The organism is Streptomyces griseiscabiei (genome assembly GCF_020010925.1).
GTDB lineage: Bacteria > Actinomycetota > Actinomycetes > Streptomycetales > Streptomycetaceae > Streptomyces > Streptomyces griseiscabiei.
Genome location: NZ_JAGJBZ010000001.1, coordinates 1,377,296 through 1,829,946 on the forward strand (window position 1 = coordinate 1,377,296; position 452,651 = coordinate 1,829,946).

Genomic DNA, 452,651 nt, shown 5'->3' on the forward strand with positions numbered 1-452,651 from the left:
GGTCGGGGCGGCGTAGGCGAGGCCCCGCACGCGCAGCGTGGTACCCGCGCGCCTCGCCGGGGCGCGGGCCACGTCGAGGGACATCTCCCGGCCCACCATCATCGCGGCGAGCGAGTGCTCGGTGGTGTCGGCGGTGGTGACGGTCCCCACCAGCGTCCCGGCCCGCATCACGCTCACCCGGTCGCTGATCTCCCGCACCTCGCGCAGCTTGTGCGAGATGAACAGCACGGTCATCCCGCCGTCCCGCAGCCGTCGTACGGCGGCGAAGAGGTCCTCCGTCTCCTGCGGGGTGAGCACGGCGGTCGGTTCGTCCAGGATCAGGATGCGGGCGCGGCGGTGCAGGGCCTTGAGGATCTCGGCGCGCTGGCGCATACCGACGGACACCTCGTCGATACGGGCCAGCGGGTCGACGGCGAGTCCGGCCTCCTCGGCGAGCCGGGCGGTCGCCTCGGCGGCGGCCTTCGCGTCGACCAGTCCGCGGCGGCCGGGTTCGACGCCGAGGACGACGTTCTGGGCGACCGTGAAGGACGGCACCAGCATCAGGTTCTGGTGGACCATGCCGACGCCGAGCGCGATCGCGGGGGCGGGGCCGCGCAGGACGCGGGGCCGGCCGCCGATGAGGATCTCGCCGGACGTGGGCTGCTCCAGGCCGTAGAACAGTTTCATCAGCGTGGACTTGCCGGCGCCGTTCTCGCCGACGACCGCGCGGATCTCACCGGCGGGTACGTCGAGGTCGACACCGCGGACCGCGCGGACGCCGTTGGCGTAGGTCTTGGTGACCGCGCGGGTGGCGACGGCGGGCCCGGCCGGGTCCCATGACTCGTTCATCTCAAGGCCGTTCGAGGTGGGGTCGAGAAGGGGCGGGGGTCAGAAGGCGCTGGGGACCGTGACGGACCCGGACTTCACCTGGTCGGCCGCGTCCTGGAGTTCGGTGCGGATCTTCTCCGGCACCAGCTCGCGGAAGTGGTCGTCGTCCACATAGCCGACCGCGTCCTCGTCGAGTCCGACGCTCTGGACGGCGCCGTACTTCACCGCGTCCTTCTTGTCGTTCTCGGCGGCCTGGTACAGGGCGTTGCCGACGTTCTTGAGGATGGAGGTGACGACGGTGTTCTTCTGGGCGTTGTCGGTGAGCGTCTGGTACTGGTCGGAGTCGACGCCGAAGGTGTAGCGGCCGGCGCTCGCGGCCGATTCGAAGGTGCCGAGTCCGGAGAGCCCCGCGACCGGCCAGACGAGGGCCGCGCCCTGTCCGTACATCGCGGTGGAGATCTCCTTGCCCCTGGCGGGGTCGCCGAAGGGCTTGTCGCCGCCTACGTACTGCACGAGAACGTCGGAGTTCTTACCGCCGGCCGCCTTGAATCCGGCCTTGAATCCGACGACGAAGTCCTCGATCACGGGGATCTTCACACCGCCGATCACGCCGACCTTGTTCAGGGATTCGGCTCCCTTGAGCGCCTTCTCGGCCACCAGCTTCTCGGCGAGGAATCCGGCCAGATATCCCCCCTCGTTCTGCTTGAAGGTCACCGAGTAGACGTTCTCGCACTTGTTGGAACAGCCGTTCTTTCCGCTGTAGTCGACGGCGGAGTCGAACACCCAGAACTTCTTGTCCGGATACTGCGGGGCGAGTTCACCGATGTAGTCGGTGACGTCGAAGGTGCCGGCCGCGAGGATGTCGTAGTCGTCGGCCGCCGCGGCGTCCTCGAAGCCCGGCTCCCACTTGGTGCGGTCCGAGCCCAGCTCGACGACCTTCAACTCGTAGCCGAGCTTGCCCTCGGCCCGCTTCAGGCCCTCGTAGGCGGAGTCGAAGAACGACTTGTCGCCGAGTCCGCCGTTGACCACCAATTTGATCCGGGTCTTTCCGGAGGCGGCCGACCCGGAGTCACCGGAACCCGATCCCCCGCACGCGGTCAGTACCAGCATTCCCGCCACCGCGACGGCGGCGCCCGGTCCGTAACTTCTCATCGTCATCGACCTCCTGATCATTTTCCCTGCTGATTCGCTGACAGCGACAGTAAGAAGTGCAAAACGTTTTGGCTACGCCGACGGGTTTCTGTTTGATTTCTTCCGGGGGAAATTCAGTCGTCGGCCAGCAGCGCCGTCGCGGCGATGCGTACGGCCCGGTCGAAGCAGGTCTCCCGGTCGGCGGCCGACAGGGCCTCCCCGGTGCGCACATGGTCGGACACGGTGAGGACGGCGAGGGCCTCGCCGCCCTCGGCCTCGGCGACCGCGTACAGCCCCGCCGCCTCCATCTCGACCGCGAGGGTGCCCCGGCGTTCGAGGGCCTCGAAGAGGGCGGGCCGGTCGAGATAGAAGTGGTCGCTGGAGAACACGGGGCCGATGTGCACGGGCGGCGCCCCGTCCGGCGACTCGCGTCCGGCGGCGTCCGCCGCGTCCGCTGCCGCGCGCAGCAGCCGGTAGGAGGGGGCGAGGGAGAGGGTCGCGCCGTCCACGAGGCGGCTGCCGATACCGGAGTCGGTGTGCGCGGCGGACGCGATGACGACGTCCCGGACCCGGACCGTGGCGGGGAGCGCGCCCGCCGTGCCGACGCGGACGATCCGGCGGGCCCCGTAGTGCCGGAACAGTTCCGTCGCGTAGATCGACATCGAGGGGATGCCCATGCCGGAGGCGAGGACGGACATCGGGGTGCCCCGGTGGGTTCCGGTGTAGCCGAGGATGCCGCGTACGTCGGTGACGAGCCGGGCCCCTTCCAGAAACGTCTCGGCGATCCGGCGGGCGCGGCGCGGGTCGCCCGGCATCAGCACCAGCGGGGCGAGGTCGCCGGGTGCGGCGGAGATATGGGGAGTGCCCTGGGCGAGTGTCACAGCTCCTCCCCGGCGAGCCAGCGCATCAGGCGGTCCCACAGCTTCGGGTAGCCGTCCCAGGCCAGGAAGGGGGGTGGCGCCCAGTGGGGTGCCACGTCGGAGGTGAAGGCGGCGGAGCGGCCCGTGCCGTGGTCGCCGACGGCGAGCAGTGGATGCCCGGCGCACTCCGCGAGCAGCTCGGCGTCCGGTCGTACGGTGACCTCGTTGAGGCCGAGCAGCGCGGGCCAGGTCCGGTCGAGGCCCGCGACCACCGGGTGCCGGCCGACGGCCTCGGGTACGGCGCCGGAGGGCAGTTCCACCCGGTCGTCGCGGTCGAGCAGGGTCACCGGCAGCGCGGCGGCCAGCGGTGTACGGCCCCAGCGGGCGCGGGCGTCGATACCGCTGAAGGTCAGATAGCCGCCGATCATCAGTACGCCTCCCCCGCGCTCGACGAAGTCCCGGACGAGTTCGGTGCGGTCGGGGGCGGGCTCGGAGCGGTTGAAGGTCTCCGGCGGCAGCTGGAAGCTGTTGGCCCCGACATCGCTGATGACCACGACGTCGTAGGCGTCGAAGCCGTCGGCGGTGTCCGGGACCCGGGTGGGTATCTCGTGGGCGGGCACGTACGTCACCTCGTGGCCGCGGGTGCGCAGCGCGTCGAGGAAGACGCCGCCGCCCTCGGTGTACTCGGCGGTGTGGAAGGCGTCGAAGCCCTTCTGGTGGACCGTGTACGTGAACCAGGACTCGCCGATGACGAGGATGCGGGGCATGGGTCAACCACCTTTCTTGTGGGGGCACTTGGCGGTGCCGGGGCACGGGGACATGGCCGCGCGGCGGCCGGGCGGGGAGAGAGGGAGCGAGGGAGGTGTCAGTGGGAGGCGGGCGGGGCCGTGCTCCCGCGCACCTTCAGTTCGACGGGGAGGGTGTGCCGGGAGGCGGGCGGGACCTCGCCCCGGGTGACGTACTGGAGGAGCTGCGCGGTGGCGGTGCGCCCGACGTCGTAGGCGGGCTGGTGGACGGTGGTGAGGGGCGGGTTGATCAGCGAGGCGGCGCGGATGTCGTCGAAGCCGACCACCGAGACGTCGTCGGGCACGGTGAGCCCGGCCTCGCGGAGCGCGGCGAGCGCGCCGAACGCCATCAGGTCGTTGGCCGCGAACACGGCCGTACGGTTCTCGAAGCGGCCCTGGTCGAGCAGTTCGGCGACCAGACGGTACCCGGACTCCTCCTTGAAGTCGCCGGTCCGCTCGACCACATCGCCGTGGAAGGCCTCGCGGAAGCCGTGCGCGCGGGCGGCGCCGCTGCGCAGGTCACGGGGGCCGGTGAGCATCAGGGCCCGGCGGTGTCCGAGGGTCCGCAGGTGCTCACCGACCAGCCGGCCGCCCGCCTCGTGGTCGGCGCTGGCGATGAGCGCGCCGCTCAGCCCCTCGACCTCCTCGTCGGCGAGGGCGATCGGGAACTTGCCCATCAGCGCCTCCAGCCGCCGCCGGGAGGGCGGGGACCCGGAGGCGTACACCATGCCGTCGATGAACCGGCTGCGGATCATGCCGAGGTAGCGGTCCTCGCGGTCGGCGTCGAACTCGGTGTTGCAGAGGATCAGGCCGTAGCCGAGGTCGTGGGCGGCGTCCTCGGCGCCCTTGGCCAGTTCGGCGAAGAAGGTGTTGGTGATGTCCGGGATCAGCAGCCCGATCACGGAGGTGGACCCGGCCTGGAGGCTGCGGGCCAGCGACGCGGGGACGTAGCCGAGCCGGTTGACGACACCGCGCACCCGGGCGGCGGTCTCCTCGTTGACGGGCCGGTTCCCGCTGAGCACATGGGAGACGGTGGTGGGGCTGACTCCGGCCGCCGCGGCCACGTCCTTGATGGAGGCGGCGCGGCGGACGGCGTGCCGGTCGTGGCCCAGTGGATCGCGGCCCGTTCTCAGCGGGTCGGGGCCCGGCCGGTCGGGGGCGGTGCCGGGGCCGTACAGGTCACGGGTCATAGTGCTGCACCGCCCGTCCGTGCGAGGTGTCGAGGAGCCGCGCGACCCGGGCGTCCGCGTCGGCGAGCAGGGCGGGTTCGTCGACGGTGAGCAGCCGTCCGTCGCGCATCAGGACCCGCCCGTCGACGACGACCGTGCGTACGTCGGCGGCGCGGGCGCTGTAGACGAGCGCGGCGCGCGGGTCGTGCAGCGGGCGGCAGTGCGGGCCGGACAGATCGGTGAGGACGATGTCGGCCCGCAGGCCCGGCTCCAGCGCACCGGTCCGGTCCTGGAGTCCCAGCGCCCTTGCGCCGCCGCGCACGGCCATCCGCAGGGTGTCGGAGACGGTCATCCAGGTCGCGTCCCGCACCGCCTGCTTCTGGGTGAGCGCGACCAGCCGCAGCGCCTCCCACACGTCCAGCGTGTTGTGCCCGGCGGCCCCGTCCGTGCCCACGGCGACGGTGACCCCGGTGGCCAGCAGGTCGCGGACCGGGGTCAGCGGGGACAGCGCGTGCTTGAGGTACACCTTGGGGCAGCAGGCCACGGCGGTGGTGTCCGCGTGCTCCGCGAGCAGTGGCAGATCCCGCTGGACGATGCCGCAGCCGTGCGCGACGAGGGCGCCGGCGTCCAGGACCCCGGTGTCGTGCAGGACCCGGATCGGTGTGATGCCGCGCCGCCGCAGGCTCGACTCCGTCTGCTCCAGGTGCTCGGCGGCGTGGATGTGCATGCGCACGCCGAGCCGCCGGGCGTGGTCGGCGAGGGTCCGCAGGTCGTCGTCGTCGACGGTGTACGGGGCGTGCGGCCCGAGTGAGACGGTCACCCGACCGTCGGCCCCGCCGTGCCAGGTCTCGGCGAAGGCGACGCCGGCCTCCAGGGCCGCCGGGCCGCCGCTGCTGAAGTAGGTGGGCGCGATGTCGGCCCGCAGTCCCGTCTCCGCGACCGCCTCGGCGATCCGCTCGGGGAAGAAGTAGTGGTCCGCGAAGGTGGTGACGCCCGACCGGATCATCTCGGCACAGGCCAGCAGCGCCCCGGCGCGTACGTCTTCGGGGGTCAGGTTGGACTCCATCGGCCACACCCGGTCGTTGAACCAGCCCTCGACCGTCACGTCCTCGGCCGCGCCCCGCATCAGCACCATCGGGCTGTGCGTGTGGGCGTTCACCAGGCCGGGCAGGGCCAGCAGCCCGCGCCCGTCGATCACTTCGGTGCCGTGCTCCTCCGGCCGCTGCGCCCCCGTCGGCCGGACGTCCGCGATGACACCGTCCTCGACCACGATGTCCTGCCCGGGCAGGATCTCGCACTCGCCCTCCACCGGGACGCGCAGCACGTCGCAGCCACGCACCAGGAGGTGGCGGGGGACGGCGGAAGGGGACGTTCTGTCGCTCATGCGGCACAAGCTAGATATCCAAAACGTTTTGCACAACAACCGACCGCCGTGGATCTCGGGCCGGGCCGACACCGTCCCCGGGGCCCGGGGTCTCCGGGGCCCCGGGCCCCGATGGATGGGGCCTCAGGGCACCGCGGTGCGACGAGTGCCGCGGGGATGAGGGAGGCGGTGGGCCCGCCGGAGCCTGGGGCGGCGCCACCACGGCCGTGGGGCGTCCGGCTCCACCGGCGCGTCCGGCAGGGCCGAGAAGACGCCCGCCTGTGCGTGCCAGTCGCGGAACACGCCGGCGAACACCGGGTGGGGTTCGTGCGGGCGGGAGCCCCTCAAAGATGCCACTGCGTTCTCCTTCACTCATCCCGTTACCGTTAACGTGACCGGTAACGGGATTCTCGCCCAGGGGTGCGGATTCCGTCAACGGCCGCCGCCGGGCCGGCCGGCCGGTGGACCTGGTTGACTTGGGCGCAGGGCGGTACAGGAACAGAAGTGAGTGGGCGGCGTGGCCGGACAGCGGGAAACGGAAGACCAGCGGGCGCGGGGCACCGGAGCCGTCAAGCGCGTCACCCTTCGTGATGTCGCGCTGGCGGCGGGCGTGTCCCATCAGACCGTCTCCCGGGCGATCAACGGCAAGGGCGAGATCGACCCGGCGACGCAGCGGCGCGTACTCGATGTCGCGAGGCAACTGCGGTACCGGCCCAGCCGGTTCGGCCGCGGGCTCGCCCGGCAGGACGTGGTGTCCGTCGGGCTGATCGTCCCCGACGTGGTCAACCCCTTCTTCCCGGAGTTCGTGGCCGGGGTGATCGCGGCAGCGGACGAACGCGGCTGGCAGGTGCTCGTGGCCAGCACCGAGAACGACCGGTCACGGGAGCTGGCCCTGGTCCGCTCGCTCGGCCAACAGGTCGACGCCCTCGTCGGCTACGTCAACCATCCCGACGCGCAGCTCGAACCGTACGTGGGCGGTGTGCCGCTGGTTCTCGTCGATCGCGGGCTGGACTCGACGACCCACGCGCTGGTGCACATCGACACCGCGGCCGGGATCCGGGCCGGGACGCGGCATCTCGTCGACCGGGGTCACCGCCGGATCGGCATGATCGACTGCGAGTGTCTGAGCGCCCCGATGGTCCGGCGCCGCACCTTCCTCGAACTCGTCGGCGAGCACGGGCTGCCCGTCGACGAGGACTGGATCGTCATGGCCGAGCAGTCCCCGGACGGGGGCGCCGCCGCGTTCGAGGCGCTGCACGCCGCGCACCCGGATCTCACGGCCGTGGTCGCCTTCAACGACCTGGTGGCGATCGGCGCGCTCCGCGGCGCCCGCCGGCTCGGCGTCCGCGTACCGGACGACGTCGCGCTGGTCGGCTACGACGGGCTGAGCGTCGTCGATCTGGTCGACCCGCCGCTGACCACGCTCCATCTCGACAAGCGACGGCTGGGCGAACTGGCCATCCGTCAGGTCGACCTGCTTCTGGCGGGCGAGGTGCCGCCCCCCATCGTCCTGACACCGACCCTGCGTGTCCGGGGCACGACGTGACCCGCCTTCGGCCTCGTTCCGTCAGCGGGGTCCGGGCGCCGGCCGGCTCGCGGGTTCACCCGTGGCCTCCCCCGGCGTCACGCGAGAGGGCTGTCGGCCAGAATGCGTTCCAAGGTTCGCCGACCCGTCCGGCTCATGGCCGGGTTGCTGGTGACGTAGTACCAGACCAGCCCCATCGCCTGGACGAACGCCCACGCCTTGCCCCGCTCCCATGCGAGGTCGTCGCTCGCCAGGTGGTCCCGGAGCACCTGGCGCGGTCCGGCCTCCAGCAGATGCCACGCGCTCACCAGGTCCAGTGAGGGGTCGGCCGGCCCGAAGCCGCCGACGTCGAGGATTCCCGTGAGCCGGCCGGCGGACACGAGCACGTTGCCGGGGATCAGATCGCAGTGGGCCATGACGTCCTCGGCCGTGCCTCGCGGCAGGTCACGCAGAGCGGCCCAGACACGGCGCAGCCGGGGGACGTCGAGGAGGTGCCCGCTGTGTCCGAAGCAGGTCTCCATCCAGGCGTCATGGGACCGCAGATCGCCTCCTCGGCCCGTGCCGGCGAACGTGCGGCCACGGGTGTCGATCGCGCGCAGCTCGCCGATGAGATCGGCCAGGTCGCGGGCGAACGCGCGTGATCGGCCCGGGTCCTCGTCGGCGGCGACGACGCCGGGCAGCCATGTCTGCACCGACCACGGGAGCGGGTAGCCCGCCCCGGGCTCCCCCAGTGCGACCGGCTCGGGCGTGGGGAACCGCGTGCGGCCCGCCAGTTCACGAGCCGCCGCCGCCTCGGCCTCCAGCAGACGCCGTGTCGGCTCCACGTCGGCGGCCTCCAGAGGGAATCGGGCCGCGAGCCGATCGCCGATACGGAAGACGGCGTTGACCGTGCCCTGCGACGCGATGCTCCTGACCGGCAGACCCCGCCACTTCGGAAACTGCCGCTCCACCAACTCGCGCGCCGTCTCAGGTGACACCGTCAGCTGGTTCGCGTGCATCGTCATGGCGGAAGCATCCGCGTCACGATCTACGGCCGCAACGCGTTTCCCGCACAGTCACCGCGTCCACGGGCGTAGTTTCTCCGGGTTGCGGACCGCCCAGACACGGGTGACGCGGCCGTCGGCGAGGTCGAACGCCGCCACGGTCACGACGCGGCCGTCACGCCGGGCCACCAGGCCCGGTGTGCCGTTGACCGAGTGCTCCAGGAGTTCGAGCCCCGGGGCCTTGTCGGCGATGGCGAGCAGATACCGGGCGATGCGCGCGCCGCCCTCGACCGGGTGCAGGACGGTACCCACCAGACCGCCGCCGTCGGCGGTCATCACGGCGGCCGGGTCGAGGAGGGCGACGAGGGCCGCGATGTCCTTGCTCTGCCAGGCCTCCTTGACCTGCCGCACCACCTCGGCGCGGCCGGTCGCCGTCACTGCGGCGCGTTCGCCGTTCAGCCGCCGCCGGGCGGAGGCCGCGAGCTGTTTGCAGGCCGCGGGGGTACGGCCGAGGACGGCGGCTATCTCGGCGAAGGGATACCGGAAGACGTCGTGCAGGACGAACGCCACCCGCTCGGCGGGCGTCATCGACTCCAGGACGACGAGGAAGGCCATGGTCACCGACTCGTCCAGCACGATCTGGTCGGCGGGGTCCGCACGCCCGACGGGGTCACCGCCGGCGGGCTCCCATTCGGTGCGGTCGGGCAGCGGTTCGGGCAGCCACGCGCCGACATAGCGTTCCCGGCGGGCTCGCGCCGAGCCGAGCAGGTCGAGGCAGATACGGCCGGTCACCGTCGTCAGCCATGCGCCGGGGGACAGAATCTCCGCCTGCCGGTCGCCCGGCAGCGCGTACCAGCGGGCGTAGGCGTCCTGGACGGCGTCCTCGGCCTCGGTCGCCGAACCGAGCAACCGGTAGGCGACATTGACGAGTTGGCCACGCTCGCCCGCCACGTGGGCCGCTCCGCGCCAGCCGCCGAGGTCGTCCGTTCCATCCGCTCCGGCCCTTCCGTCCGTCGCCTCCGCGCCGGTCCCGGCAGTCTCCATGTCCCCGGCCGCCCCCTCGCCTTACCTTTCACCGGCCCGCGTCGTCGGGCAGGTGAGACCGACTTTATCGATCTACTGCCCGACGGGCGGAAACGGGGACGCGGGACATGGCCACACAGATGACGGTGACAGGTACGACGCAGGCACGGCGCGGCTCCTCGTTCCTGCGGATCGCGATAGCGCTGCAGACCCTGACCATCTTCCTGCAGGCGGTCTCCGCCGGACTGCTGCTGACCTCGTCCTACGGGGAGGTCCTGCACAGCGTCGGAGCCAGGGTGATGTACGGGGCGACGATGCTGTACCTGCTCGCGGCGGTACTGGCGTGGAAGCCGGGCGGCGGCTCGCCCCGGCCGGTGCTGCACGCGTCCGGCTTCCTCGTCCTCGCCTCGGTCCAGGTCGTGCTCGGCATCGCGCACGTCCCGTCGGTCCATCTCCCCCTGGGCGTCCTGATGTTCGGGCTGAGCGTGCTGGCGCTGGCCCGCCCCGGGACCCGGGGTGGGGCTACGCGACCTTGAACTCGATCTGGGTGATGGACGGTCCGTCGCCGGTGACCTGACCGTCGCCGATGGACTCCGTCCAGGAACCGTCCTGCTGGAGCTTGTGCAGAACCGCCGGGGAGAGGCTGACCGTGATCTGGATGCCGCCCCCGGCGGACGGGGCGCGGTCGATGCGGATGTCGTTGCTCATGCCGAGGAAGCTACCTCCAACGCGGCGCCCGGCATGGGCCGTTGACGATTTACCCGGGGACGTGGGGTTACGGGCCGATCGGTCCTCGGTTCTCCTGTGGCTCGTAGTCGAACCAGTCGAAGTGCACGGAGCCGGCGGTGGCGAACATGCCGAGGACCCGGCCGGTGAAGCCGCCGGCGACCTCCGTGGACAGGTAACGGCCGTCCAGTGAGGCGAGTTCGACGAAGGTGCCGTCCGGTTCCTCGAAGCCCAGTGAGATGAGGTCGGGGCCGGCCAGGGGGCTGTTCACGGTGTCGACGGGTGTCGTCCCGACGCGCAGGACGACCGGGCCGGGCGGCACCGGACGGGATGCCACGACCGTGCTCAGCGGGCCGATGCGGGCACGGACCCGCACCTGCCCGGCGGCGGTCTCGACGGAGTAGTGGTGGCTCTCGTCCAGGCGCACGGCCAGGCCGCCCTCCCCCTGCGCCGCGTCCACCAGGGTGCGTGCCCGGCACGACCGGTGCTGCTGGCGTCGGCCGACGAACGTCACCCCGGCATCGTCCAGCGATCCGCCTCGCGCGCCCAGGGTGAGCGAGCCGGGCCGTTCCTTGGTGGTGCAGTCCTCGGCGGGGCGGTGACGCAACGAGAGCCAGTGCGGAGCCAGTTCGGCCGCGTCGAAGTCGTCCCGGTGGTCGGGCGCGGTGGCGGGCGGCCGGAGGGGCCACGGCGGGGCCGGCAGCTCGGGCGAGAGTGCGCCGACGACGGGCCAGCCGTCCACCCACTCCACCGGCGCCAGGTAGGTCTCCCGTCCGAGTACGTGCCAGCCGGGGGTGCCGCCGCCCGGCCGTACGCCGAGCAGGACCATCCACCACGACCCGTCGGGTCCCCGCACCAGGTCGGCGTGGCCGGTGTTCTGGATGGGGTGGTCGGTGCCGCGGTGGGTCAGGATCGGGTTGTCCGGGCAGGGCTCGAACGGGCCCGTGGGGGTGGTGCCTCGGGCGATCGAGACGCCGTGGCCGCGCTCCGTGCCGCCTTCGGCGATGAGCAGGTACCAGTGGTCGCCGACGCGGTACAGGTGGGGTGCCTCGGGAGCCTTGGCGCCGGGGGCGCCGGACCACAGCTGCCGGCGCTCGCCGAACGTCTCCCCGGTGTGGGGGTCGAGACGGATCTGGCCGACCCCGGCGGTGGTGCACCAGCAGGTGCCGTCGTCGTCCCAGGCGATGTCGGGGTCGATGCCGTGCACCCCGGGCAGCCGGATCGGGTCGGACCAGGGGCCGGCCGGGTCGGTGGCCGTGAACAGCAGATTGCCGTCGCCGCTGACGTTGGTGACGATCAGCCAGAACCGGCCGTCGTGGTGGCGCAGGGTGGGCGCGTAGATCCCTCCGGAGGAGGGTGTGCCGGGCGGCAGTCGCAGTTGGCTCGGGCGGTCGAGCGCGTTGCCGATCTGCGTCCAGTGCACCAGGTCCCGGCTGTGCAGGATGGGGACACCGGGGAAGTACTCGAAGCTGGAGCACGCGAGGTAGTAGTCGTCGCCCGCCCGGCAGATGGACGGATCGGGGTAGAAGCCGGGGATCACCGGGTTGCTGACGGTGTTTCCCGTCTCGGACACGTCGGACACGCTCGTCACCCTCATCGGGTCCTTTCGCAGCGACGAAAGTTTCTCTTCCACCGACGGACAGTTTCCTCAGCAGGCTAGTGAGGGCCGTGTCACCGGTCAACGAGTGCGCGGGTCAGCCGCCGGGCGGAGCGGTGCTGGCCCGGACCGTCAGGGTCGTCGCGATCTCCAGGCGGGAGGCCTGCGGCGCCTCCTCGCCGCGGCCCAGCGTGAGCGCCAGCTCGGTCGCGGCCACGGCCATCTCGGTCAGGGGCTGGTGAACGGTCGTCAGGGGCGGGTCCACCCAGGCCACGACCGGGAGATCGTCGAATCCGACGACGCTGAGGTCCTCGGGGATGCGCAGCCCCGCCTCGCGGGCCGCCTGGTAGACGCCGAGCGCCTGAAGGTCGTTGGCGGTGAAGACCGCGGTCGGGCGCTCGGGCAGGGCCAGCAGGGTGCGTGCCGCCGCGTAGCCGTCCTCGCTGGTGAGCGGCGCGTGCACGACGAGTACGGGGTCGACGGGCAGACCGGCGGACCCCATCGCGGAGCGGTATCCGTCCAGCCGGGCGCAGCAGTAGAGCTGGTCCCGCGGGCCGCCGATCATGGCGATACGGCGGTGCCCCAGCTCCGTGAGATGGCGGGTCGCGGCCCGGCCGCCGGACCAGTTGGTGGCGCCCACGAAGGGGACGTCGTCCGGGAGTTCGGTGGCCGGGTCGAAGACGACGAACGGGATGCCCTTGGCCGTCAGCTGCTCCCGCTCGGCCGCGGAGAGCTGGGCCACGGACAGCACGCAGTGGGGACGCCGGGAGACGGTGTCGTCCCAGGTGGGCGGGTCGGTGTCGTGCAGCCCGAACTCGGAGACCATGACCCCCACCCGGTGCCGGCGGGCCACCTGTTCGACGCCTCGGATGATCTCGACGGCCCACATGTGCTTGAGCTCGCGGAACACCAGCTCCACCACGTTGTTGCGGTGGGCGCCGGTGGGTTTGCGGTAGCCGTAGCGGTTGACCAGCTCCTCGACGCGTGCGCGGGTGTCCGCGGAGACGCCGGACCTGCCATTGATCACCTTGGACACGGTGGGGACCGAGACCCCCGCCGACTCGGCGATGAACGCGATGGTGACCGGCCTGGAGGTGTCGCCCCGCCCGTCGTGGCCGTCCGCCGGTCCGTCAGCCGCGTACTCCGCCAAGGTCGTCCGCCCGTCCGCTCGATGTGCCCGGCTCATTCTGGCACCCCGCCGCACCGCGCCTGTGGTCTCCGGCACCTCCGCATGTTAGTTTTCGCGCCGCGCAGAGCGAAACTTTCCTTCATTGAGCTGTATCTCGGTCGGCCTTCGGCCTGCACCCCATGTCGCACTCCCCCCAACCAGAAGGTGCGCGTGATGACGAGGAAACTCGCGAGGCTTCTTCCGCGGCGACGCCGGTCGCCGCACCCCCCACGGAGACTGTCGGCCCTGCTCCTGGCCTTCGTCCTGCTCCCGCTGCTGCCCACCGGCGCGCACGCCGCCGACGCCCCCGTCCCCCCGGCAGGTTCCCCGGCCGCCCGCAGCACGGTGGCGGCCATGCAGCCCGGATGGAACCTGGGCAACACCTACGACGCCATCCCCGACGAGACGTCCTGGGGCAACCCTCCGGTGACCCGGGCGCTCTTCCAGAAGGTCAGGTCGCAGGGGTTCAAGAGCATCCGCCTGCCCGTCACCTGGGGCGTCCACCAGGGCGGCGCCCCCGACCACCGGATCGACGCGGCGTGGATGGCGAAGGTGCGCCAGGTCGTCGACCTGGCGCTGGACGAGAACCTGTACGTCCTGCTCAACATGCACCACGACTCCTGGATGTGGGTCAACACGCTCTCCACGGACCACGACGCCGTCCTCGCCCGCTACCGCGCCACCTGGACCCAGATAGCGGCGGAGTTCCGGGACCACTCGCCCAAGCTGCTGTTCGAGAGCATCAACGAGCCCACGTTCAGCGCCACTTCCGGTGACGACGAGAACTACCGGCTGCTGGCCGAGCTGAACAGCGCGACGCATCGGATCGTCCGCGCCTCGGGCGGCGGCAACACCGACCGGCTGCTGGTGCTGCCCACCCTGTACACCAACGCCGATCAGGGCCGCCTCGACGCGCTGGCGGCGGAGCTGGCGGAGCTGCGCGACCCCATGGTGGTCACCACGATCCACTTCTACGGCTGGTGGCCGTTCAGCGTGAACATCGCCGGGTACACCCGGTTCGACGCCACCGCGGAGCAGGACCTCACCGCCACCTTCGACCGCGCGTACGACACCTTCACCGCGCGCGGCATCCCGGTCGTCATCGGCGAGTACGCCCTGCTGGCCTACGACCACAACCGCCCCGGCATCATCCAGCGGGGCGAACAGCGCAAGTACTTCGAGTTCCTGGGCGACTACGCCCGCCGGCGGAACCTCACCACCATGCTGTGGGACGCCGGGCAGTTCCTGAACCGCACCACCCTGCAGTGGCGCGACGCGGAGCTGTTCGGACAGATCAGGTCGAGCTGGACGACCCGTTCCGGGACCGCCTCCAGCGACATGGTGTTCCTCCCGAAATCGGGAGCCATCAGCGGCCGGGACCTGACCCTGAATCCGAACGGCACCGACTTCCAGGGCCTGCGACACGGCTCCCGTGATCTGGTGCGGGGCAGGGACTACACGGTCTCGGGCAACCGGCTCACGCTGACGGCGTCCGCGCTGACCCAGCTGGCGGGCGACCGGGCGTACGGGGTGAACGCGACGCTGGAGGCCAGGTTCTCCCGTGGCGTTCCGTGGCGGATCGATGTGATCACCCACGACAGTCCGGTCCTGTCGAGCGCCTCCGGTACGTCCGGCGGTCTGACCGTCCCCACCCGGTTCCGGGGCGACATGCTCGCGACCATGGAGGCCAGATACGACGACGGAGGCAACGCGGGCCCGGCGAGCTGGACCTCCTACCAGCAGTGGGACACCGCGTTCACGGCCTACACCGACGACTCCGTCAAACTGACCGCCGAGTTCTTCGCCTCCCTCCGCGACAACTCCCGCGTGACGCTCACCTTCCACTTCTGGAGCGGCGCCACGACGACGTACCACGTGACCAGGTCGGGCACCACGACGACCGGTTCTCCCGCCTGACCCTCAGGGACGGGGAGATCGCTCCCATGAGCGATCTCCCCGCCCGGTCGAGGGTGGGGGCGCCGGGGCCCCAGGGGTGTCACCCCGTCGACGGCACCCCGCGTCCCGGCCCCGATAGGCTGCGTCTCTCCCCCTCTCCCCCCGTGACGGACAGGAGACCGACATGACCGGGACGACGACCGGAACCGCGCCGACCGGGACGACGGTCACCGAGCTGATGGCCGAGCTGGCCGCGCTGGAGGACCCCAGGGCACGCGAGGTGAACGAGCGGCACGGTGACGACCACGGGGTGAACCTGGGCAGGCTCCGCGCGATCGCCAAGCGGCTCAGGACCCAGCAGGAGCTCGCGCTCGGGCTCTGGGCGACGGACGACAGCGCGGCCAGGCTGCTGGCGCTCCTGATCTGCCGCCCGAAGGCCTTCGGGCGCACCGAGCTGGACGGCATGCTGCGCGGGGCGCGCACCCCGAAGGTGCACGACTGGCTGGTGAACTACGTGGTGAAGAAGAGCCCGCACGCGGAGGAGCTGCGCCTGTCCTGGTCCGCCGATCCGGACCCGGTGGTCGCCGGCGCGGGCTGGGCGCTGACCACCGAGCGTGTGGCGAAGAAGCCCGAGGGTCTCGACCTCGCGGGGCTGCTCGACGTCATCGAGGCGGAGATGAAGGACGCCCCCGACCGCCTCCAGTGGCCGATGAACCACTGTCTGGCCCAGATCGGCATCTCCCACCCCGGGCACCGCGCCCGCGCGCTCGCCATCGGTGAGCGTCTGGAGGTGCTCAAGGACTATCCGACCTCCCCGGGCTGCACGTCTCCGTTCGCCCCCGCCTGGATCACCGAGATGGTGCGCCGGCAGCAGGGCGCGTGACGACACACGCCACTACCGCGGCTGTGTCGCGATCTGGATCAGGTTGCCGCAGGTGTCGTCGAAGACGGCGGTGGTGACCGGGCCCATCTCCACCGGGTCCTGGGTGAAGCGCACCCCGAGGCCGTGCAGGCGCGTGTACTCGGCCCGTACGTCGTCGACGGCGAACTGGGCGAGCGGGATGCCGTCCTCGACGAGCGCGTCGCGGTAGGTCCGGGCGGCCGGGTGCCCGGCGGGCTCCAGGAGGAGTTCGGTGCCGTCGGGCTCGTCGGGCGAGACGACGGTCAGCCAGCGGTCCTTCTCGCCCAACGGGACGTCGTGCTTCTTCACGAAGCCGAGAATCTCGGTGTAGAAGTGCTCGGCCTTGGCCTGGTCGTCGACGAAGACGCTGGTCAGATGGATCTTCATGGGGTGTTCTCCTTCGGTCCGGAGGCGCCGGGCACGTGCCAGCGCTCGGCGATCCGCCGCAGCGGGGTGGTGTCGAGGTCGTGGAACTTGTAGCGGCCCTCCCGCCTCGTCCGGACGAGTCCGGCGCTCTCCAGCACGGCGAGGTGCTGGGAGACCGCCTGTCGCGAGATCCCGAGCCCGTGCCTCATGCTCAGCCGGGAACAGATCTCGAACAGTGTCTGTCCGGATTTCTCGGTCAGCTCGTCGAGGATGGTGCGGCGGGTGGGGTCGGCCAGGGCTTTGAACAGGTCGTCGTCGGCCACGACCCAGCATAGGCAAGTAGCCACTTGCCTATCAAGTCGGGCGACCCCCGCACACGACACCCCACGGATCACCGAGGGACGGCTCTCACAGCCCGAACAGTTCCGCGCCGTTGTCGTGGCACACCGCCCGCAGCCACTCCTCCCCCAGGTCGAGCCGTTCGAGGGCGCGGAGCTGATGCAGGTACGGGTAGGGGATGTTGGGGAAGTCGGAGCCGAGGAGGACCCGGTCGCCGAGGGCGGTCAGCCGGGGCAGGGCCCGGCGGGGGAAGGGCGCCAACCGTTCGGTGAAGTCGGTGAACGCCATGGTCGTGTCCAGCCGCACCTCCCGGTACCGCTCGGCGAGGCCGAGGAACTCCTCGTACTCGGGCATCCCCATGTGCGCGAAAATCAGCCGCAGCCGGGGGTGGCGGGCCAGCACCCGCGCGATCGGCTCGGGGCCGGTGTGCTTGCCGGGCGCGGGGCCCGAACCGCAGTGGATCACCACGGGAACACCGGCCTCGGCGATCGCTCCCCAGGCCCGGTCCAGGAGTTCGTCGGCCGGGTCGTACGCCCCCACCTGCACATGCGCCTTGAAGACGCGCGCGCCCGCCTCGATCGCCTCCCGGACGTACGTCTCGGCGTCCGGCTCGGGGAAGAGGGTGGCGGTGTGCAGACAGTCGGGGGTGCGGCGGGCGAAGTCGACCGCCCAGCCGTTCAGCCACCGGGCCATGCCCGGCTTGTGCGGGTAGAGCATCGCGGTGAACGCCCGGACGCCGAACTCCCGGAGCAGGGCGGCCCGCCGACCCTCCTCCTCGCGATAGGTGATCGGCCACTCCATCCCGCCGGTCAGCGGTCCGAGCCCGTCGAAGTACTCCCACACCTTGTGCAGCACCCGCTCGGGCATGAAGTGCGTATGGACGTCGACCAGCCCGGGAAGGCCGAGCGACTCCCAGAACCGGCGGATCTCCCCGGCCTCGGTACCCGTGTACACGTCAGTCATGGTCCTACGATCGGCTCCCGTGGAGCGGATGGTCCACACCCGGCCCCTGTGCCGTGCCTCTCCCGCCGCCCGCGAGCCGGTGTGGACCTCGCCGGTCCGGGCACTCGGCCGTCGACCGAGGGGGCGAGCCGGAGGTGCGGCATGGCAGTACGGCATCGGCTGATCAAGGCGAGCCCGCGGACGGTGTGGGCCGTCCTCGCGGACGGCACCCGGTACGCCGAGTGGGTGGTGGGTACGTCGGCCTCCGAGCCGGTGCGGGGCCAGTGGCCACGGCTGGACTCCGCGATCGGCTACGAGATCCGCCTCGGCCCGCTGCGGCTGACCAACGAGACCGTGGTCCGGCATGTCGAGGAGGGCCGTGAACTCGGGCTGGAGGCGCGGGCGGGCGCGCTGGGCACGGCGCGCATCTCCATCGAGCTGCGGCCCTGGGGACCGTACTGCCTGGTGATCGCGGACGAACACCCGCTGCAGGGTGTGGGCGGAGCGCTCCACAACGTGGGCGTGGAGGCGCTGATCCAGCTGCGCCACTGCGCGATGCTGGCCCGCCTCGCCCACCTGTGCGAGGAGCGGCCCGAGGCCCCGGCGGAGCCGGAGACCGGCTCCGAGGCCGGACGGCCGCCGCGCGCCCGGCGGCGCGGGGCGACGGCGCGCGGCAGCGGCGGCCATGCCTGACGCGGTGGTGATCGGCGCGGGCCCCGACGGGCTGGTCGCCGCGAATCTGCCGGCCGGCGCGGGATGGAGCGTCGAGGTCCCGGAGGAGCAGCCCGAGCCCGGCGGCGCGGTGCGCCACGACACCGGGGTCGACCCCTAATTCGTCAGCGACCTCGTCAACTCCTTCCACCCCCTTGCCGCCGCGTCCCCGATGCCGGCCCGGCTCCGTCTCGACGGGCGGTGCGCGGTCCTCTCCCGTGAGATCGACACCACCGCCGACTCCCTCGACGCCTTCCACCCGGGCGACGGGGACGCCCGGCGACGCCTGCACGGAACCTGGAAGCCGCTGGGCACCGACATCGTGGACACCCCGGAGGCCGCGGGCAGCGGCGGCTACGGCCGGCCGGTGTCCATGCTCGGACCGCCGGGGTGCTCACCGACGACGGCTAGACGGTGACGGGGCGGACCAGCTGCCGACCCAGCTGACGGCCGACCTGCAGCGCTTCCCGTGGGACTTCGCGTCTCCCACCGGCTGCGCCTGGCCCAGCCGACCCGGGCCGCGATCCCGCTCCTCGTCCTCCGGGCGGCCAGGCCTGGTCCTGGTGCGACAGTGGCGTCGTCGACCGATTCCGGCGTGGCGCATGATTCCGGGGCGACATGGGGACTGTCCGTGATGATCCGGTCACTTTGTGGCACCTTCGATGCCGGACATCGGGCGAGGAGAAGCGTATGGATGCGGGCAGGCGGCGGTTTCTCGGGGGGTGGGGAGCCGTGGCGGCGGGGGTCGCGGCGCCACTCGCCCTCCCTCTGGAGACGGCGACGGCTTTTCGGGGCTCCACCCCGCACGAGCGGTTCATGTGGCTGGCCGTCGAGGAGGCCCGCAAGAACCCGGAGTGGCCGTTCGGCGCGGTGATCGTGGACTCCCGTACCGGTGCGGTCCTGGGGAGCGGGGTGAACTCCGGGGCGGACAGTCCGCTGCTGCACGGCGAGGTGGTCGCGATGAACGACTATGTGCGGCGGCAGGGCAACCAGGGCTGGGCCGGGACGACGCTCTACACCACGGGTGAGCCCTGTTCGATGTGCATGAGCGCGCTGGCGTGGGCGGATGTGCGGCGCGTCGTCTGGGCCAGCTCGATCGACGAGATCCGCCGCACCGACATCATCCAGATCGCCCTGTCCGCACGGGAGGTGGCCGCCGCCGCGCGGTCCTTCTACACCCCGGACCTCCTCCTCGGCGGTGTACTGGCGGACCACACGAACCAGCTCTTCCGGGAGGCCAGGCGGCTGCGCGAGGGCCGGACCCTCCCCGACGCCCTCAGACGGCCTTGATCTTCTTCATGGTCAGGTGGGACTCGGTGCGCAGGACGCCGGGCAGCCCGGTGAGCCTGTCGGTCAGGAAGGCCTCGTACGCGGCGTGGTCGGCGACGGCGACGCGGAGGAAGTAGTCGGGACGGCCGAAGAGACGCCGGAACTCGATGACCTCGTCGTACGAGGCGACGGTCTCCTCGAACGTCTGCACGGTCGCGCGGTCGGTGGCGGAGACCTCGATGTCGACGAGAACCTCCAGACCGCGCCCGACCGCCGCCGGGTCGACGACGGCGCGATAGCCGGCGATGACCCCCGCCTCCTCCAGGCGCTTGACGCGGCGCAGACAGGGCGGCGGGGTCAGGCCGACCCGTTTCGCCAGCTCGACGTTGGTCAGCCGACCGTCCTGGAGCAGGTGAAACAAAATATCGTGATCGATGGGGTCCATATGCATTTCATTGCTCATGAGGGAAGTCTAGAGCCATAATCAGCAACCATAGAACGCTCCATTGCTTCTAATATTTCCCCATGGGAATACCTACGGTCGTCACCGAAGCCCCCGCCCGGCCCACCCGGTCCGCCGCCTTCAAGGACTCCGCCGCAGTGGGCCTCGGCCTCGTCCCGCTGGGCCTCGCCTTCGGTCTGCTCGTGACGCAGTCGGGGCTGGACTGGTGGTGGGCCACGGCGTTCACCACCCTGATCTACGCGGGGTCGTTCGAGTTCCTGCTCATCGGTCTGGTCGTCTCCGTAGCCCCCTTGGCGACCGTCGCGGTGACCGCGTTCCTGGTGAACATCCGGCATGTCTTCTACGCGCTGTCCTTCCCGCTGGACCAGGTGAAGGGCCGCCCGGGCAGGGCCTACAGCACGTTCGCCCTCACCGACGAGGCGTACGCGCTGGCCACCGGCGAAAGGGCCCGCCACTGGCCGGGGCGGCGGATCGTATGGCTCCAGGTGTTCCTGCACGTGTACTGGGCGGGCGGGGCCACCGCCGGAGCGCTTCTCGGCATGGTTCTCCCCGGCAGCGTGACCGGACTGGACTTCGCCCTGACCGCACTGTTCGCCGTCCTCGCGCTCGACGCGCTGCGTGACCGTCGCGGCGACGTGCCGACACCCGTCCTGGCGCTGCTCGCGGCCGTGGTGGCCAGGCTCGTGTTCCCCGGACAGTTGCTCCTGGCCGCCTTCGCCCTGTTCACGGCCGGGCTGCTGGCCCGCCGCTTCGCCACCGGCCGGGAGCCGCGCCATGCCTGACACGCCCTACCTCATCGCCGCGGTCACCGTCTCCGCCGTCGTCACCTGGGGCCTGCGCGCCCTGCCGTTCGCCGCTCTCGCCCCGCTGCGATCCAGCGGAACCGTCCAGTACCTCAGCACCCGGATGCCTGCCGGCGTCATGCTGATCCTCCTCGTCCACTGCCTGCGCGACCTCCCCCTGACCGAACCGCGCGCACTGGCCCCCGCGGCGGCCCTCACCGTCACGGCCGCACTGCACCTCTGGCGCCGCAACGCCCTGCTGAGCATCCTCGCCGGGACCGCCACCCACGTCGCCCTGATGAGCACGGTATTCGCGCACTGAGCCCGGTACGGCTGTCACAGATCAGCACGCCGCCTTGTCCCCTGCACAGGGAGCCCGCACGCACGCGGGACGAGAACGCGGAAGGTGAAGTCCTCATCATGAGCGCCGAGTCGACACCCCAGGAGCCCGATACCGTCCACCGACCCCGGCGCGAACCCCGCCCCCGGCGCCGCAGGACGCTCGGCCTCGTCGGTGTCGCCCTGCTGGTCGTGGCCGTCCATCTCGGCGCGGGCGGACTCCTGTTGGCGTCGCCAGGTCCATGGAGGCACTGGGCCGCAGGAATCCTCCTGGTGGTGGCGGCGACCCACGCCGCCGGTGTCGTCCACCGCCGCACCGCCCACCGCAGGGCGACGACGAAACCCGTCGACCGTAGGGCCGTCGACGAGACGTAGACCACCCGCCTTGAATACGCATCTCCGATGCAACATTGATAGTCTGCCCGCGTGAGGCTGACCAGATACACGGATCTCGCGCTCCGGGCAGTGATGCGTCTGGCCGTCGTGGACGGCGAGGAGTTGCTGACGACGCGGCAGATCGCCGACTCGATGAACGTCCCCTACACGCACATGGCGAAGGCCATCGCGCAGTTGCAGCACCTCGGGGTGATCGAGGCGCGGCGGGGGCGCGGCGGCGGGCTGACGCTCACCGGCGCGGGCCGGAGCACGCCGGTGGGGGATCTGGTCAGGACGCTGGAAGGGGACCGGGAGGCCGTGGTGTGCGAGGGTGACGCCCCGTGCCCCCTCTCGGGCGCCTGCCGGCTGCGGCGGGCCCTGCGGGAGGCGCAGGAGGCGTTCCACTCCTCGCTGAACGGGGTGACGGTCGCCGATCTGGTGAAGTCCCCGACGGGCCCCGTCCTGCTGGCGCTGGGCGCTCCCCCGGGCTGACCGCCCGGGCCTTTCCGTGGCACCCCTGACACCGCCCCCGCACGGCCGGGACCGTCACAGCCATGACCAAAAATACGCATCTCACATACCAATTCAATCGAACTCGATCCAGGAGTGTGTCCCATGCTGTCTGCGCAGTCGGCCCCCGTCGTACGAGCGACGCTTCCCGTGGTGGGAGCCTCACTGACCACGATCACGGAGGTGTTCTACCGGCGGCTGTTCGAGGAGCGCCCGGAGCTGCTGCGTGATCTGTTCAACCGGACCAACCAGGCCACCGGCGCGCAGCGCGAGGCACTGGCCGGCTCGGTGGCCGCCTTCGCCACCCTGCTGGTCGAACGGCCCGGCATACGCCCCGACGCCGTCCTCGCGCGGATCGCCCACAAGCACGTCTCGCTCGGCATCACCGCCGACCAGTACCCCCTGGTCGGACGGCACCTGCTCGGCGCGGTCGCCGAGGTGCTCGGTGACGCCGTGACACCCGAGGTCGGGGCCGCCTGGGACGAGGTGTACTGGCTGATGGCCAACGCCCTGATCGCCATCGAGTCCCGGCTGTACGCCGAGGCCGGCATCGGGGACGGGGACGTGTGGCGGCGTATGGAGATCGCCGAACGCCGTCAGGAGTCGGCCGACGCCGTGTCCCTGGTCCTGCGCCGCACCGACGGCCACCCCACCGCCGCCTTCCGGCCCGGGCAGTACGTCGGTGTCCGCGTCGAACTGCCGGACGGCGCGCACCAGATCCGCCAGTACAGCCTGTCCACCGCGCCCGACCACAAGACCTGGCGCATCACGGTCAAGCGCGAGAAGGCCGCCGACGGCACGGTCCCCGACGGTGAGGTCTCGTCCTGGCTGCACGCCCACGCCGAGGAGGGTGACCTCCTCGATGTGTCGCTGCCCTCCGGTGACCTCGCCCTGCCCGAGGGCGACACTCCCCTCCTCCTCGCCTCCGCCGGCATCGGCATCACCCCGATGCTGTCGATGCTCGACCATCTCGCCCTCACCTCCTCCTCGCGCCCCGTCACCGTCCTGCACGCCGACCGCTCCCCCCTCGACCATGTCCACCGGGACGAACAGGCGGAGCTCGTCGACCGTCTCACCGGTGCCGACCTTCACCTGTGGTACGAGAACGACGCCCACCGCTCCCCCGCCGCCCAGGTCTTCGCCGGGCGCGCCACCCTCGACCACCTCACCCCGGCCGCCGACACCACCGCCTACCTCTGCGGGCCACTGCCCTTCATGCGCCTGGTGCGCGGCGAACTGCTGGCCAAGGGACTGCACCCGTCCGCCATCCACTACGAGGTCTTCGGCCCCGACCTCTGGCTCACCGAGTAGGCGGCACGGGAACGGCGCGGGAACGGGGCGGAAGCGGGGCGGGTCAGGGACCCGGACAGCCCATGAGACGCACGTCACACCCGGCTCCCTGTCACGGATCGCCCCGGCTGCCCGGTCAGAGGGGTGTATCCGCCACACGGCAAGGAGATCACCGTGGAATCGCGTCTCAACTACTTCGGCCACCCTCTCGCGGGCAAGGTGCTGAAGCACATCAACTCGGCCGGCAAGGTGGTGTCGGACTCGACGCTGCCGGCCACCGTTCAGGAGCTGGTGAAGATCCGCGCGAGCCAGATCAACGGCTGTGGCTTCTGCACCGACATGCACACCAAGGACGCCGCCCACGCGGGAGAGACCCCGCAGCGCCTGCACCTGATCGCCGCCTGGCGCGAGGCCAAGGTCTTCACCGAGGCCGAGCGCGCCGCGCTCGAACTCACGGAGCAGGGCACCCGTATCGCCGACGCGGCCGGGGGCGTCACCGACGAGGCCTGGGCGAACGCCGCGAAGCACTACGACGAGGAGCAGCTGATCGCCCTGATCTCGCTCATCGCCGTCATCAACGCCTACAACCGCATCAATGTCATCAACCAGCAGCCCGCCGGGGACTACCAGCCGGGCCAGTTCGGCTAGACACCTCCCCGACCAGGCACCCACGGTCCGTCTCCACGCCGCCCCGACCCACGGCGAGGAGGCGGACTTCGCGGTTTCACCGCACCGACCTCGGCACTCGGGGCTCGTCGACCGGGGATGTCACAGATCGCGGGCCGGTCTGGTCGTAGTGGTGACAACACCGGCGATCGGAGTAGACCGTGGCACTCACCGAACAACGTCTTTCCACCATGGTGCTGGTGATCGGCACCGGAGGGGCCGGTCTGCGCGCGGCGATCGAACTGGCCGAGGCGGGCGTGGACGTCCTCGCGGTCGGCAAGCGGGCCAAGGAGGACGCGCACACGGCCCTCGCCGCCGGAGGGATCAACGCGGCGCTGGCCACCATGGACCCCGAGGACAGCTGGCAGCAGCACGCGGCGGACACCCTCAAGGAGAGCTATCTGCTCGCCGATCCCCGTACCGCCGAGATCGTCACCCGGGGCGCCGCCCGGGGCATCGACGACCTGGAGCGCTTCGGCATGGCGTTCGCGCGGGAGGAGGACGGCCGGATCTCCCAGCGGTTCTTCGGCGCGCACACGTTCCGGCGCACCGCCTTCGCGGGCGACTACACCGGCCTGGAGATCCAGCGGACGCTGATCAGGCGTGCGGAGCAGCTGAAGGTCCCCGTCCTCGACGGGGTGTACATCACGCGCCTCCTGACCCACGACGGGGCCGTCTTCGGCGCCTACGGCTTCGACCTGGCGAGCGGGACGCGGTATCTGATCCACGCCGACGCCGTGATCCTCGCGGCCGGCGGGCACACCCGGATCTGGCGGCGTACGTCCTCGCGACGCGACGAGAACACCGGCGACTCCTTCCGGCTGGCCGTGGACGCCGGGGCCCGGCTGCGCGACCCGGAGCTGGTGCAGTTCCACCCGTCCGGGATCATCGAGCCGGAGAACGCGGCCGGGACCCTGGTCAGCGAGGCCGCCCGGGGCGAGGGCGGCATCCTGCGCAACGCGCTCGGGGAACGCTTCATGGCCCGCTACGACCCCGAGCGGATGGAGCTGTCCACCCGCGACCGCGTGGCGCTGGCCTCCTACACGGAGATCAAGGAGGGGCGCGGCACCCCCAAGGGCGGGGTGTGGCTCGACGTGTCCCATCTGCCCCGGCAGACGATCATGACGCGGCTGCCCCGCGTGTACCAGACACTGCTGGACCTGCAGATGCTGGACATCACCCGGGAACCGATCGAGATCGCGCCCACCGCGCACTACTCGATGGGCGGGGTGTGGGTGCGCCCCGAGGACCACAGCACCGACGTACGCGGGCTGTACGCCATCGGGGAGGCGTCGAGCGGACTGCACGGCGCCAACCGGCTCGGCGGGAACAGTCTCATCGAGCTGCTGGTCTTCGGCCGGATCACCGGCCGGGCGGCCGCCGCCTACTCCGAGTCCCTCACCGCCCACCCACGCTCGGCGGCCGCCGTCGCGCGGGCCCGGGCGGAGGTCGACGAACTGCTCACGGCCGACGGGCCGGAGAACGTCCGTGCCCTGCAGCGGGCCATCCGCGACACGATGACCGAGCACGCGGGCGTCGTACGCGACGAGGAGGGCCTGCGGGCGGGGCTGGCGGAACTCTCCGTGATCGAGAAGCGGATGGAGGACGTCGGGGTCCACCCGGACATCGCCGGCTATCAGGACCTCGCCCACGCCTTCGACCTCAAGTCCGCCGCGCTGGCGGCGCGGGCCACGCTCGAAGCGGCCCTGGAGCGCCGTGAGACCCGCGGCTGCCACAACCGCAGCGACCATCCCGACCTGGATCCCGCAATGCGGGTGAATCTCGTGTGGTCACCGACGACCGGTATCACCCGCGAGAGCATTCCGGAGATCCCGGACGAGATTTCCGCGCTGATGCAGGAGGTCACGACAGAGGGCAAGCTCGTCGAATGACGGGAATTCTCCGCATTCCCGCGAACCCCTGTCACAAGTCGCGCCCCTGTCTTGTCTCCTCTGGTACCGAGAAAGAACTTCCGAAAGGATTCCGTCATGAAGGTCGTAGTGATCGGTGGAACCGGTCTCATCGGTTCGAAGCTCGTCGGCAAGCTCGGCGAGCACGGGCACGAGGCCGTCGCCGCCGCGCCCAACACCGGCGTCAACACCCTGACGGGCGAGGGCCTCGCCGAGGTCCTGGAGGGCGCGGCGGTCGTGGTCGACGTGTCGAACTCGCCCTCCTTCGCGGACGACGCCGCCATGGACTTCTTCCGCACCTCCACGACCAACCTCCTCAAGGCCGAGTCCGAGGCCGGTGTGCGGCACCATGTGGCGCTCTCCGTGGTCGGCACCGACCGCCTCCAGGAGAGCGGCTACTTCCGTGCCAAGCAGGCCCAGGAGGAGCTGATCCAGTCGTCCGGGATTCCGTACTCGATCGTCCACGCCACCCAGTTCTTCGAGTTCATGAAGGGGATCGCGGACATGTCGACCGAGGGCGACACGGTGCGGCTGGCCCCCGTGAAGATCCAGCCGATCCTCTCCGACGACGTGGCCGCCGCCGTCGGCCGCACCGCGGTCGGCTCCCCGGTCGACGGTGTGGTCGAGATCGCGGGCCCCGACGTCTTCCGGCTCGACGAGCTGATCCGTGAGGGGCTCGCCGCCAAGGGCGACCCCCGCAAGGTCGTCACCGACCCGAAGGCGCCCTACTCCGGCGCCCAGGTGCAGGAGGACACGCTCGTCCCGGGCCCGGGCGCGCACATCGCCGAGACCCGGTTCGCCGACTGGCTCGCGCGGCAGAAGTAGGCGGCGGCACTCTCCGCGGTCCCCTGCCGATCGGCAGGGGACCCCTCGCTCCGGCACTTTCACGAAGGGACGCTTCGCCATGTCCAATCGCACGGAAACCGTGATATCCGATTCCGCTCGCCATCACGATCTGACGGGCACCTACGCCATCGATCCGGACCACAGCACCATAGGGTTCTCCGTCCGCCACGCCATGATCAGCAACGTCCGGGGGAAATTCACCGCTTTCGAGGGACTGCTGAAACTCGACGGGGAACGGCCGGCCCGGTCCGAGGCCCATGTCAGTGTCCAGACCGGCAGTCTCGACACGGGCATCGCCCAGCGGGACGCCCATGTCACCGGTGCGGACTTCCTGGACTCGGCGACCTTCCCCCTCATGACCTTCCGCTCCACCGGGATCGCCGAGGACGGGGAGGGCCGGTTCCGGATGGCCGGCCTTCTGCGGATCAAGGACGTCGAACTGCCCCTCGACATCGACCTCGAGTTCGGCGGCGCGGGCCAGGACGCCGGCGGGCTGAACCGGGTCGGCTTCGAGGGCACGGCCACCCTGCGGCGCTCCGACTGGGGCATCGACTGGAACTCCGCGCTGGCCACGGGCGGAGTGCTGGTCGGCGACAAGGTGAAGCTGGTCCTCGACATCTCCGCCGTGGAGCTGGACCCCCGGTGACCCGGCCGTCCGAGGACCGACTCGCCATGGCGGCCACCGTGGTGTCGCTGACCGCCGAGGCCACCGCGCTGGAGGCCCGGGTCGACACCCTGCGCCGGGAGCTGGCCGACCTCGACGAGCGGACGCGGGCCGTCCTGCACGCCCTGCGCCGGCTCGACCGGGGACGGCCCCGCGGCGCCCGCGGCGCCCCTGGGTAGGCTCTCTCCCGAAGCCGCGCGACCCTGCGCGTGTGCGCCCGGGTCGCCGTGCCAACCGGTACGGCGTGCCGTTCGACCAGGAGAAATGTGATGCCCCCGACGATCCGCCGGGCTGTGATCCCCGCCGCCGGCCTCGGTTCCCGTCTGCTGCCCCTGACGAAGGCGACTCCGAAGGAGATGCTGCCGGTCGGTGACAAGCCGGTCATCGAGCACACCGTGCGCGAGCTGGTGGACTCCGGCATCACCGACATCACCATCGTCGTCTCCGGCGGCAAGAGCCTCATCCAGGACCACTTCCGCCCCAACCCCGCCCTCGTGGAGCAGCTCCGCGAGGACGGCAAGACGGCCTACGCGGACGCCGTCGAGGAGGTCGCGGAGCTGGCCCGCCGGGGCCACATCACCTACCTCGACCAGTACGGGCCGTACGGCAACGGCACCCCGGTGCTCAACGCCGCCCGTGCCTTCGGCGACGAACCCGTCCTGGTGCTCTGGCCCGACGACGTCTTCGTGGCCGAGGTCCCCCGCGCCCAGCAGCTGATCCGCGCCTACGAGCAGACCGGCTGCCCGGTACTGGCCCTGCTGCCGATGGACCCCACCGAGTCCCAGCGCTACGGCGTGCCCATCGTCAAGGAGGACCTCGGCGACGGCCAGCTGCGCATCACCGGTCTGGTCGAGAAGCCCGAGCCTTCCGCCGCGCCCTCGTCGTACGCGGCGATCGGCGGCTATGTCGTCACCCCCGGCATCATCGACGAACTGCGTGAGCAGACCCGCCGCTGGTACGAGCACCGGACCGGCGAGGTCTATCTGACCGACGCCATCAACGCCTACGCCGCCACCCGCGCGGTGTACGGGCAGGTCATCAAGGGCCGCTGGTACGACACCGGCAACCCGGCCGACTACCTGGTCGCCCAGATGGCCTTCGCGCTGGCCCACCCCGAGTACGGCCCCGTCGTACGCGGTCTGGTCGAGGGGCTCGACACGCCCGGACAGTAGGCACCGGGCCGTCCCGGTCTAGGCCGAGGTGGCCTCGCCCTCGAGGCGCAGGGTGCGGATCTCCTTGCGGGAGGAGATGCCGAGCTTGGAGAACACCTTGCGCAGATGCCATTCCACGGTGTGGGGGCTGAGGAACAGCTGTGTGCCGATCTCGGGGTTGGTGAGGCCCTCGCCGGCGAGCCGGGCGATCTGGGCCTCCTGCGAGGTGAGGGCCGTGGGCTCCGAGATGGTGTGTCTGCGGACCTTCGCCCCGGTGGCCTGCAGTTCACCGCGGGCGCGTTCGGCGAAGGCCTCGGCCCCGATCCGGCTGAACGTGTCGTGGGCGACGCCGAGTTGGGCGCGGGCGTCGACCCGGCGGTTCTCCCGGCGGAGCCATTCGCCGTACAGGAGCTGGGCGCGGGCCAGTTCCACGCGGACCCGGGTCCGGCTGAGCCGGTCGATCGCCTCGCGGTAGAGGTGTTCCGCGGTGTCGCCTTCGCTCAGGAGCGCCCGTGAGCGTGCTTCCACGCCCAGCGCCCAGTCCGTACCGCTGGCCCGGGTCGTCTCCGCGAGCCGCTCCAGTGCGTCGGTGGCCGCCTGCGGCAGTCCGCTGCGTACGGCCGCCTCGATCAGCTCGATCAGGCCCCAGCGCGGGGAGGTGAACTCGTACGGGTGGGCGGCGGCCTCCCGGGCGGCGGCGAGTGCCTCCGTGTAGCGGCCGAGGCCGTTGCAGAGCACCGCGTGGTAGCAGTGCGCGACGGTGACGGTGGCACCCTGGCCGCGTGGCACGGCCTCGCCCAGGATCGCGTCGAGCAGGGTGCGGGCCTCGTCCTCGCGGCCGCGCCAGGCGGCCAGGCCGAGCGGCAGTACCCGCGCCGGGGTGCTGCCGATCGCCGCGCAGACCGTGCCGACCTCCTCCACCAGCGCGGCGGCGGCCGTCAGTTCACCGGCGAGGAGGTGCGTGTGCGCGCGGGACTCCAGCACGTCGGGGAGCACACTGAGCGCGCCGGCCCGGCGGACGAGCGTCAGCTGGCGGGTGGCGACCAGGTGCCAGCGTTCGTCGTCCCACAGGTCCGAGGCGATGACCCCGGCGAGCCAGAGCCGGTGCAGCGCCTCCTGGACGGGGATGTCCTCGTCGCAGCACGCCGCGAGGACGTCCCGCATCCTCGGCACCGCCGCCGCGTAACCGTCGGTGAGCCGCACGGCGACGGCCTCCAGCAGCCGGTCGGACAGGCGTGCCGGCCGCTCCGGCACCGCTGCGCGGGCGGCCGCGCACACCTCCCGCAGCCCCGGTCCCTGGGCCAGACGGCCGGCGAAGATGGCCGCCGCGACGGCGTCCAGATAGGTGTCGCGGGCCAGTGCGGCATCGAGCGGCCCGAACCGCCGGGCGGCGCTGAGCAGCAGCGAGGGAGCCTCTCTGCCACGGTTCTGGGCGAACGCGATCTCGGCGCGCAGGACGTCGATCCGCGCGCGCCCGAGCTCGTCGAGGGGGCCGGCCTCCGCCGTGGCGAGCAGGGTGGCGGCAGGTTCGAACGCGCCCGCGTGGAGCGTCGCCCGCGCGGCGTCCACCGCGCGCTGGGCGCGCCGGGCGGGATCGCCGGTCAGCTCGGTCGCGCGCCGGAGGAACGCGGCCGTCGCCGCGATGCCGCCGCGGGCCTGTGCCCGGTCGGCGGACCGCTCCAGTTCCGCCGCCACCGTCTCGTCGGGTCCCGGGGTCGCCCCGGCCAGGTGCCAGGCCCGGCGGTCGGGGTCGAGACGGGCGTCGGTCGCCCTCGCCAGGGCCCGGTGCGCCTCGCGGCGCTCGTCCTGGCTCGCCGCGCGATAGGCGGCCGAGCGCACCAGGGGGTGCCGGAAGCGGACCCGGGTGCCGAGGGTGATCAGCTCGGCGGTGTCGCCGTGCGCCAGGGCGGAGTCGACGTCGATGCCGAGCGACTCGGCCGCGCGCCGCAGCAGGGTCACGTCCCCGACGGGCTCGGCGGCGGCGGTGAGCAGCAGACGCCGGGACTTCGCGGGCAGCGACCGGACCCGATCGACGAATCCCTGTTCGATCTGGCTCGGCAGTGGACCGGCGTCCGGGCGGCCGAAGCCGCCGGCCAGTTCTCCGACGGCCAGTCGGCGGGGCAGTTCCAGCAGGGCCAGCGGATTGCCGCCGGACTCGGCGACGATGCGTTCGCGCACCCGCTGGTCGAGGGGACCGGTGACGGCCGAGTCGAGGAGTGCGCGGGAGTCGCTCTCGGCGAGTCCCGTCACGGGCAGCTCCGGGAGGCCGCCGAGGGCTTCGCCGGGGCCGGGCTCGCGGACGGCGAAGACCAGGACGACCGATTCCGCGAGCAGCCGACGGCCGACGAAGGCCAGGGTCTGGGCCGAGACGTGGTCCAGCCACTGGGCGTCGTCGACGAGGCAGACCAGCGGCTGGTCGCCGCCGGCGTCCGCGAGGAGGCTCAGGGTGGCCAGACCGACCAGGAACCGGTCCGGCGCGGCACCGGCCCGCAGTCCGAAGGCCGTGCCGAGCGCGTCGCGCTGTGGGCCGGGCAGCCGGTCGAGGCCGCCCAGCAGCGGGGCGCAGAGCTGGTGCAGTCCGGCGTAGGAGAGTTCCATCTCGGACTGGACTCCGGCGAGGCGGAGCGTGCGGCAGCCGTCGGTGCGGTCGAGGAGGAACCGCAGCAGTTCGGTCTTGCCGATGCCCGCCTCACCGCGCAGGACCAGGACCCCGCTGCGGCCGGACCTGGCGCCGGCCAGCAGGTCGTCGAGTGCCCGGCACTCGTGTTGTCTGCCGAGGAGTCCGGCTCGTGAACCGCTCCTCGCCATGGCCGCTCCCCGGTCCGAACGCTTCGACCGGTATGGTAATACGCCTTTCGATCGTGACGCCCGAGTACGGGTGGGCGGTCAGGGACTCGGGTGGTCCGTGGCCGGTCGTAGGTGGTCGTCGGCCGCGGGTGCGGCGAGATGGGTGCGGACGATACCGATCACGGTGTCGGTGGTGCGGTCGAGGTACGTGCGGCCGTCGGGCAGCCGGGTGTCCGGGCTGATGTAGCTGCGCGGGCCGAGATGGGTGGCCGGGTCGAGCCGGTGCACGGTGATCCGGCCCGCGCGGCGGGCGCGGTTCCAGCCGCTGCGGCGGAACAGGGGCATGCGCTGCGGGAAGATCCAGGTGCCGACCCGCTCGATCCGGTCGTTCGCGCTGGTCAGCTGGTGCAGGTGCACGGCGTGGGTGAGGTCGTTGGCACCGTTGTGGAACCCGCCGAGGGTGATGACGACGAGCGGTGCGCGCAGCCGGGTGTGGAGTTCGTCGATCGCGCCGGTGGCGACCTGCGCGCCCCCGCTGTAGCTCAGCAGCACCACGGGGATGCCGCTGTCGGGCGGATACCCGGCGAGCCGGAGCTGGGTGGCGATCTGGGAGCCGACGGCCCGGTTGTAGAGCGGGCGGTAGCGGTGGTCGGCGGCGACGAAGACCTGCATGACGTTGTGCAGGAACAGCAGCAGACCGGCGTGCCTGCGCAGCCACGCCCACACGGGCCGGTCGGCGAGCGGGTCGGCCAGCGGCGAGTACGGCTGCACCTGCCCCAGCACCCGCAGCTCCGGCGCCCCGGCGAGCACGGCCTTGACCAGCTGACCACCGTCCCGGGTGTCCCGGAAGCGCCGCTTGCCGATGCCGTCCAGATAGACCAGGTACGCGGCCGGAGGTCTGTCGGGGGCGGCGCCCCGGGCGTAGGGGACGCCGTCGGGGAGTTCGGTGACGGGGTCGCGCCAGCCCGCGCTGTAGGCGAGCACCTCGTAGCGGGCGAGCAGGCCCTCGGCGATCAGGACCGGTCCCAGCGCGCAGATCCAGAGCACGAGGTCGTTCATACGGTCACCTCCGGCGTCCGGGTCGCGCTGACCCGTACGACCAGCCGGCGTACGGCCTCCACGGTGACGCCGAGGCCGGTCCCGGCGACGGCGACGCATCCGGCGGCGGTCCACCAACCGAGCCCGGACGCCGTCGCCAGCGCGCCCGCGAGCCCGGCGCCGACGCCCACGAAGAGGACCATGTGCAGCAGGGGCCCGAGCAGCGGGAACGCGAGGACGGCGGAGAGCAGCAGCGGGACGAGCAGGCTCGGCGTCCACGACAGTCCGCTCTCCGGCGGCGGGGCGGACCCGAGCAGTTCGGCGAGGGTCCAGGCGGTCAGCGGCCACAGCGCGAGGACGGCGCCCTCGACGAGACCGGCGGCCACCAGCAGCCCGGCCACGAAGGTCCGCGACATGCCGGGGCGGCGCGACACCAGGGGCACGATGCGCCCGGCGGCCTCCGAGAGCCCGGCGAACACCAGCAGCAGGACGACGGCGGTGGTCATCGCTCAGCCTCGCCGTGACGGGTCGACGGGCGCCTTCCGCCGGGCCGGGCCGGGCGCGCGCAGACACCTCTCCAGTTCGTCGGCGGCCCTCAGGTGGCCGCCCGCCTCGTGCTGCGCGGTCCGCAGCCCGGCCGCCGCCGTCCGGAAACCGGGCTCGTGGAGCAGCCGCCGGGCCAGAGCGCGCACGGTTCCCTTGGCGACGTCCTCGGTACGCATCGACAGACCCGCGCCGAGTTCGACGACCCGCCGGGCCACCAGCGGCTGGTCGGCGCCCTGCGGCACCACCAGCAGCGGCACACCGGCGTACAGGGCCTCGTTGACGCTGTTCATGCCGCCGTGGGTGACGAACAGCGCGGCACGGGCCAGCACCTCCGGCTGCGGGACGAAGCGGTACGGCAGGACGTTGGCCGGCAGCGGTCCCAGCGCGTCGGGGTCGGTCTGGCCGGTGGACACGAGCACGGTGCCGCCGAGCGGGGCGAGCGCGGTGGCGAAGGTCCGCAGCAGCTGGGGATCCGCGTTGAACACCGTGCCCAGCGAGGCGTACAGCACCGGGTCCTGGAGCCGGTCGAGGGGGAACGACGGGTCGGCCGGGCGGGCGCCGATGCTCGGGCCGACGAAACGGTAGGAGGCGTCGAACTCCTCCGCCGCGGGCTGGAACTCCCGTGCGGTGTAGACCAGGTTGAGCGGCTGACGGATGTTCGCCACGTCCAGCAGGGGCAGCCCGCCCGCGGCGAACCGCCGGTGCAGCTCCCAGCGGGCCCGCAGATAACCCCGGAGGCTGCGGGGCCGGGCCCGCGCCGCCGCCAGCAGCTCCCAGGAGCCATGGGTGGGGCTGGGCACCTGCCGGCCGAAGGCGAACGTGGTGAACGACGAGACCGCCGGGACCCCCAGCTCACGGGCGGCGATCGCGCCCCACAGACAGGCACTGTCGTGCACGATCAGGTCGGGCGGGTCACGACGGAGGTCGGCGAGCACGCCGGGCAGCCAGCGGACGGCGGTCTCCGCGAGCGCCTCCATCCACGTCAGCGGCGTCGGCGGGTCGGGGAACGGCGGGTTTCCCCCGGGGTAGTCCAGCACGGTCGCGCCGACGGCCTCGATCTCCGCGCGGAACGCGGGCGCGGCGTGGTACGTGACGGTGTGACCGCGCCGCACCAGCTCGGCCACCAGCGGCAACGTCGGATTGATGTGCCCGTGCATGCTGATGTTGAGGAACGCGATGGTGCTCACAGCCCTGCCTCCACGGTCGGGGTAGAAGTCGATCTCGATGTCGGTGCCGGTGCCGATGTCGGTGCCGATGTCGGTGCCGATGTCCCGCCCGGGCGGGAGGGTGCGGTCGGAACGGCCGGGGCGGGGGAAGCGGCACCAGCGCCGGGCGGGGCCGGGGCGGGTCCGGCGGGTCCGGCGGGAGAGCCCTGCGTGACTCGGCCGGCGGACGGGCCCGGACCGGCGGCGGCACGCCGACCGGCGGACGCGCGCCGACCGGGACCGGTGGGCCTTCCCCGGTCGGCCGGGGCTGTCGTGATGTTGTCGACCCGGTACAGGCCGGGTCCGTTGACGCGCAGTTCGTCGAGGAAGCGGCCCGCCGTGCGGGCGGCGGTGCCGATCAGCCGCTGGGTGTGGCCGAAGTCCCAGGGGGCGGGCCAGGTCTCGATGCCGGTGGGCAGTACGACGGTCGGGATGTGCCGGGACACCTCGTGCAGATCGCGCTCGATCTGGTGGCGCAACAGCAGCAGCCCGGCCCGGGAGGCGATCGCGCCGGCCCGCGCACGCGGTTCGACGGGGCGCAGCGGCGAGCTCTCCGGGCCGGTCGACAGGACGACCACACTGGCCGCGCCCGCCTGCAGCGCGGCCAGCACCGGCACATAGGCGACCACCCCGCCGTCGACCAGCGTCCGGCCGTCGCGGGCCACCGGCGGCAGCACCCCGGGGATGGCGGCACTCGCCAGCAGCGCCGACTCCAGGTCGCCGCGGTCGAGCGCCACCGGGGCGCCGGTGACCAGGTCCATCGCCACGGCGGTGAACGGAATGGCCAACTCCTCGATCCGTGACGGCAGTTCGGCCCGCGCGATCAGCCGGCGCAGGCCGCGGTCGGTGAAGAGGCTGGTCCGGGAGGACAGATAGCCGAGCGGATACACCTCACGGCGGCGCAGCCGGGTCCACACATGGTCCAGCCAGGGCGCGGCCCGGTCGGGATGGGCGGCGGCGATGGCCCCGTTGAGGGCTCCCACCGAGGTACCGATGATCATGTCCGGGGTGAACGCGCGCTGTTCCAGCGCGTACCCGACGCCCACATGGGCCGCGCCGAGCACGCCACCGGCACCCACCACCGCGGCCACGGGGCGGGGCAGGGCCCGCAGGCCCACCGAGGAGTCGCTCATGTCGACCTGCCTTTCTCAGTCGCCGTGAGGTACCTGAGACACGTGAGGTACCTGAGCCAGGGGCCGTCCTAGGGACCGTCTGCGGACTCCCGGTGGCTCCGGGCGCAAGGTGATCCACCGTTCGTCGAGGAACTTCCGGGCACCCTCCGGACCCGGCCCGTACAGGAAGGGCGGCACGGGCGCCGTGTCCGCCGGTTCCTGAGCCGCGGTCTCAAGAACGTGCTTCGTCATCGCCGCACTCCTCGGATCGGCGGGCCACCGCCCGCTGTCACCTCTATGACCGGACACCCGCCGAAGGTGTGACACGCACGGAAGGCAACGTGCGGCGGCGGTGGCCCGGCGCCCGGCCACGCGGCGGGCCGGGCACGACCACGGAGGTGCCCACGGGGTCCCAAGGGCGCGGCCGGGCGCTCGCGGGCGCGAGGTTGGTGGGCGACAGCCTTCCCCGCCCCTGGGCGCCGAGCAGAGGAGCCGGTCGTGGACACCCATCTGGCCCGAGCCGGGCATGACCGCACGCGAGCCGTGACGACGGCCGAGGTGACGACCAAGGCGACGACCGAGGCGACGATCGGTGAGCCGGACCCGGCGGTGTCGGTGTTCGTGCTGGCCAGACCAGGACTGCTCAGGATCGCCCGGCGGATCCTGGGGGACGCGAACGACGCCGAGGACGTCATCCAGGAGGCATGGCTGCGCTGGCAGGGCACCGACCGCGCGCTCGTCGTGAATCCGACGGCACTGCTGCGCACGACGACCGTCCGGCTCGCGATCAATGTCGTCCAGTCGGCCCGGCGGCGCCGGGAGTCCTGCGCCAGCCCCTGGCTCCCGGAGTTCACGGACGGCCACGCGACCCCGGAGGCCCTGGCCGAGCGGCGGGACGCCGCCGAGCGGGCGGTCCTGCTGCTGATGGAGACGCTGACGCCGAGGCAGCGGGCGGTCTATGTCCTGCGCGAGGGCTTCGGCTGCTCCTACGGCCGGATCGCCGAGCTCCTGTGTCTCACCGTCGCCAACACCAGACAGCAGGTCGTTCGAGCCCAGCGGCGTCTCGCGGCGGGCGGTCGCGGGCAGCCGGTGGACTCCGTCGCGCACCGGCGGCTGGTCGAGGCGTTCCTCACGGCAGCTCACTCCGGTGACCTGGACCGTCTGGAGCGGGTTCTGTGTGCGGACGCCGGCTGTACTCCTGCTCGGTCGGCTTGATGATCTGGGCGCCCTCGCCGTAGAGGGCTCGGCTGAGCCGGGCCCGCAGGCGCTCTGTGGGACGGGGTGCGGCGTCCGGGCCGCCGCCGTTCACGGACGGGCGGGCGTCGATCGGTGTGTACTGCTCGTGCCGGGTGAGCCTGTGCAGTTCCGCCCGGCCGAGCGGCTCGTGCACCTCGACGTACTCACCGTGCGGCAGGCGTTTGACGATTCCGGTCTCCCGGCCGTGCAGCACCTTGTCCCGGTCCCGGCGTTGCAGCCCGAGCGCCCACCGCTTCGTCACGGCGTAGACCGCGACGGGTACGACGAACAAGCCGACGCGCACCGCCCACGTCACCGCGTTGACCGAGACATGAAAGCGGATGGCGATGATGTCGTTCGCCGCGCCGACCAGGGACACCGCGTAGAAGCTGAGCCATGCGACGCCGAGCGCCGTGCGCACCGGGCGGTTGCGCGGGCGGTCCAGGAGGTGTTGCTCCCGGTCGTCGCCGGTCACCCACGCCTCGACGAACGGGTAGGCGGCCAGGGCGAGGAAGAAGCCGACGCCGGCCAGCAGCGGGACGAGATTGTCCAGGGCGAGGGTGTGGCCCCCGAACGCGATCTCCCAACCGGGCATGACCCGCAGCAGTCCGTCGGCGATGCCCATGTACCAGTCCGGCTGCGAGCCGGCCGAGACCTGGTCGGCGCGGTAGGGGCCGTAGAGCCACACGGGATTGATCTGCGCGACGGCGGCCATGACGAAGACGACACCGGAGACCAGGAAGAGGAGTCCGGCGGATTTCACGGCCTTCACCTTGAACGGCAGACCCGTGCCACTCCCACCGCCCCTGCCACCCACGCCACTCCTGCCGATCCGCTCCGGGCCCGGATGCCGGGTGTGCCGGTGGCGCAGGACGAGCAGCAGATGGAGAACGATCAGCGCCACCATCAGGGCCGGAATGAGCAGGACATGGATCGCGTGGAAACGCGCCACCAGGTCATGACCCGGGAATTCGCCGCCGAAGAGGAACATCGAGAGATAGGTGCCGACGATCGGGACGGAGAGAATCGTCCCGTTCACCACCGCCAGTCCGGTTCCGGAGAGCAGATCGTCCGGCAGGTCGTATCCCGTCAGGCCACCGAACATGCCGAGGACCAACAGCGAGAATCCGAACAGCCAGTTGAGTTCGCGGGGCTTGCGGAAGGCTCCCGTGAAGAACACCCGCATCATGTGGGCGAGCGCGGCGGCGACGAAGACCAGCGCCGCCCAGTGGTGGGCCTGGCGGATCAGCAGACCGCCCCGGACCTCGAACGAGATGCGCATCGTCGAATCGAAGGCCGCCGACACCGGCTGCCCCCGCAGCGGCGCGTAGCTGCCCCGGTATTCCACCGTCTCCATCGAGGGGTGGAAGTAGAACGTCAGGAACGCCCCCGTGATGACGATGACGACGAAGCTGTAGAGACATATCTCCCCCAGCAGGAAGGACCAGTGGTCCGGGAAGGCCCGCCGGGTTCTCTCCTTGGCCGACCGGTGGACCCCACCCAGGCGTCCGTCGGCCCACGCGGCGAACCTTTCACCCCTTCCGCCCTTTCCTCCTTCTCCCCCTCCTCCGCCCTCTCCGCCTTTTCCTCTCTCTCCGCCTTCTCCGCCTTCTCCGTCTTTCCGCGCTTCCTCTTCGACCGGCCCGTCATCCATGTCCCCGCCGCCGTTCGTGAACCGTTCCGAGAGGCACGCGGCGTGTCAGCGCGCGGCGTTCGCTCTCCGTCGTGCCGCCCCAGACGCCTTCCACCCCGCCCGCCCGCAGGGCCCAGTCGAGGCAGCGCCGCGCGACGGGGCAGTGGCCGCAGACCGCCTTGGCCTCGTCGACCTGGACGAGCGTCGGACCGCTCACGCCGATGGGGAAGAAGAGATCGGGATCGACGCGCAGGCAGGCCGCCCGTTCGCGCCAGTGCAGGGCTTGGTCTCCGTGTTCTGCAGCCATGAGAGCGAACCTCCAGAGTCCGGCTGCCAGCTCAGACCGGGCAGCCGGCGCGGGTGTGACACCGGGCCGCGCTCCGGGCGGTTCACCTGGTCTGCGGGGCGCCCGTGAGCGGCCTTGTCACAGGCTCCGGGTGTGCCTGGTCCTACCGGAGAGAGGAAGGACCGCTGCATGGATCACGCCGAGGCGGTGCCGATCACGGAGCTGGTCGAGAGCGTCGGTATCCGCTGGATGCCGCCGACCGACGCGGTTGGCCAACACGGTTGGGACAGTGTGGCCTCTATACACACCGCGTATACACAGTGTGTATAGTCACGCCCATGCCACTCAGTAACACCTTTCTCGCGTGGATCCGTGACCTCGGTCTGGGCATACGTTTCGCCGCGGCCGGGGGCCGCGGCGGCTGGGCCAGGACTGCCCTCACCGCCACCGGGGTGGCGCTCGGCGTCGCACTGCTGCTGCTCGCCGCGTCCACACCGAACGTTCTGTCCGCCCGCGCCGAACGCGGCAACGCCCGTCAGCCGTCCAACGTCGCGTCGGGGACCTCGGTGCCGCGCTCGGACTCCTCCTTCGTGTGGGACTCGGGTGACACCGACTTCCGGTCCGACCGGGTCGGCGGCCTGCTGCTGCGGGCCGAAGGCTCCCGCGCCCCGGCCCCGCCCGGCGTCGCGGGCATCCCGGCACCGGGCGAGATGGTCGTCTCCCCGGCACTGCGGGAGCTGCTGGACTCGTCGGAGGGCGCGCTGCTCAAGGAGCGTCTGGACTACCGCGTCGTGGGCACCATCGCCCCCTCCGGTCTCCTCGACGCGAAGGAGCTGCGCTACTACGCGGGCACCGATCGCATCAGTGTCGCCGGCGGGTCCGTACGCGCCGAGCGCTTCGGGTACGTCCCCCGCCACGATTCCCTCGACGCCCTGCTGTACGTACTGGTGGTGACGGTGTGTGTGGTGCTGCTGGTGCCCGTCGGCATCTTCATCGCCACGGCGGTGCGCTTCGGGGGCGACCGCAGGGACCGGCGGCTGGCCGCGCTGCGGCTGATCGGCGCGGACCGGCGGACGGTGGCCAGGATCGCCGCCGGTGAGGCCCTCTTCGGCTCGGTCCTCGGGGTCGTCCTCGGCGCCGGGTTCTTCCTGGTGGCGCGTCAGGCGGCGGCGTATGTGCGGCTGTGGGACGTCGGTGCCCACCCCGGCGACATCGTCCCGCGCCCCGCTCTGGCCGTGCTCGTGGCCGTCGCCGTGCCGCTGGCCTCGGTGGTGGTGACGCTCTCCGCGATGCGCTCGGTGTCCGTGGAGCCGCTCGGGGTGGTCCGCAGCGCCCGCCCGCGCCGCAGGCGCCTGGGGTGGCGGCTGGTGCCGCCGGTGCTGGGCCTGGCGATCCTGCTGCTCTCCGAGCGAGTCACCTCGAAGTCCCAGGAGATCGGTACGATCCCCGTCGCCGCCGGGGTGACCCTGGTCCTGGTGGGCCTGGCGGGGCTGCTGCCCTGGCTGGTCGAGGCGGCCGTGGCCGGGCTGCGGGGCGGTCCCGTGCCGTGGCAACTGGCCGTGCGCCGACTGCAGTTGTCGAGCGGGGCGGCCTCCCGTGCGGTCAGCGGCATCATGGTGGCCACGGCGGGCGCGATCGTGCTGCAGCTGATGTTCGGCGCGATGCAGCAGAGCTTCATGAACCCCTCCGGCGGCGGATCCGGCGGCGCGGGCACCGGTGCCGCCCGGACGCCGGACGTGACCCTCGTGTCGGCGAACGGGGTCGCCGCCACCACCGCGCGGCTGGAGGAGGGGCTGCGCCGTACGCCCGGTGTGACGGCGGCGTTCGCGTACACCGAGGCGTACGCGACGGCCGCCGCGCGGGCGGTGACGTCGCTGACCGTCGGCGACTGCGCCCAGCTGCGGAAGATGGCCCGCCTGCCCTCGTGCCGCGACGGTGACACCTTCGTCGCGCACAACCCCGGTGACACCGTGGGCAGTCGACGGGTCGACGAGGCGGCCAGGCCCGGCCGGGCGGTCACCCTCGACGACCACGGCTCCGGAGCGGCGCGCACCGTCCGCTGGACGCTGCCGCAGGACAGTCCCGTCGTCCCCACCGTGCCCGACCCACTGGGTGAGCGGCACGACGGGATTCTCGCCACCCCGGGCGCGCTGCCGGACGGTCCCCTGCCGGGGGCCTTCACCTGGGCCGGTGTGTTCACGGATCCCCGTGTCACCGACGGGGCGGACGAGATCCGCAACACGGCCGCCGAGGTCGACCCGACGCTGACGGTGCGGGAGCGGCAGAACCGGCAGCGCGACAAGGACTACGAGTCCGTCCAGACCGGTCCGCTGGTCGGCGGCACGCTGATGCTGGTCCTCGTCGCGGCGAGCATGCTGGTCTCGCAGATCGAGCAACTCCGGGAACGCAGAAACCTGTTGTCGGTCCTGGTGGCGTTCGGCACCCGGCGCTCCACGCTGGCCTGGTCGGTGCTCTGGCAGACGGCCGTCCCCGTCGTCCTCAGCACGCTGCTCGCCTCCGCCGGCGGCCTGGCGCTGGGCCAGGTGATGCTCGGCATGCTGGGGAAGGAGACCGGGGACCGGTGGGTCTTCCTGCCCTACGCGGGGGTCGGCGGCGTACTGGTCCTGCTCGTCACCCTGCTGAGCCTGCCGGCGCTGTGGCGGATGATGCGCCCGGAGGGCCTGCGCACCGAGTGACGACGAGCCCTCCCGACACACCGTGTGTCCATCGAGGCCCTCTTCGGGCCGTCCCGGGGCGCCAGATGGTTCCCACTGTGCCACCACTGTCACAAAAGCTCTTTCCGCTCGGTCCTGTGGGGCAGACGCGAGGGGAGCATCCGTGACTTTCAGCGAGGACCGGGGGCCGACGGTTCCCGGGCCGTCCCCCACGACGGCAGATCTCGACGACGCGTTGTCCGTCTTCGTCCGGCACCGCAGGCGTCTGTTCGGCATCGCCTACCGCGTCCTCGGCAGTGTGGTCGAGGCCGAGGACGTGGTCCAGGAGGTGTGGCTGCGCTGGCAGCGGACCGACCGCTCCGTGGTGATCAGCCCCGTCGCCTTCCTCTCCAGCACGACGACCCGGCTGGCCATCAATGTCGCGCAGTCCGCGCGGGTGCGCCGGGAGACCTACATCGGGCCGTGGCTGCCCGAGCCCGTCGACACCGGCTCCGACCCGGAGTTGGGCGCCCAGCGCGCGGAGGCCCTCGAGATGGCCGTGCTGCTGGTGCTGGAGAGACTCAACCCCACGGAACGCGCCGCCTATGTACTGCGTGAGGCGTTCGACTACGCCTATCCGGAGATCGCCGAGATCCTGCGCCTCAGCCTGGTCAACGTACGGAAGATCGTCAGCCGTGCGCGCAGACATCTGTCGCAGGGGCGGCGCGCGAGCGTGGACACGGCCGAACACCGCCGTCTGCTCAGTGTGTTTGTCGCGGCGGCGCGGACCGGGGACGTGGCGTCGCTGGAGGCCCTGCTCACCCCAGACACCGTCAGCCTGTCCGACGGCAACGGTATGCGGGGGTGCGCCCGCATCGCCGTACGGGGCCGGGCGCGGGTGGCCAGGATGGTGACCTACACCAGACTCTGGCGGGACGCGGAGCCACGGTTCGTCGACGCCAACGGCGGTACGGGCGTGCTGATCAGCCGGGCCGGGGCACCCGTCGCGTTCCTGACGCTCGCCGCGTCGGCCGAGGGCGTCCACCAGCTGATGTGGGTGTTCAGCCCGGACAAGATCGCCGCGTTCCTCGGTTCCGGTACCCGCTCCTCGGGCCCCCACCATGTGTCCGACGGCTGCCTATGATTGGGGGGAGTCGCGGATCTCGGCTCGGTGCAGCGGGCCCTCGGCGTCCTCCAGCCCCTCCTGCTCGACCACCCGGCCCCGGCCGCCGCACCGCGGACCGACCACACGACCGCCGACCACACGACCACCGAGCCCGCGTCAACGCCCGCGCCAGCGCCAGCGCCCGCGGACGACGACATCGACACCGGCCCCAGCGGCGGGGCGGGCACCGGCACCGACGACACCGGGACCGCCGCCCAGGGGCAGAAGTCGTACGGCAGGCTCACCGAGCAGATCATGGAGTACTTCGCGGGTGTCGGCGACGCCGAGGTCCGGGCCCGTGATGTCGCCGCGGCTCTGGGCCGTGACACCGACAGCGGCAGCATCAACGGGGTGCGCAGCACCCTCGACCGGCTGGTCGGCACCGCGCGGGTGCGACGGGCCGGCCGGGGTCTGTACCGCGCCGGGCGTCCGTGACCGCACACGGTGTCAGTGCACCGACGCCACGATCACCACGCACAGTCCGGCCATGGCGACGGTGATCAGCGTCATGGCGATCATGGTGCCCCTCAGCCAGCGCCCGAGACGGACGCGGTGCTGTGCGTGCGCCGCGGCGACGCTGTCGGTGATGTGGTCCGTCACCATCCGGGCCACATAGGTCTGTTCGTCGAGGTACCAGCGCTCGATGTCGTTCCTCTGCTCCGGTGTCAGACCGGGTTCCCGGGCGACGAAGGCCGCCACCCGCTGCTGGGCCGCGTGCAGATGACCCTCCCGGTAGAGCAGTGCCTCGATGTCGGTCAGGCCGCGCGCGGCCTCTTCACTCGCGTCCATGGCGGGCTCCTGAGACGGGGGCGGTGCGCGGACCGGCGCTCGTGACGAAGGCGTCCCGCGGGTGCTGGACGGAGGCGAGGGAGACGAGGTCCCGGCCGAACAGGGCCGCGGTGAGCCAGACGGTGAGCACCCGGATCTTGCGCTCCCAGGTGGGCACGGCCAGGACGTGGTAGCCGCGGTGCATCAGCCAGGCCGGGAAGCCCTTGACGACCAGGTTCCGGTACTGGAAGATGCCGCGCCCCAGCCCGAGTGTCGCGACCACCCCCAGGCTGCCGTGGCGGTAGTCGCGGAGCTCGCGCCCGCGCAGCCCGGCGACGATGTTCTTGGCGAGGCGCCTGCCCTGGCGTACGGCGTGCTGGGCGTTCGGCACCGTCCGTGCCCCGGGGATCGGCAGCGCCAGGTCGGGGACGGCCGCGTCGTCCCCGGCCGCCCAGGCGTCGGCCACCGGCTCGCTCGCGGTGCCCACACGGAGGTCGGGCCGGACCACCAGCAGGCCCCGCTCGTCCACCGGGAGGTCCGTGTGGTTGTGCACGACCGGGTTGGAGGCGTTGCCGGCGGTCCAGACGATCAGTTCGGAGTCGAACTCCTCTCCGGTGGAGAGCACGACGTGTCCGTCCACGGCGGAGACGAGCTGGGTGCCGAGGTGCACCCGCGCGCCCCGGCGTTCCAGGGAGCGGACCACCCACGCCCCCGGTCCGTCGCCCACCTCGGGCAGGATGCGGTCCCGGGCCTCGACCAGATGGAACGACAGGTCCTGCGGGCCGAGTTCGGGGTAGTACCTGAGCATCGCGGTCGCCAGCGACAGCAGTTCACCGAAGCCCTCGACCCCGGAGAACCCGCCGCCGACGAAGGTGACGGTGAGCAGCTTCCGCCGGGCGGCGCCGGGCGGCAGGGACGCCGCCTGGTCGAACGCGGTCAGCAGCCGGTCGCGGATGGCGACGGCCTCCTCCACGTGCTTCAGACCGATGGCCCGCTCCGCGACCCCGGGGACGGAGAAGGTGCGGGTCACGGCGCCGGCGGTGACGACGAGGATGTCGTAGCGCAGTTCGTGGTCGTCTCCGTCCGCCGGGCGGACCGTGACCGTCCGGTCCCGGTGCCGGATCTCCGTCACGCTTCCCGCGACCAGCCGGGTCCTTCGCAGATGACGGCGCAGCGACACGGCGGCGTGGCGGGCCTCGACCGAACCGGCCGTGACCTCCGGCAGGAAGGGCTGGTACGTCATGTACGGGCGCGGGTCGACGACCGTCACCCTGGCCTCGTCCGGCCGCAGCGACTTCTCCAGGCCCCACGCGGTGTAGAAGCCCGCGTAGCCACCGCCGACGATCAGGATCTCGCGCATGATTCCCTCTGCTTCTCGTCCCGTTCAGCTGGACAGGTCGGTGTGTGACGGTGTGACAACGGTGTTTCTGTCTCGCTCCTAAGACCGTTCCGGCGGCGCGGATGTGACATGTGGTCGGCAGCGGGGCCGGACGTGGCGATGTTGTCGTGGTCTTGTCAGATCTCTTGTAAAGGTCCGGACCAATTGCTATTCCCTTCTGTTAGGAAAGTTTCCTACCAGTTAGCGAGGAGTCCCCCATGAGACCGGCACGATCCGTTCCGCTCGTCGCCGTGCTGCTCCTTCTCGGCCTCGTCCTGATCCCGGGCACCGCACAGGCCGGACCCACGGCCCCCGCGGCGGTCACCCCCGTCGCCGCCAACGGCCAGCTCAAGGTCTGCGGCACCAAGCTCTGCAACCAGCAAGGAAAAACGATCCAGCTCCGTGGGATGAGCACCCACGGCCTCCAGTGGTACAGCCAGTGCGTCACGGGCGGCTCGCTCAACGCCCTGGCCACCGACTGGAAGGCCGACGTCCTGCGCGTCTCCATGTACATCCAGGAAGGGGGCTACGAGACCGATCCGCGCCGCTTCACCGACCTGGTGCACTCCGCCATCGAGCAGGCCACGGCGCGCGGCATGTACGCCATCGTCGACTGGCACATGCTCGACCCCGGCGACCCGCACCAGAACCTCGCCCGCGCCAAGACCTTCTTCTCCGAGATCGCCCAGCGCCACCGCGACAAGAACAACCTGCTGTACGAGATCGCCAACGAGCCCAGCGGGGTGAGCTGGTCCCGTATCAAGAGCTACGCCGAGCAGCTCATCCCCGTCATCCGGGCCAAGGACCCCGACACTCCGATCCTGGTCGGCACCCGCGCCTGGTCCTCGCTCGGTGTGTCGGAGGGCGCGAACGAGTCCGAGGTGGTCAACAACCCGGTGAACGCGGCGAACATCATGTACACCTTCCACTTCTACGCCTCCTCGCACCGGGACGAGTACCTGCGGACCCTCTCCCGCGCGGCCGACCGCATCCCCGTCTTCGTCACCGAGTTCGGCACCCAGAACTACGCGGGTGAGGGCGCGAACGACTTCGCCATGTCGCAGCGCTATCTCGATCTGCTCGCCGCCAAGAAGATCAGCTGGGTCAACTGGAACTTCTCCGACGACGAACGCAGCGGCGCCGTCTTCAAGCAGGGGACCTGCGACGGCAACGGCCCCTGGACCGGTACCTCCTCCCTCAAGCCCGCGGGTGTCTGGATCCGCGACCGCATCCGCACACCGGACGACTTCTGACCGGTGACGATCCATGTGACGGGAATCGGCCCCCGGTGCGCCGGGGGCCGATTCCCGTTCGTGCCGAGGCGGGCGCGGGTCGCGGACGCGGGGCACTTCGCGGCGATGCGCCCCTCCCCACGCGATGGTCCGCACGGCCATGGAATCGTCACGAAGGCCCTCCCCTGGGCGGTATTCACGGCCGGGGGCGCTCCTCGCGGCCCGATTGCTTGGTGAACTCACTTCAAGTGCTATCCACTGAAGGGGTTCCATGCCAGTCACAGCAAGCATGGACGCGCTGGAATCAGCATGATACAAGTTCAGTTCATGGACGAGATGCGCACCGGGGCCGGGGCGGGTCGCCCGTCCCCGGCGGACGTGATGGTGGTCGGCCGTGAGGTCCGGCCGGTCGCCTATCCGCGCGGGGAGGTCCGGGCGTCGGACTTCCGTGTGGTCGAGGCCGGGGTGCGCCGGCCCCGGCCGGGCGAGGTGCTGGTCCGGAACACCTGGACATCCGTGGACGCCGCCCTGCGGCTACGGCTGCGGGAGCGGGCACCGGAGGGGTACTTCCCGGCCTTCCCCCTAGGCGAGCCGATGGACGGGATCATGACCGTCGGGGAGGTGGTCGAGTCCCGCGCCGAAGGATTCGCCCCGGGCGACACCGTCTCGCACGCCTCCGGCTGGCGCGACTACGCGGTCGTCGAGGCGGGGAGCCGGGCGCTCGGCGGTGTCGGCACGCTCACCCGGCTCGATGTGCGCGGCACACCGCCGCAGGCCCATCTCGGCGTCCTCGGCGCCACCGGGCTCACCGCCTACGCCGGGCTCTTCCGCGTCGCGGAGCTGCGAGGCGGCGACGTGGTGTGGGTCTCCGCCGCGGCCGGCGCCGTGGGCAGCCTCGTCGCCCAGCTGGCGAAGCTCCACGGGCATCGCGTCATCGGCAGCGCGGGCTCCGCCGAGAAGGTGCGGTACCTCCGGGAGGACCTCGGCCTGGACGCGGCGTTCGACCACCGGGACGGCCCGCTGCCGAGTCTGCTGCGCGAGGCGGCACCGGACGGCATCGACGTGTACTTCGACAACGTCGGCGGCGACCATCTCGAAGCCGCCCTCGGGGCGCTGCGGAAGTCCGGGCGCGTCGCGATCTGCGGCATGATCTCGCAGTACGCGGCGCGGGGGCCCTCGCACGGCCCGGACAACCTGATGCTCACGGTGACCAAGAACCTGACGCTCCGCGGCTTCCGCGGCAGCGAACACGCCTCCCTGCTGCCCGAGGTCAGATCCCGGCTCGGCGGCTGGGTCCGGGAGGGCCGGCTCCGGTACCGGGAGACGGTCGTGGACGGGCTGGCGCAGGCACCCGCGGCTCTGGCGGCGCTGCTCCGGGGCGACAACACCGGCAAGACGCTTGTGCGGATCGACGGTGTCGCGCATGGTGAGAGCCCCGGCGGCTGACCACACTCGCCGCAACCGCACCATCACTGAACTGAAATGAGTTCAATCAAGAGCACCGGTCACTGTATGACCAGGGCTCCCACCCCAACGAACCCCACCTCCCCCCATGCGTGCGCAATCTATTGCCTAACCTAGTTCAGTTTGGTAATTTCCCTGAAATCTTGGAGCCGGTTTCAGGCAAGGGAGCCGAGAATGAGACCAGATCCGCGACGGCGTGGCGCTTTGCTCGTCCTGCTATCGATCACCGCCCTGCTGGCCACCGCGTGCGGCGGCGGCAGCGACACCAACGCCGAGTCCAAGGTCGTGCCCGCGTCGGCGAGCATGGACGAACTGGTCGCCGCGGCGAAGAAGGAAGGCCAGGTCACCGTCTACTCGGCGCAGGACCTGACCTCGCTCAACAACCTCGCGAAGGCGTTCGAGGCCAAGTACCCGGGGATCGACGTCAAGACCGTGCGGGGCGTCGACGGCGACCTCGGGGTGAAGGTCGAGACGGAGTTCAACTCCGGCAAGGGCATCGCCGACATGTATGTCAGTGCCAGCCTGTCCTGGGTGAAACCGCAGGCCGAGGCCGGACGGTTCCTCGCTCCCGTCGGCCCCGAGCTGACCGGCAAGGGCGCCTACGACACCAAGAGTTACGTCCACAAGGGCAATTACTTCGAGACCAACTCCGCCGTCCTCACCTTCGGCTGGAACACCAAGCTCCATCCCGAGGGACTCACCGACTACACCGGCCTGCTGGACCCGTCGCTGGCGGGCGGCAAGATCGGTGTCGTCGAGCCGAGCGCACCCTCGCTCGTCGACTTCTATCTGTGGCTGGAGGAGACGTACGGCGCCGACTTCGTGAAGAAGCTGGCCGCCCAGAAACCGCGTATCTACCCCAGCTCCCTCCCGATGGGCGAGGCGCTGCAGTCCGGCGAGATCGCCGCCGGCAGCTTCGTCGCGCCGATCGCGCTCGATCCCGCCAAGGCGAAGGGCGCTCCGGTCGACTACCGCATGCCGCCCGAGGGCGCGTGGGGCGCCCGCTACTACGGCATGGTGCTGAGCACCGCCCCGCACCCCAACGCCGGTCAGCTCTTCGCCAACTTCATGGTCACCGCCAAGGGACAGGAGCTGATCACCCCGTCGGCCGGCTCGGTCCTGCCCGACGTCCCCGGCACCGTGATCACCAACGACAAGGTGCGCATCCAGGACCCGGCGAAGCTCACGCCGGACGCCGTGGCCGCGTACCAGAAGAAGTGGAAGTCCCTGTTCCAGTAGGGGCGGTGGACCGCGTCCGCCAGGACGTGTGCGGAGCAGTGTGGGCACCCGCGCCGGCGGGTGCCCACTCACCCGATCTTTGGACGTGAGGAGTCCCCCGTGTCCCATGTGCGCATCGAGGGTCTGACGAAGAGGTTCGCCGGCAAGCCACCGGCGGTGGCGGTCGACGATCTGTCGCTGGAGATCGAACCGGGCGAGTTCGTCGTCCTGCTCGGTCCGAGCGGCTGTGGGAAGACCACGACCCTGCGCTGTCTGGCCGGACTGGAGACACCCGACGAGGGCCGGATCTCGCTGGGCGACCGGTCGGTGCTGGACGTACACGGGAAGGTGAACCTCCCTCCGAACAAACGCCGGATCGGGATGGTGTTCCAGTCGTACGCGCTGTGGCCGCACATGACGGTGCGCCGCAACATCGGCTATCCGCTCAGGACCCGGCGGGTGCCCCGTGACCAGGCGCGTGAACGGATCGAGGAGGCGGCCGGACTCGTCGACTGCGCCGCCCTCCTCGACCGCTATCCGGCCCAGCTCAGCGGCGGCCAGCAGCAGCGGGTGGCGCTGGCCCGCGGCCTGGCCGCCCGGCCCGACCTGGTGCTCTTCGACGAGCCCCTGAGCAACCTCGACGCCCGGCTGCGCGACCAGGTCCGCGCCCAGCTGCACGAGCTGCACGCACGGCTGGGGTTCACCGCCGTGTTCGTCACCCACGACCAGAGCGAGGCCCTGGCGCTCGGCGACCGGCTCGCGATCATGAAGGCGGGCCGGATCGAGCAACTCGACACCCCGCAGCGGGTGTTCGAGGAGCCGGCCACCGAGTACGTCGCCGGGTTCATCGGCATGTCCGACCGGCTGTCGCTCCGGCGCTCCGGCGAGGGCTGGACGGTGGTGGGCCCGCCGGACACCGACGGCCGGGCGGGCACGGCAGACGCGGCGGGTACGGCGGCCGGGGACGTGGTCGGCGAACTGCCCGTGCCCCGCTCGCACGACGAGGTCTCCGTTCGGCTGCGCCCCGACGACCTGCTGCTCCGTCCGGTCGAGGAGAAACCGCCGGGCCACGGCGTCGGCCTCGCCGCGGAGGTCGTCGACGCGCAGTTCGGCGGGCGCCACATGGACGTGGTCGTCACCGTCGCGGGCAACCGGCTGCACGCGCGGGCGCCGCTGACCGGCGCACCGTGGGCCCGTGGTCTGTCACGCGGTCAGCGGGTCACCGCGTGGTTCGCCAGGGACGCGGCGATCTACTACGACGCCGACGGGGTGCGCACGCCCGCGCACGCCCCCGCCGCCCCGGTGGGGGCGTGACGTCATGGCCGCACCCGCCGTCTCCGCTCCCGCCCCCACGGCCGCGCCGCCGCCCCCTGTTCCGTCACGGGCGACGGCGTTGAGCCGGGCCCGGCGCCATCTGCCGCGGCTCGGCGCGCTCGTGTTCCTGGCCGCCATCGGCTATCTGGTGATCGCCCCGCTGGTGGGCCTGCAACGGCTGGCCTTCGAGAACGACGCCCGGGGCTACCGGGCCGCCTTCGACGCCCCGGACATCGGGGAGACACTGCGCAGGACGGCCGGGCTGGCTCTGGGCTCGCTGGCCATCGCTCTCGTCCTCGGCACGTTCCTGGCCTGGGCCGCCACCCGGCTGCCCCCTCGGCTGCGGCTGCTGCGCGTGCTGCCCATCCTGCCCATCGTCGTCCCGGCCGTGGCCGCGGTGACCGGCTGGGCGTTCCTGTTCTCGCCCCGCCCGGGCTACCTCAACGCGGCCCTGCGCACCCTGCCCTGGTGGAACCACCTCGACGAGGGGCCCGTCGACATCTACACCCTGCCGTGGATCGTGATCATCACCGGCTTCGGGCTGACCGCCTTCGTCTACCTGTTCGTCAGCGCGGGCTTCGGCAACATCAACGCGGAACTGATCGAGGCGGCCCAGGTCAGCGGATCGTCGGCCGCCGGGGTGTTCTTCCGGGTGACGCTGCCGCTGCTGCGCCCGGTGCTGGTGTACGGCGGCTTCGTGGCGCTGCTCCTCGGGCTCGGCCAGTTCACGGGGCCGCTGCTGCTCGGCCGGAACAACGGCATCGACGTCCTCACCACCGACATGTACGCCGCCGTGTCGCAGAGCCCCGTCGACTACGGCCGGGCGGCCGCGATCGGTTCACCGCTGCTGCTGTTCGGTATCGCCGTCGTCTTCTTCCAGAAGGTGATCCTCGGCGACCACAGCCGCTTCGTCACCCACGGCGGCAAGGCGTTCCGCTCCGGTGGCAGGCCGTCCTGGGTCGCGGTGACCGGCATCCTCCTCTACGCCCTGGTGGCCCTCGCCCTGCCGCTGGGCGCGCTCCTGGTGGTGTCGCTCTCGTCCTTCTGGAGCGGGAAGATCGAGCCGAGCGGATTCACCCTGGACAACTTCCGGCGGGTGTTCCAGGAGTCGGGGATCACCGACGCGATCGTCAACAGCCTCACCACCTCGGTCGTCTCCGTCGCCATCGCGCTCCCCCTCGGTTTCGTCGCGGCCTCCCTGCTTCTCAAAGGACGCCGGTTCCCTGTCGTCCGGGCCGCCGTCGACTTCATCGTGGCCATGCCCCTGGGTATCCCCGCGGTCGTGTTCGGCGCCGGATTCCTGCTGACGTACAGCCGCGAGCCCTTCATCCTGTACGGCACCCGGACGGTGATCGTCCTCGTCTACGTCACGCTGATGCTGCCCTTCGCCACCCGGATGCAATTGTCCGGGATGGTGGCGCTCGGCGACACCTATGTCGAGGCGTCACGGACCAGCGGGGCGGGCGCCCTGCGGACCACCACCGAGGTCACGCTGCCGCTGCTGCGCCCCACGCTCGCCGGCGCGGGGGCGCTGATGTTCGTGCTGCTCACCCATGAGTTCACCGCCTCGCTGCTGGTGCGGGCGCCGACGACCCAGGTCATGGGCACCATCCTGTTCGACTACTGGACCAACGGCTCCTATCCGCTGGTCGCGGCCATCGCCCTCGTCATGACGCTGGTGACGTCGGCGGGTGTCTTCGTGGCCATGTCGGTCGCGGGCTCCGACATCTTCGAGAAGCTGTGACCGGGGGCGGGGACATGGGCGTGGGCGCGCTGGACGGCAGGGTGGTGCTGGTGACGGGCGCCGGTCAGGGGATCGGCCGGGCGATCGCCGTGGAGATGGCCCGCCGGGGCGCGGCGGCGGTCGCGGTCGCCGACCGGGACGGCGGGACCGCGGCCGGGACCGCCGCACTCGTCCGCGCCGCCGGCGCCGAGGCGGAGCCGATCGTCTGCGATCTGCGCGACCGCGAACGGATCGAGGCCATGGTGGACCGCGCGGCGGAGCGGTTCGGCGGGCTCGACGTCCTCGTCAACAACGCCGGGGTGATCGAGTCCGCGTACGTGGACCGGCCCGCCGACCGCGCGGTCGACACGCTCCCCGAGGACGTCTGGGACGCCGTGTACGAGGTCAATCTCAAGGCCGTCTGGCTGACCACGAAGTACGCCGCACCCCATCTGCGGCGCTCCACCCGTGGGCCCTCCGTCGTCAACACGGCCTCGGTGTCCGGGCTCACCGGTTTCCCCCTGGCCCCGGTCTACGGCACCACCAAGGCCGCCGTCATCCACCTCACCAAGGTCACCGCCGTCGATCTCGCACCCGTGCGCTGCAACTGCTTCTGCCCCGGCGTCATCGAGACCCCCCTGACCCGGGACTTCTTCGCGGCGGCGGACGACCGCGACGCCATGGAGCGCGAGCTGACCGCACCCCAGCTCGTACGCCGGCTCGGGCGCCCGGAGGAGGTCGCGGCGCTCGCCTGCTTCCTGGCCTCCGACGACGCGGCGTTCATCACCGGCGCCACCTATGTCGTCGACGGCGGCGCGCTGGCCTGGCGCGGGGTCGGGCCATGAACGTACGCAATCGGAGAGGGGCCGTATGGCCATCGAGTTCGACATCGAGCCGGACGTCGCGGAGCTCGCGCGGCGAACCACCGCGTTCGTCCGGGAGACCGTGCTGCCCGCCGAGGAGGAGTGCCGCGGTGATGTACACGCCGGTCCGGAGCCGCTGAGACGGGGGTTGCAGCAGGCGGCCCGTGCGGCGGGGGTGTTCGCCCCGCACGTACCGGCGCGATGGGGTGGGCTCGGGCTGGATCTGCGGGGCCAGGCGGTCGTGTTCGAGGCCGCCGGATACTCGCTGCTGGGCCCGCTCGCCCTCAACTGCGCCGCGCCCGACGAGGGCAACACGCACCTCCTCGACGCCGTGGCGACCGAGGAGCAGAAGGCCCGGTTCCTGGCGCCGCTGGCGGCCGGGGAGACCCGGTCGTGCTTCGCGATGACGGAGCCCTCCCCCGGCGCCGGCTCCGACCCCCGGGCGCTGGCGACGACGGCGGTACGGGTCCCGGGCGGCTGGCGGCTCGACGGCCGCAAGTGGTTCATCAGCGGGGCGGACGGGGCCGCGTTCACGATCTGCATGGCGCGCACGGGCGGTGAACCGGGCGACCCGGGCGGCGCGACCATGTTCCTGATCGACGCCGGCAACCCGGGCATGAAGGTGGTCAGGAACATCGGCACCCTCGACCGGGCCCTGTTCGGCGGCCACAGCGAACTCGCCCTCGACGGCTGCGAGGTGCCCGACGACGCGGTCCTCGGCGAGGTCCACCGGGGCTTCGCGTACGCGCAGGTGCGGCTCGGTCCCGCGCGGCTGACCCACTGCATGCGCTGGCTCGGGGTGGCCCGCCGGGCGCAGGACATCGCCCTCGACCGGGCCGCCCGGCGCCGGGCCTTCGGGGGACGGCTGGCCGAACTCGGCATGGTGCAGCAGCAGTTGGCGGACTCGGAGATCGACATCGAGACGAGCCGGGCGGTGCTCTGGCGGGCCTGCTGGGAACTCGACCAGGGCCGGCCGGGCGCCCAGCTGACCTCGATCGCGAAGACCTTCGTGTCCGAGGCCGTGGGCCGGGTCGTGGACCGCGCCGTCCAGATCTGCGGGGCGCTCGGAATCTCGGAGGACGTCCCGCTCGCCGCGCTCTACCGGGAGGTCCGGCCGTTCCGTATCTACGACGGGCCGTCGGAGACCCATCGGTGGGCGATCGCCAAGCGCGCGGTCCGGGCGGCACGGGAGCGCGGGCACGGGGAGCAGGGGGAGTACGGGGAGCAGGGGCAGGAGGCGGCACTGACGCGCGGGGGCGGCGCGTGACGGCCCCCGGCGACGCCACCGTGACCGGGGTGGATCTGCCCGCGCTCCGGCGTTTCGTCGAGCGCGAGGTCCCCGGCTGCTCCGGTCCGCTGGACGTCCGCCCGCTGTTCGGCGGACGCTCCAATCTCACCTACCTCGTGACGGACGGCACCCACCGCTGGGTGCTGCGCCGGCCGCCGCTCGGCACGCTCACCCCGACCGCGCACGACATGGACCGCGAGTACCGTGTCATGGCCGCGCTCGCCGGCACCGGCGTCCCCGTGCCGCGGACCGTGCTGTCCTGCGCCGACGCGTCGGTGATCGGTGCGCCCTTCACCCTCGTCTCGTTCGTCGGGGGCACGGTGGTGCGGGACGCCGGGCAGGCGGCCCGGCTGCCCGCCGAGGACGCGCGGCGGTGCTCCGAGGCGCTGGTCGACCAGCTGGCCGCCCTGCACACGCTCGATCCGTACGAGGTCGGGCTGGGCGGGTTCGGGCGCCCGGCCGGGTACGTCGAACGCCAGGTACGGCGCTGGCGCGGCCAGTGGGACCGGGTCGCCACCCGTGATCTGCCCGAACTGGACGCGCTGCACGCCACGTTGGTGCGCGGGCTGTCCCTGGTCCGGGACGACGGCGGCGAACCGGCGGTCCTGCACGGGGATTTCCGGCTCGACAACGTCATCCTCGACGCCGGTGACCCGGGACGCGTCGCCGCGATCGTCGACTGGGAGATGGCCGCGCTGGGCGATCCGCTCGCCGACCTCGGTCTGCTGCTCGTCTACTGGGACCCGGTGTGCGAGCCGGTGCTCGGCGGCGGACATGTCCCGGCCGCCAACCCGGGGTTCCTCTCCGCTCGGGAGCTGACCGAACGGTACGCGGAGCGCTCGGGCCGGGACATGTCCGCGCTGGCGTTCCACCGGGCCCTCGGCTACTTCAAGTTGGCGGTGATCGCGGAGGGCGTCCATGCCCGCCATCGCGCCGGGCGCACCGTCGGTCCGGGTTTCGACCGGGTCGGCTCGGCGGTGCCCGCGCTGCTGCGCTCCGGGCTGTCCGTGGATCTGCCGCCGGCCCGAACCATCCAGGACGAGAAGCGACAGGGGACGTGATGACGCGGCTTTCGGAGAAGGTGGCGCTGGTGACCGGGGCCACCGGAGGCATCGGCGAGGCGATCGTGCGCCGGCTGGCGGACGAGGGCGCGACCGTGGTGGTCACCGACCTCGACGGCGAGCGGTGCGGGAAACTCGCCGGGGAACTGCCCGGCGGCGCCCTGGGGTTGGCCCTGGACGTCACCGACGAGGCGGCATGGGAGCGGGTCGTCGCCGAGGTGACCGACCGGCTGGGCGGTCTGTCGGTACTGGTCAACAACGCGGGCATCGCGACGATGGCCACGGTGGAGTCCGAGACCCAGGAGGGCTGGGAGCGGGTGATCGGGGTGACGCAGACCGGTGTCTGGCTGGGGATGAAGCACGGCGGTCCGGCCATCGAGCGCTCCGGCGGCGGCTCCGTCGTCAACGTCGCCTCGATCTTCGGCACGGTCGGCGGTTTCGGCGCCCAGTTCTCGTACCACGCGGCGAAGGGCGCCGTACGGCTCATGACCAAGAACGCGGCGCTGCACTGGGGCACACGCGGGGTGCGGGTGAACTCGCTGCACCCGGGCTTCATCGAGACGCCCCTGTCGCGGGAGCTGTGGAAGGGGACCCCCCGGCTGACCGCGATGATCGAGGGCACCCCGCTCGGCCGGCTGGGCCGGACCGAGGAGGTGGCCGCCGCCGTGGCGTTCCTCGCCTCGGACGACGCGGGCTTCATGACGGGTTCGGAGCTGTACGTCGACGGGGGCTGGACGGCCCGCTGAGGTGGCCGCCCTCCCGCGTCACGCCGACGCGGGTGCCGGTTCCGAGGCGTGGGCGTCGTCACCGGTCCCCGGGTGGCGGCGTGTGTACCGGTGCACGCCGTCCACCGGGGCGAGGTCGACCCGGCCGCGGGCCACGAGCACATCGAGGTGGGCCGCCGTCTCGTTGACGGCCAGCATCCGGTTGAAGGGGTTCAGGTCCTCGAAGGGGACCTGCCGCCGGGTCCAGCCGAGTTCCCGTGCCACGGCGTGGGCGTCGAGGGACCGGGTGCCGAGGACCGCGAGCGTCTCCCCGAGGCGGTCGTCGTGGTGGGCGAGCAGTTCCTCGACCCGGCCGTGGACACTGTCGCCGACGGGCCCGTGCGCGGGCAGCAGCCGGGCGTCGGCGAGGGTCGTCATCAGCCGCAGCGAGGCGAGGTAGTCGCCGAGCGGCAGTCCGGGGCCGTCGCCCAGTTCGAAGCCGATGGACGGGGTGATGTGCGGCAGCACATGGTCCCCGGAGAACAGCAGCCCCCGCGCCTCGTCGAGGTAGACGACATGGCCCCGGGTGTGCCCGGGGGTCGGGACGACCCGCAGGGTGCGGTCCCCGAACCGCAGCTCCTCCGCCTGCAGCCAGCGGTCGGGCGCCTCCCACACGGCGGGGTCGAAGCCGCCGTGGTCCATCGCCTCGATCCGGTCGGCCAGTTCCGTGGCACCGGCCCGGCGCAGGGTCCGCAGCGATCCGACGGGCTGGTCGGTGCGCAGTTCGCCGAGGAGTTCCAGGCCGCGCCGCTCGCCGGAGCCGAGGTAGACCCGGGAGCCGAGCAGCCGGCGCAGTTCCACGGCCTGGGTGTAGTGGTCGCGGTGGATGTGGGTGACCAGGACGTGGGTGATCTCCGCGAGGTCGTGGCCGAGGCCGGCGAGGGCGTCCTCCAGCGCCTTGCGGGACTCGGGGATCGACCAGCCGCCGTCGATCAGCACCAGCCCGTCGTCCTCCTCCAGGACGTAGACGTTGACGGCCCGCAGTCCGTCGTCGGGCAGCGGGAGCGGTACGCGGTGCACTCCGGGCCGTACGGTCTCGGCCCCGCTCTGCGCCCACTGTCCACGGTCGAAACGGGTGGTCATACGTCTCCCAGTCGTCGCTGTGCGGGCTGCCCGCCGGACTCGGACAGCCGCTCGTACAGGTCGCGTACGAGGTCGCGGGCGCCCCCTCGGTCGAGCTTGCCCACCCGGGTCTGGGGCAGTTCGGGCACGGTGAACGCGAACTCCGGCCACTTCGCCTTGGACAGGCCGGTGCGTTCCAGATGGGTGGTGATCTCGTCGAGGGGGAGGTCGTCGGCGGTGTCCTCGGGGACGACGAGCACGGCGGGGCGTTCACCGAGGAGGGGGTCCGGGACCGGGGCGACGCAGACACGGGCCACCTTGGGGTGGCTGGCCACGGCGCGTTCGATCTCGGTGATGTCGAGGTTGCGGCCGCCCCGGATGATGACGTCCTTCTCCCGGCCCATGACGGTGACGGTGCCGTCGGCGGCGGTCATGAGCAGGTCCCCGGTGGGCAGGAAGCCGTCGGCGGTGAGGGCGGGCGGCTCCACGGCGCCGGCGCGGGCGTAGCCGAGGAAGAGGGAGGGGCCGCGCACCTGCGCGTGGCCGGTCGCGCCCGGTCCGAGGACCGTGCCGTCCGCGCCCACGGTCCTCAGTTCGGTCCCGGGGAAGGGGCGGCCGTCGCGGCCGAGTCTGATCTCCTCGGGGTCGTCGGGGCGCGGCGAGGTGTGGCCCAGGCATTCGGACATGCCGAAGACCCGCAGGATGCGGGTGCCGAGCGAGCGTTCGGCGCGGGCGAGCGCTCCCCGGTCCATCGGGCCGCCGCCGACCGTGATCGAGCGGACCCCTTCGAGGGCCCGGGAGCCCGCGGCCGCCGCGCCCATCTGCAGGGCCATGGTCGGGACGCACATGGTCCACCGGGCGCGGTGCTCGGCCATCCGTTCGACGGCGACGCCGGGGTCCCAGCGGCCGGTGAGCACCAGCGGTCCGGCGAGCATCAGGGACATGCAGACCCCGAAGCAGTACGCGGCGGTGGAGGAGAGCGGGACGACGGCGGCCACCGCGTCACCGGGGCGCAGTCCGTTGATCTCACCCGTGCGGGCGCAGGCGTAGCGCAGGGCGGCCTCGGACTGGACGACTCCCTTGGGGCGTCCGGTGGAGCCGGAGGTGAAGCCGATGACCGTACCGCCGTCCCAGCGGGCGACGTCCGAGTGGTCCCGGTCGCAGAGCACGGTCCAGCCGCCGAGCGCCTCCGCCTTTCCGCCGGTCGGCATGCCCGGTCCGTGCCACTCGCGCAGCGCGGCGGGCTCGGCGACGACGACGTCCGGCCGGATGTCGTCGAGGGCGGAGGCGAACTCGGCGGCCGTGGTGTGCCGGTTGACCACGGCGAGCACCCCGCCGGTCATGCCCGCGGCGAGGGTGGCGGCGACGGTGCGCCAGGAGTTGTCGGCCTGCACCAGGACCGTGCCGACGGCCGTGCCGTCCGGGGTCATCGCCTCCGCCAGGGTCACGGCGGCGTCGAGGAGGTCCCGCGCGGTGTGGTGGCCGTGATCGTCGATGACGGCGGTGAAGTCGCGTTCCTCCGCCAGTTGTTGGAACTCCCGCACGGTCTGTCGCATACGGCCCCTGCTCCTTTCGCTCGGCGGGGCGGTCAGCCCGCGTACATCTCGCGCTCGGTGCCCATGACGGCGATCCGGCGGCCTCGCATGTCGCCGACCTGGGCGACGGCGGCGGCCCACTCGGGGCTGTCCAGTGCCGTGCGCAGGTCCTCGGCGGTGTCGAAGCCGAGGACCGAGAGTCCGTCCCAGCCCTCGGAGCGCGGTTCCAGCGCGGCGTCGATCTCGGTGTGCCGCCAGGACCGCAGTCCGGGCAGCCGGCGGGTCAGTTCGGCGTGTTCGCCGCGCCACCAGTCGATGAACCGCTCATGGGTCCAGTCGGGCGGCCGTGCGGCCAGCAGGACGAGGTTGTACATGCCATCTCCCGGGTGCGGGCGGGCGGGTCAGGTGAAGTGCAGCGCGGGCGACCGTCCGATGAGCAGCCGGCGGACCCTGCCGGACGGGTCGAGCCGGGCCGAGGCCACGAAGGTGGCCTCGGGCACTCCGGAGCGCCGGACCTCGCCGAGGAAGAGTTCGTCGCGGCCCTGGGCACTGGCGGTCAGCAGGTGGTGGGTCCGGGTGCCCTGTTCGCGCTGGGCGAGGTACCCCTCCATCTCGGTCCGGCCGCCGTGGAAGTCGGTGGCGCCGTCGCCGCCGGTGGAGAAGAGGATGGAGAACGAGAAGTCGTCGGCGATCAGTTCGAGGATCCGGGACGCGTCCGGGCTGTCGAGGAGCGCGAACCACGCGCTCAGGAACGGCGCGGTCGCGGACGGTGGGGTCTGGGTCGCGGGCATCCGCTGTGCCTCCTGCTCAGGGCCGGTCGACGAGGTGGAAGGCGGGGGTGAAGAAGGACTGGTAGCGCGCCATCAGTCCGGCGGGCGAGACGACGGCGGCCGACAGGAACGCCCCGGTCGCGGTGCCGCCCTCGACCACGAAGCCGTAGACGGTCTCCAGGTCCCCGTCCACCGAGGACCGCACGATCTCGTGCACCCGGTCCGTGGCGTCGCGGCCGGCGATGTACGCGGCGAAGTCGGCCTTCGATTCACCGGCCCGCTCGCCGCCCGGCAGGGCGATCAGGAAGCGGAAGCCGGGTTCCAGCAACTCCAGGGCCTTCTCCGGGTCCTGACCGTCCATACGGGCCATGTACTCGCGAAGCACCATGGTCTGAGCCCCTTCGCCGCCGGGTCGTCCGGGGTTCCCCACCGGATTCAACCTGAGTTCAGTTCAGTTTGAGGATAGGACGGGTGCCCCGCCCACACAAGGGGCGGAGCACTCCCCTGTCGCCGCGCTACTCGCCGACCATCCGGACCACGCATCCCTCGATCAGGTCGCTGATCTCCGACAGCGGGATCGCCCCGGTCGGCCGGTACCACCGCCACACGCTGACGATCATCCCGAGCACGGCCAGTCCGAGCATATGGGCGTCACGCACCGGGAAGGCGCCCTTCGCCATGCCGCGCACCAGCAGGTTCGTCCAGTCCCGCTCGACCATCTGCACCAGCTGCCGGGCGGCGATCCGCTCGGTCTCCTCGCGCTTGGACTTCCGGGGCGTGGCGAGCAGCGACATGTTGGCCTGCAGCACCCGCATCTGCCGGATCTCCTGCTCGGACACCGCGAAGGCGGCGCGCACCCCGGCCCGCAGCGCCTCGACGGGGTCCTCCTCGTCGGCCGCCGCCTCGGTGAACATGTCGTGGGAACGCTGCAGTTCCAGCCGCATGATGGTGAGCAGGCAGTGGGCCTTGGACTCGAAGTAGTGGTAGAGCGCGGTCTGCCCGATGCCGACCCGGTCGGCCACGTCCGACCATTTCGTCGTCTCGTAGCCGGTCTCGCCGAAGTACTCCACCGCGGCCTCCAGAATGGCCGCCCGCTTGGACCTGGGCCCCTGGTCCGGATCCACGATCCGCGCCCTCGCCATCGGCTCTCCCTGCGCTCCATGACCGGCGCCGGTCGCCGATCGGATGTCTGAGGGTAGACCTACTTGAACTCGGTTACGAAGTCAGGTGACACGGGGGACACCGCGGTCCGGCCTCCGCCGGGCCAGGAAGGCCGCCACCCCCGCGCGTCCCTCGGCCGACACGGCGGCGTCGGCGAGCTGCCGGGCCTCCGCGTCCAGCTGGGCGCCGAGGCTCCCGGAGAGTCCCGCCGCGACGAGCCTGCGGGTGGCGCCGAACGCCCCGGTGGCGCCCCGGGCGAGCGCCGCCGCGGTCGCCTCCGCCTCCTCGGTCAGCCGGCCGGCGTCGACGACCCTGCTGACCAGCCCCATGTCCGCCGCCTCGGCCGCCGTGATCCGCCGGTTGGTCAGCAGCAGGTCCAGGGCCCGTTTCGGGCCGACGAGCCGGGGCAGCGACCAGCTGACCCCGGCGTCCGGGGTGTACCCGATGCCGGTGTAGGCGGCGACGAAGGTGGCGTCGGAGGCGGCGATCGTCAGGTCGGCCGCCGCCGCGAGTCCGAGCCCGGCGCCCGCCGCGGCCCCCCGCACGGCCGCCACCAGCGGCGCGTCCAGCGCCGCGAACACCCGCAGTGCGCCGTGCAGCGCGTCCGTGACCCGGCCGAGGTGCGCGGCGAGCCGGTCGCCGGGCAGTGCGGCGAACTCCCGCAGGTCGCCGCCGACACAGAAGGACCGCCCCTGTCCGGTGAGCAGCACCGCCCGTACGCCGTCGGAGCCGGCACAGGTACGCGCGGCCGTCAGCAGCCCCGTGGCCAGGGCCAGGTCGATCGCGTTGCCCGCCTCCGCGCGGCACAGCTCCACACGGGCCACGCCCGCCGGGTCGACGCGGACCGTGACGGCGTTCATCGGGCCGTCCATCCGCCGTCGACGGTGAGCACCTGGCCGGTGCAGTACGAGGAGGCGTCCGAGGCGAGGAAGAGCAGCGCCCCGTCGAGTTCGCCCGGGGCTCCGCCCCGGCCGAGCATGGTGCCCCGTTCGACCCAGCGCCGGGAGCGGTCGTCCGCGAACAGGCCGTCGGTCATCTCCGAGCGGAACCAGCCGGGGGCGAGCGCGTTCACGCGTATCCCGGCCGGTCCCCACTGTCCGGCGAGTTCACGGGTGAGCCCGATCAGGCCGGCCTTCGAGGCGGCGTAGGAGGCACCGCCCAGCGGGGCCCCTGCGACGAGGCCGAGGACGGAGGAGACGTTCACGACCGACCGCCCCTCGGCGTCCCCGGACTCCGCCATCAGCCGCGCCAGATGGAACGGCGCGACCAGGTTGACCGCGAGCACCGCCGCGAAGTCGGCGGCGCCCTCGTCCTCGGCCCGTACCGCGCCGGGCGCGCCCGCGTTGTTGACCAGCACGTCGATGCGTCCGGTGGCGCCGAGCACGGTCTCGGCGAGCCGTACGCGGTCCTCGTCGCGGGCGACGTCGCAGGCGACGGGGTGGATACGGGGGTCGGCGTCGGCGAGTTCCGTCAGCCGGTCCAGCCGCCGGGCCGCCGCGAAGACGGTGGCGCCCGCTCCGGCGAGCACGGCGGCGAACCGGGCGCCGAGCCCCGAGGAGGCGCCGGTGACCACGGCGGTCCGGCCGTGCAGCGAGAAGAGGCCGGCCGTCACGCGTCCACCCCGATGGGCAGTACCGTGGCGCCGCCGTCCAGGACCAGGGTCTGGCCGGTCATCCAGGAGGAGGCGTCGGACGCAAGGAACAGCGCCGCGTGCGCCACGTCCTCGACGGTGCCGAGTCGGCGCAGCGGGAGTTTCGCGGTGAGGACGGGCTCCCTCGGCTCCCAGACGGCCCTGGCCAGCTCGGTCTTGATCAGGCCGGGCGCGATCGCGTTCACCCGGGCCCTGGGGCCGAGTTCGTAGGCGAGCTGCCGCGTGAGATGGAGCATCGCCGCCTTGGTCGCGTTGTACCAGCCGATGTGCGGGTCGACGATCAGGCCGCCGACGGAGGCGATGTTGACCACCGCTCCCCCGTGCTCGGACATCCACGCCCGCCACGCGTACCGCGTCCAGGCGAGCATCCCGTACTGGTTGACCCGTACGGTCTTCTCCGCGCGCGGCGGATCCAGGTCGAGCAGGTCGCCCATGTACGGGTTGGTGGCGGCGTTGTTGACCAGGATGTCGAGGCGGCCGAAGCGGGTCATGGTCTCCTCGACGCACCGCTCGGCCTGGTCGGGCTCCCCGGCGTTGGCGACCACCTCGTGGACGTCGCCGACGCCCGCCGTCCGCAGCAGTTCCTCGCGGGCGGCTGCCAGCCCCTCCGGTTTGCGGGCCGCGATGACGACATGGGCGCCGGCCTCCCGGTAGGCGGTGGCGATGCCGAGGCCGATGCCGCGTGAGCCGCCGGTGATCACGGCGACCCTGCCGTGCAGGGCCCCGGGCGCGGGGGACGCGTGTCCGTTCACGCCTGCTCCTTCCGGTACTTGGCGAGTTCCCGACGGGCGACCGTGCGCAGATGGACCTCGTCCGGCCCGTCCGCGATGCGCAGTGCCCGGGTGATCGCGTACAGCCGGGCCAGCACGGTGTCGTCGCTGACACCGGCCGCGCCATGCGCCTGTACGGCCCGGTCCACCACCCGGTGCGCCACCTCCAGGGCGGCCACCTTGATCGCGGCGACCTCGGTGCGGGCGGCGGCGTTGCCCCGGGTGTCCATCAGCCAGGCCGACTTGAGGACCAGCAGCCGGAGCTGTTCGATCTCGATCCGGCTGCGGGCGATCCATTCGCGGACGACGCCCTGTTCGGCGAGGGCGCCGCCGAAGGCGGTCCGGGCGAGGGTGCGGCGGCACATCAGGTCCAGCGCCCGTTCGGCGAAGCCGACGGCGCGCATGGCGTAGTGCATCCGGCCGGGGCCGAGCCGCCCCTGCGCGAGCGCGAAACCCTCCCCCTCCCCGACCAGCAGGTTCCCGACGGGGACGCGGACCTCCTCGAAGAGCACGTCGCCGTGGCCGCAGCGGTCGGTGTAGCCGAACATCGGCAGGTCGCGCAGGACCGTGATGCCGGGGGTGTCGCGCGGGATCAGCAGCATGCTCTGCTGCCGGTAGGGCTCGGCGTCCGGGTCCGTCACGCCCATGAGGACGATCAACGCGCAGTCGGGGTCGAGGATGCCGGAGGTGTACCACTTGTGGCCGTCGACGACATAGGAGTCGCCGTCACGGGTGATGCGGGTACGGATGTTGCGCGCGTCGGAGCTGGCGACCTCGGGCTCGGTCATGGCGAAGCAGGACCGGATGCCGGCGGACAACAGGGGTCGCAGCCAGCGGTCCTGCTGCTCGGGGGTGCCGTAGAGGGCGAGCAGTTCCATGTTCCCGGTGTCGGGGGCGGAGCAGTTGAAGACCTCGGGGCCCATGACGGACCGGCCGGCCAGCTCGGCGAGCGGGGCGTACTCGAGGTTGGTCAGGCCGGCGCCCCAGTCGCCGTGTGCGAGGAACAGGTTCCACAGGCCCTCGGCGCGGGCCTTGTCCTGCAGCTCCCGCATGACGGCGGGCTGTCGGTGGGGTTCGCCCGACTCGGCGAGCTGCCGGTCGTGGACGGCTTCGGCCGGGAGGACGTACTCCTCCATGAACGCGCCCATGCGCGTCCGCAGTTCTCGCGCCCTCGGGGAGAGTTCGAAGTCCACGCGTGTGTCGCTCCTTCTCCGTCGGCCTCGGTCGGCCTCGGTCAGCCGAGGATGTCCCGGGCGGTGCGGATCATCGCCGCGATGGTCGGGGGCAGTCGTTCCTGGTCGGGGTCGTGATGTCGGCCCTCGCGGTGGCGGCGCAGGTTGTGGCCCATGATCGCGGCCATCTTGGTGCGGGCCAGCGCGCGGAACCAGTCGAGGGCGGGCGGGGCGGAGCGGCCGTCGAGGTAGGCGGCCAGCAGCTCGCCCTCGGTGGGCAGGCCGGGGATCTCGCGGCCCAGGCGGGGGAAGTTCCGGTGGTCGGTGAAGAGCAGGGTCCAGCCCAGATCGGTGCGTGGATCGCCGAAGGACCAGATCTCCCAGTCGATGACGGCCACGGGGGTCTCGCCCACGCAGAGCGCGTTGCCCAGCCGGAAGTCTCCGTGGGTGAGGACCGGCGGCAGACCGGCGGGGACACTCGCGGCGAGGCGTGTCAGCAACTCTTCGGCGCCCGGCCGCAGTTCCTCCGGCACGGCCCGCATGGTGCGGCTCCACCGGTCGAGTTCGGCGGCCGCGTCGAGGGGGTCGGACCGCTCCAGGTCCGGCACCCGGGTTCGGTGCAGCCCGCTCAGGACGCCCGCCAGCGCCAGCATCCTCGTCCGACAGAGGGCGGGGTCGAGCCGGTGGTCGTCGAGGACGGGCTCGACCGCCTCGCCGGACACGAACTCCATGGCGAACCAGGCGGGTTCGCGGTCGTCCATGGCGACGACGACCGGTACGGGCACCGCGCCGCCGAGGGCCCGCAGGGCGCGTGCCTGGCGCAGGACGTCGTTCCGGCCGACCGGCCGCTGTCCTGGGGGCACGGCCTTGACGACGTACGCGGTGGGGCCCGCGGTGACAGAGTAGGTGAGACCCGAATGGCCGCCGGGCAGGGTCGTCAGCGCGCCGACCGGTTCGCCGGGGTGGAGGGCGGCGAGCCATTCACGGACGCGTCCGGCGAGTTCGGCCGTCCCGGCGAACGTGCTCAACTCGCCACCTCCTTCGTCGCCTTGGTGTGCGGCTCGGCCGGTCTGGGCTCCCTGGGCAGGCCCAGCACGCGTTCCGCCAGGATGGTGCGCTGGATCTCGTCGCTGCCGCCCGCGATGCTGTAGCCGGGGGCGCCGAGCAGATGCTCGGTCCAGGCGAAGGTGCCCCATTCCCCGGTGTCGGCGGCCAGGCGCGGACCCAGCAGCTGCTGGACGAGGTCGGTGGTGGCGCGCATGGTCGCGGTGGCGTAGAGCTTGCCGACGGAGGCCTCGGCGCCCGGCTCGCGGCCGGTGACCAGGGCCGCCGTGACCCGCAGTCCGATGAGCCGCTGGGTGAGCGCGCGGACGTAGAGGTCGGCCGCCTGCTGCCGTTCGCCGCCGGTGAGCGGCCGGGGCAGCTGCCGGGCCAGGTCGAGGGCGCGGTCGGCGTTGTCCAGGCCGAGGGTGCCGGAGTCCAGCCGTTCGGCGGCGAGGACGGTGAGCGTCACCCGCCAGCCCGCGCCGACGGGGCCGAGCCGGTCGGTGTCGGGGACCCGGACGTCGTCGAGGTAGACCTCGTTGAAGCTGGACCCGCCGGTCATCTGCCGGATCGGGCGTACCGTGACGCCGGGGGCGTCCATCCGGACCAGGAAGACCGTGATGCCGGCGTGCCGGGGCGCGTCGGGGTCGGTGCGGCAGACGGCGACTCCCCAGGTGGCGACGCGGGCGCCGGACGTCCAGACCTTGTGGCCGTTCAGCACCCAGCCGCCCCCGTCCGCGTCCCGGACCGCCCTCGTGCGGACGGCGGCCAGGTCGGAGCCCGCCTCGGTCTCGGAGAAGAGCTGGCAGGCGAGTTCGTCGCTGCGGAGCATGGACCTCAGCAGGCGCCGCTTCTGCTCCTCGGTGCCCCAGACACCGATCGCGGGGGCCACCAGCTGCTGGGTGACGGGGAAGATCTCGGTGCGCCGGGGCACGTCGAAGGCGGCCTCCTCGGCGCGGTACACCTGCTCGTAGTACGCGGGCAGTTCGCGTCCGCCGTGTTCCTCGGGCCAGCCGAGGGCGCCCCAGCCCTGGTCGAACCGGACGCGTTCCCAGTCGCGGATGCGTTCGGTGTGCGTACGCTCCTCGTCCTCGGTCCAGTTCTCGAACACGGCCACGGAGTCGTCGCCGTGTCCCCGCTCACGGCCCCCGGGTCCCCGTCGGTCCGCCACCTTCGCCAGCCAGCGGCGGGCCTCGGCGCGGAACTCCTCGGGCCCGGGTACAGGTGTCGGCACCGTACGTGTCACCTCCCTCCCCTCCCTTCCGTTCAGCGGGTCAGTACGGTGCACGCGCTGACGCCCGGTGCTCCGTAGACATGGGTGAAGCCGGTGCGCGGCTCGCCCGGGACCTGGCGTTCACCGGCCCGGCCGCGCAGTTGCTGGACGATCTCGTGGACCTGGCGCAGCCCGGAGGCGCCGACGGGTTCGCCGTTGGCGATGCAGCCGCCGTCCGTGTTGACCGGGAGCGCGCCGCCGATCGCGGTGGCGCCCGAGGCGATCAGCCACTTCTGTTCGCCGTGCTCGCAGAATCCGCACTCGGCCAGGTGCATCACCTCGGCGCCGCTCTCGGTGTCCTGGAGCTGGCACACGTCGATGTCGTCCGGGCCGGTGCCGGCCTCCTCGAAGGCGGCGCGCGCCGCGTCCGTGCTGACGGAGGTGGGTGTGCCGCCGGGTGCCCAGGGGCTGAACACCTCGAAGGAGCCGAACCGCCGGGTGCGGACCACGGCCGCGCGCAGGGCGACCGGAGCGGCGGCGGCGCCCAGTTCGCGGGCGACCGCGCGGTTGCAGAGCACCAGTGCGACCGCGCCCTGCCCGGGTGAGCAGAACATGTAGCGGGTCAGGGGGTCGTTGACCATGCCGGAGGCCAGGATCTGGTCCGCGGTCAGCGGTTCGCGGCGCCAGGCGTGGGGATTGAGGACGCCGTTGGCGTACGCCTTCTCGGCGACCAGGGCGAGGGTGTGCGGGGTGATGCCGTGGTCGTGCGCGTACCGCTGGATCTTCATGGCGAAGAACTGGGTGGTCACCATCAGGCCCTCGCCGCCGTACGCCTCGTCCAGGCCCCAGTCGGCCGGCCGCGGGTCGAACGCGCCGCGTGGGTGTTTGTCGAAGCCGACGGCGAGGGCCACGTCGGCGGCGCCGGCGCGGAGCGCGTTGACGGCGGACACCAGGGCACTGCCGCCGGTGGCGCAGCCGTTGCGGACATTGACGAACGGCACTCCGGTGAGGCCGAGGCGGGTGACCAGGGTGTCGGCGTTGCCGGCGGCGTCGCTGCCGCCGAACGCCGCCCGCACCCGGGACCACGGCAGCCCGGCGTCGGCCAGCGCCGCGTTCACGGCGTCCACCGCGAGGTCCCTGCCCGTGGCCTCCGACCGGCCGAACGAGGTGATCCCGACCCCGCAGACCAGGACGTCGGCGGCGCTCACGCCACCGCTCCTTCCGGACCGGCATGCCGGGCGCCCAGCACACCGTCCGGGTCCGCCGGCCGGGCGCGGGGCGCGTCGTCCCGGTCCGCCGGCCGGGCGCGGGGCACGCCCTCGCCCGCCGTGAGGGTGACCGGCATGTCGATCCTCATCTCCTCGGGGCGTACGCCGTCCAGGACGGCCAGGATCCGTACGCCCTCGGGGAGTTCGACGTAGCCGACCACGAACGGCCGGAACCCGCCCTCGGGCGGCACGTACGGCGGGGACTTGGGCGCGTACCGCTGCACGGTCCAGGTCCACACGGTGCCCGTGGTGGAGAGGACCACCGGTTCGGCGGGCCCTCCGCACCTCGGGCAGACGGGGTCCGCCGGGTGGACGGTCACGGCGCAGGCGGGGCAGCGGGACCCGCGCAACGGCCGCGCGGCCACGGGCCCGAGTGCCGCCGGGTCGGCCGCCGCCGGCTCGGTCACGGGCCCGGACGGCGGGTGGGCGCCGGGCACGGCCGTCAGCGCCCCTTCCACTGCGGGTCGCGCTTCTCCAGGAACGCGGAGACGCCCTCGGCCGCGTCCTCGGAGTTGAGCATCACGCCGACCGCGAGGTGCTCCATGACCATCAGGGACTGGATGTCGGCGTCGAGGCTCCGGTCGATGGTCATCTTGGTGATCCACATGGTGAACGGGCTCTTGTCCGTGAGCTGGCCGGCGAACTCCTCGACGGTGGCGTCGAGTTTGTCGGCGGGCGCCGAGTCGTTGATCAGGCCGAACTCGGCGGCCTCGACACCGGTGAGCAGCTTGCCGGTGAGCATCAGCTCCTTGGTCCTGCGGACGCCGATCATGCGGGGGACGCGGTAGATCGGTCCGGCGCCGCCGAAGAGGGCGCGGCGGATGTGGAAGTCGCCGATCAGGGCGTCGTCCGCGGCGATGGCGAAGTCGCAGGAGATCATCAGCTCGAAGCCGCCCGCCGTGACATGGCCTTCGAGCACCGCGATCGACGGGGTCCGCATCGAGTAGAGCCGGTCGCAGACCTTCGCCGACAGCACGGCGACGTCGATGGCGGTGGAGCTGCCGATGAAGTCGGCCTTGAGGCTGTCCAGGTCGAACCCGGAGCAGAAGGTGTTGCCGCGCCCGCGCAGGATCAGCACCCGCAGCTCCGGGTCGGCGTCGACCTCGGTGATGATCTCGTCCAGCCGGTTCAGGATCGGCACGGTGACACAGTTCTTCTTGTGCGGCCGGTTGAGCCAGACGCGGGCCACATGGCCGTCCCGCTCGAACTGGATCTCGTCCTCGACTGCCATCCGCTCTCTCCTTCACTCCCTCGAACTGAACTGAATTCACTTGATTCTCGGGGTCGCCCCGCACCCTGTCAACAGGTCCCGCGGAGCGATCGGCCACATCAGGGGCCGGGACGGGTCCGCTCCGGCAGCCCCGTGAGGCCGAGGAGTCCGGCCAGTCGGACACGGTGGTCGTCCGCCGTGCCGAACAGCGCCTCGTCGGCGCGCGCCCGGCGCACATAGAGATGGGCCGGATGCTCCCAGGTGAAGCCGATCCCCCCGTGGAGCTGCACATATTCGGCGGTGGCCCGCCGATAGGCGGTGGCGCACACCACCGCCGCCGCACTCGCCGCCACCCGCGCCTCCTCCGCCTTCCCCTCCTCCCCCGCACCCGGGTCCGCGCGACAGACGGCCGCGTACCGGGCCGCCGACCGCGCCGCCTCGACCTCGACCAGCAGATCGGCCAGGCGGTGCTTGACGGCCTGAAAGGAGCCGATCGCTCTCCCGAACTGAGTTCGATGCGAGACATAGTCCACGGTCGCGTCCAGCGCGTGGGCACAGCCGCCGACCTGTTCGGCGGCCAGCGCCGTCCGTCCGGCGTCCAGGACGGTGTCGACGATGCCGGGCGCCTGCCCCGCCTCGCCGACCGGTTCGGCGGGCGCGCCCCGGAAGCGGAGCAGGGCCTGTCGGCGGGTGGGGTCCAGCACCCGCCGCGCCGTACGGTCGAGGCCTCCGGCGCCCGGCTCGCACACGAACAGACGCGGGCCGTCGGGCGCCCGGGCGGCGACCAGCACCGCGTCGGCGCCCTCGCCGTCGAGCACGAAGTCCGCCTCACCGCGCAACAGCCAGCCGTCCGGCCCGCGTTCGGCGGTGATCCGCGCCGGGTGCGCGAACCCGGCGACGGTGGCGGTGCGGGCCCCGGCGGCGATCCCCGGCAGCCAGCGCCCGCACGCCGCCCGGTCGCCACTGGCCAGCAGGGTGTGCGCGGCGAGCACGACGGTAGGGAGCAGCGGCGCGGGGCACAGGACGCGTCCGGTCTCCTCCAGCGCCACGGCGAGATCGGCGAACGAGCCGCCGGCCCCGCCGTACTCCTCGGGCAGCGCGAGACCGTGCACCCCGATCTCGCCGGCGAGCCGGTCCCACAGCGCCCGGTCGAATCCGCGCGACCCGGCCGAATGCCCGCGCACCTCATCGGGCCCGCAGGTGTCGGCCAGGAACTCGCGGAGCACCGCGCGCAGTTGCCGCCGCTCCTCCGTCTCCCCCAGCAGAGCCGGATCCACATCGAGCCGGAACATCGGGCCTCCCACGTCGCAGTCACAGATGGTCCCGGCGGTGCGCGCCGGGCGGGAGGGCGCGCCCTCCGTCTCGCTGCCGCAGCCACCGGCTACGCGGTGAAGCGACCGCCGTTGGCGAGCAGCACCGCGCCGACGAGGTTGGCGGCCTCGTCGCTCGCCAGGAACAGCGCGACGTCGGCGATCTCCTCCGGCGTCGCGTAGGGCCGTACGCGGGGGTCGGCGAAGCCCTCGCGCAGCACGGCCGGGGTGTGGGCGGCCATGCCGGTCTCGGTCGGGCCGGGGGCCACGGTGTTGACGCGCACGCCGAACGCGATGGCCTCCTTGGCCACGGACTGGCTCAGCGCGTGGACACCGGCCTTGGCGGCCGCGTAGTGCGGATAGCCGGTGAGCGTGTCGAAGGCGGCGGAGGAACCGAAGGTGACGACGGCTCCCGAACGGTTCGGCACCATCGCCCGCAGGGCGGCGCGCAGGACGTGGAAGGTGCCGTCCAGATTGATCCGCAGGACCCGTTGCCACGCCTCCACGCCGAGGCGCGTCGTCACCTCGGGCGGGCGGCCGGCCTGTACCGCGTCGGCCAGCCAGCCCTTCACGGTGGGATCGTCGACGCCCGCCGCGTGCACCACCACATCCAGTCGGCCGTGCGCCCGTACGGCCGCGTCGAGCACCCGGTCGACCTGGTCGGCGTCCGCCACGTCCAGGTCCACCGCGTGCCCCTCGGCCAGTTCCCTCGCCACCGCCTCCGCCGCCGGGCCGTCGATGTCCGCCACGACGACGGCCTCGGCGCCCTGGGCGGCCAGCCCGCGGGCGACCGCCCTGCCGATCCCGGAACCCGCGCCGGTGACCAGGGCGACCCGCCCCGCGAACCGGCCGCGCCCCGCACCCCTGTCGCCCATCGAGCCACCGTCCTCGCACCGTCATCCTCTACTGAACTGACTTCATTTTTGCTAAGGTGACGCCCATGTCAACAGGCTGCGCAGGGAGGGCGGAATGCGAGCGGTCCGGCTGACGCGCTGGGGCGGCCCACCCGTGGTCACCGAGAGGGAACGCCCCGTACCGAGCGGCGAAGAGGTCCTGCTGCGGGTCGAGGCGGCCGGTCTGTGCGGCTCCGACCTGCATGTCCTCGCCGCGCGGCCCGGCGCCCTGCCCTACGAGCCGCCCTTCACGCTCGGGCACGAGGTGGCCGGCCGGGTGGTGGAGCGGGGCCCGGACGCCGTCGGCCCCGGGACCGGGGAGCGGGTGGTCGTGTACGGCGCGTGGGGCTGCGGGCGGTGCGGGCGCTGTGCGGCGGGCGCGGAGAACTACTGCGACCGACGCGCGGACCTGGACGCGACCCGCACCGGGACGGGGGCCGGTCTCGGGCGCGACGGCGGCCTGGCCGACTTCCTGCTCGTACCCTCCGGTCGCCTCCTGGTGCCGGTGGGCGACCTGGACCCCGCCCAGGCCGCGCCGCTGTCCGACGCGGGGCTCACCTCGTACCACGCGGTGGCGGGACTTCGGCCGGCGCTCGGCGAAGGACGGGACGGGGAGGCGCGTGCCGGCGCCGGCTCGCACGTGGTCGTCATCGGCGTCGGCGGGCTGGGGCATCTCGCGGTGCAGATCCTCCGCGCCACCACCTCCGCCCGGGTGCTCGCGGTGGACGTCCGGGAGGAGGCGGTCGCGCTCGCCGAGGCGTGCGGGGCGCACTTCGCGGCGGCCGTCCGGGCGGACACCCCCGAGGTGCTGCGGAAGCGGACCGGTGGCGCGGGGGCCGACGCCGTCGTCGACTTCGTCGGCACCTCCGCCACGCTCGGCCTGGGGCTGAGCCTGCTGCGGGCGGGCGGCACCCTCTGCCTCGTCGGCAGCGGTGGCGGAGAACTGACGGTCCGCAAGCCCGGGGCGCTCCCTCCCGGCCTGCGGATCTCCCTGCCGTTCTGGGGCACCCGGCCCGACCTGGAGCGGGTCGTGGCCCTCGCCCGCGCCGGCGTCGTCAGGGTCACGACCGAGCGGTTCCCGCTGTCCCGGGCCCCGGAGGCGATCGCCGCACTGCGTTCCGGCCGGGTGCGCGGGCGGGCCGTCCTGATCCCCGACTGACGGCGGGCCCGCGTACCAGAACTGAACTCATCTCATCCCCGCCGTCGCGGAAGGTGCGTCGCGGCTCAGCCGGCGTTGAAGCGGTACGCACCCGCCGTCGCCCGGTAGACCTTGTGGGACGGACCTGCAAGGGTCGGTGGGTCGCCCTGGGTGAAGCACCCCTTGGACGCGTCCCAGTAGTTGGCGATGAACGCCTTGCCGCCGGGGCTCTCCGCGCCGGAGCAGGCGCCGAGGGACGGGATCTCGACATCGTCGGCCCCGTCACCGACTTCGTGCGTCTGCTCTTCGGCGAGGAGGCCGCCGACGGGTGACGGGCCCGCGAGAGGGCTGCGCATGTCGTCCGTGACCGTGCGGACACCGGATGCGTACGATCCCGAGCTGTTCAGACTTGGCATGCACGCGAAATAGTGCGGGAACGGGGCGCTATGGGGCGGAAACGGGGGCACTGTGAGCCTGGAATACCGACTGCTCGGGCCGGTCGAGGTCTGGTCCGGCGGCCGTCGTCTCTCGCTCGGCGGGCCCAAACCCCGCGCGCTGCTGGCCGCGTTGCTGCTGCGGCCGGGGCGGGTGGTCGCGGCCGAGGCGCTGATCGACGCGATCTGGGGAGAGGGACCGCCGGACTCCGCACGGGCGTTGATCCAGACGTACGTCTCCGGACTGCGGCGCGCGTTACCCGCCGGGGCGGACGGGATCGAGACCCGCCCGCCCGGCTATCTGCTGCGCGTGGACGGCGACCGCGACCGGACCGACCTCGGGGACTTCGAACGGCTCACGGCGGCGGGACGGGACCGGGCCGCCTCGGGCGACCGTCCCGGGGCCTCCCGACTGCTGCGGGAGGCACTGGAGTTGTGGCACGGGCCGGCCCTCGGGGGGATCGGGGACGCCCTGCGCGTCGAGGCCGAGCGGCTGGAGGAGGCGCGGCAGGCCGCCCTGGAGGACCGTATCGCGGCCGACCTCGCCTCGCCCGGCCATGAGCCGAGCCTGGTCGCCGAACTGACCGCGCTGGTCGGGACCCACCCCACCCGGGAACGGCTGCGCGGACATCTGATGGTCAGCCTCTACCGGCTGGGACGGCAGGCCGACGCCCTCGCGGCGTACGCGGAGGGACGCGGCGTCCTCGCCGACGAGCTGGGCATCGATCCGGGGCCGGGGTTACGGCAGTTGCACGAGGCGATCCTGCGGTCGGACCCCGCGCTGATCCCGACCGCCGGGGCGCGGCCGGGACGGCCGCGCCCGGATCGGGGCCCTGCCCAGGGGGGCGAGACAGGGGGCGGGACCGGGTTCGTCAAGACGGACGCCGGCCCGCGGACGGACGCCGGCCAGGAGCCGCGCCCACCGCACCAGGCAGGCCGCGACCTCCCCTCCAACCCCGCTCATCCGCTCGACACCACCCACCGGCCCGGCCCCTCCGGAGCGGCCGTCGGCGAGGGCTCCCCGGCGGACCCGGCAGGCACGCCGCACGAACGGCCGGTGCGAGCCGAACCGCTGCCGCGGGCCGCCCTCCTCCCGCCCGCCATCGGTGACTTCACGGGGCGGGAGCGGCAACTCGGCGAGGTGTCCGCCCTGTTGACCGGCGCCCGTGAGGCGATGCCGGTCGCGGTCGTGTCCGGGCCCGGCGGCATCGGGAAGTCCGCGTTCGCCGTACAGGTCGCGCATCGCGTGGCCGCCGACTACCCGGACGGCCAGCTCTACGCCGAACTGCACGGCTTCAGCGATCCGGTGCCGCCCGCCGAGGTGCTGGCCCGGCTGCTGCGCGCGCTGGGCTCCGAGCCGCCCGACGCGCCCGCCGAACGCGGCGACCTGTTCCGCAGCCTGCTCGCCCGGCGCCGGGTGCTGCTGGTCCTCGACGACGCGGGCAGCGAGGCACAGGTACGGCCGCTGCTGCCGGGCAGCGCCAGCTGCGGCGTGCTGATCACCTCCCGCGCCCGGCTCGCCGGTCTCGGCGGCGCGGCCCGCACCGGGCTGGACGTACTGGACGACGAGTTGGGCATCGATCTGCTGGCCCGGATCGCCGGCGACGGGCAGGTCCGGAGCGATCCGGAGGCGGCGCGCCGCATCGTCGCCCTGTGCGGCGGGCTGCCGCTGGCCCTGCGGATCGCCGGGGCCCGTCTCGCGACCCGCCGCCACTGGACGTCGCGGATGCTCGCCGACCGCCTCGCCGACGAACGCCGTCGCCTGGACGAACTCACCGTGGGTGATCTGGAGGTCCGTACCGGCCTCGGCCTCAGCTACGACGCCCTCGACCCGCTCTGCCGCACCGCCCTGCGCCGTATCGGCCTGCTCGGCGCGCCCGACGTGGCCTCCTGGACGGTGGCGGCGCTGCTGGACCTGCCGGATCCCGAGGACGCCGAGGACGTGGTGGACCGGCTCATCGACGCGCAGCTGCTGCACTTCACGGGCGTGGACCGGGCCGGGCAGTCGCGGTTCGGACTGCACGACCTGGTCCGGGTGTACGCGGCCGAGCGGGCCGAGACGGAGGACCCGCGCGCCGAGCGGGCCGCCGCCCTCGGGCGCGCGCTCGGCGCCTGGCTGTGGCTCACCTGCCGGGCGACCGCCGCCGGACCGTCCGGTGAGGTGGTGCTCCAGGACCCGAGCACCCTGTGGCCGGTCGGTGAACGGGCCGCGCGGCAGGTGCTCGCCGACCCGACCGCCTGGTTCGAGGCGGAGGCCGCGGCGATCGCCGGCGCCGTCGAGCGGGCCGCCGCCATGGATCTGCACGCGCTCGCCCGCGAGGCCGCCGTGACCCTGTGCTCGTCCGCGTACATCGTCGACAACCGCTTCGACTCCTGGTCGCGCACCCACGAGGCCGCGCTGGCGGCCGTCCGCCGGGCCGAGGACCGCGCCGGGGAGGCCCTGCTGCTCATCGGTCTCGGGCAACTCCGGTACGAGCAGGACGACTTCACGCAGTCCGTGGACCACTACCGGCAGGCGGTCCGGCTGTGCGCCGATCTCGGGGACACCCGGGGACACGCGGCGGCCCTGGCGGGGCTCGGCGGCGCCTACCGCGAGCAGGGCAGGTTCCGGGACTCCGCACGTGAACTCACCCGCGCCATCGAGGACTTCAGACGGCTCGACGACACGGCGGGCCTCGGCCTCGCCTGCCGTCTCGCCGGGTCGGTGCACCTCGAAGTCGGTGAGTACGCCACCGCCCGCGTCCTCCTCGACGAGTCCCTGGCCGCCTACCGCCGGCTCGGCAGCCGGCGCGGGGAGGCGCTCGCCCTGCGGTCGTACGGGCTGCTGCACCGCGCGCTCGGCGAGTACGCGGCGGCGGAGGAGCTGTCCGGCCGGGCCCTGGCGATCCTCCAGGAGTTCGGCGACCGGCTGATGAGCGCGTACGCCGCCCAGGCCCGGGCGAAGGCGCGGCTGCGGCTGGGGCGTACCCGGGAGGCGGCGGCGGACCTGGCCGGTCTGCTCGATGTGTGCCGGACGTACGGCGACCGGTGGGGCGAGGCGCTGGTCCGGCGCACCCTCGGCGAATGCGCCCTCACCGAAGGGGCGTTGACGGAGGCGGAGAGACATCTCACCGAGTCCGTCGCGCTCTGGGACACACTGCGGCTCCCCCTGCCCCGGGCTCGTACCCTGCGCTCCCTCGCGGAGTTGCGGGACCGCCTCGGCGACGAGAAGGGGGCACTCGTCCTGCGGGAGGAGGCGGGCGAGGTGTTCACCGCGTACGAGGCGCACGAGGCGGGGGAGCCGTGAGCGGCCCCGGCGGCTCCAGGAGTCGCTTCAAGGATGGGCACGGGAGATGAAGAGGACCTGAAGGGAAGTTGTAGCGGGCCCCGCGAAGCTTCTCGGTGTCGGAGGGGAACGGGAGCGAACAGCCCGGACTCCCCCGGCACCAACGGGGAATCAACGGGGAAAGGACTTTCGATGTCCAGTACCACCACGAACGGCACCACCAGGAACGGCACCACCAGGAACGGCACCACCGGGCGCGACACGGCCAAGACGTCCGCGCGGCGCGCCGCCACCGCTCTCCTGCTGATCTCGGCGCTCGCGGGCGGCACGCTCACCGCGGGGGCGGCGTCGGCGACCACGCAGTCGCCGCGCTCGGACGCCGCCGCGGCGGCGGTCTCGCTCCAGACGGCCATCAAGAACAAGGCGCGGCAGCAGGTGGGCATGTCGCCGCGCAACCGCGAGAGGGCCGGCAACTGCAACTACTACAGCGCCGTCGCCACCAGCCCGAAGAGCGGTGTGGTCGGCTCGTGCAAGAAGGTCGGCGGGTTGCAGTGGCGCACGAACAACTGGTGCGCCGACTTCGTCCGCTACGTCTGGAAGAACTCCGGCGCGCGCACCAAGAACACCGACGCGTTCGCCGGCTCGTTCTACCGGGCCCGCAACTCCATCGGCGCCTGGCACGCCCGGGGTTCGTACGTACCCAAGATCGGTGACGCGGTGCTCTACGACTGGGACGGCGGCACGCCGAGCCTCGGAACCAACGGCTGGGACGTCGACCACATCGGCATCGTCATCGGCTACAACGCCAAGACCAAGGCCCTGACCACCATCGAGGGCAACACCACCAAGTCCGGCAACGGCGGCACCGAGGGCGTCTACCAGCGCACCCGGTACAACACCAAGGCCGGTGACGTCGTCGGCTACGTGACGCCCAGGAAGTAGCGAGCGAGGGGCCGCACGAGCCCGACACCCACGGGGAGGGAGCCCCCGGCACCGGCCGTCGGACCGGTGCCGGGGGCTCCACCGCGACGACCGGGCGGTCACCGCCCTGTCGTCCGGACTCTCTTGTGGTTACCGGGGAACCATAGGAGAGTCAGCGGTGACCTGGACGAACGCACTTTCGGCGACTGAGGAACCAGATGGTGGCCAAGCACATACTCGAGGGCCTGCCGGAGAACGCGGATCTCCGGCGCGCGGACTCCCTGGCGCGGGAGATCTTCTCCGACGTCGCCAACAAGTGGGCGCTGCTGATCATCGAGGCGCTGGGCGAACGCACCCTGCGCTTCAGCGAGTTGCGTGACGAGGTGGAGGGCGTCAGTCACAAGATGCTGACCCAGAACCTGCGCATGCTGGAGCGCAACGGCCTCGTCGACCGGAAGGTGCACCCCACCGTCCCGCCGCGTGTGGAGTACACCCTCACCGAGCCGGGCCGGGCACTGCGCGCCACGGTCGACGCGCTGTGCGGCTGGACCCACCGGTATCTCGGCCACATCGAGGGCGCCCGCGACCGCTTCGGCGGCTGAGGGGCGCCCGGGACCGCGGCCTCGCCGGCTCCGCTCAGGCCGGTGAGGGCAGCAGGGTCGCCGGGGTGGGGCCGTCGGGGCGGACGGTGAGGCCGTGGACGGCCCTGGTGGGGGTGGAGCGATAGGCCGGGACGTGGGCCGGCAGCAGATGTTCGAGGAGGACCGTCGACTCGCGGAGCGCGAACTGCAGCCCGAGGCAGGCGCGGGGGCCGACGCCGAAGGGGTAGTAGGCGCCCGGGTGGGAGGGGCGGCCGTCCGGGGTGGTGAAGCGCCGGGGGTCGAAGCGCTCGGGGTCCGGCCAGAGTCCGGGATCGCGGTGGGTGAGGTACGGGCAGACCAGGAGGTCGGTGCCCGCCTCGATGGTGTGACCGTCGAGGAGGTCGTCCTCGGCGGCGTGGCGGGGCAGGATCCAGGCGGGCGGGTAGAGCCGCAGCGTCTCGTGGACCAGGGCCTGGAGGGCCTGACGGCGCTCGGCCGTGCCTTCACCGCCGGCGGCCAGCGCCTGTGCGCGGGCCTCGGGGTTCCGGTGGAGCAGCAGATGGAGCCAGGTCAGGGTGGTGGCGGTGGTCTCGTGGCCGGCCGCGAGCAGCGTGACGAACTCGTCGCGGATCAGCCGGTCGGTGTACTCGGGGTGCTCGGCGGCGGCGTCGGTGAGGACGTGCAGCAGGCCGGGTCCCTCGGGGCCGGCCACCCCGTCGCGGGCGGCCTCGACGGCCTTCCGGACGACCGCGTCGATCCGGGCGAGATCGGCGGCGACGGCCTCCCGCGCCTCGTCGGCGTCGGAGGGCAGGGTCGGCAGGGCTGCGCCCACGCTCTCCACGGCCTCCAGCTCCCGCTCGGTGGCGTCGTCGAGGGGGTGCCCGGTGAGGGAGCGCCAGATGGTGTCCAGGGCGAAGCGGCGCATCTCCTGGCCGACGTCGAAGGTCTCCCCGGTGCGGGCGTAGGCGTCCCAGCGTGCCGCGGTGGTCCGGGCTGCGGCGGTGATCCGCTGTTCGTAGCGGCGCATCCCGGTGCCGGTGAACTGGGACTGCAGCAGCCGCCGTTGCCGTTTCCAGGCCGTGCCGGTGGCGGACAGGACACCGTCGCCGACCAGCAGCCGGGCGCGGTGCGACCGCTTGACGTACCGTTCGGGCCGGCGGGCGAGGACGTGCTGCACGGCTGTGGGGTCCGTGACGAGGACCGTGGGCGCGGGGCCGATGCGGAACGCCGCGACACCGCCGAGTTGTTCACGGACGCGGGTCAGCAGCTCGACCAGTTCGCCGCCTTCGGAGTGCCACCGCCGCACCAGCTCCGGTTCGGCCTCGGGGACCGGCTTCCCCGCCGCGGGAAGGGGCGTTTCCTCGGGCGCGTGCGGCGCGTACGGAAGGGAGCCGCTTCCGGCTTCGGTGTCCATGTGTCGTTCCCCTGATCGGTCGAGGCCGGGCAGCCACCGGCCGGGCCCCCGCAGCACGGACTGTACGGGTCGGGTACGACGGGTGACCGCCGATCGCGGGAGGGACGGCCTGAACGGGTGCCCGCGGGCGCGAAATCGGTCGCACGCCCCGCGCGGAGCCGTCGGCTGCCGGCTGCCGGCTGGCGGCTGGCGGCTGGCGGCTGGCGGCTGGCGGCTGGCGGCTGGCGGCTGCCGACCGTCGGCGCGCGACGGCATGGCCGGCCTCACCGAGAACGCTTTGCTCCGCGGCCTGTACCGGATCCGCTCCGGCGGACGATCACGGTCGTGAAGTACATCGCATCCCCGGGGTTCGGGTTGCGGCCGGGGGTGGTGCGCGTGTTCGGATGAGGTGATGCGCTCCCCCCACCGCACAGATCCGCGTCGGCACTCCGACGACCCGTCCGAGGCACCTCCCGGCTCCTCCGGGAATCCGCGCAACCCGTACGACGAACTGGGCGCCCTCGACGACGGCCCGCTCGAAGTGACCTCGCTGGAGGAGTTCTTCGACGCGGACACCGCCCGGCCCGGGGAGGAGGCGGAACCCGAGCCGGAGTGGACCCCGCCCGTCCATCGCCGGGGCGGCCGGCGGCGGCGTGGCCGTTTCGCCGGGCTGCCGCTCGCGGTGAAGGCGGTGGTGGGCCTGGTGGTCCTCGCCTCGTTCGCGGCGCTCGCCGACCGCTGGGCCGTGCTGTACGCGGAGCACCGGGCCGCGGACGCCCTGGAGGACCGGCTGGACCTGGCGGCGGCGCCCGAGGTGGAGATCGGCGGCTTCCCCTTCCTCACCCAACTCGCGGGCAAGCGGCTGGAGTCGGTCCGGCTGACCGTGCCGGACGTGGCGGCCGACCGGGTGTCGCTGGCGAAGGTGTCGGCGACGGCCCATGACATCCGGCTGGACGCCGACGGTCTCACCTCGGTGCGCGGCGCCCGGGTGCCCCGGCTCGACGGTGACGTACTGCTGTCGTTCGCCGATCTCAACCGCGAACTCGGCGCCTCCCAGGTGACGTTCACCGGTGACGGCCGGGACCGGGTGCGGGCGCGCGGCACCCTGCCGGTGGCCGGGCGCGATCTGCGGCTGCGCGCGGAGGCCACGATCCGGCGGCAGGGCGAGCGGGGCATCGCGACGGAGATCGGCGGGATGCGGCTGGACATCGGGGATCTGGCCACCTACCGCCCCGGCACGGGCGCCTCGGACGGACTGCATCTGACGCCGAAGGCCTCCGCCGGTCTCGCCCGGGAGACCCGAAAGGCGAAGGCCCTGCTGTCGGTGCCGGCGATCGTGGAGCGGCTGGGCCTGTCCGACGCGACCGCGCGCGAGGCCCTGGGCGACAAGGGCAAACTCGCCGAACTGACCGGCTCCGAGCGCTTCACCCGCCAGGCACAGGGCCTCAACCTCATCGATCTGGCCCTGGACAACCCCGAGGTGCTGCGCGGGCTGGGCCTGGACCCCGAGCTGCTCGACGCCCTGTCCCGGCTCACCCGGCCCGTCCTCGCCGAGCGGCTGTCGCTCTCCTTCGAACTGCCGGAGCCGGAGCGGGGGAACGTGCGGCTGCGGGACGTGCGGGTGGAGGAGGACGGTATCCGGGTGCGGCTCACCGGGTCGGAACTGGCCGTGGGCGGCGGCTCGTAGGTCTGCCGACGCCCCGTCGGCGCCCCGTCGGTGCTGCGTGTGCGCGCCGTATGCGCACCGTCGGTTCTGTGTTCTTGATGAAATTTGGTGTGCAGATGTGTTGACCTCTGTTCGAGATCTCTTTTAGTTTGCGGGAGCCACAGAGCCGCCGACCTGCATTTCCGGGTTTCGCGGACGCAACCGCCCAGAAAGGGATCCGGTGCCACTCAAGAACCATCGCGGGACGGCCTGCCTCGCGGCGTCGCTGGCCGGCGTCACGGCATTCGGCGGGCTCCTCGCCGCCCCCGCGTCCGCCGAGTCCGCAGCCGCCTCCCGGCACGCCTCGCCGCCGCCGGTGAGCGACTTCCGCGGCGTCAACTGGGCCGACCCGCGTGACAACTACGCCGACGACGCGGTCGTCCCCTCGGGGCTGTCCACCTCGGACGGCTACGCCACGACGTACGCCAAGTCCCGGGCGATCATCGGCGGGTTCGCCAAGCTCGGCGCCAACACGGTCCGGCTCCCGGTGAACCCCACGTCCGTGAACGGCCCCTTCTGGAAGTCGTACCGGGCCGCGATCGACGCCGCCTCCGCCAAGGGCTTCAAGGTCATCCTGGGCTACTGGGAGGCCGACAACGCCAAGGACGGCAGGATCGACGACCAGGCCGCCTGGGACCGGATGTGGGCACGGCTCACCAGCGCGTACAAGCACGACCCCAAGGTGTACTTCGAGCCGATGAACGAGCCGTTCGGCTACACCTCCGAGGAGTGGCGGGACGTGGCGGCGCGCTGGCTGACCGTCCATCGCTCCGTCCCCCGCGACCGGGTCCTCATCGGCGGATACAAGTACAGCGAGGACGTCAAGCCGATCTGCGCCGACAGCCGGCTGAACGGCACCCGGATCGCCCTGCACAACTACGGCTTCTGGCACACCGACTGGACCAGCGTCGAGCAGTGGAAGGCGGACTTCAAGGAGCGCATCGGCACCTGTGCCTCGCGCACGATCCTGGACGAGTTCGGCGCCTCCATGACCACCGGCCTGGACTACAACGGCCCGGTCAACGGCTCCAACGAGGTCGCCTACATCCAGGCCGCGACCGAGATCATCCGGGAGCTGCGCCTCGGCTCGGTCTACTGGCCCGGTCTGCGCAACGGTGACACGTACTCCCTGACCACCCTCCAGGGCACCGGCACCCGCCTCAGCCTGAAGGTCAACAACCAGAGCGGCCTCGACCGCCTGCACTGGGCCTGGAAGAAGAAGTAGCGCGACGGCGGACCGAGCGAGGAGGGAGCAGCGGCCGCGCCTTGGCCGCCGCTCCCTCAAAGGCGTTTCGGCACACCGCAGTTGACGTCATGCCGACAGCACGCGCTCCGCTATGCTCGGCCCCGTTCGAACGATGGACGACCGACCGAACAAGCGACCACCGGCGGGTGCCACGCCCTCCGGGAAGGAAACGTGAGCGAGCACGTGACACCCGCAGACGGCGACGACCGGACGGCGACGCGCGCTCAGCGCGGCACGGGACGGCTGATCGCCGGTCGGTATCTGCTCCACGAGGTCCTCGGCAGGGGCGGCATGGGCACGGTCTGGCGCGCTCACGACCAGCTGCTGGACCGGCCGGTCGCCGCCAAGGAGTTGCACCTCCTCGCCCAGGACGAGGACGAACACCGCGTCCGGATGCGCCGGGCGGTCCGTGAAGCGCGCGCGGTCGCCCGGGTGCCGCACCCGCATGTGGTCGGCGTCCACGATCTGGTCGAGGCCGAGGACCGGCTCTGGATCGTGATGGAACTCGTCGAGGGCCCCTCGCTGGCCCACCGGGTCGCCGAGTCCGGACCGCTCACCCCGGCGCACACGGCAGCGCTCGGGCTGCAGATGCTCGACGCGCTGGAGGCCGTGCACGCGGCCGGCGCGCTGCACCGCGACGTCAAGCCCGCCAATGTCCTGCTGCGCCGCGGCGGCGACGCCGTGCTCACCGACTTCGGCATCGCGGCCCTGGACGACGGCGAGTTCCTGACCGGCACCGGCCAGCTGGTGGGCTCCCTGGAGTACATGGCGCCCGAGCGGGTGACGGGCGCCGAGAGCGGTCCGGCCTCCGATCTGTGGTCGCTGGGCGCGACCCTCGTCTCGGTGTGCTGCGGGCAGTCGCCGTTCCGCAGGCCGGGCGGCCCCGCGACACTGCACGCGGTGGCGTACGAGGAACCCGTCCTGCCGGAGGGTCTGGGCCCGCTGCGGCCGGTCGTCGAGGCGCTGCTGCGCAAGTCCCCCGAGGCGCGTCCGTCGGTGGCGGGCGCGGTCCGCCCTGCGGCTCGTCGCCGCGGGTGAACCGGACTCCGGGCCGCTGCCCCCGGCGACCGTGCGCGTGCCCCGGCCGTCGGCCGCGCTCGCCGACGTCGACACCGTGACCAGCGGGCACGAGCGCCCCGTACGGGCCGGGGAGACCGTGCCGACGCCCCGGGGGCCGGGCTCGCAGTCGGCGCGTCCGGGCGGGCGGAAGCCGCTGTGGTGGGCACTGGCGGGTACGGCGATGCTGGCGGCGGGTGCGGTGGGCGGGCTCTTCCTCGCCGGAGTGCTGCCGTTGCGCGAGGAGTCCACGACGACCGTCGCCCATGTGGTCCAGTCGGCGACCGGCTGGCAGCCGGTGAACGGAATCACCGTGCGGCAGGGCGACCGGATCACCGTGCGGTTCGTCTCGGGCGAGTGGACGGCCGATCACCGGAACATGCCCATGGCGGGGCCGGCCGGCTACGACGCGGCCACCGACGCACGGCTGGAGGGGGCGAAGGACTGCAAGGTCAAGGCCGCGGCCCCCTTCGCCTCGCTGCTCGCGGTGCTCACCGGCGACAAGAAGTTCCCCGTCCACACCGTCGGGAAGAAGATCGCCTTCAGGGCCACCGGGGACGGCACCCTGCAGCTGGGCATGAACGACACCGCCGGCGCCTGCTCCGAGGACAACCGGGGCACGCTGACCGTCAAGGTGACCGTGCTGCACCGGAGTTGAGACCGGGGCCGCCTCGGTGAGGGGGTCAGCGCAGCAGGCCGGCGCGCCGGGCGGCGGTGACCGCCTCGAAGCGGGTGGTGGCGCCGAGTTTGCGCATGGCCGAACGCAGATGGCCCTTCACGGTCTCCAGGCCGATGTCGAGCCGTTCGGAGACGCCGAGATTGGTGCAGCCCTCGGCGACCGCGGTCAGGACGTCGAGCTCGCGGGGCGACAGCCGCGGCGGCTGCCGCGCCGGCGGCCCCTCGGCCTCCTCGGCGCAGCAGCCCTGTCCCAGCAGGGAACACACCTCGTGGAAGCGGTTCTTGAGGTGTCCGTCGTCCAGCGTCGCGCTGAGAGCCAGCAGTTCGGCGTGGGCTTCGTGGACACGGACCAGGGCGGCGCCGTCATGGGGCGCGGTGCTGTCCCGCACCTCGCGGGCCTCGGACAGCAGCCGGTCGACCTGTTCATGGGACGCGAGGAACTGCTCCAGGTCGCGTGCCGCCCGGGTCATCGCCGTCAGCACCCGGTCGCCGAGCCGTACCGCGTCGCGCGATCCCACGAAGAGGACGGCCCGGACGGTGGTGCCCACGATCACGGGGGCCGCCGCCATCGCCCGTACGCCCTCGGCGGCGACGAAGGAGTCGTACTCGTGGCTGATCCGCTGGGCCCTGCGGTAGTCGCTCACCGCCGCCGGCCTGCCGGTCCGCAGCACCTTGCCGATCAGTCCCGCCCCGGCCGGGACGGACAGGCCCCGGCGCTCCGGTGACCGTACGCCGCTCGTCTCGCCGATCCGCAGCTGGTGGGTGCCGACCACCCAGGCCGCCCCGGCGACGGGCATCCCGCTCTCCCTGCGCAGAGTCAGAACCGCCGCGCGGGCGGCCGCGGCCTTTTCGCTGTCTTCCGCCGGTAACACGACAGGGCCGACTCCTCACCTGACCGACAGTGGATGACACATCGCTGTGGGCGACTCCCCCGTCGTCAGGAGAACAGTTCTTCAAGGGTCGCGATCGCGTCAAGAGCCCGCCACGGAAACCTAGTTGACGAAAAGTCAGCCCTCGCGGCGGCTGACACGTGCACATATCGCACGGGCCGCAGATCCCACGCCGCGCCGAGGCGTCCGCCGCGTCTTTCTGATCGGACGTTCAGTAGTCCGCTCCCGCGCGCGCCACCCTCAGACGGGGGTAGCTGGACGCCCCGCTTTACCTCATCGTGGTGCCAGCGACAGGCCGCTCCCGGCTCCGGCCGGGCCGGGTGCGAGCCCCGCGCTCTCTCCCTCCCCCGACTCAAGGCCCGCTGGACACAGGACCGTTGCGTGCCCCCAGCAGCCCCGAGCCTGCGCGCACAGAGAGGCGCCCCCATGGATTTCTCGTTCTCTCCACGTCTCGCCGACCTCGAAGAAAGCGCTGTCGACCGCGCGGTGCGGATCGTCGGCGGGCGCGGCCACCTGCGGGACAACCCCGTGGAGCGGCTCCACCGCGTGGCCCGTGTCGACCGGATCCGGATGGGCACCTCCGAGGTCGGGCGGCTCTTCCGCGCCGACGAGATCGACAAGCGGGATCTGTCGGGACTGCCGCGGTTCTCCACGGCGTCGGGCGAGCTCCCCGGGGTGCACGGCCCGTTCGTGGAAGGGGCCGCCCGGTGAGCGCGCCGGTCGTGGCGCCCCGGACCACCGCCCGGGCCCTGCACGACGTGATGGAGCCGTATCACGCGGTGCTCTACTACGCGCCCCAGGTCCAGGAGGCGTTCGCGGACATCGGGCTGAAGGGCATGTGGCGCGGCTACTTCGGCAGCCGTGCCGCCCCGCTGGGCCCGGCCCCGGCGTCCGTGGTCACCGCGCTCTTCCACCACTTCAAGCCCGCTCTGGTCGCACGGGCGGTGCCGTCCGTCTGGGAGGCGGCGCCGCCCGACGACATCCTGGCCGCCCGGCTGGCCGGTGTGGACGCGGCGCTGCGCGCGCTGCTGGGCAGGACCGTCGACGGTCCGGACATCGCCGAGGCCGCGTCCCTCGCCGCGTCGGCCGCCGCCGCGTGCGGCGCGCCCGGCCGTCCCCTCGGCGCCGCGAACGCCGCCCTGCCGCTGCCCGGGCCGCCCCACCTCGCGCTGTGGCAGGCGGTCACGACCCTGCGCGAGTACCGGGGGGACGGGCATGTCGCGGCGCTGACGCACGCCGGGTTCGACGCCGTCGAGGCGCTGGTGACCGTCACGGCGGCGGGCGGCGAGGTCCGGTCGAGCATCCAGGCCCGCCGGGGCTGGACCGACGAGGAGTGGGCCGAGGGCGAGCGGCGGCTGCGCGACCGCCGGCTGCTGGACTCCGACGGTGGCCTCACGCCCGGGGGCCGCGCGGCCCGCGACACCGTCGAGATTCTCACCGACCGCTTCGCCGCCACGCCCTGGGACACCCTCGGCGCCCAGCGCACCCACCGGCTGTACACCCTCCTCCAGCCGACCGCCGAACGGATCGTCGACGGCCTCGGCATCCACCTCCCGACAGCCCCGAGGACTCTGCCCGGCTGACGCCCCGGCGAAGTCCCGGGCCGGCTCACAGCCGCGCCGAAGTCCTCGGCCGGCTCGCACCCGCACCGTGGAAGACCACGACCCCCACACCGCCTGGCGGAACACGTGACCCATCTGAACCACCTGGGCGCACCACACGCCCCCACCACCTCCCCCGATCAGCACACCCCGGCCACGGCGAGCGCGCCCGACGCCGATGCTCCGGGTCGCCGGTGATCTCGGGGACCCCGTCACCGCCGGGAAGGCCGTCGCGGTACGGCTCGACGCGGCACGGCTCGACGCGGTCAGTCCGATGGTCGCCGAGCACGTCGAAAGCCGGGTTGACCGACCCCTGGGCGTGGAACGCGTTCCTGCAGCCCGGCTCGCCGTCGGTCCCCGGACGGGGAAGCCGCTCCGCCCGATCGACCGACTCCGGGCCTGGCCACAGTCGTCGAAGAGTCGCAAACCCCGCTTTCACGTATGGAGTCAGAGCAGTCACAGCACAAGTACCACTTCCGCACGAAGCCCGCGTACATGTCGGGCAGGGGGCGCAATCCTGCCCCCGGGCAGATCGAGGTAGCCGCATGACAGTGAAATCACCCCCCGTCCCGGACGACGACCGCCAGGTGAAACGTGGCGTCACCGCGTTACGGGACAGCACCGACGTGGACCTCGCCTTCGGCGGGGTCGTGGTCAGGGGACGGCACGCACAGCTCACCGAGTTCACGGGCAACTCCACCAACGCCCTGTTCGGTCTGACCCTCGGGTTCGGCATGGGGCTCGGTGGCAAGGTGGTGGCCCTGCAACGCCCCATCGCCGTCAACGACTACGCGAACTCCACGCAGATCAGCCACCATTACGACCTGATGGTCGCCGCGGAGGGCATCCACGGCGTCGTCGCGGCACCCGTGGTGGTGAACCGCACGGTGCGGGCGGTCATGTACGGCGCGGTCCGCCGGTCCGTGGCCCTGGGCGACCGGACGGTCGACGCGGTCATGCAGTCCGCCCGGAACCTGGAACAGAACCTGGCGGTCCGGGACGAGGTGCTGCGCCGTCTCGACGCCCTCAACGAGCCCCCGGGGAAGGCCGACCGGTCGGCGGGTCCCACGTCTCCCCGGTGGGAGACGGTCCGTGAGGCGTACGCGGAGCTGCGGATCCTGGCCCAGCAGCTCACCGACGACGAGTTGCGCGACCGGGTCGTCGGCGTGTCCGACAGGCTGGCCACCGCCGCGGCCCCCGCCGCCCACCCGTTCAGCGGCCTCTCGTCACGGGAACTCGATGTGCTGTCCTGTGTCGCGCTGGGGCGGACCAACGCCGATGTGGCGGACGAACTCGGTCTGCGGGCCGAGACGGTGAAGAGCTATCTGCGCAGCGCCATGCGCCGGCTGGGCTGCCACACCCGGATGGAGACGGTCGTGACGGCCCGCCGTCTGGGGCTGCTGCCCTGAGTGACTCACGCGTGCGCACGCGCGAAAGCCGCCCGGCACCGGCCGGGCGGCTTCGGTCGTGGTTCAGGAGGTGAGGGCTTCCTTGCGGAGGCGTTCGAGGACGGTGAGCCGGTCCTCGTTCTCTATGCGGGCGGTCGCGGTGCGCTCGGGGTAGCAGCGCATGAACATGTTGGTGAAGTGCGTGCCGTAGTGGATGAACTCGTCCTCCGCGCCGCCTTCCAGGGGCCGGGCGACGGCCTGGAAGGACGGCTCGTGGAAGTACGCGATGGTGTACCGCTCGCGGTCGGCAAGGCGGACCTTGTGCGGGGTGGAGAGGAGGATGTCACCGGTGATGAACTGCATGATGTCGCCGGGGAAGACGGTGAACACCGAGGGGACCGGGGTGACGAAGGTCCAGGGTTCCTCGTTCTCGTACCGCCCGGCCATGGACTCGCCGGGCAGCCAGTTGCGTCCGCGGGTCTCGCCCTCCACCGGGGGACGGATGTAGAGGCCGCCGACGTCGTCCTGGACCGCGATGACGAGCAGACCGTAGTCGGTGTGGGAGCCGATGCCGCGCTCGGAGGTGGCGTCCGCGCGTGGGAAGCGCAGGACGCGCATGTGGTGCCAGCCGTCGTCGGTGAGCTTGGTGAAGTGGTCCATGTCGTCCAGGCCGAGACCCAGGGCGACCAGTCGCAGCAGTTTCTCGCCGATGTCGCCGACGGTGCCCATGTACGCCTTCATGGCGTCGGCGTAACTCTGCGACGGCCAGGGCGCGGGACCGTGGCACGGCCATTTCCCGGCCACCCGGGCGTCGTCCTCGGGGATGTCGGGGCAGACGGTGAAGATCTCCGAGCCGTCCTTCTCCCCGGCCGTCTCCTCCTCACCGGACGCGACGTACCCGCTGTAGGTGAGGTCGGACACGTGCCCGGCCTTCTCCTTGAACGGGCGGCCGAAGAACCCCCGGGAGGCGTCGAGGGCCCGCTCGGTGGCGGCTTCCTGTTCCGGTGTGGCCTGGATCTGGAAGATGCCGTCGGCCTGCCAGGCGGCGATCAGTGCCTGGCCGAGTGCCTTGTCCGTGTCACTGCCGTCAACCGTCGAGGGCAGTACGAAGGTCTGCAGTTCTGTCATGCCCTCACCCTGAACCGGACGCCCTTCGTCCACTACCCCCGACTGAGGGACCGACGGCGGGTCAGGGCTCCGTCAGGCCCGTGCGGATGGCGTAGCGGGTGAGTTCCAGACGGTCGCGCAGGCCCAGTTTGTGCAGGAGGTTGGCGCGGTGGCGTTCGACGGTCTTGGCGCTGATGACGAGGAGGCGGGCGATCTCCTTGGAGGTGTGGCCCTCGGCGACGAGTTTGAGGATCTCCTCCTCCCGCTCGGTGATGGGGCGTTCGGGGAGCCGGTCACCGGTACGGGCACGGTCGAGGTAGGTGCGGATGAGGGTGGTCTCGGCACCGGGGTAGATGAAGGGTTCGTCGCGGAGGGCGGCGCGGCAGGCCTCGACGAGATCGCGGTCGGCGACCGACTTGGGGACGTAGCCGGAGGCGCCTGCCTTCAGGGCCTCGAAGAAGTACTGCTCGTTGTCGTACATCGTCAGCATCAGCGTCCGCGGTTCGGGCCGCAGCCGGGACAGTTCGCGGGCCGCCTGCAGTCCGGTCCGGTGGGGCATCGCGATGTCGAGGACGGCCAGATCGATGTCGCCCTCGCGGGCCCGCGCGACCGCCTCCACACCGTCGGCGGCCTCCGCCACGACCGTCAGATCGGGCTGGGCGTCGAGGATGAGACGCACGCCCTGGCGGACGAGGGCGTGGTCGTCGGCGAGGAGGATGCGGGCCGGGGCGGGCCGGGTCATCGCGCGGTTTCCGGGACGCGGTCGGTGACGGGGCCGAGGCCGGCGGTGGGGGTGTCGTCGCCGGTGGGGGCGAGGGCGGCGGTCGTGGCGTGCAGGATGATCTCCGTTCCTCCTCGGGAGGCGGTGCCGATGGTCAGATCGGCGCCGATGAGCAGGGCCCGCTCGCGCATGCCGTTGAGGCCGGCTCCCTCGGGCGCGGCGGCGATACCGCGTCCGTCGTCCCGTATCAGCAGGGCGATGCGGCCGTCCGGCAGGGGGCGCAGATGGATCTCGGCGCGGGTGGCGCCGGCGTGGCGGGCGGTGTTGGTGAGGCCCTCCTGCGCGATGCGGTAGAGGACGAGTTCGGTGTCGGGGTCCAGGCGGGGCAGACCCGGGGTGATGTGGGCGGTGACCCGCAGCCGTGCGGTGGTGAACTCCGCGGTGAGGGCGCGCAGGGCGCTGTGCAGGCCCAGTTCTTCGAGGACGCCGGGGCGCAGTCGGCGCGCGATGCGGCGTATCTCCTCCAGGCCCGCGCGGGTGGTCTCCTGTGCCTGCCGCAGATCGGTGCGTACGGCGCGCGGCGCGAGGTCGGCGGCGTGGCTGAGCTGGAGGAGCACGGCGGTGAGGGTCTGCCCGACCTCGTCGTGGAGCTCGCGCGCCAGGCGCCGGCGTTCGGCCTCCTGCGCGGACAGGGCACGGCCCGAACTCGTGGCACGCTCCGCTTCGAGGCGGGCCAGCATGGCGTTGAACGACTTGGTGAGTTCGGCGATCTCGACCGGCCCGGTGACGGTGGTCCGGCTGCCGGGTCTCAGGAGGTCGGCGGTGGTCATGGCCCGGGTCAGCCGGCCGAGGGGGGCCAGCCCGACCCGCAGCAGGACGGCGTTCGCGATCAGCATCACGCCCAGCCCGGCGAGCAGCACCAGGGCCTCGCCGAACAGCACGGGCGTGGAGACGGTGACCGGGCCCAGGAGCAGCAGGACGGCGACCAGGAGCACGGCCGCGTTGGACAGGAAGATCCGCCAGTACAGCGACATGCCTCCATGCTCCCTCCACGGCTCCGGGCCCACTGCCCCGCCCCACCCTTTCCGTCGCGTACCGGCCCTGTCCATCCGTGCTGACACCCATATGCCCGGCCTCTTCGCGGATGGCAACATGTCCCCTCGTCACGCCCGGTCACCCCGTTCGACACGGGTGTGTGCGGCGCCGCTGTCGCAAAGTGCCACGAGCGTTCCACGCAGAGTTCCACGCAAGGCTCCACGCAGAGTTCTACGAAGAGGGGGAGGGGTTGTGCCTGCCGGCCGGATGAGCACCACACCCTTGCCGGGGATCGGTGTCCAGTACGACCTGACCACCCGGGAGCACCGTCATCTGTCGGTGATCGCGCACCGGGACGGCACCAGGACGGTGAACGTCTACCGGGCCGACGACCCGGACGCCTGCGCCCAGGCGCTGCATCTGACGGAACCGGAGAGCGCGCTGCTGATCGACGCGCTCTCCCCCGGCCATCACAGTCCGAACCTGCTCTCCACGACCGACCTCGGGCTGGTGGCGGAGCGGATCGAGCTGGCGTCCACGTCGTACTGGAACGGCCGGGTCCTCGGTGACACCCGGATGCGGACCGAGACGGGTGTCTCGATCGTGGCCGTGCTGCGCCGGGCCCAGGCGATCCCCTCCCCCACTCCGGACTTCCGCCTCGCGGGCGGTGACACGCTCATCGTGATCGGCACCCGGGAGGGTGTGGAGTCGGCCGCCGCGATACTCGGGCGGACGTGACCCCACCATGCACCTCGCCACACACGTCACCGCGCACCCGGCCCTGCAGCAGCTCTCCGCCGAGTCGGCGTCGTCGGGACACTCCTCCGCCGTCTTCCTGATCGAGTTCGGCGCGATCATCCTCGGGCTGGGGCTGCTGGGCCGGCTCGCCGGGCGTCTGCAGTTCTCCCCGATCCCGCTCTATCTCCTGGCCGGTCTCGCCTTCGGGGAGGGCGGGCTGCTGCCACTGGGCACCAGCGAGGAGTTCGTGGCGATCGGCGCCGAGATCGGCGTGATCCTGCTGCTGCTCATGCTCGGCCTCGAATACACGGCGAGCGATCTCGTCTCCAACCTCAAGACCCAGTACCCCGCCGGGCTCGTCGACGCCACCCTCAACGCCCTGCCCGGTGCCGCCATGGCCCTGCTGCTCGGCTGGGGCCCCGTCGCCGCCGTCGTCCTCGCCGGCGTCACCTGGATCTCCTCCTCCGGCGTCATCGCCAAGGTCCTCGGCGACCTCGGACGGCTCGGCAACCGCGAGACACCGGTCATCCTGAGCATCCTCGTCCTCGAAGACCTCTCGATGGCCGTCTATCTGCCGATCCTGACCGCGCTGGTCGCCGGTACGAGCCTCGCGGCGGGCAGTGTCACCCTGGCCATCGCCCTCTCCGTCGCGGGGCTCGTCCTGCTGGTCGCCGTCCGCTACGGGCGGCACATCTCCCGCTTCGTCTCCAGCGACGACCCCGAGAAGCTGCTGCTCGTCGTCCTCGGGCTGACCCTGCTGGTCGCCGGGGTCGCCCAGCAGCTCCAGGTGTCGGCCGCCGTCGGCGCGTTCCTCGTCGGCATCGCGCTCTCCGGTGAGGTCGCCGAGGGGGCGCACGGTCTGCTGGCGCCGCTGCGGGATCTGTTCGCCGCCGTGTTCTTCGTCTTCTTCGGCCTGCACACCGACCCGGCCAGCATCCCGCCCGTACTGCTGCCCGCGCTCGCCCTCGCCGTCGTCACGGCGGCCACGAAGATCGCCACCGGCTACTGGGCGGCGAAACGGGCGGGCGTGGCGGCGAAGGGCCGCTGGCGGGCGGGCGGCACCCTCGTCGCCCGCGGCGAGTTCTCCATCGTCATCGCCGGCCTCGCCGTCACCGCCGGCATCGAACCCTCCCTCGGCCCGCTGGCCACCGCGTACGTCCTCATCCTGGTCGTCGTCGGCCCGCTGACCGCCCGGTACACCGAGCCGGTCGCCTCCTGGTACGTCCGGCGCCGCGCCCCGCGCCAGGAGGCCGCCGCTACCGCCGAGTGAGCCGCCGAGGACGCATCCCGAGGCCGCGGATCACCGTCGTGGGCGGGGTGCCCCCGGTCAGCAGGAGCTCGGTGATCCGGTCCGCCGGGCCGGAGGTGAAGTGCACATGGCCGCCGGGCAGCGGCACGACCGTCTCCCCCGGCTCACCGGGGGCGGCGGGGACGCCGGTGAGCCGGCTCAGCCAGGCCGCGGCCCCCGCCGGGTCGGGCGTCTCGACGACGAACCCGGCGAGGTCGTGCTCGCCCCGGTTGCCCCCGCCGCCCCGGTAGGTGTCGAGGATGACCTGCCGGCCGGGGGTGTACGTGATGAAGAACGGCGCCCAGCGCGGGGCGTCGAGCAGGAACGCCTCCCGGAACGACACGGGCGAGCCCTCCCGGGCGAAGGTCAGCAGCTCGACCTCGTGGCCGTCGCGCCGCAGCCGCTCGGCGGTCGCGGCGACGTCGGTGACATGGACGGCGAAGTTGAGCGCACCGCCGCCCGCCGTGAGGAGTTCGTCGACGAAGGGCATCAGGGGTGCCATCGCACCGCCGTACGGGGACCGGGCGAACTCGGTCCGGTCCACGACGGTGAGGATCTCGACGTACCGCACGTCCAGCCGCCACGCGCCGTTCCGGAAGCCCAGGTACGGCGGGTTGGCGTGCCCGGGAAGCCCGGCGGACGCGTAGGCGGCCACCGCCGACTCCACCTCCGGCACACAGTGCAGGAGATGATCGAACTCCGGTGACTCCACAGCCGCCACAGCCGTCGTGGGCTCAGGTGACGCCGATGCCATGCCGCACTCCCCTTCAGTAGTTAGGTAACCCTAACTACTGAAGGGGAGGCGTCGCCCGGCTTTCGGGCAACGCCCGCAGCCGGTACTCGCGCGGCGTGAGTCCGTACGCCGTACGGAAGGCGCGGGTGAAGTCGGAGGCGCGGGGCATGCCCCAACGGGCGCCGACGACATGGATCGGGGTGGCGCGCAGGGCGGGGTCGGCGAGATCGCGGGCGGCGCCCTCCAGCCGCCGGGCACGGATCCAGGCGGCGACCGTCTCCCCCTGCGTCTGCTGCCGGAAGACGCGGTGCAGATAGCTCAGGGAGATGTGGTGCGCGGCGGCGATCACCGGCGGCGTCAGCTCCGGATCGTGCAGGTTCTGCCGGATGAACGCCCGGATGCGCCGGGTCAGCGCGTGCAGCCGGGTCTCCGGCGACAGCGCGGCCTCGGCCTCCAGCGCGTGGGCGAACCAGGCCGACAGCAGATCGAGGACGACCGTGCCCAGCCGGGGCGCGTCGGACGGCCGCAGGGACTCGGCCTGACGGTCCAGACCGGTGAGGAAGTCGGCCAACAGCCCGCCCAGGCCCTCCTTCCCCGGCAGCCCCCGGCCCAGCAACTCCCGGACCCGGTCCGGCGGCAGCGGCAGCAGCGCCTTGGGGAAGTCGACGCCCACCCCCCTGATGACAGCGGCGCCCCGGCAGTCCACCGACCGGATGTCGTACGGCCGTGAGCTGTCGGCCAGATGCAGATCACGCGGCCCGAACGTGTCGTAGCGGCCCGCGTGTTCGAGGGTCAGGGCGCCGTCGAGCAGCAGCGTCAGGTGGTACAGCTCGGGGTCGGACCGGCGCACCATCCGCTGGTCGCGCCGGTAGCGGGACGGCAGGAACGACGCCGGCCACACGGTCACCGGCCCCAGCTCCATCAACCGCAACTCCGCCCGGAAGTCGGCGGAGTACGCGCTGATCGTCTCGCTCGCGCGGGTCGCGCCGAGCAGTTCTCGCCAGAAGTCGAATCTGTCTCCCGCAGGCACGTCCTCACTGCGGAACACGGTCCCGATCATTGCGTCCCATCTCCGATGCCCCCGCCGGGTCTTCGCGCCGCCATCCTCGCACGCGGCACCGGCCGCGATCGCGGCGCCTCCGCTCCCCCCGCAAGGGGTGCGGAGGCAGCCCCCGGGGGCATCGGCCGTGCCCGGGCGGGCCCGCCTACGATCGGCGCATGAGTGTGTGGGAGCAGAGCCTGGACGCCGCCGGTGTGCGGGAGCCGGAATCGCGGAGGGACTACACCGCGCAGCGGGACCTGGTGGCGCGGGTGCGGCGGACCCCGTACATCGCGGCGCGGCTGCTGGCGCCCCGGCCGTTGCTGCCCCATGTCGTGGCGGCGACGGCGGTGATGCATCACGGGGACGACCTCCTGGACACCGGCCCGAAGCCGCAGCGGATCTCGGCGTGGGCGTCCTGGGAAGAGGCGGTGCGCAAGGCGCTGGACACGGGGATCAGCGACGACCCGCTGATCCGCGCGCTGGTGCACACCACGGACGCGCATCCGCGGCTGCGCGTGGCGGTCGAGGAGTATCTGGCCACCGCCACCACCGACCTGGAGTTCACCGGCTTCGCGACCGAGGCCGACTACCAGGCGTATGTCGACGCCTATTCGCTGCCCGCGTTCCTGCTGGTGGCATGTCTGGTCGGCCCGGAGACCGACGACGCGCGGTACGGACGGTTCCGGGCCGCCTGCCGCACGCTCATCGACGGCAGCCAACGGCTGGATTTCGTCAACGACCTGGCCGAGGACCTGCCCGAAGGGCGGCTGGGCATCCCGTTGGAGACCCTGGACCGCTTCTCGGTCTCCGTGGCGGATCTTGCGGAGGGCCGGGAGTCGGCGGCGGTACGGGAGTTGGTGGAGGATCAGGTCGAGGCGGCCCGTGTCTGTCTGCGGGCCGCCGCCGAGGAGCCCGTCCTCACGGCGGGTCCCACCGGAGTGCTGCTGGATGCGGTCATCAGGATCGAACTGCTGACGGCGGACGCGGCGTTCGCGCGCGGCGCCCGGCTGCCACGCGGCTCCGCGTCCCCGTCGCTGCCGGGCACACTGCGGGTGCTGCTGGGCGCCCGCCGGAGGGCGCGCGCGGAACGACGCTGAACGACCGCGTCACAGGGGCGCGGCGGCAGCGGGTCGCCAGGGGGCGGGGCGGATGAGTACCGAGGAACGGATGCTGCGGGCCGAGGCGGCGTACGAGCGTGCCGTGTTCGCCGGCGACCCGAGCGGACTGGGCGATGCCGAGCGGGATCTGGACGCGGTCGAGGCGGAACTGGCCCTGACCCGCGGCAGGCTGCTGCACGCCCGGTTCCTGGAGGAGCGCGCCTCCGGTGCCTCCGGTGCCCCCGGTGCCTCCGGTCCTGAACGGTGGGAGCGGGAAGGGGAGTTGTTCCGGCATGCGGCCGATCTCTTCCGGGCGCTCGGGGACGCGGGCGGGGAGGGGCGGGCGCTGCTGTGGGTCGGGATCTTCCACCAGGTGGTCCGTGGCGACGACCGGGCCGCGGTTCCGGTCCTGGAGCGGGCCCGCGTGCTGGCGTCGGAGGCCGGGGACCGGCTGACGCTGTCGTACGCGCTGCGGCATCTGGGCATCGCCGAACATGTCGCGGGCCGGCTGGAGTCGGCGCGTGACCTGCTGGAGGAGTCGGTGCAACTGCGCCGGGAGGTGGGGTTCCCGGCGGGCGTGGCGGCGAATCTGGTGGGGCTGATGTACATCGCCGCCGCGCAGGGCCGTCGTGAGGACGCCCTGGCGCTGGCGGAGGAGGCGTCCGCGCTCGCCGGCTCCGCCGACGCGACGGCCGTCGTACGGCAGGTCGACGAGGCACGGGCACGCCTGTGGTCGGCGGACCCCGACACGGGCGTCCCGCATACCGAGGTATGACAGCCCATTGGTACCGCGGTACCACCGGGAAGCCGAAGACTCCCCCGGGGTCCCAGGGCGGCGGGCGGCCCGGCTCGTAGCTTCGATGGCGGAGGCCGCGGGGGAATCGCGGCCCGGTACGAGGCGAGGAAGGCCCACTGCCATGATCGAAGCGCGTGAGCTGACGAAGCGGTACGGGGACAAGACGGTCGTCGACCACCTGAGCTTCACGGTCAGGGCCGGTGAGGTGACCGGGTTCCTGGGGCCGAACGGCGCGGGCAAGTCCACGACCATGCGCATGATCATCGGCCTGGACGCCCCCACCTCGGGCACGGTCACCGTGAACGGTCGGTCCTACGCACGGCACGCGGCGCCGCTGCACGAGATCGGCTCGCTGCTGGAGGCCAGGTCGGTCCACCCGGGGCGGACCGCCGTCAATCATCTGATGGCCCTGGCGCACACCCACGGCATCTCGCGCGGCCGGGTGGACGAGGTGATCGACCTGGCCGGGCTGACCAGTGTGGCCGGCAAACGGGTGGGCGCCTTCTCGCTCGGGATGGGACAGCGGCTCGGGATCGCCGCCGCGCTGCTCGGCGACCCGGCGGTGGTGATGCTCGACGAGCCGGTCAACGGCCTCGACCCGGAGGGCGTCCTGTGGGTGCGCAACCTGCTGCGCCGGCTGGCCGACGAGGGCCGGGCCGTGATGCTCTCCTCGCACCTGATGAGCGAGACCGCGCTGATCGCCGACCATCTGGTGATCATCGGGCGGGGGCGGCTGCTGGCCGACACCACCGTGGACGACTTCGTCCGGGACGCGGGCGGCGGCGGGGTGAAGGTCGCCACCACCGAGCCGTTGAAGCTGCGCTCGCTGCTGGCCGGTGCGGAGGTCACGATCAGCTCCTCCGCCAGCGAGGAACTCGTCGTCGCGGGCCGGGACGCCCGGGAGATCGGGGCGATCGCCGCCGAGCACGGGGTGCCGTTGTACGAACTCACCCCGCAGGCCGTCTCGTTGGAGGAGGCCTTCATGCAACTCACCCAGGACGCCGTCGAATACCAGAGCGCTCCCGCCGAGCCCGCGCGAAAGGCCGCCTGATGACCACCACCGATCTCTCCCTGGTCCCCGCCCGCGCCGACGTGCGCAAGGTGACCGGTCCGCGGGTGCTGCGGTCGGAGTGGGCCAAGTTCTGGTCGCTGCGCTCCAGTTGGATCACGCTCGGGGTGGCCCTGGTGCTGTTGATCCTGTTCGGGGCCGTCGCGAGCTACACCTACAGCCCCGGCGTCGTCGCCGACGGGCCGCCCGGACCGGGGTCCGGCAGCAGTGACGCCGTCAGTCTGGCGCTGACCGGGGTGACCTTCGCGTCGCTGGCCGTCGGCGTCCTCGGGGTGCTGCTGTCGGCGGGCGAGTACAGCACCGGCATGATCCGGTCCACGCTCGCCGCGGTGCCGCGCAGGCTGCCGGTGCTGTGGTCCAAGAGCGCCGTGATCGGGGTGATCGCGCTGATGCTCACCACGGTCGGCGCGCTGGCCGCGTTCCAGCTGGGTGTGCCCGGCCTGGACGGGGAGAGGATCTCGCTGTCGCTGGGCGACGACGGGGTGCTGCGCGCGCTGGCCGGGGCAGGGGTCTATCTCGGTCTGGTCGCCGTGGCCGGGGTGGCGCTGGGTGTGCTGCTGCGCTCCTCCGCCGGGGCCATCGCGGCGCTGGTCGGTGTCCTGCTCATCCTCCCCGGGCTCGCCACGCTGCTGCCGGACTCCTGGTACGACACGCTCACCCCCTACTTCCCGAGCAACGCCGGGTCGGCGGTCTACTCCCTCACCGAGTCCGCGAACTCCCTCTCCCCCGGACAGGGGCTCGCGGTCTTCACCGGCTGGGTGGCCCTGGCCCTCGCGGGAGCGGCGTTCCGCCTGGTCCGCACGGACGCCTGACCCGCGCGGACCATCACCGCGCCGCCCGCCTCCCGGTCCGGCGGCGCCCCACCGCCGGACCGCCGCCGCCCCGCCTGCGGGACCACGGACGCCCGACCCGCGAGACCGAGGACAATGAGGACCATGAGTCCGCACCGCGCGACACCCCGCGCGCAGGCGACCCCGGGGACGGCTCTCCCGCCGTCCCCGGGGTCCGACGCCGGCTGGCACCCGGTCCTGGGCCGGATGCTGCGCGGACAGCGCCGGCGGCGGGAGCTGGACCGGCGGCACCCCTGGCTGCTCGACACGGCGGTGGTGCTGGCCGTGACGCTGCTCAGCCTGCCCGACCTGCTGATGCACGGCAGGGACGGCGGCCCCTTCGGGGAGACGGAGTACCGCACCGACCTGCCCGCCGCCGTTCCCTTCCTCCTGGCCGCCGCGCTGATCGCCCCGCTGTGGTGGCGGCGCCGGGCGCCGGGCGTCACCTTCTTCGTGATCGCGGCGGTCTCCCTCGTCCAGTGGTCGCTGGACATCTGGCAACAGGCCGGGATCAGCATGCTCGTCGCCCTGTACAGCCTGGCCCTGCGCGGCCCGCTGCGGCTGCTGGGCTGGGCCGTCGCGGTGACCGTCGGTGAACTGACCGCCGCGGTCTGGCTCCTGGGGCAGGTCGAGCATCCGCTGCTCGGCCTGTTCTTCCTGCTGGGCACGGCCACCGCGTCGGTCACCCTCGGCCTCACCCTGCGGATCCGCCGGATGTATCTGGCGAGCCTGGAGGACCGTGCCACCCGGCTGGAGGTCGAGCGCGACCAGCGCGTCCGGCTCACCGCCGCCGCCGAGCGCTCCCGGGTGGCCCGCGAGATGCACGACATCGTCGGCCACAACCTCTCCGTCATGGTCAGCGTCGCCGACGGTGCCGCGGTGCTCGCCGCCCACCGGGGCGAGGATTCCGCCGACGCCCTGCGCATCCTGGGCGACACCGGCCGTCAGGCGATGGGCGAACTCCGCCGTGTGCTGGGCGTGCTGCGCGAGGGCCAGGACGACGAACGGCTCCTCGAACCGCAGCCCGGCATCCGTGATCTGGACCCCCTACTGGCACGGGTCCGCGCGGCGGGTGTGCCCGTCGTCTTCCGGACCGTCGGCGATCTGGACGCGCTCGGCAGCGGTGTGCAGCTCGCCGTGTACCGCATCGTCCAGGAGGCCCTGACCAACACCCTCAAGCACGCCGGCGCGGGCGCCGCGGCCGAGGTCGGGGTGACCGCCGAGGCCGGCACCGTACGCGTCCGGGTCACCGACACCGGCGTACCGGCGGGTCCGCCGGTCCGTACCGAGCCGGAGCCCGGGGACGACGACCCGGGGCACGGGCTGGTCGGCATCCGGCAGCGGGCCGCCCTGTACGGCGGCACCGTCACCATCGGCCCCCGCGACACCGGCCACGGCTGGATCGTGGACGCCCTGCTCGACGCACCCCCCGCCGCTCCCCTCGTACCTCCCGCCCCATCCACCCGGCCGGACCCAGGAGACCCCCTGCTATGACTACCGTGCTGATCGCCGACGACCAGCCCCTGCAGCGTCTCGGCTTCCGCATGCTCCTCCAGGGGACCCCCGGACTCACCCCGGTCGGCGAGGCCGAGCACGGCGGCGAGGCCGTCCGCCTGGCCTCGCGGTTGCGCCCCGACGTCGTCCTCATGGACATCCGGATGCCCGGCATGGACGGTCTGGAGGCGACCCGCCGGATCGTGGCCTCCGGCGGTCGCACCCGCGTCCTCATCGTGACCACCTTCGACCTCGACGAATACGCGTACGAAGGGCTGCGGGCCGGCGCCAGCGGCTTCCTGCTCAAGGACGCCCGCCCCGAGGAACTCGTCGCCGGCATCCACGCGGTCGCCACCGGGGACGCCGTCGTGGCCCCCAGCCTCACCCGGCGGCTCCTCGACGCCTACGCCCACCAGGTGCTCGCCCCGGCGGGCGGCCCCCTTCCGGCCGACCCCCGGCTGGGGACCCTGAGCGACCGTGAGCACGAGGTACTGGTCGCCATCGGCCAGGGCTGGACCAACGCGGAGATCGCCGAACGGCTCGTCCTCACCGAGTCCACCGTGAAGAAGCACGTCGGCCGGGTCCTCGCCAAGCTCGGTGCCCGCGACCGCGTCCAGGCCGTGATCATGGCGTACGACGCGGGGCTGGTGAGGGCCAAGCCGTAGCCACCGGGCCTTGGGCGGCCCCGCGCCCGGCTGCGCGTGTGCGAGGCTGACCGCCATGACGGTGCATCAGCTCGCGGAGTTCCTGCAGGTGACGAGCCCCGGGGAGGTCGGCCCGGGGCTCAGACGGGAGATCGCCGACTGCTGGGAGGTCGTGGCGAACGCGGGTGGCGCGGTCCTCGCCACCGAGTTCCCTCCGCTGCCGGTGAGTGCGTACGACGTCGTCCCGGTGGTGGACGGGCTCGTGCGGGAACTGCACCCCGAGCGCGGCAGGCTGCTCGTCGCCACCGTCGGCGGGGCGCTCGCGGGCTGGCTGATCGTCCGCCGGGAGCCGCACCGGCTCGGCACGCACTGCGGCACGGTCAACCACGTCCAGACGCACCCCCGCTTCCGCGGTCTGGGGATCGGCGCCGCGCTGATGCGCCGTGTCCACGCCGTCGCCCGCGACGAGATGGGCCTGGAACGGCTCACGCTCTCCGCCCGGGGCGGGGTGGGTCTGGAGGACTTCTACCGCGGGGTGGGCTGGGCGGAGGTCGGCCGGTGGCCCGGCGCGCTGCGGATCGCCCCCGGCGACGACCGGGACGCGATCCTGATGAGTCTCCCCCTGCGGACCGTTCGTTCCCCTGAAGCCACTTGATTCCCTGAAGCCGCCGGCCGCCTCCGCCCCCTCGGTTCGTTCATCCCTCAACCCCTTTCCCCTTCCCGACCGTCCTGTTCCAGCCGTCGGACGTCGGGAAACGGCCCCTCCCCCGTCGCGCCCGATTTCGGAAGGCGCGGCGGGGGGAGGGTTACGGTCGTTATGACCGTCTGCCGGCACCGGTACGTCTTCCTCGGTGGGGAGGAACAGCTGGGATGCGCGACGACCCGTTGTACCTGGCACCACGGCTGGAACCGCGCACCGCGGCCCTCCTCGACTCGGCACCGTTCCTGCACGGCCTCGTGGACGCCCTCGGCTCCCCGCTGAACGTCCTGCTGCCGGACCGGACGGCCGACAACGTACGGCGCTTCCGTTCGGTCCTCGACCGTCACCGGCTGGCCGGGCGGATCTTCTTCGCCCACAAGGCGAACCGTTCCAGTGCCCTGGTGCGCCGGCTGACCACGACGGACGCGGATGTCGACGTCGCGTCGCTCGGTGAGCTGCGGCACGCTCTCGGGTCCGGTTTCACCGGTTCCCGGATCATGGCGACGGGCCCGAAGGACCCGGCGTTCCTCTGGCTCGCGGCGCGCGTCGGAGCGTGTCTCAACGCCGACGGTCCCGCCGAGCTGGAGCGGGCGGCGGGTCTGGTCCGGGCCCATGGACTGCCGCGCCTCCGCGTCCTGTTGCGGCTGTCCGGCTTCGGGACGTCCGGTGCCAGAAGGCTCGTCCGCGAGAGCCGCTTCGGGACCCCGGTGAAGTCCCTGCACCAGCTGCTCGACGTCCTCGCACGGCACCGGGACGAGCTGGAGCCGATCGGTGTCGGCTACCACCTCGACACCACGAGCCTGGACGAGAAGGCGGCGGCGCTCGAAGGCTGCCTCCGGGCCATGGAGGAGTTGCGCGTCCATGGCTTCCAGCCCCGCGCCGTCGACGTCGGCGGCGGCTTCGGCGTCGACTACCTGGCGCACGCGGCCCAGTGGGAGCGCTGGACCACCGAGCTGACCGGCGCCGTCATGGGCAATCGCCCCCCGCTGACCCGGGGCGGGCACGGCTACGGTCTCCGGGCCGAGAAGGGCACGCTCAAGGGCGCCCTGAGCCTGTACCCCGCCCATCGCCCCACGGCCGGCGCCGACTATCTCGACGCGTTGCTCTCCCTCACGGCGCCGGGCCTCGGCCGCCCTCTGGGCACCCTGCTGCTGGAGAGCATGTACGACCTCTACGTCGAGCCCGGCCGGGCTCTCGCCGACAGTTGCGGGCTCACCCTCGGCAGGGTCCTGGAGGTCCGGCCCACGGACACGGGCGAGCCCATGGTGCGGCTGGCGATGAACGCCGGTGACGTGGGCCTGGAGGACCACGGGGTGCTGATGGACCCGGTGGTCGTGCCCCGCGACCCGGTCCCGTCCGAGGCGGCGGGCCCGGTGGGCGTGCACCTGATGGGCAACCTCTGTCTGGAGGCGGATCTCATCACCCGCCGCACCGTGTTCCTGCCCCGGCCGCCGCGCCCCGGCGATCTCCTCGCCTTCGTCAACACGGCCGGGTACTGCATGGACTTCGGCGCCACCCACGCCCAACAGCAGCCCCTGGCACGGAAGGTGGCCGTCCACGAGGAGGCGGGCGCCGAGGGGGCCGGCAGGTGGCGGTGGTGCCTGGACGAGGAGTACTGGCCGTTCGACCGTACGGGGGAACCGCAGGGATGAGGTACGACAACATCACCGACGCGATCGGCGACACACCGCTGGTCCGTATCGACCCGGCCGTCCACGGTCTGCGCAACATCGACCTCTACGCGAAGCTGGAGATGCTGAACCCGTTCGGTTCGCTGAAGGACCGGGCCGCGTGGAGCATGACCCGGCGGGAGCTGGCCGGCGCCAAGGAGCGCGGCGAGACGATCGTGGAGCTGTCCAGCGGGAACACCGCCAAGGCGCTGGCCCTGATCGCCGGACTGCACGGGCTGTCGTTCAAGAGCGTCACCAACCGGATGCGGATCCCCGAGATCAAGGATCTGCTTCTGCTGCTCGGCGCCGAGATCGAGGAGCTGCCGGGCCGGTCCGAATGTCTCGACCCGACCGACACCGACGATCCGCTGACCGTCTTCCACCAGCGGCTGAACCGCCCCGGCGGCGCCCATCTGCACACCGACCAGTACTTCAACGACCTCAACACCGAGGCGCACGCCACCGGGACGGGCCCGGAGATCATCGCCGACCTGGACGGCCGGGCCCCCGACTGGTTCATCGCCTGTGTGGGCACCGCCGGCTCCTCCACGGGCGTGGCCCGCGCCCTGCGCGCGCACGACCCGGCGGTGAAGGTCGTCGGACTGGTGGGCCGGAAGGGGGACTTCATCCCCGGTATCCGTACCGTCGACGAGGTGCAGGAGGTCGGCATCTTCGACCCGGCGACCTACGACACGATGGAGGCGGTGAGCGCCGAGGAGGCCATCGAGGGGATGCTCACCCTGCTGCGCCGGTGCGGTCTGCTCGCCGGGCCCACCGGAGGGGCGGCCTACTTCGGCGGGGTCCGTCATCTGCGCGCCCTGGACGCCGGGCTGACGGAGCGCAGGACGGCGGTGTTCATCGTCTGCGACCGGGTGGAGAGCTATCTCGACTACGTCCGGCAGCGCCGCCCGGACCTGCTGGGCCGTCCGCCCGCGAAGAACTCGGTCGCCACGCTCACCGACGCCGAGGTCCGCTCGGCGTCGGTCGTCGACGTCGAGGAGGCCCAGAAGTGGATCGCCGCGCAGCGCCCCCTCGTCGTCGACCTGCGCGGACCGTTCGCGTACGCGGCGCTGCACATCGACGGCTCGGTGAACATCGTCGACGAACTCTTCGAGGAACTCCTGCGGGGCGGGCTGCCCTTCGGCACCCGGCAGCCGGTGCTGCTCGCGTGCCCGGTCGGCGAGAAGTCGGCCCGGTACGCCGCCCTGCTGACCCGGATGGGGCACCCCGATGTACGCAGTCTGGCCGGGGGCATCATCGCCTGGCGGGACGCGGGCGCGCCGCTGGTGCGTGACTGACATGACCGATCCCGTCGCACGACAGGCGGAAGCGGAACCGGCCGAGTGGCAGCGGTCGCTGCGCGCCCAGTTCCCGATCGTCGCCGGGCATCCGGAGCTGGCGTACCTCGACAGCGCGGCCACCAGCCAGAAGCCGCGGTCCGTCCTGGACGCCGTACAGACGTATCTGACGACGTCGAACGCGAACGCCGGGCGGGGTTCGTATCCCTGGGCGAACACCACGACGGCACTGGTGGAGCACGCCCGTGACCGGGTGAAGGAGTTCCTGGGCGATTCCGGGCCCGGGCGGTCGTCGGTGCACTTCACCGGCGGGACCACCGAGGGGCTGCGCGGCGTCGCCCGGGACTGGCTGCCGGAGCTGCTCTCCGACGGGGACGAGATCGTGGTGCCGTTCGCCGACCATCAGGCGAACCTGTCGCCGTGGCTGGAGGCGCGGGACCTGCTGGCCCGGCGGGGTGTGCGGGTCCGGGTGCGGGAGCTGCCGTACCAGGAGGGTTCGGGCGACTACGATCCCGGGGCGCTCGCCGAGGTCGTGGGCCCCCGTACCCGCTTCGTGGCGGCCACCCATGTGCATCATGTGTACGGCGTCGACATGAACGTGCACCGGATACGGCGGGTGGTCGGGCCGGAGGTGCCGATCTGTCTGGACGCCGCGCAGAGCGTGGGGCATCTGCCGCTGTCGACGGCCGCGCTCGACGTCGACTTCGTGGTGTTCTCCGGGCACAAGGCGATGGCGCTGCCCGGTACCGGTGCCGTCTGGGCCCGGAATCTGCGGGGGCCGGTCTTCCGGCCCGGGGGCTGGAGCGGCACCCCCAACACGGTCGGCATCGTGTCGCTGACGGCGGCGCTCGACTGGCTGGACGCGGCCGGGACGGACCGGATCGAGCGCTGGACGGTGGACCTGGCGTCCCGGCTGACGGACGGGCTGGCCCGGATGGACGCCTACGAGGTGCTCGGCTGCCGGTCCAGTCTCACGGCGGACAGCGAGGTGCAGCGGCGCCGGAGTCTCGTCACCTTCCGGCATCGGGCGATCGACTCACGGGACCTCGGTTTCATTCTCTTCAGCCATGGCTTCATGGTCCGGACGGACGGCCACTGCCAGGCGGGGCGCGCGGCGGAGGACGGTTCGGTCCGGGTGAGTCTGCATGTGTACAACACCCCCCGGGAGATCGAGGAGTTGCTCTCGACCCTCGCTAATCTGCAATGATTTCCATGAGCGGAAGCGAGTCGAGGCGGAGGCAGTGCGACCGGCATGGATCTGAGTACGGCGACGGCGGCGCGTTGGGTGGAGCGCTGGGAACGACAGCAGCGGCTGTACGCGGTCGACCGCGAGGAGCGGTTCGAGGTCATCGCGGATCTGGTCGAGCATGTGACGCGCGACTGCCCCGCGCCCCTCGTCCTCGACCTGGGCAGCGGCCCCGGCTGTCTGGCGGCCCGCCTCGCCGGCCGGCTGCCGACGGCCGAGGTGCTCGCCGTGGACGCGGACCCGCTCCTGCTGGAGCTGGGCAGCGCCCACTACGGCAGCGCCCTCAGGTATGTCAGGACCCTGATCGGCGCGCCCGGCTGGCTCGACACGCTCGCCCTGGCCCGCCCCGTGGACGCGGTGGTGTCGACCACCGCGCTGCACTACCTGGGCACGGAGACCCTGCGGCGGGTCTACCGGGAACTCGCCGGGCTGCTGCGCCCCGGCGGCATCCTGATCAACGGCGACCACATCAGCCCGGACTCGACGAAGGTGTCCGAACTCGCCCTCGACATCGGACGGCGGCGGGCCGCGCGCAGCGCCGCGCCCCTCGACGAGGACTGGGAGTCCTGGTGGTCGAGCGCGGCCACCGACCCGGAGCTGGCCCCGCTCCTGTCCCGGCGCGACGAGGGCGGCCGTCCGCTCTGCGAGGGCAACGATCTGACCCTGTCCGGTCATGTCGCCCTGCTGCGGGCGGCGGGCTTCGACCACGTCGGACCCGTCTGGCAGGTGGGTCCGAGCCATGTCCTGGCCGCCGTCCGCTGACCCGCGGCGCTCATCCGTCGGGTGCCCGGCCGTCCATCGCGGTGCCGCGCCCCAGGTACGTCACCGGGCCGGGGTCCGGCACCGCGATCTCGTGGAAGCCCAGGCGGTCGTAGAAGGCGCGGGCCGGGGTGTTGCTGGTGAGCATGGACAGGTGGACGGACGGGACTCCGGCGTCGCGCAGGGCCCGGAGGAAGGTGTGCATCAGGGCCCGGCCGTGGCCCCGGCCCTGCCAGTCGGGGAGCAGGTCGATGTGCAAGTGGGCCGGGTAGGGGACGAGTTCGGGGAGGATCATGCGTTCCGGGTGGTGCAGCAGCTGGACGATGCCCTCGTCGGGGCCGACCGCCGGACCGGTGGGCGCCGGGAAGCGGTCCTCGACCAGCGGCAGCCACTTCGCGCGGTACTCCGCCACGAAGGCGACCGTGTCGGCGGTGCCGAGGATGTACCCGACCGCCTGCCCGCGCCCGTCGTCCAGGACGAAGGTCAGCTCCGGTTCCAGGTGGGCGTACGGGCCGGCGAAGGCCGCCGGGAACACATCGGGGTCCCGGTGGTGCGGGCGGCTGTCGCCACCGTTGTGGGCCGTCCGCACACAGATCTCGTGAAGGGCGTCGTGGTCCTCGGGACGGTACGGACGTACGGCGGGAGGCGAGGTCATCGCAGCATCCTGCGCGGCACGGGGCGGCCCCGACAAGCGTCCGGACACCCCCGCCTCCCGTACCGCTCCCCTACGCCCGCCGCCGCACCGATCCACCTGCCCGCACGGCCCGCCCCCGTCACGGCCGCTGCGTCCCTCGGGCACCCGCCCGCGGTGCCCGCCCCACGCCCGGGCACCTGCCCGCGCCACCCCGCCCAGCCCCTGGCCGGGCGCAGCACTCCCGGTGCGGGCAGCACTCCCCGTGCAGGCAGCGCCTCCCGTGCGGGCAGCACTCCCGGCACCTGACCCCGCCGCCCCCTCACCCCCTCGCCGCGCCGAACCAGTGCCGAAGCCGGTCGTGCAGGTCCTGCTGGTCCTCGCCGGCCCAGGCGACGTGGCCGTCGGGGCGGAGGAGGACCGCGGGGGCGTCGAGGTCCTCGGCGGTGTCGGTGATGTGGTCGACGCGGTCCGTCCAGCCCTCCACCGAGAGGCGGCCGGTCTGGTCGAGCAGCAGGCCCCGGGCGTCGTGGGTCAGCTCGTACAGGCGGCCCCGCTTCAGCCGGAGGTCCCGCATCCGGCGGCCGAGCAGGTCGTGGCCCTCGCCGAGGTCGTAGCGGACGTCGACGGCGGTGATCATGCCGGTGATGTAGCGGTTCACGTCCTCGAAGTCCATCAGCCTCGACAGCAGTGCCCGCAGCGCGGTCGGCCCGGCCTCGGAGCCGAGCAGGGTGATCTGCGCGCGGGTGTTGTCCAGGACCCGGGCGCCCACCGGGTGCCGCTCGGTGTGGTAGGTGTCCAACAGCCCTTCCGGGGCCCAGCCGTTGACCGTGGCGGCCAGCTTCCAGCCCAGGTTGAAGGCGTCCTGCACGCCGAGGTTGAGGCCCTGCCCGCCGGTCGGCGGGTGGATGTGCGCGGCGTCGCCGGCCAGCAGGACCCGGCCGACCCGGTAGCGCTCGGCCTGCCGGGTGGCGTCGCCGAACCGGGAGAGCCAGCGCGGTGAGTGCACCCCGAAGTCGGTGCCCGCGAAGGCCCGCAGCCGCTCCTTGAAATCGTCGAGGGTCGGCGGGGTGGCACGGTCCCCGGACACACCCTCGGCGGGGACGATGACGCGGTAGTGCCCGTCCCCCAAGGGGGCCAGGCCGAACCGCAGTTGGGTCTTGGCGACCTCCTCGACGGCCGCGGCGATCGTCGCCGGGTCCTCGGTCGCCCGCATGTCGCCGAGCAGGGTCTCGACCGTGGCGGGCTCGCCCGGGAAGCCCACCCCGAGCAGCTTGCGCACCGTGCTGCGGCCGCCGTCGCAGCCGACGAGGTAGCGGGCGCCCAGCCGGGTGCCGTCCGCCAGTTCGACGGTCACGCCGTGCTCGTCCTGGCCGAGACCGATCAGCTCGTGGCCGCGCCGCAGGTCGGCGCCGAGTTCGACGGCCCGTTCCTGCAGGATGCGCTCGGTGACCGGCTGCGGGGTGGCCACGCCGTACGCGTGAGCCGTGTCGAGGCTGTCCGGCCACGGTTTCATGATGCCGCCGAAGAACCCGCCGATCTGGAACGTCTTGCTGACCGCGAGGAACCGGTCCAGCAGCCCGCGCTGGTCCATCACCTCGACACTGCGCGCGTGCAGGCCCTGCCCCCGGGACTCCCCGGTCGGCTCGGTGAGCCTCTCCAGGACGACCGTCTCCACTCCGGCCAGCCGCAGCTCGCTCGCCAGCATCAGCCCGGTCGGACCGCCACCGACGACGATCACGTCGTACATCACAACCCCCATGGACAACCCCCAGGTACACGCGGATTCTCGCTTCGTCCTCCGCTTCGGTCGGCGATTCTGCGGCATGGGAGGGGTCTTGCCGCAAGCCCCCGGGTGCGCTATACGTTGAGAGTGGCAAGGAGCGACGGACTCCTTGCCTTTGTGTTTTCCGGGGCCTTCCCGGGCGTCGGCGCCAGGGGACGGGGCGTGCGCACCCTCCGGTTCGCGTGACGGCACGCGCCGTGCCCACAATGGCGCTGTACCGGGAACGGAGTCTCCGATGTTCTCCCGAACCGCGGCCGGCCCGAGCCCGCGCCCCGCGGAACGGCTCGACCACCTCGGTCTTCCTCCCCCGCTCCGCGCCCTGGACGTACGCCTCCGGACGCGGCACGTCGTCCGGGCAGTCCTCGGCGCACCGGATCAGGTCGCGCTCCTCGTCGGCGGTGACGGTCGCGGACGGGCGGGAGAGGTGTTCCGGCGTCGTCCGGGGGCACACGGCTCCCACCACCCAGCGACCGAGCGCAGAAGGGCCGGATGACGTGCGTACCGTCGGAGTGGAAGAGGAACTCCTGCTGGTCGATCCCGAGAGCGGCGAACCGCAGGCACGGGCCGCGGCGGTGCTCGCCCGGGCCGCGCAGGAGGGGGCGGGACAGGACGTGTTCGAGAAGGAGCTCCACGACGAGCAGGTGGAGTTCGCCACGCATCCGCAGTCGTCGATGGCCGACCTCGGGGCGGAGATCGTGCGCTGCCGAAAGGACGCGGCGCGCCATGCGCAGGGGCTGGGCGGCGCGGTCGTGGCCCTGGCCACCTCACCGCTGCCGGTGAGCCCGACGATCACCATGAACAGCAGGTACCGGTGGATGGCGCGGGAGTTCGGCCTGTCCACGCAGGTGCAGCTGGTCTGCGGCTGCCATGTTCATGTGTCGGTGGAGTCCGACGAGGAGGGCGTCGCCGTACTGGACCGGATACGGCCGTGGCTGCCGGTCCTGCGGGCGATGAGCGCCAACTCGCCCTTCTGGCAGGGCCACGACACCGGGTACGCCAGCTATCGCAGCCAGGTGTGGGACAGGTGGCCGATGGCCGGGCCAACGGACGTCCTCGGCTCGGCGGAGGGCTACCACCGGTGCGTGGAGGACCTGATCGCCACGGGCGTCGTGCGCGACGAGGGCATGATCTACTTCGACGCGCGGCTGTCCCAGCGGTATCCGACCGTCGAGATCCGGGTCGCGGACGTCTGTCTGCACCCCGACACCGCGGTCCTCGTCGCGGCCCTCACCCGGGGCCTCGTGGAGACGGCGGCCCGTGAGTGGCGGGCCGGTGCCGAGCCGCTCGGCCACAGTACGGGGCAGCTGCGGCTGGCCACCTGGCGGGCCGCCCGCTCCGGGATGTCGGAGAACCTGGTCGATCCGGCGACGATGCGGCCCCGGCCCGCCGTCGACGTGATCCGCGCGCTCCTCGACCACGTGGAGGACGCGCTCGTCGACCACGGGGACGCCGACCTCGCCCGGGACGGCGTCGCCGCGCTGATGGGGCGCGGCAACGGGGCCCGGGTCCAGCGCGAGGTGATGGAGCGCACGGGGAGTCTGCGCGAGGTCGTCGCGGCGTGCGTACGGCACACCCAGGCCTGAGTCCGCGCACGGCGCTCCCGCGCCCGGGTCCGTGAGTGCCCGCCCCGGACGCGAGCGGTGTCCGGGGCGTCGCCGTGCGTGCCCGGCACCCGACGGGCCGCGGGGCCCGCGGACAGGCTCCCACCTGCGAGGGAGGGCCGTCCGCGCGTAGGTCGCCGGGTACGGGGTAATGCGTGCAGCACGTACGGCGGACCCCACGGTCCGGCCGTCCCGTCAGCGACCGGAGCAGGAGGATCTTCGAACATGAACGCGTGGAGTCCGGGGAACGCCGAGCGGCAGCCGCCTGGTACGGCTGTGCGGTCACCGGACGGGCTGCCCGATCTCCTGCACGCCGGTATGTACGTGGTCGACGACAACGGCTCGATCATGGCGGTGAACGCGCGGGCGGAGGCCCTGCTGGGCCTGACGGCCGCCGAACTCGTCGGCCGTGACGCCCATGAGCTGCTGCACCGCGACCATCTGGGCCAGACGATGCCCCGGACGGCGTGCTCGATGATGCGCGCCTTCCTCAGCGGCCGTACCGGCGGCGGGGACCGCGAGTGGTTCCGGCGCGGCGACGCCACACTGCTGCCGGTGTCGTGGCTGGTCACCCCGTGCCGGCTCGACGGCGGCCGGACCGGCGCGGCGGTCCTCTTCTACGAGAACGTGCCGGGCGGCGGCCCGTCCCCGGGCGCCGAGCCGTCGCCCCTGTCCCAGCTGGACCGGCTGGCGCTGCTCGCCGAGACGACGACCCGGCTGACCTCCACCCTGGACGCCGAGGAGGCGGTCGCGCGCCTGGTGCGGCTGGTGGTGCCCCGGCTCGCGGACTGGGCGATCGTGGACCTGATCACCGAGAGCGACGACGTGTGGCGGACCACGGTGGCGACCCACCGCGACGGTGTCGTGGTGCGGCGGGAGGAGCTGGAGGGCCCGCTGCCGCCGGTGCACGAGGAGTCGCTCATGCCGCTGTCGCGGGCGCTGCGCGGGGCCGCGTCGACGCTGGCCGGGCCGGAGACCTACCAGGGTCCGCCGGACTCGGGGATCACGGTCGCGCAGCAGAAGCTGTTCCAGGAGACGGGGCTGCGCTCGGCGGCCATCGCGCCCATCCGGGGGCCGCGCGCGGTGCTCGGTGCCCTCACGCTGGGCCTCAGTGACCGGCCGGGGGCGTTCACCGACGCCGAGCTGTCGCTGCTGGAGGACATCGCCCGCCGGGCCGGGCTGGCCCTGGAGAACGCGCGGCTGTACCAGCGGCAGCGGCACATCGCGGAGACCATGCAGCGCCATCTGCTGCCTCAGATGCCGGAGGTGCCGGGGCTGCGGATGGCGGCGCGCTACGAGTCGGCGTCGAAGTCCTCGCAGGTCGGCGGCGACTGGTACGACGTGTTCTCGCTGGCGGACGGGGCCACGGCGGTGGCGATCGGCGATGTCGTCGGGCACAACATCGACGCGGCGGCCGGGATGGCGCAGGTCCGCAACATGCTCCGGGCCTACGCCTGGGCGCTGGAGGAGCCGCCGAGCGTGATCGTGGAGCGGCTGGACCAGGCCGTGGTGAACGTGGCCGAGGCGTCCATGGCGACCCTGATCTTCGGCCGCGTCGAGAGGGGCGCCGGCGGGTGGGCGCTGCGCTGGACCAACGCCGGGCATCCGCCACCGCTGCTGATCACCCATGACGGCCGGTCCCGGTTCCTGGACGAGGAGCACGACCATCTGCTGGGTACGGGCCTGACCCGGGCGCGCACGGACACGCTCACCCCGCTCCCGCCGCTGACCACGCTCGTGCTGTACACGGACGGTCTGATCGAGTCGCCGGGGCACACCCTGGACCGGGGTCTGGCCCGGCTGCGCCAGCACGCGGCGGCGCTCGCGCACCGGCCGCTGCACGTGTTCTGCGATCTGCTCCTGGAGCGCGCCCGCCCCGTCGACAACGACGACGACGTGGCGCTGCTCGTGTTCCGGACACCGGCCGAGGACGGTGGGGCGGATGAACGGTAGAGCGACCGCTCCGGCCGGGGGCGCGGGTCCGGGCAGAGGCCCGGGCCCGGCCGGGGGCCCGGGGGGACGGCTGTCCTCTCCCGTGTCTTCTCCAAGGCCCCACATTTCCCTACGCTTTCCCACGCGTAGCCACCGACCGCACGGGAAACACGAGCGTCGGAGGGGAACGCGGCATCGCGTCCGCCTCAAGCATCCGAGCCCGGGGACGAAGAGATGTCGACAGAACCATGTAGGGACGACGAACTGACTGCCGAGGAGATCCACGACAGCCACGCCGCCTTCGACGGAGAACTCGGCGACGTGACGGGAGCCCGTACGGCCGCGGAGGGGTTCCTGGGCACCCTCGCGCGCAGCGAACCGCCGGGCGCCACGGAGCACTGGGACGACATCCTGCTGGTGGTCACGGAACTGGCGGCCAACGCCGTGCAGTACGCGCCGGGGCGGTTCGAGCTGACGCTGCGCCGCACCCTGGACGGTGTCCATGTGACGCTCGGCGACACGAGCAGGACGTCACCGGCGCCGCGTCCCTTCAGCCCCAGCCAGGGCGGCGGCGGCATCGGCTGGTATCTGATCCAGACCCTCTGCGACGAGGTGAGCGTGGTGGTGCACGACCACGGCAAGGACGTCCATGTCTTCCTGCCCTGGTGAGGCCGCCCCGGTGCGGCCTCAGGCCAGCGGCACCAGGACGCTGATGGTCTTGCCGCCGGAGGTGCGGCGCTCGACGTCGACCTCGCTGGACAGCCGGTTGATCAGGGGCCAGCCGTAACCGCTGCCCTCGTGGAGCCGGGGCAGCCTCCCGGGCCCGTGCAGACCCACGGGCACGGCGGCGCTGTGGTCCCGCACGCTCAGCCGTACGCCTCCGGGTGTGAGGGCGACGTCGAATCCGGCGATGCCGCCGCCGTGCCGGACCGCGTTCGTCACCAGTTCGGAGACGACGAGGATGAGATCGATCATCGACTGCTCGCTGGGCGGCCCGGCCGGGGAACGCCATCGCTCGACCACGAATTCGCGGACATGGCGGCGGGCCGCCGCGGCGGTGGTGATCGCCCCGGGAGGCCGCGGCGGCCGTGGCGACGGCGCTTCCACGGGAGAGGTGCCGTGGTTCACGAGGCCGGGGTTCACGAGGTCGGGGTTCATGGGTGCGTCGTGCATGAGGTCGTGGTTCATGAGCGGGTGACGTTCCATCGATGTCATGGCAGGTACGGGGTCGACGGCGCGGGGCGGCTCGGTTCCTCACTGTTCATGGAGCGCCGCATACCCGCTCGGGGCCGGACCATGACTCCCGACCGTGCCCGGGAGCACCACCCGCCTCCCGCACAGCTCCGCGGTCTCCTCCGCCTGCGCCGCGGCGAGCTGCGCGTGTGCCGCGTCCAGGGCCCGGTGGATGTCACGGGTGCCGGTGGACACGCACAGCGTGTACGCGAGGTCCTGCGCGCGGCGCACGGTCCGGGGGTCGCCGCGCTCGCTCTCGTGGGCCGCGAGCGACTCGTACTCGGCGACGAGCCTGCGCAGGGTCGCGGGATGGGGCGTCAGCATGGGTCTCTCCTGGGTGGTGGAAACGGCGGCGGACGGGTCAGGCGGAGGGCGTGGTGCGGCCGAGGGCCTCCTCGCGGACGCGGGCGCAGCTGCGGCTGATGAGGCGGGAGACGTGCATCTGGGAGATGCCGAGGCGGTCGGCGATGCGGTGCTGCGTCATGTCCTCGAAGAAGCGCATGTAGAGGATGGCGCGCTCGCGTTCGGGCAGCCGGCGCAGCCCCTGCTTCACCGCCTCCCGGTCCACGACGACGTCGTACGCCGAGTCGGGTGCCCCGAGGGTGTCGGCGAGGCTGTAGCCGTCGTCGCCGGAGGCCGTCTCGGCGTCCAGGGACAGCGCGCTGAAGCTGTCGAGCGCCTCCATCCCCGCGTTGACCTCCTCCTCGGTGAGCCCGGCGAGGGCGGCGATGTCGGCGATCGAGGGTTCGGCGGAGCCACCGGAGGTCTGGATCAGTTCGCGGCGCGCCACCCGCACCTTGTTGCGGAGGTCCTGCACGCGCCGGGGGACGCGCAGGGTCCACATCCGGTCGCGGAAGTGCCGCTTGATCTCGCCGGTGATGGTGGGCACGGCGTAGCTCTCGAACGCCCCCCGTTCGGGCTCGTACCGGTCCACCGCCTTGACCAGGCCCATCGCGGCGACCTGGCGCAGATCCTCCAGCGACTCCCCGCGGTTGCGGAAGCGGCCGGCGATGCGGTGCGCCATGGGCAGCCAGGCCCGGACCAGTTCGTCCCGTACGTGGTCGCGTTCGGGGCCCGCCTCCATCGCCGCGAGCCGGGCGAAGGCGGTGGCGGTGTCGGGGGCGTCGTCGTGCGTCCTCCTGTCGGGAGTGCCGGGGCGTACGGAGGGACCGGAACCGTGTGCGGACACATTGACCAGCATGGGAAATCGCTCCTGAACGACGCTTTCAGGGACCCGCGGCGGGGGCGGTGGGCGGGCGACCGAGGCCCGTGCGCGGAACACCGCTCCCGCCGGCGTGCCTCCGGTACGGAGGCGTGGAACTCCGATTGCCCCGCGACCCGGTGGGCAAACAACGGTCCGCGCATCCGTGGTGACGGATCGCCAGGGCCGGTGGTCCCGGCCGTCCGGTCCGGCGATGACTTCCGGCCAGAGTGGCGAGCGCCACGGCCTCTTTTGTGTTTCCGGGGGACTGACTTCCGGCTCGCGGGGCAGGCGTGGGATGGCAACAAGGCTTCGGGCGAGAGGGGTGGACAGCATGGCAGCCGTGACGGCACGCACAACGGCCACGGCACGGGGGAGGGTCATGACGGACGGGGTGGACCTACCCCTGATCGAGGACCCGTCGCAGGTCAGGCCGAAAGACGCGCGGGAGATGTCGCGGGCCTTCTTCGACCGGCTGGCCATGTTGGACGAGGGCACGCACACGTATCAGTACGTGCGCAACACGCTCATCGAGATGAACCTCTCCCTCGTCCGGTACGCGGCCTCGCGCTTCCGCGGGCGGGAGGACTCCCTGGAGGACATCGTCCAGGTCGGGACGATCGGGCTGATCAAGGCCATCGACCGGTTCGAGCTGTCCCGGGAGGTGGAGTTCACCACGTTCGCCGTGCCGTACATCGTCGGCGAGATCAAGCGGTTCTTCCGGGACACCAGCTGGGCGGTGCACGTACCGCGGCGGCTGCAGGAGGCGCGGGTGGAGCTGGCCCGTGCGACGGACGAGCTGCAGTCCCGGCTGGGCCGGATGCCGACGACGCGTGAGCTGTCGGAGCTGATGTCGCTGTCCGAGAAGGAGGTCGTCGAGGCGCGCAAGGCGTCCAACGGCTACAACACCTCCTCGCTCGACGCGGCGCTCACCTCCGACGGCGGCGAGGACGGCGACACCGTGCTGGGCGATCTGATCGGCGAGGAGGACCCCTCTCTGCAACTGGTCGAGGACTTCCATTCATTGGCGCCGCTGATCGCCGAACTCGACGACCGCGAGCGGCGGATCCTGCATCTGCGGTTCGTGGAGGAGCAGACCCAGTCGCAGATCGCCGAGCAGCTCGGGGTGTCCCAGATGCATGTGTCCCGGTTGATCAGCCGCATCATCAAGCGGCTGCGGGCGGGGCTCCTGGAGCCGGGAGTCGCCTGATCGGGGCCGTGTGTCCGGACGATTCGCGGGTATGCGCACGGGCGCATCGCCGGACGATGCGTCGAATCCGCGGATCGGGGAACCCGCCCCGGTCGGTCGAACGCCTAGGGAGGCTCTCGTGTCCGTTGCCCACAACCCCCTGTCGATCAAGGTCGATCTGCCCCGTGACGACGCCGTGCTGCTCACGATCGAAGGGGAACTGGACATCGACACGGCGACCGAGCTGCAGCATCATCTGGCGAACCAACTGCGCCACGGCCGACGGCACTTCCTGCTCGACGTGTCGGCCGTGCCCTTCATGGACTCGTCCGGCATGAACATCATCCTGCGGACGTACCAGGAGGTGCGGCGGCTGCCCGGCGGTGTGTACGTCATCGCCCCGGCACCCGCGGTGCGGCGCATACTCGACCTCACCGGAGTCAGCCTCACCGTGGCCACGGTGGACAGTGTGGCCGAGGCGCTGGCGGCCGTGGACTCGGGACAGGTCGCCCCGCGGCCGGACGAGCCTCCGGCCCAGGAGTAGCCGCCGGCGACGCGGCGCCGGACGAGTGCCATCGGGCGTGGTCCGTCGACGCGTTGGGCACGCACATGCGCAAAAGTTGTCGTTTGACAACTATGGCCGGAAGGCAACAGAGTGAGCCGGGCGATGAGTGTGGGAAGGGTTGGGATGAGGCTGTCGGACCGGGACCGGGTCGGCGGCGGTCAGGCGCTCCGGGCGTCGGTGGCGTCGCCCTCGTGGATCTGTGCCGCCGCGGCGGCGCAGAACGCCTCCAGCCCTTCCAGCAGCGCGGTCCGCTTCCCGGCGGGCATCTGCTCCAGCACGGACCCGAGGGCCCGTTCCCGGCGGGCCCGCAGGTCCACCAGGAAGGACTGTCCGCGCCGGCTCAGCCGCAGACACAACTCGCGCCTGCTGGCCGTACTGGCGTGGCGCTCGACGAAACCCACCGCCTCCAGCCGGTCGCAGAGCCGGCTGGTGGAGGGCGGGGTGGAGCCGAGGGCGTCGGCGAGCATCCGCAGATTGATGCCGTCGTTGTGCTCCAGGATGAACAGCACCCGGATCTGGGACGCGGACACCGGTGCCGTCGAGGCGCGCCCCCACAGAACCTCCAGCAGCTCGGCCGCCTCGGAGGTCACACGCGCCACCTCGTCCGGTCGCGGGTGGGAGGAGGAAGTCACGGGCCCACTCTTCCAGGCATTTCGAACACTGTCAGCTCTGGAAAGAATGGCGTATCCGACATCGTGAACAGATTCGTGGCAGCCGAACGGGCCTTGCGCTCCGCTGCTCCCCACCGCCTGGTGGACGCGTTCCGCGACGTACTGGGCGACGGCTTCTCGGCGCGGGACGTCGAGTTCTACCTCGCCGACTACTCGCTCACCGCACTGCGGCCCGCCTCCACCCGCCCGGACCCGCCGGACCCGCTGCCCATGCACGACGGTCCGGCCGGGCGGGCGTTCGGGGCGCAGGAGCCGTACCTGGAGCGGCGCGGCGACGGCCCGGTGCGGGCACATCTTCCGGTCACCGTGCGCGGTGACCGGCTGGGCGTGCTCGCCCTGACGCTGCCGTCCGCCGCGCACGCCGAGGAGTGCCTCGGTGAGCTGGCCGAGCTGGCCGGTGTGCTGGGGCACGAGCTGGTGGTGGCGGAGCGGGACACCGATGTGTACGTACGGGCGCGTCGCTCCAGCCGGCTGACGCTGGCGGCGGAGATGCAGTGGCAACTGCTGCCGGGCCGGTCCTCCGCCGCCGCCGAGTACGCGCTCGGCGGTCAACTGGAGCCCGCCTACGCCATCTTCGGCGACAACTTCGACTGGTCCGCCGACGCCGAGCGGCTGATGCTGTACGTCACCAACGGCATGGGCGAGGGCATCGAGGCGTCCCTGCTGACCCAGCTGGGGATCAACGCGCTGCGCAACGCCCGCCGGGCCGGCCTGTCCATCGCCGACCAGGCGGCCCTGGCCGACCAGGCCCTGCACGCCCAGTACGGCGGGGCCTCGCACCTGTCGGTGCTGCTGCTGGACCTGGATCTGCGCACCGGGCGGCTGGAGATCGTCGACGCGGGCTCCCCGCGGATGCTGCTGCTGCGCGACGGAGAGGTCACCGTCGTCGCCCTGGACGCGCAGCTGCCGCTGGGCATGTTCGAGGAGACGGACTACACCGCCCAGGAGGTGACGGTCGAACCGGGCGACCGGCTGGTCTTCGTCAGCGACGGCGTGTACTCCGTCCTCGCGCCCGGCGGCGAGGAGTACGGGGAGCGGGCGCTGGCCCGCGCGGTCAACGCCACCCGGCTGCTGCCCGCCGCCGATGTGCCCGGCGCGGTGCTCAGGGAACTGTCCGGGCACCGCGGCACCCCTGTGGCGGACGACGACGCGCTCGTGGTCTGCCTCGACTGGTTCAGCCGGAGAGAGGAGGGTCCGCCCCCTCGATGAACCCGTCCGTCAGTCGTTCACCAGTCGTTTCCCGGAGCGGGGAGGCGCGCCGTCGAGCAGTGAGGAGTCACCCGTGCCGGAACAGGACACGGCAGGCCAGCAGTTGACACCGGCCCAGGAGGTCGCGCGGTTCCTGCGCAACCGCCAGGAACAGATCGCCCAGCGCTGGGCCGACGCCGCGCTGTTCCGTACCGTCTTCACCCACTCCCGGGACGAGGCGGTGGAGGCGGGCCGGGCCGTCGTGGACGCGCTCGCCGCCGTGGCCGCCGCGGAGAGTGTCGAGGACGCGGAGGCCGGTGGCTTCCACGTCGTGCGCGAGCAACTCGCCCGGACGGCCGCCGCCCGGGGGCGGGCCGGGTCCACGGTCACCCAGATCTCCGCCGAGGTGGACGCGCTGCGCCCGCCCGTCACCGAGTTGCTCGTCGCCGAGTTCGCGGACGCGCCGGCCACGCATCTGCGGGAGTGCACCACGACGCTGACGGTGCTGATGGGCACCCTGCGGCTGGTGGTGCTGGAGACGGCGCTCAGCGAGGGCGAGGAGCTGATCCACCGGCAGCGGCTGCAGCTGATGGAGGTCGCCACACCGGTGATCAAGCTGTGGGAGGGCATCGTCGCCGTGCCCCTCATCGGCACCCTGGACAGCGCCCGCAGCCAGGTGGTGATGGAGCGGCTCCTCGACTCCATCGTCGAGCAGCACGCCCGGTTCGCGATCCTGGACATCACCGGGGTGCCGACCGTGGACTCGCTGGTGGCCCAGCATCTGATGAAGACGGTGGCGGCGGCGCGGCTGATGGGCGCCGAGTGCATCGTCTCCGGCATCCGGCCGCCGATCGCGCAGACCATCGTGCACCTGGGCATCGACCTCAGCTCGGTCCTCACCCGTACGAGCCTCGCGGACGCCCTGGCGTACGCGCTGCGGGAGCTGGGCACGGACATCGTGTCCCGCGACGGCACCGGTTCGGGGCGCAGGTGAGCGGCGGTCTCTTCGCCGGGTACGGCGGGCCGTCCGCGTACGGGGCCCCCGTCCCCGTGCTCAAACTCGGCAACGTGCTGCTGGTGTCGCTCCAGGGCGATCTGCACGACGGTGCGGCCGAGCAGCTCCAGCAGGACATCAGCGACACGGTCGCCCGCAGCGGCGCCACCGGGGTGGTCATCGACCTCTCCGGGGTGGAGATGGTCGACTCGTTCCTGGGCCGGGTGCTCGGTGACATCGCCGCCCAGACGAGTCTGCTCGCCGCCGGGACGGTGGTGGCGGGGATGCGTCCGGCCGTGGCGATCACGCTGGTGGAGCTGGGGCTCACCCTGCCGGGGCTGCGTACCGCGCTCAGCACCGAGGACGCGCTGCGGCTCCTCGGCGAACCGGACCCGACCTTCCCCCGCCGAGTCCACGCCCGCCAGGAGAGTCCGTGATGCAGACCGCCGGCGGCATCTCCGCCTGCCTGCCGATCCACTCGGATCTCGATCTGGTGTGGGTACGTCAGCATGTGCGGCAGGCGGCCGCCCAGCTCGGCTTCGGTCTGGTCGACCAGACCAAGCTGGTCACCGCGGCCAGCGAGCTGGCCCGCAACACCCTGGTCCACGGCGGCGGGGGCCAGATGGAGTGCGATCCGGTGGACAAGGGCGGCGCCCGGGGGCTGCGGCTGACGTTCAGCGACGAGGGGCCCGGCATCCCGGATCTCGACCAGGCCCTGGTGGACGGCTACACCTCGGGCGAGGGCCTGGGGATGGGGCTGGGCGGCGCCCGGCGGCTGGTGCACGAGTTCACGATCGACAGCCGCCCCGGCTCCGGCACCACGGTCACGGTGACGTCCTGGCTGACGGGCGCGCCGCGCCCGCGCGAGGAGCGCTGATGCCACGCGTCTGGGAGGTTCCGGTGCACGACTCGACCCGGGTGCGCGACGCCCGGGTGGCCGCCGAGGCAGCGGCGGCGCGGGCCGGGCTGGACGAGGACCGCGCCGCCGGCTGCGCGCTGGTGGCCACCGAGCTGGCGACCAATCTGCTCAAGCACGCCGGGGGCGGGCTGATACTGCTGGACGTGGTGTCCCGGCCCGCGCCGGAACGGGCGGACGGCGCGGCCCCGATGGTGCAGATCGTGGCGATCGACCACGGGCCGGGCGTCCGCGATGTCGCGGGCGCGCTGCGCGACGGGTTCTCCACGACGTCCTCGCTCGGCGCGGGTCTCGGCACCTGCCGCCGGGTCGCCGACGACTTCGATCTGCACAGCACGGTCGGCCGGGGCACCATCGCCCTGGCCCGGCTCGGCGCCCGGTCGGGACGTCGCGGCTCCCCTGCCCCCTCCCCCGCCGGGGCCCTGCGCGCCGGAGGCGTCAACGTGCCCTTCGCCGGCGCGGAGTTCTCCGGCGACGCCTGGGCCTGGGCCCGGTCGGGCGAGGTCACCACAGTGATGCTCGCCGACGGCCTGGGCCACGGCGTGGCGGCGGCCCGTGCCTCCTCGGCCGCCGTGGAACAGCTGTACCGGGCTCCCGAGCTGCCTCCCGCGCAGCTGCTGCGGCGGCTGGAGGGTGCGCTGCGCGACACCCGGGGCGCCGCCGTCGCCGTCGCCCAACTCGACGTCGGAGCCGGGCGGTTGCTGTTCGCCGGCATCGGCAACATCGGGGCGCGGCTGCGGACCGGCGCCGACTGGCAGCCGTTGCTGTCGCGGCCCGGCATAGTCGGCGCCCACCGGGCCGCCCATGTCCCGCAGCACGAGACGGCCTGGGGCGACGACTGTCTGCTCGTGCTGCACAGCGACGGTCTGCCCAGCCGCTGGAGTCCGGGCCCCGCCGCCCACAGCCCCTCCCTCGACCCCGCTGTGATCGCCGCCGTGATCGTGCGCGACGCGAGCAGCCCCGCACGGCCGGTACGCGACGACACCACCGTCGCCGTACTGGTCCCCACCTCGCCGGACCGCCGCCCATGACCCGTACCTGGCATGTCAGTTCCGTCACCGACGCCGCGCGGGCGCGGATCGCGACCGCGCGGCTGGCCGGCGCGCACGGGGTCGCGCCGACCGACCGGGCGCGGCTGGTGTCCGTGCTCACCGCGCAGCTGCGGCAGTGCCTCACCAAGGGCGGCACCTGGCTGCTGACCGCGCGGGTCACCACGGCGCGGCCCGGTGGCTGCCGGTTCCTGGTCGAGGTGACGTCGGCGAACCGGCGGCCGGGCGAGTACCGGCAGCCCTGGCGGCTGACGGTCGCCTGCTCGGAGGAGGGGCGGCTGCCGGACAGCGAGCATGTGGCCGCCGATCCGGCGACGTTCGCGGAGGCCCTGTTCGGGGCCGACGAGGACGCTGCGCTGCTGCTGGAGAGGCTCGACGAGCAGGAGGCGCTGGCCTCGTTCCACCGCGAGGAACTGCACCAGACCAACCAGGGTGTGCTCGCGCTGCACGCCGAGCTGGACGCGGCCGGGCGCGCACAGCGCGAGCTGTTCGCGGCCGAACAGAAGGCCCGCAGGGAGGCCGAGAACGCGCGCGGCCGGCTGACCTTCCTCGCCGACGCCAGCGCCGCGCTGACCGCCTCCCTCAACCCGGACGCGGTCGTACGGCTGCTGCCCTCGCTCCTGGTGCCCCGCTACGCCCGCACCGCCGACGTATGGCTGTTCGACGGGGAGGGCGACATGGCGCGCGGCGGGCCGCGGCCGGCCGCCGCCGTCGTCGCGGCCCGGCGCGGGCGGCCGCAGTACGCCGCCGACCATCCGGGCGGGCTGCCCGGTGTCGACGACCAGCCGCCCTCGGCGCTGGATCCCGCCCGGCCGCTGCTGTGCGTGCCGTTGACGACCCGGGGCGCGCCGCTGGGTGTGCTGACGCTGTCGCCGCCCGACGACGAACGCTGGGACGCCGACGACGCGTTCATGCTGATCGAGCTGGCCCGGCGGGCCGGTGTCGCCCTGGAGAACGCCCGGCGCTTCGAGCACAACCGCGACATCGCCGAGACCCTGCAACGGGCCCTGCTCACCGAACTGCCCGCGACGCCGGGCCTGCGGCTGGCGGCACGCTATCTGCCGGCCACCCGGGGCATGAACATCGGCGGCGACTGGTACGACGCCTTCCGCCAGCCCGACGGCGGCCTGATCACCGTGATCGGTGATGTCACCGGGCACGGGCTGCGCGCCGCGGTGATGATGAGCCAGCTGCGGACCGCGCTGCGCGCCTACGCCGTCGACGGCGAGACACCCGGTCAGCTCCTCACCCGGCTCCATCTGTTCCTGCACCATCTGCAGCCCGACCTGTACGCCACCGCCGTCATCGCCCGCTTCCATCCGCGGGAGCCCACTCTCACCTGGGCCGCCGCGGGGCATCCGCCACCGGTGCTGCGCTCGCCCGACGGGCGGGTGCGGATCCTGGACGCCAAGCCCGGCGCGATGCTCGGCATCCCCCTGCGGCAGGAGATCGCCGACCACACCGTCCCGCTGGCGCCCGGCTCGACCCTGGCGCTCTACACGGACGGGCTGGTGGAACGCCGGGCCCAGGGCATAGACCCGGGCATCGAGCGGCTGGCCTCGGCCCTCGGGGGGCTCCCGGCCGCCACCCTCGACGACGATCTCGAAGAGTCCGCCGACCGGCTCCTGGAACCCCTGCTGGACGAGGAGCACGAGGACGACGTGTGTCTGCTGCTGTGCCATGTGCACAGCGAGGCGGGACAGGTCACGGTCCGGAGCGGCTGACGGGTCCCCCCAGGGCCCGCAGCACCTGCTCGACCCGGGTCCGTTCGGCCGCCGGCAGCGCCGCCAGCACGTCGCCGAGCCGTGCCGACAGCCGCTCGGTGACCTCCACGAGGAAGCCGTGGCCGCGTTCCGTCACCAGCAGCCGCACCTCGCGCCGGTCGTCGAGGTGGACGCACCGCTGGAGCAGACCGGCCGCTTCGAGACGGTCGCAGAGCCGGCTGGCCGTCGGCAGACCGACACCCAGCTGCTCGGCCAGCGCGGTCAGGTTCAGCTCGGGCCGGCGGCGTATCGCGCGGAGTGCCAGGATCTGTCTCGGGGACAGCCGGGGGACGACGTCCTCCACCGCCGAGAACCAGAGCGGCACCAGGTTCTCCACAGCGTCGAGAACCTGCCGGTCGAGGTCGGCGGGGCCGGTCATGCGGGGGGCCTACCCGAAGTGCCCGGGAGTACACGGCCGTCACCGCACGCTCACTTTCCCCCTCCCGTGACGGCCCGGCCCGCCCCCGGCCGGGGCAGGTGCCGATGCCGCCGCCGCTGCCGTCACGCCTTGTAGGCCACTCCCCCGTACACGTCCGTCGGCTCGGGGCTCGTGCCCGGCTCGGCGCGCCACAGCGGGCAGGAGACGATGCCGGGCTCCAGCAGTTCCAGGCCCTCGTAGTAGGCGTGCAGCTGACGGGGGCTGCGCAGCACGTACGGGACGGCGCCGGTGTCGTCGTAGCCGTCCTGGGCGCGCTTGAGTTCGGCGTCGGTGTCCGTGCTGTCGTAGTGGACGAAGTAGCTGCCGGACGGCAGGGCCGCCTGGAGGCGGCGGACGATGTCCTTGGCCTCCTCGTAGTCCTGGATGTGGCCGAGGATGCCCATCAACATCAGCGCCACCGGCTTGTCGAGGTCGAGGATCTTCCCGGCGGCTTCGAGGATGGCCTCGGGGTCGTGCAGATCGGCGTCGACGTAGTCGGTGACCCCCTCGGGGGTGCTGGTGAGGAGCGCCTGCGCGTGCCGCAGTACCAGCGGGTCGTTGTCGACGTAGACGATGCGGGACTCGGGGGCGACCTTCTGGGCGACCTGGTGGGTGTTGTCGTACGTCGGAAGGCCGGTGCCGATGTCCAGGAACTGGCGGATCCCGCGCTCGCGGGCCACGAAGGTGACCGTGCGGATGAGGTACACGCGGGAGGCGCGGGCCATCGTCTCGATGTTGGGGGCGATCTCCCGGTAGGCGTCGCCCGCCTCGCGGTCGACCTCGTAGTTGTCCTTGCCGCCCATCCAGTAGTTCCAGATACGGGCCGAGTGCGGCACCGTGGTGTCGATCTTCGACAGGGCTTCCTGGTCGGGAGTGGGGTGGCCTTCTGCCATGGGACTCTCCTGCCTCACATCGCGTGGTCGTCGCTAACCTATCGTCAACTGCCGTGTGTTTCGCCAGAGTTGGGACGCACGGGAAGCGGGTGAGGCGGGGCCGCGGACGGGCCCGCCCGGTTCGCCGATATCGAGGGTGACCACGGGGACGTGCTGGGCGAGGGTGCGGAAGACGCGGGCGTAGGCGGTGGCGGCGTCGGTGACCTCGGACGTGGCCGGCTCGGTCGTGGTGAGGTGGAGCATGGCGCCGTCGCGTTCGGCGACGGCGTCGGCGAGGTCCAGGGCGTGCATCCAGGTGACCCGGGAGCGGCCCCGGCGCAGCGGCCCGTGGACGAGTTCCGCGATCAGGTTGCCGTCGACGGCCAGCCGGCCCGGCCCGGCGAGGAGTTCGCGGCAGGGCAGGGCCGGGTCGAGGTGGTGGAGGACGGCCGGCAGCCGCCGCACCTCGAAGCCGAGACGGGCCAGTTCCCCGACCAGCCGCTCCCGGCCGGGGCCTTCGCACCCCTCGACGATCAGGGTCCGGTACGGCGTCAGCGCGGTCAGGGGCGGCGGAGTGGTCCCCACCCCTCGGGAGCGGCCCGGGGCACGAGGCGGCGTGCGCATGCCGCTCCCTTCGGGTGGTGCGCGGCCGGAAGACGCCCCCAGTGTGGCCGGGGCCGGGAGGCGACGGCAGTGAGCGTGCGGGTTGTCCGGTTGTGCGGGCGTAGTGATCCGCGCGAGGGCTCACGCCGGACCCGACCACGAACCCCACGGCCTCAGGCAATCAGAAAGTCGGCCTCCCCCGCCTTCGCCCCCTCCAGGAACGCCACCATCTCCTCCCGGGAGTACACAAGCGCCGGCCCGTCCGGATCCGTGGACTGCCGGAAGGCCACGCGGCCGTCGGGCAGCCGCTTCGCCTCCACACAGGAACCACCGTTCGTACCGCTCCAGGGCTTGCGCCAGCCCTCCGCACCGAGTTCCGCCGCAGGCATACCGCTGTGGACGGGGCCGTCGGGTGTCCTTGCCATGTGTCACAACTCCTTGCGTAGTGCCGCCAGGATGTCCCTGGTCCGAGCGACCGGTTCCGCCTGCACGGACATCCGGTCCAGGACCTCCAGATAGGTCACGACGTCCACGGGCTGGTCGACGTACTGGGCGCCCGCGAGGCCCTCGGTGTAGACGATGTCGGGGAGTTCGGAGAAACCGAACCGGAAGTAGTGGAACGGGCCGTACGCCCCGGGGTGGGGTCCGGCCGCGAACCGCATGATCTGGATCCTGATCTTGGGCCGTTCCGTCGCCTCGGTGAGCCGGTCGAGCTGGGCCCGCATCACCTCGGGGCCGCCCACCGGCCGGCGCAGCACGGTCTCGTCGAGGATGGCCCAGACCGCCGGCGCCTCGGGCTTGACCAGCAGGTCCTGGCGTCTGAGGCGCAGGGCGACGTGTCGTTCGACCTCCTCCGGGCTCGCGTTGGGGAAGCCGACCCGGATGAGGGCCGCGGCGTAGTCGTGGGTCTGCAACAGGCCCGGGACGTACTGGGGTTCGTAGAGCCGGATGACGGCGGCTTCGCTCTCCAGGCTCACGTAGGCGCTGAACCACTCGGGCAGCACATCGCGGAACTTGTGCCACCAGCCGGGCTGGTTGGCCTCGCGGGCCAGGGCGAGGAAGCCCTCGATCTCGGTGCCGGAGACCCCGTAGGTACGCAGCAGCTCCTTCACGTAGGGGATGCGGAGACCGACCTCGGCCTTCTCCATCCGGCGGACCGTCAGCGCGGTGACCTCGATGGCGCGGGCGGCCTCGTCGAAGGAGACACCGGCCCGCTCCCGCAGCTGGCGGAGCCGCTTGCCGAGGACCATGCGCAGGACCGTGGGCGCCGCAGGAGCACTCCCTCCTGAGCGGGTCTCACTCACGTGCAACCTCCCGGGGCGGGATTCACAGCGTGCAGTGTGCCACGCGATCCGTTGACACGGACAGGTCCTCGCGGTTCATTTTGAAATTATCAGAACGCAGGTTGCGGGCTGAGTTGTTCGGCCACCATAGTGATCGAGTGACCTGCCGCACACTGCGGGCAGCGTCCCTCGAACTCCTCCGGCCCGCCCAGGAGTTGGCGCCACGGCGGGCAGGGGCCGATTCGCGCGCCGACACGATGCGACACCTGGATGGCCGCCGTGACGAACGGATTACCGAGGAACCCGGTCAAGGGGGCCGGCGGGCCCAACAAGCCGCTGGCGGCAGCCCTGAAGGAGGCCGGCTGCTCGTACGCCTCCCTGGCCCTGCGGGTCAACGACCTGGGCCGCTGTCAGGGCGCGGAGACCAACTACGACAAGGCCTCCGTCACCCGCTGGCTGCAGGGCCAGCAACCTCGGGGAAACACACCGGAGTTGATCGCCGCGGTCCTCGGCGAACGGCTGGGCCGCGCGCTCACTCCGGCCGACCTCGGTTTTCCGCTGGATCGCGGACGACCGGTGACGGGACGGGCGTTGATGTTTGTCGAGAACGTGTCGGAGACCCTGCACACCCTGGCGGAGCTGGGCTCCACCGACATCTCGCGGCGCAGTCTGCTCGGTTCGGTGCCGTTCGTGCCGGGGGCCCTGACGAACCCTCAGCGGGCCTGGCTGCTCTGGCTGGTGGAGAGCCGGGACGCGCCCCGGCTCGCGCCGGTGTCGGGCGGCGGGCCGGTGGAGCAGGTCCACGCGATGCTCCGCATGTTCGACGAGATGGACAACCACTACGGCGGCGGTGGCATCCGCACGAGCATCGTGCAGTACCTCACCACCGAGGTCATCCCGCTGCTCCAGCAGCGCGGTCTGCCGCCGCACCACCGGCGCGAGCTGTTCGCCGCCGCTGCCCGGCTGGCCGCGATGGCGGGCTGGAGCTCGTACGACGCCGGGGAGTACGGCCTCGCCCAGCGGTACATGACGCAGGGGCTGAGGCTCTGCGCGGAGGGCCGTGACCATGTGCTGGGCGGGCAGATCCTGGCCGGGCTGTCCCATCTGGCGACCAGCCTCGGCCGCCCCGACGAGGGGGTGGCGCTGGCCCGCGCCGGGGTCGCCACCGCCAAGGACTCGGGCAGTCCGCTGGGCCTGATGCGGCTGCACGCCATGTCCGCGCGCGGGCACGCGGCGCTGGGCCGGCCCCGGGAGACCGCCGAGGCGCTGCGCGCCGCCGAGAAACAGCTCGACGCGAGCCGGGGCGCGGCCCAGGAGTCCCCCTGGGTGCGGTTCCTCGACCACCACTACCTCCAGGCCGAGTCCGCCGTCTGCTTCCGTGACCTGGGGCTGGCCGCGCAGGCCGAGCACACCGCGAGCGAGTCGGTGCGCGCCCACGCCGACCGCCGCCGACGCCAGGCCATCAGCCGGTCGGTCCTCGCGACGGCCCACCTCCAGCAGAACCGCCTGGACGAGGCCATCGCCACGGCCGACGACGCCCTCGAAGCGCTCGGCGGCGTGCACAGCGAACGCTCCATCCAGGCCCTCCGCGACTTCCGCGGCCGCCTCGCGACCCGCCGCCACGAACCCCTCGTCCAGGACTTCGAACGCCGGTCGAGGGTGGTCCTGGGGACCGCCGCCTGACGGTGGCGGGGCTCGGGTGAGGATGCGTCAATAACCGTACGGCGAGGGCGCGTTCTGCGCCCGGTCCACGGGCAGATGGGCGCCGGAGACACCCGTCGCCCAGTCGGAGAGCAGGAACACCACCGTACGGGCCACCTCGTACGGGGTGACGGGGGCGCCGGTCGGCAGCTCCGCCCCGGCGAAGGCCTCGTACGCCGAGGGGTCCTCGCGGCGCATACGGTCCCAGCGGCGGCCCGGGATCAGCATCGAGCCCGGTGAGACGGTGTTGACGCGGACCCGGTCGGGGCCCAGTTCGCGGGCCAGGGAGGCGCCCAACTGGATCAGGGCTCCCTTGGCGACCCCGTACTGGGCGGGCGGTCCCGGTTTCCAGCCCGAGATCGAACCGATCAGCACGGCCGAGCCGCCGCCGGCCGCGCGCAGATGCGGGAGTGCCGCGCGGACGAGACGGGCGGTGTGCCCGACGTTCAGCTCCCAGGTGGCCGCCCAGTCGGCGCTGTCGGCCTGCTCGAAGGTGCCGCCGCGGGAGCCGCCGACGCAGGCGACGACGCCGTCGAGACCGTCGACGCCGCCCGGGTACGGCGGAACCCCTTCAGAGCCGAAACGTTTCGCCGCAGTCGCGACGAACTCCTCCAGCCGTCCGGGCTCGGTGACGTCGAGCGCGGCGGTGAAGAGCCGGGCTCGCTCCTCGCCGGTCAGCGAGTCACCCAGGGCCCGCAGCCCCGCCTCCCGACGCGCACAGGTCGCCACCCGGGCGCCCTCGGCGAGCAGCAGCCGTACGACACTCTCGCCCAGACCCCGGCTACCGCCGGTGACCACCACCGCTCTGCCACGCACGTTCACCATGATCGGGAACCTACACAGCGGGCGCCACTACCCGCCCGCACCTGCACAACCCCTCCACCACCTGGTGTTTTGTGTGGCCGGTGCTGTTGTCTTCGACAACAGCACCCCCAAGAACCCGGAGGAGAACCGATGACGGCAGTCAGTGTCGGCCCGCCCCGCCGACGGACCCCTGCCGCGGCAGCGCACGACCCCGGCTGGAGCGTCCATGACTCCCCGTCCACCACGACGGACGGGGACCGGTCGCCGGACACGGTGAGGCCGACGGGCGTGGTGAGGCCGACGGGCGTGGTGAGGCCGCCTGGCGTGGTGAGGCTGCCTTGATCTCGATCGAGCGGTCCCGCCTCTTCCGGATGGCGGTACCCGCGCGCCCCTCGTGCGCCGCGCGGGTGCGGCGCACGGTGGCGGCGCACCTCACCCGGTGGGGCCTCACCGCGCTCCTCGACGACGCGGTCCTCGCCACCGACGAACTCTTCGCCAACGCGGTCCGGCACACGGGTGCCGACCCGGCCGACACCATCGGCGTCGTCGTCGAATGGTCCGGGCTCACCCTGCGGGTGACGCTCGCCGACCCCTCGCCCGCGCCGCCCCGGCCCCGGGCCGTCGCCCCGTTCGCCGAGTCGGGCCGCGGGCTGTCCATCGTCGCCGCGCTGACCGACGACTGGGGCACCGATCCGCCGGAACCGGGTGACGTGGGCAAGAGAGTGTGGTTCTCGCTCGCCGTCCGGGAGCCGGTATGAAGGGCGCCCCGGCCATGGAACCCACCTCACGCCCCGTCCCGCCCCGGAAGCGGATGCTCGCCGCCGAGCTGATCCGCAGGGCCGAGGACGAGCGGCGGCTGGCCCACGAGGCCCGGTCCGCGCCCACCGCGCGGGCCCGCGACCGGATCGCCGAGTGCCACTCCGGCAACGGGGACGCCCTGCGCGCGATCGTCGCCCGCCACGGCTGGCCCACCGCCGAGTCGGTCGGCGAACCCGCCTCCACGGCGGCCCTGATGATCCTGCTCCACACCCCCGACCTCGGCTTCCAGCTCACCTGCCGCGACCTGATCGCCGAGGCGGTCGCCGACGGCCGCTGCCCCGCCGTGCACCACGCCTATATCGCCGACCACTGCGCGGTCGCCCTCGGCCAGCCCCAGTTCTACGGCACCCGCATCAACCCCGGCACCCTCTTCCCGTACCCCGTCCGCCGCCCCGAGACGGTCGACGAACGCCGCCACGACGTGGGGCTCGGCCCCCTCACCGAGCATCTCCGGGCGGTGCGCAGCGGGTTGGGGGCGAGCGGCGGGCTGTGAACAACAGGCCTGCGGCGCCGGGGAGTCGACGGCGGCCGGAGCGCGGGCCGACATGCCGGGACAGGGCCGAGCCACGGCGTATCGGATCGCTTCCGCCCCAGGCCGCGCTATGTTGACACGATGTCCGAGCTGCGAACCGACCGTCTCCTTCTCCGCGACTGGCGGGAGTCCGACCTGGACCCGTGGGGCCGCGCTGAACGCCGATCCGGAGGTGCGGGAGCACTTCCCGGAGCTCCTCACCCGTGAGCAGAGCGAGGCGTCCGCCGCTCGCTTCCGGAACGACCTCGGCCTACGGGGCTGGGGCTGGTGGGCCGTGGAGGTGCGGGCCACGGGTGAGTTCATCGGATTCGCCGGGCTGGATCCGGTGGACGACGACATGCCGTTCACCGGAGTGGAGGCGGGCTGGAGGCTGGCGCGCACGGCTACGCGACCGAGGCCGGGCGGGCCGCCCTGGCCTTCGGCTTCGAGCGGCTCCGCCTCCCCGAGATCCTCGCGGTCACCACCGCCGCCAACCTCCGCTCCCAGGCGGTCATGCGCCGCCTGGGCATGACCCGGGACCCGGCGGACGACTTCGACGACCCGACGGAACCGCAGGGACCGCTGCGCCGGGGTGTGGTGTACCGGCTGGCGGCGGCCGACGAGTGATCCGAAGGGCCCGGCGGCCGGCCTCTCAGCCCGCCGCCCAGCCCGCGTAGAACAGGCCGAGACCGGCGATCACGCAGATGCCCTGGATGGTCCAGAAGCGGACGACGACCAGGACTTCGGACCAGCCCTTGAGTTCGAAGTGATGCTGGAGCGGGGCCATACGGAACACGCGCTTGCCGGTCAGCTTGAACGAGCCGACCTGGATGACGACCGACATGGTGATGAGGACGAACAGCCCGCCGAGGACGGCCAGCAGCAGCTCGGTGCGCGAGCAGATCGCCAGTCCGGCGAGGGCACCGCCGAGCGCGAGGGACCCGGTGTCGCCCATGAAGATCTTGGCGGGCGAGGTGTTCCACCACAGGAACCCGAAGCAGGCACCCATCAACGCGGCGGCCACCACGGCGAGATCGAGCGGATCGCGCACCTCTATGCAGGAGGCGGGGTCGGTGAGTTCCATGGCGTTGGCGCACGAGTTCTGGAACTGCCACAGCCCGATGAAGGTGTAGCCGCCGAACACCATGACCGACGCACCGGTGGCGAGACCGTCCAGACCGTCGGTCAGGTTCACCCCGTTCGACATGGCCAGGATCATGAACAGGGCCCAGACGACGAACAGCACCGGTCCGATCGTCCACCCGAAGTCGGTGACGAACGACAGCTTCAGCGAGGCCGGCGTCTGCCCCCGCTCGTCCGCGAACCGGATGGCGAGCAGCGCGAACACGATCCCGACGATCAGCTGACCGGCCATCTTCGCCCCGGCCCGCAGCCCCAGCGAACGCCGCTTCACGATCTTGATGTAGTCGTCGAGGAACCCGACCACACCCATGCCCGCCATCAGGAACAGCACCAGGAACCCCGGGTACGTCGGGCTCTCACCGGTGATGACCTTGGTCGCGCCGTAGGCGACGACGGTGGCCAGGATGAAGGCGATGCCACCCATCGTGGGCGTCCCGCGCTTGCCCGCGTGGCCGCGCGGGCCGTCGTCCCGGATGTACTGCCCGTAGCCCTTCCGAGCCAGCAACTTGATCAGCAGCGGTGTGCCGATCAGCGTCAGGAAGAGGCCGATGGCCCCGGCGTACAGGATCTGGTTCATCGGACGGCGGTCTCCCCCTCGGTCGCGCTCTGACGCACGACGGCCTCACCGGTCTCACGGGTGGTGCAGGTGTCGCTGGTTCTCACGGGCCCCACCCTATGCAGTCACCTGATCTTCGTATCGCAGCGGGTAGTTGACGACGGGGGGTGGGGGGCGGCCGGTCGTGGTCACCCGACCCGACGCGGCCGGACTGCGCTCGGGGCGGTGGCTGGCCCGTGCCGCGTACCGTCACGCCCGCACGCCGTCATCAGGAGACGCGTGACAGCGACATCGCCGCCATCACCACGGTGAGCAGCCCTACATACGCCCAGGCGTGGACCCGGTCGGGGATGCGCGGTGGGCGCCGACGCAGCACCCCGATGACCGGCAGGGCGCCGACAAGCAGGGCCGCGGCGGCACCGAGGTCGACGAGGCCCACCAGGCGGACGTGCGCACCGGCGGAGGCCGGGAGCCCGGCGCCGCTGAGCGAGAGCGCGGTGGCCAAGGTGAGGGGGTTGGCCAGCGCGCTCGCCACGTGCATCGTGTGCCCGGCGCGCCGCATCGCGGGGACGGTCATGACGATGCCCCCGACGCCGAGGAAGGCCGCGACCGCGCCGACGGGTGCGCCGAGAACGGCCGGCACCGGACGCGGTCCGCCCACCGGCCCCCCGAGGTGAGTGCGAGGGCGCAGGAAGCCGGGCCGCCGCAGCAGATCGACGATGGTGATGGCCACGTACGCGACGAACGACCAGAGAACCAGCGCCGGTGGGGCGAGGCGGGTGGCGAGCGCACCGGCCGAGGCGCCGGCCGCCGGCAGGAGAAGCAGCCCGGTGCTGCCGCGGAGGGCGCCGAGCACCGCCCGGGTGTGACGGCGTTCCAGGGCCACCATGACGGCGTGACGCACAGCCTTCGGGTTCCACCCCGACCTGCCGGGCACGGACATCCGCATCGTGCACGCGAGACGCTCGCACCGCAGCCCCGCGTGATCGATGCCCGAGGGACCCCGACGGACGACGAAGCGGATCGACCGCCTGGAGCCGGATCGTCGCGCTGACCCGGCTACGGCCGGGTCACTCGAAACGGTGCTCACGACGTGGCTGCCCCGCCTGGACCGTCCTGGGCCCGCCGACGGCGCGTGACGCGTAGGACCGGGCACCGACCGACCGCCCGGCACGGACCCCGCCGCACCCTCCCCCACCGGCCCAGCTCCCGGCCACCCGGCCCGGGCTGAGACACTGCACGTCATGGCCTCTTTCACTCCCGCGCGCGCCCTGCTGATGCTGACCACCGGGCTGACCTGTCTGCTGATGGCGGGCGGTGCCCTGATCGGCGCGCTGATCGGCGGCGGTGTCGTCGCTCTGGGGGCGGCCGTGTGCGCGGGGCTCGTCGGCATGGTGGGCTCGCTCATCGTGCGGCGGCGGGCCATGGCGCACTTCGCCATGGCCCAGCGGCAGGCCGGACAGCGGGGCTACGCCGAGGGCATCGCGCACGGTGTGCTCATCCATGTCACCGCCTACGAGGCCGCCGTCTTCCCCCGCACCGGACCGAACGGCGTCAGCGCCGAGGAACGCGCGGCCCGCCGCACCATCGCCTACCGCATGGCCGCCCTGGACGAAGTCCCCCAGCGCGTCCGCGTAGCCGCCGCCGACGCCCTCGCCCTCCTCGACAAAACCGACCGCGAGGGCGCCGAAGAGGCCCTGGCCCGCCTCGCCACGACGGTCCGCCTGGAGTACACCCGCCTCTGACACCCGCTCGCCCGAGACGTCATCTCCATTGGTGGTCGGGGGGCGTAGATAGTCACTGGCAGGCGTCCAGCGGGGACGGTTGAATGTCGTGGTGAGCGGTTACTGGACCCCGGCGCATCAAGCGGTCGAGCAGGAGGATGCTGAGGCCCTGGCCCGGTTGCTGGCCGCTGGTTCCGATCCCGACGAGGTCTTCGGCAACATGACGCTGCTGACCCACGCGATCGATGTCGAGGGCGATGGGTCCCTGCAGAGCGGGCAGCCGTTGACTGTGCACACCACGGCCGTGCTGCTGGCCTTCGGGGCTGATCCGGAGCTCGCAGATCCAGAGGGCCGCACCCCCATGGACATGGCCAATCACTACGACCACGACCTGGCGATGAATCTGCTGCAGACCCACATCAGCAGACGAGCCTGCGGACCGACGAAGACGTGTCCGTCTCGGTCGGGCGCAGCGAACTGTTCCAGGGGATGGGTCGCTGAAGTCGACGCTGCCGGCAGTGAGCCCTAGCCTCACGCCATGGGTGACGCAGTCAAGGCAGAGAGCGCCGTCAAGAACCGCTGTCTGAGAGCAGCCCGCATGCTTGCCCCATGCGTGAGCTACTTCGTCGAACGGGTGTCGTTCGGGGCCTCGGACGACGGCGACTGCGTGGATGTCTTCCTCAGAGAGGGTCCGCACAAGCCGGACGTCGTGATCTCGCTCACCTCTCTGCACCGCGTCGAGACAGGTGATTCAGTCGCGGTCCAAGGCTCCTTCATCGACGAGATCTTGGTGGAATACCTCCCACGACTGCCCCACCCATGGCCTGACGATGCCACCGGTCTCATCGACCGCTCTGCCGATCTCCCCGAGTTGGTGCGGCTCCGGATCACAGGGCCTTCGGAGGTCGACGTGGTCGCATCCTGCCTCACCGTCTACACCGCGATGAGCGACGACGAAGCAAGCTTGCCGGCGCAGGGATGAGCAAGGCCCGAGCGGTTGCTGTACCGCAGCGCAACACGCGGTCAGGCGGATGCAGGAATCGAGGGGCCGGCAGACCGGTCCGAGCACGGGAGAGAAGCGGCCGCAGCCGCTGGATGACCCTGCACCCGGTGGCCGACGAGACCCCGAACAGTGGCGTGAGCTCAGGAAACGACGTCCTACTCATCCGATCCAAAGAGACGAACAGCCGCCGCCGAGGGGACTGGCAGGGATGGCCGCAGCACGCATGGCAGCAGCAGTGCTGGTCACATGGGCCGTACTGATCGCGCTCCTACTCGCGCCGTCGCCCTTGCCAGAGCGCTGGCGCCATTACATCTACTCGCCGGCGAGCGTGGGCTTGTGGATGCTGACCATGCTTGTGGCACCCGTCGTGGTCTGTACCGTCAAATGGCCCTGGATCAAGTCGGGCAACGGGTGAGCCCCGACTTGCACGGAGCCCGCTCGCTACCCCGTAACCTCCTGCTGAAGGTGCTGACGATCACCGAGGTCCACTGTCGTTGCGCGGTTCCCCCCCCCGGCAGCACGACCAACATCCAAGGCCCGGTCCCGGGTTCCACCGAGCTGGTTCCCGTCAGTGAAGCGAGCGGTTGGGCAGAGAGCCGACCAGACCGGCTGGATGCCTCGTGGCTCTGCGGGAGTGAAGCGCCACTCCCGCAGAGCCCACCGCAGCTCCGGCCCGGTCGGTCAGCCGTGCCAGGCGACCTTGTCACAACGCCGCTTCTCGGCCGTGGGCATACGACATCTGTCGTGCTCGGGCCGTCGGTCGCCGACCCCGGCCGGGGGCTCAGTGGCCGCTGATCCCCCGAGCCGTGTACGGCCGCTCCAGTTCCTCGGTCTCCTTCTCGGTCAGGGTCACGTCGAGTGAGGCGATGGCGTCGGTGAGGTGGTGGGGCTTGGTGGCGCCGACGATGGGGGCGGTGACGGTGGGGCGGCTCGACAGCCAGGCGAGGGCGATGCGGGCGCGGGGCACTCCGTGTTCGCCGGCGATGCGGGTGACGGTGTCGACGATCTCACGGTCGCCCTCCTGGTAGAGGGTGCGGCCGAAGTTGTCGGTCTCGGTGCGGGCGGTGACGGTGTCCCAGTCGCGGGTGAGGCGGCCCCGGGCCAGCGGGCTCCAGGGCAGGGTGGCGACGTTCTGGTCCGCGCAGAGCGGGAGCATCTCGCGCTCCTCCTCGCGGTAGAGGAGGTTGTAGTGGTTCTGCATGGAGACGAACCGCGTCCAGCCGTGGGACAGGGCCGCGTGCTGCATCTTGGCGAACTGCCAGGCGTACATCGAACTCGCCCCGAGGTAGCGGACCTTGCCCGCCTTCACGACGTCGTGCAGGGCCTCCATCGTCTCCTCGACCGGGGTGTTCGGGTCGAAGCGGTGGATCTGGTACAGGTCCACGTAGTCGGTGCCGAGGCGCCGCAGGCTGTTGTCGATCTCCGTCATGATCGCCTTGCGGGACAGGCCCCAGGCATTGGGGCCCTGGTGCATGGCGCCGTTCACCTTGGTCGCGAGGACGATCTCCTCGCGGCGGGCGAACTGGGCGAGCGCGCGGCCGACGATCTCCTCGCTGGTGCCGTCGGAGTAGACGTTCGCCGTGTCGAAGAAGTTGATCCCGGCGTCCAGCGCCTGCCGGATGAGCGGGCGGGAGGCCTCCTCGTCCAGGGTCCACTCGTGCGTGCCTCGGTCGGGGAGGCCGAAACTCATGCATCCGACACAGATCCGGGACACGTCCAGACCCGTCGAGCCGAGCTTCACGTACTGCATCGTTGCGACTCCTGTTCTGTGGGGTGTGCGGCTGACCAAGCGTACGGAGGGGCAGAGGTTCGAACGGTCCGGAAACGACGGAGGTTCCGGTCGTCAGATGCGGTACCGCCGCAGGGCCGGTGTCACGGTCGCCAGGAGCAGTACGGCGGCGATGACGAGGAGACCGCCGCCGACGACGGCCGTACGGGCGCCGAAGGCCGCGCCGGCGGTGCCGTGCAGGACGTCGGCGAGGCGGGGCCCGCCGGCCACGACCACGGTGAAGACGCCCTGCATCCGGCCGCGCATCTCGTCGGTGGCGGCGGACAGCAGGATGGCCCCGCGGAAGACCATGGAGACCATGTCGGCGACCCCGGCGGCGGCGAGGAACAGCACCGCGAACCAGAGACTGGTGCTCAGCCCGAAGCCGGTGATGGCCGCGCCCCAGGCCAGTACGGCGGCGATGACCATGAGGCCGTGCCGGTTCGAGCGGGAGAAGGTGCCCGACATCAGTCCGCCGACGACCGCGCCGATGGGGATCGCGGCGAAGAGCAGGCCGAGGGCGAGGCCTTCGCCGTAGGGCGCGTACGTGGTGTCGGCGAGCTGCGGGAAGAGCGCCCGGGGCATGCCCAGGACCATCGCGATGATGTCGGCGAGGAAGGACAGCAGGAGCACCTTGTGCAGGGCGATGTAGCGGAAGCCCGCGAGGACCTCCCGCCAGCCCGCCCGCCGGGTCGTGCCGGTGTCCAGGGGTGGCAGGGAGGGGAGCTTGTAGACCGCCCAGAGCGTGATGCACAGCGCCAGCGCGTCGATCAGGTACAGCTCGGCCAGGCCGATCACCGGGATGAGAGCGCCGGCGAGCAACGGACCGGCCACCAGGCCGAGTTGCATGACGGTCGAGCCGAGGGCCGCGGCGGCGGCCAGTTCACCGGCGGGGACGAGACGGGCCACGGAGGCGTTGCGGGCGGGTGAGTTGAGGCCGAAGAAGGCCTGCTGGAGGGCGAGCAGCGCCATCAGCGCCCAGACCGATTCGAGACCGGTGACGGCCTGGACCCAGAACAGCACCGAGGTGACGGCGATACCGGTGTTGGTGACCAGCAGCAGGGTGCGGCGGTCCACGCTGTCGGCGACCGCACCGCCCCACAGCGCGAACACCACCAGCGGCAGCAGTCCGGCGAGGCTCGCGTAGCCGACCCAGGCGGAGGAGCCGGTGATGTCGTAGATCTGCTTGGGCACGGCGACGGCCGTCAGCTGGCTGCCGACGGCCGTGACGATGGTGGAGGACCACAGGCGCCGGTAGGCGGGGCGGCGCAGCGGGCGGGTGTCCATCGCCCAGCGGCGCCAGCCCCGGCGCGGTGGTGTCGGTGAGCCGTCCTCCGGTGCGGTGGCGTCGCCCTCCGGTGCCGTCTCGTCGCCGGCGCTGCTCTTGGTGGTGTCCACGGGCATCCTGATGCTCGATACATCTTTCGATACGGGCACCACTATCGCGGAGATCACCACCACCGGGACAGGCGATTACGCGGCCGTCTCACATGCTGTCGCCGTACACACCTCGCTGGGGCTCAGGCTCCGGCGATCAGCATCCCGCCCAGCACCAGCATCGTCACCGCGACCAGGCCGTCGAGGACACGCCAGGCCGAGGGGCGGGCCAGATGGCGGCTGAGCAGCCGGGCGCCGAAGCCGAGGGCGGCGAACCAGCACAGGCTGGCGAGACCGGCGCCCAGGCCGAAGGTCCAGCGCAGGGAGCCGTGGTCGGAGGCGAGGGAGCCCACCAGGAACACGGTGTCCAGGTAGACGTGCGGGTTGAGCCAGGTCAGCGCCAGGCAGGTGAGGACGGCGCGGCGCCGGGTGCCCGCCGACCCGGTCTCGGTGCGCAGCGCGTCGTCGCCGGGCCGCAGGACGCGCCGGGCGGCCAGGGCGCCGTAGACCAGGAGGAAGCCGCCGCCGACCAGGGCGACCGCCTTCAGCGCGCCGGGCCAGGCGACGACCACCGCGCCGACCCCGGCGACGCCGAGGGCGATCAGCAGCGCGTCGGAGAGGGCGCAGATCGCGACGACGGGGAGGACGGCGTCGCGATGCAGCCCTTGGCGCAGGACGAAGGCGTTCTGGGCGCCGATGGCGACGATCAGGGACAGGCCGGTGCCGAATCCGGCCGCGAGGGCGGTCATTTCGCTGAACACACCCCTGACGCTAGGAAATACACCACCCATGCGTACAGCTAAAGATTCTTACGTATCATTAGCATTCATGATGATGCCCATGACGTCTCAGCTTCCGCTCGATCTGGTGCGCACCCTGCTCGTGGTGGTGGACGAGGGCACGTTCGACGCGGCGGCCGGTGCCCTGCATGTGACGCCGTCGGCGGTGAGCCAGCGGGTCAAGGCGCTGGAGCAGCGGGTCGGCCGGGTGCTGCTGATCCGGGAGAAGCCGGTGCGGCCGACCGAGTCCGGTGAGGTGATCGTGCGGTTCGCGCGGCAGCTGACCCGTCTCGAACACGACGCGCACGCCGCGCTCGGTATGACCGGCGCCGGGGAGACCGCGACCACGCGGGTGTCGATCGCGGTGAACGCGGACTCGCTGGCCACCTGGTTCCTGCCCGCCCTGACCCGGGTGCCCGAGGACCTGCGGCCCTGCTACGAACTGCTGCGCGAGGACGAACAGCACACGGCCCGGCTGCTGCGCGAGGGGCTGGTGATGGCGGCGGTCACCTCGGCGCCGGACGCCGTGGCGGGCTGCTCGGTCCGGCCGCTCGGCCGGATGCGGTACGTCCCCTGCGCGGCCCCCGCCTTCGCGGAACACCGGCTCGGCACCGGGTCGGGTGTGCCGCTGGAGGACGTGATCGCGGACGCGCCGGTCGTGTTCTTCGACCGGCGCGACGAGTTCCAGGACGCGTTCGTACGGCGGCTGACGCGGGGCCGCCCGGCGGGTGAGCTTCGGCACTACGTGCCGACCTCGGAGGGTTTCGTGGACGCCGTGGTGACCGGGATGGGCTGGGGCATGGTGCCCGCCGTGCAGGCCGAGCCGCTGCTCGACGCGGGCCGGCTCGTGAATCTGGCACCGGAGCGGACCGTGGACGCGCCGCTGTTCTGGCAGCAGTGGAAGCTCGACTCCCCCGCGCTGACGGCCGTGGCGGAGGCGGTCGCGGCGGAGGCCGCCGAGGCGCTCGAACCCTGAGCCCGATGCGGGGTCCGGCGCGGGGCCGACACGGGTCCGGCAGCGGGGACCGGTCAGCGCCCGAACGGCCCCTCCAGCGCGGCCCATTGCAGCAGCATGATGGTCTTGGCGTCGGCGATCTCGCCGGTGCGGATCATCTCCAGGGCCCGACGGAAGGGCAGTTCGACGAGTTCGATGTCCTCGCCCTCCTCGTCGAGGCCGCCGCCCTCGTGGGTGCGGGTCGACGGGCCGTACGGGGCCGCGTAGAAGCTGACGCGTTCGGTGACCGAGCCGGGGCTCATATAGATGTCGAAGACGTGCCGGATCTCGCCGATGGTGTGGCCGGTCTCCTCGACGACCTCGCGCCGCACGGCGACCTCGGGGTGCTCGTCCTCCTCGTCGAGCAGTCCGCCCGGGGTCTCGATCAGCATCCCGTCGGGGTGGCCGTTGACGTACACCGGGTAGCGGAACTGCCGGGTGAGCAGCACGGTTTCGCGGTCGGTGTCGTAGAGGAGGACGGTGGCGCCGTTGCCCCGGTCGTGGGTCTCGCGCTCCTGGGTGCTCCAGGTGCCGTCGGCGAGCTGGAAGTCGAAGGTCGTGGTGCGCTCCACGTACCAGTTACTGGACAGCAGCCGGACGTCCCGGACCTTCACACGCGGGTTGCCGGTGAGGTCCCGGCCGGTGCGGTCGAGCCCGGTGCGGCCCCGGCGGTCCGGGAGGTCGACGCCGACGGTACCGACGTTCTCGTTGGTCATGTGTCCGCTTCTACCATTCCGGTCGAGACGTTGTCAGGCGGCTCAATTCGCTTGATGCGCGCGTCGCTTGGCGGAACCGGGCAGTCCGGGACAGCATGCCCGTATGAAGAGCGATCTTTTCTCCAACGAGAACATGGTGCAGCCGGCGTACGCGCCGGGGATGAGCGTCCAGAACGCCAAGTCGATCAAGTATGCCGTCAACGGCGAGATGCTCGCCCGGCAGGGCGCGATGATCGCCTTCCGGGGGAACCTGCAGTTCGAACGCAAGGGCCAGGGCGTGGGCGGCATGCTCAAGCGCGCGGTCACCGGGGAGGGGCTGGCGCTGATGGCGGTGCGCGGTCAGGGTGAGGCCTGGTTCGCGCACGAGGCGCAGAACTGCTTCATCGTGGACATCGAGCCGGGCGACGTGTTCACGGTCAACGGCCGTAACGTGCTCTGTTTCGACTCGTCGCTGTCGTACGAGATCAAGACGGTGAAGGGCGCCGGCATGACCGGTGGCGGCCTGTTCAACAGCGTCTTCACGGGACAGGGGAGGCTCGGTCTCGTCTGCGACGGCAATCCGCTGGTCATCCCGGTCTCGCCGCAGCTGCCGGTGTTCGTGGACACGGACGCGGTCGTGGGCTGGACGGCCCACCTCTCCACCTCGCTGCACCGCTCCCAGTCCTTCGGCTCGATGATCCGCGGCGGCTCCGGGGAGGCCGTGCAGCTGAAGCTGGAGGGTGAGGGCTTCGTGGTCGTACGGCCGAGCGAGGTGACCCCGCAGGCGTCGCAGCACTGAGCCGACGGCCGACGAGGGGGAGCCCGGTGCCACCGACGGTGAGTGGCCCACCACCACGAGCGAACGAACAGATTTTCGAATCTCGGAGTACGCTGCTGATATGGCCATGCACCTCCAGGGCTCCCTCTTCGACCAGTCCGACGACCTCCGCCTCGCTCCCCTCGACGGGCTGCGCCGGCGCGACCTGGGTGCCGGGGCCTGGGTCGATGTGCTGCCCGGGTGGCTCGGCGGGGCGGACGCGCTGTTCACGCGGCTCGCCGCCGAGGTGCCCTGGAAGGCGGAGCGACGGCAGATGTACGAGCAGGTCGTGGACGTGCCGCGGCTGCTCGCCTTCTACGGCGGCGAGGACCCCCTCCCGGACCCCGTCCTGGACGAGGCCCGTACGGCACTCTCCGCGCACTACGGCTCCGAACTGGGCGAACCCTTCGCCACGGCGGGCCTGTGCTACTACCGCGACGGCCGGGACAGCGTGGCCTGGCACGGCGACCGGATCGGGCGGGGTGCCCGGGAGGACACGATGGTGGCCATCCTGTCCGTGGGCGACCCCCGCGATCTGGCCCTGCGCCCGCACGGCGGCGGCCCGACCCTGCGGTTCCCGCAGGGGCATGGCGATCTGATCGTGATGGGCGGCTCCTGCCAGCGCACCTGGGACCACGCGGTACCCAAGTCGACACGGGCGGTGGGGCCACGCATCAGCGTCCAGTTCCGGCCGGAGGGCGTTCGCTAGGGCCTGTCCGGCCATTCCCGCCCGCCTCACGGCGCCGTTCGCCGGCGGGGCGTCGGCTACTTCCGGCCGGCGAGCGCGCGGGACTGCGACGAGCGGGCCAGCTTCGGGCCCAGCCAGCGCTTGAGCCGGCGCAGCGCCTCCAGACGGCCGGCCGCCCGGTCGAGGCGATAGTAGAGCTGGGGCGGTACGTACGGCAGCAGCGGGGAGTGCCGCTGGCCGAGGAGCGCGAACATCTGCTCCGGCGGCAGGTCGATGTACCGCTCGATGTTCTCGTACCACTGGGCGCTGTGGCGCGCCGCGCTCTGCAGCCGCAGCAGTTCGGACTTGCGCCGGCCCTCGTACGCGGCGAGCGCCGCCTCCGTCTCCGCATGGGAGCCGAGGGCGTCGGCCAGGCAGATGGCGTCCTCCAGGGCGAGGGTGGTGCCGGCGCCGATGGAGTAGTGCGTGGTGTGGGCGGCGTCGCCGAGCAGCACCAGATTGCCGTGCCGCCAGGAGCGGTTGGTCAGGGTGCGGAAGCTGAGCCACTGGGCGGTGCCGTCGTCCTGGGCGCGGCCCAGGAGCGGGTGGCCGTCCAGGATGTCGGCGAACAGCTTCTCCAGCAGGGCGAGGCCGTCCGCCTCGCCCATGCGGTCCAGCCCCAGTCCGGCCAGCGTCCGTGGGGAGCACTCGATGACACAGGTGCTCTGCTCGTCGCTGAACGGGTAGGCGTAGGCCCAGATCCAGCCGTGGTCGGTCTCCTGGAAGGAGAAGGTGAAGGCGTCGTGGACCTTGGTGGTGCCGAGCCAGATGTAGGCGTTGCGGCCGAGGGCGATGTCGCTGCCGAAGCGGTCGGCGAACCGCTCGCGCACCGCGCTGTTGACGCCGTCGCCCGCCACGACGAGATCGGCGTCCGGCAGGTCGTCGGCCTTGACCTCGTCCTCGTACTCCACCCGGACCCCGAGGGTCCGCGCCCGCTCGGCGAGCAGTTCGAGCAGCCGGCGGCGGCCGATGCCGAAGCCGTCGTCGCCGGGCTGGACGGTCGTACGGTCGCGGACGTGGGCCACGCCGCTGTTCCAGGTGACGGAGTTCTCGCTGATGGCGAGGGCCGTCTCGGGGTCCTTCTCGCGGAGCTTGTCCAGCAGTTCGGACCAGTAGGTGACGCCCCAGCCGTAGGTCGAGCCGGCCGGGTTCCGTTCGTGGACGGTGATGTCGTGGGACGGGTCCTGCCGCTTCATCAGGATCGAGAAGTAGAGGCTTGCGGGTCCGCCGCCGACGCACGCGATCTTCACGCGAACTCCCATTTCGCTGCGTAAAGCGATCAATTGACCACGAAGAGTAGCAGCGTGCGCGCACTCCGATTTCACGTCACTTTGCCCGCGTGACTCCGGCCACGCGATCCGCTCCGATACCGCAAGATCATCGGCACGATCGTCGCCGCCGGGCGGAATATCTCCCTCCACCTCCACCCCGGACACCGTCACAGCAAGATCATCTTCGTTCAACCTTGTACGACATGTACGCGATTGTCCTGATCCGAGCCAACCGACTTTCCGGGATTTCTCCCCTTCCCCATCGGATCGATAGGCATGACGGGTCATCAATCCCCCCATTCCCAGGAGGTTTTCGCATGCCCGACATCACCCGTCGTCACGCCCTCGGCGCCGCCGCCGCCCTCGCCGTCACCGTCGGCACTCCGCTCACCGCCGCCGTCGCGGACGACCACGGCGGTCACGACGGTCACCAGGATCCCCATGCCTTCGACGAGGTCTACCGGGGCCGTCGGATACAGGGGCACGCCACCGAGGGCGGCGGTCACCATCACGGGGCCGGGTACGCCGTGTTCGTGGACGGGGCCGAGCTGCATGTGATGCGGAACGCCGACGGCAGCTGGATCAGCGTGGTCAGCCACTACGCCCCCGTGCCGACCCCGCGCGCCGCCGCCCGCGCGGCCGTCGACGAACTCCAGGGCGCCCGTCTCGTCCCCTTCAGCTGACCCGCACCCGAACGACCACGTGCACCACCCGAGCCACCTGAACCACCGAACCACCGAACCACCGAACCACCGCAAGGAGCCACAGACCCATGACCATACGCAAGAACCAGGCGACCCTGACCGGCGACGAGAAGCGGCGCTTCGTCGACGCGCTGATCGCCCTGAAGCGCTCCGGCCGCTACGACGAGTTCGTCACGACCCACAACGCGTTCATCCTCGGCGACACCGACAACGGCGAACGGACGGGCCACCGTTCGCCGTCCTTCCTGCCCTGGCACCGCAGATTCCTGCTGGAGTTCGAACGAGCCCTGCAGTCCGTGGACTCCACCGTCGCGCTGCCCTACTGGGACTGGACGGCCGACCGCACGGCCCGCTCGTCCCTGTGGGCGCCGGACTTCCTGGGCGGGACCGGGCGCAGCCGCGACGGGCGGGTGATGGACGGGCCGTTCGCCGCGTCCACCGGGAACTGGCCGATCACCGTACGCATCGACGGCCGCGCCTATCTGCGGCGCTCCCTCGGCGGCGCGGTACGGCAGTTGCCGACCCGGGCCGAGGTGGACTCGGTGCTCGCGATGTCCACGTACGACATGGCTCCCTGGAACAGCGCCTCGGACGGTTTCCGCAACCATCTGGAGGGATGGCGGGGGGTGAACCTGCACAACAGGGTGCACGTCTGGGTGGGCGGCCAGATGGGCACCGGGGTCTCCCCCAACGACCCGGTCTTCTGGCTGCACCACGCGTTCGTCGACCGGCTGTGGGCCGACTGGCAGCGGCTGCACCCGGGCTCGGCGTACGTGCCGGGCGCCGGGACACCGGACGTGGTCGACCTGAACGAGACCATGAAGCCGTGGAACGACTCGTCCCCGGCGGCGCTGCTGGACCACACCGCGCACTACACGTTCGACGCGGCCTGACCGGCGCTCACGCCGTCCCGGCGGCGGCCGTACGGCACTCCGGGTGGCCCCAGCCCTGGTCGTTCTTGGCGATCGGCTCACCGGCGGCGTAGGGGCGTCCGCACAGGCAGCGGCCGGGGAACTTCGCCTTGATGGTGCGCGACGAGGACGACGACGCGGAGGACGACCCGTTCCGGGCGCCGGTACGGCCCGGCTTCGCGGACTTCTTCGCCGCGCTCCACCGGGACGGGACCGGGTCGGGGGCGGCCGGGGGTTCCGGGGAGCCCAGTCCGGTGCCGGCGGGTTCCTGGACGACGGCCGCCTGGCTGGCCGCGCGGTCGGCGAAGTCGTTCAGCCGGTCGCCGTCGACCTGGTGGGCGGGGACGTAGCGGAAGTCGACGGAGCGGCCGGCGAGCAACTCGTCGATCCGGACGACCAGTTCCTGGTTGGCGACCGGCTTGCCGGCGGCCGTGCGCCAGCCGTTGCGCTTCCAGCCGGGCAGCCAGGTGGTGACCGCCTTCATCGCGTACTGGGAGTCCATCCGGATCTCGATCGGGACGGCCGGGTCGGTCGCCGCCAGCAGCCGCTCCAGCGCGGTCAGTTCGGCGATGTTGTTGGTGGCCCTGCCCAGCGGGCCGGCCTCCCAGCGCGAGGGGATCTCGTCGTTCTCGGCGACCACCCAGGCCCAGCCCGCTGGTCCGGGGTTTCCCTTGGAGGCTCCGTCACAGGCGGCCACAACACGTTCCGACATGCGCCCGATCATGCCATGCGCGGGGGTGTGGGACCGTCCACGGGTCCCACACCCCGGCGTACGGCGGGGTCCGGTCAGACGTCCTTGAGCTCCGGCATCTCGCCCTGGGTTCTTGTGACGTCGATGACCGAGAACGACGCGCCCTGCGGGTCGCTGAGGGCGGCGAAGCGGCCGAAGGGGGTGTCCATCGGGCCGAAGCGCAGGACGCCGCCGCCCTTGGTGGCCCTCGCGACCGCGTCGTCGCAGTCGGGCACGGTGAAGTACACGTTGATGTACGAGGGCACCTCGGGCGGGAAGTCCTCCGCGGTCATCTTCATCCGGCCGAGGAGCGGGTCCTGCCCCAGGTCGAACACCCGGAAGTCCATCTGGGGACTGTGGGGGTCGTCCATCTGCTTGGCCCGGAACGGGAAGACGGCAGGGAAGAACGCGTCCGACTTCTCGGGCTCGCGGGTGAAGACCTCGGCCCAGACGTACGCGCCGGGCACGCCCATGGTCTCGAAGCCCTCGTGGACACCGGCCTGCCAGACACCGAAGACGACGCCGTCCGGCGAGCGGGCCAGCAGCATGGAGCCGAACTCGCCGACCTGCATCGGCTCCATCAGCACCTCGCCGCCGTTGTCCCGGATCTTCGCGGCGGTGGCGTTCACGTCGGGCGAGGCGAAGTACAGACACCAGGCCGGCTGACCCTCCTGTCCGGGCATCGGCGGGACGACCGCGGCCACCGCCTTGCCGTCCGCGTACGCCTGGGTGTAATTGCCGTACTCGGTGGACGACCCGCCGAACGTCCAGCCCAGGACGTCACCGTAGAAACTCTTCGCCCCCTCGATGTCGCCGAACATCGCGTCGGCCCAGCAGGGCGTGCCCTCGGGACGTGCGGCCATGGCTGCCACTCTCCTCGGTTCGACCGGTGGTTTCCCCGGCTCTCACGCTAGCCAGGACCTCTCCGGGCCGCGCGCCGAACGGGACGGACCGCGTGAAACCGGCACGGGATCCAGGGGACGGGACCACGACTGTGCGTCGTCTGATAATTTCAGCGGCGCTCGCACTCCCGTTCGCCTCTACTCGTGAGGTGCCACCATGTCCGGCCGGCCGTTCAGACGTACGGCGCTGCCGTGCGTCCGGGGCCGGTCCGCGCGCCTGTCGCTGGTGGTCTCCCTGGCCCTCGCGACGTTCCTGTTGTTCTGCGCGGGTTCACCGCCCGACGAGGCTCCGGCGCCGCGCCCGCATTCGGTGTCGGCGGACCTCCCGGCGGAACGGCCGGACGGTGTGCGGGCGAGTCAGGTGGAGCGCGACCCCTGTGACCACGGTCCCGACGGGCACGACTGTCACGCCCCCGACCCGGCCGCGGTGCTGGGCCAGGTGCCGCTGCCCGGCGCCGATCACACCGCCGCGCCCTGGCAGCCCGCGACCGAACCGGCCCCCGTCGCGGCCGACGGCTCCCGGGAACCGGGGAGGGCCCGTCCTCCCGATCTCCACGAACTGCAGTTGCTCCGCGTCTAGGCCGGCCCGGCCCGTACGGCAGAACACCCGTACGACGGGCCCATCGACGACTCGCATTTCCAGGACCGCCGTGCCCGTGCGGACACGGCAGGGAGCAGAAGGACGATCCCCATGGCTTCATCCAAGTCGAAGGCCAACAACAGCGGACCGAAGGGCAAGAACACCAGCCCCAAGGCCCGGGAGGCGGCGCGGCGGGCCCGCGTCGAGGAGATACGCAAGGCCGAGCAGGCACGGGAGCGGCGGATGCGGCTGCTCACGCTCGGCGTCACCGGTGTGATCCTCGCCGGGCTGGTGGGCGGCGGCTGGTACCTGGTCGACGCCGCCCAGGAGAAGGAGGAGGCGAAGGCGGCCCCGGTCGACGGGGTGAAGAGCTGGTCGAAGCTCACCCAGAACCATGTCACCGAGGCGGTCACCTACAAGATGAGCCCGCCCGTCGGCGGCGACCACAACCAGGTGTGGGTCAACTGCGACAAGCAGGTGTACACCAAGGCCGTGCCGAACGAGAACGCGGTGCACGCGCTGGAGCACGGCGCGGTCTGGATCACGTACAACGACAAGGCGGCGAAGGGCGACGTCACGTCGCTGACCGACCTCGTGAACAAGACGACGTACACCTTCATGAGCCCCTACGAGGACCAGTCCTCGCCCATCGTGCTGAGTGCCTGGGAGCACCAGCTGAAGGTGGACAAGGCGTCCGACCCGCGGGTGCGGAAGTTCCTCGACAAGTACGTCCAGGGCGAGCAGACGCCGGAGCCGGGGGCCGCGTGCTCCGGCGGTATGACCCCGTGAGCTGAGCGGGTGGGGCGTCCGGTCGTTTCCGTTCCGGGCGCCCTGGGTCGTGGCCGACACGGGTCTTCCGCCCCGCTCCGGGCTGTGCTTGCCTGGGGAACCGTTTCGATGGCCGGGGCGGGGGTCTCCGTATGCGCAAGCCGTGGATCGTGGGAGTGGCGGGGGCGGTGCTCGCCGCGCTGCTGCTCGGGGCGTGCGGGGATCCGGCGTCCGCGCCGGAGGAGGCCCCGCCGTCCGCCGCGGCACCGGAACCGTCGTCGACCACACGGCAGCGGGCCGCCACGGCGCCGCCGGCGGAGAAGTCCGGCCAGGAGAGGCCCGCGCCCGGGGTGCTCTACCTCGGGGACTCGCTGGCCACGGAGAACCAGAAGGTGCTGGGCACGTTCCTGGAGGACTCCCTGGACGCCCGCTACACGAGCGTCCCGTACTCGGGCACCACCCTGTGCGACTACCTGGAGGGCACCGCCGACCGCTCGCTGGTCCCGCCGCAGGACAAGGCCGCCGCGCTGGTGCGGCGGCTGAGCCCGGACTATGTGGTCCTGCAGTTCTGGGGCAACGCCTGGGACTACACGCCCTGCATGGACGGCGTCACCTACGGCACGGCCCGCGCCGAGTACCTCCGGCGGTACTCGGCCGCCGCCGAGCGGCTCACCGAGCAGATCGCGGACGCCGGTGGCACGCACCGGCCGACGATCGTGTGGGTGCTGCAGGGCCCGGACCCGCTCGCACCGGACCGGATCCGCCGGGTGAACGCCCTGTACGCGAAGCAGGCCGACGCCTCCGGTGACCTGGTCGCCGACGCGGGCAGGGCCGTGAGCCCGGCCGGCGACCGCTACACCTGGGCCCAGTACCTGCCGTGCACCGCGTACGAGCGCGAGCACGACGGCTACTGCACCCAGCCCGGCCGGTCCCGCACCGCCCTCCACCACGACGAGGACCTGCTGCACTTCTGTCTGGCCCCGACGACGTCCAAGCCGCGTCCGTGCCCGGTCCCGTCCCCCGGGATCACCCGGATGGCCCGGGAGATCACCCGGGCCATCACCGAGGCGGACGGCGCCTAGGGTGTGCGCGTTCGCGGGCGACAGCGGGCCGAAAGGGCCGCAGGCCCTCAAGGGGCGCGGGGAACTGCGCGAGAAGCCCCACCGGCCCGCAGACGAATCAGCCGCGGACGACATGCACCGCCGCGCTCCTGTCTAGACGCGCTGCGTCGTGGGCTCGTCGTCCCCCGTGTCCACCGCCGCCTCGGGCGAGGCCACGGCCGCCGCTTCCGCCTCCTGCTGCCTCTTGGACGCCCACAGGCTCGTCACGGTCGTGACGGCGAGGACCAGGACGATGAAGCCCAGCGAGACGGGGATGGAGATCTCCGGGACGTGGACGCCGGACTCGTGCAGGGCGTGCAGCACCAGCTTGACGCCGATGAAGCCGAGGATGATCGACAGGCCGTAGGAGAGGTGGACGAGCTTCTTCAGCAGGCCGCCGATGAGGAAGTACAGCTGGCGCAGGCCCATCAGGGCGAAGGCGTTGGCGGTGAAGACGATGTACGGGTCCTGGGTGAGGCCGTAGATCGCGGGGATGGAGTCGAGGGCGAAGAGGACGTCGGTGGAGCCGATCGCGAGCATCACGACCAGCATCGGCGTCATGACGCGCTTGCCGTTCTCCTCGATCCACAGCTTGGTGCCGTGGTACCGGTCGGCCACTCCGAATCGTTTCTCCACGGCCTTGAGGAGCTTGTTCTCCTCGTACTCCTCCTCGTGGCTCCCCTTGCGGGCGTCCTCGACGAGCTTCCAGGCGGTGTAGATCAGGAACGCGCCGAAGATGTAGAAGACCCAGGAGAAGGTGGAGATGATCGCCGCGCCGGCCGCGATGAAGATCGCCCGGAGCACCAGGGCCATCAGCACACCGACCATCAGCACCCGTTGCTGGTACTGCGAGGGCACCGAGAACTTCGCCATGATCAGCACGAAGACGAAGAGGTTGTCGACGCTCAGGGACTTCTCGGTGATGAAGCCCGCGAAGAACTCTCCCGCGGGCTTGCCCCCGCCGACGGCCAGCAGGACCAGGCCGAACGCGATCGCCAGGGCGACCCAGACGGCGGACCAGATCCCGGCCTCCTTGATCGACACGTCGTGGGGTTTTCGCCCGATGAAGAAGTCGACCCCCACCAGCACGCACAGGGCGACGACGGTGAGCAGCCAGGTGGTCAGGGTGACGTTCAAGGTTCCTCCGGGTAACAGCTGGTGCACAGGCAAGCCTCACCGGCGCCCTTTGCATCCGCTACCCGAATTGGGTAAAGAATGACCGAATTTATCGTGTGCACCCTGGTGGAGGCCCTGTCACGGTAGCCGCCCACCAGGGTGAGAAGGATTGCGCGGACGTCTGATCCCGGCTACTCCCCCGCGTACGCCTTCCGCAGGGCGGCCAGGTCGAACTTGCCCATCGCCATGAACGCCGCGGTCGCGCGGGCCACCTTCTGCGGGTCGGGGTCGCTGATCATGTCGGTGAGTTCGGCGGGCACGACCTGCCAGGACACTCCGAACCGGTCCTTGAGCCAGCCGCAGGGGCCGGGCTCGCCGCCCTCGGTGAGGCTGTTCCAGTAGTAGTCGATCTCGTCCTGGTCGGCGCAGAGGATCTGGAAGGAGACGGCCTCGGTGAACTTGAACATCGGGCCGCCGTTCAGCGCCACGAACCGCTGGCCGTTGGCCACGAAGTCCACGGTGAGCACGGAACCGGCCGGCTGGGGCGCGCCCTCGCCGTAGTGGGTGACCCGGCCGAGCCGGGAGTCCTTGAAGACCGAGACGTAGTGGGCCGCCGCCTCCTCGGCCCGGCCGTCGAACCACAGGCAGATGGTGAATCCGTCGCTGGACATGGGTGCCTCCTCGGCGGGGGCTGCGGTCGCCCCTGGGGTGGTGTCGTCGTCCGTGTAGACCGACCCTGTTCCAAGAACTCATCGGTGGCGCGGACATCCGGTGCGGCGGACGGGGGACGGGCTGCTGCGGGCGGCCCCGCGCTCTGCTGTCGGCGAATCTGCCATGGGCAGAGAAATGCCTGGTGGGGGCCGGTTCGCGGGGAGGGTGGAGTCAGCGGCCCTCGCGGTCGTTTGCGTCCACCGTCCTTGAGGAGGAACCGTGACTCCACCGTTCACCGGCCGGGCCCCGGCGCTCGCGCCGCGCGCCGGGGAGGGCGACACCCCGCCGTCCCGCTTCGACGACCAACTCGCCGCGCAGCTGCTCGCCCAGCGGATCGTCCTCCTCGGCACCCAGGTCGACGAGGTCTCCGCGAACCGGGTCTGCGCCCAGTTGCTGGTGCTGTCGGCGGAGGACCCCCGCACCGACATCAGCCTCTACATCAACAGCCCCGGTGGCTCGGTCACGGCCGGGCTCGCCATCTACGACACGATGCGGCTCATCCCGAACGACGTCTCCACGCTGGCGATGGGCTTCGCGGCGAGCATGGGCCAGTTCCTGCTGAGCGTGGGCACGCACGGCAAGCGGTTCGCGCTGCCCAACGCGCGGATCATGATGCACCAGCCGTCGGCGGGGATCGGCGGCACCACCGCCGACATCGAGATCCAGGCGGAGAACCTGGACTTCACCAAGCGGGCCATCGAGCGGATCACCGCGGAGCACACCGGCCAGAGCGAGGAGACGATCTCCCGCGACGGCGACCGCGACCGCTGGTTCACGGCCGGACAGGCCAAGGAGTACGGGATGGTCGACCGGGTCGTCGAGTCGCTCGACGACGTACGGCCTGCCTCCTCGCGTCGACGGATGGGACTGCAGTGATGGGGACCTACACGATTCCGAACGTGGTCGAGCGGACCGCGCAGGGCGAGCGGTCGTACGACGTGTTCAGCCGTCTGCTGTCCGAGCGGATCATCTTCCTCGGCACGGAGATCGACGACGGGGTGGCCAACGTCGTCATCGCGCAGCTGCTGCATCTGGAGGCGGCGGTGCCGGACCGGGAGATCTCGGTGTACATCAACTCGCCCGGAGGATCGTTCACTTCGCTGATGGCGATCTACGACACGATGACGTTCGTCCGGGCGCCGATCTCCACGCTGTGCGTGGGGCAGGCCGCGTCGACGGCGGCGGTGCTGCTGGCGGGCGGGGACCCGGGGCGGCGGTTCGTGCTGGAGCACGCGCGGGTGCTGCTGGGGCAGCCGGCGAGCGGGGGCCGTCAGGGGACGGTGTCCGATCTCGCGCTCCAGGCCAAGGAGATGGTGCGGATCCGGGCGCAGGTGGAGGGCGTGCTCGCCCGGCACACCGGGCGCGAGGTGCGGGAGCTGCGCGCCGACATGGACCGGGACAAGGTGTTCACGGCGGAGGAGGCGGTGGCGTACGGGCTGGCGGACGAGGTGTTGAGCCGGCGGCTGGTGGGGGTCTGAAGGCCGCGTCCCGTCAGGCCACGAGGCACAGGCCGTTGTAGGGGGCCTTGGGCGCGCTGCGGGCCAGTTCGGTCTGGGCCAGGGACAACAGGTCGCCCAGGCCCAGGCCCAGGGCCTGCGCGGCTGCCGCCAGCACCTCCGAGGAGGCTTCCTTGCGCCCCCGTTCCACCTCGGAGAGGTACGGCATCGAGATGCGGGCCTCGTCCGCGACGTCCTTCAGGGTCCGTTCCTGGGCCAGGCGTTCGCGGCGGAGCACATCACCGACGAGGTCGCGCCACAGTGGCTCCTTGGCGGGCGGACCGGCCGGGCGGGGCGCCGCCGGACGGGCCGCCGCGGGGCGCAGGGGGATGACTCGGGCTTCGTTCGACGCGTGTCGGCTCACTTCTTCAGCCTAGGAACTCCGGGCGGGAGGGGAAGAGGGCGGCGTTGCGCCCTCAGGGGAATTCCTCGGGAACCCGGCTCCGGGGTTCACTGCCCGATGCGGCCGTCGAGGCGTTCGCGCAGGAGGTCGGCGTGGCCGTTGTGGCGGGCGTACTCCTCGATCAGATGGACCAGGACCTCGCGAAGCGCGATGGGTTCGTCGTCGTGGCGTCCGGTGACGGCGAGGTCCGGGGCGCCGGCCACGAAGCGTTCCGCGAAGGCGACCTCGGAGCGCCAGGTCCGCCAGGCGTCGGCGACGGCCTCGGGGTCGGCCACGGCGTCGTTGAAGTCGCCGTCGGGGTCGTCCCCCGCCCGGTAGTGGCGCGGGGCACGCTCGCCCGCCAACGCCTCGCGGAACCAGTACTGTTCCACGCCGGCCAGATGGCGTACGAGGCCGAGCAGGGACAGGTTCGACGGGGGCACCGAGCGGCGGGCCAGGGCCTCGGCGTCGAGGCCCGCGCACTTCAGCTCCAGGGTGAGGCGCTGGTTGCGGAGGTATCCGACGAGGGTGGCCCGCTCACCCTCGAAGCCCCCCTCGCCGCGCGGGTCCGCCTCGGGGCCGACGAAGCGGTCGCCCCAGCCGGGTCTCCGCTCCGGCAGGGGCGGTTCGCCGGGCCGTGCCTCCGAGCCGTCCCGCATGGCATCCGAGCCGTCCCGCATGGTCTCCAAGCTGTCACTCATGCGGAGGATCATGGGCCGTCGCCGCCCCGGTCCGCCACCGCATTCCGTTCGTCAGGCCTTGCGGTTGCCCTTGGCGGGCATCAACTGCTCACGCAGCACCGTCAGTTGGTGGGAGGTGTCCACGGCCCGGGTCTCGTCCAGGGTGGTCAGGGCGAGGAGCAGGACGTCGGCGACGACGAGCGGGGTGAGGGCCTCCGAGGTGATGCCCGTGGGGGTGTGCGGGGCGGTCAGGACGGCGTCGACGCGGTCGCCGAACTCCTCGCCGAGTTCGTCGGTGACGAGGACGACCCGGGCGCCGACCGCCCGCGCGCGCTCGACGAGGACGGTCAGCTCGTGCAGGGCGCGCCCGGGTTGGAAGATCACCACGGCGTCGCCCTGGCGCAGGGCGAGGAGATGGTCGGCGAGGGCGAACCCGGTGGCGTTGACGAAGCGTGAGCGGCGGTCGATCCGGCCGAGTGCGAGGGAGAGATGGCGGGCGGCCGGTTCGCAGGCGGCGATCCCGAAGCAGTGGATCTCGACGGCGTCGGCGAGCGCGGTCACGGCGGCACGCAGGGCGTCGGGTCCGGTCAGCCGGCGGGTCTGGTCGATGCGCTCCTGGGCCTCGTCGAGCACATCGGTCCAGATGCCGTCCAGGTCGGGGCCGACATGCGCGATGCGCTGTCTGAGCCGCACCTCGGGAGCCACGGCAGCGGTGAAGCCGGTGGCCAGTTCGCGCTTGAGGGCGGGCAGCCCGGCGTAGCCGAGGCGCTGGAGGGCGCGGACCACGGTGGCGTTGCTGGTGCCGCTGGCGGTGCCGAGTTCCTGGGCGCCGGCGAAGAGGAGCTGTTCGACGGGGGCGCTGGCCAGATACTGGGCGACCGCGCGCTCGGACGCGGAGAGGCTCTCCCAGTGGTCGCGGACCGCCGCCCGGAGCCGGATCAGGCCCTCGCCGAGATCCCCAGGATCTGAAATTTTCATTACAGACATTGACTTCCTTGTGACGGGCGTTACTCTCCTGGACAACGCATTCCAAAAGGAAAGCTTCTCGTAACCGACGTTACAGCACGGCGTCACCCACGGGCAGCTCTCCGTCGCGAGGAGAAGAATGGCATCCCCCTCTGCCCCGGCAGCCCCCTCATCCCGGTCCCTCCCCCTGGTCGAGATCTCCGGCGCTCCCCTGGAGCGCGGACGGCAGTACGGCGAGGCCGTACGGCCGCAACTGCACGCGGCGCTCGCCTACTACGAGGAGGCGTTCGGCCACGCCGCCGGACTGACCTGGGACCAGGTCACCGCCCGCGCCGCCCGCTGGCGGGAGCCGGTGGGCTCGTACGCCCCCCACCTGCTGGAGGAGATGCGGGGCATCGCCGACGGCGCCGGTGTGACCCTGCTGGACGTGCTCGCGCTCAACGCCCGCGGCGAGGTGCTCTACGACCAGTCGTTCGCCAGGATGGCCGCGGCCGAGCCGAGAACCCCGAAGACGGAACCGGAGACGGAACCGGAGACGGTCGCCGAGGAGCGGGTCGAGGGCTGCACCTCGTTCGCCCTGTACGGGCCCGCGAGCGGCGACGGCCATGTGTGGGCCGGACAGAACTGGGACTGGCGGGCGGGCGCGGCCGACACGGTCGTCATGCTGCGGATCGTGCAGCCGCCCGCGCCGACCCTGATCATGCAGGTCGAGGCCGGTCAGGTCGGCCGCCAGGGGGCCAACTCGGCGGGCATCGCGCTCAACGCCAACGGTCTGGGCGGCCGGTTCGACGACACGGTCGGCCTGCCGCAGACCGTCGTCCGCCGCAGCGTCCTGGACCGGGCCAGCATCACGGACGCCCTCGACGTGCTGTGCCGCACCCGTGCCCACATCGCCTCCAACGCGCTGCTGACCGTCCGCGAGGGTTTCGCCGTCGACCTGGAGACCACACCCGCCGGGCACGGCTGGCTGCACCCCGAGGACGGTCTCCTGGTGCACGGCAACCACTACCAGGCGGGAGTCCCCGCGGCCATCGCCGCCGGCTACCGCCCCCTGTCCTCCGACTCCCTGGTGCGCGTACCCCGCGCCGAGCAGGGGCTGCGGGCGCTGCGCGGCTCCACCGGGCCCGACGAGTCCCGCAAGCTCATCAAGCAGGCCATGTCCGACCACCTCGGACTGCCCGAGTCGCTGTGCACCCACCCCGACACCCGCAGGCCCGTCGTGGAGCGCTGGACCACGCTCGTCTCCTCCTGCGTGGACCTGACCAGCGGCGACTACCACGTGACCGCGGGCACCCCGTGCGACCGCGACTACCAGCACCTGCCGTGGAACCTCTACGACGGCCCGCACGGCAGCCTCTCCCCCTCCACCGACTGCCCCAGCTGAGAGCACAGGAGTTCATCCGATGGCGATGACGAGGACGAAGACCACGAAGGCGAAGAACACCCGGAGAGCGGTGACCGCCGGGCTGGCCGCGGCGGGCCTGCTCACGACCGCCGGCTGCAGCGGCGCCGACACGGCCGCCACCGGTGGCGCGGCGGCCGACGCCGCGAAACTGAAGCTCACGGCCATGACACCCGCGGCGCGGGGCGCCGTGGCGAAGGTGAACTGGCTGCTGGAGGACGAACCCGACTCCCTCGACCTCGACACCCAGGGGTCCAGTGCCGGGCGGGTCGTCCTGACCAACGTCTGCGAGCGGCTCTACCAGCTGCAGCCCGACATGACGGTCGAGCCGTTGCTCGCGGAGAAGGCGACCACCCCCGACGACAGGACGCTCGTCCTGACCGTCCGCGACGGTGTCACCTTCCACGACGGCTCGAAGCTCACCGCCGACGACGTGCTGTGGAGCCTGGAGCGGCACGCCGACCCGGACATGGAGCAGAGCGACGAGTTCCCCAACGTCTCCTCCATGGAGAAGACCGGGGACCGCGAGATCACCATCCGCTTCAAGAAGCCCGACGCCCTGTTCACCAAGGCGCTCGCGGGTGACGCCGGCATCGTCTGGAACAAGGAGCAGGTGGAGAAGGCCGGCGACGACTTCGGCACCCCGGGGCAGAGCGACGCCTGCTCGGGGCCGTACGAGCTGAGTGGCTGGAAGTCCGGCGACTCGATCACCATCGAGGCGTACGACGGCTACTGGGGCGAGAAGCCGCTCACGAAGGAGGTCGTCTTCCGCTGGGCCGCCGACAGCGCCCTGGTGAACGCGCTCAGGACCGGTGCCGCCGACGGCACGTTCGCCGAGTCGCCCAACACGGCCTCCGCCCTGCGGGGTGTGAAGGGGCTCGCCCAGTACTACGGACCCTCCACCGCCACCCTGGACCTCATCCCCACCGAGCGCGGCGGGCTGAAGGACCCGAGGATCCGCAAGGCGCTGTCGCTGGCGCTCGACCGCGCCGGGATCGCCAAGTCCGGCTACGGCGGGTTCGTCGAGCCCTGGGCCAGCCCGGTGGGATCCGGTTCCTGGGGGTACGCCAAGGACGAGTTCGCCGCCGCGCAGAAGGAGCTGGCGGCCACCGCGCCCGCCTCGCCGGACGCCGACGACATCGCCGAGGCCAAGGAGTTGGTCAAGGAGGCGGGGACACCCACCGAGCCGATCGTCATCGGCACGGACGCCACCCAGGGCCGTACGGTCGTCGCGGGCGCCGTACGGGCCGCGCTCCAGCGGATCGGGCTCAAGGGCACCGTCAAGACCGTACCGACCACGCAGTTCGAGGAGTTCTACAGCGATCCCGAGGCCCGTGCGGAGATCGATGTGCTGGTCGCGGACTGGTACATCTCCAAGTCCGACCCGATGGGCTTCTACGACAACGGACTGTCCGACTCGTCCAACAACTGGATCGGCTTCGCGGACGCCGCCTACGACGAGAAGGTGACCAAGGCGCTGGGCACCCTCGACGACACCGAGCGGGCGGCCCTCGCCATCGACGTGCAGAAGCTGTTCGCGGACGCCGCCGTGTGGATCCCCGTCGCGCAGGTGCCGTCGGTGCTGGTGCTGAGCGACAGGCTGACCGGGGCGCCGGCCTCACAGGCGTACCTCTACTACCCGTGGGCGGCCGGGCTCGGCGCCGAGAAGGGCTGACCGCACGTGCCCGCACGTATCGCGCGGCGGCTGGCCGGATTCCTGGCCACGCTCTTCGCCGCCTCGTTCGTCATCTTCGCCGCCGTGTACGGGGCGCCCGGAGACCCCGCCGTGTTCCTGGCCGGCGGCCGCGACAAGCTCACCCCCGAGCGGCTCGCGGCCGTCCGGGCCCAGTACCACCTGGACGAGCCGCTGGTCGTGCAGTACGGCCGCTGGCTGTGGGACTGCCTCCATCTCGACCTCGGCCGGTCCTTCAAGTACAGCGACCAGGTGTCCGACCTGGTCGCGGCCCGGCTGCCCACCACGCTCGGCCTGGTCGCCTACGCCACACTGCTGTTCGTCGTGCTCGGCGTCGGCGCGGGAATCCTGGCGGCCGTGAAGCAGTCGACCTGGGTGGACTCGGCGGTGGTGGGCGGGACGACGCTCGCCGCGTCCGTGCCGTCGTTCGTCGCCGCGATCGCGCTCGTCTCGTTGTTCGGCGTGCGGCTCGGCTGGTTCCCGGTGACGGGCAGCGGCAGCGGGTTCGCCGGGACCGTGCACCATCTGACGCTGCCCGCGCTGTCGTTGGCGCTCGGCGCGCTCGCCCTGATCAGCCGGGTCACCCGGCAGGCCATGGCGGAGGCCGCCGCCTCCGATCACGTCGAGGCGGCCCGTGCCTCCGGCATCCCGGAACGCGACATCGTCCGCCGCCATGTGCTGCGCAACGCGCTCGGCCCGATCATCACCATGTGCGGTCTGGTCATGGCGGGAATGCTCGCCGGAACGGTCGTCGTGGAGACCGCGTTCGGGATGAGCGGCATCGGCTCGCTGCTCGTCGGCGCCATCAACACCCATGACTTCCCCGTCACCCAGGCCGTCCTGCTGCTGATGGTCACCGGCTACATCGCCGTCACCACCGTCGTGGACCTGGTCCATCCGCTCCTCGACCCGCGCGTCCGCGAGGAGGCCCGCACCGCATGACCACCCTCACGCTCACCCCCGTCGGAACCCGGGCCCGCCGTCCCGTCGGGGTCACGGTCGCCGCCGGGTTCCTGGTCCTGGTCGTCCTGGCCGCGGCCCTCGCCCCGCTGCTCGCGCCGTACGCACCCGACGCGATCGACCTGTCCGCCTCCCTCGTCGGCACCGGTGGCGACCACCTCCTGGGCACCGACGCCTCCGGGCAGGACCTGCTCTCCCGGGTCCTGCACGGCGCCCGCACCAGCCTGATCGCGCCGCTGCTGCTGCTCGCGGTGGCCGCGCTGCTCGGTGTCACCCTCGGGGTGCTCGCGGCCTGGCGCGGCGGCTGGGCCGACTCCCTCGTCTCCCGGGTCACGGACGTCATGTACGCCTTCCCCGGGCTGCTGTTCACCGTCCTCATCATCGCGGTCCTCGGCACCGGCATGACCACGTCCGTACTGGCCCTCGGTCTCGCCTACACCCCGACCGTCGCCAAGTACACCCGGTCCCTGGCCCTGTCCGAGGCCCGCAAGCCGTACGTGGACGCCTACCGGGTGCAGGGCATGGGCGGCGCCCGGATCTGCGCCTTCCATCTGGTGCCCAACCTCGGCCGGGCGGTGACCGGCTATCTGGTGGTCCTCTTCGGCGAGGCCCTGATGTCCCTGGCCACCCTCTCCTATCTGGGATTCGGCGCCCAACCACCCAGCTCCGACTGGGGGTTGATGGTGCAGGAGGGGCAGGCGGCCGTCGTCCAGGGCGCGTTGCTGCCCGCTCTCGTCCCCGGCACGGCCATCGCCGCCGTCGTCGTCTCCTTCAACGTGGTCGGCGTCTGGGCGGCCGACCGGCTCGGAAGGCAGGCCTGATGCTGCTCACCATCGATCACCTCACCGTGGGCGTCCCGGGGGCCGCCCGCCCGGTCCTCGACGACGTCTCCCTGCGGGTCGCCCCCGGCGAGGTCGTCGGCCTGGTCGGCGAGTCCGGCTCCGGCAAGTCGACGACGGCGAAGGCCGCGCTCGGGCTGCTGCCGGGCGGGGCGGGCGTCTCGGGCACGGTGAGGGTCGGCGACACGGACGTCCTCGCCCTCACCGGCGAGGCACTGCGGCGCCATCGCGCCCGTACCGTCGCGATGATCCACCAGGACCCCCGGGCCGCCCTCAACCCCGTACGCCGGATCGGTGACTTCCTGCGGGAGCGGGGCGCGGACCGGAAGGCGGCCGTCGAACTCCTCGCCGCCGTGGGCCTGTCCGACCCCGACCGCCGGCTGCGGCAGCGTCCGCACGAACTCTCCGGCGGCATGCTCCAGCGGGTCGTCATCGCCGGGGCGCTCGCCGCGCGGCCCCGGCTGCTGCTCGCCGACGAGGCCACCAGCGCGCTCGACGTCACCACCCAGGCCGAGATCCTCGCCCAACTGCGTGTCCTGCGCGCCGAGACCGGCGCCGGGCTGCTGTTCATCACCCACGATCTGCATCTGGCCGCCGCGTACTGCGACCGGGTCTACGTCATGTACGCGGGCCGGGTCGTCGAGGAGCGCACCGCCGGGGCCCTGTTCGCCGACCCCGCGCACCCCTACACCCGCGGGCTGCTCTCCTGCTCTCCGACCCTGGGCGAGACACCCCGCGCCCTGCTGCCGATCCCGGGCCGGCCGCCGTCCCTCGGCGACACCTTCCCGGGCTGCCCGTTCGCCGCCCGCTGCCCCGACGCCCAGCCCGACTGCGAGACCTGGCGACCGGAGGCGGTGACCCTGCCGGATGGCGGAACGGCCGCGTGCCGGCGGGTACCGGCGACCGCCCTGTCCTCCTTGCCCGTCACGGCGGAAAGGACCACCACCCCATGAACGACACCTCCGAGCAGAAGGGCGCCGACGCCCCGCTCGTCGTCGACCGGCTGTGCAAGACCTACCCCCTGCCGGGACGCGGCCGGCTCACCGCCGCCGAGGCGGTGTCGTTCACGGTGGCCCGGGGCGGCTCCCTCGGCATCGTCGGGGAGTCCGGGTCGGGCAAGACGACCGTGGCCCGGATGCTCGTCGGGCTGGTGCGCCCGGACTCGGGCACGGTCGCGGTCGACGGCCGCCCCCGGGAGACCCGAACGCCGAGGCGCCGGGACGCCCGGCTGGCGCGGGCCCGCGAGATCCAGATGGTCTTCCAGGACCCGTACATCTCGCTCGACCCCCGGCTGACGGCCGGTCAGTGTCTGCGCACCGCGCTGCGGCTGCACGGCCGGGACGAGGGACTGGCCGCCGAACTGCTCGACCAGGTCGGGCTGGGGGCGCGGGAGTCCGAGGCGCGGCCCCGGCAGTTGTCCGGCGGACAGCGGCAGCGGCTGGCCATCGCCCGCGCGCTCGCCGTCCGGCCCCGGGTGCTGGTGCTGGACGAGGCGGTCGCCGCGCTCGACGTGTCGATCCAGGCGCAGATCCTCCACCTGCTCGACGAGATCCGCCGGGACACCGGCGTCGCCCTGGTCTTCGTCAGCCATGACCTCGCCGTGGTCCAGCACATCACCGACGACGTCCTCGTCATGCGGCGCGGGCAGGTCGTCGAGCAGGGGCCGACCCGGCGGGTGCTCGGTGAACCGGCCGACCCGTACACGCGGTTGCTGCTGGCCGCCGTGCCGAGGGAGGGATGGGATCCGGACGACGCGGTCGCGGCGCGGGCGGCGCTCGCCGGGTAGGAGCCGGCGTCACATCCGGAGCCCGATGCGGAAGAAATGCCTCCTCAAGTGGTGTGCGCTCCCGTGCAACCCTCCTGTCCCATCGGTCGTCAAACAGGGCGCCGGACAAGGAACGGGCCCTTTCCGGACACCCCCGCGCTGCCCGGCCGTTCTTCACTTATGGAGCCGTACATGCGCAAGAACCGTTCGGCCGCCCTCGCGGCGGCCACCTTTCTTCTCGTCTCCGGCGCGGCGATCGTCGCCGCCCCGTCCGCGTACGCCGGGGTGCCCGGCAGTACGCAGGCCAGTGACCGCAACAGCGACTTCAACGGCGACGGATACGAGGACGTGCTGATCGGGGCGCCGGGGGCCACCGTCAGCGGCAAGGCGGGCGCCGGGCTGGTGACCGTGCAGTACGGCTCGGCCGGAGGCATCGACACCGGCAACGCGGCCGTGTTCAGCCAGTCGACCTCGGGGATCGCGGGCGCCGCCGAGGCGGGCGACGGCTTCGGCCGCTCGGTGGCCACCGGCGACCTGAACGGCGACGGGTTCGACGACGCGATCGTCGGCATCCCCGGCGAGGACCTCGACACCAAGAAGGACGCGGGCGGGGCCGCCATCCTCTGGGGCTCGAAGGCCGGGCTCAAGGGGGCCGCGAGCGAATGGCTGGAGACCCAGGAGCCCACCGCCGACGAGCGGTTCGGCCTCGGCCTCGCCGCCGCGCGCTTCACCGCCGAGACCGAGGGCGACCAGCTCGCCGTCCTCGACGGGTACGGCGTGGAGCTGTTCTCGTTCGGCGGTACGACGGCGGACGGCATCGTGCCCCAGGAGGCCGGCCGGGGGACCGGCTCGAAGTCCGCGCAGGCCCGCCAGATCGCGGCCAAGTCCCTGACCACCGGCGACTACGACAAGAACGGCTTCGCCGATCTGATCGTGTCGGGCCTCAGCGTCGGTGACGAACCCGGTCACGGCTGGTCCACGTATCTGTCGGGCAACGCGGACGGGCTGAAGTACGAGCGTGATCTGCGCGGCGGCCCGGTCTCGGCGTCCGGGGACATCAACGACGACGGCTACGACGACCTGGTGACCGGCGAGCCCAACTCCCCCGACGACAACCCGGGCGAGACGATGACCGGCGGTCTGGTCGGTGTCCGCCTCGGCGGTCCCGACGGGCCGGCGGCCGAGCCGCAGTGGTGGGTGCAGGACTCCCCCGGGGTGCCCGGTGTCTCCGAGGCCGGTGACGGCTGGGGCTCGGACCTGTCGGTCGCGGACACCGACGGGGACGGGTACGCGGACGTGGCGATCGGCGCCTCGGGCGAGGACATCGGCACGGTCGCGGACGCGGGCGCCGTGTGGGTGCTGCGCGGCTCGGCCTCCGGGCTGACCGCGACCGGCGCGAAGTCCTGGGACCAGAACTCCGCGGACGTGCCGGGCGCCGCCGAGAAGGGCGACAAGTGGGGCGCCCAGGTCCGGCTGACCGACCCGAACAGCGACGGCCGCTTCGGGCTGCTGGCCGCCGCGCCGGGCGAGAACGCCGGTGACGGCCATGTCTGGGTGCTGTCGGCGGGCGCGGGCGGTATCACGGCGTCGGGGTCGTGGACGTACAACGCCGCCTCGCTCGGGGCACCGCACGTGGGCGCGCTCTTCGGGTCGGCGATCGACGAGTGAGCCGTACGGCCCGGGGTCTGCCGGCCGGGAAGGTCCGGCGGGCCCCGGGGCCGCCCGGCCGGCCGGTCAGGTTCCGGTCGTGACCGACTCCGGGGCGTCGAGGGACGCGGTCTGCGTGGTCGTGGTGTCGTCCGGGAGCGAGCCGGCCGTCTCGGGGCTCACCGGCGGAGTCGTGGGCTCGGAGGTCTCCGGCTCGGGTTCCGAGGGGGTGGTCGGGGGCACCGAGGACGAGGACGGGCAGGGACTCTCGGTCTTGCCGTCGCCGGTCGCTCCGCTCGGGGTCGGACGGCACGGCTCGGGCTTCTTGGTGGGCGGTTTCTCGGTGAACGACGTCGACACCGACGGGGAGGGCCGGTCGTGCGGCGGGTCGGTCTTCTTGTCCTTGCCTCCGGTGTCGCCCCTGGGCCGGGTGAACCAGTCCTTGTGCTCGGCGTCGTAGAGGACGAAGACCTTGACGATCGTGGTCGAGCGCTCGACGACCACGACGTTCTGCGCCCGGTACCCGGGCCAGGAGTCGCCCTTGGGCTCGGGGGTGGTCTTCAGCGCGACCGGCGGCTTCAGCGGGTTGCCGCAGGCGCAGCGCACCCGGGGCACGCCCCGGTCGTCGACGAGGACGGCGGTGCCGGCCTGGAGGACGGCCTGGTAGCTGGTGGCGGCCCCGTCGCGGTAGCCGTGGTTGGTGACGCGGGTGTCCATGCGCAGCTGCACCGGGGTGAGCGAGCGCAGATAGGCGGGCACCTGGGAGGACTCGACGCCGGCGACGGAGGCGAACGCGTCGTTCTTGGCGGGGTTCGCCCCGAGTACCTCGACCTGCTTCTCGACGTCGCAGCTGGCGGTGTTCCGCGTACCGCCGTACAGGCCGGGGGACGCGCCGTCCACCGCGCGGGTCACCGTGCCGGTTTCCGATCCGCCCGGTGTCGCGTCGGGGGTCTCGGGCGGGGTGGAGCTGTCCGTCGCCGTCGACTCGGTGAACGGGTCGGGGCCGGACTTGCCCGCGGCCTGGAGGAACACCTCCCCGCCGGCCGAGTCGCCCGAGTCGTCGGAGCGGGTGAGGACGACGACCAGGACCACGGCGACGACGGCCGCGGCGACCATGAGGGCGATCCGGGGGGCCGACCGCCACCAGGGGTGACCGGGGCCAGGGCCTGCGCCCTGGCCGGAGTCACCGGGGCCGCCACCGGACCCGCCTGATCCGCCGGAACCGCCCGTTCCGCCCGGCCCGCCGGTTCCGCCCGCGCCCGAGGCGTCGCTCGGCCGTTCCGGGGGTGTCTGCCCGCTGGGCCGGGTCGGGCTCGGCGGGGTGGGGCTCGGTCGCGTCGGCCCGGAGAGAGGGCCGGAGGGCGGTCCGGTCGGGCGGCCGGAGGACGGTTGCTCGGAACTCACGGGTCTTCTCCCGCCATAGGGATGCTGCGACTCCGCACCGTTTCAGGCCTTTAGAGCCGCTTTATTCCACAACAGGCTCATTGTGTGCTCTGGTCCCGTGCCGCCCGCAAGCCGAGCGGGCCGACCCTCCCGGCGCGCGGAGTGCCCCGCGCGTGCTTAGCGTGGCAAGAGTGAGTCCCCGGACGCTGACTCCCCAGGAGACGACCGCACCCGAACGGCCGGTCGCCCGGCACGGCTGGCTCCAGGCGCTGGTCGCCGTGCTGGCCGGGCTGGTCGCGATGGTCGTGACGGCATCGCTCGGGCTGTGGGCGGCGGGCGCGGCGGACCTCCCGGACGGCGCGTTCCCCCGGGTCGTCGCGGCCACCGTCGTCACGGCGGTCGGCGGCACGATCGAGCTGTCCGGCGACGCCGGGGCCTTCGCCGAGACCCGGGCCGGTCTGACGGTGGTCCCGCTGTCGGTGACCCTGGTGGGCGCGCTGGTCATGGCGGCCGGGTTCCTGCGTCCGCTGCGGCACCGGGCGGTGGCCGGGGCGACCGAACTCGCGGGCTGGGCGGCCCGGATCGCCGTGCTGTGGCTGGCGGCGCTGATCGGACTCGCGCTCGGCGCCCGGCAGACCTTCGACATCTCCCTCGGCGAGGTGGGCGACTTCTTCGGCACCTCCGCCGGTGTGGGCTTCGAGGCGGCCGTGGTGCCGACGGTGTTCTTCGGGCTGCTGTGGCTCGCCGGGGTCCTCGTCCTGGCGCTGCTGGTGTCGCGCGGGGCGCCGCTGCCGGCGCGGCTGCTGCGGTTCCAGGAGTCGGTGCGCCCGGCGGCGTACGCCATGGTCGGTCTGCTGCTGGCGTACGTGGGGATCGGGCTGGTGATCGCGGTCGTGGTGGCGGCGACCCGTGGGCATGCCGCCGAGACGGCCGCGGTGATCCTGCTGGGACTGCCGAACGTGGTGTGGCTGGTCTTCACGATCGGGCTGGGCGCCACCTGGGACAGCCAGGTCGAGGGGCCGTTCGGGCTGCCGATGCCGAAGATCCTGGACGAGGTCGTGCGCGGACCCGATGTGTCGACCCTGAACCTGGGCTCCCTCGCCGAGTACGACGGCCGGGTCTGGTGGCTGCTCGCCGTGAACGCCGTGCTGCTGATCGCCGCCGCGTTCGTGATGGCGGCCCGCTCGCCGGCCCGGACACGGCTGTGGCAGCACGCCGTGCACATGGCGGCGGCGCTGCTGCTCACCGTCCTGACGGTCTGTCTGGTGGGCCGGATCTCCGCGCACTACGGGCTGTCGGTCATCGGCATCGGCGACCTCGGCGGCGGCCTGGGCGGGGAGCTGTACCTGCGGCCCCATCTGTGGTCCGCGCTGGGCCTGGCCGTCCTCTGGGGGCTGGTGACCGGCTTCGTGGGCGGAGCGCTGGCGAAGAGGGTACGGCGACGGGGCCCGGTCGAGAGCCCGGGCCACCGGTAGACGCGGCGGGTGGCTGCCGCCCCGGGTCGGGGTGGACGCCGTACGGCGCCCACCCCTTGTCGACCGGTCAGCGGTTCGGGCCGGTCAGACGGTCACTCCTTTCGGCACGGGCGCCGCGAGCCGGCCCGTGCGGTGCAGGCCGTACACCGACGCGGCGCAGCCGAGGCCGAGCGCGCAGAGCGCGAGCCAGGGCAGCGCGGGCAGTCCGGCCTCGCGGGCGGTGTCCAGGGCCGCGCCGGTGAGGAGGTTGCCGACCGTGATGCCCACTCCGCACACGGTGTTGTACAGCCCGTAGTGCGTGGCGACGAGCCGGTCCCCGGAGAGACGGACGATGGTGTCCATCTCGAACGGGTACGCGATCATCGTGCCGACGGCCAGGAGCAGCGCGGCCAGCGTCGGCGGGAGGGCGGCCAGCAGCCAGAGTCCCGGTCCGGCGTCGGGCACGGGCACCGTCGTGGCCAGGAGCAGCGGCACGAACGCGGCGCCCATGACCGCGAGCCCCCGGATCAGCGCCTGGCCGGGCTCGTACCGTGCCTTGCACCAGGCGGTCACCCGCGTCTGCCCGAGGATCGTGCTCAGCCCGGACACCGCGAAGAGCACCGCGACGGCGGCCGTGCCGAACTCCCCGTCACCGCCGACGCGTCGCACCTCCAGGGGCAGGGCCAGATAGACCTGGAAGGTGAGGACGTAACTGCCGGTCATGGCGGCGGCGAAGAGCAGGAAGGGCCGGTTGGCGAGGATGCCCCGCCACTGGGTGAGCAGACTCTCCCGGCCCTCGCCCCGCCGTTCCCCGCCGTCCTCGCGGCCCCGGGCGGGCAGGGCGCGGATCTGTACGAGCGACAGCACCGCGAAAATGCCGGCCGCCGTCAGACAGGTGACGCGGAAGTCGACGCCGGTGAGGACCATGCCGACCAGCGGGCCGAGCAGTATGCCCGCCTGGTAGAAGACGTTGAACAGGGCGAACGCCTCGACCCTGCGCTCCCCCGCCTCGGCGGCGAGGTAGGCCCGTACGGCCGGGTTGAACAGCGCGCCCGCGAGGCCGGTGGCCGCCGACGCGGCGAGCAGCGCGGCCAGGGAGTCGACGAAGCCGAGCGCCGCGAAGCCGGCTGTGCGCAGGACACAGCCCGCGACGATCAGCGGCTTGTAGCCGAAGCGGTCGGCGAGGGCGCCGCCGACCACGAACATGCCCTGCTGGCTGAAGTTCCGTACGCCCAGCACGAGTCCGACGATCCAGCCGGCCAGGCCGAGGGTGCCGGAGAGATGGGCGGCCAGATAGGGCATCAGCATGTAGAAGCCGAGGTTGATGGTGAACTGGTTGACCATCAACAGCCGGACGGCCCGGTCGTACGAGCGGGCCTGGGCGAGGGTCCCCTTCACTCGGCGCTCCCCTCGCCGCCCGTGGTGCGCGGGGTGAGGGGGGTGAGGGGGTCGACGACGTCGGCGCACCGGGTCCAGTGGGTGACCTCCTTCTCGTCGGAGCGGCCGATCACCTCGGGTTCGGGGGCCGGTGGTCCGGCGAGCAGTCCGTGCCGGGCGCAGTACTCGTCGTCGTACACGGTGTCGAGATAGCGCTGCGGTCCGTCGGGGAAGACCGCCGCGATCCGGGTGTCGGCGGACTCGGTGCGGGCCAGCCAGCTCGCGACGAGGGCGACCGCGCCGACGCTCCAGCCGCCGGTGGCGTAGTGGGAGGCGGCCAGCCTGCGGCAGGTCCAGACGGCTTCGTGCGGGGCGACCCAGTGGACCTCGTCGAAGGTGTCGTAGGCGACGTTGCGCGGGTGGATGCTGGAGCCGAGGCCGCGCATCAGCCGGGGCCGGGCGGGCTGGCCGAAGATGGTCGAGCCGACGGTGTCGACGCCGACGATGACGATGTCCGGGTAGAGCTGCCGCAGGACCCGGCCGACGCCCGCGGAGTGGCCGCCGGTGCCGACGCTGCACACGAGCATGTCGATGTGGCCCAGCGCGGAGGCCAGTTCGAGGGCGAGCGGGGTGTACGCGGTGGTGTTGTCGGGGTTGTTGTACTGGTCCGGGCACCAGGAACCGTCGTACCGGTCGAGGAGTTCGGTGACCCGGTCGCGCCTGGCCTGCTGCCAGCCGCCCGTGGGGTGCGGGTCGGTGACGATGTCGACCTCGGCGCCGTAGACGCCGAGCAGCCGGGTCATGGAGGGTTCGAGGCCGGGGTCGGTGACCAGGGTGACGGGGTGGCCGTACACCATTCCGGCCAGGGCGAGGCCGAGGCCGAGGGTGCCGCTGGTGGACTCGACGATCCGTGCGCCGGGGCGCAACTCCCCACGTGCGCGGGCCCGTTCGACCATGTACAGACCGGTGCGGTCCTTGATGCCGCCGGGGTTGAAGCCCTCCAGCTTCGCCCAGAAGCCGTGTCCGGCCGGGGTCAGGGGCTCGGAGATCCGCAGGAGGGGGGTGTTGCCGACGAGCGCCGGGAGGGCCGGACGGCCGGGGGCGGCCGGGGAGCCCGGGGAGTCCGGGGAGGGGGCTGCCTCGGCGGGGGCTTCCCCGTGGGAGGAGGCGGGTTGGGGCGTGGTGCTGGTGATCGATCGCATGGTTTCGCTCTCGCTGGACGTTGGCGCGGATGCGTGCACGTGCGCGGCGACCCGGATGCGGGACGGCCGCGGGCGAGAGGTCTAGATCCGCCACCGTGCGGTGCGGATCAGGGCCGTTCGGCCCGTACGGGGACGTCGGCGCCGGTACGGGCGGCGGCGGACGGGCCGCAGGAGGGCCGGGGCCGCCAGGGCGAGCGCGGCGGGCGAGGGGGACGGATCGGCGGCGGGCGGGGCGGGGTTCGAGGCCGGGGCGGGCGACGGGCGCAGGACACCGCCGGGCCCGCACTCCTCGCCCGAGTGGTGGCCGTGGGGTCCGTGCGGGGTCCCCGGACCCACCGGCCCCGCGATCGTCACGGGTACGGCGACCGTCACCGGTCCAGTGATCGTGACCGGTCCAGTGATCGTCATCCGGGCGTCGGGCGGGGGCGGCCGGTGCGAGGCGTCGATCGGGCCGTGGGCGAGGGCGCACAGGACGACCGCGATCAGCGGGACGAGGCGGACGAGGGCGGCGAGCCACCTCGGTCCCGGCGAGGCGCCGGGCGGTCGTGGGCGGGGCGGTCGTGGGCGGGGGGCGGGGGCCCGTGCCCGGCGGTGGTGGTGCGCGGGCGTACGGGAGCGGGTCGGCACAGCGGTCCTCCGGGCGCGCGGGACCGGCCGGCTCGGCGTACGGGCCGGGAGCCGGTGGGGAGCGCGGATGCGGGGCGGGAGTCAGGCGGACGGGAAGGGGAATCCCGTGACCTAGACCTGCTGGACGACCAGTGTTCTCAGGGCGGCTGACGACGCGTCGGCCGGGAGCGGCTCGTCGGCCCTGCGCGGGGTCGGCGCGCGGTCCGGGGTCGCGGCTTCGCGAACCGACGCGGCAAAGCGGGGCTGTGCGAGGGCGGGGCCCTGCTGTGGCTGCGCGGGGGCGCAGTGTTCGGCCGGGCCTCCGGGCCCGTGCTCGCCGTGCCCGTGGCGGGGGCCGACGAAGAGCACGGCGGCGGGGTCGACGAGGTCCGCCACCGCGCCGGGGAGCGCGTGCTCCGGTGTGGCGGTGCCATGGGCCGCCGTGCCGGTCACCCCATGTCCAACGTGGTTCTCCGGCGCCGCGCCATGGGTCAGCACGACGGCGAACAGCACTGCGGCGAGGCCCAGCACACGCAGCAGCGGGCCCGCGAGAACGCGGGCCCGTGCCATGTGCCGAAGTGACCGAGCCGTCATCACACCGTGATGCTAGCGCGCTCCGGAGTCCGATCGTCCGGCTCTCCCGGCCCGGAGTGTCAACGCGCCATGCGAATGACCGATTTGCTGCGGCGAGCACTCAGCTCCGGTGCCGGTGGCGCCGCTCCCTCACCCTTCCGACGCCGCCAGGACGGCCGCCCGGCGGGCCACGAGGGAGGCACAGATCTCCCCGGCCCGTACGGCGGTGGTGGAGAGCAGGGTCGAGGTGAGGCCGTGGGTGTGCTCGGTGCCGCCCTGGAGGTAGATGTCGGCGGTGACATCGGCCACGGTGGCGACCCGGTGGTCACGGCCGACCCGCAGGGCGTCCTCCTCGTCGCGCAGGCAGAGCTTGCCGATCTCGCCCAGGTTGTCGCCGACGCCCTGAGGCTGGTAGCCGGTGGCGTAGACGAGGAGGTCGGCGGAGAGGACCTCGCGCTCCCCGGTCGGCAGGAACTCCACGGTCACCTCGACCTCGTCCGCGCCCGCCTCCACCTCGCGCAGCCGGGAGACGTTCATCATCCGCAGCCGCTCGTGGCCCTGGACCTTCTCCTGGTACATGGTCCGGGACAGGGACTCGATCAGGTCCATGTCGACCACGGAGTAGTTGGTGCTGCGGTGGTAGTCGAAGAGCGACTGCTTCACCTCGCGGGGCGAGTCGTAGTACAGGTCGACGGCCTCGGGGTCGAAGATCTTGTTGGCGAAGGGGCTGTCGTCGGCGGGTGTGTAGCCGTACTTGGCGAAGACGGAGCAGATCTCGGCCTCGGGGAAGTTGCGGTGGAGGTAGTCCACGGCCTCCGCCGCGCTCTGTCCGGCGCCGAGGACGACGGCCCGGCGTATCGGCCGGCCCGAGGCGACGGCCTTCTCGACGCGGGGCAGCAACTCACTGTTGTGCCAGACCCGATCGGACAGGGAAGCGCCCTGCGGAAGCCGCGGCTCCAGGCCGGTGGCGACGCAGACGCTGCGGGCGCGGCGGACGGTCAGGCTGTCCGGGTCGCCGGGCACCCGGCTGGTGACGTCGAAGTAGCGGACCACTCCGTCGCGGGTGACGGGACGCACCGAGACGACCTCGGACGAGTACTCGACGAGGTGCGCGACCCGGGCGGCGGCCCACTCGAAGTAGTCGTGGAACTCGATGCGCAGGGGGAAGAGGGTCTTGAGGTTGAGGAAGTCGACGAGCCGGCCCCGGTCGCGCAGGTAGCACAGGAAGCTGAAGTCGCTGGTGGGGTCGCGCATCGTCACCAGGTCCTTCAGGAACGACACCTGCATCGTGGCGTCGTCGATGAGCATCCCGCGGTGCCATCCGAACCGGGGTTGTCTCTCCAGGAACCCGACCTTCAGCCCGCCCTCCGGACCGGCGTTCACGGACTGTTCATGCAGTGCGATGGCGAGCGCGAGATTCGATGGGCCGAATCCGATACCCAGTACGTCGTAGATGGAATCCGGCCCGGTGTGCAGCGTTGTCACCGCATCGCCTTTCATAGAGCGGGTCACAGAGTTTCTCAAGCAGGAACACAGCCTCCCCCCAAGCAGGGACATATTAGATAAGGTTAGCCTTACCTAGCAACGGCTGAGGAGGGCTCATATGCGGGTCGTTATGTTCGGGTACCAGACCTGGGGACACCGGACGCTGCAGGCACTGCTGGATTCGGGCCACGAGGTGGTCCTGGCCGTCACTCATCCGAAGAGCGACCACGCGTACGAAAAGATCTGGAGCGACTCGGTCGCCGATCTCGCCGAACAGCACGGCGTGCCCGTGCTGCTGCGCAACCGCCCGGACGACGACGAGCTGCTGCGCGCGCTCAAGGAGGCCGATCCGGACCTCATCGTGGCCAACAACTGGCGTACCTGGCTGCCACCGGAGATCTTCGATCTGCCACCCCACGGCACCCTCAACATCCACGACTCCCTGCTGCCCACGTACGCGGGCTTCTCGCCGCTGATCTGGGCGCTCATCAACGGCGAGCCGGAGGTCGGTGTCACGGCGCACCGCATGGACTCCGAACTCGACATGGGCGATGTGCTGTTGCAGCGTTCGGTGCGGGTCGGGCCCGAGGACACGGCCACGGACCTCTTCCACCGCACGGTCGATCTGATCGGCCCGCTGGTCACCGAGTCGCTCGAACTCATCGCCTCCGGCAAGGCCGTGTGGACGCCGCAGGACCGTTCCCGGTCCAGCTTCTTCCACAAGCGGTCCCTGGAGGACAGCCGGATCGACTGGACCTGGCCCGCCGCGGACCTGGAGCGGTTCGTACGGGCCCAGTCCGACCCGTATCCCAACGCGTTCACCCACCACCGGGGCGAGCGGATCCGAATCGTCTCGGCCGCCGTCTCCGAGGGACGCTACGGCGGTACGCCGGGCCGGATCTTCATCCGTGAGGGCGACGGTGTCGTCATCGTCGCCGGTGCGGAGGCCCGCTCCGGGCGGCTGCCCGGGCTGGTGGTCAAGCGGGTGCGCACGGAGGACGGCCGGGAACTGGCGGCGACGGACTACTTCCGCACGATGGGCGGTTATCTGACGGCTCGTCCGTGACCCTCCGCCACGGAGGCGAATGACGGCGGATGACTGCGGCTGACTGCGCGTTACGGATGGCGGGCCCGTCCGGTGAACCCACCGGACGGGCCGCCCGTGCTTCCTCGCGGGGCCCCGTCCGTCCCCGGGCCACTCACGGGCCCGTTGCCGTTGCGGGTCCGTGAGGCCGAGGGCACCGCCGGCCGTACGTCAGCCGGCGGTGCCCGCCACGGACACCGGTTCCGCGTCGTCGGACGCCGGGCGGCCTTCGTGGTGGCGGCCCATCGGGATGACCATGGGCGTACGGCTGACGGGGTCCTCCCCCACGACACAGCGCAGCCCGAAGACGTCCTCGACCATGGTGGCGGTGATCACATCGGCCGGGGCGCCCTCACCGGCGACGCGCCCGCCCTTCATGGCGATGATGTGGTCGGCGTACCGGCAGGCCTGGTTGAGGTCGTGCAGGACCATGACGACGGTGCGGCCCTGGTGCCGGTTGAGGTCCGTGACCAGGTCGAGGACGTCGATCTGGTGGGCGAGGTCGAGGTAGGTCGTCGGCTCGTCCAGCAGCATCACGGGGGTGCCCTGGGCCACGGCCATGGCGATCCAGGCGCGTTGCCGCTGTCCGCCGGAGAGTTCGTCGACGGGCCGGTGGGCGAGGTCGCTCATGGCGGTCGCCCGCAGCGCCTCGTGGACGGCCTCCTCGTCGCCCTTCGACCACTGCCGCCACCATGTCTGGTGCGGTGAACGCCCGCGTCCCACCAGGTCGATGACCGTCAACCCCTCGGGGGCGACCGGGGTCTGCGGGAGGATGCCGAGCTGCTGGGCGAGGGTGCGGGTCGGGATGGAGTGCACCGAGCGGCCGTCGAGATGGACGGCGCCCGCCTTGGGCGTGAGCAGCCGGGCCAGCGCCCTCAACAGGGTGGACTTGCCACAGGCGTTGGCCCCGACGATCGCCGTGACCCGGCCCGTCGGGATCACGAGGTCGAGATCCTCGACGACGACCCGGTCGTCGTAGGCGAGGCGAAGCCCCTCGGCGCGCAGTTCGGGGCCGTCGGCACGGGGGCCACCGTGGGGGCCCGCCTGAGGGCCGCCGCCACGGGCACCGGGGCGTCGGCCGCCGCGCCGGCCGGGGCGGGAATCCGAGCGCGCATCGGGGCGGGAGTCGCCGGAGGGGTCGACACGGGGGGCGGCGGAGGCGTCGCCGTGGGAGCCGTCCCGGGCTTCGGCGCTCGTACCGGCCGGGACAGCGACGTGGGAGTGTCCCGGCGCTTCGGCTCCCGGGTCGGCCGCGGCATCCGCACGAGGACCAGGCACGGCTTCGGCACCGGAACCGGCCGAGGCGACCGCACGGGCAGCGGCCGGGACATCAGCACCGGCATCCGCCCGGACACCGTCACGGGAACGGACTCGGGCTTCGGTGCCGGTATCAGCCGGGACAGCGACGTGGGAGTGTCCCGGCGCTTCGGCTCCCGGGTCGGCCGCGGCATCCGCACGAGGACCAGCCGCGGCTTCGGCACCGGAACCGGCCGAGGCGACCGCACGGGCAGCGGCCGGGACATCAGCACCGGCATCCGCCCGGACACCCTCACGGGAGCCTCCCGGCGCTTCGGCGCCGGAACCGGGCGGGGCATCCGGACGGGGACCGGACGGGACCTCGGCACCGGAACCGGCCGCGGCCTCGGAGCGGGGCGGGGCCTCCGCGCGGAGGCCGACGGGCGCTTCGGCTCGGATGCCGACGGGCGCTCCGGCACGGGTGTCGACGGAGGCTTCGGCGCGGATGTCGACAGGGGCTTCGGTGCGGCCGGCCGCCGGGTCATCAGCACGGGAACCTCCGGGGGATTCGGTGCCGCTGTCCGTCGGGGCATCGGCGCGGGAGCCTCCCGGTGCTCCGGTGATGGGATCGGTCGGGGTGTCCGGACGGAGCCCTGACGGGGTTTCGGTGTGGGGGTCGGCAGAGGCGTCCGCACGGGCTTCGCCCTTCGTGGCCGGTTCGTACTTCGATGACACGTTTTCAGCCTCCTGAACCGGCGCGGTTGGCGCGGATGAGCAGCCACAGCAGGACGGGGGCGCCGAGCACCCCGGTGACCACCCCGACGGGGAGTTCCGTGTCCGGGATGACCTTCCGCGCGGCGAGGTCGGACACCAGCACCATCACGGCGCCGGTGAGGCCCGCCGCGACGGGCGGCGGGAACGGGGTGCCGGCCAGACGCTGGGCGACCTGGGGCGCGGCGAGGGCGACGAAGGCGACCGGCCCGGCGGTGGCCGTGCCGAAGGCGACGAGCCCGACCGAGATGAGCAGGACGGCCACCCGGACGACGTGGACCTTGGTGCCGAGCCCCTTGGCGACGTCCTCCCCGAGTTGGAGGACCCGGATCTGCCGGCCGAGGAGGACCGCCGGGGGCACCAGCACGGCCATGGTGACGGCGAGCGGCTGGACCTGTTCCCAGGTGCGGCCGTTGAGGTTGCCGACGAGCCAGCCGAGGGCGGCCTGTGCCTGGAAGCGCTGGCCGCGGGCGAGGAGGTAGTCGGTGATGCTGGTGCAGATCCAGGCGATGCCGATGCCGACGAGGACGATGCGGTAGCCGGTCGTGCCGCGTTTCCAGGCGAGGACGTACACCAGCAGTCCGGCGGTCAACGCGCCCAGCAGGCCGAGGGCCTGGGTGCTGAGGCCGCCGTCCCAGCCGAGGACGATCCCGGCGACGACCACCGCGCCGGCGCCCTGGGTGATGCCCATCATGTCGGGGCTGGCCAGCGGGTTGAGCGTCACGGTCTGGAGCAGGGCCCCGGAGATGCCGAACGCGATGCCGACGAGCAGCCCGGCGAGGGCGCGCGGCAGCCGCAGTTCGCGCACGATCAGTTCGGTGCCGGGGTCGCCGGTGCCGACCAGGGCCTTCATCACGTCGGTGAGCGGCAGATGGATGTCGCCGACGGAGGTCTCCACGGCGAACGCCAGGAACGCGGCGGCGGCCAGCAGCAGACAGACGGCGAGCAGCCGGGGGCGGACGACGCCGGAGACGGGGGGCACGGGGAGCCGGAAGGCGAGGCGGTCGGCCGTACGCCGTTTCGGTGTCGGGGCCGCGCCCCCCTTCGGGGGCGATTCGGGGACGAGGTCGGTGGTCATCGGCTCACAGCTCCACGGATCGGGTCGTCATGGGCCACGGGCGCCAAGGTCTCGGGGATCACGGTCTCGGGGGTCATGGTTGGGCGGTGGGGCCCTGGTTGGGCGACCGCGACGCCGTCCTCCCTCGGGGCATCGGCCACGGCGCCGCTTTCGCACGGGGCGGCGGCCCGCGGGCCTGCCCTCCCCGGACGGCCGGACAGCTCCCGCGCTCTCCATGGCTCGGCGGCGACGGGTCGGCACACCCGCGGCTCACCGGTCGCGGACCTGTGCCCACCCGGTCGAGAGGTCATGTCACAGCTCCGCGAGGCGTCGGCGGCGGACCAGTGCGATGAAGAAGGGGCCGCCGATGAAGGCGACGAGGATGCCGGCCTGGATCTCGGTGGGGCGGGCGATGAGGCGGCCGGCGATGTCGGCGGTCAGCAGGAGACAGGGCGCCAGGACGGCCGACAGGGGGAGCAGCCAGCGGTGGTCCGGGCCGAGTCCGGCGAGTTGGGCGAGGACGCGGGCGATGTGCGGGACGACGAGGCCGACGAAGACGACGGGGCCGATGACGGCGACCGCTCCCCCGGTGAGCAGGGTGACGGCGATGACGCCCTGGACCCGGATCAGTCCGAGCTTGAGCCCGAGGGACTTGGCCACGTCGTCGCCGAGGGCGAGGCTGTTGAGGGCCGGCGCGCAGGCCAGGGCGAGGATCGCGCCGACGGCCAGGAACGGCAGGACGCGCAGCAGGACCTCGTCGTCCTGGTTGGCGAGCGAACCCGCGCTCCAGAAGCGGTAGCGGTTGAGGGCGTCCGGGTCGGTGAGGGCGATGGCGCTGGTGAGGGAGAAGAGCAGGGAGGTCACGGCGACACCGGCCAGGGCGAGTTTGACCGGGGTGGAGCCGGATCTGCCGAGCCCGCCGAGGACGTACACGAGGACGCTGGCGACGAACGCGCCGCCGAAGGCGAACCAGATGTACCCGTACACCGAGGAGATGCCGAGCACCCCGACCGACAGGACGACCGCGAAGGCGGCGCCCGCGCTGACGCCGAGGATGCCGGGGTCGGCGAGCGGGTTGCGGGTGAGTGCCTGCATCAGCGCGCCCGCGAGTCCGAGGGCGGCGCCGGTGGCGAGTCCGAGGGCGGTGCGGGGCAGTCGTACCGACCAGATGACGGTGTCGACACGGGGGTTGGGAGGGTTGCCGAGGAGGGTGTGCCACACCTGGTCGAGGGGGACGCCGAGCGCGCCGAACGCCATCGACAGGGCGCACAGTGTGATCAAGGCCACGCCCGAGAGCGTCAGCAGCAGTACCGCGCGGGGGCCTTTCGCCGCCCGGACCGTGGAGGTCCCCACGTCTTCAACTTTCTTTGATGAGGCTTGCCTTAACTGTAGGGCGAGCGCCCGTTGAACTGTAGGTCTTCCTTCGCCGCCGGTGCCTGTGTTGGGACAACTCTCACTATGGGCACCCTGTGAATTAGGTAACCCTTACCTTAGTATGTCCGCGACCCGGCTCAGAACCGGATCCCGAACTGGTGGGAAGGCTCACTGCTGTGTGCGGTACCGAGGAAGTCCTGGCCTATTGGCGGCGGCTGCTGACATCGCTGCCGCTCGAGATCTCACTGCCCGCCGATCGGCCCCATCCGCCGCAGCCGCTCACCGAGCGGGACACGCGCGTGCTCGCCGACGTCCCGGACGCCTCCGACGCCGAACGGCTCGCGGCGTTCGTCGCCCTGCTGCACCGCTACACCGGGGCGACGGACCTGACCGTGGGCCATGACGGGCTCCCCCTGCGGGTGTCCGTCGAGCACGAGCCGACCTTCGCCGAGCTGGTCCGCCGGGTGACACAGGCGCACGAGGAGGCGCAGACCCACCGGGTGCCGATCGGGCTCCTGGTGGAGGAGCTGAAGCCCCGGCCCGCGCGGGGCGGCGGCCTGTTCTTCAACACGGCGTTCGCCACGGCCGCGCGGCCCGTCGGTGAACTGCCCGCCCCGGTCGACGTACTGCTGGAGGTGGACGGGGGCGCGGCGCGGGCCGCCTACCACCCCGGCGTCTTCGACGGGACGACGATCGAGCGGCTGCTCGGCCACTACCGCACGCTGCTCGCCGACGGGCTGGAGCGGCCGGAGACCCCCGTGGCCCGGCTGGAGCTGATGAGCCCGGAGGAGTACCGGCAGGTCGTCCTGGACTGGAACGACACCGGGCACTCGGTGCCGGCGGACACCTGGCCCGCGATGTTCGCCGCGCGGGTGCGGCAGCGCCCGGACGCGGTGGCGCTGGTCTTCGAGGACGAGGAACTCACCTACGCCGAGCTGGACGAGCGCGCCAACCGCCTGGCGCACGCGCTCATCGCGCGCGGTGCCGGTCCGGAGCGGATCGTCGCCCTCGCGCTGCCGCGCTCCATCGAGCTGATCGTGGCGGAGGTGGCCGTCATGAAGGCGGGCGCCGCCTATCTGCCGATCGACCACGACTACCCGGCGGACCGCATCGCGTACATGCTGGGCGACGCGCGGCCGGTCTGCATGGTGACCACCGGCGAGACCGCCCGGGACCTGCCCGACCCGGACGGGGGCCTGACGGTTCTGGAGCTGGACTCCCCCGCCACGGCCGCCGAGTTGGCGGAGCTGCCGGTCCACGACCCCACCGAGGCGGACCGCGGCGGTCCGCTCACCGTGCTGAACGCCGCCTATGTGATCTACACCTCGGGTTCGACGGGCCGCCCCAAGGGTGTCGCCCTCGCGCACGGCGGTGTGGCGAAGCTGGTGGCCACCCAGAGCGAACGGTTCGGCATCGGCCCGCACAGCCGGGTGCTGCAGTTCGCCTCGCCCAGCTTCGACGTCGCCTTCTGGGACCTGTGCCTCGGCCTGCTGTCCGGCGGCCGGCTCGTCGTCGTCCCGGCGGAGCTGCGGGTACCGGGCGCGCCGCTGGCCGACTACGCGAACGCGCACGGCATCACCTTCATGATCCTGCCGCCCGCGCTGCTCGCCGCCATGCCCGAGGACGTGCAGCTGCCGCCCACGGCAACGCTGTTGGCGGGCACCGAGCGGGTCTCCCCCGAACTGGTCGGGCGGTACGCGCGCGGGCGGATGATGTTCAACGCGTACGGCCCGACCGAGGCCACCACCAACTCCACGCTCGGCCTGTGCGATCCGGACATCCCGGCCGGGGCGATCGTGCCCATCGGGGTGCCCGACCCGGGGACCCGGGCGTACGTCCTGGACGCGTTCCTGCGGCCGGTGCCCGCCGGGGTCACGGGTGAGCTGTACCTCGGGGGCGCGGGTCTGGCCCGCGGCTATCTCGGGCGGCCCGACCTGACCGCCGAGCGGTTCGTCGCCGACCCGTTCGGGGAGCCCGGTGAGCGGCTCTACCGCACGGGTGACCTGGTCCGCTGGCGGGCCGACGGGCGGCTGGAGTTCCTCGGGCGCGCCGACGCCCAGGTCAAGATCCGCGGCTTCCGGATCGAGCCGGGCGAGATCGAGTCGGTGCTGCGCGGCCACCCGGCCGTCGACCAGGTCACCGTGGTCGTCCGCGAGGACCGGCCCGGCGACCGCCGGCTCGCCGCCTATGTCGTCCCCGCCCTCGACGCGCCGCGCGACGCGGACCCGGACGACCGGGTCGAGGAGTGGAAGGAACTGCACGAACTCCTCTACGGCGCGGCCGGTTCCGAGGACACCGGCGACACCCGTGACACCGTCGGCGCCGAAGACACCACGACCGCCCGTGACGGCTCCGGCTTCCGCGAGAACTTCGCGGGCTGGAACAGCATGTACGACGGCACGCCGATCCCCGTCGAGGAGATGCGCGAGTGGCGGGCCGCGACCGTCGAGCGCATCCGTGAACTCGGCACCGGGCAGAAGGTGCTGGAGATCGGTGTCGGCAGCGGGCTGATCCTGTCCCGGATCGCGCCCGGCTGCGAGGCGTACTGGGGCACCGACCTCTCGCCGGCGGCCGTCACCGCGCTGCGCGCACAGGTCGACGCCGATCCGGAGCTGGCCGCCAAGGTCGAGCTGCGGGCCCAGCCCGCCCATGACACCGGCGGGCTGCCCGCCGGGTACTTCGACACGGTCGTCATCAACTCGGTCGCCCAGTACTTCCCCAGCGGGGAGTACCTCGTCGACGTGGTGCGCCAGGTGTCGGGACTGCTGGCCCCCGGCGGCCGGATCTTCATCGGCGACGTCCGCAATCTGCGGCTGCTGCGCACGCTGCGCGCGGCCGTGGAGACCCGGCGGGCCACCGGTGACGGGGGCGACGACGCGGACAAGAGCGCGCTGCGGTCGGCCGTGGAGCGGTCGGTGCGCTGGGAGGGCGAACTCCTCCTCGACCCGGACTTCTTCGCCGCCCTCGACGGCTTCGACGCGGAGATCCGGATCAAGCGGGCCACGCACCACAACGAACTGAGCCGCTACCGGTACGACGTCGTCCTGCGCCCGGGAGCCCCGGTGACGGCCCGGGAGCTGCCGGACGTCGACTGGGCGGCTCTCGGCGGCCTCGGCGGACTGGCCGGGCTGCTGGCCGGGCGGCCGGAGGGGCTCCGCGTCACCGGTGTGCCCAACGCGCGCCTCGCGGACGACCTGGCGGATCTGCGGCGGCTGGAGGGCAGCAGCCGGGAGGCGGCGTCCGGCGCCGACCCCGAGGACCTGTACGCGCTGGCGGCCGAGCACGGTTACCGGGCGGCGCTCACCTGGAACGGCCACGCCGACGACGGCGCGTTCGACGCCGTCCTCGTCCTCGACGGCGCCTTCGGTCCCCTCTACCGGACGGCCGGCGCCTACCCGCACGCCAACCGGCCGGCGCCCTTCCGCGATGTGACCGCGCTGATGCGGACCCTGCGCGCGCACGCCGCCGAGTGGCTGCCCGACTACATGGTGCCCTCGGCGTTCGTCCCGCTGCACGCCCTGCCGGTCACTCCCAGCGGCAAGATCGACGCACGGGCGCTGCCCGCCCCCGACTACGCGACCATGAGTTCCGGCCGCGCCCCGCGCACCCCCCGCGAACGGCTGCTGTGCTCGCTGTTCGCCCAGGTGCTGGGGCTGGACTCCGTGACGGCCGAGGACGACTTCCTCGCGCTCGGCGGCGACAGCATCAGCGCCATCCAACTCCTCATCCGGGCCCGGGAGTCGGGCCTCAGGCTGACCACCCGTGAGGTGTTCCGGCACCGTACCGTCGAGGCGCTGGCACAGGCCGCCGTCGAGCGGGTCGACGTCCGCACCGCCGACGCGCCGCTGGTGGAGGTCGACGAGGCCGAACTCGCCGAGATCCAGGGCGCGCACCCGCTGCGGGTCGAGGAACTGCTGCCGCTGACCCCGCTCCAGCAGGGCTTCTTCTTCCACGCCCTCACCGGCGGCGACGGGGACACCTATGTCGTCCAGCAGGTGCTGGACCTGGCCGGGCCGGTGGACGGCGAGGTGCTGCGGCGGGCCGCGCAGGGCCTCCTGGACCGACACGCGCCGCTGCGGGCCGCGTTCCGGCAGCGCGCGGACGGCACCCCCGTACAGATCGTCACGCGGGACGCCGCGCTGCCGTGGCGAGAGGTCGATCTCTCGTCGCAGGACAGCGAGGTCCGGGAGTCGCTGGGCGACGCGGTGGCCGCCGACGAGCGTGCCCGCGGCTTCGACCTGGCCGCGCCGCCGCTGCTGCGCTGCGCCCTGATCCGGCTGGGCGGCGAGCGCAGCCGTCTCGTCCTGACGTTCCATCACATCGTGGCGGACGGCTGGTCGTTGCCGGTGCTGCACCGCGAACTCATGGCGTTCTACGGCTCCGACGCGCCCGCCCTTCCCGAAGTCGCCCCCTACCGGGGCTTCCTGCGACGCCTCGCCGAGCAGGACCGGGACGCGGCCCGCGACGCCTGGCTGGACGCGCTCGCCGGGCTGGACGAACCGACGCGGCTGGTCGGCGACCCGGCCGACACGGCACCCGTGCGCCCGGAGCACGTCCGGCTGGAGCTGTCCGAGCGGACCACGGCACGGCTCGCCGAGCGGGCCCGTGAGCACGGGATCACCCTCGGCACGGTCGTCCAGGGCGCCTGGGGTCTGCTGCTCGGCAGGCTGACCGGCCGGGACGACGTCGTCTTCGGCACCACGGTCTCCGGGCGCGACGGCGAGGTCGAGGGCATCGCCTCCATGGTGGGCCTGTTCATCAACACCCTGCCGACCCGCTTCCGTTGGACCCCGCGCGAGTCCCTGGGCACCCTGCTCGTCCGGCTCCAGGAGGAGCAGGCCCGGCTGCTGGACCACCAGCACCTGGGCCTCGCCGAGATCCAGCGGCTCACCGGGCACGCGGGTTCCGGCGAACTCTTCGACACCCTCGTGGTGTTCGAGAACTACCCCGCCGAGACGGACCTCCGGGACGCCTCCGGGACCGTCCGGATCACCGGCGACGCCTTCCACGACGCCGTGCACTATCCCCTGGCCCTCGTCGTCAAGCCCGGCCGACGGCTCGACCTGCGGCTCAAGCACCACGCGGAGCGCCTCGACGGCGACACCGTCCGCGCGCTGGGCGACCGGCTCGTCCGCGTCCTGGAGGCCATCGCCGAGGCACCGGACCGCACGGCGGCCACCCTCGACCTGCTCTCCCCCGACGAGGCACTGAACGCCCACCCCTCCGGCGAGGAACGTCGCGTCGCGGAGACCACGCTCGCGGCCGGCTTCGCCGCGCAGGTCGCCCGGACCCCGGACGCGACGGCCGTCGTCTTCGGGGGCGAGCGGCTGAGCTACGCCGAACTCGACGCCCGTGCCGAGGAGTTGGCCGTACGGCTGCGCGGCCGGGGCGCCCGCCCGGGGACGTTCGTGGCGGTCGCCGTGCCGCGTTCGGCGGAGCTGATGGTGGCGCTGCTGGGCGTCCTGAAGTCGGGCGCCGCGTATCTGCCGGTGGACCTGGACTACCCGGCGGACCGGGTGGCGCACATGCTCGCCGACTCGGGCGCTACGACGGTGGTCACCCTGGCGGAGACGGCCGGCCGACTGCCCGAGTTCCAGCCCCAGCCCCAATCCCAACCCTCCGAGCGGAACGTTTCCGCAGTGCCCTCGGCGCTGCTGCTGGACGCCCCGGAGGACGAGCCGGCCGCCGGCACCGACATCACCGCCACCCCCGTCCCCGCCCGCCCCGACGACCCCGCCTACCTCATCTACACCTCCGGCTCCACCGGCCTCCCCAAGGGTGTCGTCGTCACCCACCGCGCCATCGTGAACCGGCTGGCCTGGACGCAGGGCGAGTACGGGCTCGGCGCGGACGACCGGGTGCTGCAGAAGACGCCGTCGAGCTTCGACGTGTCCGTGTGGGAGTTCTTCTGGCCGCTCCTCGAAGGCGCGACCGTGGTGCTGGCCCGCCCGGACGGCCACCGCGACCCCGCCTACCTCGCCGGACTCGTCCGCGAGGAGGCCGTCACGACCATGCACTTCGTGCCGTCGATGCTGGAGGCGTTCCTCAGCCACGACGAGGTCACCGGCGACCCCGCCTGGTCGGCGTCGCTGCGCCGGGTGCTGAGCAGCGGTGAGGCGCTGCCGGTCAGCGCCGCGAGCCGCTGGCACGCGCTGACGGGCGTACCGCTGCACAACCTGTACGGTCCGACCGAGGCGGCCGTCGACGTCACGTACCACCCGTACGCCTCCGACGAGGAGCAGGCGCCCGGCGCGTCCGTGCCCATCGGGCGTCCCGTGTGGAACACCGGGCTCCGGGTGCTGGACGCCTGTCTGCGGCCCGTCCCCGACGGTGTCCCCGGTGAGCTGTATCTGACCGGTGTGCAGTTGGCCCGTGGCTACCACGCCCGTCCGGCGCTGACCGCCGAGCGGTTCACCGCCGACCCGTACGGCCCGCCCGGCACCCGGATGTACCGCACCGGTGACCTGGTCAGACGGCGCCCGGACGGCGTGATCGAGTATCTGGGCCGCACCGACCGGCAGGTCAAGCTGCGCGGCAACCGGATCGAACTCGGTGAGATCGAGGCCGCGTTGGTCCGGCTGCCGCAGGTCGCGCAGGCCGCCGTGACGGTGCGGGACGACGCGCTCGTCGCCTACGTCGTGCCCGCCTCAGGGGCCGCCGAGGTGGGCGACCTCCGTGAGGCCGTCACCGAGGCGCTGCCCGCCCCCATGGTGCCGAGCGCCTGGGTGGTCCTCGAAGCGCTGCCCCTCACCCCGAGCGGCAAGCTGGACCGGGCCGCGCTGCCCGCCCCTCAGGCCGTACGCGGGACCGTCACCCGCGCCCCGGGCAGCCCCCGGGAACAGGTGCTCGTCGAGATCTTCGCGGCGGTGCTGAAGCTCCCCGAGGTCGGGGTCGACGACGACTTCTTCCTGCTGGGCGGTGACAGCATCAGCTCGATCGCCGTGTCCAGCCGGGCCCGTCGCGCGGGTCTGGCGATCGGTCCGCGCGAGGTGTTCGAGCACCGCACCCCGGCGGCGCTCGCGGCGGCGGCCACGCTCGACGAGACGGCTCCGGGGGACACCCCTGCCGTGTCGGCGTTCGCGCTGACGGAGGAGGAGCGGGAGCGGGTCGAGCGGCTCGCCCCGGGCCGGATCGAGGACGTGTGGCCCCTCGCCCCGCTCCAGGAGGGCCTGTTCTTCCACTCGAACTTCGACGACAGCTCCCTCGACGTCTACACGGTCCACGAGTCCTTCGACTTCGCCGAACGCGTCGACGCCGAGCGGCTGTCGGCGGCCATGCGCACCCTGCTGGCCCGCAACCCCAGCCTGCGGGCCGGGTTCACCAGTGAGGGGCTGCGCCAGCCGGTGCAGTTCATCGTGCGGGACGCCGGGATCCCGCTGACCGAGGTGGATCTGGCGGGGCTCACGGCGGCCGAACAGGACGTCCGGATGCGGGAGTTGCTGGAGGAGTCCCGGTCCCGGCGCTTCGACCTCACCCGCCCGCTGCTCTTCCGGATGCTGCTGGTCCGGCTCGGTGAGGAGCGCGGCGACCGGCTGATCGTCGGCCGTCATCTGATCCTGTGGGACGGCTGGTCGGCCTGGCTGTTCCTGGACCAGCTGTTCGCGCTGTACGAGAGCGGCGGCGACCCGGCGGGACTGGACCGACCAGGTTCGTACCGCGACTATCTGACCTGGCTGGAGCGGCAGGACGACACCGAGGCCACCCGCGCCTGGCGTGCCGCGCTGTCCGGCTTCGAGGAGCCCACCCTGCTGGTGCCGGCCGCCTCCGAGCGGGGCCAGGAGCCGGTGATCCCGGAGCAGCTGGACGCCGTACTGGACGCGCCGGTCGCCGAGCGGCTGCGCGACACCGCCCGCGCCCACGGCCTGACCATGAACACCGTGCTCAACGCGGCCTGGGGACTGGTCCTGGCCGGGGCGACCGGGCGCACCGACATCGCGTTCGGTACGACGGTCGCCGGGCGGCCCAGCGAGGTGCCCGACGTCGAGAACGTCATCGGCATGTTCCTGAACACCGTGCCCGCGCGCATCGCCTTCGACCCGCGCGAGCCGGTCGTCGGGCTGCTGCGCCGGATCCAGGGTGAGCGTCTCGCGGTCATGCCGTTCGAGCACCTGGGCCTGGGCGTCCTCCAGGCCGAGTCGGGCCACCGACGGCTGTTCGACACCCTCTTCGTACTGCGCAACGCCGACACCGACGAACGGCTCGCCGAGCTGCGCGAGCGGCACGGCGCGACCGCCGTGGCCAACGTGGACGCCACGCACTACCCGGCGAACCTGGTCGTCACGCCCGGCGAGACGGTCAGGGCGACCCTCGCCTACCGGCCCGATCTGCTGGACGGCGACCACGCGCGACGCCTGCTGGACCGCTTCGTGCTGCTGGTGGGCCGTCTGGTGGCCGACCCGCACGCGCCGGTCGGCTCACTGGACTCCCTGCTGCCCGCCGAGGCCGAGGCGCTCGCCGTCGAGGAGGCCGAGCGGCGGCAGCCCGTCCCGCACGAGACCGTGGCGGACATGCTGGCCGCGCAGGCCGCCCGTACCCCGGACGAGACCGCGCTCGTCTTCGGCGCGCAGACCCTGACGTACGCCGAACTCGACGCCCGCTGCGACCGCATGGCGCGGCTGCTGATCGAGCGCGGCGCCGGACCCGAGCGGGTGATCGCCCTCGGGCTGCCCCGCTCGATCGACATGGTGGTGGCACTCTTCGCGGTGCTGCGCACGGGCTCGGCGTATCTGCCGCTGGAGCTGGACCACCCGGCCGACCGGCTGTCACTGATGCTGGCCGACGCCCGCCCGCTGCTCCTGCTCTCCACGGAGGGCGTGTCGGCGACGCTGACGGGCGACACGCCGCGTGTGCTGCTCGACGATCCGGCGGTGGCCGCCGAACTGGCGGCCCTGCCCGCCGACCCGGTGTCGGTGACCTTCAGCCTGGACCACCCGGCGTACATCATCTACACCTCGGGCTCGACCGGCCGCCCCAAGGGTGTCGTCACCCCGTACCTCGGCCTGACGAACATGCAGCTCAACCACCAGAAGGAGATCTTCGCCCCGGCGATCGCGTCGGCGGGCGGACGGCGGCTGCGGATCGCGCACACCGTGTCGTTCGCGTTCGACATGTCCTGGGAGGAGCTGCTGTGGCTCGTCGAGGGGCATGAAGTACACGTCTGCGACGAGGAGTTGCGGCGGGACGCGACCGCGCTGGTGGCGTACTGCGAGGAACACCGCGTCGACGTGGTGAACGTGACACCGACGTACGCCCATCTCCTCCTGGAGGAGGGCCTGTTGGAGGGGCACCGGCCGCCGCTGGTGCTGCTCGGCGGCGAGGCCGTCACCGAGACGGTGTGGAACACCCTGCGGGACACGGAGGGGACGTACGGCTACAACCTGTACGGCCCGACCGAGTACACGATCAACACGCTCGGCGGCGGCACGGAGGACAGCGCCACCCCGACCGTCGGCAGGCCGATCCGCGCCACCCGCGCCCGTATCCTCGACACCTGGCTGCGGCCGGTGCCGGACGGTGTGGCGGGCGAGCTGTACATCGCGGGCGTCGGTCTGGCACGCGGCTACCTCGACCGGCCCGGTCTGACGGCCGAGCGGTTCGTGGCCGACCCGTACGGTCAGCCCGGCGAGCGCATGTACCGCACCGGTGACCTCGTACGACGCCGCCCGGACGGCAACCTGGACTTCCTCGGCCGGACCGACGACCAGGTGAAGATCCGGGGTTACCGGGTGGAGCTGGGCGAGATCGAGACCGCGCTCGTGCAGCACCCCGAGGTGTCGCGGGCCGCCGTCATCGCCCGCGACGACACCGCCGCGCCGGGGACGAAGCGGCTGGTGGGCTATGTCGTGCCCGCCGAACTCGACGGGGACGCGCGGGAGTCGGCCGAGCGGGAGCAGATCGGTGAGTGGCAGGAGATCTACTCCGCCGAGTACACCGAGATCGGCACCGCGCTGTTCACCGAGGACTTCGCGGGCTGGGACAGCTCCTACGACGGCACCCCCATCCCCCTGGAGGGCATGCGGGAGTGGCGCGAGGCCACCGTGGAGCGCATCCGTGAGCTGCGGCCCCGCCGCATCCTGGAGATCGGTGTCGGCTCGGGTCTGCTGCTGTCGAAGCTCGCGCCGGACGCGGAGGCGTACTGGGCGACCGACTTCGCCGCGCCCGTGATCCGCAAGCTCACCGAGGGCGTCAAGAGCGACCCGGTGCTGGCGGGCAAGGTGGAACTGCGCTGCCAGCCCGCCGAGGTGACCGAGGGGCTGCCCGCCGGCTTCTTCGACACGGTCGTCATCAACTCCGTCATCCAGTACTTCCCGAGCCTGGACCACCTCCACCAGGTGATCCGGGGCGCGCTGGACCTGCTCGCGCCCGGTGGCGCGCTGTTCCTCGGTGACGTCCGCGACCTGCGGCAGGCCCGGGTGTTCCAGTCCGGCATCCAGGCCGCCCGCGCCGACGCGGACACCGAGCCGGACGGTCTGCGCCGGGCGGTGGAGCGCGGTCTCGCGCTGGAGAAGGAACTCCTCGTCGACCCGGACTGGTTCACCACCCTCGGCGTCGGTGTCGACCTGCGCACGAAGGCGGGCCGCCACCACAACGAGCTGACCCGCTACCGGTACGACGTGGTGCTGTACGAGGGCGATGCCGGGCTCTCGCTGGACGAGGTCCCGGCCGTGGAGTGGACCGGACGGGACGCGCTTCTCGCCCGGCTCGACGGCACCGGACCGTTCCGGGTGCGGGGCGTCCCGGACGCCCGTACGGCCGGTGACCTGGCCGGGCTGCGCGCGCTGGACACCGGCCGGCCCACCGCCGTCGCGGCGACGGGAGTGGAACCGGATAACCTGCGGGAGACCGCCGGGTCCCACGGCTACCGGCTGCTCACCACCTGGTCCGCCGAACCGGGCTCCTACGAGGCCGTGTTCGTGCCCGACGGCGCGACCTCCGGCGACGGGACCCCCGGCACCGGGGCCGGGCGCACGGCCGGCCTGTACCGGCCGCGTGCCGACCGCGACGCCGACGCCCCGTTCGCCAACACCCCGGCGGCCGGACGCGGTCACACCGCGCTGATCCGGCGGCTCCGCGACGACCTCGGGCAGCGGCTGCCCGGCTACATGGTGCCCGCCGCGTTCGTGGTCCTGCCCGGACTGCCGATGAACGACAACGGCAAGCTCGACGTCCGCGCCCTGCCGGACGCCGAACCCGCCGTCGCCCTGTCGGCCGGACGCGGCCCGCGCACCCCCGTCGAGGAGGTGCTGTGCCGGCTCTTCGCCGAGGTGCTGGGCCTGCCCCGCACAGGCGCGGAGGACAACTTCTTCGACCTGGGCGGCCATTCGCTCCTCGCGACCCGGCTGATCAGCCGCGCCCGCACCGAACTGGGCGCCGAGCTGGCCATCCGTGACCTGTTCGAGGCGCCCACCCCCGAGACGCTGGCCCTCCGCGCGGCCACCGGGCAGCCCGCCCGGCCCGTGCTCGAACCCGCCGCCGAACGCCCCGCCCGTATCCCGCTGTCGGCCGCCCAGCGCCGGCTGTGGCTGGTGGAGCGGATCACCGGGGACGGTGTCGCGTACAACTTCCCGCTCGTGTTCCGGCTGCGGGGCGCCCTGGACATCGACGCCCTGCGGGCCGCGCTCCGCGATGTGACGGACCGTCACGAGGCGCTGCGGACGCGGTTCCTGGAGGCCGACGGGGAGCCGTACCAGTGGATCGCGGCGCCCGGTGAGGCCGAGCCGGAGTTCCGGCTCACGGAGGGCACGGAGGCCGGGCTCGCGGAGTGGATCGAGGAGGCCCAGCGCCGCCCGTTCGACCTGCGCACCGAACTCCCGGTCCGCGCACAGGTGTCGAGGCTCGCGGCCGACGACCACGTGGTGGCCGTCGTGCTGCACCACATCACCACCGACGAGTGGTCCGACCGGCCGTTCCTCGCCGATCTGAACCGGGCGTACACGGCCCGCGCCGAGGGCCGGGACCCCGGGTGGGCGCCGCTGCCGGTGCAGTACGCCGACTACACCCTGTGGCAGGAGCGCCTGCTCACCGAGGTGGAGGACAGCCAACTCTCTTACTGGACGGGCGCCTTGAGCGGGCTCCCGGAGGAGATCCCGCTGCCGCTGGACCGGCCGGGGGCGCCCCGCGCCACCGGGCACGGGGCCGTGGTCCGCGCCACGCTCCCGGACGCCACCGGGGACGCGCTGCGCGACCTCGCGGGCACCCACCAGGTCAGTATGTTCATGCTGTTCCAGGCCGCGACCGCCGCGCTGCTGCACCGGCTCGGCGCCGGGGACGACATCCCGCTCGGCGCGCCCATCGCGGGCCGTACCGACAGCGCGGTGGACGAACTGGTCGGCTTCTTCGTCAACACGCTGGTGCTGCGCACCGATCTGTCCGGCACCCCGTCCTTCGAGGAGCTGCTCGGCCGGGTGCGGGAGGCGGCGCTGGCCGCGTTCGAGCACCAGGACGTGCCGTTCGACCGGGTCGTCGAGGCCGTCAACCCGGTCCGCACCGCCGACCGCAACCCGCTCTTCCAGGTCATGCTGGGCTACCACCACCGGCCCGACGGCGACCCGGACCTGTTCGGGCTGGCCACCGAGTGGTTCGACATGGACAACGGCATGGCGAAGTTCGACCTGGACTTCACCTTCGTCGACCACGGGCCCGGCCAGGACATGACGCTCCTGCTGGAGTACGCCACCGATCTCACCGACGAGGAGACCGCCACCGGGCTCGCCGAGCGCCTGCTGAGCCTGCTGACACGGGCCGTCGCCGAGCCCGGCCGCCCGCTGCGCGACCTCGACGTCCTCACCGACACGGAGCGGACGGCCGTCACGACCGTCTGGAACGACACGGCCCGCCCCCTGGAGACCCGGTCCGTGCCGGAGATCCTCGACGCCATCGTCCGGGAACGGCCCGACGCGCCCGCCCTCACCACGGGGGCGTCCCGGCTCACCTTCCGGGAACTGGGCGCGCGGGTGGACGCCGTGGCCCGGCTCCTGCTGGACCGGGGCGCCGCCGCCGAACGCGTCGTCGGCCTCGCCCTGCCCCGGCAGCTGATGGTCCCGGCGCTCCTCGGTGTCCTGAAGTCGGGTGCCGCCTATCTGCCGCTCGACCCCGAATACCCCGCCGACCGGCTGGAGTTCATGCTCCGCGACGCGACCCCGCTGTGCGTGCTCACCACGGCGGAGCTGGCGCCGAAGCTGCCGGAGGGGTGCACGGTCGTCCTGATCGACGCCCTGGCCCCGTACGAGGGGGAGGCACCGGCCGTCGCGCCCCCCGCCCCCACCGGCACCGCCTATCTCATCTTCACCTCGGGTTCCACCGGCACCCCCAAGGGCGTCGTCGGCACCCACCGGGGCCTGAGCAACTTCTTCGCGGCCCACCGGGACGACCTCATCCGGCCCGCCGAGCGGTCCCTCGGCCGGGACCGGCTGCGGGCCGTGCACGCGGCCTCGTTCAGCTTCGACGGCTCCTGGGAGCCGCTCATCTGGCTGCTCGCCGGGCATGAACTGCATGTCGTGGACGAGGCCGTGATGGCGGACCCGGCCGCGCTGCTCGCCCACCTCGGCCGGGCCGACATCGACTTCCTCGACGTCACCCCGACCTACCTCCGCGAGCTGATCCACCACGGCTTCCTGGAGCCCGGCGCGCACCTGCCCGGGGTGATCGCCGTCGGTGGCGAGGCGACCCCGGCCCCGCTGTGGGAGCGGCTGTGCGCCCTGCCCGGCACCCAGGTCCACGACCTGTATGGGCCCACCGAGAGCGCGGTCGACGCCTACGGCTGGCACAGCGACACCGCCGGCCGCTGGGCCGCGCCGCTGGACAACATCCGCGCCCATGTCCTGGACGAGCTGCTGCGGCCCGTCCCCGTGGGCGTCACCGGTGAGCTGTACCTCGCCGGTGAGGGCCTGGCACGGGGCTACCTGAACCGGCCGGGCCTGACCGCCGAGCGGTTCACGGCCGACCCGTTCGGCGCGCCCGGCACCCGGATGTACCGCACGGGCGACCTCGTCCGGCGCCGCCGCGACGGCTCCCTGGAGTTCCAGGGCCGCGCCGACGGCCAGGTGAAGCTGCGCGGCTTCCGTATCGAACTCGGTGAGATCGAGGCGCTGCTCGCCACGCACCCCGACGTGGCCACGGCCGCCGTCGTGGTCCGCGAGGACACCCCGGGCGTGCGCAGGCTCGTCGCGTACGTCCTCCCGGCGGCCGGGCGCGTCCCGGACCCGGCGGAGCTGCGCGGCCACACGGCCGGAGCGCTGCCCGCGCACATGGTGCCGACCGCGTTCGTCACCGTGGCGGCACTGCCGCGCACGGTCGCGGGCAAGCTCGACGAGAAGGCGCTGCCCGCGCCCGACCTCGCCGCGCTCACCTCCGGCCGCAGGCCCCGCACCCCGCGCGAGGACCTGCTGTGCGAGGCGTTCGCCGCCGTCCTGGACGTGCCCGAGGTCGGGATCGACGACGACTTCTTCGCCCTGGGCGGTCACTCGCTCCTCGCGATGCGCCTCACCGCCCGCATCCGGGCCGTGCTCGGCGCGGAGGTCTCGCTGCGTACGGTCTTCGACGCGCCGACGGTCGCCCGGCTCGCCCGGCACCTCGCCGACGCGACGGACGGGACGGGTACGGCCCGCCCGGCGCTGACGGTCCAGGAACGCCCCCAGCGGCTGCCACTGTCCTCCGCCCAGCAGCGTCTGTGGGTGCTGTACCAGGTGGAGGGCCCCAGCGCGACGTACAACATCCCCTCGGCCTGGCGGCTGACGGGCGCGCTGGACGTGGAGGCGCTGCGGACCGCCGTGCACGACGTCGTCGTACGCCACGAGACGCTGCGCACGGTCTTCCCGGACGACGAGGGCCGGGCCCACCAGCTGGTGCTGGCGGCCGACGAGGTCCGGGTGCCGTTCGAGGTCGTCGACACCGACGCGGACCTGCTGCCGGAGCTGCTGGCGGAGGCCGGTGCGTACGGCTTCGCGCTGGACCGCGAACTGCCGCTGCGCGTCCATGTGTTCCGCACGGGTGAGGAGGAGTGGACGGTCCTGGTGCTCATGCACCACATCGCGGGCGACGAGTGGTCGGAGGGCCCGTTCAACCGGGACCTCGCGCTCGCCTACGCCGCCCGTACGGCCGGACGCGCCCCCAAGTGGGAGCCGCTGCCGGTGCAGTACGCGGACTACACGCTGTGGCAGCGGGACGTCCTCGGTGACGAGAAGGACGAGGACAGCCTCGCGGCACGGCAGCTCGCGTACTGGAAGCGGGCGCTGGCCGGGCTGCCCGAGGAGCTGGCGCTCCCAGTCGACCGGGCCCGCCCGCTGGAGTCCACCTACCGGGGCGGCTCCGCCGATCTCTCCCTGGACGCCGAACTCGCCGCCGCTCTGCACGGGTTGGCGCGTGACAACGGGGTCAGTGTGTTCATGGTGCTCCAGTCGGCCGTGGCCACGCTGCTGTCCCGGCTCGGCGCGGGGCACGACATCCCGATCGGCAGCCCGATCTCCGGGCGCACCGACGCCGGTCTGGACGAGCTGGTCGGGTTCTTCCTCAACACGCTGGTGCTGCGGACGGACACCTCCGGGGACCCGACGTTCCGGGAGCTGCTCGGCCGGGTCCGGGAGGCCGACCTCGCCGCGTTCGACCATCAGGACGTGCCGTTCGAGCGGCTGGTGGAGGTGCTCAACCCGGCCCGGTCGCTGGCCCGTCACCCGTTGTTCCAGGTGATGGTGGTGTACCTGGCGTCGGGCGGGGACGACACCGGACTGCCCGGGCTGGCCGCCCGCCGGGACGACGTGGCCCAGACGACCGCCAAGTTCGACCTGTCCTTCGACTTCGTCGAGCGCGGGGACGGCACCGGGGTGGACGGTGTCCTGGAGTACAGCGCCGATCTGTTCGACCAGGGCACCGCCGAGGCGTTCGCGGCCCGGCTGCTGCGGGTGCTGCGTGCCGTGGCGGCCGACCCGGACGCCCCGCTCGGCGGCATCGACATCCTGGGCGCGGAGGAGCGGGCCCGGCTCCTCGGCGGCTGGCACGGCAGGCCCGCCGCGGGGGCGCCGACCACCACGCCCGCGCTCTTCGAGGAGCGGGTGCGTCTGCACGGTGAGCTGCCCGCCGCCGCGTCCGACGGCGTCGAGCTGACGTTCGCCGAACTCAACGCGGACGCCAACCGGTTGGCAAGACTGCTCGTCGAGGCCGGCGCCGGACCGGAGCGGTTCGTGGCGCTCGCGCTGCCCCGCACCGCGCGCTTCCTGACGGCCGTCCTGGCCGTGCACAAGGCGGGCGCGGGCTATCTGCCGCTCGACCCGGACGCCCCGGTGGAGCGCACGGCCGACGTCCTCGCCGACGCCCGGCCGGTACTGACCCTGACCACCCGCGACCTGGCCGCCACCCTGCCGACCGGCACCGAACCGTTGGTGCTGGACGACGAGGCCACGGAGGCTCGGCTCTCGGCGCAGGACACCGCCGACCTCACCGACGCCGACCGCACGGCCCCGCTGACGCCCCGCCACCCGGCGTACGTCATCTACACCTCGGGCTCCACCGGCCGCCCCAAGGGTGTCGTGATCACCCACGAGACCCTCGGCAACCTGTTCCACAGCCACCGCGAGACGCTCTACTCCCCCGCCATCGAGGCGGCCGGGCGGCGGCATCTGCGGGTCGGGCACGCCTGGTCGTTCTTCTTCGACGCGTCCTGGCAGCCGCAGCTGTGGCTGCTGGACGGGCACTGCGTGCACATCCTGTCCGAAGAGGTCCGGCGTGACCCCGAGCTGGTCACCGAGGCCGTGCTGCGGCACCGGTTCGACTTCCTGGAGGTCACCCCGTCGTTCTTCACGCAGATGGCCGACAGCGGTCTGCTGCGCGACGGCGACTGCCCGCTCGCGGTCGTCGGCGTCGGCGGCGAGGCGGTCCCCGTAGCCCTGTGGAAGCGGCTCGCGGAACTGCCCGGCACCGAGGCGTTCAACCTGTACGGGCCGACCGAGTCGACCGTGGACGCCCTCGTGGGCCGGGTCCGCGACAGCGAACGGCCGCTCGTGGGACGGCCGGTGGCCGGTACCCGGGCGTACGTCCTCGACGACCGGCTCCAGCCGGTGCCGCCCGGAGTCCCCGGTGAGCTGTACCTCGCCGGTGGCGGTCTCGCCCGGGGCTACCTCGGCAGCCCGGCCCTGACCGCCGAGCGGTTCGTGGCGGACCCGTTCGGTCCGGCCGGATCGCGGCTGTACCGCACGGGCGACCTGGCCCGCTGGACCGCCGACGGCAGGATCGACTACCTGGGCCGCGCCGACGACCAGGTCAAGATCCGCGGCTTCCGGATCGAGCCCGCCGAGATCGAGGCCGCGCTCACCACCCACCCGGAGGTCGGCCAGGCCCTGGTGACCGTCCACCAGGACGGCCCCCGCAAGCTGCTCGTGGCCTATGTCGTCCCGGTCCCGGACACCTCGCCCGACCCGGCGCTGCTGAGGGCCCATGTCGCGAGCCGGCTCCCGGACCACATGGTCCCGGCGGCCGTGGTCGCCCTGGAGCGGTTCCCGCAGCTGGCCAACGGGAAGCTGGACCGGTCCGCGCTGCCCGCGCCCGACTTCACCGCCCTGTCCTCGGGACGGGCCCCCGCGACTCCGGTGGAGGAACTGCTCTGCACGGTCTTCGCGGAGGTGCTGGGCCTCGAACGGGTCGGTGTGGACGACGACTTCTTCGCGCTCGGCGGAGACAGCATCGTCGCCATGCAGCTGGTGGGCCGGGCGCGTGCGGCGGGGCTGCGGATCAGCCCGCGGCTGGTGTTCCGGCACCGTACGGTCGCCGCGCTGGGCACGGTCGCCGAGGCGGCCGACGTGTCCGCGCCGCGCCCGGTGGACGACGGCACCGGCAGTGTGCCGCTCACCCCGGTCATGCACTGGCTGCGCGAACTGGGCGGCCCCTTCGCCTCGTACCACCAGGCGGCCCTGGTCCGCACCCCGGCGGCGCTGGACCTGCCCGCGCTGACCACCGTGCTCCAGGCGCTCGCCGACCGGCACGACCTGCTGCGCGCCACCCTGGTCCGGCCCTCCCGCGAGGACACCGCCCAGTGGTCGCTGCAGGTGCCGCCGGTCGGTGCGGTCGACGCGGCGGGCTGGATCGAGCGGGTCGACGTGTCCGGACTGGACGCGGCGGCGCTGGGCGAGACCGTGCGCGAACACACCACGGCGGCACGGGCGTCGCTCGACCCGGACGCCGGGGTGATGGTCAGGGCGGTGTGGTTCGACGCGGGCGACGCCCCGGGACGGCTGCTTCTGCTGGGCCACCACCTCGTCGTGGACGGGGTGTCCTGGCGGGTGCTGCTGCCGGACCTCGAAGCGGCCTGGCGGGACGTCTCCGCCGGACGGCCGGTCTCGCTGCTGCCCGTGGAGACCTCGTTCGCCCGCTGGTCGAGGCTGCTCACCGAGTTGGCCCAGGCACCGGAGCGGGAGGCCGAACTCCCCCTGTGGGAGGCGATCCTGGACGGCGGCGCCGAATCCCTGCCGCTCGACCGGGACCGCGACCCGGACCTCGACACCGCCGCCACCCAGCGCGAGGTCGTGCTGCGGCTGCCCGCCGAGCACACCGGACCGCTGCTCTCGGCCGTCCCGGCCGCGTTCGGCGCACAGGTCAACGACGTCCTGCTGGCGGGGCTCGCTCTCGCCTTCGCCGACCGGCGGCGGCGGACGGGCGGTGCGGACACCTCGGTCCTGGTCGACCTCGAAGGCCACGGCCGCGAGGAGGAGCTGGGCGGCGACGGGGTCGATCTGTCCCGTACGGTCGGCTGGTTCACCAGCGTCTACCCGGTCCGGCTCGATCCGGGGCCGGTGGACACGGGCGAGGCGTTCACGGGCGGGCCGGCCGCCGAGCAGGCCGTACGGCGGGTGCGCGAGCATCTGGCGGCACTGCCCGCGAACGGCGTCGGGTACGGGCTGCTGCGGCACCTCAACCCCCGCACCCGTGACGTGCTGTCGGCCTACGAGCCGCCGCGCGTCGAGTTCAACTACCTGGGCCGGTTCGGCATCCCGGAGGAGACGGACTGGTCGTACGCGCCGGAGGAGGACGCGGCGGACATCGGGTCGGAGGGCTCGATGCGGGAGGGTCACGCGCTGGAGATCAACGTGGTGACCGAGGACCGGGCGGACGGGCCGGTCCTGGCCGCGCACTGGTCGTATCTGGAAGGACTGCTGCCGCTCGAGGCGGTCCAGGATCTCGCCGAGACCTGGTTCCGGGCCCTGAAGGGGCTCGTCGCGTGGGCGGAGCGGAACCCGAAGTGAGCAACACGAAGTCGGACATCGGAAAGAGGAATGGCATGAGCAACCCGTTCGAGGACCCCGAGGGCACCTACCTGGTCCTGGTCAACGACGAGAACCAGCACAGCCTGTGGCCGGACTTCGTGGACGTGCCCGCGGGCTGGCGGGCGGTCCACGGACCCGGGTCGCGGCAGTCCTGCCTGGACCACGTCGAGGCGAACTGGACCGACATGCGGCCGCGCAGCCTGGCCGAGTCGATGGACGGCTGACACAGGGCACACGAGAGGGGGGCCGGTCGGTGACCGGCCCCCCTCTTCGCTGCCCGATTCCCCCGCCCGCGTCAGGACACGGGCTGCTCCACCTTGGTGTCCGTCTTGCCGTCGACGGCCGCCGCCAGCTGCGGGGCCAGCCGCTCGACCACGTACGGCAGGCTGAGGACCGAGACGAAGGACGTGGCGTTGCCGTAGTCGCTGGTCTCGTTCACGAAGACCTCGCGGCCCTCCTTCACGACGCCCAGGTCCTTGTACGAGGCGTCCTTGTGCAGCTTCGCGGCGTCCTTGACCGGGTCGCCGACGATCCACACGATGGCGTCCTGGTCGAGCAGGTCGGTGCGCTCCTTGCTGATGTTGGCGCCGAACTGGTCACCGATCGCCTTGTCCAGGTCCTTCGGCAGGGTGAAGCCGAGACCGGTCAGCAGCCGGGAGCGGGCGTCCTCGCTGCCGAAGACGAACATGCCCTCGTACGGGGTGGCCATGACCGCCGTCGCGCCCTTGAACGCCGGGTACTTGTCGGCGGCGGCCCTGATCTTCGCCTCGGTGCCGGCGACCGCCTCGGTGGCCTCCTTCTCCTTGCCGAGCGCCTTGCCGATCGTCTCCGTCTGCTCCTGCCACGGCACGCCGTAGTCGTTGTACGCCTTCGGCTGGGCGACCACGGGCGCGAACTTGGACAGCGACTCGTACTGCTCCTTGGTGAGTCCGCCGTACACCGCGAGGATCAGATCGGGCTTGAGCGCGGCGATCTTCTCCACCTGCGGGCCCGTGCCGGTGTCCTTGAGGACGGTCGGCGCCTTCGCGGAGCCGAGCTTGTCCTCGGCCCAGGGGCCGATGGCACCCTTGTAGCCGCCGAGCCATTCGGTGGTGCCGACGGGGACCTTGCCGAGGGCGAGGACCGCGTCCTGGTCGGTGAGGCCGACGGTGACGATCCGCTCGGGCTCGGCCTTGATCGTGGTGCTGCCGTACTTGTGGTCGATGGAGACCGGGAAGGCGGACTCGCCGGAGGAGGTGCTCGCCTTCGCGCCGGTGTCCGACGTGTCGGAGTCCGAGTCGCCGCCGCCGCACGCGGTGGCGAGGAGCAGGGTGGCGGAGGCGAGCACGACGGCGAGTCGTGGCGCTCTGCGGGAGCGGAACATCAGAGGTCCTTCGGTTCGGGTTCCTGTGGAGCGATGCGTGTGGGGGTCTCGGGGGCCGGCCGGGGGCCGGTGTCGCGGGCGTCCGACCACGCCGACCAGAGGGCGGCGTAGGGGCCGCGCGCGGCGCGGAGTTCGTCGTGGGTGCCGCTCTCGACGATCCGGCCGGCCTCCATGACGACGACGCGGTCGGCGGTGGCGGCCTGGCTGAGGCGGTGGGCGACGATCAGCGCGGTCCGGCCGTCTATGGCGCGGGCGACCGCCTTCTCCAGCGTGCGGGCTCCGGCGCTGCCCGCCTCGGCGGTGGCCTCGTCGAGGATCACCAGGGGCGAGTCGGCGAGGATCAGCCGGGCCAGGGCGAGGGCCTGCGTCCGCTCGCCGCTGAGCCGGTGGCCGCCGTCGCCGACCACCGTGGCGAGCCCGTCGGGCAGGGCCTCGGCCCAGGCGAGGGCGTCGACGCGGTCGAGCGCGGCGCGCAGTTCGTCGTCGGAGGCGTCGGGGCGGGCGAGCCGCAGGTCGTCGGCGAGGGGGCCCGCGAAGACATGGGTCTCCTGGGTGATCAGGGCGATCGTGCGGGAGGCCGCGGAGCCGAGTTCGACGGGCGGGACACCGCCCACGAGGACACTGCCGGTGGTGGGCGGCTGGATGCCCGCGACCACCTTGGCCAGGGTGGTCTTGCCCGCTCCGCTGGCACCGACCAGGGCCACGCGTTCGCCGTGGCCGACCGTCAGGTCGATGTCGTGCAGGACGGGGTGGCCGGTCCGGTAGGCGTGGCTCAGTCCCTGGACGGTGACGTCGGCGCCGCCGGTCCCGGCCGAGTGCGCCGGTACCGGGGGCACCGGTTCGTCCGTGACACCGACGAGCCGGGCGAGGCCGGCGGTGGCGGACTGGGCGTCGTCGAGGAGGGCGAGGGCCGCGTTGACGGGGCCGAACAGGTTGTGGAAGTACAGGGCGGCGGCGGTCGCCGTGCCGATGCTGGCGGAGCCGTCGCGGACCAGCCAGTAGCCGGTGATCAGGACGGCGGCCAGTCCGATGTACTCGGCGATGTGCAGTCGGCTGTAGAAGCCGAGGACGAGCCGTACGCCCCGCATGGTGAGCGCCACCACGGACCAGGAGCGTTCGGTGACCCGCTCGGTGTGCTCGCCCCCGAGGCGGAACGAGCGGACGGTGGAGCTGCCGCCGATGGTGTCGAGCATCTGCTGCTGCTGGGCGCCGGCGGCCACCCGCTGCTCGGCGTAGAGCGGGATGGCGCGGGCGACGTACCAGCGTGCGGTGGCGACCTGGACGGGGACCGCGAGCAGCGCGGCCAGCAGGAACCGCCAGTCGAGCAGCGCCATGGCGCCGAGCGTCAGGAAGATGGTGAGCAGGGAGTGGCCCAGCGCGGGCAGCGCGTTGCGGACGGCGTCGGCGATGAGGGAGACGTCGGCGGTGACCCGGGCGGTCAGGTCGCCGGCGCCTGCCTTCTCGACGCGCTCCAGCGGGAGCGTCAGGGCGCGTTCGACGAAGCGTTCGCGCAGTCGGGCCAGGGTGGTCTCGCCGAGGCGGGCGATCTGCGAGAGCCCGAACCCGGCGGTGACGCCCTGGACCACGGCGACGGCCACCAGCAGGGCCGCGGTGACGGTGATGGCGTCGGCGGAGCCCCGGTCGGCGGCCAGGTCGACGATCCGGCCCAGCAGGGGCTGCACGAGCAGACCCACAGCGGTGGAGCCCACCATCACGGTGAACGCGGACAGCGCCAGCCGCCGCTGCGGGCGCAGCAGTTCGGTGACCGCGGCCCGGGTGCGGGCGGGGGTGGCGACGGGCAGCAGTTCGGGTGCGGGGCGGTCGCCGCCGCGGGACGCGGGAACGGGGGCGGCGTCGGCGGTGTCGGATCGCCCGGCCGCACGGGGCCCGTCGTCGGCTCCCCCGGCCGTCGGCGAACCGCCCTCGTGACGACCGGTCGCCCGAGGACCGCCGTCGGCTCCCCCAGCCGCAAGGGACCCGCTGTCGGCTCCCCCGGCCGTCGGCGAACCGCCGTCAGATCCACCGGTCGTCCGGGGGGCGTCGCCCGATCCACCGGTCGTCCGGGGGTCGCCGTCGGCACGGCCGGTCATGTCGGTACCGTCGTCTGATCGCCCGGTCATGTCAGCACCGCCGTACGGTAGTCGGCGCACTCGTGGACGAGGCGCTCGTGGTCGCCGGTCGCGGTGACCCGGCCGTCGTGGAGGAGGACGGCCCGGTCGGTGACGGCGAGCAGGGCCGGGCTGTTGGTCACCAGGAGCGTGGTGCGTCCGCCGCGGACGTCCCTGATGCCGGCGGCGATCCGGGACTCGGTGACGGCGTCGACGGCGGTGGCGGGCTCGTGCACGACGAGGACCGGCGCGTCGGCGGCCAGGGCCCGGGCCAGGGCGACCCGTTGCCGCTGTCCGCCGGAGAGCGACCGGCCGCGCGCGGTGACGGGCGTGTCGACGCCGTCGGGCAGCGCGCGGGCCACCTCGTCCGTACCGGAGGCGGCCATCGCGGCGGTGACTCCGGCCGGGGCGGCCGAACCCCCGGCCGCCGCCGTGACGTTCTCCAGGACCGTGCCCTCGAACAGGTCCGCGTCGTGCTCGGCGACGAGGATGGCGGCGCGTACGTCGGCGAGGGCGAGCGCGGTCAGTGCGGTGCCGTCGAGTTCGACGGCGCCCTCGTCGGGGTCGGCCCGGCGGCCGAGGCAGCGCAGCAGGGCGGTGGCGTCGGCGGGGTCGGTGGTGGCGACGCCGACGGTCTCGCCGGGGGCGATGTCGAGGTCGAGGCCGCGCAGGGTGCCGTGGGTGAGGGCGCGGAGCGTGAGGCGTCCCTCGACGGCGTCCGTGGTGAGACCGTCCGCGGACGGGGCCTCGGACACGTCGCCGGGGGCGGCGAGGACTTCGGCGATCCGGGCGGCGGAGGCGCGGCCCTGGGCCAGTTCGGCGTTGACCCAGGCGAACTCGCCGAGCGGGCCGACGATGAACAGGGCGAGCCCGACGGAGGAGACGAGTTCACCGAGGCCGATGTCGCCGCGGGCGGCGAGGTGGCCGCCGACGAGGGCGACCACGGCGATGAGGGCGCCGGTGAGGAGGGTGACGACACCGTTCTGCCAGGCCTCCGCGCGGGCGGCGCGCAGGGTGGCGGCCAGGGAGTTCTGGCTGACGCGCCGGTACCGGTCGACGGCCGCCCGCTCGGCGCCGATGCCCTTGAGGACACGGAGTCCGGCCACCAGGTCGGCGGCGACCCCGGAGGCCTGCGCGGCGCGTTCCTGCTCGGTCTCGCTGCGTCGTTCCAGGGGCTTGCTCAGCAGGTGTCCGAGCCACAGCAGCAGCGGGGTGCCGAGGAGGACGAGCAGGCCGAGGACGACGGAGACCCGCAGCAGGGCGACCGCGCTGACCACCAGGCCCGCGGTGGCGGCGACGGCGACGATGAGGGCCATGGCGACGGCGCCGACGCGTTTGGCGTCCTCGGTGGCGATGTTGGTCAGCTCGCCCGGCAGCCGTCCCTCCTCGGCGCCGCCCTCGGGTGCGAGGACACGGCCGACGAGTTCGGCCCTGAGGTGGTGCGCGGCGGTGACGGCGGCGCGTTCACCGGCCCGCGCGCTGAAGCGGAAGCTGAAGGAGAGTCCGACGTACAGGACGGCCAGGACGCCGAGCCAGAGCAGCAGTCCGGAGGCGTCGCCGTCGACGACTCCTCGTTCGATGGCCAGTCCGATGAGCACCGGCACCAGGGCCTCGCCCGTCTGGTGTCCCATCCCCAGAACCGCGCCGAGCACGACGTCCCGACGCTGACCGCCGACCGCGCGCCACAGGACGTTCCGTCCCGGTGGGTCCGCTTTTCTCACGCAACACTCCGGACCGGTTTCGCCGACACAGGACACGTACAAGAAAACTTAGGTAAGGCTAACTACATTTGTCTTCCTGGACCAGTCCCGAAACCTCTTCGAGACCTCGCCGACCTCGCCGAACGCCGGGAGATTATCCGACTGCTCCCTCAACTGACAGACGGAACAAGGCAGTTCATCTGTACGAGTCGCCAGCGGGCGACAGCCCCGACCGGAAGGACCTGTTCGTGCTCAGCACCAGGATCACCAACGCCCATGTCGTCACCATGGATCCGGACCGCCCGGCCGCCCGGGAGATCGGGATCTGGCGGGGCCGGATCGTCGGCCTGGACGAGGACGTCGCGGGCCTCGCCGCACACCGGACGCTGGACCTGGGCGGCGCCACCGTACTGCCGGGGTTCATCGACGCCCATGTCCACCTGGCGTGGACGGGCCTGAAGGCGAAGGCGCCCAGCGTGGCGCCGAGCCGCGGCGCGGACGACGTGCTCCGCGTGGTCGCCGACGCGGTGGCGCAGGCGCCCGTCGGCGGCTGGGTGGACTTCGGCGGCTACGACCAGCGCACCCTGGACCGCCCGCTGACGGCGGCCGACCTCGACGCGGTCAGCGCCGGGCGCAAGGTGTACCTGGGCCATCTCTCCGGGCACGCCTGTCTGGTCAACTCGGCGGTGCTGAGCGGGCTCCCGGCGGAGGCGGCCCGGCCGGACGGTTTCCTCGCCGAGGGCGCCATGGGGGCGGCGCTGCGCACCCGGCCGCCGCACTCGCTCACCGACCTGGCCTCGGCGATCGAACACGCCGCCCGCGTCTGCCGGTCCGAGGGCATCACCGGAGCCGCCGAAGCGGGGGTCGGGGCCCGGCTGTTCGGGCACAGCCCCATCGAGGGCGCCGCGTACCAGCTCGCCCACGCGTCGGGGCGGCTGCCGCTGCGGGTACGGCTGATGGTGGCCGCCGACGCGCTGCGGCCGGTGGCAGCGAACGCCGAGGACACCACGAGCCGGGCGATCGACCTCGGGCTGCGCACCGGCTTCGGGGACGGCGCGCTCTCCCTCGGCGCGCTCAAGATCTTCACCGACGGCGGCATGATGGCCCGTACGGCGGCCCTCACCAGCCCCTATCTGAGCGCCGACGGCTCCGGTGCCCCCGCCGGCTCCGGTCAGCTGATGCACGAGCCCGAGACGCTGGAGAGCACGATCGTCGAGGGTCATCTCGCGGGCTGGCAGCTCGCCGTGCACGCGATCGGCGACCGGGCCCTCGATGTCGCCCTGGACGCGCTGGAGAAGGCCCAGAAGCTGAAGCCCCGCCCGGAGGCCCGGCATCGCGTCGAGCACGCGGGCCTGGTCCGTCCCGACCAGCTCCCCCGGCTGGCCGCGCTCGGCGTCACGGTGGTCATCCAGCCGAGCTTCCTGCGCCACTACGGCGACGACTACGCCACGATCATGGGCGAGGAGCGGGCGGGCTGGCTCTACCGGGGCCGGGGCTTCCTCGACCACGGCGTCCCGGTGGCCGGCAGCTCGGACCGCCCGGTGGCCGACGGCGCCCCGCTGCGGGCGATCCGGTTCATGGTGGAACGTGCCTCGGAGTCCGGCCGCCTCATCGGCCCCGCCGAGACGGTCACCGTCGAGGAGGCGCTGCGCGCGTACACCGTCGAGGCCGCCCGCGCCTGCCACTGGGAGACCGACGCGGGCAGCCTCACCCCCGGCAAGCGGGCCGACCTCGTGGTGCTGGGCGACGATCCCCGCCGGGTGGACGTGTCACGCATCGGCGACATCGAGGTGGTGCGCACCTTCGTCGAGGGCGAGGACGCGTACTGACGGCACGCGCGGGTTCGGGTCAGACGGGCGGCCGGCGGGACGGGATCGTGCGCAGGAAGTCCGCCGAGGGCACGAAGAACATCGTGCCGGTCACGGCCCGGGAGAAGTCCAGGATCGGGTCGTGACCGGCCGGGGGTTCGCCGATGAACATCTTCCGCAGCATGGCCTCGGGGACCTCGGGGTCCCGGGCGTAGGCGATGAAGTACGTGCCGAACTCGCCCTGTCCGGGCCTGCCGAAGGGCATGGCGGCGCGCAGTATGCGCCGCTCGGTGCCGTCCGGGCCGACGAGGGTGTTGACGTCGACGTGCGAACCCTCCACGTCCAGCTCCAGGTTGGTCAGCTTGGTCCGGCCGACGACCTTCTCCTGCGCCTCGACGGGAAGCTTCTCCCAGGAGTCCACGTCGTGCAGGTACTTCTGCACGAGCACATAACTGCCGCCCCGGAAGCCGGGATCCTCGTCGCCGACGAGGACCGTCTCGGCGGCCACGCGTCCGACCGGGTTCTCGGTGCCGTCGACGAACCCGAGGAGGTTGCGGGAGTCGAAGTACGCGAAGGCCTGCACCTCGTCCACCAGGGTGACCGCGCCGCGCAGTTGCCGCATGATCTCGGCGGCCAGCGCGAAGCACAGGTCGACGCGCGCGGCCCGGATGTGGAAGAGCAGGTCGCCCGGTGTGGACACGGCCCGGTGCCGGGGTCCCGCCAGCTCCCGGAAGGGGTGCAGGGCGGCGGGCCGGGGCCCGCCGAGAAGCCGGTCCCAGGCCTCCGCGCCGATCCCGGCGACACAGCCGAGGGCGCCGTCGGGGCTGGAGAAGCCCACCGCCCGCTCCAGCCCGGCGAGTCCGGCGAGCACCCCGCGGGCCGTCGACTCCCCGCCCGGGTCGACGGTGACGACCAGGAAGACCGCGGCGGGTGTCAGCGGGCCCAGCATCGGCTGCGACAACACGTCCTCGGACACGAACGGCAGCGCCATGGCTCCCCCTCATCACATGCCACACGTGTGCCCCACGCGTGGACCACATTTCCCTCGGGACGGCTCGGACGGCCCCGGCGCCACCGGACCGCACGACCCCGTCGTCGCGCACGGCATGCCCCGGGCAGGTTCCCGCCCCCCTCACCATGCCCGGTCGGGGCGAGGACGATACCCCCTGATTCGGCCCACCCCGCAAACCATGAACAACGCCACAACTCCGCAGGTCACAAGGGTGGTTACGGAAGCAGGGGTCCATGTTGTATACGCGGGGACCGGGACGCCCAATACTGTGCGCAGACGTCACCAGGGGGCACTCGATGAAGTGGTTTCAGCGCGACCGTGCCGGACAACGGCCCGAAGTGGTACGGGAGTTCGGCGCCGACAAGAGCGACGGGCCGCCCCGGCAGGCGCCCCCGCTGCTCACGGCCGGCGGTCCGGCCCTCCAACGGCTCGGCGGCGACGGTGACGAGGTCGGCCGGCTGACCACCGGGACGGGGCCGGTCATCCTCGACATCACCCACTCGGGGACCGGGCACTTCGTGGTGGACGCCCTGGACGGACGGCTGCACTCCCAGAGCCAGCTCGTCTACACCGACGGGCCCTTCTCCTGCCGAGCCCTGGTGAACGCCGACGACCGGCCGGTGCGGGCGCTGCGCGTCCAGGCGGACGGACCGTGGACCGTCGACGTCAGCCCGGTGTCGAGCGCGCTGCCCTGCGAGGCCCCCGCGCGGCGCCCCGCGTCGGACGTGCTGCGCCACACCGGCGGCCCCGCGATCGCGTCTCTCCGCTACGAGGGCGATCCACGGTCCGACGACGGCGGCTACTTCCTCGTGGACACCTTCGAACCGGACGGCACCGGCTTCCTCGACGAGCTGGCCAATCATGTCGGCCCCTGGCACGGCGAGGCCCCGCTCACCGGCCCCTGTCTCATCTACGCCCGCTCCGACGGCCCCTGGTCCCTCACCGTCCGCCCTCTCACATAAACGGATGACCTGCTCTTACTTCGGTAGGGTTGCCCTGAGGACTCCCTGTGACCGCCGCGTGCCCGGGGACGTCGGACCGTACGCGGAGGGGGAACCGCACTCATGACCGCAGTGCCCGAACCCGGGGCCGCAGAGCCCCTGGTGGCACGGGAGGCCGAACTCGCCCGGCTCTCGGGGATCGTGGAGGCTCTGGAGAACGGCCGGGGATCGGTGGTGGAGATCACCGGGGAGCCCGGTATCGGCAAGACCCGTCTCGCTCTGGCCCTCGTGGAGTTCGCCGCGCGCCGCGGCCTCCCGGTCACACGGGCGCACGCCGTACGCGACGGCTCCGCCCCGTTCCAGGTGTTCCGCGACGCCTGGGAGGCCCGGCGGGGCTTTCCCCGGCCCGTCGGCGGCCGTGCGCAGCCGTTCGCCGAGGTCCGCGACCGGCCCGCCCAGTGGGCCGCGGGCGGGGTCCTGGTGCTGGACGACGTCCACTGGTGCGACCCCGCGTCGACGGCGACGCTGGTCCGGCTGGTCCGTTCCGTGGTGTCCCGCCCGTTCGTGCTCGCCCTGGCCCACCGCCCCCGGCAGACCTCGCCCGAGCTGCGGGAGGCCCTGGAGGACGGGGTACGGGCGGGCAGGGTGACACGGATCGAGCCCGGCCCGCTCGGCACGGAGGCCGTGGCCGCGCTGCTCGCCGGGCGGGGCGCGGCCCCGGGTGACGCACCGCACGGGCACGCCCCCGCCGAACGCCGGGAGTTCGCCGACCGGATGGGCAGCGCGGCCGGAGGCAATCCACGCCATCTGCGGCTGCTGCTCGCGGCCGACTGGCGCCCCGGCCTGTGGCCGGACCGTCCGGGAACGGACACCGAGGGGCTGCTCCGGGAGGCCAAGCCCCTCGTCGCCGAACTCGACGCGCTGACCTCGCGGGCGTCGACGGCGATGTCGGCGGCGGCGGTCCTCGGCACCCCGTTCCGGCCGCAGGACGTGGCCCAGGTCTCCGGGCTGGGACTGGACGGCACTCTCGACGTGCTCGCCGAACTGGAGCGATCGGACCTGGTACGGCCGGCCGGCGCGGGCGGTCTGCGGTTCCGCCACCCCGTCCTCGGCCATGTCGCGTACGAGCGGGCCGGGCTGTCCTTCCGGCTGCGCGCCCACCGCCGGGCCCTGGAGCTGGTCACGGCCCGGGGCGGCCGGGCCGCCGAACGGGCCCGGCACGCCGAGCACCTGCTCGGCACGGATGCGGCGGGCGCCGCGCGCACCCTGGCCGAGGGAGCCGAGGAGATCGCCGCGCGGAGACCGGCGACCGCGGCCCGCTGGTACCGCCTGGCGCTGGAGTCCCTGCCGGACGGGGACGGGGACCCGGCCGACAGGACCGCGCTGGAACTCGCCTGCTGCCGCGCCCTGAACGCCTCGGGACGGCCGGAGGACGCCCGCGCCCGCGCGCACGAGTTGCTGGGGGATCCGCGCGCCGGCCTCACCGAGAGCCAGTCGCTGCAGGCGCACACCGTCTGGGCCGACGCCGAACGGCGGCTCGGCCGGTACAAGGAGGCGACGGCCGTCGTCGGCGCCGCGCTCGCCCTGCTGCCCCGGCCGCTGCCCGATCCGCTGCCCGCGGAGGCCGTCCGGCTCGCCATCGAGTACGGGCTGGTCCATGTGGTCCGCGGGACGCACGACGAGGCGCGCGTCCTGCTCCGGGAGGCCGCGTCGGCGGCGGGCGCCGCCGATCGCGGGGACCGCACGGTGCTGCGCGTCCTGTCCGCGCTCTGCGCCGTCCACGCGGGCGACGTCGACGAGGCCGGCCCCGAGATCACCCGGTGCGCGCGGCTGGTGGACGCGCTGCCGGACCCGATCGCCGGCCGGACCCCGGAGACGCTCGCCCTGCTCGGCTGCGCCGAGCTGTACCTGGAGCGGTTCTCGGACGCGGCCCGCCATCTGGGCCGGGGACTGGAGACCGCCGACTCGGACGCGCAGCGGCCGATCCTGATGCACCGGCTGCTGGCCCTCGCCATGGTCGAGCAGTGGACCGGTCGGCTGGAGGCCTCCGAACGCCGGGCCCGGGAGGTCGAGACCGTGGCGGGCGCGCTCGGTGCCGAGGGCGCGGTCACCCTGGCGCGGGCGATGCGCACGACGGCGCTCGTCTGGTCCCGAGGCCAGGAGTACGCGGCCGAGGCCGTGGCACTGGTGGAGGCGGCGACCACGGTCGCCCCGCCCGGCCGGAGCTGGTGGGCCACCTCGGCGACGGGCCTGCTGGCGCAGGCACGGCTGCTCGCCGGTGACGCCGCCGGCTGCCGGCGGACCCTGCTGGAGGGCATGGGCGGTACGGAGGTGCCGCTGGTGCGCCCGTTCTCCCGGCCGTTCGTGCTCGCCCTGCTGGCGACGGCCACGCTGGAGTGCGGTGACCGGGAGGAGGCCGAGCGACTGGTCCGGGCCGCCGAGGCGGCGGCCGGCCGGCTCGGGCTGCCGGTGCAGGAGGCGTACGCGCGGGAGGCCCGGGCGCGGCTCCACCAGGCCGACGGTGAACACGACGCGGCGGCCAAGCTGTTCGTCCTGGCCGCCCAGGCGTTCCGGGCCTCGGACATGCCGGTGCAGTACGCCTGGGCGCTGGCCGTCGGCGCCCCCTCGCTCGCCGCGGCCGAGGGCCGGGCGGAGGCGCTGCGCCGCCTGGACGTGGCCGAGACGGTCGCCCGTTCCTGCGGGGCGCGGCTGGTGCGGGAGCGGGTGGCCGGCCTGCGGACCGTCCTGTCCGAGAGCGACCCGGCCGCGCACGCGCTCGGCACGCTCAGCGACCGTGAACGCGAGATCGCCGAACTCGCCGCGGAGGGGCTGCGCACCCGTGACATCGCCGAGCGGCTCTTCCTCAGTCCGCGCACGGTGGAGACCCATCTGTTCCGGGTCTACCGCAAGCTCGGCGTCTCGTCCCGGCTCACCCTGTCCGCGCTGCTGCGCGCGGCCGGGTAGCGCGCAGGGGCCGGCACCCGCTCCCGGCCCCCGTGCCTCCCCCCGCTACGCGGCGGAGGCCGGTGCCTCCGCCGCGCTCGGCTCCCGCTCCTCGGGGCCGGCGTCGGTGGCGGCGACCCGTGCGGCGGGGATGAACACGGCGACCGCGGCGGCGACCAGGGCGGCGCCGCCGCCGATCATCAGACCGGTGCGGAAGCCGTCCTCCGAGGGCAGGCTGAAGCCGCCGAGGGTGGTGGTCATCTGGGCGAGCACCACACCGACCACGGCGGCGGCGGTGGAGGTGCCGAGCGCGCGCATCAGCGTGTTGAAGCTGTTGGCGGAGGCGGTCTCGGACAGCGGCACGGTGCTCATGATCAGCGCGGGCATGGCGCCGTAGGCGAGGCCGACGCCGGAGCTGACGACGAGGGAGACGATCAGCAGGCCCCAGGTGGTGCCCATCAGCGCGAGCGACAGACCGTATCCGGCGCCGATCACCAGGGAGCCGGTGACCAGGGTGAACTTGGGGCCGCGGGCGTTGGTGAGCTTTCCGCCGAGCGGGGAGAGCGCCATCATCATCAGCCCGGCCGGGGCCATCCACAGCGCCATGCCCAGCATCGACTGCCCCAGACCGTAGCCGGTGGCCTCAGGCAACCTCAGCAGCTGCGGAGTGATCAGCGACTGCGCGTACATGCCGAAGCCGACGAGGACCGAGGCGACGTTGGTCAGCAGCACGCGCGGGTGGGCGGTGGTGCGCAGGTCGACCAGTGGCTCACGGGTGCGCAGTTCCCACAAGCCCCAGGACACCAGCAGGACGGCGGCGCCGGCGAAGAGGCCGAGTGTCGTCGCCGAGCCCCAGCCCCAGTCCGCGCCCTTGGACACGGCGAGCAGCAGGCACACCACACCGCCGCCGAGGGCGAGGGCGCCGAGGTAGTCGAAGCGCTGGCCCTTGGCGCCGGCCGGGGTCTCGGGGACGAGGAACCAGATCATGGTGGTGACGGCGACGGCCAGGCCGGCCGCTCCCCAGAACAGCACCCGCCAGCTGGCGTACTGGGCGACGGCGGCGGCGATCGGCAGGCCGAGACCGGCGCCGATGCCCAGGGAGGCGCTGACCAGGGCGATGGAGCCGCTGAGCTTCTCCGGCGCGATGACGTCGCGCAGCAGGCTGATGCCGAGTGGGACGACGCCCATGCCGATGCCCTGGAAGCCCCGGCCGACGATCATCGGTACGACGGTCGAGGACAGGGCGCACACCACCGAGCCGATGATCAGCGGGGCGCAGCAGACCAGCAGCATGCGGCGCTTGCCGTAGAGGTCGCCGAGCCGTCCGCCGACGGGGCCGAAGACCGCGCCCGTCAGCAGGGTCGCGGTGATCACCCAGGTGGCGTTCGCCGCACTGGTGTCCAGGATCGTGGGCAGGTCGGTGAGCAGCGGGGTCACCAGGGTCTGCATGATCGCGGCGACGATGCCCGCGAGCGCCAGCGTCGCGATGACACCACCCGGGCGGGTGGCGGGCGGTGGGTTGGCCGTCAAGGGGTTCCTCCGTGCGATGTACCGGCGACGGGGCATACGTCATGCACCTGGCGTGCAGCATACCTGCCCCATGCATCGAGCATGTCTCGTGCATGATGCACATCGCGGGGGTGCTGCCGGGTCCGGCGGGGCGGTCGCGCCGGGATGGAAGGATCGCCCTGGCCGTGTCCGCAACGAGGAGGTAGGCGACCGTGGAAGATCCGACGCGCCGGGTCGAGTACGAGAACATGCTGCTCGGGCGTTACCAGCATCTGAGCCAGAGCAAGGGGCGCCGCAAGGACTCCACGCTGGAACGCAGCGCGTACATCCTCCTCAGCCGCATCCGTGTCGAGGGGCCGATGTCGATCGGCGAGCTGAGCGACGCCTTCGGTCTGGACGCCTCCACCCTCCGCCGGCAGACCGCCGCAGCGCTGCGGGCCGGGCTGGTCGAGCACACGCTCGACCCGGAGGGCGGGGTGGCGCGGAAGTTCCGTATCACCGAGGAGGGCGAGCGTCGGCTGGACGAGGAGCGGGAGGGCAACGTCCGCAGCCTCGCCATGGTGCTGGAGGGCTGGTCCGAGGAGGACATCACCGGCTTCGCGGACTACCTCGAACGCTTCAACACGAGCATCGAGCGGCTGCACGGCAAGACCTGGCCGCGCCCGTAGCCGCCGGCCCCGTGCCGGGTAGCCTCGGGGACATGCGGATCTCCGTCTCCTCGGACATGGACGAGCCCGTCGCCCGCCTCCTCCTCGCGGAGTTGCGCGCCCGGGGCCACGAAGTAGTGACGTACGGCGCGCTGCGTGCCGGTGACGACGCCCGGTGGGCGGTCTGCTCGGCGGCCGCGGCGCGCGAGGTCGCCTCCGGCGCGGCGGACCAGGCCGTCGTGTGCTGCTGGACGGGCACCGGCGCGTCCATCGCCGCGAACAAGGTGCCCGGCGTACGGGCGGCCCTGTGCACGGACGCGTACACGGCGGACGGCGCGCGCCGCTGGAACGACGCCAACGTCCTGGCGATCGGGCTGCGGCTGACCTCCGGGCCCCTGCTCAAGGAGATCCTGGACGCCTGGTTCGCGGCCGGGGCCAGTGACGACACCGAGGACCGGGAGAACGTGGTCCATGTGGAGCGGCTCGACGTCAACCGGGGTACGGGCCGGGCCTGATGAACACGGGCTCGGCCCACGACGGCGGCTCCGGTGGCGCCTCGGGCGGCCCGGACGCCTTCGGCGCGGTGGTGGCCCGGGTCGGCGTGCGCCCGGGCGGGAGGCCGTGTCCCGTGTCCACCGCCCGGAGCGCGGCCACGAAGGACAGACAGGAGTCGTACCGGTCGTCCGGCGACTTGGCCAGCGCCGTCGCCATCACGCGGTCCACCGCCGGCGGCAGGTCGGGCCGCCCGCCGGTCAGCGGGGGCGGCTCGTCGTACTGATGGGCCCACAACAGGGCCATGTCGTCGTCCCGTTGGAACGGCGGGCGGCCCGCGAGGGTCTCGTGGACGACACAGGCGAGGCTGTAGACGTCGCAGCGGCCGTCGACGGGCTTGCCGGAGATCTGCTCCGGGGCCACGTAGTCGAGCGTGCCCACGAACTGGCCGACGCTGGTGAACCCGGTGAGCGACAGCGACTTCTTCGTCAGGCCGAAGTCGGTGAGATAGACGTGCTCGGGGTGGTCGCTGTCGGTGCCCTGGGCGACCAGGATGTTGCCGGGCTTCACGTCCCGGTGCACCAGCCCGTGGTCGTGCGCGGCGTCGAGCGCGGAGGCGACCTGGGCGGCGATCCGGGTGGCGGTGGTGACCGGCAACGGGCCCTCCCGGTCCAGGAGGTGCCGCAGATCGCTGCCCGCGACGTACCGCATGGCGATGTAGAGGACGCCGTCCGTCTCGCCCGCCTCGAAGACGGGCACGATGTGCGGATGGTCGATCGCGGCGGCCACCCGTGACTCATGGGTGAAGCGGCGCCGGAAGGTGTCGTTGCGGGCCAGTTCCGGGGCGAGCAGCTTCAGCGCGACGGTCCGCTCCAGCCGCAGGTCCAGGGCCTGGTAGACGACCGCCATACCCCCGCGGCCGATCTCGCGTTCGATGCGGTAGTCCGCGATCTGCCGCCCGACCAGCTCGGAGGGACGCCCGGCGTACGGCTGGGTGTCACTCATCGCGGGTCACCGGCGGCACCAGCCGGGTGGGTTCGTCGTCGCCCGACCCGTGCTCGGCCGGTCCGTGTCCGGGATCCTGCACGACACGGGTCGGCTCCGGCGTCGGGGCCGCGACCGGCGGCACCCGCGGGGCGGCCGGTGTCCCGTGCGGTCGCTCGCCCACGGCGAACGTGCTCAGCCGGGTCCCGTCGCAGTACACCCACCGCTCGTGCGCGGCGTCGAACAGCCACAGCGACTCGCCGTCGACGACGAGGCCGATCCGCAGCCCCTTCGTCCGCTCCCGGAAGGCCTCCCCGTCGCGATGCCCGGCGGCCAGCGCCTCCGCCTCGGTCCGGTAGCGGCTCAGGGCCTCCTCGGCACGGGCGAGCAGCGGGCGCGGGTCGGCCGTACGCGCGGCGTCCGCACCGGCGGCGGGCGGGTCCTGGGGTACGGCGACCAGGAGACGGCCGTCGACCCACGCGGACCAGCCGTTGGCGCACAGGACCCGGCCCCAGTCACCGCGCCGCTCCAGGAGCTGGACCGGCAGCAGCGCGTCGAGGGCTACCGTGGGCTGCGACTGGTCGGGGGCGTCCCACGCGGACTGGCCGCCCGGCGGGACGACATGGGTGGGGAGGAAGCCGGGGGTCGTCATCGCGGCTACTTCCGCATCACCGCGGGTTCGCGGCGCCGCAGCAGCCGGGCCACGAGCCAGCCGCAGAGCAGTGACAGGACGACGAGCATCCCCAGGTCGAGGAGCCACACGCCCGCCGAGTGCGCGAACAGCGGGTCCGAGGTGTCGGGGACGATCCGTTCGAGGTCGATCGTGCCGGCCATCGCGGCGAACGCCCACCGCGACGGCACCAGCCACGCCAGCTGTTCGAGGACGACCGTGCCCCGTACGTCCAGCAGCGCGCCGCAGAACACCACCTGGACGATGGCGAGGAGCACCAGCAGCGGCATGGTGACCTCCTCCTTGCGGACCAGCGCGGAGACGACCAGGCCGAGCATCATCGCGGTGAACGCGAGCAGCGCGACGGCGATCGTGATCTCGACTAGGGGCGGCAGCAGCACGCCTTCGCCGCCGGGGGCACTGAGGTCGACGCCGAGCAGGGCGACCAGGGTGAGGACGACGGCCTGGAGGACGGTGACGGTGCCGAGGACGACGACCTTGGACATCAGATACGCGGATCTGGACAGCCCGACGGCCCGTTCGCGCTGGTAGATGACGCGTTCCTTGACCAGTTCGCGCACGGCGTTGGCCGCGCCCGTCAGCACCCCGCCGACGCACAGGATGAGCAGCGCGTTCATGGCGGTCTCCCGGTCCAGAGTGCCGCCCGCGAGGGCCCTGGCCATCGCGCCCATCACGAACGGCAGCGCGATCATGATGGCGAGGAAGGTGCGGTCGGCGCCGAGCGCGGCGGTGTACCGGCGGACCAGGGTGCCCAGTTGGGCCACCCAGCTCTGCGGTTTGGGCGGCGGCGGCGCCGCGGCGACCGGTTCCGGGTCGGGGAGGTACGGCTGTGCCATGGCGGCGGTGACGTACTGCCGCCGGAACGGCGAGTCGCGGTACTCGCCCGCCCAGTCCCGCTCCCGGTCCCGTTCGAAGGCCTCGAAAGCCTCCGGCCACTGCTCGAAGCCGAAGAAGGCGAGGGTGTCGTCCGGCGGCCCGTAGTAGGCGACCCGGCCGCCGGGCGCGAGGACGAGGAGGCGGTCGCAGACGTCGAGGCTGAGGACGCTGTGGGTGACGACGATGACGGTGCGGCCGTCGTCGGCGAGACCGCGCAGCATGTGCATCACCGAGCGGTCCATGCCGGGGTCGAGCCCGGAGGTCGGTTCGTCCAGGAACAGCAGGGAGGGTTTCGTCAGCAGTTCCAGGGCGACGCTGACCCGTTTGCGCTGGCCGCCGGAGAGGCTGTGGATGGGCTGGCGGGCACGCTGTTCGAGGCCCAGTTCACGGATCACCTCGTCGACCCGGGCCTGCCGCTCGGCCTTGGCGGTGTCCTGCGGGAAGCGGAGTTCGGCGGCGTAGGACAGGGCCCTGCGGACGGTCAGCTGGGCGTGCAGGATGTCGTCCTGCGGGACCAGGCCGATGCGCTGGCGCAGTTCGGCGTAGTCGCGGTAGAGGTCGCGGCCGTCGTAGAGGACCGTGCCGCTGTCGGCGGGGCGCTGCCCGGTCAGGGCGTTCAGGAGGGTGGACTTGCCGGCGCCGCTCGGGCCGACCACGGCGAGGAGGCACTTCTCGCCGACCGGAAACGACACCCCGTCCAGCAGCGTCTTGCGGCCCCGGTCGACGGCGACGGTGAGTTCCTGGACATCGAGGGACACCTCGCCGGTGTCCACGTACTCCTGCAGTTCGTCGCCGACCAGGCAGAACGCGGAGTGTCCGATGCCGACGATGTCACCGGGAGTGACCGGGGCCCGGTCGACGGGCGTGCCGTTCAGGAAGGTGCCGTTGTGGCTGCCGAGGTCGACGATCTCGTAGGTGCCTTCGGGCCGCGCCCGTAGCTCGGCGTGCCGGCGGGAGACGACGAGGTCGTCGATGACCAGGTCGTTGTCGGACGCGCGGCCGATGCGGACGGTCCGCTCGGGCAGCGGGCGGACGCTGGTGGGCTGCCGGAAGGTGCCGGTGGCGGCGGGGGTCAGGACTCCGGAGGGCCGCTCGGCGGACCGCTCGGGGGTGCGGCCGGTGAGGACCGCGCGGGGTCCGTCGGGGAGGCTCCCGAAGTGGATCACGGTGCCGGGGCCGACGTCCCACTCGTGGATGCGGTGGCCGTCGGCGTACGTGCCGTTGGTGCTGTTCTCGTCCTCGATGGTCCAGTGGTCCGCCTCGGCGCGCAGCACCGCGTGGTGCCAGGAGACCCGGTCGTCGTCGAGGACGACGTCGCTGAGCGGGTCACGGCCCACGTGATAGGCGTGGGACGGGGTCATCACGGTGGAGCCCGACTCGGTCTCCAGCACGAGTTCGGGCGCAGTCGGCGCGATCGACCGCTCTGCCATGCCGAAAATTCTACCGATTGGCCCCGATATGCGCGCCCGACCGCTTCGGTGCGGGCCGGCCGCCGCACCGGACCGGGATCAGGCGGCGGGGGCGGCGATCCGCTGGGCGATGCGCTGCATGCGTACGGCGTCGACGGACTCCGCGAGCAGTTCGTACTCCGTGGTGTCGTCGTTCGTGGCGATCCGGACCAGGTTCCCGGCGGCCAACTCCTCGGCCACCAGGTCCTGTTGACCGTCGTCGGTGGACCAGGCGCGCAGCTGGCTCGGCACGTCCGGCACGGTGTCGGCGACCGGGACGACCGCGTTCGGGGGGAAGTGGGGATTGTCGGGTCGCGGGTCGAGGCGCTCGGCGATCCATAACGCGCGGTCGCGCATCCACCACAGCGCGAGCGCCAACGTCGGGGCGCGATAGGTACCGAGGGGCACACCGACGCGCCGGCCGTCGCACCAGCCGTACGCGGTGACATGGCACAGGAATTCGTCGTGCACGCTTCGCTCCCCCGGTCGCACCGCCGACCCGCCCGGCCCCGCTCGCCGCGCGGACTCACTCTCGCCTCGCAGATGTGCTGGTCGTGCAGATCCGACGATCGAGCGTTACGCACAGTGACATGGTGAACGCGCACGGGTGCGCGTTCGTTCATGACTCAATCGCCCTGTCAGTCGAGTATCGACACTCCTGACCCTCTGTCACCATGCCAATTCAGCCAGTCTCCTGGCATATGCGAGCGCGCGATTGGCCGAAACACTGCGAAGGCCCCTCCGACCGGGCCTTCTGCGAGCCCCGGAGACGACCTCCGAGGTGATCGACGTCCGCCGAGAGATCCGGGCATCGTGTGCGGTACCGGCGGTACCGGGGCGAGAAGCCGACGGGCGGCTCCGGATCCGGTCCCGACGCCGGTCCCCGTTCCATACGGATGTCCTCGCCGAAGGGTTCAACGATCACGCCGCCGATTCACGACCGATTCACGACCGATTCACGGCCTCCGAGACCGCCACGGGTCGGTCGCGGCCTCGCGATGAGTTTCCCCGCTCCCGCCGGTCTCTTGTACGTGGAGGACCACCGGGAGCGGAGGAGACATCATGAGCACGCTCGACGAGCAGTTCACGGCGGAGCTGCGGAAGAGCCCCGCCCGGGGCGGCTGGACCTATCTCGTGTGGCCCGGGTCCGCCGCCTTCTTCGGCACCCGCGGCCTGGTCAAGGTCCGCGGCACGATCGACGGCCACCCCTTCCGCGGCTCTTTCATGGCCCTGGGCGACGGCACCCACAAGCTGCCCGTCAGGGCCGAGGTGCGCAAGGCGATCGGGAAGGAGGCGGGCTCGTCGGTGACCGTCCGCCTGGAGGAGCGGATCAAGGGCGACAGGCCCTAGATCTTGCCCTCGATGATCTCGTCGATGCGGGTCAGCTCGTCGTCCTCGAAGTCGAGGTTGGCGATGGCGCCGACGCTGTCCTCGATCTGGCGGGCGCTGCTCGCGCCGACGAGGGCGGAGGTGACCCGGCCGCCGCGCAGCGTCCAGGCCAGGGCGAGCTGGGCGAGGGTCTGACCACGGGACTTCGCGACGCCGTCCAGCGCGCGCAGCCTGCCGACCAGGTCCTCGGTGACGGCGTCGGAGTTCAGGAAGGGGCTGTCGCTCGCCGCGCGGGAGCCCTCCGGGATGCCGTCGAGGTAGCGGGAGGTCAGCAGGCCCTGCTCCAGCGGGGAGAAGACGATGGAGCCGACCTGGAGCTCGTCGAGGGCGTCGAGCAGGCCCTCGCTCTCGGGGCGCCGGTCGAGCATCGAGTAGCGCGGCTGGTGGATGAGGAGGGGGGTGCCCAGCTCGCCCAGGATGCGGGCGGCCTCGCGGGTCTGCTCGGCGGAGTAGTTGGAGACACCGACGTACAGCGCCTTGCCCTGCTGGACCGCCGAGTGCAGCGCGCCCATCGTCTCCTCCAGCGGAGTCTGAGGGTCGGGGCGGTGCGAGTAGAAGATGTCGACGTAGTCCAGGCCCATGCGCTTCAGGCTCTGGTCGAGCGAGGAGAGCACGTACTTCCGGGAGCCCCACTCGCCGTACGGGCCGGGCCACATCAGATAGCCGGCCTTGCTGGAGATGATCAGCTCGTCACGGTACGGCGCGAAGTCCGCCTTGAGCGCCTCGCCGAGGGCGGACTCGGCGGAGCCGGGCGGCGGGCCGTAGTTGTTGGCCAGGTCGAAGTGGGTGACGCCCAGGTCGAAGGCGCGGCGCAGGATCGCGCGCTGGGTCTCGACGGAACGGTCGGGGCCGAAGTTGTGCCACAGGCCGAGTGAGAGCGCGGGAAGCTTCAGACCGCTGCGTCCGGTGCGCCGGTAGGGCATGTCCGCGTAGCGGTCGGGGTGTGCGGTGTACAACGCGACTCCAAAAGAGGTTGGCGCGGGGGGACCGGAGTCCCTGAGAACCGGTGTCCACTCTTTCGCGACCTGGGGGCATTGGTCCAACAGAAGAATCCGATGGGATTCAGCGCCCGCGCTTCTCAGTGCCTACTCTTCTCAGTCATGGAACTCCGCCACCTCCAGCACTTCGTCGCGGTCGCCGAGGAGGAGCACTTCACCCGGGCGGCCGAACGGCTGCTGGTCTCCCAGTCGGGTCTGTCCGCCTCCGTCCGGGCCCTGGAGCGCGAGCTGCAGACACCGCTGTTCGTGCGCACGACCCGCAAGGTGATGCTCACCCCGGCCGGGCGGGCGCTGCTGACGGAGGCGGAGCGGATCCTCGCACAGGTGCGGTCGGCCCGGGAGGCGGTGGCCGCCGTGCAGGGCGTGCTGCGGGGCATGCTGGCGGTGGGGTCCGAGCAGTGTGTGGCGGGGCTGCATGTGGCCGGGCTGCTGGCCGCGTTCCGGCGGCGCCACCCGGATGTGGAGATCTGTCTGCGGCAGGCGGGCTCGGGCGCGCTCGCGGAGGAGGTCGCGAGCGGGCGCCTGGATCTGGCGTTCGCGGTGCGGACGGCGCAGGAGGACACCGACCAGCTGCGCGTCGTACCGCTGTCCAGCGAGCCGATGACCGTCCTGTGCCATCCGAGCCACCGCCTCGCCGCGGCCGGGGTCGCCATGACCCCGGAGGAGCTGGGCGGGGAGGTCTTCGTCGACTTCCACCCGGACTGGGGCCCGCGCCGCGCCACCGACGCGGTCTTCGCGGCGGCGGGCGTCCGCCGGGCCGTCGCCCTGGAGGTCAACGACGTGCACAGCCTCCTCGAACTGATCGACGAGAACCTCGGCATCGCCGTCGTCCCCCGCCACTTCCGGCACAAGCGCGACTCCCTCACCGCCCTGGCCGTCCGGGGCACGGGCGAGAACGTGTACGAGACGGTCGCCCTGCTGCCGCCCCCGCAGGCCACCAGCCCGGCGGCGCGGGCCCTGATGGGGCTGCTCGACCCGCCGGTGGGATGCGCCGAGATCAGCCCGTGACGGAGATCCACCGGCGGTTGATGGTGTCGTACTCGTAGCGCGGCAGTCCCTTGATCGCGGTCGTACGGAACGGGCGGCCGTTGTCGTCGATCCGGACCGTGCCGGTGCGGCCCTCGGACGACCAGTCAAGCTCCAGGTACCAGCTGCAGTCACAGGTCTCGGTGTCGGCGGAGATCATCAGCACCTCCGGGTCCTCGGCCGACACTTGGTACGGCAGGCGCACGGCCGGGATCTTCACGTCCAGGTCGGCACCGTCGACCGGGCGGGCGATCGGCCGGTCCTTGTCCAGGTCCACGTCGAAGTAGCGCGGGGTGACCCGTCCTCCGCAGCCCTGGTCCATCCCGTAGGCGTTGCCCTCGGCGGGAGCCGAGCGTCCGGCGACCCGCACACGCAGCGCGGTCAGGACGACGGCCGTGGACTTCCGCCCCTGCACCGTGACCTCCACGATCGTGTTCCGGCCGTGCACCCCCTGCTGCGTCGCGGCCCAGACCCCCGCGTCCTGCGGCGCGGGCGGCGGGGGCACCTCGCCCGGCGGCTTGGCGACGACGTAGTCGTGCCCGCAGCCGAGGTTCCAGATCTGGGAGTTCGCCGTCCAGGTGAGGGGCACTCCGGTGGCCGGGGGTCGTTGCTCCTCGGGCTCTTCGTCCTTGGTGGGGCTGCTCTCGGGCGTACCGCTCGGAGTGGGCCCGGCCGAAGGGCTCTTCGAGCCACTGGCCTTCGGGGAGGGGGACGGACTCGTGGGCGCGGTCGAGGGGCGCTGGGCTCCCGAGGTCGTCCGGGAAGGGGTCGGCTCGCCGGCCCGCGTGCTGCCGTCCGCCGCGGACCCGCCCGACGGCAGCACGGTGAGGCTGGCGAGCGTCGCGACGAGCACCGCGGCGACGGCCGCGCTGACGAGAGTGCGCCGACGACGGTGCCAGGGACGGCGCGACGGGGGCGCCGAGGGGGACACGGTGACCGGTTCGGCCGACGGGTCGACGTCGACACCGGCGGGCGCAACCGGCTCGTCGGCGTCGGCGGAGACAGCCGATACGGCGGAGACGGCGGAGACGGCCGAGTCCACGGGATCGACGGCACCGTCAGGTCGGACCGTTACGGCCGAGTCAGCCGGATCAGCCGAATCAACGGGATCGGCTGAATCAGCCGGATCGGCGGGATCGGCCGTATCACCGGAATCAGCCGGACGGGCAGGTTCCGGTGCCCGCGAGGCAGCCGCCCCTCCCCCACCCGTACGCGCCCGCTGCCGGGCCGCGACCGCCGGCAGCCACAGGCGGTGCAGTTCGAGCCGCTCCTCCGCCGTGGCTCCGCAGAGCGCGGCGAAACGCTCGACGGGCGCGAAGTCGAGCGGGACGGTGTCACCCGCGCAGTAGCGGTGCAGCGTCGAGGTGTTCATGTTGAGGCGGCGGGCCAACTGCCCGTAGCTGCGGTCCGTGCGTTCCTTGAGGCGTGTGAGCGACGCCGCGAACTCCCGCACCTCGTCCGGTACTGCCGACACTGTTCTCCACATCCTCCCCGTCCCGGGACGGCGTCCCAGGCACTCCCCGTACATGCACGTCAGAAGGGCTGGGATGGTTCCATGGCCGCGGATCGGCCGTCCGCCGTTGCGCTCACGCCGGGTGACGGCCCATGCTCTGTGTGTCGCCCCGACCAGGGCCGGACGGACCATCCGGCGTCGGCGGCGGCGTACACCACTCACTCATCCACGTACGCAACTCACGTACTCGTCCACGGGGGACACCCATGCCCAAGCACACCCGAGCCCGCACGCTGACCGCACTCGTCGTGGCGGGACTCACCGCGGGCTCCGCACTCGCCGCCGGCGCCGTACCGGCCACCGCCGCCGCGAAGGCGAGCAGCGCGCCGAAGTACCTGTCCGCGTCCCAGCTGCCGCCGCACCCCTCGTCCTCCTGGACGGCGGGCAAGATCGAGGACGGCGTCCCCGAGGAGCTGCAGTACTGCCTGGGCGACGCGTTCCTGGCGTACGACGTCAACCACCGCTCCTTCCGGACGGACCTGGAGACCAGTGCCCGGCAGGTGGTGGTCGTCACCGGCAGCGCCGGCAAGGCCAAGGCGCTCGCCAAGCGGCTGAACAAGGACTTCCAGGACTGTGTGAGCGAGTCCTCCGACCCGGACGTCGAGGCCGAGTACCGGGACCTCGGGACGCTGCCCGTGGAGGAGGGCGCCCGTGTCCACGGGGTGGCCACCGTGACGTCCTGGGGAGCGATGGACATCCGGCTGCTGTCCGTGGGCCGGGACGGCCGGACCGTGACCGTCGTGGACTGGGGGCAGATGGGCGGCTTCAAGGACGCGCCGGTCAAGGCCTTCAAGAAGACGACGACCACCGCCGTCAACAAGCTCTACTGACCGACCGGCAGCAGCGCACTCGACAGGAAAAACGGGGACCACGGACATGACCAGCACGCGCACCACCCGCCGTACCGCTCTGGCGGCGGGCCTCACCCTGGCTCTCGGCCTCGGCATGACGGCCACGGCGTCGGCCGGCGGCCCGCGCACCGTCACCGGCAAGCCGACCGACCCGATCACCCGTATCGCCGACTTCTACGGCGCCTACATCGACGCCCAGAGCGGCGAGGGCGGCGGGAAGCTCGCCGAGGAGCTGCGGAAGTACTACCTGACGCCCGCCCTGCAGAAGGAGCTCAAGGCCTGGGAGAAGAAGAACAACGCGGACGGTGTCCTGCGCGCCCAGAACACCCCCGTCCAGTGGAAGGTCACCGACAACGGCACCGCGAACCACACCGAGGCCGGTATCACCTTCACCTGGGGCAGCGGCAGGACCACCAAGCTGGTCGTCGACATGAACCGCAAGCTGAAGATCTTCCACATCGGCACCAAGGGCGCCGCCGGAAGCTGAGACCGGTTCCGCGGCCCCGCGGCCCCGCAGCGCCGGATCGGGGGACCGGCGCTGCGGGGCCTGCGCCGGGGGCGGTGCGGGCACGGTCCCGATGCCCGATGGTGGACGTATGGATGCGAAGGACGTTCTCATCGACGCGTTCGGCCGGATCAAGGAGGAGGTCCACGCCGTCGTGGACGGACTGTCCCCGGCGGAGCTCCACGCCCGTCCCGCGCCCGACGCCAACTCGGTCGCCTGGCTGGTCTGGCATCTCACCCGGATCCAGGACGACCATGTGGCCGACGCCTCCGGGCGCGACCAGGTCTGGCTGTCCCAGGGCTGGGAGAAGCGCTTCGGGCTCGGTCTGCCGGCCCGGGACACGGGCTACGGGCACAGCCCGGAGCGGGTGGCGAAGGTCCGGGTGGACTCGGGCGACCTGCTCACCGGTTACTTCGACGCCGTGCACGAACGGACGCTGGAGTTCGTGCGCGGCCCGGGGGCCGACGACCTGGACCGGATCGTGGACGAGCGCTGGACGCCGGCCGTCACCCTCGGCGTACGCCTGGTCAGCGTCCTGGCCGACGATCTCCAGCATGTCGGCCAGGCCGCGTACGTACGGGGGTTGGCGCGGGACTAGGGCGTGTAGCCCGGCAGCACGACGTCCTCGATGAGGGCGTTGCGCTCGTCGAAGGGCAGGAAGGCGCTCTTGAGGGCGTTGACGGTGACCGTGCGCAGATCGTCGAGGGTCCAGCCGGCCTCCTCGACGAGCAGGGTCATCTCGCGGGTCATCGTGGTGCCCGAGACCAGACGGTTGTCGGTGTTGAGGGTGACACGGAAGCCCAGGTCCTTCAGCGCCGTGATCGGGTGCCGGGCGATGGAGGTCGCCGCGCCGGTCTGGAGGTTGGAGGTGGGGCACATCTCCAGGGCGATACGGCGGTCGCGGACCCAGGAGGCGAGCCGGCCGAGCTTGCCGTCGACGATGTCCTCGGTGATCCGGACGCCGTGGCCGATGCGCTGGGCGCCGCAGACCTGGAGGGCCTGGTGGATGCTGGGCAGCCCGTGGGCCTCGCCCGCGTGGATGGTGAAGGGCACGCTCTCCCGGCGCAGGTGCTCGAAGGCGGCCAGGTGGTCGGCGGGCGGGAAGCCGTCCTCGGCGCCCGCGATGTCGAAGCCGACGACACCGGCGTCCCGGAAGGCCACGGCCAGATCGGCGGCCTCGCGGACCCGGTCGAACATCCGCATCCCGCACAGCAGCGTGCCGACGCGGACCGGGGTGCCCTGGGCCGCCGCCTTGGCCATGCCGGCGGCCAGGCCCTCCTGCACGGTCTCGACGACCTCGCTCATCGTGAGCCCGCCCCGGGTGTTCAGCTCCGGCGCGTAGCGCACCTCGCCGTAGACGACGCCGTCGGCGGCCAGGTCGAGCGCGTACTCCTCGGCGGCGCGCAGCAGGCCCTCGCGGGTCTGCAGCACGGCGAGGGTGTGCTCGAAGGTGGCTATGTAGCGCACCAGGTCACCGGAGTTGGCGGCCTCGTAGAACCAGGCCGCGAGGCCCTCCGGGGCGGTCTCCGGGAGGGTGTGGCCGACCTCCGCCGCCAGCTCCACCAGCGTGGCGGGGCGCAGACCGCCGTCGAGGTGGTCGTGCAGGACGGCCTTGGGCAGGCGGCGGATCACTTCGGCGTCTATGCGCGTAGCAGACATGGCGTTCGTTCCTCGGCGAGTGGTGCGGTGGGGTGGGAAGAGGGGGCGGGCCGGATCAGCCGGTGGCGGGCTGGAGGAGGTCCCAGCGGTTGCCGTACAGGTCCTCGAAGACGGCGACCGAGCCGTACGGCTCGTGGCGCGGCTCCTCCAGGAACCTGACGCCCGCGGCCCGCATCCGGGCGTGGTCGCGGGCGAAGTCGTCGGTGTGCAGGAAGAAGCCCACGCGTCCGCCGGTCTGGTCGCCGACGCGGGCGCGCTGTGCCTCGTTCCCGGCCCGTGCGAGCAGCAGTCCGCCGCCCTGTCCCCCGCCGCCCGGCTCGACGACGACCCAGCGGCCCCCGCCGGGCCTCGGTTCGTCCTCGGCGAGGGTGAAGCCGAGCGCCTCCGTGTAGAAGCGGATCGCCTCGTCGTAGTCGTCGACCACGAGGGTGACCAGCGCTATGTGTCTCATCGGGGCCTCTCGGGTCGCTCGGGGTTCCCGGGAGGTTATACGTAACACCTGCGGGACGGCAAATGGCGTCGCGTGGCGAGGTGCCGGACGTGGTTGAGGCCCCCGCGTTGGCGGGGGGCCTCAGCCATGTCCGGGCGGGGCGGGGTCCGGGGTCACTCGCCGGGCGACGCCTTGCGCAGGGCGGCGATGCAGGTGCTCAGGGCCTGCTGGAGCTCCTCCAGGCGCTCCAGCATGTCGTCCTCGTAGATGGCGTCGAGGTCCACGGCGTCGTCGAGGGTCAGCTCCTCGAAGACCTTCGTCGCCTTCTGGAGGCTGCTGTAGAACTTCGTCCGGCGCTCCTGGACCCGCAGCTCGGGGTCGGCCTGCACGGTCTGGACGACGAGTTCCTTGACGGTGTCGTACGCCTCCGTCGCCCACTCGCCGGTGTCCTCGTCGGCGTCCAGCTCGTCGATCAGGGACAGGTGCCGCTCGGCCTCGGCGCGCAGTTCGGCGGTGGCGTCGATGACCTGGCCGGCCGGGGTCTTGACCTGGCCGTTCTCGACGATCTGCCGGACGTAGCCGATCCGGCTGGCCGCCTGGGTCTCGTTGGCGACGGCCTTCTTCAGCTCGTCGGTGCGGGCGATGTCCCGGGCGAGCCCGGTCTGCAGGGAGGGGTCCTCCTTGAGGCGGTCGAGCAGGGCGGTGCGGGCCGCCTGGGCGGTGGAGGGGTCGGCGAGGATCGCGGCGCGCAGCGCGGTGGGGTTCTCGGCGACCTCCAGCGCCTTGGTCGGGCGGATGCCCTCGGCCTCGGCCGCCGCCGTGATCGCGGTGCCCCGCTCGGAGGTGGCGCCGGACCGGGAGCTGTAGTACGTCAGCCAGACGTCCGAGTCGGGGAGGTCGATCTCCGCGCCGGGGGCCAGCGCCTCGAAGTGCGGGACCATGCCGTCGTCGGCCGCCTTGTCCCAGGCCTTGTAGTAGCGCATGACCCGCTCCGGCGAGCACCCGGCGAGTTCGGCGAACCGCTTCGCGGACACCTTCGGCGTCTCGCCCGCCGTCTCCCCGCCGGGCCGTACGCTCCGCGCCACCTTCAGCGCGAAGGCCCAGCCGCCGGTGCGCGCGTACACCCCGAACTCCCGCGCGTCACGGGCGACTTGCTCGTCCACGGCATCGTCCACGGCGTCGTCCGGGGTGTCGTCGCGGGGCTCGTCCGCGGGGGTAGGCTCGGGGGACGCGCCCGGCTCGACCCAGACGCCCTCGTCCTGTGCCGGGATTCCTCCGGTGGACTCCGGTGCGGCGGGCGTCCCGTCGGCGGGCGGTACGGCCGATGCGGAGTGGGCGGTGGCTACGCTCACGGGTGCTCTCCCGGGTGGTGACGAACGACTGGGGCAGAACCGGCAGCCTATATGAACCCGTTGATGTCGCTTTGACCTGGCGGGCACGGGCCACGCGGCCGACGCCGGTTCCGTTTCCGTGCGCGGACCACCGGGGCGTGGGGTGCGGCGGTGACAACTGGTCAGACACTCGGGCCGCTTCTGTCCATCCGGCGGTCACTGTGTCCCCACGCGCCCCTCGTGCCCCATGAGCCGTCGACGCTTCGGACAGTCGGGGGCCGGTGGTGACAGGGCGACCCGTGCGTTCCGGGAGCATGTGCGGGGCGGCTCGGGGGACGGACGACAGAGAATCGGCCACAGCGTGGCCGCGCCCGGCGGGCCGGCCCGGTCTGCCCGGAACGGCACTGTCGGCACGGATGCGCCCCTCGGAAGGATCGCGGCCATGCATACATCTCGCAGAGTCGCGACCCTGGGTCTGGCTTCGGCCGCCCTCGTCACCGCCGCGATCGCCACGGCGCCCGGCGCCGCCGCGGACAGCTACAACGGGTGTGTCTACCCCCGTGTGTGCTTCTATCCCACCATCACCCAGTGGAACAACGGCGCGCCCACGGCCGCCTACCAGGACGTCACCACCAGCTACCAGAACCTCGGGCCCAACAGCCGAGGCGCCGACCGCGTCCACAACACGCGCAACGACGACCGGGTCTACCTCCGGTACACCTACAACCCGACCGGCGCGACAGGGGCGTTGTGTGTCAACCCCAACGTCACCGCGGTCTTCGACGCGAACTTCACGGTGACCGGCATCATGATCCAGAGCGCGCCCAGCTGTCCGTAGCACAGCGAGGCAGCCGTCACGCCGGGAGTCCGGCCAGGGAGCCCCGGGCGCGTCAGATCGCGTCCGGGGCTTCCGCGCGGCTCGCCGCGGGGCCGCCGCGCCGGGCGTCAGCAGTAGAGGTTGCCGCCCGCCGAGGTGCCGAGGATCTGGACGAACCGCTGGTACGCGCTCACCCGGCTCTGCACCTGGGCCGGGTTCTTGCCGTCGCACTCCAGCGAGCCGTTGATGCTGCGGATCGTGTGCCCGAAGCCGGCGCTGTTGACCATCGCGTTGTGGCCGGTCATGGTGCCCGGGCCCTTCTGGGTGTTCCAGTACCACAGGGCGGTCTTCCAGGCGACGGCCGCGTCGTTCTGCACCAGCCAGGGGTTGCCCAGCAGGTTCAGCCCGAGCGCGTCACCGGCCGCCTTGTAGTTGAAGTTCCAGCTGAGCTGGATGGGGCCGCGCCCGTAGTAGGCCGCCTGTCCGGCCGGGCAGCCGTACGACTGGCTCCAGTCGCAGTAGGTGGGGTAGTTGGCGGTGTTCTGCTCGACGATGTGGACGAGCCCGCCGGTCTCGTGGTTGACGTTGGCGAGGAAGGCGGCGGCCTCCTGCTTCTTGACCGTGTCGCTGCCGGTGTTCGCGAACGCCGGGTAGGCGCTCATGGCCGCCCGCAGCCCGCTGTACGAGTAGAACGAGTTCCGGTTCGGGAACATCTGGTTGAACTGCGCCTCGCTCACCACGAACCCGGAGGGGTTGGTGGGACCGTTCTCGCAGGCGTACGGCTCCCAGTACCAGGTGCTGATGGTGGGGTCGTAGCCCGGGTTGTCGTGCTCGGCTCTGTACGCCTTGCCGTCGGTGTAGCGGACGATGTTGCCGGTCACGTAGGACCGGCCCGCCACCCAGCTCGGATAGCTCGAACAGGGGGCGGCGAACGCGCTCGGGGCAGGGAGCAGCAGAGGGGTGGAACCGCCGATGACCAGCGCGGTCAGTACGGCGGCGATACGGCGCCTCGACACGGGACCAACTCCTCGGTGGAGCACGGCCGCACCCGGGCAAGGGGGCCCGTGGGGCATGGCTGGAACCGAACCTCGCGCGCACGAGCCGGCGGTGCCGGCCACGGCGTGGGGGCGGCCGTGGTGGGGGGTGGGGCGCCCACTCAACCGCGTTGGTCTGTACCAGTCAAGGGTGTAGACCAGTCAACTCGTATGACGCCAGGTCAGGCCGGTGCGGTGACGGTCAGGGGCTGGGCGCCGAGGCCGTCACAGGCCGGCCTTCGGGGCAGCCGAGCCAGTAGCCGAAGCCGCGCCGGGTGTGGATCAGCGCGGGTTCCTCCTGGTCGGTCTTGCGCCGGAGCCGGGCCACCAGCTTCTCGATCGCGCCATGGGCGCGGTACTCGCCCCAGACGTGCCGGCTGATCTGCTCCTTGGACAGCACCCGCTCCGCGTTCGCCAGCAGCTGGCACAGCAACCGGTACTCGGCGGGCGTGAGGCCAAGCGGCCGGGAACCCCTGCGCGCCTCGCACGCGGCGTCGTCCAGGACCAGATCGCCGTAGCAGGGCATCCCCTCGGGCCGTTCGGGACCACCCCGGCCGCGCAGCAACGCCCTTGCCCGGTCGAGGACTTCGGCGATGCGTACGGGCTTGACGACATAGTCCTCGACGCCGGGGCGCAGGCCCGGGACCAGGTCGTGGAGGGAGTCGCAGGAGGTCAGGAAGAGCAGCGGGGGCCGGTCCGCGGGGGTGCCGTGGCGGCTGCGCAGGAAGCGTTCCAGGTTCGGCAGCGCGGCGTCCCAGATGATCAGGTCGCAGCCGGCCCGGGCGATCCGGGCCGTCCCGTCGGCGGCGGTGACGGCGGTGGTGGCGGTGGCGGCCGAGGTGACCCGGTATCCGGCCAGCTCCAGGGTGGTGGTGAGGAGTTCGGTGACGCCGGGGTCGTCCACGACGACCAGGACGTGCTGTGCCTCGTCGCCACGCGGCGGCGACGGTGTCCCGGTGAGCAGGGTGCGCATGACAAGACCGTTCGGGTAGGGCTCGCGTGGGGGGATCGCGCCGGCGCCGTCAGCCGACGGGCGGGTGGGGGCCGGGCCGGGAGTCGACGGCCGCCTCGGAGTGTTCGACGAAGTCGTCGGCCAACCGGCCGAAGAGATCGGCGAGTCGACGCCGGTCCTCGGTCGACCAGTCGCCCAGCACCGCCTCGATGCCCCGGCGGCCGGCCTCCCTGACGCGCTCGAACGCGGCGAGCCCGGCCTCGGTGATCTGGACACGCTGCGCCCGGCGGTCGTCCGGGTCCGGGACGCGGACCACATAGCCGTCGCCCTCCAACTGCCGTAGCTGCCGGGTGACATGGGAGGCCTCGACGGACAGCCGGACCGCGAGCACCCCCGGACGCAGCGGCTCACTCTCGGCGATGTGCCGCAGGATCGACACGGAGGCGCGGTCCAGGGACAGGCCGCTGTCGGACATCAGCCGCTCGTGCCTGCGGGACCGGCCGGCCAGATACGCGAGGCGGGTGAGAAGCCGCTCGATCTCGGCCACGTCCGTGAGGCAGGCCGCTTCGGCGGGGAAGGCCGCTTCGGTGGGGCGCGGTAGGGGCATACGGCCACCGTAGCAGTAATTTGCCTAAGTCAAGCAATGCCATGGAGGCCGGGGCCGACGTCCGTACGCCGGCGCCCCGGACAGCACCTTGCCGTCCGGGGCACCGGCGCACGGGCGTCGGCCCCGGCCTCAGCCCAGCTTCAGCTGGTCCGTGCCGTGCCCGATGTGCGCGACGACCAGTCCGGCGCCGGACACCTCCGCGTACTCGGCGGTGTGGTGGCGGAGGACGGCGCCCGCATCCGGCCCCCGGCGGGCCTCGACCGTCCAGCGCAGCTCGTGGAAGAAGAACCAGTCGTCGAAGTGCCGCTGGACGACCTCGATCTCCCGGACCTCGTAGTGGGCGTAGAACTCCTGGAGGTGGGACCGAAGTTCGTCCCTGCTGTGCAGTTCGACCAGGGTGCCGGCGCCCGCCGCGTAGTCCCGGACGCCCGTCTGGATCTCGGGGTGGGCCCGCTCGACGACGGCCTCCACATCGCCCTCGCGGTAGGCGTCGAGGAGCGCCTCGTGCACCCCCGCCACGGCGAACCGGCCGGCCAGCGCCCCGTCGGCCGGGTCGCCCGGCAGCGACTCCCGCTGCGTACGGCCCCAGAACAGCTCACCGGTGATGCCCTCGGAGCCCATCGTCGGGAACAGCACGACGATGGGCCGCTCGCTCTCGGCGCCGGTCTTCTTGTCACGCCCCCGGCCCGAGCCGCTGACGAAGGTGTACCAGGAGGTGTTGATCTCCGTCACCGGCCGGATGCCGACCACGGCGGCGAACCGGTGCATGGTGCGGTAGCTGCTCTCGATGGCCTCGTACGTGTCGACGATCCGCTGGGTCGGGATCTCCCTGCCCTCTTCGAGGGTGGGCACGACGGTGTACGCGTAAGGCCCGCTCGGCGCCAGCGTCGCGAGGATGTCCTCGACGACATCGGCGTACTCGGCCCTGACGTGCCTCCAGGCGACCGCCGAGGTCTGCACCTGGAGATCCGATGTGACGAGGAGTTCCTCGACCTCGGCCCGGTCCTTCATGGTCCTTCTCCTTACGGGGCCGAGCGGCCCCGGTGGGGGGTGGAGCGCTCACATGCAAGCGCAGTCGCCTGACCGGTTGCGGCCGCCGACCTGACAGCGGGCCGACGTGGTACAGCTCACATCCACCCCTGTGTGGAGAAGGTGTGATCTTCCGGCCCGAAAGATGTGATCTTCGGGGCCGGGGACGGGGAGAATCACCCCCATGACCACGTCACCGCACCCCCTCGTCGTCCAGGCGCGCAGACTCGCCGCCGAGGTGCTCGCACCTCAGGCCGAGCGCGTCGACCAGGAGGGGGTGCCCGCGAGCAGCATCCAGGCGGTCAAACGGTCGGGGCTGCTCGGGGTGAGCGCGCCGGTGGCGTACGGCGGGTCGGGCGCGCCCAGCTCCGTGGCGCGGGAGACCGCCGAGATCCTGGCGGGGGCCTGCTGCTCCACCTGGTTCGTGCAGACCCAGCACTACACCCCCGTCCTGACCCTGATGAAGAGCGAACTCCCGGCCCGGGAAGGCATGTTGGGGAAGCTGGCCACGGGTGAGCTGCTGTCCGGTGTCGCGTACGCGCACTTGCGCCGGTATCCGCAGGTGCCGGTGCGGGCGGTGCCGAAGCGGGGTGGCTGGCGGTTCGACGGCACGGTGCCCTGGTACACCGGGTGGGGGCTCAACGATGTGATGCTGCTGGCCGGGGTGACGGACGCGGACGAGGTGGTGTTCGCGTTCGCCGAGGCCCGGCAGCAGTCCGGGCTCAAGGCCTCCGCGCCCGTGCGGCTGGCGGCGCTCACGGCCGCCCGTACGGTCTCGCTGCACCTCGACGGGCTGTGGATCCCGGACGACGCGGTGGCCCTGCACGCGCCGTACGAGTCCTGGGCCGCGAGCGACCGCCCCAAGCCCACCAACGCCTCACCGGCGGTCTTCGGGGTCGCCGAGTCGGCCCTCGCCCTGCTGGACCAGGACGATCCCACGACCAAGGCGCTGCGACTGCGCCTCGACAAGGTCCGCCGGCAGGCGTACGCCCTCGCCGACCATCCGGCCCCGCATGAGCACATGGCGGAGCGGCTCGCCCTCAAGACCAAGGCGTTCGATCTGATGCGCACCGCGACGACCGCCGCCGTCGTGGCCGGCGGGGGCCGCGCCCTCGCCCTGGACAACCGCGCCCAACGCCTGGCCCGCGAGGCGCTGTTCCTCCTGGTCCAGGGCCAGACCACGGAGGTGCGCCGGGCCCACCTGGGCGCACTGTCGGCCGCGTACTAGTGCCGCGACAGGCAACGTTCGCCCCGTCGCGACGCCCGGCACGCCGAGAGCACGCACCGGACGCCGCTCCTTGACGGGCAAACGTTGCCTGCCGCGGCACTAGCGCAGAATGGCGAGATGGATCATCAGTTCGTCGGTATACCGGAGTCGGCAGATGCCGGTGCCCCCCGGGTCGCGGTCGTCGTCGATGTCATGCGGGCCTTCACCGTGGCCGCCTGGGCGTTCTCGCGCGGCGTGGAGAGGATCGTGCTGGCCTCGACGGAGAGCGAGGCACTGGCTCTGAAGGAGAGCCGTCCGGGGTGGCTGGCGTTGAAGGACGGAGCCCGGGCGCCCGGGTTCGACGCGGTGAACTCACCGGGGCTGCTGCGGTCGCGGGACTTCACCGGTCGCACGCTGGTGCAGAAGACGACGGCGGGGACCGTGGGCGCGCTGGCGGTGGCGGACGCGCCGCTGGTGCTGTGCGCGAGCTTCGTGGTGGCCGGTCCGACCGCGCGGTACCTGCGGGCGGAGGGCGCCGGACCGGTGACGTTCGTCGTCACCGGCGAGGACGGCCGCGCCGACGAGGACCTGGCCTGCGCCGAGTACATCGCCCGGCGCGTGGACGGCGAGGAGTGCGAGGCGGGCCCATATCTCGACCGCGGGAGGAACTCCCGCGCCGCCGCCGACCTCACCGCCGGGCGGCGCGGCGGCAACCACCCGGACGACGTCGAGCTCTGCCTGGAACTCGACCGGTTCCCCTTCGCGATGGTGGCACGCCGGGAGGACTCCCTGACGGTGCTCCGCCCCGTGGAGGTCCCGCAGGTCCCGCAGCCGGGCGTCTAGCTCGCGAACGGCACCTGTGCCGCCGGGGCGGTCGGCGCGGTGACGGGGTGCTGCCACAGCCCCTGGGCGGCGAGGCGCGGCAGGACGCCCTCGCCGAACCAGTACGCCTCCTCCAGGTGCGGATAGCCGGAGAGGACGAACTCGTCGATGCCGAGGGCGTGGTACTCCTTGATCCGCTCGGCGACCTCGTCGTGGCTGCCGACCAGCGCGGTGCCCGCGCCCCCGCGCACCAGGCCGATGCCGGCCCACAGGTTGGGGTGGATCTCCAGGTCGGCGCGGCTGCCGCCGTGCAGGGCCAGCATCCGCCGCTGGCCCTCCGATTCGCTGCGGGCGAGTCCCGCCTGCACGGACCGTACGGTCTCCGGGTCGAAGCCGTCGAGCAGTCGGTCCGCCTCCGCCCAGGCCTGCTCGGCGGTGTCCCGGGTGATGACGTGCAGCCGGATGCCGAAGCGCAGGGTCCGGCCCTCCTTCGCCGCCAGCCCCCTGATCCAGGCGATCTTCTCCGCGACCCTGGCCGGCGGCTCGCCCCACGTGAGGTACACGTCGACGTGCCGGGCGGCGATCTCCCCCGCGACGGGCGAGGAGCCGCCGAAGTACACCTCGGGCACCGGGTCGGGCAGCCGGGCCAGCCGCGCGTCCTCGACCCGGAGGTGCTCGCCGTGCAGGTCGACGGTCTTGCCGTCCCACAACCCCTTGACGACCTCCAGGAATTCACCGGTACGGCGATACCGGTCGTCCTTGTCGAGGAAGTCGCCGTAGGCCCGCTGCTCATGGCTCTCGCCGCCGGTGACGACGTTGAGGAGGAGCCGTCCGCCGCTGTGCCGCTGGAAGGTGGACGCCATCTGCGCGGCGAGCGTCGGCGAGACGAAGCCGGGGCGGAAGGCGACCAGGAACTTCAGGCGCTCGGTGTGCCGGCTGACCATCGCGGTGGTCAGCCAGGCGTCCTCGCACCAGGCGCCGGTCGGGGTGAGCGCGCCGGTGAAGCCGAGGTCCTCGGCGGCGCGGGCGATCTGGCTCAGATAGGCGACCGTCGGCGGCCTGTCCCGGCCGGACACGGTGGCGGGGGTGCCGTGACCGCCGCCGACGACATGCCGGCTGTCGCCGTTGGTGGGCAGGAACCAGTGGAAGGTGAGGGACACGTGGGGGTCTCCTGTCAAAAATAGGGGGGCGGCTAGAGGAGGCCGTGGCGGGGCGGCCGGGTGCCGTTGAGCACGTACCGGCCGATGTGCTGGATCTTCCAGCGGACCGGATCGTGCAGGGTGTGGGTGCGGGCGTCCCGCCAATGCCGGTGCAGATTGAGCGAGTCGAGCGCCGAACGGGTGCCGGACACCTCGAAGAGGGCGCTCGCCACCTCCAGCGCGGCCCGTGCCGCCTGTACCTTGGCGGCGGCGACCGCGATGGACGCCTCGGCCGCGGAGTCGTCCGTCAGGGCGTCACGCGCGCGGTCCACCGTGCGCGCGGCCTCCCGCAGCAGCGCCTCCGACGCCCGCACCTGGAGGGCGAGTTCACCGAACCGCTGGATGAGCAGCGGCTCCTCGGCCGCCGTCTCGACTCCGCTCTCGAACCACGGCCGGCTCTTCGTCCGCACGAACCCGACCGCCTCCGCGAGGGCTCCCCCGGCGATCCCGACGTCGATCGCCGCGTGCAGCAACTGGGCGCTGGCGCCGTGCAGTTGGGGTCCCTCGAAGGTGAGGTGGTGCGGCAGCACCCGGTCGCCCGGCACCTGGACGCCGGTCAGGCGGACGGTTCCGCTGGCCGTCGTACGCTGGCCGAGGCCGTCCCAGTCGTCGATCACCGTGACGCCGGGGGCGTCCCGGGGCACGTAGGCGACATGGAGGGCGTCGCCCTCGGCGCGGGCCAGTACCGGGATCCAGTCGGCGAACAGGGCGCCCGTCGAGTAGTGCTTGACCCCGTCGAGGACGTACGAGCCGTCGGCCCGGCGGGTGAGCCGGGTGCGGATGTCCTGGAGGTGCTTGGTGCCGGCCTCGGACTGGGCGTTGCCGAAGCGGCGCCCGGCGAGCAGTTCCCCGAAGAAGAACTTCCGCTGTTCGGCGGTGCCCTGACGGCGGATCACATTGACGTAGGCGAAGTGGCTCTGCGGGATCTGGGCGAGGCTGGCGTCGGCGGAGGCGAGCAGCCGGAAGACCTCCGCCAGGGTCTCCTGGCCGACATCCGCTCCCCCGTACTCGGCGGGCACGGTGACGGCCAGCAGCCCGGAGGCGGAGAGCCGGTCCAGCTCGGCGCGGGGCAGCCGCCGTTCGGCGTCCCGCGCCGAGGCACCGGCCCGGAACTCCTCGGCGAGCGCGGCGGCGACGGTCAGGGCCTCGACATCGTCGGCGACGACCTTGGCCGCCGGGGGCGCGGTGGGCGGGTCGTACCCGGAGGCGGGCGTGTCGGTCATCGGGTCAGCTCGCGGCGGCCAGCACCGGCGCGGGGCCGAGCGCGGTCAGGAACTGGTCGACGACCTGGCCCAAAGCCTCGGCGGTGGCCGGGGCGAGGGTGACCCTGCCGTCGTCCCCCACGGTGATGTCCTTGTCGAGGGTGAACCAGCCGGGGACGATGTGCCGGGCGCCCATGGAGCTGAGCACCGGCCGCAGGGCGTAGTCGATGGCGAGGACATGGGCGGTGGACCCGCCGGTGGCCAGCGGCAGCACGGTCTTGCCGGTGAGGGCGTACTGCGGGAGCAGGTCGAGCAGGGCCTTGAGGACCCCGGAGTAGGCGGCCTTGTAGACGGGGGTGGCGATGACGACGCCGTCGGCCCGGGCGAAGAGTTCGGCGGCCTCGACGATGGCCGGGTGCTTGAAGTCCGCGCCGAGCAACGCCTCGGCGGGGATGGTGCGGATGTCGAGCGGTACGACCTCGTGGCCCTGGGCGGCCAGCCGGGCGTCCAGGTGACGGACGAGCTTCGCGGTGCGGGAGGAGACGGAGGGGCTGCCGGAGACGGACAGGACGGTGGCCATGGGTCCTCTTTCTTGGGGCCCGGGGTGCCCGTGCGGACGGGCACCCCGGAGGGGAGCGGTCAGGAGTACCGGCGGTCAGGAGTACCAGGTGGGTTCGGGCAGTTCGCCCTCCAGCACCCAGCGGCCGACCTCGCGGCGCTTGTAGGCGACGGGGTCGTGCAGGGTGTGGGTGCGGATGTCGCGCCAGAAGCGGTCGAGTCCCTCGGCGGTGGCCGTCGACCGGGCGCCGGTCACCTCGAAGATCCGGTTCGCGATCTCCAGGGCCACGTCCGTGGCGCGCGCCTTCACGGCGGCCACCCGCACCTCGAAGTCACCGCGCGTCCGCTCGGTGACGGCGTCGGGGTCGTCGTGCAGCTTCTGCCCCTCGGCGGCGACCGTGTCGGCGAGTGCCTCGACGGCCCAGAGCTTGGCGGTCAGATCGCCGTAGACGTCGATGACGTACGGCTCGTCGACCGCGCGTTCGTGCCCGCCGTGCAGCCAGGACCGGGTCTTGGTCCGGGTGTAGGTCGCCGCGGTCTCCAGCGCACCGGCGGCGATGCCGAGGTAGAAGTTGACGAAGACCAGCTGGATGGTGGGGACGTTGAGGGTGTTGTAGGTGCGGGGCCGGAACTCCTTGTCGACGTAGCCGGCGGCGGAGGACCAGGGGGTGCGGACGCCGTCGAGGGTGACGCCGCCGCTCTCGGTGAGCCGCTGGCCGATGTTGTCCCAGTCGTCGTGGAAGGTCAGGCCCTCGCTGTCGGAGGGGACGATCGCGAAGACATGGCTGTCGGTGCCCGCGAGGACGCCTTCGAGGACGGTGACGTCGGAGACCTTGCTGCCGGTGGAGAAGGACTTGCGGCCGGTGAAGACGAGGTCGTCGCCGTCCTCGGTGACCACCACGTCCTTGTCGCGCGGGTTGACGGCGCCGCCGAAGAACCAGCGGTTGCGGGCGGCCTCGGCCTCGACGTACTCCCACTGTTCGCGGGTGCCGACCAGCCGGGCGGCCCAGTTCCAGAGGTAGTGGTAGCCGAGGAGCTGGCCGAGGGAGCCGTCGGCCTTGGCCACCTCGCGTACGACGCGGTAGGCGGTGGGCCAGTCCTGGCCTCCGCCGCCGTGCTCGACGGGGCCGAGCAGGGTGACGAGGCCGGAGTCCTTGAGGAGCCGGACCTCGGCGTACGGGGTGGCGCCGGCGCGCTCGCGCTCGGCGGCGTCGGTGGCGAGGACTGCGGCGACCTCACCGGCGCGGGCGATCCACTGCTCTGCGGTCGTCGGGGCGGGGCCGGTCTGCCAGTCGGTGGGGGTGACGGTGCTCATGTCGACGGCCTCCTCAGACCTGGGCGGGGACGGACGGGGCGGACTCGGGCTGCCGGGCCTCCAGTTCACGGACCAGCGGCAGCACCCGCCGACCGAAGTACTCGACCTCCTCGTGGTAGTGCAGGAAGCCGAGGAGGAAGAGGTCGACGCCGAGCCGCTTGTAGGCGACGATCCGCTCGGCGATCTGCTCGGGGGTGCCGATCAGCCCCGTACGGAAGCCGTCGTTGTACTGGACGAGGTCCTCGAACGACGAGTCCTGCCACATGCCCTTGCCGTCGGCGGCCGACTGCCCGGCCTGTTTGACGGCGGCGCCGAATCCCTCGACGGCCTCCCGGTCGGCGTGCGCGACGATCTCCCGCAGGGTGTCCCGGGCCTCGGCCTCGGTGTCGCGGGCGATGAGGAAGCCGTTGAGGCCGAACCTCGGCGCGTCGCGGCCCACTTCGGCGGCGGCCTTGCGGACGTCGGTGATCTGCTCGGTGACGCCGTCGAAGTCCTTGCCGTTGGAGAAGTACCAGTCGGAGACCCGGCCGGCCATGGCACGGGCGGCGGTGGAGTTGCCGCCCTGGAAGATCTCCGGGTGGGGGCGCTCAAGGGTGTTGAGGGGCTTGGGCTTGAGGGAGAAGTCGCGCAACCGGTAGAAGTCTCCGGCGAGTTCGGTGTGGTCCTCGGTCCAGACCTGGCGCAGGGCCCGGATGAACTCCTCGGAGCGGCGGTACCGTTCATCGTGCTCCAGCCAGGGTTCGCCGAGGGCGGTGAACTCGCCCTTGAACCAGCCGGACACGACGTTGACGGCGAAGCGGCCGTTCGACAGATGGTCGGCGGTGGCGCCGAACTTGGCGAGGACTCCGGGGTGCCACAGTCCGGGGTGGACGGCGGCGATGACCTTCAGACGTTCGGTGGCGAGCAGCAGGGCAAGGCTGAAGCTCGTCGACTCGTGCTGGTACTCGGCGCCGTAACTGGCCATGTAGCGGACCTGGCTGAGGGCGTACTCGAAGCCGTTGTTCTCGGCGAGGACGGCGAGTTCACGGTTGTACTCATATCCCCAGTCGGTGCGTTGTTCGATCGTGCTGGTGACGAGTCCCCCGCTGACGTTGGGGACCCAATAGGCGAATTTCAGGGGCGCGGCAGACATGCGGAACTCCTGTTGCGGAATGTTTTCGGGCACGCCGAATTCAGCGGTCACGGGGAGACGCCGGCACACGTCGGATACGGGCACGGTGAATTCAGACGGAAGGCCGGGAGGCAGGCGGAAGGCCCAGAGAGAGGAAAAGCGCGGCGGATCGGGGAGGGCTGATCAGGCCGCGGCGCGACAGGAGGCGCTGGAGACGCGCGCGAGGTCGACGTGGCGTCGTCGCGTGAGGTCCAGTCGCAGCTTCATGCCGTCGATCGTGACAGCCGTCGGCGACGACCGTCAAGGAGAACCCGACCGGTCTCGTATGGCGGACCATTGAATTTCACGAAGGTGTGACAGGGAAACCCTTGAACGCGCCGGAATTCGGCGCGCATTCTGCTGCGATGCGAACGGAACAGCTGGAATACATCACGGCGGTGACCAGGCTCGGTTCGCTGCGCCGGGCGGCCGACGAACTACGGCTCTCCCAGCCCGCGTTGAGCGAGACCGTACGGAATCTGGAACGCGAACTGGGGGTCGATCTGCTGGAGCGCAAACGGTCCGGCGCGACGATGAGCGCCTCGGGCCGGGAGCTGCTGCCGCACATCATCGGGGTGCTGGACGCGGTGGACCGGCTGCGCGCCGCGGCGGGCGAGCAGCACCGCATCAGCCGGACGGTCCGGCTCGGCACGGTGAACGCGGCGACCGTGCCGCTGCTCATCCCGGTGATCCGCGACTTCCGCGCCGACCACCCCCTCACCCAGGTCGAGGTGGTCGGCGCCCGGCAGTCCGACATCCACCGGGGCCTGCTGGAGGGCTCCTTCGACCTCGGGCTCGTCAACCATCTCGACGGCGACGACGTACCCGCCGAGTTCGAGGCCACCGAACTGCTGCGGGGGCGGCCCGTGGTGGTGCTGCGCCCGGACAGCCCGCTCGCGTCGCGGGCGGCGGTCTCCGTGGACGACCTGCTGGAGGTGCCGCTCATCGGGATGCGTTCGGGCTATGTCATGCACCGCTACGTCCACCGGCTGCTCGACGGCCGCGACCCGGCGTTCGCGTACTCCACCGACGGCGCCGAGATGGGCAAGCTGCTGGTCACGGAGGGGCTCGGGGCGACGGTCCTGCCGGACTTCAGCGTGATCGGTGATCCGCTGGAGCGGCGGGGCTCCCTCGTCCACCGGCCGATCGCCGGTGACACCACCCGGGTGCTGCTGATGCTGCAGCGCCGCAGGGCGGACTCGGTACCGCGGGCGGCGCGTGACCTGCACCGGGCGTTCGTCCGCACGGCACACGCGCTGACCGGCGGGCGGATGAAAGGCGACCGGACCGCATCCGAAGGGGCCCGCTGCGTGGAAGTGACGGATGGGGGGCCTGATACGGAGGTGTGCCCATGAACGTCTCGGTCGTCCTGTTCACCGCCGACCTGCGGCTGCACGACCATCCACCGCTGCGCGCCGCCCTGGACGGCTCCCGGCAGGTCGTGCCGCTGTTCGTGCGTGATCCGGCGGTGGACCGGGCCGGTTTCGCCGTACCCAACCGGCTGGCGTTCCTCGCCGACTGTCTGCGGGACCTGGACGCGGGGCTGCGCGAGCGCGGTGGGCGGCTGGTGGTGCGGTCGGGGGACGTGGTGGAGCAGGTCGTGAAGGTGGCCGCCGAGGCGGACGCCGACGAGGTGCACCTGGCGGCGGACGTCAGCGCGCACGCGCACCGGCGTGAGGAGCGCCTGCGGCGGGAGCTGGAGGCACAGGGGCTGCGGCTGCATGTGCACGACACGGTGACCACGGCCGTTCCCCCGGGTGCCGTGACCCCGGCCGGGTCCGACCACTTCGCCGTGTTCACGCCCTACCACCGGCACTGGTCGCGGCAGCGGCTGCGTGACGCGGTGGAGGCGCCCCGGGCCGTCCGGGTCCCGGACGGGGTCGGCTCAGAGCCGCTGCCGTCCCGCAGCGGCGTCACCGGGGTGTCGGCCGGGCTCGCGGACGGCGGGGAGGCGGAGGGCCGGCGGCGGCTGACGGCCTGGCTGCGCTCCGGTGTCGCCGCGTACGAGGACCGGCACGACGACCTGGCGGGCGACGCGACCTCCCGGCTCTCGCCGCATCTGCACTTCGGCACCCTCTCCCCCGTCGAACTGGTCCACCGGGCCCGCCGGGCGGGCGGCCCTGGCGCCGAGGCGTTCGTACGGCAGCTCGCGTGGCGGGACTTCCACCGCCAGGTGCTGGCCGCGCGGCCGGCGGTCGCGACCGTCGACTACCGGGCGAGGCAGGACCGTTGGCGGTCCGCGCCGGACGAGGTCGAGGCGTGGCGGGAGGGCCGCACCGGCTATCCGGTGGTCGACGCGGCGATGCGGCAGCTCCGTCACGAGGGCTGGATGCACAACCGGGGCCGGCTGCTGACCGCGAGCTTCCTCACCAAGACGCTGTACGTCGACTGGCGCGTGGGCGCCCGGCACTTCCTGGACCTCCTCGTCGACGGCGACGTGGCCAACAACCAGCTCAACTGGCAGTGGGTCGCGGGCACCGGCACGGACACCCGCCCCAACCGGATCCTCAACCCCACCACCCAGGCGAAGCGGTACGACCCGGACGGCGCGTACGTACGGCGCTGGGTGCCGGAGTTGGCGGACGTCGCGGGCCCGGCGGTGCACGAACCGTGGAGGCTCGACGGGCTGGACAGCGCCGCGCTGGACTATCCGGCACCGATCGTCGAGCTGGCGGAGGGGCGGGAGCGGTTCCTGCGGGGACGCAAGTCCTAGTCGGCGGGGGTCGGTTGGGGGGTCCGGCTCGGCCGTCCGCAGAGACCGGACAGCAGTTGCACCGCCTCGTCCAGCAAGGACGGGCGGACCATGCCCGAGGCGGGTCGGCCGTGCCAGCCGGGGCCGCCGAGCACGACGAGCGCCTGGCGGCGGGCGCCCTTCACGCCCCAGCGCATGGCGGCGACATGGCGGGCCAGGGGCAGGCTCGCCGTGGAGCGGGCCTGCGCCCAGAGGACCACGGCGGCCGGGCCGAGCCGGTCGACCGCCGAGGTGAGTGCCTCGGCGGGGACGGCGGCGCCGAACATCCTGGTGGGCAGGCCGAGTTCACCGAGCGCGGCATTGAGGGCCTCCAGCGGGAGGGTGTGCTGTTCACCGGGCACACAGGCGAGCACGACCGGGCCGGGGGCGGTCGTGTCGGGGCGGGGTGCGGGCGGCCGGGTGTGACGGCGCAGGGCGGTGGAGACATGCCAGGACAGCAGATGCTCGACCTCCACGTAACGGTCCCCGGACGACGCCCAGGTGCGGCCCACCGCGTGCAGCGTCGGCACCATCACCTCCTGCCAGGCGACCGTGAGCCCGTGCCGCGCGACGGCCCCGGCCAACTGGTCCGCCACCGCCGGGGCGTCCAGGCGTACGGCGGCCCGGGCGAGGCCCCGGCACTCGTCGCGGACGTCCCTCGGGGGTGGTGGGCCGGGCTCCGACACCCGCGCCGCCCGCTCCCCGTCCGAGACGCGCGCTCCGCGCGTCTCCTCCCCCGCCCGGTCGGTGCTCTCCTTCGCCGCGCGGGCCGCCTCCGCCGGCGGCAGCCCGGCGGACGTCAGCCGGCACATCGTCTCGACCATCGCCACGTCCCGCGGGGTCCAGCGCCGGTGCCGGCCGTCGGCGCGGACGGCGGGCCCGATGCCGTAGCGGCGGTCCCAGGAACGCAGCGTCGTGGGTGACACCCCCAGCCGACGGGCCAGAGCACCACTGGTGAGACCCGGTTCGGCGGGCTCTTCCTCCCCGTACGTACCCATGCGGGCGACTATACGATGCAGAAGCGATGCGAGTGGATGCACGGCCTCGCGGGCTCGCACGATGACGGCATGCGCACCGTCCCCCGCGAGGAGCCGCCCGCATGAGCCCTGTGTGCCCGAGCGCGCGCCCGCACACGCCGCCGGGCGCGGCACCCGGCGACGAGGAGTTGGCGCTCGCCCTGGTGGCGGGCGACGACGACTCGCTGGCCGCCGCCTACCACCGCTGGTCGGCGTTGGTGCACGCGCTGGCGTGGCGCAGTCTCGGCGACACGGGCGAGGCGGAGGACGTGACCCAGCAGGTGTTCCTGGGCGTGTGGCGCGGCCGGCACGGCTATCGGTCGGAGCGCGGCGCGATGGGTGCCTGGATCGTCGGGATCGCCCGGCGCCGGATCGCCGACGCCCTGTCCGCGCGGAGCCGCCGGGCGGACCTGGTGACCACGGCGGGCGCCGCGCTCGCCCTCGCCGACGGCCCCGGACCCGCCGACCCCGAGACCGCCCTCGACCGCGTCCTGGTCCGCGCCGAACTCGCCAGGCTGCCCGCGCCCCAGCGGCAGATCCTCCATCTGGCCTTCTACGAGGACCTCACCCAGACGCAGATCGCGGAACGCACCGGTCTGCCCCTGGGCACGGTCAAGAGCCACACCCGGCGGGCGCTGCGCCGGCTGCACGGCCGGCTGCTCGCGGCCCGCACCGGGTGACCCGGCACGACCGAGCGACTATTCGACGCACAAACGTCTCATGCTTCCCAGCGCATCCGAATGCCTCGCGGCGGCGGAAGCGGAAGACGAACGGGGGCCCGCCTCCGAGGAGCGGTCGGCGCTCCTCGGAGGCGGACGTCGTCCCGGACGCCCCGCATCCCCACCCTCTACACATAAAGGCAAAATAAGCGCAGAATGAACGTACGCGGCGCTTACCGCAAACCCCACCAGACGCGGTCGGGCCTGCAGAGTTCAAAGGAGTCAAGTCATGGCCAACGTCTCACACAGGAGTGACATCTCCAGTCACCCCGACGCACCCGAAATGCAGGCGCGGTTCGCCCGTATGCTCGGTGGTCGCGATGTGGCGCTCGTGGACGGACCGGTGTTCCTGCTCGGTCTGTACTGCGCCGTGTCCCCGTGGATTCTCCACTACACGACGAGCCAGCCCGCGCTGGTGCCCCACAACCTCATCGTGGGCATCGCGATCGGTCTGCTGGCCCTCGGCTTCACCGCCGCACCGCAGAGGATGTACGGCCTGAGCTGGGCCATGTGCGCGCTGGGGGTCTGGATGATCGTCGCCGCGTGGATCGTGGGCGACAGTCCGGACGCCGGAGTCGTGGTCAACAACATCATCATCGGCTGCCTGGCACTGCTGCTGGGGCTGATGTGCGCCGGCGCCGCGGCCAAGGGCGGCACGCGCGGGAGCCACACGCCACCGATGTAGAGCCGCACCACAGGTGCGAACAGAACGCCCGCGAGGGGTAACGGCGGCCGTTCCGCTCCGGCGGACCGGCCGTCGCCCGTCGCTCCCGCCCATCCCCGCTCCCCGCTCCCCGTCCGCCCGCGACGACGTCACCCCTTGCGCGGCACCTCCCACGGCTCCTGCGGCAGCACACGGCCGGTCTCCAGCAGCGACTTGAGGTTGGACAGCACCGCGGGCCAGCCGAAGGACACCTCGGAGAGCGCGCTCTCGTCCGCCAGGTCCTCATGGGTGACGGTGAGCCGCACGATGTCGGCGTGCCGCTCGATGTCGAAGGTGACCCGTGAGTACGTCTCCTCCTTCCCCTCGTCCTCGGGCGCGGCCCAGGTGGTGACCAGCCGGGTCGGGGGCTCGCTCTCCACGACGGTGCCGACGACGTCCTCGACGCCGGAGCCGTCGACGCGGACATGGGCCCAGCGGGAGCCCCGCCGCCAGTCCGACTCATTGCGGTGACCCCAGTAGTCGGCGGTCAGCTCGGCGCTGGTGAGCGCCTCCCAGACCTTCTCGGGCGTACTCGCGATATAGGTGACGTACACGAAGGTCGGCTTGTCGGTCATGGCTTCCTCGGCTCGTCGTTTCACGGCACCGAGCGCTCTCAGCCGGGGGCGCTCGAACTTGTCGATCCACCGCTCCTGCATCTCGTGGAGCGGGACCGGATTGAGGTAGTGCAGCTTCTCCCGCCCCCGCCGCACCGTGCTGATCAGGTTGGCGGCCTCCAGAACGGCCAGGTGCTGCGTCACGGACTGCCGGGCCATGTCGATCCGCTCGCACAACTCGCCCAGGGTCTGCCCGTTCTGCTCACGCAGCCGGTCCAGCAGGCTCCTGCGCGTCTCGTCGGCCAGCGCCTTGAAGACCTTGTCCATGCCCGGTCCGCCTTCCGATCGCACACCCGACGTTATGCAGGTGATTACCTGCATGTCAAGCGTCGGCGAGGTGCCTCAGACTGTCGCCGTGAGTCGAACCGTGAGCGCGTGGGTGACATCGGGTGGGGACTTCCTCGGCGTCATCGGCCCCTTCCCCGTCGACATCCCGTGGTGGGCCGAGGTCGGGCCCGTCGTGGCACAGGTGGAGCGTGCGCTCGGGGTGCCCGTGCTGGTGCTGCGGCTGCTGACCGTGGAGGGCGGTGAGGGCGCGAGGGACGGGCATGTGACGTACCACGTGGAGGCACGGGAGCGCCCCGCGCCCGGGGCGCTGGAGCGACGGCCCGTCGACCAGGGGCGGTTGGACACGGACGACGCCCTTCGCCCGCCCTGGGCGCGGGCCGACGGGCTGCGGGAGCTGCTGGCCTGGGCAGCCCGGACGCTGGCGGCGCTCGGGCGCCCGGTGACGGGGCCGGTCGAGCAGCGGCGGACCTGGAACCTGGCGGGCCTCTTCCGGCTGCCCACCGCACGGGGGCCGGTCTGGCTCAAGGCGACACCGCGCTTCGCCACGGACGAGGCCTCGGCCATCGCCGCCTTCGCCCGGGTGGACGCCGGCCTCGTGCCGACGGTGCTCGCCTCCGGTGAACGGCGGATGCTGCTGGAGCACCTCCCCGGCGAGGACTGCTGGTCGGCAGACGCCGCCACGGCCGAGGCGGGCGTACGCCGCTTCACCGCCGCACAGGCCGCGCTCGCCGCGCGGGGTGAGGGACCTCCGCCGGGACTGCGCGACCGACGGGACCGTGTCCTCGGCGAGAAGGTCCGCGAACTCCTCGACGGAATAGCCGAGTTGGACATCACCCGGCAAGAGCGGGCCGCCGCACGGCGGTTGACGGACCGCTGGGAGCAGCTCCCCGACTGCGGGCTCCCCGACACACTCGTCCACGCCGACTTCCACCCGGGCAACTGGCGCAGCGACGGCGGCCCGCCGGTCGTCGTGGACTTCGCCGACGCCCACTGGGGCAACCCCGTCCTGGACTGCCTGCGCCTGTACGACTTCCTCCCCGAGGCGGCACGCCCCGCGGCCGTCCGCGCCTGGATCGACTCCTGGAAGACCCATGTCCCGGCGAGCGATCCCGCCCGCGTACTGGCCCTGGCCGAGCCACTGGCGCACCTCGCGTACGCCGTGCGCTATCAGGAGTTCCTCGACGGCATCGAGGCCTCCGAGCGGCCGTACCACGAGGGGGACCCGGCGGCGGTGGTCCGGCGGGCCCTCAGGTGCGCGGCGCACCCGGTTCTCGGCTCGCTGGAGGTGACGGGCTAGATGGAACGTGCCGAGGTGTTGCTGATCGGCGGACGGGCCGGGGTCGGCAAGTCGACGGTGGGCTGGGAGATCTCCGACCGGCTGAGGGTCGCCGAGGTCCCGCACGCCGTCGTCGAGGGCGACTTCATGGGGCAGGTGCACCCGGCGCCCGAGGGGGACCCGCACCGCGCCGCGATCACCGAGCGCAACCTCACCGCCGTGTGGGGCAACTACGCCGCCCTGGGCCACCGGAGGCTCGTCTACACCAACACGCTGAGCGTGCTGGCCGAGACGGCGGGCGTCTTCCGGCGGGCCATGGGCGCCGACGTACGCATCCTCCGGGTCCTGCTCACCGCCACCGACACGACGGCCGAACAGCGGCTCAGGGGGCGGGAGATCGGCTCCGAGCTGGAGCGGGAGCTGGCCGGGAGCGCCCGCAAGGCGCGTCTGCTGGACGAGCGGGCACCGGAGGACACCCTCCGGATCGCGACCGACGGGCGCACGGTCATGGACATCGCTGCGGAGGTGCTGGCCGTCACGGGATGGATACCGGACCGACGGCTGTACGGACCTGCTGGTCGACCGTCGGCGGGCCGATGACCGGCGGCTTGTGAAGAACTTGAAACGGGGGCGGACTGCACTCGCGTTCGAAGGGCACTCGCACGGTTGCGGGGATACCGACGACAAGGGGCGGAGTCCAGATGGAGATCGACGGCATCATCAGTGCCATCGTCATCGGCATTGTCATAGGCGTGCTCGGCCGGCTCGTCGTGCCCGGCCGCCAGCGCATCGGCATCCTGCTGACGATCCTCGTCGGCATCGTCGCCGCGCTGATCGGCTCCGCGATCGCCGCGGGGTTCGGCGTGGCCGACACCAACGGCGTCGACTGGGCCGAGTGGCTCATCCAGATCGCCCTGGCGGCCCTGGGCATCGCGGCCCTGGACCGCACCCGGGCGCGACGCTGACGGATCGCGGCGACACGGGCCACGGGGACGCGGGCCGCGGACCCGGAATTCCGTTGCGGGTGAGCGCGCCCGGCGGCTAGCGTCGCCGGGCCTCTCCTTGTGCCCGCCGACCAGCCCGGAGTCCCCTTGCCCTCGCGTGTCACCCGGATCACCCCCCTCACCGACCCCGCCACCACCCCGGCGAGCCGCCGTACGGCCTGGCTGGCGTCCGGGTCGGACGGCAGCCCTCTCGGCACCGCATTCCTGCGGCTGTTCACCGAGGAGGGGCAGGGGCATCTGGCGGAGCTGGACGGCACCGTGCACCCGGCCGAGCGGCGGCAGGGCGTGGGCACCGCGCTGCTGGGGGCGGCGGTCGGCGCGGCGCGCGCGGACGGGCGCCGCTCGGTCGTCGCCCAGGCCGAACAGGGCTCCCCCGGCGACGCGTTCCTCACGGCACACGGCTTCCGCCGGGTGCTGACCCTGACGTACGCCCGGCTCGAACTCGCCGGAGCGGACCCCGGCCACTTCACCCGGATCCTCGAACAACCCCGTCCCGGCTACCACTTGACCGGCTGGACGGGCGTCGTGCCGTCCGAACTCGCCGACACCTACGCCGCGTCGCGCCGCGCGATGGACGACATGCCGATGGGCGAGACCGACTACGGGACCGTGGTCTGGGACGTCGAGCGGGTCGTCGCGTCCGCCGAGGCGATCGCGAAACGCGGCGACTCACTGCACACCGTGGCCGCCGTGCACACGGCGAGCGGCACGATCGTCGGCTTCTCGGAGCTGGGTCTGCCGGGCGGCGGCTCCGGCGAGGACGGCGGCAAGGGCGACGGGCAGCACTACGGCACCGCCGTACTGCCCGAGCACCGGGGCCACGGGCTCGGCCTCTGGATGAAGGCACGGGCGCTCCTCCAGGCCCACCGCGCACACCCGGATCTCGCGCTGGTCACCGACACCGCGTCGGACAACGTCCCGATGCGCCGGATCAACGACGCGCTCGGCTACCGGCCCACGCACACGGCGATCGAGTACCAGCTCGACCTGTGACGCCTTGACGCTGTGACGCGCACCGGGCGCCCCACGCGCCCTACGGCGAGACCACGTACTCGTACGGTGTGGTCGTCGTGAGCGGTTCGAAGCCCAGGCGGGCCAGGATCGGGCGGCTCGTGGCCAGCGCGTCGACCTGGACGTAGCGGTAGCCGCGGTCGGCGGCGACACGGGCGCGGTGGGCGACCAGGGCCCGGTAGAGACCCCGCCCGCGCCAGTCCTGGACGGTGCCGCCGCCCCACAGACCGGCGAAGCGCGTACCGGGGAGCAGTTCCATCCGGGCGGCGCTCACGGGTTGGTCGCCGGCCAGAGCCACGACGGCCACGACCGACTCGCTGTCCCCGGTGAGCTGGGCCAGGAGCTGGTGGCGCATCCGGGTGCTGTCCGTGCCGAAGGCCCTCTCATGGACGTCGGCCACCAGGTCCACTCCCGCGCGGTCGGTGACCGGCAGCAGCCGTACGCCCTCCGGGGGCTCGACGTCGAGGGTCAGATCGGCGACCTCCGCGATCATCAACGTCTCCTCCGGGGCGGCCGTGAGGCCGGCGTCACGCAGGCGTCGGCCCAGGTCGACGGGGAGATCGTGGCCGTACAGCTTCCACTCGAAGTCGCGTCCGAGGCCGGAGAAGTACCGGATCTGCTCGGCGATCGCGGCATCGGCCCCCGCCTCGTCGAGGCCGGACCAGACGACGCCGCTCCAGCCGTTCTCGAAACCGACCTGGCGCACCACCCCGCCCACGCGCTCGATCCGGGCCCCGGGCCCGTCGGGACGGGCGCCCTCCCGCATGTCCCGGTCGAACAGTGCCAGCACAGCAGCATGATCCATGCGGCTCACTCCATCATCAGTCGTTAACCCTGGCAACGGAATTCGCCCGCCAATAGTGCCGCGGCCGTGCCCCGGGGCGGAGGCCGCCCGCACCCGTGGCGCTCGGCGGGCCGCGTGGCGGGGCCGTACGGGTGTCGCTCGCGAAGACCCCGGGGTACTCGGACACACGACGTAAGGTGCTCGTCGCGGAGCGCGGTCGGGCGGTCCCCGAGGAGGGTACGGACGCACATGGTGAACGATTCCGAACTGGTGTACCTACGACGCTGTGTGGAGCTGGCGACCGAGGCCCTGGAATCCGGAGACGAGCCGTTCGGTTCCGTTCTGGTCGGCGGGGATGGCACAGTGCTGGCCGAGGACCACAACCGGGTGGCCGGAGGCGACCGCACCCGCCATCCGGAATTCGAACTGGCCCGCTGGTCGGCCGCCCGGCTCAGTCCGCGAGAGCGCGCGGCGGCGACCGTGTACACCTCCGGCGAGCACTGTCCGATGTGCGCGGCCGCCCACGCCTGGGTGGGTCTGGGCCGTATCGTGTACGTCGCCTCCTCCGAGCAACTCGCGTCCTGGCTGGGCGAGTTGGGAGTCCCGGCGCCGCCGGTGCGGACGCTTCCCGTGCGGGAGATCGCGCCCGGGGTGACGGTCGAGGGGCCGGTGCCGGAGCTGGTCGGGGAGGTACGGGCGCTGCACCGGCGGTTCCACGCCAAAGCCGTAGGCGAGGTCGCCGACGATGACTGAGACGGGTGTGAGGGGGCAGGCGGTCCGGGTTCCGCCGTCGTCGTCACCCGACGGTGGTGTCCGTGCAGTCCGTCGCCGTTGTCCGTCGTTGTCCGGAGACCCTCACCGATGTCCGAAGACGTGGTCCAGCACACCCGCCCCGCCCCCGCGGCCCCGCCCGACGGGGAGAGGCCACGGCCGCGGCGGGCCTCGCGGGACCCGTACTTCGACAACGCGAAGTACCTCACCATCGTCCTGGTGGCCTGCGGGCACGCCTGGGAGCCGCTGACATACGGCAGCCGGGCGGCGACGGCCGCGTATCTCACCGTGTACGCGTTCCACATGCCGGCCTTCGCCCTGATCTCCGGGTACTTCTCGCGGAGCTTCGACATGGCGCCGGGGCGGCTGAAGCGGCTGATGACGGGGGTGGTCCTGCCCTATGTCGTGTTCGAGACGGCGTACACGCTGTTCTACCGGTGGGCGCAGGACGATCCGGGCTATCCGCTGAGTCTGCTGGACCCCTGGTACGTGATGTGGTTCCTGGTCGCGCTGTTCATCTGGCGGCTGACCACGCCGCTGTGGCTGATGCTGCGCCATCCGCTGCCGGTCGCGCTGGGGCTCGCGACGCTGGCGGCGGTCTCACCGGATCTCGGCGGCGATGTCTCCGTCCAGCGGGTACTGGGCTTCCTGCCGTTCTTCGTCCTGGGGCTGACACTGCGGGGCGAGCACTTCGAGCGGCTGCGCACCCGCCGGGTACGGCTGTGGCTGCTCCCGGTCGGGCTGGGCGCGCTCGGGACCGCGTACGGGGTGGCGCCGTGGTTCGACGCGGGCTGGTTCTACCACCGGGGCAGCGTCACCGGGCAGGGCGTCTCCCGCTGGGCGGGGCTGCTGACCACGCCCGCCCTGTTCTGTCTCGCGGTGCTGCTGACGGCCTGCTTCCTGGCCTGGGTGCCGCGCCGGCGGCTGTGGTTCACGGCGCTGGGCGCGGGCACCATGTACGGCTATCTGCTGCACGGCTTCGTGATCAAGTGGGCGCGGTTCCGGGACTGGTACGCCGCCGAGTGGCTGCACACCCCGCTCGGTCAGCTGGCGGTCACGGCCGTCGCCGTCGGCGGCATCACCCTGCTGTGCACCTCCCCCGTGCGCGCCGCGCTCCGCTGTGTCGTCGAGCCGCGCATGGAGTGGGCGTTCCGGAAGGGCGACGCCGCCCCCGCGGCTAGCCGAGCTCCAGAGTCGTGATCCCGAAGACGCGCTCGGCGGCGTAGGGCCGGACCGGGCCGGTGTACATCCGGGCCGTCTCGAAGGAGGGCGTCAGCCCGTACTCCTCGACGAGCGCCACGGCGGCCGTGTTCGGCTCCGGCACGTCGATGGCGAGCGGGCGGCCCGCGGCCTCGGCGGCCAGCCCCTCGAAGAGCGCGCGGGCGTCGGCGGCGGTGTCGGCGAACAGCGGCCCGATCCGCAGGGCGTCCCGGCCCGGACGGATCACCCCGTAGCCGGTGAGCCGCCCGTCGACGGTCCGCGCGAGGGCCCGGTGCCCGTCGGCGGTCAGCCAGCGCTCCAGGAAACGGGGCCGGTCGGCCGGGTGGCAGGCGTTGTCGTACGCCGCGAGGGCACCGGCGTCCGCGAGGGGCCGCACACCGTCGGGGACCGCCGTCACCGGGACCGCCCCCGAGTACCGGAAGGTGCGGTGGGCCGGTTCGAAACCGGACTGCCGGTAGTTGTCCTGCTGCGCGACCACCCCGTCCAGGCCGACCGTGCGGGCGCCGGCGTGCGCGAGCGCGGTCTTCCAGGTGGCGAGGCCGTGGCCCCGGCCGCGCAGCTCGGGGCGGACCAGGTAGAAGCCGAGGAAGGCGTAGTCGCAGCCGTAGGTGACGACGGAGACGGAGGAGACGGGTTCGCCGTCGAGCCGGCCGATGAAGAAGCCCTCGGGGTCCTGGGCGAAGAAGCACGCCGGGTCCGCGAACCCCGGGTTCCAGCCCTCCTCCCCCGCCCATCGGGCGACCACCGCCCAGTCCTCGGGCGTGGCCCGGGTGACGACGAGATCCTGAGGCCCCGGAATGGTCATCTCTGCGCTCCTTCGCTGAGGCCGCGAGTGCGCGGCCGTCGTACGACCGGGGGCACGGTGGTCGGCCGCGCCCCGCCGCATCCTCGCCGAGGCCGGAGCGCTCCCGCGACGCCGGAAACGGGCGGGATCGGCGGACTGCGGGCTGTCCTGCGCCCCGGTTCACGCGTACGAGCGACACGGCAGTGGACGGCGTACGGCGTCGGCGCGGCGCAGATTACGGCAGTTCCGGCCGGTCCGCCCGCCCGCGGGCGTGGCCGCCGGGGGCCGCCTATGGTGATCCGGGGGTCGTCCCCGGCCGCCCCGGCCGGGCGTCCCTGGAGGCACGCATGCGGTCCACGCACAGACGGCGCCCGCTCGCCGGAGCCGCGGTCGCGGTGCTGGCCCTGTTGGGGGCCGGGCTGCCGGCCACGGTGGCGGGCGCCGACGACGACAAGGACGACAGGCAGCCCGACCTGAGCCGCTTCCACCGGCAGAAGATCAAGTGGTCGAAGTGCGAGGGCCTGGAGATGCCCAGGGACGTGCGCTGCGGCAAGCTCACCGTGCCGCTCGACTACGCCCGGCCCTCGGCCGGCACCCTCGACCTGGCGCTGGCCCGTGTCCGGGGCACCGGCGACCCGCGCGGCTCGCTGCTGCTGAACTTCGGCGGCCCCGGCGGCCCCGGAGTCCCCGAACTCGCCTACGACGGCGGCGACTTCATGGACCTCACCAAGGGCTACGACCTCGTCTCCTTCGATCCGCGCGGGGTGGGCCGCTCCTCGCCCGTCAGCTGCGGCGACGGCACCGGCGCCGCCTTGGAGGCGACCGACGACGGGGACGACGCGAACGACCCGCGGACCGCGCTGAAGCAGCTGCGGCGGGCCGCGGCCGCGTGCGAGAAGAACTCCGGCCCCGTGCTGCCGCACATCGGCACCCGCGACGCCGCCCGGGACCTGGACGTGCTGCGCGCCGCCCTGGGCGACAAGAAGCTCAACTACCTCGGCTTCTCCTACGGCACCCGGCTGGGCGCGGTGTACGCGGCGCAGTTCCCCGACAAGGTGGGGCGGATGGTCCTCGACGGCGTGGACACCCTCACCGAACCGCTGGCCGAGCAGGGCCTGGTCGGCGCGGCGGGCCAGCAGACCGCGCTGGAGGACTACCTCGACGCGTGCACGGAGGAGCTGACCTGCCCCTTCGGGCAGGACTCCCGGTCGGCCCGGGAGCAGGTCGTGACGCTGGTCGACTCGCTGGACGAGTACCCGGTGCCGTCCGACTTCGGGCCGGACTTCACGGGTCAGGACCTGGTGGGCGCCATCGGTCACGCCCTCTACAGCGAACAGCTGTGGCCCATGCTCACCCAGGCGCTCAACATGCTCGTCCACGACGGCGACACCCGGGGCGTCATGGCGCTCAGCGGCGGCGGCTTCGCCCCGACCCTCACCCCGTACCGTCTGTCCCCGGCGGAGCGCCTCCCCGTGGGGTGGCGCTCCGCCGTGCCGGCCCGTCCGCACGAGCCGCCCGAGCCCACCGCGTCGGGCACGCCGACCCCGCACGCCGGGCTCGTCGACGTCGAGGAGATCCCGCCGGACAACTACCCCGCCGCGCTCATGGCGATCAACTGCGCCGACGACCCCGACCGGCCCACCGCCGCGAAGATCACCGAGAACCTGGCGGAGCTGCGCGCGGCGTACGAGGACGCCTCCCCCGTGTTCGGCCCGTACCGGCTCACCCAGGTGCTGATGTGCTACGGCCGCCCCGCGGGCACCGACTTCATCCGCGAGGACGTCCAGGACCTCGACACCCCGAAGATGCTGCTGGTGGGCACCCGGGGCGACCCGGCCACGCCGTACCGGTGGACCGTGGAGACGGCCGCGCGGCTCGGCTCCTCGGCGGTCGTCCTCGACAACAAGGGCAAGGGACACACCGGGTACGGGTCGTCGAAGTGCGTGCACGCGAAGGTCGACGACTTCCTGCTGTTCGGGACGCTGCCGGACGACGGAAGTTCCTGCGGAGCCGACGATTGAGCATCGGGCGTGTAACACGGGCGGATCCGGTACAACCCCGTACGCATCCCGCTCGTCACATTGGGCAGGCGTCACCTTTGTGCATGCCGTACCCGTACGTGACCAAAGCTGGGGGATTCCACCGATGCGTATCCGTTCCTTCCTCACCGTCTCGACCGTGGCGACCGCCGGTGCCGCGCTGCTCCTCGCCGCCGCCCCGCAGGGGCTGGCCGCCCAGCCCGCCGCGAAGGCGAAGACCCCGGTCTGCAAGGCGAAGGTCCTCAAGCTGGGCGCCAAGCAGGCGAAGGACACGCGGGTCGTCCACATCAGCGTCAAGAACACCGGTACCCGCACCTGCACGATCGACCGCCTCCCCGTGGTCACCTTCGGCGACCTCGACGGCGCGGCGCTGCCGGTGCCCTCGGGCGAGAGCGGACCGTACAAGGTCGGCGCCGGCAAGACGGTGTACGCGGCGGTCCGGACGATCGCCGACCTCAAGGACCCCGAGGCCCGTCGTGTCTCCACGGTCACCGTCTCCGCCAACCCCAACCTCAACGGCCGTACGTTCACCCTGAAGCAGCTGGGCGCGACCAAGAAGGTCAAGGTCTGGGAGCCGGTGACGACCTGGTGGAAGCCGTCCAAGGCCGCCGCCGACAAGGCGCTGAAGAAGGAAGTCGGCTGATCTTCGGGGCTTTCCCGCCGAATCGCGCGCCGGATTACACCGAATGCCCGGCGCGCGATTCGGTCCTATCGTGAAGTCATGGACCAAGCCCTGAGTCCCGCGACCCTCACCGAACTGCGCCGTCCGCGGCCCTACCCGGCCGTGTCGGTGCTGACGCCGACCCACCGCCGGGAGCCCGAGAACGCCCAGGATCCGGTCCGGCTGCGCAATGTGGTGGCCGAGGCGAAGAAGCGTCTGGAACACGATCCCGCCGTCACCCGTGAGCGGCGTGCCGATGTCGTCGCCCAGCTGGACCTCGCGCTGGCCGAGGTGGACCTGACGCACGCCGAGGACGGTCTGGTGATCTTCGCGGCGCCCGGTGAGCATCAGGTCTGGTCGCTGGCCCGGCCGGTGCCGGAGCGGGTGGTGCTCTCGGACACCTTCCTCACCCGGAACCTGGTGGCCGCGCGCGCCGCCGAGCGGCCGTTCTGGGTGCTGTCGGTCTCCTCCGACCGGGCCACGCTGTGGAGCGGCGGCGCGGACCGCGTCACCGAGGCGCGCGTCGGCGGCTTCCCGCTGACCAGGGAGCGCGGGAACTTCGACGCCGAGCGGCAGGAGCGGATCGGCGACCTGCCGTCCGCCTTCCGGGACGAGGACACCCGGCACTTCCTGCGCGAGGCGGACACCGCGCTGGCCAGGGTGCTGCGCGACCGGCACCGGCCCCTGTACGTCACCGGGGAGACGGCGGCACTGTCGCTGCTGGACGAGATCGGCACGGTCACCAAGGACGCCGTCCACGTCCCGCACGGCGGTCTCGCGCACGGCACCCCGGACGCCGTACGGCAGGCGGTCGGACCGCTGGTGGCCGCCGAGGACCGCAGGAACGTCGACACGGTGGCGCGGCGGCTCGAAGCGGCGCGCGGCCACAAGGCGTTCGCGGCCAGCGTCGACGAGATCTGGCAGAACGCGCAGCAGGGCCGCATCCAACTGCTGGCCGTCGAGGAGAACTACCGGACGACCGTCCGCGCCCACGGCGACGGCGCCGCCGGCGGCCATCTGGTCCCGGCCGAGAGCGGTGACCTGGACGTCCGCGAGGACATCGTGGACGAGATCGTCGAGCGCTGCCTGGACACCGGCGCCGAGGTCCGCTTCGTCCCCGACGGCACGCTCGGCGACGCCCGGGGCATCGCGGGGGTCCTGCGGTACTGACCGGCACCTCCCGCGCCGGAACGACCTGACCGGGGGCCGGAGTTCAGACGTTCCCGAGCAGGGACGTCAGCCCCCGGTCGAGCGCCGGCCCCACCTCCTCTCTCCCGGCCGCGACGACGGCGTAGCTGCGCAGCAGGAACCGCTGGAGCGCGGCCTTCTCGAACTTGAGCAGGGCCATGCCGTACGGGGAGTGCAGCTCCACCACCGTGCGGAAGCGGCCGCAGGGCCAGATGTGCACGTCACCGGCGCCGGAGGGGGCGCGCACCCCCTCCTCCAGGAGTCCGCGGGAGAAGGTCCAGGTCACCATGTCACCGTTCAGCGAGATGTCGGCCGGGAAGTCGAGGTGCACGGCCAGCGGATCGTCGGAGGAATAGCGCAGGCTCGCGGGCACCGGAACCTCCTGGTCCTCGGCGGTGACGAGGAGAGCGCGGGCGGGCTGTTCCAGCGTGACGGTCATGAACGGTCTCCGTTTCGGTGAAGCTCTTCGAGGGCTTTCGCAGGACGCGGCCCCTTGGATTCATCTCTGTGACCCAAGTCACCCATCGGATTCCACCCGTACCGCTCCGCGTCAGCGAACCGGCTCGCACATACACCCTTCGAACACGGGAATGATTGACCTGTGGATGCGGTCGCCGATCCGTCAAGTCGCGTACCATTCCTACGACTTGGGCCCTCAGGACGGGCATCCACGCGTCGGGGAGGACCCCCACAGCAAGGACGCTGGCATATGCCGGAAGCACCGCCGTATCGTGTCTTGCCAAATCCCTTACAGCGCGTCGCGGGCTGTGCAACAGTCGTAATCGGCCCTTACGTCAGCGTTGGTCGTACCGTCCCCCATCGGAGTACGTGATGCCGTCCCCTCTCTCTGCGGATCGTCCCGCCGCCCAGCCGCCCCGACGCGGCACGGTCGACGCGCTCATCTCGCAGACGCGGCGGCTGCGGGGCGACGTCGACGCCGTACGGCGGGACGCGCCGGCCGACGTGGAGGACCCCGAGACCCGCTGGCAGCGCGCGCTCTACGATCTGGCCCTGCATCAACTGAGCGATCTGGACGACCACTTGGCCCAGCTGCGGGACGGACCGGCGCTGCCGCCGGCCCCCGCGCCCCCGGCCGGCCTCCCCGTCGCACCACCCCCGGCGCCCCGGCGCGCCTCCCTGCTCAGCCGGGTCGGCAGCGCCGAGTGGAACCTGCTGACGGACGAGGCCAGCTGGTCCGGCGAGCTGTACCAGATCCTCGGCCGCGACCCCGCCGCCCCGCCGCTCACCCTCGACGAACTGCCGTCGCTGGTGCTCGACGAGGACCGGCCGATGCTGACGGCGATGGTCACGGACTGTCTGATCGACGCCCAGCGCATCGACGGCGAGTTCCGGATCGTGCTCCCCGACGGCGGGGTGCGCACCGTGCACATGATGGGCGAGCCCGTGCTCGACGACGACGGCGGTACGGCCTCGATGTGGGCCGTGCTGCGGGACGTCAGCGAACTGCGGCGCAGCCAGCGGGCGGAGAGCGAGACCCGTGACTCGCTGCACCGCCAGCGGCATGTCGCGCAGACCGAGCACCGGCTCGCGGTCGAGCTGCAGGAAGCCGTGCTGCCGCCGTGGCGCGGCTCCCTGCGGCTCCCGCGCCGGGGCCCCGCGCGGCTGGACCTCGCGGCCCACTATCTGCCCTGCTCGACGAGCGCCCTGATCGGCGGCGACTGGTACGACGCCCTGGAACTGCCCGGCGGCGAGAGCCTGTTGAGCGTCGGCGACCTCACCGGGCACGGGGTGACCGTCACCTCGGGCATGGCGATGCTGATCGGCGCGCTGCGCGGCATGGCGATGACAGGGACCGAGCCGGCCCGGCTGCTGGCCTGCCTCAACCAACTGCTGGACACCACCGTGCAACCGGCCCTCGGCAGCGCCGTCTGCTGCCGCTACCGCCCGGCCACCCGCACCCTGGTGTGGGCGCAGGCGGGACACCCCGCCCCGCTGCTGTTCCGCGGCGGGACGGGGCGCGCGCTGACACCACCGGACGGCGTCCTGCTCGGAGCGACCTCGGGTGCCGTCTACGGGCAGGCCGAGGTCACGCTCGAACCGGGCGATCTGCTGCTCCTGCACACCGATGGACTGGTCCCCCGGCGCGGAGGAGAGGCAGCCGTGCAGCGGCTGTTGGACCTGGCCCCACGCTTCGGTGAGGCGCGCACGGCCCAGGAATGTGTTCGGACGGTGGTGGAGACGTTCGGCGAGACCGAGCGTGCGGACGACGCCTGTGTGCTCGTGGCCAGGGTCGGCCCCTGAAGCTCCTGAAGCTCCTGAAGCTCCTGAAGCTCCTGAAAGGCCGGTTCCCGGCCGTCACGCCGGTGCGATGCCGCCCTTGCCCTTCGGCAGCTTGCCCTTCGACAGCGGGGTCTTCGGCAGAGGGGACTTCGACTGGGGCTTGGGCAGGGAGAGTTTGATCTCCTCTCGCAGGTCCTGGATCTTCGGATAGCCGGCGTACTGGCCGGTGAGCCGGTACATCTCACGCAGCCGGTCCCAGGTGCGGTGGGAGGAGTTGGAGCCCATGGAGGCCAGCGCCAGACGGGCGTAGCCGCTGGCCTGTTCCGGGTCGTCGCCGATGAAGCAGGCCGAGGCCATCGACAGGTAGTCGAAGATCTGCGACCTCCCCTGGGCGTTCGTCCGGAGGTCCAACGCCTTCTCCGCGTAGTGCCGGGCATGCTGGGCCGCGGCCGGTTCGTGCTCCGCGAGGGTGCGGTAGGCCAGGGCCTGCATGCCGTACAGATCCGCCTCGTTGAACATCTGCATCCAGCTGGGCGGCGGCACATCGGCCCGGTCGGAGACGAACAGGTCCTCCGCCTGGCCGAGGGTGCGGCGCATGGCCTGGCCCTTGCCCAAGGACGCCTGGGCCCACGCCTCGACGGTGTGAAGCATGGCCTTGGTACGGGGCAGCACCTGCTCGCCCGAGCCGGACTGGGCCAGCTTCATCAGGTCGAGCGCCTCGTCGGGTTTGCCGAGGTGCACCAGTTGTCGGGCCGCCCGGGAGAGGGCCTCGCCGGCGCGAGGCCGGTCACCGCCCTCCCGGGCGGCGTGGGCGGCGATGATGAAGTACTTCTGGGCGGTGGGTTCGAGGCCGATGTCGTGCGACATCCAGCCGGCGAGGACGGCGAGGTTGGCGGCGACGCCCCACAGGCGCCGCTGGATACGGTCGGGGTGACGGTAGGAGAGCATGCCTCCCACCTCGTTGAGCTGTCCCACGACAGCCTTGCGTTGCAGCCCGCCGCCGCGGGCCGCGTCCCAGGCCCGGAACACCTCGACCGAGCGCTCCAGTTCCTCGATCTCCTGCGATCCGATGGGGGCGGCCTCGTAACGGTCGAACCCAGCGGGGTCGGCGTGCAGGGGATTGTCGAGGTCGGGGGCGTCGGCCGCGAGGGCCGGATCGGTGTGCAGCCAGTCGTGCATGGCACTGCTGAGTGCGGAGCCCGCGGTGAGCGCGACGCCCGCACCCACCAAGCCGCGTCGGTTGAGCATGAGGTCCATTCCCGTGAATTCGGTGAGGACCGCGGCAGTCCGTTCGGGCGCCCACGGCACGCCGTCGGGATGTTCCACACTCCCGCCGCCCTGCCGTTTCCCCGTACGCCCGTGCCGGACCAGACCGAGGTCCTCGATGGTCACGACACGGCCGAGACGCTCGGTGAACAGCGCCGCCAGCACCCGCGGCACGGGATCGCGCGGGATCTCTCCCATGTCGATCCACCGCCGCACCCGTGAGGTGTCGGTCGCCAGCTGCGGGTGGCCCATGGCCGCCGCCTGCCGGTTGACCAGCCTCGCGAGCTCGCCCTTCGACCAGCCGGCCAGGCCGAACAGGTCTGCGAGTCGGGTGTTGGGTTGTCCGCTCACGTCAAGCCCCCAGGTTCTCGGCTGAGTTGAATGTAGCCCGCTGTCAGTTGCACGGGGACTATTCGCCAGGCTTCGCCAGGGTGCGCTACATGGTGTGCCATGGGCCATCCGGTGTCAGGTAGGAAAGCGCCACCCCGACCCGGTCGCCCCGACGGGCACTCCCCAGGGTGTCCCCGGTTCGGCCGGGGCGGGTGGCGCGTGACCTCGCCGGCACACGAAGGGATCTGTCCTCCCCCATGTACGCAGCATCGTCCTCCGTGTCCGCCCCTCCCCGCTCGCTGCACCCCCGCCAGCCGGGCAGCGGCGGCCCCTACCTCGACCCCACCCGTACGGCGGCCCCGTTGCTCGGCGGCGGCCGGGCGCGGCGGGTGCCGGGGCTCGGCACCCAACCGCTCAGCGGGAGACTCGACTTGTCCGGCCCCCAGGGCGCCCAACTGCGCACCGCGATCGCCTCGGTGCACCGCATCTGTCCGGAGTTCACCCCGGTCCAGGTGCTGCGCCGCAGCGGCCGCTCGGTGCTGCTCGTCGGCACCACCGGGCGAAGTACGGCCGTCGCCAAGTGTTTACTGGATCACTCCTCCATCTGGGAGGACCGGCTGCGGCACGAAATAGCCGCATACCGCTCGTTCGTCCGGCACCGCCCCCCCGTGCGGGCGCCGAGGCTGATCGCGGCGGACCCGGACAACTGCACCCTGGTCATCGAGCGGATGCCGGGCCGGGTGGCCGCCCTGCAGCGGCACCCGGTGGAGGCGCCGCCGCGCGCCGACATCCGGGCGGCGCTCGGCGCGATCTGCCGGCTCAACGCCTGGCGGCCACCGGCGGGCACCTTCGACGCGCCGCTGGACTACGCGGAGCGGATCTCCCGCTTCCATGAGCTGGGTCTGCTCACCGACCGGGACCTGGGCGACCTGCAGAAGCTGCTGCACGGCATCGCGCACGCCTCGGGCCGTCAGGGCATGGGCCAGTTCTGCCACGGCGACGCCCTCCTGTCGAACATCCTGCTCTCACCGGCCGGTCCAGTGCTGGTGGACTGGGAGCACGCGGGCTGGTACCTGCCGGGGTACGACCTGGCGACGCTGTGGGCGGTGCTCGGGGACGCCCCCGTGGCACGGCGGCAGATCAGCCAGCTGGCGCAGTCGGCGGGCCCGGCCTCACGGGACGCGTTCCTGGTGAACCTGATGCTCGTGCTGACCCGGGAGATCCGTACCTACGAGACGGCCGTGCAGCGTTCGATGCACGAGGCGACCCCGGCGGCACCGGGCCCGGCCCACCCGGCCGCCGCGCCGTCCGGCGAGGAACAGCGGCTGCTGCTCAGGCGGCTGCACGACGACTGCCAGTTGGCCCGCAAGGCCGTCCGGGCGGCGGTCGGCACTCGCTGAGGGAAGACGGAGGTCCGCGGGGCGCCCTGGACAGGGGCGCGCCGCGGACCTTCGTCATGTGTCGGCGTGCGGATGTGGGGGTGGGCATCCGGCCGGGGCGGGGCGGCAATCCCCGGGGAAGCGGCCTCCCCCGGGCATGATTGACGGATCGTCGGCCGGCCGGTAGCACAGAGGCACGTCCGGCCCCGCACGCCCCCCGACGCCCCACCGTTCCAGGAGGCCGCCTTGCGAGGATCCCCCACCGACCACAGATCCGCCCCGCGCCCCGGACCGCACCACGGTCCACGCTCCGGACCGCTGCGCAGAACGGCGTTCACCGCGGCGCCCGCCGTCCTGCTGCTGCCGCTGCTGGGCGCGGCCCCGCCCGCCGGGACGCAGGCCGTCTCCTCGGCCCGGCTGCAGGGCGCCTTCACGACGGCCGCCGCCGAGTACGGCGTACCGCGCAGTGTGCTGCTCGGTGTCTCCTATCTCCAGTCCCGCTGGGACGCCCACGGAGGCGCGCCGAGCGTCACCGGCGGCTACGGGCCCATGCATCTCACCGACGCGCGCACGGCCCTGGCCGGGGCCCCGCACCACGGCGAGGGCACGGAGGATCCGCGCGGCGACGACTCCCGGGCGCCTCTCAAGCCCACGGCGAAGCTGCCCGGGAACGGCGAACTCCCGGCCCGGCTGCGGACGTTGACGAAGGCGGCGGAGCTGACCGGCCTGCCCGCGCAGGCGCTCCGTACGGACGCGGAGGCCAATGTCGCGGGCGGCGCCGCGCTGCTCGCCGCCGCGCAGCGCGAGCTGGGCGCCCGGCCGAGCGCCGACCCGGCGGACTGGTACGGGGCGGTGGCGCGCTTCTCCGGCGCCGACGACCGGGCCACGGCCGCGACGTACGCGAACGAGGTGTTCGCGGTGATCCGCGACGGCGCCCGGCGCGTCACGGACGCCGGTCAGCGGGTGACGCTGGCCGGCGAGCCGGGCCTCGCGCCCGACACCGGGCAGTTGTCCCGGGCCGGGCTGCGCGCGGCGAGCGCGGCCGGGACCGAGTGCCCGGCCACGGTGTCCTGCGAGTGGATCCCGGCGCCGTACGCGGAGTTCGGCGACAACGACTACGGCAACCACGATCTCGCGGACCGGCCGAACTCGCAGCCCGTCCGGTACATCGTCGTCCATGACACCGAGGGCTACTGGGACACCACCCTGGAGCTGGTCCAGGACCCGACGTATGTGTCGTGGCAGTACTCGCTGCGCTCCACGGACGGGCACATCGCCCAGCACATCAAGGCCAAGGACGTGGCCTGGCACGCCGGCAACTGGTACGTCAACGCGGGGTCGATCGGGCTGGAGCACGAGGGGTTCCTCGCCTCGCCGGACGCCTGGTACACGGAGGCGATGTACCGGTCGTCGGCGCGGCTGGTGCGGTACCTCGCCGACAAGCACGGCGTCCCGCTGGACCGGCAGCACATCCTGGGCCATGACACGGTGCCCGGCCCGACGACGGCGACGATTCCGGGGATGCACACCGACCCGGGCCCGTACTGGGACTGGCGGCACTACTTCGAGCTGCTGGGCGCACCGCTCGGCCCGACGTCCGGCAGCGACAGCACCATGGTCACGATCCTGCCGGACTACGCCGACAACCGGCCCGCGTTCACGGGCTGCGGTTCCGGCGGCGCGGCCTGCGCGGTGCACGGCTCCAGCGCGGTGCGGCTGTACAGCAGGCCCGACACGACCTCGCCGCTGATCAAGGACATCGGGCTGCGTCCGGACGGCAGCGTCTCGACGATCGGGGTGAACGACCTCGGTTCGCGGGTCTCCACCGGGCAGCAGTACGCGGTCGCCGAGCGGCAGGGCGACTGGACGGCGATCTGGTACCTGGGGCAGAAGGCCTGGTTCCGGAACCCGGCGGACAAGCCGACGGCGGTCGGCGCGGCCGGAGTGGTCGTCACGCCCCGGGAGGGCCTGGCGGACATCCCGGTGTACGGCCGTGCCTACCCGGAGGCGTCGGCGTACCCGGCGGGGGTGCCCGTGCAGGCGGTGGCGCCGTGGCCGTACAAGCTGCTCAAGGACCAGAAGTACGTCACCGGGGGCCAGGTGCCGAGCGAGTACTACTACGCGGCCACCTTCGACACGAGCGGGCACCGGGTCGTGGTCGGCAAGGATGCGTACTACGAGATCCAGTTCGGCCACCGGGTGGCGTTCGTGCGGGCGGCGGATGTGCGGGTACTGCCGGCGGCGTAGCACGACGAAGGGCCGGGTGTACGCACCCGGCCCTTTCCCGTGCTCGCTCCGTGCGGCTCTCAGCCCTGTTGGAACAGCTCCGCCGGGAGCGGCTTGAGCAGCGCGTAGAGGTCGTCGGTGATGGGGCGGTCCCAGGCGGCGATGGTCACCAGGACGTTGTCGCTGCGGTCGAACTGGACGCAGGCGATCCGGGACTCGGAGAGCTTGAGGCGCCGGACGATCAGCAGGTTGTCGCCCTGCATCACGGGCATGTCCTCGGTGTCGACGACGGTGATGTCCTCGTCGTTCTCCAGCGCGATCAGCAGCTGGGCCACCTCGAAGGGGACCTCGCCGTCGGAGATCTCGCGCGCCGGGGAGCCCTCCGGGAGGTTGCCGATGATCATCGCGGGGCCGCGGCCGCCGTAGAGGTCGTAGCGCAGGAAGACGCCCTGGCAGCTGCCGTCGGGGGCGGGCAGCAGGCCGGCACCGAGATTGCCCGGCCAGTCGCCCGGATCCATGGCCAGTACGTCGAAGTCGGGCCCGGCGGGGGTGGCGCTGCGGCGGCGGAGGAAGGACATGCCGCAATGGTACGGCGTGCGGTGCGGCGGCGGGGCCGAGGGAGCCGGGGGCGGGCGTCTCGGTCGGGTGCGGCTCGGTGGGGCTTCTCGCGCAGTTCCCCGCGCCCCTGAAAAGCCGGGGCTCCGCCCCTTGCCTTTCCCCCGACCGCCGCGTCTCAGCCCGCGGTCTTCTTGTGGCGTTCGTGGTGGCGGGCCACCCGGGCGCGGTTGCCGCAGGAGGGTCTGCACCATTCCTGGCGGGGGTGCTCCTTGAGGAAGTACCGGACGCAGCGGGGGGCGTGGCAGGCGCGCAGCCGCTGCCGTTCGGGGCTCGCGAGGAAGGCGAGGGCGGCGCGGGCGAGGGCGGCGGTGAGCGGGTCCTCGCCGGTGGCGGGCCGGTGGTGCAGGGCGGGTTCGGCGCCGGGGTCCCAGGTGAGGACGGGGACGGTCGGGGTGCGGGCGGCGGCCGCGTTGAGGCGGGCCAGGGCTTCGGGGGCGGGCAGCAGGCGGGTGGCGTCGGCGGGGCTGGGTTCGCCGGGGCTGACGGCGCGGGCGAAGAGGGCCCGGACGGCGGCGCGGAGCTCGCGTACGGCGGTGAGCGCGGTCTCGTCGGGGGTGTGGCCGGTGGCGGCCGGCAGTGTGTCCGCGTGGGCCCGGATCCAGGTGGCGAGCCCCATGGCATCGGCCAGGTCGTCGGCGACGCCGCCGCTGCCGTCGTGCCGGACGGTCAGGGCGAGGTCCAGGGCGAGCCGTGCGTCCGCGCTGATCGAGTGCTCCATGGCGCTAATGATAGGGGAGCCCTCACCCATTAATCCGTGTTCGTTTCCGGCTTGAATTGTGGACAAATCACGGTGAATTTTGACACGGCGAGGCGAAGCGGCCCGCAAATCGAACGCGTGGCCGATTCATTCTGGGGGTCCCCTCATGCCACCGGTACGCCTCGCGCCGGACGCCGCCGTCTTCTACACCGCGCAGAGCGCCTTCACCGACCCTGGCGAACTCGCCCCGCTCTACGCCGGTCTTCCGCCCGATCCGGCCCTGCTCGCCCGGGTGGCACGGGATCTGATGATCCATCGGGGCGAGGGCGGGACCTTCGGCCACGCCGTCGCGCGGGACCGGCTGCACGACGACGCCGAGACCCGCTATCTCGACGACATCCTGCGGATCGTCGTGGAGCGGAACGACGCGCCGTTGTCGCACGCCCGCGAGCCCGGGGACCGGTTCGTCGGGGTGTGCCGGGACTTCTCGCTGCTGCACTGCTCGTTGCTGCGCCACTTCGGCGTGCCCGCCCGGCTGCGGTCGGGGTTCGCCACCTACTTCGGCGAGAACGGCTTCCACTGCGACCATGTGGTCACCGAGTACTGGGACCCGGCGCGGGGCTGGCTGCTGGCCGACGCCCAGCTGACGGAGCCGCTGATCGTCGACGCCTGGAGGATCGGCTTCGACCCGATGGACGTACCCCGCGACCGCTTCCTGGTCGCGGGCAAGGCGTGGCGGGCCATCCGGGCGGGCGAGGCGGACCCCCTGGCCTTCGGTCTGCATCCGCCGGAAGAGGGGCCGCTCAACGGGGAGTGGTTCGTGGCCGGGAACGTCCGGCTCGATCTCGCGGCCCTCAACAAGGTCGAGACGCTGCTGTGGGACATCTGGGGCACCGAGGCCGAGGCGGGCCAGGAGCTCACCGACCCGGTCCGCGAGCTGTACGACGAGGCCGCGCGGGTGGCGGGCGACACCGTGGACCTCACCGCGGCGCGTGCGCTGTTCGCCGGCCGTGAGGGGCTGCGGACACCCCGGACCGTCCTGTCGCTGGCGCCGTACAACGGGCCGCGCGAGGTCACCCTCCGCTGACGTCCACGGCACCCCGGGCGGGCTGCGACCGTCCTTCCCGTCCTGTCGGTGGGCGGCTCCGGCCGCCCACCGACACCATCTGTACGGCCGCTCAGGTCAGATCGAACTCGCCTTCTCGGGCACCCGACACGAAGGCGCCCCACTCGGCGGGGGTGAAGATCAGCGAGGGGCTCTCGGGGCTGCCGCTGTTGCGCATGGCGATGAAGCCCTCGACAAAGGCGATCTGGACATCTCCCCGCCCCTGGCTGCTCGACCGCCAGTCCGCGTTGGTCAGGTCCAGTTCCGCGGGCTTGTGCCAGCCGTCGAGGGATCGCTGCTGCATGGTGGTCTCGGCCACGTCCGTGCTCCTCCCGGTTCGTCGTCCGCCCGCCAGACTAGCGATCGGCTCCCACCGCCGACAGGCCACGTGAGGGGCGGGTTCAGGAGGTGGGCGGCTCGGCGCCGACGAGCCACATCGAGAAGAACTGCGATCCACCGCCGTAGGCGTGCCCGAGCACCCGCCGGGCACCCTCCACCTGGTGTTCTCCCGCCAGTCCCCGCACCTGGAGCGCCGCCTCGGCGAATCGGATCATGCCGGAGGCCCCGATGGGATTGGTGGAGAGGACCCCGCCGGACATGTCGACCGGAAGATCGCCGTCCAGCTCGGTGACCCCGGACTCGGTGAGCTTCCAGCCCTCGCCCTCGGCGGCGAAACCGAGGTTCTCCAGCCACATCGGCTCGTACCAGGAGAACGGCACGTACATCTCCACCGCGTCGATCTCCCGGCGCGGATCGGCGATCCCCGCCTGCCGGTACACATCGGCCGCGCAGTCCCGCCCCGCGCGCGGCGACACACTGTCCTTGCCCGCGAACAGCGTCGGTTCGCTGCGCATCGCCCCGCCGTGCATCCACGCGACGGGCCGCGGCGCGCGGGCGGCGCCCGCCCGGTCGGTCAGGACCATGGCCACCGCCCCGTCCGAGGACGGACAGGTCTCCGAGTAGCGGATCGGGTCCCAGAGCATGGGCGAGGCCTGGACCTTCTCCAGCGTGATGTCGTGCTCATGGAGATGGGCGTAGGGGTTCTTCAGCGCGTTGCGGCGGTTCTTGTACGCCACCAGGGAGCCGACGGTGTCGGGGGCGCCGCTGCGCCGCATGTACGCCCGGACGTGCGGGGCGAAGAAGCCGCCGGCGCCGGCCAGCAGCGGCTGCTGGAACGGGATCGGCAGCGACAGCCCCCACATGGCGTTGGATTCGGACTGTTTCTCGAAGGCGAGGGTGAGGACCGTGCCGTGGACGCGGGCGGCCACGAGGCTAGCGGCGACCAGCGAGGTCGACCCGCCGACCGAGCCCGCCGTGTGCACCCGCATCATCGGTTTGCCGACCGCGCCGAGCGCGTCCGCGAGGTACAGCTCGGGCATCATGACGCCCTCGAAGAAGTCGGGCGCCTTGCCGATGACGACGGCCTCGATGTCCGCCCAGGTCAACTCGGCGTCGTCCAGGGCCCGTCGGGCGGCCTCCCGGACGAGTCCGGCGATCGAGACGTCCCGGCGCGCCGCCACATGCTTGGTCTGGCCGACGCCTGCGACGGCCACGGGCTCCTTGCTCATCGGGGATCCCCTTCGAGTACGGCGACCAGGTTCTGCTGCAGACAGGGGCCGGAGGTGGCGTGCGCCAACGCCCGGTCGGACTCGCCCCGTTGGATGCGTGCGGCGGCCTCACCGATGCGGATGAGCCCGGCGGCCATGATCGGGTTGGCGGCCAGGGCCCCGCCCGACGGATTGACCCGCACACTGTCGTCGAGCCCCAGCACCTCCCGCAGGATCACCTCCTGGGAGCTGAACGGGGCGTGCAACTCGGCGGTGTCCACGGGCCGTTCGTACGCGCCGGCCCGCTCCGCCGCGAGACGGGTGGACGGCGAGTCGGTGAGATCGCGTACGCCGAGGCCGTGCGCCTCGACGCGGTGGTCGATGCCCCGGATCCAGGCGGGACGCTCGCACAGCTCCCGGGCCCGCTCCCCCGCCGCGAGCACCACCGCGGCGGCTCCGTCGCCGATGGGCGGACAGTCCCCGGTGCGCAGCGGCCGTACGAGGTAGTCGCCCTGGGGCACCGAACCGCGCAGCTGTGCGTGGGAGTTGGCGGCCGCGTCGGCGCGGCTGCGGGCCCCCACCGCCGCCAGCGCCGGTTCGTCCGTGACGCCCGCGTCGATGAGCGCCTGGGCCTGGAGTGCGGCGAGGGCGACCGAGTCGGGCCACAGCGGGGCGACGTAGTACGGGTCCAGCTGCCGGGTGAGGACGTCGCGTACGGAGCCCGGTGAGGACTTGCCGTACGAGTAGACGAGGGCGGTGTCGGCGTCCCCCGTCCGCAGTTTCACCCACGCCTCGTACAGCGCCCACGCCCCGTCCATCTCGACGTGCGACTCGGAGATCGGCGGCCAGGCTCCGACGCCGTCGAGGGCGAGGGTGAAGGAGAAGGCGCGGCCGGCGAGGTAGTCGCTGGAGCCGGAGCAGGTGAAGCCGATGTCGGCCGTCTTCAACCCGGTCTGTTCCAGGACCCGGTGGAGCACCGGCATCAGCATCTCCACCTCGGAGACGTCGTCGCTGGTGCGCCGGTGGTCGGTCTGGGCGAAGGCGACGACGGCGATGTCACGTGCGCCTCCGGCTCGTGGTGCCTCGCGCGTCACAGCAGCTCCCGGTAGGTGTCGTAGTCCGCGTCGGGTTCGCCGGTGGGCCGGTAGTGGTCGGGGTAGCGGGCGCCTTCCGTCCACACCGGCTCCACCCGCAGCCCCATGCGCACCTGGTCGTAGGGGATGCCGACGATCCGGCCGTGCAGGGCGAGTCCCGCGCCGTCGAGCGCGATGTGCCCGTAGACGTAGGGGACTTCGATGTCCAGGTTCTTCGCCTTGATGTTGACGATGCAGAACGTGGTGACCGTCCCGGCCGGCCCGACCTCCACCTGCTCGGCGGTGGCCACCCCGCAGGTCGGGCAGGCGCCCCTCGGCGGGACGTACACCTTCCGGCAGGACGGGCACCGCTCGCCGACGTTGCGGCGCTCGGCGAGGGCGTTGATGTAGCCGGTCTGGGCGCGGCCGGGCGAGTAGGTGTAGTCCAGGCGGGCGGGGGCGACGATCCCGGTGATCGCGTCCTCGAACTCACCGCTGTGGGCCGCCGGTTCACCGGGCGCCTCCGCCTCGCCGTCGTACGGCTCGAAGCAGGCGATGTCCGTGACGGCCCCGGACCGCTCCTCTGCCCAGCGGACACGGACGCGCATGCCGGTGCGTACGGCGTCGGGGCCGGGTGCGTCGAGGGCGTGCAGCAGGGCGGTGTCGGCGCCGTCGAGCTTCACCAGCACCCAGGCGAAGGGGGTGGCGAGGGGCTGGTCGCGTCGCGGTGTGTGGTTCCAGGCCCAGGTGGTGACGGTCCCGGTGGACGCGACCTCGACGAGATCGCGGATCTCCTCGGCGGTCACCGGGTCGTACTCGACGGGCGGCACCAGCACCCGGCCGTCCCCGGTCCGTACCCCGAGCACCACCCGCTCCCGAAGGCCGGTGAGAAAGGCGCTCTGGACCGGCCCGACGGACCGGGTGAAGGGGAACTCTACGGTGAGGGGTGCTTTGAGGATCGCGGACATGGAAGCTTGCCTCCTTCGAAAGAGGGGCACGGAAGCGCCCCTTCAGGGGCGCGGGGCGTTGTCGACATGCGGCTCCGCCGCGTGGGCGCGAGAAGCCCCACCCAGCCGCGGCCGAATCACGACCTCCCCGATCAGTACTCTTACGCCCGCTTGTAGACAGGGGCCCGCTTCTCGGCGAAGGCCCGAGCCCCTTCCTTCGCGTCGGCCGTGTCGAAGACCGGCCACCCCCGCTTCAACTCGGCGGCCAGTCCCTCCTCCTCGGTCATCGAGGCCGTCTCGTACACGGACGCCTTCACCGCCTCCACGGCGAGCGGCCCGCACGCGTTGATCTGTTCGGCGATCTCCAGCGCCTTGGCCAGGGCGGCCCCGTCGGGCACGACATGCCCGATCAGCCCCACCCCGGCGGCCTCGCGCGCGCTGTACGGCCGCCCGGTGAGCAGCATCTCCAGCGCGTGCGTCCGGGGGATCTGCCGCTGGAGGCGGACCGTGGAGCCGCCGATCGGGAAGAGCCCGCGCTTGACCTCGAAGAGGCCGAACGTCGCCGACTCCCCCGCGACGCGGATGTCCGTGCCCTGGAGGATCTCCGTGCCGCCTGCGACGCAGTGGCCCTCGACCGCCGCGATCACCGGTTTGCGGGGCCGGTGGTGGCGGAGCATCGCCTTCCAGTGCAGATCGGGGTCGGCCTTGAGGCGGTCCCGGTACTGCTGTCCCTCCATCCCCTTGCCCGCGAGGGCCTTGAGGTCCATTCCGGCGCAGAAGGCACCGCCGGCGCCCGTGAGGACGATCGAGCGGATCTCCTCGTCCTCGTCGGCCTCGATCCAGCCGTCGTGGAGGCCGACGAGCATCGGCAGGGAGAGCGCGTTCTTCGCCTCGGGCCTGTTGAGCGTGAGCACCAGTGTGGCGCCTTCGCGCCGCACGGCGAGGTGTTCGGTGCCGCCCATCCGGAGTCCTCCGTCCACAGGAAACGAGAACAGGTTGCAGTAGGCGCGTCGGCACTTCAAGGGTTTTCTGACAGACAGTCAGATTTCTCTGCGAGGAGCCTTCACAGTTGTGCCGCCCTTTGCTCTGATGACCGGCAACCGAGGGCAGTGAGGTCAGGAGGAGCGCGGTGGAGTACAACCTTGCCGACCTGTTCGAGTCGGTCGTCGACGTGGTGCCCGACCGGGCGGCGCTCGTGCATCTCGACATCCCCGGTACGGGGGCGGAACGCCGGCTCAGCTACGCGGAGCTGGACGCGGCGGCGAACCGCATCGGCCACCATCTGCTCGACAGCGGGATCGAGCCCGGGGAACACGTCGGCCTGCACCTCTACAACGGCATCGAGTATCTGCAGACCGCGCTCGGCTGCCTCAAGGCGCGGATCGTGCCGGTCAATGTCAACTACCGTTACGTGGAAGAGGAGTTGGTCTACCTCTACCGCGACGCGGATCTGACGGCGCTGGTCTTCGACGCGGAGTTCACGGGGCGGGTGGCGGCGGCGCTGCCTCGGACGGAGAAGCTGAGGCATCTGGTGCGGGTGGGGACCCCCGCGCCGGACGCGCCCGCCCCCGGCGCCACGCGCGACGCCGCTCCCGACGCCGCCCTCGACGCGGTCGACTTCGCCGAGGCCACGGGCTCCGCCTCCGCCGGGCGGGGCTTCCCGGCGCGCTCGGGCGACGACCAGTTCATCATCTACACCGGCGGTACGACGGGCATGCCCAAGGGGGTGATGTGGCGTCAGGAGGACCTGTTCTTCTCGGGGTTGGGCGGGGGCGCGCCGACCGGGGAGCCGGTGAAGTCGCCGGAGGAGCTGGCGGAGCGGGTGGCCGCCGGGGGTGACGGGATCACGTTCTTCCCGACGGCCCCGCTGATGCACGGCACGTCGACCCTGACCGCGTTCATCGGGTTCAACTTCGGCCAACGGGTGGTGATCCACCGCAAGTTCGTCCCCGAGGAGGCCCTGCGCACGATCGAGAAGGAGAGGGTGACGAGTGTGTCGCTGGTCGGCGACGCGATGCTGCGCCCGCTGATCGACGCGCTGAGGGGCCCGATGAAGGGCACCGACTGCTCGGCCCTGTTCAGTGTGTCGTCGTCCGGGGCGATCATGTCGGAGACGGTCCGGCAGCAGTTCCAGGAGCTGGTGCCGAACGCGATGCTGCTGAACAACTTCGGTTCCTCGGAGTCCGGCTTCAACGGTACGGCGACCGAGGACTCGGGCGCGGGCGACGGATTCCGTATCCGCGTCCACTCCCGTACGCGGGTCGTGGACCCGGCGACGTACGAGCCGGTGCCGGTCGGGGTGCCGGGGCGGGTCGCCCAGCGCGGGCATGTCCCGCTCGGCTACTACAACGACCCCCGGAAGACCGCCGAGACGTTCTTCGAGCGCGACGGTGAGCGCTGGGTGCTCCTCGGAGACATGGCGACCGTCGACGAGGAGGGCGTCGTCACGGTCCTCGGCCGGGGTTCGCAGTGCATCAACACCGGGGGCGAAAAGGTGTATCCGGAGGAGGTCGAGCAGGCCCTCAAGGCACACCCCGATGTGTACGACGCGCTGGTCGCCGGGGTGCCGGACACACGCTGGGGCAACCATGTCGCCGCCGTGGTGCAGCTCCGCGACGGTGCGGCCCGGCCGTCCCTGGAGGACATCCAGACCCACTGCCGCACCCGTCTCGCCGGCTACAAGATCCCCCGTCAGCTGGTCCTCACGGAGACCATCCAGCGCTCCCCCAGCGGCAAGGCGGACTACCGCTGGGCGCGGTCGGTGGCGGCGGACGCGGACCGGTGAGCCGTCGCCTCGGGGGCGGCCGGTGAGCCGTTCCCTCAGCTGCGGCCGGTGAGGAAGTCGGCGGCCCGGCTGACGAACCACGCCGGGTCGTCGAGCCAGGGGAAGTGACCGCCGCCAGGCTGGACCGTGAACCGGGCGTCCGGGAAGAGACCGGCGGCGAGGCGGGCCAGGCCGGGTGTCGGGCCGGTGTCGAGTTCACCGGCGAGGACGAGGACCGGGGCGGACAGTCCGGCGAGGGCGGCCCGGGTGACGGGCGGGTCGTAGGCGCCGGCCGAGCCGTAGACCCCGGCCGCCTCGTCGTTCGTCTGTTCCTCCTCGGCGGCCGTATGGGCACGGGCGGTGTCGTCCCAACGGCCGTAGAAGAAGGGCATCATCGCGTCGTCGAACGGGCCCTTCCCGGTCCAGGCCGCCTCGAACGCCGGGTACGCCTCGGCGAACCACGGCTCGCCCGCACGCAGTCGGGCGGAGCTGAGCCGGTCCTCCACGGTCACCGGCAGCCCCACCGCCCAGGGCGTGGCGGTGATCAGCGCCAGCCGGGACACCCGCTCCGGGTGCCGCGCCGCGTAGAGCATGGCCAGATTCCCGCCGGCCGAGTGCCCGAGCAGATCCACCTTCTCCAGCCCCAGACGCACACGGAGCGCCTCCACGTCGCCGACCTGCCGGTCGCACCGGTACGTCGCCGGGTCGGCCGGAACCGCCGAGTCCCCCGTGCCCCGGAGATCCAGCAGCACCAGCCGCCGGTGAGCGGACAGCCCGCCCAGGTCCCCGAGATAGGCGGACGCCCGCATGGCGCCACCGGGCAGCACGATCAACGGCTCGCCCTCACCCCGCACATGGTAGGCGAGTTCGGTTCCGTCGGGCGCGGTGAAGGCAGGCATGGTGTCGATCTTCGCGCCGGACCACGGCCCACCGCAACGGAGTTCGGCGGGCGCCGCACGGCGATGGCGGGACGTCGGCCAGACGGTGAAGAGGGCTTCCTCCTGCGGCGGGACCGGAGGATCGAGGACATCCCGAAGGCGGGTGATGTCCCGGCGCCAGGCGGAGCCGTCCGCCGCGTCGGCCCACAGCTCGGCGAGTTCGGACAGCTCGGAGACCACCTGGTCCAGCGCGTCGACGGCGAGGACGCGAAGGTCGGCGGGCAGCTCCGGCAGCGGTTCGGACGGGCCGTAGTGCGGACAGGCCGGCTCGCCTTCGGTGTGCTGTGCGACGACCAGCGCCGCCGCGGCCACGGCTCGTTCGCCGTCGTGGACACGCAGGCACTCCGCCGGCCCGGCGGCGCGTCGGAGCACGCCGCGGATCAGGGGCTCGCGCTCCTCCCACGGCGCCTCGTCCAGGTCGTCCCCGAAATCGGCCGCGGTGTCGTTGTCGAAGGGGCCGATGTCCCAGGTGCCCATGTCTCTCCTCACGTGGCGTGCGCGGATCATCGCACCGGCCACTGACAGGGCGGTCAGGCCTGCGCGAAGCGGTCCCGCAGCTCTCGCTTGAGGATCTTGCCGCTCGCGTTGCGCGGGAGTTCCTCGACGAACAGGACGCGCTTCGGGGCCTTGAAGTGGGGGAGTTTCTCGCGGGTGTGGGCGATGAGTTCGGCCTCCGAGGTGTCGCCCCGGGGGACGACGATCGCGGTGACGGCCTCGATCCAGTGGTCGTCGGGGAGGCCGATGACGGCGGCCTCGGCGACCTGGTCGTGGGTGCAGAGGGCGTCCTCGACCTGGCGGGAGGCGATGAGGACGCCGCCGGAGTTGATGACGTCCTTGACGCGGTCGACGACGGTGAAGAAGCCGTGGGCGTCGCGTACGGCGAGGTCGCCGGAGTGGAACCAGCCGTCGCGGAAGGCCTCGGCGGTCTCCTCCGGCTTGTTCCAGTAGCCCTCGCAGAGCTGCTTCGACTGGTAGACGATCTCGCCGGGGGTTCCGTCGGGCACCTCCTCGCCGTCCTCGTCGACGACCTTGGCCTCGACGAACATGACGGGGCGCCCGCAGGAGTCCATCCGGCCCTTGTGCTCGTGCGGGCCGAGGACCATGGACAGCGGACCGATCTCGCTCTGGCCGAAGCAGTTGTGGAAGGCGAGCTTGGGCAGGCGCTCCTTCAGGCGTTCGAGGACGGGCACGGGCATGATCGAGGCGCCGTAGTAGGCCTTGCGCAGCCCGCTGAGGTCACGGGTGGCGAAGTCGGGGCGGTCGGCCAGCGCGATCCACACCGTGGGCGGGGCGAAGAGGCTGTCGGCGCGGCCCTCCTCCACGAGGTCGAGGATCCGGTCGCCGTCGGGCGCGTCGAGGATCGTGTTCGTGGCGCCGACCGCGAGATACGGCACCAGGAAGACATGCATCTGCGCGGAGTGGTACAGCGGCAGGGAGTGCACGGGCAGGTCGCCCGCCTGGAGGTCGAGGGCGGAGATCGCGCTGAGGTACTCGTGGACCAGTGCGCGGTGCGTCATCATCGCGCCCTTGGGGAGCGCGGTGGTGCCCGAGGTGTAGAGGAGCTGGACGAGGTCCTCGGCGCGGGGCTGCGGACCGTCGTACGGCTCGGTGCCGGCCAGGCAGGCGAGGAGCGAGTCGTCCGTGTCGCGCAGCGGCAGGGTCCGGGTGCCCTCGGGGAGGTTCCCGGCGAGGTCCGGGTCGGTGAGGACGAGGGTGCTCCCGGACTGGTCGAGGAGGTAGGAGAGGTCGTCGCCGGTGAGGTTCTGGTTGACCGGGACATGGACCAGACCGGCGCGGGCGGCGGCCAGGAAGGCGATGAGGTAGGCGTCCGAGTTGTGGCCGTAGGCGGCGACCCGGTCGCCCGGTTCGAGACCGGTGTCGCGCAGGGCGCGGGCCGCCCGGGAGACGGCGTCGTCCAGCTCGGCGTAGGTCCAGGACCGTTCGCCGTAGCGGATCGCGACGCGGGCGGGGATCCGCCCGGCGGTGCGCCGCAGCGTCCCGTCGACCGTCACACTGGGGCCAGCTGTCATGTTTTCCGCTCCTTGGTCCGTGTTCTCCGACGCGATCCTCGGTCCGTCCCGCGAGTGAGGTCAAGCGCATCACACGGGTGGCCGGAACGTGGCGCACATGGCGTGAAGCGGCTCAACTTCCCCTTGGGACCGCGAGTCAATCAGGGGGAAGATCCACCCTGCGTATGGACTACGCGCAGTGGTGCCGACACGCTCAACCGTCCCTTCCCTCAACCAAGTCGGGAGGCTCCATGCACACTCGCCTGAGACAGCTCGTGGTCTCGGCCGTCGCCCTGCTCACCGCCTCGGCCGTCCTGCCCTCCGCCACCGCGGCCACCGATGGCCGCCGGGCCGGGGAGCAGCGCACCTCCCACGGTGGTCTGTCCGCCGTGATCCGCTACACCGAGTACGGCGTCCCGCACATCGTCGCGAAGGACTACGCGAACCTCGGCTTCGGCACCGGCTGGGCGCAGGCCGCCGACCAGGTGTGTGTGCTGGCCGACGGGTTCGTCACCGTGAAGGGGGAGCGCTCCCGCCACTTCGGGCCCGACGCCGCCCCCGACCTCTCGCTCTCCTCCGCCACCAGGAACCTCACCAGCGACCTCTACTTCCGGGGCGTCCGGGACGCGGGCACCGTCGAGCGGCTGCTGGAGCGGCCCGAACCGCTGGGGCCGAGCAGGGCGGTGAAGGACCTGATGCGGGGCTGGGCCGCCGGGTACAACGCGTGGCTGAGAAAGAACCGGATCACCGACCCCGCGTGCAAGGGCGCCGCCTGGGTGCGGCCGGTCTCCACGCTCGACGTGTTCTCCCGCGCGTACGCCCTCGCCGTCCTCGGCGGTGAGGGGCGGCTGGTGGACGCGATCACCACCGCGCAGCCGCCCGCCTCCGGTACGACGGACAAGTCCGCCGCCACCCTGGACCCGAAGACCGCCGCCCGTGCCGCGAGCGAGCTGTTCGGCGCCGCGAACGCGGACATGGGCTCGAACGCCGTCGCGTTCGGCGGGGAGACCACGGCGAACGGCCGGGGTCTGCTGCTGGGCAACCCGCACTACCCGTGGGCCGGCGGGCGCCGCTTCTGGCAGGCGCAGCAGACGATCCCCGGTGAGCTGAACGTCTCCGGCGGCTCGCTGCTGGGCTCGCCGATCACTCAGATCGGGTTCAACGCGAAGGTCGCCTGGAGCCACACCGTCGCCACCGGCGTCCCCATGAACGTCCATCAGCTGACGCTGGACCCGGCCGACCCGACGACGTATCTCGTGGACGGGAAGCCGGAGCGGATGACGAAGCGGACGGTCACCGTCGGCGTCAAGGACGGTGCCCCGGTCACCCGCCTCCAGTGGTGGACGCGGTACGGCCCGGTCGTCACCTCGCTCGGCGCCGACCTCCCGCTGCCGTGGACGGCCGGCACCGCGTACGCCGTCAACGACCCCAACACGGCGAACGCCCGCTTCACCGACACCTCGCTGGGCTTCGCCAAGGCCCGCGGCACCTCGGACATCCTCGAGTCCCTCGCCCGGCACCAGGGCCTGCCCTGGGTGAACACCGTGGCCGCCGACTCCGCCGGACACACCCTGTTCACCCAGTCGCAGACCCTCCCCCGCATCACCGACGAGCTGGCGGCCCGCTGCTCGACGCCGTTGGGGAGGGCCACCTATCCGTCGGCGGGTGTCGCGATCCTGGACGGCTCGCGCTCCGACTGCGCGCTCGGCAGCGACGCCGACGCCGTACAGCCGGGGATCTTCGGGCCGGCGAGGATGCCGACGCTCAAGGACGCGCCGTACGCGGAGAACTCCAACGACAGCGCCTGGCTGGCCAACGCCGATAAGCCGCTCACCGGGTACGAGCGCGTGTTCGGCACCATCGGCACCCAGCGGTCGCTGCGGACCCGGGGCGCGGTCGAGGACGTGGCGGCCATGGCCGACCGGGGCGGTCTGACCGTACGGGACCTCCAGCGGCAGCAGTTCGCGAACCGGGTGCCCGCGGCCGATCTCACCGGCGACGACGTGGCGCGGGCCTGTGCCGCGCTGCCGGGCGGTACGGCGACGGGCAGCGACGGCGCGGTCGTCGATGTGTCCGAGGCGTGCGGGGTCTTCGAGGCGTGGGACCGGACCGTGGACACCGGCAGTCGGGGCGCGCTGCTCTTCGACCGGTTCTGGCGGCGGCTGAACGCGGTGGTGCCGCGCGCGCAGTTCTGGAAGGTGCCCTTCTCGGCGGCGGACCCGGTCAACACGCCGAACACCCTCGACACGGACGTCCCCGGCTTCGCGACCGCCCTCGCCGACACGGTGCGGGATCTGCGGGCGGCGGGCGTGGCGCTGGACGCGAAGCTCGGCGACCACCAGTTCGTCGTACGCGGCGGTGAGCGCATCGCGGTCTCCGGTGGGACGGAGTCGCTCGGCGTGTGGAACAAGATCGAGTCGCCGTGGCGCCCGGCCGAGGGTGTCTATCAGGAGGTCTCGTCGGGTTCCAGCCACATTCAGGCGGTCGGCTGGGACGGCGGACGCTGCCCGGTGGCCCGCACACTGCTGACGTACTCGCAGTCCTCGAACCCCAATTCGCCCCATTATGTGGACCAGACGCGGCTGTTCTCGGCGGAGAAGTGGGTGACGTCCCGTTTCTGCGAGAGAGACATCCTGTCCTCGCCGAAGCTGAGGGTGGTCCGTGTCGGTCAGTGAGCCCCTGAGGCAATGAGCCATTGAGCGAAGGGATGTGGTGCCGCCCCGCCCGGGGCGGCACCATTCTTCTGGCAGCACCTTGCCATGGGCATATTGCCGTTTGACCGTTCCCCCTTGAGGAGGCCGCCCGGTGGCGCAGGACTCGTTACGTCCGGAGACGGATTCGACGACCATGATCGACACGACGGTGCCGCACTCGGCCCGCATCTGGAACTACTGGCTGGGCGGCAAGGACAACTACCCGGTCGACCACGAGGCGGGCGACGCCTTCCGCGCGGTGTTCCCCGGCATCACCGACCTGGCCCGCGACTCCCGGGCGTTCCTGGGCCGCGCGGTCACCTTCCTCGCCGCCGAGGCGGGCATCCGCCAGTTCCTGGACATCGGCACCGGTCTGCCGACGGCGGACAACACCCATGAGATCGCGCAGCGGGCGGCCCCGGAGGCGCGGGTCGTCTACGTGGACAACGACCCGCTGGTCCTGACCCACGCACGGGCGCTGCTCACCAGTACGCCCGAGGGGGCGACCGACTACATCGACTCCGATCTGCACGACCCGGAGACGGTGCTGCGGGAGGCGGCCAGGACCCTGGACCTCTCCCGGCCGGTCGGACTGACGCTGATGCAGGTCAGCGGGCACATCGCCGACTACGGCCGGGCACGCGCCATCGTCGGCACGCTGATGTCGGCGCTGCCGCCCGGGAGTTACCTCGCGTTCAACGACAGCGTCGACACGAACAAGGCCAACGCCGAGGCGACACGCGGCTACAACGAGAGCGGCGCGGCCCCCTACTACCTGCGCAGCCCGGACGAACTCGCCGGATTCTTCGAGGGGTTGGAGCTGCTGGACCCCGGGGTCGTGCCGTTGAACGACTGGCGGCCGCATCCGGCGGCGGCCACCGGCGGCGGCTCCGCGGAGGTCATCGCGGTGGGCGGGGTGGCCCGCAAGAGGTGAGGTCCGGCGCCGCCCGTGGCCGCGGGCGGCGCGAACCCGATCAACTGCGACGGACCCCGGTCACACGGTCTTCTCCCGGCCCGCCCAGTACGGCTCCCGCAACCGCCGTTTGTAGAGCTTGCCGTTGGGGTCGCGGGGCATCGCCTCGGTGAAGTCGACGCTCTTCGGGCGTTTGTATCCGGCGAGTCGGCGGGCACAGTGGGCGAGGATCTCCTCGGCCAGTACCGGCCCCGGGGTGAAGCCGGGGGCGGGTTCGACCACGGCCTTGACCTCCTCGCCCCAGTCGTCGTGGGGGATGCCGAACGCGGCGGCGTCGGCGACGGCGGGGTGGGTGAGGAGCGCGGCCTCGATCTCGGCGGGGTAGATGTTGACGCCGCCGGAGATGATCAGGTCGATCTTGCGGTCCCGGAGGAAGAGAAAGCCCTCCTCGTCGATGAGTCCGAGGTCGCCGACGGTGAAGAAGTCGCCGATGCGGTTCTTCCGCGTCTTGCCCTCGTCCTTGTGGTAGGAGAAGCCGCCGGTGCTCATCTTCATGTAGACGGTGCCCAGTTCACCGGCCGGCAGCCGGTTGCCGTCGTCGTCGAAGACCGCGAGTTCGCTGATGGGCCAGGCCTTGCCGACCGTGCCGGGCTTCTTCAGCCAGTCCTCCGCGGTGGCGAAGGCGCCGCCGCCCTCGCTGGCCGCGTAGTACTCCTCCACGCACTCGCCCCACCACTCGATCATGGCCCGTTTCACATGGTCGGGGCAGGGTGCGGCGCCGTGGATGGCGTGCCGCATGGACGACACGTCGTAGCGGGCGCGCACCTCCCCGGGCAGGGCGAGGAGCCGGTGGAACTGGGTGGGGACCATATGGGTGTGCGTGCAGCGGTGGGTGTCGATGGCGCGGAGCATCTCCTGCGGCGTCCACTTGTCCATCAGCACCAGCCGGTGCCCGATGTGCAGGGACGCGCCCGCGAACTGCAGGACGGCCGTGTGGTAGAGCGGCGAGCACACCAGATGCACATTGCCGTCGAACGGCCGGATGCCGAAGATGCCGAGGAAGCCGCCGAGGTAGGACTCCTCGGGGAGCTTGCCGGGCAGCGGACGGCGGATGCCCCGGGGGCGGCCGGTGGTGCCGGACGTGTAGTTCATGACCCAGCCGAGGGTGCGGTCGCCGGGCGCCGACTCGGGCTGTCCGTCCAGGAGTTCGGCGTACGGACGGAAGCCCTCGACCGTGCCGACCGCGTACCTGCGGTCGGCGGGCAGCTCGGCCTCGTCGGCGGCGGCGCGCGCCGTGTCGGCGAACCGCTCGTGCGCGATGAGCACCTTGGCGCCGGAGTCGGAGACGATCCAGGCGATCTCGGGGCCCACGAGGTGGTGGTTGACGGGGACGAGGTAGAAACCGGCCTGGGTGGCGGCGAGGTAGGCGGTGAGGAACTCGACGCTGTTCGGCAGGACGACGGCGAAGGCGTCGCCGCGGGTCAGTCCGGCCGCCCGCAGTCCGTGCACCAGCCGGTTGGTCGCGGCGTGCAGCCGTCCGGCGGTCCACTCCTGCCCGTCGGGGGCGATGAGCACCGTACGGTCGGGGTCGGCGGTCGCCTGGGCCCAGAAGCCCTGGGGGGACGGGGCTTGGCTCACTGTTCCGTGCTCCTTCCGGCGATCCTGTTGACGCGGTCCACGGCCTTCTCGAAGCCCCGGGTGAGGTCGTCGAAGACGGCCTGGACGCTGCGTTCGCTGTTCATCCGGCCGACGATCTGCCCGACCGGGGTGCCGAGCAGCGGCTCCACCTCGTACTTCTGGATGCGGGACACCGCCTCGGCGACGAGCAGCCCCTGCAGGGGCATGGGGAGGGTGCCGGGCCCGGCCGGGTCGTCCCAGGCGTCGGTCCACTCGGTACGGAGCTGGCGCGCGGGTTTGCCGGTGAGGGCGCGGGAGCGGACGGTGTCGCCGGAACCGGCGGCGAGCAGCTTCTCGATCAGCCGGGGCGAGGGCAGTTCGGCCTCGGTGGTGGTCAGCCAGAGCGAACCGAGCCAGACGCCCTGGGCGCCGAGGGCGAGGGCGGCGGCCACCTGCTGTCCGCTGCCGATGCCTCCGGCGGCGAGCACCGGCAGCGGGTCGACGGCGTCGACGACCTCGGGGGTGAGCACCATGGAGGCGATGTCGCCGGTGTGGCCGCCGGCCTCGTAGCCCTGGGCCACGACGATGTCGATGCCCGCGTCCGCGTGCTTACGGGCGTGGCGGGCGCTGCCGGCGAGCGCGGCGACGAGGACGTCCTGCTCGTGGGCACGGTCGATGACGTCGGCGGGCGGGGAGCCGAGGGCGTTGGCGAGCAGCTTGATCGGGTAGTCGAAAGCGACGTCGAGCTGGCTGCGGGCGACCTGTTCCATCCAGCCGGTGATGCGCCAGCCGGAGGCCTCGCCCTCGGCGAGTTCGGGCACACCGTACTTGGCGAGGGTGTCCTGGACGAACTGCCGGTGCGACTCGGGGATCATCGCCTCGACATCGGCCTCCGTGACGCCCTCGACCTTCTTGGCCGGCATGACGACGTCCAGGCCGTACGGCATGCCGTCGACATGGGCCTCGATCCAGTCGAGGTCGCGTTTGAGGTCGTCGGGGGCGGTGTAGCGGACCGCGCCGAGCACCCCGAAGCCGCCGGCGCGGCTGATGGCGGCCGCGACCGCGGGGAACGGGGTGAAGCCGAAGACGGCGTACCGGACTCCGAGTTTGTTGCTCAGCTCCGTCTGCATGGTGCGCAGAATGCCGTACTCCTCCGGAGGAGGGAAGGGGTTTCTGATGACCCGTCAGATTTCAGTGGGCGTCGGCGGAGTGGGGGTGGGCGCGGGAGGGGTGGGGTGGATCGGTTGGTCAGCGGGTGCGGGTGAGTGGGGCTGGTCGCGCAGTTCCTCGCGCCCCTGGGTGGGCTGGGGTTACCCCTCGTTATTCGTTCAGCAGGGCCATCGCGGCGTTGTGGCCCGGGACTCCGCTCACTCCGCCGCCTCGTACCGCGCCCGCGCCGCAGAGCAGGATGTTGGCGTGGCGGGTCTCGACGCCCCAACGGCCGGTGCCTTCCTGGGCGTAGGGCCACGTCAGGTCGCGGTGGAAGATGTTGCCGCCGGGGAGGCCGAGGTCGTGGTCCAGGTCGAGGGGGGTCCTGGCCTCGATGCAGGGGCGGCCGTCGGCGTCGGTGGCGAGGCAGTCCGCGAGGGGCTCGGCGAGGTGGGCGTCCAGCTGGGCGAGGGTGGACTTGAGGAGTTCCTCGCGTACGGCGTCGTTGTCGGCCTCGAACAGCCGCGCGGGGGTGTGCAGGCCGAAGAGGGTGAGCGTCTGGTAGCCCTGGTCGACCAGGTCCGGGCCGAGGATGGTCGGGTCGGTGAGCGAGTGACAGTAGATCTCGGAGGGAGGGGCCTCGGGCAGCGTGCCGGAGGCGGCCTGGGCGTAGGCGGTGGCGAGCTGGTCGTAGCCCTCGGCGATGTGGAAGGTCCCGGCGAAGGCCTCGCGCGGGTCGACGGACTCGTCGCGGAGCCTGGGGAGCCGCTTGAGCAGCATGTTCACCTTGAGCTGGGCGCCCTCGGCGGGGGTGGGGGGCGCGTCGCCGGTCAGGACGGCCAGTTCGCGCGGGGAGGCGTTGACGAGGACGTGGCGGGCGGTGACGGTGCCCTCGGTGTCGGCCGTCCGGTAGGTGATCTCGGCGGACCGTCCGTCGGTCTCGATCCGGCGGGCCTCGTGGCCCGTGGCGAGGACGGCGCCCGCGTCGCGCGCGGCCCCGGCCAGTGCGTCCGTGAGGGCGCCCATGCCGCCGACCGGCACGTCCCAGGCTCCCGTGCCGCCGCCGATCACGTGGTAGAGGAAGCAGCGGTTCTGGCGGAGGGAGGGGTCGTGGGCGTCCGCGAAGGTACCGATCAGCGCGTCGGTGAGGACGACGCCGCGGACCAGGTCGTCGGTGAACGTCGACTCGACGGCCGCGCCGATCGGTTCCTCGAAGAGGGTCCGCCAGGCCTCCTCGTCGTCGATGCGGTCGCGCAGGGCGTCGCGGGTGGGCAGGGGCTCGGTGAGGGTGGGGAACACCCGTTCGGCGACGCGAGCCGTCATCCCGTAGAAGCGCTGCCATGCCTCGTACTCGCGGTCCGCGCCCGTGAGCCGCGCGAACGCCTCGCGGGTGCGGCGCTCGCCCCCGCCGACGAGCAGGCCGGTGGCCCGTCCGTCGCGTTCGACGGGGGTGTACGACGAGATCGTGCGGCCCCGGACGCGGAAGTCCAGGTCGAGGTCCCGGACGATCTTCTTGGGCAGCAGGCTGACCAGGTACGAGTACCGCGACAGCCGGGCGTCGACCCCGGCGAACGGCCGGGTGGACACGGCGGCCCCACCGGTGTGGTCCAGCCGCTCCAGCACGAGCACGGACCGCCCCGCGCGGGCGAGATACGCGGCGGCGACCAGCCCGTTGTGACCACCGCCGACGATCACGGCGTCGTACGTGCCGTGCGGCCGGGGTCCGACCGGGCGTCCGGACCGGGCCGCGGGTGCGGGGGTGGGGGCGGGGGCGGGGGCGGGCGTAGGTGCGGGGGCGGGGGTGGCAGGCATGGCTCTTGGTAACACGCGGCGATCGGGGTCGGCCAGGGGGGTGGGTCAGGTGGATCAACGGGACGGGCGGCCTGGGGCGAGGGCGCGGGACGGGGGCGCGGGGCGGCCGGTCCTGGCTCGGCACGGTCCGTACAGCCCGCCGGCGGGACGGGGCCGGCTGCGATCCGTCGGCGGGGCCGTTCGGCGGTGCCGCGGAACCCGGCGCGACCGGGCGGCACCTCGGTGCGCCGGGGCCCAGTGGGGTCGCCCCGGGGCCCGAGCAGCCCCCGGGCCGGTCTCAGGGTGTGTCCGTGGTGCGGCTCTGGCGTAGCGCCGCGACCCAGCGGTACAGCTCGGCCGCCTCCTGGCCCCGGCCGAGTTGTTCCAGGCAGTGGGCCTCGTCGTTGCGGCTGGTGAGGGCGTCGGGGTGGGCGGGGCCGAGGACGTGTTCGCGGGCGTCGGCGACACGGCGGTACTCGGTGAGGGCGTCGGCCCAGCGGCCGAGCCAGCCGAGGCCGACGGCGACCTCGCGGCGGCTGACGAGGGTGTCGGGGTGGTCCGGGCCGAGGACGCGCTCGCGCAGGGTGCTCACGTCGCGGGACTCGGCGAGGGCCTCCTCCCAGCGGCCGAGCCGGCCGAGGTTGACACCGAGGCCGTGGCGGGCGCGCAGGGTCTCGGTGTCGGCGGGACCGTGGACGCGGGTGCGGTCGTCGACCAGGGCGCGGTAGAGGGTGAGCGCGTCGGTGCTGCGGCCGAGCCGCCCGAGGCTGATGCCGACCTCGTGACGCGCGGCGAGCGTGTCGGGATGGTCGGGCCCGAGGGCCTGGGCCCGGGTCTCGGCGACCTCCCGGTAGGCCTCCAGCGCCTCCGGCCAGCGCCCCAACTGGCCGAGGGCGTAGCCGACTTCGTACCGGGTGACCAGGGTGTCGGGGTGGTTGGCGCCGAGGACGCGGGCGCGGGCGGCGGCGACCTCGCTGGCCATGCGGTACGAGTCCTCAAGCCGGCCGAGCCTGCTGAGGTTGAAGGCGAGGTTGTGGCGGCAGCGCAGGGTGTCCGGGTGGTCGGGTCCGGCGAGGTGTTCGCGGCTGGCGAGGACCGACGTATAGGCCTGGTGGGCTTCGAAGTGGCGGCCCAACTGCCCCAGCACGTACGCCATTTCCTGCCGGGAGGCGAGGGTGTCGGGATGGTCGGGCCCCAGGACGTGCTCGCGGACGCGGGCGACATGGGCGAACTCGCGCAGCGCGTCGGCGGGGCGGCCGGTACGGCTGAGGGTGAAGCCGACCTCGTAACGGCTGGCCAGGGTGTCGGGATGGTCCGGGCCGAGGGCGTGCTCGCGTTCGGCGGCGACCGCCCGGTGCACCTCCCCGGCCTCCGTCCAGCGGCCGAGGCGCCCCAGGCTGAGGCCCGCGTTGTGCCGCCCGGTGAGAGTGGTGATCAACTCCGGTGACGGGGTGGGCCGTTCGGTGCGTACGGGCTCTTCGGCGCGGCCGGTGGCGGGGCGGGCGATCCACTCGCCGGTGAGCCCGGCGGAGGCGTCCGGCGGGGTGAGGCCGCCCCGTCCGGTGCCGGTGGCCTTGTGGCCGGTGGTCATGCCCCGGGTCCAGGACGGCAACCGGGGTTCGCGCGACGGCGGCTGCTCCGGGCGCATCCGAGGACCCGGGGCGGCTTCGGGGAGGGCGGGGCGTGACACGGCGGTCGGCACGGGGGCGCGGCCCGGGGCCATGACGGTGGCCGCCCGCCCCTCCGCGACCCGGCGGCCCACCTCGCGGGCGTCGTGCGGTCGTTCCTCCGGCTCCTTGGCGAGCAGGTCCAGGATGATCCGGTCGAGGTAGTCGGGGATCTCGGCACGGTGGCGGCGCGGTGGCGTGGGCGCGGTGTCGCGGTGGCCCATCAGGACCGCCCAGGCGTCGTCGAGGTCGAAAGGCGGTACCCCGGTGACGATCTCGTAGAGCACACAGCCGAACGAGTAGAGGTCGCTGCGCTGGTCGACCTCGCCGCCGCTGATCTGTTCCGGTGACATGTAGTGCGGGGTGCCCATGGCGATGCCGGTGCCGGTGAGGCGGGAGGTGAAGGTGACGTCGCGGCCCAGGCGGGCGATGCCGAAGTCGCAGATCTTCACGGTGCCGTCGGTGAGGAGCATGATGTTGGCGGGCTTCAGGTCGCGGTGCACGATGCCCTGCCGGTGGGTGTAGGCGAGGGCCGCGGCCACCTGCCCGGCGATCTCGACGACCTCGGGGACGGCCGGCGGATGGTGTTTGTTGTCCTCCAGGAGCTGGCTGAGGTTGCGGCCCTCCAGTAACTCCATGACGAGGAACAGCACTCCGTCGGACTCGCCGAAGTCATGGACGACGGTCACCCCCCGGTGCTGGAGGGCGGCCGCGACGCGTGCCTCGCGCCGGAAGCGTTCCCGCAGGACACGGGTGGCGGACCGGTCGGGCTGGGTGTTGACGGGCTTGAGGCACTTGACCGCGACCAGCCGCCCCAGCGACTCGTCTCTCGCCCGCCAGACCTCGCCCATCCCTCCGCGCCCGATGAGATCGAGCAGCCGGTACCGGCCCTGGATCAGCCTGGTGTCCCCCATCGCCGACGATCGCCCCCGTATCCGAATGGACCCGCCCCCCCTGGCCCGTCCAGTATGGCGGCCTATCTGCCGACTTTGTACGGTGCCGGGCGGGAGCCGGGGCCGAGCCGTGACATGGCGCGGAGGATGTGTTTGGGCGGGAGTTGCCAGCGCAGACGGGCGGGAACACAGCGCAGGAAGGTTCCGGTGCGCCGGAGGCGGCGGGTGACCACGGCCGGTGCGGGACCGGGTCTGCCGTACAACTCGTGGGCGTACGGCGGCAGGGAGGCGTACGCCAGGTTCGCCACGCGCCGCCACAGTGCTTCACGTGCCGGTACGAGCAGCGGATGGGTGGGCGGGCGGCGCAGGAAGTCGTCCACGTCCCGTGCCTCGGATCCGGCGGCGAGTTCGGGCCGTACCTTCTCGAAGTAGGCCGCCAACTGCTCTACGGTTCCCGGCACTTCGGCAGGGTCGAGGCCCACCAGGCGGGCGCTGACGCGATGTTCGGCGACATAGCGGTCGGCCGCGGTGTCGGTGAGGGGGTAGCCGGAGCGGCGCAGGATGTGCAGATAGGAGTCGATCTCGGCGCAGTGCACCCACAGCAGCAGGCCGGGTTCGTCGACGCCATACCGCTCGCCGGTGGCCGGGTCGGTCGCCGAGAGCAGTCGGTGGATCCGCCGGACGCGGGCGCCCGCCTGTTCGGCGGCCTCGGTGGTGCCGTACGTCGTGGTGCCGACGAAGCTCGCCGTGCGCATCAGCCGGCCCCAGGCGTCCTTGCGGAAGTCGGAGTTCTGCATGACGCCGCGCACCGCGCGCGGGTGCAGGGCCTGGAGGTACAGCGCGCGGATTCCGGCGATCCACATCACCGGGTCGCCGTGTGCCTGCCAGGTCACGGAGGCGGGCCCGAACAGGCCGGGGTCGGCCGCGACAGGGGTGCCGCCGGAGCGGTCACCGTGGTCACCTGGGGCATCCATGCGGTCAGTGTGACCGGGCTCGCCGCTTGGCACCAGGCCACATCCCGTGCGTCGCCCAACCCTCGCGTCGCCCGCTGCCCTCGGTCATGGCGGGGAGGACCGGGCGGAGGTGGCCCACGACACCGAAGCCGGCGGCGATGCGCAGACGGGACGAGACGGCCTTCCCTGCCTTCCCGGTCCGGCCGATCCGGTGGCGGCGCGGCTTCCAGCCCACGTCGACCGCCTGCTCGGGGCCACGCACAACACGGTCACCCCTTCATCGCCCCTTCACGGGTCCTGCTTCCGATGTTCGTCACCGACCCGTGTCAGATCTCGCGACCGGCCCGGTGTCCGTGGACGATGGCGATCTCGATGTCCCGTGGCTGGTAGCAGTCACCGATCGCCCGGACCTCCGGGTGCTGCTTCACCAGCTGTCGGTAGAGCGAGTCGTCGGCGATGCCGCCCGCGGCCACGACCACGGTGTCGATGTCGTCGACGCTGTCGGGCTCCCAGGTGACGACATTGAACGTGGTGACCGACTCCTCTTCGATCTCGTGGATCGAGGTGTGGGTCCGCAGTTCCACCCGTGGGCTGTTCATGAGCGCTTCGAGGAGATGGTGTCGTGCCGGCGACGGCATCTCGGGGGCCACGGTCTCCATCCCGGTCACGAACCTGACGTTGTGCCGCTTGGCGGCGAGATGGTCGGCCGTGGTGGCCCCTTCCGCCCGGCCACCGACGTCGAACACAAGCACGTTCGGGCCGGCCAGCGTGTGGTCGGCGAGGACTTCCCGAGCCGTGCGCACGTGCGGGAGGTCTGCGCCGATCACCTCAGGAACGAAGGGCGTGGACCCGGTGGCGACGAGGACGACGTCGGGAGACTCGGCCAGGACGGCGTTCGTGTCGGCCTCGACGCCGAGTCGGACATCCACCCCGGCCTTGGGCAGCTGCCGTTCGAACCAGAGGATCACCTCCTCGAAGTTGCCGCGATTCGGCGTCGTCATCACGAGATTGACCTGGCCGCCCATACGACGGCCGCGTTCGAACAGGACCACGTCGTGTCCCCGCGCCGCAGCGGTGCGGGCCGCCTCCATACCGGCCGGTCCGGCGCCGACGATGACGACCCGCTTCGGCTCGTCGACCGGTTCCAGCTCTCCCCACGCCTGCTCCCGTCCGGTGACGGGGTTGTAGATGCACCCGACGCCGAGACCCTTGTCGACATGGCCGACGCAGGACTGGGTGCAGGCGATACAGGTGCGGATGTCGTCGATGCGACCCGCACGCGCCTTGTTCGGGAAGTGCGGGTCGGCGATGAGGGTCTTCGCCATTCCCACGATGTCGAGCTTGCCGTCGGCGATGCTCTGCTCCGCGAAGGCGGGTGAGTCCTGACGACCCGCTCCGATGATCGGCAGTTCGATGCCGGCGTCCTTCATGGCCTCGGACAGGTGGACGAAGGCCCCGGTCTCGAAGTAGTGGCTGGGCCAGTGCGCGCGGCCGATGCGGGGGACGGAGGTGATGGCCTGCCAGATGTTGATGTAGTCGACGAGCCGCTCCGCTTCGAGGATCCTCGCCAGCTCGACGTGGTCGGCGAGACTCATGCTGTAGTCCACACCGTCGTCGTAGAGCCGGACGCCGAGGATCCGGTCCTCGCCGATGCCTTGGCGCGTGACCGCGAGGACCTCCCTGAGGAACCTCATCCGTTCCCGCAGGTCGTTGCCGCCGTACTTGTCGTCGCGGCGATTGCCGTGCGGATGAAGGAAGTTCGCGAACAGGTAGTCCATGCCGATGGCGAGTTCGATCCCGTCGAACTCGCAGCGCCGCATACGGTCCGCGGCGGCGCCGAACGACTCGACGATCCCTTCCACTTCGCCGGTCGACAGCTCGTGGGGCATGAACAGGGGCACCGAGTAGTCGGGGGTCGGGACGGGCGAGGGGGCGACGATCTCGCGGCGAAGGAATCCCGCGTGATCCATGAGCCGACGTCCACGGTGACCGAGCTGCGCGATGAGAGGGACGTCGAACTCGTGGCACCCCTGCACCATCTTGGTGAACGCGCCCATGGTCGCGTCGCTGTAGGTGGCCAGCGAGAGTGACGCGTCGCCGTCGTAGACGGGAACCGTGTGCCCGGTGACGATGACACCGGCGCCGCCCTTGGCCCGTTCCCGAACGTAGTAGGCGTACGCGTCGGTCGGGGTGCCGTCCCCCAGTTGGAAGTGGGCGGCGTGCCCGGTGTTCATGATGCGGTTCTTCAGGGTGTACGAACCCACCTGAATGGGGTTGAAGAGGTGGGGGAAGTCCGTCATGTCAGACTCCTGCGGCTTGTGCGCGAATGAGGTTGAGTTCGTCGAGGCCCCGGCTCTCGATCAGCGTGAGGTCAAGTGACTCACGTCCCGCCATGCAGGTAAAGCAGGGAAAGATGCATGGAACCGTGAAGAAATACTGATCGGTGCTCGCCCGGCAGCATGATCCGCGGCACCCACAGCACCCACAGCCACAGATACGGCAGCGCGTTGATGACCTGCTGCGGGCCCTAGCGATCGGTGATGCTCGGCCTGCTCTGCCGGTACGCCTCTCGGAGCGCGTCACGCACCGCGACGAGCGCGGGGTTGCGGTGGGAGCCGGCCCGGCAGGTGGTGACGATCTGCCGTACGTGGGAGGCGGCCATCTGGCGCAGGTGGAAGCCCGGTTCGCGGTCGAACCAGGTGAGGTCCGGCAGGAACGCCGCCGCGTGGCCGCTCGCCACGAGTCGCGCCTGCACCAGTACGTCAGAGGTTTCGTGCGCCACTCTTGGTTCGAAGCCGGCCTGGCGGCAGGTGGCCATGGCCCAGTCGCGCCCCGGACTGCCTTCCGGCTCCAGAACCCAGGGGCGGTCGGCGAAATCGGTGAGAACCACCTCGCTCGGTTCGCGCCCCTCGGGCGGGCGCAGGAACGCGACGCGGATGGGATCTTCGGCCACCACGTCGAAGTCCATCTCGCTGGAGCGGCTGGTCGGATAGTCGAGGTAGTTCTCGCCGCAGACCAGATCGAACTCGCGGGCCAGCAGAGCGGGGAGCGCGACTTCGGGTTCGGCCTGGGTGAACTGGACCTTCAGTCCGGGGTGGCCTTCCGCCAGCGAGGTCAGCGTCACGGGCACGAGCGCGAGCGCGGCGGTCTGCACCGTGGCGAGTCGGATCGTGCCCACGACGTTGTCCAGCGACGCGAGGATGTCCGTCTCGGCGCGCTCCAACTGCTCCAGCACGGCGGCTGTGTAGGCGACGAGGATGTGCGCTTGATCAGTGAGCCTGATGCGCCGCCCGTCCGGCTCGAAGAGCCTGACTCCGATCTCCTCCTCCAGCACGGCGAGTTGCTGGGAGACGGCCGACGGGCTGTAGGCCAGCGCGGCGGCCACCGAGGTGACGGTGCCGCGCTGCGCCAGCTCTCGGAGCAACCGCATGCGGTGGAGATCGAACCTCACGCTCCGAACCTACCATGCAGGAAATCTTAAAGATACCGGACATGTTTCCGCGCTATTCATGAATCAATCGTCGCGGCATCCTGAGGTGCACCGCGGCGCCTACGCGATGCACACGGTCCGGAAGGGCGCTCGGGCTCGTTCGAATGGGAGAGCGCTGTGCCGTTGGTGGATGTGACGTGGTACGAGGGGCGCTCGCCCGAGCAGAAGGAGAAGCTCGCGCGCGCGATCTGCGAGGCCTTCGTGGAGATCGGCGACGCGCGCCCGGACACGGTGCACGTGATCTTTCGGGACATCGACCCCGCCCAGTGGTTCAAGTCGGCAGGACTGTTGAAGGAGGAGCGATGACCCTGCGGATCCGCAAGATCCTGACCGTCCGGGAAGAGACCCGGTCCGAGGGCGGCCAGGACGCCGACCGGCCTCTCGTCAAGGCGGCCGCGATCGCCGTACTGAGCAATCCCTACGCGGACCGGCCCTACTCGCACGATCTCGCACGCGTCACGGACGACAACTACGAGCTCGGGCGCCTCCTGGCCACCACCGCCGCCCAGACCCTCGGCCTGGAGGTCGAGGGCTACGGCAAGGCGTCCCTCGTGGGCGCCGACGGGGAGATCGAGCACGGCGTCGCCCACAAGATCGGCGAGTTCGGCCGGGGCGTCCGCGACGCGGTGGGGGGCGAGGCGTGGATCTCCTCGGTCAGCAAGCGCTGCGGCCCCGGCGTACAGGTCGACGTCCCTCTGGCCCACAAGGACGAGATCTGGGTCCGCTCGCACTACGACGCCTTCACCCTGTTCGTGCCCGACGCACCGCTCGCGGACGAGGTGGCCGTCGTCGTCGCCGTCTCCTCCCGCGGCCGGCTCAACGACCGCGTCGGCGGCATGACCGTCGAGGACGTCAAGAACCGGGAGAAATCATGAGCACCCTCGACATCGTCAATCTCGCCGGCGCCGTCAGCGGCCGGCTCGGTGACCCGCTCATGGGGATCGAATCGGTCCGCTGCGTCGCCGGGAGGATCACGGCGCTCGGTGTCGAAGGTGACGGCGACGCCGACGTCACCCTCGACGCCAACGGCGCGATCCTCGCCCCGGGCCTCATCGACACGCATGTGCACGTCACCTTCGGCGACTGGACTCCCCGACAGCAGACCGTCGGCTGGATCGAGAGCTATATGCACGGCGGCACGACCCTGATGATGTCGGCCTCCGAGATCCACGTCCCCGGGCGTCCCAGCGACCGCGCCGGGCTCAAGGGCCTCGCGATCGCGGCGCAGCGGTCGTGGGAGAACATCCGTCCGGGCGGCGTCAAGGTCCTCGGCGGTTCGGTCATCATCAGCCCCTCCCTGAGGGAAGAGGACTTCGCGGAACTGGCCGCCGAGCGGGTCGGGCTGGCGAAGGTGGGATTCGGCGCCTTCGCGTCCCAGTCGCAGGCGGCCCCGCTCGTCCGCGCGGCCCAGGCCGCCGGGTTCATCGTCATGAACCACACGGGCGGCGCGTCCGTGCCCGGGTCCGCGGCCGTCTCGCTCGACGACGTCATCGCGCTCGGCTGCGACATCGTCGGCCATGCGAACGGTGGCACGACCTCCCTCCCCGACGAGCATCTCAAGGCCGTCTTCGAGGCTCCCGGAGCGCTCCAGCTGGTCCAGGCCGGCAACCTGCGCTCCAGCCTGCTGATGCTGGAGATCGCCAAGGAGCGCGGCGAACTCGACCGCATCCTGATCGCCACCGACTCCCCCACCGGCACCGGTGTGATGCCGCTCGGCATGATCAAGACGGTCGCCGAGTTCTCCTCCCTCGGTGGCCTCGGCGCCACGGACGCCCTCGCGCTCGCCACCGGGAACGGCGGCCGGGTGCTCCGCCGCGACGAGGGCGTCATCGAGATCGGCCGCCCCGCCGACTTCGTGCTCCTGCAGCCGCCCAGCGGAGGCGTCGCCGGTGACGCGCTCTCCGCCATCGAACGGGGGGACATCCCCGGCATCGCCGGTGTCGTCATCGACGGCGAGGTCCGGGCGCTGCGGTCCCGCAACACCCCGGCCCCGGCCCGGCTCGCGACCCAACGGTCCTGACTCCTCCCGACGCGCAAAGGACACGCCGTGGACCTGAAGACACTTCGTACGACCGAACAGCGGTGGGAGATCGCCGTCCTGAGCGGCCCCAACACGACCAGGCAGTTCCCGCCCGCCGACGCGTTCGAGCGTGAGCTGCGCACATGGGGCGACAGCCTCGGGATCGCGGTCCGGCACTTCCGGTCCAACCACGAGGGCGAGCTGCTGGAGTACGTCCACGCGAACGCCGCCCAGGTCAACGGGTTCCTCGTGAACCCCGGCGGCCTGGTGCGCGTCGGCGAGTCCCTGCGGCACGTCCTCAAGGACGCCGGGAAGCCCGCCATCGAGCTGCACCTGAACCAGGAGGAGCTCCGCGGCGAGTCGATCTTCGCTCCCAGCGTCACCGGCGTCTTCGCCGGACCCGACCGGCACGCGGTCCTTGGAGCCCTGGTGGCCCTCTCCCTCGCGCTCGACGACCTCGACTTCCTCAACCCCGGGGGAACGAGCGAGATCAACCGCTCGCACGGCAACCCGCGTTCTCTCTACGGCTGACCCGGAGGCTTCCCATGACCCACACAGAGACCGCGGCCACCGAGGACGGCAGGCGTCTCCGTCTCGCGCTGCTCAACGGCCTGAACATGACCAATCTCGGTCGGCGCGACCGGAACATCTACGGCAGCATCGCCTCCCTCCAGGCCCTTGAGGACCTGGTCACCGAGGTCGGCGACGCCGTCGGCGCCGATGTGACCGCCTTCCACTCCAACCACGAGGGCGACCTCGTCGACTTCGTCGAGGCCAACCCGGACATGGACGGCTACCTCATCAACCCCGGCGGTCTGTGGGCGTTCGGCGATCCCACGCGCATCGCCCTGGAGCAGACCGGCAGGCCGTTCGTCGAGGTGCACTTCGCCAACATCTTCGCGACCGGGCACCTGTCCACGTTCACCCGGTCCTGCGACGCGACCGTGATGGGGCTGCGCCACCACGGCTACGTGGGAGCGGTCGTCGCGCTGGCCGCCTCGGTCCGTACGCCCGCCGGGGACTGACCACAGATGTCCGAGCCCGACGTCGGCACCTACCGGCGGCCCGACAGCCTTTCCGAGATCCTGACCCTGCTGGACCGCCGCCCGGCGTCGGTGCTCGCCGGTGGCACCGACCTCGTCATGATGCGTGCCGACGGGGCGGTCGACCGCGCACACGACATCGTCGACATCAAGGGCGTCCCCGGCCTGCGAGGCATCAGTCTCGACGCGGACGGCACGCTCGTCATCGGCGCCGCGACCCCCTTGCGGGAGCTGGCCGGGACGACCGTCGTACCGCCCCACGCGATCACCGACGGGGCGGCGCTCGTCGGCGGCTGGCAGACCCGCGCCCGCGGAACGATCGGAGGCAACATCTGCCGCGCCTCACCGGCGGGCGACACCCTCCCCGGGCTGCTGGCCGCGGACGCCCGGCTGGAGCTCGCCTCCACCACCGGGACACGGCTGGTGTCGGCACACGACTTCTTCACCGGGCCGGGCCGGACGGTCCGCGAACCCGGCGAGCTGCTCACCCGGATCATCGTTCCCGCGTCCCGCGGTGCCTCCTCGTATCTGCGCTTCACCTACCGGCTCGCGATGGACCTGGCCGTCGTCGGCGTGGCCGCCCATGTGGAGATCGAGCACGGACGCTGTGTCGCCGCCCGCGTGGCGCTCGGCGCCGCCGCGGCCACCCCCGTCCTGGCCCCCGACGCCGCCGACGCGCTCGTCGGGACCGAGCTGGACGCGCCCTCCGTCGAGGCCGCCGCCCGGCTGGTGCTCGACACCGCCACCCCCATCGACGACGGCCGAGGCTCACGTGCCCACCGGCGCACCGTGCTACCAGTGCTCGCCGAGCGCGCGATCGGCATCGCGTTCGAGCGTGCGCGAGAAGGACACCCACGATGACCACACGTATGACCACACGTATGACCACACGTATGACCCTGCGGGTCAACGGCTCGGACCACGACGTCGCCGTCTCGCCCGACATGCTGCTCCTGGACGCCCTGCGGTACGAGTGCGGCCTGACCGGCGCGAAGCTCGGATGCGGCACCGGCGACTGCGGCGCGTGCACCGTCGCCGTCGACGGCGAAGCGGTCAACAGCTGCCTCGTGTACGTGCTGGAGTGCGCGGGACGCTCGGTGGAGACGGTCGAAGGCGTCACCGCGAGCGGGATCGGCGCGGTCGTCGTCGAGGAGTTCGTGAAGGCCGACGCCGTCCAGTGCGGCTTCTGCAGTCCTGGCATCGTCATGTCGGTCTGTGCGCTGCTCGCCAGAACCGAACCAGGAGCGGCCACCGACGAGGACATCAAGGAAGCCCTCGCCGGCAATCTGTGCCGCTGCACCGGCTACCTGCCGATCCTGGACGCCGTCCGGCGGGCGAGCGGGGCACCGCGATGAGCGCGGAGGAGTCCGGCCGGTACGAGCACGTCGGCACCCGGCTCGTCCGCCGCGACGCGGTCGAGCGCCTCACCGGCCTCACCGCCTACACCGAGGACATCCGCCTGCCGGGGATGCTCTACGGCGTCCTCGTGCAGTCGCCCGTCGCGGCCGGCCGGCTCCGCGGCATCGCCGTCGACCGGGCTCTGGCGCTCGACGGTGTCGTCAAGGTGCTGACGGCCGAGGACGTGACCGACCGACGGTACGGGAACTACGTCAAGGACCAGCCGATCTTCGCCCGTGACCGGGTCAGGTTCGTCGGTGAACCCGTCGCGATGGTCGCGGCCACCTCCCTGGCCGTCGCCCGCCGGGCGGCGGGCATGGTCGAGGTCGACATCGAGGCGACCCCGCCCGTCGTCGACCTCCGCGAGGCACTGACGAGCACCGAGGCGCTGGTGCACGACAGGGACACGAACGTCGTCGAGGACGTCTGTATCGCGCGAGGTGACGTCGACGCCGTCTTCGACACGGCACATGCCGTGGTGCACACCGAGATCGAGTCGCACCGGGCGCACCAGGCCTATCTGGAACCACGGGCCGTGACCGCCGTACCAGCACCCGGCGGGTTCTCGCTGATCATGAGCACCCAGCAGCCGTTCGGCGTGCGTGCCCAGCTGGCCGAGCTGTTCGACCTGCCCACCGGCACGATCGAGGTGCGGGTGCCCGCCGTCGGCGGCGGTTTCGGCGGCAAGCTGCATCTGCTGTTCGCCCCCCAGGCGGCCGCGATGACGCTGGCCACCGGCCGCCCCGTGCAGATCGTCTGCTCCCGCGCGGAGGACATGGCGACCGGCAATCCGCGCGAGAACTCGATCGTGCGGATGTCCAGCGCGGTCGACGCGTCGGGCCGCATCCTCGCCCGTAGGTGCGAGGTCGTGCTCGACGCCGGCGCGTACGCGATGGACACCCCGATCCTGACCTCGATGGCGGCCTTCTACGCGACCGGCCCGTACCGCATCGACGCCCTCGACATCCGGGGGCGTGCGGTCTACACCCACACCTGCCCCACCGGCTCGTTCCGCGGTCCGTCGGGTCCGCAGATGGTGTACGCCGCCGAGGCCCAGATCGAGGACATCGCCGAACGGCTCGGCCTGGACCCCGCGGAGGTCCGACGACGCAACTTCATCGGCGAGGGCGACCGCGGCCCTACGGGTGAGCGCATCACCCTCCGCGGGACGACCGACGAGTGCATGCGGGTCGTCGAGAGCCGCCTCCAGCGGTGGCGGCAGGCCGACATCGCCTCGGACGACCGCCGACGACGGGGCTACGGGCTCGCCTGCGCGTGGTGGTCCACCCTCGGCACGCCGTCGGCCGCGATGGTCGAACTGCACGAGGACGGCACCGCGACGCTCTCCTCGGGCGGAACCGAGATCGGGACCGGCGCCATCTCGACCGCCTTGCCGAGCATGGTCGCCGAGGAACTCGGGCTACGGCCCGACCGCGTCGTCCTGAAGTCCGGCGGCACCCGGGAAGCCCCCTACGACTCGGGTTCCCGTGGCAGCCGCACCATGTTCGCCACCGGCAACGCCACGGTCCTGGCCGCCCGCGCCGTCGCGGAGCAGATCAGGGACGAGGCGTCACGGCTGCTCGGGATCGACCCGGCCGACCTGGTGCTCCGCGAGGGGCGCGTCGAGGTGGAGGGCGCACCGGGGACCGGCATGACCATCGCCGAGGTGTCCGCGTCCGCCCACCTGCGTTCCGGCCCGGTGGTCGCGACCGGTCGATACCGAGCAGAGGTCGCCCCCGTCGAAGGCTCCGACCTGTGGGGCGCCCGTTTCCTCGGACTGGGTGAGCCGACCTTCCACTGCCACGGCGTGGAGATCGCCGTGGACGAGGAGACCGGACGTGTCGACGTCCTCAACTTCGTCGCCGTCCATGACGTCGGCAGGGTCGTCAACCCCGTCGGCGCACGCGGACAGGTCGAGGGAGGGGTCGTGCAGGGCATCGGCTACGCGCTGACGGAGAACCTCAGGACGAACGACGCGGGAGTCGTCGTCAACGGCAACTTCCACGACTACCGGCTTCCGACCATCGCCGATGTGCCGCCGAACATCGAGACCGTCTTCATCGAGACCAACCACGCGCCCACCGGACCGTTCGGGGCCAAGGGCCTGGGCGAGCCGCCGGTGATCCTCCCGGCCGCGGCCATCGGCTCGGCTCTCCGTGACGCCCTGGGAGTGCAGCCGTACCACCTGCCCCTGGACGCGGACCGCGTCGTGCTCACGGTGGCCGAGCGGGACTCCCGAGAACCGGGGGTCGAGAAGTGAAGTGGTTCCGCAGCCTGGTGCGTTTCCTGAGCGACGCCTTCGACGGCGTCACCAAGGCATGGGGCAAGGACGATCCCTCCTCACCGCCGAAACCACCGGTCACGCCCCCCTGGTGAGAGACCTGCTCCCCTACCCTCCCCTACCTCCGACGGACCCACCGGTCCGCTCCGACCACGCCGTGAGGCAGGCCCCTTGCTGAACATCGCGCAGACACTGCTCCGTTGGTGCCGCGAGGCACGCCCCTTCGCCCTGGCCACCGTCGTCGACGTCCGCGGCAGCGCGCCCCTGCCCATCGGTACGGCCATGGCGGTGGACGCGGACGGCAACGCGGTCGGCGGTATCTCCGGCGGCTGTGTCGAGGGCGCGGTCCACGATCTGTGCCGGGACGTGCTGCGCGAGGGGGGCGCCCCGCACCGTGCCTGGTTCGGGTATTCCGACGACGACGCCTTCGCGGTGGGCCTGACGTGCGGCGGCGAACTCGATGTCCTGGTCCAGGCTGTCGATCCCGCGGCGCGGCCGCACCTCGCCGCGGCCCTGGACGAGGTCGTGCGGGGCCTGCCCGTGGCCGTGGCCCAGGTCGTGGACGGGCCGGCCGGCCTCCTCGGGGCGACGCTCGGTGTGCTCGGGGGCGGCCGGGTCGTCTCCGGGACGCTGGACGACGGCACGCTGGACACTGTGGTCGTGGACCAGGCCCGAGCCCTGCTACGGGCGGGGCGCACCGCCCGTAGCGCGCTCGGCGGGACCGGGCGGGACTGTCCGGCGCCGATGTCCGTCCTCGTGCACGTCCACGCGTCCCGCCCGCGCATGCTGGTCTTCGGCGCCGTGGACTTCGCCGCCGCTCTCAGCCGGGCCGGGGCCTTCCTGGGCTACCGGGTCACGGTGTGCGACGCCCGGCCCGTCTTCGCCACCGCGGCGCGCTTTCCGGACGCGGACGAGGTCGTGACCGACTGGCCCCACCGCTACCTGGAACGCACCCGGGTGGACGCTCGCACCGCCGTGTGTGTCCTGACCCACGACGCGAAGTTCGATGTTCCCCTGCTGCGTCTGGCGCTGAGTCTGCCTGTCGGCTACGTCGGCGCCATGGGGTCCAGACGTACCCACGACCAACGCCTTCGCCTGCTGCGGGAGGAAGGCGTGAGCGAGGAACAACTGGCCCGGCTGCGCTCCCCGATCGGCCTGGACCTCGGTGCGCGCACACCCGAGGAGACGGCGGTGTCCATCACCGCGGAGATCATCGCCCACAGCGGCGGAGGTTCGGGCCTGCCCCTGTCCCGGGGCACGGGTCCGATCCATCACACCGCGCCGCGGCCGTCGGGTGTGACCAGGATCGATAGTTGACCCCAGGAAACGTTCGTGACCTGCACTGATGCCAACTAGGTTCAGCAACCGGAGGCCCGGAATCAGAGAGATAGTTGGCACTTTAGTACAGCGCAGGTCACAAGGGGTGCCGCCACACTTGGGCATCCAATCCGACTAGGGCGTTTCGCTTGGATCATCGTACTGACCAGATTGAGGATGCCGGCGAGGTAGATGATTGAGGTCTTGTCTTATCGAGTGGCAAGTACGTGTGAAAGGCCAAGGGTCACCCGTCGGCCCATCTGCCGGTGCGGCAAGCCCCCCAGAAATGGGCCTACTCGCATGCCGACTTCGACGAGCAACGCAACGAGGGCCGCGAAGCAGGTATGCCGTTCAGCTCGGATCCGGCCTTTTACGCGTCGATATGCTGTAGCTCTCACACCCGATTTAACCGCGCACGCTCGCCTGGCGTGGCAGTTGACTGCCACACCACGTGCTGCGGCTCGCCAATCGGGAGGAGCCCGGCAGCGAGGCGGAGCAATCAGACGAAAGCATCATCGACTTTCTAACTGTGGCGGCGATTTCCTGGAGGCAAAGGCCATTTCAAGTACCCCCAGAATTACGCCTCAGAAAAAGGGTGGGATCGACCCTAGAACTAGGGAAACTAGCGATGCACCCTACCCGACTGCTCCTCTTATACAGGCTCCGGGGGTCATGTCCCCTGGGTGCAGCCAGGGGACACGGTTAGCTGATTCTGGGTGCTATGAAAGCTCGCGAAACATGCCCTCGATCGCAATACGTTCCGAAGCCGATGCGGAAGCTCCTGGGAATCCGTAGCCCACCCCAGAGGTAGGCCGATTGTGGGAATACTCGCCGTCTGCGTTACGTTGTTCAATCGACTCTCTGGCAGACTCGATGTCCGATCTCATGTCGTCGATGACGCCGACTCTGGTCGCCGCCGTTTCCACATCGTCGACCCATTGATGATCAGCATCACGATCTTGTTCATTGCCGGACAGATTCTCCAGTTCCTGCCGCAGTCCAGACCAGACGCTCTCGTAAAATTTTTCGCTAGGATCGAAGTGCTGCTTTAGAACTGGACCGTATGATTCAAAGAACTCTTCAAATGTGGTCACGTTATCTATGGTGTATAGCAATTCACCCCAGCTCTCAAAGGCCCATCTCAGCTCGCCTCGAACATGATCCGGATCCTCCGCGTAACGCATCATCAATGCCGTATTGAAGAGCTTCCAGTCGTCGGGATCCATATACCTAGAGGCTGATCCCTTAAGAAGTTCGGTTGCCACCACAAGGATCTCATTGAATGATTTCCCCATCAGTCGATGCGCCGGCTGTAGCGAGTCGAGGATGGGTTTAATCGTTCGCTGATAAACCCTCAGCGGCCCGCGCGAATCGGACTTGCTGGCTTCTTTTTCTTTAACAATCAACTCCATCATCTTTCTGACAATAGAGATTTGTTGGCGAGTCACGGTATCGGCGCAGTGCTGGAATCGGAGCTTCCCGTCAAGCTCCGATACCGCGTATACCAGGAGCTTGCTCACTTGAGCGAGATGTATCGCGTCCCCGATGATGGCAATCAGGTAGTCCGGCTCTTCGTCAAGGAAAGCGAGAGTGAAGTCGCGTACGCTTGGATTTGCGTAGGCGATCATCGTGACGCCGTCATCCTTTTTCTCCACACGGATGAAGGTGCCTTCCAGTACTCGAAGTGCGCTTGTGTACTCCGTTGGTTTCGCCTCTTTTTGAACCAGAGCCTTGAGCTCGCCAGAGCTGGCGCCATATATAGAGAATGAGGCAAGTGTAAGCGTTATTCGTTGGCCAAGATCCGACAATCCATTGTTGAAGACTATTCTCCAAAGATCCAGCGGATGGTCAAGCGTGTGGTTAAGAGTGCGCGCGAGCTCATCCGCCGACGAGTGAGACCGCTTGATGACCAATTCGAGGATCCGTGGGGAGAAGTTATTGTGGTTAACGACTGTCCAGTAGGACGAATTTTCTACGTACTCCCTTACAACTTCTCGCGGGAGGGTAGAAAAATAGAGGTGGTTGTATAGCATACGCGCTCGCTGGATCGCCCCGTAGTCGGCGATCGTTATTACGCACTCGACAACTCGAAAGTCGGCATGAGCGATTGGCTCGCTGATTAGTCGAGTTTGTTGAAGGATCTGCGATCTCGTTGTCATGACAAGCCGCTTGTCCGGGTTCCGCGCTACACGGTCCATTAGGCGAATTACCCAACTGTCCTTCGCGCGCCTTTCGCTGAGGTCCGTCTGCCCGAGAAAATCGTCATACAGAAACACCTGTTTGCGGCCAGACTTGTATGCATCCCACGCGTCATCAACGTCGGTTCCCACCGATACGATCTGCCATCCCTCGCGCCAATACCTTAGAGCGAGCATTTCGGCGAGCATGCTCTTGCCGACTCCGGGCGAACCCGTTAGAACGGCGACATGCTTCTCCTCGAGTAGTTCGTGTGCTGCTTTGAAACTGCTGGTGAGAACGTACAGTTTGACTCGATCCCTGATGTCCTCGAGCAGCGCCTCGCTGCGCTCCCAGATACCGCTCTGAACAATGCGCTCCAGAATGGTTGTCGAGGCGAGCCAAAGCTTGAAATGTTGTTGCTCCACTATCGGATGTCGCGCGATTAGGCCATTAATGTCGACTTGGGCCAGTAGGTCGGCAGTGTCAGGAAGCCACGGCTTGAGCTCACCTGCGAGGGTGTCCTTCTGGGTCCTGTTTAGGTTTTGGGACGTGACGAAGAGATAACGGTCGGGCTTCTCTTTGTCCATCTTTGGAGCTTCCCGACGTGCTGACGAGCGGAGATCCGAAAACGACGAGCCGAGGTAGTGCTTGCACTGGACGACGACCTTCCCCTCTGCCGTGCTCGCCCGTAAGTCAATACCTCCGTCGCGGCCACGCCCGAACGCTTCCAAGCGCCAGCCATACTCGGCTTCGAGAAGATCACGAATCAGTATCTCGAAGTCGTTGGGCGAGAGGGTCCGGAAGTCGTAGTCGGCCAAATCCGTGTGCTCCAACAGAGTGAGTGAGCCATCAGCTTGCATGCTGAGGCGAGGGGCATCAACTGTACCGGCGCCAAGCTGTCTCGCTCGGATCATCTGATCGTTGGTCTGGGTGTGCCGTTACTGACCTTTTCGGGTTGCCTTCGGGTGGTGACGTTGGGTGATCCCTGCGGTATGCCGGTGTTATGCGGTACGCGGATGGTGGGGGCCTGACTGCTGGGCGGTGGGCCGTGCGTGAAGGGATCCGGCTGGAGGCCGGGCAGAGGTTCGCACGAGGCGACAGGACTTCGGACATCGCCAAGGACCTGCGGGTGAGCGAGCGTTCGGTGGAGCAATGACGCCGGGCCTGGCGTGAGGGCGGTATGGGGGGCTGAGGTCGAAGGGACCCGCGAAGCTGCCGAAGCTGTCGGACGAAGGTCACGTCCGCTGGAGTGGTGTATTGACGGCCACTCGGTGATCTCGTTTTGAGGCTATGCGGTGAGTTCGGTGGGCAGGGCGGTCTCGTCGGTTTCTGACTCGATCGGGTGGAGGCGGGCTTTGGCGAGGAGTTCAATGCCCATGTAGCGGCGGGCTTCGGTCCATTCGTCGTTCTGTTCGGCCAGCACCGCGCCGACCAGCCGGATCAGGGCGGTGCGGTCGGGGAAGATGCCGACCACGTCGGTGCGGCGGCGGATCTCCTTGTTCAGGCGTTCTTGCGGGTTGTTGGACCAGATCTGCCGCCAGATCTCGCGCGGGAACGCGGTGAACGCCAGGACGTCGTGCTGGGCGGTGTCCAAGTGGGCTGCGGCCTTGGGGAACTTGGCTTCCAGTGCGTCCAGGACGTGCCGCATCTGGGCCTTCACGGCGTCGGCGTCGGGCTGTTCGAAGACGGTCCGCAGCAGCGTGGCCACCCACGGCTGGGCCGATTTCGGAACCTGGCTCAGCAGATTTCGGGCGTAGTGGGTTCGACAGCGCTGCCACGATGAACCGGGCAGGACCGCACCGATCGCGTTCACCAGGCCGGTGTGCGCGTCGGAGACGACCAGCTGGACCCCGGACAGGCCGCGGGCGGTCAGGGAGCGCAGGAAGGCGAGCCAGCCGGCGCGTCCTCGCAGGTGGCGACGTCGATACCGAGGATCTCGCGGTGCCCGTCGGCGTTCACGCCGACCGCGATCAGCGCGTGGACGTTGATGATCCGGCCGCCCTCGCGGACCTTCTGGGTCAGTGCGTCGACCCAGACGAACGCGTAAGGCCCTTGGTCCAGGGGCCGGTTGCGGAACGCGGCGACCTGCTCGTCCAGGTGTTTCGCCATCGCGCTGACCTGGGACTTCGACAGCTGGGTGACACCGAGGGACTCGGCGAGTTTCTCGACCCGGCGGGTGGAGACGCCCAGCAAATAGGCAGTGGCGACCACCGAGATCAGGGCCTGCTCGGCCCGGCGGCGGCGTTCCAGGAGCCAGTGCGGGAAGTAACTGCCCTGGCGCAGCTTGGGGACGGCCAGTTCGACGGTGCCCGCGCGGGTGTCCCACTCTCGCGGGCGGTAGCCGTTGCGGTGGTTGACGCGTTCGTCGCTGACCTGCCCGTATTCGGCGTTGCAGAGAGCGTCGGCCTCTGCGGACATGAGTGCGTCGGCGAACGTCTTGACCATCGCCCGCAGCAGGTCGGGACTCGCCGCAGCGAGGTTGTCCTCGGCGAGGGCGTGCAGGGGCAGACTGTCTGGTGCGGTCATCGTGCTGATCTCCTTCGAGGCTTCGACACTTCGAAGATCAGCCGGTGGCCGTTCATCTATGCGGGCGCCATCCCGATGCCGGAGCAAACCCCCGGATCAGGTCGAACCCGTACACCACTTCCCTGGACGCAACCCGGACGAACGGTTCGCCCTGCTGGAAAAGGAGCTGGCCAAAGGGCCGGCCGCGCATGGCTGGGAAGATCAGCGGCGGACCCTGGAACGCGTCAGAACGCTGATCGGCCGCCAGTTCAAGGTCAGTTGCTCGATCGCGGGAGTTTGGCGGCTCCTGCACCGCCACGGCTGGTCCTGGCAGAGCCCCGCCCGTCGCTCACTGGAACGCGACGAACACGCGGTCGAGCTCTGAAGAAGGACGAGTGGCCGCAGGTGGAAGCACCGCGGCGGCGCTCGATGCCTGGATCGTCTTCGAGGACGAGGCCGGGTTCGCGATGACGCCGCCACGAGCCCGCACGTGGGGCCGACGCGGGCAGACTCCCGTGGTGAGAGTGCGGGGACGGTCCCGGCGACGGATCTCGATCGCCGCACTGTGCTGCTACCGGCCCGGGGAAAGGTCCCGGATGATCTACCGGCCCCGCTTCCACCTGCTCCTCAAAGGCGCACGCAAGAGTTTCGCCTGGCAGGACTACCGTGACCTCCTAGTCCGCGCGCACCTGCAACTCGGCGCCCCGATCGTTGTCGTCTGGGACAACTTGAACACCCATCGTGCCGCCGGAATGAGGAAGTACGCGGCCGACCACGAATGGCTCACCACCGTCCAACTTCCCTCCTACAGCCCGGACCTGAGTCCCGTGGAAGGCATCTGGTCTCTGCTGCGGCGCGGGCCGATGGCCAACACCGCGTTCACCGATCCCGACCACCTCACCCGCACCCTCCGCCGAGGACTCGCCCACATCCAGCGCCATCCCGAGCTCATCGACGGCTGCCTCACCGAAACCGGACTGACCCTCGCTTCAGACCCCCCAAGCCAATCTGGATAGGTCAGTAGTTGATGCGCAGTGGGCGCGGATAGAGCCGTTGTTGCCGGACCGGACACCCAGGCGGGGTGGCGGTGGTGGGATCACCGTGAGGTGATCCACGCGCTCGCGTGGAAGTTCCAGACCGGATCGCAGTGGGTGCACCTGCCGGAGAAATCCGGCAACTGGCGCGGGGTCTACAACCGGCTGCGGATGTGGGCCGTGGATGGCACCGGGGAGCCGATCTTCACCACGCTGATGGCCCAAGCCGACGCCGATGAGGACCTGAACTGAGCGGTCTCGGTCGACTCCACCATCGTTCGCGCGCATCAACACGCGGCATGGGCCCGTAAAACGAGCCCCGCCCAGCGATCCGCACGACCATGCCATCGGGCGGGCCTGCGACGGACTGACCACCAAGGTCCACTGGCGTCCGACGACCGGTCTTCATGGGCAACTCAGGCTTCTTCAGTGCTGTGCGCGCAGGCAAGCCGCTGTATCAACATGCGAGAAAGGGGCCTCCAGATCACATCGGTCAGCGATCTGGCCTGCGTATCGTTCGAGTCGGTCTCGTAGGACGGACCGGCCGCCCCGTCGTGCGGCCGAGTAGTCGTCCAACTGGCTGACTGTCGCAGTCGCATCCGGCAGTCGTGCGCCGGTTCCATCAGCTCGTATCAGCGGGCTGAAGAGGTGGTCGCCTTCGGTAGCTCGGGTCCACACGATCACTGATCCCACCTTTCGGTGGCGCGGCTCCTTAAGCTGACGGCGCAGGTCGTGGGTGAGCTCCAGCCAGTGGTCGCTCGGGATCTCCCAGCGGGCCAGTCTGTGGCGTCGGCGGGCAAAGTCCGTGCGGGTGGGTGCCTGTTCCATTTCATGCGCGATCTCCTCCACCGCCTCCTGGAACCGCGCCCACGCTGCGTCGGGGCAGCGGCGTCGAAGCTGCCGCAGGGAGGATTGCGCGACGCCTGCGGGCATGCCCAGGAACTGGGCGCAGTTGGCTACCGTGCCGCCGAACACCATCTCCACGAGTTTGAGTGAGGCTGCCCGGCGTACGAAGTCGATGTTGTCGCGCGAGGGGACGGTGAGTTGCGCTGTAAACCCTTGAAAGTGCCGGTGATACCAGGCGAGCGGAATAAGTTGGGGTACGTGCGATGCGCTGAACTCGCTCTCACGCGAGGGCACTCGGAGTCTGCCGATAGCCCTTGGGGACCGTGGCGATGCGAGGAAGCCTCCGCGTTGCGGCGCCAGGGCGCGGGCAAAGGGTTCCGACAGTGACGCATTCTTGAACAGGCTGCGGAATCGGTTGCGATCCAGATGGAAGGCTCTGTCTGCCAGCGTCTGCATGGCGTCGTGCAGTTCGGCGGGGCCGTCGACGGAGCGCAGCTGGTCGGCTTGCAGGAGGAGTGCCGCGCAAGGTAAGGCTTGGGACGGCGGGCCGGCCATCTCTCGGTTCCGTGCTCTGCCAGGTTCCGTGTTCGCCAACTCCCGTCGAATTCCTTCTACGTGGGCGTCGAGGGCGCTACTCATCAAGGAGGGCAACGGTGCGAGTTCCTGTGATGTCGGCCAGGACAGCTTGATGAGTTGTGCGACCGTGATCAGGTCTGCGAAGTAGCCGGAGCCGGTGTGGGCGGGATTCAGTTGGTGCTCGATGCGCTGCTGAAGTGCGAGGTAAGGGACCAGCTGATCGGGCGTCAGCACGGCAGGTGAGGTGTGGCGGTCGGTGAGGTCCGCACCGCAGAGGATGCGGGGGATCGGTGCGGGCTGCATCGCCTCGATGTCGTGATTGCGGCACTGAGCCGGGTGCAGCACGTCGCTGGCGGGGTGGAGCACCAGACTCGCTCGCCCGTGCACGGAGACATTGGTGGGGCGGTGGCACTGAGGGCAGTCGGTTTCGAGCATGCGCCGGTGCCGCGCGCACACAAAAATCACCGGAAGATGCCAGCGCTGGAGCCATGCGCCTCCGTGGGCACGCTGGACCGGACTGTGATCGCCGATGAGGCATGTCGGGCAGAACCGGCTCGCTGCCATGAAGGCCCAGGAGTTGTGCAGCACACGGCCGTCGTCCTGAACGCCTGCCCGAGCCAGCGGGGTGTACGCGGGCGTGAGATGACGTAGCCCAAGCGCTGCGACTTCGTCGGGAGCAAGTCGAGTGGCGGCGGCGAATTGCGCCGACGTGTGGGGGCGCATCGCCACGAGTTGGTGGACGGGGAAGTGTGTGACTCGGCCTTTTCGGTAGGGGGCCAGGCCCGTGAGATGGCCGGTCCTTGCGGGTGATCGCCCGAGGCGGTGTGCCAGGCGCAGAACGTAGCCCGGCAGGGATTCACCGTCCAGCGGTGACAGGCTGCGCGGGAGTGGGTTTCGTGTGGCGCCTTCCATCCTGCTCTGTCTCTTGTCCGCCCTCTCGGATCCTGAGAAGGACGCCCGCCCAGGGTGGTGTGTTGTCGTGCCGCGTCGGTGCGGCACAACACAAGAGATCATCCGCTCGTGCCCTGCACGAGAGAACCAGCCTCACATTCACTCAAACGTATGAATGCAGAAAAGGTGACCGACTCTGGGTGCGTTGCGCGCTCTACCGTGACCGCGCTGGCGACATACGGATCATGAGACAGAGGCCGCTTAGGGATGAAATCGACTGTTTCTGGGGGAGGTTGGCAGTCCGGGCCGTCGGTGCCCCTCAGTGCCGTGTGGTCGGACGCGTGCCTCCTCGAAGACCTTGCAGTTCTGGACACGGGGTTCACAGAGTATGCCCGCGCCCTGGACCTCGACGAGAAGTGGCCCTCGCGCTGGACCGCGACATGGAAGTTCGGCCGCACCCCGGTGACCGGCCCGGTGCGTGACCTGGACAAGGTAGACCTCAGGCGGAGTGTTCCCGTGCGCCGCTTCACCTGGCGCACGGACCAGTTTCACCGCCCTGGGCTCGAGTACCTGATGGCGACGGACCGGCACCACGGTTTCGAGAGCCATGAAGAGGAACGGCTGCTGCTGGTCGCTGACTTCGCCGCTGGCCTGGTGGAGGCCCTGTGCCAGCCGTTCCGGCTCCGGTTCCTCTCCGAAGGCAAGGCGATCCGGCACACCCCGGACTTCCTGCTGGTAACAGAGTCCGGGCTCTTCCTGATCGACGTACGTCCGGCCAACCGGATCAAACCGGAGGACGCACTGAAGTTCGCCGCGACGGCGGAGGCCGCACTGTCGGCGGGCTGGCAGTACGGCGTCGTGGCGGGGTGGCGCCGACATGTGTGGACGAACGTGGACGCGCTCTCCGCAGAAAGGCGTCCGCTGCCTGATGTGCTGCGAATTCAGAGCCAGTTACGGGATGCGGCAGCACAAGGTCCTTTGCCGTTTGGCGAGTTGGTGGAAAGCTGCCGTATCCCGGCGATTGGCCGGGCTCATGCGATCCATCTGCTGTGGCACCGCCACCTCGGTGTGGATCTCTCGGGGCCGTTCGGGGACGTGAGCCTGGTTCGGCTGGCTCCGCAACGGCATCACCGGGAGCTGCCACGGTGAGCACCGCTGTAGATCCCATGTGGAAGCTGGAGCCGGGCACCGAACTGATCATCAGCGGCAGCGCGTGGCGGATCCGGTCCTGCCTGCCCCACCTCGGCCGGGTCACGCTCGTCGACGACGACGGCGAGACGTGGAAGACCTCGCTGAGCGAACTGATCCATCGCCGGGATTGCCGCCCCTCCACCCGGACGCGCACGGACCTGCCGGCCGCGGACCGGGGGCGGCAGCCCAAGGCGATGGACGACCTGGAGGAGTACGAACGCACGATCGTCACGCTCCGGATGGAGCACCTGCGGGAGGTCGAGACGGGCTTTCGCAGCGGCGACCCGCTCGACGCGCTGCCGCATGAACCGCGGCCGCAGTACGACCCAGACACCACGACGCTGACCCATCGCCGCCTGGCGAAAGTAGGGGAGTTACGGAAAGCCGCAGCTGAAGCTCCCGCACAGGCGAAGGCGAACGGGCTGCACCGGGCGAGCCTGCGCACGCTGGTCCGCTGGGACACCGCGCGGGCGAAGTACGGTCCAGTCGGCGTCGCGGACGATCGGTGGCTGCGGGAAGCGACCGGGCACACGATCTCCCCCGAAGTGCGCGAGGCATTGTTCGCGGTTTATGCCGAATCATCGGATCGCCGCTCGAAGCTGACCATGCGGGACAAAGAACGTCTCATCCACCAGTACGTGCGCGAGGTGTTCGACTCTGCGGATGCTGAGCCCACTGACACTGATCCCGCTGACGCTCCGCGGGTGGAGATCCCCGGTTACGACACCCTGCGGGCCATCTGGAAGGAGTGGTTCGGCTCCAACGGAGCGCGGCAGCGCTACGCACGCTCGGCGGCGAAGGCGAAGCAGTACGCGACCGGCCGGCACATCGTGGTGCACCGGCCCGGCCAGGTGGTGGCGCTGGACAGCACCGTATTGCCGGTGAAGGTGCTGGACAACGTGTTCGGCGACCCGGTGTCCGTGTATCTGACGCTGGCCCTGGACGTCTACACACGCTCGATCGTCGCGTTCCGGCTCAGCCTCGTGTCCGACAGCTCGATCGATGTGGCGATGGTGCTGCGGGACATGATGATGCCGCTGCCGATGCGCCCGGACTGGGGCAACGACGTGGAGTGGGCCTACCCCGGCGTCCCCAACACGGTGGTCGCGGAGTTCGCTGGGTACGAGGTCGCCGGACTGCCGTTCTTCCCTCCCGAGACGGTCACCACCGATCACGGCTCCGTCTACCGCAACCACCACCTGGTCGAGGTGCAGCGGGTCATCAAGGCGAACATCAAACCCAGTCGCGTCCTGCGGCCGACCGACAAGCACTCCGTGGAGCGGACGTTCGGCGCCATCAGGTCGCTGCTGTTCGCCCTCCTGCTCGGCTACCAGGGCACAGACGTCGCCGACCGAGGTGTGGACCCGGAGGCCGACGCCTGTCTGACCGTGACGGAGATGGAACACCTCATCGCCACCTGGGTAGTCGAGACCTGGCAGAACCGCCGGTTCGGCTCGTACGCCCCGAGCTGGGACCCGCGCGGCGACCACAGTCCAAACAGCCTGTTCGCGGCGGCGATGTCCCAGGGCGGCTTCGCCCTGCGGATTCCGCCCGCCGAGCTCTACTACCAGCTCCTGCCGCGACATAAAGTCATGATCCACGGCAAGCGAGGCGTGAAGATCAAGAACCTCTGGTACGACGGGGCGGCCCTGGATCCCTACCGCGCCGAGCTGTCCCGGCGCGGCGGGAAGAACAAGAACAAGTACGTCATCCACCGTGACCCTCGCGACCCGTGTTTCGTGTTTTTCCAGGACCCGAATACGCACGACTGGCACACACTGCGCTGGACGGGCCTGCCCGAGGAGGGCGAGGTGCCCGCCTTCAGTGACGCTCGCGTGCGTGAGGCCATGCGGGAACTCCGCAAGAGGGGCCTGGCGCCGAAGGCGGACACCGAACTCCTGCCGGTGCTACTTAAGTTGATCGGCGGCAACATCCCGGTCGAGAAATGGCCCACCCAGCTCTCCAAGCGACAGCGCACCGAGCACGCACGTGAAGTCGCCCAGGCGGCCTCGGCGGCCGCAGACCGCCCCGCGAACGCGGTCAAGAAGGAACCACCGGCGCAGCCCGCCTCTGTTCCCTCGGCGCGGGCCGCTTCCCTCGATGCCAAGGTCGTACCTCTGCGTCCGAAGGACCGCGCCCAGCAAGTACACGATGCGGTGAACAACGAACGCCGGCGCCGCCGTGAAGCCGCGGTCCCCGACCAGTTGCCCACAACCCCCGATCTTTCCGAACGGCTACGCGCTTCAAGCTTGTTGGCGCTGCCGGATGACGACTTCGATGATGACGACGCCACCATCACGGCCGGCGAGGCCGAGGAAGAGGCCAGCCAGTGACCTCGAAGCAGAACCCGCTGTCGTTTCTTCCCGGCCCGGCGGTGGACCGCACCACCTTCGAAGGCTGGAACCGATGGTGCGAGACCCGCAAAGCTTTCGTCCCGGCACCGATCCTCACGGCCCAGGAGTACGCCCGCCTCTCGAAGCGCCAAAAGCGCATCCACGACCTGCACCGCCTCGCGACACACAGTTCCCTGCCTATCCAGGCCACCCCCATGAGCGAACGCGTCGCCCATGCGGTGCTCGCCCGCGTCGAGGACGGCGCCTTCAGCCACAAGGCCGGGACCCGCGGCGGCATCATGGTCAACGGCGACGGCGCCCAGGGCAAGACCGAGACGATCTGCGAGGCCCTGGCCTGCTTCCAGGAGGAGTGGCTGGCCCTCAACAACTACGCGAACCCCGACGCCATGCCCGGCACCCGCGACCTGGTCGCCCCCGTCGCCTATGTACGCTGCCCGGTCAAGGCCACTCCCATCTCCACCTGCCAGCGGATCCTGGACTTCTACGGCGAGGACTACAAGGGCATGCGCCTGGAAGACCTCGTACGCACCGTCAAGACTGCGGTCGTCGAGCACGCCACCAAGGCACTCGTTATCGACGACATCACCCGCCTCAAGCTCCACCGCGAAGCCGACCAGGACGTTCTCGACCTGATCCGCGAAATGATGAGCATGCCCGTCACACTCATCCTCGTCGGCGTCGGCATCCCCACTTCGGGCCTGCTGCGCGAAGGCCGCCGCGATCCCAAGACACAGGAGTGGATCTACAAGCCGGTCGAGGATATCGGCCGCAGTCCAAACGACCACGCCGCCACCCAGCACGAACGCCGCTTCCAGGTCGTCGACCTCGGCCCGTTCAGGTACGCCACGCCTGCAGAGATGGAGGCCTGGATGGTCCATCTCCGGCGTCTGGAAGGCGAGTTGCGGTTGCTGACCAACACCGCCAGCATGCTCACCCAAGGTGACATGCCCGAGTACCTGTTCAACCGCACCAAGGGCGTGGTCGGCATTTTGGAGAAGCTCGTGCAGCACGGCTGCCGCCGTGCCATGGAGGACAAGAGCGAATACCTGACCAAGGACCTGCTCAACCAGTTCACCGTCACCCCCGACGATATGCCCGACCTCGACGCCGATTCCGGCGAACAGCCCAACATCCCGCGCCACGACCCCACGCCGAAGAAGAAGCCCACCGGCCGCATCACCGTGTTCGACGACGACGGTCCGGCTGCCGCCGGCTCGGCGGGGTGACCCGCGTGCAGCGCGGTGTATTGGCCCGGAACGGGAACCACTGCAGGAGGAGTCCTCGCTCGGGATCTTGCTCCGCCTGGCCTACCGACTGCGCCGATCTCCTGCTCGAACTGCTCGCGGAGACCGCCACCGAGTTCGCCCACATGACACGTCTTTCCGTCTCTCAGGTCCAGGACTTCGGTCTGCGCCGTTACGTGGGAATCCTTCCGGCTTTGCGAATGATGCGAGGGAACTCGTTCGGCCAGTACCTTCGCAGCCCGACGGTGACGCATCGCCAATCCACTTCGCACTTTTCCTACCGACTGGCCGAAGAGGCAGGGCCCCTCGCGAACAGGAATCAACGCAGTCCGTCATACGTGGCTCTGAATCGTCGGATCGCGGCCTACGACTGCCTGGCTCGCCATAGTCCGCGGCGAAGGAGCTGACATGCGAATTGAAGTGCCGACCTGGGCCATTCAGACTGCCGTGCCACACCAAGATCCGACCCATTGACGACACGTCCACTGGCACGGAGTCTCGCCCCCCTGCCGGAAGAGTCCCTGCCAGGTCTGCTCCTGCGTCTGGCCTACCGGCTGGATCGCTCACCGGCCAGGATCGCTGCGCTGTGCGGGCTGAGCCGTCACCAACACCGACTGCCCGCGGAGTACTTGATCACCTTGCCCGCAGAGTCCACCGCGGTTCTCGAGGCAGCTGCGTCTCTACGCAAGGGCGAAGCTGACTCGCTCACTCTGTCAGCCATGGCCGCCTCCTACCCGCCGCTGGCCACGATGCGGCTGGGCGGCAGCCGCAACATGGCCTCTGCCCGACGCACCTGGGCCTTCAACCTGTCCAGCCGCTACTGCCCCAACTGCCTGGCCGGGGACGGGAGCACCATCCAGAACATGTATGGCGGCCAGTGGAGACTGCGCTGGCATATCCCGGTCTCCTTCGCGTGCACCACCCACAGCCGTCTCCTGGAGCAGGGATGTCCGCAGTGTGGGGGTCATCCGTACCGGCCCTCGAACACCGAGCGGCAAGGGCTCATCACACAGCGCACGATCGGTGGACTGCACCCGGCTCAGTGCCGCCATCTCCTCGCGTCCGGCCCGGTCGGTGCCGACATCCGGACACCGCTGTGTGCAGCGCGACTCGACCAGACGGCCTGTGCAGCCGAGCAACCGGACAGCGACCTTGTCATGATGCTCGCCCTGCAACGACGCATCGACTGGCATCTGACGCCCACCAAACACTCGCACCCGACCAGCGACAACTACTCAACCTCAGAGCAACATTTCTTTTCCGACTTGATCGCCGCCGCTCAACTCATCCGGCTCAGCTGGCCCGACAGTGCACGTTTCGCCCCTTCGAGCACCGCCGCAGATCTTGTTGCCCGCCACGTTGCCACCTGGAATGCCCTCCGCGAGGACCGCAGCCCGGGCAGGCGCGTCCGTAATGCATGGGCAGCTCCCAACGAACCAGCTGAGAGCGGAGCACTGCTGCTGACCGCTGACACGCTGCTCGCCGACCAGGGCCAGGAAAGTCCGGCTCTTCGCGAGCGGATCCAGCCGCTCGCCAGCGCCGCCTTCTCGCGCAACCAGCCGAACATCAGCGCCGCCTTCCGACGCATGGACGTCTCCCCAGACTTATCAAGGGCCCTGGCCCAGCGATCCCTTGGCTTCAACCGTGCTGGTGGCCACCGCGCCAGACAGCACGTGCCCTCACGCCAGTGCCAATTCGGAATCGAGCATGTCCCCGCTCTTTTGCCGGAAATTTGGATCGAAGCGCATTTCGGCGATCTGACGTCTCTCTGGGACCCCATGGATGTTTGGAAGCCACGCCATCTACGCCGAGTAGCATCCCTCAAGCTCGTCGAAATGGCCGGTGGCGGAACCTGGCCGCGATGCGCCGAGATCCTGGGAATACCTTGGGCCACTGCCCAACGCAGTCTGACCGTACTCAAGCGAAGCCTGTTGCCCGGTGGCCTCTGGCCGCTGCTCGACACGGCGGTCGAGGCCGTCGCTCGGGAACTGGATAATTCCGCACTCCACGTGGATTTCGCTGCTCGTCGTCAGACGCTGAGTACCTGGCAGATCCCTGTCGAGGACCTTGCTGCACTCACGGTAGGCCTGGTCCGCCTTACTGACGTGGAGTCTTCACTGACGCGAGCTGCGGCAACCGCGCTCATATGGGCTCGCGTGACGCAGGGCGACCACCTGCACAGCCCATCGGTGGAAGCACTCCGCAATGCGCAGCAAAGTACGAAGCTCTTGGTCTCAGCCATCGGGCAGTTGCAGACCCCCTGCAACCGCAGAGGAGCCAGACTCCGCTTCTTTCAACGCATCAACGCATATGCCGATGCGAGCTTCCCCGAGTTTCGTAGAGTCCGCGGACTGTCCCGAGCCGGGTGAAGTCGAGTTGCCTGGTTTCAGGCTACAGCCGGAGTGCGGAGTTCGTATTCCACCGGGCTGAGCATGCCCAGCCCGGCGCGGAGTAGGGCTGGGCAGCCGCTCCGAGAGCACCCTGATCCTGTACCAGCTCGCGGCCGCTACGCATTCCACGTCCCGGACGGTCCTTCGGTGCTCCAGCCCTGCCCGCCCGACGCTCTGAGCTTGCCGTACACCGTCACCAGCGCGGGCCTGCTGGGCGTCCTGGTGGACGCGGGCTTGGCCGGCCGAGCGCCATCACCGCGCACACTTCGGACACCTCGCCGACAGCGGGTCGTACACGAATGAGTCGACACCGGCATCTCACCGATCGGCCGCGTGGGAGCGTCACTGGTCGACCCGATTCTGCGTCCACGTCGCCGTCCTGGACGCCCACAAGCACTACGTGCTCGCCCGCTCCCCGAGCCTGCGACCGCACCATGCCGACCGTCTCGACATGCCTCTGACCGTCTCGACGTACCGCTGTACGCCCTTCGGGGCGAGCTACGCCGAGGCCACCGATCGAGGATGCGGCGCGCACGGCGGTGGCAAACTCCCATCCCGTATGCCGCTGTGCTCGCCCTTCTTCCACGCCCTGCCCGGGTGACAGACGAAGCGCGCACCGGATCAGCGGGATTGTTTCCGATGACAAATGGGACATGCGAAACAACATCGCGGTTGCCATCGTCGTTGCACCGAGCCGGATCCGCACAGATGCGGCCCCACCGACCAATGGGAGAGACCGAGCATGTTCAAGGCAGACAAAAAGACGACTGCGTCCCGCTTCCGCAAGGCCGCACTGGTCGCGGGCAGCGCCGCCGCCCTGGCCGTCGGTATCGCAGGCAGTGCGTCCGCCCAGATCCTGCAGCCGTTGAACGCGCAGGCCTCCGCCTTCCAGAGCAAGTACCAGCCGTTCTTCGACTACACGCAGAACAGCTGCTACCCGGCCACCGCCGTCGACGCGAACGGCACCCTCAACGGCGGACTCAACACGACCGGCTCCACCGCCGGCGGCTGCCACACCGACCACCTGGGCCAGGCCAACACCTACGTCCGCTCGGCGTGCGACGCCAACTGGTGCGCGTACATGTACGCCCTGTACTTCGAGAAGGACCAGGGCACCGGCGGCCTCACCGGCCACCGCCACGACTGGGAGAAGGTCGTCGTCTGGCAGAAGCGCGGCGCCGAGACGCCCTCGTACGTGTCCGTCTCCCAGCACAGCGGATACCAGACGAAGGCGTTCAGCCAGACCAACCATGACGGCAACCACGTCAGGGTCGTCTACCACCTGGACGGTGCGACGACCCACGACTTCGTCCTCGCCAACGCCGGACAGGTTCCGCAGGCCTGGGGCAGCAAGCAGTGGGACGCGCCCGACCTGATCGCCATGGACAAGATGAAGGCAAGTCACCCGAAGGCCTTCAACAAGCTGTGGACCTTCGACTGGTCCGGACCGACCGCGGGCACCAGCGCCGACGGCGCCAACTTCCCTCTCCAGGACTTCGGCAGCCACTTTAAGAACGGCCTGGAAACAGCCAGGAAGAGCGTGAACACGGCGGCCAACGCGAACGTCATCCCCTCTTTCAACCCGAACCTCGCGTTCTGACCCCGGGTTTCCCGAGAACACGGCCGCCGACGGGCATGTCCCCGTAGGCGGCCGTGTTCGTCTGCCAGGACGCGCACCGGTTCCCTCGTTCCACGATCGTCCGAGAACTGTCACCAATGCCACATTCCGCGAGGAAAGCTTTCCGGCTGATCACCACGAAGCATATGTTTCCCCCATTGAGAAACCGCTTTCACGGACGTGCCGAGCACGCTGGAAAGGTGAGTCGGTGGGACGTCCGGAAAGAGCACTCGACCCGGCGGCCGGTCCGGTGCAGCGCTTCGCCTCCGAACTGAGGGAAGTGCGCCGCGTCGGCGGGAGCCGCCCGTACCGGGACATGGCCGTAGACGCCGGCTTCTCCATAGCGACCTTGTCGAAGGCGACGGCCGGGGAGCGCCTGCCGTCCCTCGCCGTCGTACTGGGTTATGTCCGCGCGTGCGGGGGTGACCTCGGCGAATGGGAGGCCCGCTGGAAGGAGGCCCAGGCAGCGGTCGCCGGTGAGGCACGGGACGACGAGGACGCGGAGCCCCCGTACCGCGGGCTGGCCCGCTTCGAACCCGGTGACAGCGAGCTGTTCTTCGGGCGGGACCGGCTGGTGGCCGAGTTGCAGGAACTGGTCTGCGAGCATCGGTTCGCCGCGGTGTTCGGCGCTTCCGGCAGCGGCAAGTCCTCGCTGCTGCGGGCCGGGCTGATACCCCTGATGCAGCGGAAGATCGCGGAACGGGGCCGCCCGGCCGTGCTGCGGATCCTCACCCCGGGGGACCGCCCCGTCGCCCGGTTCGGGCACCTGCTGACGCCTGGGGAGGGAGACCCGGAGAGCTGGGTGGTGGTGGACCAGTTCGAGGAGTTGTTCACCCTGTGCCGGGACGAGGCGGAACGGGCCCGGTTCGTCGAGCTGCTGCTGGCGGCCCGCACCCCCGGAAGCCGACTGCGGGTACTGATCGCCGTACGCGCGGATTTCTACGTTCGGTGCGCCGAGCACCGGGACCTCGCCGACGCACTACCGAAGGCGTCCCTGCTGGTCGGGCCGATGAAGGCGGAGGAACTTCGTGAGGTGGTGACCAGGCCGGCCCAGGCGGCCGGTCTGCTGGTCGAACGGGAACTGACCGCGAAGATCGTCGACGAGGTCCTGGATCAGCCCAACGCACTGCCGATGCTGTCGCACGCGCTCCTGGAAACGTGGCGGCGCCGTCGCGGCCGGATGCTGACCCTCACGGCGTACGAGGCGGCAGGAGGGCTACGCGGCGCTGTCGCGGCCACCGCCGAGGAGGCATACGGGCAACTCGACGAGAGCCGACGGCGAACTGCCCGCCGACTGCTGCTCCGGATGATCGAGCCGGGACGGGGCACCGCCGACACCGGCCGCCCGCTCCCCCCGGCCGAGCAGCTGGAATGCGCCGACCCCGACACACCGCCGATCGTGGAACGACTGGTCGGCGCCCGCCTGCTGAGCGTCGACGAGGAAGGCGTCCACCTCGCCCACGAGGCGTTGATCACCTGCTGGCCCCGGCTACACGGCTGGATCGAGGAGGACCGCGAACTCCTTCGCCATCACCGGGCGCTGACCGAGGCCGCGCGCACCTGGCTGGAGCACGACCGCGATCCCGGGACGCTGTACCGGGGCACCCGGCTGGATCGCGCGCGGGAGTTGTTTCCGGCTCACGCGCACGACCAGGCGCTGACCCAGGTGGAACAGGAGTTCCTCAGCGCCGCGTGCGAGGTCCGTGCGACGGAACGACAAGCCGCAGCCCGCTCCTCCCGTCGGGCCAGAACATTCACCGCCGCGCTCTCGACCCTGCTGGCAGTGGCGCTGGTCGCCGGTCTGGCCGCTTGGCGGCAACATCAGGACAACGTCAGGGAGCGCACAGACGAGTCGGCGCGTCGTATCGCCGACGTCGCCGACTCCCTGCGCACAACCGATCCCCGTACGGCGATGCTGCTCGGCATCGCCGCTTGGCGCGTCGCTCCCCTGCCCGAGACACGCCGGGCCCTGCTCGGTGCCCTCGTCCAGCCCGAGCAGGACGCGCTCACCGACCCGGCACCCGGTGACCGCCCCCAGCGGTTCCTCACCGACTCCGGACGAACCCTGCTCAGCATCGACGACCGGACCTGGCGGACCTGGGACGTCGTCACGCACCGCCGCAAGGCCACCGGCCGGCTGCCGGACGGACAGGTCCTCTCGGTCGGTCCGGACGGCCGGCTGCTCGCCCTGGCGGGGAAGCGGCGCACACGTCTGTGGGACACGGCGACCGGGCACTGGACCGGCGCCGCGCTGCCCGCGTCCGAAGCCGTGAACGTCGTCGTGGGCCGACACGACCACCTGGTCACGAACAGGGACAGCGGCCAGATCCAGGTGCGCTCCTCGACGGACGGCAGGCCCCGGTTCACGACCCGCGCCGCTCCGGCGAACGCGGCGCTGAGCGCGGACGGACACGTCGTGGCGGACTGTCCTGCCGGACGCGCCCCGCTGGTCTGGGACACGACGCGGCACCGCACGCTGGCCGGTGCCTGGGAACACGCCGGCGCCCTCTGCGACGAGGACGGCTATGTGACGCTGCTGTTCGACGGTACGACGCGGCTGGCCGCCGTCACCCCGACCGGAGTCCTCGTTTGGGACACCGGGTCGGGACGCCAGGTCGCAGAGCTCGACGACCACGACGTGCGGTATGCCTCCCTGAGCGACGACGGGGCCTTCCTCGCGACCGCCGACGACACCCAGATCAAGGTGTGGCGCCTGTCCGCCCCTGCCGCACCGGTCTTCCGCTACCCCTTGAACAACGCGAACCTCTCCGGCGCCCCGGTCTGGGACAGCGGCCGACACCTCCTGCGCTATCTGGAGGACGGCACCGTTCACTCCGTGGACCTCTCCAAAGCCCTGACCACGGCTTGGCGCGAGCAACCGGTGGATGCCACGCTCCTCAGCCCGGACGGGCGGACCCTGGCCCTCGCCGATCACTCGGGCAGCCGCCACACCTTCCGGTTGCTCGACACCCGGGACGGGCACGTGGTCCGCACACTGCCGACCCCGCCGCTTCCGCCGCCCGTCGCCGCCCTCACGGGCCCGAAGGGACCGGACGTCCTTCCACTGATGGCCTTCTCCCCCGACGGCCACGACTTCGCGTACGGCCTCGCCGTGCCCGCCATGGCCGACGCACCCGAACACTTCACGGTGTGGGACCTCCGCCGGGACCGGGCCCGCACCGTACTCGATCTGGCGGCGCCGTCCGCCACCGACGGAGCACCGGACTCCCTCTCGCTGGGTCCCGGCGCCCGCGCCCTCTACGTCAGCCGCATCACAAGCAGCGAAAACCCGACGTCCGAGGTGTGGGACACGGCACGCGGGCGCAGGACCCCGCTGCTCGGTGAGCCGACCGGAGGGCACTGGGCCGTCCGCCCCGACGGCCGACTTCTCGTCGGCGACAATCGAGTCGCCCGCCTCCCGGCCGGCCCTGTCGTCGCGCACACCCTCGTCGAGAACGGTGAGATCGGCGCCCTTGCCTTCGCCCAGGACGGTTCGCTGCTCGCCGCAGGTGACTCGACCGGACGCGTCGCCCTCTGGGACGGCGACGTGCGCCGTCGCGCGGGCATCCTGCACAACGTCTTCCCCGCCCCGCTCGACTATGTCCGCGAAGGCGTCCGCGCACTCGCGCTGAGCCCCGACCGCCGTACCCTCGCCGTCGCCGGTGACGGGGGTGAGCTGCAACTCTGGGACACCTCCACGCGACAACCCCTCGGCGGCCTGCTCACCACCCCCGGTGACCCCATCGACACCCTCGCTTTCAGCCCCGACAGCACGACCCTGTACGCCGGCAGTGATTACGTTCCATTCCAGCGCTACCCCGTCGACATCACCAGAGCGCTCACCCGGGTCTGTGCTCGCATCGGCGATGCGGAAGTCACCCAGGCGCAGCGGGACACCTACGGGTCCGACATCCCTCTCGGCAAGGTCTGCGACACCTGAGAGCGGAGATCTCGCCCGGAGTGCGAGGCAGGGGCCATCACTCTCCTGAACTGGTTGTTTCCGCTGGTGAAAGAACTCGGTGAACAACCTCCCATGATGCAGGCTCGGTCATGTATCGGTCGGCGGAAGCCGTGTGTCCCCTCTTCATTGAGGACGACCGCGCGCGTGCTCGTGGGCGAGAACAACCGCGTATCGCGCTGAGGTTCCTCAGCGACCCCACCAAAGTACGGAGCGACCAGTGAAGCGACCCCCTTCTGCCACATCCCGATACGGCCGCGTGAGCCGGAGGACCTTCGCGGGCGTATCGGCCGCGGCAGCCGCTGTACTGATCGTCACCGCGACCAGCGCCAGCGCTGAGACCGTCCCCACCGAGCAGCAACTGCTCTCGCAGTGCCACAAGGCGGACTACTGCAAGTTCACCCCGTCGTCGCTGGAGGAGGGAGTCGGCTCCGAGCACCAGGTCGGTTCCACGACGTTCAACTGCGGGGCCAAGGTCCACCGCTCATGGACCTACTCCGAGACCACGTCCCAGTCCACGAACGCCCAGATCTCCCTGAGTCTGTCCGAGTCGCTGCTCGAGACCGCCTCCATCTCGATCACCGAAACGCTCGGCAGGACCTTCGAGAAGTCCCACACCTGGTCCGAGACCTACGACCAGGACATGGCCCCCTTCACCAAGGTCTGGGTCACTCGCGGCACCGGTCTGCAGATCGCCGAGGGCGACTGGGAACTGCACTTCCCGAGCCGTTTCTTCGGCCACTACTACTGGTACGACAAGGGTTACCAGATCAAGGTCGAGGACCCGGACCGCGGATTCGTGTCACTGCACTACAAGACGCTGACCGACCAGGAGATCAACCAGCACTGCCCGGGCGAGAGGCCCGCCCCTAACCGGACGACCTTCTCCAGCACCCGCAGTCTCAAGGGCTTCGGATCGCAGAACGCCAGCATCACCGGCTGGGAACACGTCCGGGACCGGGGTGTGTTCCAGGGAGACAGTCACTCCAGCAGCTGACCCGGAGGCAGAAACCCTGCCCCCACTGCGAGGCCGCTCAGTGAGGGCAGGGACTCATGTGGTGCCGGCCGCCCGGCGATCGAACGGGCCGCTTTCCCGAAGCCCAGGGGAGGCCAGACGTTCCAGACTGCCCCTCCGAACGGCGATGTCGGGGCGTAATCGGAGAAGCCCCGGGGAGCCGGGCCCAGTGCCCGCCGGACGACGTCACGAGGCCTGGGCGCCTTGACGGACGTGGTCGTACCTCGGCGATCAGGACGGCTCTCGGTCAACTATGGCGCCCTGGCAGAGCTCGGCAACAGTGGGCCTTCACCACCGATGGCCGGGCCCTGGCCCTGACCGCCGGAGCAGCGGCAGCCACGGCCGTTGGCCTGCTCAGGCGGCACCAGGTCGACCTCGCAGCGGTGGCTCGGGCCCTCGTCCTCGTCCAGATCGGGCAGCAGGCAGTCCACGTCCTCCCGACCGAAGTCAGGTCCAGTCCAGTCCAGCCACGGGGAGATACCAGTCACCACGTCGGGCAGGCACTTCACGCGGCAAGGATCTTCATGCGTCCAGACCACCGCGTTCGACGAGCTGGCTCGCGATGACGTTCCGCTGGATCTCGTTGGTGCCCTCGCCGACGATCATCAACGGAGCGTCGCGGAAGTAGCGTTCGACGTCGAACTCCGTGGAGTAGCCGTAACCGCCGTGGATGCGCACGGCGTTGAGGGCGATCTGCATGGCGGTCTCTGAGGCGAACAGCTTCGCCATCCCCGCCTCCATGTCCACCCGCCGGCCGGCGTCCGCCTCACGGGCCGCGTAAAGGGTGAGTTGGCGGGCCGCCGTCAGCGAAGTGGCCATTTCCGCAAGGTAGTTGCCGATCGACTGGTGCCTCCAGATCGGCTTGCCGAAGGACTCCCGCTCCTGGGCGTAGGCGAGAGAGTCCTCGAACGCCGCCCGGCCCACGCCGAGGGCGCGGGCGGCGACCTGGAGGCGGCCCGTCTCCAGCCCTTTCATCATCTGCGCGAAGCCCTGGCCCTCCACACCGCCGAGTACGGCATCGGCCGGGGCCCGGTAGTCCTCGAAGGACAGCTCGCAGCTCTCCACGCCCTTGTAGCCGAGCTTGGGCAGATCGCGGGAGACAGTCAGCCCCGGGCCGTGCTCCACGAGAAGGATCGAGATGCCCTTGTGGGCCGGCGTGGCGTCCGGGTCGGTCTTGCACAGCAGCGCGATCAGGCCGGATCGACGGGAGTTGGTGATCCAGGTCTTCGCCCCGTTGACCACGTATCCGCGATCGCCGCCCTTGCGGGCGACCGTGCACATGGCCTGCAGGTCGGAGCCGCCGCCCGGCTCGGTCAGGGCCATGGTCGCGCGGATCTCGCCGGTGGCCATCTTCGGCAGGTACCGGTGCTTCTGTTCCTCCGTGCCGAAGTGCAGCAGCAGCTTGGCGACCACGGTGTGGCCGCCCATCGCGCCGGCCAGGCTCATCCAGCCGCGCGCCAGTTCCTCGGTGATCAGGACATAGCACGGGGTGGAGACGGGAGTGCCGCCGTACTCCTCGGGGACGGCGAGGCCGAAGACACCGAGCCGCTTCATCTGCTCGATCAGAGCCTCGGGGTAGGTGTTCGCGTGCTCCAGTTCCCGGACGACCGGTTTCACCTCCTTGTCGACGAAGTCGCGCACCGTATGGACGATGAACCGCTCGTCCTCGGACAGGATGTCGAGAGTGCTCATGTGCGGCGCTCCTCATGGAAAGTGTTGACGGCGTTGGTGCCGCCGATGTCTCGGGCCTGCGTTTCAGATGACGCGGCCGGCCCGCAGGCTGTCGATGTCGGCCGTGCTGTACCCCATCTCGGCCAGGACCGTCTCGGTGTGTTCGCCGGCCGCGGGGACGGGATCCATACGCGGCGCCAGACCCGTCAGGTCCGCCGGCGGCAGCAACGCCCGCACCGTGGCTCCGCCGGGAATCCGTACGTCCCGCCAGCGGTCCCGGCCGCTGAGCACCGGGTGCTCGAGGAACTCCGTCACGTCGTTCACCCCGGCGTTGGCTATACCCGCCACGTCCAGCAGCTTCATCACCTCGTCGCCGTCCAGCTCACCGAAGCGCTCGGCCACGATCGCGTTCAGCTCCTCGCGGTGGGCGACGCGGGCGGAGCCGGTGGCGAAGCGCGGATCGGCGGCGAGCCCTGGCATGCCGAGGAACCGGCCGCACAGAGCAGCCCACTCGCGCTCGTTCTGAACGGAGAACAGCACCTCCTTGCCGTCGGCAGCGGTGTAGGCGCCATACGGGGCGATGGTGGCGTGCTGGGTGCCGATGCGCGGGGGCTGGGCGCCGCCGAAGCGGGTGTAGTAGGCGGGTTGGTTCATCCACTCAGCCAGCGCCTCGAACAGCGAGACCTCCACCGCGCGGGCGATACCGGTGGTGGCGCGGGTGAGCAGGGCCGTGAGGATGCCGGAGTAGGCGTACATGCCTGCGGCGATGTCGGCGATCGACACTCCGACACGGGCGGAGCCGTGCTCGTTGCCGGTGAGCGAGACCAGGCCGGTCTGGCACTGCACCAGCAGGTCGTATGCCTTGCGGTCGGCCCACGGTCCGCTGGAGCCGTAGCCCGAGATGGAACACGGGATGAGAGAGGGAAAGCGTTCGGCGAGCGCATCGGCGCCCAGACCCATGCGTGCGGCTGCGCCGGGGGCAAGGTTCTGCACGAACACGTCCGCGTCTGCGAGGAGTTGTTCCAGGACGGCTCTTCCCGCGTCCGACTTCAGGTCGAGTGTGACGGACTCCTTGGACCGGTTGAGCCACACGAAGTAGCTGGACTCGCCGTGCACCGTGGTGTCGTAGCGGCGGGCGAAGTCGCCTCCGCCCGGCCGCTCCACCTTGATGACCCGGGCGCCGAGGTCGGCGAGCTGGCGGGTGGCGAAGGGGGCGGCGACCGCCTGCTCGACGCTGACGACGGTGAGGCCGGCCAGCGGCAGCGCTTCGGGGGGCTCGGTCATGGGTGGCCTCCAGGGGATGTGGGTCCCGTACCGGGACTATCATCATGGATGCTCATGGCTATGCCCGTGAAATAACATTGCGTGATATCCCCATGCGCACGCCGGATGGCTGCGGAAGGAAGGCTCCCGTCTTGGACATCAAGCAGCTCAAGGCGATCGTCACGGTCGCCGAGGTGGGCAGCGTCACTCGTGCGGCAGAGCTGCTGCATCTGGTGCAGCCCGCGGTGACCCGGCAGATCCGCACCCTGGAACAGGAGCTCGGCATCGACCTCTTCGAGCGGACCGGGACGGGCATGCGGCCCACCGAGGCGGGCACGATCATGGTCGACCGGGCCCGGCGGGCCCTGAACGAGCTGGAGCGGGCCCGAGCCGAGGTGCAGCCGACCCCGGGCGAGGTGTCCGGCATCGTCACCGTCGGCCTGCTGGAAAGCACCAGCGACCTGCTCTCCGAGCCGCTGGTGACCGCCGTCGGCCGCAGCCATCCCGGCGTCGAACTTCGCCTGATGACCGCCTACTCGGGGCACCTCCAGCAGTGGCTCGACGACGGCGACCTGGATCTGACCCTGCTCTACAACCTGGACAGCACGCCCTCGCTCAACGCCCACCCGCTGGTGCGCGAGCGTCTGTGGGCGGTCGCTCCGCCGTCGGCCGGCCTGCGTGCCGACCGTCCGGTGCCGTTCGCCGAGGCGGCGGGACATCCGCTCGTCATGCCCGCCTCGGGACATGCGCTGCGCCGACTGATCGACGCGGCGGCGGTGCGCGCCGGCTCCACCCTGGACGTCGCCGTGCAGACCAACTCCATGCGGGTGCAGAAGCAACTCGTCCGGGCGGGGCACGGATGGACAGTCCTGCCCGGCGTGGGCATCGCCGAGGATGTCGCGAACGGCATCCTGAGCGCCGCGCCGCTCAGCGAACCCGATGTGTGGCGCTCGATCGTCCTCGGCACTCCGCGGTCCGGGCGCACCCCGCCCGCCGTGGCGGTCGTCGCGCGTGAGCTGGTCCGCCGGATCAACTCGGCGGTGACTCAGGGCAAATGGCCCTCCGCCCAGATCCACGGCACCGATGCTCCCGCCGAGGACAAGTGACGCGCAGCACCCCGAGACCACCCTCGAATGGAACCCTCATGAACCACACCGGCACCCAGACGACCGCCATCGCCCGCGCCCAGGACGGCACCGCACTGGCCTACCAGCGCCAGGGAGACGGATACCCGCTCGTTCTCCTGGCCGGGCAGGCCAACAACCATCACTGGTGGGACGGCGCACGCGGGGACTTCCACGCCACGCACTCCACCATCACCCTCGACCAGCGTGGCACCGGTGACAGCGACAAGCCACAAGGGCTCTACTCCACGGAACAGTTCGCCGAAGACGTCATCGCCGTCCTCGATCACGCGGGTGTCGAGCGGGCCGACGTCTACGGCACCTCCATGGGCGGCCGCGTGGCACAGTGGGTCGCCGCCCGCCACCCGGACCGCGTACGGCGACTCGTCCTGGGCTGCACCTCTCCCGGTGGTCCGCACGCCGTCGAGCGCGACAGGTCCGTACGACAGGCCCTGGCCCAGCCGGACCCGGAGGCCGCCCGTCAGGCGCTGACCGACCTGATGTACTCCCCCGCCTGGCGTGCGGCCCACCCCGGCCCGAACACCACCCTCGGCGATCCCGGTATGCCCCCGCACGCCCGCCACGGCCATCTGGTCGCCAGTAACAGGCACGACGCCTGGGACGCCCTCCCCCTCATCGCCGCGCCCACTTTGATCCTGCACGGCGACCAGGACCGGCTCACTCCGCCGGACAATCTCCCCCTGCTCGCTGCCCGCATCCCCCACGCCCGGACGCATCTGTTCCCCGGCGCCCGGCACGCCTACTTCGAGGAGTGCCGCACGAAGGCCGGTCCGCTCGTCGAAGCGTTCCTCAACGAACCGTCGTAGCCGAGCCACAGGTCACAGAAGCCTGCGGCTCCCTGCTATGCAGGCGAAGCATGCGGGTATCACGTCTTTCTATTGTCCAACCTCGTCCATCAGCGCCCATGATGTGTGGCACCTTGAGCCGACCGATCAGCGGAGTCGCTACGGATGAGCCAGACACATGCCCCGGCACCCTCCTGGCAGGAGGACGTGTTCGCCGCGTTGAAGAAGCGCGGAGTCCAGCAGATCGCCTATGTCCCCGACTCCGGTCACTCCCACACCATCCGTGAGGCCCGCCGCGACCCCGCCATCCATGACGTGGTGCTGACCACCGAGGAGGAAGGCGTCGCCGTGGTCAGCGGAGCGTGGCTGGGCGGTCAGCGGGCGGTGCTGCTGATGCAGAGCAGTGGCGTCGGCAACTGCGTCAACATGTTCTCCCTGCTGCAGATGGCCCGGTTCCCCTTCCTCACGCTGGTGACGATGCGCGGTGAGTACGCCGAGTTCAACCCGTGGCAGGGCCCCATGGGCCGCACCACTCAGCAGGCCCTGGAACTCATGGGCATCACCGTCCTGCGGGCTGATGACCCCGAGGACGTCGCGGAGACCGTCGAGGCCGCCCTGGACTCGGTGTTCGAGGCCGGCGAGCGCGTCGCCGTGCTCCTCGGGCAGAAGCTGATCGGCCGCAAGAAGTGGGAGCGTAACTGATGACCGCCACTCTCCCCCGCCTCGAAAGGCGCCGCTTCGTCGCCGACCTGATCGGCCGTCTCCCCGGGGACGCGCTGATCGTCACCGGCCTCGGCTCGCCCAGTTACGACGTCTTCGCCGCTGGCGACCGCCCCAGCACCTTCTACCTCTGGGGCGCGATGGGCGCCGCCGTCCCGCTCGCCCTCGGCCTCGCCCTGGCCCAGCCGGACCGCCCGGTCGTCGCCGTCACCGGCGACGGCGAACACCTCATGGGTATCGGTGCCTTGGCCACCATCGGCGCCCAACTCCCGGCCAACCTCACGATCGTGGTACTGGACAACGCCCACTTCGGCGAGACCGGCATGCAGCCCAGCCACACCGGGCTCGGCACCGACCTCGTCGCCGTCGCCCAGGGCTTCGGCATCCTCGATGCCATACGGATCACCGACCCCGACCAGACGGACGACCTCGCCCTGCGCATCAAGGCGCGCGCGGCGACGACATACGCACAGGTGCTGATCACCACCGACCAGCCGCCGCGCGCCCTGCCGTCACGCGACGGTGTCGCCAACAAGAATTCCTTCCGCGCCGAACTCGGCCTGGGCACCTTCTAGCCGGCGGGACTCCTCCATGCAGCGCTACGAGATGTTCATCGACGGGCAGAGCCGGAAGCCCGGCGCGGGCGAATGGTTCCCCACCGACAACCCCTACCTGGGCACCCCATGGGCCGAGATCGCCAAGGGCACCGCGGAAGACGTCGACGACGCCGTCCGAGCCGCCCACCGCGCCCTGCACAGCGGACCCTGGGCCGAGCTCACCGCCAGCGCCCGCGGCTCGCTGCTCCGGCGGCTCGGCGACACCATCGCCACGAACGCCCGCCGCCTCGCGGAGACCGAAGTCCGCGACAACGGCAAACTGTTCACAGAGATGTACGGCCAACTGACCTACGTGCCCCAGTGGTTCCACTACTACGGCGGGCTCGCCGACAAGATCGAGGGCACCGTCCCCCCGTTGGACAAGAAGGGCTACTTCGCCTACACGAAGAAGGAGCCCGTCGGGGTCGTCGCGGTCATCACTCCCTGGAACTCCCCGCTGTTGCTGCTGGCCTGGAAGATCGCCCCGGCCCTGGCCGCCGGCTGCACGGTGGTGGTCAAACCGTCGGAGTTCGCCTCCGCTTCCACTCTCGAACTGGTCCGGCTCCTCCACGAGGCAGGACTGCCGCCCGGCGTGGTCAACGTCGTCACCGGCTTCGGCCAGGACGTCGGCGCCGCCCTCGTCGAGCACCCCCTCGTCCGCAAGATCACGTTCACCGGCTCGGACGCCACCGGCCGCCGCATCAACGAGGCCGCCGCACGCGACTTCAAGCGCGTCAGCCTCGAACTCGGCGGCAAGTCGCCCAACATCGTCTTCGCCGACGCCGACCTGGACGCAGCCGTGAACGGCGCGGTCTCCGGCATCTTCGCCGCCACCGGACAGACCTGCATCGCCGGCTCCAGGCTCCTGGTCCAACAGAGCGTGCACGACGAGGTCGTGGGCCGCCTGGTCGACCTCGCGCGCACCGCCCGGATGGGTGACCCCATGGACGAGGCCACCCAGGTCGGGCCCATCACCACTCCGGCCCAGTACGCCAAGGTCCTCGACTACATCGACATCGCGCAGCGCGAAGGCGCCCGGCTCGCCCTCGGCGGCAAGGCCGCGGACTGCGGAGGCCGGTTCGTCGAGCCGACCGTCTTCACCGGCGTAAGCAACAGCATGCGCATCGCCCAGGAGGAGGTCTTCGGTCCCGTCCTCGCCGTGACCCCCTTCCACGACGAGGACGAGGCCGTCACCCTCGCCAACGACAGCCGCTACGGCCTCGGCGCCGGCGTCTGGACCAGCGACATCGGCCGCGCCTTCCGCATGGCCGACCGCATCCGCTCCGGCACCGTCTGGGTCAACACCTACCGCGCGGTCAGCTACCTGACGCCTTTCGGCGGCTTCAAGGACTCCGGCATCGGCCGCGAGAACGGCATCGGCGCCATCACGGCGTACCTGGAGGACAAGAGCGTCTGGATCAACACCGGCGCTGCCACCGGCAATCCGTTCGTCCTGCGCTGAAAGGCCTCCCAAGGACATCTCCCCGGCGACACGAGCAACGGAGCTTCCCATGTCGCAGTCCAGCACCCCCGTCCCCGCACCGACCCGGGTCACCGCCAACGTCATACGCGGCTGTCTGGGCAACCTCGTCGAGTGGTACGACTGGTTCGTCTATGCCACCTTCAGCGTCTACTTCGCGTCCGTGTTCTTCCCCAAGGGCAACCAGACGGCCCAACTCCTGTCCACAGCGGTCGTCTTCGCCGTCGGGTTTCTGATGCGTCCGCTCGGCGGCTGGCTGCTCGGTGCGTACGCCGACCGGCACGGCCGCCGCCGGGCACTGACCCTGTCGGTCACCCTCATGAGTGTCAGTTCGCTGACCATCGCGTTCACCCCCTCCCACGACGCCATCGGCCTCTGGGCACCGGCCCTCCTGGTGCTGGCAAGGCTCGTCCAAGGGCTCTCCGTCGGCGGCGAGTTCGGCTCCAGCGCCTCCTATCTCGCCGAGATCGCCCCACCCGGCCGACGGGGTTTCTACTCCAGCTTCCAGTACGTGTCCATCGTGCTCGGCCAGCTCGCCGCGCTGCTCGTGATGATCGTGTTGCAGCACCTGCTGACCGAGGAGCAGTTGCAGAGCTGGGGCTGGCGTATCCCCTTCGTGATCGGCGCCGTGGCCGGTCTGGTCGTGATGTACCTGCGCCGCACCATGGAGGAGTCGTGGCACTTCCAGCAGGAACAGGCGAGAGCCGCCGTACAGGATCCGGCCGTCAAGGAGCGCAAGGGGTTGCGGGCCCTGTTCGCTGAGTACCCGCGCCAGTTGATCGCCGTCTTCGGGCTGGCCATCGGCGGCACCGTCGCCTTCTACACCTACACCACATACCTGCAGAAGTACCTGGTGAACACCGCGGGCATCCCCAAGTCGACGGTGTCCGTCATCGGCTTCGCCGCCCTGTTCGTCTACATGCTGCTCCAGCCGATGGCCGGCCATCTCTCCGACCGCGTCGGACGACGCCCGGTGATGTTCGTCTTCTCCGTCGGCGGCATGCTGCTCACCGTCCCGGTCATGACCGTCCTCGGCAACACCGGTAATCCGTGGATCGCCTTCCTGCTGATGACGATCGCCCTCACCTTCGTGAGCTGCTACTCGGCCCTGGCCGCCATCATCAAGGCGGAGATGTTCCCCACCAAGGTCCGGGCCCTGGGCGTCGGCCTCCCGCACGCCCTGGTCACCGCCACCTTCGGCGGGATGACGGAACCCATCGCGCTGGGCCTGAAGAACAGCGGCCACGAGACGGTCTTCTTCTGGTACGTCACCGGGTGCATCGCGCTGACCTTCGTGGCCACTCTCCTCGTACGCGAGCCGTCCCGCACATCGCTTCTCGAGACCGCCGAGGCCCCCGCCTCCCGTTCACTGCCAAAGACAGCACCGCTCACCTGACCACAGCCCAGCCGCACGCAAGACCTCAAGGACAGAAGGACGATGCAGCCGACCCCACCCCCGCTCAGCACCTACGTGGAGTCGTGGACTCCTGCGCCCGTCGAGGAGGAGGACCCGCTGGGCGTCGGCCCGGCGGCGGCCCTGTCGGCCGTCCTGAACCTACCCGGCCCCAGCCCGAAGGCCGGCGAGCCGCTCCCCCCGCTGTGGCAGTGGCTCTACTTCCTGAACTGGCCCGCCGGGCAGGAACTCGGCGCCGACGGCCACCCGTCGAACGGCCGTTTCCTGCCGCCCCTACCCCACCGGCAGCGCATGTGGGCCGGCGGCCGCTGCGCGATCACCGATCCGCTCCGCCTCGGCGAACCCGCCGAACGTGTCAGCTCCCTCGCTTCCATGACCGCCAAGCGGGGGCGCACCGGGGAGATGCTGTTCGTCACCGAGCGCCGCGCATTCCGTCAGCACGGCCGGACGTGCCTCGTGGAGGAGCAGGACATCGTCTACCGGTCCGGGCGCAATGCCGGACAACATCCGGCCGCCGTCGACGAGTTGGCCCGCCCCCACGGGGGCGAGCCGTGGCAGCTTCCCCTGCGCCCTGACCCTGCCCTGCTCTTCCGATTCAGCGCCCTGACCGCGAACGCCCACCGCATCCACTACGACGCCCCGTACTGCCGGGACGAGGAGGGCTACCCCGGACTCGTCGTCCACGGCCCCCTGCTGGCTCTGCTGATGCTGGAACTCGCCCGCCGTCACGCCCCCGACCGGCAGGTGCGCTCCCTGTCGTACCGGCTGCGTCGGCCGTTGTTCTCCGGCGAACACCTCGTGGCCTGCGGCACGCCCCGTGGCGACCGCGCCGAACTGCGCGTCTCCACCCATCGGGAGGAACGGCACGCCAAGGCGGAGGTGACCTTCGCATGACCCCGATCCGCTCCGCCCGCAGCCTCCTCTTCGTGCCGGGACACCGTCCCGACCGCTTCGACAAGGCCGCCTCCTCCGGCGCCGACGTGGTGATCATCGACCTCGAGGACGCGGTCGCCGCCGAGGCGAAGGACCGCGCCCGCGACAACGCCGCGGCCTGGCTCGCCCTCGGCAACCGCGCGATCGTACGGATCAACGCGCCCGGGACCCCGTGGTCCGAGGCCGACCTGCGCGTGGCGGCCGACCACGGCTGCCCGGTCATGGTGCCCAAGGCGGAGGACTCCGCCGTACTGGCCGATCTTGCTGCCCGGACGGCCGGCCGGTGCGACCTCGTCCCACTCGTCGAGACCGCACTCGGCGTGGAACGGGCACGCGAGGTGTGCGCCGCACCGGGCGTCGCCCGTGCCGCCTTCGGCAACGTCGACCTGGCCACCCAGCTCGGCGTCGCCCAGGACGATCACACGGCCCTGGCCTACGCACGCTCCAGGCTGGTCGTCGCCTCGGCCGCAGCGGGCATCTCCCCGCCCATCGACGGCGTCACCACCGCCGTACGGGACATGGACGCGATCTCCGCCGACATCGCCCACGCCCGGCGGCTGGGCTTCACAGGCAAACTCTGCATCCATCCCTACCAACTCCTCCCCGTGATCGAAGGGTTCGCCCCCTCGGCCGAGGAAGTGCGGTGGGCAAGCGCGGTCCTCGGCACCGGGGAGTCTGTCACCACGGTCGACGGGCAGATGGTCGACAAGCCGGTACTGGAACGCGCACGACGCGTCCTGGCACTGGCCCAAGGACCGCACCCCGCAACCTGACAGGGCTGGTGCTCAGAGCGCGGGTGCGACGAATTACAACGCGCGTGCCGGGCCGCGGCGGTGGAGTCGATGTGCTTCACGTGTCCAAGGGCGGGTTCCAGGCGCCATCTTCGGGAAGCCCGTCCTGAGGATCGGTGAGTTGCGCCGCCTCTCATTGTGAGACGACATCGGACCTTCTCCATATAAATGGCTTGCCCTTTAATGGTGCCCACTCCACACCGGCGTTCCGGCCTCTCGCCTCTCGGGAAATCCAGCATTCAGAGAACGCGATTTGGTCTAGGAGACCAGAGCGAGACGCAAGCCAAGCAGTCTATGGCTGAGGCGCGCCGGCACTCTTCCCTGCCCGGAGGAATTTCATGCGCAATCCGTCGTCAACTCCACCTGACTACCTTCCGTCTCTTCCGGGGTCATCGAGCTCTCCACCGGAAGGTGGATCGGCCGCGGATGGGCCGGGATATCAAAAATCCCTGAAAAATCGTCAGATCCAGATGATCGCGATCGGTGGCGCCATCGGAACGGGTCTCTTCATGGGGGCCGGCGGACGCCTGAACCAGGCGGGTCCGTCCCTCATCCTCATCTACGCCGTCTGCGGGTTCTTCGCTTTCCTCATGCTTCGGGCGATGGGCGAACTGATTCTGCACCGTCCGTCATCCGGGTCGTTCGTCTCGTACGCCCGTGAGTTCTACGGCGAGAAGGCGGCGTACACCGCGGGCTGGCTGTACTGGCTCAACTGGGCGATGACCTCGATCGTGGATGTGACGGCGGCGGCTCTGTACATGAACTTCTTCAAGAAGTACTGGGAGCCGGTCGCCTCGGTCCCCCAGTGGGCGTGGGCCCTGACCGCCCTGGTCGTGGTGCTGGCGCTGAACCTGTTGTCCGTCAAGGTGTTCGGTGAGATGGAGTTCTGGTTCGCCCTGATCAAAGTGCTGGCGCTGGTGGCCTTCCTGGTCGTCGGAACGCTGTTTGTGATCTTCGGGACTCCCGTCGACGGCCACGAGGTCGGTTTCAGCGTCATCGGTGACCACGGAGGGCTGGTTCCCAACGGAGTACTGCAGGCGGTCGTCCTCGTCCAGGGTGTGATGTTCGCCTATGCGGGAATCGAACTCCTCGGCACGGCCGCGGGCGAGACCGAGGAGCCGGGCAAGATCATTCCGAGAGCGATCAACTCCGTCATCCTGCGCATCGCGATCTTCTACGTCGGATCGGTCCTCCTGCTGACCCTGCTCCTGCCGTACACGGCCTATCAGGCCGGAACCAGCCCGTTCGTCACGTTCTTCGGCTCCATCGGAGTCAGCGGCGTCGATGCGATCATGAACCTGGTTGTTCTCACGGCCGCTTTGTCGTCGCTCAACGCGGGTCTCTATTCCACCGGCCGCATCCTGCACTCCATGGCCAAGAACGGTTCGGCACCCCGCTACGCCGCACGCATGACTCCGTCAGGCGTGCCCTACGGCGGGATAGCGCTCACCGCCATCGTGACGCTGGTGGGGGTCGCTTTGAATGCTGTCATCCCATCCCAGGCATTCGAGATCGTCCTCAACATCGCCTCTCTGGGCATCCTGGCAAGCTGGGGAACGATCGTGCTCTGCCAGTTGAAGCTGTACCGAATAGCTGAACAGGGAAACGTGGAACGGCCTGAGTTCCGGCTGTTCGGAGCCCCGTACACCTCATATCTGACTCTTGCCTTCCTGGCCGCCGTGCTTGTGCTCATCGGACTCGACTATCCGGTCGGCACCTATACGATGTTCTCCCTCCTGCTCGTCATTCCCGCACTCGTCGGTGGGTGGTTTCTCTGCCGTGACCGCATCGCCCTGATAGCGAGTCAGAGGAGGGAGCACGACAGCCGGGGCGCGCCCGTCGGCGTACCGGCCCAATCTGCGGGATTCGATTCCTCCGGTACGACCTGATTCTCTCGGCATCGCCGCCATGGACCGATCACGGCGGTGGGCGGTTGCGTGCCTCGCCCGGGGCACACAACCGCCCTTCCCGTTCCGATCCCGACCGGCAGCGAGCAGAGACTCGGCGGGGCCCGGGGGCTGGTCGTCCTGTCGATGAAGCCACGGACCGAACCGCGAACGCCCCAGCACCGAAGGCGCGGCGCCCTACCTCCACACGGGCGCGGAACAACGCGTCTGCGCGCAGACTCCCGGGACGGCCCGAGAACTGTCCGCCGCCGAAACGGCGGCCGAGCCAGTCATTGGTGTTCCTTCCGGCCGTCCGTCATCGCCAAGGCCCGCTCGGAAACTCGCTGGCAGGCCACGCTCCGCCCGTGCCCAAGTCCGAACTCCGGGCTGTGCACGAGGCGGAGGCAGTCGAGCCGGACCCTTTGTCCCGGGAGCTTCGGGCCGACACGACGACCCCGTCGACGGTGACGTCGACGGGGTCGTTGCGGTTCGCGCAGTGGCGGTCTGTGGCGGCGGGACGTCGCCGCCCGTACAGCCGACGTCGCCCCGAGGCCCGAGCCGTCAGGTCCCGGCGTCAGCGCGTGAGACGAGGTCCGCGACACGGGCCCACATCTGCGGCGGGTTGGAGTACATCGGGAAATGGGCGCAGTGCTCGATCTCGGCGAGCTCAACGCCGCCTTCTGCCAGGGCGGGGAGATAGGACAACGTGTTGTTCTGGTCCCCGTACATGAACAGCTTCGGCGCGGGGAGTGCGAGGAACCGGTCGAGCAGCTTGCCGTGGTCGGAGAGGTCGACCATGGACTCGAAGATGCCCCTGACCGCTGCGGCCCGGACCTTGTGGGGAAGGCTCGACGCATACAGGGCGCCGCCGTAGAAGCGGGAGCCGCCGACACGTTCGGCGAACCGGGCCAGGAACTCGTTGGGATCGTCCTGGGAATGAGTGACGATCTGCCGGCTGAGGAAGCAGTCCTCGGGTGCGACGTTGCCCTCGATATTGGTGAAGCTCGCGACCCGGCCTGGGTCACCGTCGGCAAGCAGAAGCGCCGTCAGGCCGCCCATCGAGTGCCCGACGACGTGGAAGCGGTCGATCTGCCGGGCCTCCAGGACCCGTTCGGCGACGGAGACGAGGAAGGGGATGGAGACGGCGCCCAGGTCTGCACAGGTGCTGGCGCCGCAGCCGGGCGCGTCGTAGGCCAGTACGGGCCGGTCGGCCAGCGCGGTCTGATGGACGACATCCGCGTAGTCCTCCTTCGTCGAGCCGAAGCCATGCAGGAAGACCAGGGGCGTGCCGGTCCCACCGCGGTGGAGGCCGGACACCTCGACGCGGGTCGCGCCGACGGTAAGGGGAAGCGTGAAGCCTTCGAACTTCCTCACCGGGCTCATCGGGCCTCCTCCAGTTGTTGCGCGGCCGTCTCCTGCACCGTGGTTTTGAAAGCGGTCCGCAGTCGCTCGATCGCGGTGATCAGCGTGTCGTCGTCGACAGCGAAGCACACCCGGATACGTCCGGGCGCGTTGAACGCCTCGCCGGGTACGACCGCGAGATGGGCCGTGTCGAGGAGCCATCCGGCGAGGTCGGCGCTGCCGGCCCAGTCGCGGTCGCGGAGCAGTCCGCTGACGTCGGGGAAGGCGAACATGCCGCCGTCGGGCAGCGGGCAGTCGATACCGTCGATCCCGTTCAGCGCCTCCACCAGCAGCGCGCGCCGGCGCCGGTAGTCGCGGGCGGCCTCGACAGGGGTACCGGCGTCGCCCAGGGCGGCGAGGGCAGCCCGCTGGTTGACCGTCGGGACATGGGTGATGGTGCGGGACACGTGCCGTCGCGCCGAGGCGATGATCTCCGGCGGCGCCGCGAGCCAGCCGACGCGCCAGCCAGTCATGGCGTGTTCCTTGGACACTCCGCCGACGACGACGGTACGGCCGCGCAGTTGCGGAGCCACCCGCAGGATCGACCGGTAGGTCCCGGTGTAGTCGAACGCCCGGTAGATGTCGTCGCTGATGACCCAGATGCCGTGCTGGTGCGCCCAGTCGGCGATCTCCCACAGCCGGGCCTCGGGGTGGACGGCGCCGGTGGGGTTGCCCGGGCTGGAAAGAATCACCGCCCGTGTCCGCGGGCCACGGCAGCTGTCGAGCGCCTCGGCCGAGAGCCGGAACTCCTCGTCGGTGGCGACCGGGACGGCGACACCGCCGGCGGCGGTGACGACTTCGGCGTGCCCGGGCCAGCCGGGCGCGGCGACCAGGACCTCGTCACCGGCGTCGATCAGGGCCTGGACGGCGAGGAAGAGTGCGTGCTTCGCGCCGAGGGCTGTCTGTACGTCGTCCGCGCTCCAGGGGAGCCCGGTGTCACCGGCGACAGTGGCGGCCACGAGTGCACGCAGGGCGGGGTCGCCCTGGGCCGTCCCGTAGTGGTGGGTGGCGGGGTCGCGGACCGCGGCCACGGCGGCCTCCACCACCGCGGCACTGCTGGCCGCCTGGGGCTCACCGGCAGCGAGGGTGATGACGTCCGCGCCCTGAGCCCGTAGCGCTTCGGCCTGGGCGGCCACGGCGAAGATCGGGTTGTCCGTCATGGGTGTCGTCACCGCCCGGCAGCTTCGAAGTTGTTGTACAGGTCAAGGGTGCTGCAGCCATCCCGGAGCTGCTTCATCAGCTCGTTTTCGTGGGCCACGCGCGCGTCGGCCCGGTCGAGGATCCGCTCGGTGTCGGACGCCGGAAGCGCCACGACTCCGTCGACGTCGCCGACGACGAGGTCGCCGGTGTGGACCATGACGCCACCGACCTGGACGGGTCGCCCGAGAACCCCGCGGAAGTCCTTGCGGGTACCGAGGATGGAGTTGTTGCGCGAGAAGACCGGGAAGCCGAGCGCCTCTGTCTCCGCCGCGTCGCGGACGCCGCCGTCGATGAGGAGGCCCGCGATCCCGCGCTGCTGGGCGGCCACGGTGAGGATCTCGCCCCAGTGGCCGAAGCGGGCGCCGCCGAGGTCGGCGACCAGGACAGAGCCCGCCGGGGCCTGGAGTACGGCGTGGTGCAGGGCGAGGTTGTCACCACCGGCGCCCTGCACGGTGAACGCCGGGCCGCACAGCCGGGCACCGGACCACAGCGACCGGATCTCCGGGAACAGGGCCACGGGCAGTCCGGACGCCTCGGACAGAGTCGCACTGGAGTGGCCGCGGGCGAGGTCGTGCGTGCTCACGAGGGGTCCTTCCGGGTCTGGTCGTTCGGGGTCTGGAGCGAGTGGTAGCCGTGCCGCGCACGCGCCTCGGCAAGCGTGGCACCGCCGCGGACGACCTCGACGATGGCGTCCTCGACGCGGTCGATACGGCGGGCGATGTCCGCGACCTCGTCCCAGCGGGCGGCCGGGACGGCCACGGCGCCGTCGTCGTCGGCCACGAGGATGTCGCCGGGATGGATGAGGACGCCGTCGACGGTGACGGCCGTCTGCACCGCGGCCACCCGGACGCGGTCCTTGCCGGTGCGCATGAAGCGGGAGACCGACCAGATCGGGTAGCCGGCGTCGGTCGCGATGGCGACGTCCCGGCAGGTGCCGTGGATGACGGTGCCCGCGATGCCCCGCGCGTGGGCGATCTGGCTCATGATGCCGCCCCACACCGTGCAGTCGGTGCGTCCGGCGTTGTCGATGAGGATCACCGCGCCGGCAGGGACGTCGTCCAGGAAGTCGCCCACCGTGCCGCCGGCCTCGTCAACCGGTTCGTAGGTCACGGTGAAAACCGGTCCGACCGTCCGCTGGCCCTGGCGCAGCGCGCCGATGCCGTGGAGGGATCCGGGGAGCCCGAGCGAATCAAGGGCGTCGGAGAGGGACGCGGTGGACGGGGCGGTGGCGAGGTTCGCGGTGGCGGTGGGGTCACTCATCGGACCGACTCCTTCTCTCCGGCGAGGCGGGCGTCGTGCATGGCACGGGAGAGGGGCGCGCCCGCGCGCACCTCGTCCGCGATGGCGCGCTCCCGGGCCACGATCCCGGTGGCGATCTCGGCCACTTCCTCGGCACGGTCCTGCGGGACGACGACGAGTCCGGTCTCGTCGGCGAGGACGACGTCGCCCTGCGCGACCGTGAGCCCGGCGACGGCGACCGGCTCGCCTGTGGAGCGCTGCTGCAGCCTGCCCCGCGCCGTGGCGGGTATCGACCCCCGCGAGAACACGGGGAAGTCCAGCTCACGGGCCTCCGCCACGTCGCGGCACACGCCGTCGGCGACGACGCCGCGCGCACCGCGAAGGGAAGCGCCCAGGCTCAGGATGCCTCCCCAGCACGACACGTCGGTGCGGCCCTGGTTGTCGACGACGATCACGCTCCGATCGTCCGCGTTCTCGACGGCCGTGGTGGCGATGTGGGTTCCGGCCGGGCCTTCGGTGCGCGGTTCGAGGCCCACGGTGACGGCGAATCCCACCACTGCCGCGGGACCCCACACCGGACGGATGCCGCCGACTCCGGAGGGAAGCCCGAGCTGGTCGAGCGCGTCGCTGACCGCGGCGGAGTCGAGTGCCGCGAAGCGGTCCAGGAGAGATGAGTTGCTCATGGCTTCCACTTCAACAGCCACCACTTATATTGTGAAGGTCTGATTTAATCTCTCAGTAAGAGGCAGAGCGAATCGTGGTCGAGATCCGGCAGGCCCGCTATTTCGTCGCGGTCGCCGAGGAACTGCACTTCGGCCGCGCGGCGCAGCGCCTGCAGATGTCCCAGCCACCGTTGTCCCAGGCGATCAAGCAGCTGGAACAGCAACTCGGCTGCGAACTGCTGCACCGCACTCAGCGGTCGGTCGCCCTCAGCGCCGCCGGGACCGTATTCCTGGACCACTGCCGCGCACTGGTCCGACAGGCCGAGGAGGCGGAGATCGCCGCACGTCAGGCCGCCACCGGACAGGGTGGGCGACTGACCTTGGGTGCGGTCACCTCGGCGTTCTCCTGGCCGTTGCCCCTTGTGCTGAAGCGGTTCCACGAGGTGCTGCCGGACGTCGAGATCCGCACCCAGGAGATCGATACCCACGAGGCCGGCCCGGGTCTCCTCGACCGCTCGCTCGACTGGGCGATCGTCCGCCAGACCGCCCCGGTCCGCGGCACCACGGCAACCTCGCTCTACGCCGACCGGTTCGTCGCCGCCCTGCCAGCCGGCCACCAGGCCGCCGACACCACCGGCTCCCTCGATCTGGCCGACCTCGCCGCCGACACCTGGGTCTGGCTGCACCGGCACATCTCACCCGACTACCACGACGCCATGGCAACCATGTGCCGGACCGCCGGCTTCAGCCCCGTCCCCGCCCACTGGGCACGGTCGGTCACCTCACAGATCGCCATGGTCGAGTGCGGCCTCGGCGTCACCGTCGTACCCGCCGCGGCCTCCGCGTCCCACCCCGCCGTACACTTCAGGCCACTCCGCCACACGACGACGACCATCGAACTCACCGCCATGACCCGCTCCACCCCCGGCGCCCTGGCCGAACACCTCACCGCCATCGCGACCCGGCTGACCACAGCGCAGGCACCGCCATCGCACGACTGATTCCGGATGGCGCCGCTACTCCTTCTGCTGTAGGGCGGTCAGAGGTTCGGGTGCCGGGTCCACCAGTCGGTGGCCCGTTCGTACCGTGCCGCGGCCGACAGCATCGCCGCGTCGGCGTAGAGCGGCGCCACGAACTGGAGACCGACGGGAAGTCCGTCGGTGGTGAACCCGCAAGGAACCGACATGGCGGGCAGGCCGGCGTGGCTGGGGGACTCGGTCATGCGGTGGAGGAAGAGACCGGGGTCGGCGATGTCGTGGCCGTCGACCCGGGCGGGGCCGCCTCGGTCGCCCACGTGTAGGAACGCGGGTACGGGTGTGGTGGGACAGACGAACAGGTCGAAGTGTTCGAACACCCCCGCATACGCCTCGTAGATGCGGGTCTTGGTCTCGCGCATGGCCGAGCTGACCCGAGCGGGGGTCAGGGTGGCGCGGGCGCGGTCGGTGGTCTCCTCGATCAGGGGCCAGATCTCCAGGCCGTACGAGCGCATTTCGTCGACTGCGGCGATGTACTCCGGACCCCAGTAGTCGATGAAGTACTCACAGGGGTCGGGCAGTTCGATGGGCACCTCCTCGACCAAGGCGCCGGCGGTTCGCAGGTCGTCCAGGGCGGCGGCGAAGACGCGGCGGGTCTGCGGGTCGATCGGGCCCTGGTCGAGATCGAAGCTCGCCGCGATGCGGATGCCGGTGAGGTCGCCTTCTGCGGTCGCCGCCTCTGCGTAACGGTCCCCGGTGGCGGGGAGAGCGAACCGGTCGCGCCGATGCGGCCCCACGGTGGCGTCGAGCATGAGGGCGGCGTCCACCACGTGACGAGTGATCGGCCCTTCGGTGGTGTCGGGGTCGGTGTTGCCCGCGTGGGGGATGCGGCCGACGGTCGGTTTGACGCCCACCGCGCCGCACAGTGAGGCCGGTACGCGGATGGAGCCTCCGCCGTCCGAGCCCCAGGCCAGCGGCGCGATGCCGGCCACGGTCGAAGCCGCCGCGCCGCCGCTGGAGCCACCGGCCGCGCGGCCGGGATCCCATGGTGTGCCGGTGGTGCCGGTCAGTTTGCTCTCGGTGACGCCGAGGAGTCCGAACTCGGGCGTGGTCGTCTTGCCCAGCAGAATCGCTCCGGCTCGCTTCAGCCGGGCCCAGGCCGGGGCGTCCTCGGTGGGGACGTGGTCGGCGAAGGCCACGCATCCATAGGTGGTGCGTACGCCTGCGGTGTCGGTCAGGTCCTTGACGGTGATCGGCACCCCGTACAGCGGGGGCAGGTCCTCACACGCGGCGAACCGCCGTTCGGCTTCACGTGCCTGCTCGCGGGCCGCGTCCGCGGTGACCGTGACCATGACGTTCAGGGCGCCGTCCACCTTCTCGATGCGTCCCAGCGCGGCGTCCACCACCTCGACGGGCGACACCTCGCCCCTGCGGTAGAGCTGCCCGAGCTCGTGGGCGCTGTGCCACAGGATCTGGTCTTCCGCCATCGTGCGCCTCCCTGGACCTGTTGTGCAACAGTCGCTATATGACCGGTCGGCCGCGCGGGCGTCAAGTGGGATCCAGGTCGAAATGTTACGACCCGGAAAACCTGCGGAACGGGCATTGCGGGTTGTACAGCACTCGCTATACATTCGCCGTCAACCTGGCCCGGAGGCGGCCGCGGGCAGCGATGGAAGGGTGCTCCGATGGCTTCACCAATGATCAGAAGGGCCGCGGTACTGAGCGTTCTCCTTGCCGCGACCACGCTCACCGCGTGTTCCGGCGGCAAGTCGGGTGAGGAGAAGGCGGTGTCCGCCGGCGACCTTGTCTCGTCCCTGCCCGCGGCCAAGGGGGGCGTCGGCCGGGTCACCTGGAACCTCACCGGGGGAGAACCCGACACGCTGGATCCGGCCAACGCGGTGACGACACAGAGCGGGCAGGTGGTCCGCAACCTCTGCGACTCCCTGCTCACCACGGACGCCAAGTTCAACCTCAAACCGAACCTGGCAACCTACGACCAGGTGTCGCCGACGCGGCTCGACCTCACGATTCGCTCGGGCGCCGAGTTCTGGGACGGCACCGCCGTCACCGCGCAGGACGCCGCCTACAGTCTGCGCCGGGCGGCCGACCCGTCGAAGATCACCAGCTACCTGTTCGCGAACGTCTCCTCCGTCAAGGCGACGGCCGCCGACAAGGTCACGGTCACCTTCAAGCAGCCCGACGAGATGTTCACCAGCGAGCTGGCCAACCTGGCGGTCCTGAAGAAGGCGTTCGCCGAGAAGGCCGGCGAAAAGCTCGGCACACCGGAGGGTGGCCTGATGTGCAGCGGGCCGTTCAAGCTCGACGGATGGAGCAGCGGTGACAGCATCACGATGAGCCGCAACGACGCGTACTGGAACAAGGACCGGCGCCCGTTCGCGAAGACGGTCAAGTTCACGTTCATCACCGACGCCACCGCGCTCGCGCAGGCGTTGAACGCCGGCGAGGTCGACGGCGCCTACGAGTTGTCCGCCTCCTCGGTGCCGGTCCTGCAGAAGTCGAAGAAGGGACGACTCACCTTCGGTCCGTCCCCCCAGTCGATGAACATCTACGTGGCTCGCCCGGACGGTGTGATGGCCGACGGCGACCTGCGTGCCGCACTGCAGAGGATGATCGACCGCGAGGCCCTCGCGAAGGTGATCTACCACGGTGCCGCCACCCCGATGTACACGATGACGGCACCGGCGTCGTGGCCCAACGATCAGCGCCCGGTGTACGAGAAGGCGTACAAGACCTTCCAGACCTCGCGGTCGTACGACATGGCCGCGGCGAAGAAGCTCGTCAAGGGGTCCTCCTACAAGGGACAGGAGATCGTCCTGGCCATCGCGGCCGGCGACGACGCACAGTCACGCACCGCGCAGCTCCTGCAACAGCAGGGCCGGGAGGCCGGACTGAAGATCAGGATCCAGAGCATGCAGCCGCTGGTCTACTCCCAGGCCGGCTACGACGCCTCCAAGAGGCAGGGCGTCGACCTGTATCTGTCCTCGAACTTCAGCTCCGTCCCCGATCCGCTGGAGACGATCGGCTTCCTCTACCTGCCCAAGCAGGTCTACAACTACGTCGGCTACGACGATCCCCAGGTCACCAAGCTGTTCACCGAGGCGCGCAGCACCTTCGACGGCGCGCGCAGAGCCGTGACGATCGTCGACATGCAGAAGCTGTACGAGAAGGCGAACACGGTGATCCCTCTGGTCTCCACGAACACCACGACGTTCCTCAACAGCCGGCTGACCGGGGCGGTCACGTCGTTCGCCTACTGGTCGATGCCGCAGATGGCCTATGTCGGCGCCGCAGGCAAGTAGAAGGGCGACGCCATGTCCATGACCTCGTCCGCGGCCGGTGTTCCGCCTCGGCTGCGCGCCTCCTGGCGCCACCCCGCGCTGACCCTCGTGACGACCTGTGTCATCGGCCCGGTCGCCACCGTCCTCGGCGCTTCCTTCATCCTGTTCGCCGTCCTGGCCCTGACGCCCGGAGACCCGGTCGCCCAACTGCTGGGACCGCACGCCTCGGACTCCGCACGCGAGGCGATGCGGGTCCGGCTCGGGCTGGGCGACCCGCTGCCGGAACGCTACTGGCACTGGCTGACCGGGGCCCTGCACGGGGATCTCGGCACGTCACTGACCTACCGGCAGCCGGTCTCTGACCTGCTCGCGCCCCGGCTGCTCACCACGCTGCTGCTCGTGGGCATGTCCGCGGTGCTCATCCTCGTCGCGGGCCTGATCCTCGGCGGGATCAGCGGCACGAGCCCGCGGTGGCGCCCGCTGGTCAACGCCCTGTCCGGGCTGGGCATCGCGGTCCCGGCCTTTGTCGCCGCCACCATCCTGATCGGCGTCTTCGCGGTGAACCTCGGATGGTTTCCCACCGGGGGCGCGGGCAGTGGCTTCGTCGACCGGCTGTGGCACCTGACCCTCCCCGCGGTCGCCCTGTCGATCGGGTTCGCCGCCTACGTGACCCAGCTGACCTCCGCCGCGATCGCCGAGGAGGCCGGAGCCGAACACGTGCTCACCGGCCGCGGCAGGGGGCTGCCCCGCTCCTGGATCTTCCGGCGGCACATCCTGCGCAACGCCGCGCTGCCGATCCTGACCGCGTCCGGACTGACCGTGGCCGGACTGGTGGCCGGCTCGGTGGTGGTGGAGCCCGCCTTCGGCATCGACGGCGTCGGCTCACTGCTGATCAAGAGCGTCTCCGCCAAGGACTACCCGGTGGTGACCGCGGTCAGCGTGCTGATCGTCACGGTCTTCGTCGTCGTCACCACGCTGCTCGACGCGGGTCAGAACCTGCTCGATCCGCGACTGAGGAAAGGACGTTAGCCGATGGCCACGCTCGCAACCTCCCTCCGTCTGCGGAAAGCCGAGCGCGGGCGTTTCGGCGACCCGCTGCTGCTCGCTTCGGCGGCGCTGGCCGTCGGCATCGCGGTCGTCGCGGTGGCCGGCCCCTGGATCGCGCCCTACGACCCGGCGGCCACCGACGTCCTCGCCGCGAGTCAGGGACCGAGTGGCGCGCATCTCTTCGGGACCGACTCGCTGGGCCGTGACATCTTCTCCCGCGCGCTCACCGGAGCCCGGCTGAGCTTCGCCGGACCGGGCATCATCGTGCTGGGGAGCGCCGGCCTCGGCACGCTGCTGGCGGTCGCGGCGGCCTGGCACGGCGGATGGGTCGACCGACTGCTCAACCGGACCCTGAGCATGCTGTTCGCCATCCCCGGCGTGCTCGTGGCCGTCATCGCATCGGCCGTCTTCGGGGCTGGTTTCTGGGCACCCGTCCTGGCCCTGACCATCGTCTACACCCCGTACGTGGCCCGTGTGGTGCGCAGCGTCGCGGTGCGGCAACGGCAGTTGCCCTACGTCGAGGCGCTGCAGCTGGCCGGCTTGTCGACGTGGCGGATCTGCGGGCGGCACCTGCTGCCCAACGTGGCGCCGATCGTGCTGGCACAGGCGACGATCGGCTTCGGATCCGCGCTGGTGGACTTCGGCGCCGTGTCCTTCCTGGGTCTTGGCGTCCAGCCGCCGGAGGCGGAATGGGGGCTGATGGTGGCCGACGGCCGGTCCGAAGTGCTGGACGGCGCCGTGCAGCAGAGCCTCGCGGCGGGCCTGTGCATCGTGGTCTCCGTGGTGGCTTTCAACGTGCTGGGCGAGCGCCTCACCCAGCGGTTCGGAGGAAGTCGATGAGCGCCGCACCGCTGCTGGAGATGCGTGGCGTCGGGGTCACGGCCGGGGACCGCCGCCACCGGCGGACGCTGGTCCGCGATGTCGACCTGACCGTGGCGGCCGGCGAGTCCGTCGGGCTGGTCGGCGAGTCCGGCTCGGGCAAGTCGATGCTGGTCAAGGCCGCGATGCGGCTGCTTCCACGGCACGCCGCCGCGTCGGGGCGCATCGACTTCGAGGGACGTCCGGTGCTCGGGTTCCCACGCCGCGAGCTCGCCGCCTACCGGTCCCGTGACGTCGCCCTCATCCACCAGGACCCGCGCGCCCACACCAACCCGCTGCGTACCATCGGCGACTTCCTCACCGAGGGCGTCGTGACCAGCAGGCTGCTCAGCCCCCGTGAAGCGAGGGAACGTGCCTGCGTGACGATGGCGAGCATGGGCATCGACGACCCCGAGCACCGCCTGACCCAGTATCCGCACCAGCTGTCCGGAGGACTGCTCCAGCGCATGATGATCGTGATGGCCCTGCTGCATTCTCCCAAGCTGGTCTTCGCGGACGAACCCACCACGGCTCTGGACATGACCGTCCAGTCCGAGGTGATGGCCATCCTCCAGGAGCAGATCCGCGAGCGGAACCTCGGCCTGCTGTTCATCACCCACGACCTGGACCTCGCAGCCGCCGTGACGGACTCCCTGGCCGTCCTGTACGCGGGGACGATCGTCGAGCGGGGCGCCACTGCGGACGTCTACGCCCGCCCCCTACACCCCTACACCGCCGGCCTGCTCGCCTGCCGCCCCAGCGCGACGGCGGTGACCCGGCTCAAGCCGATCCCCGGACGACCGGTCTCGGCGTACGAGGCGGGCCCCGGCTGCCCGTTCGCCGCACGGTGTCGCTTCGCCACCGACGAATGCCGTACGACCCCGCCACAACTGCGCACTGTGGAGGACCGGTTGGTCGCCTGCCACCGCGTAGAACAGATCCGCGCCGAACTACCCCAGGTGGTGCATTCATGACCTCGGCACCCACCATGGCCCGGGACGCCGGTCCCGCCCTCGTCGTGGAACGGCTCCGCAAGGAGTTCCCGGCCCGTTCTCGGGGCGGCAGGACGGTCGTCGCGGTCGACGACGTCAGCTTCACACTCGAACGCGGCGGTTCCCTGGCCGTCGTGGGAGAGTCCGGCTCGGGCAAGACGACCACCGCACGCATCGTCGCCGGGCTGGAGCAGCCCACCGGTGGAACCGTCACCGTCGCAGGGAACCCACCCGGCGGGAAGCGCGCCGCCCGTACGGTGCAGATGGTCTTCCAGGACCCCTTCGCCTCGCTGGACCCACGCCAGCGCATCGGCGCCGGCCTCGCGGAGCTGCTGCGGGCATGCTTCGGGCTCGGCCGCGCCGCCGCCCGTGAACGGGTCGGCCGGCTGCTCACCGACGTCGGACTCGACGAACAGCACGCGGCGCGGCTCCCGCGCGACCTGTCCGGTGGGCAGCGACAGCGCGTGGCCATCGCCCGGGCACTGGCCCTCGAACCCGAGGTCCTCATCCTCGACGAAGCCGTCGCCGCACTCGACGTCAGCGTGCAGGCACAGGTGCTGAACCTGCTGTCCGACATCCGCGAGCGAACCCCGGTCTCGTTCCTCTTCGTCTCGCACGACCTCGCGGTGGTCCGCCAGGTGACCGACCACTGCCTGGTCATGCACCACGGCCGCGTCGTAGAGCAGGGCCCCACTGCCGACGTGCTGGACCACCCACAGGACTCCTACACACAGGAGCTGCTGGACGCGGTGCCCAAGCCTGGCTGGCAGCCCCGGCGCCGACGCGCCTGACCCGACATCCGTCCCGCCGCGACGCGGACGCACACCCTCATTATGAAGCACTTGATATACAAAGGAGCCGACAGTGGGCATCCTCTCCACCGACGGGGCGACGACGCTGAGCGTCTCGCACCCCTCCGAGGCGCCGACGTTGCTGGACCGGACGTTCGTCACGCCCTGGTTCGTCGTGGACGACGACCGCACGGAGCTGTTCGAGAAGGCGTCCTACCACGACGAGTATCCCCACACATATGAAGGGGAGGATGGCTATGGCGACGGTCTGGTGGAGGGCTTCCACCTGCTCAGCCTGCTCGACGTCCTGTGCAACCACTCCCTGTGGTCGGAAGGCCCCTGGATCGCCTGGAACTACGGACTCGACAACGTCCGCTTCATCTCGGTCATCCGCACCACCGACCCCTTCCGTGTCCACGGCCACGTCCGCGAGGTGATCGACCGCGCAGAGCAGGGACACCTCGTCGTGACCGACCTGCGCGCCGAGGTCAAGGGCCGGGAGCGACCCGGATTCGTCGCGACGCAACGCGCCCTGTGGGCCACTGCCTGAACCCCGTAGAGAGGCCCGACCGACGTGGACCTGACCCCGCACCAGCGGTACCTGATCGACAAGACCATCCCCGAGGCACTCGAATTCGCCGCACTGCAGTGGCCGGACAACCCGGCCCTCACCCACATCGAGGGCGGCGGCCCCACGCTGACCTGGGCCGAGCTGCGCGAGCAGACAGGCCGGGTGCGTACGGGTCTCGAACACCTCGGTGTCGCGCCGGGCGACAAGGTCGGCATCATGCTGCGCAACCAGGTGGAGTTCCCGTTGGCCTGGCTCGCCGTCGTCGAGGCCGGTGCCGTCGCCGTACCGATGAACCCGAAGTACACCCCTCGGGAGATCGACTTCGTCCTGGGCGACGCGGGCGCCCGCTGGCTCGTCGCAACGGACGACATCGTCACCGGCACACTCGCCGACGACCGCATCGGCCCCGTGCCGAGCGGCCGGATCGTCGCGGTCGGCGACCCGGTCGCGAACGTGCACCACTTCGCCGAACTGACCACCCGGACGCCGACCCCACGCACCCACCGGGCGAGGCGCGACGACGTGGTCAACATCCAGTTCACCTCCGGCACGACCGGACTGCCCAAGGGGTGCCTGCTCACCCACGCCTACTGGATCGAACTCGGCGTCCACGGCGCCGCCGTCGGCGCCGGACCTCAGCGCATCCTCGCCGACCACCCCTTCTACTACATGCAGAACCAGGCCTATCTCGTCATGGCGCTGACCGTGGGCGGGGGCCTGTATGTGACCGCGGGGCTGAGCCGGCGCAAGTTCATGGGCTGGCTCGTGGAGCACCGGATCGACATGGCCTGGATCGACGAGGGCCTGCTCGACCTGCCCGAGAGCGAGGCGGACCGGAAGCTGGCGCTGAAAAAGGCTCCGGTGTCGGCTCTGCCGCCCTCCTTGCACGAGTCCCTGGAACGCCGCTTCGGTCTGCGGGCACGCGAGTTCTACGCCAGCACTGAGGTCGGCAACGGCACCTACGTCCCTTACGAGCGCACCGACACGGTCGGCACCGGCTCCATGGGCTGGTGCTTCCCCAACCGCGAGTCGAAGGTCATCGACGCGGACGGCAACGAGGTCGAACCCGGCCGCTCCGGTGAACTGTGCCTGCGTGGCAGCGCCATGATGCTCGGCTACCACAACCGACCGGACACCAACGCCGAACTCTTCCTGCCCGGCGGCTGGTTCCGCACCGGCGACATCGTCCGCAAGGACACGGACGGCCAGCACTACTACGAGGGCCGCATTCGCGACGTGATCCGACGCAGCGGTGAGAACATCGCCGCAGCGGAGGTCGAACTGCAGATCATGGCCCTGCCCGAGGTCGACGAGGTCGGCGTCATACCGGTCCCAGACCGACAGCGTGACGAAGAGGTCAAAGCGGTCGTCGTGCTCAAGCCCGGTGCGCGCCTCACTGCCCAGGAGATCGAGGCGTGGTGCCTTGAGGGCCTCGCCCGTTTCAAGGTGCCTCGCTACATCGAGTTCCGCGACAGGCTGCCGCACACTTCCAGCGGCAAGATCGCGAAGGCGGAGCTCAGGGCGGAACCGCACAGCGACCGGGTCATAGACCTGCGCGCCTCCTGAAAGGAAGAGCGGATGGGCCTGCCGCGGCCAGCAGGCCCATCCGCTTCCGGCCGATCCTTCGTTCAGCTCCTGCGGAGCTCCGCGATGGACAGCAGAGCGACGAAACGCTCCAACGCGGCCAGTTGCCGCTCGGGCGTCCAGATCTCCGGATGCTCCACCACGGACAGCGCCATACCAGAAACCCAGACCCGCATCATGTCGACCGTGCCGTCCAGTTCGCCGGCCGGGACCAGCTCCTCGACCCCCCGCACCAGCACCGCCCGCATCGCCGGCTCCATGCGCTGCAGGTGCTGACGGATGACCGGCTCCGCACCCTGATGCGTCAGCAGCGCCACCCGCGCGCGCTCCTGCGACAGGCTCTCCTCGGTCACCGGCAGGAACCACTCCACCGCAGCCCTGAGCCGCTCATGGGGATCCGCCATCTCCTCCAGTTCGCCGAGGAAAGCGTCCGCGTCGTTCAACGCGTACTCCAGCACCGCGTTCAGCAGCGCTTCCCGATTGGCGAAGTAGTGCGTGATCAGGGTGATGGACCCGCCCATCCGCCCCGCGATCTTCCGCAACGTCAGCTCGGGCAACCCGCCCTCGCTCAACGCCTGCACGGATGCCACGACGATGTCGCGGACACGCTCCTCCGGATCCACATACCGCGGCACCGAGACCTCCCGCAAATCCACGCCCACGTTGTAGAACAGACACTACACATCCTGACCTGCGCGACTGACGTCGAGAGACGCAGAGGCAGCCCCCGCAGACCCCACAAGACGACGGCTTTTATATAGCAGTTGATACAATACTCCGAGGCTGACTACTTCAGCCGCGAGCTCGATTCCGCAGATCGCCTCCCGCGCTACTCGCACCCCGATGGCTTGTCGCGTGCGCTGAACCCCGCGCCTCCAGCGGAGGAAACCCTGCTGCGTCAGGGTGGCACAGCGGGCGGCGCCTCAATGCGCGCCGGACGCTGCCGACTCAGCAGCTGGCGCAGATCTCTCTCCCCTCGCTCCTGGCCCCTGCCGCTCGTCCTGGAGCGGTTCCACGAGGCGTTGCCGAAGGTCGAGATCCGTACCCGGCGGATCGACACGCACGGCCGGGCCGGGCTTTAGGACCGCGCCCTCGACTGAGCGATCGTCCGCCAGACGGCCCCGGTCTGCGGCACCACGGCGACCCCACTCTTCGTCGACCGGTTCGTGGCGGCCCTCCCCTGGAGGCCAGCCGGAATACGCCGGAAACGTGCCGTAGGCCGTCTGCTGTGGTGATCTGAAGCTCGCTGGCCCACCGGCGGATCACCCGTTCGTGGGTTCTTCTGATGATTCGCGGTGTGGTGCCTGGGGCTTCTTTCCTGGTCATGTGCTTGTGGTGTCTGTGATCGACTCGGCTGCGTGCGCTTCGTATGAGTGAGCGGCCGGGATCATGCGGCGCATGGCTTCGGTGGAGCGTACCGCGTATCCGCGGTTCAAGCGCACGATCTCCTCTCGCGAGTTGCAGGAGGCGTTCACCCCCGGCACCGCCGAGGCGGCGTGGGCGCGAGGCAAGGCGCGCTCGCCGGAGCATCTGCTGGCGCTGGTGGTGCTGCTGAAGAGCTACCAGAAGCTGGGCTATTCCCCGGATCTGGGCGAGGTGCCGGAGTTGGTGGTCGGGCATGTGCGCGATCTGCTGGAGCAGGATGAGAGCGTGTCGCCGCGGCACGATTCGGTGCGTACGGCTGCGCGGCAGCGGGACTTCATCCGTGAACGGATCGGCGTGGCCTACGACGTGGAGAAGGCCCGGGAGGTCGCCGCAGTGGCGATTAGGGAGGCCGTGCAGACCAAAGACAACCAGGCCGACCTGATCAACGTGGCGCTGGAGAAGCTGGTCAAGGCGAGGATGGAGCTGCCCGGCTACAGCACGCTGGACGAGATGGCCTCGGCGATCAGGACCGAGGCGAAAGAGGACTTCTTCGCAGCGATCGTGTCGCGGATGGACGAGGTCGACCGCGCCGGGTTGCTGGGACTGCTGCGGGTGCCTGCGGGCGGTCGCAGCAGGTTCGACGAGCTGAAGCGCCCGGCGAAGGCGCCGACGGTCTCCCACCTGCGCGAGCACCTTGCCCACCTGGACAGGCTGGAAGCGCTGGGGGCGACGGCGACATGGCTTCAGTGGGTTCCGCCGGGGAAGGTGGAGCACTTCTCTGGGCAGGCGAAGGTGCTGGACGCCGCTGAGATGTCCAAGGTCGGCATGGTGAAGCGGTGTGCGCTGCTGGCGAGTCACCTAGTTTGGCAGACGCTCTATGACTTGGATGATCCCGCAAACAAATGGTGCATTGAACCGCTTCCACAGCGCGCGGAAAAACAGGCGGACTCGAATTCGATGGACATTAGCAAGCTGAAGGATGATTTCAACGCACTTCTTGCCAAGATGAGAAAGGCGAACCTGTTAGAATAGGCGGAGGCGCGGACGGAACTGATATCGGGGATGCCGCATCTCATCGAATCCGGCAGTGGGTCAGCTGAGCGTGGTGAACGTTGACGACACAGCGGGCCGGTGGCGCTTCGAAGGCGGCGAGTGTTCCAGGATGACTCCCGTGTCGCCAACGCCACGCCAACCATGGGAGCACACAGGGCGTCGTGACGGTATGACATCGTGCAGGGAACGCATGAGCGGCGGTTCTGCTTTCCGGACCTTCCGCACCTGTTGGCTCGTCAGGGTGGTGCCGCAGTAAATGCCGGATTTACTGCGGCAGGGCCTCTACCGTGATCACCACGACCTGCGGCGGGGTGTTCCGGCCACCGGGATGAGGTGTACGCATTTACTGCGGCAGCGCTGAGTGGGGCGGGGCGGGCGTGACGATCGAACCCAGTGACCGAACTCGGGGCCGGGGGCTGCTTCGGTTGCCGCGGGCCCGGGTGGTGCCGCTGTCCGCCCCGCCGGCGTCGTACACCGCGGCGGTCGAGCGGTATCTCACCGGCGCGGGCATCGCGAATTCCTCTGCGCGGATCTACCGGATCTCGCTGACGACGTGGGGGTGGATGCTCACCGGCGAACCCGCGCCGACCTGACCCGCCCGCCGGGGCGCGAAGCCGCCCGTCTTCTTCGTCGCGGCGATCGACGAACCGGCGCCGCCGGAGGTGCTGGCCGAACTGGCGGCGGCGCGGGCGGACGAGATGGACGCCGACACCGTCAACCGCGAGCTGTCCATCGCGCGCAAGGCGATCGGCTGGTGGCAGCGCCAGGGCTGGATCGAAGGCGATCCCACGATCGGCATCAGCGGCGGCCGGCGCCGCCGGACCGCACCAAGGCCCTGGCGGAGAATCAGATCGCTGCCCTGTGGCGCCTGGACGTCTCACTGCGGGAGAAGACGTTCTGGAAGATGCTCTACGAGTCCGCCGCACGGGCCGACGAGGTGCTGTGCCTGAACGTGGAAGACCTGTACCCGCAAGACAAGCGCGGCAAAATCACCGCCAAGGGCGGCGCGACCGAGTGGATCCACTGGCAGTCCGGCACTGCCCAGCTCCTGCCCCGTCTGATCGCCGGCCGCACCCACGGGCCGCTGTTCCTGACCGGTCGCAAGGCCCCGGCCGGGACCGCGACGCTAAACGTGTGCGAGGAGACCAGCCGGGCCCGGCTCTCCTACCGCCGGGCGGAGGAGATCTTCGAGGAGTCCACCCGGCTGCTGGCGAACCCGCTCGCCCGGCCCGAGGACGTCGAGGACCTGGAGGGATGGGGCGTATTCCGGCTGCCCTCCTCCCCTCGGGCCACCCGGCGGCGGACGACGTCGGTCCGCTGGATCTGGCGGACCTCGCGGGCGACGCCCGGGTGTGTGGCTGCACTGCCACATCCGGCCCGACGACTACGACGCCATGGCAACCAAGCCGGGCCGCCGGCTTCAGCCCCGCCCCGGCCCACTGGGCACGGTCGATGACCTCGCCGACCGCCATGGCCGAGTGCGGGCTCGGCGTCACCGTCGTACCCGCCGCCGTGTCCGGGGCGCGGTGGGCCGTCAGGTTCGGAACCCTCCGTCACGGAACGGCGACCATCGAGCTCAGCGCTATGACCAGGTCTGGTCAAGCGCCTTACAGCACTCGCGACGCGCCTCACGGCGGCGCGAAGCCCCACGTGACGGGAGGGCGTCGACCGCACCGTGGTGTCGCGAGCGGTGAGCTTGCTACTCCGCGTAGTAGGTGGCGTCCTGCCGGTCGAGTGTCGTGCTGACCGGTTGGACGTGGAGCAGGTTGTTGTAGTGGCGGATGTAACGGCCGGGAAAGTTGTACGACTCGAAGGAGATGCCGTCGGCGGAGTCGGCCAGGCCGGCGCGCTGGGTGAAGGAGGCATCACTCCTGAAGACGGCCGTGCCGTCGTTCTTCTCGACCCAGACCTCGAAGTTCTTGTGGCGCAGGTAGTAGCCGGGGAAGTTGGCCGACTCGAGGGATACCGTGCCGGTGCCGGCGAGGCCGGGGACGACGCGGAACTGGGAGTCGGCGAGGTTGGTGACGTTCGCCTGGGTCTTGGCCCTGAACCCTTCGTGCCGGATGTAGCGGTCGGGGAAGGTGTACGAGGAGAAGCGGACGGGGGTGACGCCGTCGGCCACCGGGATGCCGAAGTTGGGCGTGCCGTCGGTGTTCCAGTAGATCTTCTGGAAGCGGGTGCGTCGGTTGGGGTCGTTGAGCGGGTCGCCGCTGATGTCCTTGTAGCTGCGGTCGTGGTAGACGAGGATGTCCGACTTGCCGTCCTCGGAGACGGTGAAGGAGTTGTGGCCGGGGCCGTACTGGCTGGTGGCGTCGTTGCTCTTGAACACCGGCTCGGTGTTCTTGGTCCAGGACCCGGGATCCGTCAGGTCGGCGGTGGCGTTGGCGGTCAGCATGCCGAGGCAGTAGTTGGCGTCGGTGGCGCTGGCCGAGTAGGTGACGAAGACCTTGCCGTTCTTCTGCAGGACGGCCGGGCCTTCGTTGACGTCGAACCCCTGCTTCTCCCAGGCGAACTCAGGGGTTGACAGTCGTACTTGCTCTCCGGTGATCGTCCAAGGGTTGGGCATCTTCGCCAGGTAGATGCCGCCGGGGCCGGAGGGGTTGGACTGCGCCCAGACGAAGTAGCGGGTGCCGTTGTTGACGAAGGTCGTGTGGTCCAGGGACCAGGAGTCCCAGTTGGTGGTGATGCGGCCCTTCTCGGTCCAGGGGCCGGTCAGCGGGTTCGCGGCGCTGGACTCCAGCGCGTACATCCGGATCCTCCACTTGTCGCCTGCGGAGCCGGCGGAGAAGTAGACGTACCACTTGCCGTCGATGAAGTGGATCTCCGGGGCCCAGATGTGAGCGCCCATCTCACCGCTGGCGTGCTTGGTCCAGATGGTGGTCTCGGGGGCGGTGGCGAGGCCCTGGAGGGTGGTGGCCCGGCGCATCACGATCCTGTCGTACGCCGGAACCGTCGCGGTGAAGTAGTAGAAGCCGTCGGTGTGCTTGAAGACGTGCGGATCGGCGCGCTGGAGCGCGATCGGGTTGGTGAAGTTCGCGGCCGAGGAGGCCGACGCGGCAGCGCGGGCGGGCGCACTGGTAGTGGCGAAGACGACCAGTGCGATGGCCCCCGCGGTCAGCGCGCGGCGGCTGATGGGGCGGGTCATGGGGCGGTTCTCCTGGGGGTCAGGCGTGGAGGGGGGGAAGACGTGGCGGCTGCCAGGGGGCAGTGGCAGCCGCCACTCGGGATTGCTCAGGCGACGGGCCTGAGCTGCCACTGCTGGCAGTCGTTGTTCAGCCAGGTCCACTGGCGTACGTCGGCGCCGTCGGTGGTGGAGCAGTTGGCGACGTCGGCGACCTTGCCGGTGGCCTCGTTGACGATCCGGACGTAGTCACCGTTGGCCGTGTACACGAGCCGGAACTTCTGGCAGTTGTTGTTCAGCCAGGACCACTGCCGGATGTCGGCGCCGTCGGCGGAGCCGCAGTTCGCGATGTCCATGACCTTGCCGGTGGCGACGTTCACCAGCCGGCTGGTGTCGTTGCCCTGGTCCTCGACGCGCCACTTCTGGTTGGCGCCCGTATGGCAGGCCCACTGCTGGATGTTGGTGCCGTCGGCGGGGTCACTGTTCGCGACGTCCAGGCACTTACCGCTGTGGCGGTTCACCACTTGGTAGGAGGTCGGGGTGAGTGCCGTCTCCCCGGAGGGGCCGGGCAGGGTGGTGCCGAGGGCGACCGGGGTGCCGAAGTTCGGGGTGCCGTCGGCGTTCCAGGTGAACTTCTGGGCCCGGGTGGTGCGGTCGTTGCCACAGCCTCCGTTGGTGGTGTCGTTGGCGTGGTAGACGATCCAGTTCTCGGTGCCGTCGGGGGAGGCGAAGAACCCGTTGTGGCCGGGTCCGTAGACGCCCACCGCGTCATCGCGCTGGAAGACGGGGGTCTGCTTCTTCGTCCAGGAGGAGGTGAGGAGCGGGTCACTGCCGGTGAGCTCCAGCTGGCCCAGTTTGTAGTCCGGGGTGGAGCAGAAGCTCGCGGAGAAGGTGAGGAATGTCCGACCGTCGTGGTAGAGGGGTTCGGGACCCTCGTTGACCGGGGTGCGCGATCTCTCCCAGCTCAGGGTGGGGCTGGAGATGATGCTGAAGGTCTGGCTGCTGAGTGTGTACGGGTTGCTCATCGGCGCGATGACCAGGCTCTGCGTACTGCTGTTGATGAAGCCGCTGCCCACCAGGTACAGCTTGTCGTCGTGCTTGAGCACGCTGGCGTCGATGAGCCAGCCACCGGTCGACAGGTTGGAGCCGGTGAGCATGTTCTTGTACGTGTACGGACCCATGGGGTCTGTACCGGCGCTTTCCAGGACATGGGTGCGCTGGGAGTCGCAACAGGCGACTCCGGCTGGGCCGGCGGAGTAGTAGAGGTACCAGTGACTGTCGAAGAAATGCAGCTCCGGCGCCCAGATGTTGTTGTTGCGGGCCGGGTTGGTGTCGCTCCAGACCTGGACGCTGGCGGCGGTGGAGAGACCGGCCAGAGTGGGCGACTTCCGCATGGTCAGGACGCCGGTGAAGGTCGTGGTGATCAGGTAGTAGTTGCCGTTGTAGTACTCCAGCCAGGGGTCGGCGCCCTTCTGCGACTTGACCGGGTTGGTGAACGGCCGGCCGTCGGCACCGGCGGCGGGCTGTGTGGTGACCAGTGAAGCGAACAGGGTCAGCAGAGCTGCCCCGAGTACGAACCAGTGACGGGTGCGGAACACGGAAAGGCCCCTTCAGCAGCGCGTTCGAGAATCCGAACATCGTGCGTAACGTCGGACAGAGGTGGGCGGAGCGCCCGCCTACCCGGTCGACCGCGGTACGGCGGGCTCGCCCGGTGAATCAGCTGAGTCAGTAGACGGCTTTGAAGGTGGCGTCCGCCCGGCCGGCCGCGGTCGAGATCTCGTCGAGCCGCAGCACGAAGGACGAGTGCCGGAGGTAGCGCGTCGGGAAGCCGGCCGAGCGGAACGACGACCAGGTTCCGTCGGCGAGGCCGGCGACACGGGTGAACGTGGCGTCTGTGGCGAAGCCCGACGTTCCGTCGTTGCGGACGACCTTGATCTCGAAGTTGTCCTGTCTCAGGTAGTAGCCGGGGAAGTTGACCGACTCGAACGACACTCCGTTCGGGTCGGACAGCCCGGGCCGCAGCCGCCACTGCGCGTCCTGGTAGGGGTCGAAGGGCATCTCGCTGATGCGACCGACGAAGCTCGCGTGCCGGACGTAGTGGCCGGGGAAGTTGTAGGACTTCAGCAGGTTCCAGCTCGTGCCGCCGTACCGGGCGAGGAGCCGGTCGCGGTCGGCCGCGGTGATCGGCTGGATGGTGTTGTGCTTCCCGTTCAGCGGCGCGGTGTAGGACTGGCGGCCCACCTTGGTCCACGTCCCCGACACCAGGTCGCCCTGCCACAGGTCGAACTTCGCGTTGGGGCAGAAGGTGTCACCCCACAGCGACCAGGTGGACGAGGTGAGGGACTTCACCAGCGTGGGGGCCTCGGTGCACCGGTTCTCGGCGACGCCCTCGGTGTACTTGGTGAAGCTGCCCGGTTCCACCGACGTCGACCGCGCGCCGGCCAGGCGGCCCGTCGCGTTGCTCTTGTAGTAGAGGTAGTTGGATCCGTTGACGCCGGTGACGACGTGGGAGTCGAGGATGTCGGACCCCGTGTCGTAGAACACCACGGGGTCGGTGGCGGTGACGAAGTCGGTCGTGTAGGCGGCGGCGATCACCGAGTGCGATGAGCCCTGCGGGACAGTGGTGAACGTGATGCCGTAGGCGCTGCGGACCGGGTCCCAGTGGATGGCCGGGGCCCAGCTGTAGGAGTTCGCGTTGGTGGCGTTGACCTTGAGCAGCCGGTCCGCCGACCAGTTCACCAGGTCCGGCGAGGTCCAGACGTGGATGTTCGGGTTGGCCTTCGTGAAGCTGCCGCCGACGGCGATGTCGGTCGCCAGCGCGACCCAGCTGCCGTCCCGCAGCCGGTACAGGAACGGGTCGCGGATGCCCTTGGTGCCCGCGGTCGGGGTGAGGATCGCGTTGTTGTCGTTGAGTGGCGTCCACTCCCGGCCGTCGTCGCTGACGGCGAGATGCAGGGCGTTGACGTTGCCCGCTCCGCTGATCGACTCCTTGAAGTAGCCCATCACGTAGGCGGAATCGGCATCCGCCGCTTCGGCCGTCTGCGCGGGTGCGACCACACCCGCGACGATCGCGATCAGGGCGACCAGGAACGTCCGTCTTCGGATCAATCGTGCCAACATGCTCTCCCTCTTCCTCTCGGTGAGAGGCCGGGCGGGCGGCACACGCCACCCGCCCGGCAGCGGCGGACCTCGGTGAAGAAGACGACACCGAGGGAACGACCTGCCGGGCCGGCGCCGGCTTCCCTGTCGGGTCAGCTCGTGACGCGGAAGGTGGCGTCGTTGCGTGCGGTGGCGGTGGTGATGGGGTCGAGCTTCAGTTCGAAGGCGTAGTGGCGGATGTAGCGATCGGGGTGGTTGTACGACTGGAACGACGACCAGGAGGAGTCGGCGAGTCCGGCGACCTGCCGGAAGGTGGCGTCGGCGGCGAACTGGGTGCTGCCGTCGTTGTAGACCAGCTGGAAGTCGAAGTTGACGTGGCGCAGGAAGTATCCGGGGAAGTTGACCGACTCGAAGGAGACGGTTCCGGACCCGGCCAGGCCGGGCCGCGGCCGGAACTGGGCGTCCTGGCTGGTGATGTTCTGGTCGATGCGGACGTCGAAGTTGGTGTGCCGCACGTAGCGGTCCTGGAAGTTGAACGACTGGAGCCGCTTGGGGGCGACGTTGGCGTAGCGCGCCTGCACCCGGCTCTCCTCGGCGGCCGTCAGGGTCAGGATCTCACCGTGCCGCTTCTTCGTCCCGCCCATGCTGTAGCTTCCCGACGCCGGAAGGCGGTAACTGCTCGACGTGGACGGGTTGGTGGTCAGGACCGGCATGTAACCGCGGCTGGTGGCGTACTGGTCGAGGTAGAGGGCCCACTCGTTGCGGTCACGGAACTTCATCCACATCGGGCCCTCGACCTGGGCGCCGGTGAGGCCGATGCCGGAAAGGTTGCCGATGGTGGTCCAGGTTCCCAGGATCGAGTTGCTGCCCTCGAGGGTGATCTGGCCGTCGCCGGAGGCACGCACGTAGCGGTACTGACCGACGCCGGCCGGCTGCTCGATGATCTGGGTGTCGATGATGCCCTGGGTGCCGGGGCGGTCGATGTAGAGCTGCGGGGTCGTGATGGTGTGGAAGTCGGAGGTGCGGGCGTAGTAGATGCGGTGCTTCAGCACGCCGCCCAGGGTGGCGTTGGTCGCCCAGTACAGGACGTAGTCGTTGGTTTCCTCGTCCCAGATCGCTTCCGGCGCCCACGCGTTGCGCCCGTCGGGGATTGCGCCGGCGACGTTCAGCAGCCAGGGCTGCGACCAGGTGACCAGGTCGCTCGACTCCCACACCACCAGGTTGCGGCTGCCGTTGGACGTGGAGTCCCCCCACGACTGGCCGCAGCCGATGCACAGGTCGGTCGCGATGATCCAGTACTTGCTCCCGTCGGGAGAACGGACCAGGGCGGGGTCACGCACCCCGCGCGTGCCCACCGTGGAGCGCAGGACCATGCCCCCGCCGTTGAGGTCGTTCCAGTTCAGGCCGTCCGTGCTGTGTGAGAAGTAGATCTGCTGCCCCGTCGACCCCTCCCCGATGAAGTGGGCCATCAGATAGCCCGGATCGGCGGCGGCGGCCCGCTGGGGCGTGGTCAGGACCTGGGCGGTGAAGAGCAGGCAGGCGGCGACCAGTATCGCCGTCAGCCGGGCTCGAAGCGCTGACATGTACATATCCTGTCTTTCTGGGGGCCACGATCAGGTGAAAGTGGAGTCGAGGGGGAAGCTCACGGTCACTACGCCGCTGGAGGGATCTGTTGCTGCGTGACGCGGGACGCGGCGCTGCCGAGGAACCGCCGAACGGCCGGATCGTCTGTGCGTGATCGGGACCGTAGACACCTCCGGCACGGGGAGGGGCACCCCGTGCCGGCCATAGGCGGGCGTCGACTCGCCGTGGCCAGGAGTTGTCCTCAGGGCCGACCCGCTCGATGTGTCCGCGCGCCGGTGGTGACTAGCCTCGGCTCCACTTCTGGGTGGCGTTTCCGAGAGCCGTCCACAGCTGGACCGGCGATCCGTTGGCCTTCGCTGAGTTCTTCACATCGATCGCGAGGCCGTTGGAGCGGTTGATGACGGAGCCGTCCATGCGGAACGACCACTTCTGGCTGGACTTGCCGTTGCAGGTCCAGAGGATCAGCTTGGTACCGGCGGTGGTGCCGTCGCCGGCCGCGGCCAGGCAGCTGCCCGCGACGCGGAGTTCACCCGCGGCGGTCTGCGTGATGGTCTGGTTCTGGTTCCCGGAGCAGTCCCAGATCTGTACCTGCACACCTGTCTGTCCGTTGGGCACGTCGAGGCAGCGACCCGAGTTGGCGCCCTTCAGCGTGAAGGGGTTCGCCGGTGCCGGGTCCTGGACGAGCTGCCACTCCTGTGCGTCGTCCGCCGCGGGGTCCGTGGCGGCGTTGATCGACGCCTGCAGGGTGACGGGGCCGCTCTGGGTGGCGCCCGTCATGAAGAGGCTCGTGTTACGGAACGATCGGATCTTGTAGTAGCCGTCGGTCGAGGGGGCGAGGGTCCACTGCTTGTCGGTGGCTCCGTCGTCGACCCACTGGGCCAGGTGCTGCCCTGCTGTCGCGCTGCCGGTCCAAACGGCGACCGAGCGGCCACCGGCCTTGTTGAGCAGGGAGACGTTGCCGCTCTTCTCCGTCAGGTGCCAGCGCTGCGTGTCGTCCGCGGCATCCTTGTTGCGCAGGACGAGGTCGGGCGCGTTCCCGGTGAGGTTCGCGTCCTGCGTCTTTCCGGCATCGGGGCTGAGGACCTGCCCGGTCGCGCGGTTGACGAGGGTGCTGTAGGTGCCGGCGGACCGGCCGAGGTCGACCTCGGCGTATTTCACCGGTCCGACGCTGCCGCCCGCCCACGCGGCCTGGAGGATCAGGACGCGTCCCGTGCCGTCCACGTACTGGAGGTTGCGGCTGTACCCGGCGGCGATCGGGGTCTGGTACTCCTTCCAGGTGCCGTCGCTGCGGCCGGACTCGTTCACCCAGACGTTCTTGTCACCGGCGGCGTTCATCACGATCCGTCCGTCCGGCAGGGGCTGGAGCACCGGGCTGCCGCCGGTCGGCAGCGTGCGCCCACCGGCCGGCACGGGCAGCTCGCTGATCGGGTGGTCGGCGGCCTCGTAGAACTTCAGCGGATCGTCCGCGATCCTGTAGCGCACGTCCGGGCCGCCGACGAAGTACTCGTAGGTCATGAGCCACTTGCCGTCAGTGGTCGGTGCCAGCGTCGTCATGCCGGGGCGCTTGCCGCCGATCTGCGTCTTGCCGTTGCCCCGGCTGACCGTGGTACCCGCCATGTCGACGACCGGCTGGCTCCAGGACGTGCTGCGGCCGTCCCAGGTCTTGTGCGCGAGGATCTGGCCGTCCGAGTCCGGCGCGGTGTCGTTGTCCGGGTCGAGGACCGGTATGCCGGTGGTGGCGTCGTAGCTGAGGTAGTCGTTCTCGTCGGAGTAGTAGGCGACGAGTTTGCCGTTGCGGGCGATCAGGTACGGCTCCCAGACCGGGTCCTGCTGCGCGTTGCTGTTGGCGCTCGAGTCGGTCCCGCCCTGCCAACTGCCGGTGGCGATGATGTTCTCGACCCTCCAGGTCGCACCCTGGTCGGTGCTGGCGTACAGCGCGATCGCCACGTCCTCGCGGTCGCCGTTACCGGTCGGCACCCAGTTGGGGTCGGCGGCCTTCTTCTCCTTGTAGTAGTAGTCGTCCCCCGAGACCACGCTCGCGAGAAGCAGTGTGCCGGCGCGGAGGTCTCCCACGTCCTGCGGGAGCACATAGAAGTATGGGTTCGTCCAGTTACTGGTGTACTTGGCATATTCCGGGTCGCTGGACAGTTCGGAGGGCGGCTTCACATCGGTCAGCTTCTGCCAGGTCGTGCCGTCGTCGTCGCTCTTGTAGACGGGCAGCGTCTGCCCCACCGGAGCGCCCTGACTGTTCTCGAACGACGCCACGATCCGGCCGCCCGGCAACTGGGCCGACTTCGGGTAGAGGACACAGGGCCTCTTGTTGCACGTCGCGGAATTGTCCGCCACATACAGATTCGACGAACTCGGCTGATATGCCGACGCACTCGTCACGGAGGCAAGGGCGACTGCCATGCCGACGCAGCCGGCCGTCGCTGCCGCAAAAGCCTTCCGTACCAAGGGTCTTGTCATTGCAGGTCCTCTGAGCTCATGGCGGTGGCGGGTGAATAACCTGATGCCTGTGTCATCGGAGTATCAGGAAGCGGAGCCCTGATGTCACCGGCGCGTTTCCGAAAGAGTTTCGTAGCCCGGTCCTCCTCGGGTATTGACGGCGGCGACCGGGGCCCACGGCCACGTGACCGGTGGTTTTTGTCGTCCGTGCAGTGCTCTTGCCGCCGCCTGCCGAGCCCCGTTACTTTGCAGCGGAGTTTTGGCAGATACGCGGCGCGGTCCGGCACATCGGTGTTCGGCTAACAGAACGGGCATCGAGGAAGTGACACATCGAGGTCGGGACCGACAAGAAGCGCAGTACGGTTTGCTGACGAACATCGCCGCCGAAGCGGGAGTCTCGCTCAGTACCGTGTCCAAGGTGGTGCACCGACGTCGGGACGTCGGCGCGGCGACGCGCGCCAGAGTCGAGGAGCTACTGGACCGCTACAGCTACGCCCGCCCGTGGGAGCGGGACCCCTCCACGCCCCGGCAGATCATCGCGGTGTTCCGAGACCTGTCGGGCCCGTACACCTTGGAAGTGGCGCGCGGGATCGTGGACGCGGCCGGTGAGTTGGACATCAACGTGGTCACGGGGACCACGGGCCGCCGGTCCATTTCCGGATGGCTCGAGGAGTGCGTGGCGCTCGGTGCGGCCGGGATGGTCATCGTGATCTCGATGCTGGCCGAAGAGGACCAGCGCCGGATCGTCGAGCAGCGGATCCCCGTGGTGCTGATCGACCCGCTTAGCGCGCCGACGCAGGACATTCCCAGCATCGGCGTGACGAACTGGAGCGGCGCCCGGGAGGCCGTGCAACACCTGCTGGACCTCGGGCATACCCGGATCGGCATGGTCGCGGGCCGCTCGCATTCCCTGGCCGGGGCGGCACGCGTGCACGGCTACCGGGCCGCCCTGGAGGAAGCCGCCCTGGCCTACGACCCCGCGATCGTCCGCTCGACCGACTTCGACTACGACGAAGCGCTCGCCGCCAGCCTGCAGATCCTGCGGGCCGACGACCCGCCCACGGCCGTCTTCGCGGCCAGCGACGCACAGGCGCTCGGCGTGCTGGAGGCCGCTCGCCAGCAGGGACTGGGCGTGCCGGACGACCTGGCGGTGATGTCCTTCGACGACACCCTGGTGGCGGCCATGGCCTGCCCGCCGCTGAGCGCCGTACGGCAGCCGTTCGAGGAGCTGGGGCGCGAGGCGACGCGGATCCTCCTGGAACTCGCCCAGGGCCGGCCGCCCGCGTCCCCGCGCATCGAGCTCGCCACGGAGCTCGTGCTACGGACGTCGACGAAGGCTCGCACTCCGGCGGTTTCCGGGTAACGCGATCCGGCCGGCGGCGCATGCTGCCGGCCCCTTCGTCCGCCTCCCGCCGGCTCACTCCCGCTCGACGGACACGGGAACCGTGTGATGCCGCAGGACCGTCGCGTCCCGCTCCACGCCGACCAGTTGCAGGACCTCCCGCGCCGGTGTGTCCAGGCTGGAGGAGCCCGCGTGGAGGACGATCTCGCCGGGTTCGACGACGCGTCGGCCGTCCAAGCCGGTGAAGGCCAGGCGGTCGGTGTGGACGTGGAAACAGATGGTCGCCTGCTCGCCGGGAGCGAGGGTGACCTTGGCGAAGCCGAGCAGGAAGCGCACCGGTCGGGTCACCTGCGCGACCGGGTCGACGGCGTACAGCTGGACCGTTTCGGCGCCCGCCACCGCTCCCGTGTTGCGTACCCGCGCGCTGACCGTGAACTCGCCGTCCGTGGGCACCTGGTCGCGGTCGACGGTCATGAGGTCGGTCTCAAATGTGGTGTACGACAGTCCGTGGCCGAACGGGAAGGCGGGGGTGGGGTCGAGGTTGGACAGGAAGCTCTGCCGGTCGCCGAGCGGCGGGTGGAGGTAGGTGTACGGCTGCCCGCCCGGCGAGGCGGGGATCTGCACGGGGAGCTTTCCGCTGAAGTTGGCGCGCCCGGAGAGGAGTTGGGCCAGCGCCCGGCCGCCCTCCTCCCCTGGCAGGAAGACCTGCACCAGGGCCGCGGCGGCGGGCGCGAACCGGCCCATGGCATAGGGCCTGCCGCTGCTGACGACCACCACGACCGGCTTCCCGGTCTCCAGGAGCGCCTCGACCAGTTCCTCCTGGACGCCCGGCAGTCGCAGGTCCTCCACGTCGCAGCCCTCGCCCGAGGTGCCGATGCCGAACATGCCCGCCTTGTCGCCGACGACGAGGACGGTCAGGTCGGCCGCCGCGCAGGCCGCCACCGCGGCCGGGATGCCGGAGCGGTCCTCGTCGCGGATCGGGCAGCCCTGCTCGAACTCCCAATGAACGGAAGGGATTTCCTCGGCGAGGGCGGTACGCAGGGAGGCCGCCTCGACGCCGTCGCCGAGGTCGTCGCGGTCTGCGAGGACGTGGTTGGGGAAGCTGTAGCAGCCGAACATCGTGCGCACGTCGTCGGCGCACGGGCCGATCAATGCGATCCGGCCGACGTACGGGAGAGGCAGGGCCCCGTCGTTCGACAGCAGAACGGCGCTCGACTGTGCCACGGCGTAGGCAAGCCCACGGTTCTCTGGCTTGTCGAGGTCCAGTTCCCCCGCGCGCAGAGCGGGGGGCCGTGGGTCCCAGCCGGGATCCAGCAGTCCGAGTTCGATCTTCTGCCGCAGCACCCGGCGCACCGCGCGGTCGACCCGGTCTTCGTCCACCAGCCCCTGTTGTACGGCGTGGACGAGGGCGTCGCCGAAGCCGCGCTGGTCGGGCAGTTCCACGTCCATGCCGGCGCTCAGCGCGAGCGCGCCGGCGTCGCGCAGGTCGGCGGCCACCCGGTGGGCGCTCACCAGGAAGGGCAGGGACCAGTAGTCGGAGACGACGGTCCCCTCGAACCCCCACGCCTCACGCAGGACGTCGGTCAGCAGCCACCGGCTGGCGGCGGGCGCCTCGCCGTCGATCTCGGCGTACGAGTTCATCACCGAGCCGACGCCGGCGGCGACGAGCCGTTCGAAGGGCGGCAGGATGACGTCGAACAGTTCGCGGCGGCCAGCGTGCACGGGGGCGTGGTTGCGGCCGCCCATGGACGCGGAGTACCCGGCGAAGTGCTTGAGGGTGGCGTACACACCGGCGCTCTGCAACCCGGTGACGTACGCCTCGGCCACCTCACCCACCAGGTACGGGTCCTCGCCGTAGGTCTCCTCGCAGCGACCCCAGCGGTAGTCGCGGATCACGTCGACGACCGGGGCAAGCCCCTGGTGAACGCCGGCCTCGGCCATGTCGGCGCCGATCGCCTCGCCGACTCGGCGGATCAGTTCGGGGTCGAAGGTGGCGGCCATCGCCAGCGAAGTGGGGTAGATGGTGGCGCCGTAGGCGGTGAAGCCGGTCAGGCACTCGTCGTGCGCCATGGCCGGGATACCGAACCTGCTCTGTGCCACCACCTGCCGCTGGTGCTCGGCCAGGAGGCGGGCGTGCTCCAGAGCAGGGCGGGGCAGGGTCCCGTAGGGACGGGTGAGCTGTCCCAGACCGTGCCGGGCTGTTTCGTCGAGGTCACCGACGCGGCCGAAGTGGTTGCTGCCCGGGGCCACTTCCGGGCCGTCGGCCTCGATGTCCTCCCAGGTGCTGCTGAGCTGGGCGACCTTCTCGGGGAGGGTGAGCCTGGCGAGGAGGGCCTCGGCCCGGTCGGGTGCCGATCGGGCGAGATCGGCCCAAGGCCGGTCGTCCTGTTCCTGGGGGATGCCGCCGTGGTCCGGCATGGTGGTCGTCATTCACGACTCCTCGGGGATGGCCGATGCGCGAGGGGGCGCGCGGGGTGTGCGTGGGCATGCCGACGGGACCGGGCGCGCTGCCGGCCGTCGCGCGAAGCGAACCGCCCTACAAAGTGGGCTACTTGGAGAAACCGGCGGTGAGGCCGGCGACGAGCTGGCGGCGGGCGAGGATGAACAGCGCGAGCATCGGCAGGGTGGAGAGCACCACCGCGGCCATCGTGGCCGGTACGTCGATGCCGAACTGCCCCCGGTAGAGGGTCAGCGCCAGTGGCAGTACGGCTTTGTCGCCGCTCTGGGTGAGGATGAGCGGGAAGAGGAAGCCGTTCCAGACCTGCAGCCCGTCGTAGACGGCGACCGTCATCAGCGCCGGGCGCGCCAGCGGCGCCGCGAGCGAGATGAGCATGCGCCAGTCACCGGCGCCGTCCACGATCATCGCCTCGAACAGGGAGCGCGGCACGTCGCGCAGGAGGCTCACCAGGATCATCACGGTGATCGGCAGCGCGAACGCCGCCGAGGGCAGAACGATCGCGAGCAGGCTGTCGTACAGGTTCATTCTGATGATCAGCAGGTACACCGGGATGATCACCGCCTGCAGGGGGATCGCCAGTCCCAGCAGGTACAGCCGGAAGGACACGCGGGAAAGCTTGCTTCCGGCGTTGCGGACGATCGCGAACGAAGCCATGAGGGCGACGACGACAGCGATCACGACCGTCGCCGCGGTGACGATGACACTGTTGAGCAGGTAAGTCGTGAAGTCGCCTGCCAGGACGGTCCGGTAGTTGTCGAGCGTGGGGTGGCCGGGCAGGGCCAGTGGGCTGTCGGCGGTGAAGTCGGCACGGCTGCGCAGGCTGGTGATCACCAGCCAGTACACGGGTATGACGACCAACGCCGCCCACAAGAGCGTGGCGCTGCCTGTCAGGGCACGCCACAGCGCGCCGACGGCCGTGATCCGACGGAATCCGGGCCGCGGGGCCGCTACCGGGCGCTCGACGGCACCTTCCCGGTCATTGCCGGTACGGGGATCGCGGGTCTTGGTGACGATGGTGCTCACATGCCCTCCTGCTGGCTGTCCATCCGGGTGAAGCCGGACAAGCGGGTGGTCAGCAGCGACAGGCCGAGGCCGAAGACCACCAGGAGGGCGGCGACGGCGCTGGCCCGGCCCATGTCATGGGCCTGGAATCCGGTGATGTACATGGAAAGAGGAAGGACGCGGGTGGCGGTGCCCGGGCCGCCGGTGCCGCCGGACAGGACGAAGATCAGGTCGAAGTAGGTCAGCGAGCCGACGAGCATGAGCGTGCTGGACGTGACCATCGTGTACTTCAGCTGCGGAAGCGTGATGCGCCGGAACCGGGTCGCCGGCCCGGCGCCGTCAAGGGCGGCGGCCTCGTACAGGACAGTCGGGATCTGCCGTATGCCGGCCTGATAGAGCAGGGCGTGGAACGGCACGAACTGCCACGCGATCACGAAGATCACGGTGTACAGGGCCAGGTCCGGAGAGCCCAGCAGCGGCTTCGCCAGCCAGTGCAGTCCGGGCGTGGCGCCGATGCCGAAGGACGGGTCGAGCAGCGCCTGCCAGGTCAGGCCGATCGCCACGGCGGACAGCAGCAACGGGAGGAAGAACAGTACGGCGAACAGGGCGCGCAGCCTCCCGCGGGGCGCCTGGAAGATGCCGAGTACCAGGGCGACGGGCGTCTGGACCAGCCAGCTGATCACCATCACCTTGAGGGTGAGCCACAGCGCCTGCCAGGTGGCACCGTCGGTCAGGACAGCGCTCCAGTTGCCGACGCCCGCCCAGCCGACGGAGCCCAGGCCGTCCCAGCGGGCAAGACTGAGCGCCACGACGCCCACGAGGGGGACGAGGCCGAACAGGCCGAACAGGAGCAGTGCGGGAGCAGCCATGAGGAGGCCGCTGGAGCGGCGGCCTCTCCCACGGCCGGCTCGAAGAGCGGTGGTCACGATGTCGCCTTGCTCATGTTCGTGCCGAACTCGGCGGGCGGGATCTGGCGCAGGAACGATTTGTCGGTGTTGGTCAGCAGCGGGTCGGCCTGGTCTGACGGCAGCGCCTGGTCCCAGGAGAGCTGGAAGCTCGGCGCGTTCTGCACCAGGCCGTAGACGAACGTGAGCCACGCCTTGTCGGATGACGACTTCACCGTCGCCAGCTTCGACTCCAGGCCATTGACCGGCGGCACACTGCCGGCGGCGAGGTAGGCGTCGACCTGGGAGTCGTTCAGAACGTAGTCGTTGAAGTACGTCAGCGCGGCCGACTTGTTCTTGGTGGCCGAGTTCAGCGACAGGAAGTTCGAGGGGTTGCCGACGATGCTGTCCACCTTGCCGGCGCCGCCGGGCAGCGTCGGGAAGGCGGTGTAGCCCAGGTCGCCCTTCTTCAGGAAGTCCGGCGCGGCCTTGGCGATGTTGGCGTACTCCCAGGTGCCCATCACCTCCATCGCCGCCGTGCCCGTGTAGAGCAGCGCCGTGGAGGCGCCCTGGTCGTAGCTGACGGAGGAAGCGTTGTCGCCGAAGGCGCCGGCCTTCGACAGGTCCTGCAGGTACTGGTTGGCCTGGGTGACCGAGGGGTCCTTCCAGGCCGAGGCGTCACCGGAGGCGATCTTCGTGAAGACGTCGGAGCCGCCCTGGCGGTCCAGCAGGTACTCCACGTACATCAGCGTCGGCCACTTGGAGTTCGCCGCGAGCGACATCGGCACAACGTCCTTCGCCTTCAACTTCTTCACGACCGCCAGCAGATCGGCGTACGTCTTCGGGGGCTCGACGCCCGCGTCGGCCAGCACCTTTTTGTTGTAGTACAGGACGACAGGGGCGAGACCGTTGGCGGGCACACCATAAACTTTGCCGTCGAAGGTGGCACTCTGCATGACACTGGGGGTGAACCGGTCGGCCTTCACGTCCGACGCCCTCAGCGTGTCGACCTTGCCCGCCTTGACGTAGTCGTTCAGCGCGCCGCCGCCCCAGCTGAAGAAGATGTCCGGAGCCTGGTTCGCACCGAAGGCGACGCGCAGCTTCTGCTTGTAGTCGTCGTTGGCGAACAGCCTCAGGGTGATCTTCTCGTCCGGGTGGTCGTTGTTGTAGGCGTCGACGGACTCCTTCAGGATCGTCTGGTCGTTGAGCGCCCACATCGTTAGGCCCTTCGCCGACGAGGTCGTGGACGGCCCCGACGTCCCGCATGCGGCGAGGCCCAGGGCCGCCGACGCGGTGACCGCAAACGCAACGGCGCCTCGAATTATGGGAGTTTCGAGAATTCCGCTGACAGGGATTCCCCGCATGGTGTGCCTCTCTTCTCTCGGCATGCCATTGGCATGGGTGAGGCAGGCGAACCGGAAACCGTCACGAAAAGGTTTCGGATGCCCCACCGAGGGTGGCCTGCCTGCTGACCGGCACCCTGACACGACTCTCACACCGGGGACAAGGACGGGAATTCCTCGGTTACGAAACACTTTCGCGCACCGCGCGGAAATGCCGAGAAGGACGACCGCCCGCCAGTGAGCGGAGCCTCCAAGGGGGCACCGTCCGGCGGGACGTGCGGACGTATTCCGCCGTCTTGGCACGTGCCCCAACCGGCTCGGCCTAGAAGGCGGCGTCATCCACTTCCCGCCGCTTGGGCCGAGCCGCCCCACGCACCCAGATCAACGATCCATAGTGATCCAACCACCTCGAAGATCATTTTGTTGGGAGTGCGTATCCGAGCGCTTGGCCGCCGCCTGCGGCCACGGTCGGCGGATTGTCGCAATGCGGTAGCAACGTGCGGGCTTCAGCGTGCCGGGCAGTGTTGGCTGGTGCCACCGTCCGGCCGGGAGTACGACCGGTCGCCACAGGGCCTGACCACTACCGCCGCCGGGCAGCCGCCCCGGACAAAAACGATCCGGACCATTCCCGGGCCAACGACACAGATCAGTTCCCTTGGCCGCTATGTCCGCAGGTCAGCGATGCGATACCGCTGTACGACCAGCAGACGAAGAATCTGCTGGCACTCCAGTGTCAGGTCGACGCCGCCAACGAGCTCGTCGTGCTACCGGACGCCAGCAGGAGAGTCTCGCTACCTGGGGGTAGTCATGGGCCGACTGGTTACTGGGGGCAGTGCTGTGGGCTGCGTTCCGCAACCCCAATGGGACTTGAGGCCGCGGGATGTGTGTTGATCCAGGACAATCCGCCTAGGTCGAGTCGGCGGCGTGCGCGCGTGACGGCGACGTATGCGAGGCGGGCGTCGGTGTCGTTGACAGGTTCCGGGATGGGATGGCCCTCGGCGTCGTGTTGGTCGGTGTCTTTGGGGGGTGGGAAGTCGTCGCCGATCCGGACGGTTGGCCATTCACGCCCTTTGGCCTTATGGGCTGTGGACACGGTGACGTCGGCTTGGTCCTCGTCGGTGAGTTCGTCGACTGCGGCCAGGATGGCGTCGGGGCCGTGCGTGTCGACGAGGTCGACGAAGGGCTGGAGGTCGCCGCCCGCCGGATCATAGGTCGCGTAGTCCTGCACTTCGCCCCAGGAGGCGAAGAGGACGAGTTCGGGGTGGCTGGTGCGGCGTCCATCCTTGAGGTCGCGAGCCGCGAGCGCCAGCGAGGCGAGCGTGTGCCCGCCGCGAGCCAGGGCGACGCGGCGTCCCTCGGAGAGGAGGCGCATGACTTCGGCCATGGCGCCGATGTTGGTGCGGCACAGCACTGCGTCTGGGTTGGGCACGTCTCCGACCTCGGTGGGGATGGTCTCGCTTCCGGTCAGGCGGATGGGTGCCTCGGCGAGTTCGAGCCAGCGGTTGGCTTGTTCGGCGAGGAGGGGGCCGAAGCGAAAGGAGCGGGTCAGAGTGAGGGCGGTGGCGTCGAAGTCGGTCATCACGTCGCGGGCGCCGCGCCAGCCGTAAATGGCCTGGGCCGAGTCGCCGACCATGACGAGTTGGGCGTGGCCGCGCTGGGCGGCGAAGACCTGTTCCAGGACGGGGTTGGTGTCCTGGGCTTCGTCGAGGAAGAGGAAGTCCGCTTCGATCTTGGGCTGGGTCAGGGCCCACATCTTCAGGTAGTGGTCGTGTTGGAAGCGGACCGCACCGTGGTCGAATGTCTGCAGGTCGGCCCAGGCCTTAGCCGCGAACGGTAGTACCTCGTCGACGAGTTGGGCGTGCTCGGCACGTGTTGCCAGGCGTCGAAGGTGCGGCACATGGTGGCGGGCCAGGGCGCGGTCTGCGGAGTAGCAGAAGCCTGTCACGGCGCGTAGCACCGCGTGGGAGAGCGTCCTGTGGCTGATCTCGTGATCCCCGATGCGGATGGGCCGGATGATACCAAGGGCCTGGCCGGTCTTCCAGGCGGGCTGACGGGGGCCGTTGAGTCGGCCCGCGTAGCGGTGGCCGAGTGCTGCGTACGCGGTCGCGTGGGCGGTCTTGCACATCACCGTTCGGGGAAAGCGTGTGGCGGCGTCGCGAGCAATGTCCTTGTTGAAGGCGAGGTAACAGCCGCGTCGTTTGGTGCCGGCGGCGAGCATCGCGAGGGTGCTGGTCTTGCCGGTACCGGCCCCCGCCTGCAGAACGAGATGCTGCCCTGCTCGGAAGGTGTCGGCGGCTTGGACCTGCTCATCGGTCGGGGTAGGCACAAAAGACTCCTCAGGAAGGGGTGGAGCAGGACCGGCTGCGGCCGCTGAGCAGGTGGTTGTCATGACGGAGGAGAGTGCCCGCTGCGCAGGCCAGCAGTTCTTCCGGGGTGTGCTGGGCCAGCAGCCCTTCGAACCGGGTCATCAGCCGGCGGACGCGCGCTTCTTTGTGCTGTGCGACAGCGTCGATGACGGCCTGCCTCAGGAAGTCCCGGGGCCGTTGCCCGCAGGCTTCCGCAGCTTGGCGGATGGTGGTGCGGGCGGTGTGGCTGAGAGCGAAGTTCAGCAGGACACAGCCCTGTCGGTCCGGGTAATGGGTGGTCAGGACATCGATGGGCAGGACGCCGTTGAGTCGATGCCGAAGGGCTCGCAGTGCACGCCCAGGAGTCCTGGCGCGCTGCAGGGTCAGCAGTCGGGTGCCGTCGCTGTTGCCGGCCAGAGCCACGACACGACGCGCACGGCGCAATTCGCAGTCGGTGGCAGGCCGGGTCAGGGTGATCTCGATCGCGTGGTGCGCGGTCATGGTTGCGTCGCCTTCCTGCCCCGGCCGGCAGGAGCCTGCCGTCGGGTGAGTGTCGGGAGCCGGGTGTGGATGTGCTCGTGGTGGATGAGCGGGTCGAAGAGCTCCCACTCGGTTACCGCCACATCGGCGGCTGTGGGAATGGCGGCGTGCTCGGGGCAGCGTTGGGCCCTCCAGCGCAGTTGTTCGGCATAGGCCAGGCCGGTGAGCGCGTAGACGGCCAGGACTGCTCCAGCCAGAGGAAGTTGACCGTGCCGCGTGGCGAGGGGCACGAGAGTCCAGACACCTGCCTGGGTCTCGGGCGTGAGCAGGGGACGTGCGCAGCGGTGGCGGCGTCGGGTCTGGGCGACGCACTGGATCTCGTCCACCGGGTGGTTGGCGAGGTAGCGGATGTACAGGAGTTGGACGACGGGACGGCCCGGCCGACAAGTGTCCATCGGTGAGGCTTCTGTGGTCGGCGGGATGGAACGAGGAACGAAGGCGCCGCTGTCGATCAGGCGGCGGGTGTTGACCGCCAGAGCGCGGCGCAGTCCTGCCAGTTCGGGCACAGCTGGAAGAGCGTGACGGGCAGGGCACACCATGGCGTGCGGCAGGCGGCACCAACTGCTGCCGTCACCCGCCGGATGAGCGACGCCGCTGCTGACGTGCCATTGACAGGTAGCGGGCACCCTCTCGGCAGGCAGCTCGTGAGGGTGCAGGCGGATAGGCCGCTCGTTCGTGCGGTGGTACCACTCGATTCGGTTGCCGCAGTCCCGGCAGCGGTCACTCTGACCGCAACGCAGTAGACGACTGGCGCTGTCGTGGCTTACACGTAGAGAACGCCTCGCACGAACATGGACGAGGCTGCCGTCGCAACGGCGAAGAGAAGGGGGCATGGAGCGCATGCGGGCGAACTTGTCAGCTGACACGCCGTCCAAGGGGTACCCGTACCGTAGGTGTCCCTCGAAGTGCCGCATCGGGTGAGACTGGTTTTCGAAAATGCGATCGCGCGTTCACTTGGGTTCACCCGTTCGGGCGGTTGGTGAAGGCCGTCCCGAAAGCGGTCAGCCGTCGATCTTCTCGGGAGGCTCGTGCCCGTTACACAGGGTGGCGAAGAGCTCGTCGAGCGGGGTGCTCAGGGCGTGCGCGAGGGCGTGCCAGGTTTTCAGCGTACCGATCGTTCGGCCCTGCTCAATCTCGATGAGAGTCCGCCTGGCAAGGCCACTACGGTCGGCGAGCTGGTCATAGCTCCATCCTCGGGCCGCCCGCAGGCGTGCGAGCTCCAGGCGGAGTGCCTCGAAGTCCGGATCGGGTGGAAAGATCGTCACCCGACCATCCGACGGTGCAGATACCTGCCCTGTCAGTGCAGACCTCTGCCCTATTTCCCCAGGTCGCGGCACGGGCGCGAGGGCAGAGGTCTGCACTACCGTGTGCGGCCGTCGCTCTCTCCTGAGCGGACAACGGTGCGGAGGCAGGATTGGGAGGAGCACGCCCTATGAGGCTTTGCACAACACGCCCGGCAACGCGGCGTGCCTGGACGGTGGAGCTGCGGCCAGGCTCTAGCGGGCCGCAGCTTGTGTGTCAGCAGTGCGACCACCGGGGCGTGTTGCCCGCTGCCGTGTCCGCGCGCTCCGCAGCGCTCGAACATCTGGCCGGCCATGCCCGGCGCGACTCCCTGCCGTCATACCTACGCACCTGCCAGTGCCACGAGCGAGGTTGCCGCTGGCACCCCCGTCACCGCGGCTGCGCCGGCCCCGTCCATCTGCTTCTCGCCCGCGAGCGGAGCGGACGGCTCTGGCGACTCGCCGATGCCTGTGCGGCCTGCGCGTCCGTGACGGCACAGGCCGCCGTCGTTCCGGAAACCTTGCTCCCTGCGCCCGCGGCATCGTCGGACGCCGCCACGCATCGTCGCAAACGACGACCGAAGGGGCCGGGCGACCAGATCCGAGTGCGGGAGATGCTCAGCTACTTGGCCTCAGCCCTGCCCAGCCACACCGGGGCTGCAGCCAGGCTGCTCGCCGTGCAGTGCGCACTGCGCATGGACTCCGAAGGGAGGACCCGGATGCCGCCTGGGCTCCTACGCAGCCTTCACCTTGGCCGCAGCCCGCTCCCGTGGAGCGAGTTGGAGCAGGCGCAGTGGCTCCGCAGAACGCCGGCTACCCCGGGCTCTGCCGACCGGGCAGTGGGCGCCCAGATCCTCGACGGCGGGCTGTTTGTTCAGCGTCCCGCACGTCCAGACCGCAGGAGCGCTGCCGACTGGGCACTACGTATGGCGAGAGGTGGCCGCGTGGGCCCCGGCGACCCGTCTCTGCGGCTGACCGCCCTCTGCCTCGCGACGCACACCGACTCCTCAACCGGTCGCGGGTGTGCCGACATGGACCGGATCGCGCACGAGTGTGGACTCGCTCCTGAAGCTTTGTTCCTTGCGCTCGACGAATTGACGACATTCCTCGCCTCCTGGGGCTTGGCCCTCGTCTCAGGAGATCTGCACTGGGAGCTGGGCAGTCAGAATCAGCGGGCGGCCAGCCCACCTGACGCTCTCGCGAATCCCGAGAGCTGAGGCGATCGACCCGGGAATCGACCCGCTACATCCCAGCAGAGCGGTCACCGAACGCCTCGCGGAGATCGGCGCCCTCAACTCCCTCTACGCCGGACGCCTCACGCCCCGCGGCCTGCTGGTGCAGATCGCCGAACTCCACCAGGCCTCGCGCACCAGATCCGTGAGCAAAGGCCAACTGCCTATCGACATGAACGTCGTGTGTCCAGGGGAGCCACCCTCGATCGTTCCCGGAAGCCGGGATCCCTCGCGGCCTGACAGGTGAAGCCCGAAGCTGGAGACCTCTCATGGAGGCTGGGGGCCTCCCCCTTTGGGCGATCGGACTCGCCAATCGTCGAACCCGCGACTTGCACCTCCTGAGGCCCGACGAAGCACCTTCAGCTGGCTGATCGAACCCTGCGGCCGCTGGCGCCACTCTTATTCATACGCCAGGTCAACATCTGCCTGCTGACGCCGTACCGAAGCATCGCCGCCTCAGGACTGAGCCCTCTTCTGGCGATGGACCACGCTGCCTCGTTGGTGATCAGCAGGTTGCCGGCCAGCCAGTCCGCTTCTTCTTCGATCTCTCCGTCCCAGTGCCGACAACCGCGGACATCGAGCGCCGGACCAGGCGGATGCATCAGGAGCGCATGGGCGATTTCGTGGTCGGCCGAGCTGTTTTGACGCCCCGACTCGTGGGAGTCGTTCACCCAGATCTGTCGCCGTGTCCCTGCATGCACAGTGAGTGCGCTCACGGCTTCCTGCTCGGTGGTGAGAAGTCGCTCGATCCGAGCGTCGTCCGCTATCGCGGAGCTGAATGTCTTGACCGGGATCGCCAAGTGTTCAGCGAGCCGTGCAGGCGCAAGCGGCGAGGCAGGGTGCAGCCCCAACTCTCTCCGCATCTGTACCGCCAGGCGGTTGGCTTCGGCCTTGAAGCCGTGACGCAACGACATAGGGAGCTCCCCTACTCCGGCTGATCAGTCACCAACTGTTTGTAGGCGACGGCGATCAGGGCTTCGAGAGCTTCCGCAGCCTCAGGCGTGAGGTTGCGGTCGCCCCGCAGATGCGTAGCCACCTTGGTCAGCGTGTCCTGACTACGCGGCTCATCGGTCCGGCGAACAAAGTCGTCCGCGCTCAGGTTCGCCCAGGTGACAAGGGCTGCAAGTCCGTCCACGTCCGGCCTGCGCCCCTGGGCCAGCCGCGTCAAAGTCGATGCGCTGACGCCTGCTTCCTGAGCTACGTCCTTCCAGAGAAGACCTCGCTCCTGACGCGTGTGGTCCAGGGCCGTGTGAAACGCGACCGCGTCAAACCGTCCTGCTGCATTCCGCTCGCTCATGATCTCCTCCTCTCACCCGCATACTTCCACATCAGGTACCACTTGCGAAAGTCGAATTGAGACCCTACCCTTCCAATTGCAAGATCGATAGCAGTACCGATCTCGCAATCAGATAGTTCTCCGATGAATGGTGGTGGCGTCATGGCTACGAACACCGGCAGGGGCTTCCGACGCGGCAGCGTCTCCCGACGGAGTCAGGTGCTCAATCCCCGGACCGGCACGTGGACGAAGCGCGGCGACAAGGGCCGCTTCATGGGAGGGAAGGCAGGCGGCGCGTTCAAGGGCGTCCGCCGCGAGAAGTAGCAGGTCTCGTGCTGGTGGGAGACGTCCCCCTCGTCTCCCACCAGCGGGCAAGGAGGTATCGATGGTTCGCAAAGAATCCCTTGCGCAGCTCCTCGACGAAGGACGCCGCAAGATCCAGGTGACTGACGAGGAACTCGACGAGGCCAAGCGCCGACGACGACTCCTGGCTGCGTCCGCACGCCGGGTTTTCCCCGGATCTACCACCTACTTCAACGGCAGCGTCGCGCACGGCGATGCGAACACGCCCCTGACCGACGTCGACCTCGGGGTCGTCCTCACCAAGAAGGACGCCGAGCCGTACGGTCCGGGCAAGAAGAGCGCCCTGGCCCTCATGGAGATCGCCCGTGAGGCGATCCATGAAGACCTCGACGCGGAGTTCCCGAAGCTGACCGTAGAGGTCGCGGGCCGCCGCCGTGCCGTCCTCGTGCGCTTCGGCGACCCTGTCACGCAGGGCCAGGACGACTTCACCGCGGACGTCATGACCGCGCTCCCGCACCCCTCGGACCGTGGGCTGTACATCCCGAACACGAAGATCGCGGACCAGTGGGACCGCGCCGACCCGATCACGCACACCCAGATGGTGCTCAAGGCCATCACGGACACGAAGGTCGTGTTCGCCCGTACGGTCCGGCTGCTGAAGCACTGGAACTGCACGCACAGCAAGCCCATGTGCTCCTGGAACATCAAGGCCCTCTGCCTCGGGTGCCTCGACGAGCCCATGCCGCTGATCAACGCGCTCCAGGTCTTCTTCACCTACGCGGCGGACGAGATCGACAAGGGCCCGACACCAGACCCGGCGCGCGTGGCCGGCCCCATTCCCCTGAACATGACGCGCCGCGAGGTCCACAAGCGGCTGTGCACCGCACGTGACTACGTCGATCTCGCGATCGAGCACGAAACAGCCGGACGCGCGCTCAGTGCCCAGCACGCCCTCCACCAGGTCCTCCCCGAACTCGTCCCAGACGCGGACGCCACGCAGGAGGAAGCAGCCCGACTGACATCGACAGTCCGCTCGGGCGGTACGGCCGCCACCGGCCTCGGACTCGCCGTCGGACTCGTCACGCCCACCCGGGCCTGGGGAAACTGAGCCATGCCGATCTGGTACGGGGCCCAGCCTGTCTGGTGGGCCCCACTCGAACGCGACGCTCGGCGGCGCTTCGGCTCCGCCCTCCGGCATACGTACCGCCCTGGCTCACTGACATACGAACTCACGGGACTCGACGTCATCGGCGAGCACGAACCGATCGACGTAGGCATCACGTTCTACGAAAACCCGCTCTACCCGACCTTTGGCCAGAAGCCTCAGGATTTCCCGCGCGTACACGCCAAACCGGGGGCACCCTCGAAGCACCGGTACTCGGGCGACGACGCCCTCTGTCTCTGGCACCCGCTCGATTCGGAAGAGCGACGGTGGACGAGTTCGAAGGGACTCCTGGACCTCATCGAGATTGTTCGCACACACTTGTTCCTCGAACACTACTGGCGGCTCACCGGTGGTGAGCACGACGGTCAGTGGCTGATTGAGGACGCCCCGCACAGCATGCCGGGGAGTGGTGCATGGAGGTCATCGCGGCGACAGCGGCGACGAGCGGCGGGTGGACCTGGTCTCAGACCACCGCGCTGATCGTCCCATTCATCGCCGTGTTCGGCGCCTTCCTCACGTACGCCCTCAACCAGCGGGCGGCGAGACGGGAGCACCAGGCGAAGACGTTCGCCGAAGCCCTGACAGCGGTCGAGGAGTACCTGGAGATGCCGTACCGCATACGGCGCCGTCCGGAGTCCTCGGCCTCCATGCGACAGCAGCTCACAGACGAGGTGAGCAGTCTGCTGGCGCGCATGGCGTTCCACCAGGCATGGCTCCAGATCGAAGCGTCCTCCGTCGCAGGGCCGTACTCGAATCTCGTCGCCACCGCCCGCGCGGAAGCCGGCGCACAGATGAGTCTCGCCTGGCAGCAGCCGCCCATCAGGACCGACGAGGGGATGAACCTCGGCGCGGCCTACCCCCGTGACCGATCAACAGCCGCCCGCGCGGCATGCATTGAAGTAATGCGCCGTCACCTCTGAGAAGGGGCGGTGATCTTGGTGCCAACTATCCCTCTTTTGTGCCAACTATAAATCCTCGTCACATCGGGCTAGCGCCGCACTCGGGGCATCCCCAGGCCGATCCACGAGATGATCTCGCGCTGGATCTCGTTGTTGCCGCCGCCGAAGGTGAAGATGACGGCCGAGCGGTAGCCGCGTTCGAGTTCGCCGTGGAGGACCGCGCCCGCGGAGCCCTCCTTGAGGGCGCCGGCGGTGGCGACGATCTCCATCAGCCAGGCGTAGGCGTCGCGGCGGGCCTCGGAGCCGTAGACCTTGACGGCGGAGGCGTCCTGCGGGGTGAGGGTGCCCTCCTGGAGGGCGCTGACCATGCGCCAGTTGAGGAGTTTGAGGGCGTCGAGCCGGGTGTGGGTCTGGGCGAGGCGGCGGCGGACCCAGGGCAGGTCGATGACGCGGCGGCCGTCGGCGAGTTTGGTCTCCATGGCCCAGCGCTGGACGTTGTGCAGCGAGCGGATGGCCATGGTGCCGTGGGCGGCGAGGGTGACGCGTTCGTGGTTGAGCTGGTTGGTGATCAGCCGCCAGCCCTTGTTCTCCTCGCCGACGCGGCGGGAGACGGGGACGCGGATGTTCTCGTAGTAGCTGGCGGTGGTGTCGTGGGAGGCGAGGGTGTTGATGAGGGTGCAGGAGTAGCCGGGTTCCGTGGTCGGGACGAGGAGCATGGTGATGCCCTTGTGGGGCGGGGCGTCCGGGTCGGTGCGGGTCGCCAGCCAGACCCAGTCGGCCGTGTCGCCGTTGGTGGTCCAGATCTTCTGGCCGTTGACGACGTACTCGTCGCCGTCGCGCACCGCTCGGGTCTTGAGGGAGGCCAGGTCCGTGCCGGCGTCCGGCTCGCTGTAGCCGATGGCGAAGTCCAGCTCGCCGGAGAGGATGCGCGGCAGGAAGTACGCCTTCTGCTCCTCGGTGCCGAACTGCATGATCGTCGGGCCGACGGTGTTGAGCGCCATCAGCGGCAGCGGGACGCCCGCCTGGGCGGCCTCGTCGAAGAAGACGAACTGCTCGATGGCGGTCAGGCCGCGTCCGCCGTACTCCTCGGGCCAGCCCACACCGAGCCAGCCGTCGGCGCCGAGGCGGCGGATGGTCGCGCGGTAGAAGCGCTTCTGCGCCGCCGGGTCGGTGTGCCGGGTGTAGGCACCGTCCGGGACCAACTCGGCGAAGTAGGCGCGCAGTTCGGTGCGCAGCCGCTGCTGCTCGGGCGTGTATTCGAGGTGCACGGCGCCTCCAGGCTCCCCAAGGCCGACCTGACGGCGCACACGCTAGAACGTGTTCCAGTAATTGGGAACAGCCGCGGAGGAACGGAGGGGAGCGGCGCCCGCACCCGCACCCGGGTTCAGCGCAGGGTGGCGAGGAAGTCCGTGCAGGCCCGGGCGCACGCGCGGCAGGCCTCGGCACCGTCCTCGGCGCCGGGAGAGGCGTCGAAGGCGCGGGCGCACTCCAGGGCCACGGTGCGGCACCACTCCACCTGGAGGCGGATACCGGCCTCGTCGAGGCCCGCCTCCTCGGAGAGCACCCTGCACGTGGCGTCGCACACCTCCGCGCACATGATGCCCTTGCGCCGCATCTGCTCCTGGCTCTCGGGTCCGTCCGGATCGGCGAGGCTCGCCCGCAGCGCGCAGGCCCGCGCGCATTCGGTACAGGCCTGCGCACACGCGAAGCGGTCCTCCAGGAACCGGACGAGCTCCTGCTGGGATGTCGTGGATGTCGTCGTCGAGGTCACCACGGGCGGGTAGCCGGAGGCGATCGGGCCAAACTCCACGGGCGGGATCCGGCGGCCGGCGGGACCGGCCCTCGAAGGCGGTCCGCCGGGTTCCGTTTCCGGCGCGTCCGACAGGGCACCCGGGCACGAGCCGTGACAGCGGACCGGCCCGGACAGGGATCGGTTCACTCGACCGATTGGGGGTATTCATCCCTTATGAACATGGAATGGACTGATATAGCCGCAGAACGTAGCGTGCTGGGCGGTATCGCACCGTTCCTGGCCGGTGTCGTGGTGGTGGCCATGCTGATCGGCGCCCTCTGGCTGGGCGCCCGCGTGCGGGCCCGTGAGCCGCGCCGGCCGCGCCCGGACGAGCAGCCCCGGATTCCCGAGGGCGGGCCCGTCCGCGAGGAGCAGCTGAACCGCGAACCCGACGAGATCCCCAAGAGCGACTACCGGCTGACACCGTACGAGGTGCACGGGAACATGGGCTCCCGCCCCAGCGAGGACAAGGAACGTCCGCGCTGGAGCAAGGGCGGCAGCGGCTCCTTCGGCAGCGGCGGCCTCGGCGCCCACTGACACCGGCCGCCGACACCGTCCACTCCGACCGCCAGGGCCTGTCGTCACATTCCCGCCTGCCCTGCGGGCGACGACGGGAATGTGACGACAGGCCCTAGGACCCGCCGTCCAGCGGCAGCCCCGTGTAGTTCTCCGCCAGCTCGGCCGCGGCGTGACGTGAGGTCGCGACGCGGTCGAGCTGTGAGCGCTGGAGTCTCGTCTCGAACGGCGACTGTTCGGGGTCGGCGTGCAGGGTCGTGGTCATGAACCAGGAGAAGTGCTCGGCCCGCCAGACCCGGCGCAGACAGGTGTCGGAGTAGCCGTCGAGCAGCTCGGTCGAGCCGGTCTCCTTGAGCCGGGCGAAGGCACGGGCCAGCACGATGACGTCGGTGGCGGCCAGATTGAGCCCCTTGGCGCCGGTGGGCGGCACGATGTGGGCGGCGTCGCCGGCCAGGAAGACCCGGCCGTAGCGCATCGGCTCGGTGACATGGCTGCGCATCGGCAGGACCGCCTTGGCGGTGACGGGCCCGCGCCGGAGCCGCCAGTCGGGGTTCCCGGTGAGCGCGAACCGGGCGTCCAGCTCGTCCCAGATCCGCTCGTCGGACCAGTCGGCCGGGTCGGTGCCGTTCAGGACCTGGAGGTAGAGACGGCTCACGGACGGCGACCGCATGCTCGCCAGCGCGAAGCCCCGCTCCGAGTGCGCGTAGATCAGCTCGTCGTAGACCGGCGGCGCGTCGGCGAGGATGCCCAGCCAGGAGTAGGGGTACGTCCGCTCGTACGTCGTGCGCACCCCCTCGGGGACGGCATCCTTGGCCACGCCGTGGAAGCCGTCGCAGCCGACCACGTAGTCGCAGGTCAGCGTCTGCTCGCGGCCCTCGTGGGTGTAGCGGATCGCGGGCCGGTCGGTGTCCGCGCCGTCCACGCCGTGCACCTCGGCCTCGAACAGCAGCGGGCCGCCGTCGGCGAGCTGGAGGGCGATCAGGTCCTTGACGACCTCGGTCTGGGCGTAGACCCACACCCGGCGGCCGCCGGTCAGCTCGGGGAAGTCGACGCGGTGGGCGCGGCCGTCGAAGCGCAGTTCGATGCCGTCGTGCGGGATGCCCTCGGCGTCCAGCCGGGCACCCGCACCCGCGGAGCGCAGTACGTCGACGGTGGCCTGCTCCAGGATTCCGGCGCGCTGACGCTGCTCGACGTAGGCGCGGTCCTTGCGTTCCAGAACCACACTGTCGATTCCCGCGTTGTGCAGCAGACGGGCCAGGAGCAGCCCCGCCGGGCCGCCGCCGATGATGCCGACAGTGGTGTGCATGTGAGTACTCCGACCGTGTTCGCCAGGTGTTCGCCAGGTGAAATTCACTTCACTCTCTTGTGCGCATGAGTCTGCGCCCGCCCGGCCCCCCTGTCAACGGTCACACCCCGAAGAGGGTCGGGCGGGCGAACCGGTTCCGGTCAGTCGAGGAAGTGGAAGCCGGGGCGGGGGTGCATCAGGAAGTCGTGGTGCGAGATGTTCCAGGCGTACGCGCCCGCGAGGGCGAACACCACCCGGTCCCCCGCCCGCAGTCCCGGCGCGCGGGCCGCGCGGGCGAGGAGGTCCTTCGGGGTGCAGAGCTGTCCGGTGAGGCTCAGGTACTCCCCCGCCGCCGCCGGGCGCGGCCAGGGATACGGCCACTCCTCGACCGGCAGGACCGAGCACGGCTGGTCGTGGCCCTTGGTCGCCGGGGTGCGCAGATGGTGGGTGCCGCCCCGGACCACGGCGAACTCCTCGCCGTGGCTGTGCTTCACGTCCAGCACCTCGGTCGCGTACCACCCGCAGTAGGCGGTGAGCGCCCGGCCCGGTTCGATACGCAGCGTCAGTTCCGGGTGGGCCGTGGCGAGTTCGGCGAGGCCTTCGCCGTACGTCTGCCAGTCGAAGCGGCTCTCGGGACGGGTGTAGTCGACGGACATGCCGCCGCCGACGTTCACCTCCGAGAGCGGGACGCCGAGTCCGGTCGCCCACGCCACGATCGAGCGGGCGACGGAGAGCTGTTCGGGCGCGTCGAGGCCGCTCGCCAGGTGGGCGTGGACACCGAGCAGTTCGAGGTGCGGATAGGTGCCGTCCGTGAGGGGGCGGAGCACATCCGGTGCCTGCGCCGGGTCCAGGCCGAACGGGGTGGGCCGGCCGCCCATCGCGAGGGGGACGCCGGCGAGCGAACCGTCCGCCACCGTGAGGTTGAAGCGGAGCAGTACGCCGACCCGGGTGGCCGGCGCGACCTCGCGTGCCAGTTCGCCGAGCATGCGCAGGTCGTGCCCGCTCTCGATGTGGAAGCGCTCGACACCCCGCTCCAGGGCGGCGCGGATCTCGGCCGGGGTCTTGCCGGGGCCGCCGAAGGCGAGCGGGCGGCCCGGGACGGCGCGGGCGACATGGGCGAGTTCGCCGCCGGAGGACACCTCGTAGCCGTCGACGTACGGGCCGAGCGCGGCCAGGATCTCCGGCTCGGGGTTGGCCTTGGCCGCGTAGTACAGCTCGACCCGTTCGGGGAGAGCGGCGCGCACCCGGGCCGCGTGGTCGCGCAGGGCCGTCAGGTCGTAGACGTACGCCGGGAGTTCGGCGGGCGAAAGGGAGAGGACGCGGTCGCGTGCGGCGGGGGTGGGGAGGGTCATCGAGGACTCCTGGCTCGTCGGGCGGCGCCGGGGCGGCACGGGTGTGTGGCGGCTCATCGGGCGCCCCAGCGCAGGACGTCCTCGGCGAGGGGGGAGGACAGACGGACATAGCCCGCCTCGCGGTCGGCCTTGCGCTCCCAGCGGGTGAGGAGATTGGTCTTGGCGGGCAGGGGGACGCCTGCGAGCAGGGCGGAGAGGCGGGGCGGGCAGCCCTCCTCGTCGGCGTAGTCCCGGAGGGTCGCGCGGACGGCCGCCCACAGGTCGGCCTCGGTCTCGGGGTGCAGGTCGGCGAGGGCGGCGAGCAGCTCGGCGACGTGGTTGACGAGCAGGCAGTACACGACCCGGTCCCAGCCGCGCCGGGCGTCGTACGACATCGGTCCGGCGACCTCGGGCGGGAGGGCGGCGAGGGTGTCGGTGTGGTGGTCGGGGACGAGCTTGGCGCCCTCCAGGTCGCGGAAGAGCACCTGGGCGGGCATGCCGTCGCTGTCGACGCAGATCAGGACGTTCTGGAGGTGGGGTTCCAGGACGAGGCCGTGGTCGAAGTAGGCCGACAGGACGGGCGGGAGGAGGAGGCGCAGATAGGCCTTCCACCAGCTCAGGGCGGTCTCGGGGCCCCTCCCGTCGAGGAGGCGGGAGATGTGGGCCGCGCTGGTCGGGTACTCGTCGGCGACGGCGGCGGCGAGCAGCGGGGTGGTGCCGGGCAGCAGCCGCCGGGACAGGCCCTCGCGGACGATCACCCCGAAGCCTTCGAGGAGAGCCCGGTCGGGGGCGCCGTCGGGGCCGGGGACGGCGAGGCTGCGGTAGGCGGGTTCGCGGAGCATCGCGCTGCCGGGGAAGCGGGTCTCCAGGTCGGTCAGGGCGGGGGCGAGGACCCGGGTGAGGGCGACGGCACCGGCGAGTTCGTAACTGGCGTTCTTCCGGAGGCAGTTGGTGATGCGGACGTTGAGGCTGAACTTCAGGAAGGCGTCGCCGTCGAAGAGGGTGCGGACGGAGGCGGTGGCCGCGTACTCCCGGCCGTCGGGACCGAGGTCGAGGATGTCGCCGCGGCCCAGCGCCTCGCGCAGCAGCCGGTGTTCGCGGAGCATCTCGTACTGCCAGGGGTGGGCGGGCAGCAGCCGGTACCCCTCGGGGACGTCGCCGCGTTCCCGGTCGAGCACGGCGGTGGCGCCCGGCTCGGCACTGTCCTCGGTGATCAGGTGGTCGCGGACGGCGAGACAGCGCAGCTGGAAGCGGGCGCCGGCCTCGGGGGCGTACGACTGCCAGGCGTCCGCGTCGCCCGTGCGGGCCTTGGGGGTGGGGTGGAAGCGATGGCCGAAGAGGAGGGACTGCTCGGAGGCGAGGTAGTCCGGGCGCCCGTGCGCCGCGCGGGCTCCGTCGGCGCGGTCCGCGCGGTCGGCGAGCGCGACGGCGAGGGTGCGGTGACTGGAGTCGATCTGGTGCAGGAACTCGTCGTTGCGGACGCCGGTGCGCAGCGACAGTTCGTCGTGGGTGTACTCGGCGAGGCGGCGCCAGTCCAGGGCGCGCCAGCCGGCGTCGGACTGCTCGTGGACGGGACCGGTGAAGCGGTGGGCGCCCAGCAGGGACGTACGGCGCAGCGCCACACGGAGGAGTCGGCCGCGGCGGGGCAGGCGGAGCAGGAGGTGGCCGTCGATGACGGCGGTCTGGCGCTCGGGGCCGGACACCTCTCGCAGCAGGCAGTTGAGGAGGGTGTGGGCGACGGCGTCGTCGGCGGTGGGGAGGGCACCGCCGGTCGTCGCGTCGGCGAGGGGGTGGCGGGTGGTACCGAGCGAGTCGGTGAGCGGGGGCATTCAGTGGCTCCAGCGGGTACGCGGATGTGGGGGCAGGAGGGTCGCGAGGACGGAGAGGGCGGCTATGCCGCCGCCTATCAGCACCGGCGCGGCGGGACCGAACCGGGCACTGCCCGCGGCGGCGGTCACCCCGGCGGCGACGGCGCCCGCCTTGGAGAAGAACTCCAGGGAACCGAACATCCCGCCGGGAGCCCGGCCCCGGGCGCAGTCGGCGGCCAGGACCGACAGGCCGACCATGCCGAGGGTGAGACCGAGGCCGAGCAGCAGCCGTACGGCGACGAGCGCGGGCAGGGTGTCGGCGACACCGTGCCCGGCGAGGCCGAGGGCGATCAGCGCGAAGCCGAGGGCTATGGCGGGCCGGGGGCGTGTCGCCGTCGCCCGGTGGACCGCCATCGCCGTGACCAGGTAGCAGAGGTGCGGCAGGGCGAACAGCAGCCCGGAGAGCGCGGCGGAGGCTCCGGGGAGGCGCTCCTCGACCAGGGAGATCAGATAGGGGAAGGAGATGACGGTGGAGAACACGAAGGCGAACTCCAGTGCGTAGAGCCTGCGCAGAGCGGCCCCGGGGGCGAGGTCGGCCGGGCCCGTCCGCTCCACGTCCGCCGCGTCCGGCGCGGCGGCCTCGGCCGGTTCGGGCAGGGCGGCCAGCAGCAGGGCGGCGGCCAGCGGGAGCAGCGCCAGGAGGGCGTACTGCCGGTGCGGGGACAGCCACGGGGACAGCGCGCCGACGACGATCGGCGCGAGGACGAGGGCGGCCCGTGCGCTGCCCTGCATGAGGGTCAGCGCCTTCGACAGACTCGGCCCTTCCAGGGCGGCGCCCAGATAGCCGTTGGAGGCCGCGAACGTGCCGCCCAGGATGCCCTGGAGCACCAGCGCCGCGGTGAACATGGTGAGCGAGTCGGCCCAGCCCGCCAGGACGAAGGAGACGGCCAGGCCCAACTGGGCCCGCAGCAGCAGCCGTTTTCGTCCGAAGCGGTCGGCGAGCCGCCCCCACAGCGGCGCCGCGAGCGCGCTGAACACCGTGGGCACCACGTACAGGACACCGGCCCAGCGGGCGGTGCGGTCGCCCAGTTCGGGCAGGATCTCCGTGAAGTACGGCGGCAGCCCCAGCGCGGCGAACGAGGCCACGAAGTAGCAGGCGGCCACGGCGTGCACCTGGCGGCGGCCGAAGGCGGGGCGCGGCATCGGGAGCGCCTCGGCGGTCATGCCGAACCACCCTCCCGCAGCAGGTAGTTGGGCCCGGTGGTGTAGTGCTTGTTGATGTCGGCGGCGCCCGACCGCTCCTTGCTCAGCAGGGTCCCGGCGGTCACCATCGCCTTCACCGGCAGTTCGGGCGCGTTCAGCACCCGCTCGCGCAGGACGGCCGCCGCGTCGCCGCCGAGCCGGTCGACGGCTTCGGCGAGCCGGTCCCGTACGAGGTCCAGCAGCTCCGGCAGCGGGGCCCGGCCGTGCCGGGCGAGACCGAACGCGTGGGCACCGGCGCACAGATGGACCGTGATGGTGGTGAGGACGTCGGCCACCGCGCGGTCGTCGGTGGTGAAGGTGCGGGGGTCGTCGAAGCCCCATGTGCCGCCGTCGAAGCCGAACTTGGCGGCGAGCCGTGTGCTGTTGACGCGCGGCCCGTCGTTGTCCTTCAGCAGCAGCCGCAGGTCACCGGGCTCGGGGCCGAGGACCAGGGAGACGTTCTGCTGGTGCGACTCCAGGGCGATGCCGTAGCCGAAGAGGGTGGTCTGCCAGTCGAACAGCAGGGTGAGCACGGCGTCGAACAGAACAGCCGGGTCACCGCCGTGGAAGCGGTCGGCGAGATGGTCGGCGACCAGTCGTCCGCCGGGTGCCTCGGCGAGGAGGGCGGCCAGGGGGACGACCAGGCAGTCGTCGAGATCCGTGGGGTAGCGGCGGCACAGGACGGCGAGGAGTTCGTGTCCGGCGTGCGCGTACACCGTCTCGTCGGCGTGCAGCACCCGGCCCTCGAAGCGGGGCTCACGGGCGGTCACCGCCGCCAGCAGCCGCTGCCCCGCGGCGCCGTCGACCAGGGTGCCGGGCTTGATGGACCGCTTGTTGCGCAGGCCCAAGGTGGCCGTGGCCAGGGGGAGTTTGAGGTGCAGGGAGGGGGCCGCGGCCGGGGCGACCGTACGCATCGACAGGGTCGGGACGACGGAGAGGTACGCCCGGTCGGCGAGCACGGCCCGGTCCGCGAGCCCCGCCTCGCGCAGGGCCGCGTCGAGGGGCGCGCCGATGGTCAACGGGTGCACGGGCAGGGCGACATGGGTGTGGTCGAGGTCCGCGAGACCGAGTCCGGAGGGGGTGGGCCAGCCGTCCGGGAGTTCGCCGCCGACGGTGACGGACCCACGGGGCAGGGCGAGCCACCGGAGGGCGAAGGAGGGATGGAACTCCGGCGCGTAGGAACGCAGTTGGTCCTCATCCAGGCCCGATCTGCCCCGCGCGGTCGGGTACACCGGGTGGTCGAGCCGTGCGGCGAGGGTCTCGAACGCGAGGCCGCCGTGCAGGCCGGTCCAGTCGGCGGGGTCGGCGCCGTGCAGGTCGACGAGCCCGGCGGCGACCTCCTCCCCCGTCGCCTCGTGCAGCCGCATCGTGGCCAGGGTCTGGCGGCACTCCTCGGCGAAGGCGTCGAAACCGTCCCGGTCGGCGGGGTCGGCGAGCGCGCGCAGGGCGGTGAGGACGGACGCGCAGGTGGTGAAGCGGGCGCCGTCCGACTCCCGTACGAGCAGGGGCAGTCGGGCGGTGTACAGGTGCTGGAAGCCGTCCTCGGTGACGGGGAGGAGGAGGGCGCCGTCGGCTCCGTTGTCGTGCGTGGGAAGCCGGAGCCAGGGGCCGTCGGGGTGGTGGCGGAGGGCGCTGCGGGAGCGCAGGCCGACGACGTCCTCGCGGAGGAGGGCGCCGAGGACGCGGGTGAGGAGGTCGGCTTCGGCGGGGTCGATGGGGGCGGTGGATGTGGTGGGGGCAGTGGGCGCGGGGACAGGGCTGGTGGCGGGGATGGTGGTGGCGGTCACGGCTGGATCTCCCAGCGCTGTGCGGCGAGGAAGTCCGCCACCACCCGGTCGACCGTGTCCTGGTCGGCGCCGATGGCCCGGAGGATGCCGAGGTAGTCGCGGTTGGTCCGGTACAGCGGGTGGTGCTCGCCGGGTTCGCGGAGCGGACGGTACGTCAGATGTACGCCGTCGACGGTGAGTTCGGCGGCGGCGGGGGCGGTGACGAGGGTCCCGGCCCGGTCGGCGTACGGATACTCCAGGCGGGCCGCGCCGTCGCGGCGGTGGCCCAGGTCGGCGGGGAGCGGTTCACCGAGGTGGGTGCGGAGGATGTGCTCGAAGAGCGGCAGGTCGAGGAGCCGGGCGAGCAGCAGATCGCACTGGTCGCCGATGGCCCGGTAGTTCACCTCGATGACGCGGGCCCGGCCTTCGTGCACGACGAACTCGGTGTGGCAGGCGCCGAACCCCACGCCCAGCGCGTCGAGTTGGGCGAGGATCTGCGCGACCACCGGCTCGGGGTGGGCCGGGACGAAGGTCAGCCGCTCCTCCACGAAGTACGGCGGCGGGGACAACTCGGTGTGGAAGCCGCCGAGGACGTGCCGGACCCGGCCGTCACCGAGGGTCTCCAGGGTGTACAGCTCGCCCGGCAGATACTCCTCGACGACGAGGGTGGCTCCGGGGCGGCGGTCCAGGATCTCCTTGCCACGGGCGACGAGGTCGTCGGCGGTCGCGACGAGCACGACGTCCTCGCTGGCCACGCCCTCGCGGGGCTTGACGACACAGGGGTACGGGGCGTCGGCGACGCGGGGGCCGGTGAGGTCGGCGGGCATGCCGATCTCGGTGGACCAGACGGTGTCCGCGCCGGCGGCGGCGAGGTGGCGGCGCATCTCGGCCTTGTCCTTGCCGCGCAGGGTGGCCCGCCAGTCCTTGCCGGGGAGGCCGAAGTAGTGGGCGGCGAGGGCGGCCTGGGTCTGGAGGTGGTCGCTGTTGGTGAAGACCGCGTCGGGCCGGTGGTGGGTGGAGATCCGGGTGATGACGGCGTGGTGGTCGCGTACGTCGCAGTCGAGGATCTCGATCGCCGGGTGCTCCGGGTACGCGGCCCGGTGGGCGTGGGGCTGATCGGTGAGGAGTGTGACATCCAGACCGAGCCGGGCGGCGGCGGGCAGGAAGCCTTCCGTGACGGAGTCGGTCGGATTGAGGGCGAGCAGATACAGACGCATGGGGGCGCGCACAACTTCCGCTGGTGGGTGGGGGGTTAAGCGGGGGCGGGGCGGACCCGTCTCGTGGTGGGGCCCGCCCCGGGTACCGCTGGGGTTACTGCTTCGGGAGGTCGACGCCGGTGGCCTTGGCGATGTCGGCGAGCATCTCCTCGGCGGCCTGGACGCCGATGCCGGACATCCAGGTCTCGTCCGGGACCTCGACGACCTTGCCGTCCTTGACGGCGGGCAGGTCCTTCCAGACCGGGTTGGAGGTGACCTGCTTCTGCTGGGTCTTGTCCGGGGTGTCGGCGGTGGTGACGAAGATCAGGTCGGCGTCGGCCTGGTCGATCTCCTCCGGGCTGACGTCCTTCATGGTGACGGCCGGGTCGTCGGAGATCTGCGACTTCGGGCGCTGGAAGCCGACGTCGTCGAGGACGACTCCGCTGTAGGAGTTGGAGGCGTACAGACGGGTCGGGCCGGCGACGAAGCGGACGACGGAGACGGTCGGCAGGGTGCCGTCCTTCTTCTTGACGGCCGCGCCGAGCGCCTCGGCCCGGGTCTCGTACTCCTTCAGCTCGGCCGCGGCCTCGTCCTCCAGGCCCAGTGCCTCGGCGTGGACCTTGAGGTTCTCCTTCCACACACCGCCGGTGGTCTCGGTGAACACGGTCGGGGCGATGGCGCTGAGCTTGTCGTAGACCTTCTCGTGGCGGACCTTGGAGGACAGGATCAGATCGGGCTTCAGGGAGGCGATCTTCTCCAGGTTCGGCTCCAGCAGTGGGCCGACGTCCGTCGTGTTCTTGAGGTCGCCCTCCAGGTACGCCGGGAAGCCGCCCTCCGTCTTGAAGTGCGGGGCGACGGCGCCGACCGGGTCGATGCCGAGCAGGGTGACGTCGTCCAGCTCGCCGGTGTCGAGGACGACGACCTTCTTGGGCTGCGACGGGATCTCGACGTCACCCATCACGGTCTTGAGGGTGCGCGGGAAGGCGGCGCTGTCGGCGCCGGCCTGGGCGGTGTCGCTCCCCTTCGCCGTGTCGGCGTCGCCGCAGGCGGCCAGGAGGCCGGTGCCGAGGACGACGGTGAGAAGCGCGGCGGTGGGTCGGCCGAATCCGCGCAGGGGGGATCGCTTGAGCATGAGGAATGGTCTTTCTCGGTGGATATATGGATACGTGGATACGTGGATGTATGGAGTCGTGGACGAGCGGTCAGGGGGTCGCGGGCTCGGGGGTGTGCCGGGACGCGCGGCCCTTCGGGACGACCAGCGGGGTGCCGGTCTCCGGGTCGGGGACGACCCGGCAGTCCACGTCGAACACGGACCTGACCAGGTCCGCGTCGAGTACGTCGGCCGGTGGGCCCGCGGCGGCGAGGCGTCCGTCCTTGAGCACGACCATGTGGTCGGCGTAGCGGGCGGCCTGTCCGAGGTCGTGCAGCACCATCACCACGGTGCGGCCGGCCTCGCTGTGCAGGGCGGCGACCAGGTCGAGGACGTCGAGCTGGTGTCTCAGGTCGAGGAAGGTGGTCGGTTCGTCGAGCAGGAGCAGCTCTGTGTCCTGCGCCAACGCCAGGGCGATCCAGGCGCGTTGGCGCTGGCCGCCGGAGAGCGCGTCGACGGGCCGGTCCCGCAGTGCGGCCGTCCCGGTGCGCTCCAGCGCCTCGTCCACGGCCCGCTGGTCGGTGGTGGACCAGGGGCTCAGCAGCCGTTGGTGCGGGTAGCGGCCGAGTCGTACGAGCGCCTCGACGGTGATGGCCTCCGGGGTGACCGGCTGCTGCGGGAGCAGGCCCATGCGGAGGGCCAGTGCGCGGGCCGGCATGCGGTGGATGTCGGCGCCGTCGAGGGTGACCGATCCGGCGGTGGGTGCGAGCAGTCGGCTGAGGCCTCTCAACAGGGTTGACTTACCGCAGGCGTTGGGGCCGACGATCGCGGTCACGGCCCCGCCGGGCAGCGTCAGGTCGAGCCCGCCGACGACGAGGCGGTCGCCGTAGCGCAGGTCGAGGTGCTGGGTGGAGAGCTGGTTGGTGGGGGGCATTGGGGCTCCTGGCGCGGTCGGTGGGGGGTGTCAGGGGTACATGGGCGGGTGCGGGTCCGGTGGGGCTTCTCGCGCAGTTCCCCGCGCCCCTGAAAGCCCAGGCCCCTGCGGGCCTGAAAAGCACGGGGCGCAGCCCCTGCTTTTCAGGGGCGCGGGGAACTGCGCGACCAGCCCCCACGCACCCGCAGACGCCGACGCACCCCGCGCACCCCCCACCGCCCGCGCCCTCACACCCCCCTCCCCCGCACCACCGCACCGCCCCGGAACATCAGCACCAGCAGCCACGGCGCCCCGAGCGTCGCCGTCGCCGCGCCGACCGGCAGTCCCTCGACGGGAAGCAGATGCTGGACGACAAGATCCGCGGCCAGCAACAGCACCGCCCCGGTGAGCGCGGCCAGCGCGAGCGTCGCCGCGGTGGGCGGGCCGGTGAGGAAGCGGACGATGTGCGGGACGGCGAGGGCGACGAAGGTGACGGGGCCGGCGAGCGCGGCGGCCAGCGAGGCCAAGGTGATGGCGACGAGAAGGAGTTGAAGGCGGGCGGCGGAGGTGTCGAGGCCGAGCGCGCCGGCCGAGTCGTCGCCCAGGTCGAGCAGGGCGAGACGGCGGTGGGTGATCAGCGCGGCGGCCAGGGCGAGCAGGACGGCGGCGCCCGCCCCCCAGACCTCCGTCCAGGTCCGGCCGTACACCGACCCGGTGGTCCACTGGAGCGCCGAGCCCGCCAGTTCGGCCGGGAAGCGCACGATCATCAGGTTGACCGCGGCGGCCAGGCCCGCCTGGACGGCGAGGCCGGTGAGGACGAGCCGGGTGACGGCCAGCCCCGACCGCCAGGCGAACACACCGAGCAGCAGGGCGGAGAGCAGGCCTCCGGCCAACGCGCCCACGGGGATGAGCAGTTGGGAGGCTCCGGCGGCCAGCAGCGCGACCGCGCCGAGCGAGGCGCCGCCCGTCACGCCCATCACGTCCGGGGAGGCGAGCGGGTTGCGGAACAGCCGTTGCAGGACACAGCCCGCGGCACCCAGTCCGGCACCGGCCACGAGGGCGGCGACGGCACGCGGCGCCCGGAACTCCCGCACCACCAGCACATCGCCGGGGTCGCCGAGCCCGATCAGCGCACGGAGTGCCGTGGACGCGGGCATGTCCGTCTCGCCCGTGGAGACGGAGACCGTGAGCAGGGCGAACAGGGCGAGGAGGCCGACCGTGCCGTACCCGAGGAGGCGGGCGCGGCCCGGTGTGCGGCGGCGCGTGTGGCGGCGTACGGCCGCTTCGTGGGGCATCGCGGGCGTCGTCATGGGGGCCATCGGGGTCATCGGGCGACCTTCCGGGCGAGCACGGCCAGCAGGGGCGCGCCGAGGAACGCGGTGACGATGCCGACCTCCAGTTCCGCGGGGCGGACGACCAGGCGGCCGAGGATGTCGGCGGTGAGGAGGAGCAGAGGTCCGGCGATCAGGCAGCCGGGGATCAGGAGCCGGTGGTCGCCGCCGAGGAGGGGGCGGACGAGGTGGGGTGCGGCGAGTCCGATGAAGGCGACCGGGCCCGCCACGGCGACGGCCGATCCGGCGAGGAGGACGACCGCGATGCCGCCGGCGAGCCGGACGCGGGTGACGGGGACGCCGAGTGCCTGGGCCGAGTCGTCGCCCAGGGCGAGGGCGTTGAGGGCGGGGGCGACGGCCCCGGCGAGCAGCAGTCCGAGCACGAGGGTCGGCAGGACCGGCCAGAGGGTGTCGAGTGGGCGTCCGGCGATGGACCCGGCCAGCCAGAAGCGTGCCTCGTCGAGGGTGCGCCGGCTGGCCAGCATGACCGCCGACGTCCAGGACAGCAGCACGAGTTGGAGCACGGTGCCGCCGAGGGCGAGCCGTACGGGGTCGATGTCCCCGGCGCGGCGGGACAGCGCCTGGGCGAGGACCGCCGCCCCCGCGGCCCCGGCGAAGGCGAACCACACGTATGCGACGGGGTCGTTGAGCTTCAGCGCGAAGATGGCGACGACGACCGCGAAGCCCGCGCCGGCGTTGATTCCCAGGGTGGTCGGTGAGGCGAGCGGGTTGCGGGTGACGCCCTGTGCCACGGCGCCCGCGACGCCGAGCGCGGCGCCGACCGCGAGGCCGATGACCGTGCGCGGCAGCCGAAGGCCCGTCACCACCAAAGCGTCCCGGCCCTCTCCATGTCCTGACAGTGCGTCGAGGACAGTGGACAGGGGGACGGAGCGGGCTCCGAGGGCGAGGCTCAGCGCGGCACAGAGCGCCAGCGCGCCGATTCCGCCGAGGAACAGGGGCAGGTGCCTCAGGGCACGCGGGGGCACGCCGGTCGGCGCAACCCGTTCGGTCGCAGTCACGAAACGTGAGCTTAGGTTAGGCATGCTTTAGTTTTCAACAGCTGTGGATCCACTGTGACCCACACCGCCCTTGATCAACTCGTAAGTAACTTTGCTGGTCAGCGACGCACACGACTACTTCACACTCTCCCTGGTCATCGACACACGATCTTGCAGCTAAGGTAAGCCTTACCTCCCCCGCTCGCCAAACCCCTTCACGCTCTGGAGTTACCGATGACCGTGGCCCACCTGGAGACCTCCCAGGCCGACACCGCCACGCACGTCCCGGAACTCCTCGCCGCCGCCTATCGCCGCCTGGACGGACTGTGCGAGGCGCTGTCCGTCCGGGTCGCCGTGCCCGCGGCCCGAACCGCGGGCCGCACGGTCGGCCTGATGGAGGGTCAGGCGACCGTCGAGGCCTTCGTCGACGCGGAGGCCGCCCGCATCCAGGACCGCTACGCCCACTCGGCGCCCCGGCATGTCGCCGCCTCGCGCGCCCTGCACGACTACGCCTGGTCGGTCGGCCTGCTGATGAGCGGTGTCTGGTTCCTGGAGCGGCGCGTGCCCCGGGTCGCGCCGGGCGACATACGGGTCGACCTCGCGACCGGCATGTTCGAGATCGCCCCCGGCTCCGAGTTGGTCTGCCTCCCGGACGACCCGGCGCTCGCCCTGCCCGGCGCCCGCGCGGTCGCCCATCAGGAGGCGCTGCGCGCGGAGTTGAGGGCCGCCGTCGCGGACCATATGGGTCCGGTGCTGGACGCGATCGGCCCGTACGCCCGCCGGGGGTCACGCGCGCTGTGGGGTCTGGTCTCCGACGACCTGGTCTCCGGCCTCTGGTATCTGGGCCGGATGAGGGGCGACGAGGCCGCCGGTGTCCGGGCCGCCACGGCGGTTCTCCCCACCGCCCACGCCCCCTTCCCCGGCGGCGCCGACTTCCGTTCGCTCCGGACCGGCGACGGCCGCGAACACCCGACCCGCACCCGCATGGGCTGCTGCCTCTACTACACGATCCGCCCCGCCGAGGCCTGTTCCACCTGCCCGCGCACCTGCGACGCGGAACGGCTGCGACGGCTGGAGGGCTGATCCACGCGGGCGCGGCCGGTGGTGCGCCCTACTCCACGAAGTCGGGGTTCCAGGGCAGCACCCGGAAGTTCCCCGTGCCGCCCCTGATCTTCTCGAACGGCGCCGAACTCACGCACTTGGGCAGGTCCTTGGTCTCCTCCGGATTGCCCACGGAGGCCCAGCTGTAGCCCAGCCGGTCGCGCCGACCCTGATCGTGCACGGTGAAGCCGACCCGGTTGCCCTTGGCGTCCGGCAGGTCGGTCCTCGTGATGACACCGGTGGCGACGGCGACCTTGCCTCCGGTCACCAGACAGTCGATCCGCCCCTCTGCCCAGTGGCTCTCGTCGCCCAGGCGGTGGCTGAAGCGGAAGGTGCCGGTGGCCAGCGTCGGATCCGTGGTGTGCTCGGCGGCGAGATGTGCGTCGAAGGTGAAGGAGATGTCCTCCTCGGAGACCCGGGAGAGTGTGCCGGTTCCGGTCAGGGCCGCCGCCTCCCGCGGCTTCCCGGAGACGGCGCCCTCCCTCGGCTTCCCGGACACGGTGTCGGAGGCGGCTTCCGGCGCACGCCCGGCGGCCGACGCCGGTCCGACGGCCGCGGGGCCGAGGACCACCGACCCCGCGACCAGCGATCCGGTGACCGCCGCGGCGACCAGCACGCCGGTTCCGGTCCGGGCGCGGGCGCGGGTGCGGGTGTGTATGCGGGTGCTTGTGCGGCCGGCGGACAGTAACCGATGAATCATGACAAGGCCCTTCGTCGTGGACGGTGCCCGGAATTCCGGGCACCACCCACGGTCCTCCGGCCGACGGCCCGTCACATCCGCCGCCGGTCGTCACCGCGGGTCCGCCCCGAAGGGCACGGCCGGACCCGGTGTGCGCCCTGAGAGGTACGCCGGTGTGCGCCCGTGGCCGCATGCCCCGCCCGGCGGAACTCAGGCCGCCGGGTACGCGTAGAAGCCCTGCCCCGACTTCCGGCCGAGGCGACCGGCGGCCACCATGCGGCGGAGCAGCGGCGGGGGCGCGTACAGCGGTTCGGCGTGTTCCTCGTAGAGCGACTCGGCGATGGCCTGGGCCGTGTCGAGGCCGATCAGGTCGAGGAGCCGGAGCGGGCCCATGGGATGGGCGCAGCCGAGTTCCATGCCGTGGTCGATGTCCTCGGCGGTGGCGGTGCCCGACTGGACCATGCGGACGGCGGAGAGCAGATACGGCAGCAGCAGGGCGTTGACGATGAACCCCGCCCGGTCCGGGGCCTGGACGGCGGTCTTGCCCAGTTGCTCGACGGCGAAGCGGCGGACCCGCTCGACGGTGTCGGCGCCGGTGGTGAGGGCGGGGATGATCTCCACCAGCGCCTGGACGGGCACGGGGTTGAAGAAGTGCAGTCCCACCACACGGTCCGGCCGTCCGGTGACGGTGGCCAGGTCGGTCAGCGGGATGGAGGACGTGTTGCTGGCGAGGATCGCGTCACCGTCACCGAGGACCTTGTCCACGTCCCGGAAGAGGGCGCACTTCAGGTCGCGGTCCTCCACGGCGGCCTCGACGACCAGGTCACGGTCGGCGAGGTCGCCGAGGTCCGTGGAGAAGGACAACCGGGCGAGGGCACGGTCGCGTTCGTCGCCCGTGAGTCTGCTGCGGCGTACGGCCCTGTCGAGGGAGGCCTCGATCCGGCGGCGCCCGGCGTCGAGCGCCGCCGGGCCGGCCTCGACCACCAGTACGTCCGGTCCGGCGCGGGCCACCGTCTCGGCGATGCCGGAGCCCATGAGGCCGCAGCCGAGAACACCCACGTGTGAGACAGCGGTCATGCCAGTGCTCTCCGTTCCGGATCGTTCGCCCGTGCCATCCGGCCGCGCAGACTGAAGCCGGGCTCGGCGGCGTCCTCGGGGGTGACCGGGACGCGTGCGGTCAGCAGGCGCCGGGCCGCCATGTGGTCGGCGGGACGGTTGACGGACTCGACGGCGATCAGGGCGGAGCCACGGAAGCAGAGCACCGAGAAGCCTCCCTTGCCCGCCCCCGCCCCCGCCCCCGCGCGGTCGCTGTCGCTGTCGCCGTCGCCGAGTACGACCGTTCGGTCGTGGCCGGTCGACAGCCCGGCGATCTGGAGTCTGAGATCGCCCTGGTAGCTCCAGAACCAGGGCAGCGCGTCGTACGGGCGCGGCGCGCCGGTGAGCCGGGCGGCCAGACAGCGCGCCTGGTCGGCGGCGTTCTGGACCGACTCCAGCCGGACCCGGCGACCGCCTGTGCCGTGCGGGCCGCCGTGGGAGCCGTCGTGGGGGCCGCCCTGCGGATCGGGGAAGGACGCGCAGTCGCCGATGGCCGAGATGTGCGGGTCCGCCGTGGTGAGGTGGCTGTCCACGACGATGCCGTTGTCCGTCTCCAGGCCTGCCAGGGCGGCGAGTTCGGTGTTGGGCAGGACACCGATGCCGGCGACCACCAGGTCGGCGGGGACCGTCACCCCGTCGGTCGTACGGATGCCGGTCACCCTGCCGTCCGAGCCGACGATCTCGGCCGGCACGGTGCCCATCAGAAGCCGGGTGCCCTGCTCCCGGTGCCGTTGTGCGAAGTGGGCGGCGGTGGGTGCGGAGACGGCCCGGCCCATGACCTGGTCGGCGATGTCGAGCACGACGGGGCCGAGGCCGGCGGCCCGGCAGGCGGCGGCGAACTCCAGGCCGATGAACCCGGCACCGATCACCACCACGTTCCGTGCCTCGCCCAGCCGCTGGCGCAGCTCGTCGGCCTCGGCACGGGTCCGCAGACCCGTCACCCCGGAGAGCCCGCTCCCGGGCAGCGGCAGCGGCCGGGGCCGGGAGCCGGTGGCCAGCACCAGGTGTGCGTACGGGAGTTCGCTGTCGTCGTCGAGTGTCACCCGCCGCCGGCGCCGGTCCACCTCCACGACCCGGCGGCCGACGAGCAGACCGATACCGCGCTCGGCGTAGAACCGGTCGGCCCGGAGGGTGAGTTCGCCTTCCGGGAGCTTTCCGGCAAGGTATTCCTTGGACAACGGCGGGCGCTGGTAAGGGAGTTCGGGCTCGTCGCCGATGACCGTGACCGGACCGGCGAAGCCCGCGTCACGCAGCGACTCGGCGGCCTGGACGCCCGCCTGTCCGGCGCCGACGATCACGATCCCGGGTTCCACGGCCCTCCTCCCGGGGCTCACCTCGCGCATGGCGGTGCCTCCTCTCGTACGGCGGGACCGCCTCTCACGCCACCGGGCTGACGATGAAGTTGCTGAAGCCGCCGTTGCGCCGGGCCGTGCCGCTGATCGCGTCGTTGACCTGCTCCAGCGGGAACACCCGGTGTTCGAGGGGGCTGAGGTCGAGCAGTCCGGCGGCGACCAGGTCGGCCATCGCCTGGCCCTCCCCGGAGGTGAACCAGGCCGAGCCGATCAGCCGGAGCTGCTGGTCCATCATGCGGTGGACGTCGACGGGTACGTCACCGGCGATGGCGCCGATGTTGACGGCGACACCCCCGCGCGCCATGGCCCGCATGCCCGCCAGGAACGTCTCGTGCGGGGCGCCGGGGCCGAGGGCGTCGATGTAGATGTCCGCGCCGTGGCCGTCGGTCTGTTCGCGGACCCAGTCGTCGAGCGGGCCGTCGTCGAGGGAGTGCAGCCGGAAGCGGCCCGGGGCCAGCTTGTCGACCTGTTCCAGAAGGTCGCGGTCGCGCCCGGTGCCGTAGACGTGGGTCAGTCCGAGGGCGGGCGCGAGCAGCGCGGCGGCGATGCCGAGGGTGCCGCTGATGCCGTTGACCAGGACCGTCTTGCCGGGTCCCGCGTCGGCCTTGCGCAGGGCCGAGTACATGGTGCCGATGTAGCCGAAGCGGGCGGCGGCCTCGAACGAGAGCTGGTCGGGGAGTTTCACCAGGGCGTACGCGGGGGCGACCATGTACTCGGCGAGGCCGCCCTGGTAGCGGTCGAGGAGGCCGAGCGCGGACTCGGAGAAGCCGAAGTAGCCGGCGAAGGCGTAACTGGCGCAGTTGATCGAGTCGTTGTTGCGGCAGGAGCGGCAGGAGCCGCAGCTGCGGCCCGGGTTGACGTACACACGGTCGCCGACCTCGAAGCCCTCCACGCCCTCGCCGACCGCCTCGACGACACCGGCCGGGTCCAGGCCGAAGACGGCCGGGAGGGTCGGCAGGGGGCTGTGCGGGAACCAGGTGGTCCACATCGTCAGGATGTTGGCGAGGTTGGGCACGATGTTCACGGCGTGCACGGCCACCCGGACGTCGCCCCGTCCCGGTACCGGGACGGGGACCCGCTCGATCCGCATGGGCTCGCCGACGTCGTGCATCCGTGCTGCCCGCATGGTCTCGGTCATGGTCTCTCCTGGGTGTGCGGCTCTGATGTGCTGATGTCGCCAGTCGTCGTGGGGTCGCTGGTGGAGGGGCCGCCGACGGCCGGTGGCCGGTCGGCGGACAGTCGGGTGAGGGCCTTGCGCTGGAGTTTTCCGGTGGCACCCCGGGGCAGTGCCGGGACGACGTGCAGCCGTCGCGGCCATTTGTGGCGGGCGAGCCGGCCTTCGAGATGCCGCCGGACGTCGTCGAGCGTCGGCTCGGGCGCGCCGGTCACCAGGTAGGCGGTGACGAGTTCGCCCCAGAGGGGGTCCGGGGTGCCGCCGACGGCGACTTCGAGGACGTGCGGCAGGTCGACGAGCGCGTTCTCGACCTCGGCCGGATCGACGTTCTCGCCGCCCGTGATGATCAGTTCCTTGACGCGTCCGACGACTTCGAGCCGTCCCCGCGCGTCGAACCGGCCGCGGTCGCCGGTGTGGAACCATCCGTCGGCGTCCGTGACGGGCAGCGGTCCCGCGCCGGTCCGGTACGCGGACGCCACGGACGGTCCGCGCAGCCGGATCTCCCCGACCGTGCCGACGGAGGCGGGCGCGCCCTTCTCGTCCACGACGATCAGTTCGACGTGCGGTACGGGCGGTCCGGCGGAGGCCGGCCGGTCGGCGACCTCGTCGAGCGCGGCGTAGGTGACCCCGGCGCTGGACTCCGTCAGGCCGTACGAGTTGACGACCTTCACGCCGCGTTCGAGGAACCGGGTGGTGGTCGAGGACAGGGCCGGTGAGCCGCCCGCCAGGACCCAGCGCAGCGAGTCCAGGTCGGGGGTGGGGAAGCGGGGGTGCCGGGTGAGCAGGGACAGCATGGCCGGTACGGCGAAGGCGGCGGTCACGCCGTGGTCCCGGACCAGGTCGACGAAGAGGCCGCCGTCGAACCTCGGGGCCAGGACGACGGTGCCGCGCTCGGCCCAGGTGTACTGCGGCAGCCCGCCGAGGACCGCCACATGGGCCAGCGGGGTGGCCACCAGCACCACGTCGTCCTCGGTCACGGGCAGCCGGGCCATGCCGTTGACCATGCTCCAGTGCAGGTTGTCGTGGGTGAGCTGGGCGCCCTTGGGGCGGCCCGAGGTCCCGGAGGTGAAGGCGATGATCGCGACGTCGGACCCGGCGGGCGGGGCGTCGGCCTCCGCCACCGGCGCGTCGGGGTCGCCGGTCTCCTGCCAGGGCAGCCGGAGTTCGGGCCCGTCCGGAAGCGTCTTCAGGAAGCCCTCGTCGGCGACGATCGCGCGTGGTTCGGTCTCCGCGCGGACGACGTCCAGTTCGGGGCCGGTGAGCTGGGGGTGGACGGGGACGAGGACCGCGCCCATCCGCGTCACGGCGAACATCGTGACGATGGCCTCGGGCCGGGCCTCGCCCCGCATGACGACCCGGTCGCCGCGCCGTACGCCGCGCTCGGCGAGGCGGCCCAGGCTGCGGCGGACCGCGAGGTCCAGTTCCGCGTACGTCCAGGTCCGGTCCTCGAAGACGAGGGCGGTGCGGGAGCCCGCGTCGGCCGCGTGGGCGGGGAGCCGGGCGCCGAACCAGGTGCCCGCCCGGGCGCCGGCCCTCCGGCTGCCGCCGCCGGGGGCGCTGATGTTCTCGGACAACGTCGCTCCTAGTGGTTCCGGCGTTTCCAGCGGACGGGCAGGTTCAGCACTCCGCGGAACACCCAGCCGCCGACCCGTACGGGTTGCTCCGGGTCGAGTGCGAGGCCGGGCAGCCGCCGGAAGAGGGTGGGCCAGGCGATCTCGCCGACCTCGTGGCGGGCGACCCAGGTGCCCATGCAGAAGTGGGGTCCGCCGCCGAAGGCGAGGTGGCCCCGCTGTTCGCGGTCGATGTCGAAGCGGTCGGGCTCGGGGAACACGGCCGCGTCCCGGTTGGCCGCGCCGATCACCAGGGCGACCCGGGAACCGGCCGGGATACGGACACCGGACAGTTCGACGGCCTCGGTGGTCTGGCGGGGATACATGCCGATCGGGGAGATCCAGCGGACGGTCTCCTCGAAGACGTGCCGCCACCTGGCCGGGTCCGCCTCGACGGCCGCGCGCTGCCCGGGGTGGGTGAGCAGGGCCCAGACCCCGGCGGTCAGCACATCGCGCGGCTCGTTGATGCCGCCGCCGATGATGACCTTGACGTTGTTCTTGATCTGCTGGAGCGTGGGCGGGTCCTCGGCGTGCAGCATCGAGGAGATCACCGAGCCGTCCGGTTCGTCACGGACCCGTCGTACGGCCTCGTCGACGGCCTCCTCGACGGCGCCGGCCGCCGCGAGGGCGCGGTCCCAGACCTCGGGGACGTCGGCGTAGTTGCTGTTGCCGTCCATCATGTCCTGCGACCACCGGATCATGTCCGCGGCCGGGACCTGCGGAATCCCCAGCAGATGGGCCAGGTTGGTGGCGGCGAAGGGGCCGGCGAAGTCGGTGAAGAGGTCGGCCTCGCCCCGGTCGGCGAAGGAGTCGATCAGTTCGTCGGCGGTGCGCCGGAAGACCGGGCTCCAGTCGGTCCTCACCCGCCGGGGCCGCGCCGGCGGCTCGGCGGCGGCCCGGAGTCTGCGGTGCTCGGGGTCGTCCTCACGGAGCATGTTGGCGCCCATGACCTTCAGCACGAGGGAGTCCTTCTCGCGGGAGCTGAAGAGTTCCGGGTGCTGTTCGGCGAAGACGACGTCCTCGTGCCGGGTGATCAGATAGCGGCCGACGGCGGGGACGAAGGCCACGGGAGCCTCGTGGCGCAGTCTGCGGTAGAGGGGATAGGGATCGTCCCAGAGATCCTGGAGGCTGATGCCCCGGACGAAGTCGTTCACATGGTCCTGCTCGTGCGGTGCGCGTGTCGTCACGGCGCTCGCCTCCCGTGGTTCCGGGGTCCTAGCGGTACGCCGCGAGGCCCGTGACGGACTCTCCGACGACCAGGGTGTGGATCTCCTCGGTGCCCTCGTAGGTGAGGACCGTCTCCAGGTTGTTGGCGTGCCGGAGCACCGGGTACTCGGTGGTGATGCCGTTGGCGCCGAGGACGGTGCGGGCCGAGCGGGCGATGTCCAGGGCGGCGCGCACATTGGCGAGCTTGCCGAGGCTGACCTGTTCGGGGCGGAGCCTCCCGGCGTCCTTGAGCCTGCTCAGCCGCAGGGCCAGCAGCTGCGACCGGACCAGCTCCACCTGCATCGCGGCGAGTTTGCCCTGGGTGAGCTGGAAGCCGCCGATCCGCCGCCCGAACTGCTCGCGGGCGGTGGAGTATTCGAGCGCGGAGAGATAGCAGGTGCGGGCGGCGCCGACGACTCCGCAGAGGATGCCGAAGCGGGCCTCCGACAGACAGGACAGCGGTCCGCGCAGCCCGGTCACTCCCGGCAGGACCGCGTCGCCCGGCAGCCGGACGTCCTCCAGGTGCAGTTCGGCGGTGACCGAGGCGCGCAGGGAGAGCTTGCGGTGGATCTCGCTGGTGGTGAAGCCGGGGGTGCCCCTGGGGACGAGGAAGCCGCGGACGCCGTCCTCGGTGCGGGCCCAGACGACCGCGATGTCCGCGATCGAGCCGTTGGTGATCCACGTCTTGGTGCCGTTGAGGACCCAGTCGCCGCCGTCGCGCTTGGCCTGGGTGCGCATCCCGCCGGGGTCGGAGCCCTGGTCGGGTTCGGTGAGCCCGAAGCAGCCGATCGCCTCCCCGGAGGCCAGTCTCGGCAGCCACTCCCGCTTCTGTTCCTCGGAGCCGTAGCGGTGGAGGGGGAACATCACCAGGGAGCCCTGCACGGAGACGAAGCTGCGCAGCCCCGAGTCGGCGGCCTCCAGCTCCCGGCAGGCCACGCCGTACGCGGTGGCGCTCGCGCCGGCGCAGCCGTAGCCCTCCAGATGCATGCCCAGCAGTCCCAGCCCGCCGATCTCCGGGCCGAGTTCGGCGGTGGGGAAGGTGCCCGCCTCGAACCAGTCGGCGACGTGGTCGGTGACCTTGTCCTTGACGAAGTCGGCGACGGTGTCCCGGATGAGCCGTTCGACGTCGTCGAGTTCGGAGTCGAGGTCCAGGGCGTCGGTGGGGTCGAGGTGCGGCATCAGTCGGTCCTCCGGGCGCCGATGAGGACGAAGAGCGCGACGGCGGGGGCGTCGGTGCGGTTGCGCCAGGCGTGCCGGGTGCCGTTCTGGACGACGATGTCACCGGGCGCGAGGGTGGTCTCGTGGCCCGCGTCGAGTTCGAGGACGATCTCGCCCTGGAGGAGGACGCCGTAGTCGACGGTGTCCGTGGTGTGCATCCCGGGCGCGTCCGGTTCGAACAGTTCGGCAAGGCCGGGACTGGTCTCCAGCCGCTCGGCGGCGGCAGCGGCGAAGTCGAAGCCCTCGCTCGCGTAGACCGAGTCCGGGGGGATCACGAGGTGGATGAGCCGGGTCTCACCGGGCGCCGGCACATAGGACGCCACGGCCGGTGCCGGATCGGTGCCGTCGAAGGGGACGACCGGCTCGGCGGCCGTCGACCACACCAGCGAATTGGCGAAGCCGGGCGTGTGCTTCAGCTCGTAGGTGCGCGGGGCGGGCCCGTCCTGCACGACGGTGGCCTGCCCGGCCTCGTTCAGGCCGGTGACGATTCTGCGGGGCATGGTCGTACTCCTCGTCTAGCGGGGCGGAGCAGGGCAAAAGGGGCGCCCTGACCCAGGAGGCGGAACGGACTGGAGAGGAAACGGGGAGAACGTGGAGAGAACGTAAGCGTCAGAATTCTGATCGTCAAGGGTCTTACAACTTCACCCGAAGGCTCTCCCGGGAGCCGTCGAGCGGCGGACTACTCCGGGTGTTCCTGGTTGACCATCTTGCCCAGCAGGGTGACCAGCTGGGAGATCTCCTGATCCTCCAGTACACCCATCCAGGCGTGCTCGCGCTCGGTCTGTCCCTCGATGGCCTTGTGCAGCATGGTGAGGCCGGGTTCGGTGAGCGAGACCCGGACGAGCCGCCGGTCGCCCTGCTCGCGGCGGCGCTCCACGAGACCGCGTTCTTCGAGGGTGTTGAGGGCGCTGGAGACACTGGCCCGCGAGGTGCCCGAGATACGGGCGATCTCCCGCTGCTCCATGTCCCCGAAGACCCAGAGGGTGTTCATGATCCGGAAGCCGGCCCAGGTCATCCCGAGCGGCCGGTGGACGGAGGCCTCGAAATCCTGCACGAGGCGGGCGACGAGCCGGGTGAGCTGGGTGACCAGCGCGACCCCGTCCAGCTGACGGTCCGTGTGGCCCATCTCCTGGTGGCGGGTGCGCACCTTGTCGAAGAACTCGCGGGAGCGCGGATGGCCGGCGGCGCCGACCGTGTCGCCTACGTGATCGTCCGACACGTGAGGGCTCCCTTCCTCCGGACCGCTCGCATCGTAACAGCGCGTGTCGATCTTCCCGACCGGTCGGATGTCACCGGCCGACCGCCCGTCACCGGCCGATCGGATTGCGCATCGTACCGACCCCGGGCAGTTCGGTGGTCAGCGTCATTCCCGGCTCCAGGTACAGCCGGGGGACGCGGCGGACGCCGCAGCCGGCGGGGGTGCCGGTGAAGACGAGGTCGCCCGGTTGCAGGGTCACGTGCCGGGAGAGCCAGGAGACCAGCTCCGGGACGGGGAAGATCAGGTCGGAGGTCCGGCCGCGCTGGACCTCCAGGTCGTCGACGTGTCCGACGATCTCGATGTCGTCGGGGTCCTCGAACTCGTCGACGGTGGCCATCAGCGGCCCGGTCGGGCTGTAGGTGTCGTAGGACTTGGCGAGGGTGAACTGGTTCAGCGGCTTGCGCCACTGTTCGCGGCGGTCGGTGACGTCCTGTCCGGCGGTCACCCCGGCGATGCCGTCCCAGACCTCGCCGGGTTCCACCGCGCGCATGGTGCGCCCGACGACGACCACGACCTCGGCCTCGAAGTCGCACTTGTCGATGCCCTCGGCCACGATCACCGGGTCGTAGGGGCCCGTGAGCGAGCTGCTGAACTTGCCGAAGACGGTGGGCTGTTCGGGGATCGGCATGTCCGACTCCGCGGCGTGGCCCCGGTAGTTGAGCGCGACGGCGAGGATCTTCGGGGCGCGTGGGGAGACCGGGCCGAGGAGCTTCTCGTCGTACTCGGCGAGGTCGGCGTCGCCCGCCGCCCCGGCGAGCCGGCGCAGCTCGTCGTGGTGCGCGAGGTCGTAGAGGACGGCGGGGTCGGGGCCGAGCGCCCCGTCGCTGGCCTTCTCCACGTCGAGGGCGCGGTCGCCGACGATGATGGTGGCCCGGCCTGCGAGGTTGGCGAGCTTCATGGGGACTCTCTCCTACGGGGTGGGGGCGGCGGTGGGCGCGGGCAGCGGGAGTTCCGCGCGGAGGGCGGCGATGTCCGGCTCCGGCTGGACACGGAAGGCGTTGATCGCCATCGCCACGGTCTGGTACTGGCCGACGGTGTAGACGAGGTCGATGAGCTGCTCGGTGCCGAGCCGGTCCCGCAGCCGCTTCCAGGCGTCGTCGTCGAGGTCGGCGACGCCGACCAGCTGGTCGGTGGCGAGCAGCAGCACCTGCTCGGTCTCGTCGAAGCCGGTCGGTACGGGGGTGCCGACGGCCCGGATCCCGGCGTCGGACACACCGGCCCGGCGGGCGATCCTGACGTGCTGCAGCCACTCGTACTCAGCCTGGGTCAGCCAGGCGACGCGCAGGATCACCAGCTCGCGGGCCCGGACGGACAGCGTGTTCCTGCCCAGGACGTGGTTGCCGAAGACGAGGAAGCGGCGGAGCGCGTCCGGGTGCGCGGCGAGCGTCGTCCAGATCGCGTAGATCTCGCCGCCGGCCTCGGCGTTGCGGTACGGCTCCAGGGCCGTCAGCGCCTTCTCCGGGATGTCCGTCTCGGCCACGGGGGACAGTCGCGGCTCGGTTACAGGCATGGGGTCGCCCTTCGTGACGGCCGGCGCCGTGCGGACGGGCGGCCGACGTCGTCGTGACGGCCGTGGAGCCGTCGTCGGATGCCCCGACCGTAGATAGGTAGAACTCTAACAGTCAAGGGCCTTGCGACCCTTGACGGGAACTTCGTCAGAGTCTTGATAATTAGAACTCTGACAACTAGCTTCGGGCAGTGGGCGGCCCATCGCGCTTGCACGGGCGGGGCCCCGACCAGTGGAGGTTCCGATGAGTATTCGCAGCCTGGGCTATCTCGGCATCGGCACACCCGACCCGGACGGCTGGGTCGCGTACGCCGGTGACGTGATCGGCACCATGCCCGCCGGCCCGCCCGGCTCCCCCGGGGCACGGCTGCTGCGCCTGGACGAGCACCCCTACCGGTTCGCCGTCGGACCCGCCGAGTCCGGCGGTGTCACGTACATCGGCTGGGAGGCGGGCGACCGGGCGGGCCTGGAGCGGGTGGTGGAGCGGCTGCGCGCGCACGGCGTCGAGGTCCACGACGGTACGGCCGAGGAGTGCGCCGAGCGGCAGGTGGACCGCATGCTGTGGTTCGACGGGCCGTGCGCGGTGCGCACCGAGGTGTTCACCGGACGCCGGGTCGCCGCGACCCCGTTCGTCTCCCCGCTCGGCGTCGGCTTCGTCACCGGCGACCAGGGCATGGGCCATGTGGTCCTCAAGTCCCCGCGGGCCCTGGCGGCGGTGGACTTCTACCGGGACGTCATGGGCTTCCGGCTCAGCGACGTGACGCATCTGCCGCTCGGCGGAATCTTCTACTTCATGGGCTGCAACCCGCGCCACCACAGCGTCGCCTTCGTCGAGTCCCGCAGACGCGAGGGCACCCACCATGTGCTGTGCGAGGTGGCGGACATGGACGAGGTCGGCCGCGCCCACGACCGGGCCCGCGCGCACAAGGTCCCGCTGATGGCGACGCTCGGCCGGCACTCCAACGACGGGATGTTCTCCTTCTACATGCGCTCCCCCGCCGGATTCGGCATCGAGGTGGGCGCGGAGGGCCGCCGGGTCGACGACGAGACCTGGGTGAGCCGCGTCTACACGGCCGACATCTGGGGCCACCACGCCGTCGCGGACGGCGACGACGGATACGCCGGGACGGTCGCCACCGCCCGGACACCTGCGACGGACGGGACCGAGGGATGAACGCGCTGCGCAGCTACGTACAGGACCGGTGGCACACCCCCACCGAGGCGGGGACACCCGTCCGCCACGCCGTCACCGGCGAGGTGGTCGCCCATGTCTCCTCGGCCGGCGTCGACATGGCCGCCGCGCTCCACCACGCCCGCACGGTCGGCGGCCCCGCGCTCCGCGCCCTCTCCTTCCACCGGCGCGCCCGGCTCCTCACCGACCTCGCGGCCGAGCTGCGCGGCCACCGCGAGGAGTTGTACGCGCTGTCCGCCACCACGGGCGCCACGCTCTTCGACTCGAAGTACGACATCGACGGCGGTCTGCGGGTCGTGCGGTACTACGCGGCCCTGGGCGGGCGCGAACTGCCCGGCGGCGACGAGGGGTCGGTCTACGTCGAGGGGGAGCACGAGAGCCTGGGCCGGGACGGAACCTTCCTCGGCGGACACATCGCCACTCCCCTGCGGGGCGCCGCCGTCCAGATCAACGCGTACAACTTCCCCGTCTGGGCGCCCCTGGAGAAGCTCGCCCCGGCGGTGCTGGCCGGTGTGCCGAGCCTGATCAAGCCCGCGACCCAGACCGCCCAGCTCACCAGCCGGCTCGTCGAACTCGTCGTGGAGTCGGGCCTGTTGCCGCCGGGCAGTCTGCAGTTCGTGTGCGGCGGCGCGGGCGATCTGCTCGACCATGTCACCGAACAGGACCTGGTGTCGTTCACCGGCTCGGCGGCCACCGCGGAGCGGCTGCGGACCCATCCGGCGGTGGTCCGGCAGGCCGTGCGCTTCAACGCCGAGGCGGACTCGGTCAACTGCTCGGTGCTCGGCCCGGACGCCACCCCCGGCACCCCCGAATTCGACCTGTACGTCGACCAGTTGGTCACCGAGATGACGGTGAAGGCCGGGCAGAAGTGCACCGCGATCCGTCGCGCACTCGTCCCGGCCGCGCTGATGGACGCGGTGAGCGAGGCCGCCGCCGCCCGGCTGGCCGAGGTGGTCGTGGGCGACCCGGCCGACCCTTCCGTGCGCATGGGCGCGCTGGCGAGCCTCGGGCAGCGCGAGGAGGTGCGCCGCCGTGTGAAGACGCTGCTGGACTCGGCGCGGCTCGTCTCGGGCGACCCGGACCACGGGGAGTTCACCGGGGCCGACGGCGAGCGCGGGGCGTTCCTCACCCCGCTGCTGCTGCGCTGCGACGACCCCGGCGCCACCGCCCCGCACGAGGTGGAGGCGTTCGGCCCGGTCAGCACGCTGATCCCGTACACCTCGCCGGAGCACGCCGTCTTCCTCGCCGCCCGGGGGCGGGGCAGCCTCGCCGCGTCCGTGGTCACCGGGGACGCGGACTTCGCCCGCCGTACGGTCGTCGGGCTCGCCCCGTGGCACGGCCGGGTCCTCGTCCTGGACGCCGGCTCCGCGAAGTCGTCCACCGGCCACGGCGCGCCGCTGCCCGCGCTGATCCACGGCGGCCCCGGCCGGGCCGGCGGGGGTGAGGAGCTGGGCGGGATGCGCGGCGTCCTGCACCATATGCGGCGCACGGCCGTGCAGGGCGGCCCCCGGATGCTGACGGCGCTCACCGGGCGCGCGTAGCCGGACGCCACCCCGGACGCCGCAAGACGCCGTACACCGCTGAACGACGGAGACCTCCCCATGACCTTTTCCCTGGCCACCCTGCGCGTCGACGGCAGGCCCACCCCCGTGCTGTGCCTCGACGGCCATCCGTGGGCGCTGGCGGACGTCGCCCCCGAGTCGCTCCAGCCGGAGCCGGCACGCGGTCTGATGAACGTCTTCGACCACTGGGAGCGGACCGAGCCGATCCTCGTCGAGGCGGCCGGGCGGCTCGCCGACGACACGGACACCACGCCACCGCTGCCCTCCCCGTCCGTGCTGGAGGACGTCCTCACGCCTCTCCGGTACCCCCGCAAGGTCGTGATGACCGGCGCCAACTACTACGACCACATGGAGCAGGACGGCGGTCACACCGACTGGGAGAAGGACAAGAAGATCCCTCTGTTCTTCTTCAAGCCGCCGACCACCTCGCTGGTCGGTCCGGGCAGGACGGTCCGCTATCCCGAGCAGACGGAGAAGTTCGACTACGAGCTCGAACTCGCCGTCGTCATCGGCAGGCGGGGGCGTCGTCTGACGCCGGAGAACGCCATGGAGCATGTCGCCGGGTACACGATCGCGCTCGACCTCTCCGCCCGCGACTGGCAGCGGCACCCCCAGCACCTGGTGAAGTTCGACCTGTTCGGCGGCAAGGCCTTCGACGACAGCTGCCCGCTCGGCCCGGCGATCGTCCCGGCCCGGTACGTGGACGTGGACGAGCTGCGCCTGCGGTTCTGGCTCAACGGCGAGCCCCGGCAGGACGCCCGCACCCGGGACATGATCTGGTCCGTCCCCGAGCAGTTGGTGAAGATCACCGAGCATCTGACGCTGGAGCCGGGCGACGTGGTCTCCACCGGCACCCCGGCCGGCGTCGGCCTCGGCACCGGCCGGTGGATGAAGGTCGGCGACCTGCTGGAGGGCGAGATCACCGGACTCGGACGCCTCACCGTCGAGATCGTCGAGGGAAAGGCCGAGGAAGCGAGCGCGTAGGCCCGGGGCCCCGGGCTGTGCCCCTTGACGCCGCTCGCCGCAGATAGCAACACTTCTCGACGAGTTTCCAACAGGAAACCTCAGAAGGTCGCAGCGCTGGAGCCCTGGAGGTCGGCTTGCAGGAGTACGCCGGATACGTCTTCGTCTACTTCACCGGCGAGGGCAGCCCGGACGGCGAGCGGATCAGGTTCGCGCTCAGCCGGGGCGACGACCCGCTGCGCTGGCGCGAGCTCAACGGCGGCGCGCCGGTGCTCACCTCGGACCTCGGGACACGCGGACTGCGTGATCCGTTCGTCGTCCGCGCCCCGGAGGGCGACCGGTTCTTCCTGATCGCCACCGATCTCAGGATGCACGGCGAACCGGACGGCGACTGGGACCGGGTGCAGCGCACCGGCAGCACCGCCCTCATGGTCTGGGAGAGCACCGACCTGGTGCACTGGGGCGACCCCCGCCCGGTGCGTGTCGCCCCGGACACCGCCGGGAACGTCTGGGCCCCGGAGGCCTGCTACGACCCCGACCTCGGCGCGTACGTCGTCTTCTGGGCGTCGAAGCTGTACGCGCAGGACGACCCGGACCACACCGCCGACACCCACAACCGGATGCTGTACGCGACCACCCGGGACTTCCGGGTCTTCAGCGAGCCCCGGCTCTGGCACGACCCCGGCCACTCGGTCATCGACTCGACCGTCGTCCGGCACGACGGCACCTGGTACCGCTTCACCAAGGACGAGCGTGCCCACTCCCCCGCCGCGCCCGGCGGCAAGTTCCTCACCGTGGAGAAGTCGACGGAACTGCGCGACCCGTCGTACACCTTCGTGGCCGACCGGGTCGGGCAGGGGGCGATCGAGCAGGGCGAGGGGCCGATCGTCTTCCGGTCGAACTCCGACGACCACACGTGGTACCTGTTCATCGACGAGTTCAGCGGGCGTGGCTACGTCCCCTTCATGACCGACGATCTCGGCTCCGGCACGTGGACGCCGTGCGAGGACCACGCGCTGCCGCCGGGCGCCCGGCACGGTTCGGTGCTGCCGGTGACGCGCGCCGAGTACGAGCGGCTCCTCGTCGCGTGGGCACCGAGGGCGTCCGTGGTCGACGCCACCGTGCCGGGGGACGGACTGAAGGCGTACGCGCTCGTCGACGACGTCGCCTCGAAGGTCGTCCTGCCCCTGCACCCGGGCGTCGAACTCGACGGTCTCGCACCGGAGTTCGTCCTGTCGGCGGGCGCCCGGACCGACCCGCCGTCCGGCACCCCGCGCGACTTCCGCGCCCCTCGGCGGTACACCGTCACAGCCCCCGACGGGACCGCCCGCGCCTGGACGGTCGAGGCCGTGCCCATGCGCAGCCCCCTCCTGCCGGGGCTGTACGCCGACCCCAACATCCAGGAGTTCCACGGCCGCTACTACCTCTACCCGACGACGGACGGCTTCGAGGGCTGGGGCGGCACCCGGTTCGAGGTGTTCTCCTCCGACGACCTGGTCACCTGGGAGAACCACGGAGTCGTCCTCGACCTGGAGTCGGATGTGGGCTGGGCGGACCGCCACGCCTGGGCGCCGGCCGCCGGGGAGCGCGACGGGTCGTACTACTTCTACTTCTGCGCGGACCAGCAGATCGGCGTGGCCGTGGCGGACAGTCCGACCGGGCCCTTCAAGGACGCCCTGGACCGGCCGCTCATCGGGCGCCACGACTACGAGGGCCAGATGATCGACCCGGCCGTCTTCCAGGACGACGACGGCACGGCGTACCTCTACTGGGGCAACTGCGAGGCCTACGGTGTGCCGCTCGGCGCGGACATGGTGTCCTTCGACCCGGCGCGGGTGCGGCGGTTCACGCCCGACGGGTTCCGGGAGGGTGCCTTCGTCATCAAGCGGCGGGGCGTCTACTACTTCATGTGGTCGGAGGACGACACCCGCAGCGAGGACTACCGCGTCGCCTACGCCACCGGCCCCTCCCCGCTGGGCCCCTGGACCAAGAAGGGGGTGATCCTGCGGAAGCGCACGGAGCACGGGATCCTCGCGACCGGTCACCACACGGTCGTGAACGTCCCCGGCACCGACGACTGGTTCATCTGCTACCACCGGTTCGCGATTCCCGGCCCCGGTACTGCGCGCGGCGACGGCACGCACCGCGAATCCACCCTGGACCGGCTGGTGTTCGCGGCGGACGGCTCGATCGAGGAGGTCGTGCCGACACTGGAGTCCATCGGGCCGGTGATCGGTCCAGCGTGACGGTGATCAGTCCAGTGTGACGGTGGCGGCGACCGGCAGGTGGTCGCTGCCGGTCGCGGGGAGCGCGCGGATGCCGGTGACGGTCGCCGAGCGGGCCATGACCTGGTCGATCCGGGTGAGCGGGAAGCCTGCCGGGTAGCTGAAGGCGAAACCGCGTTCCGCCACGTTCAACCGGGAGGTCAGGGGCGTCAGTCCACGGTCGTCGACCGTGCCGTTGAGGTCGCCGAGCAGGATCACCGGGTTCCGTCGTTCGGCGGCGACGGCCCGGCCCAGCAGCCCCGCGCTCTCGTCCCGCCGCTGGGAGGCCAGTCCGCCGGGGCCCACGCGGACGGAGGGCAGATGGGCGACGTACGCGGCGATGTCGCCGTGCGGGGTGCGGACCACCGCGCGCAGCCCGCGGCTCCACTCCTCCGCGATCCCCCGCGGCTTGATGTCGAGCAGCCGTGCCTCGGTGAGGGGGTGCTTCGACCAGAGGCCCACGGTGCCCCGGACCGCGTGGTGCGGGTAGTCCGGGGCGAGGGTTTCCTCGTAGGCGGGCAGCGCCTCGGGGACCAGTTCCTGCAGCGCGACGAGATCGGGGCCCGCGTCGGCGAGGGCGCGGGCGGTGCCCGCCGGGTCGGTGTTCTCGTCGCTGACGTTGTGCTGCACCACGACCAGATGGCGCGGGCCGGGCTTCGCACCGGGCAGCAGCAGCCCGCCGAAGGTGTACGTCCAGGCCGCCACCGGCAGCAGCAGGGCCAGCAGCGCGACGGCCGAGCGGTGCAACAGGCCGAGGCCGAGCAGGGCGACGGCGACCAGGCCGAGCCAGGGCAGGAACGCCTCCAGCAGACTGCCCGCGCGGCCCACGGAGTTGGGGACCGCCCGGGGGAAGAACAGCAGCGCGGCCGTCAGCACCGCCACCGCGGCGAGCACCCGTCCCGGGCCGGGGCGGTCCGGCCTCACGCGGTCGCCGCCGTGTGCGGGGTCTTCCGCGCGTACTGGGCGAAGGCACGTGCCCTGCGGGTGGGCGTGACGCTCGCGGCGTGGGCGATCACGACCCTGACCTCCTCCAGCGGATCGCTGATCGGTACCGCCGCCAGGGGCAGGCCCTCGAAGCTGGTGTCGGTGGGCCAGCGCTGGATCAGCAGCGAGTAGCCGAGCCCTCGGGCGACCAGGCTGCGCACGGCCTCGATGGAGGAGGTGCGGTGACGGATGTTCGGTCTGACGCCGACGCTGTGCATCCAGCGGTCGGCGTTGGCCGGGGCGGGCGGCACCGCGTACATGATCAGGGGCTCGTCGGCGAGTTCGGTCAGGGAGACGGCGTCCCGCCCGGCCAGGGGGTGTCCCGGCGCGAGGATCACATACGGCTTGTTCGCCCGCACGGTGGCGCACGTCAGGCCCGTCTCGGCGCCGGTCTCGTACAACAGGCCCAGGTCGCAGGCGCCGTCGAGGAGGGCCTGCCGGATCTCCTCCTGGGAGCCGTCGACGAAGTGCAGGTCGACATCGGGGTGGAGCCGGGTGAAGCCGTCGAGGAGGGGTGGGATCAGGAACGGGGAGAGGGTGGTGTAGCAGCCGATCGTCAGCCGGCCGGCGAGCTGCCCCTCCTCGGCCCTGGCGTCGGCCTTCAGGTCCTCGGCGCGGGCGAGGACGGCCTGGGCGTGGGCGAGGACCCGGGTGCCGGCCTCGGTGAGGAAGACGCCCTTGGCCCGCCGCCGGACGAGGAGTTGCACACCGAGCCGGCGTTCCAGGTCGGCGATCGCGGTGGAGATGCCCGCCTGGGAGGCGTGGCAGCGCACGGCGGCGGCGCTCATGGAGCCCGTGTCCGCGACGGCCACGAAGTACTCCAGCTGCCGGAGCGAGAAGTCGGCGGTCATGGGCCCGTCCTCAGTCGTGCGGCGCCTGGCCGCTGACCCGGTGGTCCGCGTGGCTGAGCGCCTCCACGACCAGGCGCCGCAGGTGCCCGTCGCCGAGGCGGTAGTGGATGTGCCGCCCTTCCCGGCGGGTGTCCACGAGTCCGGCCAGCCGCAGCTTGGCCAGGTGCTGGCTGACGGCCGTGCGGGACGCCTCGCAGCGCTCGGCCAGGGAGCCGACGTCCGACTCGCCCTGCGCGAGCAGCCACAGCAGATGCAGCCGGGTGACGTCGGAGAGCATCGCGAACACTCCGGTCGCCTCGATGAGCCGTGCGCTGTCGGGGGCGCGCAGATGCGCACCGGACGCAGGTGAGACGGCATGGCGTTCAGGCATGTGCCCAGCGTAGGCGCTCCGCTGGTTGAGCAGGGGGTCGGCTTTTGGCTGCGGGTCGGTTGTGGCTGGTCGCGCAGTTCCCCGCGCCCCTTTGGGGCGCCCCCGCCCGCCTTCATATGCGCAGGTGCGCACATGACAGGTACAATCCGCTCATGCTCGCCGTTCTGCGTCAGCGTGTCTATCGGCGGCTGTTCGTCGCCCAGGTCGTGGCCCTGGTGGGGACCGGGCTGGCGACCGTCGCGCTCGGGCTGCTGGCCTACGATCTCGCGGGGGCCGACGCCGGGTCCGTGCTCGGTACGGCGCTGGCGATCAAGATGGTGGCGTACGTGGTGATCGCGCCGGCGGTCGGCGCGGTCGCCGACCGGGTGCCCCGGCGGGCGCTGATGGTCTCGGCGGACCTGGTGCGCGCGGGGATCGCCGTGTCACTGCCGTTCGTCGGTGAGATCTGGCAGGTGTACGTCCTGGTGTTCCTCCTGCAGTCCGCGTCGGCCGCGTTCACGCCCACGTTCCAGGCCGTGATCCCCGAGGTGCTGCCCGAGGAGCGCGACTACACGCGGGCGTTGTCGATGTCGCGGCTGGCGTACGACCTGGAGAGCCTCCTCTCCCCCGCGCTCGCGGCCGTCCTGTTGTCGGTCATGACCTACGACCGGCTGTTCACCGGCACGGTCGTCGGCTTCCTCGCCTCGGCCGCGCTGGTCGCCTCGACCGCCCTCCCGGCGCGGGCCCCCGTCTCCGGCCCCCGCACGGGCGGTGTGTACGCCAGGGCCACGGCCGGTACCCGCCTGTTCCTCGGCGCCCCCGTGCTGCGGGCCCTGCTCGCCCTGAACCTCGCGGTCGCGGCGGCCGGGGCGATGGTGACGGTCAACTCCGTCGTCTACGTCCGTGACGTGCTGGGCCTGTCGGCGGGCGCCGTACCGCTGGCGCTGGGGGCGTACGGGGCGGGGTCGATGGCCGTGGCCCTGCTGCTGCCCCGTGTGCTGGACCGGGTGCCGGACCGGACGGTGATGCTGCCGGGCGCGCTGTCCCTGGCCGTCGTCTTCGCCGGGCTCGGGGTGGTCACGGCGGCGCGGGACGGGAGTTGGCGGCTGCCCGCGCTGCTCGTGCTCTGGGCCGCGTTCGGTGCCGCGTCCTCGGCGGTGCTCACCCCCTGCGGACGGCTGATACGTCGCGCGGTGCCCCCCGGGGAGCGGACGGCCGTGTTCGCCGCGCAGTTCTCCCTCTCGCACGGCTGCTGGCTGCTGACGTATCCGCTGGCCGGCTGGCTGGGGGCGACCGCCGGACTGGGCCCGGCGGTGCTCGCGCTGGGGGCGATCGCCCTGGGCGCGGCGCTGGCGTCCGTACGGCTGTGGCCGGCGGCCGAGGAGCGTACGGCCGCCGCGCCGACCACTCATGTGCACGCGGACCTGCCCCGGGGCCACCCCCATCTGGCGGGTGCCCTTCGGGTGCCGACGGGCTGGCGGCACAGTCACGGGCCCCTCACGGACGGGCCGCACGCGAGATAGCGGAGGCCCGCCCGGGGCTGTGCCGCCCCGGGGGCGGGCCGTCACACGCTGAGCGCTGCCCGGACCGTCCGCTCGGCTCCGGTGCCGCCCTCGCCCGAGGAGGTGACCCGGCCCGCCTCCAGCACGTGGTACCGCCCGGCGGCCCGCATGGCGAAGCCGACGTGCTGTTCGACGAGGAGGACGGAGAGGCCGCCCCGGCGGGTCAGGGCGAGGATCGTCTCCTCGATCTCGGCGACGACGGAGGGCTGGATGCCCTCGGTCGGCTCGTCGAGGAGGAGGAGCCGGGGCCGGGTGATCAGGGCGCGGGCCAGGGCGAGTTGCTGGCGCTGGCCGCCGGAGAGGAGACCGGCCCGGCGGGCGGAGAGTTCCCGCAGGACGGGGAAGAGGTCCAGGGCCTCGGCGGTCGCCTCCTTGCCGTCCGGGCGGCCGTCGGCGACCAGTCGCAGGTTCTCGGCGGTGGTGAGGTGCGGGAAGGACTGCTGGCCCTGGGGGACGTAGGCCATGCCCCGGGCCACCCGCTGGTGCGGGGCGAGGTGGGTGATGTCCTCACCGTCCAGCAGGACCCGTCCGCCCTTCGGCCTGATGAGGCCCATCGCGGCGCGCAGCAGGGTGCTCTTGCCGGCGCCGTTGTGGCCGAGGACGGCCCCGACGCCGTCCTTCGGGACGGAGACGGTCACACCGTGCAGCACGGTCGTACGGTCGTAACCGGCCCGGACGGAGTCGATCTCCAGCATGGGTGTCATGCCTCCTCGGCGGCGGGGACGGGGACGGGAGCGGGGGTCTTCTCGTCAGCGGTCTTCCCGGCGGCGGTCTTCTCGGCGGCGGGCTCGGACGCGCGGCCGAGGTAGACCTCCTGGACCTTGGCGTCGGCCTGGACCTCGGCCACGGAACCCTCGCTGAGGACCTTGCCGGCGTGCAGGACGGTGACGGTGCGGGCGAAGGAGCGCATGAAGTCCATGTCGTGCTCGATGACGACGACCGTGTGGTCCTCGCCGACGCGCCTGAGCAGTTCGCCGGTGGCCTCGCGTTCGTCGTGGCTCATCCCGGCCACCGGCTCGTCGAGCAGGAGCAGTCTCACGTCCTGCACGAGCAGCATGCCGATCTCCAGCCACTGCTTCTGGCCGTGCGCCAGGACGCCCGCCGGGCGGTCGCGCAGATCGGTCAGGCCGGTGGTCTCCAGGGCCCGGGTCACCGCCTCCGGTACGCCCTTGCGGCGGCGGAGCAGCGTCAGCGGGCCGCGTCCGGCGCCGGCCGCGATGTCGAGGTTCTGCAGGACGGTGAGTTCCTCGAAGACGGTGGCCGTCTGGAACGTACGGCCGATGCCGAGGCGGGCGATCCGGTGGACCGGCCTGCCGATGAGTTCCTCGCCGCCGAAGCGGACCGAGCCGGTGGACTTCACCAGGCCGGTGACGGCGTCCACGAGGGTCGTCTTGCCCGCGCCGTTGGGGCCGATCAGGAAGCGCAGGTCGCCGGGGCGGATGTCGAGGTCCACGCCGTCGACGGCCTTGAAGCCGTCGAACGTCACCCGTAGGTCGCGGATCGTCAGTCCCTCGCCGCTCATGCCGTTCCTCCTGTCGGGGCCGGGGTGGTGGCCGGGGTGATCGTCTTGGGCGTACGGCGTCGGCGGACCACTCTCGCCAGGGACGCCAGGCCGCCGGGCAGGAAGCCGACGGCGACGACGAACAGCAGCCCCTGGAGGTAGGTCCAGGCGGCGGGGAAGGCGTCGGAGAGGGTGCTCTGCGCCCAGGCGACCGCGATCGCGCCGAGCACCGCGCCCACCAGGGAGGCCCGGCCGCCCACCGCCGCGCCGATGACGAAGCCGATGGAGGGGACGATGCCGATCAGCGCCGGGGAGATGATGCCGACCGCCGGGACGAAGAGGGCGCCCGCGAGTCCGGCCATGCCCGCCGCCACGACGTACGCGACGAGCTTGACGGTGGCGGGGTCGTAGCCGAGGAAGCGGACGCGCTCCTCCGAGTCCCGTACGGCGACGAGGAGTTCGCCGTAGCGGCTGACGAAGAGCTGGCGGGCGGCGGCCATCAGCAGCAGGAGCACGGCGGCGATGATGAAGTACACCATCTTCTGGTTGACCGGGTCGTTGAGGTCGTAGCCGAAGAAACCCTGGATGTCGGTGAGGCCGTTGGTGCCGCCGGTGGTGGCCTGCTGGCCGACCAGCCAGATGGCGAGGGCGGCGGCCAGCGCCTGGCTGAGGATCGCGAAGTAGGCGCCCTTCACCCGGCGGCGGAAGACGAGGAAACCGAGCAGCGCGGCGACCGCCATCGGCAGCAGCACGGTCATGGCGAGGGCGAACAGCGGGTTCGCGAACGGCTGCCACCACCAGGGCAGACTGTCGCCCGTGCCGTAGAGCTGCATGAAGTCGGGCAGCGTCTGGCCGGTGTCGGCGGCGTCGGCGAGCTTGAGGTGCATGGCCATGGCGTAGCCGCCCAGGCCGAAGAAGACGCCCTGACCGAGGACGAGCAGTCCGCCGCGCCCCCAGGCGAGGCTGACGCCGACCGCGACGATCGCGTAACAGAGGTATTTGGCGAGGAGGTTGAGCCGGAAGTCGGAGAGGGCGAGCGGGGCGACGCCGAGCAGCAGCACGGCGCCGAGGAGGAAGGCGCCGGGGACGCGGAAGCGGTCCAGGAGGGAGGGCGCGGGCTCCGCCGGGTCGGGAACGGTCTTCTCGGGACGGGGAGTTGTCGTCGTCATGCCAGGCTCCGGGTGCGCAGTGTGTACAGGCCCTGGGGTCGCCACTGCAGGAAGGCGACGATCGCCACGAGCACGATGACCTTGGCGACGCTGACCGTCGTCGAGTATTCGAGGACCGACTGCAGGACGCCGAGCGCGAAGGCGGTGATGACACTGCCCTTGAGCTGGGCGACACCGCCGACGACCACGACCAGGAAGGCGTCGACGATGTAGTTGGTACCCATCGTCGGACCGATCGGGCCGACCAGGGTGAGCGCCACACCGGCCACGCCCGCGAGGCCCGAGCCGATGAAGAACGTCGTACGGTCCACGCGTTCGGTCGCGATCCCGGACACCTCGGCGAGGTCCCGGTTCTGTACGACGGCCCGGATACGGCGGCCCAGCGGGGTCAGCCGCAGGATCAGGGTGAGGCCGAGGACGCAGAGCAGGGCCAGGCCGAGGATGAACAGCCGGTTGTTGGCGAAGGTGACGCCGCCGACCGAGATGTTGCCGGTGAGCAGGCCGGGAGCGGCCGTCTGGACGTTCGGGGCGCCGAAGATGTCCCGGGCCAGCTGCTGGAGCATCAGGGAGACGCCCCAGGTGACCAGCAGGGTGTCCAGGGGCCTGGTGTACAGGCGGCGGATGAGCAGCCATTCCAGCAGTGCGCCCATGGCTCCGGCGACCAGGAAGGCGACGGGAAGGGCCACGAGGAGGGAGGCTCCGGCGCCGCTGATGGACTTCTGGAGGACGTACGTGGTGTACGCGCCGGCCATGATGAACTCGCCGTGCGCCATGTTGATCACGCCCATCTGACCGAAGGTGAGGGTCAGGCCGAGGGCGATGAGGAGGAGGACGGCGCCGATGCTGATGCCGGTGAAGGATTGGTTGAGGATGACCGTCATGACGCGGCTCCGGGTCGGGGGGTGGGGTGCGTTGGCGGGTGCGGGTTCGGTGGGGGCTGGTCGCGAAGTTCCCCGCGCCCCTGAAAAGCGCGGACTGCGCCCGCTGCTTTTCATCGGCCCCCATTCACCCGCGGACTCACGACAGACCGGCGGCCCAGTCGTACCCCTTCAGATACGGGTCCGGCTCGATCGGCTTGCCGGAGTTCCAGACCTCCTCGATCAGCCCGTCCGAGCCGATCCTGCCGATGCGGGCCGTCTTGCGGACGTGCTGGGTCGCCCCGTCGACCGTGACCTTGCCCTCGGGCGCGTCGAGTTCGATGCCGTCGGCCGCCTTCTTGACCTTGGCGACGTCGAAGGAACCGGCCTTCTCGACCATCTCCTTCCAGAGGTACACCGAGATGTACGCGGCCTCCATCGGGTCGCTGGTCGGCTTGTCCTTGCCGTAGGCGGCCTGGTAGGCGGCGACGAACTTGGTGTTGGCGGCGCCCGGTGTGGTCTCGTAGTAGTTCCAGGCGGTCAGCTGGCCCTCCAGGTACTGCGTGCCGATGCTCTTGACCTCCTCCTCGGCGATCGACACCGACAGCACCGGCAGGCTCTTCGCGGTGAGCCCGGCGGACTTGTACTCCTTGAAGAAGGCCACGTTGCTGTCGCCGTTGAGGGTGTTGAACACGGCGTCGGCGCCCGCGTCCTTGACCTTGTTGACGATGGTGCCGAACTCGGTGGAGCCGAGCGGCGCGTAGTCCTCGCCGACCACCTTCATGCCCTGGGCCTCCGCGTACGCCTTGATGATCTTGTTGGCGGTGCGCGGGAAGACATAGTCGCTGCCCACCAGGTACAGCCGGGTCAGGCCCTGCTTCTTCAGGTAGTCGAGGGCCGGCACGATCTGCTGGTTGGTGGTGGCGCCGATGTAGAAGATGTACGGGGACTGCTCCAGGCCCTCGTACTGGACGGGGTAGAACAGGAGCGACTTGTAGCGCTCGAAGACGGGCTTGACGGCCTTGCGGCTGGCGGAGGTCCAGCAGCCGAAGGTGGCGGCCACCTTGTCGTCGGTGATCAGGGCCTCCGCCTTCTCCGCGAAGGTCGGCCAGTCGGAGGCGCCGTCCTGGCTGATCGGCTTCAGCTTCTTGCCGAGGACACCGCCGGCGGCGTTGATCTCCTTCACCGCGAGCAGCAGCGCGTTGTGGACGGTGACCTCGCTGATGGCCATGGTGCCGGAGAGCGAGTTCAGCAGTCCCACCTTGACCGTGTCGCCCGAGGTGTCCGCCTGTGCCCCGGCGTTCGACGAGGTGCCGCTGCCGGTCTTGGCGCCGCACGCGCTGAGGGCGGCGGTCGTACCGAGCGCCGACGCGCCGGCGAGAAGACCGCGTCTGCTGATGCCGATCCCGGACATGCCCTACCTCCTAGGTCGCTGAAGTGCGACCACAGCCTGCGAGGAGACTGTTTCCCTTGCGTTTCGTGGCAATTGAAGAACAGTTTCCTGAGGAAGTATTTTTCCGAGGCTCTGGAGGATTTGTTAATTTCCACAGAAAGGATGTACCCCCTGGTTTATTCGTCGGACGGACGGTGCACGAAGGTAAGCTCCGGACCACGCGAGTTGAGGAGTGCGATGGCGAAGCGGCCCGAGGAACTGCTGCACCTGCTGACCCGTGCCGAGCGCCTGTCCGTGCGCCGAGTCCAGTCCGTACTGGACGAGTTCGGCTGTTCCGTCGAGGCCTGGCGGGTCCTCGACCTGCTCTCGGACGGGCAGGGGCACAACATGACGGCCCTCGCCGAGCACGCCTTCCTGCCGGCGCCGAGCCTGACCAAGCTGATCGACCAACTCGTCGACCAGAACCTGGTGTTCCGCCGGGTCGACCCCGTCGACCGGCGCCGTGTCCTCGCCCATCTCACCCCGCGCGGCCTGGAGCGACGACAGTTGATCGCCCGTCAGGTGCGCGCCGACTGGGCCGGGTCGGAGCCGCTGACCGACGAGGACGGGAAGAGCCTGGAGCTGTTGCTGGAGCGGCTGGCCCGGTCCCTGGAGAGCGGTGCGGGCGCCGACGGCCGGGACGGGGTCAGCGCAGGTCGTGCGGAGCGCGCAGCTGGGCGAGGACGGTGAAGTCGCAGCCGTCGGCCTGGGCGAGGTAGATCCGCTGGCGCACATGCCGCCCGTCCAGACCGAGCAGACCGCGCGGTCCCTCGTACGAGACGGTGTCGGCGGCCGCCCCGATCGCGGTGACGTCCAGGGCGCGGGCCCGCTCGACGAGGGCGGCGAGCAGCAGGACGCCCTCGTAGCAGGACTCGCCGAGGCTGCCCGGGACCGGTGCCTCGAAGCCGAAGCGGTCGGCGTACCGGCCGTGGAAGTCCAGGGTGTTCCGGTCGGCCAGCGAGGCGAAGAACCCGGCCGTGCTGTACAGGTCGAGGGTGGCCTCGGGGCCGCTGCCCAGGAGCATGTTCTCGTCCATCAGGGTGCTCAGCCTGAGGCAGCGCCGGTCGAGTCCAAAGGCGGCGAAGGCGCGGTTGAAGCGGACCGCGTCGCTGCCGACCAGGAGCATCAGCACCCCGTCGGCGTCGGCCCGTTCGACGCGCCGCAGGACGTCCTCGAAGTCCTCGGTGCCGAGCGGCAGATACGCCTCGCCGCAGACCCGGCCCCGGCAGGCGCGGGCGTAGGCCCGGGCCGCCCGCGCGGTGTGGCGGGGCCATACGTAGTCGTTGCCGACGACGAACCAGCGGCGCACCCCGCGCGCCTCGGCGAGCAGCCGCATCGCGGGCAGCAGCTGCCAGGACGGCGTCTCGCTCGTCATGAAGACGCCCTCGGTGCGCTCCCCGCCCTCGTACAGGGCCGTGTACACGTACGGCACCCGGTGGGCGACGCGCGGGGCGATCGCCTGCCGGACCGAGGAGATGTGCCAGCCGGTGACGCCCTGCACCGCACCCGAGGCGACCAGCGCCTCGACCTCCTGCGCGACCCGCCACGGCTCGGCCCCGCCGTCGACCTCGACCAGCCGCAGCTCCCTGCCCAGTACTCCCCCGGCCTTGTTGACCTCCTCGGCGGCCAGCCGCGCGCACGCCCCGCAGGCCGGGCCGAAGATCCCGGCGGGCCCCTGCATCGGGTAGACGAGGGCCACGTTCAGCGTCGCGGCGTCGGCCGTCACCCAGTCGGGAAGGTGGAGGCGCGACGGTGGCCGATTCATGGGCTCATGATGGCGTGATCACCGCTGACCGCCCCAGACGGTGTCACGGATCGAGACCGATTCGTAGGCGGGAGGGCGGGGCCGGGGGCTGGGCCGACGCCAGGGCTCGGGGCCGGTTCCGGTTCCGGTGCCGGGGTCTACGGTCGGGTGAAGTCGTGGCTCCGCTCCACCTTCGCCACATGCAGCGTGTAGCACTCGTACCATTCGGCCCGCCCGCGTCGCTGCGCCGCGCGGTGCTCGGCGTCGGTGCGCCACCGGTCGAGGGCGTCGGCGTCGCGGAAGTAGCCGACGGTGATGCCCAGCCCGCCGGGGGTCTGGGCGTGGTCCGTCCCCAGGTACCCGGGGATGTCCTTCACCAGGTCCTCCATGCGCGCGTTGGTCTCGCCGAAGCCGCTCTGGTCCGGGGTCCGCACCGCGGTGAAGACGGCCGCGTAGTACGGGGGTTCGTAGGCGGGGACGGGCCGGGCGGGCTCGGCGGCGTCCCGCGGTGGCCGACGGCGCGCGTCCACCTCGATCTCGATCCTCATCCGGGGGTCGGAGAGGCCGCAGACCAGCATCGTGGCGGCCGGCCGGACCTCGCCGAAGGCGTGCCGGAGCACGGGCCGGCAGGGTTCGAAGTCGGCCCGGTCGGGCAGCAGATAGCGCACCCGCACCACGTCGGCGAGGGTGCACCCCGCCTCGGCCAGCGCCTCCTCGATGTTGCGCAGGCACTGCGCGGCCTGCTCGGCCACGTCCTCGGGGATCGTCATGGTGGAGTAGTCGAACCCGGTCGTCCCGGACACATGGACCCGGTCGCCGTCGACCACGGCACGGGCGTAGCCGATGTCCTCCTCGAACGTCGAGCCGCTGAGGATCGCGCGTCGCTCTGTCATGCGCCGAACGCTAGGTGACCAGCGGGGATACGTCTAATACTGCCCCTGGTATGGAGTGATATCACTGGGCGTATGGAACGCCGGACGGACCGCCCCGAACTACCGCTTCAGCAGGTGCACGCCTTCGTCGTGCTGGCCGAGGAACTCCACTTCGGCCGTGCCGCCGGCCGCCTGGGCATCGCCCAGCCTCCGCTGAGCCAGCAGATCCGGCGGCTGGAGGACAAGGTCGGCCACGCGCTGTTCAGCCGCGGGCCCGGAGGCATCACCCTCACCCCGGCGGGCCGGGAGCTCCTGCCCGCCGCCCGGCAGGCCCTCGGCGGCCTCGCGGACGGTCTGGCGGCGGCCCGGGACGCCGGCAGCGGCAGGGCCGGGCGGCTGCGGATCGGCTTCGCCGCCTCCCTCGCCCTGACCGTGCTGCCCGGCCTGCTGCGCGCCTTCCGCGAACGGTTTCCCGGCGTCGCCCTGGACATCCAGGAGATGACCACCACACCCCAGCTGGCCGCGCTGCGCGAGCGGACGATCGACATCGGACTGCTGCGCGAACCGCCCGCCGACGAGAGCGAGATCGAGTTCGCGACCGTGCTGACCGAGCCGTTCGTGGCCGTCCTGCCGTCCGCGCACCCGCTCGCGGCCCAACGCGTCGTCCGCGTCGAGCAGTTGGCGGACAGCCCCTTCGTGCTGCTGCCGCGCGCCGTCGGCCCGCCGCTGTACGACCGGATCACCGGTGTATGTGTCGCGGCGGGCTTCACTCCCCGGGTGACCCAGCACGCCGTGGAGTGGCAGACCGTCTGCGCCCTGGTGGGGACCGGGCTGGGTGTGTCCCTGGCCCCGGAGAGCATCCGCCGTATCCGGCTCAGGGGCGTCGCCTTCCGCGGCATCGGGCGCGGCTCCCCGCGCACCCGGGTCGCCGTCGCCTGGCGCCGGGACGACTCGAATCCCCTGGTCGAGCGGCTGCTGTCCACCCTCGAACAGGGCTTCAGCCCGTCGTCCAGCGCTCCTCGATCCGGGCGAGGCGCCACACCAGCAGGGCCACCGCCCAGGTGACGACGAACAGGCCGACGACGACATAGCCGATGACGTTGAGGTCGAGGCCTGCGACCCAGTCCCAGAACGCACCGTGCAGATGTGCCTTCTCGGCGACGAGGCCGAGCAGTTCGACCGTGCCGATGAGCAGGGCGACGGCCACCGAGAGGCCGGTGATCGTGAGGTTGTAGTAGACCTTGCGGACGGGCTTGGAGAACGCCCAGCCGTAGGCGAAGTTCATGAACGAGCCGTCGATCGTGTCCAGGAGCGACATACCGGCCGCGAACAGGACCGGCAGGCACAGGATCGCGTACCAGGGCAGCCCGGAGGCCGCGCCCGACCCGGCCAGGACCAGCAGCGCGACCTCGGTCGCCGTGTCGAAGCCGAGGCCGAAGAGCAGACCCAGCGGGAACATCTGCCACGGCTTGGTGATGGACCTCATCAGCCGTCCGAGGAGTCGGTTCATGAACCCCCGGCTGTTCAGCCGCTCCTCCAGGGCGGCCTCGTCGAAGGTGCCCGAGCGCATCTCGCGGAACACCTTCCAGATGCCCACCATGATCACCAGGTTGATGATCGCGATGACGTACAGGAAGGTCCCGGAGACGGTGGTGCCGACCCAGCCGGTGATGTCGTGCAGGGTGGAGTCGTCGTCGCGGACCGGTCCGGCGAGCGCCTTGACCCCGAGGGTGAGCAGGAAGGTGAGGGCGAAGACGATCGACGAGTGGCCGAGGGAGAACCAGAAGCCGACCGACAGCGGGCGCTGCCCCTCGCCCATCAGTTTGCGGGTGGTGTTGTCGATGGCGGCGATGTGGTCGGCGTCGAAGGCGTGCCGCATACCGAGGGTGTAGGCGGTGACACCCATGCCGATGCCGAAGGTCTTGCTGCCGACGCTGTAGTGCTCGGGCGCGACGATCACGACCAGGGTGAACCAGCCGATGACATGCAGCGCCAGGATGAAGCCGGCCATCCCGCCGAGGCTCGCCCACTCCTTGCGTGACATCGAGGCGCGGACACGACGCCAGGAGAAGCCGCTCCGTTCGGTGGGGGCCGGCGAGGCCGTGGGGACGGTGTCGGTGACTGGGGCCATGGGGCGGATGCCTTACTCGTCGTGCCGCTTGCGTGTGGATGGATGATCCGGCCCCCACAGCCTTGTGCGGGCCTTTCGTAGCTGCAAGCAGGTCGCAGTAAAGCTCGTGCCACGTTTCGGTCAGGGCCTGAGCCGGGACTTGGGTCAGGTCAGGCTCTCCCAGTGGACCGTGCGGTCGCACCAGCGCCGCAGGAGTACGCGGTCGTGGCCGACGGCCAGCAGGCCCGCGCCGGTGGCCGTCCGGTACTCCTCCACCACGGCGACCAGCGCGGCGGTCGTGGAAGCGTCGAGCATGGCGGTCATCTCGTCGCAGATCAGCCAGCGCGGACGCAGCACCAGCGCGCGGGCGAGGCAGGCCCGTTGGAGCTGGCCGTCGCTCACCTCGTGGGGGCGCCGGGTCAGCAGGTCCGGGGTGAGGCCGACCGTGGCCGCCAGTTCGGTGACCCGGTCCGGTGCCTCCGCCCGGCGGCCGGTGGCCCGCAGCGGTTCGGCGACGAGGTCGGCGAGCCGCAGCCGGGGGTCGGCCGAGAGCCTCGGCTGCTGGAAGACGACGCCGAACGCGGTGCGTCGCCCGCGCGGGGCGCGGTGTCGCCATCGCCGTACGGGTGTGCCGTCGAGGGTGAGGGTTCCGGCGTCGGGGCGGTGCAGCAGGGCCGCCACCCGGGCGAGGGTGGACTTGCCGCAGCCGCTGGGGCCGAGCAGTCCGACGGCCTCGCCGGGGGCGACGGTCAGGGAGACGTCCCGGACGACGGGGGCGCGCCGGTCGTATCCGGCGGTGATGGCGCGCAGCTCAAGCACGGATGTCCTCCGAGGCGGGCGGGGGCGCGACGGGGAGGGAGGTCGTGCCGTGCGGGTGGTGGCAGGCGAGACCGCCCCTGGTCGGCGGTGGGGTGGCGCAGCGGTCGTCGGCGCGGTCGCAGCGGGCGGCGAAGGCGCAGCCGTCCGGGAGGTCGCCCAGTTCGGGGGGCATCCCCGGGACGGGGGTGAAGGCCCGGTCGGGGAGGGCGTCGAGGAGGCCGCGGCTGTAGGGGTGACGGGGACCGGGGGTGTCGAAGAACGTGACGGCGTCGGTGAGTTCGACGACGCGGCCCGCGTACATGACGGCGACCCGGTCGGCGATGCGCGCGGCGGCGGCCAGGTCGTGGGTGATGACCAGCAGGGCGCGGCCCGTGCGGGTGTCGACGTGGCGGCGCAGTTCGTCGACCGTGCGGTCCACCAGGTCGCGGTCGAGTCCGGTGGTGGGTTCGTCGGCGAGCAGCAGGGGCGCGTCGCCGACGAGGGCGAGCGCGGTGGCGGCGCGCTGGGCGAGGCCGCCGGAGAGTTCGTGCGGATACCGGTCGAGGTGGTCGGCGGGGAACGCGGCGCGCCCGGCCGCCGCCTCTGCGGCCTCGTGTACGGCGGCACGCCCGCGTGCGCCGGTCAGGGCGGCGACCGTCTCCTCCAGCTGCGAGCGGATGGTGCGGACGGGGGTGAGATGGGCCGCCGGGCTCTGCGGGACCAGGCCGATCAGCCGGCCCCGTACCGTCCGGGCGAGCGTCCGCTCGTCGGCGCCGAGCAGTTCCAGCTCACCGAGCCGGGCCTCGCCCCTGGTCCGCGCGTTGCCCGGCAGCAACCCGAGCAGCGCGGAGGCCAGCACGGACTTGCCGCAGCCGCTCTCCCCGATCAGCACCAGGCACTCACCGGCCGCGACCTCGAAGTCCACGTCGGTCACGGCGGCGACACGGCGTCCGCCGGGCATCAGGAAGCGGACGGAGAGGCCGCGCACGGTCAGGACGGCGGGGCGCTCCGGGGCGGCGGGGGCAGCGGCCGTGACCGCCTCGGCCCCCGCTCGGATCCGGCGGTCACAGCATCAGCTCCGATCGGCGGCGGGGGCTGAGGCGTTCGCGCCAGACTCCCGCGAGGCCGGCTATGGCGAGGGTGGGGACGATGATGAAGAGGCCGGGGAAGAGGGTGGGCCACCACTGGCCCGCGAGGAGGGAGCCCCGGGCGCTCTGGACGAGGGTGCCGAGGCTGGCCGTGTGGGTGGGCAGTCCGAGGCCGAGGAAGGACAGGGCGGACTCGTGCCACATGGCGTGCGGCACCATCAGGACGGCGGCGAGCGCGGCCTGCGGCAGCACGCCGGGCAGCAGATGCCGTACGGTCACCCGCCACCGGGAGGCGCCGCCGGAGACGGCCGCGTCGATGTACGGGCGGGAGCGCAGGGACAGCACCTCGGCGCGGACGATCCGGGCGGTCGACAGCCAGTGGGTGAGCGCGACCGAGACGACGACGGGCCAGACGCCCGGCCGGAACATGGCGACGATGAAGATGCCGAGCAGCAGATGGGGCACGGACGACACCGTGTCGACCAGCCGCATGACGAGCCGGTCGGCCCGGCCGCCGAGCGCCCCGGCGGTGGCCCCGACCGCCGTGCCGATCACGGTCGCGGTCAGGGCGGCGGCGAGACCGACGAGCAGGGAGACGCGGAGGCCGTAGACGCAGCGCAGGAGCAGGTCGCGGCCGACGTCGTCGGTGCCGAACGGGTGGGCCCAGGACGGTGGTCGCAGTTTGGCGGCCAGGTCGACGGCCTGCTGGTCGAGCTGGACCAGCGGCGGTACGAGGAGGACGGCGAGGACCGTCACCGCGACCAGCGCGGCGGAGGTCCGCGACCGGAGGGTGTGCGTGGAGCGGCGGTTCGGGCCGCGAGAGCGCCACGCGGACCCGGGCGGCGACTCGGCTGCCGTGTCAGCCACGGACGTACGGAACATGGGGGATATCACCGTCACAGTTCACTGAGCTTCACTCTCGGGTCGATCAGGCCGTACAGGAGGTCCGCCAGCAGGTTCCCGGTGAGGACGGCGACGGCGGCGAGCGTGGTGAGGGCGGCGAGGAGCGGGAAGTCGACGGCGGTGGCCGCCTCCACGGTGGCCGCCGCGATACCGGGCCAGCTGAAGACGCTCTCCACGAGCAGGGCGCCGGTGATGAGTTCGGGGACGCGGGAGCCGATCAGGGTGAGGACCGGCAGCAGTCCGGAGCGCAGCGCGTGGTGCAGGAGGACCGTGCGTTCGGCGATGCCCCGGGCGCGGGCGCCCCGTACCGGGTCCTCGGCCAGCGCGTCGCCGACGCCCTGCCGTACGTACAGGGTGAACCAGGGCAGTTGGGAGACGGCGAGCACCCCGGCGGGCAGGACGAGGTGGTGCGCGACCTGCCCGGCCGTGACCTGTTCGGTGGAAGTGTCCGTCAGACCGCCCGCCGGAAGTACGCCCAGTTGGAGCGCGAACAGCCAGACGGCGAGCAGGGCGACCCAGAAGACGGGCGCGGCTTCGAGGGTGTACGCGGCGGAGGTGACGGCCCGGTCGAGCCATCCGCCGGGGCGGCGGGCGGCGAGCACGCCCAGCGTGGTGCCGAGCAGGACGGCGACGGCGAAGGCGACCGCGCACAACAGGGTCGACCAGACGAGGCGTTCGGCGATGACCTGGGCCACCGGCTGGCGCAGCACGCTGGACTCGCCGAGGTCGCCGGTGAGCGCGGACGTCAGCCAGCGCCACCAGCGCACGGCGAACGGCTCGTCCACGCCGAGGTTGGCGCGCAGCCGGTCCAGGGTCTCCTGGTCGGCGCCGAGGGCGGCGGTGCCCGCGTACGCCTTGACGGGGTCGAAGGGGGAGGCGGCGGCGATCGCGAACACGCCGAAGGTGACGACGAGGACGACGGGGACGGCGAACAGGGCACGCCGTCCGGTCAGTCGTGCCATCGCTCCCCAGGGGAGCCGGGTCACGTCCGTGGCCGCCAGGTCTCGATGTTCCACCAGGGGCCGGACGCGAAGCCGTGTTCGTGCGGTTCGACCTGGGTGGTCAGTCCGTCCCAGCGGTCGGCGAGGACGTAGACGTGGTCGATGTGGGTGAGGAAGGTGTAGCCGGGGTCCTTCACCAGTTCGCGCTGGAGCGTGTCGTACGCGCTCTTGCGGGCGGCGTCGTCCTGGCTTCGGCGGCCGGTGTCGAGGGCTTCGTCCACCTTCGGGTTGGCGTAGCGGCCCATGTTGTTGAAGCCGTCGCCGGCGAGGGAGGAGTGCAGCATCGTGTAGAGGCCGAAGTCGGGGTCGCCGGTGGAGCCGAAGCCGGCGAGGACGGCGGTGTCCTTCATCCTCGGCTCGATCACCTCCCAGGTGGCGCTCTCCACGGTCACGTCGATGCCGGCCTTCTTGGCGTCGGAGGCGTAGGCGAGGGCGTGGTCCTGGCGGACCTTGTCGCCGGACGGGTAGAGCAGGGTGAAGGCCGCCTTCGTGCCCGCATTGGCGCGGATGCCGTCCGGGCCGGTCCTCCAGCCCGCCTCGTCCAGGACGCGTGCGGCCTTGCCGAGGTCCTGGGGGCGTTCGATGCCCTTCGCGAACCAGGGGTCGTCGCCGGGCAGCGGTCCGTACGCCGGGCGGCCGGCGCCGTCGAGGATCTGGTCGACCATGGCCTCGCGGTCCACGGCGGCGTCGAGGGCCCGCCGGATCGCGCGGTCGCCGGTGACGTCGTTCCCGGTGGGGAGGGTGACGGTGCGATAGTCGTAGGACTTGGCGTCGTAGGTCTTCCGGTCGCCGTCCTTCGCGAAGCCGGCGGCGAGATCGGGTGGCAGGATCGCGCCGTCGAGGTCGCCGGAGCGCAGCCGGGTGGCGCGTACGTCGTCGTCCTCGACGATCGCCATGGTGAACTTCTTCACCTTCGGGGCGCCGCCCCAGTAGTCCGGGTTGGCCTTGAAGGTGAGCTTCTCGCCCCTGCTCCAGGTGGACAGGACGTACGGGCCGGTGCCGATCGGCTCGGTGTTGAAGGAGCCGGTGTTGGGGTCCTGCTTCCCCGCGATGTGTGCGGGGACGATCGGCAGGACCGTGCGGCCGGCGAAGGGCGCGTAGGGGTAGTCGAGGGTGAAGACGACCTTGTCGTCGCCGTCCGCCCGGACCTCCTTGACGGCGTCGAGTTCGCTGCGGGCGGTGTTGTTGGTCTTCGCGTCCAGCACGGTCCGGTAGGTGAAGACCACGTCGGCGGAGGTCAGGGGTTCGCCGTCGCTGAACTTGACGTTCTCGCGGAGGGTGTAGGTGTACGTCCGGCCGCCGTCGGCCACTTGGGGCAGCGCCTTCGCCAGGGCGGGTCTCAGTTCCAGGTCGGCGTCCCGGGCCAGCAGCCCGTCGAAGATCTTCGAGTTGCCGTCCTTGCCGTAGCCGAGGAGCGGGCTGAGGGTGTCCGGCTCGGACGCCACCCCGATCACGACGGAGTCGGCCGGGCCGCCGCCGTCGGTGCCACCGCCGGGCGCCGAGCAGGCGGTGGCGCCGAGGGCCACCGCCGCCGCGACGGCGGCACCTCGTATCGGTCGGGACGTCATGAGCCTCACACCCTTGCTGCGCCTGAAGTGCTGTTGCACATTGATTGCAGGTAAGGGCTACCCCGGCGGGTCGTACATCAGTCCAGCGATGTGACCTGCGGGTTTCGGCTCAGCCGTCGTCGGGCGTACGGCCCGGGCTCCTCAGGTGGTGGTGCCGCTCCGGCGGGACCGGTACCACCACGCGCCCCCGCCGAGCGCGAGCAGGACCACCGCGCCGATGCCGAGGGGGACCGCCAGGGAGCCGCCGTCGTCGCCGTCGGTGCTGTCCGCCGCGGCCTCCGCCGACGGCGTGGCGGCCTCGGCGCTCTTCTCGGGCGAGGGGGAGGGCGGAGCCGTCGTGGGGTCCGCCGAGGGGGTGGGGCTCACGACCTCGGCGCCGGGCGCGGCGGCCTTGAGGTCCAGGCGGGGCGCCGGGTGACCGTGGCCGTGGCCGTCGCCCTCCGCCTCCTCCTCCAGTTCGATCCAGCGGTCCACCTTGCCGTCGCTGTACGACTGGAGGGTCTTGAACACCAGCGACTTCGCGTCGGGCAACTGCCGTACGGTGACCACGTACTCGACGTCCTCGCCCACCGCGAGTTTGGTGCCGGACACCGTGTAGCCCCGGTCGGTGGGGGCGAACTTCCACCCGTCCGGGCCCTCCTTGTAGGTGAGGTCGGCGGGGACGAGGCCCTTGGGCAGGATCACCTCCACCTTGGTGATGCCGGCGGAGGCCGACTCCGACTCGGCGGAGAAGGTGAGGTCGACGTTCTGGTCGAGGGCGCGGGCGCCCTCCGCCTCGACCTCCGCGTGGGCCGCGGCCGGCCCCGCGGTGGCGACGGCGACCGCGAGCGCGGCTGCGGTGAGAACGCCGAGACGGCGCGAACTGCGTACCAAGGTCGGGCGGTGCACTGCGGACTCCCTGTGCCGACGGTGTGAAGGGTGAATTCAAGCGCAGGGCAGGACCTGTGGCCAAGGGCGACCAGGTGTGCGATCGGTTCCGGCCAACCGCCGCCACCGGGGACGCGCTCGTGCGCGGGGTGGGGACGGTGGGGCGTGCGCCGTGGTGTGAGCTGTTCCACGGCGCCCGCGCGCCCCTCGTCTCCGCTTGTCAGCGTCCTTATCTGGGCACTACTGTCACCACGCCTTGGTGAACGGGAAATCCGGTGTCATGCCGGTGCGGCCCTCGCCACTGTGATCGGGAAGTCCGGCTCTGGTCCTCACGGACAGCCACTGGGTCCTCGGACCCGGGAAGGCGGAGCACGGACGGTGGTACCCGTAAGCCAGGAGACCGGCCAAGGCGCGTCAACCATCCACGAGGTGCTGGAGAGGGTCTGCTGAGCCATGCACATAGCCGAGGGTTTCCTTCCTCCGGCGCACGCGATCGCCTGGGGCGTCGCGTCCGCGCCATTCGTCGTCCACGGAGTCCGGGCACTCACCCGTGAGGTCAAGGAGCACCCCGAGAGCACCCTGCTGCTCGGTGCCTCCGGTGCCTTCACCTTCGTCCTGTCCGCACTGAAGCTGCCTTCGGTCACCGGGAGTTGTTCCCACCCCACCGGCACCGGACTCGGCGCCATCCTGTTCCGGCCACCGATCATGGCGGTCCTGGGCACCATCACCCTGCTCTTCCAGGCACTGCTGCTCGCGCACGGCGGGCTGACCACGCTCGGCGCCAACGTCTTCTCGATGGCGATCGCCGGCCCCTGGGCGGGGTACGGCATCTACCGGCTGCTGCGGCGGTTCGACGTGCCGCTGATGGTCACCGTGTTCTTCGGCGCGTTCGTCGCCGACCTGGTCACCTACTGCGTCACCAGCGTGCAGCTGGCGCTCGCGTTCCCCGACCCGAGCAGCGGTTTCCTGGGCGCGCTCGGCAAGTTCGGCTCCATCTTCGCCGTCACCCAGATCCCGCTGGCGATCAGCGAGGGCCTGCTCACGGTGCTGGTGATGCGGCTGCTGGTGCAGTCGAGCAAGGGCGAACTGACCCGGCTCGGCGTGCTCCTGACCGGCAAGCGCGACCGCACCGAGACCGCGACCGAGACCGAGACCGGGGCGGTGGCCCGATGAACAAGAAGACGATGAGCAAGAACACGAAGATCAACGCCCTGCTGCTGCTCGTCGTGGCCGCGCTCGCCGTCCTGCCGCTGGCCCTCGGCCTCGGCGACCACAAGGAGGAGCCCTTCGCGGGCGCCGACGCCGAGGCGGAGACCGCGATCACGGAGATCGAGCCGGACTACGAGCCGTGGTTCTCGCCGCTGTACGAGCCGCCGTCCGGTGAGATCGAGTCGGCCCTGTTCGCGCTGCAGGCCGCGCTCGGCGCGGGCGTCCTCGCGTACTACTTCGGCATCCACCGGGGCCGGCGCCAGGGCGAGGCACGGGCCCTGGCCGGGCTGGCGGGCGCCGGTGACGACAGCTCGACCAGCGGTGCCGGTGCCGGGGAGTCCCCCGCCGGGCGGGTCTGACGCCTCGTGCTGCCGATCGACGCGGCGGCGCACAGCAGTCGCTGGCGCCGCCGCCATCCCGTGGACAAGGCCGTGCTCGGGCTCGGCCTCACCGTGCTCGCGATCTCCCTGCCGCCCTGGCCGGGCGCGGCCCTGGTCCTGCTGACCGCGCTCGTGGTGCTGCTGGGCCCGGCCGGGGTGCCGGGGCGCCGGCTGTGGCGGGCCTACCGGGTGCCGCTGGGTTTCTGTGTGACCGGGGCGCTGCCGCTGCTCGTCCAGGTCGGCGGGCCCGACGGGTTCGTGACCCTGGCCGACGGCGGACCGGTCCGCGCCGGGGAACTGCTGCTGCGCACCTCGGCGGCCTCCCTCGGCGTCCTGCTGTTCGCGTTCACCACCCCCATGTCGGACCTGCTGCCGCGCCTGGTGAAGGCCGGGGTGCCCGCGCCCGTCGTGGACGTGGCACTGGTCACGTACCGGATGAGCTTCCTCCTCCTGGACTCCGTGCGCCGGATCCGGGAGGCGCAGGCGGCCCGGCTCGGGCACACCACCCGGGCGGCCACCTGGCGTTCGCTCGGCGGACTCGGCGCCACCGCGTTCGTCCGGGCCTTCGACCGGGCGGCTCGCCTGCAGACGGGACTGGCGGGGCGGGGCTACGACGGCACCCTGCGCGTCCTGGTCCCCGAGGCACGGATCTCCGCCCGCTTCACCACGGCGAGCGTGGCCCTGCTCGGGGCCGTGGCCGCTCTCACCCTCGTACTGGATTCGTCCTGGAAAGGCCGCTGACATGAGCGAGCCCGTGCTGGTCTCCCTGCGGGGCGCGTCCTTCGCGTACGAGGACGGGCCGCCCGTGCTCAGCGACCTCGACTTCGCGGTGCCGGAGGGACGCGCGCTCGCCCTGCTGGGCCGCAACGGCAGCGGCAAGACGACGCTGATGCGGCTGCTCAGCGGTGGACTGCGGCCCCGGACCGGCGAGTTGGCGGTCGAGGGGCGGGCGGTGACGTACGACCGCAAGGGGCTGACCCGGCTGCGGACGACGGTGCAGCTGGTGGTGCAGGACCCGGACGACCAGCTGTTCGCGGCGTCCGTGGCGCAGGACGTGTCGTTCGGGCCGCTCAACCTCGGGCTGTCCGACGCGCAGGTCCGGGCCCGGGTGGACGAGGCGCTCGGCGCCCTCGGGATCGCCGCGCTCGCCGACCGGCCCACCCATCTGCTCTCCTACGGCCAGCGCAAGCGGACCGCCATCGCGGGCGCGGTCGCGATGCGGCCCCGTGTGCTGATCCTGGACGAGCCGACCGCCGGACTCGACCCCGACGGGCAGGAGCGGCTCCTCGCCACCCTGGACGGGCTGCGCCGGTCCGGCACCACCGTCGTGATGGCCACCCACGACGTCGACCTCGCCCTGCGCTGGGCCGACGACGCGGCACTGCTCACCCCGTCCGGCGCGCGCACCGGCCCGGTGGCCGCCATGCTCGCCCGTACGGATCTCCTCGGGCAGGCGGGACTGCGGCTGCCGTGGGGCATCGCCGTCGCTCAACACCTGCGGGAACAGGGGCTGTTGGGTGAGGAGGAGGCCGGGCCGCGTACGCCGGAGGAGCTGGCCGCCGTGGCTCAGGTCCGCAGGCCGTAGACGCGGACGGCGGTGCCCGCGAAGACCTCGTGCCGTTCGGCCGCGCTCAGTCCGGACGTCAACTCGTGGGCCGTGTCGAGGACGTGGGCGTAGTCCGCCGCGAGCCGGCAGACGGGCCAGTCGGAGCCGAACATCAGCCGGTCGGGGCCGAAGGCGTCCAGCACGATGTCGGCGTACGGGGCGAGGTCGGCGACGGACCAGGTCCTCCAGTCCGCCTCGGTGACCAGGCCGGAGAGCTTGCAGAAGGTGTTGGGGAGCGCGGCCAGCTGTCGCAACTCCCCCGCCCACGGCTCCAGTTCGCCCGAGGCGATGGGCGGCTTGGCCACATGGTCGAGGACGAAGGCGAGTTCGGGGAGCCGGGCCGCCGCCTCCACGGCGGCCGGGAGCTGGTGGGGTTTGACCAGGAGGTCGTAGCCGAGCCCCGCCCCGGCGACGGCGGACAGACCGCGCAGGACGTCCGGGCGGACCAGCCAGCGGGGGTCGGGTTCGCCCTGCACCTGGTGGCGGATGCCCACCAGATGCTCGCCGCCGGGGCCTTCGCGCAGCCCGGCGAGGGTCTCGGCGACATCGGGCGCGGTGAGGTCGGTCCAGCCGACGACCCCGGCGACCAGGTCGCTGCCGGCGGCCAGGGCCAGGAACTCGGGGGTCTCCTCGGGCACGGTGATCGTCTGCACCAGGACCGTGGCGGTGACCCCGGCGGCACGCGCCTCCGGCTCCAGGTCGCCGAGGGCGAAGTCGCGGCGCAGCGGGGCGAGTTCGGGGCCGGTGATCCAGTCCTGGTCGCGGACGGAGAGGTCCCAGACGTGGTGGTGGGCGTCGACGACGCCCGGGGCCGGGTGGGCGCCGGTCACAGTTCCCACACCACGGGCAGCCCGGCGTCGGAGCCCTCCGCCGAGTAGTCGTGGACGACGTCGAGGAGGTCGGCCATCCGGGCCTGCCAGGCGATGTTGACCGGCAGCTTCTCCAGTTCGGCGATCATCGCGGCGTAGTCCTCGACCTCCAGCAGATGGAAGAGGTCGGTGCCGCTGCGCCAGATCGTCCACGCGCTCACCCCGGCGGCGCGGATGGCGGTGGTCAGCTCCTCGGGGACCTCCCGGTGGGCCGCCTCGTACTCCTCGACGCGGTCGGCGCGGACCTTGGTGTGCAGGGCGACCCTCACGACGTCTCCTTCACGACGGCTCCTTCACTACGGCTGATTCGGCGGCGGGACGGGGGTGTTCGGGGCGAGCAGGCCCTCCGCGCGCAACTCGTCCCAGAGAGCGGCCGGTACGGGGAGCCGGGACTGCTCCACGGTGTCGTGGACCTCGGCGGGCGAGCGGGCGCCGGTGAGGACGCTCGCGACGGCCGGGTGACCGAGGGGGAAGCGGAGGGCGGCGGCGCGCAGGGGCACCCCGTGGCGTTCGGTGACCGCCTTCAGGCGCAGGGCCCGTTCGAGTACGGGTTCCGGGGCGGGCGCGTAGTCATAGGTGGAGCCCGGCCTGGGGTCGGTGAGCAGGCCGGAGTTGAAGACGCCGCCGATGAGGACACTACGGCCCCGGTCGGTGGCCTCGGGGAGCAGGTCGGCGAGGCCCGTCTGTTCCAGGAGGGTGTAGCGGCCGGCGAGGAGGACGACGTCGATGTCGGTCTCGCGCAGGAAGCGGGCGGGCAGGGCGGACTGGTTCATGCCGACGCCGATCGCGCCGACGACGCCTTCGCCGCGCAGCCGTTCGAGTGCCGGGTAGGCCTCGTCGAGGGCCTGTTCGGCGTGGTCGTCGGGGTCGTGGAGGAGGACGACGTCCACCCGGTCGAGGCCGAGCCGTTCGAGGCTGGCCTCCAGGGAGCGCAGGACGCCGTCGGCGCTGAAGTCCCAGACCCGGAGGTGGGTGGCGGGAACGGCGAAGCCGTCGGCGAGGTCGTCGCCGTCCCCGTCGGCGGGCACCAGCAGCCGGCCGACCTTGGTGGAGATCGTGTACGACTCCCGGGGGCGGCCCCGGAGCGCGGCGCCGAGGCGGCGTTCGGAGAGGCCGAGGCCGTAGTGGGGTGCCGTGTCGAAGGTGCGGATCCCGGCGTCCCAGGCGGCGTCCAGCGCGGCGGCGGCCTCCTCGTCCGGCACCGGGCGGAAGAGGTTGCCGATGCCGGCGGCGCCGTAGGCCAGTTCGGTGACGCGGACGTCGGTGCGGCCGAGGGTCGTGCTCCTCATGAGGTCGCCGGGCGGAGCCTGAGGCCCTGCATCCCGCCGTCGACGGCGAGGGCGGTGCCGGTGACGGAGGCGGCGGCGGGGCTCGCGAGGTAGACGATGGCGGCGGCGACCTCGTCGGCGGTGACCAGCCGGCCCAGGGGCTGGCGGGCGTTGAGGGCGGCGCGTTCGGCCTCGGGGTCGTCGGCGGCGTCGAGGAGCCGGCCGACCCAGGGGGTGTCGGCGGTGCCGGGGTTGACGCAGTTGACGCGGACGCCCTCGCGGACGTGGTCGGCGGCCATCGCCAGGGTCAGCGAGAGGACCGCGCCCTTGCTGGCGGAGTACAGGGCGCGCTGCGGCAGACCGGCGGTGGCGGCGATGGAGCAGGTGTTGACGATCGCCGCGTGGGACGACCTCCGCAGATGCGGCAGCGCGGCCCGGCTGGTGCGGACCATGCCGAGGACGTTGACGTCGAGGACGCGATGCCACTGCAGGTCGGGGTTGTCCTCGACGGTGCCCTGGGCGCCGATGCCCGCGTTGTTGACGAGGATGTCGAGGCCGCCGAGCCGCTGGGCGGCCTCCGCGACGGCGGCCCGTACGGAGGCGTCGTCGGAGACATCGGCCTCGATGCCGAGCAGGGGGGCCGTGGCGCCGGAGGGGTCCACGTCGAGGACGGCCACGGCGGCGCCCCGGGCGGCGAGCAGCCGGGCGGTGGCGAGGCCGATGCCGGACGCGCCTCCGGTGACGATCGCCTTGAGACCCGACAGTTCACCCGTGCCCGTGTCTGTCCGCCCGGTCATGCGACGTCCTCCCGTCCGGCGAGGTCGGCGGCCCAGAACGCACCGTCCGGGTAACGGTATTCGGCGAGCGACCCGGGGTGCATGGTCGCGGAGAAGCCGGGGGTCAGGGGGGCGGTGTAGTGGCCCTCGCGCATCACCACGGGGTCGGTGAAGTGCTCGTGGAGGTGGTCGACGTACTCGATGACCCGGTCGTCGGTGGTGCCGGAGAGGGCCAGGTAGTCGAACATCGACAGATGCTGGACGAGTTCGCACAGGCCGACGCCACCGGCGTGCGGGCAGACGGGCACGCCGAACTTCGCGGCGAGCAGCAGGATCGCCAGGTTCTCGTTGACCCCGCCGACCCGGGCCGCGTCGATCTGGAGGACGTCGAGGGCCTCGGCCTGGAGGAGCTGCTTGAAGACGATGCGGTTCTGGACGTGCTCGCCGGTGGCCACCTTCACGGGGGCGACGCCCCGGCGGACGGCGGCGTGGCCGAGGACGTCGTCGGGGCTGGTGGGCTCCTCGATCCAGTACGGGTCGAAGTCGGCGAGGGCGCGGGTCCACTCGATCGCCTCGTCGATGTTCCAGCGCTGGTTGGCGTCGATGGCGATGCGTACGCCGTCGCCGACGGCGGCGCGGGCGGTGCGCATCCGGCGTACGTCGTCGGCGAGGTCGGCACCGACCTTCAGTTTGATCTGGGTGAAGCCGTCGGCGACGGCCTGCTTGGCGAGCCGGGTGAGCTTCTCGTCGGAGTAGCCGAGCCAGCCGGGTGAGGTGGTGTAGCCGGGGTAGCCGCGCTCCAGCAGCGCGCTCTCGCGGTCGGCGAGCCCGGTGCGGCCCCGGCGGAGCAGGTCGAGCGCCTCCTCGGGGGTGAGGGCGTCGGCGATGTAGCGGAAGTCGACCTGGGAGACCAGCCACTCGGGTTCGGCGTGCGCGAGGAGCCGCCACAGGGGCTGTCCCGCGCGTTTGGCGGCCAGGTCCCAGACGGCGTTGACGACGGCGCCGATGGCCATGTGCATCACGCCCTTCTCGGGGCCGAGCCAGCGCAGCTGGCTGTCGCCGATCAGGTCGCGGTTGACCGAGCCGGGGTCGGCGCACAGCTCCTCGACCGAGCGGCCGACGAGGTGGGGCCGCAGGGCGCCGATGGCGGCGACCTGGACGTCGTTGCCGCGGCCGATGGTGAAGGTGAAGCCGTGGCCCTCGTGCCCGTCACCGGCGTCGGTGCGGAGCACCACGTAGGCGGCGGAGTAGTCGGGGTCCGGGTTCATGGCGTCCGACCCGTCCAGCTCCCGCGAGGTGGGGAACCGGATGTCGTAGGTGTCGACCGCGGTGATCCGGGCGGGGGATGCAGTCACGGGGGTGCTCAAGGGAGTGCCTTTCACGCTTGGCCGAAGGTCTGGCGCTGGCTCCCGAGCCCGTCGATCTCTAGCTCGACGGTGTCACCGGGGCGGAGATAGGGGGTGCCGGGCAGGCCGAGGGCGACTCCGGCGGGCGTACCGGTGTTGATCATGTCGCCGGGCTCCAGGACCATGTACCGGCTGAGGTACGCCACGATCTCGTGGACCGGGAAGATCATGTCGCGGGTGTGTCCGTGCTGGCGCTTGACCCCGTTGACGCTCAGCCGCAGTCCGAGGTCCTGCGGGTCGCCGGCCTCGTCGGCGGTGACCAGCCAGGGGCCCATCGGGTTGAAGGTCTCGCAGGACTTGCCGAGGTCCCACTGCGAGGAGTACTCCAGCTGGAACTCGCGCTCGGAGACGTCGTGGCTGACCACGTATCCGGCGATCACCTCGGCGGCGTCCTCGGGACCGTCGAGGTAGCGGGCCCGGCGGCCGATGACGACGCCCAGCTCGACCTCCCAGTCCGTCCTGGCCGAGCCGCGCGGGATCAGTACCTCGTCGTACGGGCCGACGACCGTGCTCGGATCTTTGAGGAAGACGACCGGGCGGGGCGGGATCGCGGCGCCGGTCTCGGCGGCGTGGTCGCGGTAGTTCAGCCCGACACAGACGATCTTGCCGGGGCGGGCGACGGGGGCGCCGACGCGCAGGGCCGCGGCGTCCAGCTCGGGCAGTCCGCCCGCCTCGACCGCCGCGCGGGCCCGGTCGACTCCCCCGGAGGTGAGGAAGGCGCCGTCGATGTCGGGGGCCACGGAGGACAGGTCCAGCAGTCGGCCGTCATCGGTGCGGACGGCGGGCCGCTCCTCGCCCGGGGCGCCGACGCGTAGCAGTTTCACTGGGGCAGCTCCCTTGCCATGGGTTCGTTCGGCGATCGATCAGCCATCGGTCGGTCATCGATCGGCCGCTGTCATTCATCGGAGGAATGGCGCACCGTGACTTTAGGGGCAGTTCGGCGCCCTGACAACGTATTCCTCGGATGTATTTGGATCGACACCGGACTTTCGCCAGCCCATGAATCCGACATAAGCGACATCGGTCTGAGGGGGCACCCCTGGCACTCCAAGATCGGGATGGCGAATTCATCGCGGGCGACCTCTTGTCATCCCCGGCAATCCCGTCGTAACGTCCTCGACGTCCGAGATACATCGGAGGAATCGCACCACCGTCCCACGTAGGTAGTGGCCGTTCCAACTCCGCTGCTCGTTCACCCGGTTGACCCTCTATCCCTCCCCTCCGACAGCCCACGCATGCCTGTCCCGGAGGGCGGCCTCCCTGTCCTGGCTAAGGAGAACCCGGCCATGAAGCTCGCTCGCACCCGCTCCACCGCCGCGGCGGCCTGCGCCCTCGCTGCCCTCACCCTGCTCACCGCGTGCAACCGCGAAAGTTCCTCCGGGTCGGCCGGATCGGGCGGTGACAAGCCCGCCATCGGCATCGATCTGCCGCGCTCCGACTCGGACTTCTGGAACTCCTACGCCGAGTACCTGAAGAAGGACGTCAAGTCCGAGGACATCAACGCGCTGCCGCTCAGCAACTCGCAGAACGACATCACCAAGCTCGTCGCCAATGTGCAGGTGTTCCAGAACACGGGCGCCAAGGCGGTCGTCATGGCCCCGCAGGACACCGGCGCCATCGCCTCCACCCTCGACACCCTCGCGTCGAAGAAGATCCCCGTGGTCAGCGTCGACACCCGGCCCGACAAGGGCGACGTCTACATGGTGGTCCGCGCCGACAACCGGGCGTACGGCACCAAGGCCTGCGAGTTCCTCGGCAAGCAGCTGGGCGGCAAGGGCAAGGTCGCCGAACTGCAGGGCGCGCTGGACTCGATCAACGGACGGGACCGCTCCGAGGCGTTCGCGGAGTGCATGAAGACCAAGTTCCCGAAGATCAAGGTCTTCGAGCTGCCCACCGACTGGAAGGGCGACGTGGCCTCCGCCAAGCTGCAGAGCCTGCTCGCCCAGCACCCCGACCTGAACGGCATCTACATGCAGGCCGGCGGTGTCTTCCTGCAGCCGACCCTGGCCCTGCTGGAGCAGAAGGGCCTGCTGAAGCCCGCCGGGGAGAAGGGCCACATCTCGATCATCTCCAACGACGGCATCCCGCAGGAGTTCGACGCCATCCGCAAGGGCCAGATCGACGCCACGGTCTCGCAGCCGGCCGACCTGTACGCCAAGTACGCGCTGTACTACGCGGAGGCGGCGGCCGAGGGCAAGACGTTCAAGCCGGGCAAGACCGACCACGATTCCACGATCATCGAGATCCCGAACGGTCTGGAGGACCAGCTCCCGGCGCCGCTGGTGACCAAGGACAACGTGGACGACAAGACCCTGTGGGGCAACAACGTCGGCTAGGGGTGCCCCGAAGGCCCCGCCGGATCAGCCGATTCGCCCGCAGCCCACGAATCCACCCCCCAAGCCAGCCCACGAAGGACGGTATCCACCATGGCGGACACCGCGACCGCCGCGGCGAACGGCGGCGGCGACCCCGCCGCCGGGAGCCACGCCCCGGTGGCCGAGGCCATCGGCATCAGCAAGAGGTTCGGCGCCACCGTCGCGCTGCGCGACGCCCGGATCACCATCGCGCCGGGCGAGTCGCACGCGCTGGTCGGCCGCAACGGCGCCGGCAAGTCGACCCTGGTGTCCATCCTGACCGGGCTGCGGCACGCCGACACCGGCACCCTGCGCTTCTCCGGCGAGCCGGCGCCCGCCGTCGGCGACATCGACGCCTGGCGCTCCAGGGTCGCCTGCGTCTACCAGAAGTCCACGATCATCCAGGGCCTGACCGTCGCCGAGAACCTCTTCCTGAACCGGCAGAGCGACGGCGCCGCGCGGCCCATCCGCTGGAAGCGACTGCGGGCGCGGGCCGAGGAGTTGCTCGCCGGGTACGGCGTGGACGTGAAGGCCGACGCGCGGGCCCGGGACCTCACCGTCGAGCAGCGGCAGTTCGTGGAGATCGCGCGGGCGCTGTCGTTCGGCGCGCGCTTCATCATCCTCGACGAGCCGACCGCCAAGCTCGACGCCCGCGGTATCAACCGGCTCTTCGACAAGCTCCGCGACCTCCAACGGCAGGGCGTCGCCTTCCTGTTCATCTCCCACCACCTCCAAGAGGTGTACGACCTCTGCACCACCGTCACGGTCTACCGGGACGCGGCCCACATCCTGACCGCGCCCGTCGCCGAACTCGGCCACCAGGCCCTGGTGGAGGCCATGACCGGGGAGTCCACCGTCACGGCGGCGGAGACGGTGGAGAACCGTCCCCCGGTGCGGTCCGACGCCCCCGAACTCCTGACCGTCGAGGACCTCACCCTGCCCGGCGCCTGCGAGAACCTGTCGCTGTCGGTGCGCGCCGGTGAGGTGGTCGGCCTCGCCGGCGCGGCGGCCAGCGGCAATGTGCGGGTCGGCGAGACCGTCGCCGGGCTGCACCGGGTCGAGGAGGGCACGATCTCGGTCCGGGGGCGGCGGGTGCGCGGCGGCAGTGTGCCCTCGGCGCTCGCCGTCGGTGTCGGGCTCGTCCCGGAGGACCGCCATCTCCAGGGCCTGGTCAACAACCGCAGCGTGGCGGAGAACGCGACGCTCACCGTCACCGACCAGCTCGGCCCGTACGGCACCGTGCTGCCCTCCCGGACCAGGGTCTTCGCCCAGCGCATGATCCGGGACCTCGACATCAAGACACCGGGCGGGTCCACCCTCGTGTCGGCGCTCTCCGGCGGCAACCAGCAGAAGGTCGTCGTCGCCCGCGCCCTGGCCACCGACCCGCATGTGCTGGTGGCAATCCGCCCGACCAACGGGGTGGACGTCAAGTCCAAGGAGTTCCTGCTGCGCCGGATCCGGGAGATCGCGGACGGCGGGAGGGCCGCGCTGATCGTCTCCGACGAGCTGGACGACCTGAAGGTGTGCGACCGGCTCGTGGTGATGTTCCACGGGCGGGTGGTCGCCGAGTTCGACCGGGGCTGGACGGACGAGCAGGTGGTCGCGGCGATGGAGGGCGTGGCCGGCCACACCGAAGCCGCCGCCGCCCGGGGCGACGCCCACGACAGCGACCTCACCACCCCTGACATCACCGAAGAGCACGGAAGGTAGTCATGTCCGCCACCACTGATGTCACCGACCCCGCCAAGAGCGTGGCACGGGAGACCACCGGGGACACCCGCCGCGGGCTCGACCTCGGTCGCTTCCGTGAACTGTCCCTGGTCCCCGCGATCCTGGTCCTCGGCCTGATCGGCTTCATCGTCTCGCCGGCCTTCCTCACCGCCGACAACCTCATCGGTGTGGCCCAGCAGTCCACCGAGCTGAGCCTGCTGGTGCTGGCCACCGCGCTGATCCTGATCTGCGGCCGGATGGACCTGTCCCTGGAGTCCACGATCGGCGTGGCGCCCGTCATCGCCGTCTGGCTGGTGCTGCCGACCAGCGGCGCCCGGTTCACCGGCCTCGGGCTGCTGCCCGAGTGGACGGCCGTACCGCTGTGTCTGCTGGTGGGCGTGGTGATCGGCGCCGTCAACGGGTTCCTGATCCTGAAGCTGCGCCTCAACGGCTTCATCGTCACCCTCGGCATGCTGACCATGCTGCGCGGCCTCCAGGTGGCCCTGTCCGAGGGCCAGTCCATCGTGGAGCTGCCGTCCTCCTTCACCTACCTCGGCAAGGCGTCGTGGCTCGGGGTGCCGGCCGCCATCTGGATCTGCGTGGTCCTCTTCGCCCTCGGCGGCAGCGCGCTGGCCTGGCTGCGGCACGGCCGGGCGCTGTACGCGATCGGCGGCAACGCGGAGGCCGCCCGGACGGCCGGTATCCGGGTCGACCGGATCGTGTGGGCGGTGCTGATCCTCGGCAGTGTGCTGGCCGCGTTCGCCGGCATCCTCTACAGCGGCCACTACGGGTCGATCTCCGCGACCCAGGGCAGCGGCTGGATCTTCCAGGTGTTCGCCGCGACCGTCATCGGCGGGGTCAGCCTCAACGGCGGCAAGGGCTCGGTGTTCGGCGCCCTCACCGGTGTGCTGACGCTCCAACTCGTCGTGAACGTCATGACGCTGGCCGGTGTGCCTCCGCTGTGGAACCAGTTCCTCAACGGCGCGATCATCATCGTCGCCCTGATCATCTCCCGCTTCGCCTCCGGCGAGAAGCAGGAGTAGCGCGGCCCGGTACGGCGAGAAGCGGACGTACCCCGGTACAGGGAGGCACCTCGTGGCACTGACGGACGAGGCGATGGACAAGATCAAGGCGATGATCGTGGCCGGGGAGCTGGCGCCGGGCTCCCGCCTTCCCAAGGAGGAGATCCTCGCCGCCCAGCTCGGGCTGTCCCGCAGTTCGCTGCGGGAGGCGGTACGGGCGCTGACCGCGATGCGCATCCTGGTCACCCGGCAGGGCGACGGCACGTACGTGTCCAGTCTGGAACCGCATCTGCTGCTGGAGTCGCTCTCCTTCGCCTCGGACGTCTCCCAGGGGCGGACGGCCCTGCAACTGCTCCAGGTCCGGCGGCTGCTGGAGCCCCAGGCGACCGGGGCCGCCGCCGCCCTGCTGACCGCCGGCGACCTCGACGAACTGGGCGCGATCCTGCGGCGGTCACGGGCCGCCGCCACGGTCGAGGAGTTCGTGGGCCACGACATCGCCTTCCATCTGCGGATCGTGGAGGCGGTCGGCAACCCCGTGCTGTCGATGCTGCTGCGGGTGCTCTCCACCCGCACCCAGCGGGCCCGGATCGTCCGGGGCACCCGCACCGAGCGGGCCGTGGAACACGCGCACCGCGAGCACGAGGAGATCCTCCGCGCCCTGTGCGCCCGTGACGCCGCCCTGGCCGTGTCGGCGGCGACGGTCCATGTCGCCGCCGTGGAGCAGTGGATGGCGAACGGGCTGGTCGAGGAGGATCCCCTCTGCGTGGCCGAGGGCTGAGCCCCGCCTCGGCGGAGGGCTGAGCCCCGCGCTCACATGTCGGTGGCGTCCACCAGTTCGCCGAGGTCGACGAACTTGAAGCCGGTGCCGGTGCGGGTGCCGCCCTCGCCGTCCGGGACCCCGGGGGTCTCGTGGCCGTCCTGGACGACGAGCAGACCGCGCGGATAGCGGTGGCCCAGCGGGGCGTTGAGCACGGCGGCGCCGTCGCACTCCTCCACGCTGTCGAGGGCCGGCGAGGCGGCGCCGATCCGGAAGCCGCCCTCGTACTCGTTGCCCTCGCTCACCTCACGGTCGTACAGGGCGAAGGTGTCGTCGCCCTGGCTGGAGGCGAGCAGGTAACCGTCCCCGTCCCGTTCCTGATAGAGCGTCAGGCCCTCCACGTCGGCGGACAGCCGCTTCCCTCCGTAGCCGGGGTCGGCGCCCGGCGCGCACTCCTCGGTCTCCTCGTCGTAGGTGCCGGGGACGCCGTACTCCCTGGTCCGGTCGACCAGGACCGGCTTGCCGGTGAGGTCGGCCCGCAGCCTCCAGATGCCGATGTCCTCCTGGCCCGCGTAGAGGGTGCCGGTGGCGGGGTCCACCACCATGCCCTCGACCTGCGGGAGTTCACCGGGTTCGCCGCAGGGGCTCCAGGTGCTGCCGTCGGGCAGCCGGAAGGAGGACGGCAGGTCGAGGGTGCGGACCTTGCGGTAGCCGACTGTGCCGTGTGCGGCCGGAAGGAGTTCGAGCAGCGCGAGACGGGTGCGCTCCCGCTGACTGACCAGGGCGTAGGTGCGGCCGGTGGCCCTGTCCGTCCAGGTGGCGAGGCCGTACGCGGTGCGCTGGTCGTTGATCTCGGCCTGGTCGGCGGAGAAGACGGGGGCGGCGGCCGGATCGGTGATGTCGGTCAGCGGCCCGCCGGGGCGGGCGGGGTCGACGCGGTAGATCCGCAGCCGGTCGTTGCCCCGGTCGCTCACCACCGCCACGTCGGCCCGGCCCGCCGTGGTGCGCAGACCGGTGACGAGGTCGACGTTGTTGAAGCGGCCGGGGGCGTCGTCCTCGGCCGGCGGCTTCGGTGCGGCCACCGTCTGCACCGGCCGGGCGTCGAGGTTGTAGACGCGCAGGCCGCCCTCCTTCGCGGTGGCGACGACGAGGCTGCGGCCGGGGTCGGCGGGGTTCCGCCAGATCGCCGGGTCGTCGGCGTCGGAGGCGCCGCCTGCCTCGTCGTCGTACAGCGCGGCCGACTCGCTCGTGGCGGTCACCGTCGGGAGGGCGGGCGCGCGCCCTGCCGCGACCGGGCCCGCTCCCGCCGGGGAGGCCGTGAGGAAGGTGGTGAGCGCGGTGCCGGAGGCGAGGAGGGCGACTCTTCGGGCGGTGCGGGGCGTTCTCACAGGCGTTCGCTTCCTTACCGTCAAATGCCGTCGATGGTCGGGGACATGCAGATGGTGCGGAGTGAAGCTTGCGCGCAGACGGACGGGGTCTGTCCATGGGGGCGTGGTGAAGTGGCCGTGGATCGGCCGAAGTTCGCCCGGTCGTCACCTGACGAGGCGCGCCGGGCGGGTGCAGACGTGGAGCACATGCTCCAGCGGGCCACGGCGGAAGACCCGGGTCCAGGCGGTGGCGAGCACCGTCGCGACCAGCAGATAGACGAAGAGGTCGACGAGCGCGGGCCCGGTCTCCTCCGCCATGCCGAACTCCCGGATGGCGAGGATGTGCAGGACGTACGCGGTCAGCGCCGTCATCCCGACGGCGCACACGGGGCCGGCGAGGCGGGCGAGGCGGGGCAGCCGGTCCACGGCCGTCACGCACCCCACCACGACCAGCAGCGCGACCCCGGTGTTGCCGAGGATGGAGAACGTCGTCTGGCTGTGCGGCGCGCCCACCAGGAGCCAGGCGGCGGGGGTGCCGTCGACGAGGTAGCCGACCGTGTCGGACCACCAGGCCGAGGCGGCGCCGTCGCCGTCCGTGGCGGCGGCGACCGTCGCCCGGGCGTGCGGGACGAGACGGAGCGCCAGCCAGGAGCCCCCGTAGCCGAGCACGGTCAACACGCCTCCGGCCAGCGCGAGTTGGGTGCGGACCGTGCTCCGGGTGAGGTCGAGGCGGGCGACCGCCATCCCGGCCAGCATGAACGACGCCCAGGTGAGCACGGGGTATTCGCCGGTGAACAGCAGTTCCAGGAAGCCGTCCGTGTCACTGATCCTGGCCAGCGGGTCGGCGGCGGTGATCGCCTCAGCCCAGTCGCCGTTCTCGATCGACAGCCGTACCCCGTACAGGACTTGGGGCAGCACGAGCGCGCCCGCGGCGGCGAGGAGAGCGAGCGTCCGGGCCCGCAGCCGGTACAGCGGGAGGACGGCGAGGAAGGTCAGGCCGTAGAAGGCGAGGATCACGTCGACGTCGGTGTCGAGGGCGGTCAGGGCGAATCCGAGGGCGATCAGCACGAGGGAGCGGATCACCATCCGGACCACCGCCTGCCGTCCGGCACGTCCGGTGCGCGGGTGCGGGCGGCCGGTGATCAGGACGAGGGTGAAGCCGGCCAGCAGCGCGAACAGCGCGGAGGAGCGGCCCCGCGCCAGCTCCATGACGAGGCCCAGCGGCCCGCCGCCCGCCGGGTCGGGACCGACATGGGCGGCGTACATACCGAACACCGCGAGTCCACGGGCGAGATCGATACCGACCAGCCGTCCGGTGGAGCGCCGCCCCTCGGAGTCCGTGACGGCCGTGGGGGCGGAGGCGGCGGGCGTGCGGGCGGGGGTGCGGGCAGGCGGCCGGGTGGCCGACTTGGCCGACAGGTCCGACGACGTGTCTGGTGTCATGGCTTTCAGCGTCGGGGGCGCGCGGGGCGCGTCACCATCCGGCGGTCGGCTGGACGGCCCCCGCCGACCAGCCGGGGCCGCCCCCGCCAGGTGACCGGAGACCGGGAGAAAGGGGAACCCGGCGGCCACTTCGGACGTCGTAGGGGTTCGGAAGAGGTCCAGAAGTGCGTTGGTGTCCGACGACGAGCGGGGCACGGGTGATCCGGGTACTGGTGGTCGACGACGAAGCCCTGATCCGGACGGGCTTCGAGCACATCCTCAACTCCGCGGACGATCTCGACGTGGTGGCGGCGGTCCCCGGCGGCCGGGCGGTCCAGGCCGTACGGGAGCTGCGCCCCGAGGTCGTCCTGCTGGACATCCGGATGCCGGACGTGGACGGGCTGACCGTCCTCGCCGAGCTCGGAAGACTCCCCCGTCCTCCCGTGGTGGCCATGCTCACCACCTTCGACATGGACGAGTACGTGGCCGCCGCGCTGCGCTCGGGAGCCGCCGGTTTCCTCCTCAAGGACACCGACCCGGAGCAGCTTCCGTATCTCGTACGGACTTTGGCGGCGGGCGGGGTCGTCCTGTCGTCCGGGGTGACCCGGACCGTGGTCGACGGCTACCTGGACAACGGGCCCCGGGAGGCCGCCGTCCGCCTCGTGGACCGGCTGACCGAACGGGAGCGGGACGTACTGGTCCTGATCACGGAGGGGCTGTCCAACACCGACATCGCCGACCGGATGCATCTGAGCACGGGCACGGTGAAGGACCATGTGAGCGCCCTGCTCACCAAGTTGGAGGTGGGCAGCAGAGTGCAGGCGGCGCTGCTGGCCGAACGGGCGGGCCTGCTCAGACCGTCGCGCCGGCCCGGCGGCGGAAGCCCGGTCACCGGCGGAGGCCACGCGACCGGCGGAAGCCCGGCGACCAGCGGAAGCCCGCGCGGCGGCGGCGGAAGTCCGTTCGGCGGCGGAAGCCCGTTCGGCGGCGGAAGCCCGTTCGGCCGCGAACGGGCGGGCGGGTGAGGCCTCCCGCCCGCACCCCGCACGGACCCGCGACGGACGCCCTGCTCGTCGTGGTCTCGCTGCTGGACGTGTGGATCCACGACGTGGGCCCCCACCACCCGGGGGAGCTGGCCGCCGCGCTGCTCGCGGCGTGCGCGCTGCTGTCGCGTCGCCGTCTCCCCCTGCCCGTCTTCCTTCTCACCCTGCCGACGGCCCTGTTCACGGACGCGGTGTTCGCCACGCTGGTGGCGCTGTACACGCTGGCCTCGCGCACCCATCACCGGGTGCCGCTGGCCGTGTGCGCGCTGGCGTTCGCCGTCTGTGATCTGACGTGGTGGTCGTGGCCGTCACCGGAGTTCACCGATCTCGACGACCGCCAGGGCCTGATCCCGCTCTCCTACAGCGTGGCGCAGGCGACCGCGCCCCTCTTCCTCGGGCAGCTCGTCCAGGCCCGCCGCGAGCTGTCGCTGCGGCTGGTGGAGGTCTCCGAGGCGAAGGAGCACGAGCGGCTGCTGGTCGCCCAGGGCGTGCTGGCGAGGGAACGCGCCCAGCTCGCCCGGGAGATGCACGACGCCGTCTCCCACCAGGTCAGTCTGATCGCCGTGCGCGCCGGCGCCCTGCAGGTCGGCAGCCGGGACCCGGAGGCGAAGGAGGCCGCCGCCACGATACGGCTGCTCAGCGTGCAGACCCTGGACGAACTGCGGCACATGGTGGGCATACTGCGGGCCTCCGGCAGCCGCCCCACCGAACTGACCCCGCAGCCCTCCCTGGCCGACCTCGACCGGCTGGTCACCGGCAGCGGCATCGACACCGACCTGCGCACGGACCTGCCCGACGACCTCCCGCCGCCCGTCCAGCGCGCCGTCTACCGCACCGTGCAGGAAGCCCTCACCAACATCCGCAAGCACGCCCCCGGCGCCACCGCCACCATCCGCGTCCGGCAGCACGACGGCACCCTCCGCGCCACCGTCACCAACACCGCGCCCAGCCGCCCGGCCCTCTCCCTCCCCGGCGCCCACCACGGCCTGATCGGTCTGCGGCAGCGCGCCGAACTGCTCGGCGGGACCGTGACGTCCAGGCATCTGGCCGACGGCGGCTACGAGCTGCGTCTGGAGCTGCCGACCGACGCCGCGCAATGAGAGGCCCCGGACCGGACCCGGCCCGGGGCGCGCGTTCCACGTGGCCACGCGGCCAAGCGGCCCGCGCTCACCTGCTCACCCGCTCACACCCGCTCGCGCTACGCGACGCCGACGGGCTGGACCCGGACCCCACGGTGCCCCGTCAAACGGAAGGTTTCCTCCAGGCGGTCGAACCGGTCGGGCCGGTCCGTCCGCAGAGCGAGGATTCCCGCATGGAGGGCGGTCACGATCAGATGGGTGCGGTTCTTCGCGTCCAGCTTCTCCCGGAGGCTGCGCATGTGGGAGGCGACCGTGCGGGGTGAGATCGACAGTCGCCGGGACATGTCCGCGTCCGACAGACCGTGGGCTGCCAGAAGGAGGATCTCCAGTTCCCGGGCGCTGAGTCGGCCGGAGCTGTCCACTGCCATGGGTGCCTGCCTTGTTCGGTGGGGGTCGGGGACCCGTGTGTCGTCCGTGTGCTGCGGCTGTGACTCTTCCGTGACACCCGGGCCCCGGCCATCGACCGTTCGACCGATACCCGGCGGTAGTCATCGGCCGATCGACCTCGGTCCATCCGCCCGCGGCGCATCTTTCGCCGGGAACGCGCCAACCGCCCGATTCGGCACGGCCGTTCGACCGCCGGCTTCCGCGGACCGCCGGACCGGACAGGTGATCCATGGCATGCTCACACGTGTGAGCAGCACCCCCACACGTGTGATGATCGCCGACGATCAGGATCTGGTCCGGGCAGGTTTCCGGCTCATCCTCGACGCCCAGGAGGGCATCGAGGTGGTCGGAGAGGCCGCCGACGGGCTCGCGTGCGTGGAGGCGGCACGCGCGCTGCGGCCGGACGTGTGCCTCGTCGACGTCCGGATGCCGAAGCTGGACGGGCTGGAGGTGACCCGGCTGCTGGCCGGACCGGGGGCCACGCATCCGACCCAGGTCGTCGTGGTCACCAGCTTCGACCAGGACGACTACCTCAACATCGCGCTGCGCAACGGCGCCTGCGGCTTCCTGCTGAAGGACGCCGCGCCCGCGCTGCTGATCGAGGCGGTCCGGGCGGCGGCGCGCGGTGACGCGCTGGTCTCGCCCGGGGTGACGGTCCGGCTGCTGAAGCAGCTGGAGGAGCGGGCTTCGGCACCGGCGGACGGCACCGGTGTGCCCGAATCGTCGCTCAGCAGCCGGGAGTTGGACGTCGCGCGGCTGGTCGCTGTGGGCCGCACCAACCAGGAGATCAGCGACGAGCTGTGTCTGTCCCTGTCCACCGTGAAGACCCACCTGGGCCACATCCACCACAAGCTCGGCGTCCGCAACCGCGTCGAGGTCGCCGCCTGGGCCTGGGCCAACGGGACGGTCCGCACCGCGCGTTGAGGCGAGATCGCGCGCGATCCGTCCCGAAAGTGAACCGGGCCGCGCGCCGGTGGTGACTTTATGAACATCTCATGGTCGATCTGTGTCACTCCCCACAGAACGATGCACCGCCTGTCGGCGAGGCATGTCCATGCCTAGCCTGCACTTCCATGACAACTTCGTCACTCGCGGCACTCTCGGCACGAGCGACCCAGCCACACCACCACGGTCGCCCCCGGTCACCCGTGCGCCGGCTGAGCCACCAGGCCCTGTACCCGGCCCTGGGCGTGCTGTGGCTGCTCGACATGGGCATCATCGTGTCGCAGCAGCGGGGTCCTCTCGACTGGCTGCCGCTCGTGACGGGCCCGGTCGCCCTGGCGCTGGTGCTCGTGCCCGACGCACGGCTGAGCATCACCTGGCGTACGGGGGTGTGCGCGGGCCTGTCGTCGGCGGTGACGCTGGGCACCTCCCTGATGGGGTGGGCCATGCCCGAGTGGGGGCTGCTGGAGACGGCGTGCATGCTGGTCCTGCTCGCCCGTACCTGCCGCAACGTGGCCCGGCCCCGCGTCGCCCTCGCCCTGGCCGCCGCGATGGGGGCGAGCGTCATCGACGAACCCCTGCGCACCGGGGGCACGGGCATCACCCTCACCTACCCGTTCCTGCTGACGTTCGCGGTCGGCGGGGCCGTCGGGGCGGGCTGCTACCTGCGCACACTGGACGCCCGCCGCCGCCGTACGATCGCCGCCGTACGGCTCGCCGAGCGGATCCAACTCGCCCGGGAATTACATGACTTCGTCGCCCACCATGTCACGGGCATCATCGCGCAGGCGCACGCCGCCGGGGTGATCCACGAGAGCGCGCCGCAGCAGGTCGGCCCCATCCTGACCAACATCGCCGAGGCCGGGCAGCGGACCATGGACTCCATGCGGCGGCTGATCCGGGTGCTGCGCGAGGACGAGGGCGAGCAGACCTCCATCGAGCGGCCCGAGGAGCCGTACTCCGAACTCACCAAACTGGTCTCGGCGTTCAGCGGCCAGGGCGACGGGTCGACCGCCCAGCTGGAGATCACCGGAGCCGCCCGGCGCAGCGTTCTGCTGCCCGAGGTCGGCTCCGCGGTGCACCGTGTGGTGCAGGAGGCGCTGACCAACGTACGTCGGCACGCACCGGGCAGTCAGGCGACGGTCCGCGTCCACCGCACCCGCGACGACCTGCTCCGGGTCGACGTGTACAACGAGGGGCCGGAGCGGCGGGTCGCACGGCCCACGGGAGGCCGCGGCGGGTACGGCCTGGTCGGGCTGCGCGAGCGGGCGGAGGCCGTCGGCGGCTCCCTCACCTCGGGCCCCGCCGACGACGGCGGCTGGTGGCTCATCGCCCACTTCCCGGTCCGGACGGAGGCCGCGCTCGAAAGCGCCGAGGAGTCTGCCGCACCGGCCTCGCCGACCCGCAGACCGTCCGGACGGCACGCCAAGCCGCCCGGGCCCACGGAGCCCGAACCGGACATGAGTTGGGACGCGGGGTAGGCACGGGGAGCCGTGGGCGGGCGGTCCGGCGCGTGAATTAGGCAATTCTGCGAATCGCGCCGGGGCGGACCACGTTCTAATGTCGAAGCTCCAAGGCGCCGGGGCGGCCTTCTCTCGTCCCGCAGAGTGGTGAATCGGCCCGGGCCGGGCCTCTTTCCGGGGCCCGGTCCACCGCTTTCCGGTCCACCGCCCAGGAGACACAGGAGCCTTATGAGTACGGCCGTAGTGGTGGGCAGCGGTCCGAACGGTCTCGCGGCCGCCGTGTTCCTCGCCCGGGAGGGCGTGGAGGTCACCGTGCTGGAGGCCGCCGACACCATCGGCGGCGGCACCCGCACCAGCGAACTGACCCCGGGTCTGCTGCACGACCACTGCTCCGCCACGCACCCCATGGCCGTCGGCTCGCCGTTCCTGAGCGGCCTCGACCTCGGCCGGCACGGCCTCAGCTGGCGTCTGCCGGACATCGACTGCGTCCATCCGCTCGACTCGGGCGCCGCCGGGGTCCTGCACCGGTCGGTGCGGGAGACCGCCGACGGCTTCGGCGACGGCGACGGCCGCCGATGGCGGCGCGTCTTCGGGCCTCTCGCGGACGGCTACGACGCGCTGGCCGAGGACATCATGCGGCCCCTGACCCATGTGCCGCGGCATCCGCTGCGGCTGGCGGCCTTCGGTCCGCGGGCCCTGCTGCCGGCCGCGGCGGTGGCCCGGCGGTGGCGGTCCGAGGAGGCCCGCGCCCTGTTCGCCGGGGTCGCCGCGCACGCGTTCCGCCCGTTCGACCGGCCGGCGAGCGCCGCGGTCGGCCTGACGATCATCGCCGCCGGTCACCGGCACGGCTGGCCGGTGGCGGCGGGCGGCTCCCGGGCGATCTCCGACGCGCTCGCGGCTCAGCTCGAGGAGTTCGGCGGCCGGATCGAGACCGGTGTACGGGTACGGTCCGAGGCCGATCTGCCCCCGGCCGACGTGGTCATGTTCGACCTGGCCCCGCGCGCGGTCGCCGACGTCCTCGGCGACCGGCTGCCGGTGCGGGTGGCCCGCGCCTACCGCCGCTACCGGCACGGTCCCGGCGCGTTCAAGGTGGACTTCGCCGTCCAGGACGGTGTGCCCTGGACCAACGAGGCGGCCCGCCGGGCCGGCACCGTCCACCTCGGCGGGACCTACGCGGAGGTCGCCGCCGGCGAGCGCGCGATCCATCAGGGACGTATGCCGGAACGGCCGTTCGTCCTCGTCGGGCAGCAGTATCTGGCCGACCCCCGGCGCTCGAAGGGCGACGTCCACCCGGTCTGGACGTACGCGCACGTCCCGCACGGCTACGACGGCGACGCCACGGCGGCGGTCGTCGCGCAGATCGAGCGCTTCGCCCCCGGCTTCCGCGAACGGGTCCTCGACCTGGCCGTCCGCCCGCCCGCGGGCTTCGAGGAGTACAACCCGAACTACGTCGGCGGTGACGTCGTCGCCGGGGCGAACACCGCCTTCCAGCTCGTCATGCGTCCACGGGCCGCGCTCGACCCCTACAGCACGGGCGTACCGGGCATGTACATCTGCTCGGCGGCCACCCCGCCGGGAGCGGGCGCCCACGGTATGTGCGGGGCGAACGCGGCGGCGTCGGCATTGCGCCGGCTCCGTCGTTGATCTCCTTTTCCAGAAAGGCCCGGACCACGCGGTCCGGGCCTTTTTCGTGGTGCCCGGAGTTCACCCCGACCATGCGAAGCCTGCCACTCAGGAATTCGTCAATTTTCTGGATGTGAAGCCCCTGTGGGCCCCCGTAGTGTTCTTTCTCGAAGGGCACGGAAAAAAGGTTCTCCGAAGCCCTCGAAACGAAAGGGAAAAGCGAATGAGCAGCATTGCGAAGGCGATGGACCGTCTGGACCTCCCCGTGGAGGGTGTCATCCTCGCGTCCGCTCGTCCGACCCTCGGTACCCCGCGCATCGGCCGGGTCAGCGGGGCCAACGCCCTCAACGCGCTGGGTGGTCTGGCCGACCTGGCCCAGGCCGCCGGTGGTGTCGCCCAGGTGGTCGGCGCCGCGAGCGCGGTGGAGGCGAACAACGCGGCGGTGGACGCCAACCAGGCCGTCGCCAACGCCGCGAACGCGCAGGCCGCGGCCGTCGGCGGCGCCGTCTGATCCGCTCCGCCGATCGACGCAGCACATGAGAACTGCCGGGCCAGAGGTGTGTTCTGGCCCGGCAGTGTGGCTTCAGGCAAGCGCCTTGAAGCAAGCCCCTTGAGGCAAAAAATCGCACCCAGAGGCTACCACGAAAGAGGAGCCCGTGAAATTCAGCGGAAAAATCCCTCCCGTCATTCCGGGGCGGATCACCTCTGCGGTCTTCGGGCCGGCTCCGGTCGGCAGGGACCGTGCCCTCGGCATCTCCGAGCGACTGGCCGCCGTGTCCAGTCTGCAGTCCTCCCTGGAGTATCTGAGCCAGCGCAAGGACATCGAGAAGGGCGGGATGAACGACTGGGAGGTCGCCCGGCAGAACCTGGCCGCGGCCGGCCCTCTGACGCGTCGTCTGGTCGACGGGGTCAGCGGTGTGCGGACCACGACCGCCCTGCATGTCGCCCGCTCCGCCGTGGCCCTCGCCCTGCTGCTGCCCGGCGACTCGCGCTGGCGGGGCGCGGGCAACCTCTTCCTCGGCGCCTCCTCCGCGGTGCTCTCCCCCCGCCACCACTACGGCGGCGACGGCTCCGACCAGGTCGCCACGCTGGTCCAACTGGCCACCGGCGCCGCCCGCGTGGTGCCCTCCCCCGCCGCCAAGGACGCGCTGATGTGGTACGCCGCGATCCAGGCCAACATGGCCTATGCGATCTCCGGCTGGGTCAAGCTGTTCGGCAAGCCCTGGCGGGACGCCACCGCGCTCGGCGGAGTGATGCGCACCCGTACCTACGGGCACGAGGGCATGCACCGCTGGACGGTGGAACACCCGAGGACCGCGAAGGTGCTCACGCACAGCGTGCTGGCCCTGGAGTGCCTCTTCCCGCTGGTCTACGCCCGGGGCGGCAAGCTGACCCGCTCCATGATCACGAGCGCCGCCGCGTTCCATGTCGCCAACGGCTACTTCATGGGACTCAGCCGCTTCGTCCCCGCCTTCCCCGCCTTCCATCCCCTGGTCGCCTACACCACGACCCCCCGCTCCCACCCCGTCGGCGCCGCCCGTGACGACCGGGCCCGGGCCGTCGCCGCCGTCGCGCTCGCGGGCGGCGCCGCCGCGGCGGCGGTCACCGCCGTACGCCGCAGGCTGCGCACCACCGAGGGCTGGCACACCTCCCGCACCCTCACCACCCGGCACGGCAACCGGCTCCAGTACGAGGAGTACTCACCGGGCCACCCCGACCGGCCGGTGATCGTGCTGGCGAACGGCCTGCTGTCGACCAGCGAGCACTACGCCTGGATCGCCGAGCGCCTGTGCCACGAGACCCGCTACGGGGTCGTCACCTACGCCCGCGCCGGCTACGCGGGCAGCCGGCGCCTGGCCACCACCGGGTTCCGGCTGTCGGAGTCCGTCCACGACCTCGTCGACCTCGTGAACGGCGCCGTCGCCCCGCACCGCAAGGTGATCCTCGTCGGCCACTCCATCGGCGGCGAACTCGCCCGCCGCGCCGCCCGGCAGCTGGGCGACCGCCTCCAGGGGATCGTCTACCTCGACTCCTCCCACCCCGGTCAGTTCACCAGCGGGCTGGGCACGATCGAGCGGGGCCTGGCCGGCAACTTCGCCTCCGTCAGCCGGGCACTGCGGCTGGGCTCGGGCCTCCTCCTCACCCGCCCGGTGTGGATCAGTGAACTGCCGTACGCCTACCGCAAGAAGGTGTTCGCGCAGTACGCGGACGCCCGGATGTGGGAGGCCGCGCGCCGCGAATGGAAGGCGATCCGCGACGACTTCTCCTCCTTCACCGGGGCTCTCGCCCGGATCGAGGGCGTCCCCGCGCTGGTGGTCTCCGCCCAGCGGACGGTGGACCGCAGCCCCGAACAGCTGCTGCTGCACCGGGAACTCGCCGAGGCCCATGTCCGCGCACCCGCCGAGACCGTGGTCATCGAGGGCGCCACCCACGAGAGCATGCTGATCAACAGCCGCCACGCGAACCAGGTGACGGACCGCATCCTCGCGTTCTTCGACGGCGTCGACGGACGCTCCCCCACCGGCCCCGCCGCCCGGTCGGGCTCCTCCGCCGGATCCGGTTCCGCCGGCCGCCCCGCCCGTCCCGCCGCACGGAAGGAGAGCGCGCGATGAGGTCGCTGCCCCGTACGTATCTGAGGAAGGCCCTCACCGGGGAGGGTGCCCCCTGGCGGATCGCCGGAGCCGCGATGCTCCTGCTGACGCTCGCCGGTCAGCATCCCCACCACGACTTCAGCCGGGTCCGGTCCCGGGACCACTTCTCCCTCCTGCCGAACTGGCGGTTCTTCGCCCCGCACCCGGCCATGTTCGACTACCACTTCCTGTACCGCACGGTGAGCGGCGACGGCTCGGCCTCCACCTGGCGCGACGCCAGCGGCATCGTCGACCGCAAGCCCATGCATCTGGTCTGGTTCCCGACCCGGCGCGCCGACAAGGCCGTCTTCGACGCCTGTCAGGAGATCCTGCCGCGCCTGGAACAGGGGTTCGCCGCGGCCACCAGCACCCCCGGCTGCCGGCTGATCACCGAACATGTCCGCACCCGTATCGCGGCCGAGGAGACTCCGGCCGACGACATCCGGGGCTTCCAGTTCGCGCTGGCCTCCGGCACCGGGTACGACCTGCGCCAGGACCCCCGGCTCATGTTCGTCTCCCCGTTCATACCGCTCGACCCGTACGCGTCGAGGACCCCGCTCAGCCCGTCCTCCGCCGCCTCCTCGGCCTCCTCGGCCAAGACCGAAGTGAGGGCCTGATCATGAGCCTCGACAACCCCTTCTTCATCAGCGGCCTCGCCCTGGTCGGGATCGGCTTCATCAAGGCCGCCCTGCTGTACGTCCAGGTGGTGCGCGAGCGCAAGCAGGACGGGAGTGACTCCGAGTGAGCCCCGTCGGCACGCGGCCCCCGGCCAGGCCGCGGGCCGTCCACCGGGCGGTCCCGCAGCTCCATCTGCATCTGCTGTGGGGCAAGGGCGCCAAGCCGTGGCGGGCGCTCGGCCGGCACCGCGGACTCATCGGACTCGGCATCCTGCTGGGCCTGTTGGGTGCCGCTGCCTCCCTGGCACAGCCCGCGGTCATCGGCGCGCTGGTGGCCACCGTCGAGCAGGGTCAGCCGGTGACCGAGCCGATCATGATCGCGGCGGCCCTGTTCCTCGCCGACGCCGTCCTCGGCGCCCTCCACTCGTACGTCATCGGGCTGGCCGGGGAGAACATCGTCTACGACATCCGCAGCGGCCTCGCCTCCCGGCTGCTGCGGTCCCGGTTCCGGGCGTACAGCGGCTGGAAGCAGGGCGATGTGTTCGCCCGGATGGTCAGCGACACGCTGCTCGCCCGCACCACGATGACGCACGCCATCGACAGCATCATCCAGAACGGGTTCCTGGTCGTCGGCGGTATCGCGCTGATGGCCTGGGTCGACGAGGTGCTGCTCCTGGCCACCCTGGGCTGTCTCGGCGTCACCAGCGTGATCTCGCTGTGGCTGGCGCGCGGGGTGCGGAAGGTGTCGATCACCAACCAGACCGACACCGGCAACTTCGGCTCCGCGCTGATGCGGGTGCTCGGCGCGATGCCGACCGTGAAGGCGTCCCGCGCCGAGACCCGGGAGGCGGAGGGCATCGCGGACATCGCCAAACAGGCCCGCAAGTCCGGGATCAAGGTGACCGTCCTGTCGTCGCTGCTCGACCCCACGATGAGCATCGGCACCCAGCTCGCCCTCACCGTCGTCATCGCGCTGGGCGCGGCCCGCAGCGCGACGGGCCAGATGAGCGCCGCCGACCTGACCGCGTTCATCCTGTACCTCTTCTACCTGGTGGCGCCGCTGCTGACGCTGTTCACCTCCATCGCCCAGTTCCAGGTCGGCCGGGCGTCGATCGACCGCCTGGCCGAGCTGGGGAAGATCGAGGTGGAGGGCGACCGGGCGACGGAGCCCCCGGCCGAGCGCAAGCGCGGCTCCCGTGCCTCCTCCCGGGGCGCGTACGACAGCGGTCTCGTCTTCGACAAGGTGACGTTCGCCTATCCCGGCAGCGACAAGGTCGTCCTCGACGACGTCTCCTTCAAGGTCCCGGCCACCGGGCTGACCGCCGTGGTCGGCCCGTCCGGCGCCGGCAAGTCCACCGTCTTCCAGCTGATCGAGCGGCTCTTCGACCCGGTGTCCGGGGCGATCCGCATCGACGGCACGGACATCACCGACATGCCGCTGAACCAGCTCCGGTCCGTCGTCGGCTACGTCGACCAGGACCACACCCTGCTGCGCGGCACCGTCCGGGAGAACCTCACCTACAGCGCGCCGGACGCCGGTGACAAGGACATCGCCGAGGCGCTGCGCATGGCCAATCTGACCGAGGTGATCGCCGCGCTCCCGCACGGCCTCGACACCGAACTCGGCGACCGGGGCGCGGGGTTGTCGGGCGGCCAGCGCCAACGCCTCGCCATCGCACGGACCTTGCTCCAGGCGCCACGGTTCCTGCTGCTGGACGAGGCAACCGCCAACCTCGACACCGAGTCGGAGAACGCGCTGCGCGACAGCATCGCCATGATCTCCGACTTCTGCGCGGTCATCGCCATCGCCCACCGGCTGTCCACCGTCACCGAGGCCCAGCGGATCGTCGTGCTCGACCGGGGCGAGGTGCACGCCATCGGCACCCATGACGAACTCCACCGGCACAGCGACCTCTACCGCCGGCTCGCCCGGATCCAGTCGCTCACCGACGTGGCGTCCTGACCCAAGTACCCGACAGGAGAGTGTGATGAACGATTTCCTGCTGATCCCGTTCGTGGTGGCCCTCGGCATCGTCGGCTTCCTGGTCACCACCCGGGCCGTCAGCACCCCCGCGGTCCTCGGCGTCGCCCTGGTGGTGCTGCTCGGTGCCTGCGCCCAGGCCAGACGGAGCACCCATCCAAGGCCCACCCCGCCCAAGAAACGGAGGCACCACCCATGAGCACACCGACCAGGCCCACGACGTTCAACGGGCTCACGACCACCGGCACGACCACGGGCACGACCACGGGCGAGATCATCGACGACATCGGCTACGGCCGGCAGTTCGACGACTGGTACCACCGGCTCTTCCCCGACGACGCGTCCGTCACCGCCGAGGTCGACCGTCTGGTCTCCCTCCACCCCGACCCGCCCTCGGGGACCGTCGAGTTCGGCGTCGGCAACGGACGTGTCGCGCTCCCGCTGTCCCGCCGCGTCGGCCCGGTCACCGGCGTCGACTGCTCCCCGGAGATGCTCGGCCTGCTGCGCCGCGACCGCACCGACGACACCCCCGTGGACGCCGTGCACGGCGACATCCGCACCTACACCGCCGACCGCACCGTGGGCCTCGTGTACGCCATCTGCGCCACCCTGTCGATGCTGCTGACCCCGGAGGAGCAGCGGCAGGCGGTACGGCGGGCCGCCGATCTGCTGTCCCCGGGCGGCCGGTTCGTCGTGGAGACCCACAACAAGCCGGCCATCCTCGCCCTGCACGAGGGCCGGGCC

General features: G+C 71.6%; 405 protein-coding genes, 7 pseudogenes and 1 riboswitch (2 of these 413 running past the window's edge). Of the genes and pseudogenes, 202 read left to right on the plus strand and 210 right to left on the minus strand.

Going from position 1 to position 452,651, the window contains the following annotated elements; genetic code table 11:
- From J8M51_RS05955 to J8M51_RS05985, 7 genes are all read right to left on the minus strand, one after another.
- Nucleotides 1-828, minus strand: the 5' portion of a protein-coding gene (locus J8M51_RS05955) for an ABC transporter ATP-binding protein (RefSeq protein WP_086757404.1). The gene continues 777 nt to the left of window position 1, outside the view; only the first 828 of its 1,605 coding nucleotides appear in the window; it begins with the start codon at nt 826-828; its stop codon lies off the left edge, out of view.
- A gap of 39 nt (nt 829-867) precedes the next feature.
- The gene (locus J8M51_RS05960; RefSeq protein WP_236067220.1) at nt 868-1,965 is read right to left on the minus strand and encodes a BMP family lipoprotein; all 1,098 of its coding nucleotides are present in this window, start codon (nt 1,963-1,965) and stop codon (nt 868-870) included.
- A gap of 107 nt (nt 1,966-2,072) precedes the next feature.
- Nucleotides 2,073-2,819, minus strand: a complete 747-nt coding sequence (gene deoD, locus J8M51_RS05965) for a purine-nucleoside phosphorylase (RefSeq protein WP_216586725.1) — start codon at nt 2,817-2,819, stop codon at nt 2,073-2,075.
- Nucleotides 2,816-3,565, minus strand: a complete 750-nt coding sequence (locus J8M51_RS05970; protein WP_086763832.1) for a glutamine amidotransferase — start codon at nt 3,563-3,565, stop codon at nt 2,816-2,818. The genes deoD and J8M51_RS05970 overlap by 4 nt, the downstream gene beginning before the upstream one ends.
- A gap of 98 nt (nt 3,566-3,663) precedes the next feature.
- Entirely contained in the window at nt 3,664-4,773 is a 1,110-nt protein-coding gene (locus J8M51_RS05975) for a LacI family DNA-binding transcriptional regulator (protein WP_267299019.1), read from the minus strand.
- Nucleotides 4,763-6,136, minus strand: a complete 1,374-nt coding sequence (locus tag J8M51_RS05980; RefSeq protein ID WP_086759553.1) for an amidohydrolase — start codon at nt 6,134-6,136, stop codon at nt 4,763-4,765. Before J8M51_RS05980 ends, J8M51_RS05975 begins: the two co-directional genes overlap by 11 nt.
- 123 nt (nt 6,137-6,259) lie before the next feature.
- Nucleotides 6,260-6,472: a hypothetical protein gene (locus J8M51_RS05985; RefSeq protein ID WP_143673309.1), complete on the minus strand. Its 213-nt coding sequence runs from the start codon at nt 6,470-6,472 to the stop codon at nt 6,260-6,262.
- Nucleotides 6,473-6,632: 160 nt separating this feature from the next.
- Between J8M51_RS05985 and J8M51_RS05990 the strand changes: the two genes are divergently transcribed.
- The gene (locus tag J8M51_RS05990; protein ID WP_086759556.1) at nt 6,633-7,661 is read left to right on the plus strand and encodes a LacI family DNA-binding transcriptional regulator; all 1,029 of its coding nucleotides are present in this window, start codon (nt 6,633-6,635) and stop codon (nt 7,659-7,661) included.
- A 77-nt stretch (nt 7,662-7,738) separates the two neighbouring features.
- Here the strand turns inward: J8M51_RS05990 and J8M51_RS05995 are convergent, their stop codons facing one another.
- Complete coding sequence (locus tag J8M51_RS05995; RefSeq protein WP_086759552.1) at nt 7,739-8,644, minus strand: aminoglycoside phosphotransferase family protein; 906 nt, start codon at nt 8,642-8,644, stop codon at nt 7,739-7,741.
- 51 nt (nt 8,645-8,695) lie between these two features.
- Nucleotides 8,696-9,667, minus strand: a complete 972-nt coding sequence (sigJ, locus tag J8M51_RS06000) for an RNA polymerase sigma factor SigJ (RefSeq protein ID WP_086759550.1) — start codon at nt 9,665-9,667, stop codon at nt 8,696-8,698.
- 107 nt (nt 9,668-9,774) lie between these two features.
- Between sigJ and J8M51_RS06005 the strand changes: the two genes are divergently transcribed.
- The gene (locus J8M51_RS06005; RefSeq protein ID WP_086759548.1) at nt 9,775-10,182 is read left to right on the plus strand and encodes a hypothetical protein; all 408 of its coding nucleotides are present in this window, start codon (nt 9,775-9,777) and stop codon (nt 10,180-10,182) included.
- Here the strand turns inward: J8M51_RS06005 and J8M51_RS06010 are convergent.
- The 3 genes from J8M51_RS06010 to J8M51_RS06020 form a co-directional block, all read right to left on the minus strand.
- A complete protein-coding gene (locus tag J8M51_RS06010; RefSeq protein ID WP_086759545.1) occupies nt 10,169-10,354 on the minus strand; it encodes a hypothetical protein in 186 nt (61 codons plus the stop codon). The two genes, J8M51_RS06005 and J8M51_RS06010, sit on opposite strands and share 14 nt — an antisense overlap.
- Nucleotides 10,355-10,421: 67 nt before the next feature.
- On the minus strand, nt 10,422-11,969 hold the full coding sequence (locus tag J8M51_RS06015; protein ID WP_086759543.1) for a glycoside hydrolase family 43 protein: 1,548 nt from the start codon (nt 11,967-11,969) through the stop codon (nt 10,422-10,424).
- Nucleotides 11,970-12,066: 97 nt separating this feature from the next.
- Entirely contained in the window at nt 12,067-13,155 is a 1,089-nt protein-coding gene (locus tag J8M51_RS06020) for a LacI family DNA-binding transcriptional regulator (RefSeq protein WP_086759541.1), read from the minus strand.
- A gap of 156 nt (nt 13,156-13,311) precedes the next feature.
- On the opposite strand from J8M51_RS06020, the gene J8M51_RS06025 reads away from it, so the two are divergent.
- On the plus strand, nt 13,312-15,054 hold the full coding sequence (locus tag J8M51_RS06025; RefSeq protein WP_179203279.1) for a cellulase family glycosylhydrolase: 1,743 nt from the start codon (nt 13,312-13,314) through the stop codon (nt 15,052-15,054).
- A gap of 163 nt (nt 15,055-15,217) precedes the next feature.
- Nucleotides 15,218-15,916: a DNA alkylation repair protein gene (locus J8M51_RS06030; protein WP_216586734.1), complete on the plus strand. Its 699-nt coding sequence runs from the start codon at nt 15,218-15,220 to the stop codon at nt 15,914-15,916.
- 12 nt (nt 15,917-15,928) lie between these two features.
- Here the strand turns inward: J8M51_RS06030 and J8M51_RS06035 are convergent, their stop codons facing one another.
- The 3 genes from J8M51_RS06035 to J8M51_RS06045 all read right to left on the minus strand — a co-directional run bounded on the left by J8M51_RS06035 (nt 15,929) and on the right by J8M51_RS06045 (nt 17,602).
- Entirely contained in the window at nt 15,929-16,321 is a 393-nt protein-coding gene (locus J8M51_RS06035) for a VOC family protein (RefSeq protein ID WP_086759858.1), read from the minus strand.
- A complete protein-coding gene (locus J8M51_RS06040; protein WP_086759855.1) occupies nt 16,318-16,623 on the minus strand; it encodes an ArsR/SmtB family transcription factor in 306 nt (101 codons plus the stop codon). Before J8M51_RS06040 ends, J8M51_RS06035 begins: the two co-directional genes overlap by 4 nt.
- A gap of 85 nt (nt 16,624-16,708) precedes the next feature.
- Nucleotides 16,709-17,602 carry an amidohydrolase family protein gene (locus J8M51_RS06045; protein ID WP_086759853.1) on the minus strand — a complete coding sequence of 298 codons (894 nt, stop codon included), beginning with the start codon at nt 17,600-17,602 and terminating at the stop codon, nt 16,709-16,711.
- Nucleotides 17,603-17,743: 141 nt separating this feature from the next.
- On the opposite strand from J8M51_RS06045, the gene J8M51_RS06050 reads away from it, so the two are divergent.
- The 3 genes and pseudogenes from J8M51_RS06050 (at nt 17,744) to J8M51_RS06060 (ending at nt 19,582) form a co-directional block, all read left to right on the plus strand.
- Nucleotides 17,744-18,274 (plus strand): SRPBCC family protein, encoded by a 531-nt coding sequence (locus tag J8M51_RS06050; RefSeq protein WP_086759851.1) that lies wholly within the window; start codon nt 17,744-17,746, stop codon nt 18,272-18,274.
- Nucleotides 18,267-18,620 (plus strand): annotated as a pseudogene (locus J8M51_RS06055) (NAD(P)-binding protein); the annotation flags it as partial. The gene J8M51_RS06050 and the pseudogene J8M51_RS06055, both read left to right, overlap by 8 nt.
- Before the next feature lie 362 nt (nt 18,621-18,982).
- Nucleotides 18,983-19,582, plus strand: coding sequence for a nucleoside deaminase (locus J8M51_RS06060; protein WP_236067221.1), 600 nt, complete (start codon nt 18,983-18,985; stop codon nt 19,580-19,582).
- On the opposite strand, the gene J8M51_RS06065 is transcribed toward J8M51_RS06060, so the two are convergent.
- Nucleotides 19,569-20,024 (minus strand): Lrp/AsnC family transcriptional regulator, encoded by a 456-nt coding sequence (locus tag J8M51_RS06065; protein ID WP_086764380.1) that lies wholly within the window; start codon nt 20,022-20,024, stop codon nt 19,569-19,571. The two genes, J8M51_RS06060 and J8M51_RS06065, sit on opposite strands and share 14 nt — an antisense overlap.
- Nucleotides 20,025-20,086: 62 nt before the next feature.
- On the opposite strand from J8M51_RS06065, the gene J8M51_RS06070 reads away from it, so the two are divergent.
- The 11 genes from J8M51_RS06070 to J8M51_RS06120 all read left to right on the plus strand — a co-directional run bounded on the left by J8M51_RS06070 (nt 20,087) and on the right by J8M51_RS06120 (nt 28,578).
- Nucleotides 20,087-20,806 (plus strand): AzlC family ABC transporter permease, encoded by a 720-nt coding sequence (locus J8M51_RS06070; protein ID WP_086764377.1) that lies wholly within the window; start codon nt 20,087-20,089, stop codon nt 20,804-20,806.
- Complete coding sequence (locus J8M51_RS06075) at nt 20,799-21,128, plus strand: branched-chain amino acid transporter permease (protein ID WP_179203540.1); 330 nt, start codon at nt 20,799-20,801, stop codon at nt 21,126-21,128. Before J8M51_RS06070 ends, J8M51_RS06075 begins: the two co-directional genes overlap by 8 nt.
- Before the next feature lie 98 nt (nt 21,129-21,226).
- A complete protein-coding gene (locus J8M51_RS06080; RefSeq protein WP_143673522.1) occupies nt 21,227-21,520 on the plus strand; it encodes a hypothetical protein in 294 nt (97 codons plus the stop codon).
- Nucleotides 21,521-21,571: 51 nt separating this feature from the next.
- A complete protein-coding gene (locus J8M51_RS06085) occupies nt 21,572-22,012 on the plus strand; it encodes an RrF2 family transcriptional regulator (protein WP_086764372.1) in 441 nt (146 codons plus the stop codon).
- 123 nt (nt 22,013-22,135) lie between these two features.
- On the plus strand, nt 22,136-23,341 hold the full coding sequence (locus tag J8M51_RS06090) for a globin domain-containing protein (protein ID WP_086764369.1): 1,206 nt from the start codon (nt 22,136-22,138) through the stop codon (nt 23,339-23,341).
- 153 nt (nt 23,342-23,494) lie between these two features.
- Nucleotides 23,495-23,968 carry a carboxymuconolactone decarboxylase family protein gene (locus J8M51_RS06095; protein ID WP_216586739.1) on the plus strand — a complete coding sequence of 158 codons (474 nt, stop codon included), beginning with the start codon at nt 23,495-23,497 and terminating at the stop codon, nt 23,966-23,968.
- 209 nt (nt 23,969-24,177) lie between these two features.
- Nucleotides 24,178-25,878: an L-aspartate oxidase gene (locus tag J8M51_RS06100; RefSeq protein ID WP_179203451.1), complete on the plus strand. Its 1,701-nt coding sequence runs from the start codon at nt 24,178-24,180 to the stop codon at nt 25,876-25,878.
- Between the two features lie 96 nt (nt 25,879-25,974).
- Nucleotides 25,975-26,721 (plus strand): SDR family oxidoreductase, encoded by a 747-nt coding sequence (locus J8M51_RS06105; protein WP_086762697.1) that lies wholly within the window; start codon nt 25,975-25,977, stop codon nt 26,719-26,721.
- Between the two features lie 79 nt (nt 26,722-26,800).
- The gene (locus tag J8M51_RS06110; RefSeq protein ID WP_086762695.1) at nt 26,801-27,388 is read left to right on the plus strand and encodes a YceI family protein; all 588 of its coding nucleotides are present in this window, start codon (nt 26,801-26,803) and stop codon (nt 27,386-27,388) included.
- A complete protein-coding gene (locus tag J8M51_RS06115) occupies nt 27,385-27,585 on the plus strand; it encodes a hypothetical protein (RefSeq protein ID WP_086762692.1) in 201 nt (66 codons plus the stop codon). The genes J8M51_RS06110 and J8M51_RS06115 overlap by 4 nt, the downstream gene beginning before the upstream one ends.
- 90 nt (nt 27,586-27,675) lie before the next feature.
- A complete protein-coding gene (locus J8M51_RS06120; RefSeq protein WP_086762690.1) occupies nt 27,676-28,578 on the plus strand; it encodes a UTP--glucose-1-phosphate uridylyltransferase in 903 nt (300 codons plus the stop codon).
- 18 nt (nt 28,579-28,596) lie between these two features.
- Here the strand turns inward: J8M51_RS06120 and J8M51_RS06125 are convergent, their stop codons facing one another.
- From J8M51_RS06125 to J8M51_RS06145, 5 genes are all read right to left on the minus strand, one after another.
- The gene (locus J8M51_RS06125) at nt 28,597-31,365 is read right to left on the minus strand and encodes an ATP-binding protein (RefSeq protein ID WP_267299020.1); all 2,769 of its coding nucleotides are present in this window, start codon (nt 31,363-31,365) and stop codon (nt 28,597-28,599) included.
- Between the two features lie 78 nt (nt 31,366-31,443).
- Nucleotides 31,444-32,403, minus strand: a complete 960-nt coding sequence (locus J8M51_RS06130; protein WP_086761965.1) for a hypothetical protein — start codon at nt 32,401-32,403, stop codon at nt 31,444-31,446.
- A complete protein-coding gene (locus J8M51_RS06135; RefSeq protein WP_086761963.1) occupies nt 32,400-32,888 on the minus strand; it encodes a hypothetical protein in 489 nt (162 codons plus the stop codon). Before J8M51_RS06135 ends, J8M51_RS06130 begins: the two co-directional genes overlap by 4 nt.
- A gap of 3 nt (nt 32,889-32,891) precedes the next feature.
- A complete protein-coding gene (locus J8M51_RS06140; protein ID WP_086761969.1) occupies nt 32,892-34,115 on the minus strand; it encodes a macrolide family glycosyltransferase in 1,224 nt (407 codons plus the stop codon).
- The gene (locus J8M51_RS06145; protein WP_267299021.1) at nt 34,112-35,266 is read right to left on the minus strand and encodes a patatin-like phospholipase family protein; all 1,155 of its coding nucleotides are present in this window, start codon (nt 35,264-35,266) and stop codon (nt 34,112-34,114) included. The genes J8M51_RS06140 and J8M51_RS06145 overlap by 4 nt, the downstream gene beginning before the upstream one ends.
- A 477-nt stretch (nt 35,267-35,743) precedes the next feature.
- On the opposite strand from J8M51_RS06145, the gene J8M51_RS06150 reads away from it, so the two are divergent.
- Nucleotides 35,744-36,460, plus strand: a complete 717-nt coding sequence (locus J8M51_RS06150) for a sigma-70 family RNA polymerase sigma factor (RefSeq protein ID WP_218781469.1) — start codon at nt 35,744-35,746, stop codon at nt 36,458-36,460.
- Here J8M51_RS06150 and qcrB read toward each other — a convergent pair.
- Nucleotides 36,375-38,135 carry a cytochrome bc1 complex cytochrome b subunit gene (gene qcrB, locus J8M51_RS06155; protein ID WP_086759761.1) on the minus strand — a complete coding sequence of 587 codons (1,761 nt, stop codon included), beginning with the start codon at nt 38,133-38,135 and terminating at the stop codon, nt 36,375-36,377. The genes J8M51_RS06150 and qcrB overlap by 86 nt on opposite strands.
- Nucleotides 38,128-38,421: a WhiB family transcriptional regulator gene (locus J8M51_RS06160; RefSeq protein ID WP_086759759.1), complete on the minus strand. Its 294-nt coding sequence runs from the start codon at nt 38,419-38,421 to the stop codon at nt 38,128-38,130. The genes qcrB and J8M51_RS06160 overlap by 8 nt, the downstream gene beginning before the upstream one ends.
- Nucleotides 38,422-38,738: 317 nt before the next feature.
- Between J8M51_RS06160 and J8M51_RS06165 the strand changes: the two genes are divergently transcribed.
- From J8M51_RS06165 to J8M51_RS06175, 3 genes are all read left to right on the plus strand, one after another.
- Nucleotides 38,739-41,096 carry an ABC transporter permease gene (locus tag J8M51_RS06165; RefSeq protein WP_086759757.1) on the plus strand — a complete coding sequence of 786 codons (2,358 nt, stop codon included), beginning with the start codon at nt 38,739-38,741 and terminating at the stop codon, nt 41,094-41,096.
- A 142-nt stretch (nt 41,097-41,238) separates the two neighbouring features.
- Complete coding sequence (locus J8M51_RS06170; RefSeq protein WP_086759755.1) at nt 41,239-42,198, plus strand: sigma-70 family RNA polymerase sigma factor; 960 nt, start codon at nt 41,239-41,241, stop codon at nt 42,196-42,198.
- Between the two features lie 27 nt (nt 42,199-42,225).
- Entirely contained in the window at nt 42,226-42,654 is a 429-nt protein-coding gene (locus J8M51_RS06175; protein ID WP_086759753.1) for a hypothetical protein, read from the plus strand.
- Nucleotides 42,655-42,666: 12 nt separating this feature from the next.
- Here J8M51_RS06175 and J8M51_RS06180 read toward each other — a convergent pair whose 3' ends face one another.
- Nucleotides 42,667-43,008 (minus strand): hypothetical protein, encoded by a 342-nt coding sequence (locus tag J8M51_RS06180; RefSeq protein ID WP_086759751.1) that lies wholly within the window; start codon nt 43,006-43,008, stop codon nt 42,667-42,669.
- Complete coding sequence (locus tag J8M51_RS06185) at nt 42,995-44,347, minus strand: NAD(P)/FAD-dependent oxidoreductase (RefSeq protein WP_086759749.1); 1,353 nt, start codon at nt 44,345-44,347, stop codon at nt 42,995-42,997. The genes J8M51_RS06180 and J8M51_RS06185 overlap by 14 nt, the downstream gene beginning before the upstream one ends.
- Nucleotides 44,348-44,583: 236 nt before the next feature.
- On the opposite strand from J8M51_RS06185, the gene J8M51_RS06190 reads away from it, so the two are divergent.
- The 9 genes from J8M51_RS06190 (at nt 44,584) to J8M51_RS06230 (ending at nt 55,274) form a co-directional block, all read left to right on the plus strand.
- Entirely contained in the window at nt 44,584-45,618 is a 1,035-nt protein-coding gene (locus J8M51_RS06190; protein WP_086759747.1) for a glycoside hydrolase family 5 protein, read from the plus strand.
- A 315-nt stretch (nt 45,619-45,933) separates the two neighbouring features.
- A complete protein-coding gene (locus tag J8M51_RS06195; RefSeq protein WP_398856286.1) occupies nt 45,934-47,043 on the plus strand; it encodes an NADP-dependent oxidoreductase in 1,110 nt (369 codons plus the stop codon).
- Between the two features lie 222 nt (nt 47,044-47,265).
- A complete protein-coding gene (locus J8M51_RS06200) occupies nt 47,266-48,300 on the plus strand; it encodes an ABC transporter substrate-binding protein (RefSeq protein WP_267299023.1) in 1,035 nt (344 codons plus the stop codon).
- 99 nt (nt 48,301-48,399) lie between these two features.
- On the plus strand, nt 48,400-49,593 hold the full coding sequence (locus J8M51_RS06205) for an ABC transporter ATP-binding protein (protein WP_267299024.1): 1,194 nt from the start codon (nt 48,400-48,402) through the stop codon (nt 49,591-49,593).
- A 4-nt stretch (nt 49,594-49,597) separates the two neighbouring features.
- A complete protein-coding gene (locus tag J8M51_RS06210; protein ID WP_267299025.1) occupies nt 49,598-51,337 on the plus strand; it encodes an ABC transporter permease in 1,740 nt (579 codons plus the stop codon).
- The gene (locus J8M51_RS06215; RefSeq protein WP_256964865.1) at nt 51,334-52,161 is read left to right on the plus strand and encodes an SDR family NAD(P)-dependent oxidoreductase; all 828 of its coding nucleotides are present in this window, start codon (nt 51,334-51,336) and stop codon (nt 52,159-52,161) included. Before J8M51_RS06210 ends, J8M51_RS06215 begins: the two co-directional genes overlap by 4 nt.
- A 25-nt stretch (nt 52,162-52,186) precedes the next feature.
- Nucleotides 52,187-53,446: an acyl-CoA dehydrogenase family protein gene (locus J8M51_RS06220; protein ID WP_086756408.1), complete on the plus strand. Its 1,260-nt coding sequence runs from the start codon at nt 52,187-52,189 to the stop codon at nt 53,444-53,446.
- The gene (locus J8M51_RS06225; protein ID WP_256964862.1) at nt 53,443-54,528 is read left to right on the plus strand and encodes a phosphotransferase family protein; all 1,086 of its coding nucleotides are present in this window, start codon (nt 53,443-53,445) and stop codon (nt 54,526-54,528) included. The genes J8M51_RS06220 and J8M51_RS06225 overlap by 4 nt, the downstream gene beginning before the upstream one ends.
- Nucleotides 54,525-55,274: an SDR family NAD(P)-dependent oxidoreductase gene (locus J8M51_RS06230; RefSeq protein ID WP_086756406.1), complete on the plus strand. Its 750-nt coding sequence runs from the start codon at nt 54,525-54,527 to the stop codon at nt 55,272-55,274. Before J8M51_RS06225 ends, J8M51_RS06230 begins: the two co-directional genes overlap by 4 nt.
- An 18-nt stretch (nt 55,275-55,292) precedes the next feature.
- Here J8M51_RS06230 and J8M51_RS06235 read toward each other — a convergent pair whose 3' ends face one another.
- The 17 genes from J8M51_RS06235 to J8M51_RS06315 form a co-directional block, all read right to left on the minus strand.
- Nucleotides 55,293-56,375, minus strand: a complete 1,083-nt coding sequence (locus tag J8M51_RS06235) for an MBL fold metallo-hydrolase (protein ID WP_086756404.1) — start codon at nt 56,373-56,375, stop codon at nt 55,293-55,295.
- Complete coding sequence (locus J8M51_RS06240; protein WP_086756403.1) at nt 56,372-57,910, minus strand: class I adenylate-forming enzyme family protein; 1,539 nt, start codon at nt 57,908-57,910, stop codon at nt 56,372-56,374. The genes J8M51_RS06235 and J8M51_RS06240 overlap by 4 nt, the downstream gene beginning before the upstream one ends.
- A 32-nt stretch (nt 57,911-57,942) precedes the next feature.
- Nucleotides 57,943-58,263 (minus strand): EthD family reductase, encoded by a 321-nt coding sequence (locus tag J8M51_RS06245; RefSeq protein WP_086756401.1) that lies wholly within the window; start codon nt 58,261-58,263, stop codon nt 57,943-57,945.
- Nucleotides 58,264-58,290: 27 nt separating this feature from the next.
- Nucleotides 58,291-58,680: a nuclear transport factor 2 family protein gene (locus J8M51_RS06250; RefSeq protein WP_086756399.1), complete on the minus strand. Its 390-nt coding sequence runs from the start codon at nt 58,678-58,680 to the stop codon at nt 58,291-58,293.
- Nucleotides 58,681-58,696: 16 nt separating this feature from the next.
- Entirely contained in the window at nt 58,697-59,047 is a 351-nt protein-coding gene (locus J8M51_RS06255) for a nuclear transport factor 2 family protein (protein WP_086756397.1), read from the minus strand.
- Nucleotides 59,048-59,174: 127 nt separating this feature from the next.
- Nucleotides 59,175-59,801, minus strand: a complete 627-nt coding sequence (locus tag J8M51_RS06260) for a TetR/AcrR family transcriptional regulator (RefSeq protein ID WP_086756395.1) — start codon at nt 59,799-59,801, stop codon at nt 59,175-59,177.
- 81 nt (nt 59,802-59,882) lie between these two features.
- Complete coding sequence (locus J8M51_RS06265; RefSeq protein WP_256964861.1) at nt 59,883-60,680, minus strand: enoyl-CoA hydratase/isomerase family protein; 798 nt, start codon at nt 60,678-60,680, stop codon at nt 59,883-59,885.
- Entirely contained in the window at nt 60,677-61,432 is a 756-nt protein-coding gene (locus J8M51_RS06270; protein ID WP_086756392.1) for an SDR family NAD(P)-dependent oxidoreductase, read from the minus strand. Before J8M51_RS06270 ends, J8M51_RS06265 begins: the two co-directional genes overlap by 4 nt.
- Entirely contained in the window at nt 61,429-62,223 is a 795-nt protein-coding gene (locus tag J8M51_RS06275) for an SDR family oxidoreductase (RefSeq protein WP_086756389.1), read from the minus strand. The genes J8M51_RS06270 and J8M51_RS06275 overlap by 4 nt, the downstream gene beginning before the upstream one ends.
- Complete coding sequence (locus tag J8M51_RS06280; protein ID WP_086756387.1) at nt 62,220-63,434, minus strand: acyl-CoA dehydrogenase family protein; 1,215 nt, start codon at nt 63,432-63,434, stop codon at nt 62,220-62,222. The genes J8M51_RS06275 and J8M51_RS06280 overlap by 4 nt, the downstream gene beginning before the upstream one ends.
- A gap of 41 nt (nt 63,435-63,475) precedes the next feature.
- The gene (locus J8M51_RS06285; RefSeq protein ID WP_086756385.1) at nt 63,476-64,441 is read right to left on the minus strand and encodes a phosphotransferase family protein; all 966 of its coding nucleotides are present in this window, start codon (nt 64,439-64,441) and stop codon (nt 63,476-63,478) included.
- Nucleotides 64,438-65,691, minus strand: coding sequence for an acyl-CoA dehydrogenase family protein (locus tag J8M51_RS06290; protein ID WP_086756414.1), 1,254 nt, complete (start codon nt 65,689-65,691; stop codon nt 64,438-64,440). Before J8M51_RS06290 ends, J8M51_RS06285 begins: the two co-directional genes overlap by 4 nt.
- A 32-nt stretch (nt 65,692-65,723) precedes the next feature.
- Nucleotides 65,724-66,878, minus strand: a complete 1,155-nt coding sequence (locus J8M51_RS06295) for a thiolase family protein (RefSeq protein WP_086756383.1) — start codon at nt 66,876-66,878, stop codon at nt 65,724-65,726.
- Nucleotides 66,875-67,396, minus strand: a complete 522-nt coding sequence (locus tag J8M51_RS06300; protein WP_256964858.1) for a Zn-ribbon domain-containing OB-fold protein — start codon at nt 67,394-67,396, stop codon at nt 66,875-66,877. The genes J8M51_RS06295 and J8M51_RS06300 overlap by 4 nt, the downstream gene beginning before the upstream one ends.
- Nucleotides 67,381-68,169 carry an enoyl-CoA hydratase/isomerase family protein gene (locus J8M51_RS06305; RefSeq protein ID WP_086756381.1) on the minus strand — a complete coding sequence of 263 codons (789 nt, stop codon included), beginning with the start codon at nt 68,167-68,169 and terminating at the stop codon, nt 67,381-67,383. The genes J8M51_RS06300 and J8M51_RS06305 overlap by 16 nt, the downstream gene beginning before the upstream one ends.
- A gap of 98 nt (nt 68,170-68,267) precedes the next feature.
- Nucleotides 68,268-69,440, minus strand: coding sequence for an acyl-CoA dehydrogenase family protein (locus J8M51_RS06310; RefSeq protein WP_086756379.1), 1,173 nt, complete (start codon nt 69,438-69,440; stop codon nt 68,268-68,270).
- Between the two features lie 89 nt (nt 69,441-69,529).
- Nucleotides 69,530-70,333 carry an SDR family NAD(P)-dependent oxidoreductase gene (locus J8M51_RS06315; protein WP_086756377.1) on the minus strand — a complete coding sequence of 268 codons (804 nt, stop codon included), beginning with the start codon at nt 70,331-70,333 and terminating at the stop codon, nt 69,530-69,532.
- Between the two features lie 94 nt (nt 70,334-70,427).
- Here J8M51_RS06315 and J8M51_RS06320 point away from each other — a divergent pair, with 94 nt between their 5' ends.
- On the plus strand, nt 70,428-71,510 hold the full coding sequence (locus J8M51_RS06320) for an NAD(P)-dependent alcohol dehydrogenase (RefSeq protein ID WP_086756375.1): 1,083 nt from the start codon (nt 70,428-70,430) through the stop codon (nt 71,508-71,510).
- A 65-nt stretch (nt 71,511-71,575) separates the two neighbouring features.
- On the opposite strand, the gene J8M51_RS06325 is transcribed toward J8M51_RS06320, so the two are convergent.
- A complete protein-coding gene (locus J8M51_RS06325; RefSeq protein WP_086756373.1) occupies nt 71,576-71,845 on the minus strand; it encodes a hypothetical protein in 270 nt (89 codons plus the stop codon).
- A gap of 112 nt (nt 71,846-71,957) precedes the next feature.
- Here J8M51_RS06325 and J8M51_RS06330 point away from each other — a divergent pair, with 112 nt between their 5' ends.
- From J8M51_RS06330 to J8M51_RS06340, 3 genes are all read left to right on the plus strand, one after another.
- Nucleotides 71,958-75,209 carry an AfsR/SARP family transcriptional regulator gene (locus tag J8M51_RS06330; protein ID WP_086756371.1) on the plus strand — a complete coding sequence of 1,084 codons (3,252 nt, stop codon included), beginning with the start codon at nt 71,958-71,960 and terminating at the stop codon, nt 75,207-75,209.
- 171 nt (nt 75,210-75,380) lie between these two features.
- A complete protein-coding gene (locus J8M51_RS06335; RefSeq protein WP_107473729.1) occupies nt 75,381-76,130 on the plus strand; it encodes a CHAP domain-containing protein in 750 nt (249 codons plus the stop codon).
- A gap of 197 nt (nt 76,131-76,327) precedes the next feature.
- The gene (locus J8M51_RS06340) at nt 76,328-76,711 is read left to right on the plus strand and encodes a winged helix-turn-helix transcriptional regulator (protein ID WP_086756367.1); all 384 of its coding nucleotides are present in this window, start codon (nt 76,328-76,330) and stop codon (nt 76,709-76,711) included.
- A gap of 34 nt (nt 76,712-76,745) precedes the next feature.
- Here the strand turns inward: J8M51_RS06340 and J8M51_RS06345 are convergent, their stop codons facing one another.
- The gene (locus tag J8M51_RS06345) at nt 76,746-78,104 is read right to left on the minus strand and encodes a cytochrome P450 (protein ID WP_086756365.1); all 1,359 of its coding nucleotides are present in this window, start codon (nt 78,102-78,104) and stop codon (nt 76,746-76,748) included.
- A gap of 391 nt (nt 78,105-78,495) precedes the next feature.
- On the opposite strand from J8M51_RS06345, the gene J8M51_RS06350 reads away from it, so the two are divergent.
- From J8M51_RS06350 to J8M51_RS06365, 4 genes are all read left to right on the plus strand, one after another.
- Entirely contained in the window at nt 78,496-79,770 is a 1,275-nt protein-coding gene (locus tag J8M51_RS06350) for an LmeA family phospholipid-binding protein (protein WP_086755495.1), read from the plus strand.
- Nucleotides 79,771-79,969: 199 nt separating this feature from the next.
- The gene (locus J8M51_RS06355) at nt 79,970-81,013 is read left to right on the plus strand and encodes a glycoside hydrolase family 5 protein (protein ID WP_086755496.1); all 1,044 of its coding nucleotides are present in this window, start codon (nt 79,970-79,972) and stop codon (nt 81,011-81,013) included.
- 192 nt (nt 81,014-81,205) lie between these two features.
- Nucleotides 81,206-82,072, plus strand: a complete 867-nt coding sequence (locus J8M51_RS06360) for a serine/threonine-protein kinase (protein ID WP_267299026.1) — start codon at nt 81,206-81,208, stop codon at nt 82,070-82,072.
- Between the two features lie 37 nt (nt 82,073-82,109).
- Complete coding sequence (locus tag J8M51_RS06365) at nt 82,110-82,748, plus strand: hypothetical protein (protein ID WP_267299027.1); 639 nt, start codon at nt 82,110-82,112, stop codon at nt 82,746-82,748.
- A 25-nt stretch (nt 82,749-82,773) separates the two neighbouring features.
- Here the strand turns inward: J8M51_RS06365 and J8M51_RS06370 are convergent, their stop codons facing one another.
- Nucleotides 82,774-83,640, minus strand: a complete 867-nt coding sequence (locus J8M51_RS06370; RefSeq protein ID WP_086762509.1) for a LuxR C-terminal-related transcriptional regulator — start codon at nt 83,638-83,640, stop codon at nt 82,774-82,776.
- 444 nt (nt 83,641-84,084) lie between these two features.
- Here J8M51_RS06370 and J8M51_RS06375 point away from each other — a divergent pair, with 444 nt between their 5' ends.
- From J8M51_RS06375 to J8M51_RS06385, 3 genes are all read left to right on the plus strand, one after another.
- On the plus strand, nt 84,085-84,369 hold the full coding sequence (locus J8M51_RS06375) for an acyl-CoA dehydrogenase family protein (RefSeq protein ID WP_256966246.1): 285 nt from the start codon (nt 84,085-84,087) through the stop codon (nt 84,367-84,369).
- Nucleotides 84,366-85,241, plus strand: a complete 876-nt coding sequence (locus tag J8M51_RS06380; protein WP_086762513.1) for an SCO6745 family protein — start codon at nt 84,366-84,368, stop codon at nt 85,239-85,241. The genes J8M51_RS06375 and J8M51_RS06380 overlap by 4 nt, the downstream gene beginning before the upstream one ends.
- Nucleotides 85,242-85,804: 563 nt before the next feature.
- Nucleotides 85,805-86,668 carry a helix-turn-helix transcriptional regulator gene (locus J8M51_RS06385; protein WP_179203438.1) on the plus strand — a complete coding sequence of 288 codons (864 nt, stop codon included), beginning with the start codon at nt 85,805-85,807 and terminating at the stop codon, nt 86,666-86,668.
- 63 nt (nt 86,669-86,731) lie between these two features.
- Here the strand turns inward: J8M51_RS06385 and J8M51_RS06390 are convergent, their stop codons facing one another.
- The 3 genes from J8M51_RS06390 to J8M51_RS06400 form a co-directional block, all read right to left on the minus strand.
- Entirely contained in the window at nt 86,732-87,775 is a 1,044-nt protein-coding gene (locus J8M51_RS06390) for a 2-oxoglutarate and iron-dependent oxygenase domain-containing protein (RefSeq protein WP_086762515.1), read from the minus strand.
- 61 nt (nt 87,776-87,836) lie between these two features.
- Nucleotides 87,837-88,496: a response regulator transcription factor gene (locus J8M51_RS06395; RefSeq protein ID WP_216586772.1), complete on the minus strand. Its 660-nt coding sequence runs from the start codon at nt 88,494-88,496 to the stop codon at nt 87,837-87,839.
- Entirely contained in the window at nt 88,493-89,509 is a 1,017-nt protein-coding gene (locus tag J8M51_RS06400) for a HAMP domain-containing sensor histidine kinase (protein ID WP_216586773.1), read from the minus strand. Before J8M51_RS06400 ends, J8M51_RS06395 begins: the two co-directional genes overlap by 4 nt.
- A gap of 268 nt (nt 89,510-89,777) precedes the next feature.
- Here J8M51_RS06400 and J8M51_RS06405 point away from each other — a divergent pair, with 268 nt between their 5' ends.
- On the plus strand, nt 89,778-90,248 hold the full coding sequence (locus J8M51_RS06405) for a cation:proton antiporter regulatory subunit (protein ID WP_086755455.1): 471 nt from the start codon (nt 89,778-89,780) through the stop codon (nt 90,246-90,248).
- Between the two features lie 7 nt (nt 90,249-90,255).
- A complete protein-coding gene (locus J8M51_RS06410; protein ID WP_236067228.1) occupies nt 90,256-91,518 on the plus strand; it encodes a cation:proton antiporter in 1,263 nt (420 codons plus the stop codon).
- Here the strand turns inward: J8M51_RS06410 and J8M51_RS06415 are convergent.
- A complete protein-coding gene (locus J8M51_RS06415) occupies nt 91,505-92,290 on the minus strand; it encodes a VOC family protein (protein ID WP_086764657.1) in 786 nt (261 codons plus the stop codon). The genes J8M51_RS06410 and J8M51_RS06415 overlap by 14 nt on opposite strands.
- A 34-nt stretch (nt 92,291-92,324) precedes the next feature.
- Complete coding sequence (locus tag J8M51_RS06420; RefSeq protein WP_086764660.1) at nt 92,325-93,329, minus strand: helix-turn-helix domain-containing protein; 1,005 nt, start codon at nt 93,327-93,329, stop codon at nt 92,325-92,327.
- 158 nt (nt 93,330-93,487) lie between these two features.
- On the opposite strand from J8M51_RS06420, the gene J8M51_RS06425 reads away from it, so the two are divergent.
- From J8M51_RS06425 to J8M51_RS06475, 11 genes are all read left to right on the plus strand, one after another.
- Entirely contained in the window at nt 93,488-94,408 is a 921-nt protein-coding gene (locus J8M51_RS06425) for a squalene/phytoene synthase family protein (RefSeq protein WP_216586775.1), read from the plus strand.
- Nucleotides 94,409-94,460: 52 nt separating this feature from the next.
- Nucleotides 94,461-95,183, plus strand: coding sequence for a tetratricopeptide repeat protein (locus J8M51_RS06430; protein ID WP_267299028.1), 723 nt, complete (start codon nt 94,461-94,463; stop codon nt 95,181-95,183).
- 142 nt (nt 95,184-95,325) lie between these two features.
- Entirely contained in the window at nt 95,326-96,255 is a 930-nt protein-coding gene (locus J8M51_RS06435) for an ABC transporter ATP-binding protein (RefSeq protein ID WP_086759277.1), read from the plus strand.
- Complete coding sequence (locus tag J8M51_RS06440; RefSeq protein ID WP_086759279.1) at nt 96,255-97,085, plus strand: hypothetical protein; 831 nt, start codon at nt 96,255-96,257, stop codon at nt 97,083-97,085. The genes J8M51_RS06435 and J8M51_RS06440 overlap by 1 nt, the downstream gene beginning before the upstream one ends.
- Nucleotides 97,086-97,208: 123 nt before the next feature.
- Entirely contained in the window at nt 97,209-98,597 is a 1,389-nt protein-coding gene (locus J8M51_RS06445) for a sensor histidine kinase (protein WP_267299029.1), read from the plus strand.
- The gene (locus J8M51_RS06450) at nt 98,594-99,262 is read left to right on the plus strand and encodes a response regulator (RefSeq protein WP_216586779.1); all 669 of its coding nucleotides are present in this window, start codon (nt 98,594-98,596) and stop codon (nt 99,260-99,262) included. Before J8M51_RS06445 ends, J8M51_RS06450 begins: the two co-directional genes overlap by 4 nt.
- 55 nt (nt 99,263-99,317) lie before the next feature.
- Nucleotides 99,318-99,896, plus strand: coding sequence for a GNAT family N-acetyltransferase (locus J8M51_RS06455; protein ID WP_086757884.1), 579 nt, complete (start codon nt 99,318-99,320; stop codon nt 99,894-99,896).
- 215 nt (nt 99,897-100,111) lie between these two features.
- A complete protein-coding gene (locus J8M51_RS06460; RefSeq protein ID WP_086757882.1) occupies nt 100,112-101,593 on the plus strand; it encodes a type III PLP-dependent enzyme domain-containing protein in 1,482 nt (493 codons plus the stop codon).
- Nucleotides 101,590-102,909: a pyridoxal-phosphate dependent enzyme gene (locus J8M51_RS06465; RefSeq protein WP_086757881.1), complete on the plus strand. Its 1,320-nt coding sequence runs from the start codon at nt 101,590-101,592 to the stop codon at nt 102,907-102,909. Before J8M51_RS06460 ends, J8M51_RS06465 begins: the two co-directional genes overlap by 4 nt.
- 1 nt (nt 102,910) lies before the next feature.
- On the plus strand, nt 102,911-104,116 hold the full coding sequence (locus J8M51_RS06470) for an aminotransferase class V-fold PLP-dependent enzyme (protein ID WP_086757879.1): 1,206 nt from the start codon (nt 102,911-102,913) through the stop codon (nt 104,114-104,116).
- Nucleotides 104,117-104,161: 45 nt separating this feature from the next.
- Complete coding sequence (locus tag J8M51_RS06475) at nt 104,162-104,917, plus strand: class I SAM-dependent methyltransferase (protein WP_086757878.1); 756 nt, start codon at nt 104,162-104,164, stop codon at nt 104,915-104,917.
- 10 nt (nt 104,918-104,927) lie between these two features.
- Here the strand turns inward: J8M51_RS06475 and J8M51_RS06480 are convergent, their stop codons facing one another.
- Together J8M51_RS06480 and rox are read right to left on the minus strand one after the other, a co-directional pair.
- Nucleotides 104,928-105,569 (minus strand): GNAT family N-acetyltransferase, encoded by a 642-nt coding sequence (locus J8M51_RS06480; RefSeq protein WP_267299030.1) that lies wholly within the window; start codon nt 105,567-105,569, stop codon nt 104,928-104,930.
- Between the two features lie 298 nt (nt 105,570-105,867).
- Nucleotides 105,868-107,295: a rifampin monooxygenase gene (gene rox, locus J8M51_RS06485; RefSeq protein WP_216588370.1), complete on the minus strand. Its 1,428-nt coding sequence runs from the start codon at nt 107,293-107,295 to the stop codon at nt 105,868-105,870.
- A 530-nt stretch (nt 107,296-107,825) separates the two neighbouring features.
- Here rox and J8M51_RS06490 point away from each other — a divergent pair.
- The 3 genes from J8M51_RS06490 (at nt 107,826) to J8M51_RS06500 (ending at nt 111,533) form a co-directional block, all read left to right on the plus strand.
- Complete coding sequence (locus J8M51_RS06490) at nt 107,826-108,914, plus strand: glutamate--cysteine ligase 2 (protein WP_086752483.1); 1,089 nt, start codon at nt 107,826-107,828, stop codon at nt 108,912-108,914.
- A 243-nt stretch (nt 108,915-109,157) separates the two neighbouring features.
- Nucleotides 109,158-110,885 carry a SpoIIE family protein phosphatase gene (locus tag J8M51_RS06495; protein WP_086752481.1) on the plus strand — a complete coding sequence of 576 codons (1,728 nt, stop codon included), beginning with the start codon at nt 109,158-109,160 and terminating at the stop codon, nt 110,883-110,885.
- A gap of 213 nt (nt 110,886-111,098) precedes the next feature.
- A complete protein-coding gene (locus J8M51_RS06500; protein ID WP_086752479.1) occupies nt 111,099-111,533 on the plus strand; it encodes an ATP-binding protein in 435 nt (144 codons plus the stop codon).
- Between the two features lie 18 nt (nt 111,534-111,551).
- On the opposite strand, the gene J8M51_RS06505 is transcribed toward J8M51_RS06500, so the two are convergent.
- From J8M51_RS06505 to J8M51_RS06515, 3 genes are all read right to left on the minus strand, one after another.
- On the minus strand, nt 111,552-112,052 hold the full coding sequence (locus J8M51_RS06505; RefSeq protein ID WP_267299031.1) for an ATP-binding protein: 501 nt from the start codon (nt 112,050-112,052) through the stop codon (nt 111,552-111,554).
- Between the two features lie 66 nt (nt 112,053-112,118).
- The gene (locus tag J8M51_RS06510) at nt 112,119-112,421 is read right to left on the minus strand and encodes a DUF5133 domain-containing protein (RefSeq protein ID WP_086752477.1); all 303 of its coding nucleotides are present in this window, start codon (nt 112,419-112,421) and stop codon (nt 112,119-112,121) included.
- 37 nt (nt 112,422-112,458) lie between these two features.
- Complete coding sequence (locus J8M51_RS06515) at nt 112,459-113,298, minus strand: SigB/SigF/SigG family RNA polymerase sigma factor (protein ID WP_086752475.1); 840 nt, start codon at nt 113,296-113,298, stop codon at nt 112,459-112,461.
- A gap of 382 nt (nt 113,299-113,680) precedes the next feature.
- Between J8M51_RS06515 and J8M51_RS06520 the strand changes: the two genes are divergently transcribed.
- Nucleotides 113,681-114,508, plus strand: a complete 828-nt coding sequence (locus J8M51_RS06520) for an RNA polymerase sigma factor SigF (protein ID WP_086752473.1) — start codon at nt 113,681-113,683, stop codon at nt 114,506-114,508.
- Nucleotides 114,509-114,626: 118 nt separating this feature from the next.
- Nucleotides 114,627-115,031 carry an STAS domain-containing protein gene (locus tag J8M51_RS06525; RefSeq protein WP_086752471.1) on the plus strand — a complete coding sequence of 135 codons (405 nt, stop codon included), beginning with the start codon at nt 114,627-114,629 and terminating at the stop codon, nt 115,029-115,031.
- A 179-nt stretch (nt 115,032-115,210) separates the two neighbouring features.
- Here the strand turns inward: J8M51_RS06525 and J8M51_RS06530 are convergent, their stop codons facing one another.
- On the minus strand, nt 115,211-115,684 hold the full coding sequence (locus J8M51_RS06530; RefSeq protein ID WP_179202882.1) for a MarR family winged helix-turn-helix transcriptional regulator: 474 nt from the start codon (nt 115,682-115,684) through the stop codon (nt 115,211-115,213).
- 63 nt (nt 115,685-115,747) lie between these two features.
- On the opposite strand from J8M51_RS06530, the gene J8M51_RS06535 reads away from it, so the two are divergent.
- The 6 genes from J8M51_RS06535 (at nt 115,748) to J8M51_RS06560 (ending at nt 121,594) form a co-directional block, all read left to right on the plus strand.
- Nucleotides 115,748-116,932 (plus strand): PP2C family protein-serine/threonine phosphatase, encoded by a 1,185-nt coding sequence (locus J8M51_RS06535; RefSeq protein ID WP_086752467.1) that lies wholly within the window; start codon nt 115,748-115,750, stop codon nt 116,930-116,932.
- Between the two features lie 73 nt (nt 116,933-117,005).
- A complete protein-coding gene (locus tag J8M51_RS06540; protein WP_086752465.1) occupies nt 117,006-117,905 on the plus strand; it encodes an STAS domain-containing protein in 900 nt (299 codons plus the stop codon).
- Nucleotides 117,902-118,342, plus strand: a complete 441-nt coding sequence (locus J8M51_RS06545) for an STAS domain-containing protein (RefSeq protein WP_086752463.1) — start codon at nt 117,902-117,904, stop codon at nt 118,340-118,342. The genes J8M51_RS06540 and J8M51_RS06545 overlap by 4 nt, the downstream gene beginning before the upstream one ends.
- The gene (locus J8M51_RS06550; protein ID WP_086752461.1) at nt 118,342-118,782 is read left to right on the plus strand and encodes an anti-sigma regulatory factor; all 441 of its coding nucleotides are present in this window, start codon (nt 118,342-118,344) and stop codon (nt 118,780-118,782) included. Before J8M51_RS06545 ends, J8M51_RS06550 begins: the two co-directional genes overlap by 1 nt.
- Nucleotides 118,782-119,852 (plus strand): ATP-binding SpoIIE family protein phosphatase, encoded by a 1,071-nt coding sequence (locus J8M51_RS06555; protein ID WP_086752459.1) that lies wholly within the window; start codon nt 118,782-118,784, stop codon nt 119,850-119,852. Before J8M51_RS06550 ends, J8M51_RS06555 begins: the two co-directional genes overlap by 1 nt.
- Nucleotides 119,849-121,594, plus strand: coding sequence for a PP2C family protein-serine/threonine phosphatase (locus J8M51_RS06560; RefSeq protein WP_086752457.1), 1,746 nt, complete (start codon nt 119,849-119,851; stop codon nt 121,592-121,594). Before J8M51_RS06555 ends, J8M51_RS06560 begins: the two co-directional genes overlap by 4 nt.
- Here the strand turns inward: J8M51_RS06560 and J8M51_RS06565 are convergent.
- The 5 genes from J8M51_RS06565 to J8M51_RS06585 form a co-directional block, all read right to left on the minus strand.
- The gene (locus J8M51_RS06565; protein ID WP_086752455.1) at nt 121,575-122,012 is read right to left on the minus strand and encodes a MarR family winged helix-turn-helix transcriptional regulator; all 438 of its coding nucleotides are present in this window, start codon (nt 122,010-122,012) and stop codon (nt 121,575-121,577) included. The genes J8M51_RS06560 and J8M51_RS06565 overlap by 20 nt on opposite strands.
- A 122-nt stretch (nt 122,013-122,134) precedes the next feature.
- Complete coding sequence (locus tag J8M51_RS06570) at nt 122,135-122,944, minus strand: SAM-dependent methyltransferase (protein ID WP_086752453.1); 810 nt, start codon at nt 122,942-122,944, stop codon at nt 122,135-122,137.
- 33 nt (nt 122,945-122,977) lie between these two features.
- A complete protein-coding gene (locus J8M51_RS06575; RefSeq protein WP_086752451.1) occupies nt 122,978-123,547 on the minus strand; it encodes a hypothetical protein in 570 nt (189 codons plus the stop codon).
- Nucleotides 123,548-123,699: 152 nt separating this feature from the next.
- Nucleotides 123,700-123,951, minus strand: a complete 252-nt coding sequence (locus J8M51_RS06580) for a DUF397 domain-containing protein (protein ID WP_086752449.1) — start codon at nt 123,949-123,951, stop codon at nt 123,700-123,702.
- 3 nt (nt 123,952-123,954) lie between these two features.
- Nucleotides 123,955-124,776: a helix-turn-helix domain-containing protein gene (locus tag J8M51_RS06585; RefSeq protein ID WP_086752447.1), complete on the minus strand. Its 822-nt coding sequence runs from the start codon at nt 124,774-124,776 to the stop codon at nt 123,955-123,957.
- A gap of 303 nt (nt 124,777-125,079) precedes the next feature.
- Here J8M51_RS06585 and J8M51_RS06590 point away from each other — a divergent pair, with 303 nt between their 5' ends.
- Nucleotides 125,080-126,492 (plus strand): tetratricopeptide repeat protein, encoded by a 1,413-nt coding sequence (locus tag J8M51_RS06590; protein WP_086752445.1) that lies wholly within the window; start codon nt 125,080-125,082, stop codon nt 126,490-126,492.
- 27 nt (nt 126,493-126,519) lie between these two features.
- On the opposite strand, the gene J8M51_RS06595 is transcribed toward J8M51_RS06590, so the two are convergent.
- Nucleotides 126,520-127,335, minus strand: a complete 816-nt coding sequence (locus J8M51_RS06595) for an SDR family NAD(P)-dependent oxidoreductase (protein ID WP_086752443.1) — start codon at nt 127,333-127,335, stop codon at nt 126,520-126,522.
- A 317-nt stretch (nt 127,336-127,652) separates the two neighbouring features.
- Here J8M51_RS06595 and J8M51_RS06600 point away from each other — a divergent pair, with 317 nt between their 5' ends.
- From J8M51_RS06600 to J8M51_RS06610, 3 genes and pseudogenes are all read left to right on the plus strand, one after another.
- Nucleotides 127,653-128,072 carry an ATP-binding protein gene (locus tag J8M51_RS06600; RefSeq protein ID WP_086752441.1) on the plus strand — a complete coding sequence of 140 codons (420 nt, stop codon included), beginning with the start codon at nt 127,653-127,655 and terminating at the stop codon, nt 128,070-128,072.
- Nucleotides 128,073-128,086: 14 nt separating this feature from the next.
- Nucleotides 128,087-128,626, plus strand: a complete 540-nt coding sequence (locus J8M51_RS06605) for a DUF6624 domain-containing protein (protein WP_179202881.1) — start codon at nt 128,087-128,089, stop codon at nt 128,624-128,626.
- 120 nt (nt 128,627-128,746) lie between these two features.
- Nucleotides 128,747-129,271, plus strand: a pseudogene (locus J8M51_RS06610) (GNAT family N-acetyltransferase).
- 25 nt (nt 129,272-129,296) lie between these two features.
- On the opposite strand, the gene mraY reads toward J8M51_RS06610, so the two are convergent.
- Entirely contained in the window at nt 129,297-130,364 is a 1,068-nt protein-coding gene (gene mraY / locus J8M51_RS06615; RefSeq protein WP_086752439.1) for a phospho-N-acetylmuramoyl-pentapeptide-transferase, read from the minus strand.
- A gap of 247 nt (nt 130,365-130,611) precedes the next feature.
- Nucleotides 130,612-131,232, minus strand: coding sequence for a TSUP family transporter (locus tag J8M51_RS06620; RefSeq protein ID WP_256964044.1), 621 nt, complete (start codon nt 131,230-131,232; stop codon nt 130,612-130,614).
- Nucleotides 131,233-131,587: 355 nt separating this feature from the next.
- Here J8M51_RS06620 and J8M51_RS06625 point away from each other — a divergent pair, with 355 nt between their 5' ends.
- The 4 genes and pseudogenes from J8M51_RS06625 to J8M51_RS06640 all read left to right on the plus strand — a co-directional run bounded on the left by J8M51_RS06625 (nt 131,588) and on the right by J8M51_RS06640 (nt 133,485).
- Nucleotides 131,588-132,088, plus strand: coding sequence for a hypothetical protein (locus tag J8M51_RS06625; protein WP_086752436.1), 501 nt, complete (start codon nt 131,588-131,590; stop codon nt 132,086-132,088).
- Nucleotides 132,089-132,179: 91 nt separating this feature from the next.
- Nucleotides 132,180-132,500 (plus strand): annotated as a pseudogene (locus J8M51_RS06630) (ankyrin repeat domain-containing protein); the annotation flags it as partial.
- A 105-nt stretch (nt 132,501-132,605) separates the two neighbouring features.
- Entirely contained in the window at nt 132,606-133,049 is a 444-nt protein-coding gene (locus J8M51_RS06635; protein WP_086752433.1) for a hypothetical protein, read from the plus strand.
- A 244-nt stretch (nt 133,050-133,293) separates the two neighbouring features.
- A complete protein-coding gene (locus tag J8M51_RS06640) occupies nt 133,294-133,485 on the plus strand; it encodes a hypothetical protein (RefSeq protein ID WP_086752485.1) in 192 nt (63 codons plus the stop codon).
- Between the two features lie 366 nt (nt 133,486-133,851).
- Here J8M51_RS06640 and J8M51_RS06645 read toward each other — a convergent pair whose 3' ends face one another.
- From J8M51_RS06645 to J8M51_RS06655, 3 genes are all read right to left on the minus strand, one after another.
- The gene (locus tag J8M51_RS06645) at nt 133,852-134,820 is read right to left on the minus strand and encodes an aldo/keto reductase (RefSeq protein WP_086752431.1); all 969 of its coding nucleotides are present in this window, start codon (nt 134,818-134,820) and stop codon (nt 133,852-133,854) included.
- A gap of 93 nt (nt 134,821-134,913) precedes the next feature.
- Entirely contained in the window at nt 134,914-136,236 is a 1,323-nt protein-coding gene (locus J8M51_RS06650; protein WP_179202880.1) for an MFS transporter, read from the minus strand.
- Nucleotides 136,237-136,358: 122 nt separating this feature from the next.
- Nucleotides 136,359-136,964 (minus strand): LysE/ArgO family amino acid transporter, encoded by a 606-nt coding sequence (locus J8M51_RS06655; protein WP_216869168.1) that lies wholly within the window; start codon nt 136,962-136,964, stop codon nt 136,359-136,361.
- 91 nt (nt 136,965-137,055) lie between these two features.
- Between J8M51_RS06655 and J8M51_RS06660 the strand changes: the two genes are divergently transcribed.
- Complete coding sequence (locus J8M51_RS06660; protein ID WP_267299032.1) at nt 137,056-137,970, plus strand: LysR family transcriptional regulator ArgP; 915 nt, start codon at nt 137,056-137,058, stop codon at nt 137,968-137,970.
- 53 nt (nt 137,971-138,023) lie between these two features.
- Here J8M51_RS06660 and J8M51_RS06665 read toward each other — a convergent pair whose 3' ends face one another.
- Nucleotides 138,024-138,704, minus strand: coding sequence for an NUDIX domain-containing protein (locus tag J8M51_RS06665; protein WP_086752783.1), 681 nt, complete (start codon nt 138,702-138,704; stop codon nt 138,024-138,026).
- 103 nt (nt 138,705-138,807) lie between these two features.
- Between J8M51_RS06665 and J8M51_RS06670 the strand changes: the two genes are divergently transcribed.
- Nucleotides 138,808-139,482 carry an AIM24 family protein gene (locus J8M51_RS06670; protein ID WP_086752785.1) on the plus strand — a complete coding sequence of 225 codons (675 nt, stop codon included), beginning with the start codon at nt 138,808-138,810 and terminating at the stop codon, nt 139,480-139,482.
- A gap of 100 nt (nt 139,483-139,582) precedes the next feature.
- Entirely contained in the window at nt 139,583-140,209 is a 627-nt protein-coding gene (locus J8M51_RS06675; RefSeq protein WP_086752787.1) for an alpha-ketoglutarate-dependent dioxygenase AlkB, read from the plus strand.
- Between the two features lie 56 nt (nt 140,210-140,265).
- Here the strand turns inward: J8M51_RS06675 and J8M51_RS06680 are convergent, their stop codons facing one another.
- Nucleotides 140,266-141,477 carry an FAD-dependent monooxygenase gene (locus J8M51_RS06680; protein WP_179202900.1) on the minus strand — a complete coding sequence of 404 codons (1,212 nt, stop codon included), beginning with the start codon at nt 141,475-141,477 and terminating at the stop codon, nt 140,266-140,268.
- A gap of 338 nt (nt 141,478-141,815) precedes the next feature.
- On the opposite strand from J8M51_RS06680, the gene melC1 reads away from it, so the two are divergent.
- The gene (melC1, locus tag J8M51_RS06685; RefSeq protein WP_086752791.1) at nt 141,816-142,181 is read left to right on the plus strand and encodes an apotyrosinase chaperone MelC1; all 366 of its coding nucleotides are present in this window, start codon (nt 141,816-141,818) and stop codon (nt 142,179-142,181) included.
- Between the two features lie 89 nt (nt 142,182-142,270).
- Entirely contained in the window at nt 142,271-143,095 is an 825-nt protein-coding gene (gene melC2 / locus J8M51_RS06690) for a tyrosinase MelC2 (protein ID WP_086752793.1), read from the plus strand.
- A gap of 7 nt (nt 143,096-143,102) precedes the next feature.
- On the opposite strand, the gene J8M51_RS06695 is transcribed toward melC2, so the two are convergent.
- Nucleotides 143,103-143,837, minus strand: coding sequence for a ribonuclease H family protein (locus J8M51_RS06695; protein ID WP_086752795.1), 735 nt, complete (start codon nt 143,835-143,837; stop codon nt 143,103-143,105).
- 62 nt (nt 143,838-143,899) lie between these two features.
- Nucleotides 143,900-144,706 (minus strand): VOC family protein, encoded by an 807-nt coding sequence (locus tag J8M51_RS06700; RefSeq protein WP_086752797.1) that lies wholly within the window; start codon nt 144,704-144,706, stop codon nt 143,900-143,902.
- 196 nt (nt 144,707-144,902) lie between these two features.
- Between J8M51_RS06700 and J8M51_RS06705 the strand changes: the two genes are divergently transcribed.
- The 3 genes from J8M51_RS06705 (at nt 144,903) to J8M51_RS06715 (ending at nt 147,175) form a co-directional block, all read left to right on the plus strand.
- Nucleotides 144,903-145,325, plus strand: coding sequence for a DUF6153 family protein (locus J8M51_RS06705; protein WP_086752799.1), 423 nt, complete (start codon nt 144,903-144,905; stop codon nt 145,323-145,325).
- Nucleotides 145,326-145,436: 111 nt separating this feature from the next.
- Nucleotides 145,437-146,114, plus strand: a complete 678-nt coding sequence (locus J8M51_RS06710; RefSeq protein ID WP_086752801.1) for a DUF3105 domain-containing protein — start codon at nt 145,437-145,439, stop codon at nt 146,112-146,114.
- 131 nt (nt 146,115-146,245) lie between these two features.
- Nucleotides 146,246-147,175 (plus strand): SGNH/GDSL hydrolase family protein, encoded by a 930-nt coding sequence (locus J8M51_RS06715; RefSeq protein ID WP_086752803.1) that lies wholly within the window; start codon nt 146,246-146,248, stop codon nt 147,173-147,175.
- 132 nt (nt 147,176-147,307) lie between these two features.
- On the opposite strand, the gene J8M51_RS06720 is transcribed toward J8M51_RS06715, so the two are convergent.
- Complete coding sequence (locus J8M51_RS06720) at nt 147,308-148,330, minus strand: TerC family protein (protein ID WP_086752805.1); 1,023 nt, start codon at nt 148,328-148,330, stop codon at nt 147,308-147,310.
- A gap of 170 nt (nt 148,331-148,500) precedes the next feature.
- The gene (locus J8M51_RS06725; protein ID WP_086752807.1) at nt 148,501-148,980 is read right to left on the minus strand and encodes a VOC family protein; all 480 of its coding nucleotides are present in this window, start codon (nt 148,978-148,980) and stop codon (nt 148,501-148,503) included.
- Nucleotides 148,981-149,239: 259 nt separating this feature from the next.
- Here J8M51_RS06725 and J8M51_RS06730 point away from each other — a divergent pair, with 259 nt between their 5' ends.
- Nucleotides 149,240-149,896, plus strand: a complete 657-nt coding sequence (locus J8M51_RS06730) for an ATP-dependent Clp protease proteolytic subunit (protein WP_086752809.1) — start codon at nt 149,240-149,242, stop codon at nt 149,894-149,896.
- Nucleotides 149,896-150,498, plus strand: a complete 603-nt coding sequence (locus tag J8M51_RS06735; RefSeq protein WP_086752811.1) for a ClpP family protease — start codon at nt 149,896-149,898, stop codon at nt 150,496-150,498. The genes J8M51_RS06730 and J8M51_RS06735 overlap by 1 nt, the downstream gene beginning before the upstream one ends.
- A gap of 13 nt (nt 150,499-150,511) precedes the next feature.
- Here J8M51_RS06735 and J8M51_RS06740 read toward each other — a convergent pair whose 3' ends face one another.
- From J8M51_RS06740 to J8M51_RS06750, 3 genes are all read right to left on the minus strand, one after another.
- Nucleotides 150,512-150,880, minus strand: a complete 369-nt coding sequence (locus J8M51_RS06740; RefSeq protein WP_086752813.1) for a helix-turn-helix domain-containing protein — start codon at nt 150,878-150,880, stop codon at nt 150,512-150,514.
- Between the two features lie 86 nt (nt 150,881-150,966).
- Complete coding sequence (locus J8M51_RS06745; protein WP_086752815.1) at nt 150,967-151,557, minus strand: DinB family protein; 591 nt, start codon at nt 151,555-151,557, stop codon at nt 150,967-150,969.
- A gap of 93 nt (nt 151,558-151,650) precedes the next feature.
- Nucleotides 151,651-152,556: a MurR/RpiR family transcriptional regulator gene (locus tag J8M51_RS06750; RefSeq protein WP_216588360.1), complete on the minus strand. Its 906-nt coding sequence runs from the start codon at nt 152,554-152,556 to the stop codon at nt 151,651-151,653.
- A gap of 127 nt (nt 152,557-152,683) precedes the next feature.
- Here J8M51_RS06750 and J8M51_RS06755 point away from each other — a divergent pair, with 127 nt between their 5' ends.
- From J8M51_RS06755 to J8M51_RS06785, 7 genes are all read left to right on the plus strand, one after another.
- Nucleotides 152,684-153,928 (plus strand): C45 family autoproteolytic acyltransferase/hydolase, encoded by a 1,245-nt coding sequence (locus J8M51_RS06755; RefSeq protein WP_267299033.1) that lies wholly within the window; start codon nt 152,684-152,686, stop codon nt 153,926-153,928.
- 19 nt (nt 153,929-153,947) lie between these two features.
- Nucleotides 153,948-155,621 carry an ABC transporter substrate-binding protein gene (locus tag J8M51_RS06760; RefSeq protein ID WP_086760007.1) on the plus strand — a complete coding sequence of 558 codons (1,674 nt, stop codon included), beginning with the start codon at nt 153,948-153,950 and terminating at the stop codon, nt 155,619-155,621.
- 6 nt (nt 155,622-155,627) lie between these two features.
- The gene (locus J8M51_RS06765) at nt 155,628-156,581 is read left to right on the plus strand and encodes an ABC transporter permease (protein ID WP_086760005.1); all 954 of its coding nucleotides are present in this window, start codon (nt 155,628-155,630) and stop codon (nt 156,579-156,581) included.
- The gene (locus tag J8M51_RS06770; RefSeq protein WP_086760003.1) at nt 156,578-157,420 is read left to right on the plus strand and encodes an ABC transporter permease; all 843 of its coding nucleotides are present in this window, start codon (nt 156,578-156,580) and stop codon (nt 157,418-157,420) included. Before J8M51_RS06765 ends, J8M51_RS06770 begins: the two co-directional genes overlap by 4 nt.
- The gene (locus tag J8M51_RS06775; protein WP_086760001.1) at nt 157,420-158,391 is read left to right on the plus strand and encodes an ABC transporter ATP-binding protein; all 972 of its coding nucleotides are present in this window, start codon (nt 157,420-157,422) and stop codon (nt 158,389-158,391) included. The genes J8M51_RS06770 and J8M51_RS06775 overlap by 1 nt, the downstream gene beginning before the upstream one ends.
- Nucleotides 158,388-159,224, plus strand: a complete 837-nt coding sequence (locus J8M51_RS06780) for an ABC transporter ATP-binding protein (protein ID WP_086759998.1) — start codon at nt 158,388-158,390, stop codon at nt 159,222-159,224. The genes J8M51_RS06775 and J8M51_RS06780 overlap by 4 nt, the downstream gene beginning before the upstream one ends.
- 171 nt (nt 159,225-159,395) lie before the next feature.
- Entirely contained in the window at nt 159,396-160,871 is a 1,476-nt protein-coding gene (locus J8M51_RS06785) for an FG-GAP-like repeat-containing protein (protein WP_086759996.1), read from the plus strand.
- A 66-nt stretch (nt 160,872-160,937) separates the two neighbouring features.
- Here J8M51_RS06785 and J8M51_RS06790 read toward each other — a convergent pair whose 3' ends face one another.
- Nucleotides 160,938-162,254: a DUF6777 domain-containing protein gene (locus J8M51_RS06790; protein WP_179203308.1), complete on the minus strand. Its 1,317-nt coding sequence runs from the start codon at nt 162,252-162,254 to the stop codon at nt 160,938-160,940.
- 170 nt (nt 162,255-162,424) lie between these two features.
- On the opposite strand from J8M51_RS06790, the gene J8M51_RS06795 reads away from it, so the two are divergent.
- Complete coding sequence (locus J8M51_RS06795) at nt 162,425-163,708, plus strand: streptophobe family protein (RefSeq protein WP_086759993.1); 1,284 nt, start codon at nt 162,425-162,427, stop codon at nt 163,706-163,708.
- Nucleotides 163,709-163,792: 84 nt separating this feature from the next.
- Here J8M51_RS06795 and J8M51_RS06800 read toward each other — a convergent pair whose 3' ends face one another.
- From J8M51_RS06800 to J8M51_RS06820, 5 genes are all read right to left on the minus strand, one after another.
- On the minus strand, nt 163,793-165,085 hold the full coding sequence (locus J8M51_RS06800) for an MFS transporter (RefSeq protein ID WP_086759991.1): 1,293 nt from the start codon (nt 165,083-165,085) through the stop codon (nt 163,793-163,795).
- Nucleotides 165,082-166,266 carry a PLP-dependent cysteine synthase family protein gene (locus J8M51_RS06805; protein ID WP_267299034.1) on the minus strand — a complete coding sequence of 395 codons (1,185 nt, stop codon included), beginning with the start codon at nt 166,264-166,266 and terminating at the stop codon, nt 165,082-165,084. The genes J8M51_RS06800 and J8M51_RS06805 overlap by 4 nt, the downstream gene beginning before the upstream one ends.
- Before the next feature lie 81 nt (nt 166,267-166,347).
- Nucleotides 166,348-166,893: a hypothetical protein gene (locus J8M51_RS06810; protein ID WP_267299035.1), complete on the minus strand. Its 546-nt coding sequence runs from the start codon at nt 166,891-166,893 to the stop codon at nt 166,348-166,350.
- A 111-nt stretch (nt 166,894-167,004) separates the two neighbouring features.
- The gene (locus J8M51_RS06815; RefSeq protein WP_267299036.1) at nt 167,005-167,442 is read right to left on the minus strand and encodes a hypothetical protein; all 438 of its coding nucleotides are present in this window, start codon (nt 167,440-167,442) and stop codon (nt 167,005-167,007) included.
- 153 nt (nt 167,443-167,595) lie between these two features.
- Nucleotides 167,596-168,930 carry a lysine N(6)-hydroxylase/L-ornithine N(5)-oxygenase family protein gene (locus J8M51_RS06820; protein WP_086755579.1) on the minus strand — a complete coding sequence of 445 codons (1,335 nt, stop codon included), beginning with the start codon at nt 168,928-168,930 and terminating at the stop codon, nt 167,596-167,598.
- Between the two features lie 118 nt (nt 168,931-169,048).
- Between J8M51_RS06820 and J8M51_RS06825 the strand changes: the two genes are divergently transcribed.
- The gene (locus J8M51_RS06825; protein WP_086755580.1) at nt 169,049-169,996 is read left to right on the plus strand and encodes a methionyl-tRNA formyltransferase; all 948 of its coding nucleotides are present in this window, start codon (nt 169,049-169,051) and stop codon (nt 169,994-169,996) included.
- Between the two features lie 189 nt (nt 169,997-170,185).
- On the opposite strand, the gene J8M51_RS06830 is transcribed toward J8M51_RS06825, so the two are convergent.
- Entirely contained in the window at nt 170,186-171,019 is an 834-nt protein-coding gene (locus J8M51_RS06830) for an ABC transporter ATP-binding protein (RefSeq protein ID WP_086755584.1), read from the minus strand.
- 162 nt (nt 171,020-171,181) lie between these two features.
- Between J8M51_RS06830 and J8M51_RS06835 the strand changes: the two genes are divergently transcribed.
- Complete coding sequence (locus J8M51_RS06835) at nt 171,182-171,907, plus strand: hypothetical protein (protein WP_179203078.1); 726 nt, start codon at nt 171,182-171,184, stop codon at nt 171,905-171,907.
- Nucleotides 171,908-171,989: 82 nt separating this feature from the next.
- On the opposite strand, the gene J8M51_RS06840 is transcribed toward J8M51_RS06835, so the two are convergent.
- Together J8M51_RS06840 and J8M51_RS06845 are read right to left on the minus strand one after the other, a co-directional pair.
- Complete coding sequence (locus tag J8M51_RS06840; protein WP_086755582.1) at nt 171,990-173,099, minus strand: FecCD family ABC transporter permease; 1,110 nt, start codon at nt 173,097-173,099, stop codon at nt 171,990-171,992.
- Nucleotides 173,100-173,390: 291 nt separating this feature from the next.
- A complete protein-coding gene (locus tag J8M51_RS06845; protein ID WP_086755583.1) occupies nt 173,391-174,431 on the minus strand; it encodes a FecCD family ABC transporter permease in 1,041 nt (346 codons plus the stop codon).
- Nucleotides 174,432-174,628: 197 nt separating this feature from the next.
- Here J8M51_RS06845 and J8M51_RS06850 point away from each other — a divergent pair, with 197 nt between their 5' ends.
- A complete protein-coding gene (locus J8M51_RS06850; protein ID WP_267299037.1) occupies nt 174,629-193,678 on the plus strand; it encodes a non-ribosomal peptide synthetase in 19,050 nt (6,349 codons plus the stop codon).
- A gap of 35 nt (nt 193,679-193,713) precedes the next feature.
- Nucleotides 193,714-193,923 (plus strand): MbtH family protein, encoded by a 210-nt coding sequence (locus J8M51_RS06855; protein ID WP_086756503.1) that lies wholly within the window; start codon nt 193,714-193,716, stop codon nt 193,921-193,923.
- Nucleotides 193,924-193,994: 71 nt separating this feature from the next.
- Here J8M51_RS06855 and J8M51_RS06860 read toward each other — a convergent pair whose 3' ends face one another.
- Genes J8M51_RS06860 through J8M51_RS06870 form a run of 3 tightly spaced genes read right to left on the minus strand, consistent with a single transcriptional unit; the run spans nt 193,995 to nt 198,891 of the window.
- The gene (locus tag J8M51_RS06860) at nt 193,995-195,062 is read right to left on the minus strand and encodes an iron-siderophore ABC transporter substrate-binding protein (protein ID WP_086756505.1); all 1,068 of its coding nucleotides are present in this window, start codon (nt 195,060-195,062) and stop codon (nt 193,995-193,997) included.
- Complete coding sequence (locus J8M51_RS06865) at nt 195,062-197,152, minus strand: ABC transporter transmembrane domain-containing protein (RefSeq protein ID WP_256964894.1); 2,091 nt, start codon at nt 197,150-197,152, stop codon at nt 195,062-195,064. The genes J8M51_RS06860 and J8M51_RS06865 overlap by 1 nt, the downstream gene beginning before the upstream one ends.
- 26 nt (nt 197,153-197,178) lie before the next feature.
- Complete coding sequence (locus tag J8M51_RS06870) at nt 197,179-198,891, minus strand: ABC transporter ATP-binding protein (RefSeq protein WP_086756507.1); 1,713 nt, start codon at nt 198,889-198,891, stop codon at nt 197,179-197,181.
- A gap of 227 nt (nt 198,892-199,118) precedes the next feature.
- Here J8M51_RS06870 and J8M51_RS06875 point away from each other — a divergent pair, with 227 nt between their 5' ends.
- Nucleotides 199,119-200,699, plus strand: coding sequence for an amidohydrolase (locus J8M51_RS06875; RefSeq protein WP_086756509.1), 1,581 nt, complete (start codon nt 199,119-199,121; stop codon nt 200,697-200,699).
- A 19-nt stretch (nt 200,700-200,718) separates the two neighbouring features.
- Here the strand turns inward: J8M51_RS06875 and J8M51_RS06880 are convergent, their stop codons facing one another.
- Nucleotides 200,719-201,669: a Dyp-type peroxidase gene (locus J8M51_RS06880; protein WP_179203138.1), complete on the minus strand. Its 951-nt coding sequence runs from the start codon at nt 201,667-201,669 to the stop codon at nt 200,719-200,721.
- A gap of 317 nt (nt 201,670-201,986) precedes the next feature.
- Between J8M51_RS06880 and J8M51_RS06885 the strand changes: the two genes are divergently transcribed.
- Together J8M51_RS06885 and J8M51_RS06890 are read left to right on the plus strand one after the other, a co-directional pair.
- On the plus strand, nt 201,987-202,652 hold the full coding sequence (locus J8M51_RS06885) for a hypothetical protein (protein ID WP_086756511.1): 666 nt from the start codon (nt 201,987-201,989) through the stop codon (nt 202,650-202,652).
- 102 nt (nt 202,653-202,754) lie between these two features.
- Nucleotides 202,755-205,595 carry a helix-turn-helix transcriptional regulator gene (locus tag J8M51_RS06890; RefSeq protein WP_086756513.1) on the plus strand — a complete coding sequence of 947 codons (2,841 nt, stop codon included), beginning with the start codon at nt 202,755-202,757 and terminating at the stop codon, nt 205,593-205,595.
- A 45-nt stretch (nt 205,596-205,640) separates the two neighbouring features.
- Here the strand turns inward: J8M51_RS06890 and J8M51_RS06895 are convergent, their stop codons facing one another.
- Nucleotides 205,641-207,104, minus strand: a complete 1,464-nt coding sequence (locus tag J8M51_RS06895) for an MFS transporter (protein WP_086756515.1) — start codon at nt 207,102-207,104, stop codon at nt 205,641-205,643.
- A 191-nt stretch (nt 207,105-207,295) separates the two neighbouring features.
- Between J8M51_RS06895 and J8M51_RS06900 the strand changes: the two genes are divergently transcribed.
- Both J8M51_RS06900 and J8M51_RS06905 read left to right on the plus strand, forming a co-directional pair.
- Nucleotides 207,296-207,751, plus strand: a complete 456-nt coding sequence (locus J8M51_RS06900; protein WP_086756517.1) for a MarR family winged helix-turn-helix transcriptional regulator — start codon at nt 207,296-207,298, stop codon at nt 207,749-207,751.
- A gap of 32 nt (nt 207,752-207,783) precedes the next feature.
- Entirely contained in the window at nt 207,784-208,245 is a 462-nt protein-coding gene (locus J8M51_RS06905) for an RpiB/LacA/LacB family sugar-phosphate isomerase (protein ID WP_086756519.1), read from the plus strand.
- Here the strand turns inward: J8M51_RS06905 and J8M51_RS06910 are convergent.
- The 4 genes from J8M51_RS06910 to J8M51_RS06925 all read right to left on the minus strand — a co-directional run bounded on the left by J8M51_RS06910 (nt 208,220) and on the right by J8M51_RS06925 (nt 212,692).
- Nucleotides 208,220-209,227, minus strand: coding sequence for a serine/threonine-protein kinase (locus tag J8M51_RS06910; RefSeq protein WP_086756520.1), 1,008 nt, complete (start codon nt 209,225-209,227; stop codon nt 208,220-208,222). The genes J8M51_RS06905 and J8M51_RS06910 overlap by 26 nt on opposite strands.
- A complete protein-coding gene (locus tag J8M51_RS06915) occupies nt 209,220-209,858 on the minus strand; it encodes an SH3 domain-containing protein (protein ID WP_086756522.1) in 639 nt (212 codons plus the stop codon). The genes J8M51_RS06910 and J8M51_RS06915 overlap by 8 nt, the downstream gene beginning before the upstream one ends.
- Nucleotides 209,859-209,863: 5 nt before the next feature.
- A complete protein-coding gene (locus J8M51_RS06920) occupies nt 209,864-212,203 on the minus strand; it encodes an FHA domain-containing protein (RefSeq protein ID WP_086756524.1) in 2,340 nt (779 codons plus the stop codon).
- 78 nt (nt 212,204-212,281) lie between these two features.
- Nucleotides 212,282-212,692 (minus strand): hypothetical protein, encoded by a 411-nt coding sequence (locus J8M51_RS06925; RefSeq protein ID WP_086756526.1) that lies wholly within the window; start codon nt 212,690-212,692, stop codon nt 212,282-212,284.
- 591 nt (nt 212,693-213,283) lie between these two features.
- Between J8M51_RS06925 and J8M51_RS06930 the strand changes: the two genes are divergently transcribed.
- The gene (locus J8M51_RS06930) at nt 213,284-213,571 is read left to right on the plus strand and encodes a DUF1905 domain-containing protein (protein WP_086756528.1); all 288 of its coding nucleotides are present in this window, start codon (nt 213,284-213,286) and stop codon (nt 213,569-213,571) included.
- Here J8M51_RS06930 and mgrA read toward each other — a convergent pair.
- Nucleotides 213,568-214,566, minus strand: coding sequence for an L-glyceraldehyde 3-phosphate reductase (gene mgrA / locus J8M51_RS06935; RefSeq protein WP_086756530.1), 999 nt, complete (start codon nt 214,564-214,566; stop codon nt 213,568-213,570). The two genes, J8M51_RS06930 and mgrA, sit on opposite strands and share 4 nt — an antisense overlap.
- 144 nt (nt 214,567-214,710) lie before the next feature.
- On the opposite strand from mgrA, the gene J8M51_RS06940 reads away from it, so the two are divergent.
- Nucleotides 214,711-215,616, plus strand: a complete 906-nt coding sequence (locus tag J8M51_RS06940; RefSeq protein ID WP_086756533.1) for a LysR family transcriptional regulator — start codon at nt 214,711-214,713, stop codon at nt 215,614-215,616.
- On the opposite strand, the gene J8M51_RS06945 is transcribed toward J8M51_RS06940, so the two are convergent.
- Complete coding sequence (locus tag J8M51_RS06945) at nt 215,606-217,108, minus strand: helix-turn-helix domain-containing protein (protein WP_086756535.1); 1,503 nt, start codon at nt 217,106-217,108, stop codon at nt 215,606-215,608. The genes J8M51_RS06940 and J8M51_RS06945 overlap by 11 nt on opposite strands.
- Nucleotides 217,109-217,353: 245 nt before the next feature.
- Here J8M51_RS06945 and J8M51_RS06950 point away from each other — a divergent pair, with 245 nt between their 5' ends.
- The 3 genes from J8M51_RS06950 (at nt 217,354) to J8M51_RS06960 (ending at nt 219,101) form a co-directional block, all read left to right on the plus strand.
- Nucleotides 217,354-217,977: a hypothetical protein gene (locus J8M51_RS06950; protein ID WP_086756537.1), complete on the plus strand. Its 624-nt coding sequence runs from the start codon at nt 217,354-217,356 to the stop codon at nt 217,975-217,977.
- A 46-nt stretch (nt 217,978-218,023) separates the two neighbouring features.
- Nucleotides 218,024-218,485, plus strand: coding sequence for a hypothetical protein (locus J8M51_RS06955; protein ID WP_086756539.1), 462 nt, complete (start codon nt 218,024-218,026; stop codon nt 218,483-218,485).
- Between the two features lie 109 nt (nt 218,486-218,594).
- The gene (locus J8M51_RS06960) at nt 218,595-219,101 is read left to right on the plus strand and encodes a mycothiol transferase (protein ID WP_086756541.1); all 507 of its coding nucleotides are present in this window, start codon (nt 218,595-218,597) and stop codon (nt 219,099-219,101) included.
- Here J8M51_RS06960 and J8M51_RS06965 read toward each other — a convergent pair.
- The 3 genes from J8M51_RS06965 to J8M51_RS06975 all read right to left on the minus strand — a co-directional run bounded on the left by J8M51_RS06965 (nt 219,098) and on the right by J8M51_RS06975 (nt 221,944).
- Entirely contained in the window at nt 219,098-220,162 is a 1,065-nt protein-coding gene (locus tag J8M51_RS06965) for an adenosine deaminase (protein WP_086756543.1), read from the minus strand. The two genes, J8M51_RS06960 and J8M51_RS06965, sit on opposite strands and share 4 nt — an antisense overlap.
- Nucleotides 220,163-220,217: 55 nt before the next feature.
- Nucleotides 220,218-220,613 (minus strand): VOC family protein, encoded by a 396-nt coding sequence (locus J8M51_RS06970; RefSeq protein WP_086756545.1) that lies wholly within the window; start codon nt 220,611-220,613, stop codon nt 220,218-220,220.
- 152 nt (nt 220,614-220,765) lie between these two features.
- Nucleotides 220,766-221,944, minus strand: a complete 1,179-nt coding sequence (locus J8M51_RS06975) for a hypothetical protein (RefSeq protein ID WP_086756547.1) — start codon at nt 221,942-221,944, stop codon at nt 220,766-220,768.
- Between the two features lie 421 nt (nt 221,945-222,365).
- Here J8M51_RS06975 and J8M51_RS06980 point away from each other — a divergent pair, with 421 nt between their 5' ends.
- The gene (locus tag J8M51_RS06980; protein WP_086756549.1) at nt 222,366-222,761 is read left to right on the plus strand and encodes a hypothetical protein; all 396 of its coding nucleotides are present in this window, start codon (nt 222,366-222,368) and stop codon (nt 222,759-222,761) included.
- 107 nt (nt 222,762-222,868) lie between these two features.
- On the opposite strand, the gene J8M51_RS06985 is transcribed toward J8M51_RS06980, so the two are convergent.
- The 4 genes from J8M51_RS06985 to J8M51_RS07000 all read right to left on the minus strand — a co-directional run bounded on the left by J8M51_RS06985 (nt 222,869) and on the right by J8M51_RS07000 (nt 226,344).
- Nucleotides 222,869-223,756: a glycoside hydrolase family 19 protein gene (locus J8M51_RS06985; protein WP_086756551.1), complete on the minus strand. Its 888-nt coding sequence runs from the start codon at nt 223,754-223,756 to the stop codon at nt 222,869-222,871.
- 220 nt (nt 223,757-223,976) lie between these two features.
- Complete coding sequence (locus J8M51_RS06990; protein ID WP_216587258.1) at nt 223,977-224,747, minus strand: response regulator transcription factor; 771 nt, start codon at nt 224,745-224,747, stop codon at nt 223,977-223,979.
- A gap of 49 nt (nt 224,748-224,796) precedes the next feature.
- Nucleotides 224,797-225,333: a MarR family winged helix-turn-helix transcriptional regulator gene (locus J8M51_RS06995; RefSeq protein WP_216587259.1), complete on the minus strand. Its 537-nt coding sequence runs from the start codon at nt 225,331-225,333 to the stop codon at nt 224,797-224,799.
- A 129-nt stretch (nt 225,334-225,462) separates the two neighbouring features.
- Nucleotides 225,463-226,344 (minus strand): hypothetical protein, encoded by an 882-nt coding sequence (locus J8M51_RS07000; RefSeq protein WP_086762401.1) that lies wholly within the window; start codon nt 226,342-226,344, stop codon nt 225,463-225,465.
- Between the two features lie 202 nt (nt 226,345-226,546).
- Here J8M51_RS07000 and J8M51_RS07005 point away from each other — a divergent pair, with 202 nt between their 5' ends.
- Both J8M51_RS07005 and J8M51_RS07010 read left to right on the plus strand, forming a co-directional pair.
- Nucleotides 226,547-227,590 (plus strand): acyl-CoA dehydrogenase family protein, encoded by a 1,044-nt coding sequence (locus J8M51_RS07005; protein ID WP_086762403.1) that lies wholly within the window; start codon nt 226,547-226,549, stop codon nt 227,588-227,590.
- 117 nt (nt 227,591-227,707) lie between these two features.
- A complete protein-coding gene (locus tag J8M51_RS07010) occupies nt 227,708-228,412 on the plus strand; it encodes a 2-phosphosulfolactate phosphatase (RefSeq protein WP_086762405.1) in 705 nt (234 codons plus the stop codon).
- Here J8M51_RS07010 and J8M51_RS07015 read toward each other — a convergent pair.
- The 6 genes from J8M51_RS07015 to J8M51_RS46240 form a co-directional block, all read right to left on the minus strand.
- Nucleotides 228,409-229,551 (minus strand): LLM class flavin-dependent oxidoreductase, encoded by a 1,143-nt coding sequence (locus J8M51_RS07015; RefSeq protein ID WP_086762407.1) that lies wholly within the window; start codon nt 229,549-229,551, stop codon nt 228,409-228,411. The genes J8M51_RS07010 and J8M51_RS07015 overlap by 4 nt on opposite strands.
- Nucleotides 229,552-229,583: 32 nt before the next feature.
- Nucleotides 229,584-230,813, minus strand: coding sequence for an SfnB family sulfur acquisition oxidoreductase (locus J8M51_RS07020; protein ID WP_086762409.1), 1,230 nt, complete (start codon nt 230,811-230,813; stop codon nt 229,584-229,586).
- 4 nt (nt 230,814-230,817) lie between these two features.
- Nucleotides 230,818-231,372, minus strand: coding sequence for an NADPH-dependent FMN reductase (gene ssuE, locus J8M51_RS07025; protein ID WP_086762411.1), 555 nt, complete (start codon nt 231,370-231,372; stop codon nt 230,818-230,820).
- 75 nt (nt 231,373-231,447) lie between these two features.
- Nucleotides 231,448-232,665 (minus strand): acyl-CoA dehydrogenase family protein, encoded by a 1,218-nt coding sequence (locus J8M51_RS07030; RefSeq protein WP_086762413.1) that lies wholly within the window; start codon nt 232,663-232,665, stop codon nt 231,448-231,450.
- Nucleotides 232,666-232,678: 13 nt separating this feature from the next.
- Nucleotides 232,679-233,797, minus strand: coding sequence for a dimethylsulfone monooxygenase SfnG (gene sfnG, locus J8M51_RS07035; RefSeq protein WP_086762416.1), 1,119 nt, complete (start codon nt 233,795-233,797; stop codon nt 232,679-232,681).
- 162 nt (nt 233,798-233,959) lie between these two features.
- Nucleotides 233,960-234,043 (minus strand): putative leader peptide, encoded by an 84-nt coding sequence (locus tag J8M51_RS46240; RefSeq protein WP_368862285.1) that lies wholly within the window; start codon nt 234,041-234,043, stop codon nt 233,960-233,962.
- Nucleotides 234,044-234,180: 137 nt separating this feature from the next.
- Here J8M51_RS46240 and J8M51_RS07040 point away from each other — a divergent pair, with 137 nt between their 5' ends.
- The gene (locus J8M51_RS07040; RefSeq protein ID WP_267299038.1) at nt 234,181-235,170 is read left to right on the plus strand and encodes a LysR family transcriptional regulator; all 990 of its coding nucleotides are present in this window, start codon (nt 234,181-234,183) and stop codon (nt 235,168-235,170) included.
- On the plus strand, nt 235,167-236,528 hold the full coding sequence (locus tag J8M51_RS07045; protein ID WP_216587266.1) for a cryptochrome/photolyase family protein: 1,362 nt from the start codon (nt 235,167-235,169) through the stop codon (nt 236,526-236,528). The genes J8M51_RS07040 and J8M51_RS07045 overlap by 4 nt, the downstream gene beginning before the upstream one ends.
- Here the strand turns inward: J8M51_RS07045 and J8M51_RS07050 are convergent.
- The gene (locus J8M51_RS07050; protein WP_216587267.1) at nt 236,525-237,544 is read right to left on the minus strand and encodes a MerR family transcriptional regulator; all 1,020 of its coding nucleotides are present in this window, start codon (nt 237,542-237,544) and stop codon (nt 236,525-236,527) included. The genes J8M51_RS07045 and J8M51_RS07050 overlap by 4 nt on opposite strands.
- A gap of 101 nt (nt 237,545-237,645) precedes the next feature.
- On the opposite strand from J8M51_RS07050, the gene J8M51_RS07055 reads away from it, so the two are divergent.
- Together J8M51_RS07055 and J8M51_RS07060 are read left to right on the plus strand one after the other, a co-directional pair.
- A complete protein-coding gene (locus J8M51_RS07055; RefSeq protein WP_216587268.1) occupies nt 237,646-238,242 on the plus strand; it encodes a sigma-70 family RNA polymerase sigma factor in 597 nt (198 codons plus the stop codon).
- 268 nt (nt 238,243-238,510) lie between these two features.
- The gene (locus J8M51_RS07060) at nt 238,511-238,966 is read left to right on the plus strand and encodes an SPW repeat protein (protein WP_086762981.1); all 456 of its coding nucleotides are present in this window, start codon (nt 238,511-238,513) and stop codon (nt 238,964-238,966) included.
- A gap of 128 nt (nt 238,967-239,094) precedes the next feature.
- Here the strand turns inward: J8M51_RS07060 and J8M51_RS07065 are convergent, their stop codons facing one another.
- The gene (locus J8M51_RS07065; protein WP_086762983.1) at nt 239,095-239,865 is read right to left on the minus strand and encodes an ArsR/SmtB family transcription factor; all 771 of its coding nucleotides are present in this window, start codon (nt 239,863-239,865) and stop codon (nt 239,095-239,097) included.
- Between the two features lie 88 nt (nt 239,866-239,953).
- On the opposite strand from J8M51_RS07065, the gene J8M51_RS07070 reads away from it, so the two are divergent.
- The 4 genes from J8M51_RS07070 (at nt 239,954) to J8M51_RS07085 (ending at nt 243,159) form a co-directional block, all read left to right on the plus strand.
- Nucleotides 239,954-241,183, plus strand: a complete 1,230-nt coding sequence (locus J8M51_RS07070) for an aminoglycoside phosphotransferase family protein (protein WP_256966268.1) — start codon at nt 239,954-239,956, stop codon at nt 241,181-241,183.
- A complete protein-coding gene (locus J8M51_RS07075; protein ID WP_179203472.1) occupies nt 241,184-241,762 on the plus strand; it encodes a nucleoside/nucleotide kinase family protein in 579 nt (192 codons plus the stop codon). It abuts the gene before it with no gap.
- Nucleotides 241,763-241,863: 101 nt separating this feature from the next.
- Nucleotides 241,864-242,127: a GlsB/YeaQ/YmgE family stress response membrane protein gene (locus tag J8M51_RS07080; RefSeq protein ID WP_086762987.1), complete on the plus strand. Its 264-nt coding sequence runs from the start codon at nt 241,864-241,866 to the stop codon at nt 242,125-242,127.
- 126 nt (nt 242,128-242,253) lie between these two features.
- Nucleotides 242,254-243,159, plus strand: a complete 906-nt coding sequence (locus J8M51_RS07085; protein ID WP_086762989.1) for a GNAT family N-acetyltransferase — start codon at nt 242,254-242,256, stop codon at nt 243,157-243,159.
- A gap of 40 nt (nt 243,160-243,199) precedes the next feature.
- Here J8M51_RS07085 and J8M51_RS07090 read toward each other — a convergent pair whose 3' ends face one another.
- The gene (locus J8M51_RS07090) at nt 243,200-243,982 is read right to left on the minus strand and encodes a GNAT family N-acetyltransferase (protein WP_086762991.1); all 783 of its coding nucleotides are present in this window, start codon (nt 243,980-243,982) and stop codon (nt 243,200-243,202) included.
- Nucleotides 243,983-244,210: 228 nt separating this feature from the next.
- On the opposite strand from J8M51_RS07090, the gene J8M51_RS07095 reads away from it, so the two are divergent.
- Together J8M51_RS07095 and J8M51_RS07100 are read left to right on the plus strand one after the other, a co-directional pair.
- On the plus strand, nt 244,211-244,714 hold the full coding sequence (locus tag J8M51_RS07095) for a nucleoside deaminase (protein ID WP_267299039.1): 504 nt from the start codon (nt 244,211-244,213) through the stop codon (nt 244,712-244,714).
- 108 nt (nt 244,715-244,822) lie between these two features.
- Nucleotides 244,823-245,932, plus strand: coding sequence for an acyltransferase family protein (locus J8M51_RS07100; protein ID WP_216587272.1), 1,110 nt, complete (start codon nt 244,823-244,825; stop codon nt 245,930-245,932).
- Here J8M51_RS07100 and J8M51_RS07105 read toward each other — a convergent pair.
- Entirely contained in the window at nt 245,910-246,758 is an 849-nt protein-coding gene (locus tag J8M51_RS07105) for a GNAT family N-acetyltransferase (RefSeq protein WP_086760327.1), read from the minus strand. The two genes, J8M51_RS07100 and J8M51_RS07105, sit on opposite strands and share 23 nt — an antisense overlap.
- Nucleotides 246,759-247,084: 326 nt before the next feature.
- On the opposite strand from J8M51_RS07105, the gene J8M51_RS07110 reads away from it, so the two are divergent.
- From J8M51_RS07110 to J8M51_RS07120, 3 genes are all read left to right on the plus strand, one after another.
- On the plus strand, nt 247,085-248,758 hold the full coding sequence (locus J8M51_RS07110; protein WP_216587274.1) for an alpha/beta hydrolase: 1,674 nt from the start codon (nt 247,085-247,087) through the stop codon (nt 248,756-248,758).
- A 124-nt stretch (nt 248,759-248,882) separates the two neighbouring features.
- Nucleotides 248,883-249,419: a DUF4232 domain-containing protein gene (locus J8M51_RS07115; RefSeq protein WP_086763246.1), complete on the plus strand. Its 537-nt coding sequence runs from the start codon at nt 248,883-248,885 to the stop codon at nt 249,417-249,419.
- Between the two features lie 78 nt (nt 249,420-249,497).
- Nucleotides 249,498-250,607: a baeRF3 domain-containing protein gene (locus tag J8M51_RS07120; RefSeq protein WP_086763248.1), complete on the plus strand. Its 1,110-nt coding sequence runs from the start codon at nt 249,498-249,500 to the stop codon at nt 250,605-250,607.
- 43 nt (nt 250,608-250,650) lie between these two features.
- Here the strand turns inward: J8M51_RS07120 and J8M51_RS07125 are convergent, their stop codons facing one another.
- Complete coding sequence (locus J8M51_RS07125; protein ID WP_216587275.1) at nt 250,651-251,064, minus strand: SsgA family sporulation/cell division regulator; 414 nt, start codon at nt 251,062-251,064, stop codon at nt 250,651-250,653.
- A 392-nt stretch (nt 251,065-251,456) separates the two neighbouring features.
- Between J8M51_RS07125 and J8M51_RS07130 the strand changes: the two genes are divergently transcribed.
- On the plus strand, nt 251,457-252,887 hold the full coding sequence (locus J8M51_RS07130) for a PP2C family protein-serine/threonine phosphatase (RefSeq protein WP_267299040.1): 1,431 nt from the start codon (nt 251,457-251,459) through the stop codon (nt 252,885-252,887).
- Nucleotides 252,888-252,941: 54 nt separating this feature from the next.
- Here J8M51_RS07130 and J8M51_RS07135 read toward each other — a convergent pair whose 3' ends face one another.
- Complete coding sequence (locus J8M51_RS07135; protein WP_086755506.1) at nt 252,942-254,483, minus strand: DNA-binding protein NsdB; 1,542 nt, start codon at nt 254,481-254,483, stop codon at nt 252,942-252,944.
- Between the two features lie 236 nt (nt 254,484-254,719).
- On the opposite strand from J8M51_RS07135, the gene J8M51_RS07140 reads away from it, so the two are divergent.
- Nucleotides 254,720-255,862, plus strand: a complete 1,143-nt coding sequence (locus J8M51_RS07140; RefSeq protein WP_216587278.1) for an aminoglycoside phosphotransferase family protein — start codon at nt 254,720-254,722, stop codon at nt 255,860-255,862.
- Between the two features lie 225 nt (nt 255,863-256,087).
- On the plus strand, nt 256,088-258,088 hold the full coding sequence (locus tag J8M51_RS07145; RefSeq protein ID WP_398855679.1) for an N-acetylmuramoyl-L-alanine amidase: 2,001 nt from the start codon (nt 256,088-256,090) through the stop codon (nt 258,086-258,088).
- A gap of 59 nt (nt 258,089-258,147) precedes the next feature.
- Here J8M51_RS07145 and J8M51_RS07150 read toward each other — a convergent pair whose 3' ends face one another.
- Nucleotides 258,148-258,645, minus strand: a complete 498-nt coding sequence (locus tag J8M51_RS07150) for a hypothetical protein (protein ID WP_086762885.1) — start codon at nt 258,643-258,645, stop codon at nt 258,148-258,150.
- A gap of 155 nt (nt 258,646-258,800) precedes the next feature.
- The gene (locus tag J8M51_RS07155) at nt 258,801-259,403 is read right to left on the minus strand and encodes a CGNR zinc finger domain-containing protein (protein ID WP_267299041.1); all 603 of its coding nucleotides are present in this window, start codon (nt 259,401-259,403) and stop codon (nt 258,801-258,803) included.
- 145 nt (nt 259,404-259,548) lie between these two features.
- Between J8M51_RS07155 and J8M51_RS07160 the strand changes: the two genes are divergently transcribed.
- A complete protein-coding gene (locus J8M51_RS07160) occupies nt 259,549-260,469 on the plus strand; it encodes a transglutaminase-like domain-containing protein (protein ID WP_086753956.1) in 921 nt (306 codons plus the stop codon).
- Between the two features lie 91 nt (nt 260,470-260,560).
- On the opposite strand, the gene J8M51_RS07165 is transcribed toward J8M51_RS07160, so the two are convergent.
- The 5 genes from J8M51_RS07165 to J8M51_RS07185 all read right to left on the minus strand — a co-directional run bounded on the left by J8M51_RS07165 (nt 260,561) and on the right by J8M51_RS07185 (nt 265,016).
- Nucleotides 260,561-260,806: a DUF397 domain-containing protein gene (locus tag J8M51_RS07165; protein WP_086753954.1), complete on the minus strand. Its 246-nt coding sequence runs from the start codon at nt 260,804-260,806 to the stop codon at nt 260,561-260,563.
- Between the two features lie 82 nt (nt 260,807-260,888).
- Nucleotides 260,889-262,055, minus strand: coding sequence for a thiolase domain-containing protein (locus J8M51_RS07170; protein WP_086753952.1), 1,167 nt, complete (start codon nt 262,053-262,055; stop codon nt 260,889-260,891).
- Nucleotides 262,052-263,128 carry a thiolase domain-containing protein gene (locus J8M51_RS07175; protein ID WP_086753950.1) on the minus strand — a complete coding sequence of 359 codons (1,077 nt, stop codon included), beginning with the start codon at nt 263,126-263,128 and terminating at the stop codon, nt 262,052-262,054. The genes J8M51_RS07170 and J8M51_RS07175 overlap by 4 nt, the downstream gene beginning before the upstream one ends.
- Nucleotides 263,125-264,075, minus strand: a complete 951-nt coding sequence (locus J8M51_RS07180; RefSeq protein ID WP_086753948.1) for a Zn-ribbon domain-containing OB-fold protein — start codon at nt 264,073-264,075, stop codon at nt 263,125-263,127. The genes J8M51_RS07175 and J8M51_RS07180 overlap by 4 nt, the downstream gene beginning before the upstream one ends.
- Before the next feature lie 140 nt (nt 264,076-264,215).
- The gene (locus J8M51_RS07185) at nt 264,216-265,016 is read right to left on the minus strand and encodes a crotonase/enoyl-CoA hydratase family protein (protein ID WP_086753946.1); all 801 of its coding nucleotides are present in this window, start codon (nt 265,014-265,016) and stop codon (nt 264,216-264,218) included.
- Between the two features lie 167 nt (nt 265,017-265,183).
- Between J8M51_RS07185 and J8M51_RS07190 the strand changes: the two genes are divergently transcribed.
- A complete protein-coding gene (locus tag J8M51_RS07190; protein WP_086753944.1) occupies nt 265,184-266,839 on the plus strand; it encodes an acyl-CoA synthetase in 1,656 nt (551 codons plus the stop codon).
- A gap of 35 nt (nt 266,840-266,874) precedes the next feature.
- Here J8M51_RS07190 and J8M51_RS07195 read toward each other — a convergent pair whose 3' ends face one another.
- The 3 genes and pseudogenes from J8M51_RS07195 to J8M51_RS07205 all read right to left on the minus strand — a co-directional run bounded on the left by J8M51_RS07195 (nt 266,875) and on the right by J8M51_RS07205 (nt 269,786).
- Complete coding sequence (locus J8M51_RS07195; RefSeq protein ID WP_256964142.1) at nt 266,875-267,717, minus strand: alpha/beta fold hydrolase; 843 nt, start codon at nt 267,715-267,717, stop codon at nt 266,875-266,877.
- A gap of 162 nt (nt 267,718-267,879) precedes the next feature.
- Nucleotides 267,880-268,263 (minus strand): annotated as a pseudogene (locus tag J8M51_RS07200) (DUF4259 domain-containing protein); the annotation flags it as partial.
- Nucleotides 268,264-268,286: 23 nt separating this feature from the next.
- Nucleotides 268,287-269,786: an acyl-CoA synthetase gene (locus J8M51_RS07205; RefSeq protein WP_086753940.1), complete on the minus strand. Its 1,500-nt coding sequence runs from the start codon at nt 269,784-269,786 to the stop codon at nt 268,287-268,289.
- A gap of 230 nt (nt 269,787-270,016) precedes the next feature.
- On the opposite strand from J8M51_RS07205, the gene J8M51_RS07210 reads away from it, so the two are divergent.
- Nucleotides 270,017-272,440, plus strand: a complete 2,424-nt coding sequence (locus tag J8M51_RS07210; protein WP_086753938.1) for a penicillin acylase family protein — start codon at nt 270,017-270,019, stop codon at nt 272,438-272,440.
- Nucleotides 272,441-272,612: 172 nt separating this feature from the next.
- Nucleotides 272,613-273,392 carry an SAM-dependent methyltransferase gene (locus J8M51_RS07215; RefSeq protein WP_179202956.1) on the plus strand — a complete coding sequence of 260 codons (780 nt, stop codon included), beginning with the start codon at nt 272,613-272,615 and terminating at the stop codon, nt 273,390-273,392.
- Between the two features lie 60 nt (nt 273,393-273,452).
- Here J8M51_RS07215 and J8M51_RS07220 read toward each other — a convergent pair whose 3' ends face one another.
- From J8M51_RS07220 to J8M51_RS07250, 7 genes are all read right to left on the minus strand, one after another.
- Complete coding sequence (locus J8M51_RS07220; RefSeq protein WP_398856291.1) at nt 273,453-274,946, minus strand: acyl-CoA synthetase; 1,494 nt, start codon at nt 274,944-274,946, stop codon at nt 273,453-273,455.
- Between the two features lie 59 nt (nt 274,947-275,005).
- On the minus strand, nt 275,006-276,118 hold the full coding sequence (locus J8M51_RS07225) for an NAD(P)H-dependent flavin oxidoreductase (RefSeq protein ID WP_216587288.1): 1,113 nt from the start codon (nt 276,116-276,118) through the stop codon (nt 275,006-275,008).
- A gap of 190 nt (nt 276,119-276,308) precedes the next feature.
- A complete protein-coding gene (locus J8M51_RS07230) occupies nt 276,309-277,949 on the minus strand; it encodes a phytoene desaturase family protein (protein ID WP_267299042.1) in 1,641 nt (546 codons plus the stop codon).
- 277 nt (nt 277,950-278,226) lie between these two features.
- Entirely contained in the window at nt 278,227-280,509 is a 2,283-nt protein-coding gene (locus J8M51_RS07235) for a serine/threonine-protein kinase (RefSeq protein WP_267299043.1), read from the minus strand.
- A gap of 62 nt (nt 280,510-280,571) precedes the next feature.
- Entirely contained in the window at nt 280,572-281,462 is an 891-nt protein-coding gene (locus J8M51_RS07240) for an oxygenase MpaB family protein (protein ID WP_267299044.1), read from the minus strand.
- Between the two features lie 305 nt (nt 281,463-281,767).
- On the minus strand, nt 281,768-283,741 hold the full coding sequence (locus J8M51_RS07245; RefSeq protein WP_086754999.1) for an oxidoreductase: 1,974 nt from the start codon (nt 283,739-283,741) through the stop codon (nt 281,768-281,770).
- A gap of 227 nt (nt 283,742-283,968) precedes the next feature.
- Nucleotides 283,969-284,892, minus strand: coding sequence for a LysR family transcriptional regulator (locus J8M51_RS07250; RefSeq protein ID WP_179203024.1), 924 nt, complete (start codon nt 284,890-284,892; stop codon nt 283,969-283,971).
- A 156-nt stretch (nt 284,893-285,048) separates the two neighbouring features.
- Here J8M51_RS07250 and J8M51_RS07255 point away from each other — a divergent pair, with 156 nt between their 5' ends.
- The 9 genes from J8M51_RS07255 (at nt 285,049) to J8M51_RS07295 (ending at nt 292,990) form a co-directional block, all read left to right on the plus strand.
- The gene (locus J8M51_RS07255; RefSeq protein ID WP_086755000.1) at nt 285,049-285,237 is read left to right on the plus strand and encodes a tautomerase family protein; all 189 of its coding nucleotides are present in this window, start codon (nt 285,049-285,051) and stop codon (nt 285,235-285,237) included.
- Nucleotides 285,234-285,806, plus strand: a complete 573-nt coding sequence (locus J8M51_RS07260; protein ID WP_086755001.1) for an amino acid synthesis family protein — start codon at nt 285,234-285,236, stop codon at nt 285,804-285,806. The genes J8M51_RS07255 and J8M51_RS07260 overlap by 4 nt, the downstream gene beginning before the upstream one ends.
- Nucleotides 285,803-286,951 carry an amidohydrolase family protein gene (locus J8M51_RS07265; protein WP_086755002.1) on the plus strand — a complete coding sequence of 383 codons (1,149 nt, stop codon included), beginning with the start codon at nt 285,803-285,805 and terminating at the stop codon, nt 286,949-286,951. Before J8M51_RS07260 ends, J8M51_RS07265 begins: the two co-directional genes overlap by 4 nt.
- Nucleotides 286,952-286,978: 27 nt before the next feature.
- Entirely contained in the window at nt 286,979-287,482 is a 504-nt protein-coding gene (locus tag J8M51_RS07270) for a type II 3-dehydroquinate dehydratase (RefSeq protein WP_086755003.1), read from the plus strand.
- 14 nt (nt 287,483-287,496) lie between these two features.
- The gene (locus J8M51_RS07275) at nt 287,497-287,976 is read left to right on the plus strand and encodes a type II 3-dehydroquinate dehydratase (protein WP_086755004.1); all 480 of its coding nucleotides are present in this window, start codon (nt 287,497-287,499) and stop codon (nt 287,974-287,976) included.
- A gap of 6 nt (nt 287,977-287,982) precedes the next feature.
- Entirely contained in the window at nt 287,983-288,855 is an 873-nt protein-coding gene (locus tag J8M51_RS07280; protein ID WP_086755005.1) for an FAD binding domain-containing protein, read from the plus strand.
- 20 nt (nt 288,856-288,875) lie between these two features.
- Entirely contained in the window at nt 288,876-289,349 is a 474-nt protein-coding gene (locus J8M51_RS07285) for a (2Fe-2S)-binding protein (protein WP_086755006.1), read from the plus strand.
- Complete coding sequence (locus tag J8M51_RS07290) at nt 289,346-291,652, plus strand: xanthine dehydrogenase family protein molybdopterin-binding subunit (RefSeq protein WP_086755007.1); 2,307 nt, start codon at nt 289,346-289,348, stop codon at nt 291,650-291,652. Before J8M51_RS07285 ends, J8M51_RS07290 begins: the two co-directional genes overlap by 4 nt.
- A gap of 192 nt (nt 291,653-291,844) precedes the next feature.
- Nucleotides 291,845-292,990, plus strand: a complete 1,146-nt coding sequence (locus tag J8M51_RS07295; protein WP_086755008.1) for an XdhC family protein — start codon at nt 291,845-291,847, stop codon at nt 292,988-292,990.
- 719 nt (nt 292,991-293,709) lie between these two features.
- On the opposite strand, the gene J8M51_RS07300 is transcribed toward J8M51_RS07295, so the two are convergent.
- Nucleotides 293,710-296,082 carry an nSTAND3 domain-containing NTPase gene (locus tag J8M51_RS07300; RefSeq protein WP_267299045.1) on the minus strand — a complete coding sequence of 791 codons (2,373 nt, stop codon included), beginning with the start codon at nt 296,080-296,082 and terminating at the stop codon, nt 293,710-293,712.
- Between the two features lie 89 nt (nt 296,083-296,171).
- Between J8M51_RS07300 and J8M51_RS46445 the strand changes: the two are divergent.
- Nucleotides 296,172-296,398: pseudogene (locus J8M51_RS46445) on the plus strand (helix-turn-helix domain-containing protein); the annotation flags it as partial.
- Between the two features lie 58 nt (nt 296,399-296,456).
- Here J8M51_RS46445 and J8M51_RS07305 read toward each other — a convergent pair.
- Nucleotides 296,457-297,694, minus strand: a pseudogene (locus J8M51_RS07305) (IS256 family transposase).
- Here J8M51_RS07305 and J8M51_RS46450 point away from each other — a divergent pair.
- Together J8M51_RS46450 and J8M51_RS07320 are read left to right on the plus strand one after the other, a co-directional pair.
- Nucleotides 297,648-298,689, plus strand: a protein-coding gene (locus tag J8M51_RS46450) for an IS630 family transposase (RefSeq protein WP_434976798.1) whose coding sequence is annotated in 2 segments (ribosomal slippage) — nt 297,648-298,055 and nt 298,057-298,689 — 1,041 coding nt in all. Because the reading frame shifts where the segments join, the coding sequence is not laid out codon by codon here. The pseudogene J8M51_RS07305 and the gene J8M51_RS46450 overlap by 47 nt on opposite strands.
- Nucleotides 298,690-298,707: 18 nt before the next feature.
- The gene (locus J8M51_RS07320) at nt 298,708-298,959 is read left to right on the plus strand and encodes a transposase (protein WP_086755010.1); all 252 of its coding nucleotides are present in this window, start codon (nt 298,708-298,710) and stop codon (nt 298,957-298,959) included.
- A 174-nt stretch (nt 298,960-299,133) separates the two neighbouring features.
- On the opposite strand, the gene J8M51_RS07325 is transcribed toward J8M51_RS07320, so the two are convergent.
- Nucleotides 299,134-301,143 carry a TniQ family protein gene (locus J8M51_RS07325; RefSeq protein ID WP_086755011.1) on the minus strand — a complete coding sequence of 670 codons (2,010 nt, stop codon included), beginning with the start codon at nt 301,141-301,143 and terminating at the stop codon, nt 299,134-299,136.
- Nucleotides 301,144-301,347: 204 nt separating this feature from the next.
- On the opposite strand from J8M51_RS07325, the gene J8M51_RS07330 reads away from it, so the two are divergent.
- The 8 genes from J8M51_RS07330 (at nt 301,348) to J8M51_RS07365 (ending at nt 314,772) form a co-directional block, all read left to right on the plus strand.
- The gene (locus J8M51_RS07330; RefSeq protein WP_256964330.1) at nt 301,348-302,169 is read left to right on the plus strand and encodes a TnsA-like heteromeric transposase endonuclease subunit; all 822 of its coding nucleotides are present in this window, start codon (nt 301,348-301,350) and stop codon (nt 302,167-302,169) included.
- 17 nt (nt 302,170-302,186) lie between these two features.
- Entirely contained in the window at nt 302,187-304,544 is a 2,358-nt protein-coding gene (locus tag J8M51_RS07335; protein ID WP_086755013.1) for a transposase, read from the plus strand.
- On the plus strand, nt 304,541-305,791 hold the full coding sequence (locus J8M51_RS07340) for an AAA family ATPase (protein WP_086755014.1): 1,251 nt from the start codon (nt 304,541-304,543) through the stop codon (nt 305,789-305,791). The genes J8M51_RS07335 and J8M51_RS07340 overlap by 4 nt, the downstream gene beginning before the upstream one ends.
- A gap of 488 nt (nt 305,792-306,279) precedes the next feature.
- The gene (locus J8M51_RS07345; protein ID WP_179203027.1) at nt 306,280-308,178 is read left to right on the plus strand and encodes a TniQ family protein; all 1,899 of its coding nucleotides are present in this window, start codon (nt 306,280-306,282) and stop codon (nt 308,176-308,178) included.
- Nucleotides 308,179-308,650: 472 nt separating this feature from the next.
- On the plus strand, nt 308,651-308,800 hold the full coding sequence (locus J8M51_RS07350) for a hypothetical protein (RefSeq protein WP_179203028.1): 150 nt from the start codon (nt 308,651-308,653) through the stop codon (nt 308,798-308,800).
- 141 nt (nt 308,801-308,941) lie between these two features.
- Nucleotides 308,942-309,799: an NPP1 family protein gene (locus J8M51_RS07355; RefSeq protein WP_086755016.1), complete on the plus strand. Its 858-nt coding sequence runs from the start codon at nt 308,942-308,944 to the stop codon at nt 309,797-309,799.
- 226 nt (nt 309,800-310,025) lie between these two features.
- Nucleotides 310,026-313,757 (plus strand): WD40 repeat domain-containing protein, encoded by a 3,732-nt coding sequence (locus tag J8M51_RS07360; protein WP_086755017.1) that lies wholly within the window; start codon nt 310,026-310,028, stop codon nt 313,755-313,757.
- Between the two features lie 277 nt (nt 313,758-314,034).
- Nucleotides 314,035-314,772 carry a hypothetical protein gene (locus J8M51_RS07365; RefSeq protein ID WP_086755018.1) on the plus strand — a complete coding sequence of 246 codons (738 nt, stop codon included), beginning with the start codon at nt 314,035-314,037 and terminating at the stop codon, nt 314,770-314,772.
- Between the two features lie 540 nt (nt 314,773-315,312).
- Here J8M51_RS07365 and J8M51_RS07370 read toward each other — a convergent pair.
- Nucleotides 315,313-316,482 carry an acyl-CoA dehydrogenase family protein gene (locus J8M51_RS07370; protein ID WP_086755020.1) on the minus strand — a complete coding sequence of 390 codons (1,170 nt, stop codon included), beginning with the start codon at nt 316,480-316,482 and terminating at the stop codon, nt 315,313-315,315.
- A 63-nt stretch (nt 316,483-316,545) separates the two neighbouring features.
- A complete protein-coding gene (locus tag J8M51_RS07375) occupies nt 316,546-317,745 on the minus strand; it encodes a CaiB/BaiF CoA transferase family protein (protein ID WP_086755021.1) in 1,200 nt (399 codons plus the stop codon).
- A gap of 131 nt (nt 317,746-317,876) precedes the next feature.
- On the opposite strand from J8M51_RS07375, the gene J8M51_RS07380 reads away from it, so the two are divergent.
- From J8M51_RS07380 to J8M51_RS07420, 9 genes are all read left to right on the plus strand, one after another.
- Nucleotides 317,877-318,830 carry a LysR family transcriptional regulator gene (locus J8M51_RS07380; protein WP_086755022.1) on the plus strand — a complete coding sequence of 318 codons (954 nt, stop codon included), beginning with the start codon at nt 317,877-317,879 and terminating at the stop codon, nt 318,828-318,830.
- A gap of 38 nt (nt 318,831-318,868) precedes the next feature.
- Nucleotides 318,869-319,675: an alpha/beta fold hydrolase gene (locus J8M51_RS07385; RefSeq protein WP_086755023.1), complete on the plus strand. Its 807-nt coding sequence runs from the start codon at nt 318,869-318,871 to the stop codon at nt 319,673-319,675.
- 144 nt (nt 319,676-319,819) lie between these two features.
- Nucleotides 319,820-320,356: a thiamine pyrophosphate-binding protein gene (locus tag J8M51_RS07390; protein ID WP_086755024.1), complete on the plus strand. Its 537-nt coding sequence runs from the start codon at nt 319,820-319,822 to the stop codon at nt 320,354-320,356.
- A complete protein-coding gene (locus J8M51_RS07395; protein WP_086755025.1) occupies nt 320,356-320,949 on the plus strand; it encodes a thiamine pyrophosphate-dependent enzyme in 594 nt (197 codons plus the stop codon). The genes J8M51_RS07390 and J8M51_RS07395 overlap by 1 nt, the downstream gene beginning before the upstream one ends.
- 16 nt (nt 320,950-320,965) lie before the next feature.
- Nucleotides 320,966-322,432 (plus strand): aldehyde dehydrogenase, encoded by a 1,467-nt coding sequence (locus J8M51_RS07400; protein WP_086755026.1) that lies wholly within the window; start codon nt 320,966-320,968, stop codon nt 322,430-322,432.
- A gap of 49 nt (nt 322,433-322,481) precedes the next feature.
- Nucleotides 322,482-323,846 (plus strand): MFS transporter, encoded by a 1,365-nt coding sequence (locus J8M51_RS07405; protein ID WP_086755027.1) that lies wholly within the window; start codon nt 322,482-322,484, stop codon nt 323,844-323,846.
- A 42-nt stretch (nt 323,847-323,888) separates the two neighbouring features.
- Entirely contained in the window at nt 323,889-324,758 is an 870-nt protein-coding gene (locus J8M51_RS07410; RefSeq protein WP_086755028.1) for a hypothetical protein, read from the plus strand.
- Nucleotides 324,755-325,570: an HpcH/HpaI aldolase/citrate lyase family protein gene (locus tag J8M51_RS07415; protein ID WP_086755029.1), complete on the plus strand. Its 816-nt coding sequence runs from the start codon at nt 324,755-324,757 to the stop codon at nt 325,568-325,570. The genes J8M51_RS07410 and J8M51_RS07415 overlap by 4 nt, the downstream gene beginning before the upstream one ends.
- 488 nt (nt 325,571-326,058) lie before the next feature.
- Nucleotides 326,059-327,477 carry an amino acid permease gene (locus tag J8M51_RS07420; RefSeq protein ID WP_256964341.1) on the plus strand — a complete coding sequence of 473 codons (1,419 nt, stop codon included), beginning with the start codon at nt 326,059-326,061 and terminating at the stop codon, nt 327,475-327,477.
- A 558-nt stretch (nt 327,478-328,035) separates the two neighbouring features.
- Here the strand turns inward: J8M51_RS07420 and J8M51_RS07425 are convergent.
- The 5 genes from J8M51_RS07425 to J8M51_RS07445 are packed head-to-tail and all read right to left on the minus strand — an operon-like array spanning nt 328,036 to nt 331,997.
- Nucleotides 328,036-328,857: an alpha/beta fold hydrolase gene (locus J8M51_RS07425; RefSeq protein ID WP_086755031.1), complete on the minus strand. Its 822-nt coding sequence runs from the start codon at nt 328,855-328,857 to the stop codon at nt 328,036-328,038.
- On the minus strand, nt 328,854-330,035 hold the full coding sequence (locus J8M51_RS07430; protein ID WP_086755032.1) for an aminotransferase class I/II-fold pyridoxal phosphate-dependent enzyme: 1,182 nt from the start codon (nt 330,033-330,035) through the stop codon (nt 328,854-328,856). Before J8M51_RS07430 ends, J8M51_RS07425 begins: the two co-directional genes overlap by 4 nt.
- A gap of 8 nt (nt 330,036-330,043) precedes the next feature.
- Nucleotides 330,044-330,658, minus strand: a complete 615-nt coding sequence (locus J8M51_RS07435; protein ID WP_086755033.1) for an RraA family protein — start codon at nt 330,656-330,658, stop codon at nt 330,044-330,046.
- Nucleotides 330,655-331,335 carry an RraA family protein gene (locus tag J8M51_RS07440; RefSeq protein WP_086755034.1) on the minus strand — a complete coding sequence of 227 codons (681 nt, stop codon included), beginning with the start codon at nt 331,333-331,335 and terminating at the stop codon, nt 330,655-330,657. Before J8M51_RS07440 ends, J8M51_RS07435 begins: the two co-directional genes overlap by 4 nt.
- Nucleotides 331,332-331,997: an RraA family protein gene (locus J8M51_RS07445; protein WP_218781423.1), complete on the minus strand. Its 666-nt coding sequence runs from the start codon at nt 331,995-331,997 to the stop codon at nt 331,332-331,334. The genes J8M51_RS07440 and J8M51_RS07445 overlap by 4 nt, the downstream gene beginning before the upstream one ends.
- 74 nt (nt 331,998-332,071) lie before the next feature.
- On the opposite strand from J8M51_RS07445, the gene J8M51_RS07450 reads away from it, so the two are divergent.
- Nucleotides 332,072-332,977, plus strand: coding sequence for a LysR substrate-binding domain-containing protein (locus J8M51_RS07450; RefSeq protein ID WP_086755036.1), 906 nt, complete (start codon nt 332,072-332,074; stop codon nt 332,975-332,977).
- Nucleotides 332,978-333,015: 38 nt separating this feature from the next.
- Here J8M51_RS07450 and J8M51_RS07455 read toward each other — a convergent pair whose 3' ends face one another.
- Nucleotides 333,016-334,437 carry an amidase gene (locus tag J8M51_RS07455; RefSeq protein WP_267299046.1) on the minus strand — a complete coding sequence of 474 codons (1,422 nt, stop codon included), beginning with the start codon at nt 334,435-334,437 and terminating at the stop codon, nt 333,016-333,018.
- A gap of 198 nt (nt 334,438-334,635) precedes the next feature.
- Between J8M51_RS07455 and J8M51_RS07460 the strand changes: the two genes are divergently transcribed.
- The 7 genes from J8M51_RS07460 (at nt 334,636) to J8M51_RS07490 (ending at nt 342,074) form a co-directional block, all read left to right on the plus strand.
- Nucleotides 334,636-336,270 (plus strand): ABC transporter substrate-binding protein, encoded by a 1,635-nt coding sequence (locus J8M51_RS07460; RefSeq protein ID WP_256964981.1) that lies wholly within the window; start codon nt 334,636-334,638, stop codon nt 336,268-336,270.
- 12 nt (nt 336,271-336,282) lie between these two features.
- Entirely contained in the window at nt 336,283-337,278 is a 996-nt protein-coding gene (locus J8M51_RS07465; protein ID WP_086756801.1) for an ABC transporter permease, read from the plus strand.
- 3 nt (nt 337,279-337,281) lie between these two features.
- The gene (locus J8M51_RS07470; RefSeq protein WP_256964978.1) at nt 337,282-338,136 is read left to right on the plus strand and encodes an ABC transporter permease; all 855 of its coding nucleotides are present in this window, start codon (nt 337,282-337,284) and stop codon (nt 338,134-338,136) included.
- On the plus strand, nt 338,133-339,128 hold the full coding sequence (locus J8M51_RS07475) for an ABC transporter ATP-binding protein (protein ID WP_086756799.1): 996 nt from the start codon (nt 338,133-338,135) through the stop codon (nt 339,126-339,128). Before J8M51_RS07470 ends, J8M51_RS07475 begins: the two co-directional genes overlap by 4 nt.
- The gene (locus J8M51_RS07480; RefSeq protein ID WP_086756798.1) at nt 339,125-339,937 is read left to right on the plus strand and encodes an ABC transporter ATP-binding protein; all 813 of its coding nucleotides are present in this window, start codon (nt 339,125-339,127) and stop codon (nt 339,935-339,937) included. The genes J8M51_RS07475 and J8M51_RS07480 overlap by 4 nt, the downstream gene beginning before the upstream one ends.
- Nucleotides 339,938-340,010: 73 nt before the next feature.
- A complete protein-coding gene (locus tag J8M51_RS07485) occupies nt 340,011-340,487 on the plus strand; it encodes a hotdog family protein (RefSeq protein ID WP_086756796.1) in 477 nt (158 codons plus the stop codon).
- Nucleotides 340,488-340,511: 24 nt separating this feature from the next.
- Nucleotides 340,512-342,074, plus strand: coding sequence for a class I adenylate-forming enzyme family protein (locus J8M51_RS07490; protein ID WP_086756795.1), 1,563 nt, complete (start codon nt 340,512-340,514; stop codon nt 342,072-342,074).
- Between the two features lie 62 nt (nt 342,075-342,136).
- Here the strand turns inward: J8M51_RS07490 and J8M51_RS07495 are convergent, their stop codons facing one another.
- Nucleotides 342,137-342,715, minus strand: coding sequence for a TetR/AcrR family transcriptional regulator (locus J8M51_RS07495; protein WP_086756808.1), 579 nt, complete (start codon nt 342,713-342,715; stop codon nt 342,137-342,139).
- Between the two features lie 303 nt (nt 342,716-343,018).
- Between J8M51_RS07495 and J8M51_RS07500 the strand changes: the two genes are divergently transcribed.
- The gene (locus J8M51_RS07500; protein WP_218781451.1) at nt 343,019-343,174 is read left to right on the plus strand and encodes a hypothetical protein; all 156 of its coding nucleotides are present in this window, start codon (nt 343,019-343,021) and stop codon (nt 343,172-343,174) included.
- Nucleotides 343,175-343,490: 316 nt separating this feature from the next.
- Nucleotides 343,491-344,489, plus strand: a complete 999-nt coding sequence (locus J8M51_RS07505) for a DUF4158 domain-containing protein (RefSeq protein ID WP_179203154.1) — start codon at nt 343,491-343,493, stop codon at nt 344,487-344,489.
- A gap of 553 nt (nt 344,490-345,042) precedes the next feature.
- On the opposite strand, the gene J8M51_RS07510 is transcribed toward J8M51_RS07505, so the two are convergent.
- Nucleotides 345,043-345,243, minus strand: a complete 201-nt coding sequence (locus J8M51_RS07510) for a hypothetical protein (protein WP_179203151.1) — start codon at nt 345,241-345,243, stop codon at nt 345,043-345,045.
- A 21-nt stretch (nt 345,244-345,264) separates the two neighbouring features.
- Here J8M51_RS07510 and J8M51_RS07515 point away from each other — a divergent pair, with 21 nt between their 5' ends.
- Nucleotides 345,265-345,966, plus strand: coding sequence for a DNA polymerase Y subunit UmuC family protein (locus J8M51_RS07515; RefSeq protein ID WP_267299047.1), 702 nt, complete (start codon nt 345,265-345,267; stop codon nt 345,964-345,966).
- A 243-nt stretch (nt 345,967-346,209) separates the two neighbouring features.
- Here the strand turns inward: J8M51_RS07515 and J8M51_RS07520 are convergent, their stop codons facing one another.
- The 5 genes from J8M51_RS07520 to J8M51_RS07540 all read right to left on the minus strand — a co-directional run bounded on the left by J8M51_RS07520 (nt 346,210) and on the right by J8M51_RS07540 (nt 354,783).
- Entirely contained in the window at nt 346,210-347,655 is a 1,446-nt protein-coding gene (locus J8M51_RS07520) for a family 43 glycosylhydrolase (protein WP_086756792.1), read from the minus strand.
- A gap of 86 nt (nt 347,656-347,741) precedes the next feature.
- On the minus strand, nt 347,742-349,229 hold the full coding sequence (locus J8M51_RS07525) for a family 43 glycosylhydrolase (protein ID WP_086756790.1): 1,488 nt from the start codon (nt 349,227-349,229) through the stop codon (nt 347,742-347,744).
- A gap of 127 nt (nt 349,230-349,356) precedes the next feature.
- Nucleotides 349,357-350,751, minus strand: coding sequence for a glycoside hydrolase family 43 protein (locus tag J8M51_RS07530; RefSeq protein WP_256964970.1), 1,395 nt, complete (start codon nt 350,749-350,751; stop codon nt 349,357-349,359).
- A 131-nt stretch (nt 350,752-350,882) separates the two neighbouring features.
- Nucleotides 350,883-352,313, minus strand: a complete 1,431-nt coding sequence (locus J8M51_RS07535) for a glycoside hydrolase family 43 protein (RefSeq protein WP_086756804.1) — start codon at nt 352,311-352,313, stop codon at nt 350,883-350,885.
- Between the two features lie 283 nt (nt 352,314-352,596).
- Nucleotides 352,597-354,783: an RICIN domain-containing protein gene (locus J8M51_RS07540; protein WP_086756787.1), complete on the minus strand. Its 2,187-nt coding sequence runs from the start codon at nt 354,781-354,783 to the stop codon at nt 352,597-352,599.
- A gap of 343 nt (nt 354,784-355,126) precedes the next feature.
- On the opposite strand from J8M51_RS07540, the gene J8M51_RS07545 reads away from it, so the two are divergent.
- On the plus strand, nt 355,127-356,125 hold the full coding sequence (locus J8M51_RS07545) for a LacI family DNA-binding transcriptional regulator (protein ID WP_267299048.1): 999 nt from the start codon (nt 355,127-355,129) through the stop codon (nt 356,123-356,125).
- A gap of 54 nt (nt 356,126-356,179) precedes the next feature.
- Here the strand turns inward: J8M51_RS07545 and J8M51_RS07550 are convergent, their stop codons facing one another.
- From J8M51_RS07550 to J8M51_RS07595, 10 genes are all read right to left on the minus strand, one after another.
- Nucleotides 356,180-358,534 (minus strand): glycoside hydrolase family 3 N-terminal domain-containing protein, encoded by a 2,355-nt coding sequence (locus J8M51_RS07550; RefSeq protein ID WP_086756783.1) that lies wholly within the window; start codon nt 358,532-358,534, stop codon nt 356,180-356,182.
- A gap of 118 nt (nt 358,535-358,652) precedes the next feature.
- The gene (locus tag J8M51_RS07555; RefSeq protein WP_086756781.1) at nt 358,653-359,585 is read right to left on the minus strand and encodes a carbohydrate ABC transporter permease; all 933 of its coding nucleotides are present in this window, start codon (nt 359,583-359,585) and stop codon (nt 358,653-358,655) included.
- On the minus strand, nt 359,582-360,433 hold the full coding sequence (locus J8M51_RS07560; protein ID WP_086756779.1) for a carbohydrate ABC transporter permease: 852 nt from the start codon (nt 360,431-360,433) through the stop codon (nt 359,582-359,584). Before J8M51_RS07560 ends, J8M51_RS07555 begins: the two co-directional genes overlap by 4 nt.
- Before the next feature lie 53 nt (nt 360,434-360,486).
- Nucleotides 360,487-361,665: an extracellular solute-binding protein gene (locus tag J8M51_RS07565; protein ID WP_179203152.1), complete on the minus strand. Its 1,179-nt coding sequence runs from the start codon at nt 361,663-361,665 to the stop codon at nt 360,487-360,489.
- A gap of 946 nt (nt 361,666-362,611) precedes the next feature.
- Entirely contained in the window at nt 362,612-364,117 is a 1,506-nt protein-coding gene (locus J8M51_RS07570) for a UvrD-helicase domain-containing protein (RefSeq protein ID WP_086756996.1), read from the minus strand.
- Between the two features lie 10 nt (nt 364,118-364,127).
- Nucleotides 364,128-364,637, minus strand: coding sequence for a hypothetical protein (locus tag J8M51_RS07575; protein WP_086756997.1), 510 nt, complete (start codon nt 364,635-364,637; stop codon nt 364,128-364,130).
- A complete protein-coding gene (locus tag J8M51_RS07580; RefSeq protein WP_317852975.1) occupies nt 364,634-365,590 on the minus strand; it encodes a DUF6083 domain-containing protein in 957 nt (318 codons plus the stop codon). The genes J8M51_RS07575 and J8M51_RS07580 overlap by 4 nt, the downstream gene beginning before the upstream one ends.
- Nucleotides 365,591-365,677: 87 nt before the next feature.
- Nucleotides 365,678-365,941, minus strand: coding sequence for a helix-turn-helix transcriptional regulator (locus J8M51_RS07585; RefSeq protein ID WP_086756999.1), 264 nt, complete (start codon nt 365,939-365,941; stop codon nt 365,678-365,680).
- 1,606 nt (nt 365,942-367,547) lie between these two features.
- The gene (locus J8M51_RS07590; protein ID WP_086757002.1) at nt 367,548-368,102 is read right to left on the minus strand and encodes an ImmA/IrrE family metallo-endopeptidase; all 555 of its coding nucleotides are present in this window, start codon (nt 368,100-368,102) and stop codon (nt 367,548-367,550) included.
- A gap of 11 nt (nt 368,103-368,113) precedes the next feature.
- The gene (locus J8M51_RS07595; RefSeq protein ID WP_086757004.1) at nt 368,114-368,485 is read right to left on the minus strand and encodes a helix-turn-helix domain-containing protein; all 372 of its coding nucleotides are present in this window, start codon (nt 368,483-368,485) and stop codon (nt 368,114-368,116) included.
- Nucleotides 368,486-368,626: 141 nt separating this feature from the next.
- On the opposite strand from J8M51_RS07595, the gene J8M51_RS07600 reads away from it, so the two are divergent.
- The 3 genes from J8M51_RS07600 (at nt 368,627) to J8M51_RS07610 (ending at nt 370,852) form a co-directional block, all read left to right on the plus strand.
- Entirely contained in the window at nt 368,627-368,788 is a 162-nt protein-coding gene (locus J8M51_RS07600; protein ID WP_179203165.1) for a hypothetical protein, read from the plus strand.
- 61 nt (nt 368,789-368,849) lie between these two features.
- Nucleotides 368,850-369,875 (plus strand): hypothetical protein, encoded by a 1,026-nt coding sequence (locus tag J8M51_RS07605; protein ID WP_086757006.1) that lies wholly within the window; start codon nt 368,850-368,852, stop codon nt 369,873-369,875.
- A gap of 470 nt (nt 369,876-370,345) precedes the next feature.
- Nucleotides 370,346-370,852: a hypothetical protein gene (locus J8M51_RS07610; RefSeq protein ID WP_086757007.1), complete on the plus strand. Its 507-nt coding sequence runs from the start codon at nt 370,346-370,348 to the stop codon at nt 370,850-370,852.
- A 68-nt stretch (nt 370,853-370,920) separates the two neighbouring features.
- Here the strand turns inward: J8M51_RS07610 and J8M51_RS07615 are convergent, their stop codons facing one another.
- Nucleotides 370,921-372,099 (minus strand): acyl-CoA dehydrogenase family protein, encoded by a 1,179-nt coding sequence (locus J8M51_RS07615; protein ID WP_086757009.1) that lies wholly within the window; start codon nt 372,097-372,099, stop codon nt 370,921-370,923.
- A gap of 116 nt (nt 372,100-372,215) precedes the next feature.
- Nucleotides 372,216-372,641, minus strand: a complete 426-nt coding sequence (locus J8M51_RS07620; RefSeq protein ID WP_256965030.1) for a ferredoxin — start codon at nt 372,639-372,641, stop codon at nt 372,216-372,218.
- A 156-nt stretch (nt 372,642-372,797) separates the two neighbouring features.
- Between J8M51_RS07620 and J8M51_RS07625 the strand changes: the two genes are divergently transcribed.
- On the plus strand, nt 372,798-373,160 hold the full coding sequence (locus J8M51_RS07625) for a DUF6479 family protein (protein ID WP_086757011.1): 363 nt from the start codon (nt 372,798-372,800) through the stop codon (nt 373,158-373,160).
- 94 nt (nt 373,161-373,254) lie between these two features.
- Here the strand turns inward: J8M51_RS07625 and J8M51_RS07630 are convergent, their stop codons facing one another.
- The 10 genes from J8M51_RS07630 to J8M51_RS07675 all read right to left on the minus strand — a co-directional run bounded on the left by J8M51_RS07630 (nt 373,255) and on the right by J8M51_RS07675 (nt 386,087).
- Nucleotides 373,255-374,445 (minus strand): 4-hydroxybenzoate 3-monooxygenase, encoded by a 1,191-nt coding sequence (locus J8M51_RS07630; RefSeq protein ID WP_086757013.1) that lies wholly within the window; start codon nt 374,443-374,445, stop codon nt 373,255-373,257.
- Nucleotides 374,446-374,585: 140 nt separating this feature from the next.
- Nucleotides 374,586-375,776: a type III PLP-dependent enzyme gene (locus tag J8M51_RS07635; RefSeq protein ID WP_086757014.1), complete on the minus strand. Its 1,191-nt coding sequence runs from the start codon at nt 375,774-375,776 to the stop codon at nt 374,586-374,588.
- Nucleotides 375,777-375,829: 53 nt separating this feature from the next.
- Nucleotides 375,830-377,584 carry an IucA/IucC family protein gene (locus J8M51_RS07640; RefSeq protein ID WP_267299049.1) on the minus strand — a complete coding sequence of 585 codons (1,755 nt, stop codon included), beginning with the start codon at nt 377,582-377,584 and terminating at the stop codon, nt 375,830-375,832.
- Nucleotides 377,585-378,787, minus strand: a complete 1,203-nt coding sequence (locus J8M51_RS07645) for an MFS transporter (RefSeq protein ID WP_267299050.1) — start codon at nt 378,785-378,787, stop codon at nt 377,585-377,587. It abuts the gene before it with no gap.
- Nucleotides 378,784-380,592, minus strand: a complete 1,809-nt coding sequence (locus J8M51_RS07650) for an IucA/IucC family protein (protein ID WP_398855710.1) — start codon at nt 380,590-380,592, stop codon at nt 378,784-378,786. The genes J8M51_RS07645 and J8M51_RS07650 overlap by 4 nt, the downstream gene beginning before the upstream one ends.
- A complete protein-coding gene (locus tag J8M51_RS07655) occupies nt 380,589-381,788 on the minus strand; it encodes an ATP-grasp domain-containing protein (protein ID WP_267299051.1) in 1,200 nt (399 codons plus the stop codon). The genes J8M51_RS07650 and J8M51_RS07655 overlap by 4 nt, the downstream gene beginning before the upstream one ends.
- Before the next feature lie 94 nt (nt 381,789-381,882).
- Nucleotides 381,883-382,899 (minus strand): ABC transporter substrate-binding protein, encoded by a 1,017-nt coding sequence (locus J8M51_RS07660; RefSeq protein ID WP_086763999.1) that lies wholly within the window; start codon nt 382,897-382,899, stop codon nt 381,883-381,885.
- A gap of 70 nt (nt 382,900-382,969) precedes the next feature.
- Nucleotides 382,970-383,791: an ABC transporter ATP-binding protein gene (locus tag J8M51_RS07665; RefSeq protein WP_267299052.1), complete on the minus strand. Its 822-nt coding sequence runs from the start codon at nt 383,789-383,791 to the stop codon at nt 382,970-382,972.
- Nucleotides 383,792-384,018: 227 nt separating this feature from the next.
- Entirely contained in the window at nt 384,019-385,089 is a 1,071-nt protein-coding gene (locus tag J8M51_RS07670) for a FecCD family ABC transporter permease (RefSeq protein WP_398856294.1), read from the minus strand.
- 5 nt (nt 385,090-385,094) lie between these two features.
- A complete protein-coding gene (locus tag J8M51_RS07675; protein ID WP_179203239.1) occupies nt 385,095-386,087 on the minus strand; it encodes a FecCD family ABC transporter permease in 993 nt (330 codons plus the stop codon).
- A 246-nt stretch (nt 386,088-386,333) separates the two neighbouring features.
- Here J8M51_RS07675 and J8M51_RS07680 point away from each other — a divergent pair, with 246 nt between their 5' ends.
- The gene (locus J8M51_RS07680) at nt 386,334-387,182 is read left to right on the plus strand and encodes a (2Fe-2S)-binding protein (RefSeq protein ID WP_086758725.1); all 849 of its coding nucleotides are present in this window, start codon (nt 386,334-386,336) and stop codon (nt 387,180-387,182) included.
- A 28-nt stretch (nt 387,183-387,210) separates the two neighbouring features.
- Here J8M51_RS07680 and J8M51_RS07685 read toward each other — a convergent pair whose 3' ends face one another.
- The 11 genes from J8M51_RS07685 to J8M51_RS07735 form a co-directional block, all read right to left on the minus strand.
- A complete protein-coding gene (locus J8M51_RS07685; RefSeq protein WP_256965459.1) occupies nt 387,211-387,900 on the minus strand; it encodes a hypothetical protein in 690 nt (229 codons plus the stop codon).
- Between the two features lie 189 nt (nt 387,901-388,089).
- Nucleotides 388,090-388,956, minus strand: a complete 867-nt coding sequence (locus J8M51_RS07690; protein ID WP_267299054.1) for a 3-hydroxybutyryl-CoA dehydrogenase — start codon at nt 388,954-388,956, stop codon at nt 388,090-388,092.
- Nucleotides 388,953-390,317, minus strand: a complete 1,365-nt coding sequence (locus J8M51_RS07695) for an NAD(P)/FAD-dependent oxidoreductase (protein WP_267299055.1) — start codon at nt 390,315-390,317, stop codon at nt 388,953-388,955. Before J8M51_RS07695 ends, J8M51_RS07690 begins: the two co-directional genes overlap by 4 nt.
- Nucleotides 390,318-390,351: 34 nt before the next feature.
- A complete protein-coding gene (locus J8M51_RS07700) occupies nt 390,352-391,464 on the minus strand; it encodes an alcohol dehydrogenase catalytic domain-containing protein (protein WP_086755492.1) in 1,113 nt (370 codons plus the stop codon).
- Nucleotides 391,461-393,074: a class I adenylate-forming enzyme family protein gene (locus J8M51_RS07705; RefSeq protein ID WP_179203071.1), complete on the minus strand. Its 1,614-nt coding sequence runs from the start codon at nt 393,072-393,074 to the stop codon at nt 391,461-391,463. Before J8M51_RS07705 ends, J8M51_RS07700 begins: the two co-directional genes overlap by 4 nt.
- An 8-nt stretch (nt 393,075-393,082) precedes the next feature.
- A complete protein-coding gene (locus J8M51_RS07710) occupies nt 393,083-394,297 on the minus strand; it encodes a cytochrome P450 (protein WP_086755490.1) in 1,215 nt (404 codons plus the stop codon).
- Nucleotides 394,298-394,325: 28 nt separating this feature from the next.
- Nucleotides 394,326-395,495, minus strand: coding sequence for an acyl-CoA dehydrogenase family protein (locus J8M51_RS07715; protein WP_086755489.1), 1,170 nt, complete (start codon nt 395,493-395,495; stop codon nt 394,326-394,328).
- The gene (locus tag J8M51_RS07720) at nt 395,495-396,034 is read right to left on the minus strand and encodes a cupin domain-containing protein (protein WP_086755488.1); all 540 of its coding nucleotides are present in this window, start codon (nt 396,032-396,034) and stop codon (nt 395,495-395,497) included. Before J8M51_RS07720 ends, J8M51_RS07715 begins: the two co-directional genes overlap by 1 nt.
- A gap of 179 nt (nt 396,035-396,213) precedes the next feature.
- Complete coding sequence (locus tag J8M51_RS07725) at nt 396,214-396,753, minus strand: MarR family winged helix-turn-helix transcriptional regulator (protein ID WP_086755487.1); 540 nt, start codon at nt 396,751-396,753, stop codon at nt 396,214-396,216.
- Between the two features lie 88 nt (nt 396,754-396,841).
- Entirely contained in the window at nt 396,842-397,690 is an 849-nt protein-coding gene (locus tag J8M51_RS07730) for a fumarylacetoacetate hydrolase family protein (RefSeq protein WP_086755486.1), read from the minus strand.
- Between the two features lie 12 nt (nt 397,691-397,702).
- Complete coding sequence (locus J8M51_RS07735; protein WP_086755485.1) at nt 397,703-398,302, minus strand: carboxymuconolactone decarboxylase family protein; 600 nt, start codon at nt 398,300-398,302, stop codon at nt 397,703-397,705.
- 241 nt (nt 398,303-398,543) lie between these two features.
- Here J8M51_RS07735 and J8M51_RS07740 point away from each other — a divergent pair, with 241 nt between their 5' ends.
- From J8M51_RS07740 to J8M51_RS07755, 4 genes are all read left to right on the plus strand, one after another.
- Nucleotides 398,544-399,473 (plus strand): VOC family protein, encoded by a 930-nt coding sequence (locus J8M51_RS07740; protein ID WP_267299056.1) that lies wholly within the window; start codon nt 398,544-398,546, stop codon nt 399,471-399,473.
- Complete coding sequence (paaZ, locus tag J8M51_RS07745; RefSeq protein ID WP_086755483.1) at nt 399,470-401,032, plus strand: phenylacetic acid degradation bifunctional protein PaaZ; 1,563 nt, start codon at nt 399,470-399,472, stop codon at nt 401,030-401,032. Before J8M51_RS07740 ends, paaZ begins: the two co-directional genes overlap by 4 nt.
- Nucleotides 401,033-401,092: 60 nt before the next feature.
- Entirely contained in the window at nt 401,093-402,037 is a 945-nt protein-coding gene (locus J8M51_RS07750) for a fumarylacetoacetate hydrolase family protein (RefSeq protein WP_086755482.1), read from the plus strand.
- A 116-nt stretch (nt 402,038-402,153) separates the two neighbouring features.
- Nucleotides 402,154-404,262 (plus strand): family 43 glycosylhydrolase, encoded by a 2,109-nt coding sequence (locus J8M51_RS07755; protein WP_086755481.1) that lies wholly within the window; start codon nt 402,154-402,156, stop codon nt 404,260-404,262.
- A gap of 6 nt (nt 404,263-404,268) precedes the next feature.
- Here J8M51_RS07755 and J8M51_RS07760 read toward each other — a convergent pair whose 3' ends face one another.
- From J8M51_RS07760 to J8M51_RS07770, 3 genes are read right to left on the minus strand one after another with little or no spacing between them, the layout of a single operon-like run.
- Nucleotides 404,269-405,204 carry an endonuclease/exonuclease/phosphatase family protein gene (locus tag J8M51_RS07760; RefSeq protein WP_256964506.1) on the minus strand — a complete coding sequence of 312 codons (936 nt, stop codon included), beginning with the start codon at nt 405,202-405,204 and terminating at the stop codon, nt 404,269-404,271.
- The gene (locus J8M51_RS07765; protein WP_086755480.1) at nt 405,201-406,115 is read right to left on the minus strand and encodes a LysR family transcriptional regulator; all 915 of its coding nucleotides are present in this window, start codon (nt 406,113-406,115) and stop codon (nt 405,201-405,203) included. The genes J8M51_RS07760 and J8M51_RS07765 overlap by 4 nt, the downstream gene beginning before the upstream one ends.
- A 10-nt stretch (nt 406,116-406,125) precedes the next feature.
- Nucleotides 406,126-406,485, minus strand: a complete 360-nt coding sequence (locus tag J8M51_RS07770) for an ArsR/SmtB family transcription factor (protein ID WP_086755479.1) — start codon at nt 406,483-406,485, stop codon at nt 406,126-406,128.
- Nucleotides 406,486-406,637: 152 nt separating this feature from the next.
- On the opposite strand from J8M51_RS07770, the gene J8M51_RS07775 reads away from it, so the two are divergent.
- Entirely contained in the window at nt 406,638-407,987 is a 1,350-nt protein-coding gene (locus tag J8M51_RS07775; RefSeq protein ID WP_086755478.1) for an MFS transporter, read from the plus strand.
- A 41-nt stretch (nt 407,988-408,028) separates the two neighbouring features.
- On the opposite strand, the gene urtE is transcribed toward J8M51_RS07775, so the two are convergent.
- The 5 genes from urtE to urtA all read right to left on the minus strand — a co-directional run bounded on the left by urtE (nt 408,029) and on the right by urtA (nt 412,967).
- A complete protein-coding gene (gene urtE / locus J8M51_RS07780) occupies nt 408,029-408,721 on the minus strand; it encodes an urea ABC transporter ATP-binding subunit UrtE (RefSeq protein ID WP_086755477.1) in 693 nt (230 codons plus the stop codon).
- Between the two features lie 5 nt (nt 408,722-408,726).
- On the minus strand, nt 408,727-409,548 hold the full coding sequence (gene urtD / locus J8M51_RS07785; protein WP_256964503.1) for an urea ABC transporter ATP-binding protein UrtD: 822 nt from the start codon (nt 409,546-409,548) through the stop codon (nt 408,727-408,729).
- Nucleotides 409,545-410,696 (minus strand): urea ABC transporter permease subunit UrtC, encoded by a 1,152-nt coding sequence (urtC, locus tag J8M51_RS07790; RefSeq protein WP_086755476.1) that lies wholly within the window; start codon nt 410,694-410,696, stop codon nt 409,545-409,547. Before urtC ends, urtD begins: the two co-directional genes overlap by 4 nt.
- A complete protein-coding gene (gene urtB, locus J8M51_RS07795; RefSeq protein ID WP_086755475.1) occupies nt 410,693-411,577 on the minus strand; it encodes an urea ABC transporter permease subunit UrtB in 885 nt (294 codons plus the stop codon). The genes urtC and urtB overlap by 4 nt, the downstream gene beginning before the upstream one ends.
- A 136-nt stretch (nt 411,578-411,713) precedes the next feature.
- On the minus strand, nt 411,714-412,967 hold the full coding sequence (urtA, locus tag J8M51_RS07800; RefSeq protein ID WP_086755184.1) for an urea ABC transporter substrate-binding protein: 1,254 nt from the start codon (nt 412,965-412,967) through the stop codon (nt 411,714-411,716).
- Between the two features lie 216 nt (nt 412,968-413,183).
- On the opposite strand from urtA, the gene J8M51_RS07805 reads away from it, so the two are divergent.
- Nucleotides 413,184-413,675: a MarR family winged helix-turn-helix transcriptional regulator gene (locus J8M51_RS07805; protein ID WP_086755183.1), complete on the plus strand. Its 492-nt coding sequence runs from the start codon at nt 413,184-413,186 to the stop codon at nt 413,673-413,675.
- Here the strand turns inward: J8M51_RS07805 and J8M51_RS07810 are convergent.
- The 3 genes and pseudogenes from J8M51_RS07810 to J8M51_RS07820 form a co-directional block, all read right to left on the minus strand.
- Nucleotides 413,632-414,750: a substrate-binding domain-containing protein gene (locus J8M51_RS07810; RefSeq protein ID WP_086755182.1), complete on the minus strand. Its 1,119-nt coding sequence runs from the start codon at nt 414,748-414,750 to the stop codon at nt 413,632-413,634. The two genes, J8M51_RS07805 and J8M51_RS07810, sit on opposite strands and share 44 nt — an antisense overlap.
- A 137-nt stretch (nt 414,751-414,887) precedes the next feature.
- Nucleotides 414,888-415,277, minus strand: coding sequence for an antibiotic biosynthesis monooxygenase family protein (locus J8M51_RS07815; RefSeq protein ID WP_256966282.1), 390 nt, complete (start codon nt 415,275-415,277; stop codon nt 414,888-414,890).
- A pseudogene (locus tag J8M51_RS07820) lies at nt 415,263-415,622 on the minus strand (RidA family protein); the annotation flags it as partial. The pseudogene J8M51_RS07820 and the gene J8M51_RS07815, both read right to left, overlap by 15 nt.
- A gap of 72 nt (nt 415,623-415,694) precedes the next feature.
- On the opposite strand from J8M51_RS07820, the gene J8M51_RS07825 reads away from it, so the two are divergent.
- On the plus strand, nt 415,695-416,666 hold the full coding sequence (locus tag J8M51_RS07825) for a LysR family transcriptional regulator (protein WP_086763388.1): 972 nt from the start codon (nt 415,695-415,697) through the stop codon (nt 416,664-416,666).
- Here the strand turns inward: J8M51_RS07825 and nicT are convergent.
- The 7 genes from nicT to J8M51_RS07860 form a co-directional block, all read right to left on the minus strand.
- Nucleotides 416,599-417,732: a Nickel transporter NicT gene (nicT, locus tag J8M51_RS07830; protein ID WP_398855722.1), complete on the minus strand. Its 1,134-nt coding sequence runs from the start codon at nt 417,730-417,732 to the stop codon at nt 416,599-416,601. The genes J8M51_RS07825 and nicT overlap by 68 nt on opposite strands.
- Before the next feature lie 144 nt (nt 417,733-417,876).
- Entirely contained in the window at nt 417,877-418,530 is a 654-nt protein-coding gene (locus tag J8M51_RS07835; protein WP_086763390.1) for an ABC transporter ATP-binding protein, read from the minus strand.
- A complete protein-coding gene (locus J8M51_RS07840; protein ID WP_216587921.1) occupies nt 418,523-419,470 on the minus strand; it encodes an ABC transporter ATP-binding protein in 948 nt (315 codons plus the stop codon). Before J8M51_RS07840 ends, J8M51_RS07835 begins: the two co-directional genes overlap by 8 nt.
- A 103-nt stretch (nt 419,471-419,573) precedes the next feature.
- Nucleotides 419,574-420,479, minus strand: a complete 906-nt coding sequence (locus J8M51_RS07845; protein WP_086763953.1) for an ABC transporter permease — start codon at nt 420,477-420,479, stop codon at nt 419,574-419,576.
- Between the two features lie 14 nt (nt 420,480-420,493).
- Complete coding sequence (locus J8M51_RS07850) at nt 420,494-421,462, minus strand: ABC transporter permease (protein WP_086763956.1); 969 nt, start codon at nt 421,460-421,462, stop codon at nt 420,494-420,496.
- A 20-nt stretch (nt 421,463-421,482) separates the two neighbouring features.
- The gene (locus tag J8M51_RS07855; RefSeq protein ID WP_086763951.1) at nt 421,483-423,069 is read right to left on the minus strand and encodes an ABC transporter substrate-binding protein; all 1,587 of its coding nucleotides are present in this window, start codon (nt 423,067-423,069) and stop codon (nt 421,483-421,485) included.
- Nucleotides 423,070-423,210: 141 nt separating this feature from the next.
- Nucleotides 423,211-423,957 carry a DUF1775 domain-containing protein gene (locus tag J8M51_RS07860; RefSeq protein WP_216587912.1) on the minus strand — a complete coding sequence of 249 codons (747 nt, stop codon included), beginning with the start codon at nt 423,955-423,957 and terminating at the stop codon, nt 423,211-423,213.
- A 219-nt stretch (nt 423,958-424,176) separates the two neighbouring features.
- A riboswitch (cobalamin riboswitch) is annotated at nt 424,177-424,359 on the plus strand.
- A gap of 30 nt (nt 424,360-424,389) precedes the next feature.
- On the opposite strand from J8M51_RS07860, the gene J8M51_RS07865 reads away from it, so the two are divergent.
- From J8M51_RS07865 to J8M51_RS07880, 4 genes are read left to right on the plus strand one after another with little or no spacing between them, the layout of a single operon-like run.
- Nucleotides 424,390-425,109, plus strand: coding sequence for an energy-coupling factor ABC transporter permease (locus tag J8M51_RS07865; protein ID WP_086755935.1), 720 nt, complete (start codon nt 424,390-424,392; stop codon nt 425,107-425,109).
- A gap of 11 nt (nt 425,110-425,120) precedes the next feature.
- Nucleotides 425,121-425,504, plus strand: a complete 384-nt coding sequence (locus tag J8M51_RS07870) for an energy-coupling factor ABC transporter substrate-binding protein (protein WP_086755956.1) — start codon at nt 425,121-425,123, stop codon at nt 425,502-425,504.
- Between the two features lie 6 nt (nt 425,505-425,510).
- Nucleotides 425,511-426,266, plus strand: coding sequence for a cobalt ECF transporter T component CbiQ (cbiQ, locus tag J8M51_RS07875; RefSeq protein WP_086755937.1), 756 nt, complete (start codon nt 425,511-425,513; stop codon nt 426,264-426,266).
- Nucleotide 426,267: 1 nt separating this feature from the next.
- Nucleotides 426,268-427,110, plus strand: coding sequence for an energy-coupling factor ABC transporter ATP-binding protein (locus J8M51_RS07880; protein WP_086755938.1), 843 nt, complete (start codon nt 426,268-426,270; stop codon nt 427,108-427,110).
- Here J8M51_RS07880 and J8M51_RS07885 read toward each other — a convergent pair.
- The 6 genes from J8M51_RS07885 to J8M51_RS07910 are packed head-to-tail and all read right to left on the minus strand — an operon-like array spanning nt 427,092 to nt 432,274.
- The gene (locus tag J8M51_RS07885; protein ID WP_086755940.1) at nt 427,092-427,961 is read right to left on the minus strand and encodes an amidohydrolase family protein; all 870 of its coding nucleotides are present in this window, start codon (nt 427,959-427,961) and stop codon (nt 427,092-427,094) included. The genes J8M51_RS07880 and J8M51_RS07885 overlap by 19 nt on opposite strands.
- Complete coding sequence (locus J8M51_RS07890) at nt 427,958-428,269, minus strand: L-rhamnose mutarotase (RefSeq protein WP_086755942.1); 312 nt, start codon at nt 428,267-428,269, stop codon at nt 427,958-427,960. Before J8M51_RS07890 ends, J8M51_RS07885 begins: the two co-directional genes overlap by 4 nt.
- A gap of 27 nt (nt 428,270-428,296) precedes the next feature.
- Nucleotides 428,297-429,289, minus strand: a complete 993-nt coding sequence (locus tag J8M51_RS07895) for an aldo/keto reductase (protein WP_086755943.1) — start codon at nt 429,287-429,289, stop codon at nt 428,297-428,299.
- Nucleotides 429,286-430,065: an SDR family NAD(P)-dependent oxidoreductase gene (locus J8M51_RS07900; RefSeq protein WP_086755945.1), complete on the minus strand. Its 780-nt coding sequence runs from the start codon at nt 430,063-430,065 to the stop codon at nt 429,286-429,288. The genes J8M51_RS07895 and J8M51_RS07900 overlap by 4 nt, the downstream gene beginning before the upstream one ends.
- Complete coding sequence (locus J8M51_RS07905; protein WP_086755946.1) at nt 430,062-431,399, minus strand: L-fuconate dehydratase; 1,338 nt, start codon at nt 431,397-431,399, stop codon at nt 430,062-430,064. Before J8M51_RS07905 ends, J8M51_RS07900 begins: the two co-directional genes overlap by 4 nt.
- 23 nt (nt 431,400-431,422) lie before the next feature.
- Entirely contained in the window at nt 431,423-432,274 is an 852-nt protein-coding gene (locus tag J8M51_RS07910) for a fumarylacetoacetate hydrolase family protein (protein ID WP_086755948.1), read from the minus strand.
- Nucleotides 432,275-432,736: 462 nt separating this feature from the next.
- On the opposite strand from J8M51_RS07910, the gene J8M51_RS07915 reads away from it, so the two are divergent.
- The 4 genes from J8M51_RS07915 (at nt 432,737) to J8M51_RS07930 (ending at nt 437,314) form a co-directional block, all read left to right on the plus strand.
- Nucleotides 432,737-433,786 (plus strand): sugar ABC transporter substrate-binding protein, encoded by a 1,050-nt coding sequence (locus J8M51_RS07915; protein ID WP_086755949.1) that lies wholly within the window; start codon nt 432,737-432,739, stop codon nt 433,784-433,786.
- Between the two features lie 90 nt (nt 433,787-433,876).
- Nucleotides 433,877-435,514, plus strand: a complete 1,638-nt coding sequence (locus tag J8M51_RS07920) for a sugar ABC transporter ATP-binding protein (RefSeq protein ID WP_256964753.1) — start codon at nt 433,877-433,879, stop codon at nt 435,512-435,514.
- A gap of 2 nt (nt 435,515-435,516) precedes the next feature.
- A complete protein-coding gene (locus J8M51_RS07925) occupies nt 435,517-436,557 on the plus strand; it encodes an ABC transporter permease (protein WP_086755951.1) in 1,041 nt (346 codons plus the stop codon).
- Nucleotides 436,558-436,609: 52 nt separating this feature from the next.
- Nucleotides 436,610-437,314 (plus strand): FadR/GntR family transcriptional regulator, encoded by a 705-nt coding sequence (locus J8M51_RS07930; protein ID WP_086755953.1) that lies wholly within the window; start codon nt 436,610-436,612, stop codon nt 437,312-437,314.
- A gap of 32 nt (nt 437,315-437,346) precedes the next feature.
- Here the strand turns inward: J8M51_RS07930 and J8M51_RS07935 are convergent, their stop codons facing one another.
- Nucleotides 437,347-438,681, minus strand: coding sequence for a phytase (locus tag J8M51_RS07935; RefSeq protein ID WP_086755954.1), 1,335 nt, complete (start codon nt 438,679-438,681; stop codon nt 437,347-437,349).
- Nucleotides 438,682-438,825: 144 nt separating this feature from the next.
- A complete protein-coding gene (locus J8M51_RS07940) occupies nt 438,826-440,103 on the minus strand; it encodes a DUF418 domain-containing protein (protein ID WP_267299057.1) in 1,278 nt (425 codons plus the stop codon).
- Nucleotides 440,104-440,300: 197 nt separating this feature from the next.
- Between J8M51_RS07940 and J8M51_RS07945 the strand changes: the two genes are divergently transcribed.
- Nucleotides 440,301-441,107, plus strand: coding sequence for a response regulator (locus J8M51_RS07945; protein WP_267299058.1), 807 nt, complete (start codon nt 440,301-440,303; stop codon nt 441,105-441,107).
- A complete protein-coding gene (locus J8M51_RS07950; RefSeq protein WP_086756716.1) occupies nt 441,104-442,225 on the plus strand; it encodes a sensor histidine kinase in 1,122 nt (373 codons plus the stop codon). Before J8M51_RS07945 ends, J8M51_RS07950 begins: the two co-directional genes overlap by 4 nt.
- 98 nt (nt 442,226-442,323) lie before the next feature.
- On the opposite strand, the gene J8M51_RS07955 is transcribed toward J8M51_RS07950, so the two are convergent.
- Nucleotides 442,324-442,632, minus strand: a complete 309-nt coding sequence (locus J8M51_RS07955) for a response regulator transcription factor (protein ID WP_086756718.1) — start codon at nt 442,630-442,632, stop codon at nt 442,324-442,326.
- Between the two features lie 253 nt (nt 442,633-442,885).
- Here J8M51_RS07955 and J8M51_RS07960 point away from each other — a divergent pair, with 253 nt between their 5' ends.
- From J8M51_RS07960 to J8M51_RS08005, 10 genes are all read left to right on the plus strand, one after another.
- Nucleotides 442,886-443,575: a response regulator gene (locus J8M51_RS07960; protein ID WP_086756720.1), complete on the plus strand. Its 690-nt coding sequence runs from the start codon at nt 442,886-442,888 to the stop codon at nt 443,573-443,575.
- A 149-nt stretch (nt 443,576-443,724) separates the two neighbouring features.
- Nucleotides 443,725-445,074, plus strand: coding sequence for a sensor histidine kinase (locus J8M51_RS07965; RefSeq protein WP_236067478.1), 1,350 nt, complete (start codon nt 443,725-443,727; stop codon nt 445,072-445,074).
- Between the two features lie 210 nt (nt 445,075-445,284).
- Nucleotides 445,285-446,700 carry a phytoene desaturase family protein gene (locus tag J8M51_RS07970; protein WP_086756722.1) on the plus strand — a complete coding sequence of 472 codons (1,416 nt, stop codon included), beginning with the start codon at nt 445,285-445,287 and terminating at the stop codon, nt 446,698-446,700.
- Nucleotides 446,701-446,902: 202 nt separating this feature from the next.
- Complete coding sequence (locus tag J8M51_RS07975) at nt 446,903-447,190, plus strand: hypothetical protein (RefSeq protein ID WP_236067477.1); 288 nt, start codon at nt 446,903-446,905, stop codon at nt 447,188-447,190.
- A gap of 145 nt (nt 447,191-447,335) precedes the next feature.
- On the plus strand, nt 447,336-449,291 hold the full coding sequence (locus tag J8M51_RS07980) for an alpha/beta fold hydrolase (RefSeq protein ID WP_086756723.1): 1,956 nt from the start codon (nt 447,336-447,338) through the stop codon (nt 449,289-449,291).
- On the plus strand, nt 449,288-449,926 hold the full coding sequence (locus J8M51_RS07985) for a hypothetical protein (protein ID WP_086756725.1): 639 nt from the start codon (nt 449,288-449,290) through the stop codon (nt 449,924-449,926). The genes J8M51_RS07980 and J8M51_RS07985 overlap by 4 nt, the downstream gene beginning before the upstream one ends.
- 2 nt (nt 449,927-449,928) lie before the next feature.
- A complete protein-coding gene (locus tag J8M51_RS07990; RefSeq protein WP_256964950.1) occupies nt 449,929-450,054 on the plus strand; it encodes a hypothetical protein in 126 nt (41 codons plus the stop codon).
- Entirely contained in the window at nt 450,051-451,889 is a 1,839-nt protein-coding gene (locus J8M51_RS07995) for an ABC transporter ATP-binding protein (protein ID WP_086756726.1), read from the plus strand. The genes J8M51_RS07990 and J8M51_RS07995 overlap by 4 nt, the downstream gene beginning before the upstream one ends.
- 25 nt (nt 451,890-451,914) lie before the next feature.
- A complete protein-coding gene (locus tag J8M51_RS08000) occupies nt 451,915-452,106 on the plus strand; it encodes a hypothetical protein (protein WP_086756728.1) in 192 nt (63 codons plus the stop codon).
- A protein-coding gene (locus J8M51_RS08005; protein ID WP_267299059.1) for a class I SAM-dependent methyltransferase crosses the window boundary here: on the plus strand, nt 452,103-452,651 show its 5' portion. 288 nt of this gene lie beyond the right edge of the window; the window shows 549 of its 837 coding nt (coding positions 1-549); the start codon lies at nt 452,103-452,105; its stop codon lies off the right edge, out of view. Before J8M51_RS08000 ends, J8M51_RS08005 begins: the two co-directional genes overlap by 4 nt.

What these genes read in the sequence shown, in the direction of transcription:
- J8M51_RS05960 (WP_236067220.1), bottom strand. Translation starts at nt 1,965, where the DNA reads ATGACGATGAGAAGTTACGGACCGGGCGCCGCCGTCGCGGTGGCGGGA.
- J8M51_RS05970 (WP_086763832.1), bottom strand. Translation starts at nt 3,565, where the DNA reads ATGCCCCGCATCCTCGTCATCGGCGAGTCCTGGTTCACGTACACGGTC.
- J8M51_RS05975 (WP_267299019.1), bottom strand. Translation starts at nt 4,773, where the DNA reads ATGACCCGTGACCTGTACGGCCCCGGCACCGCCCCCGACCGGCCGGGC.
- J8M51_RS05980 (WP_086759553.1), bottom strand. Translation starts at nt 6,136, where the DNA reads ATGAGCGACAGAACGTCCCCTTCCGCCGTCCCCCGCCACCTCCTGGTG.
- J8M51_RS05995 (WP_086759552.1), bottom strand. Translation starts at nt 8,644, where the DNA reads ATGACGATGCACGCGAACCAGCTGACGGTGTCACCTGAGACGGCGCGC.
- sigJ (WP_086759550.1), bottom strand. Translation starts at nt 9,667, where the DNA reads ATGGAGACTGCCGGGACCGGCGCGGAGGCGACGGACGGAAGGGCCGGA.
- J8M51_RS06005 (WP_086759548.1), top strand. Translation starts at nt 9,775, where the DNA reads ATGGCCACACAGATGACGGTGACAGGTACGACGCAGGCACGGCGCGGC.
- J8M51_RS06010 (WP_086759545.1), bottom strand. Translation starts at nt 10,354, where the DNA reads ATGAGCAACGACATCCGCATCGACCGCGCCCCGTCCGCCGGGGGCGGC.
- J8M51_RS06015 (WP_086759543.1), bottom strand. Translation starts at nt 11,969, where the DNA reads ATGAGGGTGACGAGCGTGTCCGACGTGTCCGAGACGGGAAACACCGTC.
- J8M51_RS06020 (WP_086759541.1), bottom strand. Translation starts at nt 13,155, where the DNA reads ATGAGCCGGGCACATCGAGCGGACGGGCGGACGACCTTGGCGGAGTAC.
- J8M51_RS06025 (WP_179203279.1), top strand. Translation starts at nt 13,312, where the DNA reads ATGACGAGGAAACTCGCGAGGCTTCTTCCGCGGCGACGCCGGTCGCCG.
- J8M51_RS06030 (WP_216586734.1), top strand. Translation starts at nt 15,218, where the DNA reads ATGACCGGGACGACGACCGGAACCGCGCCGACCGGGACGACGGTCACC.
- J8M51_RS06035 (WP_086759858.1), bottom strand. Translation starts at nt 16,321, where the DNA reads ATGAAGATCCATCTGACCAGCGTCTTCGTCGACGACCAGGCCAAGGCC.
- J8M51_RS06045 (WP_086759853.1), bottom strand. Translation starts at nt 17,602, where the DNA reads ATGACTGACGTGTACACGGGTACCGAGGCCGGGGAGATCCGCCGGTTC.
- J8M51_RS06050 (WP_086759851.1), top strand. Translation starts at nt 17,744, where the DNA reads ATGGCAGTACGGCATCGGCTGATCAAGGCGAGCCCGCGGACGGTGTGG.
- J8M51_RS06060 (WP_236067221.1), top strand. Translation starts at nt 18,983, where the DNA reads ATGGATGCGGGCAGGCGGCGGTTTCTCGGGGGGTGGGGAGCCGTGGCG.
- J8M51_RS06065 (WP_086764380.1), bottom strand. Translation starts at nt 20,024, where the DNA reads ATGAGCAATGAAATGCATATGGACCCCATCGATCACGATATTTTGTTT.
- J8M51_RS06070 (WP_086764377.1), top strand. Translation starts at nt 20,087, where the DNA reads ATGGGAATACCTACGGTCGTCACCGAAGCCCCCGCCCGGCCCACCCGG.
- J8M51_RS06075 (WP_179203540.1), top strand. Translation starts at nt 20,799, where the DNA reads ATGCCTGACACGCCCTACCTCATCGCCGCGGTCACCGTCTCCGCCGTC.
- J8M51_RS06080 (WP_143673522.1), top strand. Translation starts at nt 21,227, where the DNA reads ATGAGCGCCGAGTCGACACCCCAGGAGCCCGATACCGTCCACCGACCC.
- J8M51_RS06090 (WP_086764369.1), top strand. Translation starts at nt 22,136, where the DNA reads ATGCTGTCTGCGCAGTCGGCCCCCGTCGTACGAGCGACGCTTCCCGTG.
- J8M51_RS06100 (WP_179203451.1), top strand. Translation starts at nt 24,178, where the DNA reads ATGGTGCTGGTGATCGGCACCGGAGGGGCCGGTCTGCGCGCGGCGATC.
- J8M51_RS06105 (WP_086762697.1), top strand. Translation starts at nt 25,975, where the DNA reads ATGAAGGTCGTAGTGATCGGTGGAACCGGTCTCATCGGTTCGAAGCTC.
- J8M51_RS06110 (WP_086762695.1), top strand. Translation starts at nt 26,801, where the DNA reads ATGTCCAATCGCACGGAAACCGTGATATCCGATTCCGCTCGCCATCAC.
- J8M51_RS06120 (WP_086762690.1), top strand. Translation starts at nt 27,676, where the DNA reads ATGCCCCCGACGATCCGCCGGGCTGTGATCCCCGCCGCCGGCCTCGGT.
- J8M51_RS06125 (WP_267299020.1), bottom strand. Translation starts at nt 31,365, where the DNA reads ATGGCGAGGAGCGGTTCACGAGCCGGACTCCTCGGCAGACAACACGAG.
- J8M51_RS06130 (WP_086761965.1), bottom strand. Translation starts at nt 32,403, where the DNA reads ATGAACGACCTCGTGCTCTGGATCTGCGCGCTGGGACCGGTCCTGATC.
- J8M51_RS06135 (WP_086761963.1), bottom strand. Translation starts at nt 32,888, where the DNA reads ATGACCACCGCCGTCGTCCTGCTGCTGGTGTTCGCCGGGCTCTCGGAG.
- J8M51_RS06145 (WP_267299021.1), bottom strand. Translation starts at nt 35,266, where the DNA reads ATGAGCGACTCCTCGGTGGGCCTGCGGGCCCTGCCCCGCCCCGTGGCC.
- qcrB (WP_086759761.1), bottom strand. Translation starts at nt 38,135, where the DNA reads ATGGATGACGGGCCGGTCGAAGAGGAAGCGCGGAAAGACGGAGAAGGC.
- J8M51_RS06160 (WP_086759759.1), bottom strand. Translation starts at nt 38,421, where the DNA reads ATGGCTGCAGAACACGGAGACCAAGCCCTGCACTGGCGCGAACGGGCG.
- J8M51_RS06165 (WP_086759757.1), top strand. Translation starts at nt 38,739, where the DNA reads ATGCCACTCAGTAACACCTTTCTCGCGTGGATCCGTGACCTCGGTCTG.
- J8M51_RS06180 (WP_086759751.1), bottom strand. Translation starts at nt 43,008, where the DNA reads ATGGACGCGAGTGAAGAGGCCGCGCGCGGCCTGACCGACATCGAGGCA.
- J8M51_RS06185 (WP_086759749.1), bottom strand. Translation starts at nt 44,347, where the DNA reads ATGCGCGAGATCCTGATCGTCGGCGGTGGCTACGCGGGCTTCTACACC.
- J8M51_RS06190 (WP_086759747.1), top strand. Translation starts at nt 44,584, where the DNA reads ATGAGACCGGCACGATCCGTTCCGCTCGTCGCCGTGCTGCTCCTTCTC.
- J8M51_RS06195 (WP_398856286.1), top strand. Translation starts at nt 45,934, where the DNA reads ATGCGCACCGGGGCCGGGGCGGGTCGCCCGTCCCCGGCGGACGTGATG.
- J8M51_RS06210 (WP_267299025.1), top strand. Translation starts at nt 49,598, where the DNA reads ATGGCCGCACCCGCCGTCTCCGCTCCCGCCCCCACGGCCGCGCCGCCG.
- J8M51_RS06220 (WP_086756408.1), top strand. Translation starts at nt 52,187, where the DNA reads ATGGCCATCGAGTTCGACATCGAGCCGGACGTCGCGGAGCTCGCGCGG.
- J8M51_RS06235 (WP_086756404.1), bottom strand. Translation starts at nt 56,375, where the DNA reads ATGACCACCCGTTTCGACCGTGGACAGTGGGCGCAGAGCGGGGCCGAG.
- J8M51_RS06240 (WP_086756403.1), bottom strand. Translation starts at nt 57,910, where the DNA reads ATGCGACAGACCGTGCGGGAGTTCCAACAACTGGCGGAGGAACGCGAC.
- J8M51_RS06245 (WP_086756401.1), bottom strand. Translation starts at nt 58,263, where the DNA reads ATGTACAACCTCGTCCTGCTGGCCGCACGGCCGCCCGACTGGACCCAT.
- J8M51_RS06250 (WP_086756399.1), bottom strand. Translation starts at nt 58,680, where the DNA reads ATGCCCGCGACCCAGACCCCACCGTCCGCGACCGCGCCGTTCCTGAGC.
- J8M51_RS06255 (WP_086756397.1), bottom strand. Translation starts at nt 59,047, where the DNA reads ATGGTGCTTCGCGAGTACATGGCCCGTATGGACGGTCAGGACCCGGAG.
- J8M51_RS06260 (WP_086756395.1), bottom strand. Translation starts at nt 59,801, where the DNA reads ATGGCGAGGGCGCGGATCGTGGATCCGGACCAGGGGCCCAGGTCCAAG.
- J8M51_RS06265 (WP_256964861.1), bottom strand. Translation starts at nt 60,680, where the DNA reads ATGAACGCCGTCACGGTCCGCGTCGACCCGGCGGGCGTGGCCCGTGTG.
- J8M51_RS06305 (WP_086756381.1), bottom strand. Translation starts at nt 68,169, where the DNA reads ATGGCAGTCGAGGACGAGATCCAGTTCGAGCGGGACGGCCATGTGGCC.
- J8M51_RS06310 (WP_086756379.1), bottom strand. Translation starts at nt 69,440, where the DNA reads ATGTTCCGGCTCGATGTGGATCCGGCTCTGCTGGGGGAGACGGAGGAG.
- J8M51_RS06315 (WP_086756377.1), bottom strand. Translation starts at nt 70,333, where the DNA reads ATGGGCGACAGGGGTGCGGGGCGCGGCCGGTTCGCGGGGCGGGTCGCC.
- J8M51_RS06320 (WP_086756375.1), top strand. Translation starts at nt 70,428, where the DNA reads ATGCGAGCGGTCCGGCTGACGCGCTGGGGCGGCCCACCCGTGGTCACC.
- J8M51_RS06325 (WP_086756373.1), bottom strand. Translation starts at nt 71,845, where the DNA reads ATGCGCAGCCCTCTCGCGGGCCCGTCACCCGTCGGCGGCCTCCTCGCC.
- J8M51_RS06335 (WP_107473729.1), top strand. Translation starts at nt 75,381, where the DNA reads ATGTCCAGTACCACCACGAACGGCACCACCAGGAACGGCACCACCAGG.
- J8M51_RS06340 (WP_086756367.1), top strand. Translation starts at nt 76,328, where the DNA reads ATGGTGGCCAAGCACATACTCGAGGGCCTGCCGGAGAACGCGGATCTC.
- J8M51_RS06345 (WP_086756365.1), bottom strand. Translation starts at nt 78,104, where the DNA reads ATGGACACCGAAGCCGGAAGCGGCTCCCTTCCGTACGCGCCGCACGCG.
- J8M51_RS06350 (WP_086755495.1), top strand. Translation starts at nt 78,496, where the DNA reads ATGCGCTCCCCCCACCGCACAGATCCGCGTCGGCACTCCGACGACCCG.
- J8M51_RS06375 (WP_256966246.1), top strand. Translation starts at nt 84,085, where the DNA reads ATGGATTTCTCGTTCTCTCCACGTCTCGCCGACCTCGAAGAAAGCGCT.
- J8M51_RS06385 (WP_179203438.1), top strand. Translation starts at nt 85,805, where the DNA reads ATGACAGTGAAATCACCCCCCGTCCCGGACGACGACCGCCAGGTGAAA.
- J8M51_RS06390 (WP_086762515.1), bottom strand. Translation starts at nt 87,775, where the DNA reads ATGACAGAACTGCAGACCTTCGTACTGCCCTCGACGGTTGACGGCAGT.
- J8M51_RS06395 (WP_216586772.1), bottom strand. Translation starts at nt 88,496, where the DNA reads ATGACCCGGCCCGCCCCGGCCCGCATCCTCCTCGCCGACGACCACGCC.
- J8M51_RS06400 (WP_216586773.1), bottom strand. Translation starts at nt 89,509, where the DNA reads ATGTCGCTGTACTGGCGGATCTTCCTGTCCAACGCGGCCGTGCTCCTG.
- J8M51_RS06405 (WP_086755455.1), top strand. Translation starts at nt 89,778, where the DNA reads ATGAGCACCACACCCTTGCCGGGGATCGGTGTCCAGTACGACCTGACC.
- J8M51_RS06410 (WP_236067228.1), top strand. Translation starts at nt 90,256, where the DNA reads ATGCACCTCGCCACACACGTCACCGCGCACCCGGCCCTGCAGCAGCTC.
- J8M51_RS06415 (WP_086764657.1), bottom strand. Translation starts at nt 92,290, where the DNA reads ATGGCATCGGCGTCACCTGAGCCCACGACGGCTGTGGCGGCTGTGGAG.
- J8M51_RS06420 (WP_086764660.1), bottom strand. Translation starts at nt 93,329, where the DNA reads ATGATCGGGACCGTGTTCCGCAGTGAGGACGTGCCTGCGGGAGACAGA.
- J8M51_RS06425 (WP_216586775.1), top strand. Translation starts at nt 93,488, where the DNA reads ATGAGTGTGTGGGAGCAGAGCCTGGACGCCGCCGGTGTGCGGGAGCCG.
- J8M51_RS06430 (WP_267299028.1), top strand. Translation starts at nt 94,461, where the DNA reads ATGAGTACCGAGGAACGGATGCTGCGGGCCGAGGCGGCGTACGAGCGT.
- J8M51_RS06435 (WP_086759277.1), top strand. Translation starts at nt 95,326, where the DNA reads ATGATCGAAGCGCGTGAGCTGACGAAGCGGTACGGGGACAAGACGGTC.
- J8M51_RS06440 (WP_086759279.1), top strand. Translation starts at nt 96,255, where the DNA reads ATGACCACCACCGATCTCTCCCTGGTCCCCGCCCGCGCCGACGTGCGC.
- J8M51_RS06445 (WP_267299029.1), top strand. Translation starts at nt 97,209, where the DNA reads ATGAGTCCGCACCGCGCGACACCCCGCGCGCAGGCGACCCCGGGGACG.
- J8M51_RS06450 (WP_216586779.1), top strand. Translation starts at nt 98,594, where the DNA reads ATGACTACCGTGCTGATCGCCGACGACCAGCCCCTGCAGCGTCTCGGC.
- J8M51_RS06455 (WP_086757884.1), top strand. Translation starts at nt 99,318, where the DNA reads ATGACGGTGCATCAGCTCGCGGAGTTCCTGCAGGTGACGAGCCCCGGG.
- J8M51_RS06460 (WP_086757882.1), top strand. Translation starts at nt 100,112, where the DNA reads ATGCGCGACGACCCGTTGTACCTGGCACCACGGCTGGAACCGCGCACC.
- J8M51_RS06465 (WP_086757881.1), top strand. Translation starts at nt 101,590, where the DNA reads ATGAGGTACGACAACATCACCGACGCGATCGGCGACACACCGCTGGTC.
- J8M51_RS06470 (WP_086757879.1), top strand. Translation starts at nt 102,911, where the DNA reads ATGACCGATCCCGTCGCACGACAGGCGGAAGCGGAACCGGCCGAGTGG.
- J8M51_RS06475 (WP_086757878.1), top strand. Translation starts at nt 104,162, where the DNA reads ATGGATCTGAGTACGGCGACGGCGGCGCGTTGGGTGGAGCGCTGGGAA.
- J8M51_RS06480 (WP_267299030.1), bottom strand. Translation starts at nt 105,569, where the DNA reads ATGACCTCGCCTCCCGCCGTACGTCCGTACCGTCCCGAGGACCACGAC.
- rox (WP_216588370.1), bottom strand. Translation starts at nt 107,295, where the DNA reads ATGTACGACGTGATCGTCGTCGGTGGCGGTCCGACCGGGCTGATGCTG.
- J8M51_RS06495 (WP_086752481.1), top strand. Translation starts at nt 109,158, where the DNA reads ATGAACGCGTGGAGTCCGGGGAACGCCGAGCGGCAGCCGCCTGGTACG.
- J8M51_RS06500 (WP_086752479.1), top strand. Translation starts at nt 111,099, where the DNA reads ATGTCGACAGAACCATGTAGGGACGACGAACTGACTGCCGAGGAGATC.
- J8M51_RS06505 (WP_267299031.1), bottom strand. Translation starts at nt 112,052, where the DNA reads ATGAACCACGACCTCATGCACGACGCACCCATGAACCCCGACCTCGTG.
- J8M51_RS06510 (WP_086752477.1), bottom strand. Translation starts at nt 112,421, where the DNA reads ATGCTGACGCCCCATCCCGCGACCCTGCGCAGGCTCGTCGCCGAGTAC.
- J8M51_RS06515 (WP_086752475.1), bottom strand. Translation starts at nt 113,298, where the DNA reads ATGCTGGTCAATGTGTCCGCACACGGTTCCGGTCCCTCCGTACGCCCC.
- J8M51_RS06520 (WP_086752473.1), top strand. Translation starts at nt 113,681, where the DNA reads ATGACGGACGGGGTGGACCTACCCCTGATCGAGGACCCGTCGCAGGTC.
- J8M51_RS06550 (WP_086752461.1), top strand. Translation starts at nt 118,342, where the DNA reads ATGCAGACCGCCGGCGGCATCTCCGCCTGCCTGCCGATCCACTCGGAT.
- J8M51_RS06555 (WP_086752459.1), top strand. Translation starts at nt 118,782, where the DNA reads ATGCCACGCGTCTGGGAGGTTCCGGTGCACGACTCGACCCGGGTGCGC.
- J8M51_RS06560 (WP_086752457.1), top strand. Translation starts at nt 119,849, where the DNA reads ATGACCCGTACCTGGCATGTCAGTTCCGTCACCGACGCCGCGCGGGCG.
- J8M51_RS06565 (WP_086752455.1), bottom strand. Translation starts at nt 122,012, where the DNA reads ATGACCGGCCCCGCCGACCTCGACCGGCAGGTTCTCGACGCTGTGGAG.
- J8M51_RS06570 (WP_086752453.1), bottom strand. Translation starts at nt 122,944, where the DNA reads ATGGCAGAAGGCCACCCCACTCCCGACCAGGAAGCCCTGTCGAAGATC.
- J8M51_RS06575 (WP_086752451.1), bottom strand. Translation starts at nt 123,547, where the DNA reads ATGCGCACGCCGCCTCGTGCCCCGGGCCGCTCCCGAGGGGTGGGGACC.
- J8M51_RS06580 (WP_086752449.1), bottom strand. Translation starts at nt 123,951, where the DNA reads ATGGCAAGGACACCCGACGGCCCCGTCCACAGCGGTATGCCTGCGGCG.
- J8M51_RS06585 (WP_086752447.1), bottom strand. Translation starts at nt 124,776, where the DNA reads ATGGTCCTCGGCAAGCGGCTCCGCCAGCTGCGGGAGCGGGCCGGTGTC.
- J8M51_RS06590 (WP_086752445.1), top strand. Translation starts at nt 125,080, where the DNA reads ATGGCCGCCGTGACGAACGGATTACCGAGGAACCCGGTCAAGGGGGCC.
- J8M51_RS06595 (WP_086752443.1), bottom strand. Translation starts at nt 127,335, where the DNA reads ATGGTGAACGTGCGTGGCAGAGCGGTGGTGGTCACCGGCGGTAGCCGG.
- J8M51_RS06605 (WP_179202881.1), top strand. Translation starts at nt 128,087, where the DNA reads ATGGAACCCACCTCACGCCCCGTCCCGCCCCGGAAGCGGATGCTCGCC.
- mraY (WP_086752439.1), bottom strand. Translation starts at nt 130,364, where the DNA reads ATGAACCAGATCCTGTACGCCGGGGCCATCGGCCTCTTCCTGACGCTG.
- J8M51_RS06620 (WP_256964044.1), bottom strand. Translation starts at nt 131,232, where the DNA reads ATGGTGGCCCTGGAACGCCGTCACACCCGGGCGGTGCTCGGCGCCCTC.
- J8M51_RS06625 (WP_086752436.1), top strand. Translation starts at nt 131,588, where the DNA reads ATGGCCTCTTTCACTCCCGCGCGCGCCCTGCTGATGCTGACCACCGGG.
- J8M51_RS06635 (WP_086752433.1), top strand. Translation starts at nt 132,606, where the DNA reads ATGGGTGACGCAGTCAAGGCAGAGAGCGCCGTCAAGAACCGCTGTCTG.
- J8M51_RS06640 (WP_086752485.1), top strand. Translation starts at nt 133,294, where the DNA reads ATGGCAGCAGCAGTGCTGGTCACATGGGCCGTACTGATCGCGCTCCTA.
- J8M51_RS06645 (WP_086752431.1), bottom strand. Translation starts at nt 134,820, where the DNA reads ATGCAGTACGTGAAGCTCGGCTCGACGGGTCTGGACGTGTCCCGGATC.
- J8M51_RS06655 (WP_216869168.1), bottom strand. Translation starts at nt 136,964, where the DNA reads ATGACCGCCCTCGCGGCCGGATTCGGCACCGGCCTGTCCCTGATCGTC.
- J8M51_RS06660 (WP_267299032.1), top strand. Translation starts at nt 137,056, where the DNA reads ATGACGTCTCAGCTTCCGCTCGATCTGGTGCGCACCCTGCTCGTGGTG.
- J8M51_RS06665 (WP_086752783.1), bottom strand. Translation starts at nt 138,704, where the DNA reads ATGACCAACGAGAACGTCGGTACCGTCGGCGTCGACCTCCCGGACCGC.
- J8M51_RS06670 (WP_086752785.1), top strand. Translation starts at nt 138,808, where the DNA reads ATGAAGAGCGATCTTTTCTCCAACGAGAACATGGTGCAGCCGGCGTAC.
- J8M51_RS06675 (WP_086752787.1), top strand. Translation starts at nt 139,583, where the DNA reads ATGGCCATGCACCTCCAGGGCTCCCTCTTCGACCAGTCCGACGACCTC.
- melC1 (WP_086752791.1), top strand. Translation starts at nt 141,816, where the DNA reads ATGCCCGACATCACCCGTCGTCACGCCCTCGGCGCCGCCGCCGCCCTC.
- melC2 (WP_086752793.1), top strand. Translation starts at nt 142,271, where the DNA reads ATGACCATACGCAAGAACCAGGCGACCCTGACCGGCGACGAGAAGCGG.
- J8M51_RS06695 (WP_086752795.1), bottom strand. Translation starts at nt 143,837, where the DNA reads ATGATCGGGCGCATGTCGGAACGTGTTGTGGCCGCCTGTGACGGAGCC.
- J8M51_RS06700 (WP_086752797.1), bottom strand. Translation starts at nt 144,706, where the DNA reads ATGGCCGCACGTCCCGAGGGCACGCCCTGCTGGGCCGACGCGATGTTC.
- J8M51_RS06705 (WP_086752799.1), top strand. Translation starts at nt 144,903, where the DNA reads ATGTCCGGCCGGCCGTTCAGACGTACGGCGCTGCCGTGCGTCCGGGGC.
- J8M51_RS06710 (WP_086752801.1), top strand. Translation starts at nt 145,437, where the DNA reads ATGGCTTCATCCAAGTCGAAGGCCAACAACAGCGGACCGAAGGGCAAG.
- J8M51_RS06715 (WP_086752803.1), top strand. Translation starts at nt 146,246, where the DNA reads ATGCGCAAGCCGTGGATCGTGGGAGTGGCGGGGGCGGTGCTCGCCGCG.
- J8M51_RS06725 (WP_086752807.1), bottom strand. Translation starts at nt 148,980, where the DNA reads ATGTCCAGCGACGGATTCACCATCTGCCTGTGGTTCGACGGCCGGGCC.
- J8M51_RS06735 (WP_086752811.1), top strand. Translation starts at nt 149,896, where the DNA reads ATGGGGACCTACACGATTCCGAACGTGGTCGAGCGGACCGCGCAGGGC.
- J8M51_RS06745 (WP_086752815.1), bottom strand. Translation starts at nt 151,557, where the DNA reads ATGCGGGACGGCTCGGAGGCACGGCCCGGCGAACCGCCCCTGCCGGAG.
- J8M51_RS06750 (WP_216588360.1), bottom strand. Translation starts at nt 152,556, where the DNA reads ATGAAAATTTCAGATCCTGGGGATCTCGGCGAGGGCCTGATCCGGCTC.
- J8M51_RS06755 (WP_267299033.1), top strand. Translation starts at nt 152,684, where the DNA reads ATGGCATCCCCCTCTGCCCCGGCAGCCCCCTCATCCCGGTCCCTCCCC.
- J8M51_RS06760 (WP_086760007.1), top strand. Translation starts at nt 153,948, where the DNA reads ATGGCGATGACGAGGACGAAGACCACGAAGGCGAAGAACACCCGGAGA.
- J8M51_RS06770 (WP_086760003.1), top strand. Translation starts at nt 156,578, where the DNA reads ATGACCACCCTCACGCTCACCCCCGTCGGAACCCGGGCCCGCCGTCCC.
- J8M51_RS06775 (WP_086760001.1), top strand. Translation starts at nt 157,420, where the DNA reads ATGCTGCTCACCATCGATCACCTCACCGTGGGCGTCCCGGGGGCCGCC.
- J8M51_RS06780 (WP_086759998.1), top strand. Translation starts at nt 158,388, where the DNA reads ATGAACGACACCTCCGAGCAGAAGGGCGCCGACGCCCCGCTCGTCGTC.
- J8M51_RS06785 (WP_086759996.1), top strand. Translation starts at nt 159,396, where the DNA reads ATGCGCAAGAACCGTTCGGCCGCCCTCGCGGCGGCCACCTTTCTTCTC.
- J8M51_RS06805 (WP_267299034.1), bottom strand. Translation starts at nt 166,266, where the DNA reads ATGCGATCGATCACCAGCACCACGCCCCAACCCGCCTCCTCCCACGGG.
- J8M51_RS06815 (WP_267299036.1), bottom strand. Translation starts at nt 167,442, where the DNA reads ATGGCACGGGCCCGCGTTCTCGCGGGCCCGCTGCTGCGTGTGCTGGGC.
- J8M51_RS06825 (WP_086755580.1), top strand. Translation starts at nt 169,049, where the DNA reads ATGCGGGTCGTTATGTTCGGGTACCAGACCTGGGGACACCGGACGCTG.
- J8M51_RS06840 (WP_086755582.1), bottom strand. Translation starts at nt 173,099, where the DNA reads ATGACCACCGACCTCGTCCCCGAATCGCCCCCGAAGGGGGGCGCGGCC.
- J8M51_RS06855 (WP_086756503.1), top strand. Translation starts at nt 193,714, where the DNA reads ATGAGCAACCCGTTCGAGGACCCCGAGGGCACCTACCTGGTCCTGGTC.
- J8M51_RS06860 (WP_086756505.1), bottom strand. Translation starts at nt 195,062, where the DNA reads ATGTTCCGCTCCCGCAGAGCGCCACGACTCGCCGTCGTGCTCGCCTCC.
- J8M51_RS06865 (WP_256964894.1), bottom strand. Translation starts at nt 197,152, where the DNA reads ATGACCGGCCGTGCCGACGGCGACCCCCGGACGACCGGTGGATCGGGC.
- J8M51_RS06880 (WP_179203138.1), bottom strand. Translation starts at nt 201,669, where the DNA reads ATGGCGCTGCCGTTCGTGTCCGAGGACGTGTTGTCGCAGCCGATGCTG.
- J8M51_RS06885 (WP_086756511.1), top strand. Translation starts at nt 201,987, where the DNA reads ATGAAGTGGTTTCAGCGCGACCGTGCCGGACAACGGCCCGAAGTGGTA.
- J8M51_RS06890 (WP_086756513.1), top strand. Translation starts at nt 202,755, where the DNA reads ATGACCGCAGTGCCCGAACCCGGGGCCGCAGAGCCCCTGGTGGCACGG.
- J8M51_RS06905 (WP_086756519.1), top strand. Translation starts at nt 207,784, where the DNA reads ATGCGGATCTCCGTCTCCTCGGACATGGACGAGCCCGTCGCCCGCCTC.
- J8M51_RS06910 (WP_086756520.1), bottom strand. Translation starts at nt 209,227, where the DNA reads ATGAGTGACACCCAGCCGTACGCCGGGCGTCCCTCCGAGCTGGTCGGG.
- J8M51_RS06915 (WP_086756522.1), bottom strand. Translation starts at nt 209,858, where the DNA reads ATGACGACCCCCGGCTTCCTCCCCACCCATGTCGTCCCGCCGGGCGGC.
- J8M51_RS06920 (WP_086756524.1), bottom strand. Translation starts at nt 212,203, where the DNA reads ATGGCAGAGCGGTCGATCGCGCCGACTGCGCCCGAACTCGTGCTGGAG.
- J8M51_RS06930 (WP_086756528.1), top strand. Translation starts at nt 213,284, where the DNA reads ATGAGCACGCTCGACGAGCAGTTCACGGCGGAGCTGCGGAAGAGCCCC.
- J8M51_RS06940 (WP_086756533.1), top strand. Translation starts at nt 214,711, where the DNA reads ATGGAACTCCGCCACCTCCAGCACTTCGTCGCGGTCGCCGAGGAGGAG.
- J8M51_RS06950 (WP_086756537.1), top strand. Translation starts at nt 217,354, where the DNA reads ATGCCCAAGCACACCCGAGCCCGCACGCTGACCGCACTCGTCGTGGCG.
- J8M51_RS06955 (WP_086756539.1), top strand. Translation starts at nt 218,024, where the DNA reads ATGACCAGCACGCGCACCACCCGCCGTACCGCTCTGGCGGCGGGCCTC.
- J8M51_RS06960 (WP_086756541.1), top strand. Translation starts at nt 218,595, where the DNA reads ATGGATGCGAAGGACGTTCTCATCGACGCGTTCGGCCGGATCAAGGAG.
- J8M51_RS06965 (WP_086756543.1), bottom strand. Translation starts at nt 220,162, where the DNA reads ATGTCTGCTACGCGCATAGACGCCGAAGTGATCCGCCGCCTGCCCAAG.
- J8M51_RS06970 (WP_086756545.1), bottom strand. Translation starts at nt 220,613, where the DNA reads ATGAGACACATAGCGCTGGTCACCCTCGTGGTCGACGACTACGACGAG.
- J8M51_RS06980 (WP_086756549.1), top strand. Translation starts at nt 222,366, where the DNA reads ATGCATACATCTCGCAGAGTCGCGACCCTGGGTCTGGCTTCGGCCGCC.
- J8M51_RS06990 (WP_216587258.1), bottom strand. Translation starts at nt 224,747, where the DNA reads ATGCGCACCCTGCTCACCGGGACACCGTCGCCGCCGCGTGGCGACGAG.
- J8M51_RS06995 (WP_216587259.1), bottom strand. Translation starts at nt 225,333, where the DNA reads ATGCCCCTACCGCGCCCCACCGAAGCGGCCTTCCCCGCCGAAGCGGCC.
- J8M51_RS07000 (WP_086762401.1), bottom strand. Translation starts at nt 226,344, where the DNA reads ATGAAGGACCGGGCCGAGGTCGAGGAACTCCTCGTCACATCGGATCTC.
- J8M51_RS07005 (WP_086762403.1), top strand. Translation starts at nt 226,547, where the DNA reads ATGACCACGTCACCGCACCCCCTCGTCGTCCAGGCGCGCAGACTCGCC.
- J8M51_RS07010 (WP_086762405.1), top strand. Translation starts at nt 227,708, where the DNA reads ATGGATCATCAGTTCGTCGGTATACCGGAGTCGGCAGATGCCGGTGCC.
- J8M51_RS07020 (WP_086762409.1), bottom strand. Translation starts at nt 230,813, where the DNA reads ATGACCGACACGCCCGCCTCCGGGTACGACCCGCCCACCGCGCCCCCG.
- ssuE (WP_086762411.1), bottom strand. Translation starts at nt 231,372, where the DNA reads ATGGCCACCGTCCTGTCCGTCTCCGGCAGCCCCTCCGTCTCCTCCCGC.
- J8M51_RS07030 (WP_086762413.1), bottom strand. Translation starts at nt 232,665, where the DNA reads ATGAGCACCGTCACCCCCACCGACTGGCAGACCGGCCCCGCCCCGACG.
- sfnG (WP_086762416.1), bottom strand. Translation starts at nt 233,797, where the DNA reads ATGTCTGCCGCGCCCCTGAAATTCGCCTATTGGGTCCCCAACGTCAGC.
- J8M51_RS46240 (WP_368862285.1), bottom strand. Translation starts at nt 234,043, where the DNA reads ATGAAGCTGCGACTGGACCTCACGCGACGACGCCACGTCGACCTCGCG.
- J8M51_RS07040 (WP_267299038.1), top strand. Translation starts at nt 234,181, where the DNA reads ATGCGAACGGAACAGCTGGAATACATCACGGCGGTGACCAGGCTCGGT.
- J8M51_RS07045 (WP_216587266.1), top strand. Translation starts at nt 235,167, where the DNA reads ATGAACGTCTCGGTCGTCCTGTTCACCGCCGACCTGCGGCTGCACGAC.
- J8M51_RS07050 (WP_216587267.1), bottom strand. Translation starts at nt 237,544, where the DNA reads ATGGGTACGTACGGGGAGGAAGAGCCCGCCGAACCGGGTCTCACCAGT.
- J8M51_RS07055 (WP_216587268.1), top strand. Translation starts at nt 237,646, where the DNA reads ATGAGCCCTGTGTGCCCGAGCGCGCGCCCGCACACGCCGCCGGGCGCG.
- J8M51_RS07060 (WP_086762981.1), top strand. Translation starts at nt 238,511, where the DNA reads ATGGCCAACGTCTCACACAGGAGTGACATCTCCAGTCACCCCGACGCA.
- J8M51_RS07065 (WP_086762983.1), bottom strand. Translation starts at nt 239,865, where the DNA reads ATGGACAAGGTCTTCAAGGCGCTGGCCGACGAGACGCGCAGGAGCCTG.
- J8M51_RS07075 (WP_179203472.1), top strand. Translation starts at nt 241,184, where the DNA reads ATGGAACGTGCCGAGGTGTTGCTGATCGGCGGACGGGCCGGGGTCGGC.
- J8M51_RS07080 (WP_086762987.1), top strand. Translation starts at nt 241,864, where the DNA reads ATGGAGATCGACGGCATCATCAGTGCCATCGTCATCGGCATTGTCATA.
- J8M51_RS07090 (WP_086762991.1), bottom strand. Translation starts at nt 243,982, where the DNA reads ATGGATCATGCTGCTGTGCTGGCACTGTTCGACCGGGACATGCGGGAG.
- J8M51_RS07095 (WP_267299039.1), top strand. Translation starts at nt 244,211, where the DNA reads ATGGTGAACGATTCCGAACTGGTGTACCTACGACGCTGTGTGGAGCTG.
- J8M51_RS07100 (WP_216587272.1), top strand. Translation starts at nt 244,823, where the DNA reads ATGTCCGAAGACGTGGTCCAGCACACCCGCCCCGCCCCCGCGGCCCCG.
- J8M51_RS07105 (WP_086760327.1), bottom strand. Translation starts at nt 246,758, where the DNA reads ATGACCATTCCGGGGCCTCAGGATCTCGTCGTCACCCGGGCCACGCCC.
- J8M51_RS07110 (WP_216587274.1), top strand. Translation starts at nt 247,085, where the DNA reads ATGCGGTCCACGCACAGACGGCGCCCGCTCGCCGGAGCCGCGGTCGCG.
- J8M51_RS07115 (WP_086763246.1), top strand. Translation starts at nt 248,883, where the DNA reads ATGCGTATCCGTTCCTTCCTCACCGTCTCGACCGTGGCGACCGCCGGT.
- J8M51_RS07120 (WP_086763248.1), top strand. Translation starts at nt 249,498, where the DNA reads ATGGACCAAGCCCTGAGTCCCGCGACCCTCACCGAACTGCGCCGTCCG.
- J8M51_RS07125 (WP_216587275.1), bottom strand. Translation starts at nt 251,064, where the DNA reads ATGACCGTCACGCTGGAACAGCCCGCCCGCGCTCTCCTCGTCACCGCC.
- J8M51_RS07130 (WP_267299040.1), top strand. Translation starts at nt 251,457, where the DNA reads ATGCCGTCCCCTCTCTCTGCGGATCGTCCCGCCGCCCAGCCGCCCCGA.
- J8M51_RS07140 (WP_216587278.1), top strand. Translation starts at nt 254,720, where the DNA reads ATGTACGCAGCATCGTCCTCCGTGTCCGCCCCTCCCCGCTCGCTGCAC.
- J8M51_RS07150 (WP_086762885.1), bottom strand. Translation starts at nt 258,645, where the DNA reads ATGTCCTTCCTCCGCCGCCGCAGCGCCACCCCCGCCGGGCCCGACTTC.
- J8M51_RS07155 (WP_267299041.1), bottom strand. Translation starts at nt 259,403, where the DNA reads ATGGAGCACTCGATCAGCGCGGACGCACGGCTCGCCCTGGACCTCGCC.
- J8M51_RS07160 (WP_086753956.1), top strand. Translation starts at nt 259,549, where the DNA reads ATGCCACCGGTACGCCTCGCGCCGGACGCCGCCGTCTTCTACACCGCG.
- J8M51_RS07170 (WP_086753952.1), bottom strand. Translation starts at nt 262,055, where the DNA reads ATGAGCAAGGAGCCCGTGGCCGTCGCAGGCGTCGGCCAGACCAAGCAT.
- J8M51_RS07180 (WP_086753948.1), bottom strand. Translation starts at nt 264,075, where the DNA reads ATGTCCGCGATCCTCAAAGCACCCCTCACCGTAGAGTTCCCCTTCACC.
- J8M51_RS07185 (WP_086753946.1), bottom strand. Translation starts at nt 265,016, where the DNA reads ATGGGCGGCACCGAACACCTCGCCGTGCGGCGCGAAGGCGCCACACTG.
- J8M51_RS07195 (WP_256964142.1), bottom strand. Translation starts at nt 267,717, where the DNA reads ATGCCTGCCTTCACCGCGCCCGACGGAACCGAACTCGCCTACCATGTG.
- J8M51_RS07205 (WP_086753940.1), bottom strand. Translation starts at nt 269,786, where the DNA reads ATGACAGCTGGCCCCAGTGTGACGGTCGACGGGACGCTGCGGCGCACC.
- J8M51_RS07210 (WP_086753938.1), top strand. Translation starts at nt 270,017, where the DNA reads ATGCACACTCGCCTGAGACAGCTCGTGGTCTCGGCCGTCGCCCTGCTC.
- J8M51_RS07215 (WP_179202956.1), top strand. Translation starts at nt 272,613, where the DNA reads ATGATCGACACGACGGTGCCGCACTCGGCCCGCATCTGGAACTACTGG.
- J8M51_RS07225 (WP_216587288.1), bottom strand. Translation starts at nt 276,118, where the DNA reads ATGCAGACGGAGCTGAGCAACAAACTCGGAGTCCGGTACGCCGTCTTC.
- J8M51_RS07230 (WP_267299042.1), bottom strand. Translation starts at nt 277,949, where the DNA reads ATGCCTGCCACCCCCGCCCCCGCACCTACGCCCGCCCCCGCCCCCGCC.
- J8M51_RS07235 (WP_267299043.1), bottom strand. Translation starts at nt 280,509, where the DNA reads ATGGGGGACACCAGGCTGATCCAGGGCCGGTACCGGCTGCTCGATCTC.
- J8M51_RS07240 (WP_267299044.1), bottom strand. Translation starts at nt 281,462, where the DNA reads ATGGATGCCCCAGGTGACCACGGTGACCGCTCCGGCGGCACCCCTGTC.
- J8M51_RS07245 (WP_086754999.1), bottom strand. Translation starts at nt 283,741, where the DNA reads ATGACGGACTTCCCCCACCTCTTCAACCCCATTCAGGTGGGTTCGTAC.
- J8M51_RS07260 (WP_086755001.1), top strand. Translation starts at nt 285,234, where the DNA reads ATGACCCTGCGGATCCGCAAGATCCTGACCGTCCGGGAAGAGACCCGG.
- J8M51_RS07265 (WP_086755002.1), top strand. Translation starts at nt 285,803, where the DNA reads ATGAGCACCCTCGACATCGTCAATCTCGCCGGCGCCGTCAGCGGCCGG.
- J8M51_RS07275 (WP_086755004.1), top strand. Translation starts at nt 287,497, where the DNA reads ATGACCCACACAGAGACCGCGGCCACCGAGGACGGCAGGCGTCTCCGT.
- J8M51_RS07280 (WP_086755005.1), top strand. Translation starts at nt 287,983, where the DNA reads ATGTCCGAGCCCGACGTCGGCACCTACCGGCGGCCCGACAGCCTTTCC.
- J8M51_RS07285 (WP_086755006.1), top strand. Translation starts at nt 288,876, where the DNA reads ATGACCACACGTATGACCCTGCGGGTCAACGGCTCGGACCACGACGTC.
- J8M51_RS07290 (WP_086755007.1), top strand. Translation starts at nt 289,346, where the DNA reads ATGAGCGCGGAGGAGTCCGGCCGGTACGAGCACGTCGGCACCCGGCTC.
- J8M51_RS07300 (WP_267299045.1), bottom strand. Translation starts at nt 296,082, where the DNA reads ATGATCCGAGCGAGACAGCTTGGCGCCGGTACAGTTGATGCCCCTCGC.
- J8M51_RS07325 (WP_086755011.1), bottom strand. Translation starts at nt 301,143, where the DNA reads ATGATCTCTTGTGTTGTGCCGCACCGACGCGGCACGACAACACACCAC.
- J8M51_RS07335 (WP_086755013.1), top strand. Translation starts at nt 302,187, where the DNA reads ATGTGGAAGCTGGAGCCGGGCACCGAACTGATCATCAGCGGCAGCGCG.
- J8M51_RS07350 (WP_179203028.1), top strand. Translation starts at nt 308,651, where the DNA reads ATGCCTCTGACCGTCTCGACGTACCGCTGTACGCCCTTCGGGGCGAGC.
- J8M51_RS07355 (WP_086755016.1), top strand. Translation starts at nt 308,942, where the DNA reads ATGTTCAAGGCAGACAAAAAGACGACTGCGTCCCGCTTCCGCAAGGCC.
- J8M51_RS07370 (WP_086755020.1), bottom strand. Translation starts at nt 316,482, where the DNA reads ATGAGCACTCTCGACATCCTGTCCGAGGACGAGCGGTTCATCGTCCAT.
- J8M51_RS07375 (WP_086755021.1), bottom strand. Translation starts at nt 317,745, where the DNA reads ATGACCGAGCCCCCCGAAGCGCTGCCGCTGGCCGGCCTCACCGTCGTC.
- J8M51_RS07385 (WP_086755023.1), top strand. Translation starts at nt 318,869, where the DNA reads ATGAACCACACCGGCACCCAGACGACCGCCATCGCCCGCGCCCAGGAC.
- J8M51_RS07390 (WP_086755024.1), top strand. Translation starts at nt 319,820, where the DNA reads ATGAGCCAGACACATGCCCCGGCACCCTCCTGGCAGGAGGACGTGTTC.
- J8M51_RS07395 (WP_086755025.1), top strand. Translation starts at nt 320,356, where the DNA reads ATGACCGCCACTCTCCCCCGCCTCGAAAGGCGCCGCTTCGTCGCCGAC.
- J8M51_RS07400 (WP_086755026.1), top strand. Translation starts at nt 320,966, where the DNA reads ATGCAGCGCTACGAGATGTTCATCGACGGGCAGAGCCGGAAGCCCGGC.
- J8M51_RS07405 (WP_086755027.1), top strand. Translation starts at nt 322,482, where the DNA reads ATGTCGCAGTCCAGCACCCCCGTCCCCGCACCGACCCGGGTCACCGCC.
- J8M51_RS07410 (WP_086755028.1), top strand. Translation starts at nt 323,889, where the DNA reads ATGCAGCCGACCCCACCCCCGCTCAGCACCTACGTGGAGTCGTGGACT.
- J8M51_RS07415 (WP_086755029.1), top strand. Translation starts at nt 324,755, where the DNA reads ATGACCCCGATCCGCTCCGCCCGCAGCCTCCTCTTCGTGCCGGGACAC.
- J8M51_RS07420 (WP_256964341.1), top strand. Translation starts at nt 326,059, where the DNA reads ATGATCGCGATCGGTGGCGCCATCGGAACGGGTCTCTTCATGGGGGCC.
- J8M51_RS07425 (WP_086755031.1), bottom strand. Translation starts at nt 328,857, where the DNA reads ATGAGCCCGGTGAGGAAGTTCGAAGGCTTCACGCTTCCCCTTACCGTC.
- J8M51_RS07430 (WP_086755032.1), bottom strand. Translation starts at nt 330,035, where the DNA reads ATGACGGACAACCCGATCTTCGCCGTGGCCGCCCAGGCCGAAGCGCTA.
- J8M51_RS07440 (WP_086755034.1), bottom strand. Translation starts at nt 331,335, where the DNA reads ATGAGTGACCCCACCGCCACCGCGAACCTCGCCACCGCCCCGTCCACC.
- J8M51_RS07445 (WP_218781423.1), bottom strand. Translation starts at nt 331,997, where the DNA reads ATGAGCAACTCATCTCTCCTGGACCGCTTCGCGGCACTCGACTCCGCC.
- J8M51_RS07455 (WP_267299046.1), bottom strand. Translation starts at nt 334,437, where the DNA reads ATGGCGGAAGACCAGATCCTGTGGCACAGCGCCCACGAGCTCGGGCAG.
- J8M51_RS07460 (WP_256964981.1), top strand. Translation starts at nt 334,636, where the DNA reads ATGGCTTCACCAATGATCAGAAGGGCCGCGGTACTGAGCGTTCTCCTT.
- J8M51_RS07465 (WP_086756801.1), top strand. Translation starts at nt 336,283, where the DNA reads ATGTCCATGACCTCGTCCGCGGCCGGTGTTCCGCCTCGGCTGCGCGCC.
- J8M51_RS07470 (WP_256964978.1), top strand. Translation starts at nt 337,282, where the DNA reads ATGGCCACGCTCGCAACCTCCCTCCGTCTGCGGAAAGCCGAGCGCGGG.
- J8M51_RS07475 (WP_086756799.1), top strand. Translation starts at nt 338,133, where the DNA reads ATGAGCGCCGCACCGCTGCTGGAGATGCGTGGCGTCGGGGTCACGGCC.
- J8M51_RS07480 (WP_086756798.1), top strand. Translation starts at nt 339,125, where the DNA reads ATGACCTCGGCACCCACCATGGCCCGGGACGCCGGTCCCGCCCTCGTC.
- J8M51_RS07500 (WP_218781451.1), top strand. Translation starts at nt 343,019, where the DNA reads ATGCGCGCCGGACGCTGCCGACTCAGCAGCTGGCGCAGATCTCTCTCC.
- J8M51_RS07505 (WP_179203154.1), top strand. Translation starts at nt 343,491, where the DNA reads ATGGCTTCGGTGGAGCGTACCGCGTATCCGCGGTTCAAGCGCACGATC.
- J8M51_RS07510 (WP_179203151.1), bottom strand. Translation starts at nt 345,243, where the DNA reads ATGGACAGCTCGCGGTTGACGGTGTCGGCGTCCATCTCGTCCGCCCGC.
- J8M51_RS07520 (WP_086756792.1), bottom strand. Translation starts at nt 347,655, where the DNA reads ATGACCCGCCCCATCAGCCGCCGCGCGCTGACCGCGGGGGCCATCGCA.
- J8M51_RS07530 (WP_256964970.1), bottom strand. Translation starts at nt 350,751, where the DNA reads ATGTTGGCACGATTGATCCGAAGACGGACGTTCCTGGTCGCCCTGATC.
- J8M51_RS07535 (WP_086756804.1), bottom strand. Translation starts at nt 352,313, where the DNA reads ATGTCAGCGCTTCGAGCCCGGCTGACGGCGATACTGGTCGCCGCCTGC.
- J8M51_RS07540 (WP_086756787.1), bottom strand. Translation starts at nt 354,783, where the DNA reads ATGACAAGACCCTTGGTACGGAAGGCTTTTGCGGCAGCGACGGCCGGC.
- J8M51_RS07550 (WP_086756783.1), bottom strand. Translation starts at nt 358,534, where the DNA reads ATGACGACCACCATGCCGGACCACGGCGGCATCCCCCAGGAACAGGAC.
- J8M51_RS07560 (WP_086756779.1), bottom strand. Translation starts at nt 360,433, where the DNA reads ATGGCTGCTCCCGCACTGCTCCTGTTCGGCCTGTTCGGCCTCGTCCCC.
- J8M51_RS07565 (WP_179203152.1), bottom strand. Translation starts at nt 361,665, where the DNA reads ATGTGGGCGCTCAACGACCAGACGATCCTGAAGGAGTCCGTCGACGCC.
- J8M51_RS07575 (WP_086756997.1), bottom strand. Translation starts at nt 364,637, where the DNA reads ATGACCGCGCACCACGCGATCGAGATCACCCTGACCCGGCCTGCCACC.
- J8M51_RS07580 (WP_317852975.1), bottom strand. Translation starts at nt 365,590, where the DNA reads ATGCGGCACTTCGAGGGACACCTACGGTACGGGTACCCCTTGGACGGC.
- J8M51_RS07590 (WP_086757002.1), bottom strand. Translation starts at nt 368,102, where the DNA reads ATGTCGTTGCGTCACGGCTTCAAGGCCGAAGCCAACCGCCTGGCGGTA.
- J8M51_RS07595 (WP_086757004.1), bottom strand. Translation starts at nt 368,485, where the DNA reads ATGAGCGAGCGGAATGCAGCAGGACGGTTTGACGCGGTCGCGTTTCAC.
- J8M51_RS07600 (WP_179203165.1), top strand. Translation starts at nt 368,627, where the DNA reads ATGGCTACGAACACCGGCAGGGGCTTCCGACGCGGCAGCGTCTCCCGA.
- J8M51_RS07605 (WP_086757006.1), top strand. Translation starts at nt 368,850, where the DNA reads ATGGTTCGCAAAGAATCCCTTGCGCAGCTCCTCGACGAAGGACGCCGC.
- J8M51_RS07610 (WP_086757007.1), top strand. Translation starts at nt 370,346, where the DNA reads ATGGAGGTCATCGCGGCGACAGCGGCGACGAGCGGCGGGTGGACCTGG.
- J8M51_RS07625 (WP_086757011.1), top strand. Translation starts at nt 372,798, where the DNA reads ATGAACATGGAATGGACTGATATAGCCGCAGAACGTAGCGTGCTGGGC.
- J8M51_RS07630 (WP_086757013.1), bottom strand. Translation starts at nt 374,445, where the DNA reads ATGCACACCACTGTCGGCATCATCGGCGGCGGCCCGGCGGGGCTGCTC.
- J8M51_RS07635 (WP_086757014.1), bottom strand. Translation starts at nt 375,776, where the DNA reads ATGACCCTCCCCACCCCCGCCGCACGCGACCGCGTCCTCTCCCTTTCG.
- J8M51_RS07640 (WP_267299049.1), bottom strand. Translation starts at nt 377,584, where the DNA reads ATGCCCCCGCTCACCGACTCGCTCGGTACCACCCGCCACCCCCTCGCC.
- J8M51_RS07645 (WP_267299050.1), bottom strand. Translation starts at nt 378,787, where the DNA reads ATGACCGCCGAGGCGCTCCCGATGCCGCGCCCCGCCTTCGGCCGCCGC.
- J8M51_RS07655 (WP_267299051.1), bottom strand. Translation starts at nt 381,788, where the DNA reads ATGCGTCTGTATCTGCTCGCCCTCAATCCGACCGACTCCGTCACGGAA.
- J8M51_RS07660 (WP_086763999.1), bottom strand. Translation starts at nt 382,899, where the DNA reads ATGCTCAAGCGATCCCCCCTGCGCGGATTCGGCCGACCCACCGCCGCG.
- J8M51_RS07665 (WP_267299052.1), bottom strand. Translation starts at nt 383,791, where the DNA reads ATGCCCCCCACCAACCAGCTCTCCACCCAGCACCTCGACCTGCGCTAC.
- J8M51_RS07670 (WP_398856294.1), bottom strand. Translation starts at nt 385,089, where the DNA reads ATGGCCCCCATGACGACGCCCGCGATGCCCCACGAAGCGGCCGTACGC.
- J8M51_RS07680 (WP_086758725.1), top strand. Translation starts at nt 386,334, where the DNA reads ATGACCGTGGCCCACCTGGAGACCTCCCAGGCCGACACCGCCACGCAC.
- J8M51_RS07685 (WP_256965459.1), bottom strand. Translation starts at nt 387,900, where the DNA reads ATGATTCATCGGTTACTGTCCGCCGGCCGCACAAGCACCCGCATACAC.
- J8M51_RS07690 (WP_267299054.1), bottom strand. Translation starts at nt 388,956, where the DNA reads ATGACCGCTGTCTCACACGTGGGTGTTCTCGGCTGCGGCCTCATGGGC.
- J8M51_RS07695 (WP_267299055.1), bottom strand. Translation starts at nt 390,317, where the DNA reads ATGCGCGAGGTGAGCCCCGGGAGGAGGGCCGTGGAACCCGGGATCGTG.
- J8M51_RS07700 (WP_086755492.1), bottom strand. Translation starts at nt 391,464, where the DNA reads ATGACCGAGACCATGCGGGCAGCACGGATGCACGACGTCGGCGAGCCC.
- J8M51_RS07715 (WP_086755489.1), bottom strand. Translation starts at nt 395,495, where the DNA reads ATGCCGCACCTCGACCCCACCGACGCCCTGGACCTCGACTCCGAACTC.
- J8M51_RS07720 (WP_086755488.1), bottom strand. Translation starts at nt 396,034, where the DNA reads ATGCCCCGCAGAATCGTCACCGGCCTGAACGAGGCCGGGCAGGCCACC.
- J8M51_RS07730 (WP_086755486.1), bottom strand. Translation starts at nt 397,690, where the DNA reads ATGAAGCTCGCCAACCTCGCAGGCCGGGCCACCATCATCGTCGGCGAC.
- J8M51_RS07735 (WP_086755485.1), bottom strand. Translation starts at nt 398,302, where the DNA reads ATGCCTGTAACCGAGCCGCGACTGTCCCCCGTGGCCGAGACGGACATC.
- J8M51_RS07740 (WP_267299056.1), top strand. Translation starts at nt 398,544, where the DNA reads ATGAGTATTCGCAGCCTGGGCTATCTCGGCATCGGCACACCCGACCCG.
- paaZ (WP_086755483.1), top strand. Translation starts at nt 399,470, where the DNA reads ATGAACGCGCTGCGCAGCTACGTACAGGACCGGTGGCACACCCCCACC.
- J8M51_RS07750 (WP_086755482.1), top strand. Translation starts at nt 401,093, where the DNA reads ATGACCTTTTCCCTGGCCACCCTGCGCGTCGACGGCAGGCCCACCCCC.
- J8M51_RS07765 (WP_086755480.1), bottom strand. Translation starts at nt 406,115, where the DNA reads ATGACCGCCGACTTCTCGCTCCGGCAGCTGGAGTACTTCGTGGCCGTC.
- J8M51_RS07770 (WP_086755479.1), bottom strand. Translation starts at nt 406,485, where the DNA reads ATGCCTGAACGCCATGCCGTCTCACCTGCGTCCGGTGCGCATCTGCGC.
- J8M51_RS07775 (WP_086755478.1), top strand. Translation starts at nt 406,638, where the DNA reads ATGCTCGCCGTTCTGCGTCAGCGTGTCTATCGGCGGCTGTTCGTCGCC.
- urtE (WP_086755477.1), bottom strand. Translation starts at nt 408,721, where the DNA reads ATGCTGGAGATCGACTCCGTCCGGGCCGGTTACGACCGTACGACCGTG.
- urtD (WP_256964503.1), bottom strand. Translation starts at nt 409,548, where the DNA reads ATGAGCGGCGAGGGACTGACGATCCGCGACCTACGGGTGACGTTCGAC.
- urtC (WP_086755476.1), bottom strand. Translation starts at nt 410,696, where the DNA reads ATGACGACGACAACTCCCCGTCCCGAGAAGACCGTTCCCGACCCGGCG.
- urtB (WP_086755475.1), bottom strand. Translation starts at nt 411,577, where the DNA reads ATGACGGTCATCCTCAACCAATCCTTCACCGGCATCAGCATCGGCGCC.
- urtA (WP_086755184.1), bottom strand. Translation starts at nt 412,967, where the DNA reads ATGTCCGGGATCGGCATCAGCAGACGCGGTCTTCTCGCCGGCGCGTCG.
- J8M51_RS07805 (WP_086755183.1), top strand. Translation starts at nt 413,184, where the DNA reads ATGGCGAAGCGGCCCGAGGAACTGCTGCACCTGCTGACCCGTGCCGAG.
- J8M51_RS07810 (WP_086755182.1), bottom strand. Translation starts at nt 414,750, where the DNA reads ATGAATCGGCCACCGTCGCGCCTCCACCTTCCCGACTGGGTGACGGCC.
- J8M51_RS07815 (WP_256966282.1), bottom strand. Translation starts at nt 415,277, where the DNA reads ATGAGGATCGAGATCGAGGTGGACGCGCGCCGTCGGCCACCGCGGGAC.
- J8M51_RS07825 (WP_086763388.1), top strand. Translation starts at nt 415,695, where the DNA reads ATGGAACGCCGGACGGACCGCCCCGAACTACCGCTTCAGCAGGTGCAC.
- nicT (WP_398855722.1), bottom strand. Translation starts at nt 417,732, where the DNA reads ATGGCCCCAGTCACCGACACCGTCCCCACGGCCTCGCCGGCCCCCACC.
- J8M51_RS07840 (WP_216587921.1), bottom strand. Translation starts at nt 419,470, where the DNA reads ATGCCCGGCGGACGCCGTGTCGCCGCCGTGACCGACGTGGACTTCGAG.
- J8M51_RS07845 (WP_086763953.1), bottom strand. Translation starts at nt 420,479, where the DNA reads ATGTTCCGTACGTCCGTGGCTGACACGGCAGCCGAGTCGCCGCCCGGG.
- J8M51_RS07850 (WP_086763956.1), bottom strand. Translation starts at nt 421,462, where the DNA reads ATGGCACGACTGACCGGACGGCGTGCCCTGTTCGCCGTCCCCGTCGTC.
- J8M51_RS07855 (WP_086763951.1), bottom strand. Translation starts at nt 423,069, where the DNA reads ATGACGTCCCGACCGATACGAGGTGCCGCCGTCGCGGCGGCGGTGGCC.
- J8M51_RS07865 (WP_086755935.1), top strand. Translation starts at nt 424,390, where the DNA reads ATGCACATAGCCGAGGGTTTCCTTCCTCCGGCGCACGCGATCGCCTGG.
- J8M51_RS07870 (WP_086755956.1), top strand. Translation starts at nt 425,121, where the DNA reads ATGAGCAAGAACACGAAGATCAACGCCCTGCTGCTGCTCGTCGTGGCC.
- J8M51_RS07880 (WP_086755938.1), top strand. Translation starts at nt 426,268, where the DNA reads ATGAGCGAGCCCGTGCTGGTCTCCCTGCGGGGCGCGTCCTTCGCGTAC.
- J8M51_RS07895 (WP_086755943.1), bottom strand. Translation starts at nt 429,289, where the DNA reads ATGAGGAGCACGACCCTCGGCCGCACCGACGTCCGCGTCACCGAACTG.
- J8M51_RS07900 (WP_086755945.1), bottom strand. Translation starts at nt 430,065, where the DNA reads ATGACCGGGCGGACAGACACGGGCACGGGTGAACTGTCGGGTCTCAAG.
- J8M51_RS07915 (WP_086755949.1), top strand. Translation starts at nt 432,737, where the DNA reads ATGAAGCTCGCTCGCACCCGCTCCACCGCCGCGGCGGCCTGCGCCCTC.
- J8M51_RS07920 (WP_256964753.1), top strand. Translation starts at nt 433,877, where the DNA reads ATGGCGGACACCGCGACCGCCGCGGCGAACGGCGGCGGCGACCCCGCC.
- J8M51_RS07925 (WP_086755951.1), top strand. Translation starts at nt 435,517, where the DNA reads ATGTCCGCCACCACTGATGTCACCGACCCCGCCAAGAGCGTGGCACGG.
- J8M51_RS07940 (WP_267299057.1), bottom strand. Translation starts at nt 440,103, where the DNA reads ATGACACCAGACACGTCGTCGGACCTGTCGGCCAAGTCGGCCACCCGG.
- J8M51_RS07955 (WP_086756718.1), bottom strand. Translation starts at nt 442,632, where the DNA reads ATGGCAGTGGACAGCTCCGGCCGACTCAGCGCCCGGGAACTGGAGATC.
- J8M51_RS07960 (WP_086756720.1), top strand. Translation starts at nt 442,886, where the DNA reads ATGCTCACACGTGTGAGCAGCACCCCCACACGTGTGATGATCGCCGAC.
- J8M51_RS07965 (WP_236067478.1), top strand. Translation starts at nt 443,725, where the DNA reads ATGACAACTTCGTCACTCGCGGCACTCTCGGCACGAGCGACCCAGCCA.
- J8M51_RS07970 (WP_086756722.1), top strand. Translation starts at nt 445,285, where the DNA reads ATGAGTACGGCCGTAGTGGTGGGCAGCGGTCCGAACGGTCTCGCGGCC.
- J8M51_RS07975 (WP_236067477.1), top strand. Translation starts at nt 446,903, where the DNA reads ATGAGCAGCATTGCGAAGGCGATGGACCGTCTGGACCTCCCCGTGGAG.
- J8M51_RS07985 (WP_086756725.1), top strand. Translation starts at nt 449,288, where the DNA reads ATGAGGTCGCTGCCCCGTACGTATCTGAGGAAGGCCCTCACCGGGGAG.
- J8M51_RS07990 (WP_256964950.1), top strand. Translation starts at nt 449,929, where the DNA reads ATGAGCCTCGACAACCCCTTCTTCATCAGCGGCCTCGCCCTGGTCGGG.
- J8M51_RS08000 (WP_086756728.1), top strand. Translation starts at nt 451,915, where the DNA reads ATGAACGATTTCCTGCTGATCCCGTTCGTGGTGGCCCTCGGCATCGTC.